The sequence below is a fragment of the Actinoplanes sichuanensis genome, from assembly GCF_033097365.1.
Taxonomy (GTDB): Bacteria; Actinomycetota; Actinomycetes; order Mycobacteriales; family Micromonosporaceae; genus Actinoplanes; species Actinoplanes sichuanensis.
The window spans coordinates 9,613,090-10,074,462 of sequence record NZ_AP028461.1 but is presented as its reverse complement, the minus strand read 5'-3'; the positions used below and the strand labels follow the sequence as shown (position 1 = coordinate 10,074,462).

Here is a 461,373-nt window from a genome sequence, read left to right as displayed (position 1 = left end):
ATGGGCAGCGTGAGCGACCTCCAGTTGGCCCTGATGGGCCGCAAACGAGCCGACCAACTGGCGCTCAGTGGTGACCCTCGTCTCTTCCAGGCGCTGCGCACCGGCTGAAGTTCCTGGGTCTTACCCTTGTTGGAGCGCTCTCAGGCCGTAAGATGAACCGGTTAAGTTCGGCGGATCATCAGGAGCAGATGACATGACGGCAACCGTCACGTCCACGTCGGCGCAGCCGGCCTCGACGGGGATCACCTTCCCCGAAGGCTTCGTCTGGGGGACGGCCACGGCCTCCTACCAGATCGAGGGCGCCGCGAGGGAGGACGGTCGCGGCCCGTCCATCTGGGACACGTTCAGCCGTACGCCGGGGAAGGTCCACGCAGGCCACACCGGCGACGTCGCGTGCGACCACTACCACCGGTACGTCGAGGACGTCGCCCTGATGGCCGACCTCAACCTCGGCGCGTACCGTTTCTCGATCGCCTGGCCGCGGGTCCGCCCGGACGGCACCGGCCCGGTCAACACCCGCGGTCTCGACTTCTACGACCGGCTCACCGACGAGCTGCTCGGCAAGGGCATCGACCCGGTCGTCACCCTCTACCACTGGGACCTTCCGCAGACGCTGGAGGACCGCGGCGGCTGGACCGTGCGGGAGACCGCCGAGGCCTTCGCCGAGTATGCCCAGGTCGTCTACGGTCGGCTCGGCGACCGGGTCGGCACCTGGACCACGCTGAACGAGCCGTGGTGCTCGGCCTACCTCGGTTACGGCAACGGCATCCACGCCCCCGGCCGGCAGGACCCGGCCGGCTCGCTGGCCGCCGTGCACCACCTCAACCTCGCCCACGGCCTCGCCGCCCGGGCACTGCGCTCGGCCGGCGCGCGGAGCATCAGCATCACGCTCAACCCGTGCGAGGTCTCCCCACTCGACCCGGCGAACCCGGCCGACGTCGACGCCGCCCGCATCATCGACGGCGTCGCCAACCGGATCTTCCTCGACCCGCTGCTGCGCGGCCACTACCCGGCTGACGTGCTGGAGCACATCTCCCGGATCACCGATCTGTCCTTCATCAAGGACGGCGACGAGGCGATCATCAACGCGCCGATCGACGTGCTGGGGATCAACTTCTACACCCCGTCGTACGTGTCGGCGAAGCCCGGCCAGCCGGCCGCCCTCGACTACCCGGGCAGTGAGGGCATCGCCTTCCGCAAGCCGGTCGGCCCGGTCACCGACATGGGTTGGCAGATCGAGCCGGCGTCGCTGACCCGTCTGCTCACCCGCATCCACCGGGACTACCCGGGCACCCCGCTGATGATCACCGAGAACGGGGCGGCCTACCCGGAGGGCGTCCACGACCCGCTGCGTATCGAGTACGTCGACGCCCACCTGCGGGCCTGCCACGACGCCCTCGCCGCCGGCGTCGACCTCCGCGGCTACTTCGCGTGGTCATTGATGGACAACTTCGAATGGGCCGAGGGGTACGCGAAGCGCTTCGGTATCGTGCACGTCGACTACACGACGCAACAGCGTGTGCTCAAGGACAGCGCGAAGTGGTACCGCGAGGTGATCCGGCGTAACGGCCTGGAATAGGAGCCCTTTAGTGACGACGCGGGAACGGCCCACCCTGGAAGCGGTTGCCCGTCGAGCCGGGGTGTCCCGGGCGACGGTGTCCCGCGTCGTCAACGGCTCCACCACGGTCGCGGTCGCCATCCGCGAGGCGGTCAACCGGGCCGTCGAAGAGCTCGGCTACGTACCGAACCAGGCCGCCCGCAGCCTTGTGACCAGGCAGACCGACTCGATCGCGCTGATCCTTCCGGAGACCGCGAACCGGGTCTTCTCCGACGACCTGTTCTTCCCGGCCATCATCCGCGGGGTCGGCTCCGAGTTGGAGGCGGCCGACAAGCAGCTGGTGCTGATGATGGCCGGCTCGGCCGCCGGATATCACCGGGTCGAGCGGTACGCCGTGGCCGGTCACGTCGACGGCGTCATGTTCGCCTCGATCCACGGCGCCGACCCGTTGCCCGGCCTGCTGGCCCGCCGCGGGATTCCGGTGATCTGTTCCGGCCGGCCGATGCTCGCCGACCCGCCGGTCCCCTACGTGGACGTCGACCACGCCGGTGGGGTCGCCGCCGCACTTCGGCATCTGATCACCTCCGGGCGCCGACGGATCGCGACGATAGCCGGACCGCAGGACATGGTGGCCGGGCTCGAGCGCCTCACCGGTTACCGCGACACCCTGCAGGCGGCCGGGCTGCCGTCCCTGGTGGCGGCCGGCGACTTCACCCGCGAATCAGGTGTCACCGCCATGCGCGCACTCCTCGATCAGGATTCGGATCTCGACGCGGTCTTCGCCGCCTCCGACCTGATGGCCCATGGCGCCCTGCAGGCCCTGCGCAATGCCGGTCGCCGGGTGCCGGAGGACGTCGCGGTGATCGGCTTCGACGACTTCGAGATCAGCCGCTACAGCGATCCGCCGCTCACCACGGTCCGCCAGCCGATCGCCGAGGCGGGCCGGGTGATGGCCCGCCAGATGCTGCGCCTGATCGCCGGCGACCCCGAGATCGAACCGGCGATCATCCTCCCCACCGAGCTGATCATCCGCACCTCGGCCTGACCACTTCCGGTCACCGAGCTCGTCGTTCAGCATTCCGGCGGCAGCGACCAGACAGGCGGCCGGAACCCGGTGTGGGCTACGAGTCTTCGGCAGCGACCCGGCGGGCGGCCGCGGCCGTGTCGGCGCCGAACAGGACCAGGGTCGCCGTCCGGAGGTGTTCCGGCTCGGCCGCCCGGAGCACCGTCAGCGCCCGACGAACCGCATCGTCGACCGGCCACCGGTAGATCCCGGCCGAGATCAGCGGAAACGCGATCGACTCGGCGCCGAGCTCGTCGGCGACCCGCAGCGAGTTGGCGTAGCAGGCCCGGAGCAGCTCCGACCGATCCTCGTCGGTGCTGAAGACCGGTCCGACCGTGTGCACCACCCATCGGGCCGGCAGTCGTCCGGCGGTGGTCGCGACGGCCTGCCCGGTCGGCAGCCCTCGCCCGTACTTCGAGGCCCGCAGCATCCGGGTCTCGGCGAGGATCTCCGGCCCGCCCTTCCGGTGGATCGCGCCGTCCACCCCACCCCCGCCGAGCAGCGACGAGTTGGCCGCATTGACGATCACATCGACGCGCTGGACCGTGATGTCACCCTCGACCAGTTCGATCTCCACCCGAAAACCGTAGCCCGGCCGGATCTCGGAGCGGGACGGGCGCTACAGGGACGCGGTGGTGGTGATGGTGATCGGCTTGTTCAGGGAGCGACGGGCCAGCAGGGTCGCGCCCGCAATGGCAGCCGGCATCAGGAAGACCGCGCCGAGCGGAATCAGGAACGTGGCGAAGACCGCCGCCCCGAAGCCGAGCGTCAGCGGCTTGTTGGCGGCCAGGGCCACCCGTCGGTGCCGGAGCCGCCGGCCGCGGCGCTGGAACGGGACTCCGGTCAACTCCAGGGCGAGCAGCCAGCCACCGACCGCCCCGGCCAGCACCGGGACCGCCGTCTGGCCGACCACCGGGATCAGCCCGAGCAGGAAGAGCGGGATGGCGACCAGGATCGAGATGCCGACCAGCTTGAGGGAGTCGACGAGACTGCGGCGCAGACTCTGCAGAAGGCCGACCTCGACCGCGTCGGGTACACCACCGAAGCGGTCCTCGACGAGTTCGGAGACCTTCTCGTAGAACGGGTCGCCGATCAGCAGGGTGACCGCGGTGAACGTGAGCACCGAGAGCAGCAGCCCGAACCCGAGCACCGCGATTCCGCCGATCACCCGGAGGGTGCCGCGCAGCCAGGCCGCCCAGTCGTCGGCGAACCAGGTGACCTGGGCCGAGAGGTCGGGCAGGTATCGGACCAGGAAGACCAGCCCGACGATGTAGAGGATGCCGGACAGCAGGGCCGGCACCAGTCCGAGAAGGAGCAGCCGGGGGCTGCGCAGGACCAGGCCGAGCCCGCGCCCGAGCAGTCCCGCGCCGGTGGCGAACTCACGGAAGGCCGTCACCGGCCGGGTCTCACTCAGATCACCGCTCACGTTCCGGGAGCTTAGAGCCCGGGTTCCAGTACGGACAGCGCCAGGCACCCCGGCTGGTTCTCGGTGCTGTCTCACAACCTCCGGGACAGCTCGGGGAACCAGCCGGATCTTCGGTCACTGGCGCCAGTAGCGGAAGCGTTCGAAACCGACGATCTGGTCGGACGGCGGTGCCGGCGGGAACGGGAATTCCGGCGTCGCGCTCGGATCGAGCGGGAACTCGAACGGATCGTCGGGCCCGCCGGAGACCTTCGTCGGCGTCGGCACCGGTGGGTTGGTGAGCAGCGGCGGGTCGGTGGATTCGACCGGGCGGCGGGTCGGGTCGGCGGTACGGACGACCGTGACCGTGGCGGTGACCGTGCTGGGCCCGGTCGCGGGCACCGGGGAGCCGGTCGGGTCGGCGGTGGTCCGCGGTCGGGCCGGGGCGACAGCCGTACCGCCCGGTTGATGCCCGGGGGCCGAACCGAGGGCGCCGTCGCCGCCGAGCGGGCCGCCGGGCCCGGAGGCACCGATGGTCGCCTCCCGCGCGGCCGGAGCGCCCAGCGCCCAGCCGGCCACTACCGCAAACGGCAGTCCGACGACCAGCAAAGCAAGGAAGACGGTCTTAGGGGACAAACGCACGTACGCTTCACCGGTTCGAGAGCCAGAAAAGTTACGGCTTTCGGACATAAGGGAGGGAAGTTACCGGTTCAGAAACTCCGAGATCCGGTCCCGCAGGGCGGCTCGACTGCTCCACAGCACCGCGGGTCTGTCGAACACTTCGAGCTCGGCACCCGGGAGCAGACCGGCGATCCGCTCCGCCCAGGTCACCGGATGCGTCTCGTCTCCGACACAGCCGATCACCAGTGCCCGCCCCCGAAACTCCTTGAGCAGCCACTCCTCGGTGAGCGCCGGCGCGGACCACACCGACTCGATCTCCGGGGCCAGCCCGTCGCGCTGCAACTGGTCCACCCGCTGCCGCAGGAAGCTCCAGCCGGCCGGGGTGTTGCGGACCGACGGCGGGATCTCCCGCTCGACCGCGTCGGCGATCATCGCGGCCTCGCCGGACTCGACCGAGGCCAGCAGACGCTCCAGACGCTGCACGGACACGGCCGCGCGAACCCCGTCGAGCGGAGCCGGCAGGTAGAGGACGACCCGCTCGAACCGGTCGGGATCGGTGGCGAGCAGGCGGCAGAGCGCGGCCGCACCCATGCTCACGCCCAGCGCTCGGGTGGCGCCGGTCGCGTCGGCGACGGCACGCAGGTCGGCGGCCAGATCATCGAAGGACCACGGGCCGGGTGGAACGTCGGACCGGCCGTGCCCACGGAAGTGGAAGAACACCCGGCGACCGAGGACCGCGCTGCCCAGTGGTCGGGTGCCGCCGATGTCACCGGCCAGCCCGTGGGCGAACACCGTGACCGGGTCGCCGGCGCCGGTGACGAGCTGCTCCACCCGTACCCCGGAAGGAAGGGTGATCAACTCGGTGGCCGGACCCGGCAGCGTCGGGCGACCGGTCCGCGGCCCGGTCCGGTCGACGCGCTGAAGGCGCGGCCCACCATCCGGAGGAGGCGGGCCGAACCTCGTCACCAAAAGCCCTTACCGTCCGAGATGTCCTTGAGGCCGGGACGGACGTCGAGCAGGTAGACCATGGCCACAGCGATGGCGATCATGGTGATCAGCAGCGTGTTGTAGAGGAAGCCGCTGAGCACCAGGAGGACCGCCAGGATGCCGGCCCACGCGCCTTTCGGGAGCGTGCCGAGAGCCTGGAACGCTGGGCCGCGCTGGGTCAGGCAGTGGATCAGCGCGACCGCCAGGAGCCCCATCGACAGGAGCATGACGATGACGTTGATCCAGAGGACGACGTATCCGTAGAAGAGCGGCGCAGATGTGCCCATGAGAGAGAGTCTATGCCGCGGGCCCCGGCAAACGCCGGGGCCCGCTGGTCATGACAGATCAGTGTCGAGTCACTCGGCCGACGCGGCCGGCTTGGCGCGCTTGCGCGGCTTCGGCGCGGCCTCGACAGCCTTCGCCTCCTCGACGGCGGCCTCGACGGCCTTCGGCTGCTCGGTCGCCTCGATGTCGGAGTTGACCACGTCGGCGGCCTCGACCACACCGGTGCCGACCACGCGCTCGCCGCGGGCGACCAGCTCGTTGTAGACGGCGATGGCGCGCTCCTGGGCGACCTGGGCGAAGTTGACCGCGGCGGTGGTCGCGCTGTCGCGCAGGGCCACGAAGTCGGTCTCCTGGGCCTTGCCGCGCAGCTCCTGGGCCTTGGTGCCGAACTCGGCGGCCTTGGTGCCGGCCTGCTCGTTGTACGACTTCAGCGAGGCGGCGGCGCGGTCGCTCAGCTCGTTGAGCACGGCCGGCAGCTTGCGGAGCTGCTCGTAGGCGGCGTCACCGGCACCGGCGGCGGCGTACAGCGGGGCGGGGATCTTGGTCTTGGTCTGCTCGGTCATTTCTGCTCCTCAGCGTCTGCGGCGGGCGGCGTTTCTCGCACCGGCTCGGATCGTGCGTTCTCGTTGCGGAACGTCTCGTAGATCTGCGTCAGGGACTGCTTCTGCGCGATCGTGAGCTCCGGGTCGACCGCGATGGCGGCCAGCACGCCCTGCTGGCCCTCCCCATCGAGCAGCCCGGCCCGCAAATACATCGCGGGCGTCGACACTCGCAAGGCGCTGGCAATCTGCTGTAGCACCTCGGCGCTCGGCTTTCGCAGGCCACGCTCGATCTGGCTCAGGTAGGGGTTGCTCACCCCGGCCTTGTCGGCGAGCTGCCGGAGCGAGATCTTCGCGGTCTGCCGCAGGTCTCGGATGAAGGTTCCGATGTCCTCGGGGAGGTCCTTTGGCGTGGCCATGCTTCGACGTTAGCCCCGGGTGCTAGCTCCTGCAAGCAGAATGCTTGCAAAAGCTAGCGTGAACCGAGTCACCCTGAAGTCGCCCCCTAGGGGCTCAGAAGACCGCGCGAACCTCGCCCACCGGGCGGCCCCCACCGAGAACGACCTCCGGCAGGTCCGGAACGTCCAGGCCGAGACGACGTAGGGCGGCGAGCAGCACGGGTACGCGAGCCCGCGCCGACCCGTCCGAGATCTTCAACGCGACCGCCCCGGCTCCGGCCACGGCGGCCGCGTGCACGCCGTCGGCGCCCCGCTTGACGATCAGGCCGGGCACCGCGCCCATCAGCACGGTGTCCTCCGACCCGGTTCCCGCCACCAGCTCCGGGTGCGCCCGCATCGCGTCGGCCACCCGGCGTTCCGGGGTGCCCGGCTCCGCCTCGACCAGGTGCAGGAAGGCACGGGCCAGCCCGTTCGGTGAGATCGCGAAGATCGGCGCACCGCACCCGTCCACCCCGAGCGCGGCGATCGGCTCACCGGACAGCCGGCTCACCGCGTCGGCCAGCGCCTTCTGCAGCGGGTGGTCGACCTCCAGGTACGACTCCAGCGGCCAGCCGTTGACCACACAGGTGGCCAGGAAGCCGGCGTGCTTGCCGGAGCAGTTCATCAGGATGCGCTCGGGCTCGCCGCCACCCCGGAGCCAGTCCCGTTGCGCCGTCTCGCCCAACGGCAGGTCGGCCGGGCAGCGCAGCGCCTCCGGTCCGAGCCCCGCCGCGGCCAGGATGGCGCGCACACGTTCCACGTGGAACGGTTCGCCGTCGTGACTGGCACTGACCAGGGCGAGATCGGCCTCCTCGCGCGGGACCAGCCCGGCGGTCAGCAGACCCACGGTCTGGAGTGGCTTGTTGGACGAACGGGGAAAGAACGGCGTGTCCACGTCACCGAAGCCGGGCTGACCATGGATGGCCACGACCCCGTGGTGGACGCTTTCCACGAAACCCGACCGGACCACCTCGGCGACGATCATCGGGCTGGGACTCCGAGCAGCTCACGGGCCTGGGCCGGGGTCAGCGGCGGGCGCTGGGCGAGCTGGGCGAAACCGACGGCACGGGCCACCAGCTGCATGTTCGACTCGACGGCGCGGCCCTTGGCGTACGTCAGGGTGTCCTCCATGCCGACCCGCAGGTGCCCGCCGGCCGACAGCGACGCCAGCATCACCGGCAGGGTGCTGCGGCCGATGCCGGTCGCCGAGAACGTGGTGCCCGCCGGCAGGTCACGGATCACCCGCTCACAGGCGACCAGGGCGGCGGCCGTCCCGGGCATCCCGCCCGGCACGCCCATCACCAGGTCCACGTGCACGTGCCCGCCGAACGGCAGACCGTATTTCCCGAGCAGGCGCTGCAGGCTGGTGAGCTGGCCCAGGTCGAAGATCTCGTACTCCGGCACGATCCCGCGCTCCTGCATGCGGGTGTGCAGGTCGACGATGAACTCCCAACGGTTCAGGAACACGTCGTCACCGAAGTTGACGGTGCCCATCGTGCAGGACGCCATCTCCGGTTCCGCATTGAGAACGGCCAGCCGGTCCGCCTCCGGATCATGCACCGAGCCGCCCGAGGACAGCTGCACGATCAGGCCGGTCGCCTCCCGCAACCCGGCCACCGTGTCACGCAGCCGGCCCTGATCGAGGGTCGGGCGGGCGTCATCATCCCGGATGTGGACATGAACGATCGAAGCGCCCAGCGCCTCGCACTCCTTGGCGGTGGTGGTCAGCTCGGCCAGGGTCACTGGCAGGGCCGGCGCATCCACCTTCTTGCTCTCCGCGCCGGTCGGGGCGACGGTGATCACAGTCCCGGTCATGCCCGCATCCTGCCATGACTCATTCCGGGTCGATGGCGGCTGCCGACTCCCCCACGGTCAGACGGGCATCATCCGGCACATTGCGCTTCAGCACCGCCAGGGCGACCATGCCCAGTTCGTGATGACGGACCGCGGTGCCGACGAAACCGACCGCGCGGCCGTCCAGCTCGACCGCCGTACCACGGGCCGGTGGATGATCGGTGGCCACCCCGTCCAGGTGCAACAGGACCTGGCGGCGGGGCGGACGGCCCAGGTTGTGCACCCGGGCGACCGTCTCCTGGCCGCGGTAGCAACCCTTGTCCAGGTGCACGCCCGGGGCCATCAGCTCGATCTCGGCCGGGATCGTCCGGTGGTCGGTCTCCCAGCCCAGCCTCGGCACGCGGTGCGCGACCCGGACCGCCTCGTAGGCCCAGAGGCCGGCGCGCTGCACGCCGAGCCGCTCGATCACCGCGTCCTTGGCGGACCTCGGCACCAGCAGGTCGACCCCGAGCGGCACCCGGCGAGCCAGTCCGCCCTCGTATGGCCGTACCGAATAGATGCTCGTCGCCCGAGCCGGAACGGACCCGGCGGCGAATCTCGGACCCGGCACCGCGCCCACCTGAGGGGCCGCGAGGTCCGGGAAGAGCTCCGCCGCGCCCGGGCCGACCAGGGAGAGGACCGCCAGCTCAGCGGTCGCGTCGCGCGGGTCGACGCGGGTGAAGAACCGCATCATCTCCAGGTATTTGAGCAGGCCCGCACCGGCGCCCGGCTCGGTGTCCAGCCAGGCCGTCGTACCGTCCTCGGTGACGTAGGCGTGCTGCTCGACGTGCCCGTTCGGGGAGAGCACCAGCAGCTCACTGCCCTGATCGGCACCGAGCGTCGACAGGTGCTGGGTGGTCAGCGTGTGCAGCCAGCTCGCCCGCTCCTCGCCGGGAACCGCGATCACCTCACGGTTCGACCTGTCGACCAGGCCGACACCGGTCTCCAACAGGCGCTGCTCGCGCATCGGGTCGCCGAAGTGCGCCGGCACCCCGGCATCGGCCGAACCCGGCTCCAGGTCCTCGACCATGACGGTGGTCACTCGGCCTCCTTGCAGCTACCGCAGACTCCGAACAGCGACACGTGCCCCACATCGACCCGGAAGTCGCGCTCGCCCAGCAGGCGATCGGTCACCGGCTCCATCACCACCGGATCGACCTCGGCGATCGAACCGCACGTCCGGCACACCAGATGGACGTGCTGATCCTCGCCGGCCGCGTGATAAGTCGGCGAACCGTGCGACAGGTGGGTGTGGTTGACCAGGCCCAACTCCTCCAACAGCTCCAGGGTCCGGTAGACCGTGGTGATGTTGACCCCGGCGGCCCGCTCACGGACCGCGTTGTGCACCGACTCGGGTGTCGCATGACCGAGCTCGTGCACCGCTTCGAGGATCAGCTGGCGCTGTGGGGTGAGTCGCAGGCCCCGCTCGCGGAGCATGGCGGCTAGCGATGTGGCGGACACCAGACGAGCATAGTTCGGGTGAACGACCGGATCCTTGTCGCGCCCACCGACCTTCTCGGCGACGGCGTCTTTGAGACGATCGACCTGCGGGAGTCCGGGCCGTGGCTGCTCGACCAGCATCTTTCCCGGCTCGCGTCGTCGGCGGAGATCCTCGGGCTACCCGCGCCACCACTGCCCTCGCTCCGCGACCGCATCGCGGCGACGACCGAGGTCGGCGCGCTACGCATCATCTACACCCGGGATGTGTTGCACGTCTCGGTCTCGCCGGTGCCGCCGGGGGTGCTGCGCGAACGCCACGACGGCATCCGGGTGATCAGCGCGGATCAGGGCGTCTCGGTGCGGCGTCCGCCGTGGTCCGTCTCCGCGGCCAAGTCACTGTCCTACGCGGAGAATTTCGCGGCCCGGCGCTGGGCGGCACGGCTCGGCGCCGACGACCTCATCTGGCTTTCCACCGAGGGGTACGTACGGGAAGCGCCCACCGCATCAGTCGTCTGGCTGGCCGGCGGCGAGTTGTGCACGGTCCCACCGGCGGAGGCCGGAATCCTGCCCGGCATCACAGCCGCCCACCTGCTGTCGCTGGCGCCGTCGCTGGGCCTGGCCGCCGCCGAACGGATGGTCACCCGGCCCGAACTGGCCGCCGCCGACGCGATCTGGCTGGCATCGTCGCTGCGTGGCCTGGCCGAGGTGGTCGCACTGGACGGTGAGTCGCGCCCGCGCTCCCGGTGGACGCCCCGCCTCCTGGCCGCTCTCGGTTTCCCGGCCGCTCTCAGTGCGGTCCCGGACGAGCGGGGACAGCACTGAGAGCCGCCTTTGACTTCAGCCGCCGATGCGGAGCAGACGTGCCGACATGTGTGGCTTCAGACCGCTGTTGTCGATGGCGAGCTCGTGCGCGTAGAGCAGCGCGCCCTCGACGATCCCGAACAGCCGCTGACCACCCGTGACGTGCAGGCCGGACGGCGTATACGCCACCGCGTCGGCCACCATCTCCAGCCGGGTCGTGGCCGCTTTGCCCAGGTAGAGCTCGGCCACGCCGTCCGGCCGGATCATCGTGGCCTCCATCTCGTCGCCCGGCCGCCCGTCGACCAGCACCGGACGCCAGAACCCGGACTCGACGAGCGCCTGCCCGATCGGCTTCGACTCGTCGTCGAGCAGCCAGGCCCGCGACTCATAGCGTAGGAACGACCGGCCGTCGTGACTGAGCCGGATCTCCTGAGCGAAGTTGTAGTCGTCCTCGAAGGGGAACCCGCCCTGCCCACGCCCACGCCACAACCCGACGAACGGCAGCAGCCCGAGCAGCGACGGATGCAGATCCGGGCCGGACCGCAGGTCGTGGGTGTCCTCATAGGGGTAGCCCTCGACCGGTGGAGCGTTGAGCCACGGCGGCGGGCCCAGCGGGTTTTCCGTCTCGTTGCTCACCAGCGTCCCCTCGAAATGCGCATTGCCAGATAGCCGAAGCCGCCGGCCAGCCCACCGAGGGCGGCCACCAGCAGACTCACGAACCCGATCTCCGTAACCATGACCGGCCCATCTTATGCTGGCCGGTATGGCACGTTTGCTGGTCGTCAAGGCCACCGCCGGAGCCGACGCGCCGGAGCGCTGCAACCAGGCGTTCAACGTGGCGAGCACCGCCGCGGCCGCCGGAGTCGGCGTGTCGCTGTGGCTGACCGGCGAGTCCACCTGGTTCGCCCTGCCCGGCCGGGCCGCGACCTTCCGGTTGGCCCACGCCGCCCCGCTGCCCGACCTGCTCGAACTCCTCCTGGAAGCCGGCCGGGTCACCGCCTGCACGCAGTGCGCGGCCCGCCGCGAGATCACCCCCGCCGACGTGATCCCGGGCATCCGGATCGCGGGCGCCGCGGTCTTCGTCGAGGAGATCATGTCGGACGGAGCCCAGGCTCTCGTCTATTGACCGGCTTTCAGCCGGCCCGACACCCGGTGGTCACGCTGACCCGATAACGCCCCTGCTCCACCGTCACCACGACCGATTCGGACCCCACGCGGTACGCCCACCCGCCCGCGTCCGCCCAGACCGGCACCGTCCCCTCCGGCACACCACGCGGCCCGTCGTCAGTGCCGGCCGGCCCGGCGTCCCGCACGAAGGTGGAGATCGTCCCCCCGCCCGCACAGACGACCGCCCTGCTCTCCCCCACCGAATTCCCGCCTGTCGCCCCGGGCGGGCTTCCGCTCGGGCCGGACGTAGCGGCCGGGCTTCCACTCGGGGTGCTCGGACCGGGCGGGCTTCCGGGGTCGGCTGCGGTGATCTCGGTGACCACGGCGTCGAGCGTCGACGGCACGGGACCGGTGGCCGGGTCGGCCCGGTCGAGATCGTCCACGCCGGGGCGACAGCCGGTGAAGACGCGCAGTCGGAGCACCTGGTCGGTGGAGTGCGCCTCGGCGTCGACCCCTACGCTCTCCCCGGCGTCGGCGAAGAACGACAGCCGGGTGCCCCCGCGTGTGTCGACCACTCCGGCCCGGTATTCGGCGGGCAACCGGGCGGCGACCGTGTCGAGCGTCGTCCGCGCGTCACCGTCCGGCACGTAGAGGGTCACCTCCCGGCTGACCTCCTGCCCGTCCCACACCGGGGTGATCGAACACTTCTCGACCCGCAACGCACCGAGACCCAGCACCCACCGCTCGTCCTGGGCGGCCGCGACGACCGCCCCCGAGGCGGCCCGGAGCACGGCTGAAGCCTGCCCGACATCCCGCTGCTCGGGCACGGTGGGCGGATCGTTGCGCACCGACCAGAAGACCGCCGCGAGCAGCACCACACCCCAGACCCCGACCACGACCGGAAGCCATCGCCGCCGCGGCCCCGGACCTTGCGGCGGCGGATACCCATACTCCGGCCCCGTCACGGCAGCCATGGTGACACGCAGCGCTCAGAGATCGAGCGCCGCCCGCAACGCGATATCGACACTCTCCTGGCTTGCCTGGTCCAGGGCAGTGAACCGTGTCGTGAGATATGTCTTGCTCACCTGACCGACGCGATGGGTGAGAAACGTCCCCAGTGGCTTGCCCTCGCTGTCGTGCACCGACGGCATGATCAGATCGGGCGCGTGAACGTCGGAGATGGGAACGACGAGCACCCCGTCATTGCGACCATTGAGCACGTCATTTCCGACGATGACGACCTTGCGCTCATGGCCGAGACGAACCACTGTCCAAACCTCTCCTCGCCTCACGCCGCGTCCTGGTCGAGAATGCGATCGAGAGCCGCGTCCTCCCAACCCGGTGGCTCGTCGGGGTGCAGCCTGCACTGCTCGGCGCTGGTCTCGGCCGCCTCCACGACAGCCTGCTCCCAAGCCACTCGAGACAGCCACTCGGACAGCGACACACCTTTGGCCTGGGCCGCGGCTCGGGCGGCGAACAGCGCCTTCCTCGCCAGATCCACGGTCACCGGCTCGGTTTCCCGAGCTCGACGCGATGCCTCACTCTCGACGCCAGCCATGTGCCCACGGTATGCCGCGATGCTGATGGACGCACTGGATGAACTCGAAAAGCCCGACCCTCTTCTCGTCATGGAGCTAGTTTAAGCACGCCTACTAGTCGTGGCGAAATCGGCGAGCCTCATCTTTGCGGATGACCGGCATGAGACCTACCGAGGGCGGCGTATTCGGGGGAGGCTAGGAAGCGTTCGATGATCTCGGCGCTGCCCGGGGTGAAGGGGCGGTCCAGTACCTCGGCGGCCGGGATGAAGAGCATCGCCGCGCCCTCGCCGAGGACCACGTCGTCCTGGACCGCGGAGGTCGTACCGAAGAAGTAGCTCTTGACCCGGCCCTGATGACCGCCCTGGGCGGGTAGCTCCTGCTGCGCGAAGAGCCGCAACGGCCCATCCGGCCGCAACCGGGTCTCCTCCCACAACTCGCGGACGGCAGCCTCCTCAGCGGTCTCCCCCTCCTCGACCGCGCCACCCGGCAACCCCCACACGTTCGGGCAGTAGGCCGCCTTGTCGTCCCGCAGTTGTAGAAGCACCGCCCCGGTCCGGTCGACCAGGAACGTGCACGCGATCAGCAACAAACCCATCACCCATCCAGCCGTAGTCCCGTTGACTGCCGCCCATCCTCGCCGAGCGCCACAAGCTCACACCCGACCGCTCGGCAGACCGCACGCCGATCTGGTGAAGTTCCACGGAGACGGATGCTGAACGTGACCTGCTCACCGGGGCGGGTGGGTCAGGTGTCTGCCAAGCGGCGCAGGGCTCCCTCGGCGACGTCGGGACGAGTGGTGTACCAGAACGGGGGCAGGGACTTCCGGAGGAAGGAGCCGTAGCCTCGGGCCGTCTCCAAGCGGGAGTCCAGCACCGCCACCACCCCCTTGTCGCCGGTGGAGCGGATCAGACGGCCGACGCCCTGGGCCAGCCGGACCGCGGCGATCGGGACGCTGACCGCGGAGAACCCGGAGCCACCGGAAGCGTCGACCGCCGCGGCGCGGGCGGCGGCCAGCGGCTCGTCGGGGCGCGGGAACGGCAGGCGGTCGATGACCACCAGCTGGCAGGAGTCGCCGGGGACGTCGACGCCCTGCCACAGGGACATCACGCCGAACAGGCAGCTGGCCCGGTCCTCCTTGAACTTGCGGACCAGGATCGGCAAGGTCTCCTCGCCCTGCAGCAGGATCGGCAGGTCGGTCTTGGCGCGGAGCAGCTCGGCGGCCTGGGTCGCGGCCTTCCTCGACGAGAAGAGCCCGAGAGTACGCCCCCCGAGTGCCTCCACCAGCCGGAGCAGCTCGGCCCCGGCCGCGTCGGGCAGGCCGGAGGCGGCCGGCCGGGGCAGGTGCGCCGCGACGTACAGAATGCCCTGTTTGGGGTAGTCGAACGGGGAACCCACGTCGAGCGACGTCCAGCCGTCGCCGGAGGAGGGCGCGCCCGAGGCCGGGCCGGGCGCGGAGACCGGCAGGCCGAGTGAACGCGCCACCGTGTCGAACCGGCCGCCCAGGGTCAGCGTCGCCGACGTGACCACCACGGTCCGGTCGGCATACAGGTTTTCCGACAGGGTGCCGGCGACCGAGAGCGGCGCCACCACGAGCGCGCGCCGCCCGGTGCCCATGTCGGATTTCTCCACCCAGGCGACGTCGTAGGAGTTTTCCTCCAGCAACCGCTGCGAGGTCGTGGACAGCTCGTCGAGAACCGCCTTGGCCTGCTGTTTGCCGACCGGGTCGGGATCATCCGACTTGATCTCGCCGATCGCGGTGAGACCGGCCCGGGTGGCCGACTCGACCATCGAGACGGCCAGCCGGAGCCGCTCGGGCAGGCCGTCGGTGAGCCGCCCGGCCGGGATGTCGGCGAGGCTGACGGTGAGCGCGTCGGCCGCCTCGGCCAGGGACTCGGCGGCCGCGGGAGTGATCAGGGTGCGGGAGCGGCGGCCGGCCCGCTCGACCACCTCGGGGGTGATCTCGGCCTGGGCCGCCGAGGAGACCCGGTCGGCCAGCTCGTGTGCCTCGTCGACGATGAGCAGCTTGTGCGGTGGGACGATCTGCCGGCCGGCGATCATGTCGACGGCGAGCAGGCTGTGGTTGGTGACGACGATGTCGGCCTCGCGGGCCCGGGCGCGGGACGCCTCGGCGAAACACTCCGCACCATACGGACAACGGCCGGCGCCCACGCAGTCACGTGCGGGCATGGACACCTGACGCCAGGCGAGGTCCTCGACGCCGGGGTCGAGCTCGTCACGGTCACCGGTCTGGGTCTTCTCCGACCACTTCCGGATCCGCAGGATCTGCTTGCCGAGCCGGGCACCCTCGCCGAGCCACTGGCCGGCCTTGGGAGCGGCGGGCTCGGCGTCGAAGAGGGTGTCGGTGGGGCCCTCCTCGTCGGCGTGCTCCAGCTTGGCCGCGCAGAGGTAGTGGTGCCGGCCCTTGAGCACGGCGAACGTGGGTTTGCGCCCGAGCACCGGCTGCACCGCCTCGGCGAGCCGGGGCAGGTCGTGCTCGACCAGCTGGTTCTGCAGGGCGAGGGTGGCGGTGGAGACGACCACCGGACCGTCGACGAGCAGGGCCGGTGTCAGGTAGCCGAGACTCTTGCCGGTGCCCGTGCCGGCCTGGACGAGCAGATGCTCCTTGTCCTTCACGGCCTTGTCGATCGCCTCGACCATGGCCTGCTGGCCGGGGCGGGCGGATCCGCCGGGGACGGCCCCGACGGCGGCGGCGAGAATCTGCTCGGCGGTTGCCTTCTTCTTACTGGCTGGGGGCACGGAGGAACCGTACCCGCCACCACCGACATATCCGGGTCACCGCTAGGGTGCAACCCATGCCGAGCGAGATGGTCCGGGTCATCTACACGAAGTACGACGGTTCGGCGCATCGTGACTACCCGGCCCGTCGTCTGGCCGAGGACGACCTCGGTGTCTGGGTCGGCGTGACCCGGGGCACCGCGTCGGTCTACCACGGCCGCCCCTCGGTCGAGCAGATCCCGTTCGTCCTGCTCATCCCGCATCACGCCTGGTGGACGGGGATGTTCAACCCACCCCCGCGGACCAGTGAGGTGTATTGCGACATCACCACCCCGGCCCGCTGGGAGGGTGACACGGTTCACATCATCGACCTGGATCTGGACGCGGTCCGGCGCCGCGAGACCGGTCTGGTGGAGCTCCGCGACGAGGACGAGTTCGCCGAGCACCGGGTCGCCTTCGGTTACCCGGACGACCTGGTGGAGCACGCGTTCGCGGCGTCCCGCCATCTGATCACGGCGCTCGGCGACGGCACCGAGCCGTTCGCCTCGCACTACCGCAAGCACCTGCTCGAGGTCACCCCCAGCTGATCTTCTCCGGGTTCTGCTGGTTGAAGATGCCGGTGATCCGGCCGTCGTCGACCGCGACCGCGCTCACCACGACGAGCCGGCTGCCGTCCGGGCGGGTGCCCTGCAGCATCATCGCGGCGGAGCCGTTGACCACGACCGGTTCGGCCTTGAGATCGGTGAGATCGGCCAGCTTGTGCGTGAGCAGCCCGACGAAGAAACGGGCCACCTTGTCGGCGCCGAGTACGGGACGCAGGGCGGTGCGGACCATTCCGCCGCCGTCGCCGATGGCGACGACATCGGGTGCGAGCACGGCGGCGAGGGTACGCATGTCGCCGCTCTGTGCCGCGGCCAGGAACGCGTCGAGTACCCGTCGCTGTTCGGCCAACCCGGCGGTGTGCCTGACGCCCCCTTCGGCGACGGCTTTGCGGGCCCGGGAGGCGTGCTGTCGGGCCGCCGCCGGTGTGCTGTCGAGCACCGCCGCGACCTCGTCGAACGGCACCGCGAACGCGTCGTGCAGGACGAACGCCACCCGCTGCTCGGGGGTGAGCCGCTCCAACACCACCAGCAGGGCGACGCTGACCTGATCGGACAGCTCGGCCCGGTGGGCCGGGTCGGCGTCCGGCTCGATCACGAAGGCGGGCAGCCACTCACCGGGGTACGCGGTACGGCGTACCCGAGCGGAATTGAGCTGGTCCAGGCAGATCCGTGCGGTGACCGTGGTGAGCCACCCCCGCGGATCCCTGATCTCCTCGCTCTGCTGCGCGTAGCGCAGCCAGGCCTCCTGGACCGCGTCCTCAGCCTCGGCGCGGCTGCCGAGCATGCGGTAGGCGACGGCCATGAGGTACGAGCGCTGGTCCTCGAACTCGACCGCGGACGGTGACGGCATGACACGAATTCTGCGCGACATTCCCGGTCTACGGGTATCAGCTGTGCCACAGTATGAATTACCCAAAAAGTACGAATCGGACGGTGCGCGGTGCAGGACATGGCGACAATCGCGGGCGGCCTGGCCGGGCTGGCCGGAGCCGGCGGCGCGGTCTCGGTCGCGTACCTGCGCCGGATCCGCCCGTTCCTCGCCACCGGACATGCCCTGACCGGCCCGGACTCGACCGACCCACTGCCCGCCGTGCTGCGGCTCGGGCTGGCCGGCATGACCGTCCGGGTGGTGCCCGGCCCGCACGGCGAGCTGTACCTCGGGCCGGGTGGGCCGCAACCCGGCCGTACCCTGCGCCGGCTGGTCCTGGCCCCGCTCTTCGCCCGTGCCCGGGCGGCGGGTGGACGGCTGTGGCGGGACCAGCGGGCGCCGTTCCGGCTGGTGATCGAATTCGGCGGGGCGAGTCGCGACCCGGAGACGCTGCTGCGCGCCTACCGGATGCTGGACCGGCAGCTACGCGACCACGCGGGCCTGCTCAGCCGGTGCCGAGACGGTGCGCTCACCCCCGGCGCGGTGACCGTCACGGTGACCGGCGTGATCGACGTCCGCGAGCTGCTCACCGCACAGACCGAGCGGTACGCGTTCGCCGACGGCACCTTCGACGACCTGGGTTCCCGCTCGGCCCCGCCGGAACTCGCCCCGATGGTCAGCGAGTCGTGGTCGCGACGGTTCGGCTGGGACGGTCGTGAGCCGATCACCGCCGAGGAACGGCACCAGCTGCACGCACTGGTCCGGGCGGCGCACTCGGATGGCCGTACCGTCCGCTTCTCGGGCTTGTCGGACGGCTCCCGCCGGGCGCGCGCCGCGGTCTGGACCGAGCTGGGCGCCGCGGGTGTGGACGTGATCGCCGACACCGACCTGACCGGACTGGCCCGGCATCTGCGCCGCACCCCGACCGCCGGCACGCCGCTGCCACACGTTCCGACCAGGGCGGTTCGCCGTTCCGCACCGCGCCCCAACGCGCCACGTTCAGTGAATCGTCACGAGGCGGTTTAAGGGCCGTCGCGAAGGGTGAACCCGCGTGGACCGATAGCATGCGTTCGGAGATCCATTCATAAAGCCCGTCGATCGAGGTCCGCGCCGTGAAGTTCTCATTCCGCCCCGTCGAGGGGGCCTTCTACGAACTGTTCACCAGGGCGGCCTACAACCTGGTCAAAGGCACCGAGCTGCTGAACGAGCTGGCGCTGCCCGGCGTGGACGTCCAATCGGTCGCCGACCGGCTGAGCGATGTGGAGCACGACAGCGACTCGATCACCCACGAGCTCTACAAAAAGATCAACTCCACCTTCATCACCCCGTTCGACCGGGAGGACATCTACTCGCTCGGCTCCCAGCTGGACGATGTGATGGACCACCTGGAGGCGGCCGGCAACCTGCTCTACCTCTACGGCCTGACCGATCTGCCCTCGCTGCCGCGGGAGATGCACGAACTGGTCACCGTGCTGGACCAGCAGGCCAAGGTGACCGCCGAGGCGATGCCGAAACTGCGCTCGCTGAAGGGCATGGAGGAGTACTGGATCGAGATCAACCGGCTGGAGAACGACGGCGACCGGGCGTACCGGATGTTGCTGGTCCGGCTCTTCTCCGGGGAGTACGACGCGCTGACCGTGTTGAAGATGAAGGAGGTCGTCGACGAGCTGGAGGCCGCCTGCGACGCCTTCGAGCACGTGGCGAACACCATCGAGACCATCGCGGTCAAGGAGTCCTAGAGCGTGGATCCCGAACTCATCGCCGTCGTGGCGGTGATCCTCGCGGCGATGGCGTTCGACTACACGAACGGCTTCCATGACGCCGCCAACGCGATCGCCACCAGCGTCAGCACCCGCGCTCTCACCCCACGGGTGGCCCTCGCCATGGCCGCGGTCGGCAACTTCATCGGCGCCCACCTGGGCACCGAGGTGGCCAAGACGGTCGGTGACGGGCTGGTCGACCTGCCGATCGGGATCCCCAGCCTGGGCATCGTCTTCGCCGGGGTGCTCGGCGCCATCACCTGGAACCTGATCACCTGGTATTTCGGGCTGCCGTCCAGCTCGTCGCACGCGCTCTTCGGCGGCCTGGTCGGTGCCACGCTCTTCGCCACCGTGGGCGAGGTCCAGTGGGACAACATCATCAACAAGGTGCTGATCCCGATGGTGGTGTCGCCCGTGGTGGGGCTGCTGCTCGGCTTCATCTTCATGATCGCGATCATGTGGACCTTCCGGCGCGGGCACCCGGGGCGGCTCAACCGCGGATTCCGCTGGGCACAGACCGTCTCGGCGGCAGGCATGTCGATCGGGCACGGCATGCAGGACGCGGCGAAGACCATGGGCATCGTGGTGCTGGCGCTCTACACCGGCGGGTTCCAGTCGGACTCGACGCACATCCCGGAGTGGGTGTATTGGACGTCGGCGGGTGTGCTGGCGGCCGGCACCTACGCGGGCGGCTGGCGGATCATCCGCACCCTCGGCCGCAAGATCATCGACCTGGGGCCGTCCGAGGGGTTCGCGGCCGAGACCGTGGCCAGCTCGGTGCTCTACTTCAACGCCCTGGTCCTGCACGCGCCGATCTCCACGACGCACACCATCACCTCGGCGATCATGGGGGTGGGCGCGACGAAGCGGCTCAGCGCGGTCCGCTGGAACGTGGCGGGCAACATCGTGATCGCCTGGATCACCACGTTCCCGGCGGCCGCGTTCTTCGCGTGCGTCTTCTACTTCGTGGTCCGGCCGCTGTTCACGGGCTGACGCGGTCCGGCCACCGTTCGCAGGCCGACGCGGCCCGGCCGCTGTTCGCCGGCCGACGCGGTCCGACCACCGTTCGCCGGCCGACGCGGTCCGGCCGCTGTTCGCCGGCCGGCCCCGTGCACGGCGAAGCCCCCGGGCCTCGTTTCCCGGGGGCTTAGCGTCACGTCCAAGCAGCATGGTCAGGCGACCAGTGCGAGGTCTCCGGTCGTCGCCTTGATGCCGCGCATGAGGGTCAGCACCGCCTGCGCCGAGGGCAGCATGAGCGCGCCGCTGCGGGTGAGGCTCACACCCGAGGAGGTACGGACGAACAGCTTGGTGCCGAGGGTCATCTCCAGGCACTTGATCTGGTAGCTGACCGCCGGCTGCGAGTAGCCCAGCGCCTTGGCGGCGAGGTCCATCCGGCCATGCTCCGCGACCGCCACGAAGGCTAGGAGTTCACGCTCGTTCATTTCGACCCCCGTACGTTCGATCCCGATCAGTTGACTTCTGTCATCGCTGTGCAGTCATGAGCGTAATATCTCGGGGCCGGATCGTCAATCACTGTCATCACTCGACCGTCTCCACGTTTTCCCAGCTAGGAGCGCTTCTCAGGACTCTCACAGCAAACTTTCCACCAGCTCGACCCGTCATACAACGAGCGAGCCCAGTCATATTTCATGACTGGGCTCGCTCATCGGGGGAGGAATCAGGTATGCGTCACCACAGCGGAACGGCCGTACCACAGGCCGTCGTGCTCGACGCCGAGCACAGGCGCACGGTCGGCGCCTGGCCGATCGTCACCGCTCGGAACGTGGTGAGGAAGGACTGCGCCGTGCCACCCGAGCACGTCGCCGGCGACGTCCAGGACGCGCCCTGAGCGTCGATCACGGCTTGGAGGCAACCGGTCGCCGAGCCCGTTTTGATGACTCCCTTCACGGTCACCGTCCGCTGGACCCCGAACGGGTCCTGCACATAGGTGGTGGTGCCGCCGACCTGGGCACCGGCGTACGACGCGGTCCAGCTCGACGGGATGACGGACGCCGCGAACGCCGGCGCGGCCGTGGTGACCGCCGTCGCAGTCATCACCACCGCGGCGGTCAGAACGCGACGGAAATGGCGGGAAAGGGACATGACCAACCTCCGATACCGATCCGGCAATTTAGGCAGCACGCCCCTGATCGAGGCATTTGGCGTACGACGAACATCGATGCCGTGGTCGCTGCCGGGACAATTGCAACAACGCGGTTACCGGCGCTCAATACCGTATTGAAACCTTCGAAACACTCGCCCGGGTTCCGTGCGGCGGGCGATCTTACGATGCACCCCACCCCGGTCCGCCACCCCGTAGCCGATCATCCGCAAAGATTTCGATACAGGGACCACCCGGCCGAGCCCGGACCGGTAGACATTGAGCCATGACGAAGAACCCGCGCCACCTGGTGATGCCGACCATCCTCGCGGCCGCCGCGATCGCCTTCACCGGCACGCAGCTCACCGCCCCGGAACAGACCACCTCGGCCACCGGCGCCACCCAGCCCGTCGTCGTCCCGAACGATGTCCCGGGCCTTCCGGGCCTCCCGCTCAACCCGAAGCTGCCGATCGTCGAAGACTGGCCCTGGTAATCACCGAAACACCCGTCCCGGAACACATCCGGTCGGCCGCGGCAGCGAGGGAGCCGCGACCTTCCTACCGAAACGGCCTCCGCGCAGCGCGCGGGGGCCGTTTCGCTGTCGGCTGGTTGTCAGGGCTGCCGGCAAAGGCTTCGGACAGCCCCGGCAACCAGCCGGGCCGGGAGTCAGCCGGGCCAGCGGCCAGCCGAACCGGGAGTCAGCCGAACCGGGAGTCAGGCGACCTCGGACGCCTCGCGCCAGATCTGGCTGGCGCGCCGGTACGCGGCCGCACCCTCGGCCAGCTGAGCCGCCCGACGCAGCGACGCCACGGCCTCCTCGGTCCGGCCGCAGCGCCGTTGTGCGCGCCCGATGGCGAGCACGAAACGCACCTGCTCGATGCCGGACAGATCGGTCTCGTCGACGGTGGCCGCGATCTCCAGAGCCCGCTCCGGATCGCCGGTCGCCACCGCATACCGCACCTCCAGGCTCGCGGCGGCCGACGGCGTCGCCGCGGTCTCGGAGGCGGCCATCGCGGCCCGGGCGGCCTCCATCCGCGAGGTGATCTCGCTCAGCTCCGCGTCCGCGTCCATCAGCGCGGACACCGCCGCCACCGAGAACCGGGCCCAGTCCCGCAGCGACGTGGTCGGGTGCGCCAGCATCTCCCGGGCCGACCGCAGATGCTCCAGCGATCGCTCGACCTCGCCGATGCGGGCCATGGCGATGCTCGCCACCCAGTGTGCCCGGCCGGAGATGGTCAGGCTCTTCACCTCGGCCGCCATCGCCACCATCCGGTCGACGATGCGGGTGATCTCGGCTCCGCCTCCGGCGTCGCTGAGGATCGAGATGTGTACGGCGTACAGCCGGACGTGCTCACTGCCGCCGACGAAGGCGGTGTCGGCGATCTCCGTCTGAGCCTGCTCGATGTGGGTGAACGCCTCGGTGAGCCGGCCCACGTCCCGGGCCGCCGCGGCAAGCGCGATCCGGGTCCGCACCAGCGCCTCCGGCACACCGGCCCGCTCGGCCACCGTCACGAGCTCGGTGAGCAACTCGTACCGCCCGGCGCGATCGTTGCGCTGCTCCAGGATCCGTTCCAGGGCCAGCCCGTGACTGAGCATCGCGGCCGGCTGCCCATCGCGCCTGGCCTCCTGGAGGGCACCGGTCAACACCTGCTCGGCCCGGGACAGGTCGCCCTGGTCGACGGCGCTGCTGACGATCAGCTCCCGGGCCAGCTCGGTGCCGGTCACTCCGGGCGCCGCGGCCGGGGGCCCGAAGCCGGTCTCGACACCGGCCAGCTCGTCCACCGGCACGCCGAGCACCTCGGACAAATGGCTGACGACTTCCAGCGTCGGAACGCGGGCACCTTTCTCCAGCAGCGAGATGTAGGACTGATTGACCACACCCACGGCAAGATCGCGCTGCGACATTCCACGCTCGATGCGCAGACGCCGCAAACGGCGCCCGAACTCGGGCTGCACAATCTGCGTGGCCATGTGGACTACCTGCAATTCATGTCGCTGATTCTGCGGATGCGGTCGGCCGATTCTGCACGATACTCCGGGCCGAATCCACCGGGGGACGCCGAGTCCGGGCCGTTATGGGCCACCTGGACGGACAGCCCCGTGGGAAGGCGTCCGTCCAGGTGGCGGTTCAGGGAGTCACCGGCTCGATGACTTGAATGTCATGAAGATGACAGGAGGTCCTCATGCCAGCTGCTTCTCGATGAGGTCGGCCGCAGCAGACGCGCCTCCGGAGAGCAGGATCTCGGCCCGCATCGTGTCCAGGGCGGTACGTGTCGCGGCGTCACCGGTGAGCTCCTCGGCCGCCACACGGACCGCCGCAGCGGAGAACCGCTCCGGCGTGATCATCCGGCCCACGCCGAGGGCCTGGACACGGGCCGCGGTCAGGAACTGCTCGATCCCCTCCGGGACGACCACGAGCGGCACGCCGTACGCCAGCCCGTCCAGAGCGTCGCCGGCCCCGCCCGCGGTGACGATGACCCCGGCATGCTCCAGCACCCGGGCCGGCGGCAGACCATGATGGACCTCCACGCCGGGTGGCAGATGCACACGGCTGAACGCGCCGTCGGGCCCGTTCGCGAGGGCGAGCACGACGTGCCAGCCCGCGGCGGCCAACCCTTCGGCGCAGCGGAGCGGCGCATCGGTGCGGCCGTGATGGCCGCTTCCGAGGGACACCAGTGCCACCCGCCGATCGGTCGGTGCGATCCAGTTCCCGCCGGTACGCCGTGACCACGGCACCGGTCCTACGAAGAGGTGCTCCGGCCCCAATCGGTCCACATCGGCCTGCAGGGATCGGGTGATGGCGACAACCGTGGGCACGATCGGTTCCGCATCGGCCGGCTGGAAGACGTGGGTCGGCGAGAACCGCACCCTGGGCACACCCCAGAAGTCGGCGAGCTGAGGCGCGAACGCGGTGACCGTGTCATGGACGATCAGGTCCGGCCGGTCTGCGCCATAGGCCGAGACGAGCTGCGGGAAGGCGGCATCGCGCTCGCTGCCGAACCGCCGGGCGGTCTGCCGGCCGTCGCCGGTCGCGGCGAGCCAGCCGTCGCCGGGCGCCCCGTCGGCCGGGAAGCCCGACAGGTAGGGCACCGGGGTCGCACCGGTCTCGGCGATCAGCGCGGCGAAGGCCCCGCCGGAGGCGAACGTCACGCGGTGACCGCGGTCGACGAGCTCAGCGGCAACTCCCAGCATCGGATTCACATGGGCGTGCAGCGGAACGGACATGAGCGCGATGTTCGATCGCATCGGTGCGCCTCCTTTCGTGTTTGCTCAGGTCGATGAGAACAGTTCTACCCACCACTGAAGGTGGCAACCAAGCGTGCATAAGAGACTTGAATGCGGCCTGGTAGAAGCGGCCGAGAGCAGGCTCACGGCGACGACTTCCCTGGTCGGGGCGCTGCCGCACATAGATGGCATGGATCTCCGCCACTGAATGAGTGAAATCGAATATGTGGAATCAGGGTCCGAATGGGCGCCCGATAATAGGAACCCGGCGAGATTTGGCAATACCGGAAAGGAGCTGATTCAAAGCTTTGAATAAGAGGTTCCATCGACCGCCGGAGTGCCCGTAGAAAGTTGGACATGACGAAGCGCCGCCGCAACGGCGGGTCGTCGAGGACCACCCGATGAAGCACCCGCGACGTACGGAAGGGGTAACAGTGGGATCGAACACCGCGCTGCTGCCGGAGAAGAAGGCGGAGCGGCCCCGATACACGCCGGTCGATCTCGATCGACACCCGGCCGTCGAGGCTCTGCTCGCACGGCTCGGCCTCGGGGCCTTCGACCGGGACTCCCTGGCGGCGCCGGTCGGCCGCAACGACGCCTGGGCCGGCCGTACCACCGGTGGCCGCTCGGTGTTCGTCAAGCGGCTCGTCGGTTCCGACCCGGCCGAGGTGGAGCGGCGGATGAAGCGCCTGCTCGCCTTCCATCTCTGGGCACCGGACCTGCCGGCCGAGGCGCTGCGCGGCCCGGACTTCCTGGGGTACGACCGGGACGCCGCCCTGGTGGTGTTCGAGCTGGTCGACGGTGCCCGCAACGGCGCCGAGCTGATGGTCGACGAGACCTTCGACGCGGCCCTGGCCACCACGATCGGTGCTGCGGTCGGGCAGCTGCACACGGCGGTCCCGGCGGCCGACGCCGACTGGGATCGGTCGGTGCCGTACCAGCCTCCGCTGGAAGCGCTGCACGGTCTGTCACCGGCCACCTTCGACTCGCTCAGCTTCGGCGAACTGCAGGGCTGGCGCCTGATGCAACAGGACGCCGATCTGCGTGGCGCCGTGACCCGGCTGCGCGAGTGGGAGGCCGAGGCGCCACTGGTGCCCACGCACTGCGACCTACGGGTCGACCAGCTGCTGATCACCGGCGACACGGTCTACCTGACCGACTGGGAGGAGTTCCGGCTCGCCGACGGCGCCCGTGACGTGGGCTCCTTCGCCGGTGAGTGGCTCTACCGCTCGGTACTCGACATCGTGACCACTCGTGGCGACACCGTCTTCGTCGACCTGGAGCTCACCCACGAGATGGTGCTCAGCCGGGGCGTGGCGAAGATGCAGCGCCTGATGCCGCTGGTCCGGGACTTCTGGCGCGGCTACCGGACCGCGCGGCCGGAGGTCGACGACCGGTTCGCGGCACGCGCCGCGGCCTTCGCCGGCTGGCACCTGCTGGACCGGTTGATGGCCGGCGCCTCCCGGGCCTCCCGGCTCTCCGGGATCGAGCGCGCGGCCGCCGGCATCGGCCGGGGAGTGCTGCTCCAGCCGGAGAAGTTCATCGACACCCTCGGACTCGGAGACCTCTGATGACTGTGACCACCTGGCGGATCCCCTCCGCTCTCCACCTGGCCCTGGACTCGGTGACCGTCGCGCCGGACCGCACGTCGGCGACGGTCGGTGACCGCACTGTCGAGTCGGAGAGTCCCCGCGAGCTGCGACGTCTGCTGGCCGAGGCGATCTATGACGTGCTGCACGCCGGTCAGCACGTGGAGAAGAACAAGCTGCCGTTCCGGCTGCGTGACGACGAGCTCGAGAGCCGGTTCGCCGCGGCGATGCCGCATCGCGGCACGACCGTACGGGCCCGGTATCACGGCGCCCGGCGCACCGCGAACAACGGCCGGGAGCTGGTGCTGGTCGAGCGGGACGGGGTACGGGTCTGGGCGCCCGCGACCGCGGTGCCGGACACCGATCCGGGACCGTTCGTCGACCTGACCGTCCCGGCCATGCGCCCCGCGCTCTCACCCGGCTTCTTCCTGGTCGACGGTTCGACGCCGCAGCCCGGCCGGTCCGAGATGCTGCGCGTCTACGTGCACCTCACCGCCTGGGAGCCGGCCGCCGAGGTGTTCGGCCGGGTGCTCGGGGTGCTCGAGGACGACGGTGTCCCGTACCGCGCCAAGATCTTGTCTTCTCGTCTGCTCTATCCGCGCCGTGACGCGCTGGTGGTCTATCTGGACCGGCCCTGGTGGCCGGCCGCCCACCGGGTGGCGGAAGCGGTCCGGGACCAGCCCGGCCTGGGTGAGGCGACGTCGGTCTTCACCGAGCCGCTGGGTCCCGGTGTGGCGGTCGCCTGGGAGCCGGACGACTCGCGCTCCGCCATGAAGGGCCTGAGTTTCGGGCAGCACCGGGCCACCGCCCTGGCCACCGCGCTGCTCGCCGACGGCGACTCCGTCGAGGACGCACTGTCGGAGGCCTTCGCCGAGGCCGGGATCGACCCGGTCCGGCCGGCCCGCAACACGAGCTCCAGTCCATTCCCGGACTGAGCCGAAACCCCGGTTTGAGCAGATCGCAGGGGACGAGTGTACGCATCCCCTGTTTTCCGCTCAAACCACTATGAAAGGAGTCCTCAATGGACAACAACACCGAGATCGTCGACCTCGTCGCGCAGTACGAGACCTACGCCGAGGCGAACGAGCTCAACCTGTCGGCCGCGTCCGACGCGCCCGCCACCTCCCCGGTCTGCGCCGCCTCGGTGGCCAGCTCGACCTGGTGCGCGGCCGGCGCGAGCGCCGTCTCCGGCGCCACCTACGAGTTCGTCTGCTGACGAAACTCCCACCCCTTCCCCATCCCAGTAAACCGACACAAACCCACACACAGAAAGAGGTAATCCCATGGAGCAGATCGACACCGTCATGGAGCTCGTCGCCAACTACGAGGCGTACACCACCGGCGCCGAGGAGCTGGCCGTCTCGGCCGCGGCCGACGCCCCCGCCACCAGCGCCCCCTGCGGCGCGGCCGGCGTGAGCTGGATCGTCAGCCAGTTCTCCGGCAAGACCATCGCGGAGGGTTGCTGAGCCACGGGCCCCGGGTGGGGCGGCGGTTCGCCGCCGCCACCACCCGGCCCGGCCGGTGAGCTGAGTACCGGGGGCGAGTACACGCACCCTCCGTCGTCAGCTCAACGGAGCTGCGATCCATCACCGAAAGGAAGACGCCATGTCGAACAGCATCGAGAACACCGAGATCGTCGACCTCGTCGCGCAGTACGAGACCTACGCCGAGGCGAACGAGCTCAACCTGTCGGCCGCGTCCGACGCGCCCGCCACCTCCCCGGTCTGCGCCGCCTCGGTGGCCAGCTCGACCTGGTGCGCGGCCGGCGCGAGCGCCGTCTCCGGCGCCACCTACGAGTTCGTCTGCTGACGAACCCCCACCGATTCGAGAACGAGAGAAGGAGACCCATGGAGAAGAACGAGAACCTCAGCGAGCTGATCGAGGGCTACCTCGTCTACAGCGAGACCGACGAGCTGAACGTGGCGGCCGCCGCGGAGGCCCCCGCGACGACCGCTCCCTGCGCCGCCGCCGCCACCGCCAGCTGGATGGTCAGCCAGTTCTCCGGCAAGACCATCGCGGAAGGCTGCTGACGCAGCATCAGGCACGGGGTGCGGCCCGCTCGGGCCGCACCCCGCCCGAACCCCAAGGACGGAAGAGATGTCGACCACCACCCTCACCCACCACGAACGCCTCCGATCGCTGACCGACCTGCTGACCCCGTCGATCATCCGGGCCGCCGCCACCCTGCGGCTGGCGGATCACATCGCCGCGGGTGTCGACCGTACGGACGCGCTGGCCGAAGTGACCGGCACGATCCCCGAGCTGCTCGACATGCTGCTGCGCCGGCTCGCCGGACTGGAGTTGCTGAACCGGGCCGAGGACGGCGGCTACTCCCTCGCCCCGCTCGGCGAGCCGCTGCTCGACACCGACCCGTCCGGGATCCGCGGCCTGCTCAGCATGGACGGCCTCTTCGGCCGGCAGGACCTGGCCCTGGTCAACGTCCTGCACACGGTGCGTACCGGCCAGCCCAGCCACGCCGCCGTCTTCGGCGCCGGCTACTGGCAGGACATCAACAACAACCCCGAGTTCATCGAGGCCCTGGAGGCCAACGCCCGCAACCCGATCGGCTGGGACGCGAGCATCATCGTCGAGGGCTACGACTGGTCGTCCGTGCGCAGCGTCACCGACGTCGGCGGCCACGGTGGAGCGCTGCTCATCGAGCTGCTCCGCAGCCACCCGCACCTGACCGGCCGGCTGCTCGACCTGAAGAACGTCGCCGAGGTCGGTGGCCGCGCCATCGCCGACGCCGGGCTGGCCGACCGGGCCGAGGCCGTGGTCGGCAGCTTCTTCGAGCCGCTGCCCACCGGCACCGACGTGTACCTGCTCTCCGCAATCCTGGCCGACTGGGACGACGAGCAGGCGATCACGATCCTCCGGAACTGCGGCCAGGCGGCCGGCCCCGGCGGCAAGGTGCTGCTGGCCGAGGTCAACCTGCCCGTCGGCGTGAGCGGCAGCCTCGAGACCGCCGGTTTCGAGCTCTACCTCCGCGCCACCATGCCCGCCCCGGTCCGCAGCGTCGAACAGCTCGAGCGTCTCGGTGAGGCGGCCGGGCTGCGCGTCAGCTGGCGTGGACCGGTGACCCAGGTGCGCTCGCTGCTCGAGTTCACCCTCGCCTGAGGAGTCACACCATGCTGAACTTCGATCGAGTGGTCAAGAGCTTCGGCCCCAAGCGGGTGCTCAACGAACTCACCCTCGCCGTACGCCCCGGGGAGCTCTACGGATTCTGCGGGGCGAACGGCGCCGGCAAGACGACCGCGATGCGCATCGCCCTGGGGGTGCACCCCGCCGACAGCGGCACGGTCACCATCGACGGGCGGCCGATCGACGCCGGCCTGCGAGCCCAGATCGGCTACATGCCCGAGGAACGTGGGCTGTACGCCAAGATGCGCCCCGTCGACCAGCTCGTCTACCTGGCGAAGCTGAGTGGTGTACGCCCCGCCGAGGCGTCTCGCCGAGCCGCCGAGTGGATCGAACGGCTCGGCGTGGTGATGGCTCCGAAGGACCCGCTGGAGAAACTGTCGCTGGGCAACCAGCAGAAGGTCCAGCTGATCGCCGCGCTGATCGCCGAGCCGCGGGTGCTGGTGCTCGACGAGCCCTTCTCCGGGTTGGACCCGGTGGCCGTCGACGCCATGGCGGACGTGCTCCTGGAGCAGGCCCGCAACGGCATCCCGGTGCTCTTCTCGAGCCACCAACTCGATCTGGTCGATCGACTCTGCGACCGGATCGGCATCATCCGTGGCGGCCGGATCGTGGCCGAGGGCACGGTCGGCGAGCTGCGTGCCAAGGTGTCCGGCCGGCTGCTGCAGATCTCCCTGCAGGGCGCCGAGGCCGGTTGGCCGGAGAGCGTGCCCGGCGTCCGACGCGTCGACGACCACGACGGCCTCGTCTCGTTCGAACTGACCGACGGCACCGACCCGGACGACGTCCTGGACGCGGTCCGCCGCATGGGCCGGATCGAGCACTTCGGCTGGCGAAATCCCTCCCTGTCCGACATCTTCCGCGAGGCGGTGACCGCATGAGCGTCGACGTCCGATCTGAATCGGTCCACGTCACCAGCTCCACCCCGACCACGACCACGCCGCCGCGGGGGCGGGCGATCGCGCTGATCCGCGCGGTGGCCGGCCGGGAGATCTCCCAGCAGCTGCGCAACAAGAACTTCTGGTCCTCGCTGCTGGCGACCGCCCTGCTGGCCGCGCTCAGCCTGGGCCTCAGCACGATGCTCGACCGGGACACCGAGCAGCCGACCGTGGCGGTTCCGGCCGGGCAGGGCGCGCTGACCGAAGCGCTGCGGGCACGACTGCCGGTGACGGAACTGGCCGATGCCGAGGCGGCCCGGACGGCCGTCCGTGAGCAGAAGGCGGACGTGGCGATCATCGGCGACGAGATCGTGGTGCTGCGCAAACTGCCCGACGACCTCGGCCGTACCCTCGCCGACACCTTCCGTACCGTCACCTATCAGGAACGTCTCCGCGCGCTGAACGCCGCACCCGCCGACATCGCCCTGCCGGCGATGCGGGTGACCGCTCTGGATGCCGACGCCGCCCGGGTGCAGCAACGCACCATCACCGCCGGCGTGGCGGTCATCGCCCTGGTCCTGCTCATGTTCATGGCCGGCCTCGGCATCGCCCAAGGCGTCGCCGAGGAGAAGTCGAGCCGCATCGTCGAGCTGCTGCTGGCCAAGGTCACCCCACGTCAGCTGCTGATCGGCAAGATCCTCGGGCTGGGCGTGGCGGCCCTGGTGCAGATCTCGGTGATGCTCGGCCTGGCCCTGGCCGGGGCGACCGTCGCCGGGCTGTTCACCGCGCCCGCCGAGATCCTCGGCACCGCGCTCAACGTGCTTCTCTGGTTCATCCCCGGCTACCTGCTCTTCGTCACCCTGTACGCGGTGGCCGGCTCGCTCGCCTCCCGCCAGGAGGACGTCAACCACGTCACCGGCCCGGTCAGCATGATCCAGATGGCCACGACGATCGGCCCGATCCTCGCCATCACGGCGCCCGCCTCGCCGGCGCTGGCCGTGGTCTCCATGATCCCGGGTCTCTCCTGGGCCGCCATGCCGGTCCGCATGGCCTACAGCTCCGTGCCGTTCTGGCAGGTCGCCGTCGCTCTGGCGCTGACCGTCGCCGCCGTCGGGGCCCTGCTCGCCATCGGCAGCCGGGTCTACACCGGAGGGCTTCTCCAGTACGGCGGCGTCATCAAGGTTCGCCAGGCCCTCCGCGCGGCCCGGCACTGACTCCCCCACACAGGAAGGACCGTCGTCATGCCCGAACGGCTCAAGATTCTCCGGGAACTGACCCGTGGCCACGGGATCCAGGTGGCGCTCATCGCGATCCTGGTCCTCGTCTCCACCAGCTCGTCGCTGGCCGTGCCGATGCTGGTCGGCCGGCTGGTCGCGGCGATTCAGTCGGACGAGGCGCTGCTCGGGCTGACCGGGCTGCTGATCGCCACCGGTCTCGGCACCGCCGCGGCCGGGGCGCTGGCCACCTACCTGCTGGGCCGGATGGGCCAGCAGCTGATCTACCGGTTGCGGGTCCGCACCGTGGACCACTCGCTGCGGCTGCGGATGGCCGACCTCCGCCGCCAGGGCAGCGGTAACCTCGCCGCGCGACTCACCATGGACGCCGCCCGGCTGAAGGCCCTCATCGACATCGGGCCGGTCCAGCTGCCGATGGCCGGGGTCACCCTGCTCGGCACGCTGGTCATCATGGGCCTGCTGGACTGGGTCCTGCTGCTGATCACGCTGGCGGCCTTCGCGGTGGCGGCGGTGATCGTGGTGGTCGTGGTGCGCCGGCTGCGCAGCACCTACCAGAGCGTCCAGATCGAGGTCGGCGGCTTCGTGCAGCGGTTCGTCGGCGTGATCGACGCGATCACCGTGATCAAGGCGAACCGGGCCGAGGCGGTCGTCGGGGAGCAGCTCGCCGAGAGCGCCGCCCGCCTGCGTGACCTGGAGATCAAGGCCGCACGGATGGAGTCGCTGCTGGTCCCGGTGATCAATCTGGGTCAGCAGATCGCGCTCGCCGCGGTGGTGATCGGCGGTGGCGCCCGGCTGCTCAGCGGCCATCTGACCCTGGCCACCTTCGTCTCCTTCCTGCTCTACCTCCTCCAGCTCGCCGCTCCGCTGCTGATGGCGGCGTCCGGGGTGACCGGTCTGCAGATGGGCCTGGCCGCCCGCGAGCGGTTCGACGAGATCTTCGCCCTGCCCCGGGAGGACGGCGACGACCTGGCCGTCGCTGCGGCACAGCCGGTCGCTTCCGCCCCCGCCGTGAAGTTCGACCAGGTCACCGCCGGGTACGACGCACGGCCCGTCCTGCGTGACGTCTCCTTCGACGTGCCGTCTCGTGGCCTCACCGCGGTTGTCGGCCTCTCCGGTTCCGGCAAGTCCACCGCGCTGAACCTGATCCTGCGTTTCCTCTCCGCTGAGCAGGGCCTGATCTCGGTCTTCGGTGAGCCGGTGCAGAACTGGCGGCTCGACCGGCTGCGGTCCGAGATCGCCTACGTGGACCAGGCGGCGACCCTGTTGCCGGACAGCATCCGTACCAACCTGACGCTGGGCTCGGACCGCCCGGCCGGCGAGGCCGAGCTGCGGGCCGCCCTGAACCGGGTGGGACTGCTCGACGAGATCGGTCATCTGCCGGACGGGCTGGACACGGTCCTCGGAGGCGAATTCGACCTCTCCGGTGGCCAGCGTCAGCGGCTCGCCCTGGCCCGGGCGCTGCTCTCCGGCTCCCGGCTGATCCTGCTGGACGAGCCCACCTCCCATCTGGACGGTGTCAACGAACACCGGCTCCGCGAGGTCGTCGACGAGCTGGCCACCGACCACGCGGTCCTGGTGGTCGCACACCGGCTCTCCACCGTGCGGCAGGCCGACCACGTGATCGTGCTGGACGACGGCCGGGTCGCCGACCAGGGCAGCCACCACGACCTGCTGAACCGCTGCGAGCGCTACACCGAGTTGGTCGACGCGCAAGCCCTGGCCCACGTGTGACCCCGGGAGGACTCCGATGAGCACCTATTCCATCCTGCTGCCGTTCGCACCCACCCGTCCCGAGCAGGCGCTGCCGTTCGGCGCCTTCGCCCAGTGGAGCTCCGCCCACCGGTTGTGGCAGGGACAGGCCACCCTGCACGAGCCGCACCACACCTTCACCCACCTGGCCGCCAGCGGGTTCCGGATGCCGGTCGGGCTGGGTGTCACGCTCATGCCGTTCCGTCACCCGTACGACGCCGCGCTGCAGGCTCAGTCCCTGGCCGTCACGATGGGGCACCCGGTGGTCGCCGGGTTCGGGCCGGGCGCCACTGTTCTGCAGGACGGGCTGCTCGGTGCGCCGTACCGCAGCCAGCTCCAGGCCGTCCGGGAGTACGTCACCATCGTCCGGGGTCTGCTCGACGGTGAGCCCGCCCCGCCGCCCGGCGAGTTCTTCACCTGCAAGGCCCGGCTGTCCCGGGTGCCCCGCCCACCGGTCGAGGTCGGCCTGGGCGTGCTCCGGCCGGGCATGGCCCGGGTGGCCGGCGAGACCGCCGACGTGGCGATCACCTGGCTGACGCCGGCGTCGTACCTGACGGACACCGTCATCCCGGCACTGCGGGAGGGCGCCGAAGCGGCCGGGCGGCCCACTCCGCGGGTGGTGGCGATCGTCCCGATCGCCCTGGACCGGCCCGGGTCGGACCCGCGCGACGCGGTACTGACCGCCAACTCCGGGCATCTGTCGCTCCCGCACTACCGGGACATGCTGCGCCGCAGCGGCATCCATGTCGACACCGCGGACAAGCGGGCTGCCGCCGAGCAGGTCCTCAAGGGCGGGGCGTTCCTCGCCGGGACCCCCGGGCAGGTCGCCGATCGGCTGCGCGAGTTCGCCGACGCCGGAGTCGACGAGATCGTCCTGAACACCACCGCGACGTACGCCCGGTTCGGCGTCAAGCCCACGTTGGAAGAGCTGGAGAAGGTCCTGAGGGAGGTGTCGTCATGACCGATCTCGCCGCACCGCAGGCGCCCGTGCTGGACTTCCAGCGGCTGGTGCTGGTGGTCACCGGGTCGGCCGCGGCCGCGGGCATGCCGTTCTGGGTGTCGTGGCTGCGAACCCAATATCCCGAGCTCCAGGTCACCACCGTGGTGACCCGCAGCGCCCAGCGGTTCGTGACCCGGGCCGCTCTGGCCGGGCGCACCCACGGCGAGGTGCTCATCGACGAGTGGCCGCCGGACGAGCACCGGGCCCGCCACGTCGAGCTGGCCGAGTGGGCCGAGGCGTTCGTCGTCTACCCGGCCACGCTGCACTTCATCGCCCGGCTCGCCCTGGGCCTGGCCGACTCGCCGGCGCTGCTGGCCGCCCAGTGCAGCGCGGCGCCGATCGTGATCGCTCCGGCGCTGCCGCCCGGCGGGATGTTCAGCGCCGCCTTCCGGACACATTGGAGCACGCTCTCCACCCGCGAGAACATCGTGCTGGTGGCACCGCAGACCGGCGTCAGTCTGACCACCGGACGACCCGAGGCGTGGGCGCCGCCGCCGCTGCCCGAGGTGCTGGAGCATCTCGCCGAGCACCGGCTGCGGCTGGCCACGCCGGTGATCCGGACGGTGCCGTCATGAGCGTCGACACGTCGCCCAGGCACGCCGCGGAACGGGGCACGGCGCTGCTGCGGACCACCGAGGTACGCGGACCGGGCGGCATCGGCGTACTACGCCGGCTGCCCGGCCCCCGGGCCCCGCGCCCGTTCGTGCCGCCGGAGCCCGGCCTGCACCGCCGGCTGGCCCGGATCCGGGTGCCCGGCGACGCCCGGCTGGCGCTGCCCCGCTCACGCGGCCCGGCTCGCGTCTACTACGTGGACGGTGGCGAGTCGGTCGCCAAGGCTCTGCTCGCCCACGGTCCGGTGGCCGGGCTGGTGGAGCCGGTGCGCAGCCTGGGCCGGCTGCTGCGGGCGGTGCACGCGGTGTCGGCGCCGGCCGCGCTGGCCGGGGAGCGCCCACCCGGACTCGAGCGGCTCGGTGACTGGCTGGCCGGTCGGCACCAGCAGGCCTATCCGGCGTACGCCCAGGCGATGATCCGCCGCCGACTGGGCCCGGCCGGCTGGGCGCTGGTCCGCGAGCACTACGAGCGGCTCGCCGCCGCCCAGACCGGTCTGGTGCACGGGGCCGCCGGGCTGGGCGCGATGATCGTCGGCTCGGCGCAGGGCGACGTCCTGCTCACCGGCGAGGACCTGGCCGTCGGCGACTGGCGGATGGACGTCGGCTGGGTGATCGGCGAGCTGGTCGAGCTGCGGTGGCAGTTGGGCGGTGACGGCCCGTCCTGGCAGCGGCTGATCCAGGCGCTCCTCGACGGGTACGGCCACGACCTGGGCCCCGACTGGCCGATGATCGCCGTCCTACGGATCCTCCTGCACGTGCACGACATCGCCTCGTACGTCGACTGGTTCCAGGCCGGCTTCGACCACTACGCGGGCTTCGTCGCCTTCCTGGTCGGGCTGGCTTCCGCCCCCTCTTGAGAAAGGACGGTTCGATGCGTACTCGTACCCTCGGCAATGGTCTCCGCCTTCAGATCGTGCATGTGCGCGGCGCGTTGCGCACCGGGATCGCCCTGCACTACGGCGTAGGTTTCCGCTCCGAACGCCCGGGGCAGGAGGGTCTCGCCCACCTCTTCGAGCACCTGATGTTCCGGGGCAGCGCGAGCCTCCCGGACGGCCGTTTCTACGACCACATCAAGCGCTGGGGCGGCGCCGCCAACGGCACCACCCATCAGGACTACACCGACTACTACCAGGTCACGCCGCTGGTCGCCCTGGAGGCGGCGCTGTTCGCCGAGGCCGACCGGATGCGGTCGCCCCGGTTCACCGCGGCCGGCCTGGCCGAGCAGATCGAGGGCGTCGGCACCGAGATCGACGAGGCGCTGCGGGGCCGGCCGTACGGCGGTTTCCCCTGGCCGCTGCTGCCGTCGGTGCTGTTCGACGGGCACGCCGACGCCCATGACGGGTACGGCGAACCCAGCCGCCTCGCCGAGGTCACCCTGGACCGGGTCGAGGACTTCTTCGACACCCACTACACACCCGGCAACGCCGTCCTCACGGTGGCCGGCGACGTCGACGCGGACCACGTCGAAGCTCTGGCCGAACGGCACTTCGGCGACATCCCGGGACGGCCGGCCCCGACCGTCCCGGAGCATCCCGCGCCGGTGCTGACCGCGGATCGCCGGCTCACCACGACCCGCCCCGACATCCCACTCACCGCCCTGGCCCTCGGCCACCCGCTGCCCGGCCCCGAGCAGGACCTGGCGGGCTACCTGGCCCACCTGGTGCTGGGCCGGATCACCGCCCGCCACGGCGCCCGGCTCGGCCTGCACAGCCTCTCCGCGAGCTGCGGATTCTTCGGCGGGTTCGACGCCCGTACGCCCGACGTGCTGATCACCGCGGGTCTGCTGGCGCCCGGCCGGGAACCGGACCGGGTGATCGACGACCTGCGGGCGCTCTGGCGCGGCTGGGCCGAGCCGGAGGCGGTGGCCGGAGCGATCCGCCACGTGGTGCCGCTGCTCGTGGCCGAGCACCACCGCAGGCACGCCGACATCGGTGAGCACGCCCGGGCGCTCGGCCGGTTCGCGCTGCTCTTCGACGACCCCGGGATGTTGGAGCGGATCCCCGCCGCGCTCACCGCGCTCACCCCGGAGACGGTCGCCGCCACCGCCCGCCGGCTCGCCGACCGCCCGCACGCCGCCCTGGTCGTCGCCCCCTCGGTCGGGACTCCCCGGCCCCGCCCCGCGGCACGCCCGCTGCCCGCGCCGGGCCCGCAGCTCACCCCCGACCTCGGCCCGGTACGCGACCGGGTGCTACCCCGTGGCCTGCAGGTGGTGGTCGCTCCGGACGGCCGGGCGCCGCTCGTCGAGGCCCGCCTGCGACTGCCGGTCGGCGGCTACGCCCCGGCCACGGTCGGCGCCTGGGTACGCTCCGCCGCCACCCGGGCCCCGTTGGCCGAACGTCTCGGCGGCGCCCTCACCGTCACCGCCGACGCGCACTGGGTCGACCTCAGCGCGTACGCCCCCCGGCATCTCGCCGCCGACCTGCTGGAACTCTTCGGCACCGTGCTCGACACTCCGGCCGGACCGGCGCCCGCATTCACCGCCCCGAACCCGGAACTCGAGATGGACACCGCGCTGCGCCGGCACTGGCTCGGCGGGCCCGACCCCGGCCCGTTCGTCCCGCCGCTCTCCGCCGGTGTACTGACCCTCGTCGGCGCCGACCCGCGGACGGTCCTCGACGCCGCGGCCGTCCTGGACCGGGCGGACGCCGTCCCGGCCCCGCGTCCAGGTGTGCCCCGCCCCGGCACCCTCGCCCTGAACCGGGATCCTGCTCTGAGCCGGGCCGGATCGCCCCGCGTCCACATCACCGTGAGCGTCGCCGAGCCGGTGGACGGCCCGTCCGAGGCGGCCCGTTTCCTCGCCGCGGCGGTGGTCGGCGGTGGGCCGGACGCCCGTGTCCCGGCCCGGGCCATCCGCGGTGACTATCACGCGCGGACCGGCCGTGATCTGGTCGGGGACTTCGCCCGTGCGTACGTCCGGGCCGACTGCACCCCCGATCAGCTGGCCGGTGCGCTCGACGACCTGGCCGCCGAGCGACAGCGGCTGCACGACGAGCCGCTGACCGCCGCCGAGATCGACCCGATCCGGGAATACTGCTCGGCCCAACTACTGGCCGCCTTCGACAGCCCGGCCACCTTCGCCGATCTGCTGTCCACTCTGGTCTCCGGCGGACGCGATGCCCGCTGGCTGCAACAACTGCCGGGCCTGCTCGGCAAGGTGCCCGCCGAGGAGGTCGCGGACGCCGCCCGACTTCTGTACGGCTCGACCGAATCGTGCATTGTGGTCCTGTCCCCGTTCTCAAAGGAGCCGAACGATGAGCACTCTCGCTGAAGACGTCCTGCAGTTGGTCTTCGACGACAAGACCGGCCGCTCGGTGATCAACCAGACCTACCTCGACTCGGTGATCGCCGGCGCGCTCCTGCTCGATCTGATCCGGCTCGGCCGGGTGGCCCCGGGCGAACCGGAGGGCCGCGACGGTAGGAAGCGCGCGGCGATCGTCACCGACCGCACCCCGACCGGCGACCCGCTCCTCGACGCCGCCCTCGCGACCGTCGCGGAGAAGCCGCTGACCCTGAAGAAGGCCGTCGAGGCGCTGGTCAAGGGCAACCGGAAGGCGGTCATCGAGCGGCTGGTGGAGCGCGGGATCCTGCGGCACGACCGGACCCGGGTCCTCGGCATCTTCAAGCTCACCAGTTTCCCGGCCGCCGACACCGAGAACGAGGCCGCGCTGCGCCGGGATCTGGCCGCCACGCTGCACCAGGGCGTCGAGCCGGACTCGCGTACCGCCTCGCTGATCGCCCTGCTGCACTCGGTGAAGTCGCTGCCGAAGGTGGTCGGCGGCGACAAGACCGAGCTGAAGAACCGGGCCGACACGATCGTCGCGGGCCACCCGGCCGACGACGCCGTTCGGGAGGCGGTCAAGCAGGTCTGGACCGACGTCGAGATGAACGCGGCCGCGGTGGCCGCCGCGGCGACCTGATCTCCTCCGGGTGGGAGGGGTGCAAGCCCCTCCCACCCGGACACGTCAGTAGGACACGCCGATCTGCTCGCGCAGGGCGTCCAACAGGGCCATCACCTCGAGCGTGGTGCTGTGCGAGACCACCGGGCTCTCCAACTCGCCGGCCAGCAGGGCGCGCTGCACCTCGGCCGCCTCGAATTGGTAGCCGCTGCCCTCGAACGGGAACTCGAACGTCTCCGGCGCCAGATCCGGCCGGGTGAGCGTGAACTCGCGCGGCACGAAGAACCCGACCGGCAGATCGATCCGCCCGGCGGTGCCGGTGATCGACGCCGCGTTTCGGCTGGCACCGTTGATGCTGCAGGTCAACGCGGCCACCGCCCCCGACTCGTAGCCGAGGAGCACACCCGTGTTCTCGTCGACCCGCTCCGGCGTAAGGTGCGCCCACCCGTGCGCCGAAGCCGGCACGCCGAGCATCGTGTGCACCAGGTGGATCGGGTAGACCCCCAGGTCGAGCAGCGCGCCGCCGCCCAGGGCCGGGTCACGCAGCCGGTGCGACGCCTCGAACGGGCCCTGCAGCCCGAAGTCGGCGTGGATCGCGCTGACGTCCCCGATCGCGCCCTCGGCGACCAGCTGCGCGATCCGGCGGATGGCCGGGTTGCAGCGCATCCACATGGCCTCCATCAGGAACACGCCGCGGGTGCGGGCCGCCTCGATCAGCAGCGCCGCCGACGGCAGGTCCAGGGTGATCGGCTTCTCCACCAGGACGGCCTTGCCGGCTTCGACGCAGAGCATCGCCGCCTCCAGATGGAACGCGTGCGGCGTGGCCACATAGATCACGTCGACGCCGTCGTCGGCGGCCAGCTCCGCGTAGGAGCCGTACGCCCGCGCGAACCCGTGCCGCTCCGCGAACGCCTGCGCGCTCGCCAGGTTCCGTGAGCCGACCGCGGCGAGCTCCGCGCCCGCCACGAGCGGTAGATCTGCGGCGAATGTGCTGGCGATCCCGCCGGGGCCGAGAATCCCCCAGCGCACCTTCTCTCCCGTCATGATCGATACCGTATCGCCCGGACCGCGCCCGGCGGGACGATCGTCCGTGACCTGACCGCTCCGCGGTGCCAGGATCGAACCGTGACCGACTCGATGCAGCTTCCGCCCGCCATGTCACAGCGCGCCCGCGAGTTCACCGGCCCACCGGCCGAGGCCCGCCCGGCCGCCACCGTGGTGCTGCTGCGCCCGCATGACGACAGCTTCCAGGTGTACGTGCTACGCCGGGCCTCCACGATGGTCTTCGGCGGTGTCTACGCCTTCCCCGGTGGTGTCGTCGACCCCTCGGACAGCCCGTCGACGATCCGAACCGACTGGGCCGAGCGTCTCGGCGTCCCCGACGAGCAGGCCCGGGCCGTCGTCGGCGCCGCCGCCCGCGAACTCTTCGAAGAGGCCGGCATCCTGCTGGCCGGCCCGCTCGCCGAACCCGACCGCACCGTGACCTCCACCGGCACCGACGACTGGGAGGCCGACCGGGCCGCCGTCGCCCGCCGCGAACTCACCATGACCGACCTGCTGGCCCACCGCGGCCTGCGCCTCCGCGACGACCTGCTGCTCCCCTGGGCCCGCTGGATCACCCCGGACTTCGAACCCCGCCGCTACGACACGTGGTTCTTCGCCGCGCTGCTCCCGGAGGCACAGACCGCCCGCGACGTCTCCGGCGAGGCCGAGGGCACCGCGTGGATCACCCCCTCGGCCGGTGACCTCCCGATGCTGCCGCCCACCCGCCGGACCCTCGACGAGATCGCCGCCTGCCCGACGATCCCGGACGTCGTGGCCGCTTCCGCACACCGAGACGCGGCGACGCCGCTCAACCCCCGGATTTCGGTCGCCGCAGACGGTCAGGTGACGGTTCACCTCCCTTAGCCGGTACGGCCACCCCGCCCCGCCACGGCACATGGCTCCCGTCGCCACCCCTCCCCGGGCTACGCCGCGACAGGGCGGCCCGCCTCGGCCTCCACCGCGCCGCACGGGCGTGGCCGACCCGTACCGAACGAAGAGCGCCGGCCCCCGGGAAGCAGGGACCGGCGCTCGCGACGCAGGGGCTTGATCAGCCGAAACGACCGGTGATGTAGTCCTCGGTCTTCTTCTGCGTGGGGTTGCTGAAGATCTTCTGGGTGTCGTCGTACTCGATCAGACGGCCCGGGTCACCGGTCTTGTCGATCGAGAAGAAGCCGGTCTTGTCGCTTACTCGCGCGGCCTGCTGCATGTTGTGCGTGACGATGATGATCGTGAAGCGGTCCTTCAGCTTGAACATCAGGTCCTCGATCGCCAGCGTCGAGATCGGGTCGAGCGCGGAACACGGCTCGTCCATCAGCACGACCTGCGGCTCCACCGCGATGGTGCGGGCGATGCACAGACGCTGCTGCTGACCACCGGAGAGACCGGCACCCGGCCGGTCCAGACGGTCCTTGACCTCGTCCCACAGGTTCGCCGAACGCAGCGACTTCTCGGCCGCCTCGTCCAGGACCGACTTCTTCTTGACGCCGTTCAGCTTCAGACCGGCGACCGCGTTCTCGTAGATCGACATCGTCGGGAACGGGTTGGGCCGCTGGAAGACCATGCCGATCATGCGACGGACCGCGGTGACGTCCACGTCCGGGTCGTAGATGTTCTGGTCGTCGATGGTGAGGCTGCCCTCGATGCGGGCGTTCGGCAGAACCTCGTGCATGCGGTTGATGGACCGCAGGAAGGTCGACTTGCCGCAACCGGACGGGCCGATCAGAGCGGTGATCGTCTTCGGCTCGACCGTCATCGAGACGCTGTCGATGGCTTTGAAGGAGCCGTAGTAGGAGGAGACGTTGCTCGCCTCGATGCGCTTGGCCATTGATGACACCTTCTTTACCGGGACAGTTTGTTGCGACGGGCGAGCAGCTTGGCGGCGACGGTCAGGATCAGGACCAGCGCGACCAGGGTCAGCGCGGCGGTCCAGGCCCGGTCCGGGGCGTAGCGGGAGGCGTCTCCGGCCTGCTGGTAGACGAACAGCGAGAGAGACTGCTGGTTGCCGCCGAACGGGTCGAAGTTGATCGCCGCGGCGCCACCGGCGACCAGCAGCACCGGCGCGGTCTCACCGGCCGCACGGGCGACGGCGAGCATGATGCCGGTGACGATGCCGGGCAGGGCGGTCGGCAGGACCACACTGAGGATCGTCTTCCACTGCGGGACACCGAGTGCGTACGAACCCTCGCGCAGCGGGCCCGGCACCAGGCGCAGCATCTCCTCGGTGGATCGGACGATCGTCGGCAACATCAGCACCGCCAGGGCCAGCGCCGCGGCGAAGCCGGAGAAGCGCGGCTGCCCGTTGTTGAACCACGGGCTGACGATCAGCACCCAGAACGAGAGGATGAACAGACCGGCGACGATCGACGGGATACCGGTCATCACGTCGACGAAGAAGCGGACCGTGCCGGCGAACTTGCCGCGGCCGTACTCGACCAGGTAGATCGCACCGAGCACACCCAGCGGGACGGCCATCAGGGTGGCGATGCCGACCTGTTCCAGGGTGCCGATGATGGCGTGGTACGCGCCACCCTCCGGGTCCCGGGCGCCGATGTTGTTCATCGAGGTGTTGAAGAAGTCGGCGTCCAACCGGGCGACGCCCTTGGAGACCAGCGTCCACACCACCGAGGCGAGCGGCAGGATCGCCAGGACGCACGCGGCGTAGATGAGCGACTGCATGGCCCGGTTGCGGGCGGCCCGCTTGCCCTCGATCCGGCCGGCCACCACGTTCAGGCCGACCAGGTAGAAGGCGGCGCCGACCACCACGACCAGCACCCAGTTGCCGATCCCGGCGCCGAGCACGATCGCGGCGGCGACCACGAACGCGACGACGGCGATACCGAGGTTGACGGCGACCGGAAGGGTCTTGCTCCGGATGTTGTCCGGCGTCATGACGACGCCCGGAACCTCACGATCTAGAACGCTCATGCTGCACTGTCCCGGAACTCGCGACGGCGGTAGATGATCGCCCGCGCCGTCATGTTGACCACCAGCGTGATCGCGAACAGGACCAGGCCGGAGGCGATCAGGGCGCCGCGGCCGGTGTCGTTGGCCTCCGCGAAGGAGTTCGCGATGTTGGCGGCGACCGAGTTGCCGCCGTTCTCGATCAGGTTGAACGAGATGTTGAAGGCGACGCTGAGGGTCAGCGCCAGAGCGATCGTCTCACCGAGGGCACGGCCGAGGCCGAGCATCACGGCGGCGATCACACCGGGCTTGCCGTACGGCAGCACCGCGGTCCGGATCATCTCCCAGCGGGTGGCGCCGAGCGCCAGGGCCGCCTCCTCGTTCATCCCCGGCGTCTGCTGGAAGACCTCGCGGGAGAGGGAGGTGACGATCGGCAACACCATGATCGCCAGCACCAGGCCGCCGAGCATCACCGACTGACCGAACGGGCCGTCGCCGCCGAAGAGCGGGATCCAGCTGAAGTATTCGTTGAGCCAGATCGAGAAGTCGCGGACCGGCTCCTGGAAGACGTCCCGGCCCCAGAGACCGAAGACGACACTGGGTACGGCCGCGAGCAGGTCGATCACGAAGCCCAGCGGCGTGGCCAGCCGCTTGGGCGCGTAGTGCGACAGGAACAGCGCGATGCTCAGCGCGATCGGCACCGCGACGATGAGCGCGATGATCGAGCTGAGAACGGTGCCGAAGGCGAGCGCCGCGATACCGAAGGACGGCTGCGGTTCGTTGGGGGCCCACTCGAACTGGGTGAGGAAGTTCCCGGTGTTCGCCTGAAGCGCGGGAATCGCCTCGGAGATCAGGAAGCCGGCGATGGCGACGATGATGACGAGCACCATCGCACCGGAGGCCGTGGACAGGCCGCGGAAGCCTGTCTCGATCGAGAACCTGGTCTTCTTGGGCAGTGAGCCACCGCCACCGAGCGGGGGCTCGTTGAAATTACTCGGGGAAGCACCGTAGCCGGCGCCCCGGGCGTGACGCGGAGTCACACCCAGGTCGCCGGCGGTGGCGTTCACCGAGCGGGAGGGGTTGTCACCCATCTGCGCGCTCGCTGTCGTCTCGGAGGGATTGGCGGGTACGTCAGGCGATGGTGGCGACCGACTCGGCGACCTTGGCCCGGAGGGTCTCCGGCAGCGGGGCGTAGCCCAGCTCCGCGAGCTCCTTCTGGCCCTCGGTGCTCGAGGTGTACTTCAGGAAGGCCTGAACCTCCTTGGCCTTCGGGCTGCCCTTGCTGCAGGCGATCTCGTAGGTCACCAGCACGATCGGGTAGGCGCCCGGGGTGGTGGTGGCGTAGTCGAGGGACAGGGCGAGGTCGCCGTCCTTGCCCTTGATCTCGGCGTTCTCGAAGGTCTTGCCGGCGCTCTCAGCGGACAGCTCGGCGTACTCGCCGGCACCGTTCTTGATCTTCGCCGTCTGGAGGCTCTGGTTCTCCGCGAACGACATCTCGATGTAGGAGATGGTGTTGGCGGTGCTCTTCACCTTGGTGGCGATACCGTCCGACTTGGAGACGGCGGTGCCGCCCGGGGCCTTCCACGCCTTGGCGTTGCCGTAGGTCCAGTCGGCCTCAGCGGTCTTGCTCAGGTACTTGGTGAAGTTGTCGCTGGTGCCCGACTCGTCGGCGCGGTGCACCGTCTCGATGTTGGCGTCCGGCAGCTTCGCACCGGCGTTCTCGGCGGCGATGGCCGCGTCGTTCCACTTGGTGATCTTGCCCGAGAAGATCTTCGCCAGGGTGGACGACGAGAACTGGAGACCGTCCGCGCCCTCGACGTTGTAGACCACGGCGATCGGGCCGATGACCATCGGGAGGTTGAGGGCCTTGCCACCGACGCACTTGGCGTCGGCCTGCGGCTGCTCCTCCTCCTTCAGCGCCGAGTCGGAACCGGCGAAGTCGGCGGTGCCGGCGATGAACGCCTCGATGCCCGCGCCGGAACCGGTGCCCTGGTAGTCGACGGTCGAGCCGCTACCACACTGCTGCTGGTAGGCCTTGATCCACTCGTCCATGGCGTTCTTCTGAGCGGTGGAGCCCTGCGCCGTCAGGCTGCCGCTGACGCAGCTACCCGGAGCGGCAGACGTAGCGCCGGCCGCCGGCTCGTTGTTGTCCGAGCCGCACGCGGTGAGAGCGATGGTCGCAGTCAAAGCAATGCCGGCCACGAAACCGGACCGCTGGAGCTTCACAATTTCCCCTTCGGGTTTGCCGCCGGCCTCTCACCGGCTCACACCCGAAAAACTAGGAAGGCGAAGTGACCGGATCCCCGGTCGCAAATGAACTGGGAGTGAACAGGTCCGCGCCGGAAGGTAGCCATCCCCAGGAATACAGTTGTCCGTTAAGTGAACTGCGCTCCAGCTACCCGATATGTCGGGTATTTACGGGCAGTCGTGACCTGGGCGAGACAATCGCTTGACCGGGCCGTTATCGGCTGTAGTTCACGTCGGTCTTGAAGACCTCGAACCCGAGACCGTGGTACAGCTTCACGGCGGCCGAGTTCGACTCATCGACGTAGAGGCCGGCGACGGTCAACCCGCCCTCGGCGAGATGCCTCAGCCCGGCCACACTCAGCGCGGCGCCCAGGCCACGCCGGTGCCCGGACGGGTCGACGCCCAGCACATAGATCTCACCGACGGCCGGCTCGTCACCCGACGCCGGATGCACCTTGGTCCAGTGGAACCCGAGCAGCGTGTCGGTGATGTCGACGGCCAGCAGGAACCCGGCCGGATCGAACCACGGCTCGGCCTCCCGGCTCAGCAGGTCGTCGAGAGTCCAGCGGCCCTGCTCCGGGTGACTGGCGAAGGCCCGGGCGTTGACCCCGATCCAGGCCTGCTCGTCGGAGCCCGGCCGGAAGCTCCGCACCGTGACCCCGGCCGGCAACGGGATCTCCGGCAACGGCACGAGCAGGGACCGACGCATCTGCCACAGCACCCGGGCGCGCGTGAAACCGGCGCCCGCGGCGAAGGCGGCCGCCCCCGGATCGTCGCCGTGCGCCCAGAACCGCAGCGGGCCCGGGCCGGCGGCGGTCAGCAGATCGGTGCCGACACCGGCCCGCCGGAACTCCGGATGGACGATCAGCTCGCCCGAGCCGGCCTCCACGAACGCGTAGCCGGCCAGCCGGTCACCGAGGTAGGCCAGGAGATGCACACCCTGGTAGGGAACGTCGCCGCGAACCCGCAGCACGACGTCCTCGGAGAGCGGATAGACGCCGTCGAAGTGCTCTGCGGCCGCGGCCAGGGCCAGCACGTCATCGGCCTGAGACGGCGACAGCCGGTCCGCGGCACGGACCGGCTGTCGACTCGTCATGGAAGGAACTCTAGATCAGACCGGAAGGGAGACCGGCTCGTTGTCCGGCAGCTGACGGCCGGACGGCGGGACCACGAACTTGTAGCCCACCTGGCGGACCGTGCCGATCATCGACTCATACTCCGAGCCGAGCTTGGCCCGCAGGCGACGGACGTGCACGTCGACCGTACGAGTACCGCCGAAGTAGTCGTAACCCCAGACCTCACGCAGCAGCTGGTCGCGGGTGAAGACCCGGCCCGGGTGCTGGGCGAGGAACTTGAGCAGCTCGAACTCCTTGTAGGTGAGGTCGAGCGGACGACCCTTGAGCTTCGCGGCGTAGGTGTCCGGGTCGATGTTGAGCTCACCTGCGCGGATCGAACCGCCGGCGCCGGCGGTCGCGTTGTTGAGGCGGCCGACCGCGAGACGCAGCCGCGCCTCCACCTCGGCCGGGCCGGCGCTGGCCAGGATCACGTCGTCGACGCCCCAGTCCGCGTTCAGCGCGATCAGACCGGCCTCGGTGACGACCGCGACCAGCGGGACACCGATGCCGGTGGCGTGCAGCATGCGGCAGGTGGCACGCGCCTCCGAGAGCTCGGAGCGGGCATCGACCAGGACCGCGTCGGGACTGGGCCCGGAGACCAGCGTGCGCACGTCACGCGGAGCAGTACGAACCGAGTGGGGCAGAAGGTCCAGAGCGGGCAATACGGCAGAGGGCTCACCGGCACGTGCCGTGACCAGCAGAAGGATCTCCACACTCACCTCCGTCCTCGCGGCGTGGAGCCGCTCGGGTGACCCGGTCTGCGAAAGCCACGGGGCTTCGCCACCGGAGAATGGGGCCCGGCGTCACCGACGGGTGGGTTGCGCTCACCTTAACCGATGCATCAGGTCTGACACCCTGGTCGCGCCCGCAAGTGATATAGAGAACGCCCGGTAGGTGACCGAACGGTGGATTCGTAACCAGCCTTTTACCTGAGTGGCGATCTCCCCACGGCAGCGATTGGGACGACGGTCACCGGTCTGGCACGATCGCAGTCGTGTTTCCCTCTATGCCGAACGACGACCCCTGGGACGCCGAGGCCTCTCAGCAGGTCGCCCGCATGAACCCGGGCCGGCCCAAGGCCGGGTTCTACGGCGCCGTCCCCGAGGACGACGAGGAGACGTCACCCTCGTCGGAGCCGGAGGACGAGGAGGATTTCGAAGAGATCCAGATCCTCCCGGTCCGGCCGCAACTGTCGGCGGCGATCGGTGGATTCGCGGTGCTTCTCGCCGTGGCACTGATCGTCGGCAGTCACGTCACCGGGCCGGGCGCGCGGGTGTCGTACGCGATCGTGCTCTTCGGGGTGCAGTTGCTCGGTCTTCTCGCGTGGACCATGGCGCTCCAGCCACCGGCGGCGGGCGCGACCGCCGGAGTGGTCGCGGTGGCCGCACTGGGCGCCGACTATCTGGCCGTCACCGGCGAGCCGGGCGCCCTACTGCCGCTGTTCTGGGTGGGTCTGGGCGGTTTCGCGGCGGCCATCGTGGCCCAGGTGATCCGGGCCGAGGACCGGCAGCGGGCCAAGGACTCGTGGCGGACCACACTGCTCATCGTGTGTGGGGCGATCTCCTACGCGGTGCTGATCACGCTGGTCCGGGAGCCGCTCGGCGCACCGGCGATCCTGATCTGCTGCACCGGCGCCGGGGTGGCCCTGCTGGTCGCCCGGGTCACCGACGCGATCTTCCCCAAGCCGCGGATCGCCGCGCAGGTGCCGCGGGGTGCGACCGGCATCGTGCTCGGCGCCATGCTGGGCACCCTCGCGTCGGCGGTGCTCGGCAGTTACATGGTGCTGCCGTTCGACCCGACCAAGGGTGCGGTCCTCGGCCTGGTCGCCGCGGTGGCCGCGCAACTGGTCGACCTGGCGGTGAATTTCGGCGAGGCGGGCCGCCGGCTGGCCGGTGAGGCGCCGACGTTCTGGCTGGCCCGGCACATGCAGGGGCCGCTCGGCGGGTTCGCGCTGACCGCGGTGGCCACCTATCTGTCAGTACACCTGTACCTCTCCTGACCCTTCCGTCTCGGCAGAGCACTCTTCCGTCTCGGCAAAGCCGTTTCGCTGAACCCTGGGCGCGGGCATGTACGTTCCTCAGGACAGAGCGGTGATTCGGGAGGAACAGTGGCCGAGGTGTACGGATCGGATCGTCCCCGCCGTCGCCGGGGGCGCACCCTACGGGTCGTCGTCCTGACCCTGCTCGTCTTCCTGCTCGTCGGGGTCGTGGTGCTGGACCGTTTCAGCAACTCGTACGCCGAGAACGTCCTCGCCGAGAAGGTGGCCACCGAGGTGGCGAACCAGAAGGCGGAGAGCAGCCGCCCGATCGTCACCATCGCCGGCGTCCCGTTCCTCACCCAGGTGCTGGCCGGGAAGTACGAGGAGATCCGGATCGAGCTGCCCGACTTCAAGGCGCAGACCGGCACCGGCGAGACCGTCCGGATGGACCTGCTGGACATCCGGGCCCGGAACGTGACGGCGCCGCTGAGCGCCCTGCGCGGCGGCGGTGACGTGGTGGCCGGCTCGGTCACCGGTACCGGCACCATCAACTACCAGCTGCTCGCCGAGGCCACCGGCCAGAAGGACCTGAAGCTGGCCGAGAAGGACGGCAAGCTGGTCGGCTCCGGAGTGCTGGCGGTCACACAGACCCAGGAGATCCCGCTGACCGCCGCGGCCGAGCTCAAGGTCACTGACGGCAAGGTGCAGGTTCGTTTCTCCGATGTGAACACGCCGGGTCTGACCGTAAATCCGCTGATCCAGGGTCAGGTCGACGCGTTCATCGAGCAGATGGCCTTCGAACTGGACGTGCCGAAGCTGCCGTTGAACCTGGTGATCCAGGAGTTGCAGCCGCTTCCGGAGGGGCTGCGGGTCACCTTCGGGGCGAGCGACGTCAACCTGGCCGCCGCGGGAGTGTGACGACCGTCCGATCCCGGATCGTGGTCGGACCTGTTCCGAGAGTTGGGCCCGCTGGTAGGGTCGTTTCTCATGAGCCTGTTGCTCACGAAAAGGCGCGCGGTCGACCTGTGCCGCGTGGCCGCGTGCCTGTGTCGTCCCGTCAACTGACGGGGCCACCTCGTGCTGAGCACCTTCTGAAGCTCTAGCTAGGCCAAGGGCACTTACTTGCCCGGCAGTGGCGCCGTCGCACAGCAGCCCGTGATCCCACCTACCGATGGGTCCGCGCGGAGTGCGACAACAGCTCTCTCCGTGCGCTGACTCTCCCTCCACCCACCTTCCACAGGGAGTGAACCGATGAGTCGCGACACCGCACTCGTCTCGGCCGAGTGGGCCGAGCAGAACCTGGAGACCCCGGGCCTCGTCTTCGTCGAGGTCGACGAGGACACCACCGCCTACGACGGCGGCCACATCCCCGGCGCCATCAAGCTGGACTGGAAGAAGGACCTGCAGGACCCGATCCGCCGGGACTTCGTCAACCAGGAGCAGTTCGAGGCGCTGCTGTCCGAGCGGGGCATCTCCAACGACGACACCGTGATCCTGTACGGCGGCAACAACAACTGGTTCGCGGCCTACGCGTACTGGTACTTCAAGCTGTACGGCCACGAGCAGGTCCGCCTGATCGACGGCGGCCGCAAGAAGTGGGAGCTGGACGCTCGCGTCTACTCCAAGGACGTGCCGGTGCGGGCGAAGACCTCCTACACCGCCAAGGCTCCGAACCTGGAGATCCGCGCGTTCCGTGACGAGGTCGTCCAGGCCATCGGCGTGAAGAACCTGGTCGACGTCCGCAGCCCCGACGAGTTCGCGGGCCGCCTGCTCGCTCCGGCGCACCTGCCGCAGGAGCAGTCGCAGCGGGCCGGCCACATCCCGACCGCGATCAGCGTGCCGTGGAGCAAGGCCGCCAATGAGGACGGCACCTTCAAGTCCGACGAGGAGCTCGCCAAGATCTACGGCGAGGCCGGCCTCGACGGCAGCAAGGACACCATCGCGTACTGCCGGATCGGCGAGCGTTCCTCGCACACCTGGTTCGTGCTCAAGGAGATCCTCGGCCACGAGAACGTGAAGAACTACGACGGTTCGTGGACCGAGTACGGCTCCCTCATCGGTGTGCCGATCGCCCTCGGCGACGAGCCCGGAAAGGCCTGATCATGACTGTGCCCACTAGCAATGTGACCGCCGACCTGCCGGCCGGCTGCGCCGCCCCAGACCAGTCCGCGCCCCTCCCCAGCAGCGTGGACCTGGCCAAGGAGACGGTCATCACCGGTGTCGTCCGGAACGCGGACGACGAGGTCGTCGGCGGCGCGTACGTGCGTCTGCTGGACGGGGCCGGCGAGTTCACCGCCGAGGTGGTCTCGTCGCCCGAAGGTGTGTTCCGCTTCTTCGCGGCGCCCGGCTCGTGGACCGTGCGGGCGCTCAGCCGGCACGGCAACGGCGAGCTGGCCGTCGACGCCGCCCGCGGCGTCAACGAGATCGCCCTGAACGTGGCGACCGTCTGACCCACGCTCTGTTGAAAAATGGGGGCCCCTCGGGGCCCCCATTTTCATGCGCCGCCGGTGGTCACCACCTCGGCGTGTGGTGGGACCTCCGGGCGCCGGCGGGACAGCCGGCGGACCGCGGTGTTCAGAACCGCTATCAGCGGTACGGCCACCAGCGCGCCGATGATCCCGGCCAGCACCACGCCGCACGCGATCCCGATGATCACCGCGAGCGGGTGCACCGACACCGCCCGACCCATGATCAGCGGCTGGAGCACGTGTCCCTCGATCTGCTGAACCAGGATCACCGCGCCCAGCGTGATCAGCGCGATCACCCAACCCTCGTCGACCAGCGCCACCAGCACGGCCACCGCGCCGGACACACTGGCGCCGACGATCGGCACGAACGCACCCAGGAACACCAGTGCGGCCAGCGGAAACGCGAACTCCACCTCGAGCACCACCAACGCCAGGCCGATGCCGACCGCGTCGATGAACGCGACCAGCACGGTGGCCCGCACATAGGCGCCGAGCGTGCGCCAGCCGGCGTCACCCGCGTCGGCCAGCGACCAGCGGGCGTTCACCGGGAACAGCCGGACGATGAACCGCCAGATCTGCCGCCCGTCACGCAGGAAGAAGAAGGTCGCGAAGATCACCAGGAGCATGCCGGTGACCAGCTCGGCGATGGTCGCGACGGTGGCGATACCGGTCGAGGTCAGCGCGGCCGTATTCGAGTTCACCCACTCCTGGGCCGCCGCGATGCCCTGCGCCACCTGGTCGTTGGAGAGGTGCAGCGGACCGGTCTTGGCCCAGGTCTGGATCTGGTTGACACCGGCCGCCGCGTTCTCGGTCAGTTTCGGCACACCGGCGATGAACTCGTTCACCACCAGGGTCAGCGTGCCCACGAGCAGGCCGATGCCGGTGACCAGGACGAGGAACGTGGCCATCGAGCGGGGCAGGCGCAGGCGCAGCAGCCAGCCCACCGCCGGGCCGAACAGTGCGGACAGCAGCAGCGCGATGGCCAGCGGGACGACCACGATGCTGACCATGCCGATCAGGCGGAGCAGCGCCCAGCCGATCACGCCGACCACGATCATCCGCCAGCTCCAGGCGGCGGCGATCCGCAGCGGCTGCGGCACGTCGGCGTCGTCGCGACTGTTCGTCGAGGCGTGCACGATCTCCGCGTCCTGCGGGGGCGGGAGGAACTCGTCATACCGGTCCGGCTCGGCCGAACGGTCGGCCCGGGCCTGCCGCACCGACTGCCGACCCGCGTCGTAGGCCTTGGCCAGGTTGTCCCGGACCCGCTGGAAGCGGTTCAACCGCATAACCCCCTCGACCTCGAATGCGCAGTAGCCACGCTAGTACGCGGATGCCCGCATCGCCTTACCCGGCGACGGGCCGGACAGGCGGCGGCGTACCGTCTGCAACGTGAGTGCCGACACCCGTACCGAGACCGGACTGCCGATCCGCATGCTGCACGACCGCGTCCTCGTCCGCCAGGACGGCGGCGAGGGTGAGCGCCGATCGACCGCCGGCATCGTGATCCCGGCCACCGCCACGATGGGCCGGCGGCTGTCCTGGGCCACCGCGGTCGGGGTGGGCCCCAACGTCCGGTCGATCGTGGTCGGTGACCGGGTCCTCTTCGATCCGGATGACCGCTCCGAGGTCGAGCTGCACGGCAAGGGATACGTGCTGCTACGCGAGCGGGATGTGCACGCGGTCGCGGCCAACCGGGTCGAGTCGGACGGCACCGGCCTCTACCTCTGACGCCGCCCTACCACCGCTGCTGCGGCGGCGGCGCGAACGGCGGCTGGCCGTAAGAAGGCGGACCAGACTGCGGCTGACCGAAAGTGGGCGGACCGGACGGCGGCGGACCGTAAGCGGGCGGGCCGGACGGCGGCTGAGCGAACGGCGGCGGGCCGCCGTACGGACCGGTCGGCGCCCCGTAGGGACCGCCGTAGACCGGCGCGGGAGGCGGCGGCAGCACGATCGGCACCGGCATCACCGGCTCCGGTGGGGCCGCGACGGTACGCACCACGCCGTCCGGGAAGGTGATCCGGTAATTCCGCCCGTCCCACCAGGCCGGCGGCGTCTGCGGATCACGGCCGGCGAACGCGGACCGGTAGTTGGTGATCGCGCCCAGCAGCTCCCGCTCCTCGTCGACGGCCCGCTGCAGGTCGATCGGGGTCCGGGGTAGACCGCGGTCCAGGCCGTCACGGATCAGGGCGAGCCTGGTCGCGGCGAACTGGAAGGCACGCATCGCCCGGTGCCCGACCGGCCCGGCCACCCGGCGGGCCCACTCCCGGGCGGCGTGCCGACGACCGAGTGTGCCCAGCGCGGCCACCTCGGCCGGGGCGAACCAGCCGGCCTCCGCGTACCGGAACAGCACGCGCTCGGCCAGACGACCCTCCCAGCTGCGCAGGGCGATCGCCAGGCCGACGACCGCGAAGAAGAACGGCACCATGAAGCCCAGGTAGCCGTACAACATGATCATGGTCTCGCCGGTCGCGGCGGACAGCGTCGGCAGCAGGTTGAAGATGCCGTGCAGCATCATCGCCAGCAGCAGACCGGCGACCGGGGCGAGCCACCTGATGGTCCGGTTACCGGACCGCGCCGAGATGCCCAGGCCGATACCGGCCATCGAGGTGAAGAGCGGGTGCGCGAAGCCGGTGAAGAGGATCCGCACGATGAAGATCAGGAAGACGTTCTGCAGGCCGGTGGCCGGGCCATACTCCGCCTCGCCCGCGGCATAACCGTGGCCGCCCAGGTAGAGCACGTTCTCCACCATGGCGAAGCCGAGCGCGGACAGGCCGCAGTAGACGATGCCGTCGGTCATGCCGGACCACTCGGAGCGCCGCCGCCAGAAGATCAGCAGCGGGCCGAGCAGCTTCATCGACTCCTCGATGAACGGCGCCACCAGCACCGCGACCAACGCGTCGGGCAGGCCGACCTTGTCGAACAGCCAGGCCGAACCGGTGTTCACCAACAGGGCCACCGCGGTCGCGATCGCCGCGCCCCAGGCGAAGCAGAAGACCAGGTACTTCGTCGGCTCCGGCTCGTAGCGGTCCAGCCAGACGAAGGTGCTGGCCAGCAGCGGCACCGGGAGGATGGCGGCGGTCAGGCCGATCGCCAGGCCGGTGATCCCGATGTTGTAGCCGAGGTAGGTGAGCATGCCGATGGCGACGATCGCGATCCCGGCGATCGCGATGGTCATCGGCAGCCAGCGCCGCCAGCCGGTGCGGCGGCCCGGGACGGCGGCTTTCGCCGCGTCACTGAGCCCGGGGTACGGCGGAAGCGGCACCGGGCTACCCGGCGGAACGGTCGTCACCGGCAGCGGCGGAGGCGCCGCGAAAACCGGCTGAGCGGGTGGCTGAGCGGGCGTGGCCTGTGGAACCGAGAAGAACGGCGGAGTGCCGGGTGACGACGGCCGGACCGCCGGCTCCCCGAAGACCGGCGGCTCGAAAGCGAGCGGCGCCGGGGCCGCCGGGGCTTCCGTGGCGGCCGACGAGTCGTTGACAGCCGAGGGTTCCGGCGGCGAGACGGCCGGAGGAACGGACTGCGGGCGGTCGGCGGGATCGGGCGTACCGCTCGGCGAGACATCGGCCATGCCCGCCAGCGTAGTCACCGGATCCCCGCGCGACCGGCCCGAGGAGCCGGAAACCGATCACGAAGGCATCGATCCGGACCGGCCCGGCTTACGGCGCGTCCCGTGCGGCCGCCCCCGCCAGCCGATCGCGTCACGTACCCGACGGGTCGCCTCGGCGTATTCGATCCCGGTCGCGCGCAGCAGATCGGCCACCGCGGTCCGGGTCTGTGCCACCACCACGCCTCCGGAGTAGCCGACCCCGGCCTGGTAGGCGCGCCCCGACTCGGCGACCGCGCGCAGCGCCTGCTCCCGGGCGGCGACCGGCTCGTCACCGCGGTCCCACTCCTGGCGGAGCAGCTCGACCGCGTCGCCGAGGTGACGCACCGAGACCGGCAGCACCTCCGGGATCGGCTCCCGGTCCTCGATCGCGGTCTGGGCCCGGCGCAGCAGCACCCGCACGTTGCGCAGCGCGTAGGTGAGCTGGGCGGCACCGTCCACGTACTGGGCGAGGGCGCCTCGGGCCCGCCACCGGGCCGGCGCGAACGCCACGTTCTCCCGGGCCGCGTCGATGGCCGCGCTGAACGCCGCGAAGGTACCCTCGGCCGCCCGCAGCCGCTCGACCGCGACCCGCACCACCTCGGCGTCGGCGTCGGCCAGGCCCGCGGCCGCGTCGTACAACCCGCCGGTGAACGCCCGCAACGCCGGATCGGCCGACCGGCGGACCACGGTGAGCGGGTTGAGCGGCAGGAGCACGGTCATCACGACGAGGGCGATCCCGCCGCCCACCAGAGCGTCCAGGAAGCGCGTCCAGGGCTGGCCGGTGGTCGAGGTCAGGGTGGCGACCAGCACGGCCGAGGAGGCGGACTGCACGATCAGTGGCGCCCCGCCGCCGACCGCGGTGGCCAGCAGCACCGCGAGCAGCACGATCACGCCGATCTGGATCGGGCCGGCACCGATCAGCAGGATGATCCCGTCACCCAGGCCGATCCCGGCGGCGACCCCGATGACCAGCTCGGAGGTACGCCGTAGCCGCTGCCCGACCGAGGAGCCGAGCGCGATCACCGCGGCGATCGGCGCGAAGAACGGCATCGGGCGGCCGAACAGGTCGTGCGCCACGAACCAGGCGAGACCGGCGGCCAGCCCGGCCTGGACGGCGAGCATCAGCCCCGCCCGGCCCCGGGACAGCGCGGCGGCCAACCGACCGATCATGATCTCAACCTACGTGCCAGGATGCCTCTGTGACATCACTGACCGATGCTTTCCGGTCCGCGGCCCGGGGCGCCGGCGCCACCGCGAGCGACACCGACCTGGACGCCGCCGCGTCGTACCTGCTGGGCCGCTGGAGCGAGCCGCAACGCCACTACCACGACGTGACCCACCTCGAGTCGGTGCTCGAGGTGATCGATCGCTTCGCTCACCTCACCCCCCATCCCGATCGGGTACGGCTGGCCGCCTGGCTGCACGACGCGGTCTACGACCCGCGTGCCCTGGGTGACGCGAACGAGCGGGACAGCGCCGAGTTCGCGGCCGGCCTGCTGCAGAGCCTGGGCGCCCCGGACGAGGTGTCGGCTGAGGTGGCCCGCCTGGTGAACCTGACCGCCGGGCACGCCACCGAGGACGACGACCCGGACGGCGAGTTGCTCTGCGACGCGGACCTGTCGATCCTCGCCGCCGACCCGGAGCGTTACATCAGGTACACGAGCGCGATCCGCCGGGAGTACGCGCACGTGCCTGATGACGCGTTCCGGGCCGGCCGTTCCCGGGTGCTCACCGAGCTGCTGAACCTGCCGTCGATCTACCGCCTGGCGCCGATCCACGAGCAGTGCGAGGAACGCGCTCGCGTCAACCTCAAGACCGAACTGGAAGAGCTGGCCTGACCAGGTGTTTCGGGCGGCGCAGGCCGGAGGCGCGAAGCCGGGCGGTGAGGTCGCGGGACGGCAGCAGAGTGGCGCCGAGCCACAGCGCGCTGCGGAACCGGGCCTCCGGGATGTCGTAGTGGTCCCGGTCGAACCCGCGCCGGGGCACGCCCAGCATCTCCGCGAAGGCGTGCAGTTCGGCGTACGAGACGTCGCTGACCAGGTGCGACCACAGGTGGCCACGCCCCGGCCAGCGGGGCTCGTCGACGAGGATCAAAGCTCGATCTCGAGCAGCGGCATCCTCCGGTCGGCGGCCAGGCCGCGCACGTCCGGCACCCCGATCCGGGCGGCGTCGGCGGTCGCGTCGTCGGGCATGGTCTGCGACTGCCGCTCGGCGGTGACCCGAGCCAGGTAGTGCTCGACCTCCTTCTGCCGGACCGTGGCGTCCCACCCGAGGGCGTCGCCCATGATCTGGGCGGCGTGCTCGGCCGACTCGGCGCCCCGGTGGGCGGTCTCGATCGAGATCCGGGTCCGCCTGGTGAGCACGTCGTCGAGATGCAGGGCGCCTTCGGCGAGCGCCGCGTACGCCACCTCGGCCGCCAGATACTCCGGGGCACCGGCGAGCGGGACGGCGAGCTCGGGTTGGGCGGCCATCATCACCAGCAGGTGGACGGTCAGCGTTCCGTACCGCTCCAGGAGATGCTCGACGACGCCCGCGGTGACGCCGTGCCGCCGGGCGATGTCGTGCCTGTCGCGCCAGGCGGCGGCGTAGCCGTCCGCGCCGAGCAGCGGCAACTCGTCGGTACGGGACTCGCCGACCGGGTCGCCGAGGCGGCGGACCGCACGGTCGACGACGTCGGCCGCCATCACCCGGTACGTCGTGTACTTCCCACCGGCGACCAGCATCAGGCCGAGCATCGGCTCGACCACCGCGTGCTCGCGGGACAGCTTGGAGGTGGAGTCGGCCTCGCCGGAGAGCAGCGGCCGCAGACCGGCGTAGACACCCTCGATGTCGTCGGTGGTGAGCGGCCGGTCCAGCACCGCGTTGACCTGATCCAGCAGGTAGCGGATGTCACGTGCGGAGGCCGCCGGGTGGGCCCGGTCGAGCTGCCAGTCGGTGTCGGTGGTGCCGATGATCCAGTGGCCGCCCCACGGGATCACGAAGAGCACACTCGTCGCGGTCCGCAGGATCAGCCCGGCCTCGCCGGTGATCGCCGAGCGGGGCACCACCAGGTGCACGCCCTTGGAGGCCCGCACCCGGAAGCCGGGACGCACCCCGACGTCGGTGAGCATCTGCGACATGTCGTCGCTCCACACCCCGGTCGCGGCGACCACGGTGCGTGCCCGTACCTCGAAGGGCTCCTGATCCGGGGCCTCCAGGTCGCGCACGCGGACGCCGACCACCTGCCGGGCCTCGCGGACGAAGCCGACCACGCGGGCGCTGGTGGCGACGGCCGCCCCCAGGCTGGCCGCGGTCCGGGCCAGGTTGACCACCAGACGGGCGTCGTCGACCTGGCCGTCGAAGTAGCGGATCGCGCCGGCGATCTTGTCGGCGCGCAGGCTCGGGAACAGGTGCCGGGCGCCGTCCCGGGTCAGGTGCCGGTGCAGGGGCATGCCCCGGCCGGAGCCGAAGATCCCGGCGAACGCGTCGTAGGCGGCCACGCCGAGCCCGTAGTAGCCACGCTGCCAGGCCCGTTTCGGCAGGCCCGCGCTGGGCAGCGGAACCAGGATCGGCACCGGGCGCACCAGGTGCGGGGCGAGCCGGGTGGCCAGCAGGCCGCGCTCGGTCAGGGCCTCGTGCACCAGGTGCAGCTCCAACTGCTCCAGGTAGCGCAGGCCGCCGTGGATCAGCTTGCTGGACCGGCTGGAGGTGCCGGCGGCGAAGTCGCGGGCCTCGACCAGGGCCACTTTCAGGCCCCGGGAGGCCGCGTCGACGGCGGCGCCGGCGCCGGTGACCCCGCCACCGATCACCAGGACGTCGAACTGTTCGTCACGCAGCCGCCGCAGGTCGGCCGTGCGACGGATCGGAGAGAGACGGCCGGCCGCGTATCGGGAGACGGAGGGATCACGCACCCGTCCCACGTTAGCGCTTCGGCCGTTCACCCCGGCGAGGGAATTCTCCGGGCCGGCCACGCTCGTGGCGGCTCTGCAACCTGACGGGCAATGTTCTGCCCCCGATTTGCACTCATCCGTTTCTAGCGTTTGCAGTTCGCGGCCCCCCACCGCTTCCCGCCCCCGCGGATCCCCCCACCCAGGATGCGAGAAGACATGCCCCGAGCCGTTCTGCGATCACGCACACGGCAGGTGATCACCGCGATCACCACCATGGCACTCGTGGTCACGTTCGGTCTCGCCGTCTCGTCGAAGGACGCGCAGGCGGCGATCACCAACCCGTTCACCACGCGCTACAGCGTCAACACGAACGGCTCGATCCTGATCACCGGCAACACCAACATGCAGTGCCCGACGTCGGCGGCGACGTGTGCGCACGCCCGGGCCGGGATCAATGACAACAACGGCACCGAGACGTTGAACAACAACGGTTACGTGATGGGCTACACCGACGTCGACGGCAGCACCGACACGTTCAACGACAGCGAGGCGACGGTCAGCATGCCGACCGGCAGCCGGGTGCTCTTCGCCGGGCTCTACTGGAGCGCGGACACCAGCGCCGGCACCGGCGGGGCGGTGGCCCGTAACGCCGCCCGCAAGCGCATCGTGCGGTTCGGGGTCCCCGGCAGCGCCCTCGCGAGCGTCACCGCGACCACCAACTACGAGCCGACCGGGTTGACCACGTATCAGCAGTTCGCGGACGTGACCGCGCTGGTCTCGGGCGCGGGCAACGGCACCTACCGGGTGGCCGACATCGAGGCCGGTACCGGCAACGACAGGTACGCCGGCTGGTCCCTGGTCATCGCGTACTACCACGCCGACGAACCGATGCACAGCCTGCGCGTCTACGACGGCTACGGCGTGGTCAGCAGCAACTCGGCCTCGGTGGACATCACCGTGTCCGGCATCCAGACACCGCAGACCGGGGCGTTCTACACGGCCATCGGCACGGTCGTCTACGAGGGCGACTACGGGAAGGTCGGTGACGCCCTCAAGCTGAACGGTGTCTCGATGACCGACGCCGAGAACCCGGTGACGAACTTCTTCAACAGCAGCGTCAGCTCCGGCGGTGTCCCCAACACCGCCCGCAACCCGAACGCGAAGAACCTGATGGGCATCGACGCCGACCAGTTCGACGCGACCGGGCGGCTGGCCAACAACGACACCTCGGCGGCGCTGCAACTGACCACCGTCGGTGACACGTTCTACCCGGGCGCGATCACCTTCACCACCGCGCTGTTCGCCCCCGACCTGGACACCACCACCACGGTGGCCGATCTGAACAGCGGCGACCTGAACCCCGGCGACACCGTCGAGTACCGGATCGCGATCCGCAACGAGGGCAGCGACGGTGCCAAGAACGCGGTCCTCACCGACGCGGTACCGACCGGCCTGACCTACGTGCCGGGTTCGATGACGGTGGCCGGGAGCCCGGTCGCCGACAGCACCGCCCCGCTCGCCTTCCACCTGCCGAACCTGGCCGCCGGCGGCACCACGCAGGTCACCTTCCGGGCCCGGGTGAACGAGGCCACCGCGCCCGGCACCTCGATCGTCAACGTGCCGACCATGGCCTACGTGGGCGCCAGCACCGGACTGGTGCTGAACGGTATCGGCGACACCTCCACGGTGACCGTGAAGCGGCCCCGGGTCGACCTGGTCGCCCACCTGACCGTCACGCCGTCCGTGGTGAACCGGGCCTCGGCCCCGGCGACCGTCTCCTACACCGCCTCGGCCCGCAACGACGGCGAGAGCCTCGAACCGCTGCCGGTCGCCACCGTCGACCTGCCGGCCGGGGTGACCCCGGGTGCGATGCCGAACGGCTGCTCGGCCGTGAGCCGCCGGGTGACCTGCGCGCTCACCCCGATCGCGCCGACCACCAGCGCCTCGGCGACCTTCCCGGCCATCGTGGACGACAGCGCCGCGAACACGGTCTCGGCCGAGCTCGGCGTGACCGGCGTGGGCGACGACGCCACCCCGGCCGACAACACCGACCGGGTGAGCCTGGCCCTGAACTCGTCGCCCAAGGCGATCGGCGGTTCGACGACCACCGGGAACGGCTCGTCGGTGATCATCCGGGTCGGGGACGACGTCACCGACCCGGACGACAGCCGGACCGACCTCACCATCACGATCAGCACCCCGCCGGCCCACGGCACGGTGGTGGTGAACGCCGACCAGACGATCACCTACACACCGGACCCGGGCTGGCGCGGCGACGACACCTTCGTCTATCGGGTGACCGACGCGAACGGCGCCTCGGACACCGCCACGATCAGCGTCGGAACGGCGAACGCCGACCCGGTCGCGGTGGCCGACGACACCTCGACCGGACCGGCCGCGCCGGTCACGATCGACGTGCTCGCCAACGACACCGACCCCAACGGCGACACTCGTACGATCGAGTCGGTGACTCAGCCGCGAGCCGGCGCCGGAACGACCCGGGTGAGCAACGGCAAGGTGGTCTACACCCCGTCGGCCACCGTCAAGGGCCAGGTGACCTTCACCTACACCATCTCGGACGGCCACGGCGGCACCGCCACCGGCGATGTCACGGTGACCGTCGCCAACGGTCCGCCGGTCGCCGCCGACGACACCGGCAACGTCGCCTACCGCGGCACCACGACCCTCGACGTGCTGGCCAACGACACCGACCCGAACGGGGACCCGCTCACCATCAGCGCGGTGACCACTCCGGACCGGGGGACCGCCCAGATCACCAGTGGAAAGATCGTCTACACCGCGCCGACCGGCTTCTCCGGGACCGCGAAGTTCACCTACACCATCCGGGACGACAGCGGGCACTCCGCGACCGGCACGGTGGAGGTGGCGGTCGGCAACGCCGCGCCACTGGCCGCGGCCGAGTCGGCGAACACCGGACACGCCACCCCCGTGGTGATCGACCCGGCCGGCCACTCCTCCGACCCGAACGGCGACACGCTGACCGTCACCGGTACCACCACCCCGGCGCACGGCAGTGTGGTGCTCAACGGCGACGGCACACTCACGTACACCCCGGACAGTGGGTTCCGTGGCACCGAGACCTTCGACTACACGGTCAGCGACGGCCGGGACAGCGTCACCGGCACCGTGACGATCGCCGTCGCCAACGCGGTGCCGGTCGCCCGGCCGGACTCCTTCACCGTGTCCTCGAACGCGCCGACCTCGCTCGACGTGCTCGCCAACGACGACGACCCGAACGGTGACACGCTGACCGTCGCCATCGACTCGGCACCGGCGAACGGCCGTGCGTCGGTGGTCGGCGGCGAGATCAGCTACCAGGCTCAGAACGGGTTCCACGGTACCGACACGTTCCGCTACTCGATCGACGACGGCCACGGCGGCACCGCCCACGCGACCGTCTCGGTGGTCGCCGTCGACATGCCGCCGCTGGCTCACGCGGACGCGGCGGGCACCGGCACGGACAGCCCGGTGACGCTGAACGTCCTGACCAACGACGTCGACCCGAACGGCGACGCGTTGACCATGACGGCCACCACCGCGCCGGCCCACGGGACGCTCGTCACCACCGCGGACGGCGGAGTCACGTACACCCCGGCCACCGGATACTGCGGGACCGACCTGTTCACGTACACCGTCGCCGACCCGGCCGGGAACACCGCCTCGGCGTCGGTCGTGATCACCGTGGCCAACGTGGCGCCGATCGCGCTCGACGACCGGTTCACGGTGCGCTCCGGGGTGGCCGCCCGGCTGGCCGTGCTCGCCAACGACACCGACGCCAACACCGGCCAGGTGTTGAGCGTGGCACGGGCCGGAGCGGCGTCGCACGGCACGACCACGGTCGTCGACGGTGTCCTCACCTACCTGGCGACCCCCGGTTACGCCGGGATCGACACCTTCGGTTACGAGCTCACCGACGAGCTCGGGGCCACCGACGCGGCAGTGGTCACCGTGACGGTCTCGGCGATCCCGGTGGCGCTCCCGGACACCGTCTCGACGCCGGCCGGCAGCCCGGTCGACATCGACGTCACGGCCAACGACAGTGACCCGGACGGCGATCGGCTGACCGTCTCCCGGGCGACGTCACCGGCGCACGGCCACGTGACGGTCACCGCCGGCCGCATCATCGAGTACCGGCCGCAGCCGGCCTTCCACGGCACCGACACGTTCGACTACACCATCGAGGACACCGCCGGCGACGCCGCGATCGGCAAGGTCACCGTCGTGGTGGGCAACGCCACCCCGATCGCGGTGGCCGACATCGCCGCGGTGGAGAGCGGCAAGTACGTCGACGTGGACGTGCTCGCCAACGACAGCGACCCGAACGTCGACCAGAAACCGACCGTCGCCGAGGTCGGCGAGCCCGGCCACGGCACGGCCGCCGTCTCCGGCGACAAGATCCGGTACACCCCGGCGAAGGGCTTCACCGGCGACGACAGGTTCACCTACGTGGTGAGCGACGGTGCGGGCGCCACGGCGACGGGCACCGTGACGGTGACCGTGACCGACCACCGGCCGGTCGCCGTGCCGGACCAGCGGACCACCCCGTACCAGCGGATCCTCACCATCCCGGTGTTGGACAACGACGTCGACCCGGACGGCACGCTGGCCCTCGTCTCGGTCGGCACCCCCGGCAACGGCACCGCGGCGGTCGACGGCGACCAGGTCGTCTACACGCCGGCCGAGGGCTTCTCCGGAGTCGCCACCTTCGACTACTCGACCAAGGACGCCCTCGGGCAGAGCACCGGCGCCACGGTGACGGTGACCGTCTCCCCCGCGCCGCACGCCCCGAACAAGGAGGCGGAGACCGAACCGGACAAGCCGGTCACCATCCCCCTGCCGACCGTCGACGACAACGGCATCGGCATCACGGTGACCTCGGTCGGGCAGCCGAAACACGGAACCGTCGTGCTGAACCCGGACGGAACGTTCACCTACACCCCGGACAAGGGTTTCGTGGGCACCGACTCGTTCACCTACGAGGCCGTGGACGCCGACGGCAACCGCACCACCGGCACCGTCACGGTGACCGTGGCCGGCGTCGACGCGGCACCGGTCGCGATGAAGGACCGGTACACGGTCGTGGCGGGTGAGGCGCTCACCTTCAACCCGACGTCGAACGACAGCGATCCGAACGGCGGCAACCTCACCATCCTCAAGATCAGCAAGCCGGAGCGCGGCACGGCGACCCTGACCGACCTGACCGTGACCTATGTGGCACCCACCGGCTTCACCGGCACGGAGACGCTGGCCTACACGATTCAGGACGTGAACGGGAGCACCGCACAGGCGACGATCGCCATCCGGATCACCGCCGCCGCCACGGTGGAACTGCCGACGACCGGTTCCGACCTGATCCCGGCCGTCTCCGCGGGTGTCCTCGCGATAGCCGTCGGCGGGGTGCTGATCCTGCTCACCGGCGAACGGCCGGGCCGGCACCGGGCCGGAAAGCGCCGGGCCTGATCACAGCGCACGGGAAGGGGCGGGTCGCACACGCGGCCCGTCCCTTCCGCCGTTCACCCCAGCGGGACAAACCTCGGCGGCTAGCGTGAGGTGGTGCGGGGACGGTCGCTCGGCATCCTGCTCCTGGTCCTGACCGTGCTGGTCACCGCGTCGCCGGGCGGGCCGGTCACGGCGGCGATCACCACGGCCTTCACCGCCCGGTTCGAGGTGAACGCGAACGGCGCGATCATGCTGCGCGGCAACGCCAACATCACCTGCCCGCCGGCCACCACACCCTGCACCAGCGCCCGCAACGGCACCGGCTCGAACGCCACCGAGGAGCTGAACGACAACGGCTACGCGATGGTCTGGACGGACGCCGACGGGAGCGCGACGACGTTCAACGACAGCACGGCGACGATCACCATGCCGGTCGGCAGTAGTGTCCTCTTCGCCGGGCTCTACTGGGGTGCGGACCCCCGCGCGGGCACCGGCGGCGTCGCCGCTCCGACCCCTTCCGACAAGGGCAAGGTCCTTTTTCGTACGCCGTCCGCCGCCACCTGGACCCCGATCACCGCGACCAGCCTGTACATGATCACCGCGACCGGCGCCTACCAGGGCTTCGCCGACGTGACCGCACCCGTGGCGGCCGCCGGGAACGGGGTGTACGCGGTGGCGAACATCCAAGCCGGGCGAGGTGAGGACAGGTACGCCGGCTGGACCCTGGTGATCGTCTACCGGAACGCCGCCGAGGACTACCGCAGCCTGCGCGTCTACGACGGTTTCGGGTCGATCTCCGGCACCGAGACGGTGCAGATCCCGGTGACCGGCTTCGAGACACCACACAGCGGCCCGGTGCACGCCGAGGTCGGCGCCGTCGCCTACGAGGGCGACCTGGGCAAATTCGGCGACGAGCTGCGCCTGAACGGGCAGGTGCTCAGTGACGGGGCGAACCCGGCGAACAACGTCTTCAACAGCACCGTCAGCGAGGGCGGGACACCGATCGGGGGCCGGAATCCGCCGTACTCGAACCTGTTCGGCGTCGACATCGACCAGATCGCCGCGGACGGGGTGCTCGGCAACGCGGTCACCAGCGCCACACTGAGCATGAAGACCAGCGGGGAGACCTACTATCCGGGCGTCCTCACGATCGCCATCGACCTGTACGCCCCGAAGATCGTGACCACCTCGACGGCCACCGACGTGAACGGCAACGCGCTGGTGCCCGGCGACGAGATCCGGTACCGGATCGAGGTCCGCAACGAGGGCAACGACTGGGCCGACGGTGTCGTCATCTCGGACGCGTTCCCGGCGTACACCGACTACGTGCCGGGCTCGTTGACCATCGAGGGGGTGCCCGCCGCCGACCCGGCCGACAGCGACGCCGCCGAGGTGGTGGGTGGGGCGGCGGTGTTCCGGCTGGGCAGCATCCCCTATCTCGGGACGACCTGGGTGACGTTCCGGGTCCGGGTGGCCGTCACCGTGCCACCCGCGCACGCGATCACCAACCAGGTCAACGCGAGCTACACCGGGCGGACCACCAGCGTGAGCGTCACCTCGTCGGGCGGGACGGTGGCCACCGTCGTGCTCCAGCCGGACGCCGACCTGGCCGCCGGGCTCACCGTCAGCCCGGACCGGGTGCAGCGGCCGGCCACGCCACAGCCGGTGGCGTACACCGCGACCGTCACCAACGACGGCCCCGATCTGGAGCCGGCCGCCCGCGCCACGCTCACCCTGCCGGCCGGGATCACCGTGGGGACGCTCCCGGCCGGCTGCACACCGGCCGGCCAGACCGTCACCTGCCTGCTCGGGCCGCTGCTCGCCGGCCATCAGGCGACCGTGACCGTCCCCGCCGAGGTGGCCGCGACCGCCGCCGCGTCCGCGGCCACCGACCTGGACGTGGACGGGGACGGCCGGGACACCGGTTCCGGCAACGACTCCGCCCGGGCGACGCTGCGGGTCAACACTCCGCCGTCCGCCTCCGCCGCCACCGTCTCGACCACGCACAACGCCCCGGTCACCGTCGACGTGCCGGCCCTGGTCAGCGACCCGGACGACACCATCCTGACGATCACACCGGCCGGGCTCTCGACGCACGGCACCGCGGTCGCCCTGGCGGACGGGAAGATCACCTATCTGCCGGCGGTCGGCTGGACCGGCACCGACACCCTCGTCTACCAGGTGGCCGACGGCTCGGGCGGGGTTCGTACCGCCACCATCACGGTGACCACGGCGAACGTGCCACCGGTCGCCGCCGACGACGAGATCAGCACCGGGTCCGGGCATGCCGTGACGGTCGACGTACTGGACAACGACACCGACGTGAACGTTCCGGAATCACTCACCGTCATCGGCTTCACCCTGCCGGCACCGGCCCAGGGCACGGTCGTCCGGTCCGGGAACTCGTTCATCTTCACTCCGGCGGTCGGGTTCGCGAACCGGGCGCACTTCACCTACACGATCGAGGACAGTCACGGGGGTCAGGACATCGCCGACGTCTGGGTGGATGTGGCGAACGCGGCACCCACCGCGGCCGACGACCTGGCCTCCACCGCCCACCAGACGGACGTGCTGGTCGACGTACTCGACAACGACACCGACTCGGACGGTGACGCGATCTCTCTGGTCACGGTCGGGACGCCTGCGGACGGCACCGCGATGATCGACAACGGACAGGTCCGCTATCAGCCGCCGTTCGGGTTCCGGGGCGACGTGACCTTCCCCTACACGATCAGGGACATCAACAACGCTCCCGGAACAGCCACCATCACGGTCACCGTACGCAACGCCCCGCCGCGCGCCGACCCGTGGACCGTCAACACCGGCACCGGCCGGTACGTCGACGTCACGGTGCTCGGCCCCGGCCTGTCCGCTGACGACAATCCGGGCGATGTGCTCCGGGTCGCCGGGACCACCGTCCCGGCGCACGGCACGGCGGTGGTCCAGGCGGCCGGCATCCTCCGCTACACCCCCGATCAAACCTTCTGGGGTACGGACCACTTCGACTACACGATCGACGACGGGCACGGCGGCACCGCGACCCGGCGGATCACCGTGAACGTGGCGAACGGGCTGCCGGTGGCCCGTGCCGACGCGGTCACCGTCCCGGCCGGGGCGGCGAAGGTGATCGACGTGCTCGCCAACGACGACGACGATCCCAACGGTGAGACGGTGACCGTCACGGTGACGTCCGGGCCGGCACACGGGACCGCCGTCCCCGGTCCGGGCCGGACGATCACCTACACCCCCGCGTCCGGACACCTCGGCGCGGACCACTTCGACTACCAGCTCAGCGACGGGACCGGCACCACCACCGCCACCGTCACGATCGGTGTGGTCAACGCCGCACCGCAGGCGCGGGCCGACACCGCCGCCACCGACACGAACACCCCGGTCACCGTGGACGTGCTGGCCAACGACGACGACCCGAACGGCGACCCGATCAGCGTGGTCGCGGTGACCGCGGCCGGTTTCGGCACGATCCAGCGGGCCGGTGGGGTCCTCACCTACCGCCCGGCGACCGGCTTCCAGGGCATCGACACGATCTCGTACACCATCGAGGACCCGGCCCACGCCACCTCGACGGCCGTGCTCACCGTGCTGGTCCGCAACGCTCCACCGATCGCGGTCGACGACGCCTACGCGGTCGCCGAGTCCACCGTCGTGATCTTCGACGTGCTCGCCAACGACCGCGATCCGAACACCGGTCAGACCCTCACCGTGACCGCGGTCCGGGCCGCCGGCAACGGCACGGCCTGGCTCGACACCGACCGGGCGATCACATACGTCTCCCGGTCCGGCGCCACCTCGGACTCCTTCACCTACGAGGTCGGTGACGATCTGGGGCGCGTCGCCACGGCCAGGGTGACCGTCCAGTTGATCAAGCCCGCGTCGTCCCCCTCCGCCTCCGCGTCCCCACCCGTTTCCGCGTCACCACCGGTTTCGGCGTCCCCGGCGGCCCCGGCGAGCCCGCCGGTTTCGGCGTCTCCGTCGCCACCGGTCTCCGCGTCCCCGTCGCCACCCGTTTCCGCGTCCCCGTCGGCCCCGGCGAGCCCGCCGGTGTCACCGTCGCCGTCCGTTCCCTCGGCCAGGCCGCCGACGTCGCCGTCGCCCGGCCGCGGGCCGAACCGGCCGCCGCTGGTGACCGGCGACCTGACCGCCGTCACCTCCGGTGAGCAGGTCACCCTGTGGCCGGCCGGAAACGACTCGGATCCCGACGGGGACCACCTCAGCCTGGTCGCCGTCGGCCGACCCGCACACGGAACGGCTCGGATCGGTGTCTCCGCCGCGTCCACGACCGGGAACACCGGCACGGTCCGCTACATCCCGGACGCCGGATTCACCGGGATCGACCGGTTCACCTACACGATCACCGACTGGCGGGGCGGCACCGCCACCGGCACGATCACCGTGCGGGTCACCGCGGCCACCCCGGAACCGGCGCCGCCCGACGTGCCGGTGACCGGGCCGGACAGTGCCCTCGTGGCCCGGGTGGGTGCTCTGGCCGTACTCTCCGGGGCCCTGCTGCGATGGCTGACGACCCTGGAACCGGGACGTCATCGCCGGCGGTGACGGAAAACCGATGCCCGACGGCCCACGAACCGAGACGGCACCACCGGCGGTGACGGAAAACCGATGCCCGACGGCCCACGAACCGGGACGGCACCACCGGCGGTGCCGGAAAGCAGAACGGGCGGCCCGCCGAAGCGGACCGCCCGTTTTGAGACTGGACTCAGAAGTCCATGTCACCGCCGCCCGGGGCGCCGGCCGGAGCCGGGGTCTTCTCGGGCTTGTCGGCCACGACGGCCTCGGTGGTGAGGAACAGCGCGGCGATCGACGCGGCGTTCTGCAGCGCCGAGCGGGTGACCTTGGCCGGGTCGATGATGCCCGCGGCCAGCAGGTCGACGTAGTCGCCGGTCGCGGCGTTCAGGCCGTGACCCGGCTCGAGGTTGCGCACCTTCTCGACCACGACGCCGCCCTCGAGGCCGGCGTTCACGGCGATCTGACGCAGCGGGGCGTCCAGCGCGACCTTGACGATGTTGGCACCGGTGGCCTCGTCGCCGATCAGGTCGAGCTTCTCGAAGGCGGTCTTGCCGGCCTGGACCAGCGCGACACCACCACCGGGGACGATGCCCTCCTCGACGGCCGCCTTCGCGTTACGAACGGCGTCCTCGATGCGGTGCTTGCGCTCCTTGAGCTCGACCTCGGTGGCCGCGCCGACCTTGATCACCGCAACGCCGCCGGCCAGCTTGGCCAGACGCTCCTGCAGCTTCTCACGGTCGTAGTCGGAGTCCGAGCGCTCGATCTCGGCGCGGATCTGGTTGACCCGGCCCTGGATCTGCTCGGCGTTGCCGGCACCGTCGACGATGGTGGTCTCGTCCTTGGTGATGACGACCTTGCGGGCCTGGCCCAGCAGGGACAGGTCAGCGGCGTCCAGCTTGAGGCCGACCTCTTCGCTGATGACGGCGCCACCGGTGAGGATGGCGATGTCCTCCAGCATGGCCTTGCGGCGGTCACCGAAGCCGGGGGCCTTGACGGCGACCGACTTGAAGGTGCCACGGACCTTGTTGACGACCAGGGTGGCCAGGGCCTCGCCCTCGACGTCCTCGGCGATGATCACGAGGGGCTTGCCGCCCTGCATGACCTTCTCCAGGATCGGGAGCAGGTCCTTGACCGCGGAGATCTTGCTGTTCGCGATCAGGATGTAGGGGTCGTCGAAGACGGCCTCCATGCGCTCGGCGTCGGTCATGAAGTACGCCGAGATGAAGCCCTTGTCGAAGCGCATACCCTCGGTGAGCTCGAGCTCGAGGCCGAAGGTGTTGCTCTCCTCGACGGTGATGACGCCTTCCTTGCCGACCTTGTCCATGGCCTCGGCGACCTTCTCGCCGACCGTGGTGTCAGCGGCCGAGATGGAGGCGGTGGAGGCGATCTGCTCCTTGGTCTCCACGTCCTTCGCGAGCTTGCTCAGCTCCTCGGAGACGCTGGCCACGGCGGCCTCGATGCCCCGCTTGAGGGCCATCGGGTTGGCGCCGGCGGCCACGTTGCGCAGGCCCTCACGGACCAGCGCCTGGGCGAGGACGGTCGCGGTCGTCGTGCCGTCACCGGCGACGTCGTCGGTCTTCTTCGCGACCTCCTTGACCAGCTCAGCGCCGATCTTCTCGAAGGTGTCCTCGAGCTCGATCTCCTTGGCGATGGATACACCATCGTTGGTGATCGTGGGGGCGCCCCACTTCTTCTCGAGAACCACGTTGCGGCCCTTGGGGCCGAGGGTCACCTTGACCGCGTCCGCGAGCTGGTTCATGCCACGCTCGAGGCCCCGACGAGCCTCCTCGTCGAATGCGATGATCTTGGCCATACGGCGTTGTCCTCCCGGACATCCGCGGCGCCGGGCCTCGTCGGCCCCGCTCTCCGCACGTTGAGGAAGTCTGCGGACGCCACCACCTGGCGAAGGTGACGTCCTCAGGCCGAGCCGGATAGCCCGCGACGACCGGCTCCGTGCCCCGATGCCGATGGCAGCATCGCGACCGGAACCCCACCGTCCCGACCTGCTGGCACTCAGCATGCGCGAGTGCCAATCACTTGTTTAGCACTCTCCGATGGCGAGTGCAAGAAACCCCATCTTCCCGCGAAACCCTCGTCGGTGGCCGTGATTCGGCTAAGGATCTTGACGGCCCAGGTCAGCGGGGGTGACGGCCCATGCCGGGGTGGCCGGACGGAACGTGATGAGAACCGCAATCGCCCAGCCGACCCGAAGAACGGCGTCCACCAGCTCCCACCCCAGTGGCACCGGGTCAGTCGTGGGCCCTTGGAGCCACGACTCGGCGACCGTCAGCAACGGCACCGCCAACGAGGCCGCCACCAGACCCCGGAAGTCGTTGCGGCCGGCCACCGGTGGAAACAGGAGGATGCCGAGCAGCCCGTGGGTCAGCAGCGTCAACGCGTGGATCACCGGTGACAGCAACTCCAGGGACAGTCCCGCATTCACGAGGAGAGTGAACGACAGAGCCCGGATCAGGAAGGCCTCGACGAACGACAGTCCGATCGACAGCACCAGCAGACCCAGGGCCCGGCCCACGGTCACCCGGCGGTCCGCCAGCACACCGACGATCGTCAGCGACACCACCGCGGGAAGGGCACCGATGGCCACCATCAGAAGCCAGGAGTCCGGCCCGAAACCGACGTTCGACGGCTCGCTCATCGCGTTCACCGCGAGCGGATAGGAGACCGTGGCCAGGAAGGTGATCAACACGGCCACGGCGACCGCCCAAGGGCGGGTTCGCACGAGCCGGAAACCGGAGACCGGCTCCGCAGCCGGGGGCTCCTCCGCGTAGGGCCGCGGGAACTCATCGCTCATCGTCGAATCATGACGTGTCCGAACCACTCGGCTTAGCGACAACCCGGTTGCCGACCAGGGATTGCGGCGGTAGGGATGGAACCATGGATAACTGGGACGTACGGCGGGTGACCCCGGACGACGCCGGCCGGATGCGGGCGCTGCGCCTGGAGATGCTGGCCGACAGTCCGCTGGCGTTCCTGGAGACCCTGGCCCAGGCCGCGGCCCGGCCGCACGACAACTACCGGCAGCGGATCGTGCAGTCGTCGGAGGGACCGGACACGGCCCAGTTCATCGTCGATCCGGGCGGGCCGCTGATCGGCCACGCGGGCGGGACCACGGTGCCCGGCGAGCCGGGCTGCACGGTCATCTTCGCGGTCTACCTGACCCCTTCCGTCCGGGGCGGCAAGATGCTCGGCCGGCTCGTCGAGGCGGTCGCCGACTGGTCCGCGGCGGCCGGGCGGGACGAGCTGATGCTGGAGGTGGTCTGCGGCAACGAGCGGGCCGTCCGGGCGTACGAGAAGCTCGGTTTCACCGACACCGGGGTCCGCCTGCCGCACCCGACCGTGCGTGTCCTCACCGAGTTGCAGATGCGCCGGCGGGTCTGAGATGGCCGGGCGCGGGTGGCACGTGACGCGGACGACGCTGACCGCGGTGAACGGGACGACCCTGGTCGGGCTGTTGGTGGCTCTCGGCACCGGCACGAAGGTCCGGCGAGGACGGCACGGGGTGCTGATCGCCGAGAACTTCCGGTTCCGGATGCCGGCCGGCTCCTGCTTCACGGTCGGCTCGGTGATCATCACGAACCGCCCCGCCGAGTGGCTGCTCGCCGAAGAGCGGATCCGGCTGTTCACCCACGAGTCCCGGCACGCGAGTCAGTACGCGTTCTTCGGCCCGCTGTTCTGGCCCGCCTACTGGCTCGCGTGTGGCTGGTCGATCGCGCTGACCAAGTCCTACGGGGTGCGCAACTGGTTCGAGAAGAACGCGGGCCTGGCCGACGGGCACTACCCGCTCGAACTGCCGCTTCGCCCGTGGGCGCAGAAGATGTTTGGTCGGGAGGACGGACGCACAGCACCTCCGGGCACGTAGCCGTTTGGGTCAGCGCTGGATCGTTGGGACCCTCTGGAGATTGTCGCCAAGCTCTGGTGAGGGGCCTCGTACGGCGTCGCGTCCTCCCGCAGAGAGCATCCTGCCCATCCGGAGATCGGAGTGCAAGTCCTCGGAGGAGGTAATTCTGACAACCGGCTGATCGTCGGTGACGGTCAGTGAGATTTGGTCACGAATTGGTGACCTTCGCCCGACCGCTCGGACGACCCGTAACGGGGTCAGCCGAGCAGGCCGGCCTCCCGGGCGCCGCGCAACGACGGCTTGATCGTGTGGGTCGGTCCAACCTGGCCGGCCACCGCGTCGAGTGTCTTCAGACCCTCACCGGTGTTGTAAACGACGGTCTCCTTGGTGGGGTCGAGCTTGCCACTGGCCACCAGCTTCTTGAGCACCGCGACGGTGGTGCCGCCGGCGGTCTCGGCGAAGATGCCGGTCGTCTCGGCCAGGAGCCGGATGCCGGCCCGGATCTCCTCGTCGTTCGCGTAGTCCATCCAGCCGCCGGTGCGCTTGACGGCCTCGATCGCGTACGGCCCGGCGGCCGGGTCACCGATGTTCAGCGACTTCGCGATGCCGGTCGGCTTCACCGGGGTGATCACGTCGGTGTCGGCGTGCAGGGCGACGGCGATCGGGTTACAGCCCTCGGACTGGGCGCCGAACACGGTCCAGCCGCCCTCCGGAGCCTCGGCGAGTCCGATCTCGACCAGCTCGGAGAACGCCTTGTCCACCTTGGTGAGCAGCTCACCGGAGGCCATCGGGATGACCACCTGGGCCGGGATGCGCCAGCCGAGCTGCTCGGCCACCTCGTAGCCGAGCGTCTTCGAGCCCTCGGCGTAGAACGGACGGACGTTCACGTTCACGAACGCGGTGTCCTCGAACTCGTCGGTCTCCACGAGCTCGCTGCACAGCCGGTTCACGTCGTCGTAGGAACCCTCGATGGCGACCAGCTCGCCGCCGTACACCGCGGTCGTGATGATCTTGCCCGGCTCCAGATCGGAGGGGATGAAGACGATGCTCGGCACACCGGCCCGGGCGGCGTGGGCGGCGACCGAGTTGGCCAGGTTGCCGGTCGAGGCGCAGGAGAACCGCTTGAAGCCCAGCTCCTTGGCCGCGGTCAGGGCCACCGAGACGACCCGGTCCTTGAACGAGTGGGTCGGGTTCTGCGAGTCGTCCTTGACGTAGAGCGGGGCCTCGATGCCGACCGCCGCGGCCAGCTGCGGGGCGGCCACCAGCGGGGTCAGGCCGGGGTCGAGGGTCACCCGGGTCGCCGGGTCCTGGCCGGCCGGCAGGAGGGCCGCGTAACGCCAGATGTTCTGCGGGCCCGCCTCGATCTGGGCCCGGGTCACCCGCGCGAGGGCCGCCTCGTCGTACGCGACCTCGAGCGGGCCGAAACACTCGTAACAAGCGTGCTGCGCGGCGAGCGGGTACTCGGCGCCGCAGGCGCGACAGATCAGACCGCGAGCGGGCGACGTGGAGGTGGTCGAGGGTGCGTCAACGACAGACGTCATCAGAGTTTCCTCTCATCTTTCCCCGCGGCGACCTGCCGAAACGGGGACGGAATTAGCACCTGCCACACGCGGCTCGTCATCGAGAATCGCTGCGCGGTGGTTGCCGGGGCTTCGTCGGGCCGTATCCCTCTGCCCCTCTGGATGAGGTATTCAGTTGTTTCCCACACCTTACGACGAGATGCCGTGAACACCACACGGTCTTCCCGATGTGTGAGCCACCTCCTTCCCCTGTCCGGCCGGCCCTGGGCCGGCCGGGGGTTGATCTTCAGAGCTCGGCCAGGCAGGAGACCTGACGGGCCACCGGGCGGTAGCCGAGCCGCTCGTTCACCGCGAGCATCGGGGCGTTCTCCTCGTCGTTGCTGGTGTAGGCGGCCCGCACACCGGAGGCCGCGGCCCGGCGCAGCGCCGCCGTCTTCACCAGCCGGGCCAGGCCCCGGCCGCGATACGCCGGGACGGTGGCGGTCATGTCCGACCAGATCCGGTCGCCGTCGCGCAGCACCAGCGAGAACGACACGATCTCCCGGTCCGCGACAGCGGCGATGCTGGCGTCCCGGTCCAGGCCCGGCTCATCCCAGATCTCGTAACGCCACAACGGGTACGGCGTCGGCTGCGGCGCCGTCTCACCGGGCTCATCGGTCGCGGCCGCCACATCCGCCGCGTACAGCGCCTCCTCCGTCACCTCGCGCAGCCGCACCACCTGGATCCCGGGCGGCGCCGGCACGAACGGCCGGTCCCCGAACCCGGTCAGGTCCAGGGCCGAGAAGCGCATCTCCCGGGACGGCGTGAAGCCGTGCGCGCCGGCGAACCCGACCGACTCCGGAGCGGCCCAACTGCTCGCCCGGCGCACCCCGACCGAACGCAGGTGGCCGACCGCCTCGGCGAGCAGGGCCGCGCCGATGCCTCGGCGCCGGTGCTGTGGGTGCACGTGCAGCGCGACCCGCCCGAAACCGGAGTCCGCCGAGCGGGTGTCCCGGAACGCCGAGGTGAGGCCGACGATCCCGGCGTCGCTCTCGGCCACCCGGAAGATCCGGTCCCCGCCGGGTGGTGGCTCGGCGAACATGCGGCGGGTGGCCGCTTCACCACGAACCAGATAGGGGTGGACCGCGGAGCGGAGAGCGACCGCCTCCGCGGCGTCGTCGGGGCGGGCCGGGCGGATCGAGAAGTCAGCCGTCACGGCCGCCATGCCACCCCGCGGCCGCCCCGGCCGTCAACCCGATTTACCCGTCAGGAGGTGACGTCCTTGCGGGTGAAGCGGTAGAACGCGATCCCCCAGAACAGTGTGGCGTAGACGACCGCGGAGATCGCGCCCTTCGCCAGGTCCTCGGTCTGCACCGGGGTGGACAGCAGGCCCATCCAGGCGTCCGTGTAGTGGGTCGGCAGGCCGTTACGGATGCCGCCGAGCGCGTCGATCTGGTCCAGGATGCTGGACAGGATCCAGAGCAGCACCGCGCCGCCGACCGCGCCGAGAGCGGCATCGGTCAGCACTGACAGCAGGAACGCCAGGCCGGCCACCACGAGCAGGGTGGTCGCCAGGTAGGCGCAGATGCCCAGTAGCCGCAGCAGGCCCTCACCGGGTGGGATCTCGGCGGCGATCGTGCTGCCCATCGGGGACCAGCCGTACCGCAGGGTGCCGACCAGCAGACTGGTGCCGACCAGCAGGAACAGGGCGAGCAGCGAATACCCGGCGGCGACGATCAGCTTGACACCGAGCAGCCGGGCCCGCGGGACCGGGATCGCCAGCAGGTAGCGCAGGCTGCCCCAGCTCGCCTCACTGGCCACCGTGTCCCCGAAGAACAGCGCGACCACCACGACCAGCAGGAACCCGGCTGAGACGGCCAGCCCGAAGAGCGCGAAGTTGAGCCCACCGGAGGTGGCCAGGTCGGCCATGCTGCTGAACGCGCCACCGCCGTTGCCGTCGTCGTCGTCCCGGCCGCCGCCACCGAACTCGAACGCGGCCAACACGATCAGCGGCAGCAGCACCATGAAACCGAGCGCCAGCTGGGTACGCCGCCGGGACGCCTGCCGGCGCACCTCGGCCCAGATCGGCATCGTGCGCGACGGCTTGTAGCCGGGCGCCGCTTCCAGCGTGGTCATCGGTCCCCACTTCCTCGCGAGTTGTCGCCGACCAGGGACAGGAACGCGTCCTCCAGACGGCGGCGCGGCACCAGCCGGTCCACCCCGATACCGGCCCCGACCAGGGAGGCGACCACCTCGGACCGGGCCGTGCCGTTCATGTCGACGATCAGGCCGTTCGGACCCTCGGTCTTGACCGAGGCCACGCCCAGGTCCTGCAGGATCCGGGTGGCGGCGGGCACGTCGGAGACGTCGAGCTGCACCGACGGGGAGTCCCCGACGATGTCGCTGACCGGGCCGGACGCGACGATCCGGCCCTTGTTGACGACGACCGCGTGGGTGCAGGTCTGCTCCACCTCGGCGAGCAGGTGGCTGGAGACCAGCACGGCCCGGCCGTCGGTCGCGTACCGCTGGAGGACCCGACGCATCTCGGCGATCTGCGGCGGGTCGAGCCCGTCCGTCGGCTCGTCGAGCACCAGCAGCTCCGGCAGGCCGAGCATGGCCTGTGCGATGGCGAGCCGCTGCCGCATGCCGTGGCTGTACTTACGGGTCTTGCGGTGCACCGAGTCGCCCAGGCCGGCGATCTCCAGCGCCTCGGAGAAGTGGGCGTCCTCCCACGGGCGGCCGGTGGCCTGCCAGTACGCCTTCAGGTTCTCCTCACCGGTCAGGTGCGGCAGGAAACCCGGGCCCTCGACCAGCGCACCGACCCGCGACAGGATCGGGGCGCCGGGGACCAGCCGGTGCCCGAAGACGTAGATCTCACCGGCGGTCGGCTGGGTCAGGCCCATCAGCACCCGCAGTGTGGTGGTCTTGCCGGCGCCGTTCGGGCCGAGCAGGCCGACGACCTGGCCGCGCTGGACGGTGAAGCCGATCTCCTGGACCGCCACGAACCCGTCGCCGTACGCCTTGCGCAGCCCGTTCACCACGAGCGGGGTGTCCGCGTGCTCTTCGACCACGGCGACGTCCCGCCGCCGGTGCCGGATCCGGCTGACCAGCAGGAGCAGCACCAGACCGAGCAGGATCACCCCGATCACGCCGGCCAGCACGTACCACCAGAGGCTGCCCGGGTCGGCGATCGGTGTGCCGGTCAGCGTCGGCAGGGTCAGCACCGGTTCCACCGCGACCGTGTACGTCGCGGGCTGGGCGGGCGTGAGGAATGCCTGATCGGAGGTGGCGACGGTGACCCGTACCAGATGACCTGCCTCGATCTGCCGGACGATCGCCGGAAGCGTCACGCTGACCGGTTGGGCCTGGGCGATATCGGTCGGCAGGCCGGTGAGCCGGATCGGCGCGACCAGGCCCGCGCTGAGCGTCGCCGACCCGTTGGGGTCGACGTCGTAGAGCTTGACGAAGAGAACCGCCTCGCCGGTCGGGGACGCCGCCCGCAACCGCACCGTGGGCGCGCCGGCCACCTCGACCGGAGCGGTCAACGCGGCCGACTCGAAGATCGCGTGCTGGCCCGGGACGTCCATGGCGACGCCGCCGCTGAGCACCGAACTGAGCCGGCTGGTGATGCCCGGCACCGAGGAGATGGCGCCCGGGTTGCCGTTCGGCGGGTTCGCGATCGGCTGCGCCGGACCCTGCACGGTGATCTCGGTGCGGCCGGTGCCGGTGAGCCCGGGGTACGAGTCGGTGGAGTAGCCGTTGGTGACCAGGCCGCGGTCGAGCGCGCTGAACCCGGCGACCCGGGAGAACGTGAAGTCGTCGCCCGGCGCGTCGCCCTCGCCCTTCAGGTAGTGGTCGAGCCACTGGACCGTCAGGTACTTGAGCCGGTCGGAGTCGGAGGTCGGGCCGGTGCCGCCGTCGTGACCGCCGGTGAACCAGGCGACTCGCACCGGTGTGCCGGTCGCGGCGATCCCTTTGGCGTTGGCGTCCGCCTCGGAGAGCGGGAAGAGCGTGTCGACCGCGCCCTGAATCAGCAGGGTCGGCGCCTTGATCTTGTCGAGCACGGTGGCCGGGCTGGACTTGAGCAGCAGTGCCCTGGTGGCCTCGTCGGGGGTGCCGGTGGTGGCCATCTGCAGGTAGGCCTGGCAGACGTCCTCAGCGAACCGGCCGCAGGCGGGGTCTCCCTGCTCCTGACCGCGGCCCTGCATCAGGGACCCGGCTCCGTTGCCGAAGAAATAACCGGCCCACGCCTTCTTGAAGACGCCGCCCGGGACCAGAGCCTGGTTCAGATCGTTCCAGGTGATCTGCGGGACGATCGCGTCGACCCGAGAGTCCTGACCGGCCAGCATGAGGGCCAGCGCGCCGCCGTAGGAGCCGCCGACCGCCGCCACCTTCGGGTCGCCGGCGCCGTCGGTGGCCACCTCGGGACGGGTGGCCAGCCAGTCGAGCAGCTTCTGCGCGTCCTTGACCTCGTGGTCCGGGCTGTCCAGGTGAATCTGTCCGGTGCTGCGGCCGAAACCCCGCGCGGTGTACGCGAGAACGGCGTACCCACGCTCGGCGAGCGACTCGGCGTCGTCCCGGACCGAGTCCTTGGTGCCGCCGAACCCGTGGGCGAGCAGCACCGCGGGCACCTTGCCGTCCCGGTCGGCCGGCAGGTAGAAGCGGGCGTCCAACTCGACGTCGGCACCGGCGAGCCGAAGGTCCTCGGTGGTCCAGGCGTCGGAGGTGGGGCGCAGCGCCCAGACTGCGGCGCCGGCCAGCACCACGAGGGCGGCTGCGGCGGGCAGGACCCGGCGCCGGGGAAGCCGGGAAAGCGTACGTCGCAGTCCGGCGGTCAGGTCAGGCATGGCGCACACGCTAGCTCGATCCGACTGAGCGGTGCCTGTGAAACCTCTCAGCCGACGCGGCTACCCCACTCCGGATAGCGTGGACGCCTCAGACCCACCTTCGGAAAGGCACGCCCGGTGGCCGATGACCTCACGCTGACCGTGACCCTGCGACCGGCCGCCTTGGACGCGCGACGCGGCATCGTGCGGTTGCACCCGGAGGTGATGGCCGCGTTGGCCCTGCGCTCCGGCGACCCGGTGCGGCTGACCGGCACCCGGACCACGGCCGGGATCGTCGCCAAGGCCGAGTCGACGGCCGGGCGCGGGCTGCTCTACGCCGACGATCTGACGCTCGGCAACCTCGGGATGCGCGACGGCGGCCAGGTCACCGTCACCCCGGTCCCGGTGACCCAGGCGACCCGGGTGACCCTGACCGGTCCGGCCGAGGTGGTCGCCGTGGTCTCCCCCGAGATGCTGCGGCTGGCGCTGCTCGGCAAGGTGGTCAGTGCCGGTGACGACGTCTCGCTGCTGCCGCAGGACGTGCTCCCGGAGGCCGGGCACCGGCCCCTGGTCGAGGCGGCCCGGCGCAGTCTCGCCAACCGGGTCGGCTACGCCTGGACCAGCACCCTGCTCAACGTGATCGAGGTGACCGACGGCGACGCCTCGCTGGTCACCATGGACACCGTCGTCGCCTGGCAGGACGGCCCGTCCGCGGCGGCTCCGGCGGCCCGCCCGGTGGTCGCCTCGGACGCGCCGGCCTCGACCGACCCGGATGTGCCGCCGCTCAGCCTCGACGACCTGCCCGGTCTCCGCGCCCAGGCCAAGGAGCTGGAGGAACTGCTCGATCTCGGTTTCCACCACCGGGAGGTGCTGGCCAGGCTGGGCACCCGGGTGACCCTCGGTGTACTGATCTCCGGCCCCTCCGGGTCCGGCAAATCGGCACTGGTCCGGGCGGTCGGCGCGGCGGTGAACGCCGAGGTGCGCACGGTCTGGGCGCCGGAACTGGCCGCCCTGACCAACAACGCGGCGGCGGCCCGGCTGCGAGAGCTCGCCAAGGAGGTACGGGCCGGGCACCCGGCCGTGCTACTGATCTCCGACGTCGAGGCGCTCGCCCCGCGTGAGGAGCCGGGCCCGATCTCCACGGTGTTCCGTCAGGTGCTGGCCGACACGCTCGTCGACGGGACCGCGGTCGTCTGCACCACCAGTAGACCCGAGTCGGTGGACCCGGCACTGCGCGCCCCGGAGCTGTTGTCCGTGCAGCTCACCGTGCCCCTGCCGGACTCCGCGATGCGCCGGGAGCAGCTGGGCGTGCTGACCCGCGGGATGCCACTGGCCGAGGATGTGCGGCTGGACGAGGTCGCCGGGCGTACCCCCGGTTTCGTCGCCGCCGATCTCGGCGCGCTGGCCCGGGAGGCCGGGGTCCGGGCCGCGCTCCGACAAAAGGAGGCGCCGTCACCCACGGTCACCATGGCCGATTTCGAAGCCGCTCTCGACGTGGTCCGGCCGACCTCGATGGCCGAGTCCACGCTGGAGGTCGCCGCGGTGACCCTGGACGACGTCGGCGACATGGCCGAGGTCAAGCAGGTGCTCACCGAGTCGGTGCTGTGGCCGCTCACCTATCCGGACACGTTCGCCCGGCTCGGGGTGTCGCCGCCGCGCGGTGTGCTGCTCTACGGCCCGCCCGGCTGCGGAAAGACCTATCTGGTCAAAGCCATCGCCGGTACGGGTAAGGCGAACGTCCTTTCGGTCAAGGGCGCCGAGCTGCTCAGCAAGTGGGTCGGCGACAGTGAGCGGTCGGTGCGCGAACTGTTCCGCCGGGCCCGGGAGGCGGCACCGACGCTCGTCTTCCTGGACGAGGTGGACGCGTTGGCCCCGGCCCGGGGGCAGGGCACCGACGGCGGCGTCACCGACCGGGTGGTGGCCGCTCTGCTGACCGAACTGGACGGTGTCGAGGACCTGCGCAACGTGGTGGTGATCGGGGCGACCAACCGGCCCGACCTGATCGATCCGGCGTTGCTGCGCCCGGGTCGGCTGGAGCGGCTGGTGTTCGTGCCGCCGCCGGACGCCGACGCCCGGACCGCGATCCTGCGCGCGTCGTCGAAGGCGGTGCCGCTGGACGCGTCGGTCGACCTGGTCGAGTTGGGCGCCGCCCTGGACGGCTTCTCGGCTGCCGACTGCTCCGCGCTGATCCGGGAGTCGGCGCTGGCCGCGATGCGCGAATCGCTGGAGGCGACGACTGTCACCGCGGCGAACGTGGCGACGGCCCGTTCCCGGGTCCGGCCCTCCCTGGACCCCGACCAGGTGGCGTGGCTGGCCTCTTACGCCGAGTCCCACCAGCCCTAACGGCGGCGGGTGCGGGCTCGGGCCGAGCGGAGCCGGCGGAGGCGGCCGACCAGGACCGGGTCCTTCTCCAGAGCGGCCGGGTTGTCGAGCAGACCGTTGAGGAGCTGGTAGTAGCGGGTCGAGGAGAGCCCGAAGGTGTCCCGGATGGCCTGCTCCTTGGAACCGGCGTGTTTCCACCACTTGCTTTCGAACGCGAGGATCTCCAGCTCCCGATCGGTGAGCGCGGCCTCCGCGACGGGAGTCACCGGCTCCGCCACACGTGGGGCGGGGATGTGCTGCTGCTCCTCGACCGGCTGGTCACCGGTCGGTTCGGCGGCGGGCTGCATGGCGCTCCCAGACGGCATCGGTGACCACGGATTTCACGAGGGATCCTCAGCATAGGGCGCACCGAAGATCCCCGCAGACGCTACCCGACGCGACACATCGACTACGGTCCGTCCACATAGCTGCCACCCGATCGGCTGCAACTACGCCGATCTGAGGAAATCAGGCGGTGATGACGTCCACTCCGGCATCTCGGAACGCGGCGATCGTCGAAGTGGGCGCCCCCGAGTCGGTGACCAGCGTCTCGATCTTGCTGATCGGGCAGATCCGGGCGAACGCGTGGCCACCGAGCTTGGACGAGTCGGCGATCACGACGACCCGCTTGGCCCGGGCGACCATCAGGCTGTTCATCGACGCCTCGCCCTCGTGGTGGGAGGCCGCACCCAGCTCCACGTCGAGCGCGTCGACGCCGAGCAGCACGATGTCGAGGGTGACCTCCTTGAGCAGCGCCCCGCCGAGCGGGCCGACCACCTCGAAGGACTGCGGCCGCACCACACCACCGGCCACCACGATCTTCATGCGGGAGCGCAGCAGCAGCTCGTTGGCGATGTTCAGGGCGTTGGTGACCACGGTGAGCTGGGAGCCCTCGCCACCGGCGTTGAGGTCGGGGCGGACCGCCAGCGCCCGGGCCACCTCGGTGATCGTGGTGCCGCCGTTGAGACCGACGACGGTGCCGGGAGTGACCAGGCGGGCGGCGGCCTCACCGATGCGCTGCTTCTCGGCCGAGTGCTTGGCACTCTTGTAGCGCAGCGGCAGGTCGTAAGACACCCCGTTGGCCACCGCACCACCCCGGGTACGGGTGATCATCTGCTGCTGGGCGAGCTGGTCGAAGTCGCGGCGGATGGTCGCCTGGGACACGTCGAGGCGCTCGGAGGCCTCCTCCACGGTCACCCGGCCGCTCTCCGTCAGTAGCTCAAGCAGGGCATTCCACCGCGCGTACCGATCCACCCACCACTCTCCGATGCACGTTCCATGATAAGTGTGTGCACATTAGTGCGCGAAAGGCCCGGAAGCAAAGCCAACTGATGCGCGAAGGTCCTTTGGAACTTGCCCCCGCGGCAGCACTCTGAGCACAATAACGCGCGAAAGACCCGGGAACCGAGCGCGAATGCGCAGCACCTACCGGTGAGGAACCGACATGAGCCATGTCAAAGCGGAAATCGCCACACAAGCCGAGTGCTGGCGGCAGGCGGCGAAACTAGCCGAGTCACCCGGGCTACCGGCCCGCGGAGAGCGCGTCGCCGTCGTCGGATGCGGCACCTCCTGGTTCATGGCCAAGTCCTACGCGGTGCTACGTGAGCAGCTCGAACACGGCGAGACCGACGCCTTCCAGGCCTCCGACTTCCCGTATGCCAGGCGTTACGACCGGCTCGTCGCGATCACCCGGTCCGGCACCACCACCGAGACCCTCGAGGTGATGCGCACGGTCGCTGAGCACACCCCGGTCACCGTCTTCACCGCCGACGCCGCCCAGCCGGCCACCGAGATCGCCGGCCACTCGGTCGTGCTCGACTTCGCCGACGAGAGGTCGGTGGTGCAGACCCGGTTCGCCACCAGCGTGCTGGCCACCCTGCGGGCCCACCTGGGGCACGACATCGAGGCCGCGGCGGCCGACGCCGAGGTGGCCATCCGGCTGCCGCTGCCGGTGCACCCGTCGCTGGTCGACCAGATCACCTTCATCGGCCGGGGCTGGACCGTCGGGCTGGCCGAGGAGGCCGCACTCAAGTGCCGGGAGACCGCCGGGTTCTGGACCGAGTCGTACCCGGCCATGGACTACCGGCACGGCCCGATCGCGATCGCCGGACCGCGCCGCGTGGTGTGGGCCTTCGGTGACGTCCCGGCCGGGCTGGCCGAGGAGGTCGAGGCGACCGGCGCCGCGTTCGTGCACAGCCGGCACCACGGCGGGTACGGCGCGATCGGCCGCTGGGCGGGCAAGCGAGCCCCCCTCGACCCGATGGCCGACCTGATCCTGGCCCAGCGGGTGGCTCTCGCGCTGGCCACCACCCAGGGTCTCGACCCCGACCACCCACGCAACCTCAGCCGTTCCGTAGTCCTGACATGAGCGACCCGGTCGTCGTCGCCCTCGACGTGGGCGGCACCGGGATGAAGTGCGCCCTGGTCCGTCCAGACGGCGTCGTCCACCACGAGGAACGCCACCCGACCCGGGCCGAGCGCGGCCCGGTGGCGGTCACCGAGACGATCCTGGCCGTCGCCGAGAGGCTGGCCGGGCGGGCCCGCGCCGACGGGCTCACACCCGTGGCGACCGGCATCGCGGTGCCGGGTGTCGTCGACGAGCTGAACGGCGTCGCGGTGTGGTCGGCGAATGTGGGCTTCCGTGACGTACCGCTGAAGGAACTTGCCGAGCAGCGCCTGGGCCTGCCCGCCGCGCTCGGCCACGACGTGCGTGTCGGCGCTCTCGCCGAGGCTCGCCTCGGCGCCGGACGCGGACGGCGACATGTTTTGTTCGTCGCGATCGGTACCGGTATCGCCGGAGGTCTCGTCATCGACGGCCGCGGCTATCCGGGAGCGCACGGCGCCGCCGGTGAGCTCGGACACGTCGTGGTCCGGCCGGGCGGCGCGGAGTGCGGCTGCGGACTACGCGGCTGCTTGGAGGCGGAGGCGTCGGCCAAGTCGGTCGGCCGCAAGTACGCCGAACTGTCCGGCGAGGCGGGCGCGACCGCCTTCGACGTGGCCACCCGGGCCGCCCGCGGCGAGGAACTGGCCCGCCGTGTCTGGCTGGACGCGGTGGAGGCGCTGGCCGACGGGCTGCTGACCGCGCAGGCGCTCTACGACGTCGGGGTGGTCGTGCTCGGTGGCGGGCTGGCCGAGGCCGGCGACGACCTGCTGCTGCCCGTGCGGGCCGCGGTCGCCGAGCGGGTCACGTTCCACCGGTCCCCCGAGATCGTCCGGGCCGAGCTGGGCGACACCGCCGGCTGCCTCGGCTCTGCCCTGCTCGCCCTGGACAGCCGGAAAGGCACCCCGTGACCCGAATCTCCGGCCGGATCGTCACCCCCGACGCGATCATTCCCGGTCATCTCGAGCTGGACGGCGAGCTGATCGCGGCGATCGTCCCGGACGACGGCGTCGGCGACGACGTGATCGTGCCCGGCTTCGTCGACCTGCACTGCCACGGCGGCGGCGGGCACACGTTCACCACGGGCTCGTTCCTGGCCGCGAAGGAGGCCGCCGCCTTCCATCTGCGGCACGGCACCACGACGATGCTGGCCAGCCTGGTCAGCTCGCCGTTCGAGCTGATGCGGTCGGCGGTGTCGGCCTTCCAGCCGCTGGTCGACGACGGGACACTGGCCGGGATCCACTTCGAGGGGCCCTACCTCTCCGAGGTGCGCTGCGGGGCGCAGAACCCGGCCCACCTGCGTGATCCGTCGATGTCGGAGATCAAAGACCTGATCAAGATCGGCGAGGGCGCGGTACGGATGATGACCGTCGCCCCGGAACTGCCGGGCGCCCTGGAGGCCATCTCGTACCTGGCCGAGCACGGCGTTCTGGCCGCGGTCGGACACACCGACGCCACGTACGACCAGACCCACGCCGGGGTGGCGGCCGGCGCGACCGTGGCCACGCACCTGTTCAACGGCATGCGCCCGCCGCACCACCGTGAACCTGGCCCGGTCGTCGGCCTGCTCTCCTCGACCATCGTGTGCGAGTTGATCGCCGACAACATCCACCTGCACCCGGGCATGCTGGCGTTCGCCGCCCGCAGCACCGGCCCGGACCGGGCGGTGCTGATCACCGACGCGATGGACGCCACCGGAATGCCCGACGGCCGCTACGAGCTGGGCGGCCAGGAGGTGGTCGTCGCCGACCGGGTGGCCCGGCTCGCGCACAACGGCTCGATCGCCGGCAGCACCCTCACCATGGACGTGGCCCTGCGCAATGCGGTGGCGGCCGGCCTGCCCCTGGTCGACGCCGCCCGCATGGCCTCGACCACCCCGGCCCGCCTGCTCGGCCTGTCCGACCGGCTCGGCGCTCTGCAGCCCGGCCTGCGCGCCGACCTAGTGGTGCTCACCCCCGACCTGACCCGGAGAACGGTCCTCCGAGCCGGCGAAGCGCTCTAACGGTCCCAGCGGGATCCGGTCCCACGGGGTGCGGTCGATCAGGCGGGCGAGGACCAGGCCGAGGAAGAGCGCGGCGATCGAGTCGGTCAGCCAGTGGAAGCCGGTGTAGACCGTGGTGATGAAGACGATCGCCACCGGTAGGACCCGAACAAGGATCGTCTCCCGCCGGGTGAGAGCCCGCTGCAGAACACCGGCCAGCAGGACGGCGATCACCGCGTACCAGACCAGCGCATTCGCCACATGCCCGGACGGATAGCTCACCGACAGCGTGCCCGACGCGTCCGGGTTGAACAGAACTGCCCGGTTGTCCAGCTTAAACTTGGGGGCTGCCCGATCGAAGAAGACCTTCGCCGGACCGATCGTGAAGAAGGTCAGCACGAACGCGGCGACGAACGGCAGCACCGCCCGGATCGACTGGATCCGTCGCCACCACAGAAAGGTCAGGATCACCGCCACCGGCATCAGCACCTGGGCGCCCTGGCCGAGATAGTTGAGGACCCGGGCGGTCCAGTAGGGCACCCACGGCTGGTGGGCGAACGACCAGTCGGCCACCCACTCGTCGAGGGCCAGCAGGTGGCCGCGGGCCAGGGCCAGGGTCAGCGCCACGAAGGCGGCGACGGCCAGCAGGTCGGGCCACCAGCTGCGGGTGATCTTCGAAGACACCCCTCAAACCTAGAGGTACGCGCGCAACCTCCCGGCCAGCAGATCACCCCGGACCCCGGAGTTGGGGCATCCGCCGAAGTGATGCAGGGCCACCACCTTGTTGGTGGCCCGGGAGATCACCGGCGATCCGGAGGAGCCGCCCGCGGTGTCACAGAAGTACGAGACGTCGGAATGCGCCGTGTACCCGGTGTAGTCGGGATTGTCGACGGCACAGTTGCCGGCCGCCTCGCCCTGGCTGCCGGCGATCCGGGCCGGCTCACCGGCCGGGTGCTGCGGCACGTAGAGCTCCTGTCCCCGTTTGGGCCGCGCGGTGTCCAGCACCAGGAAGCCGAACTTCTCGATCGACGCGAAACCGTCCACGCTGAACAGCGTGTAGTCGTAGGTCTTGTCGGTGGCCAGCACCTTGTCGCCCCAGACCTTGGTCGGCTTGAACACGTCGTACCCACCACACTTGGCGCACTGGTAGTTGAACCACACCTCGGTGTCGTACGCCTCGTCGGACGAGGTCAGGCAGTGGTTGTTGGTGATCATGCGGTTCTTGGCGCCGACCCGCCAGGCGGTGCACAGCTCGGTCCCGTTGATCAGCAGTCGGGCGATCGCCTTCGACTTGGTGTAGGCGACCGGGTCGCTCGACTCGTAGCAGACCGCATCGGTCGACGTGTCGGTGCCGCAGACCGACTCCTCCCGGCCCGGACCGGCGGGGCCGGGAACCGCCGCTCCGGCGCCCGAGCCGCCCGACTCACGCTTGTCCCCACGGGCCACCCGGTCGATGTCGACGCCCAGGTCGGCGAGGACCGCACTGCTGAGCGACTCGGTCCGCCGGTGCACCTCGACGACCGCGGTGTCGCCGGTGATCGACATGGCCCACCGGCCGTCGGTGTCGGCCTCGTACCGGTACGACTCGGTGCCGGACGGGTTGGACACGGTCACGTAGTCGCCGACGGGCACGGCGATCTTCTCGAAGTGCACCTTCACGTAGGAGGCACCGGGGTACGACAGCTCCTGCCGGGCCGGGCCGGCCTGATAGCCGAGCAACTCGTCGACGCGATGCAGGGAGCCGATCCGCTCCCGCCCGGAGGTCGGCGCATCGGTCGACTCGAGCCGCCGGTCCTGTACGTGGGTGGGGGTCGGTGCCGCCGGGGACGGCACGGACGACTGCCCGAGGGGAGCCGAGGTGGCCGAAGTGGACGGTGTGGCGACAGTGGTTCGCGGGACTCGTGGGGCGGCGACACCCGGAACGGCACCGCGCTCCGCCACCGGAGTCGGCGCCACGGCCGGCGGTGGCTCGTACCATCCGGCCGGTTCGTCGTCGTCCTGCGCCGAGGCCACCGCGCCGGCCACTCCGGCCAAAGCCAGGGCGGCGCATGTTCCGATGACGATGCCGATGTTGCGGCCTGTCTTGCGTCGCATGCCACTCCCGTTACGTCGTGGGCCGTTTCGCACCTGTGTAACGAGCCACGTGCGGGCACGACGCGCCGCACGAACCGGCACACTTGGTCCGTGCGCATCACCTCAGCCGTCGTCGACCCCGCGCTCCTGGACCTGCCGTGGCACATCCCACTGGAGGAGTGGCCCGCGGATCACCTGGTCGCGCTGCCGCAGGGCATTTCGCGGCACATCGTCCGGTTCGTCAAGCTGAACGGCGTGGTCTACGCCATGAAGGAGACTCGGGAGCGGATCGCCGAGAAGGAGTACGACCTGCTCCGCGCCCTGGAACGGATCGACTTCCCGGCCGTCGAGGCGGTCGCCATCGCCACCGACCGGCAGACGCTCGACGGTGAACCGCTGGAGACCGTCCTGGTCACCAGGCATCTGCAGTTCTCGTTGCCGTACCGTGCGCTGTTCTCCCGCGTGCTCCGCCCGGACACGATGAACCGTCTCCTCGACGCTCTCGCCGCGCTGATCGTGCGAATGCATCTGACCGGTTTCTCGTGGGGTGACTGCTCGCTGTCGAACACGCTGTTCCGGCGGGACGCGGGCGCCTTCGCGGCGTATCTGGTCGACGCCGAGACCGGCAACCTGTACCCGAAACTGTCCGAGGGGCAGCGCAGTGAGGACATCGAGATCCTCCGGCTGAACATCTTCGGCGAGTGCCTGGACCTGCAGGCCGCCGAGCTGTTGCACGAGTCGATCGACCCGGAGACGGTGGTCGACGACATCGTGGCGCGTTACGAGCGGCTGTGGCACGAGGTCACCTACGAGCAGGAGGTGTCCAAGGACGCACGGCATCACATCGAGCGACGGATCCGGCGGCTCAACGAGATGGGCTTCGACATCGCCGAGGTGTCGATGTCCACCGTGGACGGCGGCTACCTGGTCCGGCCCAAGGTGGTCGACGCCGGCTATCACACTCGCCGGCTGATGCGCCTGACCGGCCTGGACGCCGAGGAGAACCAGGCCCGCCAGCTGCTCAACGACCTGGACGCCCACCGCGCGGAGAGTCACCTGAAAGACGAGCAGCAGGCCGCGCACCGCTGGCTGACCGAGGTGTTCGAGCCGGTGGTCCGGGCGGTTCCGGCCCCGCTGCGGCGCAAGCTGGAGCCGCAGGAGGTGTTCTCGCAGATCATCCAGCACAAGTGGCTGCTCTCCGAGAAGGCCGGGCGGGACGTCGGGATGGGCCCGGCGGTGCAGAGCTACCTGTCCGACGTGCTGGTCAACAAGCCTGACGAGCAGGCCGTGCTGGGTGTCGAGGCCGAGGAGCTAAGCGGTTCGCTGTAGTGGCGGGCTGGCCAGCTCGACCAGGGCCCGCAGGCCGCCGCGCCGGGCCACCACCAGGATCCGGTCACCCTCGGCCAGCACCCGCCGGCGGTCGGGCACCCAGTCGACCCACTCCTGGCCGGCCGACGACATGCCGAGCACCCGCGCCTCGCCCGGGTGGTCGGCGTGCTCCAGCGGCGCGCCGTCCAGAGGGGACAGTGCCGCGACGGTGACCGTGGCGACCAGCACCGAGTGCCTGTCGACCGGGATGGTGGCGTGCACGTCGCGCTCCAGGAGGGCGGCCGCGAAGACCGGCGCGCAGATCCGGGAGACGCTGCGTGAGGTGTTGATCTGGAAGGCCGTCTCGACCCGCTGCGCGAAGTCGTCGTCGAAGAGCCGCAGCACCACCCGCAGATCCGGGCGGGCCACCCGGGACTGGAGCGCCGCCTGGAGGTTCACCGTGTCGTCGGTGGAGAGCACGACCAGGGCCCGGCAGGTGTCGATCGAGGCGGCCCGCAGGGTGGCCTCGGCGGCGGCGTCTCCCACGATCACCGGCACGCCACGGCGCTGGGCGCTCTTCACCCCTCGGGCGTCGGCGACACGGTCGATCGCCACCACCCGTACGCCCAGGTCGGTGAGCTGACGCAGCACCTGGGTGCCGACGTTGCCGAGGCCGACGAGCACGATGTGGTCGCTGATCTCGCCGTGCACCCGGCCCTGGCTGAGGGCGAGGCGCGCGTTGACCATGCCGTCCACCACGGCCGCGGTGATCAGCGGGATCAACGCGAGGCCGGCGATCGTCAGCACCAGCTGCGCGGCCTGGGCAACCGGTTCGCGGCCGATCTCCACATCGGACGAGCCGACCGCGGTCAGCAGCGTCATGTAGATCGATTCCCAGAGGCCGTGCGGGGAACCGTCGAACTCGGCCAGCACCAGCCCGGCGACGAGCGTGGTGGCCAGGGTGATCAGCACGGCGATGCCGAGTTTGCGGCTCAGCGCGGCGCGCAGCGCGTTACCGATCGCGCGACCCGGCCGTCGGCGCCGCCCGGCCCGGCTCAGCAGCCGACGGGTCACATCCTCGCCGGCCGGGCGCCCGACCGCTTCGGCCAGCACCAGATCGGCCGGCTTCGCCGCGCCCGGCGCCGGCTCCGCGGGCAGCACGCTCACCTCGCCCTCACCGTCACCGTTGGTCAGGGTCAGGATCACCGATCGATCTGGTACGTCTCCCCGGTGCGCGACGTACAGGGTCCGGCCGGCGCGCCGGAAATGAGTCGGAGCGACCTCGCCGAGCGCCGCCGCCACGAACGCCGGTGCGGCCATCTCGGCGTCGGACAGCACCGCGCAGTCCGGGAACAGCCGGACCACGCTCTGCCCCAGTCCGGTGTTGAACATCCGCACCACCACCCGCAGGTTCTCCTCGACCTCGCGGGCGCAGAGCGCGGCGTGCAGGTTGACCATGTCGTCCGGCATGACCAGGGCGAGCGCCGAGGATCCGGTGAGCCCGGCGTCGCGGAAGGTGCGCTCGTCCAGCCGGTCGGCCTTGAGCCAGACCACGTCGCGGTCGGCGAGCTGTGCCAGGTCGGGAACGTCGGCCCGGATCCGGTGTGGGGTGATCACCGTGATCCGGATCCGGTGGCGGGAGTTGGCCAGTTCCTCGGCCAGGGTGTACACCAGCGCATCGGCGCCGCAGAGCACCAGGTGAGGCCGGGTGTCCTCGTCGGACTCGGTGCGGGTGTGGTTCTTCTCGGATGGCACGGCACTCACGTTCACGAATCGTAGTCAGCCGGAACCCCCTCGTGGGGCCGCTCGTTGCCCCATCCGACAGCTATGTCCGACATGGTGGGTATCGACACGATCCACCGCTGACCGGGAGTAAGTTCAGTGCGTAAGTTGTGGTGCTTCGGAGCGATCGCGAGCGGAATCCTGCTCTTCGGAGGCGCGCCCGCCTTGGCCGGTGACACCTCGGGAGCAGGGCTCGGTGCCGCCCGGATGATGCCGGACGACGGCTCCACACCGACCCCCGTGCCGACCGCGGGGATCGCGTCCGTCTCCGCTCCGCCGCCGGCCGACGACCCGGCCCCGGCCGCACCCACACCGTCGGTGTCCGCTCCGGCGTTCGCCGCCGAACCGAAAGCGGCCCGGCACCGGCCGAAGGCTCCCGCCCTCCCGGCCCTGCACGACCCCCGCCTGCTCGAAGAGCCGGTGGACGGTTTCGTCAACCGGGAGAAGTGGAGGCGCTGAGGGGAGCGCCGGGTCTCAGTCTTTCGCCAGGTCCCAGCTGAGCAGGGTGAACGTCATCTCCTCGTCGGCACCGGCCCGGCGATAGGTGGCCAGAGCCGCCTTGTTGTCCGATTCGGCGGCCACCCACATGCCGTAACAACCGTTCTTGCGGGCGATCGCGGCCAGCGCGTCGACGAGCGCCGTGCCGACACCCTGGAGCCGGGCGACCGGGGCGACGCCGAGCTCGTAGATCAGCATCTCGGTGCCCTTGTCCGGATGGGTGGTCTCCACGCCGGTGATCATGCCGACCGGGCGGTCCGCGTCGTCATAGGCGAGCAGCAGGTGGTGGGTGGGCTCGCTGAGGAAGCGGCGGGTCACCGAATCGATGGGCGGCGCGTCGAAGAGATCGGCCGCTCGATGGACGTCGGCCTCCGCGGTGACTCGTTCGATGCGCATGACGCCACGATAGCCACGGATGAATCACGACTCAGCACTCGTCTTTCCGACGGCGCCACGGATGATCGCCAGGCCTATCGTCGATGCCCAGGTCGGTACCATGACGGGCCGGTACGGCGGAGAAGGGCGGGAACATGGCGGGTCCGGGTCCGGACGACGAGACGCAGCCGGCCGAGGCGGACGCGACGGAGGTGCGCTTCTCCACCGGCGTCTCCGAGGCGGCCACCCCGACACCGACGCCGGTCACCGTTCCGGCGACCGCTCCGGACGGTCAGACCTACGCCGAGCCGGTCGACCCGTGGGCCACCGCCGAGGCCGCCGCCATCGCCGCGGGTGGCCAGCCCGGCGGTTACACCCCGCATCCGCATCCGGAGGGCACCTGGACCGTGCCGGGCGCCGTCGAGCCGACCGTCTCGTCCCGGCGCCGGCTCGGACTGATCATCGGCGGGGCGGCCACCGCGGTGGTCGTCGTCGTGGCCGCCGTCGCGACGGTGCTGCTCTGGCCGAAGTTCCCGGCTCTCGACTACCACTCGCTGCGCGAGGTGGGACGGGTCACGCCGGAGCCGGCGTTCACGTCGACGTTCATCGACAGCGAGGTGTACGGCGATCGGGCGTTCTTCGCCGGCGTCACCGAGGCGGGACCGCTGCACACGGTGGCCGTCGACACCGGGAACGGCAAGACCCTCTGGCAGAACGACAACGCGGGTACGGCGTACACCTGGAAATGGATGTATGCCCGCGAGTCGGTGGTGGTCTTCTTCTCCGGCGTCGATCCCACCACCAGCCGCAGCCGGGTGGTGGCGCTGAGCAGCGACGACGGCCGAGTGGTCTGGGACGAGCAGCTCGGCGCCTCGGACGAGCTGTACCTGGCGTCCGACGTCGTGCTCTGGGTGAACCGGGAGGCCGAGAAGCTGACCGGCCTCGACATGACCGACGGGACGGTGAAGTGGTCGACCGACGACCCGGACGGCACCGCCCTGCTGCTGGTCACCGGCCCGGACGACGTCACCGGGCCGGCCGGCGCCGGTGGGCGGCCGCTCACCCCGGCGTCCGGCGACAAGCAGCGGTTCGTGCAGATCGACTCCGACCGCACGGTCTCGGTCCGTGACGTACACACCGGCGACGTGCTGCAGACACGCGCCGAGGTGGCCTCCACCAGCGACAAGGTCGCGGCCCACGACGGCCGGCTGTACGTTCTGGAGCCCGGCACCACCAAACGCGTCTTCCGGTACGACCTGGCCAAGCTCGCGGACACTCAGCCGGAAGCGGTCTACACGGTCGCGGCCGACGAGAACGTCGACGAGCTGACCCCGTGCGGCAACCTGCTCTGTTTCGTCGCGACGGCCGGCTACGACCACAAATCCGACGTGGTCCGGGCGGTCGGCGGCGAAGGCGCCTGGGAGAAGGCCGTGCCGGGGGTCGAGGACCTGGTGGCGGTCGGCAGCAACGGCCTGCTCGCGATCAGCGACGAGGGCACCACACTGTTCGTCGGCGGGAAGCAGGCGTGGTACCGGCTCGGAGTCACGGTCCGGCTCGACGCCCGTAACGTGCTCAGCTTCTCCGGCGCCCTGACCAGCTCGGTCAGCGACCGCGAGCTGTCCGGGACACACCTCGGCGAGGAATCGGTGAACCTCGGCGTGATGCCGAAGGTCCGCTCCGACAGCTGCGCCTGGAACACCTCGGTGGTGGTGTGCGCCGCCGAGAAGGACTACGTCGTTTACTCGTTCGCCTGATACGACAACGGCCCCCCTCTACCCGAGGGGGGCCGTTGTCGACTGATCAGCTTCAGATGCGGAAGCCGGAGCCCGCGTTGAAGACGTGCAGCGCGTTGGTCTGCGGACGGATGTAGACCGTCTCGCCCATGTGCGGCATGTTGCGGCGCTCGGTACGGACCACGAACCGCTCCGAACCGCCGGGCAGGTCGGCGTGACCGTAGACGTTGGCGTCCGAACCGAGGTCCTCGACCAGGTCGACGACGATCGGCAGGGCCTCGGCGGACTCGCCGACGACCTCGGCCGCCTCCGGGCGGAAGCCGACGGTCACCTTGCCGTCGCCACCCTCGCGGGCCGCGGCCACCTGCTCCCGGGTGAGCGGGATGTTCAGCGCGCCGAAGTGGGCACCGGTCTCGTTCAGCGGAACGGTCTTGATGTTCATGGCCGGGGAGCCCATGAAGCCGGCGACGAAGACGTTGCCGGGGGTGTCGTAGAGCGCCCGCGGGGTGTCCACCTGCTGCAGCACACCGTCCAGCATGACCGCGACCCGGTGACCCATGGTCATGGCCTCGACCTGGTCGTGGGTGACGTAGACGGTGGTGACGCCGAGCTTCGCCTGCAGCGAGGCGATCTGCGAACGGGTCTGCACACGGAGCTTGGCGTCGAGGTTCGACAGCGGCTCGTCCATGAGGAAGACCTGCGGCTGACGCACGATCGCGCGGCCCATGGCGACACGCTGACGCTGACCACCGGAAAGCGCCTTCGGCTTACGCGACAGGTACTCCTCGAGCTGGAGCAGGGCCGCGGCCTCCTTGACGGCGCGGTCGATCTCCGCCTTCGGGGTCTTGCGCAGCTTCAGGGCGAACGCCATGTTCTCGTACACCGTCATGTGCGGGTAGAGAGCGTAGTTCTGGAACACCATCGCGATGTCCCGCGACTTCGGCGGGAGGTGCGTGACGTCCTTGTCGTTGATGAGGATGCGGCCGCGGTCCACGTCCTCCAGGCCCGCGAGCATGCGCAGGCTGGTGGACTTACCACAACCGGAGGGGCCGACCAGGACGAGGAACTCTCCGTCGCCGATCTCGAGGTTCAGCTCGTTGACCGCGGGGCGCTCGGAGCCCGGGTAGATCCGGGAGGCCTTGTCATAGGTAACGGTAGCCATGGTGAAGCGACTTCCTTTCCACCGGCAGGAACGTGCCGGACGATCCGAGTAGAAGGAACAGCCCCGCCACCGTATTTGTTTTCTTCCGACCTGCCAAGATGGCGACCGCATCACAGGACGTTATGATGATGCGCATCGCCCTTGTAGCTCAGTCGGCTAGAGCACGCGTCTTGTAAACGCGAGGTCGTCGGTTCGATTCCGACCGGGGGCTCCACGGCCGGCCGGGTGATGTCGTCACCCGGCCGGCACGCTTCGTTCTCCGGTCCTATCGGCGCTGTACCGCCTCGATGAATCGATGCACGGTGGCCGAATCGCTCGGCACGATCCGAGTCGAGATGTCGCTACCCCGCTCGATGTCCAGGCGCACGCTGCTGTGCTCCCACACGTTGCTGGAGCTGAACGTCTCGGCGTAGGTGCCGCCGCCGCGGGAGGCGTCCCATTCCCGCAGGACACCCACCGGCCGGTCGGTCGGATCGTCGTCCTGCACCAGGATCGAGTAGCGGAAGTCGATCCCCCGCTCCCGGCGGTTCCGAATGCGGGCAGCCGTCTTCGGCGTGATCGACTCGACCCGGTACGGAACCTCGCCGGCACTGATCTGATCGAGCAGTCGTGTCACGACCCAGGCGGCGTCTTCGTTGAGCCGCGTGACTCCGTAGGGTCCGGCACCCGGCACCACCTGAATGACGGTGATCGGATCCTTGACGTCGTGCTGGTCGTCGATGACGGCGAGATACTGGTTCACCCGATCACCTTCCCAGGGGCAGGTTCAGGTCGGCCGCCCCGGGCGGCGGCGTGACGTGCGACCACATCCCCACGGAGATCTCCTCGGCCGCCTTCTGCGTCAACTCCAACTCCCCCACCTTCCCGTCCGTCTTGGGGAGGCGGGTCAACTCGAAGAAGTAGTGCTCGGCCTTGTTGATCCAGAAGCTGTCCGGCGTGTGGAACTGCAATTCGAACAGGTGGCCGGTCTCGCCGTCACGCCAGGTGAGGTTGAGGCCCCGATAGTTGCCCATCCCCCCGGCCCACCCGTTCTTGACCTTGACCAGCTCGTATCCCTGCGCCTTCAGGACGCGGACGCTGTCCTGCACACCGGCGATGTAACGCGTCCCCTCGAAAAGAGCGGTGTACCGGATGTTGTCGCCGATGCCGTCGACCAGTTCGGCCGGAGTCAGGTCAGGCTTGTTTTTGCGATCACCGGCCAGCTTCCGCTTCAGGGAGTCGGCTCCCTTCAAACGGAAAGCGTGGCCCTCCCGAGTCGCACCCGGAACCTTTTGAAGCAGCTCCTGGATCCGGAAAGTCAGGCTCCGGGGTCCGCCCGGGACTCCCGCTTCGACCCTCCTCGCGGCTTCCAGCGCCGCGTCGGCCGCCTCGTTGTCCGCCCGGTTCAGGGTGAGGGGGATGTCGTTCTCGATGTTGTACCAGCTGCCGTCGGGCTGGGTGCCGTTACAGGGTATGGCCGCCATCGCGGCGGCCCGGGCCGCCGCGAGCACCCGGCAGGTGGGCGGCGTCTCGGGCAGGTCGACGTCGTGCCCGGGCTTGAGCACGAGATCCCGGATCTTGACGATCCCGTTCTCGATGGAGATCAGACCGCCGTCGAAGTGGACGACCGAACCCTCGAAGCCACCGGCCGGCCCGTCGAGCCGGGCGGTCGTGGAATCGACCCGGTACACCTTGTCGTCGATGAGGGCGATCGCCTCGTCGAACTTGGCGACACCGTTCTCCAGCCGCAGGCCGGCACCGGTGATCTTGGCGATCCGGCCGGTCGGCGCGCCCGGCACGTCGGCGACCCGTACGGCGAACCGCTCGATCCGGCCGAGACCGCTGGAGATCTTGGTGACGCTCAGGCGCAACAGGTTGCTGAGCGCGCCGACCGTCTTGGTGAGCGCCCCGCTGACCTGGCCCACGCCGGGCAGCGCGAACGAGCCGACGTCGAACAGGGTCAGGCCGAACGCCTTACCCGGGTTCTCCCGCCACTCGGTGATGTGGATCAGCTCGAGCGGATGGTCGCGGAGCATCGCCGGCATCTGCCGGAAGCCCTCGACGGTCTTGCCGCAGTTCTCCTTGAAGTAGTCGCCGCTGAACCCGACGACGATCCAACTGCCACAGTCGGCGAGCGACTTGAGGCCCTTGACGAGGTTCTTCGCGCCCTCGACCAGACCCGCGCCGGTCTGGATGAAGAACTCCTGCACCTTGTCGCCGTTGGCCTGCGCCTCGTCACAGGCGGCTTTGTCACCGGTGTAACAGTCGGCCAGCAGGGCGATGTGGTTCTTGCTGGCGTCCAGCGCCGTCCGCAGGTGCGGCTGAACCAGATTCCACAGCTTCTTGCAGGCGTCCGCCATCGCGACCTGGCACTTGAGGTAGTTGAGGATCCCCTCCTCGACCCGGTCCTCGAACTCCTGCTGCTCGCGGAGGATCGCGTCCTGCCGGGCCTTCTCGTCCTGGATGCCCTTGAGGGCGTCGGCGAGCTTCTTGGCCTGCGTGTGGATGCCCGCGGTGGCGGTCTTGGCCCACGCGTACGCCCGGTCGATGCTCGCCGAAGCCCGGCCCGCGCCGGCCGCCGCGAGACTGGCGGTCTGCGCCGCGTTGTCGGCGACGCCGGCCTCCCGCTGCGCCACCAACTCCCACCGGGTGGCCGACTGGGCAGCCGTCGTGGCGTTGTTCGCGTCGTTGGTGGCGGCGACCGCGGCCTCGTAGGCCTTGTTGGCCGCGCCGATCGCCACCTTCGCCGAGTCGACGGCGCGCGCCACCGACTCGTACGCCGGCTTGATGTCGTCGACCGCGTCCCGGGCCTGCGCGTTGGCGTGTGCCGCCGCCGCCTCGGCCTCGGTGGCCCGTTTCGCGGCCGCCGCGGACTGCTCCTGTGCCAGCACGAGCGCTTCGGACGAGACCGTCAGCGCGGCTCGCGCGTCGGCGTTGACCGCGGCGAACCGTGTGGCGATGTAGGCGGCGGTACCGGCCCGGTCGATGGTGAGCTGGGCCAGCGCGGCGGCGCTGCCGGAGGCGTTGCCGGCGATGTCCGCCTGCACGATGGCCTGCCCGGCCTCCCGGACCGCGGCGATGGCCTCGTCCTGGACCCGCTCCGCGTCGACCCGGGCGAGTTCGGCGGCGTGCACACTGCCCACCGCCGCCTGGCCGGCCTTGTCGGAGGCACGCCGGGCGGTCAGTGCGTTCTGCTGTGCCGCCTTCGCCGCGTTCCGGGCCTGCTTGGCCGCGGCGCCGGCCTTCTCCGCCTCGTCACGGGCCGCGTCCGCCGCCGCTCGTGCCCGGTCCGCCCAGGCCTGCGCCGCGTGGAAGGCGTCGCGGGCCCGGTCGGCCTGGATCTTCAGATCGCGGGTGGCCTCATCGGCGTCCTGCCCGGCCGCCTCAGCCTCGGCCCGCGCTTTCGCCAGCGCCGCGGTGACCGCGTTGTACTCCTCCTCCGCGGCGTAGCACCGGTTGGTGGCGGCGGAGAGTTCCTCCCCGGCCCGGTTGAGCCGGTCGATCGCCCCGGACTCCCGCTGGACTGCGTCGTTCGCCTCGATCTGGGCCGCGGAGGCGATCTGGGCCTGGGCGACCGCGTTGTCGGAGGCCCGCTGCGCCTCGGCCCGCAGCTTCTTCGCGTTGTCCGCGTGTCCGCGGGCGTCGGTGGCGGCGGCCTCGGCGATCCCGCGCTGGTCCTTGGCTCGTTTGGCCGCCGCCTCGGCGATCTTCTGCTGCTGTCTGGCGACGAGGGCCTGGTCGGCGGCCACCTTCTCCTGGTGCCGGGTCTCGGCCAGCCAGCGGGCCGCGTTGTTCGCGCGCAGCGTCGCGTTCTGGTCGGCGTCCAGCGCCAGGCTGTCGGCGAGCGTCGCGGTGACCGCCGCGGAGGCGGTCGCGGCGGCGTGTGCGGCCGCCTGTGCGGAGAACCCGACCGAGACGGTGACCTGCGCCCAGTCCTGTCCGTGCGCCTGCCCCGACTCGGTCAGGTCGTTCGCGGCCACCTGTACCCGGGCCAGGACCGCGTTCATCTGCAAAGCGGTCCGGCTCGCCCGGTCGGCCTGGGCGATCGCGTCGGCCTTGTGCGCCTCCAGCAGGGCGGTGCGGCCCCGGCCACCGCTCGGGCGCAGCACGCGGTCCTGCTCGAAGACCTGCTCCGCGGCGTTGGCCGCGGCCGCCGCCTGCCGCATGGCGAGCAGCGCGTCCTCGAGGTACCGCAGGCCGTCGATGTTGGCGGCGATGATCTCGGCTCGGGCCCGGGCGCCGGCCGCCGCCGCGCTCGCACCGGCGGTGAGGTCGTCCAGCGTCTGGTTGCGCTGCTCGATGGCGATCCGGACGCGCTCGCGGTTGTCCCAGTCGGTCCGGTTGGCGGCGGCGTAGCCGACGGAGTAGAAGTCGGCGATCACCGCCGCGTCGCCGGAGGCCAGGGCCGTGCTGCCCTCGGCGACGACCGTCGGACCGCCGATCGTGATCATCAGCTCGACGCGCTGGTAGATGCGTTCCCGTTCGACGGCGGTGTCACCGACCGGGTGGTCCAGCCGGTCGGCGATCTCGTAGCCGTACGCCACGAACTCGCTGATGGCGTAGTCACCACCGGCGAGAGCCAGGTTGGCGGCCTTCTTGACGTTCGTCCCACCGCTGGTGGCCCACGTCTTGACCTGGTTCTTATCCCGGGTCTTGCGCTGGGTCGCGGCAAGTCGGGCCTTCGCCCAGCCGGTCTCCACGAAGTCCGCGACGGCCTGGTCGGTGCGGGCCGCCAGCGCCGCCTCGGCCGCGGCCCGGACCTCGGGTTCAGCCGCGTAGAGGGCGATGTCGGCGACGCTGTCGCGGTACCAGTCCGCCTCCTCCTCGGTCCAGTCGACGGTGCTCGCCACGACCGCCGCGGGCTTCGGCACGGCATGTGCCGGTACGGTGACGACCGTTCCGGTCAGGGCCAAGCCGAGGACCGCGGTCAGGGCGAGGCGCAGGGCCGACCGCCTCATCGGTCGCCCGCCTCGTCCTCGGCCAGACGGGCCCAGGCCGCGGACTGCTGCTCGGCCCAGCGCACCGCGTCCTGCCAGGCGGCCGCGTTGGTACCGGCCCGGGTGATCACGGCGGCCCAGTCCTGCTCGGTGGTGGCACCGGCGGCGTATTCGGCCACCGCGGCCCACCGTTGCGCCTGCGCGGCGGCACGGTCCCGTTCGGCCGCCCAGTTCACGCTGGTGCCGGTGGCCGAGGCGGCCACCGCACGCCAGGCGGCGACGGTCTCGGCGTGCAGCTTCTCCGCGGCCTCGCCACTCGCCGCGGCCTCGGCCGCCTCCGCGTCGAGGGCCGCCTGCCGCGCCCGGGCCAGCGCCGCGGTGCCCTTCAGGTCCAGGTCGCTGATCGCGAGCCGGTACGCCTCGTCGTCCAGCCGCGCGCCGGCGGCCCAGTAGTACTTGAAGAAGTCGGCGATGTCCGCGTCCTCGCCACCGATGATCGCCGCTTTCGCCGCCTGGCCGACGTGCGACTCCGGATCGGCCGCGGCGATGGCGGCCACGAAATCACGGTCCGCCTGGGCCTGCTGCGCGACCTCCTCGTCGTGCTGGTGCTGACCGGACTCGTCCAGTTCACGCGCGATGGCCAGGCCGGTCCGGACGAACTCGTCCTTCTCGTCGTGCGTCGCCCTCAGGGCACGTTCACACCCCAGGTGTACGGCCGAGTCCGCGGGCGAGATGCGAAGCCAGTAGTTGATCTCCGCGATGTTGGCGCGCTCGAAGGCGGCGGCGCGGTTGATGGCCGCGTTCAGACCGGTACGTAGGAACTTGGTGACGGCGTCGGGGTCGCGCTGATCGTTCAACGCGACGGCTGCGGCGTTGCGGACCTCCCAGCGACCGTCGGACATGGCCCGCCACTGGACCCGGTCCCGGTCGGCCTGGGTGGCGACCGCGAACGCCGGTGTCTGCGCGAGAACAAGGGCGAGAGTGGATGCCAGTACGACCAGCAGTCTCCGGCCCCGGCTGTTGATCTTCAACACGAAGTGCCTCCAAACGGCACGCTGGAATGGCGGCCGGCGTATGCCGAGCCGACGAAGGTTTCGAGGTGGATCGCATGGCCGGTGGTGGGCGGCGCCATCCGGGCCGCCCACCACCGGAGCGGTCAGAAACCGCTGCTGTTGATCTCAGTCGCGGCCGAGGGGGCCGCGCTCATGAATCGGACGGCCTTGGCGTTGGTACCCGTGGCGGTCGTGTCGACCTGCGCGTACTTCTTCGTCGCCTTGGATTGCAGAACCTCGATCACCGAACTGCTCTGGAGGGACGCCCGCTGTTGCAGGATGAACCGTTCCGCGTTCGCCGCCGACGCCTGGTCGGCGATCAACAGGCCACTGGGGGTGACATTCGTCGCCTCCCGCACGTAGGCGTTCTTCGCGACGTTGCGTAGCGTCACTTCCATCTGGGTGTTCGTCGGCATGGCGACCACGCAGTACTGGAAGTTGGCATCGGTGGTCCGGCCCGTCGCGTCTGCCCTGACCAGACCCTTCTTCGTGTTCGCGGCATCGGCCCGCCAGAAGGGCTGGGTCGCCGCCGGGTTCCAGATGTAGAGGGTCCACTTGGTGTTCGTGCACGCCGGCTGGAAGGCCACCGCCGTACCGGAGAAGCTGGTCAGGGGCTTGCCGGACGACGGCCAGATCGGCGCCGGCTGGGTCGCTCCCTCGGATACCGGCTCCAGAATCCACTGCTGCCCGGGCGCTGCGGAGTAGTCCAGGCCCTTGGTCAGCGTGCCGTTGGCAGTTCCACCGTTCTGCACACCCAGATACGCTCCGCTCTGCGTGTGCCGCAGGTAGGAACCGGTGGACTTCTGGAACATGATCTGCCACGAGGTCGTGTTCTTGACACCGCAGCTCACCTGCTCAACGGATCCCTTGTTGACCACCGAGGCCCAGAACGAGAGCTCGCGAACGCAGTACCCGGAGGCCCGGTTGCGCAGTTCGAACTGAGTCTCGGCCCGCTGGATCACGTCCCAGATCTGCTCGGTGCCACTGCCGCAGTCACGCAGCTCCATGTCAGCCCCGCCCGCCAGAGCGCCGGAGCCGGCCGTGCCGAGTGCGCCGACCGGTCGCAGGCAGCGGCCGGACTGCACGCCCTTGATCCGGAACGAGCCGACCGGCGGCTTGCTGGCGGCCGCCTGGTGTGCGGGGTCGATCAACCGCCACTGCTGACTGGCGAGGTGCCCGTTGGGGTTCTGCACCATGTTCAGCGCACCGGGCGTGCTGCCTGCCACGGCGGTGATCACCTTGTTGTTGGTGACGTTTCGGATCTCGACATTGCCCTGACCACTGTCGAGCAACTCCCAGACCGTGGCCGCCGTGAGCGCGGGTGCGTTGCCGCACGGAAAGGCGGTGATCGGAGCGCCGTCCTGGGAGACCTTCGACGTCTGCGGGAAGAGGCACGCCTGCTCGTGTTCGTTGATGAGCTTGTAGCGTCCGGTGGTGGTGTCCGGCGTCAAGGTCCAACGCTGGGACACATTGCCCTCGTTGCACGGCTCCACGCGGGCGTTGACCTCGAGGTCGTTGTGGAAGTAGAGCTCCACCCACGAGACCGGCTCGGCGATGCAGCCGTTGTAGCCGACCGCCTGGATCATGACGACCTTGTCGGGCGACGGCCGCACGTAGTCGGCCTGACGAGCAGTGTCATGGCCGCCCAGCAGGAAGAGGCTGCGGTCCAGGGCCGGCCCCTCCAGCGCCTTCTTGGCCGCCGCCACGGTCACGGGCTTGAAGCCGTCCGCCTCGGCGGCGTACATGATGTCGCGGACCTTGACCTCGTTGGCCCGCGCATCGGCCAGGTCACGCTCGTCGAGGTCGACCCGGTTGGCGAGGTGGACGCCGGTGAAGACGAACGCGCGCCACGCCGATTCCTCGGTGTCGGCGTAGACGACCGTCGCGTCGGACTTGACCTTGCGGCCGGTGCTCTCCGAGGCGAACAGGTAGATGAGTTCGCGCAGTTCGAGGTCATCGAGTTCGTACGGCGTGGCCGACCGCTTGAGCGCGGTGGCGATCGCCTTCTCCTTGGCCGACCGCAGCGCCGCCGCCTCCCGGGCCGCCACCTCTTCGGCGTTGCCGTTGGCGATCTCGTTCTGCCGGTCGGTCTCGGCCTTCTCGAACAGGGCGTTCTGCAGGAAGTCGAGGCGCTGCTCGTCGGTGGCGTCGACGACGGTCAGGGGCTCGGCCGCCGCCTTGACCTCCGGCCAGGTCGCCGCCTTACGCCAGAGCGCCAGCATGAAGTTCTGCAGCGTCTGGTCCAGCATCGTGTTGCGCTCGGTGTTGTTGGCCGGCACCCAGTTGATCTCCTGGGCGGCCCGCAAGCGCATCGTGTCGAGTTCGGCCTTGCGGGCCTTGAGCGCCGCATCCCGATCGTTCGCCGTGAAGATTCCGGTCCGGACGAACTCGGCGGAGGCGGCCTCCGCGTCGGTGGCGTCGCTGAAGGCGGCCAGCGCCGCCGCCTTCACCGAGGGGTTGTGCTTCTCCGAGGCCTTCTCCCACAGCACCGTGACGAAGTCGCGGTCGGAGAGCGTGACCTCTTCGCGGGGCACCCAGCCCAGGACGGCTGCCGCCCGATACTTCTCGTCGATCGAGGTCTCGGCGGCCTGCGCCGGCACGGCCCGCGCCGCGGCCGGCGGGCTCGCCATCGCCCCGACCGGAACAGCCACTCCACTGCTGACGGTCACCGCCACGAAGGCAGCGATCAGCACCCGCAGGCGTACGCGCCTGCGTCCCATTTCCGACATACGTCCCCCGTTGTCGAAGATCCGAATTTTCAGTTGTACGCACTACTCGGACATAGAAGTGCGACTTGTGTCGATCCGACGACGGGCGCCACAGTATCAGCTTCCTTCGATGCGTACCGACCCCCCGCCGCTCGGCCCCCGTCACCCGGCGGGGTTCTTCACTTTTCCGCGCTGAAATCGATGCCGAAAACAACAGATCCGCAAACAATGCGAACGCGCGAATAAGACCTTCGGCCCCGTCCTTTACCGGCAGCTCGTCTCATGTATGTTCGGTAATGCCTGCGGGAAGACACGATCCTTTCCGTACGGCCGTCCATCATGCCGCGGGAGATCCCCGGGCTTTCATGGAAGGGACACCGAACAAAATGCGTTCCATCACACGTGGCGCCGCCCTGCTCGCCGCCGTGGCGACCGTGCTCACTCCGGCCGCCGCGCAGGCCGCGCCGGCGATCGACGACACCGGCCTCATGGGCACCTACGGCTTCGGCCGGGCAGCTGTCATCGGGGCCGCCGGACTGGAGTCCGGAGCCTGGTCGGCATACGCCGTACGCTCGGGATACGCCGGTGACGACCTGATCGTCAGCCACCCGCCGCGCACCTCTCCGCTGGCCTCCGAGACGGTCGTCTACACCGCCGCCTTCAACGAGGTGGCCGACCCGCAGGCCGAGTGCCGAAAGGTCGGCGCGGCCGGCGTCGCACAGCGGGCCTGGGTCTCGTTCCGCTGCCGGACCGGATTCGTGCCGAGCTACACACTGCTCGTGCGCTGATCGTTCGCGCGCCTTCTCCTCATTTCATTCGTTGTTGTCTCGACGTATACCCTCGACACAATTGAGGACCATTCAATGAAATCGTTCGCCAGCCGCACCCTGACCATTCTCGCCGGTGTCGGATCGGTCGTCACTCTGGCCGCCGCGCCCGCTCTCGCCGCGGACGACACCTTCGAGTTGGCCGTCGGAAAGGCCAGCGCCTATGGCACGTACGACCGGATGATGAGCGTTCCGGAACGCCCGGTTCCGCCGGTCGCGGTCAACGGCACCCTGGCCGTCAACGGTCGCAACAGGTGCGCGGTCGTCCAGATCGCCTACAACGGCCCGGCCGACGGCATCGAGTGGCGCACCCTGAACAGCCTCTGCAGGCCCGGGAAGACCAACTTCGCGGCCCGTTCCGAATTCCTGTGGGGTGGCGGCCACCCGGAGGTCCGCCTGTGCACTGGCATCACGGTGGCGCGCGCCGAACAGGGCCGCAACTGCGCCGTGTTCACCCCCGCCGCAAACCTCTGATCAGCGGTTCTTCCGCCGCCCGGACCGTCGACCGGGCGGCGGGGGAACGGCCCATCATCGATCCCGCCCCCGCTCGTTGATCTTGTGTGAACCTCTTCCTGATAGCCGCGTTCACCGCGGCACTCAGTCTGCCCACCCCACCCGCACCGGCTCCGGCAGCCGTCTCGGAGTGGAACCAGACCGGGTACGGCCCGGGCCTGACCTTCTACAACCCGCACGAGACGGCACTGACCCCGGAGTCGGTCGCCGCGATCACCAAGCGCTGGGAGATTCCCACTCACGGCGCCCCGGAGTGCGAGGTCGGGCGGGAGCCGCTGGCCGGCGACGGCAACGTCTACACGAGTGACCCGGGCGGGATCGGCGCGTACGACCCGGCGACCGGTGCCCGCCGCTGGCACATGGCCCTGGAACGCCGCGGCGTCACCCGGATGGCCCTGTCCGGGGGCGTCCTGGCCATGCTCTCCTACGCCTGCGACAACCAGCACAGCTTCCTGGGCGCCTACCAGGCCACGACGGGTGCCCGGATCTGGGAGATCCCGCTGGGCGTGCCCGCCCAGGACATGATCGTGGACCGGGGTGTCGTCGTGGTGGACAGCCGCCCCGATTTCGAGACGTCCACGATCGCGCACCGGCTGACCACCGGCGCCCGCATGTGGAAACTCTTCGGCACCCGAGGCGACGGCCTGTTGTCGGCGCAGGGACGGATCCTGCTGCGCACCGAGGGCGAGGGTTCCCGGGCGGTCGACGTCAAAACCGGATCGACGATCTGGCAGACCCCGGAGGATTGGTACGCCGTAGGCAGCAACCCGACCGGTTCACGGTTCTACGTCGGCGGCCGGAACGGCGGACTCACCGCGATCGACTCGGCCAACGGGAACAAGGCCTGGGAGTCGAACTGGCCGGCCCCGTCGGTGACCGCCGACGACGAGCGGGTCTACTTCCCACGCCACCGCAGTGTCATCTGCCTGGACGCGAAGACCGGTCAGAGATTGTGGTCGGTGCACCTGCCGGACGGTGCGGGACAGCCGGTCCGGGCCGGAGCACTGCTCTACAGCCCGTCCGGCATGGGGTCGCCGCTGTCGATCGCCGACGCGACGACCGGCCGGGTCCTCAAGGGCGGCATGCCGAGCAGTCAGAACTATCCACTGGCGGTGGCAGGCGGCCGCCTCTTCCTCACGGACGGCAACCGCCTGCGCGCCTACTTCTGAGAATCAGCCCTGGTGGCGGCGGCGGCTCACCTCAGCGAGAGTGACCGCTGCCGCCACGCTGGCGTTCAGCGACTCCACGTCGGAGGCCATCGGGATGCTCACCCGCAGGTCACACGTCTCACCGACCAGGCGGGACAGGCCGCGGCCCTCGGAGCCGACGACCACGATCAGCGGACCGACGGCGGCCTCCAGCTCGTACAGCCCGGTCTCGCCGTCGGCGTCCAGGCCGATCGCGGTGAAGCCCGCCTTCTGCGCCGACTTGATCGCCCGGGTCAGGTTGACCACCTGGGAGACCGGGACACGGGCGGCCGCGCCGGCGCTGGTACGCCAGGCGGTCGCGGTGATGCCGGCGGCCCGGCGCTCGGTCATGAAGACACCGTGCCCACCGAACGCGGCCACCGACCGGATCACCGCGCCCACGTTGCGCGGGTCGGTGATGCCGTCCAGCGCGACCAGCAGCGGAGCGGTCTGCTCCAGCGCGGCGGCGACCAGGTCGTCGAAGTTCTCATACGCGAACGGCGGCACCTGCAGGCCGATGCCCTGGTGCAGCACACCACCGGTCATCCGGTCGAGCTCGTTGCGGCTGATCTCCAGGATCGGGATGCCACGGTCGCCGGAGGTACGGACGATCTCGGTCACCCGGTCGTCGATGTCGATGCCCTGCGCCACGTAGAGCGCGGTGGCCGGCACCAGCGCACGCAGCGCCTCGACCACCGGGTTACGGCCGAGCAGCAGCTCGGGGCCCTCTTTGGTGGGGTTGGACCGGCGGCCCGGAGCGATCCGAGGACCACGCGGCCCGCCGCCCCGGACACTGCCGCGGGTCGACTGGGTCCGGGTGATACCGGGAGCCCGGCCACCGCTACGGCCCCAGGTGGTGTCCTTGGTACCCGGCTGGCCGATCTTGGGCGTGCGGCCCTCGGCGGCCGCGGCCCGGCGCTCCTTGTCCTGCTTGCGGGCGGTCTTCTCGGGCAGCTTCTCGGTGCCCGAGTAGCCCTTGTGCCACGGGCGCTCGTCGGCCGGCAGGGTCTTCCCGCGGCCCTTGAGCCCGGCGCGGTTCTTACCGCCCGAGCCCATCGAGGCGCCCTTCTTCGAGGTGGTGCGTTTGCTGGCGTTGAACGAGTTGCCCGCCATCAGTGCTGTTCTCCTACCGTCCATCGCGGCCCGGCCGGAGTGTCCTCCACCTGAATACCCGCGTTCTTGAGCTGGTCGCGCACCGAGTCGGCGGCCGCCCAGTCCTTACGTGCGCGGGCCTGGGCCCGCTGTTCCAATGCCAGCGCGACGAGCGAGTCGACCACCGGTTTCAGGTCGTTGCCGCCCTCGCCGCCGTCCCACTTCTCGTCGAACGGGTCGAGGCCGAGGACACCGAGCATGGCCCGGACCGCGGTGAGCGCGCCCCGGATGGCGGCCTCGTCGGAGGCGGCCAGCGCGGTGTTGCCCTCACGCACGGTGTCGTGCACGATCGCCAGCGCGGCCGAGGTGTTCAGATCGTCATTCATCGCGTCGGCGAAGGCGGGCGGCACCTGCTTGGGCCGGCCCGGCCCGACGATCTCGGCGGCCCGCTGCACGAAGCCCTCGATCCGCCGGTACGCGACAGCGGCCTCACGCAGTGCCTCGTCGGAGTAGTCGATCCGGGAGCGGTAGTGCGGGCTGCCCAGGTAGTAGCGCAGCTCGACCGGACGGATCCCGGACTCGACGAGCGAGGCCAGGTCGATCACGTTGCCCAACGACTTGCTCATCTTGGAGTCACCCAGGTTGAGCAGGGCGTGATGCACCCAGAAGCGGGAGAAACCGAGACCGGCCGCCTTGGACTGGGCCACCTCGTTCTCGTGGTGCGGGAACGTCAGGTCCAGGCCGCCGCCGTGGATGTCGAACTCGTCGCCGAGGTAGCGCCGAGCCATCGCCGAGCACTCGATGTGCCAGCCGGGACGGCCCTTGCCCCAGGGCGACGGCCAGTACGCGTCACGGGGCTCGTCCGCCTTCACACCCTTCCACAGGGCGAAGTCACGGTGGTCACGCTTGTCGCGCACCGGGGCGTCGCCGGCGCCGAGCATGTCCTCCGGCTTCTGCCCGGAGAGAGCGCCGTACTCCCGATACGACAGCACGTCGAAGTAGACGTCGGCGCAGTCACCGGCGGCCGCATAGGCGTGTCCGCGGTCGATCAGCTCCTGGATCAGCTCGTGCATCTCGGTGATGTGCCCGGTGGCCAGCGGCTCGTAGGTGGGCGGCAGCACGTTGAGCGCGGAGTAGTCACGGTCCAGGTGGAGACGGTTCTCGTAGGCGATGGCCCAGAACGGCCGGCCCTGCTCGGTCGCCTTCTGCAGGATCTTGTCGTCCACGTCGGTGACGTTGCGGACGAACGTGACCTCCAGGCCGGTGTGCAGCAGCCATCGGCGCAGCACGTCGTAGTTGACGGCGGAGCGAAGGTGCCCGATGTGTGGTGCGGATTGCACGGTGACGCCACACAGGTAGATCCCCACCTGACCGGGCGTCATCGGGACGAAGTCCCGGACCGATCGGGTCGCGGTGTCATACAAGCGCAGAGTCACCGTACAAGGGTACCGGCCTGTACGACGGAGGAGCGCCCCGCCCGTGCGGCACGGGCGGGGCGCATCCATCGGTCCTCGGTCAGCGGCCGCCGACCGCCGCGTACGCGTCGACGATGCCGTAACCGTAGAAGCCGTTGAAGTTCTCACCGCCCTCGCAGAGCGCGTCGAACTCGGCCGGGCGCCCCTCGTCGGCGTAGGTCTCCAGACGCGGTTCCGGGCAGGCGTGCTCCGCGGCCGAGCGGTACAGGATGTTCTCGACCACGTTCGGCGACAGGGTCTTGCCGCCCCGCCAGAAGTCCCGCGTCCCGTACCGGCTCACGATCAGCGCGCTGACCCCGGACACGTGCGGCGAAGCCATCGAGGTGCCCTGCAGGTAGGTGTAGTAACCACAGGCACCGGCCTTGGTGCAGTCCTTGAGGACCAGGCCCTCGCCGTCCGCGGTGATCTCGCCGGCCGCGTCGACCAGGCCCTCCTCCTGCAGCACCTTGAGCGGGTAGCTGGACAGGATCATGTTGCCGTTGGTGCGGTAGGTGTCGGTGCCGAACCCGTCACGGAACCAGCCGCCCGGCCCGGCCACCGAGATCTGCTCGGTGCCGTAGTTGGAGTAGTCCGCCTTGCGGCCGGTCGGGCCGACCGCGGACACCCCGATCACGTGCGGGCCCTCGACCGGGAGGTCCCAGCAGGTGCGGTTGTCGATCGGGCGGGGGTACGGCGTACCACCGTAGTCCGGGCTGGAGACGTCGGTCCGCGGCTTGCCGAGGTCCTCGTGGTTGTTGCCGAGCGACCCGACGAGGGTGACCCCACGGGCGTGCGCGTAGTTCAGGGCCCGCTTCACCGCGGTGATGATGGCCTGCTGGGCGGCCTGGTCGGCGGGGCTGTCGGCCGGGTTGGCCGTGCAGTTGTAGAGCCACGGGTCGACGTAGAACGACATGTTCACCACGTCGAGCCCGACGTCACCGGCGTAGGTGAGGGCGTTGACCACGGGGTCGAGGAAGAAGTAGCCGGAGTCCTGGCCGCCCTTGAGCTCGACCAGGGTGACGCCGGGCGCGACACCGGACAGGCCGCTGCCGTTGAGCGCGGCACCGATGGTGCCCGCCACATGCGTACCGTGACCGCCGTCGTCGGTGCCGACCGGGTCGAGGCAGCCGGCCACCTCGCAGGCGCCGTCGATGTCCACGATGTCGGGCGCGAAGTTGCGGGACAGCTTGGTGCTGAAGTTCGGCTTCAAGTCGGGGTTGGCGGCGTCCAGCCCGGTGTCCAGCACACCGACGGTGACCTCCCGGTCACCCTTCTCGATCTTGCGGGCCTTGTCGGCCTTGACCATGGTCAGGCCCCACAGTTCGGCGTCGAGCGGGTCGGCCTTGGCCGGGCCGTGCCCCTTGCCGCCGCGCGTCCGCAGACCCTTCTCCGCCCGCTCGACCTTGTTCGGCGCCTGGCCGATGGCCTTGCGCTCGGTCGCCCCGATCAGGGCCGCGGTCGCGGTGGCCCGGCTGCCGAAGGCGGCGTCGGCGGACGAGACGCGGTAGACGCCGACGGCGTCGTTGCGGCTGACGATGGTGCCACCCGCGGCCTGGATGGCGGCTGCCGCGTCGGCGGCGGAGACCCCGTCGGCGGCCACCACCGTGTAGTCACGTGTGACGGTGGGCGCGGCGGTGGCCGAACCGGGGATGGTGGTCAGGAACGCGAGGCCGGTCACGGTGGTGACGGCGCCGGCGACTAGGCGTCTTTTCATGAAAGCACTTCATAGACACCAGTCGCCGCACACAAGATCCCGGCGGCTCGTTCTTACGGTCTGGTCATCCGAAGAACATCGAGCGATTCGTCGAGCTGCGCCTCGGTCAACGTGCCGTTGCCGACGTGTCCGCGCTCGATCACCACCTCGCGGATCGTCCGCCCGGTGGCCAGTGCCTGTTTCGCGATGGCGGCCGCCTCGTCGTAACCCAGGTAGCGGTTGAGCGGGGTGACGATCGACGGTGAGCCCTCCGCGTAGCCCCGGGTGACCTCCTCGTCCGCCTCCAGACCGTCGACGCAGCGGTCGGCGAAGAGGCGGGCCACCGCGGCCAACAGCCGGATCGACTCCAGCACGTTGCGGGCCATCACCGGCAGCATCACGTTGAGCTCGAAGTCGCCCTGGGTCCCGGCGAAGGCGACGGTCGCGTCGTTGCCGATGACCTGGGCGGCGACCTGGCGAACCGCTTCCGGCACCACCGGGTTCACCTTGCCGGGCATGATCGACGAACCGGGCTGGAGATCGGGCAGGCGCAGCTCACGCAGGCCGGCCCGCGGACCCGAGCCCATCCAGCGGATGTCGTTGGCGATCTTGTAGAGGCCGGCGGCGATCACCCGGAGCTGGCCGGACGCCTCGACCAGTGCGTCCCGGGCGCCCTGCGCCTCGAAGTGGTCGCGGGCCTCGGTCAGCGGCAGTCCGGTCTCCTCGGCCAGCAGGCGGATCACCGCCGGGGCGAACCCGGCCGGCGTGTTCACCCCGGTGCCGACCGCGGTGCCGCCGAGCGGCAGCTCACCGAGCCGGGGCAGGGTGTCGCGCAGGCGCTCGACACCGTTGGTGACCTGTCGTGCGTACCCCGAGAACTCTTGGCCCAGAGTGACCGGAGTGGCATCCATGAGGTGCGTGCGGCCGCTCTTGACAACGTTCTTGAAGGTTTCCGCCTTGGCGCTCAGCGCCACCGCCAGGTGGCCGAGCGCCGGGATCAGGTCGGCGCTGACCGCCTCGGTGGCGGCCAGGTGGATCGAGGACGGGAAGACGTCGTTGGACGACTGCGAGGCGTTGACGTGGTCGTTCGGGTGCACCGGCCGACCCAGATCGCGACTGGCCAGGGTGGCGATGACCTCGTTGGCGTTCATGTTCGACGAGGTGCCGGAACCGGTCTGAAAGACGTCGACCGGGAACTGGTCGTCGTAGCCGCCGTCGGCCACGTGCGCGGCGGCCGTCGCGATCGACTCGGCCAGGTCCTTCTCCAGCACGCCGAGGTTCGCGTTGACCCGGGCGGCGGCGCCCTTGATCCGAGCCAGCGCCCGGATGTGGGACGGCTCCAGGCCACGGCCGGAGATCGGGAAGTTCTCCACCGCGCGCTGCGTCTGCGCCCGCCACAGCGCGGCAACCGGCACCCGCACCTCGCCCATCGTGTCGCGTTCGATCCGGAATCCGTTCTCGTCAGTCGTCACCGGACCATCCTCTCTCGACCTCGGACGGATCGCAGTCGATACCGATCTGCCGGAAGAGTGCGATGGCCCTCACCCGCAGCGCCGCCGCCTCCGGATCGCCCGGGTCGAGGCAGGCGGCCAGCCCGGCCTGGGCACGAGCGATGGAGTACGCCATCTGCCCGGCCGTGGCCAGCCGGAGCGACCGCGCGTACATCTCCCGGGCACCGGACACGTCCCCGGCCAGGCGCAGCGTGGTGGCCAGGGCGTGACTGAACTCGGCCTCGTGCCTGGTGTCCCGCATCCGGACCGCGATGTCCAGGGCCCGGCGGTGCTCGGCGCACGCGTCGGCGTACCGGCCGGCGTCCCGGAACAGGCGGGCCCGGTCGTGGTGCAGATCCGCCATGATCGACCGGGAGCCGCTGCGGATCGCGAGCCGCCGGGCCACGTCGACATACCGGTGCGCGGTGTCGACACCGATCCGGCCACGCGCGTACTTCAGACGCTGGAGCAGCAGGACGGCGAGCGCGAGCGGCCCCTCCTCCTCGTGCTCGATCACCGCGATCAGCCGGAGCCGGGCGTAGTGCAGCGCCTCGTCGTAGCGGCCGAGCCGGCCGAGCACCTCGGCCAGGGTGCCCAGCGGACCGGCCGAGGAGGTCTGCATCCGCTGCCGGGCCACGATCCGACGGGACGTGTGGATCGCCTCGATCGCCTCGGCGAACCGGCCCTGTGACTGGTAGAGCGTGCCCAGGTTGCCGTAGCTGGTGGCGAGCGCGCCCGCCTCGCCGAGTTCCTCCCGCAACCGGATGGCCAGCAGTAGGTACTCCTCGGCCGGGCCGTGCTCGCCGCCCCGGGAGTAGGCCGAGGCCAGGTAGTTGGCGATGGTGGCGATGGCGCCCCGGTCACCTGACGACTCGATCCAGTGCATGGCCCGCTGGTGCAGGTCGCGGATGTCGTCCATGTAGCCGCGGAAGAAGAGCGGCTGCCAGGCGGCCCGCGGGATCCGCCAGGCATATCCGCGGCATCCGGCCGCCCCGGCCGCGTCGACCAGGGCGGCCAGGCCCGGTCGTTCCCGTTCCAACCGGGTGTGCGGGTCCTCCAGCGTCGCCACCAGGTCCGGCCGGTCCGGGCGGGGCCAGCCGAGATCCCGGCTCAGCACGTCGTGGTGGCTGGACGCGACCGCCGCGATCAGCGCGTGCAGTTCCAGGTCGAGCACGCCGGTCAGGGCCGCGTGCCGGTCGGGGCCGGGCAGGTCGGCGGCGAGCATCCCGGCGTACTCACGGATCAGGTCGTGCATCCGGTAGACGCCCCGCTCCGGTTCCTCCAGCAGGTGCACGTCGACCAACTCGTCCAGCGCGTCCCGGGCCTCGTCCAGGGTGAGTCCGGCCAGGGCGGCCACCGCGAGGTCGTCGATGGTGCCGACCGGATACACGCCGAGCAGCCGGAACACCCGCTGCAGCGGCGGCGGCAACTGCCGGTAGGTGAGGGTGAAGGCACCGGCCACGGTACGGTCCTCGGCCGCCAGCTCCGGCAACGCCGACTCGCCGAGCCGGCTGAGCAGGTCGGACACCCGCCAGCGGGGCCGATGGGCGAGCCGGGCGCCGGCCAGCCGGACCGCCAGCGGCAGGGCACCGCATCGCCGGACCACCTCGGCCGCCCCGTCCGGATCGCCCCGCACCCGCTCCCCGACGATCCGATCCAGCAGCGCCATCGCCTCGTCGTGGGCCAGGACCGGCAGTGACTCCAGCTGGATGCCGTCCAGCCCGGCCAGCCGCCGACGGCCGGTGACCAGCGCCAGGCTGCCCGGTGTGGTCGGCAGCAGATCGGCGATCTGGGCGCTGGTGGCCGCATTGTCCAGGACGATCAAGAGCCGACGACCGGCCACCTGGGTACGCCAGAACCCGACCCGCTCGACCGGCTCCGGTGGGATCTCCTCGGCGCTGTGCCCGAGCTGACGGAGCAGGGTCAGCAGGGCCGCGGCCGGATCGACCGGATCCTGCTCGCTGTGGCCCTGCAGGTCGACGAAGAGATGCCCGTCCGGGAACCGGTCGCCGATCAGGGTCGCGACGTGCAGCGCCAGGGTGGTCTTGCCGCTGCCGGCCATCCCGTCCAGGACCGCCACCACCGGACCCGACGACTCGGCCGCCTCGATCCCGGCGATCAGGCGATCGACCTGCTCGGTACGACCGGTGAAGTCGCTGACCGTACGGGGAAGGCATCGGATAGCCCCGCCGACCGGCATCGCCGGCGCCGGAACCGGGACCTCGGGCACCGCACCGGCCAGGATGTCGCGGTGCAGATCCTGCAGCTCGCGGCCGGGTTCGATACCCAGCTCGTCGCGCAGCACGTCGCGAGCCCGCCGGAACTCGGCGAGCGCGTCGGCCCGCCGCCCCGATTGGAACAGCGCCATCATCAGCTGGCCGCGCAGCCGCTCCCGCAACGGGAACCGGTCGACCAGGGAGGCCAGCTCGCCGAGCAGCTCCCGGGCCCGGCCGGCGGCCAGCTCCAGATTCATCGCGTCCTCGATGGCGACCGCGCGCCGCTCGTCGAGCATCGCCGCCGCCTGCCGGACCGCCGCCGCGTCGATCTCCGCGCACGCCGGACCGCGCCACAGATCGAGGGCCTCCCGGTACGCCGCCCGGGCGACCGCGGGCCCGGATGCCGATCGGGCGGCGTCGACGAGCATGAGGAACCGTTCCGAGTCCAGCTCGCCCGGTTCGACGCGGATCCCGTACCCCGCCGGGTCGGTCATGATCGCGTCGGCCGGAAGGCCGCGCCGCAGCCGGGACACGCAGGTCTGTACCTGGCCCCGCGCGGTGGCCGGCGGATCGGCGCCCCAGATCGCCTCGGTCAGTTCGCCGAGACTCACAATGCGCCCCGGGTGCAGGAGCATCATCGCGAGTACGACCCGATCACGCCCGGCCGTCACCGCTACCGGACGCTCATCTCTCGTAACAGAGAGTGTTCCTAGAATGTGGTAGCGCAAAGTAGCCATCCCCGTCCTGTGCGCTCGCGACCGAAGCCTACCGAGAGCCTCAAGAGCGGATCGACAGCGAATCGATAGCGGCCTACGGCAACCTTCTCCCCAGCGCCGCTTCGCCGCCGATGCTTCCAAAGAGCGCCCCCAGAGCGTGGCGAGGCGGCCCAGGCATCAACGGGGGAGAGACAGCCCGCTCGTGGTACGCCACGGGCGGGCTGTTCGTATCCCAGCGATCACACAGAGTTGGACGTCACCGGCTTCGTTACGTACCGTCGACTGGGTTTGGATGACCCCGACGAAGAGGAATCCCCGATGCGACGCGCCATCCTGGCCGTGCTCGCGGGCGGTGTGCTGGTCACCAGTGCCGCCTGTGGCGACGATGCGAAGAACGAGGACACCGCCGCGCCGGTTGTCACCACGCCCGCCGTGGCCTCGGCCCCGACCCCCGAGGCGTCGTCCGCGGCGCCCGATTTCACCGCCGACACCGTCCGCGCCTGCGAGCGTCTGGACAAGGTCTTCTCCACCGAGTTCGGTGACTTCGGCGGGGCGTTGGGCAAGATGATCGCCTACAAGGAGGCGAAGGACACCGCCAACGCCACCAAGGCGGAGAAGCAGGCCGCCACCGAGCTGAAGGTGATCGGCACGCAGATCCGCAAGGAGACCGCGAACGCGCCGGATCCCGAGCTCAAGTCGGTGGCCACCACCTCGGCGCAGCGGATCGAGACGAGCGCCAAGGATCTCACCTACATCAAGGGCATCAAGAGCACCAAGGACCTGGACGGCTCACTCCAGCAGCAGATCGCCACCTGGATCAGCCCGCTGGCCGGTTACTGCGGCGTCAAGCGAGCCGTCGAGACCCCGTCCGCCGACGCCTCGCTGTCACCCGCGCCGAGCCCGTCGCAGTAGCGGCCCCGACCGGGCCGTCGGGGCAGCGCGCCCCGGCGGCCGGTCCGATCAGCGACGGCCGATGCTGAAGATCGGGTTCGGCTTCGTCACGTCGGCGAAGAAGTCGTTGCCCTTGTCGTCGACGACGATGAAGGCGGGGAAGTCCTCGACCTCGATCTTCCAGACCGCCTCCATGCCGAGCTCCGGGAACTCCAGGACCTCGACGTGGCGGATGCAGTCCTGGGCCAGCCGCGCGGCCGGGCCGCCGATCGAGCCGAGGTAGAAGCCGCCGTAGGTCTGGCAGGCGTCGGTGACCTGCTTGGACCGGTTGCCCTTGGCCAGCATGACCATCGAGCCGCCGGCCGCCTGGAACTTCTCGACGTAGGAGTCCATCCGGCCGGCCGTGGTCGGGCCGAACGAGCCGGACGCGTACCCCTCGGGGGTCTTGGCCGGACCGGCGTAGTAGACCGCGTGGTCACGCATGTACTGCGGCATCGGCTGGCCCGCGTCGAGCCGCTCGGCGATCTTGGCGTGCGCGATGTCGCGGGCGACCACCAGCGGGCCGGTCAGCGACAGCCGGGTCTTCACCGGGTACTTGCTCAGCTCCGCGCGGATCTCCGCCATCGGCCGGTTCAGATCGATGTTGACGACCGGCGACGACTCCAGGTCGACGTCGGGCAGGTAGCGGGCCGGGTCGGTCTCCAGCCGCTCCAGCCAGACACCGGACGGGGTGATCTTGGCGACCGCCTGCCGGTCGGCCGAGCAGGACACCGCGATCGCAACCGGGCAGGACGCGCCGTGCCGGGGCAGCCGGATCACCCGGACGTCGTGGCAGAAGTACCGCCCGCCGAACTGGGCGCCGATACCGAAGTCACGGGTCAGCTCCAGGACCGCGGCCTCCAGCTCCACGTCACGGAAGCCGTGCGCCAGCATCGTGCCCGAGGTGGGCAGGTTGTCCAGATACTTCGCGGAGGCCAGCTTCGCCGTCTTCAGCGCATGCTCGGCGCTGGTGCCACCGATCACCACGGCGAGGTGGTACGGCGGACACGCCGACGTGCCGATCAGGCGCAGTTTCTCGTCCAGGAACTGCATCATGCGCTGCGGGTTGAGTAGCGCCTTCGTCTCCTGGTACAGGTACGACTTGTTGGCCGAGCCGCCGCCCTTGGCCATGAACAGGAACTTGTACGCGTCGGGGTGGCCGCCCGGATCCTCGGCGTACAGCTCGATCTGGGCCGGCAGGTTGGTCCCGGTGTTCTTCTCGTCCCACATGGTGATCGGGGCGAGCTGCGAATATCGCAGGTTGAGCCGGGTGTAAGCCTGGTAGACGCCGAGCGCGATGGCCGCCTCGTCGGTGCCGTCGGTCAGCACGTGCCGCCCACGCTTGCCCATCACGATCGCGGTGCCGGTGTCCTGGCACATCGGCAGCACGCCGCCGGCCGCGATGTTCGCGTTGCGCAGCAGGTCCAGCGCGACGAACCGGTCGTTCGGCGACGCTTTCGGGTCGTCGATGATGGCGCGCAGCTGGGTCAGGTGGGCAGGCCGCAGATAGTGCGCGATGTCGTGCATCGCCTCCGCGGTGAGCTGGGTGAGCGCGGCCGGCTCGACGGTCAGGAACCGTCGCCCGCCGGGGCCCTCGACGACATCGACACCCTCGTCCGTGACCAAGCGGTACTCGGTCAGGTCGTCGCCGGTCGGGAGGAGCGGCGAATACCTGAAATCGGCGCTGGAGCTCATGAACCGAAAGATTAGGCCAGCGGGGCGGCGCGACGCGAACCCATCCCCGCCGCTCCGCTTTTCAGGCGAACGGCAGATACGCCATGTCGCGGCCGGCGACCAGGATCATGCCGTCCGGACCCACGGTGAAAACCTTCGCATCAGTCTGCACATCGGCACGAACCGCCCCGGTAGTGAGCCCCAGTGCGGTCACCCGACCTTTGGAGGCCACGATCGCGGCGTACGGGGTGAGTGCCGCCCCGGCGTCCGGACGGTCGTCCTGTCGCCACACGTTCCGGTCCTTGGTGAACGAATATCCCCGGATCGACTGACCCTTGCGGATCACCGCATAGGTGTCGTCGACCGCGAGGACCGTCGACTCCTTGTCGCCGTACCAGAGGTTCCGCCCGTCATAACCGTTGATCAGCACCTCGCGACCGTACGGATCCACGCCGAGCACCACGTTGTACCCACCGGCCGGATCCCGGTCCTGCTCGCACGCCGAGCCGTTGTCCGCGGTCCGCAGGTTCAGCCCGTCCCGCTGCCACACCTTCTCACCACTCGGGCTGCCGCCGACCACGCCGTAGTAGCAGGTGCCGTCCCGGGCCGTGCCGGTGACCGTGAGCACCCGCCCGCCGACCACCGCGACCCGTTGGTCCCGCGCCGGACGCAGAGTCTGCACCAGCTTCCCGGTGGCCGTGTCGATCACCCGGACCTCGCCGTCGTGCGGCAGGCCGATCAGCCCGGGTAACACCGGCGGGCCGGCCACGTCGTCGTCCACCGACCCGGAGATCAGTCGCCGGGTGTCCGGCAGGTCCGGGTTGGCGGCGTCCAGGACGAACCCGATGCTGCCGGTGCCGACCGACCACAACTGGGTGCCGGACCGCGGATCCCAGGCGGTGAGCCGGCAGTCGTCGCCCCCGCCACAGCTCAGGTCCACGATCGCGTCCTGGTAGGTCCAGACCGCCGACGCCGCGGTGTCCGAGCGCCGGATCGCGCCCGTCGACGGGTCGAGCACCTGGTAGCCCTTGGTCAGCAGACGTCCGGTCACCACCACCGCGTTGGCGCCCTTGCCGGCGACCGCGGCCCAGTCGGCGTCGGACGACCACAGTTTCACGGCGGCGGTCAGGCCGTACGCCTCGACCGACGTCCGGTACTCGACGATCACCGCGTCACCGGCGATGGACACGCTCTGCGGGGTGCCGCCGAGCGACGCCTGCCAGCGGGTGCCCGGCGCGACCGGTCCGCTCGTGGTGATCCAGGACCAGAGCTGCGGCCACGGGTTCCACACCCGGGTGGTGGCCAGGACGGTGAGGGCCACCGCGGCGACGGTGACCATCCAGAGTCCCTTCCAGGAACCGCCTGCCGAGGCCATGCGGGCAGGGTAATGACCTTCGATCCCGGAAGGGTCGAGCGCGGAAAGTCCGTGTCGTCACACTATGCGTGACTTGCCGACCTCACCAGGGGCACCGTCCGGTACGGGATCAGCTCCGCGAGCGCGATGATCGTATGCGCCCGCACGATGCCCTCGTAGCCGACGATCTGGTCGATCACCCGCTGCAGGTCGGCGTTCGACCGGGCCACGATCCGGCACAGGATGTCCCCGCTGCCGGTGATCGTGTGCGCCTCCAGGACCTCGGGAATCTCCGCCAGATGCTCGGCGACGGCGTCGTGGCCGTACCGCTGACTGATCTCCAGCGTCACGAAACTCATCACGCCGAACCCGATCGCCTCGGGAGCCACCTCCGGTCCGAAGCCCTTGATCGCGCCCCGCGCGATCAGCTTGTCCAGCCTTGCCTGCACCGTCCCGCGCGCCACCGCGAGCCGCCGAGAGAGTTCCAGCACACCGATCCTCGGCTCGGCCGCCAGCATCGCAATCAGGCGTGCGTCGAGCGCATCGAGCTGGACAGTCTGCTCACCCACGACCGGAACCTATCGCACCGATTGCACACGCTGACCATCGATCATCGGAAGGGTTGCTCATGGCCATGGGCTGCGTCACTGTCAGGCCACCTGGGAGACTGTGATCAGGCCCTCGCGGCAGACGACCGCGGCGCAGGGAAGTGTCAGGCTGTCGTGGTAAAGGTTTGCGCATGAGTTCCGTTCCCGCGGGTTGGTACAAGGACCCGGCCGACACCAGTACCCAGCGCTATTGGGACGGTGAGGGCTGGCTGGGCAAGGCCATTCCGGCCGACGCCGTGCCGCCGGACGGCCCGCCCGCGGCCGAGCCGGAACCACCCGCGCCGGACCCGTCTCCGCAGCCCACGCCACCGGCCACCGGGCCGGCCACCCCGCCCGTCGCGCCGACACCGCCACCGGCCTGGGGCCAGCCGCCGCCCGGGTGGGGTCCACCCCCGGCACCGCCCGGCCCGCCTGTGGGGCCGCCGCCCGGCCCGCCTGTGGGGCCGCCTGTGGGGCCGCCTGTGGGGCCGCCGCCCGGCTGGGCTCCGCAGCCTCCGCCTCCGCCCGGCTGGCAGCCGCCGCCCGGGATGCAGCCGCCGCCCGGCTGGCAGCAGTCCCAGGCGCATCCGGCCGCCCCGCCGTATCCGTACCCGTATCCGTTCCCGCTGCCCGAGGTCCGGCCGCACGGGATGGCGCTGGCCGGGCTCGGCAAGCGGCTCACCGCACGACTCATCGACATCGTCGCGGTGCTGCTGCTCAACGTCGTGGTGAACGGCTACTTCGTGTACCTGTACATGCAGGACTTCCTGCCGATCTTCCACAACATCATGGACCGGGCCGCGACCGGCGCCACCGTGCCCGTCACCCCGCAGGGCACCCCGCGGATGGAGGTCCTGACCATTGCGATCATCGTCCTCGCCACCCTGCTCTGGTTGGCCTATGAGGCGCCGGCGATCAGCAACAGCGGGCAGACCATCGGTAAGCGGATCATGGGCATCAAGGTCGTCCCGGTGGAGAATCCAGGGCAGATCGGCTTCGCCCGGGCGTTCACCCGCTGGGCCCGACTCGGCATGTGGACACTGTTCTGGTCGTGCGGCGTCGGACTGGTCATCCAGTTCCTGTACGCGTTGTCGCCAGTCTTCGACCCCCGCCTGCGTCAAGCCTGGCACGACAAAGCGGCGGCCACCGTCGTCGTGGACGTGCCCGTGGGCGGCGTGCCACCGACCATCGATACCGGAGGATCCCGATGACCCGCCTCACCCGCGCCGACCTGGACGCGCTGCCCGCCTACGTACCCGGTCGCAGTGTCGCCGACCTGGCCCGCGAGCTGGGCATCGCCGAGGCGGTCAAGCTGGCCAGCAACGAGGTGCCGTACGGTCCGCTGCCCGGCGTGGTCGAGGCGGTCACCGAGGCGGTCCGGACCGTCCACAGGTACCCGGACATGGGTGTCGTCGAGCTGCGCGACCGCATCGGCGCCTGGCTCGGCGTCGACCCGGCCCGGGTGGTCACCGGCTGCGGCTCGGTGGCGCTGGCCGAGATCCTGGTCAAGGCCACCTGTCTGCCGGGTGACGAGGTCGTCTACTCGTGGCGGTCCTTCGAGGCGTACCCGATCATCGCCGCCGGAGCCGGCGCCACCAGCGTTCGCGTACCGAACACCGCGGAGCACGGGCACGACCTGGCCGCCATCTCCGCCGCGATCACCGATCAGACCCGGCTCGTCTTCGTCTGCAATCCGAACAACCCGACCGGCACGTTCCTGCGCGCGGCCGAGCTCGACCGATTCCTCGCCGACGTGCCGTCCGACGTGCTCGTGGTGCTCGACGAGGCGTACCGGGAGTTCGTCACCGACCCGGAGGTGCCGGACGGCCTCGCCACCTACGGCGACCGGCCGAACGTCGTCGTGCTGCGCACCATGAGCAAGGCGTGGGGCCTGGCCGGTCTGCGGATGGGCTACCTGGTCGCCCAGCCCGAGGTCGCGGCCGCCGTCCGCAAGGTCGTCACCCCCTTCTCCACCAGCCTGGTCGCCCAGGCCGCAGCGCTCGCCGCCCTCGATCAGGAGGAGGAGGTACGCCGCCGCTGCGCCCTGGTCGTGTCGGAGCGGACCCGCGTCACCGAGGCGCTGCGCAAGCTCTCCCTCGACGTGCCGGACAGCCAGGCCAACTTCGTCTGGCTGCCACTCGGTGACCGGACCGCCGGGTTCACCGCCGCCTGCGAGAGCCGCGGCGTGATCGTGCGCGGCTTCCACCCGGAGGGTGTCCGGGTGACCATCGGCACCCCCGAGGAGAACGACCTCTTCCTGGCCACCGCCGAGACCGCCCTCGCCTGACCGTTCGTGCCTCCGGCCCGCCCGCGGCCCGATCCGGGTCGTGGGCGGCGCTTTCAGTGAGCGACGCTCGCTTCGATGCGGTCGTGCTCCTCGTCGCTGATCCGGGCCGGGAACACTCCGCGCCACAGCGCCACCAATACGCACGCCACCAGCACGAACCCGGCTCCGAGCACCGGCAGCACACCCAGCTGCCCGGCGCTGACGAACCGCTCCCCCACGAACGCCCCGCTGCCGATCCCGATCTGGAACGCGACCACATAGACCGCCGAAGCCGCGTCCCGGGCGGTGGGCGCGACCCGCAGCGCCGCCGACCCGAGGAACACCGGGATCGCGTTGAACGCGCCACCCCACACGAGCACCGCGGCCGCCGTCGCGGCCGGCCCCAGCACCGGCGCGAGCAGCACCATCGACCCGGCCGCGGCGGCCGTCAGCCCGATCACGAACGGCCCGGGCCGCCGGTCCACGAACCGCCCGACCACGAAGTTGCCGATCAGCCCGACCGCGCCGTACCCCAGCAGCAACGCACTGAGCGCCGGCCCGTCCAGCCCGGCGTCCCGGCGAACCAGCGGCGCGATGTACGTGTAGGCCGCGAAGTGCCCCACCACCAGCACCACGGTGATCACGCAGAGCCCGGTGACCCGCCCGTTGCGCAGGATCAGCACGGCGTCCCGGAGCTGCCTACCGAGGGCCGCCTCCCGGTCCCGGGGCAGCGGCTGCATCGCCGGCAGCAGCAGAAGCAGCGCGACCAGGCAGATCGCCCCGGCGACGGCCATCAGCCCGATCGACAGCCGCCAGCCCAGCCACTGCCCGAGAGCGGTGCCGAGCGGCACACCGAGCACGATGGCCAGCGAGTTCCCGATGAAGACCAGCGACGTGGCCCGGCCCACCTGCCCCGGTGGTGCGAGCCGGGCGGTGATCGGCCCGATCACCGACCAGAACACACCGTGCGCCAGCGCGCAGATCAACCGGGACAGCACGAGCACCAGGAAGGTCGGCGCGAGTGCCGCGGCCGCCTGGGAGACGACGAAGACCGCTACCGTGGCGGCGAGCAGGCTGTGCCGGGGCAGCCGCATGGTGAGCGCGGTGAGCGGGATCGTGCTGACCGCGGCGATCACGGCATAACTGGTGAGCAGCAGCCCGACCTGCGCCTCGGTGACGTGGAGGCCTTCCGAGATCTGCGGGAGGAGACCGACGGGCAGAGTTTCGGCGGTGACGTAACAGAAGGTGGAGGTGCCGAGGACGACGAGCGCCGGGCGGTTGAGTCTCACCCTTCGCACAATAAACTCCGAGACAGAGCTTAAAAAGGGAGTACGCCTGTGACGACCCGCTCCACCCGTGTTCTCGGTCGGGAACCGAGGTGACGACCCGCTCCACCGCACTGCTCGGCATGGTGCACCGCAACCCGGGCGTGACCCGTGCCGACGCGGCCCGCCTCCTCGGCGTGGGTACCGGCGCGGCCACCGAACTCGTCACCAGGCTCAGCCGTGCCGCCCTGCTCACCCAGGCCCCCGCCGCCCCGAGCGGCACCCGCGGCCGTCCCACCACGATCCTGCTGCCACACCCCGACGGCCCCCTGGTCCTGGCCCTGGCGATCACTCACGAGGCGTGGCGGCTCGACGTCGTCGCCCTCGGCGGCACCGCCCTCGCCTCCCTCTCGGAACGGCACGGCGGCGCTCCCTGGGCCGAGGTCCGCGCGGCGGTCACCGTCGCGATCAAAGACTTCCTCGCACGGTACGGCGACCGCCTCCGCGCCATCGGCATCTCCGTTCCCGGTCCCGTCTCCCGCAGCCTGCGCCTGGACGCGTTCAACTCCGACTGGCACGGCATCGACCTGAACGACCTGTGGCCCGAGGCCGGACTCCTGGTCGCCGGCAACGACGCCACCCTGGCCGCCACCGCCGAACACCGCCGGGGCGCCGCCACGGGCGCCGCCGTGGCCCTGCACCTGCGTATCGAAGCCGGCCTGGGCGGCGCCGTGATCGACGACGGCCACCCGGTGATCGGCGCCCATGGAGCAGCCGGCGAATTCGGCCACATGCCGTTCGGCGACCCGACCGTCCGCTGCGGTTGCGGCGCACACGGCTGCTGGGGAACGGCCGTCGACGGCACCGCACTGGCCCGCCTCCTGGGCGACCCCCACCCCCGCGACCCGGTCACCTATGCCCGTCACGTGATAGCCACCGCGACCCGGGCGCTACGCTCCCAACGCTCCCGCCAGGACCTGGCCGGCCTACCCCCACCGACCGAAGCCTTTCCGTCAGTCACCCCACCGACCGAAGCCCTGCCGTCAGTCACCCCACCCACCACAGCCACACCGGCAGCCACTCCACAACCCGCAGCCACGCCGCTCACCACCACGGCAGCCACCGCCGCCACGCCGCTCACCACCGCGGCCGCGCCGCTCACCACAGCCACCGCGGCCACGCCGGTTTCGCCGTCACCGCCCACCACGGCAACGCCGCTCACCACAGCAACCCCGACCATGCCGGTCATCACGGCCACCGCGCCCACGCCGGTCGCCCTTGGTGCTCTGGCCGCCGGCAGCCCGTACAGCTCGGGTGAAAGTGGCCCCGACATCGACCCGGAAGCCGCCGCCGAAGCGGTGCGCACCGTCGGCGTCGCGCTCGGCCGCGGAATCGCCGGCCTGGTCAACGCTCTGGACCCGGACCTGGTGACACTCGGCGGCCTGGGTGTCGACCTGCTGGCCGCGGTCCCCGAGGTGATCGACGCCGCCTACCGTGACGGCCTCATGCTGATCCATCGGGAGTCACCACCCCCGGTGCTGCCCGCGGCGCTCCCGGACGACGAGGGCCCCATCGCGGGCGCCGCCGAGGAGGCCTGGTCGGCCCTGCTCCCCCGCCTGACCTGACCGTCTCAGTCCGGAAGCGCGACCAGCAGAACCGTGTCCGGCGTGAAGTAGTAGACCGGGGACTCCGGATCATCTGACGCGTCCCGGTTGAGGCGTTCGATGGCCAGGAAACCGTCGGTCAGGTGGTAGAGACCGGGCTTCCAGTCGAGGGTGTCCTCCTTGTCCGGCGCGAAGAGCAGCGGCATCGAATACTTCAGATCCCCGGTCCGGACGTCCACCCCCCTCAACATGTTCTCCGGCGTCAGCAGCAACACCGTCTCCGAGTCTCCCCCAAGCACCCGGGCCGGCCCCGAAGTTGTCCACAGGGCCGCTCCATCCACAGTCCGAGCGGCAACCGCCGGGAAAAAGGAGGAAGGTGTGGTCCCGGGCGGCGTCAACGGCAGCCCGTCGACGGGAGCGGAGGTGGACGGTGACGGCGAGACCAGGCCGGCAGAGACCGAGACCGAGACCGGGCCCGGAGCGGAGGTGGACGGCGACGGCGAAACCGGGCCGGCAGAGACCGGGGCCGAGCCCGGAGCCGAGGTGGACGATGACGGCGAAACCGGGCCGGCAGAGACCGCGGCCGAGCCCGGAGCCGAGGTGGACGGGCCGGGCGTCACCGGCGGCGCCGACGGGGCGGGAGCGTCGGCTTGCGCGGCGGTGATGACGGTGCCCGCCACCAGGACAGCGAGTGGATCATCGAGCGCCGGGACCCGCCGAGGCTCCGCCGCGGTGGCGAGCCACCCCTGGCCCGCGCCGTCGCGGAACGCGTCACAGCCGGAGTTCCCGCAACCGACCGGGCTGAAGGGACCGGTCGGCCATCCGGTGAGCAGCTCACCCGACGTCGCGTCGTAGGCGCCGGTGGCACAGAGGTAGGCGCCAGCGCTGGTGGTGAAGCCCTCCGAGCACCCGGCCGGGACAGTCGTCGTCCAGCTCGACCGGCCGGTGCTCACGGCGTACCCGGAAAGGATCTGCCCCTCGGTGACCAGGACGTTTCCGCCGGCGATCCGCAAACCGGGAGGATTCCAGACGGCCGCGGCACCGGTCCGGTGTCCGGCATAGCCGGGCCCTTCCGGCCCGTCGGCGCGCCAGGTCTCTTTTCCGGTACGAGAATCGATCGCCACCAGTTTCCCGTCGGACCACCTGGTGATCACCGTCGTGCCGCTCGCCACGATCGCGCTGAGCTGTTCCGGCCACCGGCGGAAGGACCACCGCGCGGTGTAGACGGCACGAGCCGTGACCGGTCCGTCCGCCCGCACCTGGTGCTTCGCCGCATAGACGCGCACCGTCCCGTCGACGACGAGCGGCGCCACATTGAGTCGGCTGGTCACGCCGATCTGCCGGGACGAGGGTGTGGGAGGGTTCGGCGTCCTGGCGCTCGCCGACAGCTCAGCGGGAGCCAGCACACGCCAGCCGATCAGGCCGCTCACCACCAGCAGAAGCGCCGCCACCGTGATTCGCAGCAGCACCCGGTTCACGGCCGTGAGTATTCCAGGTCGTATCCAGCCTGCTCATCCGCGGGCGGCCCGCGGCCCGTCGGGGACGTGCTATTCGTAGCCGCCGTTGATCAGGCCGAGCCGGACGAGTTCGGTCAGCGGCTCGACGACGTTGGCGGCGCCGAAGCCGACGAAAAGGGGCCGCGGCCCGTCCCGATGGGTGCGGGCCGGCTCGACGAGCGGGACCGGGTGGGTGGCCGCGAGCGCTTCGGCGACCTCGGCGACCTCGCCCCCGCCCGCGGCGATCAGAGTGGCGACCAGCACGTTGAGGAAGCCGTGGTGGGTGAACCCGGTCTCCGGATCGGTGTGCCGGGTGGCATGCCGCAGACCGGCGGCGAGTTTGAACGGCAACTGCCGGTCGCGGCAGGCGCAGATCACCGCGGCCAGTTCGACGGGTGTCGGGAAGAGTTCCGCGGCCAGGCCGCCGACTCGGAACTTCGGCGCGATCGACAGACCGCCGGCGCGTGCCTCGGCGACCGAGTCGAGGGCGGAGAGCAGCCCCCAGCTGAGCGGGATCTCGGCGTAGAGGGGCAGACCGTTCTGCGCCTCAGCGAACCGGCAGAGGGTGGCGACCCCCGGTTGTGGGTCCTCACCGCGCCTGGCCACCGCTGCTTCGACGTGTTCGACCACCACTCCGGCGGCCTGGAGTTTCTCGACTGTGGCGGGCAGGGCCGCGGCCGGCACGTCGCCGATCAGACCGGCAGTGAGGCGGGGCATCTGTTCGATACCGACCGTCGATGCCGGCACGAGCAGCGATCCGACCAGGCCCCGATACCAGGCGGTGGCGTGCTCGTGGTGCTTGGCGACCGCGTCGGTCAGGCCGATCGGGCTGGGTGGGAGCAGGGAAGCGTCATCGACCAGCCCGGCGTAGAGCGGAGGCACCATCGTTGACACGAATCCGAACCTAATAGACGGCGTGAGATACGGACAACCAAGTCCGTTATGTCACTTCCCAGCCCGATCGGGCAACACGACGCCGGTCACCGCGGCACGACGCCGGACGAGTGTCGCCCGTGCGGGGTGCCGCGCGTCCCGGAATCCGCCGGTCAGGGGCGGCGGTGCAGCAGCACCACGAGCTCGGCCACCGCCGCGGTGACCATCCCGGCGACGAGTGGCACCGGTCCGCCGACCACGGCATAGCCCAGCAGGAACAGCGGCGCGGCGAAGGTCAGATAGACCGCCCCGGCGAGCAGCCGGTCACCGGCCCGCAGCCGGCGCAGGACGACTCCGGCAGGTTCGGGCAGCCGCCCGCGGAACCAGAAGACGACGGCACCGAAGACGAGGACACCGATCAGGCCCGCCCACACGCGGGAGATCCCGGCGCTGATCAGCGTCATCGCGGCGGCCACGACAGCGGCGATGACGACACCACCGGCGCCGTATCCGACTGTCTCCCGGACCGCCTGGGTCGACTCCTCGGAGATGTCGAGGACCGGCCGGGGCAGGCTGACCGAGGGTGGGGCGGGCGGGGCAGGCGGGACCGGCTCGTCCAACGCGGCGGGCGAATCGGGCACCTCGGACGACGCCGGCGGGGGTGGCGGCGCCTGTGGCGAGCTGAGTGACGCCTCCTCGGCGAGGTCCTCGATGGCTCGTGCCCAACGCCGCCGTTCGAATCGCACGATGCCTGTCGCGCGGCCCGCGTCACCTATCGTCGAGTCGAGTTCGAGGGCTTCCCCGTAGGCCCGCTGAGCCAGGTCGAACAGGCGCAGCCGGGCGGCGACCACAGCCAGGACCAGGTGCGCCTCGGCCTCGGTCGGTGCGACGCGAACGCCGTTCCAGGCTGCGTTGAGCGCCTCCTGCCCGTTGCGGGACTCGCTGAGCAGGGCCGCGCCGGTGCGCTGCGCATACGGATCGTCGGGCCAGTCGCGGAGGATCTCGGCGGCGATCCGGGCGGCATCGGCGTAGCGCCGACTGTCGACGAGCGCCATGGCCCGGACCACCAGGGCGGACAGTGCCTGCGGGTCGGCGGTGGCGGCCCGGTCCGCGGCGGCCAGGGCCTCGGCGGGCTGGTCGGCAATGAGATGGATACGGGCGAGAGTGGCGAGGAGGGTGACCTCGTGAGGTTCGGCGGTCAGGCCGGCCGCGATCTCGTCGGCGGCCTCGTCATAGCGGCCGAGGTCGGCGAGAAGGAGGGCACGCTGCCGGTGCTCCTCCGGGGTGGTATCGGGCTCCAAGGGGGCGGGCACGTGCCGACTTTAGGCCGTCTACCTGGAAATCACCCGAGTCGGGGTGACCCGGCACACCACCCGGACGACGCCCGGGGTGTCGGCGGTCCACGGCTCGTTGGCGTACTTGTAGCTGAGCTCCCCGATCAGGTCGTCCTCGTCGTCGGTGAGCCCGACGGTCCCTTCGACGGTGATGTACGCGTACGGCTGGGCCGGATCGAACGCACAGATCGAGACGCGCGGGTCACGTTCCATGTTCCGGGCCTTGATCCGGCCCCGGGTGGTGGAGAAGAGGACGTCGTCCCCGTCGCGCTTGACCCAGATCACGGTCGACTGTGGGCTGCCGTCCTCGTTGATCGTGGTCAGCACCGCATAGGTGGGGTTGTCGATCAGCGTCCGGGCGGGTCCGGGCAGCGCGACGGTCATGGCAGTGATCATGCCCGATTCAGCCGCCGACCCTACCCGTGACGCTCACCACCGACCCGATTCGTGACGCTCGGTCGCGGCGTGGACGATCGCCACGGCAGTCCCGGCGAGACCCTCCCCGCGACCGGTGAGCCCGAGCCCGTCCGTAGTGGTTCCGGCCACCGTCACCGGCGCGCCGACCGCCTCGGAGAGGACCTTCTCGGCCTCGGCGCGGCGCTTGCCGATCTTCGGACGGTTGCCGATGACCTGGATCGACACGTTGCCGATCGCGAAACCAGCGGCCCGGACGCGGCGCGCGGTCTCGGCGAGCAGGGTGACACCTGCCGCACCGGCCCACTCCGGTCGGCTGGTGCCGTAGTTGCTGCCGAGGTCACCGAGCCCGGCCGCGGAGAGCAGGGCGTCGCAGGCGGCGTGTGCGGCCACGTCGGCGTCGGAGTGCCCGGCCAGGCCCGGCTCATCGGGCCAGTGCAGACCGGCCACCCAGCAGGGGCGCTCCGGGTCGAAGGCATGAACGTCGGTGCCGATCCCCACCCGCGGAATGATCACGCCGAAAGCCTAGCCCCGCCCCGACGGGCCGAAACCAGCCGCCACACCCGAAAGCCGAAACCACGCACCGAAGCCGAAAGCCGGGCCGGAGCCAGACGTCGACCCCGGGGCCAGACGTCGACCCCGAGGCCGGAACGGGCCGTCAGGACTCGAGGGTCAGCAGGTGGGTGGCGAGAGCCAGGTCGAGTGGCCGGGTGACCTTCAACGCGAAGTCGGACCCGGGCACGCAGATCACCGGCCGGCCCAGTTTCTCCACCGCGCCGGCGTCGTCGGTGTGGAGATCGGCGGCGGCCGCGTGGGCGGCCCGGAGGACCGGCGCCCGGAAACCCTGCGGTGTCTGCACGGCACGCAGCACCGATCGGTCGACGGTGCCGAGAACGGTGCCGTCGGCCGCGACCTCTTTGATCGTGTCGACCACGGGCAGCGCCGGAATGACCGCGTCGGCCCCGGCACGGACCGCGGCGGCGACCCGCTCGAAGAGCTCCGCGGGCGCCAGGCAGCGGGCCGCGTCGTGCACCAGGACGATGCCGATGTCCTCGGGAACGACGGCGAGGGCGGCGGCGACCGAATCCTGCCGCTCGGCGCCACCGGCCACGACGACCACCGGTGCGACCGGGCTGAGCAGGGCGTGAACGGCCTCGACGTCGGCTGGCGGGGCAGCCACCACGATCATGCGGACCGAGGGGGCGGCAGCCGTCCGGCGGACGGCGTGGACGAGGAGCGGTTCGCCGTCGAGCAGGCGAAGCGCCTTGGGGGCTCCGGGACCGAGGCGCACTCCGGCGCCCGCGGCCGGAACGACGACGGCGACGTCACCGCGAGCATTGAGCTGCGCGGTCACGTCGCCGTCGTTGTCGCCGGACACACCAGGTGAGTCAGACACAGTGAAGAGGGATGGGCGTTTTCGGATCAGGCCTCGGTGAGGACCTTGTCGAGCAGGACCTCGGCCTCATCCTTGGTGCTCTTCTCAGCGAGGGCGACCTCGCCGACCAGAATGTCACGAGCCTTGGCGAGCATCCGCTTCTCACCCGCCGACAGGCCCCGCTCACGCTCACGACGCCAAAGGTCACGAACAACTTCCGCGACCTTGAGCGGGTTACCGGAAGCGAGCTTCTCCAGGTTGGCCTTGTAGCGCCGCGACCAGTTGGTCGGCTCCTCGGTGTGCGGAGCGCGGAGGACGTCGAAGACCTTGCCCAGGCCTTCCTCGCCGACCACTTCGCGCACGCCGACTTCCTCGGCGTTCTCAGCGGGCACCCGAACAGTCAGATCGCCCTGGGCGACACGCAGAACGAGATACTGCCTTTCAACGCCCTTGATGACCCTAGTCTCGATTGCCTCGATGAGTGCGGCCCCGTGGTGGGGGTAAACAACGGTCTCGCCGACACTGAAAACCATAGGTTCGAAACCCCTTTCGCTGTGTCTAGGGTAACACGCTCAAGCGGCCGTGTCTCGCCCTGACGGTCACTGTTAGTGCAGCTCAGAGGCCCTGTGATGGGGCTTTCTCCCGCTTGACAGCGAAGCCGGAAGCTGCCTAAGTAACACAAAGTGACATTCCTGTCACGGCTCCCGCCAACGAGCCCGCACCTACCAAGTCGGGAATTCCGGACCTGATGGCTTTGTCAGATCAAGCTTATCGCTAATGTCCGCATCAGTGCAGCACTGGCGGTGCGGGCCGCCGTGCGAGAGGCTGGACGGAAGTTCCCCGACCGAAGCAAGATCTGGTCGGCCAGGGGGGAGGTGAGTCATGGCTGGCGCAAGCGACAACGGCGGCAGGCCGCCCGGGGGCGGGCCCCCCGACGACCTCCCGGACTTCCCCGAGGAGTGGGGCGTCATCGTCATCCCCGACGACCTCTCCGAGCTCGCCGACGAGGTCGAGGCGGTGCGTGCCGAGCTGCACACCGGCCCACCGCTCACCGGTTGGCAGCGCTTCATCAGGCGGCCCGCGGTCCGGCGTCTACGCAAGGCCGGGGCGCTGCTCGTACGCACTCCGGCACTGATCGTCTCGATGGCGATCCTGGTCACCGTGGCCAGCCTCTTCGCCTCGGCGTGGCCCGGCCCGCCACGGCAGCCGGCCAGCCAGCGGACCTCCGGCACCACCGAGGCACAACTGGACATCCTGCCCGCATGGGAGCTGACCGACGCCGAGGGCGAGGCGGCGCCGCTCGTCGGTCGGCTGCCCGCTGTCCTGCTCCTCACCGACGGGTGCGACTGCGCGAGACTTCTCGCCGAAACGGCCGCCGCCGCGCCCGACGGTGTCTCGGTCCTGGCGATCACGGCGATCCGGCCGTCGATGAGCGCCGCCTCCATGGGCACGCTCCCGGCCGTGCAGACCCCGTCCGCCGACGGCAGGGGAATCAGCTACCTCCTGGACCCGACGGACACGCTGCGTGATGATCTGCATCTGAGTACGCCGGACGGTACGGCCGCTGTGATTCTCGTCGACAAGCAGCAAAAGATCGTCCGGATACATCCGCGGACCGCCTCCATCGAGACGTTCCGTCCCGATCTGCTCCGCCTATAAAGACCAAACCCCCGATTTGGTACGGCGAGCGACAACCCAACCGCAACCACCCCACCCGTGGCCACCCCGCGACGCCCGCGAGGCTCCCGCCCCCGAAGCCGCCTCCGGGCTGTTGCCCGCGACATCGATGAGGCCCGCACGAGACGGTGGCGGGAGTCCCCCGATCCGGGGTGCGGGTTGAGTGGGATCACCCGTTCGAGCGCTGGAGGGCGTAGCGGAAGACGACCGGGCCCGGGGATTCGACGGCCACTCGCATGTGCAGTTCGTCGAACAGGCCCACGGAGATGATCTCCGGAGTCCGGGAGCCGGAGCAGCGGACGCCCCGCCCGGAGTCGCCGATGCCGAGGCTCACCCGGACCCGACTGCCGTCCTCGCCGGCGCAGACCACCGAGATCAGGAAGTCACCCTGCTCCACCTCGACCACCTCGTCGTGGCCGACCCCACCCTCCAGGGCCAGCGTGTTGGCGAGTTCCTGGTCGCCGACGTCGGGCAGCAACTGCTCGGCCTTGTACCGCCAACTGATCAGCCGTTCGTCGCCGGACTGACGGGGTGCGGCACGCCACCACCACCCGACACCGACCATCAAGATCAATGCGGCAAGCGTGTACAGCACGGCGCCGCGTCCCCGTTCACCGCTCACGCTCTGAGAGTAGAGCCCTCCAGAAGAGTGACATAGAGCGTGAGTCCGGGCCCGAACGCGAGCATCACCATCGATCTCGGCGGGACCGGGCGGCGGCGGAGTTCATCGAGGACCAGCAGTACGGTCGGCGACGAGCAGTTGCCGTGGACGGCGAGCACCGAGCGGGACTCGGCGAGCGCCGCCTCGGGTAGGCCGAGCTGTTCCTGGACGACGTCCAGGATCCGGGGACCGCCCGGATGCACCGCCCACCCGTCGACGTCGCCGATGCGCAGGCCGTGCCGGGTGAGGACCTGCTCGACCAGCCCCCGGACGTGGGCGGCGAGCACCGACGGCACCTGCGGGGACAGTCCCATCCGGAAGCCCTGGTCGGTGATCTCCCAGGTCATGTGGTCGGCGGTGGAGGTGTCGGTGATCGCGGCGGTCTCGCGTACGGCGTACCCCGAAGGATCGTCGGTGACCACGACGGCGGCCGCGGCGTCGGAGAACAGCGCGTGGGAGACGATCTGCTGGATGTCCGTCCGGGAACCGGACGGCTGGAGATGCAGGCTGGTGAGCTCGGCACAGAGCAGCAGGCCGGGCCGCCCCCGAGCGGCGACGAAGTCGCTGACCGCACCCAGCCCGGGTAACGCCGCGTAGCAGCCCATGTGGCCGACGAAGAGCCGTTGCACGCTCGGTGACATGCCCATGTCCCGGGCGAGCAGAATGTCCAGTCCGGGTGTGGCGTAACCGGTGCACGAGCAGACCGCGAACAGGCCGAGATCACCCGCCTCGAGGCCCGCGTCGGCGAGCGCCCGGCTGATCGCGGACTTGCCCAGCGGCATGACTTCGGCCTGGTAGCGGCGCATCCGGCGCTCGGTCGACCAGTCGGCGACGTCCTCGATGAGCGGGCTCACCGCGGCGTGCCTGCTGCGTACGCCGGAATTCTCGAAGATCCGCCGGGCCAGACCCTGACGTGCCCCGGCGTAGTGCCGGCCGAAGTAGCCGTCCCAGATCTCGGCCTGACCCGTGGACGGCGGGAAGGCGACGCCCAGGCCGGTGATCGCGGGGGTGGTCACCAGCGCGGGGCGGTGCCGTCGGTGTCCGGGTCGCCGCCGAGCGCGTCCACCCCGAGCCAGTCGGCGCAGACGTCACTGGTGGCCGGTTGCAGTGACCCGGCGCGGGCGTCCCGGTAGAGGCGTTCGAGTGGGTGGCCGCGGCGCATCGCCGAGGTTCCGGCGGCCTCCAACATCGACGCCGCGACCTCGGCGGCGGTCGTCCCGGCGAGCAGTTTCGCCCGCCACACCCAGCGGTTGGTCTCGGCGTCGCCGGGTGACGTGTCGACCCGGCGGGCCGCCTCCCGTACCACCAGTCGCGCGGCGGCCACGGCGGCGTCGGCCCGACCGATCCGGGCCCGCACCGCGGGGAGCCGATCCAGCCCGCGGGCCTGGACGTGCTCCACGGCGGCGTCCACCGCGGCCCGGGCCACACCCACATAGACGGCGGCGTAGCTGGCCACCATCCAGTGCGGCGCCAGCTGAGCCACCACCAGGGCCAGACCCTCGACCCCACCGAGCAGGGCCGCCGCCGGAACGGTGACGTCGACGTGCAGGTCGTGCGAGGCGGTGGCGCGCATGCCGAGCGCGTCCCAGGTCGGCTCGACGGTCAGACCGCCCCCGGCCGGAACCAGGAACTGGGAGACCTGCGACGGATCGTCGGCACTGCGGGCGGCGATCAGGTACGCGTCGGCGTGCCCGGCCCCGGAGCAGAAGGTCTTCGAGCCCCGGATCCGGTACGACTCCCCGTCCCGTCGGTACGTGGTGGTCAGCTGGGACAGCCGGGAACCGGCGCCGTGTTCGCTCATCGCCACCGCGTACCAGCTACCGGCCGCGGCCGCCTTGAGCGCGTCGTCCCGGGCCGTCAGCGCCGCCGGTGGGAGCCCGAGCGCCTCGGCCAGTTCGTCGGTGACGCCACTGAGGGCGCCGGTCACCGAGGCGTGCATGTTGAAGACCAGGGCGGTGGCGCCGTTGCCCCGAGCCAGTTCGTAGGCGACCTCGGCGTACTCACTGAAGCCCGCCCCGGCCCCGCCCAGCCGCGCCGGGACCATCAGGCCGAAGAAGCCGCCGTCGCGGAGATCGGTGAAATCGTCCGCCGGAAAGGCGCCGTCCCGGTCGGCGACCGCCGCCCGGGCCGCGAATCTCGGTGCCAGCCGTCGCGCCTCATCCAGCATGCTCATGCCCCTCGATACCCCGGATTCTGGTGCCGACACCCTGATAGAGGACCGCGGTGGACGGGACCGGCACGATCCGCCGCCCGTACGCCGCCCGCCGCAGCACCAACCAACGGAACAGCCCGGTCAGGGTGGGTCGCACCCCGCGGATCCGCAGTCGCACCCCGTGCCGGGCGAACTCGGCGACCAGCCGTCGCGGCGGCACGAACAGCGCCGGATCGTGCAGGCCGAGCGGGGCGATCCCGAGCCGCTCGCCGAGGGTCACCGTGATCAACCGGCTCAGCGCGGTGTCGTTGATCGTGTCGAGCACCACCAGGCCGCCCGGGCGCAGCACCCGGCACAGCTCGGCGACCGTGCCGGGCAGATCGGTGACGTGCTCCAGGACCTCGCCGGCCACCACCACATCGGCACCGCCGGCCCGCAGCGGCAGCGCCGTCACGTCACCGTTGACCGCGGTCATGCCGTGCGACACCGCCTGCGCGAGCCCGGTGCGGCGCAGGTCGACGCCGATGTGTCGATAGCCCTTGCCCCGCAGGTGCGGTGCGAGCAGGCCACCACCGCAACCGGCGTCGACGAGAACCAGGCCGGGACGTGCGGCGGGTGGGACGAGAGCGGCCCGTGCGGCGGCGAGCCAGTGCAGGAGGGCGAAGGTTCCGGCGGGGCGCCACCACTCGGCGGCGAGGTCGTCGTACTGACGTGGATCGTTGCGCGGCATCGATCGCATGTGATCGAGCCTGGCACGGGTCGGCCGGGGCGGCCACACTTGTCAGGCATGTCCCGAGTGCTCGCGCTGATCAGATCGGCCCATCCGGAACCGGGTGGGGCCGTCACCCTCGCCATCACCCTGCTCGCTCTCGGCGCCGGGCACCGGGGGTGGCGGCTGGCGGCGGTCGCGGCCACCGTGGCGGCCTCCCAACTGGCCGTCGGCTGGGTCAACGACCGGGTCGACGCGGAACGTGACCGAATCGCCGGGCGGCGTGACAAGCCGCTGGTGGTGGGGGCGGTCTCCGGGCGTACCGTGGCGATCGCGGGGTTGCTCTCGGCCCTTGCCGTCCCGTTGCTCGCGCTTCCGCTCGGCGGGCCGGCCACGTCGGCGATCACGGTGGCCACGGTGGTCGCGCTGCTCTACGACCACCCGCTCAAGAGCACGGTGTTCTCGGTCCTGCCGTACCTGATCGCTTTCGGTCTTCTACCGGCTTTCGTGGTCTTCGCCCTTCCCGGCGCCCCGACGCCGCCGGCATGGCTAATCCTGGCGGGTGCGCTGCTCGGCGGCGGCGCGCATTTCGCCAACGTGCTGCCGGACCTGGCCGACGACGCGGCCACCGGGGTGCGCGGCCTGCCGCACCGGATCGGTGCCGCGGGATCGCAACTGGCCGCCGCGGGGCTCCTGCTGGGCGCGACGGTCACCCTGGTCCTCGGACCGCCCGGGCCGCCGTCGTGGTCCGGGCTCGCGGCGGGCGCGGCCGCCGTCGTGATCCTGCCCCTCGGTTGGTACGCCGCCCACCGCGCCGAAGGACGCCCGACCGCCCTCTTCCGTGCGGTGCTCGTGGTGGCCCTGATCGACGTTCTACTGCTGGTTCTGAGTGGCCGGGTGACCTGATGGATGGGTCCCCGCACGCGCGTGATCGCCGCCCACTACGCTGATCTAACACCCTGGTGTCTCTATTTGGAGGATCGTGATGCGCTCCCTGGGAACCCGTCGCGCCGCTCTGGTCGCGGGTGCCGCCACGGTCGCCGCCCTCGCTCTGGGCGCGTGCTCGGCCGGCCAGGTCGCCGAGACCGCCATCCTGGACACGCCGATCGCCGGCGTGAACGCGGCGTCCGAGTCCGAAGCGGGCAAGGTGCTGATCCGCAACCTCCAGGTGGAGTACCCCGGCATCAAGGGTTACGAGGCCAACGGAAACGCGCCGCTCGAGGTCAGTCTCTTCAACGAGACCAACGAGGCGGTCACCGTCACGATCAGCAGCCAGCCGGCCGCCGACCGGCCCGACGTGATCACCGCCAGGCAGGTCGGGTTCGTCAGCACGGCGACCGTGACCACGCCCGGTGAGGTCGCGGGCGCGTCGGCCGACCCGAGCGGCTCGGCTTCGCCGGCGGCGAGCGCCGAGCCCGCCAGCACGGTGCGCCCGGCCCAGATCAAGATCGAGGCGCAGGGATCGGCCGTCTTCAAGCCGACCGACGCCGCCACGCTGCAGGCCGTCGGCCTGAGCGGCGAGCTGAAGCCGGGCATGGTCGTCAACCTGGTCTTCGAGTTCAGCAACAACGCGACGCCGCTGACCCTGCAGGCCCCGGTCGCCTCGCCGCTGACCCCGGCCCCGCGCGGCTCGGCCGAGATCCACGAGGAAGCGGCCGAGGGCGGTCACTGACCGGGTTTGTCGCACCCCCGAGCTAGCGTGTCGGGGTGACGACCTCCCGTTCGGCGGCCAAGGCTCCCAAGGCCGCCTACGTCTGTGACGCGTGCGGCCACCAGCCGCCGAAATGGCTGGGCCGCTGTCCCGAGTGTGGCGAGTGGGGCTCGATCATCGAGTCCACGGTGACCGTTCCGGTCTCCGGGCGGGTGGTCAGCTCCCGCATGCCGGCCGAGCCGGCCCGGCCGATCGCGCAGATCAGCGCGGCCCCGGCCCGGGCGGTCGCCACCGGCGTGAGCGAGCTCGACCGGGTCCTCGGCGGTGGGCTGGTGCCCGGCGCGGTCGTGCTGCTGGCCGGCGAGCCCGGCGTCGGCAAATCCACCCTGCTGCTCGACGTCGCCCAGCAGTGGGCGGTCGGTGCGGGCACCCCGTCCCTGGTGGTCAGCGGCGAGGAGTCGGTCAGCCAGGTTCGGCTGCGGGCCGAGCGGCTCGGTGCCCTCCACGAGAAGCTCTATCTGGCTTCGGAAAACGATCTGGGCACCGTGATCGGTCATCTCGACGCGGTCCGGCCGGGCCTGCTGATCCTCGACTCGGTGCAGACCGTCTCGGCGCCCGGCACGGAGGGTGTGCCCGGCGGTGTCACTCAGGTTCGCGCGGTCACCGCCGCGCTCGTCGCGATCGCCAAGGAGCGGGGCATCGCCACCGTCCTGGTCGGTCACGTGACCAAAGACGGTCAGGTCGCCGGTCCCCGCGTCCTGGAGCACCTGGTCGACGTGGTGCTCCACTTCGAGGGTGACAAACATTCGTCGCTGCGCCTGGTCCGCGGAGTGAAGAACCGGTTCGGCGCCGCCGACGAGGTGGGCTGCTTCGAGATGCACGAGGGCGGCATCACCAGCCTGCCCGACCCGTCCGGGCTGTTCCTCACCCGCTATGTCGAGCCGGTGCCCGGCACGTGTGTCACCGTGGCGATGGAGGGCCGGCGGGCGCTGGTCACCGAGGTGCAGGCGCTGATCGGGGCCGAGGTGCAGGGCTCACCACGGCGTACGGTGTCTGGTCTCGACCATGCTCGGCTGGCCATGGTGCTGGCCGTGCTGGAGCGCCGGACCAAACAGCTGAAGCTCTACAACCGTGAGGTGTTCGCGGCCACTGTGGGCGGTATCCGGCTGATCGAGCCGTCCGCCGACCTGGCCATGGCCCTGGCCGTCGCGTCCGGCGGGCTCGACCTGGCGATGGCACCCACCCTGGTGGCGATCGGCGAGGTCGGTCTGACCGGGGAGATCCGTCGGGTCGGGGCGGTCGGCCGGCGTCTGGCCGAGGCGGCCCGGCTCGGTTTCACGGTCGCGCTGGTGCCTCCCGGCTGCGGGCCCGACGGTTCGTCCGCCGCGCCGAAGGGGATGCAGGTGATCGAGGTGAACAATCTGCAGTCGGCGTTGCAGAGCGCAGCGCGCGCCTCGGCGGAACACGGCAACCGATGACACACGGTCACGTTTCATCACGCTACGGAGCATTCATCAAACCACGGCTCGTTGGCCTGGATGACAGTCCGTAGAATGTCCGGGTGCCGCTCGACCGCGATGGTTCCAAGCCCGCCGCCAGTTCAACGCCGCGCCCCGGCGTCAACGGCGCGGGGCATCGCGCGATGACGCCACCCGCAGGCGCAGGCCTGACCGGGGGCGCCAGCGATCCGCTCCGTGCCAACCTGGCCCTGATGGCCCCCGGCACCGCCCTGCGCGACGGCCTGGAGCGCATCCTGCGCGGCCGCACCGGCGCGCTCATCGTCCTCGGCCACGACGCCGTCGTCGAGACCATCTGCACCGGCGGTTTTCCGCTCGATGTGGAGTTCTCCGCGACCCGGCTGCGTGAGCTGTGCAAGATGGACGGCGCGGTGGTCCTCTCCAGCGACGGCACCCGCATCGTCCGGGCCGCCGTGCACCTGATGCCCGACCCGTCGATCCCGTCGGAGGAGTCCGGCACCCGCCACCGCACCGCCGAGCGGGTCGCCAAACAGTCGGGCTTCCCGGTGATCTCGGTCAGCCAGTCGATGCACATCATCGGCCTCTATGTGAACGGGCAGAGACACGTCCTCGACGACTCGGCCGCCATCCTGTCCCGAGCCAACCAGGCCCTCGCCACACTGGAGCGTTACAAGCTGCGACTCGACGAGGTCTCCGGCACACTGTCCGCCCTGGAGATCGAAGACCTGGTGACGGTCCGCGACGCCGTCGCCGTCGTGCAGCGCCTGGAAATGGTCCGCCGCATCGCCGACGAGATCTCCGGTTATGTCGTCGAGCTCGGCACCGACGGCCGGCTTCTAGCCCTCCAGCTCGACGAGCTGATGGCCGGAGTCGACGCCGACCGCACCCTGGTCATCCGTGACTACCTGCCGACCGGCCGCAAGGCCCGCACCCTCGACGAGGCGCTGGTCGAGCTCGACCTGCTCACCGCCACCGAGATGATCGACCTGGTCGCGGTGGCGAAGGCCATCGGCTACCCGGGCGCATCGGATTCGCTCGACGCGGCCGTGTCACCACGTGGGTTCCGGCTGCTGGCCAAGGTGCCGCGACTCCCGGCCCAGATCGTCGACCGGCTCGTCGATCATTTCGGCAGTCTGCAGCGCCTGCTCGGCGCCACCGTCGAAGATCTTCAGGCGGTCGAGGGCGTCGGTGACGCCCGGGCCCGGGGCGTCCGTGAGGGGTTGTCCCGCCTGGCCGAGGCCTCCATCCTCGAACGTTACGTCTGACCTTCGTTTCCCTTTCAGTCGAGTCTCGACTTCGCTGGGTGAAATCCGCCACTACTAAAACGGTCAGACGGCCGACAATCGGGCAACGCGCGGAAGCTTCAAGGCGCAGATCGACGGCTGGAAACAGCGCCGTATAGGGCGTAGATCAGAAGTCGTGGATGATTTGCGGGCCTGGGCAGAATCAATCCCGGCCGCCGATTTCCGAATCGGGGACCGCTGGAGACGGTGAGGCGGGTTCGCAGCCCGGCGGTCGCCCGGTCGGGCGGGAGCGGGCAGCCACCTCGCGGTGTAGGTACAGGGCCCTACTGGCCGTACCGAATCAGAGGGGTTGATTTATGTCGTTCACGTGGTCGGCGACCGCGGCGCCGACGATCGTGGCGCGCAGCGGAAGGTATTCGAGGCAGCGGCGGATCGCCGGGGCCATCATCGGGTTGGGGACGCGCATCGAGATGGTGCAGTGCGGCACCCAGCGGCCCGGTCGGTAGTGCTCCCAGATGTCGACGCCGCCGGCTGTGAGGCGTTCGTGGACGGCTCGATGGTGGGTGAGCAGGTCTTCGGTGACGGTGACGCCCAGCCAGAGGACCCGGCCGACGAACTGGCCGACGAAGTCGATGCCCACGGTCAGACCCCGGCCGACCGGGAAACCGTCGAGGGCCTCGGCCACCGCCTGCGGGTCGATCCGGTGGGCGGCGGCCAGGGAGATGTGCGGCCGGTGTTTCTGATGCAGCGAGCCGAGCGATGGGATGCCGTCGGCCTCCAGGGCACGCCACAGGGTACGGATCCGGCGTGTCGCGTCGACGTCCAGGTACAGCTCGAGCGCAGCGACCAAGGTCAGTTCACGACGGTCAGGACGACCGGGGTGCTGACGATCGTGTCGAGGCGACCGAGCAACTGGTAGGCGCCGGCGCCCGGGATCGGACCGGAGGCCGAACTGCCGGTGCACTGGTTGGACTGCTTGCCGTTCCAGGTGACCTCGAAGACCTTCTCCGCGCCGGGGGCGAGGGTCTGCACGTCGTTGCCCTTGACCGCGGCACACTGGTCGGAGGACCAGACCCGCTGGGCGCCGAGTGCGATGTAGATCTCCTGGGCACTGGCGCCGAGGTCACGAGTGCAGGTACGGGTGCCGACATTCTTGATCTTCAGCTGGATCTGGGTGGAGGCGCCCCGCTTCGGCGACGTGTCCTCCGGGACCGGCGTCAGCTGCATCTCGGCATCGGCGCACTGGGCGCCGCCCGTTCCCGTCCCCGTCCCCACCGCCGGCGGGAAGCTGACGCCGGGGTCCGCCGGGCCGGGCAGCGCGTCGTCCGGATCTTCTGAGGTGAGAGGCGGATCCGGGTAGGCCTGGCCGACACCGGGATCGGCACTGTCCTCCAGGGACGGCGTCGGTGACGGGCTCTTCGTGGTGGTCGGCTCCGGATACTGCGAGGCCTCCTGCGACGCCTTCTTCGGGTCCGAATCGTCCCCACCGCCGCAGGACACGAACACCACGATGACGCCGAGCAGCAACGCGCCCAGCACGACTACACGCCGCCGCCAGTAGACCGCGGGTGGGAGGGGACCAACCGTCGCACGCATGATGCCGCCCACCGTAAACCCGGACGACCGTCACTATGTGCATGACGCGCCGGACATCCGACACCAACTCGCGGACGGTTCGTTAAAGATGGACCTTGCGGATCTGCCGCCTACAGTTGACGGGCTATGACTCTCGCCGACGACGCCATCGCCTGGTATTCCGTGAACGCCCGTGATCTGCCCTGGCGGCAGCCGGACACCACCCCGTGGGGAGTGCTGGTCAGCGAGGTGATGCTGCAGCAGACCCCGGTCGTGCGGGTCGAGCCCGCCTGGCGCTCCTGGATGACCCGCTGGCCGGTTCCGGCCGCGCTCGCCGACGACCCGCCGTCGGAGGCGATCCGGATGTGGGGTCGTCTGGGGTACCCCAGACGGGCGATGCGCCTGCACGCCTGCGCGGTCGCGATCGTGGAACGCCACGGCGGCCGGGTCCCTTCCGACCTCGACGAGCTGCTCGCGCTGCCTGGCGTCGGGACCTACACCGGGCGGGCGGTGGCGACGTTCGCCTACGGCCAGCGGCACCCGGTCGTCGACACCAACGTGCGGCGGGTCGTCTGCCGTGCGGTGGAGGGCAGGCCCGACGCAGGCCCGGCCACCACGGCCGCCGATCTGGTGGCGATGTCCGAGCTGCTCCCGGCGGACGAGGCGACCGCGGCGAAGGCCAGCATCGCGTTCATGGAGCTCGGCGCGATCGTCTGCACGGCCCGGGCGCCGAAGTGCGTGGACTGCCCGTTCCACGACGTGTGCGCCTGGCGGCTCACCGGGCAGCCGCTGCCCGAGGGGCCGAGCCGCAAACCGCAGCGCTACGCGGGCACCGACCGGCAGGTCCGCGGCCTGCTCCTGGAGGTGCTGCGGCACGCCACCGGACCGGTGCCCCGGCAGCGGCTCGACCTGGTCTGGCAGGACGAGGTGCAGCGGGCCCGTGCCCTGGCCGGGCTGGTCGAGGACGGGCTGGTGGAGAGCCTCGGGGCCAACGACTTCGTACTCGCCGGTGACGCACCCCGCGGCGACATCCAAAGTTTGCTTTAGACGCGGCAACCCCTCCTCGACCGGCGGCGTGTAGAGGGCTGTGAATACCCGAGCACTCCACGCCACGGGGGTCGGCGGTGCGGTGGACTTCAGCGACTTCGTCCGGACCCGGACCCCGTCACTCCTGCGTACGGCATTCCTACTGACCGGCGACCGCCACCTGGCCGAGGACCTCGTGCAGGACGCGCTCGCCCGTACCCACCGGGCGATCCGGCGGCTCTCCGGCGACGGCGGGCACTACGAGGCGTACACCCGGACCGCCATGTACCACCTCCAGGTCAGCCGGTGGCGCCGCCGCCGGGTGGCCGAGTCGCTGCCCGGCGAGTTACAGGAGATCGCCGACCCGTCGAGCGATCACTCCGGGCGGGTCAGCCTCCAGATCGCCCTGCACCGGGCGCTGTCGCGGCTCACCCCACGTCAGCGTGCGGTGCTGGTGCTGCGTTTCTTCGAGGACCGCTCCGAGGGCGAGGCCGCCGACATGCTCGGCTGCTCGGTCGGCACGGTCAAGAGTCAGACGAACAAGGCCCTGGCCCGGCTGCGGCAGATCGCACCGGACCTCATCGAGACGGTGAAGGGAACGGACCGATGAGCGACGACTTCACCCGGCTCCGAGACACCATGGGCGAACTGGCCGAACTCGGCGGCGACACGGACCTGCACGACCGGGTCATGCACACCTCGCGACGGCTCGGGCGGAGGCGACGGCTCGCGGCCACGGCCGCGGTGGCCGCGGTCGCGGTGGTGCTCGCCGCACCGATCGCCTGGGCGAACGGTCGGCAGGCCGCTCCGCCGGCTGTGGCCACCCAGCCCTCACCGTCTCTGGTGTCGACCACCCCACCGGGGCCGGTGCCGTCGCCATCCACGCCGTCCAGCCCGTCCACACCGGCTTCGCCGCGGGTGACGAAGACCGATGGCTGCCCGATCGACGAGGACACCTTCAAGGCGGTCCTGGCCGACGGCCGGCCGATCAAGCCCGGCGACCGGATCGCCGGGATCGAATGCCATCAGGGGTACGCCGCGGGCCGTCTCGTACAGGCGACGCCGGATTCCGATCCCGGAACGGCCATCCTGCGGTACGACGAATCGACCGGCCGCTGGCAGCGGGTCGGAAGTGGCAGCGCCGAGGTCTGCCGGGCCTACCTGCCACGCCGGCTGTGGAACTCGTTCGACGGCTGCGGCAACGAGAATCCGGCCGAGGCGTGCTGGACCGGCGGTTACGAGACGATCGAGGCCATCCGGAACAGCGAGTACGGTGACCGGCTGGTGACCGACGAGATCTACGCCGTCGAGCTGGCCTGCGGCCCGAAGTACGCGGTGGTGCGGCTGCCCGAGGGCGGCCGGGAGACGGTCGTACTGTCCTGGAGCAAGAGCCGCCAGCGCTGGTCGGTCGTCGCCGTCGGTTCCTGTGCCGAGGTGGTGACCAGCCGGTACGCGGATCCCGCGATCTGCCGGGCCGGCTAGTCGGCACCGATTCGGGCGGCGATCGGCTCAGGCAACGGGTACGGGCGCTCGGGCGGCAGCAACTCGGCCGCCCGAGCCTCGTCATCGGCGTCGAGCCGGCCGCGGATCTCCCGGACCAGCGGCGTCACGTCGGTGATCCCGGTGACCCACTCGTCGACGTAGTGCGGAACCGCGGCGCCGCCCAGCCCGAGCTGGAGCGACCGGTACGGCAGCTCCCGCAACCGCAGATCACGCTCCGGATCCCACTGCACCCGGGTCGGTGCCCGCTTGAGTTCCCGCTGCCAGGTGGCCCGATCGGGATGGAAGCCGTGCACATAGTGGCTCAACGACGAGTGCTCCAGCGCCCACTCGAAGCCGGCCCGGGTGATCGTGACGGCCAGGACGTGCTCCTGTCCGGGCTTGGTGGCCCATCCACAGCGGTACATCATCCACTGGAACGACGGCTTGATCCACGTCATCCGTTCCCGGCGGAACGGCGGCACGAACCGTCCGGCAGCCACGGACGGCACCGCGATGGCCGGCGAATAAGCCTGGTAGACGGTGACGGTTTGGTCGTCGTACACGGCCCGGATCTGACGTTTCATGACTCGCATGATCGCGCCCGCCGCGTGCCCGCGTAAAACGAGAAAACCCGGCCGCGTCACCGCGGCCGGGTTTCTCGTCAGAGCTGTTACTCCTCGGTGGTGGTCGCCGTACCGAGGTCGGCCGGCACCGCGTCGGGCACCGTCACGCCCTTCTCGGCACCGCGGAAGACCAGCTTGGACTTCTCCACCTTGGCCGGGTCGCCCTCGCAGTCCACGACGACGATCTGGCCGGGGCGCAGCTCGTTGAAGAGGATCTGCTCGGACAGGGTGTCCTCCAGCTCGCGCTGGATGGTCCGGCGCAGCGGGCGGGCGCCCAGCACCGGGTCGAAGCCCTTGGCCGCCAGGTACTTCTTGGCGTTGTCGGTCAGCTCGAGGCCCATGTCCTTGTTCTTCAGCTGCCCCTCGATGCGGGCGGTGAAGATGTCGACGATCTGCAGGATCTCCTTCTCACGCAGCTGGTGGAAGACGATCGTGTCGTCGATACGGTTCAGGAACTCGGGGCGGAAGTGCTGCTTCAGCTCGTCGTTGACCTTGATCTTCATCCGCTCGTAGCTCGACTCCTCGGCCTCGGAGGCCTGGAAGCCCAGCGACACCGCCTTGGCCACGTCGCGCGTGCCCAGGTTGGTGGTGAGGATGATGACGGTGTTCTTGAAGTCCACGATCCGACCCTGGCCGTCGGTCAGGCGACCGTCCTCCAGGATCTGCAGGAGCGTGTTGAACACGTCCGGGTGGGCCTTCTCGATCTCGTCGAACAGCACCACCGAGAACGGCTTCCGACGCACCTTCTCGGTCAGCTGGCCGCCCTCGTCGTAGCCGACGTAACCGGGAGGGGCACCGACGAGGCGGGACACCGTGTAGCGGTCGTGGAACTCGGACATGTCGAGCTGGATCAGCGCGTCCTCGGAGCCGAACAGGAACTCCGCGAGCGCCTTGGAGAGCTCGGTCTTACCGACACCGGACGGGCCGGCGAAGATGAACGAGCCGCTCGGGCGCTTCGGGTCCTTCAGACCGGCCCGAGTACGCCGGATCGCCTTGGAGACGGCCTGCACCGCATCCTCCTGGCCGATGACGCGCTTGTGCAGCTCGTCCTCCATGCGCAGCAGGCGGGAGGTCTCCTCCTCGGTGAGCTTGTAGACCGGAATACCGGTCCAGTTGCCCAGCACCTCGGCGATCTGCTCGTCGTCGACCTCGGACACCACGTCCAGGTCGCCGGCCTTCCACTCCTTCTCCCGCTGCGCCTTCTGACCGAGGAGGGTCTTCTCCTTGTCACGCAGCTGGGCGGCGCGCTCGAAGTCCTGCGCGTCGATGGCGGACTCCTTGTCGCGACGCACCTGGGCGATGCGCTCGTCGAAGTCACGGAGGTCCGGCGGCGCGGTCATCCGGCGGATGCGCATCCGAGCGCCGGCCTCGTCGATCAGGTCGATCGCCTTGTCCGGCAGGAAGCGGTCCGAGATGTACCGGTCGGCCAGCGTCGCCGCGGCCACCAGGGCGGCGTCGGTGATGCTGATCCGGTGGTGGGCCTCGTAGCGGTCGCGCAGGCCCTTGAGGATCTCGATGGTGTGCGCCAGCGACGGCTCGCCGACCTGGATCGGCTGGAAGCGGCGCTCGAGCGCGGCGTCCTTCTCCAGGTGCTTCCGATACTCGTCGAGGGTGGTGGCACCGATGGTCTGGAGCTCACCGCGGGCGAGCATCGGCTTGAGGATGCTGGCCGCGTCGATCGCACCCTCGGCGGCGCCGGCGCCGACCAGGGTGTGGATCTCGTCGATGAACAGGATGATGTCGCCGCGGGTGCGGATCTCCTTGAGCACCTTCTTCAGGCGCTCCTCGAAGTCACCGCGGTAACGGGAACCGGCGACCAGGGCGCCCAGGTCGAGCGTGTAGAGCTGCTTGTCCTTCAGCGTCTCGGGGACCTCGCCCTTGACGATGGACTGGGACAGGCCCTCGACCACGGCGGTCTTGCCGACGCCGGGCTCGCCGATCAGCACCGGGTTGTTCTTGGTGCGCCGGGAGAGCACCTGCATGACCCGCTCGATTTCCTTCTCCCGGCCGATGACCGGGTCGAGCTTGCCCTCACGGGCGGCCTGCGTCAGGTTGCGGCCGAACTGGTCGAGCACGAGCGAGGTGGACGGTGCGGCCTCGCCGGTGGCGGTGCCCGCGGCGGCCGGCTCCTTGCCCTGGTAGCCGGAGAGCAGCTGGATGACCTGCTGGCGGACCCGGTTGAGGTCGGCGCCGAGCTTGACCAGCACCTGGGCGGCGACGCCCTCGCCCTCACGGATCAGGCCGAGCAGGATGTGCTCGGTGCCGATGTAGTTGTGGCCGAGCTGGAGCGCCTCTCGCAGGGAGAGCTCCAGGACCTTCTTGGCGCGCGGCGTGAACGGGATGTGCCCGCTCGGCGCCTGCTGCCCCTGGCCGATGATCTCCTCGACCTGCTGCCGGACCCCCTCGAGGGAGATGCCGAGGCTCTCCAGAGCCTTGGCGGCGACACCCTCGCCCTCGTGGATCAGGCCCAGCAGGATGTGTTCCGTGCCGATGTAGTTGTGGTTGAGCATCCGGGCCTCTTCTTGGGCCAGGACGACAACCCGTCGCGCTCGGTCGGTGAACCGCTCGAACATGCCCTCGTGCTCCTCACGTGCCGTGCGCCCATGAACTGGCGGGGCCAGCGCACGGGCATCGGTGATGCCCGTGCTGTAACTCTATCGCCGCTGACGGTCTCCGCTGGGCCTCCGCAGCCCCTCGAAGCGATCCGCAACGTTGATTTAGCCAACTTCGCACGCTCAGCGGCTGTTCCCCCACCCGAACGTGTACGCGTACAGCGAAATCCTGCCGATCCACAGCCTGTGGACAACCCGGTCCACCCCTGTGGATAACCGTAGTGACCGGGAAGTGCGTCCGGCGGGTAAACGCGGAGAGGGCGCGCCGACGTCGTCGTCGGGGCGCCCTCTCCGAGGTCGTGCCGTAGATCAGGCCCGGCCCGGGCCCTTCGCGTGGAACTCGTCCACGATCTCCTGCGGGATACGGCCGCGGTCGGAGATCTCCTTACCCGACTTCTTGGCCCACTCCCGGATCGCCTTGTTCTGCTCCCGGTCGGCGGTCGCGCCGCCACGACCACGAGCCGCCCGGCCACCGACCACGACACCGCCGCGGGCGACCTTCGTGCCGTGCTTCAGGTAGGGCTCGAAGACCTCCCGCAATTTAGCGGCGTTCTTCTCCGAGAGGTCGATCTCGTACTGAATGCCGTCGAGCGCAAACTTCACGGTCTCGTCGGCGTCGACACCGTCGATGTCATCGACCAGCTTGTGAATGATCTGCTTGGCCACGCGCCGTTATCCTCCCGAACACAGGTTCTCTCCCCAGCAATGGGAAGACAATAACGCCAGGGGCGCATCACCCGTCAATGGCGGGTGGGTAATTGTTACTCCGGGCGGACCAAGGGGAAGAGGATCGTTTCCCGAATGCCGAGGCCGGTGAGCGCCATCAACAGCCGGTCGATTCCCATTCCCATGCCACCGGACGGCGGCATTCCGTACTCCATGGCACGCAGGAAATCCTCGTCGAGCTGCATCGCCTCGGGGTCGCCACCGGCCGCCAGCAGCGACTGCGCATGGAACCGCTCACGCTGGATCACCGGGTCGACCAACTCGGAATAGGCGGTCGCGAGTTCGAATCCGCTGACGTAGAGGTCCCACTTCTCGGTCAGGCCGGGGGTGGTCCGGTGCGGCGCGGTCAGCGGGGCGGTCTCCTCCGGGAAGTCCCGGACGAACGTCGGCTGGACCAGGCTGTCGGTCACCAGGTGCTCGAAAAGCTCCTCGGCGAGCTTGCCGGCGCTCCACTTGGGGTCGACCGAGAGCTGCACCTTGTCCGCGTAGCGCTGCAGCTGGGCGAGGTCGGTGTCGATGGTGACCTCCTCGCCGAGCGCCTCGGAGATCGCGCCGAACAGGGTGATCTGGGCCCACTCGCCGCCCAGGTCGACCTCGGTGCCGTCCTGGTGGGTGACCACGTGGGAACCGGAGACGGCGAACGCGGCCTCCTGAATCCACTCCCGCACCTGCGCCTGCATGACGTTGTAGTCGGCATAGGCCTGATAGGCCTCGAGCATGGCGAACTCCGGCGAGTGCGTGGAGTCCATGCCCTCATTCCTGAAGTTGCGGTTGATCTCGAAGACCCGATCGATGCCACCGACCACCGCGCGCTTCAAAAACAGTTCCGGAGCGATCCGCAGATAAAGATCGGTGTCGAGTGCGTTGCTGTGCGTCACAAACGGACGCGCCGCGGCGCCGCCGTGCAGCAACTGGAGCATCGGAGTTTCCACCTCGAGGAAATTCCGGCGGAACAGCGACTCACGCAGGCTGCGAACCACTGTCGCCCGGGTCCGGACCACGTCACGGGCCTGCGGACGGACGATGAGATCGACATAGCGCTGCCGGACCCGGGTCTCCTCGGAAAGCGGCTTGTGCGCGACCGGAAGGGGCCGCAGAGCCTTCGCGCTCATCGCCCAGGAATCGGCGAGAACGGAGAGTTCCCCACGCCGACTGGTGATCACCTCGCCGGTCACCGCGACCAGATCGCCGAGGTCGACCACGGCCTTCCAGTCGGCCAGCGCCTTCTCGCCCACCTTGTCCAGCGAGAACATCGCCTGAATCTCGGTGCCGTCACCGGCGCGCAGGGTGGCGAAGCAGAGCTTGCCGCCGTTGCGCACGAAGATCACCCGGCCGGTGATCGACACCTGGTCGCCGGAGGCGGTGTCGGTGGGCAGGTCCGCGTAGCGCTCGCGGATCTCGGCGATCTCGGCGGTCCGCGGGACCTCGACCGGGTAGGGCGGCACGCCCTCGGCGAGCAACCGGTCCCGCTTCGACCGGCGGACCCGCATCTGCTCGGGGAGGTCCTCGGCGGGGTCGATCGCTGGCGTGTTCTGCTCGGTCACGGCAAGACTTCCTTCTCGGTGCTGGGACCTCGAAAGCCTACTCAGGCGGGCTCAGACGTTCCGCTCATATACCATCCGCAGCCCGATCAGCGTGATCATCGGCTCGTGGGCGGTGATCGTGCGGCACTCGTCCTTCACCAGCCAGGCCAGACCACCGGTGGCGATCACCGCCTTGACCGGCCCGATCTCCTCGATCATCCGCTCGACGATCCGGTCGACCTGGCCACCGAACCCGAAGTAGAGCCCGGCCTGGAGGCACTCCACGGTGTTCTTGCCGATCACCGAACGCGGCTTGGTCGGCTCGACCTTGCGCAGCTGGGCGGCGCGGGCGGCGAGCGCGTCGAAGGAGATCTCGATGCCCGGCGCGAACGCACCGCCCAGGAACTCGCCCTTCGCGCTGATCAGGTCGAAGTTGGTGGTGGTGCCGAAGTCGACCACGATCGACGGTCCGCCGTAGAGGGTGTGCGCGGCCAGGGTGTTGACCACCCGGTCGGCCCCGACCTCCTTGGGGTTGTCGATCGCGAGCTGCACGCCGGTCTTCACACCGGGCTCGACGATCACGCTCGGCACGTCGTCGTAGTAGCGCTTCAGCATGGTGCGCAGGTTGCGCAGCGCCGCCGGGACGGTCGAGCAGGCCGCCACCCCGGTGATCTCCACGGCATCGCCGGCGAGCAGGCCACGGAACTTCAGGCCCAGCTCGTCGGCGGTCGAGGCGGCATCGGTCTTGATCCGCCAGTTGTGCACCAGCTTGTCGCCGTCGAAGGTCGCCAGCACGGTGTTGGTGTTACCGATGTCAATACAGAGCAGCACGAAGGCCCCTAAGAATCAAAATCAAGACCCTTATTTTGTACGGCCACAACTCCCCCGAACGCACCGGGACCGTCCCGGTGGCCGACCGGTGCTCAACGGGGCCGGAGATCCAGCGCGATGTCCAGAATCGGCGACGAGTGGGTGAGCCCGCCCACCGACAGGTAATCGGCCCCGGTCGCCGCGTAGGCGGCCGCCGTCTCCAGCGTCAGGTTGCCGGTGGCCTCCAGCTCGACCCGGCCGCCGACCGCGCGCACCACCTCGGCCAGCAGCTCCGGTGTCATGTTGTCGCAGAGCAGGAAGTCCGCCCCGGCCGCGACCGCCTCCTCCGCCTCGGCGAGCGTGGTCACCTCGACCTGCACCGCGACATCCGGGAAGGTGGCGCGGACCAGCTCGTACGCCGCGGAGATGCTGCCCGCCGCCAGCTTGTGGTTGTCCTTGATCATGGCGACGTCGTAGAGGCCCATCCGCTTGTTGGTGCCGCCACCGGCCCGGACCGCGTACTTCTCCAGCACCCGCAGACCCGGGGTGGTCTTGCGCGTGTCCAGCACGGTGGCGCTGGTGCCCTCCAGGATGTCGGCCCACCGGCGGGTGTGGGTGGCCACCCCGGACATCCGGCACAGCAGGTTCAGCGCGGTGCGCTCAGCAGTCAGCAGCGCCCGGGTCGGGCCGCTGATCACGGCGAGGACGTCGCCGCGGCGAACCCGGTCACCGTCGTCCACCCGGGCCTCGAAGGTCGCGGTGCCGGCGCTGGTGGCGGCGAACACCTCGGCCGCCACGAGCAGGCCGGCCACCACGCCGTCGGCGCGGGCCACCAGCTCGGCGGTGTCGGTCTGCGCGGCCGGGATGGTGGACTCGCTGGTCACGTCACGCGGCGGGTCGCCGAGGTCCTCGGCGAGCGCGGTCAACACGATCCGCTGCACCTCGGCCAGGTCGAGACCGAGATCGGCGACCGGGATCTCGTCGTCGGGAAGAGGCTCGTCGGGGGAGAGAGTGCCGCCGTCGGTAATGGTCACGTTGGGCTCCCTTACGTCGCTCACGTCATCTCCTGGAAGTCCTGGGTCAAATACCCATCGGGACCGACCGCGTTGCGTAGGTGGCCGCGCCACTCGTCGGCCGCGTTCGGGTGGTCCTCTCGCCAGTGGCAGCCACGGGTCTCCCGCCGGCTGCGAGCCGCCGCCACCAGGGTCGCCGCCACCGTCAGCAGGTTGGTGACCTCCCACGCCGCGTTGTTCGGCGTGGACCGCTGCTCGGCCAGGCGGGCCAGCTCCTTGGCCGCGGTGTCCAGTGAGTCGGCCGAGCGCAGCACACCGGCCCCGCGGGTCATGGCGCGCTGCAGCTCGGCACGGATCGTCGGGTCGACGACCCAGGCCGGACCGGAAGCCGCGGCACGGGCCGGCTCGGCCTGCTCCGGCAGCTCGCGGGCGATGTCGTCGGCGATCCGGCGGGCGAAGACCAGACCCTCCAGCAGCGAGTTGCTGGCCAGCCGGTTCGCACCGTGCACGCCGGTGCAGGCGACCTCGCCACACGCGTACAGACCGGGGATGCTGGTCCGGCCGTGCAGGTCGGTGCGGACGCCGCCGGACGCGTAGTGGGCGGCCGGGGCGACCGGGATCAGGTCGGTGGCCGGGTCGACGCCGGCGGCCCGGGTGGACGCCATGATGGTCGGGAACCGGCCCTCCAGGAACTCCTTCCCCAGGTGGCGCGCGTCCAGGTAGACGTGGTCGGCGCCGGTGGCCCGCAGCACCCGGTAGATGCCCTTGGCGACCACGTCGCGGGGCGCCAGCTCGGCCAGCTCGTGCTGCCCGACCATGAACCGCACGCCGTTCTCGTCGACCAAGTGCGCACCCTCGCCGCGCAGCGCCTCCGAGATCAGCGGCCGCTGGACCGGGTCGACCTGCGGCGCCGCGGAGGTGTCCCGGGGAGCGCCCGACCCGTTGCTCACGAACGACGTCGGATGGAACTGCACGAACTCGACGTCGGTCACCTCGGCGCCGGCCCGCAGCGCGAGCGCCACCCCGTCGCCGGTGGAGACCGACGGGTTCGTGGTGGACGAGAAGATCTGGCCCATCCCGCCGGTGGCCAGCACCACCGCCCGGGCCAGGATCGCGCCCACGCCGTCCTCCGAGCCCTCACCGAGCACGTGCAGGGTGAGCCCGCACGCCCGGCCGTCGGCGGCCCGCAGCAGGTCCAGCACGAGCGCGTGCTCGACCAGGCGGATCCAGGGATCGCGGCGCACCGCCTCGTGCAGGGCACGCTGCACCTCGGCGCCCGTCGCGTCACCGCCGGCATGCACGATCCGGTCGGCGCGGTGGCCGCCCTCGCGGGTCAGCATCAGCGAACCGTCCGGATTGCGGTCGAACTCGGCGCCCCGGCGGATCAGCTCCCGGATCCGGGCCGGGCCCTCCTCGACGAGCACCCGCACCGCGGCCGGGTCGCAGAGCCCGACTCCGGCGATCTCGGTGTCATACGCGTGAGCCTGCGGGGTGTCCAGCGGGTCGAGCACCGCCGCGATGCCGCCCTGCGCCCACCGGGTCGAGCCGTCATCGATGTTGACCTTGGTGACGACCGTGACGTGCAGACCCTGTTCCCGCAGGTAGAGGGCCGCGGTGAGACCGGCGATGCCGGAGCCGACCACGACGACGTCGGTGGTCTCGGTCCAGCCGGGCTCGGCGGCGGCAAGCCGGCGCGGCAGTGCCGGGAGATCCGCGAGAGGTGACATGGGTTCAGTACACTCCGCTCCCGCGGCTCAGTCGCGCCGGGGGCACGATCAGTGGCCACGATTACTTGTACTGGACCGGAAGGGCCTTCGTCCCCTTGCCTTTGAGCGAGCCGATCAGTTCGGCGCCGTCCAGCCAGAGATAGCAGCGCACGCCGTGGTCACCCTGCGCCCAGACGTCGGCGTTGCCGGGCAGCGACACCACGCCGGTGCGGTACTGGAGGTCGCCGTCGTCGGGCACCCCGACGAACTTCGCCGCGAGGGTACGGCAGCCGCCGTGGAACTCCTCCCAGGCCGCGTCGCCCTTCGGGTAGGCGGCCTTGTCACCGGCCGTCCACACCCCGACGAACTCGGCGTTGTGCTTGTTCGCACAGGCCGTCGGCGGCATCTTGCTGATCGCGCCGGAGTCGTCGAGTTCGATGGCGTAACAGGTCAGGGCCAGCGGTGAAGCCGGATCGGCGAGTGCCCGGCGGAGAGTGCCGACCCGCTGGATCAGAGCGCCGTCGTTCTCGATCGAGTCGAGTTCCACCACCTCGCAGCGGAACCAGCGGCTGCCACCGCTCCACGCGGCGGGCGACGGGTGGGTGACGCCGATCCACAGCCGGGCGTTGCGCCACGGGCCGCCGACGTACTCGGTGGTCTTCTGATCGCAGGTCCGGTACGCGGCACGGGCTCCGGCCGAGGCGCCGGCCGGCGGTTCGGCGGCGTCGGCCGCGGGCGCCGAGTATTCGCCGACGTGGACGGTCTCGGTGCGATGCAGGACGGAGCAGTCCGTCTCCTCGTAGGTGGCGCGCGGGCCGGAGACGGCGAAGTTGGAGAGATGGCATGTCTCGGCGACCGGCACGAAGCCGGTCGCCGGCGACATCGCACCCCAGTCGTTGGTCAGGTCCCCGTCGACATCGCCTCCGCTACCGCAACCGGCGACGGCGAGAAGAGCCGCCACAGCGACCGTCCCCCATCGGAATCGCATGAACCGTGCCTCCCGAGCCTCGGCAGCTGTCCGATTCGCCCACTGTATGGGTATATCGAAGAGTCGGGAGGCGGAATGCCGGAACTGCTGGGCGAAGGAGAGTGTGCGGTCGCCACGCACCGGGTCGGCACTCGGAGCGTCAGACGCCCTTCTGAAGTGTCAGCGGAACATTGTCGATGAGACGGGTGGCGCCCACCCGGGCTGCCACCAACAGGCGCGCCGGGCCCTCGTCCGGGGCCGGGCCGAAGTCCGCCCCGGTCAGGGCGAGATAGTCCGCCCGTACCCCCGGCTCCTCGGAAAGGATCTTGTGGGCGGCCGCCAGGGCCGCCTCGGCGTCACCGTGCGCCGCGCCCTCGCGCAGAGCGCGGGAAAGAGCGAGCGCGGCCCTCCGCTCCTCCGGCGACAGATAGCGGTTGCGGCTGGACAGGGCGAGACCATCTTCTTCCCGTACGGTCGGAACGCCCACGATCTCGGCGGGCAACTCCAGGTCGCGCACCATCCGCCGGATCAGCGCCAGCTGCTGATAGTCCTTCTCGCCGAAATAGGCCACGTCGGCCCGGGTGAGCATGAGCAGTTTCTCGACGACCGTGAGCATCCCGGAGAAGTGCCCGGGCCGGCTGGCACCCTCGAGGATCTCGCCGAGCGGCCCCGGGTGCATCGTGACCGACGGCGCCCCGTCCGGGTAGACGTCCTCGCGACCGGGAGCGAACACCACCGACACGCCCTCGGCCCGGCAGGCCGCCAGGTCGTCGTCGAGGGTCCGCGGATACTTCTCGTAATCCTCGTTCGGCCCGAACTGCAACGGGTTCACGAAGATCGTCACCAACACGAAGGCGGACCGCTCCCGGGCCACCCGCATCAACTGCCGGTGCCCCTCGTGCAGCGCGCCCATCGTCATCACGACGGCGATCTCGCCGGTTGCGGCGTCCAGCGCGGCGGTCAGATCGGCGCGGGTGTGCACCAGGGTGGTCACGCGTGGCTCCTCACGGTGTCGGTCACGGCCCGGGACAGCACGTCCAGCAGCGCGGTGGCGTCCTGCGGCCGGAGACGGCCGGAGGCGATCGCCCGGTCCGCGGTGCGCCGGGCCATCGCCAGGTAGGCCGGCACCGCGTCGGCGGGCATCCGGTCCAGGTGTTTGGCGACCGTGCCGGCGTCACCCCGGGACACCGGGCCGGTCAGGGCGGCGTCGCCCATCCGCAGCGCATTGTCCAGCGCCGCGGTCAGCAGCGGGGCCAGCACCCGGCCGGGCTCGCCGACACCCGCCGCGCGCAGCAGGTCGGCCGCCTCGTTGACCAGGGTGACCAGATGGTTCGCACCGTGCGCGAGAGCCGCGTGGTAGACCGGCCGGGACTCCTCGGCCACCCACTCGGGCACCCCGCCGAGGTCGGCGACGAGCCGGGTGGCGAACGCCCGGTCCGGAGCGGTCACCCCCCAGGCGATGCCGGGCAGCCGGGCCAGGTCGGTGTCCGCACCGGTGAAGGTCATCGCGGGGTGCAGCGCCATGCCGTTCACATCGCCCAGGACGGCCAGTCCGTGAGCCCCCGAGGTGTGGGCCACCACCTGGCCGTGGCGCAGCGCACCGGTCCGGTCGAGGCCGGCGACCACGGCGGCCAGGGTGTCGTCGGGCACCGCGAGCAGCAGCAGATCGGCGGCGGCGCGGGCCACCTCGTCGGCCGGGAGGATGGCCGCGTCCGGCAGGAGGCGGGCGGCCCGCTCACGGGAGGCGGCGGAGACCGCCGCGGCGGCGACCACGTGATGCCCGGCCGTGTTGAGCGCCGCACCGAGCACGGCACCGACCCGTCCGGCGCCCACGACGCCGACAGTCAAAGCGTTCATCAGGATCCAGTCCTCGTTGCAGGGGTACCGGTCGAGCGCCAGTATGCGCCGTTTCAACACGCCCGTGACAAGCACCTGTGAAGTACCGCACCGACATCGATACCGCCCTCCCGTTCGGCCATCCGCCGGCCCGGCTGAGCCCCGGACCGCGAGTCGTCGCCCACCACCGGAATGCCGGGCGTCCAGCGGCGGCCCGCCGTCTCCACCCACCGCATACGCCCGGCGGTCGCGTTGTCGGCCGGGACCGGCCGGCGACGTCGCGTGGATGCCACGGGAGGTGTGGGTGCGGCTGGTGGCGGCGCACGGCGTACCAGAGGCCTAGGGTGACGGAATGGGTGTCGGATGGCGGCTGGCCATGCAGACGGCGCTGTACGGCCGCGATGGGTTCTTCGTGCGGCAGCACGACGGTCCGGCTGATCATTTCCGGACCAGCGTGCACGCGTCGCCGCTGTTCGCCGGGGCGCTCGCTCGGGTGGCCGAGCGGGTCGACGCGGCGCTCGGCCACCCGCGGACCTTCGATCTGGTCGACGTCGGAGCCGGGCGCGGCGAGCTGATCACGGCGCTGCTGGCCTCGCTGCCGGACCGGCTGGCCGGGCGGATCAACCCGGTCGCGGTCGAGGTCGCGCCCCGGCCGCCCGGGCTGGATCCGGCGGTGCGCTGGCGGCCGGACGTGCCCGCGGAGATCACCGGGCTGCTGGTCGCGACCGAGTGGCTGGACAACGTTCCGCTCGACATCGTCGAGACCGACGAGCACGGTCGGCTGCGCAAGGTGCTGGTCGATCGGGCCACCGGGACCGAGACGCTGGGCGCCGACGCCGATCCGGCCGACCGGTTCTGGACCAGCCGCTGGTGGCCGGGGCCGGGGCGGATCGAGGTCGGCTGGCCGCGGGACCGGGCGTGGGCGGATGCGGTCGGTTCGATCCGGCGCGGTGCGGCGCTCTGTGTGGACTACGGGCACGTCAAGGCCGACCGGCCGGTGCTCGGGACGATGACCGGGTTCCGGCAGGGACGCCAGGTCGTGCCGGTGCCGGACGGTGGCTGTGACGTCACGGCGCACGTGGCGATGGACGCGGTGGCGGCCGCGGCCGGGGCTCCCCATCGGATGGTGCGGCAGCGGGCGGCGTTGCGGGCGCTCGGTGTGGACGGTTCGCGGCCCCCGCTGGACCTGGCCCGGACCGATCCGGCCGGTTATCTGCGGGCGCTCAGCGCGGCCGGCGCGGCCGCCGAACTGACCGATCCGAACGGACTCGGCAGCCACTGGTGGCTCTGCCACACCATCGGTCTCGGCGACCGTGGCACGATGCTGTGGTGAGCGACGCGCTGCGGGAGATGACAGTCGGCACCGGGGCCGGGCTGGACACGGCCGACATGGTGCTCAACATCGGTCCACAGCACCCGTCCACCCACGGCGTGCTCCGGCTCAAGCTCACCCTCGACGGCGAGCGGGTGGTCACCTGCGAGCCGATCGTCGGTTATATGCACCGCGGCGCCGAGAAACTGTTCGAGGTGCGCGACTACCGACAGATCATCATGCTGGCCAACCGGCACGACTGGCTGTCCGCGTTCTCCAACGAACTCGGTGTCGTCCTCGCCGTCGAGCGGCTGATGGGCATCGAGGTGCCGGAGCGGGCGACCTGGCTGCGGATGGCCCTGGCCGAGCTGAACCGGGTGCTCAACCACCTGATGTTCCTCGGCTCCTACCCGCTGGAGATCGGCGCGATCACGCCGATGTTCTACGCGTTCCGTGAGCGCGAGACCCTCCAGGCCGTGATGGAGGAGGTGTCCGGCGGCCGGATCCACTACATGTTCAACCGGGTCGGCGGTCTCAAGGAGGAGATCCCGGCCGGCTGGACGAAACGGGCCCGGCAGGCGGTCGCCGCGGTCCGGCGGCGGATGCCGGACATCGACAACGTGATCCGGCGCAACGACATCTTCATGGCCCGCACGGTCGGCGTCGGTGTGCTCAGTGCGGCCGACGCGGCGGCCTACGGCGCCTCCGGTCCGGTGGCCCGGGCGAGCGGTCTGGATTTCGACGTACGCCGGGACGAGCCCTACCTCTTCTACGACCAGATCGACGTGCCGGTGGTGACCCGGACGTCCGGTGACTGTCACGCCCGGTTCGAGGTGCTGCTGGAGCAGGTGCTGGTGTCGCTCGACCTGATCGACGAGTGCCTGGATCGGGTGGACCGTACCGGTGGGCCGGTGAACGTGCGCCTGCCCAAGGTGGTCAAGGCGCCGGAGGGGCACACCTATGCGTGGACCGAGAACCCGCTCGGGGTGAACGGCTACTACCTGGTGTCGCGCGGTGAGAAGACACCGTGGCGGCTCAAGCTGCGGACCGCGTCCTACGCCAACGTGCAGGCGCTGGCCACGCTGATCCCGGGCTGCCTGGTGCCGGATCTGATCGCGATCCTCGGTTCGATGTTCTTCGTCGTCGGCGACATCGATAAATAGCCGGTCACCAGTTGTTCTGGCCGCTGTCGTAGCCGGGGTAGTTCGCGAAGTCGGCGAGTGTGCCCACGTTGGTGTCGTTGGCGGACGGGCGGTGGCGGCGGGCCTTGTACTGGGCGCTCGTCTCCGGGTCGTTCCCGCCGGAGTAGTCGTTGCCGCCCGAGTAGTCGTTGCCGCCCGAGTAGTCGCTGCCGCCCGAGTAGTCGTCGTCACCGGGGTAGTCGTTGCCGGCCGCATAGCCGTTCGTGGCCCCGAAGTCGTCGTCCGGGGCTTCCGGGCGGCCGTACTGGGTGCCGCCGGGGCGGACCGCCGCGCGGGCCTGCGGGGGCGCCATCATGCCGTTCGGTCCGGGTGGCATCGTGCCGGGAACGGATGCGGCTGCGCGGGGGCGCGGTACCGGCTGGCCGATCGGTGGCGGCGGGACCGCGGCGGCAGCGGCCCGGGCCATCGGGGCGGCCGGGACCGAGGCGCTACCCACTGGGGCCGACGCGCTACCGACCGGGACGGCGGCACTGGCCCGGCGCGCGGGCGCACCCTGCGCCGCGAAGCCTTGAGATGTGGTGCCCTGCGCCGCGAAACCCTGCGAGATCGACCCCTGCGCCGCGAATCCTTGCGAGATCGATCCCTGCGCCGCGAATCCTTGTGAGGTCGCCGCGAAATCCTGGGACTGGGCCGGGGATACCGGCTGGACGATGCCGGGTACCGAGGCCCGGCCACCTGTCGCGCGGGCCGCCGCCGGAACCGGTTGCTGGTAACCGTCGTCCTGATACCCGTCCTGGTACCCGTCGTCCGGGTACCCCTCCTGCTGGTACCCCTCTTGCTGGTACCCGTCCTGCTGGTACCCGTCCTGTTGGTAGCTCTCTTGCGGATAGCCGGTGGTCTGGTCGTCGTACCCGTATCCGGTCTCGTCGTACTGGTACTCGGGCTCCGGCTCGTGCTGGACCACGGGCGGCTCCGGCTGGTGCACGAACGTGGGCCGGCCCGCCGGCGGCGCGAACGCGGGCGGCGGCGCGACCTGGGCCCGGCCACCACCGGTGTTGCGGGGCGGCAGCGGCGGCCGAGGATCGGCCTCGAGAGCAGTGGGTGCGACGGAAGCGACGGACGTGACCGGCGCGACGGACGCAGTGGTCGCGGCGGGCGCAGTGGTCGCGAACTCGGCCCGCAACTGCCGGCGCAACCCGTCGACCTCCTCGGCGACCCGGTCCTCGACGTCCATCCGGAGCAGCACCGGGTCGGCCCGGATCAGCACCGACGCGCCGATCAGCACGACACTGACCGCCATCAGCAGGACCGCGAACCGGACCGTGTTGGAGTCACCGCCGATCAGCACGACGGCGGCCGCGATCGGGGCGAGGACTACGCCCGCCCAGACGAGGCCACGGAGCAGTCGCGCGCTGTGTCCCGATTGGGTGTCCCGTTCCGGCATGGCCGCAGATGTTACCGAGAGCACGTCGCTGACAAAACAGCCGAACGTGGTACGGCACATTCGGCCGGTGACGTGGGGACCCCCGGGGGGATCCCCACGGCTCAGCGAGTGCCGCGCCAGCCGCCGAGGGAGGCCAGGCCGACGATCCAGCCGACGAAGAAGCCGTACCCGGCGCCGGAGCCGGCCGCGTTGAACGCGCCCAGCAGCGACGGGTTGGTGAGGAACAGGGTGGCCAGGAGCGCGGCGAACGCGCCCGCGAAGATGAACGCGGCCCAGCCGGCCAGGAACTGGCTGACCGTGCCGCGGGCCCGGGCCAGCTGGGAGCCGGGCAGCAGGTAGAGGAAGACGAACGTCAGGACGACCAGCAGGATCGCCTTGAGGTCGCCGACGATCACGTCACGCAGCGAGTCGTCGGTGTCGAAACTCCAGGCGGGCCAGCCCAGCAGCCGCAGCCACCAGCCGCCCGCCGTGTCCGGGTTCGTGTTGTCCAGCGCCCAGTCTCGGTACCAGGGGCTACCGAAGACGAGGACGAGTATGAGCGCGGCGATGGTGCCCGCACCGGGTGCGGTCTTGTAACGGTTTCCGAGAGCCATTCCCAGCTTTTTCCCAGCCGGGTCGGGCTTTCAAACGACAGCCGTCACTACCTGCTCAGATAGTCGATGAACGCGGCCCGCAGCAGGGGTTCCTGGGCGCCGAGATCGCGGCCCTCGAACTCGCGCCACAGGGCGACGGCCTCGTCGACGGTCGGCCCGATCGAGTTGGGCGCACCGTCCAGGGAGGCGGCGTCACCCGCGTCCGGCAGGTGGCGCAGCACCTGCCAGAAGAACTTGACGTCTTTCTGGGCACGGGCCTTGGCGAAGGCCTGCTCCCGCAGCGTCTCGGTGGACAGGGCGTCCAGTTCGGCGAAGCTGGGCGAGGTCATGTCCGAAAGCATACTTTCAGCGGTTGGCGCCCCACGGGCCGTCGTCCCAACGGTCGCTGCGCGGCGTCGGGGTCGCCGGAGTGTTCCAGGTCTCGGGCAGGGTCGGCGACCAGTTCGTGCCGCCGGACGGGGCCGCGTTCCAGTCCTCGCCGACCCGGGACGCGTAGGGGTTGCCGTACGACTCGACGAAGCGGGTCACCACCAGACCGGCCACGAAGACGCTCCCGGCGATCGCGAACAGCGCGATGTCCAGATCGCGGATCTCCTCGTAGCGCAGGAACAGGGTGAGCGCGGTGACCACGAACAGGGTGCCGAAGATACCGCCGCGACGGCCGTAGGCGCTGGTGCCGGCGAGCAGGGCCAGGCCCATCGCGATGCCGGTCCACTCGAAGCCGGTCTCCGGCGCGATCGGGCCGTCGGCGGTGGCCGCGATCAGCACCCCGGCGCCCGTCGCGAACAGCGACGACACGACCAGGGTGAGGATGGCCGGAACCGCGGCGGCGGCACCGCGGCGCTGGGCCGGGTCGCCGGTCGGCCGCATCCGGCCGAGGAAGCGGCGCACCGGCGCGAGCGCGCCGATCGCCGCGCCCAGGACGGCGAGCGCCGCGAACGCTCCGAACAGCACGAACGCCTGACCTGTCGGGTCCCAGTCGCCCTGCACCTCGACCGGGGCGGGCCGCAACTGGATGTAGACGATGACGCCGAACGAGGCGGCGAGCGTGGCGGCCCAGGCGGGCACGTGCAGGACCGTGACGATCAGTCCGACCGCGAGACCGCCGGCCGCGGCGATGATCAGCGCCGGGACGACGGCCTGGGCCAGGCCCTTGTCGCTGTTCTCGGCGTACTGCATGGCGGCGGCCAGGGCGATCGGGCCCAGCGCGAGGTTGGGCACGCCGGCCCGCAGGGTGAGGCCCGCGCCGAGGGTGAGCAGCCCGATCGCGGCGCCGGTGACGAGCAGCGCGTCCAGGGCCGGGCGCTGGAGGGCGGCCGAGTCCTCGCGCTGGAGCAGGAAACCGAGGACCGCGGCGACGACCAGGAGCATGACCTCCCAGCCGAGATGGATGCCGAGCCGGTCGCGCCCGTCCTCCTCGACCGTGGGGATCGCCCCGGTGGTCGCCGAGTTGCGCTGGGACTGGTCGAGGGTGGTGCCGGCGGTGTCGTCGTACTGCACCCGTCGCCGGTAGGCGGCCGGATCGGTGTCGGTCTTCTCGTCACCCGGCCGGCGGAAGGTGGTGTCGTCGTACGCCATGGTCCGCGCCTCCTTACGCCTCCACGAGCGGTCCGAGGCGCACGCTACTCCAGGCACATACCCGCCCGCCGCAAAGCATACGGAAACGAGACCTGCTCAGTTCAGCGCTGAAAACAGTTCGACGAACGTCAACAGATGACGACGTCAACGCCGGGGTGTCGGCCGGTCCGAGCCGTCGTCCTCACGGTCCGGGCGCTCCGGGACGCGGCAGGCCCGCTCCAGCCAGAGCGCGGCGGCGACCAGGGCGATCGCGGTGACGAGCGTGGTGGCCGCGGTCGGCACGTTGGACCCGGCCTCCTTGGTCGGCTCCAGCAGCAGCCAGATCAGCAACCCGGCGGAGAACCCGGCGGACAGCGCGCCGACCAGCGAGGACGCTTTGGCCAATGCGGCGAACCGGGCGACCGCCAGCGGCTGGACCGGGAGCGCGCCGGGTTTGCGCTGGATCCGGGCCGCGGTGTTCTGCGCCAGGTAGGCCTCGGCGATCGCCAGCACGCCGAGCACCCCGGCACCGGTCCACGGCAGCGGTGTGATCCGGTAGAAGAGGTCGTTGGTGGAGATCAGCAGCCAGGCCACCGCGGCGGCCGCGAGAGCGGCCACCACGAGCGTCGACATGCGCGTCGGCCGCAGCGAGGGATCGGTGTTGCGCGGGGAGCCGTGGTCCGGGTTGACGCTCACTCCATCGACTCTAACGACAGTTCGGGACGGAGCGTGACACCGGCGACGTCGGCCGCCACCTCGGGCGTGGCCAGCAGCGCGGCGATCGGGCCGTGCCCGGGCAGCTCCGCGGCCGGCCGTACGGCATGCCACGGCACCAGCACGAACGCCCGCAGGTGGGCGCGCGGGTGCGGCAGGGTCAGCTCGGGATCGTCGTCGATCACCGGCACGCCGTCGTCCCAGACGGCGATGACGTCCACATCGAGGGTGCGCGGCCCGAATCGCCGGTCCGGGTCGCGGACGCGACCCCGGGCCGTCTCGCACGCCTGGGCGCGGGTCAGCCAATCCCGGGCGGTCGCGGTCCGATCGTCGGTCAACACCACGGCATTGAGGTACGGCGGTTGCGCGCTGTCTCCCCACGGTGGCGTCTGATAGACCCCGGAGACCCGAACGACAGCCGAGCCCAGCCTTTCCACCACGGCCCGCAGGTGAGCGAGGGAGTCGCCGAGGTTGCTCCCGATCGACAGGACAGCCGTCGTCATGACCGGCTGCGGCGCAGCGTGACCGCCACGTCGGCGAACTCGTGCGGGATCGGGGCCTGCGGCTTGTGCACGGTGACCTCGGCCGACTCGACCCGCTCGTCGGCCAGGCAGACGGCCAGGAGGCGGTCGGCCAGGCGCTCCAGCAGGTTGACCGGCTCACCGGTGAGGACGCCGACCAGGGCGGTGGCCAGTTCGCCGTAGTGAACGGTGTCGGTGACGTCGTCGCTGCGGGCGGCCGGGCCCAGGTCCAGGTCCAGCGTGACGTCCACTACGAAGTCCTGGCCCTGCTCGCGTTCGAAGTCGTAGACCCCGTGATTGCCCCGGGCCCGCAGGCCGGTCAGCGTGATCCGTCCGGTCATCTCTTCTCCCCGTGGGCGTGGTTCGTCCGGCCGAGGGTCGTGGTCGCGCGTGGCGGACCCGGTCGGGCGGGAGGGGTGGGTTGCGGTCGGGGGCGGCTCACGGCGTACCCCGGAAATGGGGTGAACCCGTCGCCCGCCAGACGGCGAGGGCGTCGGCTGTCGCACCGACCTCGTGGACGCGGACGCCCCAGGCGCCGGAGGCGACCGCGAGTAGAGAGGTGGCGAGGGTGGCCGCCTCGCGGCCGTCGACCGGACGCGGCGTGCCGTCCGGACCGGCCAGCAGCCGGCCCAGATAGGTCTTGCGGCTGGCCGCGAAGAGGACCGGGAAACCGAGACCGATGATTACGCCGAGGTTCGCGCTGAGCGCCCAGTTGTGCTCGGCCTGTTTGGCGAAGCCGATGCCCGGGTCGAGGACGATCATGCTCGGGTCGACGCCGGCCGCGATCGCCGCGTCGGCGCGGGCCCGCAACTCGTCGCGGACCTCGGCCACCACGTCGTGATAGACGGCGAGACTCTGCATGTCGCGGGAGTGGCCGCGCCAGTGCATGAGGATCCAGGGGCAGCCGGCCGCGGCGGCGACGGACGCCATGCCGGGGTCGGCGAGGCCGCCGGAGACGTCGTTGATCACCGCGGCGCCGGCCGCCAGCGCCGCCTCGGCGACCGCCGCACGAGTGGTGTCGATACTTACCGGTACGCCCTGGGCGAACAACCTCTCGATCACCGGCACCACCCGGGCGATCTCGGTTTCCGCGTCGACCCGCTCGGCGCCCGGCCGGGTGGACTCGCCACCCACGTCGATGACGTGCGCGCCCTCGTGAAAAAGGCTGACGCCGTGCTGAACCGCGGCGTCGACGTCGGTGTATCTACCACCGTCAGAGAAAGAGTCCGGCGTCACGTTGAGGACACCCATCACGACCGGGTGATCCACACGTAGCAGGTCAGCCCCCGTGAGCTGCGCGTCTGTCGGCGAATTGGACACAGGTGAAGGGTACGGGGCAGCGGTGATTCGAACAGGCGTACGATGCCATGTGACTGTGATTCACGCACTCCTTCACCTTGGGTAACGAAACGGGCGCTTGTTGCTCGCAAGTACGGGCCGTACTCTTCGGATCTGGGCATCATGAAGTGACCGAAGAGAGCAGAGACGAGCATGGCAGTGCCCGAAAGGCTCACTCGACGCGGTGAGTCAGAGGTAGCACCATATGGGCGTTGCCGTACGGCTTCACAACTGCAGCGTGTCCGTACCCCCCACGGACACCGGGAGGTTTACCGATGATCGCCACCGAGTTCCTGATCCTGGCGGCCGAGCCGGCAGGCAAAATCAACACCGAAGGCATCGTCACCTTCTTCGCGAGCAACATCGCTCCGATCCTGCTCGCCGTGCTCGGCGTCATCTTCATCGGCCGGGCCAGCAAGGGCGAGATCTCGAAGGTCCTCACCAGCTCGGCGATCGCGATCGTGGGCCTGGCGTTCATCGCCGGCGCCGCGACACTGTTCTTCGTCGGCGAGTCGATCATCGACCTGATCTTCAACTGAGATGCGGCTCCGGACCGACGACGACATCTACCGGGCGCGCCTGGTCTACCTCGGCCCGCCCGGCTACACACTGCCCGTCCATCTGCCCTACGCGCAGTACGGGATGTTCGTGGTCCTGGTGCCGCTCTTCATGGCCATCCACTATGCGCTCACACTCGACTTCGACCCGTTCCCGGCCTGGGAGATAGCCCTGGCCATGGTGTCGACGTCGTATGTGTTCCGGCATGTCGACCCGGACCGGCCGGCCCGTGTCGTCATCCGCACCGCGCTCACCGACTGGCGCCGCACCCGCGAGCCCGCCGTCGAGCAACGCGATCCCAGGCTTGTCGCCACTCGCATCCGGGTCCGGGAGGAGTTGGTATGACCAGTTGCCAGGTCGTCCGCGCACGTGAGGTCCACGCATGACCGAAACGTATCCGCACGGGCATCCCCGGGCGGACGCCTCGTCCCCGGGCAGGCAGAGTAACGGTGTGCGCTCGGACCACTACTCTTCGCCTGATTCGCTCGACGAAGCGGACGAGCTCGTCGCCGCCCCCGGCCACGGTGGAGTGGGCGTCTTCCAGGCCCCGCAACCGGTTCGGCCGCGTGCTTCCGCCGTCGACTCCAGTATGGACATCGACTCGCCGTTCCTGGACCTGTTCGGTGGAGCGGCTGTTCCCCGGACGAGTGATCCGGTGCCTCTTCCGGCTTTGGAACCTCGCCCGACGAACGGTCATGCGGTCGCCCCGGACTCGGTCCGCCCGGATCCGATTCGGCCGGATCCGGTCCGCCCGGATCCAGTTCGGCCGGATCCAGTTCGGCCGGATCCGGTCCGCCGGGATTCAGTTCGCCCGGATTCGGTTGTCCCCGACTCGGTCGTCCCGGATTCCGTCCTCCCGGACGACGACGAGTGGAGCGACTTCGAGGAGTGGCCGCCGCCGCCCGCGGTCCAGGCTACCGCCGCCCAGCCGCCGGCCCTCTGGCAGCAGCCCGCGCCGATCCAGTCGCCGGTGCCGCTCCCGGTGCCGGCCGCCGCCCCACCCCTGCCGGTCGCACCGCCGGAGCGGGCCCCGGCCCGTCGCCCGGAGAAGGCGCCGGCCAAGCGCAAGGAGAAGAAGGAGCCGAAAGCGGCCCCGTTGCGGCCGCAGAAGCTCAAGTTCAACGACCGCGACCCGTCCGTCGAGCTGGCCATCAGTGAGATCGCCGGGCACCTGACCTTCACCCAGAGCACCGTCACCGCCTGGTATTACCTGCCCGAGGTGCGCTGGGCGTTCCGGCCCGACGCCGAGCGGGAGGCGCTGCTCAGCGCCATCTCCGAGCAGTATGCGGGCCTGGCCGGTTTCCGCCTGCACCTGCGGCGCACCACCCGGCCCTTCCCGGCCGACGAGTGGGCCCGCACGGTCGACTCGTTCACCCCCCGGCCGCTGGCCGACGTGCACGGCGCCACCTCCTGGTCCGACCACCTGGTCGCGGCCCAGCGACACCTGCTCTCGGTCAACCACGCCGAGGGGCAGACGTTCCTCGGCGTGACGTTCGCCAGGCGCTCGCTCGGTGACACGTTCACCGAGCGGATCCTGCGCGCCTTCGGCAAGGGCACCTCCGACGGTGAACGCCGCAAGCTCGGCCGCACCGTCGAGCAGTTCGACGAGGTGCTCAACGCGTTCGGCATGCGCGGCCGGCGGGTCACCCCGCAGGAGCTGGAGTGGCTGCTCTACCGGTCGGTGGCCCTCGGCATGGCCCCGCCCGGGCTGCTCTCCCCGGTCACCAACGGGCACTGGGAGACCGGCGACCTGCTGGCGCTCACCGAGGCCGTCGAGCGGTACCGGACGCCGTACGGCTCGACCGTGAAACTCGTCAACCGGATGACCGGCGAGGAACGGCACGTCGCCGTCCTCTCCGTCGGCCGGATGGAGCCGCTGGAGATCCCGGAGAAGCACGAGCCGTGGATGCACTTCCACGAGCGGCTCCCGTGGCCGATGGAACTCTCCTCCCGGATCGACATCCTCGGCGCCACCGGCTCGTTCAAAAACCTCGAACACCGGCTCCGGATGATCCGGTCCCAGCAGCTCGACTACGCCGAGCACGGCATCGACGCACCGCCCGAGCTGGAGCGCCTCGCCAAGCGGGCCCTCGTGATCGGTGACGAGATGACCACCGGCCTGCCCACCGACTCGGCCCGTGCGCACGGCTGGCACCGGATCGCGGTCGGCGGCGCCACCCGGGAGGAGTGCCTGGAACGCGCCCGGCGGCTCATCCAGCTCTACTCCCGGGAACTGCGGATCTCCCTGCAGCACCCGAAGAACCAGGATCAGCTGGCCCGCGAGTTCATCCCGGGTGAGCCGATCGCCAACACCGGTTACGTCCGCCGGATGCCGGTGAAACTGCTGGCCGCGGCTCTGCCCCAGGCGGCGTCCACGGTCGGTGACCGGCGCGGTGACCTGATCGGGCGGACCGCGGGCACCTGCCGGCGGCCGGTCTTCCTCGACCTGCACTTCCCGATGGAGGTGCGCGAGCGCTCCGGGCTGGGCGTGTTCGTGGCCGAGCCCGGTGGTGGCAAGTCGACCCTGATGGGTGCGCTCGGATACCTCAACGCCCGCCGTGGCGTCCAGGTGACCCTGCTCGACCCGTCCGGCCCGCTCGCCCGTCTCTGCCAGATGCCCGAGCTGCGGCCGTACAGCCGGGTGCTCAACCTGACCGGCTCCGAGCAGGGGACGCTCGCGCCGTACTCGCTCATCCCGACGCCGGTCCGGTCCGAGTTCCCGACCGGTCCGGCCGGCGACCGGGAGTACGAGATCGCGGTCTCCAACGCCCGGGCCGAACGCCGGATGCTCGTGCAGGACATCTGCTCGATGCTGGTGCCACCGCAGGTCGCCAAGGAGGCGTCCACCGCCACCCTGCTGCGCCACGCGGTGCGGCAGGTGCCGGCCGAGGAGACGTCCACCCTGGACGACGTGGTGCGTACCCTCCAGGCCCTGGACGACGACGAGGGCAAGGAACTCGCCAACCTGCTCCTCGACACCGCCGAGATGCCACTGGCGCTGCTCTTCTTCGGTCACCCGCCGCAGCACCTGCTCGGCGCCGACGCGGCTCTCACCGTCATCACCATGGCCGGCCTGCGACTGCCCGACCTCAAGATCGAGCGGGAGTACTGGTCGGCCGAGGAATCCCTGGCCCTGCCGATGCTGCACACCGCACACCGGCTCGCGGTCCGACGCTGCTACGGCGGCTCGATGTCGTCCCGCAAGATGGTCGGCCTGGACGAGGCCCACTTCATGGAGGGCTGGCGCTCCGGTCGGTCCTTCCTCGTCCGGCTCGCCCGTGACTCCCGTAAATGGAACCTGGCGGCCCTGGTGGCCTCCCAGAACCCGCGCGACATCCTCGGCCTCGACGTCCAGAACCTGGTCTCCACCGTCTTCGTCGGCCGGATCGCCGAGGACCAGGAGATCGCCTCCGAGGCCCTGCGGCTGCTGCGGGTGCCCGTCCACGACGGGTACGAGGCGACGCTCGCGTCCCTCTCCCAGGTCGACTCCGCCTCCCAGCACCGACTCGGCTTCCGAGAGTTCGTGATGCGGGACGTGGACGGCCGGGTCCAGAAGGTGCGCGTCGACGTGTCGTACGTCGACGGACTGCTCGAACACCTGGACACGACACCGGGCGTGGCGCCGCCGACGGCAGTGCCACTTCCGTCCGACCTGGAGGTTTGAGATGGTGCGGCGGGGGCTGGCGTTTCTCACGGCGTTGCTCGTGCTGGCGGTGGCGTCGATAGCGTGGGCGGTCGCCACTCCGGGGGCGGCGGTGGCCGGGCCGCGGGCTCAGGTGCCCGGCGGCGCCTGCAGCGTCGAGGAGTGGCAGTCCGACTTCAAAGCCTGCGTCGACCGACTCGCCGAGGTGGTCGACACCCGCGTCGACTGTCTCAACCCGCCGACACCGGGCACCCCCGACTCCGGCCTCGCCGGCTGGTTCGCCGAGCGGCCCGCGTCGTCCACTAAGAACAGCTTCCCCGGCCTCTACAGCGACTACGGCTATGCCGGCTACAACTTCGTCACCTATGACCTGGAGGGTGGTTGCGCGTCGACCATCGTCGACGCGGATCAGAAGTTCGAGACCACCATCGCCAACGGTGAATTCATGATCGCCACTGCGGTCATCGGGGCCTCGAACGCGCTCCGGGAACGCGCCTGGAACCCGGAGACCCTCTGGGGCTGGGCCGACCCGCTGGTCGACCAGGCCACCAAGGCCGTCTACCAGAAGGTGTTCACCGTCTTCGGTGTGATCACCCTCGCCGTGGTCGGCCTTTACCTGCTGTGGCGATCCCGGCAGGCGGAGATGGGCGCCGCGACGACCACGGCAGGGTGGGCGATCTTCATCATGGTCGTGGTCACGGCCATCGCGGCGTGGCCGGTGCAGTCCGCCAAGATCGCCGATGAGAGCCTGATCACCTCACTCAGCGTCGTCCACGACGCGGTGGGGCCACAGCCCAAGGAGCAGGTCGGCAAGTGCGCCCTCGGGCCGGAGGCCTGCGAGGACAACCGACCGCCCGCGGTGCGCGCCAGCGACACCGCGACCGAGACCATGCTCTACCGGAACTGGCTGCGTGGAGTCCTCGGCTCCGCCGACAGCGAGACCGCCAAGAAGTACGGTCAGGCTCTCTACGACGCACGGTCCTTCAGCTGGGACGAGGTCCAGCAGATCCGCCAGATCACCGACGCGCGCCAGCCCCTGATCGACCTCAAGCAGACCCAGTGGAAGAAGGTCGCCGAGCAGATCAAGGCCGAGGACCCGGAGGCCTACGAATACCTTCAGGGCTCCAAGGGGATGGAGCGGGTCGGAGCCGGTTTCATCGCGATGCTGGCGGCGTTCATGTACGCGATGTTCGACATCACCGCATCCCTGCTCGTCCTCCTCGGCTTCCTGGTCTTCCGCTGGGCGGTCATCGCGGCGCCGATCCTGGGCACCATCGGCCTACTGCGACCCGCGAGCGGCGGAGTCAGGCGGCTGGGCAACGCGGTGGTCGCGGCGGTCTTCAACATCGCCATCTTCGGCACCGGTGCAGCGATCTACCTGTTCGCGGTCGACCTGATCATGAACACAGCCGGGCTGGCCGGCTGGCTCCAGGTGGTGCTGGTCTGGCTCTGCGGGGTGGTCGGATGGCTGCTGCTCCGGCCGTACCGTCGAATCACCCAGCTCGGCGGCAAGGACGGCGCCGCCACCATCGCCTCCGGCGGGTCCTGGCACCGGCGGTTCTTCCGCGACATGCGTGAGGCCGCGAAGCTGGAGGTCGCCGAAGGCGGTGGCACCCGTGAACCGACCTTCGGCAAGGGCCCTGTCGAACAGCGCAACCTCCGTCCGGAGGCACGCCTCGAGGACTCCTCGACGGCGCCGCGCCGCGAGGCAGAGGTCGTTCCGGTCGCCACGCCGACCCGGCCGGACGGCAACGAGACCGTGCGTGACAACGAGCCTGTCCCGGTGACCTCCGGAAAGGGCCAGGCCAAATCGGCCCGGACGCGTGGTAGCTCCGACTGGACCGAGCCGGATGTGTCCGAGCGGCCGACCTCGTATTCGATCTACCGGCCCGAGACCGGGGCGACAAGCGAAGAACCGGCCAGCCCGCGGGTGCGCTCCGAGGCCCGGTGAATGACATGTCCGGGCTGATCACACGCACCCTCAACGGGATCTTTCGGTCCCGTTGGGGAGTCGCCATCGTGCTCGGCGCGATCGTGCTCGCGGTCGTCGGCATCGGGCGCCTTTTCTCGGACGGGCAGGCCGCCGCACCTCTGGGAAAGAGCAGCCCGGCACCTGCGATCAGTATCGACCCGTCGGACAACGACAGTGTCGCCTCGTCTGATCCGCCGCCCACCCCGAAGACCAAACCGGGCCGGGCACAGCCGGAGGCGGTGGCGTATGCGTTCGCCTCCGCCTGGGTCGACCACAGCGACATCACCGCGAAGAAGTGGCTGAGCCGGCTCCAGCCGAACGCCACGCAGAACCTGACCGAACAATTGCGTGGGGTGGATCCCGCCGCGGTTCCGGCCGATCGGGTCGTCGGCAAGCCCACCCTGGCCGCGGTCAGCGACTCACTGGTCAACGCGACCGTGACCATGGATAACGGGAAGTTGGGACTTCGGCTGGTGGCGCCGGACGGCGCCTGGCTGGTCGACGGTATCGACTGGGAACCGGCATGAGCCTCCGGCGTCCGCGCAAGGTGGTCCTGCTGGTCGCCTCGGTCGTCACACTCGCCCTGCTCTGCTGCGGTGGCAGCATCACCATCCTGGTCTGGAACGGATTGCGCAGCGACAGCGACAACCGCTTCATCAACGCTTCGCTGGCCTGCGGAAAGGGCGGAGCTCTCGACCCGGATTCGCAGTTGCCCGAGATCAGCCCCTATGACGGGGGGCAAATCCGCAACGCGGCGATCATCATCAATGTCGGGGCGGATATGGGCCTGCCGCCACGGGCCTGGGTGATCGCGGTGGCGACCGCGATGCAGGAGTCCGGGCTGAATAACCTCGGCAATCTTGGCGCGAAGAACGACCACGACTCACTCGGTCTCTTCCAACAGCGACCCAGCTCCGGCTGGGGTACACCGAAACAGGTCCGGGACCCGGTCTACGCGAGCACCAAGTTCTACTCGAAGCTCAAGACCATTCAGGGCTGGGAGAAGATGGCCCTGACCAGGGCGGCCCAGTCGGTGCAGATCAGCGCCTACCCCGACGCCTACGCCAAGCATGAGCCCCTGGCGACACAGATCGTCAACCTCCTCGCCAACGGTGCCGCCAACGCCGTGGGCGACTCGGTGACACTTCAGTGCTCGGTATCCGGCGCGGTCGCCGCGTCGGGCTGGACCATTCCGCTGAAGGGACCGGTCGGCTCGGGATTCCGAACCGCCTCGCGGCCCAGCCACCAGGGTGTCGACATCAGCGTGGACAAGTACCGGCCGATCTATGCCGTGGCCAGTGGCACGGTGTCGGTCGTCAAGTGCGACGAAGACTTCCGCGGCCGCAAGAGCTGCAATGTGGACGGCTATCCCGGCAAGGGCGGCTGCGGGTGGATGGTCGAGATCGTCCATGCGGGTAACGTGATGACACGCTACTGTCACATGGTGCAACAGCCCTTCGTGCGAAAGAATCAGCAGGTCGTGGCGGGTGAACAGATCGGACGGGTCGGCAGCAGCGGCAACTCGTCCGGCCCGCACCTGCACTTCGAAGTGCACCTGGGCAATGACAGGTCGAGCTCCGGCGCGGTCGATCCGGTCCGGTTCATGCAGGGGCAGGGCGCCCCGTTGGGGAACGAGGGATGAGCAGCGGATCTATGCCGGACCCTTTCAGCGGCCGGCGTGACGGAGCGCTGGACTCCCCCCGTCCGATAGTGCCCACCCCGGCGACCATGGCTGGTGACCTTCGCGGCCGTCGGGTTCTCGTCGGACTGCCCGGCCACGGCTGGCGCGGTGACCTCCGGGCCGACGAAAAGGTGATACAGGGCAGCCGTACCTACGTTCCCGTGATGCCCGAGGCCGAGTGGTACCGCGCCGAGGCCGAACGCACCGAGGTCTTCGCCGCCCTGGTCCCGGTCGAGCGGGTCTGGGTCGAGGAACTCGGCTTCCCCGGCACCACTACGCCCGGCGCGAAGGTGAATCAGTTGGTCTCGCTCGACGAGCCGCCCCGTCGCCCGCCGGTCTCGGCTATCGACGCCGACACGCTCACCGGTCGCCGTGTGACCCAGATCCTCGACGACGGCAGCGAACGGCGTGATCTTCGAGCGGTGACCGAGTCACACGTGAGCGACGACGGGACCGTCAGCGTCCGGGTGGCGCAGGAACTCGACTGGTACCGGTGGGGCTGGAGCGGAAAGCTACCGCGCACCCTCGAAGTGCCGGCTCACCTGCTCTGGGTCGAATAGTCTCGTCACTCCGTCCGCGTCGCCACGCACACGCGCCATCCGTCCTGGTCTTCCACTGTGAGGTCCCAGGAGCTCCCGTCGCGGCCCGATCCGTCCGAGATCCGGCGGCTCACATCGACCTTCGCGACGCCGCGGCCTCCGTCGGTGGTGACGCTCACAATTCGCCAGGTCATCGTGATGCCGACCGAGAATTCCTTCTCACGGCGGGCCGTGTCGTCGCGATATGCCTGCAAGGCGGACAGATCTCCGCCCGACTTGCACTGGTAGAGCGCGGCATCCTGGTCATTCCGATTGGAGAGATACGCACCCAGGAAGTTGGTGACCACCGCGCCAGGTGTATCCCGTTTGATCTCGGTGGCCTCGTCGTAGAGGACGTAGAAGGCACCCACGCCGCCCACGCACAGCAGGGCGAGCAGACCACCGGTCAGGGCCAGCGCGAGCCGTGCCCGGCGGCTCTGGAAACGGCTTCGGCGCGTGCCCGGAACGCTCCCCATCGGCCGGGGTGCCGGCTTACTCACGGTCTCACCGTCGGCCCGGGGCGCCGGTGACGTCTCAGGCTCTCGCGGTCCCATGTGTACGACATTAGTTCGTCCACACCAACCGGTCGGCGCTGTCTCATGCCGACAGCGTGTAGAACTCGGTGTCCGACCCCCAGTGCCGCAGGATCTCGACCACCCCGTCCTTGATGACGGTTAGGTCCGCAGCGGCGATCAGCTCCCCGTCCTCCCAGGTCGGCACCTTGGGCAGGTAGACGACGTCGGTGCCGACCCCGCGTTCCACACCGAGCAGAATGCGACGGCCCTGATATTCGGCACGCATGTTCTCTCGATCCACGCTGCGAAGGATCACACCGGTGTCGGTACGTGCCGACTGGCTCTGGATCTCATGAACAGCCATCGCGGCCTCCATCCGGCATTCACGCCCCCGGGTCGATGACACTTATCTTCGTCACTGCCGGATTCTGTTCCAAGGCCGGCTTCTCCACCGTGTTCCAGATGCTGTTCGCCCGCGGGTTGTGCGACCAGGCCGTCACCTCGCCCTGCGCGCCCTCGGCGTACCTCTCGGAAAGCCTCTCCCAAACGCCTCCCGCCTGCTCCTTCCGAATCGGCGAGTGCTCCTCGAAGAGGAGCATGTCGTCGAATCTCCGGCCGCCCGGCGTCTGCTCCAGCGTCACCTTGGTGATGCCATCGGTGTACTTCTCGGCAAAGGCCCGCATGCGTGTGCCATCGTCGAGCGCACCGGAGTAGAAGTTGGCGCCGTTGAACGGGCTGCGGACGTCGGCCCGCTCGACCTCGCGCATCAGCCGATGGAATTCCGAGTTCTGGCCGAAGTGTTTGGCGAGCTGCCCGGCGTGCTGGGCGGCGGCCTTGGTCCCGGCGGTCCGCAGCAGCGTCGCCGCCTGCAGGAACACGTCGGCGATCTCACCTTCGACGACCTGTAGCGCCTTGTGGACGAGCTGGCGGCAGGCGATCCGGCTGGCGGCGACGAAGATCGGGATCTCGGCGAGGGTGGCGCCGGCCGACACCGCCGCGGTGGCGACCGCCTGGCCGACCTGGAAGGCGAGCAGTGTCAGCTGGGCGATGTAGGCGGTCTTGAGCGCGACCGTGACGCCGGCCATGGCGATGAGCCCGGCGCCGATGAGCTCGACGGCGGTGGCGGCGTCGTCGAGGTGCCGGCCGGGGCCGTCTTCGCCGTTCCACCACTGTTCGAAGGCGTCGACGGAGGCGCCCTCGTTCTCCAGCCAGACCCGGCGGGCGGCGGTGTCGGCCTCGGCGGCGTGTCGGCGCAGCCGGGTGGCGTGTTCGATCCAGGCGAGGCCGTCGGCGTGTAGGCGGTCCTCGTCGGCCTGCGGCCAGCTGAGCCCGAGCCAGGACAGCGGCTCGGTGAGCTCGGCGGGCAGCTCGATGGTCATGACCGCTCCCCGGAGGCGGAGGTGGTCAGTTCCGCGGCGGCCTCATCGTCGACGGCGGCGATGCTTCGGGCCTGGGTGTGCAGGTCGAGGGCGGCCTCGCCGAGCTGCTGGACGTGACTGCCGAGGGCTTGCAGGGCGTGGCCGAGTACCGACTGATAGGCGAGGGCGAACATGCTGCCGCTCTCGTCGGCGCCCCACGGGCTGTCCGGTCCGGCGACGGTGGTCTCCAGGCCGGCGAGGTCGTCGGCCATCCGCTGGGCGATCCCGGCGAGGGCACTGCCGGCGGCGGCCACCACCTGCGGGTCGAGCTTCACGCGTACGTTCATCGCCGTGCCGCCCGCCGGGAGAGGTCGTGCAGGACTTCGGAGATCTCGGCGAAGCGCCGTTCGGCCGCGATGTTGACGTCCGCGACGGACGCCTCGAAGCCGGGCATCACCGCCTGCGCCCCGGTGATCGCGTCGAAGAGCGCGGTCCGGAGCTCGTCGACGGTCAGTTCGGTGATCTGCGGGTCGAGGACGACGTCCCACAATCGGCCCGCGCCGTCGAGTTCGATCCGGACGAGCCCGTCGGCGCCTTCCCCGAAGGAGGCGATGTAGTCCGTCTCCCGGGTGGATCGGGCGTGCTCGTCGTACTCCTGGGTGACGTTCACCTCGGCCTCCCTCGCACGGTTGCGGTACCTGCGAATACCGCTGTTGCACGCTCCGAGTTCAAACCGGCACGCAACGTTTCTTCGGGAGTCGAGATTGGACGGATGCGACCGGGTCCGGCACGAAAGTCGCACCGGGGACGCAACGCGGTGCCCGGACGGGTCTGGGATAGGTTTTATTCCGCGGACAGGAGGTGACGGCAGTGGCGGATTCGACTCTGCGGGTCCGGCAGGCCGCTGCTTTGCACCGGCAGGCCGTGGCGACAGCGGATGCTGCCGCGGTCGCGCTGGAGGCGTTCGCGCCGGCCGCCGCCGACCCGCGTGAGCAGCATCGTCTCGCCGACCGGTTGCGGGCGGCCGCGGCGCAACTGGCGCCGGGCTGGCTGGGTTCGACGCTCGACGCGCTGTCGGCGGTGGCGCCGCTCGGCGGGACGGCGATTCCGCAGTTCGTGCGGGTGGGCCTGGCGCAGCCGCTGGATGACGTGCGGTTCCCGGCGGTGGTGCCGCTCCTCGGCACGGGCCACCTGACGATCGACGCGACGGCCACCGATCCGCGGGTGTTCGGGCTGCTCCGGTCGCTGCTGCTGCGCCTGTTGGCGACCGCTCCGGCGGGTTCGCTGCTGGTGCGCGCGGTGGACGGGGTCGGTGGCGGCGCGGTGTTCGATCCGTTCGAGGAGTTGGCCGACGCCGGTCTGATGTCGCCGCCGGCCACCGATCGTCAGGGCCTGCGTGATGTGCTGTCCGAGGCGGAGAAATGGCTGCGCCCGGCGCGGGCCGGGGCGGGGCGCCGGGCCCGGCGTGACCGGGTCCTGCTGGTGGTGATCGCAAGCCTGCCGGAGATGACCGAGGGTGAGGAGCTGCGGCGGATCGCGGCGTTGGCCCAGCAGGGTCCCGATTCCGGGCTGCACCTGGTGGTGGCCGGTTGGCCGCCGCCTCCGCTGACTGCCGAGACGACGCAGGCGCCACTGCCGCGGACGACGGCGATCTCGGTGCGTAACCCGTATGCGATCGTCGGCGACCCGCCCGGTGGCTCGTTCGGGTCGGCGCCGGAGACGGCGTGGCTGAACGCACCGGTCTTCCTGGATGAGGATCCGCCCCCGCACCTGATCGACGCGGTCTGCCGGGAGCTGGCCGCCGATTCGGCCGAGGCGTCCCGGGTGACGCTGGCCGACCTGCTCCCGGAGCCGGCTGAGGAGCTGTGGTCGCAGGACGCGGCGGCCGGTGTGGAGACGGTGGTGGGTCATCACGGTGACGTGCCGCTGGTGCTGCGCTTCAACGACCTGACTCCGCACTGGATGCTCGGTGGCCGGTCGGGCGCCGGCAAGACGGCGTTCCTGATCAACGTGCTGTATGGGTTGGGTGCCCGGTACAGCCCCGATGAGCTGGCGCTCTACCTGCTGGATTTCAAGGAGGGCGTGTCGTTCTCCGAGTTCGTGCCGACCCAGCGGGACCGGACGTGGCTGCCGCACGCGCGGGCGGTCGGGGTCGAGTCCGACCGGGAGTATGGTCTGGCCGTTCTGCGCGAGTTGGACGCCGAGATGGGGCGGCGCTCGCTGGCGTACAAGCGGGCCGGGGTGTCGCGTTTCGCCGATCTGCGGGCGATCGCCGCCGAGGAGGGCCGCGGGCGTCCACTGCCGCGTGTCCTCTGTGTGATCGACGAGTTCCAGGTGTTGCTGGCCGGCAACGACCCGATGGCGGCCGAGGCGGTGGCGCTACTGGAGTCGCTGGCCCGCAAGGGCCGGTCCTACGGGATACATCTGATCCTGGCCAGCCAGACGGTGCTCGGTGTCGAGGCGTTGTATGCCAAACGCGACTCGATCTTCGGCCAGTTCCCGGTGCGGATCGCGCTGCCCGGTGGCGGTGACGTGCTGGAGCCGACGAACGATTCGGCGGCGGGTCTGCCGATGGGCAGCGCGGTGGTGAACACGGCGGGTGGCCTGGGTGGTCCCCGGGGCGCGACCCGTGGTCACGAGCGGGTGGTCCGGTTTCCCGACCCGCACGCCGACCAGACGCTGCTCAGCGACCTGCGGCACCGGCTGTGGGGCGGCCGCGACCAGGAGTCGCAGCCGCCGAAGATCTTCGCGGGATATGCACAGCAGCATCTGGCCGACGACCCGACCTATCGGGCGGCGCTGGCGGGGCGGATGCCCCGGCCGGCCGCGATGGTGGGCCGGGTGATCGATGTGGCGTTGTCGACCGCCACCTTCCCGCTGGACTCGTCGCCCGGTCGGCATCTGGCGATCCTGGGTTCGCAGCCGGCCGGTGCGGAGGCTCTGGACGCGGCGGCCCGCAGCGTGGCCGCGTGTCATCCGCCGCGGTCGGCCCGGTTCGTGATCGTGTCGCTGGTGGCCGAGGGTGACGCTCGAGCGGCCGCGCTGGCCGCCGAGGTCGGGCACCGGCAGGACGTCGAGGTCGTGGACGCCGCTGGTTTGGCCGCTGAGCTCACCGCCGACCGTCCCGGGTATCTGGTGGTGTTCGGGATGGACGCGGCGCCTCCGGGGACACTGAGCGGCCTGCGGCAGCTGTTGCGGGAGGGCCCCAGCCGTGGCGCGCATCTGCTGTCGTGGTGGCGTGGGGTGCGCCGGTTCAGTGAGGAGACCGGCGGCAGCATGGGTCGGGAGGACGTGGCCGGCCTGCTCTTCCTGAACGTGCCGCAGTCCGACGTGTCGCTGCAGTTGGGGCGGCCGGTGGACTGGCAGCCCCGGGCGAACCGGGCGCTGCTGCACGACAGGCATGCCGACCGCACGGTGACCGTGGTCCCGTTCGTAGACCCGGAGAGTGACGAGCCGTGACCGAGCAGGCCGAACAGCACGGGGTGATCCCGGTGCAGACGGGGCCGCCCACGTCGGGCCCGTGGGCGGAGTATCTGGCCGCCGCCCAGGAGCTGGACGCGGTGCGGCGCGCGGCGAGTTCGGTGGCCGGCGAGCATGCCGCGACGGTCGCGGCCGCCCGGCAGGAGCTTTCCTCGGTACGGGCCCGGCTGGCCCCGCAACGAGCGAGGCTGGCACGCGATTTCCGCGTACCGGAGAATGATCTGACGCCGCACCCGGCGGATCAGGCCGAGGCGATGGATCGGGTGGCCGGTGGGCCGCCGGCCGTGCTGGCGGCGCTGCGTGCGGCCCGGGCCACCGCGGACGCCGCGGACAATGCCTTCGTCGGGCCGGGCCCGGCCGGGCCGCACCGGCCACGGGCGCGCAACCTGGTGATCTATGGGCCGTTCGCGGCCGCGGTGCTGCTGGTGCAGGTGCTGCTGTTCGTGGTGGCGCCGTCCGGGTCGCCGTCGACGCCGGCGCTGTTGTGCGGGCTGAGCATGCCGCTGCTGGCGTTCGGGTTGGGGTGGGCGACGATCGGTTTCGTCTACGGCGGTGACGGGGTCGAGGTCGACCGGACGCCGGTGCTGGGCCTGATCACGTGTCTGACGCCGGTGCTGCTGACCTGTGCCGGCACCGGTCTCGAAGCACTTTTCTGAGAGGAGCCGCGGTGGCGAACGTCGAAGAGGTCAAGGTCAGCGTGGCGGCGACGGTGGACGGTGCGCAGCGGGCCGTCGCCGGGATCAAGGTCGTGTCCGATCAGCTGGACGAGGCGCTGGCCCGGTTGCGGGTGACGGCTGTGGGCTCGTTCCATCCGGCCGCGGCGGCCGCCATCGCGCAGTTGGAGCAGGCCCGGACCAGGATGGACGAGGCGGTTCAGCTCACGCACGCCGCGATCGACTCGGCAAACCAGTTCCGCAGCACGATCTAGAGAGCTCTCAGCGGGCGTTGATCAGCGCCATCACTTCGGCGCGGACCTTGCCGTCGGTCTGGAAGCCACCGCGGACGGCGCTCGTCACGGTACGGGCGCCGGCCTTACGGATGCCGCGCATCTCCATGCAGAGGTGCTCACACTCCAGGACGACGATCGCGCCCCGGGCGCCGAGCTTCTCCATGAGCAGGTCGGCGATCTGCGAGGTGAGGCGTTCCTGGACCTGCGGGCGGCGGGCGAAGACCTCGACGAGCCGGGCCAGTTTCGACAGGCCGGTGATACGGCCGTCGGTGCCGGGGATGTAGCCGATGTGCGCCACGCCTTTGAACGGCAGCAGGTGGTGCTCGCACATGCTGTGCAGTTCGATGTCGCGGACCAGGACGAGTTCTTCGTGGTCGGCCTCGAACGTGGTGGTGAGGACGCTGGCCGGGTCGACCCGGAGGCCGGCGAAGAGTTCCGCGTAGGCGCGGGCGACCCGGGCCGGAGTGCGCTGGAGACCGTCACGGTCCGGGTCCTCACCGACGGCGATGAGGATCTCCCGGACCGCTTTCTCGATCCGCCCGAGGTCGACGGCGTGCTCGACCGGTGTACCGGAGAGCTTGCCGTCGACCAGACGGGCGGCGAGATAGTCGAGTTCGTCCGACAAGTTGATCAGTTGCTGCTTTCTGACCCGTTCGCATTCGGGTTGTGCCCGACCGCGATCTGACCGTCGGCCTCGGCCTGGGCCTTGAGCTTGTCGCGCTCGGCCGGGGTGAGCACCGGCGGGGCCTCGGACGGCAGACGCTTGCCGAAGCCGTTGAACGGCGACATCGGCGGGCGCTTGGCCACCCGGGCACAGATCCGGTTCATGTCCTCCTGCGTGATGGTCTCCTTCTCCATCAGCTCGAGGACCATGTTGTCGAGCACGTCACGGTACTCGACCAGGATCTCCCAGGCCTCGTCGTGCGCGAGCTCGATCAGGGCCCGGACCTCGCCGTCGATGTCGGCGGCGACCGCGTCCGAGTACGCCTTGTCATGACCCATGCTGCGACCCATGAACGGCTCGTCGCCGGTGGTGCCGTACTTGACGGCGCCCAGCTTGGAGCTCATGCCGTACTGCGTGACCATGGCCTTGGCGAGGTTGGTCGCCTTCTCGATGTCGTTGCCGGCGCCGGTGGTGGGCTCGTGGAAGACGAGCTCCTCGGCGGCCCGGCCACCCAGCGCGTACGCCAGGGTGTCGATCATCTCGGCCCGGGTCTGCGTGTACTTGTCCTCGGTCGGCAGGACCAGCGTGTGACCGAGCGAGCGGCCACGCGGCAGGATCGTCACCTTGTGCACCGGGGCGGAGTGCGGCAGAGCGTAGGCGACCAGCGCGTGTCCACCCTCGTGGTACGCGGTGATCTTCTTTTCCTTGTCGCTCATCGCCCGGGTGCGGCGCTCGGGGCCGGCGATGACCCGGTCGATCGCCTCTTCGAGGTAGTCGTTGGAGATCGCCCGCTTCTCGTGCCGGGCGGTCAGCAGCGCGGCCTCGTTGATCACGTTGGCCAGGTCGGCACCGGAGAAACCGGGAGTGCGGCGGGCCACCGAGTCGAGGTCGACGTCGGGCGTGAACGGCTTGCCCTTGGCGTGCACCCGCAGGATCGCCTTGCGGCCCTCCATGTCCGGGTTGTCGACCGGGATCTGCCTGTCGAAACGGCCCGGGCGCAGCAGTGCCGGGTCGAGGATGTCGGGCCGGTTGGTCGCCGCGATCAGGATCACGCCGCCCTTGGTGTCGAAGCCGTCCATCTCGACCAGCAACTGGTTGAGGGTCTGCTCACGCTCGTCGTGGCCACCGCCCATACCGGCACCACGGTGCCGGCCGACGGCGTCGATCTCGTCGACGAAGACGATCGCCGGAGCGTTCGACTTGGCCTGCTCGAAGAGGTCGCGGACCCGGCTCGCACCGACACCGACGAACATCTCGACGAAGTCGGAGCCGGAGATCGAGTAGAACGGCACTCCGGCCTCGCCGGCGACCGCGCGGGCCAGCAGCGTCTTACCGGTACCGGGAGAGCCGAAGAGCAGCACGCCCTTCGGGATCTTGGCGCCCAGGGCCTGGTACTTCGTCGGGTTCTGCAGGAAGTCCTTGATCTCCTGGAGCTCCTCGACGGCCTCGTCGGCGCCCGCCACGTCGGCGAACGTGGTCTTCGGCGTGTCCTTGGTGATCATCTTCGCCTTGGACTTGCCGAAGTTGAGCACCCGGGAGCCGCCGCCCTGCATCTGCGACATGAACAGCAGCAGGAGGACCACGAGAATCGCGATCGGCAGCAGGTTGATCAGAATGCTGAGCAGAATGTTGTCACCGGAGACCGTGGCGTCGACCGGGCCGGAGACGAACTTGTTGGCCCGCGCCTGCTCGGCTTTCGCGAAGATCTCGTCGGTGAGCTCATACGGATACTGAGCTTCGATTTGTTTGGTGGACTTGCCGTCGAACGTCTCGGCATTGGCGAGATCGATCTGGAGCGTCTGCTCCTTGTCCTTCAGGACGACCTTCTCGATGCCACCACTGTTCAAACGGTCAAGCGCGACCGATGTCTCGACCCTCTGGTAGCTCGGACCACTGGTGAAGAGCATGCTCAGCCCGAGTACGCCGATGATCACCAGAATGATCCAGACCACCGGGCGGCGGAAGAAACGCGTACGTTCCATACTGTTGTCGGGCGCCAAGCGCCCGGACCCTCCTGATCGGCCGTCCTGGTCACCTCAACGTCGCCGCCCACCGGCGGCCGCCGAGGCCGTTTCCGGCCCCAGCCCCCTCCGGCGCTCGTGACACCACGCCATCGGTCACTCGACCGTACACCGTAGGTGCCGTTTACGAACCCGTGAGCCCGCAGGGCGAACTACGCGTACGCCCGGTTAAATCAGGGCGGTTCAGGTGCAAAAACGCCCATAATGAACCATTACTGAGAACACGCTGAGAAAGCGGTTCAGCTACGGGCGTACACCTCGGGCTTGAGAACACCCACATAAGGCAGCTCCCGATACCGCTCGGCGAAGTCCAGGCCGTAGCCGACCACGAACTCGTTCGGGATGTCGAAACCCACGTAGCGAACCGGAACCTGCACCTTGACCGCATCCGGCTTACGGAACAGCGCCACCACCTCGACGCTGGCCGGCTGGCGCGACTCCAGGTACTTCATCAGCCAGGAGAGGGTCAGTCCGGAGTCCACGATGTCCTCGACGACGAGCACGTGCCGGCCGGCGATGTCCCGGTCCAGGTCCTTCAGGATCCGGACCACGCCCGACGAGGTCGTCCCCTGGCCGTACGACGAGACGGCCATGAACTCCATCTCGGTCGAGGGGCCGTGCTTGCCCAGCGCACGGGCGAAGTCGGCCATGAACATGACCGCGCCCTTCAGCACGCAGACGAGCAGGATGCCGCCGTCGGCGTCAGTGTGGTCCACAGACACCTGCTTGGCCAGTTCGTCGATCTTCTCCCGGATCTGTTGCTCCGAGATGATCACGTGGTCGATGTCGGTGTCGTACCAAGAGCCATCAGCCATGGGCCTAAGCCTGCCGTATCGAAGTTACCGTTCGGCGAACGGGGCCACTATCCGAACCGGATGCCTCAACTGATATCGGCCGGAACCACCCGGACGAGGTCCTCCGAGCGGCGTGCCACCCCTATTCCAGCGGGCAGAAACACCGGTCCCTGACCGTGCCAGTCGGTCACCAGCGCGTCCAGCGAGACCACATGACCGTACGCCAGCGCCCCACCGGGCGCCCCCAGCTCCCGCGCCCAGCGGTGCAGCACCCGGCCCCGGATCGCCGGCAGCATCGCGGCCAGCACCGGCACCGACAGGCCCGCCGCCGACCGGGCCGACTCCAGCGCCTGCGCGGACAACTCGTCCAGGGCCGCGTTGTCCGCCGCGACCAGCGCCGCGGTCCGGGCCAGGTTGGGCAGCACGGCCGGGCCGAGCGCGTCGACCAGAGCAGGCAGCGCCGAGGCACGGACACGCGAGCGGGCGTACGCCGGATCGGTGTTGTGCGGGTCCTCCCAGGGCGCCAGGCCCAGGGCGGCACACGCCTTCCGGGTGTCCGCCCGGGCCACCTCGAGCAACGGCCGGCGGAAGACCCCACGCCGGGCCGGCATGCCGGACAGCCCGCGCGGGCCGGCGCCCCGGGCCATCGCCAGCAGGACCGTCTCGGCCTGGTCGTCACGGGTGTGCCCGAGCAGCACCGCGGCCGCGCCCAGCTCGGCGGCGGCCGCACTCAACGCCTCGTACCGGGCGGTGCGGGCGGCCGCCTCCGGACCGCCGGGCAGGCCGGCCACCGAGACGGTGTCGATCCGCACCGGGTCCAGCCCGGCGTCGCGGGCCCACGCGGCCACCGACCGGGCACGCCGGTCCGAACCCTCCTGCAGGCCGTGGTCGACAGTGACCAGGCCGACCCGACGGCCACCGAACCGGGCCGCCGAAGCGAGTGCCAGAGAATCGGCTCCACCCGAGCACGCCACCAGGATCAGGGCATCCCCGGGAAGGTCGGCCAGGCCCCGGCGCACCGCCATGCGCACTGCCGCCACCGGCGGCGGGATCCTGGCCATGGTCAGCTGTGCACCCTCGCCACCCAGGCGTCCGGGTCGCCGAGCTCCTCCAGGCGGGGCAGCGTCAGCGGGGACTCGAAGATCTTGTTGAAGCCGGCCATGCCGACCCGCTCGTGCACACCGTGGACGAACTTGCGGCCCTCCGCGTACTGCCGCATCTTCACCTCGATGCCGAGCACCCGGCGCAGTGCCTTCTCCAAGGGGTTGCCGCTCTCGCGACGCCGGTTGAACTTGGCCCGGATCGACTCGACCGACGGGATCACCTCAGGGCCGACCCCGTCCATGACGAACTCGGCGTGCCCCTCCAGCAGCGTCATCAGAGCAGTCAGCCGGTCCAGTACGGCACGCTGCGCCGGGGTCTGCACGATGTCCAGTACGGACACCCGGCTCTCCTCGTCACGCAGCGCCTCGGAGAGTGTCGCCACGCCGCGGCGCAGTCGCTCCAGCACGTGCTCGCCGCCCTGCGAGGCGTCGACGAACGCCTGCACCTCGCCGAGGAAGTAGCCGCGCATCCACGGGACCGCGGTGAACTGGGTGCGGTGGGTCACCTCGTGCAGGCAGACCCAGAGCCGGAAGTCACGGGGATCGGCGTCGATCTTGCGCTCGACCTCGACGATGTTCGGCGCGTTCAGCAGCAGCTGACCCGGGTCGCCGGAGAACACCTCATATTGCCCGAGGACCCGGCCGGACAGGTACGCCAGCACCGTCCCGGCCTGCACACCGGTCACCCGCGAACCGATCGCGTCGACCAGCGGGCTCGGCTCCTTGTCACCGGACAGCCTGGTCACCAGCGGGCCGATCACCCGCTGGAGGCCGGCGATGTTCACTTTCGCCCAATCCTTGCGGTCCACCACCCGGACCGGCGGGACCTCGGTCTGCGAGGTCAATCCGGTGTACGCCGCAACGTGCACCGCCGCCTCGTCGGTCAGCGCCCGCAGCTCGGACACCACCTGAGTGGCCTCCTCGAAGGAGACCGCGGGCCCGGATTTGGACAGCGCGCCAGCGGTTGCGGCGGCCAGATCCCAGTCAACGAACTGCGCCATGCAGCCCACCGTACCCGCGCGGTTCCAGACCGCACTCAGGTGAAACCCCGGATCAGCGCGGACTCAGCAGCCGCAGTCCACCAATCTGGCCGCCACCCTGTCGATCGCCGCCCGGGCCGCGGTGGCATCCGGGCCGCCCTTGGCCATTATCGCGAAGGCGAGCACCCGCCGATCCCTGGTCACCAGCACTCCGGCCAGCGTGTTCACGCCGCTCAGGGAGCCGGTCTTGGCCCGTACGACACCCTGCGCCGTGGCATTGTCGCTGGGTGTGGCGAACCGCGTCTCCAGGGTTCCGGACCAGCCGGCCACCGGCAGGCCGTTGAAGATGTTGCCGAGCGCCGGCTGCGAACCTTCGGCGGCCAGCTCCAGAGTCTCCACCAGCAGTTCCGGGGTGATGCCGTTGCGGTTGGAGAGGCCGCTCGCGTCGTACAGCTTCGCCTGGTCGGCGGGAAGTCCCAGCTCAGCCAGCTTCTCGGCCATCGCCTCGGCCGCACCAGCGAAACTCGCCTCCTTGCCGGCCGCCAGCGCCACCTGCCGGCCCAGCACCTCGGCCAGCACGTTGTCGCTCTGCTGCAGCATCCAGTCGACCACCTGCACCAGCGGCGGCGACTGCACCCGGCCCAACTCGGCGCCGGGCGTCCAGGTTCCGCCCGCTTCCACCGGCGGCGACGCGTCGGCCGGGGCCGTGCCACGCTTCACCGACCCCTGCGGGGCGGCGATCATCTTGGCGAACAGCTTGCCCGCCGACAGCGCCGGATCGGCGAACCGCGGATCCCCGCCGAACTCGTTGTGCACCGGCTCGATCCGGCCCGCGTTCGTCATCAGCGACTGGATCCGGGCCACCTGGCCACCAGGGGAGACGTCCCAGGTGTCCCAGCCCGGCGCCGTCTCCGGCCCCTCGAACAGGGTGGTGTCCACCAGGACCCGGGTCGGTTTGACGCCGCCGAGCGCCTTCTTCACCTGCGCGGCCAGGTCGTCCAGCCGTGCGGCGCCCGGGAACAGGTCCTTGTCGTCCTCGAAGACGGCCAGCGTCGCGTCACCACCGCCGACGATCACCACCTCACCCGGGGCGCTCCCGGCCACGACCCGGGTCTCCAGCCGATAGGCGGCCCCCCGCGCGGCCAGCACGGACGCCGCGGTCAGCACCTTCGTGGTCGAGGCGGGCGTGGTCGCCTTCGTCGGGTTGCGCTCGTAAAGAATTGTGTCGCTCGCCACATCGAGTACCTGGATATGCACGGTGGGGCCGAGTGCTTTCGCGTTCACCAGCGGGTCTAGGGCCACCTTGACCGCGGCCACGTCCGGCACCGAGCCGTCCGCCTCGGCCGCCACCAGGACCGGTGTCGGCGTCGGTTCGGGCGTGGTCGGGGCCGGTGCGGGTGTCGTCCGGGCGGGCTCTCCGGTCAGTGCGTCGAGCCAGCCGTCGACCGGCCCGGGCCGAACGACGATGCCGACCGCGGCGGCCAAGACCGCCAAGACCAAAACCCCGACGACCAATTTGGTACGGGACCCGCGCCCCGTTTTCACCTCGGCCGGAGCCACCTCGTCACCGGGTGCGGCCGGCGGCGGAGCGAGGGGCACACTCGCCCGGGCGGTACTCGGAGCCACCGACGCCCGCCCATATCGCCCGGCCTCAACCGCCCCCACCGGCCCGACGCCGGGCACAGCCGCCTTCGCCGCCGCCTTCGCCGCCGAACCAGCACCGCCGGCCGCCGCACTGCCCGCCACCGCCGCACGGCCAGGGGCCGCCGCTCTTGCCGTGGTCGGCCCGGTGACCTGCGCGGATCCCTTCGACGGTGGAGCGCTGACCGGCGCCGCACCCTTGGCCACCGGACCACCGGCCGGTGCACTGCCCTTCGCCGGCGACGGCCCGGCGGCATTCGTGCCCGCTGTACCGGTATCCGGCTGTCCGGCACGCTGAGCCGCGGTCCCGGCCGATCCGAGGTTGATGGTGCGGTCCGGGTCGACCGGTCGCTGGAGACTGACGGTGCGATCCATATCGACAGGCTGCGCTGGATTCACCGGACGCTGGAGACTGTGAGTCCGTTCCGGGTCCACAGATTCCTGCGGACCGGCCGGACGCTTCAGATCCGCCGGTTCCTGCGGACTAGCCGGACGCTTCAGACCCGCCGGTTCCTGCAGACTCGCCGGACGCTTCAGACCCGCCGGACGCGGAAGGCTCGCGGTTCGGTCCGGATCCACCGGACGCTGCGGTTCCGGCAGCTGAAGGCTCGCCGTCCGGTCCGGATCCACCGGACGCTGCGGTTCCGGCTGCCGAAGACTCGCCGTCCGGTCCGGATCCGCTGAAGTCGGGCTTGCCGTCCGGCCTTGGGCAGCGGACCGGTCGATGGTCGCGGTCTGATCCGGGTCGATCGCCTTGCCCTGCTCAACGGCAGGTCGCTGGCCGGCAACCGGTTGCTGCCGTTCAGCGGCCTGCCCCCCACCCTGGACCGAAGCACGACCCGAACCAGCACCAGGCACCGCGGCTTGCCCCGCCGGAGCGCCCTTGACGGCCGAGCCCGACGCGCTCCCCTTGGCGGCCGGACCCGACGCGGCCCCCTTGGTCTCCTGTCCCGCCCCACCTATTCGAGTAGCCGGCGCCGCTTCGCCCGGCGCGGCGCCCTTAGCGGCCGGGACCGTCGCCACACCTTCAGCGCCCTTAGCGACCGGGACCGTCGCGACACCTTCGGCGCTCTGCGTCGCCTGACTTGAGGCACCGCCGTCAGCACCACGGCCTGCCACAGCATCCTTGGCTTCCGCAGTCGTCGCGGTGTCCTCAACCGGCTGGCCCGAGACGTCCTTGGGCGTCTGAACTGCCGCAGCGCTCTTGGGGGCCTGGCCCGGTGCGGCACCTTCGACAGGCTGCGTAGCCGTCTGACCTGACGCAACACGCTTGGACGGCCCGCTCGGCGCAGCACTCTCGGCTGTCTCCGCCGTTGCGGCATTCTCAACGGGCTGGCCGGGCACAGCTTCCTTGCGCGACTGAGTTGCCGCAGCGCCCTTGGCCGCCTGGCCCGGCGGCGCACCCGTCGCAGCTTCGCTCGACGCTGCGCCCTTGGCCGCTTCGCTCGGCGCAGCACCCTCGGGCGACTTGGCCGCCGGAACGCCCTCGCCGCTCGGAGGCGCCGATTTGCCCGGATCTGCGGGCTGGGCGCTTTGCTCGGCGATCCGGTTCGGCGTAGCGCTCTGGTCGGTCGGCTGCGTGGTCGGCCGGGAAGCGGGGACCTGGTTGCTCAGGTCTGTCGGACGGCCCGGAACCGCACCCGCGCCGGGTTCAGCGGGCCGACCCGAGTCTGCGCCGGACACGGCGGAACGGTTTGGCGGGGTGCTCTGGCCAAGATTCTCGGGACGGTTCGGAACACTGCTTCCACCCTGCTCACCGGATCCGCTCGAGCCCGGGCTGGAAGCGGCCGCACCGACCGGTCCGGGCAGCCCCGCGGCCCAGGCTCCACCTGCGGTGCCCTGCCCCGGACGCGCGCCGGGCCAGTTCCCGACCGGACCCGGCCCACTCGCCGGATAGTGCCCGGCCCCGGCCACCGGCGGCGCGAAGGATGCGCTGCCGGCCGCGGACGCCGCCGATCCCGTCGACGAACCTGCCGAACCCGGCGAGACTGCCGAGCCCAGCGAACCTGCCGACCCCGGCGAACCCGGCGAACCCGGCGAACCTGCCGGTGTCTGACCAGATGCCGAGACTGGAATCCCGAGGTCTTGGACCGAGGCGCTTCCACGCGCGGGAGACCGCTGCTCGGGAATCACCCTCGGCGCATACCCGGTTGCCTGTAGCGGCCCGACCGCCGATCCCGACACAGGTGCCGTACCAGACACGGGTGCCGATGCCGATGTGGAAGAGGATCCAGAGGCCGCCGGCACCGCCACAACGGCCGGACCGGGCTCCACTTGCGGAGCCTGAGGAGCCGACCGACCCGCCGCCATCATCGATGCGTCGACCATTTGAACCGATATAGGCTTTTGTGCAGGAGAATTCGCGGCCTTGCCAGCGGAAACGGCAGCATCAGCAGACGCGACGGCACCGGCGGGCGCAGACGTGGAAGCGCCAGTGGGTGCGTCGGTGTCGGCAGACACGGCAGCACCGGCAGCACCGGCAGCACCGGCAGCACCGGCAGCACCGGCAGCAACAACGGGCGTGGGTGTGGCGGCGGATGCAGGGGTGGATGGTGGGACCGCCGGGACAGGGTCGTCCTGCTGCCACGGGAAGGGTTGTCGCCCGTCGCCCGTCGACGGAGGGACGGCCACCCCACCGGGCGACAGGGTCACATCCGGGCGCGACTCATCCACGATGCCCGAATTGTCAGGCAATGTCGAGGTTGAGGGTGACGAATCGGTCGTTCGCCTAGCCTCTTCGGGTGCCGGTTGCGAACCCGACACGCCGTGTCCCTCCGGACCGTCATGTGAATCTTGCCTCGTCACACGCCCCTCCTCGCCCGTGGCGTCAGACTTAGGGGAGACTAGCGACATCCGGCACACCGTTGCGCGCGGATCCTGCGGGCCCTGCTTCCATGCCCCGCTTCCCCGCCCGGCGGACCACCGGTCTATTCAAGCGGGCAAGCAAAAGGGGAGCGAATAATGGATTTCGACGTCTTGGTTGAGATCCCCAAGGGGCAGCGCAACAAGTACGAGGTGGACCACAAGACCGGACGTATCCGGCTGGACCGGACCCTCTTCACCGCGACACAGTATCCCGCGGACTACGGCTACATCGAGGGCACCCTCGGGCAGGATGGCGACCCGCTGGACGCTCTGGTGCTGATCCAGGAGCCGACCTTCCCCGGCTGTCTGGTCCGCGCCCGCGCGATCGGGATGTACCGGATGACCGACGAGAAGGGCCGCGACGACAAGGTCATCTGCGTGCCGTTCGAGGACCCGCGCCAGGAGCACCTGCGCGACATCCACCACCTGGGCGAGTTCGACCGCCTGGAGATCCAGCACTTCTTCCAGGTCTACAAGGACCTGGAGCCGGGCAAGTCGGTCGAGGGCGCGACCTGGGTCGGCCGGATCGAGGCCGAGGCCGAGATCCGTGCCTCCTTCAAGCGTGAGGAAGCCGCCCAGGCCGAGGGCGAGCACGGCGAGCACTGACCGCAAGCTCCCGCGAACCGCTGACGACCGCACCTGCGGGGCCCTGGGCCTCGCAGGTGCGGTCGTATTCGACCGGGAATCGGGAAGCAGAAGAGCGGAAGCAGGAAAGCGGAAGCAGGAAAGCGGAAGCAGGAAAGCGGAAGCAGGAAAGCGGGAACGGGCTCAGGTCAGGCCGGAGACGGCGCTGTAGAGACCGGTCACCGCGCACGCGACCGGGATGACCGAGACGACGATCAGGGCATCCACGATGTCGGCGGCCCGGCCCAGGTAGGGCGACGGCGGCCGATCCGCGTACCGCGCTCCGGCCACGACGGTGACCAGCGCGACCAGGACGGCCCCGGCGATCACCACGGGTAGGGCGTCGCCCGCCCCGGTGAGCAGGTCGACGCCGAGGGCGGCGCCTCCGGCGAGGCCCGCGGCGAGCACCGGCACCCGGTGCCGGCGGGTGACGAAAAGGCGCGAACGAAGCAGCAGCGCGAGCGAACTGACCGCGATCAACGCACGGGACGCGAGCGTCCCGGCGGTGGCGAGCACGGCGAAGGCGCCGACGGCCAGCACGGCGTGGCCGAGGAGCATGCCGGCCAGGAGCTCATCGGTACGGGCCACCGAAGCGAAAACCGCCCCGCGCTCAGGCAGCTTACGAACCGTGTCGGCGCCGGCCCGGGGCGTCTCGTCAGTGACCGACTCGGTGCCCGGGGGCAGGGCGATCGGCGGCAGTGGCGTCCGCCCGAACCGCACCGCGAGCAGCGGCAGCATCCCGATCCCGCAGACCAGTGCCGAGATCAGGATCGCGGCCCCACCGGCGGCCGTGGTGAACAGGCCGGTGGCCGCGGTGACCGCCCCGAGCAGCCCGACCGTGACACCGGCGGTGAAGAACCGCGCACCGGCCGCCACTCCGGCCCCGGCGAGTGCGGACACGAGCAGGACCGCGACCGAACCGGCGAGCAGTTCCGGCCCGCCCATCCAGGGCACCGGGGCGAGCACACCACCGGTCCCGTACGAGGTGATCAGGAGTGCCCCACCGGCGAACGCGTAGGGCAGCGCGTATCCGCCGAGTGCGATGCCGGCGCGGGCATCCCCGTACGCCCGGGAGGCAACCGTCCCGACAAGAGTGAGAAGGATCGCAACGCCGAGCCCGACCACCCCCGGCACGCCGCCGGAGCCGGCCGCGAGCAGGGCCGGGATGCCGAGGCCGAGAGGTACCGCGGCCGCCGCCAGGGTGGCCGTACGACTGGCGGCCGGGGTCCACACACCGCCACGCTGCCGGGCGCCCTCGGCGATGGCCTCGACCACGTCGTCGTATTCGAGCTCCGGCCACTCCTCCCCGGCCGGCACCAGGTGGAGCACTTCTCCGTCCCGTACACCCTGAGGGTGTAGACCTTGCGCGGTCGCCAGGGCGACGCCGTCGCCGCGCCGCAGCACCCATCCGCCGTGCCGCTCGCCCTCGTCGGCGAGGCCTTCGCCGGCGTGTCGCAGGACCTCCGGCAGCAACTCGGCCAGGGGCACCTGCTCGGGGAGGGCCACGTCGACCCGCCGTTGCGGCGCGCTGATGGTCACGCGGGCCAGACCGACGCTCACCTGGTAGTCCTTCCGTTCGTCCACAGCCGGGGCCGGAGGTTATGCACATCGCCCGGGACGAGGCTGCGGGATCGACGGAACTTTACCTAGAGTGGGCCGGTCGTGAAGTCCCGAGATCTGGCGGGGCGGCCGGAGCCGGAGTTCAAGGGGGCGGGATGGGCACCGTGATGATCAAGCGGGCGGCCCGTCGACCGGCTCCGGAGATCCCGGAGGGGCAGCTGACCGTCGAGCCGCCGCCGGAGATCCCGGAGGCCGCGGGTTCGCGCTGGCAGCAGTGGCTGATGGCGCTGCCGATGCTGGGCGGCACGATGGCCATGGCGATGATGATGGGCCAGGGGCGCGGGGGCGCGTACTCGTACGTCATCGGTGGTCTTTTCGGGGTTTCCTCGCTGGCCATGATGATGACCTCGTTCGGCGCCTCGGGGGCGCCGCGCAAGGCCGAGATGATGGCCGCCCGCCGGGAATATCTGCGGCATCTCGCCTCGCTGCGCAAACGGGTCCGGGAGACCGCGCGGATGCAGCGACTCGGCCTTCTCTACCGGCATCCGGATCCGGAGCGGCTGTGGTCGACCGCCGACAGCCACCGGGTCTGGGAGCGCCGTCCCGGCGACCCCGATTTCGGAGTGGTACGGGTGGGTCTGGGCCCGCAGACGCTGGCGACGCCATTGGTCCCGCCGGTGACCAGGCCGCTGGACGAGCTGGAGCCGATGACCGCCGGTGCGCTGCGCCGGTTCCTCGACGCGTATTCGGTGGTGCCCGACCTGCCTGTCGCGATGTCCTTGCGCGGTTTCGCCCGGGTGTATGTCCGTGGTGACGCACCGGGCGCTGAGGGGCCGCGGGCACTGGTCCGGGCGGTCCTGACCCAGCTCGCCGTCTTCCACGCCCCGGAGGACCTGGTGATCGCGGTCTGCGCGGGTCGGGACGCCCGGCCGTACTGGGAGTGGGTGAAGTGGCTGCCGCACGCCCAGCATCCGACGCTCACCGACGCGCTGGGCCCGATCCGGTTGGTGGCGGGTGACGAGCCGAGCCTGGCCGGGATTCTGGAGCAGGTGATCGGGTCACGGCCGCGGTTCCACCCCGGTGGCGGCGGCGGGAGCACCCCGCACGTGCTGGTCGTGGTCGACGGCGCGGAGCCGGCCACCACCCGGCTGGACGACGCGCTGGACGGTCTGACCGTGCTCGACCTGGACACCATGCCACCTCGGCTGCTGGACCGGTCGTCGCTGGTGCTCGAAGTCCGTACCGATGGGATCCTCGGCACCTGGACGATGGATCAGGAGAGCGAGGCGGGCCGGGCCGACGGGCTGACCGTCGACGAGGCCGAGGCGGTGGCCCGGCGGCTGGCGCCGCTGCGCCTGGCGACCGCGCCGGATGCCGGTGGCAACACCCCGGCCGCGACCGAGACCGGCCTGCCCGAGCTGCTGGGCATCCCCGACCCGGAGAACTTCTCGGTGAGCCGGGGCTGGCCGGTCCGCCTGCACCGGGACCGACTGCGGGTGCCGATCGGTGTCAGCGACGACGGCATGCCGGTCGAGCTGGACCTGAAGGAGTCGGCGCAGGAGGGCATGGGCCCGCACGGGCTGCTCGTCGGCGCGACCGGTTCCGGTAAGTCGGAGCTGCTGCGCACCCTGGTGCTGGCGCTCGCGGCGACCCATTCGTCGGAGATCCTCAACTTCGTTCTGATCGACTTCAAGGGCGGCGCCGCGTTCGCCGCCTGTGACCGGCTGCCGCACACCGCCGCTCTGGTCACCAACCTGGAAGACGCGCTGCCGCTGGTCGACCGGATGGCCGACGCGCTGGAGGGTGAGCTGAGCCGGCGGCAGGAGCTGCTCCGCAAGGCGGGCAACTACGCGGGACAGTACGACTACGAGAAGGCGCGGGCCGGTGGGGCGCCGCTGGCTCCGCTGCCGACGCTGTTCGTGGTCTGTGACGAGTTCACCGAGATGCTGGAGAAGCGGCCGCACTTCATCGACATCTTCCTGCAGATCGGGCGGCTCGGACGGTCGCTCGGCGTGCACCTGCTGCTGGCGAGCCAGCGACTCGAGGACGGGCGGCTGCGTGGTCTGGACACGCATCTGTCGTACCGGATCGGTCTGCGGACGTTCTCCGCCCTGGAGTCGCGGGCCGTGCTCGGTGTGCCTGATGCGTTCGAGCTGCCCCGCTCCCCCGGTAACGGCTACATGAAGTTCGGCACCGAGCCGCTGATCCGGTTCAAGGCCGCCTACGTGGGTGGTCCGGTGCGGCGGGCCGGCCGGTCCGGTGGCCGTGCCGATTCGGGTGGTGTCCAGGTGCTGCCGTGGACCACGCAGCACGTCGCGGCTCCGACAGCCGCACCGAAACAGGTGCAGACGGTCGACGACGACGGGCCGAAACTGGCCGACGTGATGATCGAGCGGATGATCGGGCAGGGGCCACCGGCGCACCAGGTGTGGCTGCCGCCGTTGGACGAGTCCGCGCTCCTCGACGAGTTGCTCGGGCCGGTCGGTGTCACGCCCGGCCGTGGGCTGACCTTCACCAACCCGGCTCTGCACAACCGGCTCCAGGTGCCGATCGCGGTCATCGACAAACCGCGCGAGCAGGTTCGTGACGTCATGTGGCTCCAGCTGGCCGGTGCGGCCGGGCACGTGGCGGTGGTCGGTGGCACGCAGAGCGGCAAGTCGACGGCGCTGCGCACCCTGGTGTGCGGGCTGGCGCTCACCCACACCCCGGCCGAGGTGCAGATCTACTGCATGGACTTCGGGGGTGGCGGTCTCGGGACGCTCCGTGACCTGCCGCACGTGGGCGGGGTGTTCGCCCGGCTCGAGGCGGAGGGGGTACGCCGTACCGTCGGCGAGATGATGACCCTGCTCGCCGAGCGGGAGGCCCGGTTCGCCGAGCTGGGGGTCGAGTCGATGGCGGCCTACCGCAGCCGGCGTGCGGGCGGCGGCAACGATCCGTTCGGTGACGTGTTCATCGTGGTCGACGGTTGGAGCACCGTCCGCAAGGAGTTCGAGGAGCTGGAGCCGGTCCTCACCGACCTGGCCACGCGCGGTCTGTCCTACGGCATCCACCTGGTGGCCGCGACCTCCCGCTGGATGGACTTCCGGCCGGCCATGCGCGATCTCTTCGGTTCACGGCTCGAACTGCGGCTCGGTGACCCGTCGGACTCGATCATCGGCCGGCGCGCGGCCGAGGCGGTCCCCGACGAGGCGCCCGGCCGCGGCATGATTCCGCACCCGTCCGACCGGGCCAAGGGCCTGCACCTGCTCACGGTCCGGCCCGAGGTCAGCTCGATCGGCGACACCCCGGCGCTGGTCAAGTCGATCGCGGCGGCCTGGGAGGGGCAGCCCGCTCCGCGCGTGCGCCTGTTGCCGGCGGCGGTGCCGTACACGTCTCTGGAAGTGGATCGGGGCAGCGGCCTGCGGATCCCGATCGGCATCGCCGAGGCCGACCTGCGGCCGGTCGAGATCGACTTCGCGTCCGACCCGCACTTCCTGCTGTTCGGTGACGCCGAGTCCGGCAAGACGTCGTTCCTGCGGTCGATCGCGACCACGCTGACCAGCCGGTTCCGGCCGGAGGAGTGCCGGATCATCCTGGTCGACTATCGGCGCAGCCTGATGGACCTGCCGGAATCCGAACACCGCATCGGGTACGGCATGCAGGCCCAGCAGACCCAGGATCTGATCCTGTCCGCCGCCGGCTACATGCAGCGTCGTCTGCCCGGCCCCGATGTCACCGCCCGTGAGCTGCGGGAGCGCTCCTGGTGGACCGGGCCCGAACTGTTCGTCCTGGTCGACGACTACGACCTGGTGGTGTCCGGGCCGACCAACCCGCTGACGCCGCTCGTGGAGTACCTGCCGCAGGCCCGGGACATCGGCCTGCACCTGGTGCTGACCCGGCGGTCCGGCGGGGCTGGGCGGGCGCTCTACGAGCCGGTGATCCAGCGTCTGCGCGAGTTGTCGGCACCGGGCCTGGTGATGTCCGGGTCGCCTGACGAGGGCACGCTCATCGGGAACGTCAAGCCGTACCCTCTGCCACCGGGTCGTGGGCGCCTCATCACGCGACGTGAGGGGACCCGGCTGATCCAGGTCGCGCACGTGCCGCCGTTCCGAGACTGACGGTCACCCTCTCGTGATCGAGGTGAATGAACAGACAGGCGGTGCGATTGAGCGGGACGGACCACAGCGACACGCCGGTACGAGGTAGTAATCTCCCTCCATCGACTGACGACGCGCCCGATCGACCCCCTAGCGATTGACCGAAGCCACGACCGACCGTCTCAGAATGGCGACGCCGACCCGTGACCAGTGAGTATCGAAACCCGGCCGGACCGGCCGCGTGGGGTGGCACCCTCCGCAGGTCCGCGGCACTGACCCGCGGCGGACAGCGACTCGGGGCGGCCGCACTGGCCGGTCTTCTCGTGTTCGGCGTCCCAGCCGGCGCGAGCGCGGCCCCACCGCTGGCCGAGCCGATCCTCAACGGTGACAACGTCCGGGCCGACCAGTGGCAGCTGGACGCGTTGCGCCTCACCGACGCGTGGACCTACTCGGACGGCGTCGGCGTCACGGTCGCGGTCATCGACTCGGGTGTCGACGCCCACCACGTCGACCTGGAGGGTCAGGTGCTGCCCGGCATCGACCTGGTCGACCGCAAGACCGACTCCGGCGAGAGCGATCCGGTCGGTCACGGCACCACAGTCTCGGCGATCATCGCGGGCCGCAACGACGATCAGGCCGGTGTCGTCGGTATCGCCCCCAAAGCCAAGATTCTTCCGGTACGGGTGCTCGACGAGGACAACCGCTACGACGATGCGCTGATCGTGGCCAAAGGTGTGCGCTGGGCGGTCGACAACGGCGCCAAGGTGATCAACATGTCGCTCGGCGGCAGCGGCTCCAGCCCGACCCTCGCGGCGGCCATCGACTACGCGTTCGCCAAGGACGTCGTGGTGGTCGCGTGCACCGGCAACGCGACCGGCACGAGCACGACGAAGACCTCCAACTACGGGGTGTGGTATCCGGCTCGCGAACCCGGTGTGATCGCGGTCGGCGGCACCGAACGTGACGGCGAAGGGCTCTGGACCGGCTCCATCCGAGGTAAGGAGACCGTGGTGACAGCGCCCGCGACCGACCTGGTCGGGGCCCGTCCGGACGGCTACTGGCGGGTGCAGGGCACGAGTTTCGCGGCGCCGATGGTGGCCGCGACGGCGGCGCTGATCAGGTCCCGGTGGCCGGACATGTCAGCACCCGAGGTGGTCAACCGGATCATCCGGACCGCCTCGGACCGGGGCGCACCCGGCCGGGATCCGGAGTTCGGCTTCGGACTCGTCGACCCGGTCCAGGCGTTGACCGCCGACGTGCCGTTCGTGACCGGCAATCCGCTCGACAACACACCGCCACCGGGGGTCGCGCGGTTCGGCAGTGCACCGGCATCCGGGCAGGCTCAGTCGGCGCCGCAGCAGAGCACCGAGCCGTCCGGCGCCGCCCCGGCGGTACCGGGCGGCAACGTCGGCGGGTGGGCCGCCCCGGCCGAACCCGAGCCGGCCGATTCACCTACCGCCCGCTGGATAGCGATCATTCTGTTCCTGCTGTCCGCGGTCGCCGCCGCGATCACGATCCGCCGTTTCGCCGCCACCACCGGCTGACCCCACAACCACGGCCCGACACCGCAACCGGGCGCCACAACCACAGCCCGGCACCGCAAACGCGGGCCGAGCGGTGCGGGCGGTGATCGGCCGACCAGGGCGTTGCCGCGAGCGACACGGCGGGGCGGAACCGGGTCACCCAGGCGCCGCCGCAGCTGGGGGCGGGGACGATTCGGGCGTTACCGCGGTAGGTGTGGGGGCGGTTGTGGAAGGTGTAGCCGTACAATATTGGAGTTTTGTCGGTTATTGCCTCAGGCGCATTCGCCGGTTCGGACCTCGCGCGTGTTGGCCCGGCCGTTCTGGGCTACCGGGGACGCCTCTTCGGCCGTCAGGGCGAAGCCGACGTTCTTGTCGTCGGCCGCCGCCGCGAAGATGACGCCCAGCACGTCGCCGTTCGGGTCGATCAGCGGGCCGCCCGAGTTGCCGCTGCGAACCAGCGACTTGATCGTGTAGATGTCGCGGGTGACATCGCCCGACTCGTAGATGTCCGGGCCGGTGATGTCGCCGACGTCGCGGATCCGGGCGGACTGCGCGTTGTACGGCCCGTCCTGCGGATAGCCCAGCACGATGGCGCTGGCGCCGGTCGCCGCCTCCTTGCGGGTGAAGTTCATCACCGGGGCCTTGAGACCCGGAACGTAGAGGACGGCCAGATCGCGCTTCGGGTCGTAGACGACGACCTTGCCCTCGATCTGGCGGCCGTCGCTCTCCACCACCACCTCGCGGGTGCCGGCGACCACGTGCGCGTTTGTCATCACGCGCTCGGTGGCGTAGACGAAACCGGTGCCCTCGATGCGACGGGAACAGCTCGGTGCCGAGCCGAGGATCTTGAGGACCGAGTTCTTCGAGTCCTTGACCACCTTGGAACCGGCCAGGGCCGGGTCGGGGGCGGCCACCTCGCGGGCCTGGGTCCGGGCGAGGCCGCCGAAGACGTCCGGGAAGCCGTTGGTGTCGAGGGTGTCGCGCAGCCCGGAGGAGAGGGCCCGCACCTCCTCCGGCACGAGCTCGGTGACCCCGCCGAGGATCGCGCTGTCCCGAACCGCCGCATTGATCGCCGGGAACGGCGTCGAGCCGAACGGGACGGCGACCAGCCAGGCCGCGAAGAGGACCGCGACCACTGACACGAGTGCGCCGCCGGCGTCATCGAGGTACTGCACCGGCTTGCTCTGGATCACCTGCCGCAGGTTGGTGCCGAGCCAGCCGGCCAAGGTCTGGCCGAGGACCGCGAGAACGAGGATGACACCGAGTGCGACGACCAGCCGCACCGTGCCGTTCTCGAACTGGCGGGCCAGCAGCGGACCGAGCTGCAGACCGATGAGCACACCGCTGAAGAAGCCACCGAGCGACAGCGCGCCGATGACGAAGCCCTGGCGATATCCGCTGATCGCGAACAGCACCATGACCACGATCAGGAAAATATCGACCACGGGCACTCACTCAGCGTAGAAGTCGGGGGCCATCTCACGGCACCACCTCATCCGGCGCACCGCCACGGGCGGCCGGAACGGGGGCGGTGGCGTCCGGAAGTTCGACTATGCGGCCCGGCTCCCAGGGGAGCGCCCAACCGGCCATGTCCAGCAACGCAGCGATCACCCCAGCCGTGAAACCCCAGACGAGCAGCCCTCGGATCTGGAACGCGGGCCCGATCCAGCCACTCGGATGTCGCACCCGGATACGGTTCGCGGGGTCGGCCAGTTCACTGATCGGCAACCTGTCGACGTGTGCCACCTCGGCCGGCTGCAACGGATGCACCGGATGTGGCTTTCGCCACCAGGCGAGAACCGGGCTGACCACGAACCCGCTGACCGGGATCCACAGGTCCGGCAGCAGCGCCAGCACCTCGGCCGAGGCCGGGTCGAGGCCGACCTCCTCATTGGCCTCGCGCAGGGCGGTGGCCGGGGCGTCGGCATCCTCCGGATCGGTGGCGCCACCCGGGAACGCCGGCTGGCCGGCGTGGTTGCGCATGGTCGCGGCCCGCTGAAGGATCAGCAGGTCAGGTTGGCCGGGCCGGTCCTCGTCCTCGCCGATCAGGACCAGGACAGCGCTGGATCGGCCGCCGGCGCCGACCGGGCGGCGCAGCATGGTGAAGTCTTCGCTGCGGCACTCGGCGACCCTGGTGAGCAGCGGATCGAACCAGTCGGGCAGTCCGTCCGGCCGCCCCAGCACCTCACCCCGGCTCATCGGGCCACCGTAACGCCGAACTGTTTCCGCACCTGTTCGATCAACTGATCGACGTCCATGGCGTTGCGATGCACATACATCTCCCCATCGGCGTTGATGAAGACGGTGGCGGGCAGCATGGTCACACCCAGCCCACCGATGAACCGCTGCTCCGGATCGAAGAGAGTCGGAAAGGTGACACTCCGGTCGGTGGCGAAGTCGGCGGCTCTGGAACGGTCGTCGCGGGTGTCCACGCCGATCACGGTGAAGCGGCCGTCGGCACGGTCGGCGAGGCCCTGCATGACCGGAAGCTCCTCGCGGCACGGGCCGCACCAGGAGCCCCAGATGTTGATCACCGCGGGGCCGCGCAGGTCGCGTAGCCGCACCTCGGCGCCGCCGGTGAAGCACCGAAGCGAGATGTCCGGGATTTCGGGGACCGCCCCGCCGGTGAGGCCGTCGCAGGTCGCGAACGGCGACGGTATCTCCGGCTCCTCGACCGAGGCGGTACACCCGGCCAGACCGAAGGCGGCGACCAGACCGAGAACAGCGGCACCGACCAGCCGAGGAACGCCCGACCGGACACGCGAAGCCCGGCCGAGGCCGGGGACACGCGAAGCCCGGCTGAGGCCGGCCGGGACGGGCCCTCTCACGGCTCCTCCGGGGCCGCGACCGCCGCGGCCGGGACCAGATCGGGATCCACACCGGCGGCCGCCGCCAGATCGCGCGCCCGCGGGCCCTTCAACAGCTTCGCCGCCGGCGCCGCCTCGGTCGGCCCGGTCCCATACGACGGGCACATGGCGGCCAGCGTGCACGCCCCGCAGGCGGGCGTCCGCGAATGGCAGACCCGCCGCCCGTGGAAGATCACCCGGTGCGACAGCATCGTCCAGTCGCGTTTCTCGATCATCCCGGCCACGGCGAACTCGATCTTCACCTCATCCTGCTCGTCGACCCAGCCGAAGCGGTTGGTGAGCCGCCGGAAGTGGGTGTCGACGGTGATGCCGGGGACGCCGAACGCGTTGCCGAGCACCACATTCGCCGTCTTGCGCCCGATCCCGGGTAGCTTGACCAGCTGATCGAGCTTGCGCGGGACCTCGCCACGATGCCGGTCGAGCAGCGCCTGACCGAGCCCGATCAGCGAGTTGGTCTTGGCCCGGAAGAAGCCGGTGGGCCGGAGCAGCGTCTCCATCTCGGCACGGTCGGCGGCGGCGTAGTCGGCCGCCGAGCGGTAGCGCCGGAACAGCTCCGGGGTGACCTGGTTGACCCGCACATCGGTGGTCTGCGCGGACAGGATCGTCGCGACGGCGAGCTCGAGCGGGTTGGTGAAGTCGAGCTCGCAGTGCGCGTCGGGATGGGTCTCGGCGAGCACCCGGGCCATCTTGCGGGCCCGGCGTTTACGGCCCAGCTCCGTCTCGCCCGCGAAGCGCTGGGGCGCGAGTGTCGCGGTGCGGGGTCGGGTCACCGGTAAAGAGTACGTCGGCCGCTCACGCCGACGGCTTGATGCTGCCGTCGGTTCCGATGACCGCCGCGGTGTCGTCGAAGTCGGCCTCGGACAACTCGGCGACCATCTTGCGCCCGCGCTCGTCGGCCTTGTCCCGGGTGGGCACACCGGCGTCGTTGAGGTAGGTGGAGACGAACCTGCCCTCCACGTAGTCGCCCTCGGCGGTCAGCGACACGTGCAGCACGCCGGAGTATTTGAGGACGCCGTTGCGGGACAGGGTGCGGCCGCCGCCGGCGAAGTTGCCGAGGCTGTAGGCGATCAGCTTGCCCTTGTAGAACTCCATGCCCCGGAGCACGTGCGGCCCGTGCCCGACGACCAGGTCGGCCCCGGCGTCGATCACGGTGTGACTGAACTTGATCGGATCGCCCCGGTTCTCGCCGAAGAACAGCTCGTTGCCCGGTTTCACGTGTGTCTTGTCCGAGCCCTCGGCGCCCATGTGCACCTGCACGACTACGAGGTCGGCCTGCTCCGCCGCGGAAGAGACGACGGTCGCGGCGGCGTCCAGGTCGTTCAGGTTGTTGGCGCCCGCGTACGGCGAGAACCCGACCACCGCGACCTTGATCCCCTTGACCTCGACCACGGTGATCTGGTCCTCGGCCCCGGTGTGCTCCAGGCCGGCCGACTCCAGGGCCTCCACGGTGTTCTGGTAGCCCTGCGTCCCGTAGTCCTTGGAGTGGTTGTTGGCCGTGTTGAGCAGCTGGAACCCGGCCTCCTTGAGGTGCTCGGCGTACTTCGGCGGCGAGCGGAAGGCGAAGCAGTTGGGCCGTTTCGGCGAGCCGCACTTGGAGGTGCCGGTGTCGCCGGTGAGCGGCTGCTCCAGGTTGCCCATGACGAAATCGGACTTCAGGGCCTCGGTCACCGAGTCGAAGAAGCCCTCGCCGTCGTTGGCGGGCAGCTTGTCGGGCGCATCGCCCATGATGATGTCGCCGGTGGCCGACAGGCTGATCGACTCGACCGAGGTGGATTCCTCCACCGGTTTCCCGCTGACCCCGGCCGCAGGCTGCGACGAGGCGGGTGGGTTCCAGACCGGATCGGAGTCGCCTCCGACGAGACCACAACCCCCCAAAGCGCCACTGAATAGGACGAAAGTAGCGATACCGGCAGCCAGAAGGGGCCGGTTTTTATGGCGGGTCCGGGGGTGCGAATTCATCGACGCGGACGATACCGTCGTCCCGCAAGCGGTATCGACAGACGAAAGGCCTGTCCTGATATGCCCGGACCGCTGAATTGTCACAAGCGGTCAGGGCATTTCCGGTTACCGTCCAGTATCTGGATCAAGGGGTGGCCGCCCGTTTCCCGCCCGCGTGCGCCTAGACTGATCGAGCGCAGACGTTGCGCGTTTTCGAAAGGTGCGGCGATGGATGAGGTACTGGCCCGGAGCGGAATCTTTCAGGGTGTAGACCCGGAAGCCGCTGAGGCGCTCGCCAAGGAGATGGACACGATCGAAGTCCGCAAGGGCGACGTGGTCTTCAACGAGGGCGAGGCCGGCGACAGCCTGTATATCGTTCTGTCCGGCAAGATCAAGCTCGGTCGCCGAGCCGCTGACGGCCGGCAGAACCTCGTTTCCATCATGGGGCCCTCCGACATGCTCGGCGAGCTTTCCCTTTTCGACCCCGGGCCGCGTACGGCCACCGCCACCGCGGTGACCGACAGCCGCCTGGCCCGGTTGAAGAAGTCGTCGCTGCGTCCGTGGCTGAACAACCGGCCGGAGATCGCCGAGCAGCTGCTCCGCGTCCTGGCCCGCCGGCTGCGCCGCACCAACGACGCGCTCGCCGACCTGATCTTCACCGACGTGCCCGGTCGCGTCGCGAAGAACCTGCTGCAGATGGCGGGCCGCTTCGGCACCCGTGACGGCGGCGTCCTGCGGGTGACCCATGACCTCACCCAGGAGGAGCTGGCCCAGCTGGTCGGTGCCTCGCGGGAGACGGTCAACAAGGCGCTCGCCGACTTCGCCTCGCGGGCGTGGCTGCGCCTCGACGGCAAGAGCGTGATCATCCTCGACCCGGAGCGCCTGGCGCGCCGCGCGCGCGTCTGACCATCGCCTCCCAGGGGCTGTCCTTCACCGGACAGCCCCTTAGTCGTGCTGTCCCACAGGTCCGTGTCGCATCACCTCGGCCACTCGTTACGGAGGTGGCCGAGAGGCATCGGTGCGGACAGGAGAGGGCGCGGCATTGAAGGCAGGCAGGGGTGTGGCGAGATGACCGTGCTCGACACCACGCTGGACCCGCGTGACCCCGCCTATCTGGAGGGGCGCGGGACCACCCTGGAACGCCTCGCCGCGCTGGAGTCCGCCCTCGACGACGCCCGGGCCGGGGGCGGCGAGAAGTACGTGACCCGGCATCACGCACGGGGCAAACTGCTGCCCCGGGAACGCATCGAGATGCTGCTCGACCAGGACAGCCCGTTCCTCGAGTTGTGCCCGGTCGCGGCGTGGGGCTCGGAGTTCCCGGTCGGTGCGAGTGTGGTCACCGGGGTCGGTGTGGTCGAGGGCGTCGAGTGTGTCGTGGTCGCGAACGATCCGACGGTCGACGAGGGGGCGGTCAACCCGTACACCGCCGAGAAGATCCGGCGGGCCACCGCGATCGCCACGATGAACCGGCTACCCCTGATCAACCTGGTCGAGTCGGCCGGTGACAGTGGCTCGGTCGGCGGACTGTTCCCGCCCGACCTGGTCCCGTCGATCTGTGTGGTGTTCGGCGCCACCACGGGTGACGCCGCCTATCTGCCGGCGCTCTCCGACTACACGATCCGGGTACGCGGTCACGCGAAGGTGCTGACGATCCACCCGCAGCCGATAAACGGTCACGCGAGCGTGGACGTGCGCGCCACTCCGGTGGTGCCGGCCGGCCCGACCGGACCGGCCGACCAGCTCGCCGAGGACGAACGGGACGGACTGCGCCTGGCCCGGCAATGTGTCCGGCGGCTCAACTGGCGCAAGCTCGGCCCGCAGCCGCGCACCCGCTGCCCGCTCCCGCCCCGGTACGACTCGGAGGGCCTGCTCACGCTGGCCGCCGCGGAGCCGGCCAGGTTCGAGCCGCGCGAGGTGTTCGCCCGGATCCTGGACGGCAGCGACTTCGACGAGTTCAAACCGGGCCACGGTACGGCGATGGTGGCCGGATGGGGTGAGCTGCACGGATACCCGCTCGGAGTGCTGGCCGGCCCGGTCCGGTCGTGTTCGGCGGCCGAGGCACAGAAGGTCGTCCACTTCCTGCACATGGCGAACACCACGGCCACTCCGGTGCTGTTCCTGCGGCACATCGGCACGCCGGCCGAGGAGGAGCACGACACCAGGCACGACGCCCCGATGGCGCACGCGATAGCCCGCTCGACGGTCCCCCACCTGGTCCTGACCGTGGGCGGCGTCACCGGCGAACGCACCGACGAGCCGCGGTTCCGATTCAGTTGGCCGTCGGCCGACCGGAGTGCCGACACGAGTCGAGCCGATGACGGCGTCATCGACCCACGCGACACCCGTACCGTCCTCGGCCTCTGTCTCTCCGCGGTGCACAGCGCGGCCGTGGTGGGTGCCGGGCACGTCGGCGTGTTCCGATCTTGAAAGGTAGACCAGTGATCCGACGACTTCTGGTGGCCGACCGTGGAGAGGTCGCCCGCCGGGTGTTCGCCACGTGCAGGCTGGTCGGCATCGAGACGGTGGCCGTCTACTCCGACGTCGACACCGACGCGCCGCACGTCATCGAGGCGGACTACGCGGTTCATCTGCCGGGCAACACCCCGTCGGCGACCTACCTGCAGACCGAGGCACTGATCGCGGCCGCTCAGCGGGCCGGCGCCAACGCCGTACATCCGGGGATCGGTCTGCTCGCCGAGGACCCGGACTTCGCCCAGGCCGTGGTCGACGCCGGGATGATCTGGGCCGGACCGCCACCGGCCACGCTGCGCACGCTGGCCGACAAGATCGAGACGAAGAAGCTGGTCGCCGAGGCGCAGGTCCCGGTTCTGCCGACCTTCACCGACCCGGAGCAGGTGCCCGGGTTCCCGGTGCTGATCAAGCCGGCCGCGGGCACCGGCGGGCACGGCATTCGGGTGGTACGGGACGCGAGCACCCTGGCCGAGGCGATCGCCTCGACTCGTCGCGAGGTCGGCGGGGAGGTGTTCTGCGAGCCGTACGTCGGCAACGCCCGCCACATCGAGGTCCCGATCCTGGCCGACGCCCAGGGCGCGGTCGTGCCGTTCGGTGAGCGGGAGTGCTCGGTCCAGCGCCGTTACCAGAAGATCATCGAGGAGAGCCCGTCCCCGGCGGTCGACCCGGGCCTGCGGGAGGACCTGTGCCGGGCGGCGATCATCGCGGTCCGGGCGCTCGGCTACGTCGGGTCGGGTGCGGTCGAGTTCCTGCTCGACGGGCAGGGCGACTTCTGGTTCATCGAGCTCACCCCGACCCTGCAGGCCGATCACGCGGTCACCGAGTGCGTCTCCGGGTACGACATGGTCCGCCTCCAGTTGCTGGTGGCGGAAGGTGGCAGCGTGCCGATGCCGGGTCCGCCGCCGATCCGCGGGCACGCCATCGAGGTGCGGATCTGTGCCGAGGACCCGGCCTACGCGTGGCTGCCGGCGGCCGGCACCCTGCACCGGTTCGCGGTTCCGGACATCGCCGGCTGGTTCCGGCCGCTCCCCCAGCCCGGCCTGCGCCTGGACGCCGGAGTCGCGGACGGGTCGGTGATCGGGATGCACCACGATCCGATGCTGGCCAAGCTGGTGGCGTGGGCGCCGAGCCGTCAGGAGGCCGCCCGGATGCTCGCGTCGGCGCTGGCCCGTACCCATCTGCACGGGGTCGTCTCCAACCGCGACCTGCTGGTCCGGGTGTTGCGGCACCACGCGTTCCGCGCCGGTGATCTGGACACCGGATTCCTGGACCGGCATGCGGAGGTCTTCGCGCCGCTGCTCTCCTCGGTCGACGCCGTGCGTCTCTCCTGCCTGGCGGCCGCCCTCGCCGGCGCCGCGGCGCGGCGGGCGGCGGCGCCGGTCCTCAACTCGCTGCCGTCCGGCTGGCGCAACGTTCCATCGATCTCCCAGACGGCGGTGTACGACGGACCGACCGGCCCGGTCGAAGTCGGCTACCGGATGAACCGCCGGGGCGACCTGGCCGGCTGGTGGGTCCGCGCGGTCGACCCGGAGGAACTGGATCTGGCCGGGCTGGGCCAGGCCCCGGTCGCCGACGAGCACCCGGCGGTGGTCGTGGTGTCGGCCGACGCCGGCCGGGTCGTCCTCAACGTGCAGGGCATTCGGATGGCGGTGCACGTCCACCGGGTCGGCGACGTCTCGTATGTGGACAGTCCAGAGGGGTCGGTCGCGCTGCGGGAGATCTCCCGGTTCCCGCTGCCCGCTCCGGAGGCCGCGGAGAGCTCGCTGATCGCGCCGCTTCCGGGTGCGGTGCGCCGGATCCTGGTCGTTCCCGGTCAACGGGTCCGGGCCGGTGAACTGCTGCTCACGCTGGAGGCGATGAAGCTGGAGCATCCGGTGCACGCGCCGTCGGCCGGGGTGGTCTCGTCACTGCCGGTGCAGCCGGGGGCCGAAGTGGACACCGGCGAGCTGCTGGCCGTTCTCGACCCGGAGTGACGCGCCAGCGCCGATCGCGTCGCTCCGGTATCGTTCCACCGTCTTCGATATCGACGGGGGAACATGAAGATGGCATCGCGGCATCGCCGTGTCCTGATCGCGGCCACCGCCGCACTGGCTCTGGCCGGTGGCGGATGCACGGCCGCCGGGGAGAACAGAGCCGCCGGGGAGAACAGCAAGGCCGGCGAGCCGGCAACGGCGGCACCGGCCCCGGCCTCGACGCCGACCACGACGACGACACCGAAGCCGCGGGTCACCCGCAGCGCGGCCGTGGACGAGGCCCGTTCCGTGGTGAGCCGCAACGCCGCCGCCGTGAAGTCCGGACCGGGCGAAAAGTACCAGGCCGTCGATGCCGTGGTCGGAGCGGACGGTGACCGGCACGTCCGGTTCAACCGTACCCATCGGGGCCTGCCGGTTCTGGGCGGCGACTTCGTGGTCCACACCGACGCGAACGGACGGTTCACCGACGCGACAGTGGCCCAGGACCGCCTGATCGACGTCCCGGAGACCGCGAAGGTGAGCCGGAAGCAGGCGCTCGACGTGGCCGCTCTGACCGGAAAGGTGGAAGCGCGCAAGGTCGTCGACGCCCTCGACGGCGAGCCGGCGCTGGCCTGGGAGGTCACCGGGGCGACGAAGGTGGTGATCGTCGACGCGACGACCGGGCGGATCCGCCTGTCCTACGACACCGTGCACACCGCCGAAACCGGCACCGGGCACGGCCTGCACGTCGGCGATGTGCAGCTGGGTACCACCCGCCGTGACGACGGCACCTACGCCCTGATCGACCCGGACCGCGGCGGCAACACCGTCCACGACGGCCTGAACGGCTGGCACGACTTCTCGATCGGCAAGTTCGCCGAGTTCACCGACGCCGACGACGTCTGGGGTGACGGCACCCGCGCCGACCGGGCCACCGTCGCCGTCGACGTGCTCTACGGCATGGCCGAGACCTGGGACTATCTGAAGGAGACGTTCGGGCGCAGTGGTCTCGCCGACGACGGCAAGGGTGTGACGGCCTACGTCCATCGCGGCGTCGACTACGGCAACGCCTCGTGGCGCAGCGCCTGCGACTGCATGCTCTTCGGTGACGGCGAGCCGGGCGAGGAGCCGTTCACCACGATCGACATCGTGGCCCACGAGTTGGCACACGGCCTCACCGATCAGACCGCCGACTTCGTCTACGCCGGCGAGCCGGGCGGGCTCAACGAGTCGAACAGCGACATCTTCGGCACCCTCGTCGAGTTCTACGCGAACAACCCGGTCGACGCCCCGGACTATCTGATCGGCGAGCGCACCCTCGTCCGTGATCCGGCCCTGCGCCGGATGGACGAGCCGAGCCTGGACGGCAAGTCGGCCTCCTGCTGGACACCTACGGTCAAGAGCCTCGATGTGCACTACTCGTCGGGGGTCGGCAACAAATTCTTCTACAACCTCGCGGTCGGCAGCGGCGCCTCGCAGTGGGGCGAGAGCACCCCGTGCGGTGCGGCCGGTCCGGTCACCGGGATCGGTAACGACAAGGCCGCCCGGATCTGGTTCCACGCGCTCAGCGTCTACATGGTCTCCAACACCGACTACGCGGGCGCCCGGGAGGCGACCCTGCGTGCCGCGGCCGACCTGTACGGCGCGGACAGCACCGAGCGGCGCACGGTCGACGCGGCCTGGCTGGCGACCGGGGTCGACGACTCGCAGACGCCGTACGGCGCCCCGGTACTCGTGCCGTTCGCGGACAGCACCCCGTCCCCGCAGCTCGGCGAGCCGGTACGGATCCAGCTGGCCGCCCGTGACCCGCAGCATCAGCCGATCACGTTCAGCGCCACCAACCTGCCGTCCGGCGTGACGATCAGTGCCGACGGTCTGATCAGCGGCACACCCGACACCAGAGCGCGTTTCGTCAGTTCCATCACCGCGACTGACTCGGACGGGAACCGCTCCGCCGCCGCGATGATGCTCTGGTCGATCAAGGGTCCGCCGCTCGTCGTGGACGTCTCCCCGAAGGTCACCGAGCCGTTCGGCGGCTACTCGTACATGAACTTCGGCGCGACCTTCATCGAGGACCCGGACTACCTGCCGGACATCTACGACCCGCTCAAGGTGACCGCCACCGGTCTGCCCGACGGGCTGACCCTGCGGGTGACCACGCCGAGCGGGCAGTCCGGCCGCTTCGTCGCCTCGGTCGTCGGCAAGCCGACCGGTATGGGTTCCGGAACGGTGGTGCTGACCGCCGTCGACGCCGACCGCAACGTGGCGACGGCCACCATCCCGTGGGAGGTGTACCCGGCCCGACTGCCCGGCTACCCGCCGAACGTGACGGTCACCGGTGGCGACACCGGCACCGCGAAGCTGACCTGGGAACGGCCGGCATACGGCCCGGAGGACGCGTTCCCCAACGGCTACGTGGTCCGGGTCCTGCCGGGCGGCGCCGAGACCAGACTCGACGACTGGCAGGCGCGGTCGCTGACCCTCACCGGGCTGGACATCCGCCGGACGTACACCATCGGGGTCCGCGCGACCAGCACGATCGGCGACGGTCTGGAGCGGACCGTCACCCTGGCCCCGCCCGCCCTGCCGATCAGCGCCACCCCGGCGGCGGTCACCTACGGCCAGACGTCCCTGGTCAGTGGCCGGGTGCTGCGCGGCAGCAGCCCGGTCGCGGGCGTCACCGTCGTGGTCGAGCACCGGCCCGCCGGGAAGAGCACGTGGAGCCGCTTCGCCACGGTCCAGACCGACGGCAAGGGAATCTGGCGGGCCACCGCCCGATCGGCGACCACCAGCGCGATCCGGGTCCGCCACCTGGGTTCGACCGGCCTGTGGCCGGCCACCTCGGCCAACACCTGGCTCTCGGTCCGCTACGCGGTCACCGCTAAGGCGAGCACGACAAAACCCAAGGCCGACAAGAAGATCAAGATTTTTGGTACGGCCAAACCCGCCCGCGCCGGCGTCCAGGTGACCCTGCAGTACCGGAAGGGTTCGCGCTGGATCAACATCACCAGCACGAAGACCACCAAGACCGGTTCCTACGTGTTCAACCGTGCCTTCAAACGCGGCACCTGGAACCTTCGGGTGGTCGTCGCCGGCGGCGGCTACAACGCCACCGGCACCAGCGGCACAGTGAAACTGACAGCCAAGTGAAACCGGTCCGGCCGGGAGGCCCACGGGCGTCAGCGTCCAGTTGAACGCCATGGGGTGCTCACCGTTGCCTCAAGCGCTTTGAGGCAACGGTGAGCGCCCCAGCGCGAAGGACCCCTGATTACGGAAGATCTCTAGCTGCCGAACCATTTCTGGAAGAAACCCTTGCGGCCCGAATCGTGCTGAACCGTCGGGGTCTCGTCGAGAGTCGGCGTGCTCGGTGGGATCGGCCGCGGTCGTGGCGGTGGCACATGGTTTGTCGACGTCGAGCGGTAGACGGTCGGCGGCGGCTGCGGGGTGCTCGGGTCCAAATGCAGGTTGTTGAGCAGGTCGCGGAGCTGCTCGGCGGTCGGCCGGGCGCCGGGATCGTTGTTCATCCCGTAGCGCAGCACGTCGGTCAGGGCCCGTGGCGCGGTCGGCAGGTCGGGGATCGGCTGGTGGAAGAGATCCATCAGGGTGAGCAGGCTGGGGCTGCGGTTGGTCGCCCAGCGCGGTGGTCGGCCGCTCATCACCGCGTAGAGGGTGGCGCAGAGCGCGTAGACGTCGGCGGCGCCGGACGGGGTGTCGTGGCGGAACATCTCCGGCGGCGCGTAGGCCGGGGTGAGCACCTCGAGGGTCACCGACGAGTCACGCATCTCACCGAGGACGGCCAGGCCGAAGTCGGCGAGGACCGCCGCGTTGAACTCCGAATACAGGATGTTGGCCGGTTTCACATCGCGGTGCAGCACCCCGTTGGCGTGTGAGTGCACGAGCGCGTCAGCGATCTTGATGCCGACGTCGCGGGCCTCGACCGGGTTGAGCGGGGCGACGCGCATGCGATCCAGATACGACCCGTCGCACAACTCCATGATCAGGTAGGGGTGTTGGTCGACCGTGACACCGACGTCGAACAGGTCGACCACGTGCGGGTGCGACGACATGCGCCCGGCCGCCCGTGCCTCGCGAAGGAAGCGGGCCTGGTCGCGCGGGTTGTCGAGAGTCCGGTTCTCCATTTTGATGGCGACGTCGCGCCCCACCGAATCCTGGGTGGCGCGATACACGGTGGCATAACCACCACGCGCCATGACCGACAATCCGGACATGCCTGGCACGTACGGTACGGGCAGGGCACCAGGCGGAGTCTCCGTCACGGAATAGAAAATACGCCAGTCCGCCGGAAGATCATCCGGGCACGTCAGACGCGTACGCGACAGTTTCCTCGACAACCGTGACCGCGAGGGTTTTCCGCAGGTCCTCGGCGGCCGCCCGCTCGCTCGACTGTTCGGTCGAGTGCGCCAATCGCACCGCTTCGTCCGCTGAAGCCCTTGCTTCCTCGCAACGATCGGCGGCGGCGAGCACACGGGCCCGGACCATGGCGGAGATCACACTACTGCGCACATCCTCGGCCGGCGCGGCGGCGGCCCGCTCGACCCAGGTGAGCGCGGTGTCCACCCGGCCGTCCGCGAGCAGCGCCGAGGCATAGGACGCCAGCGCGTGCCGCCGAGAGAACAGCAGCGACGGCGTGGAGGTGTCACTGGCTATCGGCGCGAGCAGCCCGACCGCGGTCGACGCGTCCCCGGCCCTGGCCCGTGCCTCGGCCAGCAGCACCCGCGGGCCCACCTGGGCCGGGGCCAGCGGATTGTGCGGCTCGACCGCGGTCATCACCCGGCGCGCGTCGGCCTCGGCGGTCTCCAGGTCACCCCGCTGCAGGGCGACGAACCCGCGCAGTGTCCCGGCCATCCCGAGCAGCAGTGGATGCCCGGTCCGATCGGCGTACCCGAGTGCGTCGGTGAGCAGGTCGGTGGCGTGGTCCAGCTCGTTCAGCCCGCGGGCGATCGCACCCCGCACCACCAGCGCCAACCCGCAGCCCCAGTCGTCGGAGACCTCCAGGAACTCCCGGTACGCCCGGCGCGCCTGACCGTCGGCCGCGCCGAGATCGCCGAGTTCGGCCGCCGCATACGCCTCGACGACCCGCAGTGTGCCGACCGCCCAGCCCTCACCGACCCGGTCCCCGAACGGCAGGAACAGCCGGGCCAGCCGCCGGGCCTCCTGCAACCGGCCGGCCAGCAGCCGGGCGAACGCCGTGGTGCCGCGCAGCCAGGCCCGCCCGACCGGGTCACCGAGCTCGGCGAAGAGCCGCGCGGCCCGGCCCAGCACCGCGTCGGTGCCGGCGAAGTCGCCGCGGGTGGTGGTCACCCAGGCCAGGCTCTGCAGCGCCCAGGCCTGCCCGTGCCGGTCCCCGGCCGCCAGTGTCACCTGGTACGCCGCCGCGAACCGGCTACTGGCCTGGCTGAGCCGCCCGTTCAGGAAGTCGGCCATACCGAGCCGGCGCATCGCGTTGGCCCGCTCCGGCAGCAGCTGGGCCTCGGTCGCCACGTCGAGCGCCTCCTGCCAGGAGGTGACCGCCCGGCCGGTGTCACCGAGCGCCTCATAGGCCCGGCCCACCACGATCATCGCCTCGGCTTTGCAGACCGGCTCCTCGGCCGCGGCCACCGCGATCTTCTCGCCCAGGGCCAGGGCCAGCTCGGCGCGGCCCAGACGCAGCTGCGCGCGGGCCAGCACCAGCTGATCCGACAGTGGCAGGTCACCCTTGGCCAGGACGGTGGCGCGCTCCGCATAATCGATGGCGGCGGCCGGCTCGATGTCGGCAAGGGCCCGCCGGGCCAGCCGACCGAGCGCCGCTACGCCGAGCGGTGCCACGTCACGCGGCGCCGCCTCCGGTCGCAGGCGCACCGCGTCGGCCAACTCGACCGCGTGCTCGGCGTGTGTGGCGATGAACGCGTCCCGCTCGCCGCCGGTCAGGTTGAGCCGGACCGCGCCGTCGTTGCCGGGCTCGGTGACACTCTCCGGCGCCGCCCAGGAGGCCAGGTACGCGTGTCGCTCGGCCAGGTCGCCCTTGCCGATCCCGGCATACGCCGCCTCGCGCATCAGCGGGGTGCTGAACTGGTAGCCGCCGGACCGTGAACGATGCAGCATGCGGCGCTGGAGCAGCTCGTCGACGGCACGCTCCAACTCGACCGCGACGACCACACCGGGTCGGGTGTCGGCGACCGCCCGCCGCTCCTGGAGTGCCTCCAGCACACCGTTGGGCACCGTCGTCCCGGCCACCGACGCGTCTCGCAGCACCGAACGCGGCTCCGGGGAGAGCGCGTCGATCCGGGCGGCGAGGACCGCGGCCAGGTCACGGGAGAGCAGGCGGCTGCCGAGCGAACCGGCGGCCAACTGCCAACGGCCGGCCGCGTTGGCGCCGACCGCCGGGGTGAGCGCTCCCCGCTCCATCAGCAGGGTGACCATCTCGGCCAGGTAGAACGGGTTGCCCTGGGCGTTGGCGAGCAGCCGGTCGCTGTCGGCCGGGGGCAGCTTGCCGCCGTGCAGGTAGGAGGTGAGCAGCCGGGACGCGTCGGCGCCGCGCAGCGGAGGCAGGCTGTGCACCTCGGCGTCGGCGAGCCGGGTCATCGCGCCGGCTGTCCGCACCAGCTCGGGACGGCCGAGCAGCAGCGCCACGACCGGGCCGTCCAGCTGGTTCAGGGTGAGGCCGATCGCCTCCAGGGTGGTGTCGGTGGCGTCGTGCAAGTCGTCCACGATCACCACCAGCGGTTCCTCAGCGGCGAGCGCGTTGAACAGGTCGGCGACGGCGATCGAGATGGCCTCGGCGTCGATCCGGCGGGCGCTGGCCGGACGGTCGGCGGGCGCGGTCGGCCCCACCGTCCGGTCCGGGGCCTCGCCGTACCCGAGCAGCACCAGCAGCCGGTCGTTGTCGAGCGTGACGTTGAGCCGGCCGGCCAGCTTGCGCAGCCGCTCGTCGGCGACCGTGCGGGCGACCGTGGTGGCCACGTCCTTCGGCAGACCGGCGGCCTTGCGGACCAGGTCGGCCAGAGGCGCGTACCGCCGTCGCTCGCCGAAGGCCCGGCAGCGCACCCGCAGCACCCGGGCCGCCTGGCCCTGCCCGGAGTAACCGGTGGCCAGGCGTTTGACCTCACCGGCGAACCGGGACTTGCCGATGCCCGCCTCCGCGGTCATCACCAGGATCTTGGGGATGCCGGTGTCGATCGCCTCGGCCAGCCGGCCGGAGAACCGGCCCAGCTCGGCCTCCCGGCCCACGAACGGTGCCTCGTCACCGAGGCCGGACCGGGTGCCGGGGGCGTCGTGCAGACCGAGTAGCTCGTACGTCGGAACCGGCTCGCGCTTGCCCTTGAGACGCAGTGGCCGCAGCTGCCGCCAGGAGGCGACGTGCCGAGTCCCCGCACTGGTCCGCTCGCCGGCGTAGACCGTGCCGATCGCCGCGGCGTCGGCCAGCCGAGCCGCGGTGTTGACCGTGTCGCCGATCACCGTGTACTCGATACCGGCCTGCACGCCGGCGACCACCTCGCCGGTGTTCAGCCCGATGCGCAGGCCGAGTGGCGCGCCGCCGCCGCGCTCGTCGTCGAGCACCCGGCGGACCGCGCGCTGCATGCTCAGGGCGGCCCGGACGGCGCGCTCGGCGTCGTCCTCATGGGCCACCGGCGCGCCGAAGACCGCCATGATGCCGTCGCCGGTGAGCTTGTCGACGTGCCCACCGAACGTCTTCACCGCCCCGGCCAGCGAGGCCAGCACCCGGTCGGTGACCGCGCCGACCCGTTCCGGATCGAGGTCCTCGGAGAACGAGGTGAAGTCGGAGAGGTCACCGAAGAGCACCGTGACGATGCGCCGCTCGGCGGCCGGGAGCAGTGCGGCGGCCGGCAGCCCGGCGCCACAGTGATGACAGAAGCGTGCGCCGGGAACCGGGACGGTCCCGCAGACCGGGCAGGTCACGGCTGCTCCCGGCGCAGGTATTCGAGCTGCGCCGCCGCGGACCACTCGGCGGCGAACCGCAGGGCCGGGTCGAGATCGGGATAGACCAGGTCGACGACGGCGGCGGGCGTCTCGGCTCCGGCCGCCAGGGCGGCCGTCACCTGCGCCAGGCGCTCCCGGCGATGATCGAGATAAAAGCGGGCACGCTCGGCGGTGTCGCTGCGGGCGGGTCCGTGGCCCGGCAACATCAACGCCCGGGGGTACGCGCTGAGCAGCTCCAGGCTGTCCAGGTAAGCCCCGAGATCGCCGTCGGGCGGGGCGACCACCGTGGTACCGCGGCCGAGCATGGTGTCACCGGTGAACATCACGGACTCGTCCCCGAACTCGACGAAGAAGGACACCGAGTCGCTGGTGTGCCCCGGAGTCTCCAGCACCCGTATTTCCAACCCGTTCCCGTCCAGGGACTCCCGCGGGTCGAACGGCTCACCACCCAGGCAGTGCACGGGTGAACCGGCCCGCACCGGAGCGCCGCCGAGCAGCTCGGAGAGCCGGGCCGCCCCCTCGACGTGATCGTGATGACCGTGTGTGATCAGGATGGTCCCGATCGGGCCGTGCTCGGCGATCCGCCGCAGATGCCCCTCGTCCAGCGGACCGGGGTCCACGACGGTGGCCCGCTCGGCGCCGGGCGCCCGCAGGATCCAGGTGTTGGTGCCGTCCAGCGTCATCGGCCCCGGGTTGGGCGCCGGCAGCAGCGTCACCCAACCCGGTAGCCGGTCGACCTCGGCCGACTCGGGCTCAGCAGCCCCCATGACCCGAATCGTACGTCGGTCCGGCGACCATGACCGAGACACGATGTCCGATCCGGTCACCAACGGTGAGCAAATGCGCCCGAATCATCGCAAGATCACGCCACCTCGGCGATGACCTCGACCTCGACCGGAGCGCCGAGCGGCAGTTCGGCCACACCGACCGCGCTGCGGGCATGCCGGCCCTGCTCGCCGAGGACCGCGCCGAACAGGTCGGACGCGCCGTTGATCACGGCCGGCTGAGCGGTGAACCCGGGCGCCGACGCGACGAACCCGACCACCTTGACGATCTTGACGACCCGTCCGAGGCCGACCAGGGCGTCGATCGCGGCGAGCGCGTTGATGGCGCACAGCCGGGCCAGGCCGGCCGCCTCCTCGACGGTGACCTCGTCGCCGACCTTGCCGGTCTGCGGCAGCTTGCCGTCGACGAACGGGAGCTGGCCCGAGGTGTAGACGTAGTTGCCGGACTGGACGGCCGGCACGTAGGACCCGACCGGCGCCACCACCGTCGGCAGGGTCAGACCCAGCTCGGTGAGCTTGGCGTACGCGTCCACCCCACCCTCACCGGCGATCGGAGCCGGGGTGGTCATGACTTGGGCCGCTTCAGATAGGCGACGAGCTGCTCCGGGTTCGGCCCGGGGACGACCTGGACGAGCTCCCAGCCGTCCTCGCCCCAGTTGTCGAGGATCTGCTTGGTCGCGTGGACCAGCAGGGGCACGGTCACGTACTCCCACTTCTGCATGGCTTGCGCTCTCCTGTTCGTCGGATACCGGCACAGCTTAGGACGCGGGCGACCGGCTGGTTGGTTAGGCTGAGCGGAGTTTGTGCACGTAGAGCGCCCATGCCATCACTGATTGCGATGAGCGGAGGATGACATGACGCAGAACGAACCGGGCGGGCACCCGGAGCCGCCACCGACCCCGGAGCCGGAGCCCCCGTCGCCCCTACCACCCGAGGATCCGATCCCGCCCCAGCCACCGCATCTCCCGGCGATGGAGCACACCGCCGAGATGTCGCCGGTGGTCGACACCGCCGAGCATCCGGTGGTGCCGACCGAGGTGATCGCGCCCGCGGTGTGGCATCAGCCACCGCCGACCGGGCCGTGGCACGCCCGACACGAGAAACCCGGCGAGTGGCGTCATCCGCCTCCGGAGCACCTGGCCTACCAGCACTCGCCACCGGCCGAGATCCAGCCGCAGCCGGAACCGATCTGGGTGGGCCCGGCGATCGGACGGTTGCCCGGGATCGACCCGCGGCGGCGCGCCACGATGTTCCTCTCGATGGCGTTCGTGGCCACCCTGGCGCTCTGCGGCGGCGGCGCGGTCTCCGCCTTCTACCTGCTCCGGGACGCCGACACGCCCGGCTCGCCGGACCCGACCACCGCGGTCAACCGGTTCCTCACCGCGGTCTACACCCAGCAGGACGCGACCGCCGCACGCGATCTGGTCTGCGGCAAGTCCCGGGACGAGGCGAAACTCACCACCCGGGTGGAGCAGATCAGCTCGTACGCCGACGGTTATCAGGGTCCGGTCTTCCGCTGGGACGAGCCGGCCGTGGCCGACCGGGACGACGAGCGGGCCCGGGTCGACGTCCGGGTGATCATGTCGACCGAGGACGAGCGGACCGCCACTCAGGATCTCCGGTTCACCGTCGTACGCAAGACCGGCTGGTTGGTGTGCGAGGTCGCAGGCTGACAGATGCCCGGTCGCCTGACACGTGCCCGTAACGTGGGACGTATGGGCGAACACCGCAACTGGCCGGAGCGGCTGCACGTGGTGACCGGCAAGGGCGGCACCGGCAAGAGCACGGTGGCCGCGGCGCTGGCGCTGGGTCTGGCCGCCGGTGGCCGGCGCACACTGCTGGTCGAGGTGGAGGGCCGGCAGGGCATCGCCCAGTTGTTCGGTCTGGAGCCGCTGCCCTACGCGGAACGGCGGGTCGCGCAGACGTCCGGCGGCGGCGAGGTCCGGGCGCTGGCCGTGGACCCCGAGGAGGCCCTCCTCGAATATCTCGACATGTTCTACAAGCTCGGCGCGGCCGGGCGGGCGCTGCGCAAGGTCGGCGCCATCGACTTCGCCACCACCATCGCCCCGGGCCTGCGTGACGTTCTTCTCACCGGCAAGGTGAAGGAGGCGACCACCCGCTCCCGGGACGGCAGTCGCGTCTACGACGCGGTGGTGCTCGACGCGCCGCCGACCGGCCGGGTGGGCCGCTTCCTGAACGTGACCGAGGAGACCGCCCGCCTGGTCAAGGTCGGCCCGATCAAGACGCAGAGCGAGGGTGTGGCGTCGCTGCTGCGCTCACCGATGACCGCGGTGCACGTGGTCACGCTCCTGGAGGAGATGCCGGTCCAGGAGACCCTGGACGCCATCACCGAGCTGTCCGCGCTGCACATCCCGGTGGGCCGGGTGGTGGTCAACGGTGCCCGGCCGCCACTGCTGGCCGGCGGCAAGGCCACCAAGGCGGAGATCAAGCGGGGCCTGACCGCGGCCGGGCTGACGGCCGCCCCGGCCACGGTGAGCCGGCTGGCCACCGAGGCCCAGGCGCACCTGACCCGGCGGGAGCTGGAGGAGTCGCTGCGGCTGGAGCTGGCCGAGCTCGGCCGACCGATGGTCGAGCTCCCGCTGCTGCCGGGCGGCGTCGACCGTACCGCCCTCGACGAACTGGCCGCGCTCCTGATGCGAGGGTGACCGTGATCCGGCCGGCGTCCGATCAAGACGCACTACGCTGAAATGGTGGCTGAATTGACGGCTCCACGGCTCGACGTCGACGGCCTGCTGGCCGACCCGTCCATCCGCATCGTGGTCTGCTGCGGGGCCGGCGGGGTGGGCAAGACGACCACGGCCGCGGCTCTCGGCCTGCGGGCCGCCGAGGTGCACGGCCGTCGCACGGTGGTGCTCACCATCGACCCGGCCCGGCGGCTCGCCCAGTCGATGGGCCTGACCGAGCTGGACAACACACCCCGGCAGGTCAAGGGCATCGTCGCCGAACGGGCCGGCGGCGAGCTGCACGCCATGATGCTGGACATGAAGCGCACCTTCGACGAGGTGGTCGAGCAGCACACCACGCCGAAACGCGCTCGGGAGATCTTCGCCAACCCGTTCTACCAGGCCATGAGCTCGACCTTCTCGGGCACGCAGGAGTACATGGCGATGGAGAAGCTGGGCCAGCTGCGGGCCGGCGACGAGTGGGACCTGATCGTGGTGGACACTCCGCCGTCCCGGTCGGCGCTGGACTTCCTGGACGCGCCGGCCCGGCTGTCCCGGTTCCTCGACGGCCGGATGCTGCGGATGTTCCTGGCTCCCGCCCGGACCGGTGGGCGCAGCGTGTTCAGCCTGGTCACCGCGTCGTTCGGGCTGTTCTCCAAGACCGTGCAGAAAATCCTCGGCGCGCAGTTGCTGACCGACCTGTCCGGCTTCGTGGCGGCACTCGACTCGATGTTCGGCGGCTTCCGGCAGCGGGCCGACCAGACGTACCGGATCCTGCAGGACCCGCAGACCGCCTTCCTCCTGGTCGCCGCGCCCGAGCGGGACGCCATCCGGGAGGCGGCCTACTTCGCGGAACGGCTGGTGGCCGAGCGGATGCCGCTGGCCGGTCTGGTGCTGAACCGGATGCACCACACCGACCTGGCCGGGCTGAGCGCGACCGACAGCGAGGCCGCCGCCGACCGGCTGGACGAGCTGGGTGATCACCAGACGACCGCCGACGTGCTGCGGATCCACGCCGGGCTGCTGCGCCAGGCCGAGCGGGAGGCGGCTGTCGCGACCGGGTTCACCGGGGCGTTCCCGGCGGTGCCGACCACCTCGGTCACAGCACAGCCCGCCGACGTCCACGACGTCGACGGGCTGCGAACGATCGGAGCGCTGCTCGCCTGACCGGCAGCTTCACCGGCCAGGCGGAACCACGCCTGATCAGCGGGTGGAGACGAGCACCTTGTCGGCGCCCTTCTCACGCAGTGCGGCCTCGAACATCTTCCGCCAGCTCGCCACATGCGGGTGACGGCGGAGAAGGGCCCGCCGTTCCCGTTCCGTCATGCCTCCCCAGACGCCGAACTCGATGCGGTTGTCCAGGGCGTCGGCGAGGCACTCGTAGCGGACCGGGCAGCTGCGGCAGATCCGCTTCGCCACGTTCTGCTCGGCGCCCTGCACGAACAGCGCGTCAGGGTCGCCACTCTGACATGCCGCCATGCTGGGCCAGTCGCTGATCATCCCCACGGTAAACGTCCCCCCTTGTTTCACCCCCTGACGCCGATGCGGCCCCTGTTCCCCCGTGCTGCATCGGCGTCCGTGTCTCGCCGCACCATCATGCTCTGTAGTTGGGTGATTACGCAACGTTGTCCCTCAAATACGTATAGGCCGGTAGTTCCGGGCATACCGGCAAAGTGAGGGTGGCCGAACGGGGGTATCTTTGGTGCAGAAGCGGGAAAACGGTCCGCCGAGAAGGGTGACAGCTCACACTCGTATCGGGCGGAGTGGTGCTTCCGGACAGGCGGTCGCGTGCATGCTTCGCGTACCCTGCTCGGGTGACCTCCTGGTTTCGCAGACGCGATCACAACATCTTCACGAACGCGACCTCATTACTGGTCTGCGGCCTGCTGGCAGGCGTAGTCGTGGCCGCCGCGGCATTCCCCGCCGCGGCGATGACCGGGCTGGCGGCCAAGGCCGGCGGCCAGACGTTCGCGGGTCTGCCCAGTGAGCTCAAGGAATTCAGCTCCCCGCAGATCACTCGGGTCTACGCCTCGGACGGCAAGACCCAGATCGCGGTGTTCTATGACGAGTTCCGCAGCGACGTCCCGCTGAAGGACATCTCGAAGAACATGCAGGCCGCCATCCTGGCCGCCGAGGACCGCAAGTTCTATGAGCACAACGGCGTCGACCTCAAGGGCGTCGCGCGCGCGTTCGTGAGTAACAACCAGGGCGGCGCACAGCAGGGCGCCTCGACCCTCACCATGCAGTACGTGCGGATGTCGCTGGCCTACTCGGCCACCAACCCGCAGGAGGTGATCGACGCGACCGAGGACAGCCCGAAGCGCAAGATCACCGAAATGAAGTACGCGCTGCAGATCTCGAAGCAGCTCTCCAAGGACCAGATCCTGGAGCGCTACCTCAACATCGCGCCGTTCGGTAACCAGACCTACGGTGTCTTCGCCGCGAGCCACGTGTACTTCAACAAGAAGCCGAAGGACCTGACCGTCGCCGAGGCGGCCATGCTCGCCGGCATGGTGAAGGCGCCGAGCAGCTTCAACCCCACCACTCCGAGCGGCCACGAGCTGATCACCGACCGCCGCAACACCTACATCATCCCGGCCATGGTCGAGATGGGCGCGGTCTCCGCCGCGGACGCCGAGAAGGCGAAGAAGGAGGCGGTCCCGACCAAGGTCAAGCAGGTCGGCCGGGGCTGCGCCTGGGTGGCGCGGAACAACTGGGGCTTCTTCTGCGACTTCTTCTACCGCTGGTGGCTGGAGCAGGAGTCGTTCGGCGCGACCACCTACGACCGGGAGCGGCGCCTCAAGAGCGGCGGCTACCGGGTGGTCACCACCCTCGACCTCAAGGGCCAGGCGGGCGCCCGCCGGGAGATCACCGAGCGCCAGTCCGACAGCAGCCAGAACGCGTTGCTGCTGGCCGGCATCGAGCCGGGCAGCGGCAAGGTCCGCCTGCTCGCCACGAACCGTAAGTTCAAGCTCGACGACCCGGATCACCCGCAGAACAAGATCTCGTCCGACCCGGCGAAGGCGAAGCTGAAGATCCGGGGTTCGGCCCCGAACACGACGAACCCGCTGATGAGCGGTGGTGGCGACATCGCCGGTTACCAGGCCGGCTCGGTGTTCAAGATCTTCCCGATCATCGCGGCCCTGGAGAACAACTACCCGCTGAGCTATCCCATCCTGGCCGAGAAACAGTACGTCTCCGGCTATGTCGTGGGTCCCGGCCCGGCGACCTGTAACGGGCACTTCTACTGCCCGAAGAACGCGGGTGGCGGCGGCGGCAAGGTCTACAACATGTGGTCCGCGTTCGCGAACTCGATCAACACGTACTTCATCCCGCTCCAGGAGCGGGTCGGTGCGGCGAAGGTCATCGCCGTCGCGAAGCGGTTCGGCGTGCAGTTCCGCCAGCCGAAGGAGGCCGACATGACCACCGAGAAGGGTGGCGCCAACCAGTTCGGCGCCTTCTCGCTCGGTGTCACCGCCTCCACGCCGCTCGACATGGCGAACGCCTACGCGACCCTGGCCGGCGACGGCATGTACTGCTCGCCCACCCCGATCGAGCAGATCAGCACGCAGGACGGGCAGAAGATCGACGTCGGCAAGCCGTTCTGCAACCAGGCCACCACCAAGGACGTGGCGCGCGCCGCACTGGACGCCGCGCGGTGCCCGGTCGGCGACTCGGCCCAGCTCGGCTCCTGCAACGGTGCCACCGCTCCGGACACCCGGGGCATCGTCGGCCACCCGGTCTTCGGCAAGTCCGGCACCACCGATGCGGAGAAGACCGCCTCGCTGATCGTCGGCACCACGAAGATCGTCGTCGCGGGCTACATGGCCAATCCGGACTGGCCGGACCACCGGGACCAGATGAAGCACGGCGTGATCAACCCGACCGTCCAGTACACCGTCAAGGAGTACATGAAGGACCGGGAGAAGCAGCAGTTCAAGAAGCCGGGCAGCACCAAGATCGTGTTCGGTGAGCAGCGCTCGATCCCGAACGTGGAGTGCGACTCGGTCTCGTCGGCCACCAACCGCCTCGAGGACCTGGGCTTCCACGTCACCCGGGGCGCCGAGGTCGACTCCGACTGTCCGAAGGGCACGGTCGCCGGCACCGACCCCTCCGGCCGGACGATCAAGGGCGGGGCGGTGGTCCTCCAGATCAGTAACGGCAAACCGACCACCCAGACGCCCACTCCGGGCACCAGCGGCGGGCCGGGAACACCGAACGGGCCAGGTCGGCCCAACTAGCCACAGCACCGGAAACGGGCGGGAGATCGAATCTCCCGCCCGTTTCCCGTACCGCTGGAAGGTTTTGTCAGGAAAGCCGGCGCCGCACCTCAGCGGCGACCCGACCGCCCTCCGCACGCCCCGCAACGGCCGCCTGAGCGGCCTTCATGGCCGGACCCATCTGCGCCTTGCCGCTGAAGCCGCCGGCCGCCAGCGCCTGTGCCACGATCTCGGCGATCTCCGCGTCGGTGAGCTGCTTCGGCAGGTAGCGGTCGAGGACCTCACCCTCGGCCGTCTCCTTCGCCGCCTGGTCGGTCCGCCCCGCACCGGCGAACGCGGTCGCCGCCTCCCGGCGCTTCTTCGCCTCCTTGGTCAGAACGGCCAGCACCTCGTCGTCGGAGAGCTCACGGGCCTCGTCACCGGCCACCTCGGCGGTCCGGACGGCGGACAGGGCCATCCGCAGCGTCGACGTGATCAGCTCGTCCCGGGCCTTCATGGCCGTGTGCAGGTCCTCGTTCAGGCGGTCTTTCAGCGTTCCCATGGCGGAGAAACTACCCTTGCGGGCATGCGTAAGCGCTCCCTTATTTCGGCCTTCGCCACTCTGTCCGCCGTCGGCGCCGCGACGCTGGCCTACGCAGCCCTCGTCGAGCGCAACATGTTCACCCTCCGGCGCTTCGACGTCCCGGTGCTCGAACCGGACGCCGAGCCGCTGCGCATCCTGCACATCTCGGACCTGCACATGATGCCCGACCAGCGGCGCAAGCAGGATTGGGTGGCCGGGCTGGGCGGCACCGACCCGGACCTGGTGATCGTTACCGGCGACAACATGTCCGACCCGGAATCGGTCCCCGGTGTGCTGCGCGCCCTGGATCCGCTGCTGTCGGTGCCCGGCGCGTTCGTCTTCGGCTCCAACGACTACCGCGGCCCGGTCTGGAAGAACCCGCTGCAATATCTGATGCCCGACCGGGAGTATGTGCAGGGTGTCGATCTGCCCGCCGACGAGCTGCGCGCCGCCCTGGTCGACGCGGGCTGGGCGGATCTGAACAATGCACGGACCGTCCTGAAGGCCGGTGGCCGCTCGATCGAGCTGGCCGGCGTCGACGATCCACACATCGAGCGCGACGACTACCCGTCGGTGGCCGGCCCGGTCAGCGCCGGTGCCGACCTGCACCTCGGCGTCACGCACACCCCCGCCTCCCGGGTCCTGGACGCGATGGCGGCCGACGGATTCGCCCTGCTGCTGGCCGGCCACACGCACGGCGGCCAGGTGTGCGTGCCGGGTGTCGGCGCCCTCACCACCAACTGCGACCTGCCCACCTCGATGGCGAAGGGCCTGCACCGCTGGCCCGGCTCGGACGCCTGGCTGCACGTTTCGGCCGGCCTGGGCACCCATCCGACCGCGCCGATTCGCTTCGCCTGCCGCCCGGAGGCCTCCTTGCTCACCTTGATCCCTCGCTGACCTGCGGTTTTACTGTTCGGGGATACCGGTTGTGGAGGCCCCCAGGGCCTCCGCTAGTATTTATCTCGCAGCAGCGGGGTGTGGCGCAGCTTGGTAGCGCGCTTCGTTCGGGACGAAGAGGCCGTGGGTTCAAATCCCGCCACCCCGACCACAGTTGCAGCAGGTGAGGGCCGGTCTCCGGAAACGGAGATCCGGCCCTGAACTGTTTCCGGGCCCGGGCTCCGCACAAACGCGGAGACCGAGCCCAGGCTACGAGGCGAACTTCACCTTGATGACAGCGTCCGCAGACAGTTCGTCACCGATCTGCAGATACGCGAGGGTCGTGTCGGCCGGGACGTCGAAGACCAACTGGTGATCGACGGTCTTCCCCGGGTCGATCGGCTCGCTGAGGACGTAACTGGTGTTGGTGAGATAGTTCTCCGCGATGCCGTTCTCCTGGAGAACACGCTCGGTCGGGCTGGTGGCCTCGATGCTGTAGGTCGGATAGCTGTCCGTCTTCTCACCGACGTTCGTCACCGAGAAGGCGACCGCACAGAATTTGCCGGCGGCCTTCTCCGTACTCGAGGACTCGTCGTAGGTGGTGGCCGGGTCGTCGAGTTGGGTGATCGTCTCCCTGGTGCAGTCGATCCCGCGAACCGTGGCCTCGAAGACCCCGACCCGTGCGGTGTCGCCGACCGCTATCTCCTCCACGTCCACGGATGAACCCGACGTGGCGATCGAGAAGATCGGAATCATGACGGCGCACACCGCAACGACCGCGCCCACCCCGAAGATCAGCGCCATCAGCTTCTGGCGGCGGATCATCTCCGGCGCCGGCTGGGTGAACAGCCGATTCGTGGTGATCGTGACCTGCGGCATCCCGAAGACGCCCGGCGGCGCCTGCAGGGGGATCTCGCGTCGGCAGTACGGGCATCGCAGGACACCGGCGTCCGGGTGGATCTCCAGCCCGGCTCCGCAGGACGGGCAACTGGAGGCGACGGCGGTCATCGGGGCAGCGGAGGTGGCGTGTCGGCGAACAGGGGCGCGAGCTCAGGTGTGTCGGCGGCCCGTGCCCACTGGCCCATTCCCGCCCGCCACACCAGTGATTCCCGGGTGATCGCGCCGGAACCGACCTGCACACCGAGGGTGCCGAGGTCGAACGGGCCCCGCCGGCTTCCGTCCAGACCCACATACCACTGCGGGGTCACCGGTAGCGGCGGCGGCTGCACCTGACCGGCGCTCCCGTCGACGGCCCCGCCCAGGCGCTGACCGAAGAGCATCCCGACGCCCAGCCCGGTGCCCAGTCCGGCCGCCCCCGGGTTCCGGGCCGCGTCCTCGATGGCGTTGGCGGTCTGGAACGTGGTGTATCGCTGCAGGTCGCCGATGATGCCCATCTGTGTACGTCGGTCGAGCGCCTGCTCCACCTCCGGCGGCGCCGAGATGTTCCGGATGATGACGGCCGGAATCCCCAGGCCCATCGGGGCGAGTTGCTCGGCGAGGTCCCCGGCGAGTCGGGTACCGATGGCCTCCTGTTGAGCTGCCATGTCGAGCAGAGACACGTTGGCGGTGGCCAACGCGGTGGTCAGCCTGCTGACGATCAACTGCTGGAGATAGTCGGAGACCTCTTCGGTACGGAATTCCGGATCCGTGCCCACCAATTCGGTGAGGAACCGGCGAGGGTCGATGACGCGCAGGGCATATGCCCCGTGGGCGCGCAGCCGGACCATGCCGAATTCCGGATCCCGGACGATGACCGGGTTCTGAGTTCCCCATTTCAGGTCGGTGAACTGCCGAGTGTTGACGAAGTACACCTCGGCCTTGAAGGGCGACTCGAATCCGTACTTCCAGCCTTTGAGGGTGGACAGCACCGGAAGGTTCCGAGTGTGCAGGGTGTGCGTGCCGGGACCGAAGGCGTCCGCGATGGTGCCCTCGTTCACGAAGACGGCCACCTGTGATTCGCGCACCACGAGACGGGCGTTCATCTTGATCTCGTTGTGGTACCGGGGGAAGCGCCACACGACCGTGTCACGGCTGTCGTCCAGCCACTCCACGATATCGATGAATTCGCCGCGTATCTTGTCCGACATCGCCATACCGACCTACCCGACAGTTCCCCGCCGGCCGGTCTCGGCCCGCGTCATCCGGGCCGGATGGTATCAACCGTGATCAACGTTTCAGAGAGCCAGCTGTGGGCCGACCGTACGTGGGGCCATCTGCTGCGGCACCGCATAAGGGCCGATCATCGACTCTACGACGGGTGCGATCGAAGGGCGCTCGTTGAGTTGCATGAGCCGGGTGGCGCGGGCCAGAGAGCCGGTCTCGCCGTCGCGGAAGCCCTCGCGGTAGCCACGTTCGTAGCGTTCACCACGGCCCAGCGCGCGGCCGAGGGCGAAGCAGGACGATCCGGCGAGAGCGAGCAGGAAGAGGATCGCGAAGGGCGTCACAGAACTATCCTTCCGGGACACAAGCCACTTATTAGGCGGAAATTACCCTAAACAGGCATAGTTTGTGCCGACCTGGAGATCAAGTACGCCAATGGGTGACCGTTTCGAGGCCTTTACGAGATCGAATCAAGGGGTGCCGTACGAGTGGCCCAGCCCACCTGACAAGCTGAGAACTTGTGACTGACTCCATCGACCTCGCCCGTCAGGTCCGCAGCGTGAGCCGCCTCACCGGCGAGTTCACGCTCCGCTCCGGCCGCACCGCCACCGAATACTTCGACAAGTACCAGTTCGAGGCCGACCCGGTCCTGCTCGACCAGCTCGCCGAGCGCCTCGCCGTCCTCATCCCGGAGGGCACCGAGGTCCTCGCCGGCCTGGAGATGGGCGGCATCGCCGTGGTCACCGCACTCGCCCGGCACGCGAAACTCCCCACCGCGTTCGTCCGCAAGCAGGCCAAGCAGTACGGCACCGCCCGTCTGGCCGAGGGCGCCGAGGTGGCCGGCCGTCGCGTGCTGATCGTCGAGGACGTCGTCACCTCCGGTGGCCAGGTCGTCATCTCCACCAACGACCTGCGCAAACTGGGCGCCCACGTGGATCACGCCCTCTGCGTCATCGACCGTCAGGAGGGCGGCGCCCAGGCCCTCGCCGCCGAGGGCATCACCCTGCGAGCCCTGCTGACCCGCGCCGAGCTCGACGCCGCCGCCTGACCCTTCACGGCCCAGTCGGCGATCCCTCCCGCATCACCACGCCGATGCGGTACGGGTCGGATCGCCCCACCGAACGTTCCCAGCCCCGGACTCCCGCGCGACGTCGGCGGTGGTCCGGGCCGAACCTCGACCGCCGGGCTGATGCGGTGGTCACCGGCTGGTCCTCAGAGCGGTCTCGGACCCCCGAAACAGCCCTGAGAACCAGCCACCCGAAAGCGACTGGACACCAGAGCGGTCTCGGGCGTCGCGCAACAGCGCTGACGACCAGTTGGAGTATCGGCGACCGGGTGAGGGCCGGACGGTGACCAACGGCCTCAGCCCGGCGGGCGCGCTGCGGTCCGAACCACCGGGAACGTCGCGCGGTAGCTCGGGGACGGCGTGGTTCGACGGGACGGGCCGACCCGTACCAGATGGGCGTGGCAAAGCGGAACGGCCCGCCCACCGGGAGATCGACTGTCGGAGGCGGCGGTCAGGGGTTGCGTTTGGCGATTTCGGCGGCGAGCAGCTCGGCGATCTGGACCGTGTTGAGGGCCGCGCCCTTGCGCATGTTGTCGCCCGTGATGAAGAGCGACAACGCCCGTGGGTCGTCCATGGCTCGGCGGATCCGGCCGACCCAGGACGGGTCGGTGCCGACGGCGTCGATGGGCATCGGGAACTCGCCGGCCTCCGGGTCGTCGACGAGGATCACGCCTGGGGCGTTGCGGAGGACCTGGCGGGCTCCGGCGGCGGTCACCTCGGAGGCGAAGACGGCGTGGACGGCTACCGAGTGGCCGGTGACGACCGGGACGCGGACGCAGGTGGCGGAGACCTTGAGGGCCGCCAGGCCGAGGATCTTGCGGGACTCGTTGCGGAGTTTCAGCTCCTCCGAGGACCAGCCGTTGTCGGCCTGGTCACCGGACCACGGGACCACGTTGAGCGCGAGCGGGGCCGGGAACGGGCCGAGGTCGTCGCCGACGGCCTGGCGCACGTTGCCGGGGCGGGAACCGAGCAGGCGGTCGCCGGCCACCTTGGTCAGCTGGTCGTGCAGGGTGTCGACGCCGATCTGGCCGGCACCCGACGCGGACTGGTAGGAGGCCAGGACGAGTTCGCGCAGGCCGTACTCGTAGTGCAGGGGCGCGACCGCGATGATCATGGCGGCGACCGTGCAGTTGGCGCTCGACACGATGCCGGCCGGGCGGTGTGCGGCGTCCTCACGGTTGACCTCGGGCACCACCAGGGGCACGTCGGGACGCATCCGGAAGGCCGACGAGTTGTCGACGACGACCGCACCGCGGGCGACCGCGGTCGGCGCCCACTGCTCGGAAACCGCGTCGGGGACGTCGAACATCGCCACGTCGACGCCGTCGAAGGACTCGGCGGTCAGCTCGCGGACTTCCAGGCGCTCGCCGCGGCAGGTCAGCGACTTTCCGGCGGACCGGGCCGAGGCGAGCAGCCTGATCTCGCCCCAGACGTTGCGCCGGGACGAGAGCAATTCGAGCATGACGGTACCGACGGAGCCGGTGGCTCCGACGACGGCGAGCGTGGGCTGCGCCATCGCTCGGGTTACCGGCCGGTCCCGCCGTAGACGACGGCTTCCTCGTTACTGCCGAGCTCGAACGCGGCGTGCACGGCACGCACCGCGGTGTCGAGGTCGGTGTCACGGCAGACGACCGAGACCCGGATCTCCGAGGTGGAGATCATCTCGATGTTGACGCCGGCGGCGCCGATGGTGGCGAAGAACTCGGCGGCGACCCCCGGGTGCGAGCGCATGCCCGCGCCGACCAGGGAGACCTTGCCGATGTGGTCGTCGAAGAGCAGGCTCTTGAACTTGACCTGGTCCTTGATCTTGTCGAGCGCGTTCATCGCGGTCTGGCCGTCGGCCTTCGGCAGCGTGAACGAGATGTCGGTGCGGCCGGTGCCCTCGGTCGACACGTTCTGCACGATCATGTCGATGTTGATCTCGGCCTTGGCGACGGTCTCGAAGATGCGGCCGGCCGCGCCGGGCTCGTCGGGCACACCGACGATCGTGATCTTGGCATCGCTGCGCTCGTGCGCGACCCCGGTGATCAGTGCGTTCTCCACGTCAGGGTCCTCCATCGAGCCGGTTACCAGCGTGCCTTCTTTGTTCGAGTACGACGAGCGTACGTGGATCGGCACGTTGAACCGCCGCGCATACTCCACGCATCGCAACATCAGCACCTTCGCCCCGCCGGCGGCGAGGTCGAGCATCTCCTCATACGTGATCTTCTTGATGTGCTTGGCGTCGGGCACGATCCGCGGGTCCGCGGTGAAGACGCCGTCCACATCGGTGTAGATCTCGCAGACGTCCGCGTGCAGCGCGGCGGCCAGGGCGACCGCCGTGGTGTCCGAGCCGCCGCGGCCGAGCGTCGTGATGTCCTTGGTGTCCTGCGACACGCCCTGGAAGCCGGCGACGATGGCGATGGCGCCCTCGTCCAGCGCGGTCCGCAGGCGGCCGGGGGTGACGTCGATGATCCGGGCCTTGCCGTGCACCGACGTGGTGAGCACGCCGGCCTGGGAGCCGGTGTACGACCGCGCCTCATAGCCCAGGTTGTGGATCGCCATGGCGAGCAGCGCCATCGAGATCCGCTCGCCCGCGGTGAGCAGCATGTCGAGCTCACGGCCGGGTGGCAGCGGGCTCACCTGGTTGGCCAGATCGAGCAGCTCATCGGTGGTGTCGCCCATCGCCGAGACGACGACCACGACGTCGTCACCGGCTTTCCGGGCGGCGACGATGCGCTCGGCCACCCGCTTGATGCGCTCAGCGTTCGCTACCGACGAACCACCGTACTTCTGCACCACTAGAGCCACGGCGAAACCATTCCTTCGGCGATACGGAACAACGACGCCGGTCAGGGCAGTCGCCACCACACTAGCCGCGCATCGGCACGGCCTCGACACGCGATCCCAGATTCCGGGTGCCGGCACGCGCGACACGCCGGTGACTCACAGGCTTGCGTGTCGCGGGCGACGCGCCGAGTGGGGCGAGAATGTCGCGATGCGCCTTCCCTCCGCGTTGCCCGTCGCGCTGCTGACGGCCGGCCTGGCCGGTTGCGGTGTCAGCGACGCCACGCCGGAGCCCGCTCCCGCCTCGCCCTCCGCCTCGGCGTCCGCCGCCGAGGCGCCCGAGGCCCGGAGCGCGTTCGCCGGCCTGGCCGCGCTCGCCCTGGACCGCCGGTACGCCGCGCTCTACACCCTGGAGTCGGGTGGATCGAGCCGGGAGATCGTGGCCGCGGTCGCCGACGACGGCACGTGGCGGGTGGATATCCCGGGGGGAGCGCTCGGCGGCACCGCGGGCGTCACCGTCATCAAGGTGCCGGCCGGTCTCTACCAGTGCACGCTGAACACGCCGACCACGCCGGTCAGCCCGACGTGCATCCGGGTGGCCGAGAAGGGCGACAAGGTCCCCCGCCGGTACGACCCGCGTGTCCAGCGCCTGTTCCGGCAGTGGCTGCCGGTCTTCACCGATCGCAAGGCCCCGCTGGCGGTCTCCCCCGTGCAGCGACTGGCCGGCGTGGAGGGTTCCTGCTACGCGGTCGACTCGGTGACCGCGGCGCTGGATCAGCCGGTCGACGTCGGCATCTACTGCTATTCCGCGGACGGCCTGCTGACCGGCGCGCGGGTCGATTTCGGCCTGCTCAAGCTGGTCCGCTCGGCGGCCGGGCCGAAGTCGCTGCAGCTGCCCGGCCCGGAGGTGGCGGGCGAGCCGATGGGGCAGAACGCACCGCCCGCGCAGCCGGAGCCGAGTCTGGTGGCCCCGTCCTGACGCTTCCCACGATCCGGGCGTTCGGTTAGCTGATCCGATTTCGATGACGTAACGTGGCTTGCGACATGTGGCAGGTGACCCTTCTCCTTCGCTGCCGCGACGAGGCCCCATCCCAGGCCGGCACCTCGTCGCGGAGGTGACGCGCGCCGCCTGCTCGTCTTTCTCTTGACTGGAGCAGTCCCACATGTCCGTTTTTGATACTCAGCGTCCCAGCGCCATGCCTTTCCAGCGCTACGAGTCGTACCAGAAGCAATTCGCCGTTGATCTGCCCGACCGGCAGTGGCCCACCCGGGTGACCGAGAAGGCGCCCCGTTGGTGCGCGGTCGACCTGCGCGACGGTAATCAGGCTCTGATCGATCCGATGTCCCCGGAACGCAAGCGGCGGATGTTCATGCTGCTGGTGAAGATGGGTTACAAGGAGATCGAGGTCGGGTTCCCGGCGGCCAGCCAGACCGACTACGACTTCGTACGGCAGCTGATCGAGCAGGACCTGATCCCGGACGACGTCACCATCCAGGTGCTGGTGCAGTGCCGGGAGCACCTGATCGACCGGACCTTCGAGTCGATCCGCGGCGCCAAGCGCGCCATCGTGCACTTCTACAACTCGACCTCGACGCTGCAGCGGCGAGTGGTGTTCGGCCTGGACAAGGACGGCATCACCGACATCGCGACGAGTGGTGCGCGGCTCTGCCAGAAGTATGCGGAGATCCACACCCCGGACACCGAGATCTTCTACGAGTACTCGCCCGAGTCGTACACCGGCACCGAGCTGGAGTACGCGCTGGAGATCTGCTCGGCGGTCATCGACGTGATCGACCCGACCCCGGACCGACCGCTGATCATCAACCTGCCGGCGACGGTCGAGATGGCCACGCCGAACGTGTACGCCGACTCGATCGAGTGGATGCACCGCCACCTGCCGCGGCGGGAGAGCATCGTGCTGAGTCTGCACCCGCACAACGACCGGGGCACCGGCGTGGCGGCCGCCGAGCTGGGCCTGCTGGCCGGTGCCGACCGGATCGAGGGCTGCCTGTTCGGCAACGGCGAGCGGACCGGCAACGTCGACCTGGTGACACTGGGGCTGAACCTGTTCTCCCAGGGCATCGACCCGCAGGTGGACTTCTCGAGCATCGACGAGATCAAGCGGACCGTCGAGTACTGCAACCAGCTGCCGGTGCACGAGCGGCACCCGTACGCGGGTGACCTGGTCTACACCGCCTTCTCCGGCTCCCACCAGGACGCGATCAAGAAGGGCTTCGTGGCGCTGCAGGCCGACGCCGACGCCGCGGGAACCGAGATCGACGAGTTCACCTGGGGTGTGCCGTACCTGCCGATCGACCCGAAGGATGTGGGCCGTACCTACGAGGCGGTCATCCGGGTCAACTCGCAGTCCGGTAAGGGCGGCGTGGCGTACATCATGAAGGAAGAGCACAAGCTGGACCTGCCGCGGCGGCTGCAGATCGAGTTCTCCGGAGTGGTGCAGCAGCACACCGATTCCGACGGCGGCGAGGTCTCCCCGCAGCAGATGTGGGACTACTTCGCCGACGAGTACCTGGTCGAGCGCCAGGTGGCGACCGCGTTCAAGCTGGAGAGCTACAGCACCGCCACGGTCGACGGCAAGGTGGAGATCGACGCGCAGGTGTTCCACCGCGGGGTGCGGCGGCCGCTGGTCGGCGTCGGTAACGGCCCGATCGACGCGTTCGTGCAGGCCATCGCCCCGCTGGGGATCACCGCCCGGGTGCTGGACTACAACGAGCACGCACTGACCTCCGGCGGCGACGCGCAGGCGGCGGCGTATGTCGAGGTCGAGGTCGGCGAGTTCACCGTCTGGGGCGTCGGCATCGACGCGAACATCGTCAGCGCATCCATCAAAGCGGTGACGAGCGCGATCAACCGCGCCCGCTGATTGGCGCACTGCAAGATCCGGTACGAGACTGAGTTACGTGGCCCCACGTAGCTCAGTTCTCGCACTGTTCATGACTCTCGTCGTCGCCTCCGGCTGTGAGGTGACCTCCGCCGGCGACCCCGGTGGTCCGGTCAACCCGCCGAGCGCCGGCGGCGGCTCCTCGACGTCCGCTCTCGACACCCTGACCGTGGCCGTGGCCGGTTCGATGAAGGGCTACAGCCGGGAGAAGTTCCCGCACTGGCGAGACGCCGGGGAGAACTGCGATGTCCGTGACACCGTGCTCAAACGCGACGGCGACAAGGTCAAGTTCTCCGGCTGCAACGTCGTCGCCGGCAGCTGGGACAGCTGGTACGACGGCAAGAAGATCGACACGCCCACCCAGGTCGACATCGACCACATGGTTCCGCTCGCCGCGGCCTGGCGTTCCGGCGCCGACAAGTGGACAAACGACAAGCGCGGTGACTTCGCCAACGACCTGGACCGGCCGCAGCTGTTCGCCGTGTCCGCCTCGTCGAACCGGTCGAAGGGTGACCAGGACCCGTCCACCTGGAAGCCGCCGGCGAAGGACGCCTGGTGCACGTATGCCAAGGACTGGATTGAGGTGAAGAGCTACTGGAAACTGACTGTCACGCAGAAGGAGAAGGAAGCCCTCACCGACATGCTGGGGACCTGCTGATGAGCAAGACCACCGACATCGTGCCGGGACCGGGCGGCGTGATGACCGACGAGGTCGGCGTCGTCACCGGCGACCTCACACTGCGTACCGAGCTCTCCGAGGCGGGCGAGGCGGTGCTGTCCGTGCAGTACAAGGACGCCGAGGAGTGGTATGCGGTGACCGGCGGCCGGGCGAGACTGACCGATCCGGCCGATGTGGACGCCGTCCACGCGATCGCCGTCGGCCTCCTCCACCGCCCGGACGGCTGATTGATCGCCGTCGAGATCCGTCGCAGGATGAGCCGGTGTCACGTCCACACTGGCGGCGCCATGCCGCGCTCACTCTGCTCACCGCAGTCTCGACCACGATGATCGCCTCGCCGGCGGATGCCGCCACGACCCGGGTCGCCTCGGTCGTGGACGGCACGAAGGTGCAGTACAAGGCGGCCGCCGGCAAGCAGAACTCGGTCCTGCTGACCCGCTCCGGCAACACGATCACCATCGACGACCGGGTCGCGATCACCGCGGGTAAGGGCTGCAAAGCGGTCAAGGGCGACAAGACCAAAGTCAGGTGTACGACCGCCAAGCCGCCCACCCGGGTCCGCGTCTACACCTACGACCGCAACGACACCGTCGTCAACCGCACCGGCCTGGGTATGACGGCCAACGGCGGCACCGGCAACGACAAGATCTACGGCGGTCCGGGCGCCGACCTGCTCTACGGCGACACCGGCGCGGACCAGCTGTTCGGCAACGGTGGCCGGGACTACCTCAACGGTGACGAGGGCAACGACCGGCTGTGGGGCGGCGACGGCGACGACAACCTCTCCGGGGACCGCGGCAACGACGCCCTGGCCGGCGGCAACGGCCACGACAGCCTGTTCGGCATGGACGGCAACGACCGTGAGTACGGCGGCGCCGGAGCCGACAAGTTCTGGCAGACGTACGACCCGGACCTGCCCGACGCCGACCTGTTCGTCGGCGGCCCGGACGAGGACGAGGTCGTCTACATCGCCCGTGAACGTGCGGTGGCCGCGGACAACGACGGCGTCAAGGGTGACGACGGCGGCCGCGGCGAAGGCGACACGATCAGTACCGACGTGGAGAACCTTCAGGGCGGTGACGGCAACGACTGGCTGGCCGGCAACAGCGCTCGTAACGTCCTGTACGGGTCGCGGGGCGACGACGTCCTGGTCGGCGGAGGCGGTAACGACGCCCTGATCGGTAATGAGGGCCGGGACCGGCTGTGGGGCGGCGCCGGTGACGACGGTCTCTCCGGTGGGCCGGACGGCACGGCTTCGGACCGCCTGGACGGCGGCGCCAACGGCACCGACGGCGACCTCTGCGAGCGGGCGACGAACGACGTGCTGACCAACTGCGAGCGCTGATCGCTGGACCTCGGTGGCTACGGTCGGGCGGGTGCGTGTTCCCCGTCTGGCCGTGGCCCTGGTCGTAGCCCTGCCGCTGGTCACCGCGACCACCTCGGCCGGGCCAGCCCCGGAACGCATGCCGATCGCTCTGACCAGCGTTCTTCCGGCGGTGGCGGAGGCGGTACCGGCTCCGGGTGACGACTTCCGGATCACCTCGGACACCACGATCGTCGGCGACGACGACATCGCCGATCAGCTCGCCGCGATCCTCCGGCCGGCGACCGGTTTCGCCCTGCCGATCAGCACCCGGCCGACGGAGGACTCGATCCGGCTGCGCCGGGAGCCGGGTCACGGGGCCGAGGGTTACCGCCTGACCGTGCACCGGGACGGCGTCGAGTTGCTGGCCACCGAACGGGCCGGCCTCTTCAACGGGGTGCAGACCCTACGCCAGCTGCTGCCGACGGCGATCGAGGCGGACTCTCCGCGGCGAGCAGAGTGGATCGTTCCGGGCGGGACGATCAACGACCGGCCGCGGTACGCCTACCGAGGCACGATGCTCGACCTGGCCCGCCACTTCCACACGCCGGACGAGATCCGTACCCACATCGACCGGATCGCCCGCTTCAAGATCAATCACCTGCACCTGCATCTGAGCGACGACCAGGGCTGGCGCATCCAGATCGACGCATGGCCGAGGTTGACCGAGGTGGGTGGCGCGCCCGGCACCGGGGTGGGCGGGGCCGGTGGCGGCTTTCTGACCAAGGCCGACTACCGGGAACTGGTCCGCTACGCCGCCGACCGCAACGTCACGATCATCCCGGAGATCGACATGCCGGGTCACGTGAACGCCGCCCAGACCGCCTATCCCGAGCTGACCTGCGACGGGGTGGCGCCGCGACCGCGTACCGACATGCGGGTCGGCTACAGCACCCTCTGCGTGCGCGAGGAGATCACCTACCGGTTCGTCGAAGACGTCATCCGGGAACTGGCCGAGATGACGCCCGGCCCGTACCTGCACATCGGTGGCGACGAGACGTTCGCCACCCCGCACGGCGGCTATCTGGCGTTCCAGCGCCGTGTCCTCCCACTGGTCGAGAAGTACGGCAAGATCCCCTACGGCTGGCACGAGATCGGCCAGTCACCGGCGGCCACCCGATCGGTCCTGCAGTTCTGGGGCCGCGAACGCAACCACCCGTCGGTCGCCACCGCGGTCGCCGCCGGCGCGAGACTGATCATGTCGCCGGCGAACCGCACCTACCTCGACATGGAGTACGACCTCCTCACCCCCGGTGGCCTCGACTGGGCCGGGGCGATCGAGGTGAGCACCGCGTACGGCTGGGATCCGGCGACCCTGCTCCCCGGCATCCCCGCGGCGAGCATCCTCGGCGTCGAGGCACCCCTCTGGTCGGAGACGCTGCGCACCGAGGACGACATCGAGTTCCTGGCCTTCCCCCGGCTGGTCGCCATCGCCGAGATCGGCTGGTCACCGCGCGCCACCCACGACTGGGCCTCGTTCCGATCCCGCTTGGGGGCCTACGGCCCGCGATGGGTCCGCGACGGTCTACGTTTCCACCGATCTCCCGAGATCCCCTGGTCATAACCCCTATGCGGTACGCCGTGGCCCGCACCGGAAACCACTACTTCCGCACCTACGACGCGACGCCGCGACGGCGCACGGCCGAAACGCGACCGCCGGGCTGAATGCGATGGTCACCGCCACTGGACGAGACGCACCCGTAGCGACGATGATCTACTCGATCAGCATCGAAGACGGGGGACTCCACTGTGGCTCGCGCTTTCCGAATAGTCAGTGCCGGCACCGCCGCACTGACCGCCACGTTCGCGTTCGGCGTCCCGGCGCAGGCCGCGTCCGTGGGTGCCGCATCCGTTGTGGACAGCACCCGGATCAGATTCGTGGCCGGCTCGGGCCAGGTCAACCGGGTCGTCGTGACCCGCTCCGGCAACACCGTCACGATCGACGACCGGGTGACGGTCAAAGCCGGCAAGGGCTGCAAGGCGGTCAAGGGCGACAAGACCCGGGTCCGCTGCACCACGGCGAAGACACCGACCCGGGTCCTGTTCTACCTCGGCGCCAAGAACGACTCGGTGACCAACCGCTCCGACCTGGCGATCTCCGCGAACGGCGGCGACGGCAACGACGTCCTGGTCGGCGGCCCCCGGGGCGACCGGCTGATCGGTGAGGCCGGCGCCGACCGGCTCTACGGCCGGGCCGGCGGAGACTCGCTCAGCGGCGGCGACGACGCGGACCGGCTCTGGGGCGAGGCCGGCAACGACAGCCTGAACGGCGACTGGGGCGGCGACGCGCTGGCCGGTGGCGACGGCAACGACCAGCTCGTCGGCAGTGCCGGTAACGACCGCGAGTACGGCGGCGCCGGCGACGACTACTTCTACCAGGAGTGGGACCAGGGGCCGAACGACTACCCGGTGCCGTACTCGGACCGCGACCTGATCTCCGGCGGCGCGGGCAGCGATCTCGCCGACTACTCCAACCGGCGGAAGCCGATCAGCGCGGACTCCGACGGGGTCACCGGTGATGACGGGGCCAAGGGCGAAGGCGACACCCTGACCGGCATCGACCGGATCCAGGGTGGTCTCGGCAACGACCGTCTCGTCGGTACCAACGGCCCTGACGAGTTGCAGGGCGGCCTGGGCAGCGACACCCTCCTGGGACTCGGCGGCAACGACATCCTGCAGGGCGGCTCGGGTGACAACCGGCTGGAGGGCGGGGCCGGCGACGACCGGCTCTACGCCGAGACCGGCGCCGATGTGCTGTTCGGCGGTACCGGCGAGGACTTCGTCGATTACCAGGACCGCACGCGCGCGGTCACCGTGGACCTCGACGGTGTCACCGGGGACGACGGCCAGGCCGGGGAACGCGACACGGTCGGCTGGGACGTCGAGGACGTGCGGGGCGGCAGCGGCAACGACCGGCTCACCGGCAACGGCTCGGCCAACAAGTTCGCCGGAGGCCGAGGCGACGACGTGATCCGTGGCGGTGCCGGTAACGACGCCGTCGAGGGCGACGAGGGTCGGGACCAGCTCTACGGCGAGGCCGGCGACGACTACCTGGACGCCGGTCAGGGCGACGGCATCGACACCGTCGACGGCGGCGCCGACGGGTCCTCGCTCGGCGACAACTGCGTCCTGTTCGCCGAGACGTCCGGTGCCGACACCGGGGTCGGCTGCGAGTACCTCCGGCAGGCGGACCGGCCACTGTTCATGTTCTGAGACCGGAACCGACGAAAGAGGCCGCTCCCGACACGGGAGCGGCCTCTTCTCGTACCACGAAGGTTCTCAGACCACCGGACCGCCGGGAGTCTCCAATGCGGAGTGCAGGGCGCCGTGGGCGTCCTTCGCCCCGGCACCGTCCGCGACGACCTCGGCCTTCACCGCGTGCGGCCGGATCTCCCCGGATTCGATCTGCTCGGCCCAGTGGCAGGCCACCCGGTGCGAACCGGTCCCGATGATCCGCAGCCCGGGCCGCTCGTCGCGGCACTTGGTCGGCTGCGCCCACGGGCACCGGGTGTGGAAGCGGCAACCGGACGGCGGATTCGCCGGTGACGGCAGGTCACCGGCGAGCAGGATGCGCTCGCGCCGATCCTCGACCTCGGGGTCGGGCACCGGAACGGCCGACATCAACGCCCGCGTGTACGGGTGCAGCGGCTGACGGTAGAGGTCGTCGCTGGGTGCCTCCTCGACGAGGGCGCCCAGGTACATCACGCCGACCGTGTCCGAGATGTGCCGGACCACCGCCAGGTCATGGGCGATCACCAGGTAGGTGAGGCCCAGTTCGTCCTGGAGCTCCTCCAGCAGGTTGATCACCTGCGCCTGGATCGACACGTCCAGTGCCGAGACCGGCTCGTCGGCGACGATCAGGTCCGGGTTGAGCACCACGGCCCGGGCGATGCCGATGCGCTGCCGCTGGCCACCGGAGAACTCGTGCGGGTAGCGGGACAGCGCCCACTGCGGCAGGCCGACCGCGTCGAGCGACTTCGCGATGATCTTCCGCCGCTCGGCCCGGTCACCGCCGAGGCCGTGCGCGTGCAGGCCCTCGGTGAGGATCGACTCGACGTTCTGACGCGGGTCCAGACTGGACATCGGGTCCTGGAAGATCATCTGCATGCGCCGGCGCATCGACCGCAGCTGCTTGGCCGGCAGCGTGGTCAGCTCGGTGCCGTCGAAGGTCACCTTCCCTCCGGTCGGCGGAGTGAGCTGCAGCAACGCACGGCCCAGGGTGGACTTGCCGCAGCCGGACTCGCCGACCAGCCCGTACGTCTCGCCCTTCGCGATCCGTAGGTCGACGCCGTCGACCGCCTTGACATGCCCGACCACCCGGTCCAGGAAGACACCGCGCTTGATCGGGAAATGCACTTTGAGGTCGTCGACCTCGACCAGCGCCTCGGTCACGATGACACCTCCACGGTCCGCGACTCGGGATTGACACAGCGGTACGCGTGCCGGTGCATGCCCTCGACCAGCGCCGGAGGCTCGCCGACACAGGCGTCGACGCGCCGATCGCACCGCGGGGCGAACGCACACCCGTCGGGCCACGGCAGGACGTCACGCACCGAACCGCGGATCGCGTGCAGCCGCTCGCCCTTGCCCGAGTCGAGGCGCGGAACCGAACCCAGCAGCCCCGTGGTGTACGGGTGCCGCGGCTCGGCGAACAGCGGTTTCCGGCGGGCCGACTCGACGACCCGGCCGGCGTATAGCACGTTGACCGTGTCGCACATACCGGCCACCACACCGAGGTCGTGCGTGATCATGACGAGCGCGGTCCCGGAGTCCTTGACCAGCCCACGCAGCAGTTCCAGGATCTGTGCCTGGATGGTCACGTCGAGCGCGGTGGTCGGCTCGTCGGCGATCAGCAGTTTCGGCCGGCAGGCGACCGCCATCGCGATCAGCGCCCGCTGCCGCATGCCGCCGGAGAGCTGGTGCGGGTACTCCTTGAGCCGCCGCGTGGGGTCCGGGATACCGACCCGGTTGAGCAGGTCGGTGGCCTCGACGCGAGCCTTCTCGCCGGTCAGGCCGCGGTGCCGGGCCAGCACCTCGGTCACCTGGATACCGATCGGGACCACCGGGTTCAGCGAGGACAGCGGGTCCTGGAAGATCATCGCGACGTCCCGGCCGCGAATGTCCCGCATCGTCCGCTCGTCGGTCTTGAGCAGATCGGTGTCGTTGAACATCGCCGAGCCGCCGATCTTCACACCCTTCTGCTTCGGCAGCAGGCCCATCAGAGCCAGCGAGGTGACGCTCTTGCCGCAGCCGGATTCGCCGACCAGGCCGACGACCTCGCCCGCCTCGACCGAGAACGACACCCCGTCGACCGCCCGGACGGTGCGCTGACCGCGCCGCTCGAACGTGACGGACAGATCCTTGACGTCTAGCAGTGGCATCGCGGCCTCACTTCCGCAGTTTCGGGTCGAGTGCCTCGCGCAACGCCTCACCGAGCAGGGTGAACCCGAGCGCGGTGATGATGATGCCGATCGCCGGATAGATCGCCAGACCGGGCCGGGCATCCAGGTACGGCTGGGCGTCGGCGAGCATCAGGCCCCACTCCGGGGTCGACGAGTCCGGGTTGCCCAGTCCGAGGAAGGACAGCGCGGCCGCCTCGATGATCGCGGTGGCCAGCGTCAGCGTCGCCTGCACGATCACCGGGGCCAGCGAGTTCGGCACGATGTGGGTGAGCGCGATCCGGCGCCGCTTGACCCCGAGCGAGGTCGCGGCCAGCACGTAGTCGCCACCGGACTGGGCGACCATGGCGCCCCGCAGCAGCCGGGCGAAGATCGGCACCGACACCACACCGACCGCGATCATCACGGTGGTCAGGCTGGCACCGAGCAGGGCCGCGATGCTGACCGCCAGCAGCAGGCTGGGCAGGGCCAGCAGCATGTCGACGATACGCATCAGCACCGAGTCGACGGCCTTGCCGACCCGGCCGCCGAGACCCGCGGCGGCACCGGCGACGCCACCGATCAACGCGCCCAGGGTGAGACCGATCAGGGTGGAGATGATGCCGACCAGCAACGTCTGCCGGGCGCCGATGAGCATCCGGCTGAACTCGTCACGGCCCTGGTGGTCGTAGCCGAACCAGTGCTCGGCCGACGGCCCCGGGATGGAGCCCGGCTTGATCACGCCTTCCCGGATGCCCATCGTGTCGGTCGGCGAATACGGGGCCAGCCACGGCCCGACGATCGCGACCACCACGAAGAGCAGCAGGATGCCGATGCCGATGAGGGCGCTCGGGTTCCGGCGCACCCGCCGGATCGCCTCGGTCCACAGGCTGACGCCGTGCTCGTCCTGCTTGACCGCGGACAGTTCGCTCAGCGCGTCGATCTTGTCGGTCTTGGTGCTCATCGAACCCTCACCCTCGGGTCGATCAGGCTGTACGACAGGTCGACCAGCAGATTCACCAGGACGTAGAAGACGGCAATGATCATGATGAAGCCCATCAGAACCGGATAGTCACGGTTACTGATCGCCTCATAGAGGAACGCTCCGATACCGCTGAAGGCGAACACCGTCTCGGTCAGCACCGCCCCGGAGAGCAGACCACCGGTGAGCAGGCCGATCACCGTGACGATCGGCAGCATCGCGTTGCGCAGGATGTGCCGGCCGCGAACCGTACGCTCGGTAAGGCCCTTCGACTGTGCGGTCCGCACGTAGTCCTCGCTCAGCACCTCCAGCACGCTCGCCCGGGTGATCCGGACGATGATCGCGAGCGGGATGCTGGCCAGGGCGATACCCGGCAGGATCAGGTGCCAGAGCGCGTCGAGCGCGGCATCCCATTCCCGGGTCATCAGCCCGTCCAGGACGAAGAAGTTGGTGACCCGCGTGGCGCCGAGGGTCGGATCCTGCCGGCCACTCGACGGGAACAGGTGCAGGTTCTCCGAGAAGATCGCCTTCAGCACGTACGCCAGGAAGAACACCGGGACGCAGATGCCGATCAGGGAGCCACCGACCGAGGCGCTGTCCAGAAAGCTGCCCCGACGGCGGGCGGCGAGATAGCCCAGCGGGATGCCCACACCGATCGCGATGATCATCGCGGTGATGGTGAGCTCCACCGTCCCCGGGAAACGCTCCAGGAACTCGGTCATGACCTCGCGCTTCGTCGAGATCGAGGTGCCCAGGTCGAGCTTGAGCATGCGCTTCATGAACCGGCCGTACTGGATCAGCAGCGGCTCGTCCAAGCCCAGGTTCCGCCGGATCTGCGCACGCAGCTCCGGGGTGCCGCGCTCACCGAGGATCGCGGTCTCGGGGCCGCCGGGCAGGCGGCGCAACCAGATGAACAGAAGGATCGACAGACCGAACAGCGTCGGAATCAGCTGTAGCAGTCGTCGCACGATGAACCGAATCAAGGCCGCCTCGTAAGGTGGGAGGTCGACAGCGGGCGAGCGTCAGGGTATGACGCCCGCCCGCCGGTAGAGCAATAGGGAGATGCCGGATTACGGCTACGACTTAGGAGAAGGTGGCCCCGACGAAACGCTCGTCGGTCAGCGGGCTCGGCGTGATGCCGGTCAGGCCCTTGCCGAACACGATCGCCGGCGGCGAGTGCGAGATCGGCACACCCGGAGCGAACTCCGCGATCGCAGCGTTCAGCGCCTTGTACTTCTCCACCCGCTGCGCGTTGTCAGCGGTGGTGTCGGCGTCCTTGAACTGGGCGAAGAGAGCCGGGTTGTTGAAGCCCCACTCGTCCTTCTGCCGGTCGAACATGGTGCCGATGAAGTTGTAGGCGTCGCCGTAGTCGCCGGTCCAGCCGAGGAAGTGCAGGTCGTGCGCACTACCCGAGGTGGTGGCGTTGAGGTAGTCCGGGCTCCACTTCAGCGGAATCGCCTCGACCTCGATACCGACCGCCTTCAGGTCGGCCGAGACCAGCTCGAACAGGTCCTTCGGGTTCGGCATGTACGGCCGGGTGACCTCGGTCGGGTAGTGGAACTTGAGCTTCAGGTTGCTCGCGCCGGCCGCGGCCAGCAGCTTCTTGGCTTCCTCGACGTTGTAGTCGTACTTCTTGACGTCGGCGTTCCAGCCCTCGACCGTGTCCGGCATGAACTGGCTGGCGGCCTTCGCGCCCGGGGGCAGCTTCGAGTCGACCAGGGCCTGACGGTTGATCGCGTACGAGATCGCCTGGCGCACCTCGGGCTTGGCCAGCGCCGGGTTGCCCTTCTGGTTGATCGCCAGGTAGAGGATGTTGAACGCCGGGCGGGTGAGGACGTTGAAGCCCTCGGTCTTCAGCGGCTCGACGTCGGCCGGGCCCACCAGGTCGTAGCCCTGGATGTCACCGGAACGCAGCGCCTGCTTACGGGCGTTCTCGTCCGAGATGGTCTTGAAGATGACCGTCTTGAGCTTGGCCTTGTCGCCCCAGTAGGCGTCGTTGCGCTCGATGGTCAGCGACTTGTTGGCCTTGTCCCAGGTCTTGAACTTGAACGGGCCGGTGCCGGTGGGGTGCTCCATCGCGTACGACGGGTACTTGATGTCATCCGCGGTGCCGGCGATGTTCGACGCCTCGTACTGCTTGAGGGCGGCCGGGCTGTGGATCGCGAACGACGGCAGCATGAGCGCCGACGGGATCTTGCTGGAGACCCGGGTGAACGCCAGGTCGACCGTGGTGGCGTCCTTCGCCGTGCAGGACTTGAAGAGGCTCGGCGGCAGCTCCGCGTCCTCGTTCTTGGCGAAGCCACCCATCACGTCCTGCCAGTACGGCGTGACGTCCGGGCTCTGCATCAGGCCGGTCGAGTTGTACCAGCGGTTGAAGTTCTCGCAGACCGCCTCGGCGTTGAAGTCCGTGCCGTCGTGGAACTTCACGCCCGACCGGAGCTTGAACGTCCAGGTGGTGCCGGCCGCGTCCGGGGTCCAGCTCTCCGCCAGACCGGGCGAGGCCTTGGTGCCGCCTTCCTCCGGGCGAACCAGCGTCTCGAAGATCTGCCGGGCGACGCGCAGCGACTCACCGTCGCTGGCGAGGCTCGGGTCGAGCACCTTCGGGTCACCGGCGACGCCGAAGACCAGCGTGTCCTTGACGGCAGCGCCGTCCGAACCGTCACGCTCGCTCTCGGCGCAGCCGGAAGCTGCCAGAACAGCGACTGCGGCAACCGCGATCGCGGCCCTCCGCCTCGATGGACGCATCGTGCTTCACCTCTGCCTTGTGGGGGTGGTCAACGCGGTGGAGTGTGCCACCGATGCGACGGACATTAACCGCCCGGTAAGTTTCCGGGGAGCCGTTGGTATCCAATCGTGTTGTTACAGGGCTGCTTCGTAACGCAACCACCCCAACACAGAGCGCTCAGACGGCGCGCCGCCCCTCAAAAGCACGACCCAGCGTGATCTCGTCCGCGTACTCCAGGTCACCGCCGACCGGCAGGCCACTCGCCAGCCGGGTCACCGTGAGGCCCATCGGTTTGATCAGCAACGCCAGGTAGGTCGCCGTGGCCTCGCCCTCGGTGTTCGGGTCGGTGGCCAGAATCAGCTCCTTGACCTCACCCGTCCCGACCCGGAACAGCAGCTCACGGATCTTCAGATTGTCCGGCCCGATGCCTTCGAGCGGATTGATCGCCCCGCCCAGCACGTGATAGCGCCCCCGGAACTCGCCGGTGCGCTCGATGGCCACGACATCCTTCGGCTCCTCCACCACACACAACACCTCGTTGGTACGGCGTGGATCGCGGCAGACCCGACACTGCTCCGACTCGGCCACGTTGAAGCAGGTCGTACAGAAACGCACCAGGTCTTTGACCTTGCGCAGCGCGGTGGCCAGCCGGTTCACATCGGCCGGATCCGCGGAGAGGACGTGAAAGGCGATGCGCTGCGCCGACTTCGGGCCGACGCCCGGCAGTCGACCCAGCTCATCGATCAGGTCCTGGATGGCGCCTTCATACACGGGATCAGAACCCCGGCAGGGAGAAGCCGCCGGTCGCCGGGCCCATCTTCGTCTCGGCCAACTCCCGCTGCGCCTCGGCCGCGCTGTGGATCGCCGCGAGCACCAGGTCCTCCAGCGTCTCCACGTCGTCCGCGTCGACCACCTTCGGGTCGATCTTGACCGACTTGAACTCACCCAGACCGGTGATCACCACGGTCACCAGGCCGTTGCCGGCGCTCGCGGTCAGCTCGGCCTCGGCCAGCTCGGCCTGTGCCTGAGCAACCTGCGCCTGCATCTTCTGCGCCTGCTTCATGAGCTGCTGCATGTTCGGCTGTGCACCGGGCCGCATGGCACCGCTCCTCATCTAATCGGTTCGTTGTCCACCGTCGATACGGCGCGGCGGTCGAAGTTACCGCCGCCAGCGTAGCCGCCGCCCACTCCATGCCCACCCCGACGCCACGACAACCCCACCGCGGCGGCGCACGACCCGCTCCCGACCACATCCGGCCACCAGCATCACGGCGACCTCCGGCACGATCCGCACCACAGACCACCTCCCGCACCCGGCCCTCGGGTCTGCCCCGGGACGATCCGCACCACAGGCCACCTCGCGGACCGCGACCGCCGAGCCAGGCACCGGCCGACTGGTGGGCGACGAGCCGCGGCGGGCCGGGGTCAGAGTTCGGCGATCTTCTCGGCCCCGAACGCCTCTCGGAGCAACTGGATCGCCTGCTCCTCACTGCTCTGGCGGGCGGTCTTCTCGTCGATGACCTCGTCGAGCGGCTCGTCACCCGGATCGAACCCCTCGTAGGCGGACGGGGGACCGTCATATTCCGGGTCGTAGGGCGCTTCCTCCACCGGCGGCGCGTCGGACCAGGAACGTCCGGCGCCACCCGCGGCCGGACGATTCGGTGCCGCACGGCCCGCTGGAGGCGCGGCCCCACCGCTGCGGGCATTGGCCAATGCGGCCCGCGCGGCCGCCGCGCCACTCGCTCCCTCGACTCCGGTACGCGCAGCCGCCCGCGCCGCCTCCATCGCAGCCGACCGGGCCGGCGCCGCCGGTGGGGTGGGCGCAGCCGTGCCAACTGGTGCTGCCGCCGACGCCGCACTCCGAGCAGCCGCAGCAGCGGCCGCTGCGCCTCCGCCCGCAGAGCCGGCGTTCGCAGAGCCGGCCCCCGAAGAACCGGCACCCAGAGAGCCTGCGTTCCGAGGACCGCCGTGCTGCGAACCGGCGCCCATCGCACCGACACCCTGCGGGTTATCACCCTGCGAACCAGCACCCTGGGACGCAGCGCCCGCCGGGCCCACGCCCTGGGGACCCACGCCCGCTGAACCGACCCCCTGCGAACCAACGCCCGCCGGACCCGCACCCTGCGAACCAGCGCCCGCCGGACTCACACCCAGCGGACCAGCGCCCGCCGGACCCGCACCCTGCGGACCAGCCGAAACCGCCGCTCCGCCGAACGCGGAACCGCCACCGAACCCGCCCGCCGAACCGCCGCCGAGCCCTCCCGCCGAGCCGCCGAAACCCCCACCGGAACCCGGCGCTCCGGCTTGCTCACCGCCTCGGGCCGCAGTAGCCGGACCGGCTCCCACGCTCCCGGACGTGGCCATCGGATCACCACCGGGCCGGGCGGGTTCCGGCCAGCCACTCGCCGATTCGTCCTCTTGGCTCACCTTTACGGCATTTGACCCGACGGCCGCCGATGATCCCGGCCGGGCCGGCTCAGGCCACCCGGCATCCGCACCGGCGGATACCGAAGCCGCGCCACCTGGCCGGACGGGCTCAGGCCAAGCCGAGTCGTCGCTGTCGGCAGCCATATCCCTGGAACCGCCTGGCCGAGCCGGCTCGGGCCATTCGGAATTCGCCCCGACAGACGCGGACCCACCTGGCCGGACCGGTTCCGGCCAGCCCGAGTCGTCACCCGCGGAAACGGTCTCTGACCCACCCGGCCGAACGGCCTCCGGCCACCCGGAGTCCCCGCCCCCGGACCCGGCCCGCGCACCACCCGGCCGAACGGCCTCCGGCCACCCGGAGTCCCCGCCCCCGGACCCGGCCCGCGCACCACCCGGCCGAGCAGCCTCCGGCCACCTGGAATCCCCGCCCCCGGACCCGGCCCGCGCACCACCCGGCCGAGCAGCCTCCGGCCAGTCGGCCTCGTTGTCTCCCGGAGCGGCCGGTGAGCCGCCGGGTCGGGCCGGACCAGACCAGCCGGTCTCGCCGGGACCGGACGGCGTCGATGAACCGTTCGGGTCGGCGGAGTCGGACCGGCCACGGTCAGCGGTCGCTGCTGCCGTCCGGGTCTGCGCCGGGCGGCCGGTGTCGGACCGGTTCGGCGAAGCGGGAGGGCGCGCCGCCGGCCAGTCCTCGTCGGCGTCGGCCGCCGGGGGCCGCGGTGACCGCGACGGGCGTGACTCGGTGCGGCCCGTGTTGCGTTCCGGTGCCGAGGCCGTCGCGCCCGCCTGCGGGGCCGGACGCTCGGAACCGCCGGACCCGCGACGACCCGCCGACTGGTCTCGGACGTCGCCGGGACGTGCCTGCCCCCGGGACGGACCGGCCTCGCCGACCTCGCAACGGATCCGCCAATCGCCGCCCGGAGACTTGCGGAACTCGGTGGTGATCGCCTCACGCCAGTTCAGGAATCGGTCCACCAGCGCCTGGGTCGGTGCGGCGAACACGACGGTGTCGCCTTCGACGTCGCGGATGCCGATGCCGTACTCCTGCATGGCTTTGACCTTCGGCTGCTGCCGGCCGAGGGTGTGCCATGCGGCGCGGACCCGCTCGGATCGCTCGTCTCGAGGATCGCCGGAATCACCCCCGGCATCCGGCCGAGCGCCTCCGGCGGGCGTGAGGTTCGCCTCCGCCCGAGCGGTGGGCCGGGCCGGCGCCTCCTCCACCGGTTCGTCATCCCACGGCGGCGGTTCGTCGTAGTCGACGGGGTCCGGGTGGCCGCCGTCGGCGACCTGGTTCCAGTCGGGCTCGGCGGTCCCATCGGATCCGCCGGTCGCCGACCCGGAATCGGGCGACACCTCGGAGTGAGGCGACACCTCAGCGGGAGGCGACACCTCGGAGTGAGGCGACACCTCGGCGGGAGGCGGCACCCCGGGGCTGGACGGCGGCCCCGACTCGGAAACGGGCGGCGCCGCCGAAGCGGGGGCCGGAGTCGGCTGCGCCGGGGCGGGAGCGGCGGGTGACACCGGGCGCGCGGAACCACCGCCCGCCGGACGTGCGGAACCAGCGCGGGCGGCAGCGGCCGCAGCCATCGCCGCGGCCTTTCCACCGCCTCCGGCGCCGCCACCGCTCGCCACCCCACCGTTGGTGCCTCCGCCGGCCGCGACACCGGCTCCGTTGTCGGTCGTCGGCGGGGCCGCGTCGACGACGGCGTAACCCTCGGCGGGGCGCTCACCCCGTACCCCCGAACGCTCCAACCTCTCCAGACGCTGGAGCAGAGCCGACTCGGAAGCGTCGGCACCCGGAAGCAGCATGCGGGCGGTGACCAGCTCGAGCAGCAGGCGGGGCGCGGTCGTGCCGCGCATCTCGACCAGGCCGTTGTGCAGGATGTCCGCGCAGCGGGACAGGGTGGCCGCGCCCAGCCGGGCGGCCTGCCCGGCCATCATCTCCAGCTGGTCGGCCGGACCGTCGATCAGGCCCTTGGCGACCGCGTCCGGCACCTGCTGGAGGATGATCAGGTCACGGAAGCGTTCGAGCAGGTCGGAGGCGAAGCGGCGGGGTTCGTGGCCGGCTTCCGCGACGCGGTCGATGGTGGCGTACGCGGCGGCGCCGTCACCGGTGGCGATGGCGTCGCACATCTCGTCGATCAGGGTGACATCGGTGACGCCGAGCAGACCGACCGCGCCCGCATAGGTGACACCGTCCGCCCCGGAACCGGCGATCAACTGGTCGAGGATCGACAGGCTGTCCCGGGCGCTGCCACCGCCGGCCCGCACCACGAGCGGGAACACCGACGGCTCGACGGTGACGCCCTCGGCGTCGGTGAGCTGCTGAAGATACGGCCGCAGGACAGCCGGCGGGATGAGCCGGAACGGGTAGTGATGTGTCCGGGAGCGGATGGTGCCGAGGACCTTGTCGGGCTCGGTGGTGGCGAAGATGAACTTCACATAGTCCGGCGGCTCCTCGACCAGCTTGAGCAGCGCGTTGAAGCCGGCCGACGAGACCATGTGCGCCTCGTCGATGACGTAGATCTTGTAGCGGCTGTTGGCGGGCGCGAAGAACGCCTTCTCTCGCAGCTCACGGGCATCGTCGACACCACCGTGGCTGGCCGCGTCGATCTCGATGACGTCGATCGAGCCGGCGCCGTCGTTGGCCAGCGATCGACAGGACAGGCAGACGCCACACGGGTCCGGTGTCGGCCCCTGCTCACAGTTGAGCGACCGGGCCAGGATGCGTGCGCTGGACGTCTTGCCGCAGCCACGTGGGCCGGAGAAGAGATAGGCGTGGTTGAGACGCCCGCTGCGCAGCGCCTGCGACAGCGGCTCGGTGACGTGCTCCTGGCCGATGACCTCGGCGAAGGTGCGCGGCCGGTACTTGCGATAGAGGGCGAGTGCCACTCCTGCCACCTCCTGAACGACCGCGTCATTCTCCGTCGAGGGTCTGACAAGAACAAACGCCGTGCCCCGGAAGTGACCCGGAAACTAAAGGACCCCCCGTGCACCCGCCAGAGCCCGCTTATCCTTGCTGCCTTCCGGCCCTGGGGAGGTTCACAGGATGACGCCGCACGAGGGGCTACCCGAGAGCCTACCTGGCCGCGCCCGGCCGCGCGCAGACCCCCTCCCCGCGGGCGAGCCCACCGAAAGAGTCTGTATTCTGGCGCACGGAGGATTCGCCTAGAGGCCTAGGGCGCACGCTTGGAAAGCGTGTTGGGTTAACACCCTCACGAGTTCGAATCTCGTATCCTCCGCCAGCCCGAAGTGGGCAGACGTTGAAGGCCGGACCCGTTGGGTTCGGCCTTCAGTGCGTTCGCCTCGCCTCAGCCGACCGTGTCCACCTGAAGAGTGACCGGGTGGAGGCCGAGCCGCTGGGGCCGGGGCCCGCCGTCGGAGAACTGCACGCCTTAACTCGTTGTGCCCCGCCGATCGACCCTCTGTGGGCCGGGTCTATTGTCGGGAACGAAAACAGTGCGGGCGAGGGCCGGCTCCCGATCGGAGTCGGCCCTCGCCTATTTCACTTCTTGATCTTGATCGCGACGCTCGTCGCACGACCGTCGTAGTGCCCGGTCCGCTTCGCGACCACGGTCAGCGTCAACTTCTTACCGGCCCAGGCCGCCTTCAGCTTCAGCGTGGCCGTCACGGCCACGAGTTTGCCGTTGACGCGCCACTCGTACCGATAAGACGTCGCCTGCGGCGACCACGCGCCCACCGAGACCTTGACGGCCTTGCCGGCCTTGACCGTGCCCTTGATCTTCGGCCGGGCGGTCGCCTTCGGCGCCGCGCCGTATCCCACGGTCACCGCAGCCGACGAAACCGCAGTATTAGACCGATTGGCCCGCTTTGCGATAACGGTCACCGTGAGGCGTTTCCCACGGAGGGAGGCGGGGATCTGGTACGCCGACCCGGTCGCCCCCTTGATCGCGACACCGTTGGCCGCCCACTGGTACGACCACGAGGTAGGCGCCGGACTCCAGCTCCCGGCGGCCGCCCGGACGGTGCCACCGACCCGGACTGTCCCGGTGATCGACGGCGCCCGGGTGGCCTTGAGCGCACCCGCCGTGACGGTCAGACCGCCGTTGAGGGTGGCGCCCGATCCACCGGCCGACCGCGCCACCACGTTCCACGCGCCGGGTGTCGCGTCGGTGAGGTCGGCGGTGACGGTCATGGTGAGGCCGTCCGTCACGCTCTTCACCGTCGCCGGGATCGACGTCGATCCGCTACGGGTGAGTGTCACGGTGTCGGTGGCGGCGAACCCGGAGCCCCGGAGGGTCAGCGTGGCCGGGCCGCTGTTCGGCGCCGATCCCGGGGTCACCGACCCGAGCGAATATCCCGGGGTGCACGGCTCGTAGTCGCACTTGATGTCGGCCCGGAACGGGAGGTTCCCGTCCGTGGTCTCCGGGGCGAGCACGAACAGCGCCATCCCGGACGGGTTGTCGTACGGCAGGCTGACCTGGCATCCACGACCGCCCTCGGCCCACGAGCAGGCGGTGATCCCGTCGTCGGTCCGGGTCTGGAAGTAGTACGGCTCGGGCGTCTCGGTGCCCCCGCCGGTGTTGCTGATCGCCGCCTTGAACGCGGACCGGTAGTTGACCGGCACCGCCACGCAGACCGCGGTCCTCTGATCGCTCAGGGTCCCGCTGATCGGCCCGAAAGCCGGCGCCGCGTTGACCGCGGGGCACTGCGCGACGGGCTGCCCGGCGCTGGTGAGCCGCCAGGTGTCCACCCGGTACGGAACGGTCTGCCCGTCCACGGCCGGCCACACGAAGATCTGGTAGCTGGTGGATCCACTGGCCCGGCACGGCACCACATATCCGGAGCAGCGGTCGGCGCCCGCCGCGTCGGTGATCCAGTAACGGGCCGCGAGTCCGGTGCTGCGTACGCCGAGCCAGTAGCTGTCGGCGGCCGCCGCGGTGACCCGGTAGCAGTGCAGATCCTCATCGGTCCGCAGGTCACCGGCCATGGCCGGCCCGCCGAGCACGGTGTTCGCCGGAGTCTGGCACTTCGCCCCGGCCGCGCTGGTGTCCTTGCGGCTGATCCGGTACTGGAAGTCGGTGGCGGCCGCGGTCAGCAGCACGGTGTACGCCTTACCGCTCTCGAAGTCGCAGCGCACCAGCTGCGCCGACGCCCACCGGCCACTCCCGCAGACCTGCTTGCCGGTCTCGTCCCGGACGCTGATGTTCGCCCAGCCGTCGTGCCCGGTGACCGGCGCGTACCCGATGGTCTCGTCGACGCTGTGCTGATTCGCCGGGATGCTGTAGCAGGTGGTGAACCTGTCTGCGGCGAAGGCGGTGACCGCTCCGACGGTGTTCCCGATCGCGCCCTGCGGCAGGACGGTGCAGCCGCTGACCCGATCGAGTCGCTGCACGACCACACGGTAGTCACCGGCGGCCGAGTCCTCGGGTGCGTTGAGCAGGATCCGGTACGGCGCCGGCCCGGCCAGCTTGCACCCGTTGGAGCAGAGGTCCGTACCGTCCCCGTTGATCAGGGTCCACTCCGGACGGGCCGCTCCGGTGACCCGGGGCGGCAGGGTGACGCCGATGGTGGCGCCGGCCGTGCTGTCCAGTTCGAGGCAGTCGGTCTCGCCGACGACGGTGAACGAACCGAGCACCGCACCGGTGGCGTAGCCCTGGTCGCCGGTACGCACGCAGCCGCTCGCCGTCGGCGCGGTGAACACGACGGCGTGCTCGCTCTCCACCACACCGCCGCCGTCGTACGCCCCACCGACGACCAGCGTGTACCGGCCGGCCTTCGGGAAGTCGCAGAGGTATCCGGCGTCGCAGACCTTGATCCCGTCCACGTCGTGGATCGCCGTGTAGGACTCGTAGTTCTCGTCGTCGACGACCCGCACCAGGTGCCGGCCCGCGGCGGGAACGTCCAGGATGCGGCAGCGGTTGGCGTCGAGCGCTCCGGCCGGCCCGGCACCGTAGGCCCCGGGTGCGAGCACCGGGCAGCCGGCGGGCGAGGAGAGCCGCCGGATCTGCAGCTCGGTCTCCCGGTCACCACTGGACAGGACCACCAGGCGGTACGGCCCGGTGCCCGGCAGCGCGCAACCGCCGAGGTCGTCGTACCGCTGGTCGGCGCAGATGTCTTGGCCGGTGCGGTCGGTGATCCAGCCGAAGCCGCCACCCGACACATAGGTGACGATCCGCTCGCCGGGCGCCGCGGTGAACGGCTGGCAGACGGCCCCGACGCCGTCCGACGCGGGCGCCGTGACGGTCGGCTGGTCCCAGCCGGTACCGACGGGTGCGGCACAACCCGCGTCACCGGCGATGTCGATGATGGACGCCCGGTACTCACGGGGCTGCCAGTCGGTGTTGCGCAGCCAGAGCGTGTAGGTGCCGGCCTCGGGCAGGTCACACGGGTCGCCCCACTCGCTGCAGACGACACCCGCGGCGTTGCTGACCTCCCAGCGGAGCTGGCCGCCGTCGGTGGTCTGGACCCGCTTCACCCCGGCCGTGGCGGTGACGGTCCAGCAGTCGAACCCGCTGGCCGCGACCTCGCCGCTCGCCACCTGGTCGGCGGCCGGGATACCGAATCCGGCCTGGCGCAGGGTGCCGCAGCCGAGCGGTACGTCGGTGCGGACCAGCCGGAACCGGTAGTCGACCGCGCCGCCGTAGTCGTCGGCGAGGAAGATCGTGTGGGTGCCGTCGCCGGTCAGCGAGCACGAGCCGCCGCCCCACTGGATCGGGCAGACACGCTCACCGGCCGGGTCCTCGATCCAGCCTTCGAGCGAGGCCGCCGCGCCCTCGGTGGCCGGGGTGACCTCGGTCTCGACGTTCAGGCGCATGCCGGCCGTACCGGCGAATCGGTAGCAGTGACCGGCCGCTCCGCGGGCCAGCTTCCCGTCGCGCAGCGGGCCGTCGACGGTGAAGGTGGCCGGGTCCAGCGTGGTGCAGCTAGACGGTCGGCTGCGGGATTCGACCCCGATGCCGTACGAGGCGGTGCCCGAGCCCGAGTACAACCGGACGTCGATGGTGTGGACGCCCGGTTCGGCGATCACACATTCGGAGGCGTAGGGGCCGAGGAAGCAGGACTCGCCCTGCACCGACGCCTGGGTGTTGTCGCCGGTGGAGTGGAACTGGGTGAGGATCCGCTCGTCCGCGATCGTGGTGCGGAACGTGTAGGTGTGGTGCGTCTTGCCACTGATCTCGTCACAGGTGACGGGTGTCCCGAGGGCCAGCTCGCCACCGCAGGTCGCCGCGACGGCGTGGGTGGGCTCGGCCGTCGACTCGGTGGTGGAGGTGCCCGGCGTCGGCGCCGTCGGCGTCGGCGTCGGCGTCGGTGAAGGTGTCGGCGACGCCGCCGACGGTGATGGAATCGGTGTCGGTGTGGTCGCGTAGGCGGTCCCGGGCAACCCGGCCGCGATTATCAGGCCGCTCATCAGAGCGGCACTCCAAAGCCTCACGGCTTCCCCCGTCGATGAATGTGACGCGGAGGATATCAACCGTGATCGGTACGATGGAAGGTGGCGACGGTACCGTACCGGTCTAGATGCGAGCGGCCGCTATCGCGTCGTCCACCTCGGGAAAGATCGCGAAGTAGCGGCCCAGGCCGACCGTCTCCAGGAGTTGAGTCAGAAACGGGTTGGCGCCGGCGAAGCTCAGCCAGCCACCACGCGACGCGATCACCTGCTTGCTGACGATGAAGGCGCTGAGTCCGATCGAATCGCAGAACTTGAGGGCGGTCAGATCGACCACGATCCGGGGTACGGGTCTCTCCAGCAGACCGGCCAGAGTGGCATGCAACTGACCCGCGGTGTCGGCGTCGAGTTCGCCGCGGAGTTGTAGTACCGCGACTTCGGCCCGGTGGTCGGTGACTGTTGCGTGCATGATGATCGGCTTCCTACCCGTGCGATGGATATTCAGCCTAGATCCCGACCATCTCCGCACATCGGACAGCGCGTGTGTCAGTCAACGCGAACGGCCCGGACCCACACGGGGTCCGGGCCGTTGAGGCTGGCCGGGATCGGTCAAGCATTTGCGGCGCAGCCGAGGGGGGGCTCCTGGCGCGACCTCAGAGTTCGCGCCACCGCCAGCGTGGACCACGCCACGCGTCGGCCAGGATCATCGCTGATGCCTTGCCGGGGCACTGCTGCACCTTCGACTTGCCCTCGGGGCCGCCCATCTGGGCCTCGACCTCCCAGAGCGCGCCGTCGGTGCGGACGTAGACGTCTCGGCGCGCGAGCCGGACGTCGCCATTCCACCAGTGATGCTCAACTCTCACATGTCAAATCTAGGACAGACATCGACGGATCTGCGTAGGGCGATTCTGCGAAAGTTTCTCGACGCCCGGTCGGAACCACATTGTCTGATCCGGTGTATTTGGCTCGCGTGACTTGCGCAACACCCTACGTATTAGGGCCGTCCGCATTCGGCTACACAGCGTAATTCCTGGCCGTGACCTGGGACGAAACACCACCGTTACATCCGCGGCGCTGATCATGGAGAACACCCGAACGGACGAGGCTCCGCTCCGGCGCTCGGAGGACCCGGCCGACGGGCACGGACAGTAACAGGCCACAGGGCAGAAAACTAGAGAGCCCGATCCGTGTGGATCGGGCTCTCTAATGGCGGTGGCGGCGGGATTTGAACCCGCGGAGGGCGTAAACCCTCACACGCTTTCGAGGCGTGCTCCTTAGGCCACTCGGACACACCACCGGGAAGTACGTTACCGGACGCCTCGACGGCTTTGTCGCGGGGTCACCCATAACCCAGCGCGACCCCGCTGACCTGGCAAGATCGACGCGTCGACGAAGATTTCGGAGGAAAGACATGAGCGTGCACATCGGCGGCAAGCCGGGCGACATCGCCGAGCGGGTGCTGCTGCCCGGCGACCCGATGCGGGCCAAGTGGATCGCCGAGACGTTCCTGGAGGACGCGGTCTGCTACACCCAGGTCCGCGGGATGCTCGGTTTCACCGGCACCTGGCAGGGCGTCCGGGTCTCGGTGCAGGGCTCCGGCATGGGCATGCCGTCGGCCTCCATCTACACCCACGAACTGATCAACGAGTACGGCGTGAAGTCGGTGATCCGGATCGGTTCCTGCGGCGCCCTCGCCATGGACCTGAACCTGGGCGACGTGATCGCCGCGATCGGCTCGGCCACCGACTCCAACATGAACCGGACCCGCTTCGACGGCCTGGTCGACTACGCGCCGGTCGCCGACTTCGGCCTGCTGCGCACCGCCGTCGACGCCGCCGAGGCCCAGGGCACCCCGATCCGGGTCGGCCCGATCCTGGCCGCCGACGCCTTCTACACCGACCGCCCGGACCTCTACGACAGCCTGGCCGACTACGGCGTCCTGGCGGTCGAGATGGAGTCCGCCGCGATCTACACGATCGCCGCGCGGTACAAGGCGAAGGCCCTGACCATCCTCACCGTCAGCGACCACATCAAGCGCGGCGAGGCGATGGACTCGGCACAGCGCGAGCAGGGCTTCAGCAACATGGTCAAAATCGGCCTGAACACCGCGATCGCCGACGCCTGACGGGTTAGCGGAAGAAGTCGCGCATCAGGGTGGCGCACTTGGCTTCCAGAACGCCCGCGTAGACCTCTGGGCGGTGGTTCAGGCGGGTGTCACGGACCACGTCCCAGAGGGAGCCGACCGCGCCCGTCTTGGGTTCCCAGGCTCCGAAGACCAGCGTCGAGATCCGGGCCAGGACCAGTGCGCCGGCGCACATGGTGCACGGCTCCAGGGTGACCACCAGGGTGCAGTTCTCCAGGCGCCACGAACCCAGGCGCGCGGCGGCCCGCCGGATCGCCAGCACCTCGGCGTGTCCGGTCGGGTCACCGGTCAGTTCGCGTTCGTTCCCGGCGGCGGCCAGTTCGGCGCCGTCGGGTCCGAGGATGATCGCCCCGACCGGGACGTCCTCGGGGGAGGTGGACGCGGCGGCGAGCGCCCGCCGCATCCACTCCTCATGCTGCAAGCGGCGGATCACGCCTCGCGCAGCTCCTCCATCTCGTCGCCACAGCCGATCTTCTGGCAGATCTCGGCGGTGACGTCGGACGGCAGCATCCCCTCCATACCGCAGAGGGCGAGCAGCCGCTGGGCATTGAGGCCCAGGTCGCCCAGTAGTTCGGCGTCGCCGATCGGATCGGCGTCCGGGTCGACCGGCTTCTCCTCGTCGTCTCCCTCGTCTTGACCCTCATACTGACCCTCGGCCAGCTCGTCCAGCCCGAGGGCCGGCGCCTCGATCTCGCCGAGCAGCACGGAACCGATCCGCGACTCCTCGGCGAAGCCCGAGTCCGAGCCGAAGACCCGCAGGTCCTCACCCTCGTCCAGGCGCAGGATGGCGAGGTACTCGTCGTCGCTCTCGACGAACAACAGCGCGAGGTCGGCGTCCGGCTCGGTATCCCGCAGCGCGTCCACCACCTCGTCGATGTCGGCCAGGCCCGTAAGGTCCAGCTCCGACGCCGTCCAGCCGTTCTTACTGCGGGCGACGGCGGCAGCGAAAATCGACACGATTTCCCCCAACACGACTTTTGTCTCTCAGCGCCTGACGGTAGCGGGTACGGCGGCGGGCGCATCGCGCCACGCCTTGACGGAACTGAAGTCAGTTCACCGGGCGGCGGCGAGTCGCGATCAACTCGCGGAGCCGGAGACCGCGCAGACGGGGCGACGGAATCGACTCACGTGTCGATTTCGCCTGGGCCAGAGCGGCCAGCAGCTCGAGGCGGCGACGGCTGCGTTCAGGGTCCAGCCGTTGTGGCGAGGGGGCCATGCGACCGAGAGTGCGTCAGCCGCGCGGCGTTAGTCAAGGGTCGATGAGCATGTCGGCAGACCCACTGCTCAGGGCTACCAGAGGGGCACGTCGGGTGGCGGAAATCACCACAACGGCCAGTCGAGGGTGGTGGTCCAGTGCAGGGTGACGAAGACCATCGCGATGGACAGCGCGACCCCGCTCGCCACGGCCACGCCGACCGCCACGCCACGGTCGCCGAGGAGCGCCAGAACCACCGCGACAGCCCAGGCGGCGAGAGCCGCGCCGATGGTCCACCACGCGTAGGACCCGAGACCGCTCCCGAGGCTGCCGAACAGCACGAACCACACGGTCGCCGCAGCCAGACCACTGACCACCGGCCCGGCCGCGATCGGGTGCGGCTCGCGGTAGACCGGCCGTGGCGGCAGGCCGGTGAAGATCGGTGGCGGGGGCAGGTCACGGGGTGGCACGTAACCCGGGGGCGGCGGTGCGGCCGCGGGCCAGGAAACCTGACGGTCTGCCATCTCGCTCCCACCTGTGCGTGCTCGTACGGACTCGCCCTGCCAGCCTAGCCATCGTCAGGTCTGCACGATCTCCGGTCTTCTGCCAGGATGGCGCGGTGCGTTTACTCCGTACCCTCTCCGGTCTGACGATCGCGGCCGTCTGCCTCGCCGGCTGCGGCGGCGCCGGCGGGTCGGCCGAGCCGGCCGCGACCCCGAAGTTCGTGGATCCGGCCGCGCAGTCGTCGTCCGCCGAGTCGGCCGCGACGAGCGCCGCCCCCGCGGCGTCCGCGCCGGCGAGCCCGAGTGCCGCCGCGTCGGCCAAGGCGAAGCCGAAGCCGAGCGCGTCCGAGTCGGCTGTGACGACCTCGGTGAAGTACGTGTTCCCGGTCGACGCGTCGAACGTGGACTGGAGCAACACGCACTCGAAATACCCGGCGACCGACATCTTCGTGAACTGCGGCGAGGACTTCGTGGCCACCACGAGCGGCACGGTCCTGGAGATCAGCCTCACCGACCGGTACGTCGAGGGGAACCCGGACGGGCCGAACAACGGCGGCCTCTCGGTGTCGATCGAGGGTGACGACGGGGTGCGCTACTACGGGTCGCACCTGAGCAAGGTCCAGTCCGGCATCAAGCCCGGGGTCCGGGTCAAGGGCGGGCAGCTGCTCGGCAAGACCGGCAAGACCGGTAACTCGAGCGGGGTCTGCCATCTGCACTACGGCATCTCCCCGCCGTGCGCGAAGACCGGCGACTGGAAGGTACGGCGCGGGGTGGTCTGGCCGTACACCTATCTCGCGTCGTGGCGTAAGGGCGGTCAGAAGAGCCCGGTCGCCACGGTCGCCACCTGGGCGAAGGAGAACGACTGCAAGGCCTAGAGTCGGGGCCGTGCGTATTGCGGTCATCGGGCTGGGGCTGATCGGCGGGTCGTTGCTGCGGGCGCTCGGCGCGGCCGGGCACGACGTGGTGGGTTTCGACGCTGATCCGGTCACCCGTGAGCTGGCCCGGGAGGCCGGGTTCGAGGTCGCCGGGTCGGTTCGGGAGACGGTCACCGACTGTGCTGTGGCAGCTCTGGCCGTACCGCTGCCGATTTTGCCGGAAGTGGTCGCCGACCTGGACGGATATGGCGGCCTGGTGACCGATGTGACGTCGGTGAAGGGTCCCGTCAGGGACCTGGTGGCAGGTCGCCGGTTCGTCGGCGGGCATCCGATGGCCGGTCGGGAGACGTCCGGTTTCGCGGCGTCCGAGGCCGGGTTGTTCGAGGGTTGTGCCTGGGTGTTGTGCCTGGAACCGGGCGAGACGGACCTCGACGACTGGCTGATGCTGGCCGGATTGTTCACCGGGATGGGCGCGCGCGTGGTGCCGGTGACCGCGGCCGAGCACGACACCGCGGTGGCGCGGATCAGTCACGTCCCGCACCTGTTCGCCGCCGTCCTGGCGCAGCAGTTGGGCGGAGATCCGCTGGCCGGGGCCTTGGCCGCGGGTTCGTTCCGGGACGGCACCCGGGTCGCGGCGACCCGTGCCGAGCTCACCGCGGCGATGTGTGGCGGCAATCGCGACGCGGTTCGTGCGGAGCTGCGGCGGTTGATCGACGACCTGACGGCCACGGCGGCGGCGCTCGACGAACCGGATCCGGTGAACGCGCTGGTGCCGATTCTGCGGCCGGCGTCGGAGTTGCGGCGGGCCTGGCCTCCGGTACCCGGCGCCGAGACGACGATTCCGGCCGAAATCGGACCCCTGCTCGCCCTGGGCCGATCAGGCGGATGGGTGACCGAGGTGAAAGGGCGCGAACTTGTCGGGAAGCGGCCAGAAACTGACCGCTTCCTTCCCTAGCGTTAGCGGTGTCCACGACACCAGCCGCAGGGAGTCTCCGATGCCCGGTCAGGTCCGCCCCGTCACCGACGAGCAGGACGGTCTGCTCGCCTACCTCGCCCAGATGCGTTACGTGATCAAACTGACCGCCTACGGGCTCACCCCCGAGCAGCTGCGGGCGACGCCGAGCGCCAGTGCCCTCAGCGTGGCCGGCCTGATCAAGCACGTCGCCACCACTGAGGAGGGTTGGATGGCGACGGTCCGCGGTGAGCAGCAGCCGATCGACTACGGCGCCTACGAGCGCAACTTCGTGCTGGCCGACGACGAGACCGTCGAGGAGCTGTTCGCGATGTACGACCGGGTGGCCGAGGCGACCGAGAAGACCGTCCGGGACATCGCCGACCTCGACCACCGGGTGCCGATCGACCACTCCGTGCCGTGGAACCCCAAGGAGCACGACTTCTGGTCGCTGCGCTGGGTCCTCCTGCACCTGATCCAGGAGACCGCGCGGCACACCGGGCACGCCGACGTCATCCGGGAGACCGTCGACGGCGCCACCGCGTACCCGCTGATGGCCGCCGCCGAAGGCTGGCCGGAGTCGCCCTGGATGAAGCCCTGGAAGAAGGCTTAAGGCTTCTCGCCCCGATCGACCCGGATCACCCGGCGGTCCGTGACGATCGCGGTGACCAGGTCGAACGGGGTGATGTCGAAGGCCGGGTTCACCGCCTCGCTCCAGGCGGTGACCTCGGCCGAGCCGCGGTCCTCGATCTCCACGTGCGCACCCGACGGGGTGGCGTGGTCGACTGTGGACTCCGGTGCGACCACCACGAACGGAAGGCCGGCCCGACGCGCGCCGAGAGCGTGCGAGTACGTCCCGATCTTGTTGATCACATCGCCGTTGGCGCAGATCCGGTCGGCGCCGAGGATCACCGCGTCCACCTCGCCGCGGGCCATCAGGAACGGCCCGGCCGAGTCGACGGCGACCCGGTGCTCGATGCCCCAGCGGGTCAGCTCCCACGAGGTGAGCCGGGCGCCCTGTAGCAATGGCCGCGTCTCGCTGGCGATCACCCCGGCCAGCCGGCCACGCTGGTGCAGCTCACCGACCACACCGAGGGCGGTCCCGACGGTCACCGCGGCCAGCGCCCCGGTGTTGCAATGGGTGAGCAGCCGGGGCCGGGCCCCGCATAGCTCGACGATCAGGTCGGCGCCGAGCCGGGCCATCGCCGCCGACGCGGCGATCTCCTCGTCCCGCACCGCGCACGCCTCGGCCAAGACGGCCTCCGGTCCGTGCGGGATCAGGGCGGCGGCCCGTAACGCGCCGCGGGCCAGGTTGACCGCCGTCGGGCGCGCGGTCTCCACCTTCTGTACGGCCACCGCCAGCGCCACCGGATCGTCGACGTGGATCCGGGCCGCCAGCGCAACTCCGAAGGCTCCGGCCACCCCCAGCGCCGGTGCCCCGCGGACCGCCAGCGACTGGATCGCCGCGATCAGCTCGCCGACGGTGTGCAGCCGCAGCACCCGTTCCTCACCCGGCAGGGCCGTCTGATCGATGATCTCGACGGCCCCGTTGACCCAATCGATGGTCCGCAACAGTTTCCTCCCCCCGCGCGGCCGCCCGATCGAGCGGCCGTCGGAAGGTACCGATCTCGATATCCGCTGGGCAAGACCAATAAGATCAACACATGTGGCCGTTCTCCCGGGTGCCGGACATCGACCCCACGCATGGTGACCCGCGGGCCCGTGCACTGATCACCGCGCTGCACGCCCAGGACCGGGAGACCGTCCGGGGTGTCTTCGCGTCACTGCCCGATCCGGACGGACGCGCGTACCTGATGGAGTTCGCGAGCGACGTGACCGGGGTGCAGGATTGGATCGGCCGATGGGTGGCCGACGAGCCCGGGTCGACGCTGCCGCTGCTGATCCAGGGCTGCCACGCCGTCGCCTGGGCGTGGGAGGCCCGTGGTGGGGCGTATGCGAAGGACACGTCGGCCGAGCAGTTCGCCGGGTTCTTCGAGCGGCTCGCGTTCGCCGAGAAGTGCCTCAAGGAGGTCACCGACCGGGATCCCACCGACACCACGGCCTGGACCTGGCTGACCCTGTCGGCCCGCGGCTCCCAGGTCGGGCGGGACGAGGCGGCCGCCCGGTTCGACGCGGTGCTCGAACACGCGCCGGAGCATTTGATCGCCCACCGGCAGCGGCTTCAGTTCCTCTGCGAGAAGTGGTCCGGCAGCCACGCGGAGATGTTCGCCTTCGCCCACGACGCCCTCGGCCGGTCCACCCCGGGTGGGCTGCTGGCGACCCTGATGGTCGACGCCCACCTGGAGTACTGGCTGCGGCTGCCGTCCGGTGAGGACGAGGCACACATCCGCAGCGCGGCGGCCCGCCGGGACCTGGTCGTCGCGGCCCAGCACTCGGTGCTGAACGCGGCGTTCCGGCCGGCTTTCGGCTGGCCGGGGCGGGCCAACGGTCTCGCGATGCTGCTGTTCATGGCCGGGGAGTACGGCTGGGCGGCGCGGGTCTTCGACCTGATCGGCAACCACGTCACCCGATACCCGTGGCGCTACATCACGGCGGACGGCAACGAGGCGCGGAGATTCGTCGAGGCCCGCAAGGATGCGTACGCCTTCGGCCGCTGACGCCTAGGCTGGCGGTATGGCCTCGCCCCGTGATCCGGTCGCCGACCTACGTCGCATCGCGTTCCTGCTGGAGCGGGCCAACGAGGCCACCTACCGGGTGCGTGCGTTCCGGTCGGCGGCCGCGACGATCGCGAAGACGCCACCCGACGAGCTGCTCGCCCGGGCCGAGGCCGGCACCCTGGCGAAACTGGCCGGCGTCGGCGATGTGACGGCCCGCTGCGTGACCGAGTCGCTGGCCGGTGAGGAGCCGGTCTACCTGCGCCGGATCACCGCGACCGAGGGCGCCGACCTGCCGGCCGAGGCGGCCGCGATCCGAGCCGCGCTGCGCGGCGACTGTCACGTGCACTCCGACTGGTCCGACGGCGGGTCACCGATCGAGGAGATGGCGCTGGCCGCGGCCGACCTCGGGCACGAATATTTCGTGCTGACCGACCATTCGCCGCGGCTGACCGTGGCCCGCGGGCTGACCGCCGACCGGTTGCGGAGGCAGCTCGACCACGTGGACCGGCTGAACGCGGCGCTGCCCGACGGCTTCCGCATCCTGACCGGCATCGAGGTGGACATCCTCGAGGACGGTGGCCTGGATCAGGAGGACGAGCTGCTGGCCCGGCTGGACCTGGTGGTCGGCTCGGTGCACAGCAAGCTGCGCGACGACTCGGCCCGGATGACCAGGCGGATGGTCACCGCGATCGCCAACCCGCACCTGGACGTGCTCGGGCACATGACCGGCCGCAAGGTGTCGGCGGCTGGCGAGGGCGACGCCGCGCACCACAAGGCCCGGACCAGGCCGCCGAGCGACTTCGATCTGGCGAAGGTGATCGCGGCGGTTCTGGCGCACGGCAAGGCCATCGAGATCAACTCACGGCCGGATCGACTGGATCCACCGAAGCGGATGCTCACCGTGGCCCGCGAGGCCGGCTGCCTGTTCACTGTCGACACCGACGCACACGCCCCCGGCCAGCTGGACTGGCTCGATTTCGGCTGTGAGCGGGCCGCGCTGTGCGGTGTCCCGGCCGACCGGATCGTGAACACCTGGACGGCCGAACGTCTCACCCGGTGGACCGCGTCACACGGGTGACGTCCCGTAGGGTCGGCAACCGTGGGACGAATTGACGAACTCGCGAACCGCTACGTCGACGATTGGGCCGCCCTGAATCCGACGGGCGCCACCTCGGCCGGCATAACCGGCTACGAAGACAAGACCGACGACCTCTCCCCGGAGGGCTTCGCGGCACAGGCCGAGCTGATCCGGCGGACCGTCATCGATCTCGACGTGATCGAGCCGGAGCACGAGTCCGAGCAGGTAGCCAAGGACGCCATGATGGAGCGCCTCGGCCTTCAGCTGGCCCAGCACGACGCGGGCTACGTCAGCACCGACGTCAGCGTCATCACCAGCGGACTGCACGAGCTGCGCATGGTGCTCGACGTGATGCCGACCGAGGGTGAGGAGGCGGTCGCCAACGTCACCGCCCGGCTGAAGGCGTTCCCCCGCGCGCTGGAGCAATATCGGCAGACCCTGCTGGAGGGTGCCGCGGATGGCCGGGTCAGCGCACGTCAGCAGCTGGCCGCGGTGGCCGACCAGTGCGACGCGTGGACGGATCCGGCCCGCGACGACTTCTTCAACTCGCTCGCCGGCCGGCTCAAGGCCTCCGGCGCCCTCGCCGCCGAGTTGCGCAGCGGCGCCGCGGCGGCCACCGCCGCGGTCTCCGCGTTCGGCGACTTCCTACGGGACGAGCTCGCTCCGCTCGGGCGCGAGAAGGAGGCCGCCGGTCTGGACCGGTACACCCTGGCCTCGCAGTATTTCCTCGGTGCCAAGGTGGACCTTCAGGAGACGTACCTCTGGGGCTTCGCCGAGCTGGACCGCCTGGAGCGGGAGATGCGGGCGGTGTCGGCGCAGATCGTCGGGCCGGGCGCGTCGGTCGACGAGGCGGTGGCCGCGCTGGATGCCGACCCGGCCCGCTCGATCAGCGGCAAGGAGGCGTTCCGCGACTGGATGCAGCAGCTCTCCGACCGGGCGATCACCGAGCTGAACGGCACGCACTTCGACATCGAGCCGCCGGCCCGGAAACTGGAGTGCTGCCTCACCCCGACCAGCGACGGCAGCATCTACTACACCGGGCCGAGCGAGGATTTCACCCGGCCGGGCCGGATGTGGTGGGCGGTGCCCGAGTCGCAGCAGCTGTTCTCCACGTGGCGCGAGGTCACCACCGTCTACCACGAGGGTGTGCCGGGCCATCACCTCCAGATCAGCCAGACCCTGCTCCGGGCCGACACGCTGAACCGCTGGCAACGACTGCTCTGCTGGTCCTCCGGGCACGGCGAGGGCTGGGCGTTGTACGCCGAGCGCCTGATGGACGAGCTCGGCTACCTGGGTGATCCGGGTGACCGGCTGGGCATGCTCGACGGCCAGTCGCTGCGGGCGGCTCGGGTGATCGTCGACATCGGCATGCACCTGGAGCTGGAGATCCCTCGTGACAATCCGTTCGGTTTCCACCCGGGTGAGCGGTGGACACCGGAGCTGGGCTGGGAGTTCCTCCGGGCACACAGCCGGATGCAGGAGGACGTCCTCCGGTTCGAGTGGAAGCGGTACCTGGGGTGGCCCGGGCAGGCGCCGTCGTACAAGGTGGGTGAGCGCATCTGGTTGCAGGCCCGCGACGAGGCAAAGGCTCGCAAAGGAAGTGATTTCGACCTCAAGACCTTCCACCGCGACGCCTTGAACCTCGGCTCGCTCGGTCTCGACCCGCTTCGTAAGGCACTGGCCAGGATTTGAGTCATACGGGTCTCTCCGTACCGAAACCGGTCGGAGAGGCCCGCCTTTTTGTGTTCACATCGATACTCAACGTATATAAATTCCGCAGAGCAATCGCGCAGGCACGTTCGGTTAATGCAAAGTCGCCGAGACGTAACAAATCCGAAGTAGAACTCATATTCACGTCTCACCGGGGCGACGGATACGATCTCCCGCGGCACCCCCAGCTTTGCCGGAAACCGCGTGGACTTGCAGCGTGGCCGCTCGTACAGCGAAGCCGGGAGTGCCGCGTATCCCCCGATCAGCCGAGCGAACTCTGACCCTTGGAAAGGGGTTTTCTGAGGATTTCTCGGATAGATTGACCCGGATCGGTGCGCCCGCATGGCTACTGTCCGTAGCCCCCCACTGGCCCATCGCGTGTGCATGGCGGAGGACTAAAGCAATGTCAGTCTCGGTGAAGAGCCGGCGATCCCGTTTACGCTCCGCCCTCGCGGTGGTGCTGACGGTCCTCGTCGTGCTGCCGACCGCAGTCCTGTTTCTGCGCGTCCTGAACGAGAACACCACTCAGCGGGACGACACGGCTCTCAAGCTCAAGGGAGTCGAGTACCTCGCCGAACTGGCGCCGCTGATCAGCGCGCTCGCCGAGTCGCAGTCGTCGGCACTGCAGGGTGTCACCCAGGAGCCCGCCTCGCTGACCGCCGCCGTCGCGCGCGTGCAGGGCGTCGACGAGAACCTCGGCGGCGAGCTGGAGACCACAAGCCGCTGGGCCGGCCTCAAGGAGAAGATCGGCCGCCTGCCCGGCGTCGCCGGCACCGCCGAGGACGTCTACGAGGCGCACGTCGAGGTCGGCGACCTCGCCCTGGAGCTCTACAACGAGGTCCGCGAGAACTCGAAGCTCAACCAGGACCAGCAGAGCGACATCTGGTACCTCCAGGAGACCGTCACGGTCGACATGCCGGAGGCGGTCACCCACGTCAGCCGGATGGGCGACCTGGCGAACATGCTCGCCGCCGCCAAGAACAACCAGCGCGCGGCGCTCGCGGTCCAGTTCGGCGCCGAGATCCTGGCCGTCGAGGAGGCCGTCGCCGAGCTGACCGACCACCTCCAGGCCGCCGCCGAGGACACCGACAGCTCGACGCTCGCCAGCAACACGGTCAACAACCTGGACGCGTTCCGTCGCGGTGTCGAGGCCGCCAACCGTGGCGCCAACCTCGGCAACACCCCGGACGTCTCCATCCTGGTGACCGCGCAGAGCACCCTGACCAACGCGCTCAAGGCGCTGGCCACGGTTCTGCTCAAGGAGATGTCGACGATGCTCGACGACCGCACCGACGACCTCGACTACCGCCGCGCCGAGGCCTGGGCCATGCTCGTCACCTCGATCGTCCTGCTCGTGGTCGCCGCCTTCTGGAACCGTGGTCGCGCCGTGCTGGCCGGCCGTGAGGCGGCCCAGAGCGGCCGTGACGTCTCGGTCCAGGGTGACAACCCGCCCGGCTTCGCCGGAGGCGGCTTCGGCGGCACGCCGGCCTGGGAGCGTTAAACGTGCTATTCGGAAAGTTCCGCATCCTGGGCAAGCTCGCCCTGCTGATCCTGGTGCCGCTGCTCGGCGTCGTCGGCCTGGCCATCCCGGTCATCTACGAGCGCATCGACGCGGCCGCCACCGCCCAGGAGACGTCGGACACCGTCGTCCGGGCCACCGCGGTCAGCGCGGCCCTGATCGAGCTGCAGGAGGAGCGGCTGCTCTCGGTCGGCTACCTGCTCGGTCTGGTCCAGCGCCCGGCGCTGGTGGTGCAGAGCGCGGAGGCCGCCGACTCGGTGGCACACCTCGCCGAGGACGAGGACGCTCCACTCGCGCTGCGCCGGGCCATCGCCGGCGCCGCCAAGCTGAACAGCACCCGGCAGAACGTGCTGAACCGGTCGATCAAGCCGCCGACCGTCATCACCGACTTCACCAGCGCGATCAACCCGCTGATCGAGGGCCTGGGCCTGGCCACCAGCGCCGACCTGTCGACGGGTGTCGGCCAGCAGGTCTACGCCCTGGACCGCGCCATGCGCTCCGACGACCTGATCAGCCAGGCGTCGTGCTGGCTGGCCTCGGCGGTGGTCTCCGGCCGTAACCCGCAGGACGCGGCGCTGCTGCTGAGCCAGTTCACCTCGACCTTCGCGCAGATCCAGTCGATCATCACGTCGTCGAAGGTGTACTTCACCGACACCCAGTACAAGCTCTACCTGAGCACCCAGCAGGCGTTCACCGCGCGCGTGGGCCCGAAGTTCACCGAGGCGTTGGAGACCAACCCGACGCTGGCGCTGAAGGATCTGAAGATCCAGCTGCTGTTCCCGTCGCTCCAGTCGGTGACCATCCTCGGTAGCTTCGTCGAGAAGCGCGTGGCGCAGGACGTGGGCCTGACCGTGGCGGAGAACCGAGACAGCGCCATCCAGCAGTCGGCGCTCATCGGTGGCGGCGCGTTCCTCCTGCTCGTTCTGGTGGTCACGCTGTCGATCTTCATGGCCCGCGCGGTCGCCCGACCGCTGCGGCGTCTCACCGTCTCGGCCGACCGCATCGCCCGCGCCGCCGAGTCCGAGCTCGAGCGCGTGGCCGACGACGAGGCCGAGGCCCAGGTACGCCCGATCCGACTGGACCCGGTCGACGTCGAGGCCCAGGACGAGATCGGTGACCTGGCCCGAGCCTTCGACCGTGTGCAGACCACCGCCGCCCGGCTGGTGGAACGTCAGGTCCTCGGCCGTCGTAACGTCGCCCAGATGTTCGGCCACGTCGGCCGTCGTACGCAGAACCTGGTCGGCCGCCAGCTGTCGCTGATCGACACGCTGGAGCGCAAGGAGACCGACAGCGACCGCCTGCGCGAGCTCTACCGTCTGGACCACATGTCCAGCCGTCTGCGCCGGAACGCGTCCGCGCTGGTCGTGCTCTCCGGTGGCGCCGGTGCGAACGAGCACATGGCGCCGCTGGGCCTGACCGACGTCGTCCGCCTCGCCCTCGGTGAGATCGAGGACTACACCCGTGTCGAGGTGGACATTCCGGAGGACATCGTCGTGGTCCCGGCCGTCCTGGCCGACCTGACGCTGCTCCTGGCCGAGCTGCTGGAGAACGCCACCACGTTCTCCCCGCCGCACACCAACGTCACGGTCAGCGCCGACGAGCTGCGTGGCGGCGCCCGCCTCGCGATCATCGACCACGGCCTGGGCCTCGCCCCCGAGCGTCTGGCCGAGGAAAATGCCCGACTGACCCGTCGTGAGCGCCTCGACCTGGCGCCCACCGAGGTTCTGGGGCTCTTCGTGGTCGGCCGGCTCGCCCGCCGGCACGGCATCGAGGTGACCCTCACCGACACCCCGGACGGCGGTCTGACCGCCTGGGTCGACCTGAGCCCGTCACACCTGATCGGCCGGGTGGAGAACCTGTCCCCGATGGCCCCGGCGGCCTACCCGGCGACGACCCCGGTCGCCGCCTTCCCGTCCGCTCCGATGGCGCCGCAGATCCAGGCCGCCGAGTACCCGGCGGCACCGGCCTACTCCGGTGCGCTCCGGGGCAACACCACCGAGGTCGCGATCGCCAGCTCGGCGGTCCGGTCGGTGCCGGGCAGCCAGCAGCCGTTCGACCCGGCGAAGCTCAGTCGGGCCACCCAGGTCGTCGAGGCCGGCACGTCGTGGAACGCGTTCGGCGGGTCCGGCGCACCGGCGCTCGGCAGCACTCCGGCCGACCCGTACGCGGGCCAGCCGGTCTACGACGCCGAGCCGGTGTACTCGCCGGGTCCGGCGTACCAGGAGCCGGCGTACCCGTCGGCCGGCAGCTACCCGGAGCCGGTCCAGTCGTACGACATGGGCACTCCGGTCGCCGGCCGGGTTCCGGCCGCCCTGCCCGAGCTGCCCCCGGCCCAGCCCAGCTGGAGCGCCGAGGTCGCCGTGCAGCCGAGCTGGAACGTTCCGGCTCCGGCCGCCCCGGAGATCCCGGTGGTCCCGCCCGCCCCGGTGGCACCGCCGGCACCGGTCGCGTCGGAGCCCCAGCGCAACGGCACGGGTGCTCCGCTGCGCCGCCGGGTTCCCGGCAGCCAGCTCCCGGAGGAGCACGCACCGCATCAGCTCGCCGCGCCGAAGACGCAGGACGACGCGCTCGCCGCACGGGCCGCGTTCGACGCCTTCGAGGCGGGTGTCAGCCGCGCCCACGACACGAGCGTCTCTCTCCCGATGCCGGACTTCTCAGCTCCCAGCTGGGACTCTCCGGCCCCGGTCTCCCCTCCGCCCGCCCCGCAGCAGTGGGAGACTCCGCAGTGGGCACCTCCGGCACCGCCCGCCCCGCCCGCGCCGCCGTCCTCCAACGGTGGTTCGCCGCTGACCCGTCGCGTGCCGGGAGCAACCCTCCCGCGCGACGAGATGCATCAACCGATCACCCCGCCGGCACCGTCCACGCTGGACCCCGAAGCCGCCCGGGCTCTCATGGATCAGTTCGAGTACGGAGTCGCACTCGCACTGAATGAAAGTCAGCCACAACACGAGGGACAACCGCGATGACTTCCCCTTACTCCCCCGCGCAAAGTCAGCTCAGCGCTGAAGCCAAAACCTTCAACTGGCTGCTTGACTCGTTCACCTCCGGCACCGCGGGTGTGATCGAAGCCATCGCCGTCTCCTCGGACGGTCTGCTGATGGCCATGTCGGCGATCAAGGACCGGCCCAACGCCGAGCGCCTCGCGGCCGTGGTCTCCGGTCTGACCAGCCTCGCCGGTGGTGCCGCCAGCTGGTACCGCCTCGGCGCGCTGAACCGGGTCATCATCGACATGGCGGACGGGTACCTGCTGGTCACCGCGATCAGTGCCGGTTCGGTGCTGGGTGTCATCGCGGACCGTTCGGCGAACCTGGGCACGCTGGCGTACGAGATGACGCTCTTCGCGACCCGCGCCGGTGGCGCTCTGAGCCCGCGCCTGATCGCTGAGCTGAAGAACGCAGTCCAGCAGTGACCTACCCGGACCCCGACGACCCGGTACCTCCGGCGCGGCCCGGAGTCCGGCCCTTCCTGCAATCCGGTCCTCAGCACTCGACCGGTGGTTACACCCCTACCGGGGAGCAGCCGCCGGTCGAGTCTTCGACCAACACGCTGCGCCCGTTCGTCATCACGTCCGGGCGGACCGATGGAGGAGACCCCGACATCGGTATGGAGACTCAGGTGACGCTGGTGCCCGGTGCACCACCGTCCCGGCTCTCTCCGGAAACCAGGGCGATCGTGTCTCTCTGCGAAGAGAGCCCGATCTCGGTAGCCGAGATCTCCGCACGACTTCGCCTGCACCTCGGCGTCACCCGAATCCTGGTCGGCGACCTTCGCGCCACCGGCCAGCTCGACGTCCATGTGCTGGAGAACGACACACCCGACCCCGACACCATCATGCGAGTGATCCGTGGACTTCGATCCATCAGCTAACCGCGTCGTCGGTACCGCGCGCATACCCGGCGCCCCGGCGCCCAAGAAGGCGCCGGTCCCGGTCAAGATCATCGTGGCCGGCGGCTTCGGGGTGGGCAAGACGACCACCGTGGGCGCCATCTCCGAGATCTCGCCTCTCACCACCGAGGCCGAGATGACCTCGGAGTCGGTCGGTATCGACAATCCCGGCCAGGCCACGATGAAGACCGGCACGACGGTCGCGATGGACTTCGGTGTCCTCACCATCGACCAGACGCTGAAGCTCTACATCTTCGGCACGCCCGGCCAGACGCGGTTCGCCTTCATGTGGGACGACCTGGTCAAGGGTGCTCTGGGCGCGTTGGTCGTGGTCGACACCAATCGAATAGACGACTGCTACCCGGCGGTCGACTACTTCGAGCGGGCCGGCCTGCCGTTCGTGGTCGGCATCAACACCTTCAACGGGCAGATGAGCTACAGCGTGGAGGAGGTGCGGTGGGCCCTCGCGGTGCGTGAAGACGTACCGGTCATATCCTTCGATGCGCGCTTCCGTGCTTCCGTGCGGGACGCTCTGCTCGTGGTACTGGACCAGGCTCTCGACAAGGCCATTCGGATGAAGTCGTAGGGTGTGGTCCGGGTCGCCCGGTGACGGTTCCGCATGGAACCCGGAACAGAGCGGTTCCCAAACCGGCCCGCGGAGGGGCACAGTTGGGGTACCGGGCGACCGCGTAGGAAAGAGGACGGTGACGTGCGAGGCGGACTGGACGACGCGCTCGACAAGCTCGCCCGGCGGGACGAGCTGAGGCGCCGGGCCGCCGGAGAGAGCGGTGGCACTCCGCCGGCGGTGACCGAGCTGGTCGAGGCGATAGCGGGCGTGGTGTCCCGTAACCCCCAGATGACGGTCACGGTCGGCGTCGAGGGCGCCGGTGATCCGGTCTTGCTCCATTTCGCGATGGCCGACGGTGTGGTCCAGGTGACCGCCGACAACGCGGTCACGGCACGCGCCACCGAGGCCGGGCCCCGGCATGCCGACTTCGAGATCGACGTCGAGGAGCCGGTCGAGGAGCCACCCTCGGCAGCACCCCCACGGGCGAGTCGCGACGATCAGGATCGGTTCGGGCCGACGACCGATTTCGACTATGCCGAGCCGACGACCGCCGAGCAGCCGTTCGTCACCAACCGGCATGAGCAGGCCTTCGGGTACGAGCAGGCCGGTTACGCCGATCAGGGCAACATCACGCCGCACCCGTTCGCGGCGACTCCGCCACCTCCGGTTCCGCCGCACCCGTATGCGGCCGCACAGCAGCCGGGCTACGCCGACCAGCAGCAGGGTTACACCGAGCCGCATCCGTACGCGCAGGCGTACCCCGCGCAGCATGCCGAACCACAGCAACAGCAGGGGTTCCCGGAGCCGCTTCCGGAGCCGATCCCGCTGCAGGTGGAGCGCCCGGAGGAGACCGAGATGGCGGCTCGCCGCCTGGCGGCGATGCTGCGCAACGACCCGACCCTGCTCGACGGCCCACAGTAACCCGCTACTCACGCAGAGTAGCCATCTGGATACGCCCCGAAATATCACGCTCCGTGCCCACGCGACTCCGGGCCGGAGCTGAACCCATTTGCCGGAAATGGCGCTGAACGCGCCCGGTTTCGCCTGCTGAGCGCAGTCTGAGATGTCTGGGTTCGCCCTTTTAGCCGGTCTCCTCCTCCGTTCCGCTGAACGCCCTTGAGTGACGCTCGGTAGTTCCCTAATGTCCTATTACGTCCAGGGCAAATGCACGGACGGTAACGACTACGGGGGAGGTTCCGATGACCGCGTCGGACAGCTGGCAGTTCGCGGTCGCCGGCTACGCGGTCCTGCTGGCCTGGCCGATCACCACGGTGATCCTGGTCTGGTTCGCACTCCGCTACCACGGCACGCACCGTGCCAAGGTCGTCAATCGCTCGCTGGCCGGCGGCAACGGCCGTCCCGAGCACTTCTGGATCATCGTCCCGGCCCTGAACGAGGAAGCCGTCGTCGCCAACACGGTCGGCGCGGCCCTCAACCTGCGCGGCCCGGCCGGAACCCTGTCCCGGGTCCTGGTCGTCGACGACGGCTCGGACGACCGCACCCCCGAGGTGCTGGCCGGAATCGATCACCCGCGGCTGCACATCATGCGGCGCGACCTGCCGGAGGCCCGGCAGGGCAAGGGAGAGGCGCTGAACGCCGCGTACCGCCACATCTCGATGCTCACCGCCCAGGCCGGCATGGCCCCGGAGAAGGTGGTCGTCGGCATCATCGACGGCGACGGCCAGGGCAGCGAGAACATCCTGGTCGAGGTGTCCCGGCTGATGCGTGACGAGCGGGTCGGCGCGGCGCAGGTGCAGGTTCGCATCCGCAACCGCAACCGCCTCCTCGGTGCCGTGCAGGACCTGGAGTTCGGCGCGATCGTCGACGCCTGCCAGAACATGCGCGACGCTCTGGACACCGTCGGCCTCGGTGGCAACGGTCAGTTCAGCCGGCTCTCCACGCTCCAGACGCTGGGCACCGCCCCCTGGTCCAGCTGCCTCGTCGAGGATCTGGAGCTCGGTCTGCGGATGCATCTGAACGGTGTCGGAATCCGCTACACCTCGCGGGCCTCGGTGACCCAGCAGGCGGTCGTCGACGTGCGCCGGCTGACCCGCCAGCGCACCCGCTGGGCGCAGGGCAACATGCAGTGCGCCCGCTACCTGGGCCGGCTCTTCGAGTCGCCGCGGGTGGCCCGGATCGCTCTGGCCGAGATGCTGCACTACCTGCTCTCGCCGTGGGCCAACGCGATCGTCACGGTACTGCTCATCGGTACCGGGATCGCCGGACTGGGCGGTCTGCTGGTCGGACACCCGATCGTCTTCATCCCGACCTGGGCGGCGTTGGCCGAGAGCCTGGGTGTCTGGCTCGGGGTCACCACCTTCCCGGGCATCCTCTGGGCGCTGGTGCACAAGCGCAAGCACGGCGACGAAGGCATGCCCCGAATGCTGACCGCCGCTCTCGCGTACCCCGCCTTCCTGGTCCTCGGTCTGGCCGCCACGTATCGCGCTCTGGGTCGGCAGGCCAGCGGCCGCCAGGCCTGGGCCAAGACCGAGCGCCTCGTCGAAGAACCCCTGGCTGTCCCGGCCTGATCAACCCCTCCCACCCCCTTCAACAAAACGAGAGAAAAGGCTCCCCCCGTGTCTCGTGAAGTCCACCTCGTCGGCGGCACCCGCCCGGAAGCCGTCAAGCTCGCCCCCGTCGCCCTGGCCATGCGTGAAGCCGGCCTGCTCACCCCGATCCTGCTGGCCAGCGGTCAGCACCCGACGATGGTCACCCAGGCGCTCGCCGCGTTCGACCTGACTCCGGACATCACCCTCCAGGTCGAGCGGGAGACCGGCAGCCAGGCCGAGCTGCTCACCGCGATGATCCGCGAACTGGACGAGCTCTGGTCGGTACGCACCCCGGCCGCCGTGATCGTGCAGGGCGACACCACGACCAGCCTGGCCGGTGCCCTCGCCGCGTTCTGGCGGCGCATCCCGGTCGTCCACCTGGAGGCCGGCCTGCGCTCCGGCGACCTCGAGTCACCGTTCCCGGAGGAGGGCAACCGCCGGCTGGTCGCCCAGGTCGCCGCCCTGCACCTGGCGCCGACTCCGCTGGCCGCGATGAACCTGTTGGACGAGAAGATCCCGGTGACCGACGTGCTGATCACCGGCAACACGGTGGTCGACGCGACCCTGGCGGTGGCCGGCCGCAAGCTGCCGTTCGAGAACGCCGCCGTGGCCGCGGCCCGCGCGAACAGCACGAACCGCCTAGTCCTGGTCACCGCGCACCGCCGCGAGTCGTGGGGCGAGCCGCTCGACCGGATCCTGTCCGCGGTCAAGGAGCTGATCGCCCGCTACGACGACATCGACGTGATCCTGCCGAGCCACCCCAACCCGGCGGTCCGCGAGCAGGTGGACGCCGCCCTGGCCGGGGTGGAGCGGGTGACGGTCACCGACCCGCTGCCCTACCCCGACCTGTCCCGGCTGCTCTCCGAGGCCTACCTGGTGCTCACCGACTCGGGCGGCATCCAGGAGGAGGCCCCGTCGTTCGGAGTGCCGGCACTGGTGCTGCGGGACGTGACCGAGCGGGTCGAGTCGCTGCACGCGGGCTGCGCCAAACTGGTCGGCTCGGACCCCGAACTGATCGTGTCGGAGGCGTCGCTGCTGCTGGACAGCCGGAGCCGCCGCGACTCGATGACGGCCGGCGGTAACCCGTACGGCGACGGGCTCGCCGCGCAGCGCACCGCCCAGGCCACCGCCGCCCTCCTCGGCCTCGCGAGTTTCCCCGACGCCATGCCCGTCGCCCCGTCCGCCCTCACGTCCGGAGCCGTCGCCTGATGCGTAACGCCATCGTTTCCCGTCGCAACGTTCTCGCCGCCGGTGCCGCCGCGGCCGCGGTCGCCGCCGTCGGTTTCAGCACCATGGAGGCGGACGCCGCCACCGCGACCGCGACCACTTCGTCGGTCAAGACCGGCAAGGCGGCTCCCGGTGGGGGCACGGCCAAGACCCTGGTGTTGTACGACAACACGGGCGACTACGGCTGGCTGGGCGAGGTCTACGCCACCCAGGTCGCGAACCTGAGCTCGCACTTCGGCTCCTGGACGGCCGCTCCGGTGACCGGCTACAAGGCCGGCGACCTGGCGAACCACTCGGCGCTGATCTACCTGGGCTCGACCTACGACGAGCCGCTGCCGGCCGCGTTCCTGACCGACGTGGCCGCCACCACCAAGCCGGTGATCTGGGTCCGGGACAACATCTGGCAGCTGACCAAACTGGACGGTTTCGCCGCGAAGTTCGGTTTCACCAGTGGTCTCTACGACTTCGCCGACGTGGCCGAGGTGTCCTACAAGGGCCGCTCGCTGACCCGTGGCGCGGACAACAAGTCGGGCCTGATGAACCTGTCGGTGGCCGACGCCGCGAAGGTCACCACGCTGGCCGCGGCCAAGCGTGCGGACGGCTCCTCGCTGCCGTGGGCGGTGCGGTCGGGCAACCTGACCTACGTCAGTGAGATCCCGTTCTCGTACGTCACCCACGACGACCGGTACCTGATCTTCGCGGACCTGCTGTTCGACGCCCTCGCGCCGAGCACCAAGGAGCGGCACCGGGCCCTGATCCGGATCGAGGACATCGGCCCGGACTCCGACCCGGACGAGCTGAAGGCGATCGCCGACTACCTGTCGTCGCAGAAGGTGCCGTTCAGTGTCGCCGTCTACCCGCGTTACCGGGACCCGAAGGGCGCCCTGAACGGCGGCAAGGCCGAGGACTACACCCTGGCGAAGAAGCCGCTGGTGGTCGCCGCCCTGAAGTACATGCAGGCCAAGGGTGGCACGCTGCTGATGCACGGCTACACCCACCAGTACGGCTCGGTGGCCAACCCGTACGACGGGGTCAGCGCCAACGACTTCGAGTTCTTCATGGCGCACGTCGACGCCAACGACCGGGTGATCTACGACGGCCCGGTCAAGGAGGACTCGGTCGCCTGGGCCACCGCGCGGATGGTCGCGTCCGGTGCGGTCTTCGCGGCCACCGGTCTCGGCACCCCGAAGATCTTCGAGTTCCCGCACTACGCGGCCAGCCCGGCCGACTACCAGGCGGCGAACACCCTGTTCGGCAAGCGGTACGACCGGGGCCTCTACTTCCCGGGTGTGCTGACCGGCGCCAAGTACGACTACCCCCGGCAGTTCGGCCAGTTCTTCCCCTACACGGTCCGCGACGTGTACGGCTCGGTCGTGGTGCCGGAGAACATCGGCAACGTGGAGCCGGACGCCTACAACGGGCACCCGCCGCGGCTGCCGGCCGACCTGGTCGCCAGCGCCGAGCGCAACCTGGTGATCCGGGACGGCGTGGCGAGCCTCTTTTACCACGGGTATCTCGGCACCGACTACCTCAAGCAGCTCGTACCGGGCATCATCAAGGCCGGCTACACCTTCGTGAGCGCCGAAACCATGCTGAACGGCTGAGAAACTTGGACGTGGTGGACTTCTGGGTCAGGTCGTGGACCAGCGACGACCTGACCGGGGCACGCAAACTGCTCGCCCCGGACGTCGAGGCCGAGTGGAACCTCGACGCGCCGGTGGACGAGGAGGAGCTGCTCCAGGTGCTGCACCGGATCGCCGCGTTCGCGGACGGAGTCACCGTGGTGGCCCGGACCGACGCGGTGGACGGTGCGGCACTGATCTACGACCTGGCGGCGCCGTTCGGCACGGCCCGCCTGGTCGAGTTCCTCGGCGTGGCGAACGACAAGATCAATGAGGTCCGGCATGTGTACGACGTGACCGCGATCGACAGGTATTTCCCCGGGCTCTACGCCAATTAGGCCGGATGCTGTCCTGATTCGTCGGTAGCGTGCGGTCCATGGCTTACGACTTCCAGGTCACCGTGGACTGCACCGAACCGCACACCCTCGCCGACTGGTGGGCCGAGACGCTCGGTTGGAACGTGGAGCCCCAGGACGAGGCGTTCATCAAGGACATGGTCGCCAAGGGGTACGCCACCGACGACGAGACCACCCACCACCGGGGGAAGCTGGTCTGGCGTACCGGAGCGGCGATCCTGCACCCGGAGAACGGCCGGCGGCTCCTGTTCCAATTCGACGAAGCCGCCAAGACCGTCAAGAACCGCTGGCACGTCGACGTCCGGGTAGGCGCCGACCACCGGGACGCCGAACGCGACAAGCTGGTCGCGCGCGGCGCCACCTTCCTCTGGGAGGCCAGTCAGGGCCCGCACGCGTGGTTCACGATGGCCGATCCGGAGGGCAACGAGTTCTGCATCAGCTGAGGGTGCGCCCCAGCAGCGGCAGCAGCACCGCCCAGTGCCGCTTCTCGGCCTCCGGGTGGTGACTCGACGTGTCGCTCATCGTGAACCCGTGCGGAGCGCCCTCGTAGAGCTCGGAGGTGTACTCCACTCCGGCCTCGGCGAGGGTGATCTCCAGCGCCTTGATCTGCTCCTGGGTCATCGATCCGTCGTTGTCAGCGTGTCCGAAATAGACCTCCGCGGTCAGGTTCGGCACACCCAGGTGCGGGCTGTCCGGGCCGTCGGTGACCACCCCGCCGGCGTGGAAACTCGCCAACACGGCGAACCGATTCGGGTGCTCCGATGCCGCGACCAGCGCGTTCCGGCCACCCATGCAGTAGCCGACGATCCCCGCCGGCCCGTCCGCCACCTCGTCACGGCCGGCCAGGAAGTTCAAGTAGGCGGCGGTGTCCGCGCTGATCCGCTCGCGCGTGAGGTTTCTGATCATCGGCATCAGCCGGCCGAAGGCGGCTCCGCGCTTCTCCGGGTCGGTCAGCTCCTCCGACGTGACCAGCTGACCACCGGCGTCGCGGTAGAAGAGGTTCGGTACGAGTACGGCGTACCCCTCCCGGGCGATCCGGGTCGCCATCTCCATGAGCCGCGGCCGGAGTCCGAAGGCATCCATGAAGATCAGTACCGCCGGATGTGGCCCGGAGCGCTCCGGCGTGACGAAATACGCCTCGGCCGAACCGTCCGCGGCCGGCACCTCTATCTCGATCTGTGGCATTCCCGCACCTCCTGCACCATTCATGCTGATCATGCGGACGGTAACATCGGATCTCTGCCTTTCCCGCGGAACGTCGTATCCTGTGGCGCATGGCCACCCGGCTGCGCGCGGACGCGCGGCGCAATCGCGCGGCCCTGCTCGCCGCGGCGCGGGAGGTCTTCGCCGAGCAGGGTCTCGATGCCTCGCTGGACGAGATCGCCCGACGCGCCGGGGTCGGCAACGCCACCCTCTACCGGCGTTTTCCCAGCCGGCGGCATCTGATCGCGGAGGTCTTCGCGAGCCACATGACCGCCGCGGTCCAGCTCGCCGAGCAGGCGCTCGACCATCCCGACCCATGGGCCGCCTTCGTCGGCTACCTGACCCGGGTGTGTGAGTTGCAGGCCACCGATCGTGGCCTGGCCGAGCTGCTGGTCACCTCGGCCTTCGACGACGACGAACGGCTGGCCGGCCTGCGCTCCGCCGCCTACCAGCGGGCGGTCGACGTACTGACCCGCGCCCAGCGGGCCGGTCGGTTGCGCGCCGACTTCACCGGCCGCGATTTCGCGCTGCTGATGATGGCCAACGCCGGCGTCGCTCAGCATTCGGCCGACCCCCAGGCCTGGCGCCGCGCCCTCAACCTGGTGATCGGCGGCCTGGGTGCCAAACCGATTTAAAGATCCTTAAGGGTACGACCGGAGCGCTCTTAAGCCATCCGGTCGAAGAATCGACTCCGTCCTCGATCGATCGGAGTCCCCCATGCAACGCAGTCGTCTGCGGTTCGCCATCTACTCGTCGGCCGCGCTGCTGGCCGTCGGCGGCGGCATCGGCGCTGCGCTCGCCGCGACCACGCCCGCCGGCCCGGCCTCACTCACCGCGTCGTTCGCCAAGGACAGCGACTGGGGCACCGGCTACCAGGCCCGATACACGATCCGCAACAGCGGCGGGACCGCCGTCGAGGGCTGGAAGCTGGTCTTCGGCCTGCCGTCGACGGCCAAGGTGACCAGCTACTGGGACACCGTCATCACGAACTCGGGCACCTCGAAGACGGCCGGTAACGCGAACTGGAACGGCACGATCCCGGCCGGGGCGACCGTCTCGTTCGGGTTCATCGTGACCGGCAGCGGCGACCCGACGAGCTGCACGATCAACGGGGCGTCCTGTTCGGGCGGCGTGGTCACGCCGCCCCCGGCCACCGCGACCGCCACCCCGACGAAGACCGCCACCGCCACGCCCACCCCCACGAAGACCGCGACGGCCACCCCCACGAAGACGGCGACCGCCACCGCGACCGCCACGGCCACCACGCCGGCCGGCAGCGACGTGCTGGTCGCGCCCTATGTGGACATGGGTCTGCTCTCCAACGGCGCGACCACCCTGTCGTCGCTGGCCGCCGGCGGTGGCGTGAAGTCGTTCAGCCTCGCCTTCGTCACCGGCGCGGGCTGCAAGGCCAGCTGGTTCGCGGCGTTCGACCCGCGGCAGAAGCAGTTCGCCGACCAGATCGGGGCGATCCGCTCGGCCGGCGGCGACGTGAAGGTGTCCTTCGGCGGCGCCACCGGTGTCGAGCCGGCCCAGGCGTGCACCAGCGTGTCCGCGCTGCAGGCCGAGTACCAGGCGGTCGTCGACGCGTACCGGTTGAAGTACATCGACCTGGACATCGAGGGTGCCGCGGTGGCCGACCCGGCCTCGGTGGCCCGCCGCTCGACCGCCCTGGCCGCGCTGCAGAAGGCGAACCCGGGTCTGAAGATCTCATTGACCCTGCCGGTGCTGCCCGAGGGCCTGACCGCGGACGGCCTGAACGTGGTGAGGTCGGCCAAGAACGCCGGAGTCGACCTCGACCTGGTCAACATCATGGCGATGGACTACGGCCGGGCCGGTCAGGACTACGGCGATCTCGCCATCCAGGCCGTCGACTCGACCCAGGCGCAGATCAAGTCGATCTACGGCAACAGCGACGCGGCCGCGTACCGGATGGTCGGCGTCACCCCGATGATCGGCGTGAACGACGACAACGGCGTCTTCACCCAGGCCGACGCCCGTGACCTGGTCGCCCACGCCAACGCCAAGCACATCGGCTTCGTCTCGCTGTGGGAGGCGCACCGTGACAGGAACGCCTGCTCCGGCGCCCTGTTCCAGTGCACCAACGTGAGCCAGACGTCCTTCGAGTTCACCCGGATCCTGGCCGGCTTCAAGGGCTGATCCACCTCGGCGAGACCAGCGCGGCTCCGGGAAACCCCACCTCGGAGCCGCGCTTTCGTCATGTCTGGGCGGCGAACCCCCGGCCCGCCATCTCCAGTGCCTCGCGGGCCACCTCCCAGAACTTCCGCTCGGCCGGATGCTCCAGCCAGACGTTCAGCGAGACCCGCAGCACGGCCAGGAAGGTCGCGGCGACGAGCTTCGCCCGTACCCCCGATGGGTCTTGATCTTTGAATCGGACCGCGACCTGGTCGCTCAGCTCGCGCTCCAGCGCGGCGAAGGTCTGCACCTGCGCCGCGGCCAGCGACGGATGCCGCCGCACCAGGCGGCTCTGCGCGATCCACTCCGGATCGAGGTCGCCCAGCCCGGCGTAGAACTCGGCGGCGGCCGCGGTCAGCGCGGTCCACGGCGACTCGGCCGCCGGCCGGCCCTGAACCAGGCCGGAGAGCAGCAGCATGCGACGCCGGTCGGCGTGGAAGAGCGCCTCCTCCTTGTTCGCGAAGTAGTTGGAGAAGGTCCGCCGGGAGACACCGGCCCGGTCGGCGATGGCGTCCACCGTGATCCGGTCCGGCCCCAGCTCCAGAGCCAGCCGCAACGCCGCCTCGTAGAGGGCCTGACGGGTGGCCTCCTTCTTGCGCTCGCGAAGGCCCTGCTCGGTCGCCGCACTCATGATCTGAGCGTACCGGCGTGTGATTCAGTTCCCAATGAGCAAACTTGCACACCAGGCAAGTTTAGGAAGATAGTTGTATGCAGCAAGCATCACGAGGAGGCGGTCATGAACGAACAGCGCGGACTGATGGATGCCTTCCATGACCTCCTCAAGGCCGTCCGGCTGCTCAAACAGCAGGAGCCCACGATCGCGCCGCTCGGGATGCTGGCCGCGATCCGCCGCCACGAGCCGGCCGGCAACTGCCATCTGAAAGAGCTGGCGGCCGACCACGCGCTCGACCCGTCGACGGTCAGCCGGGCGGTCGCCGGCCTGGTCCGCGACGGCCTGGTGATCCGCATCGCCGATCCGGCCGACGGGCGAGCCAGCACCCTGCGGCTCACCGACCGGGGCAACACGGTCCTCGACGAGGTCCGCAGCCGCTACGAGAAGCAGATCACCGCGGCACTGCACGACTGGACGCCCGCGGAGATCACCACGCTCACCACGTCACTCAACCGATTCGCCAACGACCTGATCCTGGAGGCCTCACGATGAGCGCAACCAAAGTCGATCGGGTGGAGCAGCAGGGCCCGATGAGCCACCGCGAGATCATGGAGGCACTGTCCGGCCTTCTGCTCGTGCTCTTCGTGGCGATGGCCAGCTCCACCATCGTCTCCACCGCCCTGCCGAAGATCATCGGTGATCTCGAGGGCACCCAGACGCAGTACACCTGGGTGGTCACCGCGACCCTGCTGACCGCCACCGCGTCCACCCCGATCTGGGGCAAACTGGCCGACCTCTACAGCAAGAAGGTCCTGGTCCAGGTCTCGATCGTCATCTTCATCCTGGGTTCGCTGATCGCCGGCTTCACCCAGAACACCGAGCAGCTCATCGCCGCCCGCGCCTTCCAGGGCCTCGGCATGGGTGGTGTGCAGGCGCTGGTGCAGGTCGCCATCGCCGCGATGATCCCGCCCCGCGAGCGCGGCCGCTACAACGGCTACCTCGGTGGCGTGATGGCGCTGGCCACGGTCGGCGGCCCACTGCTCGGCGGCCTGATCGTCGACACCGACGCACTCGGTTGGCGCTGGTGCTTCTTCATCGGCGCGCCGTTCGCCGTGATCGCCCTGATCGTCCTGCAGAAGACGCTGCACCTGCCGGTCATCCGCCGGGAGAACGTGAAGATCGACTACCTGGGCGCCTCCCTGATCGCCGCGGGCGTCAGCGTCATCCTGGTCTGGGTGTCCTTCGTGGACGACTCGTTCGCCTGGCTCTCCTGGCAGACCGCGGCCATGGTCGGTGGTGGCGTGGTGCTGCTCGCACTCGCCGTCTGGGTCGAGTCCCGGGTCGCCGAGCCGGTCGTGCCGCTGCCCATCGTCCGGGAGCGCACCACGACGCTGGCGATCATCGGCAGCCTGGCGGTCGGCATGGCGATGTTCGGCGGCTCGGTCTTCCTCGGGCAGTACTTCCAGATCGGCCGGGGCTACAGCCCGACCGAGGCCGGTCTGCTGATGATCCCGATGATGGGCGGCGTGCTGGTCTCCTCGACCCTCGCCGGGCGGGCGATCACCAAGAGCGGACGGATCAAGCCGTACGTGGTGGCCGGCACGATCACCCTGGTCGCCGGGTTCGCCGCGCTCTCGTTCCTGGACCACGACACCCCGCTCTGGTACATCGGTACCGCGATGGCCGTCGTCGGCGTCGGGGTCGGCATGTCGATGCAGAACCTGGTCCTCGCCGTGCAGAACACCGTCTCCCTCAAGGACATCGGCGCGGCCAGCTCCACGGTCGCCTTCTTCCGGTCGCTCGGCGGCACGATCGGCGTCTCGGTGCTCGGCGCGGTCCTCGCCCGGCACGTCGCCGACTCGATGACCGAGCAGCTGACCGCGATGGGCGTGCCGGCCGGCACGGCGTCGAGCGCGGGTGGCAGCCTCAACCTGAGCAGCCTGCCGGAGACGATCCAGCACGTGGTTCGGGTCGCTTACGGCGACGCGACCGGGCACATCTTCCTGATCTCGGCCGCGGTGGCCGTGGTCGGTGTGATCGCCGCGGTGGCGATGAAGCCGACGAAGCTGCGGTCGACCGTCGACCTGGCGCCCGAACGGCCGCTCGTCTCCTCCGCTTCTGAATAGGTCGCAGATCACTCCGTACTCCCTGGGGTCAGCTCCTCACGCAGAGCTAGCCTCGGGGAGCCCGGCGTTTTCCCTCAACCCCGGCTTTCGTACGCCGATGGCCTCGCTGAGGAAATGCACGCGCCGGAGGAGGGAGGCGGTTGATGGAGTACCCGATCGACGCCGACATGCTCTCGGCTGCCCTTCTCGACATCGAGGACAGACGATCCTGGGATGCCCACGCCGAGCTGGCGCGGGCCATCCGTCTGGAAGAGGCGGCTCACCGGCTCGGCGATCCCCTGCTGATCGCGCGAGCCCGACTCTGCCAGGCCAACATGCGGATGCGCCTCGGCGACATCAGCGCGGCCACCGAGCAGATCTGGCAGGTCCACGAGTGGGCGGTCGCCAACGACGCCCGCGTCCTGATGGCTCGCATGCACATGCTCTGGGCCTACATCCACCAGCACCTCGGTGACGCCGAGCAGGGCCTGGAGCAGGCATTGCTCGCGGTCGAGCTGCTCGACGAAGACTGCACCACGCACATGCACATCTGGCACCGCACCAAGCTCGCCGACGCCTTCTGGGCGGCCGGCTCGATGGACGCGGCTCGCATCCGATATGCGCAGGCCGAGGAGCTGGCCGTGCCGGCCGGCCACCCGGCCCTGCTGTGCCTGCTCAACAACCACGCCTACGCGGAGTACGACTCCGGCGACCAGCAGCGCGCCGAGGAGGTGGCAGACCGCCTGTTGCGGCTCGCCGACGAGTGGGAGATGACACTCGAGCCGGCCTACCTCGACACGATCGGCTCGATCCAGATCGGCAACGGCCGGTATGCCGAGGCCGAGCGCACCCTGGCGCTCTGTCTGGAGCGGCACGCCGAGGGCAAGTGGGACGACGCCAACGACATGGCGCAGTATCTGGTGACCCTGGCCCAGGCGCAGCGCGGTCTCGGCAAGTTCGACCTGGCCCAGGCCAGCCTGGACGAGGCGCACCAGCAGTGCATCGAGCGTGACCTCGGCGAGTCCCTGGTCCGCATGCACCAGGAGCAGGCCGAGCTGTTCGCGGCACGCGGTGACTACCAGGCCGCCTTCGCCGCGCATCAGACGTTCTTCTCGGCGTACCAGGACCAGCATTCGCTCCAGCGTGAGGCGCGGGCCCGGACCAGGCAGGCGATGTTCGAGACGGTCGAGGCCCGACAGGAGGCGGAGCGTTTCCGTGAGCAGGCTCGCCGCGACCCGCTGACCGGCCTGCACAACCGCCGCCACATCGACGAGAAGCTACCGGTCCTGATCGAGTCCGACCCGGCACTCACCATCGCGCTCGTCGACCTCGACCACTTCAAGCAGATCAACGACCGGCTCTCGCACAACGTCGGCGACCAGGTCCTGGTCCGGGTGGCTGGTCTGCTCGCCGACGGGGTGGCCGCCGCCTGCCCGGGTGGATTCGCCGCCCGGATGGGTGGTGAGGAGTTCCTGATCGTGCTGCCCGGCACCACGGCGGGCCGGGCCGTCGCCCTGCTCGACTCGATCCGCCGTACGGTCCGCGACCACGACTGGCACGGGATCACCCGGGGCCTGCCGGTGACCATCAGCATCGGAGTCGCCACCAGCGCCGACGCCACGGTGCCGACCCAGCCCGCCCTACTGTCCACTGCGGACGATCATCTGTACGCTGCCAAGCACGCCGGACGTGACCGCGTCGTCTCGGCCGCCTCTCGGGGCCTCGCCTCCGCCGCCTGAAAACCGGATTCCGGGGGTTAAGTCGGTCGATCGTTGCGGCTAGGCTGGTCGGGTCGTGACGCGGCGTGTCGACGCGAGGTATCGCCGCGTTCTCTTGCAAGGAGGCGGGTCGTGGCAGAGGGCAGTTCCGCACCTATCGAGGTCGCCCCGCCCGGGGTCAACATCAACGCTCCGCACTCGGCCCGCATATATGACTACTGGCTGGGCGGCAAGGACAACTTCGCCGTCGACCGAGCTGTCGGCGAGGCGATGATCCAGGCCATCCCCGGTATGCGATACATGGCCAAGGAGAATCGGAAGTTCGTCCACCGGGTGGCCCGTGACCTGGTCCGCAAAGAGGGCATCCGCCAGTTCCTGGACATCGGCACCGGCATCCCGACCCGGCCCAACCTGCATGAGGTCGCGCAGAGCATCGAGCCGTCGACGCGGGTGGTCTATGTGGACAATGATCCGATCGTGCTGGTGCACGCCCGGGCGCTGATGCTGAGCCACCCGTCGGGCCGCAGTGAGTACATCGCCGCCGACATCCGCAAGCCGGCCTCGATCCTCACCGACCCGGCGCTGCTCGACACCCTCGATCTGAAGCAGCCGGTCGGGTTGACCCTGATCGCGATCCTGATGCTGCTCGCCGACGCCGACGACCCGTGGTCGAAGGTCGCGGAGCTGGCTGACGCCCTACCGTCCGGCAGCTGCCTGGCGATCACCCACCCGACCGCCGATTTCAATCCCGACGAGGTCAATGCGGCGGTCGCCGCGGCCACCGGTGCCGGCATGACCCTGGTCGCCCGCACGCGTGAGGCGGTCGAGCGGTTCTTCGGCGACTGGGAGCTGCTGGACCCGGGTGTCTCCCCGGTGTCGACATGGCGGCCGGACGAGCCGGTGGACAACCCGGAGGCCGCTTACTACTGGGCCGGAGTCGCCCGCAAGCCGTGATGTGGACCGGGTGGGCGGCCCAGCACGGGGAACCGCGCCGCCCACCCGGCGTTCTACACGGGTGTGCTGCTACGCAACACCCTCAGGCGGGGGCGCCGGGGGACGGGCGGGACCGGCACACACGCCGCACGGACGAGCATCTCGCGGACGGCACCATCACGCCCGAAGCGATCGATCACGACACCGCGCACGGCGAGCCAGTAGTCACCCTCGTGGGGAATGGGCTTCGCCCAGTTGACCCACTCGAGGCGCAGCCGGATCGGGCCGATGCCGTAGCAGTAGTCCGTCTCGGCGAACTCATAGACCGGCCAGGACGGCCCACTGGGCCGTAGCCGGTTGCCGCGGACATGTGGACCCCGCGCCTGCGGGGGCCGGGCAGGTCGCTGCCGGCGGTGGCAACGAACGAGCTCAGTCACGCGCGTCGGACTCACCCTCCTCGGCAGGCGGCCTGCGGACGGTCGTCCCGCCGGGCCGGCTCAACGCATACCTGACCCCTCCGAACCGGTGCGTCACCATGGTCGCCCTGGTCGACGCCGCGAACACCTCGTCGGCGAACGGCGCGTCCCGGTGAACCAACGAGTTTCCCCAGCGCGGACCGTCGGCCACGCCGGGGTCGCCCGGTTCGGGGAGTTCTGGGCCGACGTTGGGTATCGACATTGCTTGTCACCTCTCGCTAAGGACGCCCCCGCCAGGGAGCCTCGCGCCGAGGCCGCAGACTGTCGCTCCGCGACCGACCCGTCACCTAAAGATGTCACCCTGAGTGACACCCCTAGGGAGTAGTACGTGCGTTATCATGCTCAGAATCCCGTGACTACGCAAGGCCAGATGCACGTGCATTTGCATCGACGACCTGAATTGGGCACGCGGACACCACCGACTCCGGATCGATGGGCGATCCGGGGGCAAATCTAGGGAGCTTGGAATGACCAACGTGGTCAACGGCATGCCTGCCGGCGAACTCCAGGGAGTCACCTGGCAGAAGAGCCGCCGCAGCAACCCGAGTGGCAACTGCGTTGAGTGCGCCGTCCTGCCCAACGGCGACGTCGCTGTGCGTAACTCCCGGGATCCCGAGGGTGCTGCACTGATCTACAACCGCGCCGAGATCGAGGCCTTCCTCGGCGGCGTCCGCGACGGTGACTTCGACAACCTGATCGCCTGATCTCTGCCAGGCGACACAACGCTCGGCCGCTCGGTCTTCTCTAGACCGGGCGGCCGACCTCGTTCAGCAGCTTGCCGAGGATCTCGGGAGTGTGGTTCGGCGGCTCGGCGTCGATACAGACCCGCTCCATCGCCATCGCGTAGTGGTCCACGTCTTCGCGCTTGTCCAGATAGATGGCACTGGTCAGCTGCTCCACATAGACCACGTCGGGCAGCTCGGGCTCGGGGAACCGCAGGATCGCGAACGGCCCGCCGGCCGCGGCGTGCCCACCGGCCAGGAACGGGATGATCTGGAGCCGGACCCCGGGCAGCTTCGACGCCTCGATCAGCGCCTCGATCTGCGCCCGCATCACGTCGATGCCGCCGATCGGCCGCCGCAGCACCGCCTCGTCGATCACCGCCCACAGCTGGGGGCCACCCGACCGGGTGAGAATCTGCTGCCGCTGCAACCGCACGTCGACCCGGCGGTTGATCTCCTCCGAGCTGGCGCCGGCGTGACCCAGCATGATCACGGCACGCGCGTAGTCGGGCGTCTGGAGCAGACCGGGAACGAACTGGATCTCGTAGGTCCGGATCAGCGAAGCGGCCGCCTCCAGACCCAGATAGGCCTGGAACCAGTTCGGCAGGACGTCACCGAAGTGCTGCCACCAACCCGGATTGTTGGCCTGACGGGCGAGACCGATCAGCGCTTCCCGCTCGGCGGAGTCGGACACGCCATACATGGTCAACAGGTCGGCGACGTCGCGTTCCTTGAAGCTGACGCGGCCGAGCTCCATGCGGCTGATCTTGGAACCGGAGGCGCGGATCTCATAGCCGGCCGCCTCCCGGGTGATCCCTCTCGACTCCCGCAGCTTTCGAAGCTGAGAGCCGAGCAGGATGCGCAGCACGGTGGGGCCGCCACCCGGCGCCTCCTCCTGCGAACCCGCGCTCACCTGACTCCTTGTCGCTGCTCTGTGACTGCCCGGCGCAGTCTTTACGCATCCTAGAGCGGAGATCGTCAACCACGAAACCGGTACGGAGCGTCGTTCCCGAGCCGTTCCGTCGTCTTCTCCACACCGCTCATTCGGCGCCCCCGCGCGGCTCGCCGTTGCGGATGCACGTGCAGACGGCCTTGCGAACGCACTTGATGACGAGCATGATAGCTGACAGACACGATCCGACCGCTGACACAGCGTGCCGAAATCTTCGCCTGCTCAGATGTTGCATCGCGTCCCGGCAAGAGTCCGCCTCAAGCCATTGGAGGCATTTCCATGCCGAACCTGACGGCGTCCACGCCTACCGTGACCCCGGTGCATCGAGATCCGGCCGAGGTCGCTCCAGCCGAGAGCTACCGCCCGGCTGACCCGGTGTGGGTGTATCGGGACGGCTGGCGGGCCGGCATCATCGAGGCGGCGTCTCCGCGGGCGGTCACGGTCACCTATCAGCCGAGCAACCACCACCGCGGCACCGGTGTCGACACCTTCACCGCGCCGTATGTGACGTTTCGCGCCGACAGCGCCCCCGACCTCGATCAGCGGGGCCTGAGGCTGGTCCGCCGGAGCCCGCTGGTATGACCGGCGCGGTCACCGTCTCCGCCGTCGTCGGCCTGCTCAGTCTCTTCGCCGGCGTGGCCCTCGGGTGGTATCTGCGAAGCAGCAACGACTGGTGCGCCGAGTGCGCGCAGCCCGAGCAGTTGCCCAACTCCTTGCAGCGACCCGGCGTGTAGCTTTACGTCCATGACAGCGGTCGACGAGCAGCACACCGCGTGCGTTCGCCGCGATGCCGCATTGTCTCGCGCGTTCGAGTTCCTGGGCCGCCGGTGGAACGCGGCGGTCCTCGGCAAACTCCGCGATGGGCCGGTCGGCTTCCGAGACCTCTCCCGGAGCATCACCGGCATCAGCGACTCGGTTCTCTCCAACCGGCTGTCCAGCCTGGTGACGGCCGACCTGATCGTCCGAGTCGTCGACGAGGGCCCGCCGGTCTCGGTCTCCTACGGCCTCACTCCGGCCGGGCACGCTCTGATGCCGGCCCTCGACCAGATCGCCGACTGGGCCGACGAGCACATCCCCTGAGCCGGCCCCCGGGGCCACCCGGCGTTTGCGTGGTGATCGACTTCACCGAGGCACGGGTGGCTTTCCGTCGGTAAGTCGCTAGCTTTTTAGAAGTGGATACTCTTTCTGAAGCGGATCTGATCCCGGACTCGACCACGCGGGCCGCCCGGCTCGACGAGGACGGCCGGGCGCTGCTGTTCACCGAGGCGCGGACCGCATCGTCGTTCGCGGCCACCCCGGTGTCCGACAGCGAACTCGCCGAGATCTGGGACCTCGCGAAGTGGCCGCCGACCGCTTCGAACACTCAGCCGCTGCGGGTGCTCTACGTCCGTACCGAAGAGGGAAAGAGCCGCCTCATCCCGCACCTGGCCGAAGGCAACCGGGCCAAGTCGCAGAGCGCGCCCGTCGTCGCGGTCCTCGCCCTGGACACGGCGTTTCACGAGTATGTGCCCGAGGTCTTCCCGCACAACCCGGGCCTGCGGGACGTCTACGAGGCGAACGAGCCGCTGCGTCTGACCAACGGCACGTTCAGCGCCGCGCTCCAGGCCGGATACTTCATCCTCGCGGCCCGCTCGATCGGCCTCGTCGCCGGACCGATGACCGGTTTCGACAAGCCCGCCGTCGACGCCGAGTTCTTCCCGGACGGGCGGTTCAAGTCGCTGGTGGTGGTGAACCTGGGTCACCCCGGCGAGACCCCCTGGCGGGATCGTCTGCCGCGGTTGTCGCCGGAGACCACGGTTCAGTGGGTGTGACGACGGCCCGACTGTTTCCAGCCGGGCCGTTGTGGGTACGCGGTCGCCGCCCACCCCTTCGAATCGAGGTGACCACCGTGCTCAAACCCGAGGAACAGCAGGTCTTCGCCGGTCTGGTAGCCCAGATCGAAACCGAGGACCCGACTTTCGTACGCCGTGCCGCCCGCCCGCCACGATGGTGGGCGGGCGTCGCCGTTCTGCTGTGGACGATCGCCCCGATCTGCATCGTGTACGGCGGCTGGACCGGCCTGATCGAGGCGTTCCTGGCCGGTGGCTACGGCGCCCACCTGATGCGCAAGCGGCAGCGGTGGGCCGGTCTGCTCAGCGCCAGCGGTCGCCGGTGAGCCGCTCGTAGACCTCGATGTACCGATTGCGGGTGGCCTCGGCGACCTCGTCCGGGATCTCCGGGCCGGGCTCGGTGCGGTCCCAGTCGGTGTTGTTCGTGGCCCAGTCACGGAGGAACTGCTTGTCCAGGTAGCGGGGCACCCGCCCGGGCTGCCACTCACCGGCCTCCCAGAATCGCGACGAGTCGGGCGTGAGCACCTCGTCGCCCATCTTGAGAACGCCGTTCGCGTACCCCACCTCGATCTTGGTGTCGGCGATGATGATGCCGTTGGCCGCCGCGATCTCCGACCCGCGCCGGTAGACCTCCAGCGTCACGCGACGCAACTCCTCGGCGAGCTCCCGACCGACCCGCTCGACGGTCTCCTCGAACGTCAACGGCGCGTCGTGCCCGCCTCCGACCGGCTCCTTGGTGCTGGGCGTGAAGATCGGCTCCGGCAGCTTCGACGACTCGACCAGCCCGTCCGGAAGTCGGTTGCCGGAGATCATCCGTTCCCGCTCGTAGTCCTTGAGCCCCGACCCGGCCAGGTATCCGCGGGCGATGCACTCGACCATGACCATGTCGAGCCGCTCACACCTGATCGCCCGCCCCGCGAACTCGGCCGGAACGTCGGTGGCCGAGATGACGTGGTTGGGGATGACGTCGCTGAGCTGGTCGAACCACCAGAGCGACAGCTGGGTGAGGATCTTCCCCTTGTCCGGGATCGGAGTAGGCAGGATGACGTCATAGATCGAGATCCGATCCGACGCGACGAGGACGAGGTCCCGCCCGTCGGCATAGACGTCCCGAACCTTGCCGGAGTGCAGGAGCTCCACGTGTTCCCCTCAGTGCTGGCGGAGTGGCATGCCTGCTCACGCTACCGAATCGGCTGGGCGGCACCGGGGTCAGGCGGGCTGTTCGGTGGGGCGGTTCAGCAGGACGGACCAGTTCAGCGAGCGGCCCTTCAAGCGCACCAGTACGACCCCTCCCACCACCGCCGCGACGGTGGTGAGCGCGCCGGCCGTGACCAGTGCCCCGCGCGCGCCGAGGGTGTCGCACAGCCAGCCGATCGCCGGTGCGCCGACGATTCCGGACAGCGACGACACGATGCCGACCGTGGCCAGCACCCGGCCGCGCATCTCCTCCCGGGTGTCCAGCTGGATCCGGGTGGAGACGACCGTGTCGAAGATGACGGCGCCGGCGGCGATCGGCAGGATCAGGGCGGCGAAGCCGAGCACGTTCGGGGCCAGGCCGGAGCAGAACTGCAGGGCGCTGATCAGGAGGCCGGTGCCGACCAGGACCCGCAGCGTCGAGCGTCCGGTTCCGGCCAGCAGCAGGCCACCGGCGACCGCACCGACAGCGAAGGCGGTCGACAACAGACCGTACGAACCGGACGTTCCACCCAGCGGGCCGGACACCATCGCGGCCATCGAGACCTGGTAGTTGCGGCCGAGCGAGCCGAGCACGAACGACAGCGCCAGCACCACCATGATCACCGGTCGGCCCCGGAGGTAGCGGAGACCGGCGATGACGCCGCCCTCGGACGGGGCGGCCACGGCGAGGGGACGCATGTCGCCGAGGCGCATGGCGAGCAGGGCGACGATCACCGCGAGATATGACACCGCGTTGATCACGAACAGCGCCGACGGGCCGGTGACGCCGATCAGCACGCCGCCGAGGGCCATGCCGCCGATCCGGCCGGCGGAGCTGAGGACCGAGCCGAGGGCCAGCGCGGAGGCCAGCGTCTCCCGATTGACGAGGGCGGAGCCGAAACGGCCGAGAACCGGACCTTCGAAGGAGCCGATCACGCCGGAGGCCAGGGCGACCGCGTAGATCGTCCAGTTTCCGCCGGGCAGGAGCAGGGCCAGGGCGAGCAGGGCGCGCACCGCCTGGAAGGCGATCAGCATGGGCCGGGCCGGCAGCCGGTCGGCGAGGGCGCCGCCCCAACTGCCGAGCAGGAGCACCGGCAGCGACTGCAGCATGACGACCGCGCCCATCGCGGTGGCCGAGCCGGTGGCCGACAGGATCAGCCAGTTCAACGCCAGCACCTGCATCCACGTGCCGCTGACCGAAACCAGGTCGGCGGTCGCCCACAGCCGGTAGTTGCGCTCTCGGAGCGGCGCGAACATCGGAGCCAAAACGGCGGCACCTCCACAGGAAAGTGGCGCCGTCCCTCGGCGCCACCTCCCCCTTCGGACCAGCCGAAATGCCGCAAAGTTCGAAGAGTCGAGAACAACCCAACAGCAACCCCCGCGGTGGTACGGCCATCACTCCCCGACCGCACCACGCCCGCCCGCCACATCCGGAGGACCGGCCGCACCGGCACTCAGCCGAGGGTTCGGAGCTGTCCGCTCACCACCTGGTGGATCCGTCCGCCGGCCACGATCAGCCGCCCGGGGAGGTCCGGCCCGGCCACCTTCCCGTCGGCGGCGTTCAGCACGGCCGCCCCGGTATAGATCAGCCCAGCGGCGCCGGCCGGCTGTGTCCCGTCGGCCTTCTGCCGTACCGTCCAGACCCGTTTCCCGTCGGCCGCGTTCAGGGCTTCGACGTCGCGTCCGGACACGCGATAGACCCGGTTCCGGTCGACCATGATCGATTCCGAGGACGGGAAGGACGCCGCGGTCCACTCGAGCCGCCCGTCGGAGACCCGGACCGATCGCAGCGTCCCCGTCTCGTCCGTGACCAGGAACCGTTCCGCCCCCGGCGATGCGGCCTGCGCGGTCCACTTCCCTTTCCGGGTCCACCGCACGCTGCCGGTGGCGATCGCGATCCCGGCACTGGTCCCGGTCTCCACGTCGGATCCGTCGGTGGCCCGGGCCAGGATCGTCCCGTCCGCGGACACCCCGGCCGCCAGATACCGGCTCTTCTGCCAGGCCTGCCGCCCGTCCCGGACGTGGTAGGCGATGACCGCATCCTCATCCGAGGGCGATCCGCCGGAGATGACGACGAGACTCTTGTCGACGACCACCGAGTCGACCGGGACGTCCACCGGTAGCCTCCACCGGGGCAGCCCGGTCCGGGCGTCGAGCGCGATGATCTCCCCGTCCGGGTCGCTCTGCGAGTTGCAGTCTCCGCCGGCGACGATCAGCAGCCCGTCGGCGACGGCGAGCCGGGGCGTCTCACTGTCACCGGGATAGGCCCAGTCGTACCGCCAGCTCACGGCTCCGTCCGCCGCCGCGTAGGCGGAGATCCCGAGCTGGTCACTGACGTAGACCCGCCCACCGGACAGCACCGGCTCACCGAATCCGGAACAGCTCTCCGCACTGGTTCGTAGGCCGGCCTGCCACTTCTTGACCACGTGCCGGATCCGGTCGGCGTTGATCACGGTCTCGGCCGGGTTGTGGTGGCTGTCCTCGGCGTCGTATCCGGGGTGGTCCCAGAGCGGCGGCACAACCAGGACCAGGGACACGACCGCGGCGGAAATACTAGGTAGAACCATCATCAGCCCAGAAAACCGGAAAACGGGGCAGTCCGTGATGGACTGCCCCGTTTTCCGACCATCCGTCAGCCGGCGAGCAACTTGAGCATCTGCTGGACCTGGTCGGTACGAGACTGCTTGACCCGCTCCGCGAAGGACTTGGCCAGCTCGTTGCCACCCTTGTCGAGTTCCATCTGAGCGAACTCGACGGCGTTGTGCTGGTGCGCCAGGAAGAGGTTGAGGAACGCCGTCTCGAACTGCGCCTTCTTCACCGTCGTCAGCGAGGCGATCTCCTTGTCCCCGGTGCTCGGCATGCCACCGTGGTCGGCGTGCAGGCTGACCCGCTCGTCGAGGGTGGCCGGCTTACCCCATTCGGCGAGCCAGCTCTTCATCAGCTTGATCTCGTCGGCCTGGGTGACCTGCACGGCCTTGGCCAGCTCGGCGACCTCGGGGCGGGTGGCCCGCTTGGCCGCGGTCTGCGCCATCTCCTGACCCTGGCCCAGGTTGTCGATCAGCATCTGCAGGAACATCACGTCGGTGTCGTTGAACGTCGAGCCCGCGGTGATCTCGGCGACGTTCTTGACGTCGGCCTTGGCGGTGGTGCCGGCCGGCGTGGCCGGCTTGTCGACATCGGTACCGCAAGCGCCCAGCAGCAGCGGGACGGCCGCGATCACCAGCGCGGCGGCCAACCGGCGCTTCACAGCGGCAGCCAGAGGGCGAGCGTCCAGATGGAGGGCTCCCAGCTGCGGATCGACTGGTGCGACTGGCGGCACTTGTAGGAGACCCCCTCGTACGACACCACGTCGTTGATCTTGTAGGCGACCCCCGGTGCCCAGGCCTTGCCGGTCGCCGAGCCGGACGAGGAGGTGCTGGTGGCGGTCGGGGCCGCGGTGGTCGGCGCGGTCGTCGGCGCGGTGGTGGGCGTGGTGGCCGGCGGGGTCGTCGGCGCCGTGGTCGCCGGCGGCGTGGTCGGGGTCGTCGAACCACCGCCGGTGCCACCGATGTTGACGTCCACACAGTTGTAGAAGGCCATCGGGGTGTCGCCGATGTTCCACACCGCGAGAACCGTCTTACGGCCCGAGAAGCGGCTCAGGTCGACGGTGTGCGAGACGGAGGCCGCCGGGATGGCGTTCTTGTCGTCGAAGGTGGCGACCGGGTTGCCGTCCACGTAGTACACCCAGGTGGCCGTCCGGTGCCGCGCGGTCAGGACCCAGTTGAAGGTCACCGACTTCCCGACGTTGGTGGCCCGCCACGGCAGCGAGTCGTCGTTCAGCTCGGAGAAGGCGGCGACACCGCCGTTGCACTCCTTCGACCCCTTGGGCGCCTCCGCGCTCTGCGGCTCGAACTGGATGGCGCCACAGTTCGCGACCGAGCCGGCGGCGCACTGCGCTTGGCGGCTCGGGGGCGAGGAGACGTAGCCGTGTGCCAGGGCGGGCGACGACGCAACCGCCAACGACGAGGCGACCATCCCGAGGGTGGCCAGCGGGTAGGCGATCTTCCTGCGCATGTCAGCTCTCCAATGATTCGACCTGGCAGTTACCGGGCGAACATTAGGAGCGGCTGCCATAACGGAGCCTTAAAGGAACCGGAAACCGCTTTTAAAGCCGTTATCAGCGACGTTTGCGCTGTTCAGCGGGCTCCAGAACGGGTGCGTGCAGGAGGATCCCGATGCGCGCTCCCCCCAACGGGCTGCGGTCGATGACCATTTGACCGCGCACCGTCTCGGCGGCTCGGCGCACGATGTCCAGGCCCAGTCCGGTCGATCCCGCGCCGCTGAAACCGCGGGTCACGGCCCGTTCCGGATCGGGGATGCCGGGTCCCGCGTCGTCGACGAGCAGGCCACTGGTCGAGACGCTGACCCGGAACGCGGTGCCGTCCGGAGTGTGCGAGAAGACGTTGCCGAGCAGCGCGTCCACCACCAGGATCACCTCGCCGGCCGGCATCGGGAGCAGAACCTGCTCGTTGCCGCCGACCACCTCCCAGGGCCGTTCCTGGTCCTCGGCGAGCACCGACCAGAAGGCCAGCCGGTCGGCCAGCACCTCGACCAGGTCGCACTGCTGAGAGCCGCGCTTCTCGATGCTGCCCAGGCGGGCGCCGGTGATGATCGCTTCGAGTTCCTCGTCGAGCAGGTCACAGGCCTGGCGCATACGTTCGGCGATCGGGCCGGGTGGCATCGCCTCGACATCGAGACGGAGGCCGGTCAACGGCGTACGCAATCGGTGGGAGAGATCGGCGGCGAGCTCACGCTCGCGATCCAGCAACCGTCGCAGGTCGTCGGCCATGGTGTTGAACGCGCTGGCCGCGTCGCGCAGTTCGCGCGGCCCGGTCGGGGTGATGCGTTCGTTGAGTTCGCCGCCGCCGAGGCGGCGACTCGCCGCGGCGAGCTGGCGGGTGGACCGGACCAGCTGGCTGCCGAGCCGGTCGGCGAGCAGCGTCGAGCCGCCGACCAGCACGATCGCGAGGCCGCCGAGGGCGAGCCAGGCGAATCCGACGCCGCGCCGGGTCTCCTCACCCGGCACGAAAACCTCGACCACGACGGTACGACCATCGGTGAGCACGGTCGGCTGGAGGTACGCGACCCCGCCCTCGGCCTCGGCGGTGGCGGCCCGGCGTTCCTCGGCCGCCCGCCGCACGGTCGCGTTGCTGAGGTGCGAGGTCCCGATCGGGGCGATGTCGGGCAGGTGCAGGGCGAGCCGCCCGTCGCTGCCGGCCGCGGTACTGGCCACCGCGTTGGTCAGGGTGACCAGATCACTGTCGACACCGAGCACGGTGACCATCGAGGTGGCCTGCTGGCGGGCGTCGGAGATGGCCCGGTCGTAGGCGATCTGCCGGGTCGCGACGGCGAGCGGCACGAGGAAGGCGAGCGCCACCATCGAGGTGATCGCCAGTGCCAGACGGTTGAGCGCCCACCTCATTGCGGATCGACCATCATGACGCCCACTCCCCGTACGGTGTGCAGGTAACGCGGTTTCGCGGCGGTCTCGCCGAGTTTGCGGCGCAGCCAGGAGATGTGGACGTCGATGGTCTGTTCCTCGCCGATCCGCGCCTGCTGCCACACCTGGTTCATCAGCTCGCGGCGGCTGATCACCTGGCCGACCCGTTCGGCAAGATACGCGAGCACGTCGAACTCACGCCGGGTGAGCTGCAACGGCTCGCCACGGAGTTCGACCCGGCGCTGCCGCGGCTTGATCACCAGCTCACCCACCGTGATCGTGTTGGGCTGCTGCTCGGTGATGGTCCGGGCCCGGCGCAGCACCGCCGAGATGCGGGCGAGGATGTGGCCGCCGGAGAACGGCTTGGTCACGTAGTCGTCGGCGCCGGCACTGAGAAGCGCGATGATGTCCGCCTCGGAGCGGCGTGCGGTGGCCACGATCACCGGCACATCGGAGACGGTGCGCATCATCCGCAGCGCGTCGGTGCCGTCGATATCGGGCAGTCCGAGGTCGAGAATCACCAGGTCGGGCCGCTCCTGGGTGACGATCTTCAACGCCTGGGCAGCCTGACCGACCGGGCGCACCACGTGCCCGGCATCGGTCAGCGCCCTGGTCAGGGCGGCCGTGATGATGCGGTCGTCCTCGACCAACAGGATCATCGCCATGGCGATAACCATAGGACCAGGTGCGAGAATGGCCGCGTGCGATCTTCCAGGTGGGTGCCGATAGCCGGGTGGTGTGTGGCCACAGCGACGAGCATCGTGCTCTCCTCGGTGGCGCTCTCCCCGGTTCTCAACGCGGCTCGCGCCGACTCGGGTGAGCTGCCGGACATCGACCAGCTTCCGGCTCCGGCCGCGGTGTCGGAGACCGGCGCCGCGCCGCCCCCGGAGACCGCCGACCCGACCCGCACGACCCGGCCCACACCGTCGCGCAGCCGGCCGTCGTCGGCCGATCCGAAGCCCACGTCCAAGTCGCCGTCGGCTCCCGGATCGTCCCCGGCGACCACCACGACGGCTCCGGCGACCTCCACGGAGAACGGCTGGACCGTCACTACCAGTGACGGCGTGAAGACCTATGTGAAGTCGTTCACCACCGAGGGCGGCGTCGCGGTGATCCGGATGACGAGTAAGGGCATAGTGTCGCTCGTCACTGCCACGCCCGCCGATGGCTACCGGGTGGAGAAGCAGGGGTCCGACGTCAACCTGGCCGTCTACTTCATCCGGACCGAGAAGGGCTTCATCGTCCACGCTCAATGGTGGAACAACGAGCCCTTCGTCGAGGTCAGTGAAGTCGGATCGTGAGGCCTCGATTCCTGAGTACTTCCTGGGAGTCCTGAACGCTTGCTGTGAAGCGCAAGGGTTTTCCCCGATTCGGTGAAGCCTGTCTATACATAACGTCTCACCTCAAGTCACCCCGGTGTGACCCGCCGTCCTGGAGACGGCTGAGGCCCGCCCGCCAATCCCCCGGGCGGGAGAGGAGAAGGCGTGAAATCCCGTACCCCAGTCGTCATCGCCCTGTCCGCCGCGACCGCGGCGGCGTCGGCGATGGTGGCGGTCGTCGGACCGGCGACCGCCCAGACACCGATCCCCACCGACCCCGCCGCGGTCGCGGCGCTCGCGAAGGACTCGGCGGCGGCCCTCATCGCCGATCGCCCCGCGGTGCTGCTGGCCAGCGCCGACGAGGTGTTCGTGCAGCGCCCGGTGATCTCGACAGACAACCTCCAGTACGTCCCCTACGAGCGCACCTACAAGGGTCTGCAGGTCGTCGGTGGTGACTTCGTCGTCGTCACCGACCGCTCCGGCCAGACCCAGTACACGTCGGTGGCGCAGGACCGGCCGATCGGGCAGCTCTCGGTGACCCCGAAGCTCTCCGCGGCCGATTCGATCCCGGCCGCCAAGGCCGAGCTCAAGACCGTGAAGAACGTCGAGAGCACCAAGCTGATCGTGCTCAACACGACCGGTACCCCGGCCCTCGCCTGGGAGTCCGTCATCAACGGCACCAAGATCGACGAACACGGCAACGAGGGCGCGAGCCGGCTCACCGTCGACGTCGACGCGCTCACCGGCAAGGTGCTGCGGACCCAGGACAAGATCAGCCACGTGAGCGGCACCGGCACCGGCTGGATCACCGGCTCGGTCACCCTGGACACCACGCTCTCGGGTAGCACATACAGCCTGAAGGACCCGTCGATCGCGACCCTGACCTGCCAGGACTCGTCGACCAACACGACCTTCAGCGGCACCGACAACGTGTGGGGCAACGGCACCGGCACCAACAAGGAGACCGGCTGCGTCGACGCGTTCTACGCCGCGCAGAAGCAGAAGGCCATGCTGTCCAGCTGGCTCGGCCGCACCGGCTTCACCAGCAGCGGTGGCGCCTGGCCGATCCGCGTCGGCCTGAACGAGACCAACGCCTACTACGACGGCAGCCAGGTCCAGATCGGCAAGAACAGCGCCGGCCAGTGGATCTCCTCGCTCGACGTCGTCGGCCACGAGATCGGCCACGGCATCGACGACAACACCCCCGGCGGCATCTCCGGCAACGGCACCCAGGAGTTCGTCGGCGACGTGTTCGGCGCGGCCACCGAGGCCTACGCCGCCAACGCCAACGACCCGGCCGACTACCAGGTCGGCGAGGAGGTCAACCTGGTCGGCAGCGGCCCGATCCGGTACATGTACAACCCGTCGCTCGCCGGCGACGACAACTGCTACTCCAGCAGCACCCCGAGCCAGGAGGTGCACGCCGCGGCCGGTCCCGGCAACCACTGGTTCTACCTGCTCGCCGAGGGCACCAACCCGACCAACGGGCAGCCGGCCAGCACCCGGTGCACCGGCACCGGCGCTCTGACCGGCGTCGGCATCCAGACCGCCACCAAGATCATGTACAACGCGATGCTGATGAAGACCAGCAGCTCGTCCTACCTGAAGTACCGCACCTGGACGCTGACCTCGGCCAAGGCCCTGGACAGCACCTGTGGCCTGTTCAACAAGACCAAGGCCGCCTGGGACGCGGTGAGTGTGCCGGCCCAGACCGCCGACCCGACGTGCACCACCAGCACGCCGACCACGTCGCCGACCGCGTCGCCCACCACCTCGCCGACCACCGCCCCGACCGGTTGCACCGGCACCAACGCCACCGACGTGTCGATTCCGGACGCCGGCAGCGCGATCTACAGCGACATCGTGATCAGCGGCTGCGCCCGCAGCGCGTCGTCCACCTCGACGGTCGCGGTGAACGTCGTGCACACCTACCGGGGTGACGTGAAGCTCGACCTGGTGGCACCGGACGGCAGCACCTACGCCCTGAAGGCGACGTCCAGCTCCGACAGCACGGACAACATCGTCACCACCTACACCGTCAACCTCTCCAGCGAGGCGGCGAACGGCACCTGGCGCCTGAAGGCCCAGGACGTCTACTCGTCGGACACCGGCTACATCAACACCTGGACGCTCACCATCTGATCCACCTGATCGTTTTCGGGCCGTCCCACACCGGGACGGCCCGAAAACGATCACTTCCGTATCACAGTTCTTTCTGCACGGCTGACGTCGATACACGGCGGGACCTAAGGTTCCTCCTACATGTACGGACAGGAGGTCCTCCGGTGACTTACAGCGCTTTCGGCGTGCACCCCGGGAGATCGACGGGTGTCCTGGCCGATGTGTGGGGCCGGTCCGCCGTACGCGATGTGCTCCTGACCCTGGGCGCCGCCGGCGCCGTCGGCCTCGCCGCGCAGATCGCCATCCCGGTCCCCGGTTCGCCGGTGCCGATCACCGGGCAGACCTTCGCCGTGCTCCTCGCCGGTGCCACCCTGGGCGCGGCCCGCGGCGCCGCCGGCATGATCGTCTACGTCCTGGCCGGCGTCCTCGGGGTGCCGTGGTTCGCCGCCGGCACGTCCGGTTGGCCTTCGGCGACCGCCGGCTACCTGGTCGGTTTCGTGCTCGCGGCGGCCCTGACCGGCCAGCTCGCGGCGCTCGGTGGGGACCGCCGCCCGTCACACACGATCGGTCTGATGGCCGCCGGCCACGCCCTGATCTACCTGGTCGGCGTGCCGTGGCTGGCGTTCTCGACGGGCATCGACGTGCCCGCCGCGGTCGGTGCGGGCCTGGTGCCGTACCTGATCGGCGATGTCCTGAAGACGCTCTTCGCGGCCGCGCTGCTCCCGGCCACCTGGCTGCTGGTCCACAAGCGCACCGACACCCACGACCGGTACTGAGGAAACCGCGACCGGGGGTCGAGGACGCCCGCCTTCCGGGCTCCCGGTTGAGACCCGCCTCCCGGTTGAGACCCGCCTCCCGGGTCGAGATCCGCGTCTCGGGCCCGAGGACGCACCTCCCGGGCGAGACTCACCTCCCGGGCCGAAAGCCGCCACCCGGGCCGAAAGCCGCCACCCGGGCCGAAGGCCGCCACCCGGCCTCCCGGTTGAGAGCCGCCTCCCGGATCGAAACCCGCGCGCCGGGTCGAGACACCCGCATTCGGCATCGAGACGCGCCCGTCCGATTTCGATCAGTCACCGGCCCACGGGTCGGTGATCTCCCTGAGCCGTTCGAGCGTGTCCCGCAGCTGAGCCATCCGCCGCGCGCCCAGGTGGGCCGCCCACTCCGCCTCCACCTCGGCGACGACCGCGGCCGCGACCTCACCGGCGGCCCGACCGCGCTCCGCGACACACACCAGCCGCGCCCGGGCGTCGGTCGGATCGGGGACCCGCTCCACATGACCGGCCCGCTCCAGCTGGTCCACCAGGAAGCCCGCCGTCTGTTTGGTGACCTGCGCCTGCTCGGCCAGCTCGCCGAGCCGGGTGCCGGACGGTCCGATCCTCTGGAAGATCCGCGCCTGGGCGGCGGTGATCTCGAAGCCGGCCGCGACGACGGCGTCGAGCACGCGTCTCTCCATCGCGCGGTGGGCGACGAACATCAACAGCCCGACATTGAGCGCCATCTGCACACCTTAGCGTGATAGTCAGACACACTGACGAAATAAGTCAGAGAATCTGACTATGAACCGAGACGAATCCTGGGCGGTGATCGCCGATCAGCGTCGGGCGGTGGCCGACCTGCTGGCCGAGTTGACCGATCCGGAATGGGACACCCCGTCGCTCTGCGCGGACTGGCGGGTACGCGACGTGGCCGCACATCTCGCGCTGGCGCCGCAGCCACCGGGTCTGCTCACGATGACCACCGAGGCGATCCGGGCCGGCGGCCGCTTCCACCGGCTCAATCACGACCTCGCCGTCCGGCACGCGAATCGACCGTCCGCCGATCTGGTCGCCGAACTGCGGCGGCATGCCGACTCCCGACGGCTGCCGGCGGTGACGAACTACCGCAACATCCTCTTCGACGTGCTGGTGCACGCCCAGGACATCGCGGTCCCGCTGGAGCGTCCGCTGGTCATGCCGCTCCGCGCCGCGGCGGCCGGCGCGACCCGGGTATGGACGATGGGGTGGCCGTTCTGGGCTCGGCGCCGACTACCGGCGGTACGCCTGGTCGCCACCGACACGGACTGGTCGGTCGGTGACGGCGCCGAGGTGTGCGGGCCGATCTCGGCACTGCTCCTCCTACTGACCGGCCGCCGAGCCCGGTGCCCCGAACTGTCCGGCCCCGGAACCGCGCGACTCTGAACCCACAGGCTGTGCACACAGCCTGTGGATAACTCGAACTGATGTTCGAATCCGGTCAGCGAATGACTCTGGGTAGACCGATGCGGGTGCCGACGCCCGGGGACGAGTGCACCAGTGGACCGCCGTGCGGCTGCGGCAGGCCGGCCGCGGCGGTCAGATCCTGTTCCAGGTCCAGCACCTCGGCCCGGTGCAGTGACCAGGGCGGATGCCAGACGTCGACGCTGATCAGACGGCCGGCCACGACGGTGTAGAGCCGGTATTGAGTGGTCAGGAAGTGGTCGATCTGTCCCAGCTCGTGCTCCGGGAAGGGCTCGCCGGAACGGACTCGCAGTCGGTAACCGGCGCCGCGCGGCTCGGCGAATCGGCTGCCCCGATACTCGGTCAGGTCGCCGTTCATCCGCAGCGACATCCGGGACCAGCGGTACGGCAGGTTGAGCCCGGCCCGGGCCACCGCCACCGCGGGCAGCCGGGCCGCGTCGAGCGAGAAGAAGTAGATCCCGGAGCCACCGTCCGGGCCACGAACGTACGTCCGCAGATTGGTCTCGGGAAATGTGGACAGCCACGGCAGTGACGGGAGCCAGGGTGGGCGCACCTCGTCCATGAGGAACGGGAGCATGCCCACCCAGACTCGATCGTCGTCGGTGTCCGGCGTCAGCCCGGCCGGCAGCAGCGGACGCACCGCCTCGACCGGATAGCGCCAGTGCAGGAACGTCATCCGCCGCCACTGCTGGCTCATCATGGCGGTAGGAACCTCCGCCATCGGGGGCGCGAGCATGCCCCCACTCTAGATGTCCAGGCTGCCCTCGATCCGCTTCAGTTGGTGACGGGCCAGAGCCAGATTCGCCCGGTCCTTGTTGAGTGCCAGGTAGAGGAACAGACCCTGCCCGGACCGCCCGGTCAACGGCCGGATCAGGTGGTACTGCGAATCCAGCGTGATCAGGATGTCCTCGATCTTCTCGTGCAGGCTGAGCATCTCCATCGTGCGCAGCTTCGCCCGGACCACCTCGGTGTTGGCGGCCGACGCCACCTGCAGGTCGAACTCCCGGCCTCCACCGGCGATGCCCAGCGCCATACCGCTGGAGCGGTCGACGAGCGCAACGCCGATGGCGCCGTCGATCTGCATCGCGTCCTTGAGGGCTACGTCCATGTCCGGCATATCGATCCTCCACTCGGTCCAGGTCTGCGCCGAGCGTGTACGACACCGGCCCGAACCGGTCGCACACGATGTCCGCCTGCGCTCCACGGGGACATGGGTTGATGTTCCGGGCAACCGATCAGTTGAAGATTTCTTCAACTACGAAACTGCACATCACTTCATTCAGCGGTACGCCGTAACCGAACCCGAACCTTCGCGGTTGGACGCCGGTAGAGCTGGATTCTCGGCGGAGGGACGGAACGTGTCAGTGCCGCTGTACCAGGCGAAGGCCGAGATGTTCCGGACGCTCGGCCACCCGGTCCGGATCCGGGTGCTGGAGCTGCTCCAGGACGGCCCGAAGCCGGTCCGTGACCTGCTCGCCGAGATCGACGTGGAGGCCTCGAACCTGTCCCAGCAGCTCGCCGTCCTACGCCGAGCCGGAATCGTGACGACGTTCCGGGACGGCGCGTTGGTCATGTACGCGCTCAGCACCACCGACGTCGCCGACCTGCTGGCCGCGGGCCGCCGCATCCTGGGCGCGGTCCTCACCGACCGGGACGGGCTGCTGGTGGAACTCCGTGCCCAGGGAAAGTCCCGGTGAGCACGAATCCACGCTGAGCTACGAGTCAGCGATGCCGGCGCAGCAACGCCATGAAGGACAGCATCGACAGGGGGCGCCTCCCGCCGTACCCCGTGGGCTTGTGGGTCTCCGTCGGCGAAGCCGGTGTGGTCTCGCCCGGTGGCGCGGCCGGGATCGGGACCGCCGCGTCGGCCGCGTGTCGCACCTGCCGCAACCGCGTCGCGAAGATCGCCATCGACTCGATCGCCGGCACCGGCGTCAGCACCTCGTCGAACAACCCGGTCAGACCCGGCCAGGACGCGACGACCAGGTCGTCCGGCTCGCCGCGGCCCGGCCAGGAGTTGCCGGTGAGCGCGCGGAACAGCAACGCGGCCAGCTCGGTCACGTCTCCGCTCGGCGTCGGGGTGGGCGCGCCTGCCGGCCGTGGCGTGGCGAAATCGGTGAGCAGCGGAACGCCGGACGGGTCGACGATGACGTGCTCGGTCCGGATCGGGCCGTGCACCATCGGCGGGCGCAGCGCATGTGCCCAGGCCAGCGCGTCGGCCAGCCGGATCACCAGGTCGACGGCGTCGGCCGGCGACGGCGGATCGTCACGCAGCATCTCGGCCAGCAGTCGACCCTCGACCCGGTCGAGGGCCAGCCAGGGACGGCCGGTCGCGGTGATCCCACCGGAGCGGACCGGCACGATCGACGTGTTGCGGCGCAGCCCGACCCAGGCGGCGACGTGGGTTGCGAAGGCGGCCTCCTCGGCCCGACCGGAGACGAACCGGTGAAACAGCCGGAGCATGGCCCATCGACCGGCCCGCTCGTCCCATGCCTGGTAGACGTCGGCGTCAGTGCCGGTACGCACCCGCTCGAGGCGGGTATAACCGGCCGGGGTGTCGATCCCCGCCACGTATCCCTCCCTCGCGTCGCCCCCCTCGTAGTGTGACCTACGACCCGGCGCCGGCAACGGCCTGCCGGACGGTTTCCGCTCGCCTGGTCGGATCGCCTACTTGGGTGGGAGGGAGCCCGCGAAGTCGACCCCCGCGCGCAACCAGCGGATCAGGCCGTCGTCGTCGAGGCGCTCGCCGTCGACCACGATCCAGTTACGCATGGGCCGGCCGGTGAAATCGAAGACCCGCGTGCCCGGCTCGGCCAGGGCGGCCTCGGCAGCCTCGGCGCCGAGGCGCACGATCAGGTCGTCACCCATCACGCCGACGGCCAGGTTGCCGTGCAAGAGAAACGTGAGGCCACCGAACATCTTCCGGTCGGTGATCCCGTCGACGTCACCGAGCCCGTCCCGAATACGCTCCGCTAGCGCCTGATCGAAGGCCATGCACTCAACCTAGCCGCTCGACGACGCGAAAGGGTGGCCCTGCGACACCGCCAGAGTGGCCCTGCAAACCCGGCAGGATGGCCCTGTGGACCGGCTCGCGGGCGTCGTTGACCGCGAACCGGCAGCCCTCAGATGCTCTGGTATCCGGCCAGGGTGTCGGCCAGGATCTCCGGGCCCGGGCGCTGCCAGAGCTGGTCGTTCATCACCTCGACCTCGATCGGGCCGGTGTAGCCCGCCTTCTCCACCGCGGCGTGGAAGGCCCGCATGTCGACGCAGCCGTCACCGGGCAGGCCGCGGCCGGTGAGCACGCCGGCCGGCAGCGGGGTGATCCAGTCGGCGAGCTGGTAGATCGCGATCCGCTCGCCGGCCGCCTCGATCTTCGGCAGCACGGTGTCGTCCCACCACAGGTGGTAGGTGTCGACGGTGACACCGACCTGGCCGACCGGGTGCTGCTCGGCGATCGCCATGGCCTGGTCCCAAGTGTTGATGACGCAGCGGTCGGCGGCGTACATCGGGTGCAGCGGCTCGATGGCCAGGGTGACCCCGGCGGCCGCGGCGTGCGGGACGAGCTGGGCGATCGCGTCGGCGACGTGGGCGCGGGCGCCGGCGATGTCCTTCGAGCCCTCGGGCAGGCCGCCGGACACCAGTACCAGGACCGGCGCGCCCAATGCGGCCGTCTCGTCGATGGCCCGGCGGTTTTCGTCGAACCAGCCGTCGAGCTGGAAGAACCCGCTGCGGCAGAGCGTCGTGACGGACAGGCCGGCGTCGCGGACCAGGGCGGCCGAGCGCTCCAGGCCGTACTCGGCGACCGGCTCACGCCACAGCGCGACCTTGTCCACACCGGCATCGACCAGGCCCTTGACCATCTCGGTCAGTTCCCAGTGCTTGGCGGTGATCTGGTTGAACGAGAAGCGGCTCATCCCACCATCACCTCGAAGAATCGGTTCGCCCGGTGGGCGGCCAGGTCCGGGTCGGTGAGCAGGCCGGCTGCGGCGGCCAGCTCGATCAGCTCGGCGAAGTGCGGGACGGAGCGACCCGACTGCAGGCCGCCGACCATGGTGAAGTGGTCCTGATGGCCGTTGAGCCAGGCGAGGAAGACGATGCCGGTCTTGTAATAGAACGTCGGCTTCCGGAAGATGTGCCGGGACAGCGGCACCGTGGGAGCGAAGATCCGCTCGTACTCGTCCAGGTCACCGCGGTCCAGGGCGGCGAAGGCGGCCGCGGCGGCCGGAGCGATCGCCGCGAAGATGCCGAGCAGCGCATCCGAGTAGCCCTGCTCGTCGCCCCGGATCAGCTGCGGATAGTTGAAGTCGTCACCGGTGTAGAGGCGGACACCGGCCGGCAGCCGGCGGCGCAGACCGATCTCGTGGTCGGCGTCGAGCAGCGAGATCTTGATGCCGTCCACCTTCGCCGGGTTGCTGTTGATCAGCTCCAGCACGGTCTCGGTGGCCTTGTCCACGTCGGACGAACCCCAGTAGCCCTCCAGCGCCGGGTCGAACGCGGTGCCCAGCCAGTGCAGGACCACCGGCTTGTCCGACTCGTCCAGCAGCTCGCGGTAGATGCCGAGGTAGTCGTCGGCGTCCCGGGCCGTGGCCGCGAGGTGCCGGCTGCACATCAGCACCGGCGCCGCGCCCGCGGTGAGCACGTCGGCGAGCTGCTCGGAGTACGCCCGCCGGACCTGGTCGAGGGTGACCTGACCGGGGGCGAGTTGGTCGGTGGCCACACCGGCGACGATTCGCCCGCCGCCCTCGGCCGCACTCCGGCGGATCAACTCCCGGGTGGCGGCGTAGTCCAGGCCCATGCCGCGCTGTGCGGTGTCCATCGCCTCGGCCACGCCCAGGCCGTGCGACCACAGGTGGTGCCGGAAGGCGAGGGTCCGCTCCCAGTCGAGAGCGGCCGGCGCTCCCGGCGAGTTGTCGGCGCGCGGGTCGGCGACGACGTGCGCGGCGGCGTAGGCGATCCGGCTGGTGGGGGCCTCGGCCGGTTTGGTCCAGTCGGTCGCCGAGAGGGTCAGCCGCCGCCCGTCGGGCAGGTTGACGGTGCTCATAGCTCGATCCGCTTGCCCTCGCGAGCCGACTGCAGGCCGGCCTCGGCCAGTCGGACCCCGCGGGCGCCGGACCGGAAGTCCCAGTGGAACGTCTCGCCCGCTACGACGTGCCGCAGGAACGCCTCCCACTGGACCTTGAAGCCGTTGTCGAACTCCTCGTTGTCCGGCACCTCGGTCCACTCGTCGCGGAACGACTTACCGGTGAGCGGCAGGTCCGGGTTCCAGACCGGCTTCGGGGTGGTGGCCCGGTGCTGGATCTTGCAGCCGCGCAGGCCGGCCACGGCACTGCCCTCGGTGCCGTCGACCTGGAACTCGACCAGCTCGTCCCGGTTGACCCGGACCGTCCAGGAGGAGTTGAGCTGAGCGACGATGCCGCCCTCCAGCTCGAAGATCGCGTACGCGGCGTCGTCGGCGTCGGCGGTGTACTCGTCGCCGCGCTCGTCGACCCGCTTGGTGATGTGCGTGGCGGTGGTCGCCTGGACCGTACGGACGTTGCCGAACAGCTCCTCGAGCACGTAGTTCCAGTGCGGGAACATGTCCATCACGATGCCGCCGCCGTCGGCGAGCCGGTAGTTCCACGACGGACGCTGGGCGACCTGCCAGTCGCCCTCGAACACCCAGTAGCCGAACTCACCGCGGACCGACAGGATCTGCCCGAAGAAGCCGCCGTCGATCAGGCGCTTGAGCTTGCGCAGGCCGGGGAGGAACAGCTTGTCCTGGACGACACCGTTGCGGATGCCCGCGGATTCGGCCAGCTCGGCCAGCTCGATCGACGCCGCCGAGCTCTCGGCCAGCGGCTTCTCGGTGTAGACGTGCTTGCCGGCGGTGATCGCCTGGCGGATCGCCTTCTCCCGCTGCGCGGTCACCTGGGCGTCGAAGTAGATCTCCACATCCGGACGGGCCAGTGCCGCATCGAGATCCGTGGTCCACTCGGTGAGTCCGTGCTGAGCCGCGATGGCGGCCAGTTTGTCGGGGTCGCGGCCGACCAGGATCGGCTCGGGCCAGATGTGGCCGCCTCCGGCGAGCGGCACGCCACCCTGCTCACGGATGGCGAGAAGGGAACGGACCAGGTGCTGGCGGTAGCCCATCCGGCCGGTGACACCATTGACGACGATGCCGATCGATCTACGCGCTGCCATTCGGTATCCCTCCGGAATTTTATAGGAAAGCGCTTTCCTGCTGCTGGCAGCGTAGGCGTCTTCCGGGCTCGGGACAAGGCCCAGTTGATCTCGGGTGGCGGTCAGCCCAGCCAGGCCCGCTTCACCCGTGTCCACCATGTGGACGGTGGCGCCGGCGGCGGGTCGGGAGTCGTGATCGGCTCCGGCATCAGCAACCAGGCCAGCAGGCAGGGACGGCAGATGTCCGGGGCGTCCCACTCGGCGAACAGGTCGGGCGCCGGCGGCGATTCCGGGTACGGGCCGTCGACCTCCTCACTCCAGTGCATGCCCGGGGAGGGGAAGTACAGGCCCAGCCGTTCGCCGGTCGGCTCCGCGCCGCAGATCGCCGGCGGGACGGCCCGCCCGCACAGGTGCCGGACACCGTCGTCGTCGCGGATCAGGTCGTAATCCTCCTGCAGCGCGTGCCGGTAGAAATCCGAGAGCGGGCCGACCAGCACCGCACGGCTCGGGCAGTACAGCGCATGCCATCGGTCGTCGTCGGGCTGCCGCGTGACCGTGACCAGCACCATCGCCTCGGCCGAGGACAACGGCACATTTCGGTCGTACGGCAGCGGCTCGCCCACCGCCTTGTCGCGGTGACATTCGTCGCCGCTCGGTAGGGTCCCGCCGACCCGGCACACCTCCGGGTACAGCGGGTTGTAGGTGGACTCGACCACGGTGCTGTACTCCGCGTACCGCTCCAGGCCGTCGGGAAATCGGACAGTCGCCAGCCAGGTGCCCATGGGCATCACCCTCCAGGCCGGATCATCCCCTGCACCCGCAAGTGATCAGCGTCACATAAGCGGCGGTGCAACCAAGGCACCGCCCCGGACCACAAGGTTGCGCACCTGATGGGCGTCCCCCAACGCCTCTCATCCCCCATGGAAAGGAACACCATGGAAAGCGCACCGAAGAAGAGCAGCCGCAAACGGAAGGTGGTCATCGCGGCCGGCATGGCCGCCGTCGTGGCCGGCATGGGCGGCCTGGCCTCGGTCTCCTTCGCGGACGCCGACACCGCCACCGCGGCCGGATTCACCGACACCTTCGAGGACGGCGACACCGCCGGCTGGAGCAAGTCCGGCGGCACATGGTCGATCGTCAGCGACGGCAGCAAGGTGCTCCAGCAGGGCAAGACCGGTGCGACGCCGGCCCGGCAGTTCGCCGGTTCCACCGACTGGACCGACTACACGGTCACCGCGAAGGTCGCACCGCTCTCGGTCGCCTCCGGTGGATACGCCGCGATCGTGGCCCGGTCGACCAGTTCGACGAGCTTCTACCGGCTGGCGCTGACCGGCGCGAACAAGGTGCGGCTGGAGTCGGTGAAGTCCGGCAACGTGACGGTCCTCAGTGAGGCGGCGCTCACCGTCACCCCCGGAAGCGTTTACACGCTGAGCCTGACCACCAGCGGAAACACGCTGACCGGCGCGGTGAACGGGGCGTCGGTCCTGTCCGGCACCGCGTCGGCGTTCGGTAGCGGCCGGATCGGTCTGCAGACCTACGACGCGACCGCCCGGTTCGACGACGTGACGGTGACGACCGGCGTGACTGCGACCGCGGCCCCGACCGCGACGACCGCGCCCACATCACCCACCGCGACCGCATCACCCACCGCAACCGCCTCCGCGACGGCGACCGCCTCGCCCACCGCGACCAGCGGCGGTTTCGAGTCCAGCCCGATCGGCTTCGGCGCGGGCACCGCCGGTGGCGCCGGTGGCACCACTGTCAAGATCACCTCGCTGGACCAGCTGATCACCGAGGCCGCCTCGGACGGCGCCAAGATCCTCCAGCTGTCCACGATCCTCACCGGCAGTGGCACCGACCAGGTCGTCGTCTCCTCGAACAAGACGATCGTGGGTGTCGGCGCGAACGCCGGCCTGACCGGCGCGGGCATCTACATCAAGAAGGCCACGAACGTCATCGTCCGGAACCTGAAGATCTCGTTCGCACAGGCGCCGGTCGACCTGATCGCCGCGCAGAAGTCGGACCACATCTGGATCGACCACAACGAGCTGTTCAACGACACCAGCCACGACAAGGACTTCTACGACGGCATGGTCGACCTGACCCACGCCACCGACCTGGTCACGGTCTCCTGGAACCACCTGCACGACCACTCGAAGGGCTCACTGCTCGGTCACAGCGACGACAACGCCGCCGAGGACACCGGCAAGCTGCACGTCACGTACGCCCACAACTGGTTCGACAACGTGGCCTCCCGGCTGCCGCGTCTCCGGTTCGGCACCGTGCACCTGTTCAACAACCTGTTCAGCAACGCCAAGACCAGCGGCATCCACTGCCTCATGGAGTCGCAGTGCCTGGTCGAGAACAACGTGTTCGTCAACGTGAAGCTGCCGGTCTGGACCACCGAGGACTCCGACCTCGACGGCTTCGCGAACATCTCCGGCAACGACTTCGGCGGTGAGGAGCCGGTGATCACCCAGACCGGCACGTTCGCCAAGGCGCCGTACGCGGTGACCCTGGACGCCACCGCGGCGGTGTCGGCCAAGGTCAAGGCGGGTGCCGGCACCGGCCGGATCTAAAATTCGGCCAGCAGTCGCGCGCCGATCTCGGCGACGTCGGCGGCGGTCCACTCCAGAGCGTGCCCGGCTATCGTGACCTCGGTCATCGCATGGCCGGGCACGTCCGCGTCCAACCAGCCGCCGGCGAACCAGACCCGATCCCGCTCGGCCATCGCGAGCACTGCGGCGTCCAGCGCGGCCGCCGGAAACGGCAGCCAGAGCCGGAACTGATGGGTGTGCGGCGGCTGCGGGAAGACCTTGGCTCCCGGCAAAACCGACAAAGCCTCAGCGATGGTACGGGCATGGCGCACATATTCCGGAAGCCGAGGCAACTCCCGGTCGAGCCCGGCCAACGCGGTGAGCACGGCCGGCCACTGCTGGAAGATCGTCCCGCCGTACCGGTGCCGCCAAGCCCGGGCGTAGTCGCCGAGGTCGGCTGTCCCGGCCAGCACCGCCCCGCTGATCCCGTCGAGCGACTTGTAGAACGACACGTAGACGCTGTCCGCAAGGGCCGCCACCGCTCGCAGCGAGTGGCCCAGATACGGCGTCGACTCCCAGATCCGGGCGCCGTCGAAATGTACCCGGGCACCGATCGCGCGGGCCGCCTTCGCCACCGCGACCAGCTCGTCCCAGGACGGCAGCACGAAACCGGCGTCGCGCAGCGGCAGCTCGATGACCACGGTGCTGACCGGTTCGCCGAGCCGGGCGATCTCGGCCGCCGTCGGATTGCGGCGCTCGACCGTGGAACGGATCCCGCGCAGGCCGGTGAGCTCGGAATACGCGTGCCGCTCGTGGACCTCCTGATGGCCCAGTGGGTGCAGCGCGGCGGCCGGTACGCCGGTTCGGTCGGCGCCGTACCGCAATGCCACCTGCTGGGCCATCGTGCCGGTCGGGAAGAACACCGCGGCCTGGACGCCGAGTAGGTCGGCGACCCGCTCCTCAAGCGTCTCGACCGGTCCGTTGCCGTAGAAGTCCGGCCATCCGTCCAGGTCACCGCCGGCTTCGAGGTCGGCGATCCGATCCCGCATCGTCTTCGGGCGGACCCCGGACAGGATCCGGTCGCAGTCGCGCATCGCGTTGAGTCGGCGCAGCCTCTCGTCGGACATCTGCGGATGATCGCATGATCTTCGATTCTTGTCGGACCCCGCCGCTACTGTGCGCGCCATGCGGAGTTCCGATCCCGGCCCAGACGCATCGTTCACACCCGTCTCGGAGGACGTCCTCGTCTTCCCACCGGCCTGGCTGCGGCATCGTTCGCCCCGCCGGGGCAGCGACCGGATCAGCGTGTTCGCTCCCGGGCCGAGGGCGCGCGGGGTCGTCGACGCGAAACTGGCCGACGCCCACGAGCATGTGCACGGCGTCCTCGACGCCCCGACGACCGCCGCGGCCACCTGCCACGCGGCGAAAGAGTGGCTGGCCGGCGCGGCGGACGCCACCCCACTGGGCGCGGCCGCCGCGGCCACCTCGGTGTATTCGTTCCGATGGGCCGGCGACGAGTGGGCCAACCCGTTCGCCGACGTGTGGATCGCCGAGCGCGGCCTGCTCTTCGCCGTCGAGGCCGCGGTCACGATGATGGCGCTGACCGTCGTCGACGACGGTTCCCCGCTCTCCTTCGGCGGTCGTGGCGCCGACTTCCCGGGTGTCCGCCACCTGCGTCCCGGCGAGTCCCACCAGGGGTGGCATGCGGATCCGGCCATGCAGGCGGTGCTCCGGGTGCGGCAGGCTCTCGCGGCCGCCCCCGAGGACGACTACTCCCGCGTGGTGACCGTTCTGGAGGGTTACCGCGAGGCGAACCTGTCCGCACGCTCCGCGGCGTCCGTGCTGATGCCGGAGCGGCGCGACTGGTTCGAGGCGGATCTGGCGGACACGCTCCGGGTGGCCGACGACTACCTGGCGGTGCTGCTGCTCACCGCCGCGGCGACCGAGGCGGACGTGCGGCGGCTCTTCCCACTGGCCGACGCCAACCTGGTGGTCAACTCGATCGCCGTGCTCTCGACGATGGTCGACGGGGCCGGCGCGGCCATCGCCCCGGCCCTGTTCCACTGGCTCGACGAGGTCTTTGAGGCCGACACCCGGAAACGTCTGCTGTCGGTGCTGACCGTCCTGCCCGGCGACGAGGTGACGGCCGGCCTGATCGAGCGCGCCGACACCAGATATGTCACACCGGCTCTGGTGACGCACGGCGACCGTTTCCCGGCCCGGACGCTGCGGCTACTCGCCGCGACCACCGGCCGACGCAGTACCGGCGGCCTGCTCCGCGCCCACGTCCTGAAACACCGCGAGATCGCCGAGCGGATCGCCCCGCAACTCGCCCCGGAGGCCGCCCGCCGGGTTCGCGAGATCCTCACCGACGTGGCGGAGGTCGCGCCGGCCGCGATGTCGGCGGTGCCGCCGGTGCTCGCCGACCCACCGTGGAAACGGCGACCCCAACGCGCAAAGCCGATCGTCATCACCGGTCTGACCTGTGACGATCCACCTGCCGCAGTCTGGGCCGCGGGCGAACGGGAGCGATGGGGCACGCTGACCGCCCGCCGCTACTCCTCCGACCGGACCCGAGACTCGGCGATTCCGCACCACGTGGTGATCCCGAACCATCTGTCCCTGCGTGAGGCGACGGCCTTCCTTCTCGATCTGCCGGACGACCTGGCCCGCAAGGCCCTGGTCGAGTGGCGGCCCGACAATGTGTGGGCGGCCGACAGCTACCTGCGTCCGGTGGCCGCCCGCTTCGAGACCGACGCCCTGCCGGTCTTCCTCGCACTCGGCCGGAGTGCGCCGGCCGAGAGCTCTCGACTGTTCCTCCCGTTCACCTCACCGCAGGTGGCCGCCCTGATGGCGGATTGGCTGACCCGGCTGAAGACGGTTCGGGAGGAGGCTCTCGACTGGCTGCGCCGGCATCCCGCGGCAGCCGCCCGAGCCCTGCTCCCGGCGGCGCTCGGCAAGGCCGGGGTGGCCCGGCGCCAGGCCGAGACCGCGCTGCTCGCGCTCCGCGACCACGGTCATGCGGACACGATCCGCGAGGCCGCCCGGGCCTACGGTCCGGACGCTGCGGCCGCCGTCGAGGTCCTGCTCACCACCGACCCGGCGACACTGGTCCCGGTGAAGATCCCGGCGATGCCGGTCTGGGCCACCCCTGAGGCGCTCCGCCCGGTCCTGCTGCGCGACGGCGCCGGGTCACTCCCGGCCGCCCCGACGGCGAACCTGATCACCATGCTGGCGATGTCCCGTCTGGAGACCCCGGCGGCCGGGCTGGCCGAGGTGCGGGCCGTGTGTGAGCCGGGCAGTCTGGCCGCGTTCGCGTGGAGCGTCTTCGAGCAGTGGCAGGCGGCCGGCTCGGCGGCCAAGGACAACTGGGCTCTGGACGCACTGGGCCTGCTGGGCGACGACGACACGGTCCGCCGGTTGGCCCCGCTGATCCTGGCCTGGCCCGGCGAGGGCGGTCATCAGAGGGCGATCACCGGCCTGCACGTGCTGGCCCGGATCGGCACCGACGTGGCCCTGATGCACCTGCACACCATCGCGCAGCGGGCCAGGTTCAGCGCCCTGAAACATGCGGCGCAGCGGATGATGCAGGCGGTGGCGGACGGGCTGGGGCTGACCGCCGATCAGCTGGCCGACCGCCTGGTCCCCGACTTCGGGCTGGACTCGGACGGCAGCCTGCGCCTCGACTACGGTCCCCGGCAGTTCGTGGTCGGTTTCGACGAGCAACTGCGCCCGTTCGTGACCGACGGCACCGGCAAACCGCTGAAGGCGCTGCCCAAACCGGGCACCCGCGACGACGCTCTCCTGGCGCCCGCCGCCCATCGGCGTTTCGCCGGCCTGAAGAAGGACGTCCGGACCATCGCGACCGACCAGGTCCGCCGCCTGGAACGGGCCATGGTCACCAACCGCAGGTGGACCGGAGCCGAGTTCCACAAGCTGTTCGCCGGTCATCCCCTGCTGTGGCACATCGTCCGCCGTCTGGTCTGGGTCACCTTCGGCCCGGACGGTACGACGGTGGGCTCGTTCCGGATCGCCGAGGACCGCACGCTGTCCACGGTGGAGGACGAGACGACCGTGCCGGCCGACGACGCCGCGGTCGGGGTGGCCCACCCACTGCACCTGGGCGACGAGGTGGGCGCGTGGGCCGAGCTTTTCGCCGACTACGAGATCCTGCAGCCGTTCCCGCAATTGGGCCGCCCGGTCTTCGCCCTGACCGAGACGGATCTGAAGGGCAGCCGCCTGGTCCGCTTCCAGGGCGCCAAGGTGCCGACGACGAAGCTGCTGGGCATGGAGCGACGCGGCTGGCGCCGGGAGGCACCGCAGGACGCCGGGATCCAGAGCCGCCTGGAGTTCCCGGTGGAGGACGGCATGCAGATCGTCATCGACTTCGAGCCGGGCATCGCGATCGGTGGCATCGGCTACTCACCCGAACAGGAACTCAGGGACATCTGGCTGTACAACGGCACGACGCACCGCTGGAGCCGAAGCGAGAAGAGCCACGTCGCCCTCAGCCACCTGGACCGGGTGACCGTCTCGGAAGTCCTCCGCGATCTGACCGACCTGACCACCTGAGCGCCGGCGACCCGGGCGTGCGCAATGATCTTCGATTTTTGTCGGTCCCGGTCGTTACTGTGCGCGGCATGCGGGGTTTCGAGTTCGTCGAGGGCACCTCGGCCAAGTTCTGGGAGATCGCCCGGACGGGCAGCCGGGTGACGGTCCGATTCGGCCGGCTCGGCACGCAGGGCCAGACGAGTGTCAAGACGCTGGCCGACGATCCCGCCGCAGCGGCTCACGAGACCAAGCTGATCAGCGAAAAGCTCCGCAAGGGCTACGTCGAGACCGCCGTCCTCTCCACGCCGCCCACCGCTCATGCCGCGGCCGCCCTCACCGCAACCGCCACCCCTACCGCAACCGGCGCCACCCCCAGCGCCGCTGCAACCGGCACCGCGACCGCAACCAGCCCCGCTGCGACAGGTGCCGCCAGCCTTGAGGGCGGGAATGAGCGATTTGCGAAGGATGAGGATGTCTTCGTCCTTCCGGTGGCCTGGGGTCGGTCTCGGACGCCTCGGCGTGGGAGTTCCGGGGTGGGGAAGTTCACGCCCAATGCCAAGGCTCGGGTCGCTGTCGACGGGGAGCTCGGGCGTAAGCCGAAGCGGGCACGGGCTCTGCTCGAGGCGCCCACCACCGAAGAGGTGACTCGGCGAGAAGGTCTGGCCTGGCTGGACGGGGCGTCCGACGCGGCTCCGTTGGGGGCGGCGGCGGTCATGGCCACCGCTGACCACGGGCACTGGGATTCGAGTGCCTGGGCCAACCACTTCGCCGACCTGTGGATTCGGGAGCGTGGGCTGATCTTCGCCGCCGAGGCCGCGGTCACGATGGCCTCGTTGATCGTGACGGATGACGATTCGCTGAGTTCGTCGCGCCAGCGGCCGGGGGTCCGGCACCGCCGGGACGATGAGCGGCGCCCGGCCGTGCACCCCAGCGCGACCGCCCGGGTCCTCCTGCGGGTTCGCCAGGCGCTCGCGAGCGCGCCGGAACAAACGTATGCGCAGGTGGTGGACGCGCTTCGACCGTACCGTGACAAAGGTCTTCATGCCCGGACGGCCGTGGCCGTCCTCGTTCCGGAGGAACGGGCCTGGTTCGAGCAGGACCGCGATGATGCGGTCGCCGCCGGTGACGACAACCTCGGGACTCTGCTGCTCCTGGCGGCGAGCACCGCTGCGGACGTGACGGCCCTGGCCACGGTGGCTGACCGGGACGCGTTCCTCTACTCGATGAACCTGCTCGTCACCATGATCGACGGGGTCGGTGCGGCGGCCGCTGCGGTGCTGTTCGGCTGGTTCGACGACGCGTACAGCACCGATGACCGGAAACGGCTGCTCGCGATCCTCGTCGAACTGCCCGGTGACCACGTGACGCGGGGGCTGATCGAGCGGATCGGCGTCAAATACGTGAAGCCCGCCCTGCTCGAGCACACCGAGCGTTTCCCGGCTCGGGCGCTGCGGCTGCTGGCGGAGGGCGCCGATGCTCCGGCCACGGCCGACCTGTTCCGCGGGCACCTGCTGAAACACCGCGAGCTCGCGGCCCGACTCGGCCCAGAGCTCAGCGCGGCGGCGACCGAGCGGGTCGAGCAGGTCCTCGCCGAGGCCGCGGCGGTGGCGACCGCCCCGCTCTCCGTGGTGCCGCCGGTTCTCGCCGACCCGCCGTGGCGGCACCTTCCGGAACCGGCCGAACCGACCATCATCACCGGCCTGACCTGCGACGATCCGATGACCTTCGAGTGGCTGCCGGGCGAGCGGAAACAGTGGGCGGCACTGCCCTTCCAGCGGTATGAGCACGACGGTAGGTGGGATCCGGAGGTGCGGCGCCAGGCGGTGCTCGCCAATCAGTTGCCGCTGCGGGACGCGTTCCTGTTCTTCATCGACTCGACCACGGAGATCGCCCTTCCGACGCTGTTGGAGTGGCGGCCCCACGACCCGTGGATGGCCGGCACCTACATGCGCCTGATCACCTCCCGGTTCGGAAGTGACACGTTGCCGGCGTTGATGAGTCTGGCGCCGCACTCACCTGTCGACGTCGCCCCGGCTCTGCAGCCGTTCTCGTCACCGGCGATCGCGGTGCTGATGGCCGATTGGATGGCCCGCCTCAAAGGGGTACGCGACGACGCGCTGGCCTGGCTCCTGCGGCATCCGGCCGAGGCGGCCCGTGCTCTGGTGCCACCAGCGGTCGGCAAACCCGGCCCGGCCCGGCGGCAGGCCGAGGCCGCTCTGCTCGCACTTCACACCAACGGCCGTTCCGAGGAGGTCCGGGCCGCCGCCCGTGGTTACGGCGATCCGGTCGCGGCCGCCGTCGAGACGCTGATCAGCGCCGACCCGGACGCCCTGGATCCGTCCAGGATCCCGGCGGTGCCGGTGTGGGCGACACCGGGTGTGCTACAGCCGATCCTGCTGCGGGACGGGTCCGGTTCGCTGCCCGGTGAGGCGGTGGAAAACCTGTTCGTGCTGCTCGCGCTGGGTGCGCCCGAGCCGTATCGGGCGGCCGTCCGGGAGGCGTGCGAGCCGTCGAGTCTCGCGGCGTTCGGCTGGAGTCTCTTCGAGTTGTGGGGGACGTCCGGATCGGTCTGGAAGGAGCGGTGGGCGTTCGAGGCGCTCGGGCATCTGGGCGACGACGACACGGTCCGCCGGTTGGCGCCGCTGATCCTGGCGTGGCCGGGCGAGGGCGGCCACAACAAGTCGGTGATCGGCTTGCAGGTCCTGACCGCGATCGGCACCGATGTGGCCCTGATGCACCTGCACACCATCGCGCAGCGGTCGAAGTTCACCGGGCTCAAGAGTGCCGCCGTGCAGAAGATGGACGAGGTCGGCGCGTCTCTCGGTCTGACCGCCGAGCAACTGGCCGACCGGCTGGTGCCCGACTTCGGGCTGGAGGCGGACGGCGGCCTGCACCTCGACTACGGTCCCCGGCGGTTCGTGGTCGGCTTCGACGAGCAGCTCCAGCCGGTGGTGACCGAGTCCGGGGGCAAGCGGTTGAAGGCGCTGCCGAAACCGGGTGTGCGGGACGACACCGATCTGGCTCAGGCCGCCTACCAGCGGTTCAGCACGCTGAAGAAGGACGTCCGCACGGTGGCCGCCGACCAGGTGCGTCGCCTGGAGCACGCGATGATCACCAATCGTCGCTGGTCGGGCGCCGAGTTCCGGCGGCTGTTCGTCGAGCATCCCCTGCTGTGGCACCTGGTCCGCCGCCTGGTCTGGGCCCGCTTCGACAGCACGTCGGCCGACACGAAGACCGCGCCGCCGGCCGACACGAAGACCGGGCCGGTGGCCGTCCGCTCGTTCCGGATCGCCGAGGATCGGACGCTCTCCACCGTGGACGATGAGGAGACGACGCTCCCGGACGACGCCGTGGTCGGGGTGGCCCATCCGATTCACCTGGGTGACGATCTCGCGGCCTGGGCGGCGGTCTTCGCCGACTACGAGATCCTTCAGCCGTTCGAGCAGTTGGGGCGGCCGGTTCTCACGCTCACCGAGGAGGAGGCCACGATCAGCCGGCTGGTCCGCTTCGAGGGGCGCAAGGTGCCGACCGGCCGTCTGCTCGGGCTGGAGCGACGGGGCTGGCGGCGGGAGACCCCGAAGGACGCCGGCTATCAGGCCAGTATCGGGTTCGCGATCGAGCCCGGTCGTGAACTGGTAGTCGAGTTCGAGCCCGGGTTCTCCATCGGCTACATCGACATGGCGGCCGAGCAGGAGTTGACCGGCGTGTTCCTGCACGACGGCAGCAACGATCACGGGTGGCGGCGGAACGACCGGGGTCACGTTACCCTGGACAACCTCGACCGCGTCACCGTTTCCGAGTTGCTCCGCGAGCTGACCGGCCTGACCGGCCGGTGACGCACGAGCCGGCCGGGGTCAGGCGGCGGAGGCCAGATCTTCGGGGTTCTCCGGGTAGTGGGCGCCCAGCTCGACGAAGACCGCGGCGTTGTAGCGGAAGGCCAGCTGGGCCTCGTCGATCAGGGTGGTGGCCTCGTCGTCGGGCAGGTGCAGGGCGTCGAGACGCTCCCGGTAGGCGATCTTGTACGCGCGGGCGTCGCTGATCTGCTCGAAGCGGTAGAACGACGTGCCGGCGTCGCCCAGGCCGTAGAGGTTGGCGAGGGTTCGCCCGATCATCTGACCCCCGCTGAGGTCGCCCAGATAGCGGACGTAGTGGTGGGCGATGAAGTGGTGGGGCGAGACCGCCGCGAGTTCGCGGAGCCGTGCCGCGTAGGCGACCGTGCTGTCCAGGACGGTGACTGCCGACTCCCAGTCCGGGCCGTAGAGGTGGGCCAGGTCGGCCTCCAGAGACGGGACCCGGGTCAGGGCCGGGTCGGCGAACCCGGCGGCCGGACCGGCCTCGGCGCGCATCCGGTCGGCGGCGGCCTCGAGCTCCCGGTACACGGCCAGGTACTGCGCGGTCAGGGCGGCGAACCCGGCCATCGGGACGGCGCCGGCCATCAGCCGGGAGATGAAGCTGCGGGTCTCGGCTTCGCGGTGCTCGACCATGGTTGCGCGGCGGAGGCGGGTGGAGAAGTCGGTCATGTCGGCTCGTCCTTCCTGATCATCGAGGTGGTGTCGGCGGATCGGCGGGCACTGCTTGTCACCGGGTGGCGACACGACGTCGATGTCGTACTGATCATCCTCATTACGCGGGGACCTGGTCCAGTGTTGCCGAAAGGTTCTTCGACCGGCGGCGGGACGCACTCCGGCGAGCGAATCGGAACCGAGGTACAGAACCGCCAGGGAGAGCAGGATCACCAGGGCCCACGGCCAGGCCCAGACCGTGGTCCCACGGGTCACGGCCGGGAGTTTCCGGTCGAAGTTCGCCGGTTCGACGGTGACCTCGGCGTTGAGACGGACCGTCGGCTGGACTCCGACGATCCTCTCGGTGACGGTCACCGCGCCGCCGGGGAGCAGCTCGGGGATCGCCATGGGTTCGGTGCGGGCCAGTTCCCAGCCGAACGGGCCGGTCACCCGGACGGCACCGGCACCACTGAGACGCAGGTTGCCGGTGTTGCGAACCAGGTAACTGACGGTCATCTCACCACCGTCGGCGGGATTCGGTGACTGCGTGTACTCCAGCCGTACCGTATCGATCTTGAGGGTCGGCGCGACCGCACCGGCGACGGTGAGATAAACGCGAGCCGCGACCCGCCGATCCACCAGGACTTTCTGCCCTTGAGCGTCGATCGTCTCCTCGGCGATCGAGGTGATCACGCCGCCCGCGTGGTCACCGGGAGTGGCGTCGACCGGAACGGTGATCGAGAACGGCACGTCCAGGCGCGTGTTGGCCGGGACCGTGTACTCCTCGGCGCCGAGCCCGATCCACGAGCCGATGTCGGTCGCCTTCTGCGCGGCCGGAAGCAGCGCGAACGAACCGTCGTCGGTGTTGTACGCGTCAGTGCCGTACACGGTGAAGGTCAACGGCCGGGTGGTCAGGTTGGTGATGCCGACGTAGTCGGTGAGCGTCTCGCCCGGAGCCGCACGTCTGATGACGAAGTCTCGACCGTCCGGTCCCTTGGCGCTCGACGGCTGCACTGACCAGCGCACATCCGACGGGCCGGGGGCGGCTCGGGCCGGGGCGGGGACCATGATCAGAAGAAGAACCGCGGCCAGCGCGCCTCGGACGGTCATGTTGCTCCTTACGATGGGGCGGGCCGGCCGGGAATTGTTGCGGAATTCCCGGCCGGTTCCCTCGCCCGGATTCGAGACCCGAGCCGAAGCCTCGGAAACCGGGCCGGGTCAGAGACCAAGCCGACCCGGACCGGTTCCGAGGTCGCCAAGCCGGGCCGGACCAGAGACCAAGCCGGTCCGGACCAGAGACCGAGCCGGTCCGGACCGGGACCCGAGCTCCGAGGGGCCGGAAGCCCGGGTCAGGGCGACGGGCTCAGGCGAGCGTCAGGGTGAGTACGGCGCTGTACTCACCGGCGGCGCTCGATTCCGGGACACCGAGGTTCAGGGCCGCGCCGCAGGTGGCGCTGCCCAGGCTGCTCCCGGTCTCGGCGCTGCACAGGGTGCGGCTGGTGCCGAGGCCGGTGCCGGGGGCGATCGGGCCACCCGCGGCGACCTTGTTGGCCACGCCGTTCGCGGCGACCAGGCTGGTGGCCGCGACCTGGGCGGTCGGGGTCCAGCCGAGGTTGGCGGCCGGGATGACCCCGCCACCCGTCGACTTGAACTCGGTGACCTGACCGACCAGGTCCCAGCCGGCGTTGGTGCCACGCAGGTCGCTGACGGTGACGGCGTTGAGGGCGCCGGCGGCGGTCTGGCCGGGCGACGCCGCCGACAGGGTGACGGCCGAACCGGCCGATGTCAGGGTCAGGGCGCCGCCGCTGACGGCCGCCTTGATCGTCTGTGCCGCCGAGCCGTTGCCGGTGCCCGGGTCGGTGGGCTCGGTCGGGTCAGTGGGCTCGGTGGGCTCGGTCGGACCGCTGGAGGCCGACGCCGTCGCGGTCACCGGATCGAGTGCGGTGCCCGCCTGGTAGAAACCGGCGAACGCGGATGCCCCGGACGCGGTGAGCGTCGCGGCGAGCGCGTTGAACGAGACGTTGCCGTCCGTCACCGAGGGCGCGGTGGTCACCAGGGTGGCGACCTCCGCCTGGTCGAGGTGGCTCTCGGTGGTGCCGTTATCAGCGACCAGGTCCACGTCGGCGAGCAGCGATCCGGTGCCGTCCCCGTCGACGACGACGGTCGGGTTGGAGACGGTGATTTCAAACATGTGCAGGGGGTACGAGAAGACGACCGTCCCGCCGTAGCTGACAGTTGCGGTGCCGGCTGCGGCGTCGTAGGTGCCCCCGGTGGCCGGGAAGTCGAAGGTGCCGTCCGTGTTGCGGCCGGCCCCGTTGCTGACGGCGATCGGCGGGTTGCCGTTGCCGGCCCCGACGTAGGCCCGGAACGAGGCCTTGAAGCCCCAGTCCAGGCTGCCACCGGCCACCTTGACCGGCGCGGCGAACGCCGGGGTGACGCCGGTGAGTGCGGTGGCGGCGCCGAGGGTGATGGCGCTCGCGAACAGGGCGGCCCGATGCGAGCCCTTGAGTGTGCCCACGCTCTTTCCTTCCAGGAGCTTCGAAACGTGACCCGCGATTGCGGCTCGGTTAGGGTAGCCTCACCTAACTTTCAGGATCAATCAAGGTCCTGTGAGATCGAATTCGCTGGAGGAGACCGCGATGTGGATCGGGTCGCAGGTGACGGTCGCTGCCACGGCACTGCTGATCGTCGCCGTCACGGGCACACCGGCCGTCGCCGCCGGGCGTCTCAGCGCCTCCAAGACCAAGGGCATCTCCCGATCCGGGGAGACGATCACCGTGACCGGCCGCGGGTATGACGTGACCAAAGGCATCTACGTCGCGTTCTGCCTGGACAACGGGCCTGGTGTGATGCCGTCGCCATGCGGGGGCGGTGCCGACATGTCGGGCGCCTCCGGAGCGTCCGTGTGGATCTCGTCGAATCCACCGTCCTATGCGGAGGGACTGGCCACGCCGTACGGCAGAGGTGGCGGTTTCCGGGTCTCCATCCGGGTCAGCCAGATGATCGGGGACATCGACTGCGCGGTCCGCGGATGTGCCGTGGTCACCCGCAACGATCACACCCGGACCAGCGACCGGTCCCAGGACGTCCGCATTCCGGTGCGGTTCGCGGCCCCGACCACCGGCGCGACCGAACCCACCCCCACGGCGGCACCGGTGGCCGGTGCGGTGAAACCCACCGGCAGGCAGAGCGCACCGGTCGGGCCGCCCACCGGCAAGCTCGCCACCGCCGGGCCGCCGACCACCGCCGCGGTACTCGCCCTCGAAGCGGCGGAGCCCGCCCTGAGCCGGACCAGCAGCGCGACCCCGCTCGGCCACTGGTGGGCGATCGGCGGCGCGTTCCTGGTCGGTGTCCTGGTGACCGGCCTGACCGGCCGCCTCCGCAACCGCCGCCGTGATACCTCCGCCTGACGGGAGAACGTATGCGTATCGCCAACGCCGTCCTGGTCGCCTGCCTCGCGCTCGCGGGGTGCACGACGGTCAGTGAGGTCGGGCCGGAACGGGCCGCCGCCGACTGCTCGGTCGCCACCGCGAAGTCGGCCGAGGAGGACGTCACACCGCTCGATCCCAAGCCGGCACCGCAACTGCCGGTCACCGTGAGATCGGCGGACGGGCGGGACGTGACGGTGAAGTCGGCGGACCGGATCCTGGCCGTCAACCTGTACGGATCACTGGCCGAGATCGTCTTCAGTCTCGGGCTCGGTGATCGGGTGATCGGGCGGGACACGTCCACCGCGTTCCCGGCAGCGGCCGCGTTGCCACTGGTCACGCCACAGGGCCACGACCTCTCGGCGGAGGCGGTCCTGAAACTGGACCCGACCGTGCTGATCGCGGACGACAGCATCGGCCCGGCCACGGTGCTTCAGCAGATCCGCGATTCCGGGATCCCGGTCGTGGTCGTCGACGACGAGCAGACGCTCGAGGCGATTCCGGCGCACATCCGGGCCGTCGCCGGGGCGCTCGGCGTGGTCGAGGCCGGGGAGCGACTGGTCACCCGGGTGCAGTCGGAGATCGACACGGCCCGTCGGTCGGCGCCCACGGACGGGACGCCACCGCGGATCGCGTTCCTCTACGTGCGGGGTACGGCGGGTGTGTACCTGATCGGCGGGGACGGCGCCGGATCGGACGCGATGATCGAGGCGATCGGGGCGGTCGACGCCGGAACCGCGGCGGGGCTCCAGAAGTTCCGGCCGTTGACCAGTGAAGGGCTGATCAACGCGGCACCCGACGTGATCCTGGTGATGACCGAAGGGCTCAACTCGGTCGGCGGGGTGGACGGGCTACTCAAACTGCCCGGGGTGGCGCAGACACCGGCCGGGATCAATCGGCGGATCGTCGACATGGACGACGGGGTGCTACTCAACTTCGGGGCGCGCACCGGCAAGGCGGTCGAGGCGCTGGCGAAAGCGGTATACGGACCGTGCTGACCGAGAAAGACCAGAGCCGACCGAAGCCCGACCCGGCCGGAGGCGGGCCACGACTGTCCGCGAATGATCGGCGAGGTCGGAGTACGCCGTACCGGAGAACGGGTTTGATCCTGGGTTTGGCGGTGGGGCTCGCGGTCGTGAGCCTGCTTGCCGCCGGACGCGGGCAGGTGCCGATCTCGCCCGCCGAGGTGGCCGGTTCGGTGTTGCACCGGCTCGGGATCGATCTCGGCCCGCTACCGTCCGCGGTGCAGGGCGAGAACGCGTTGTGGCTGGTCAGGTTCCCGCGAGTGGTGCTCGCGATGATCGTCGGCGCAGCACTCGGTAGTGCCGGCGCGCTGATGCAGGGCGTGTTCGGCAACCCGCTCGCCGAGCCGGGCGTGGTCGGCGTCTCGTCCGGCGCGGCGGTCGGCGCGGCCGCGGCGATCGTGAGCGGGATCACCGTGGCCGGAGTCTGGACCACCGCGGCGGCCGCGTTCCTCGGCGGCGTTCTGACCACTCTGGTGGTTTATGCGATGTCCCGCGCGCAGGGCCGGACCGAGGTGGTCACGCTGGTCCTGACCGGCGTCGCGGTGAACGCGACGGCCGGTGCCCTGCTCGGCCTGCTGATGTTCGTGACCGATGATGACGGTGTCCGGGCGATCGCGTTCTGGCAGCTCGGCAGCCTCGCCCAGGCCACCTGGAACGCCGTCGCGGTAGCCGGCCCGTGCGCGGCGGCCGGCCTGACCGTCGCCGTGGTCCTGGCCCGTCGCCTCGACCTGCTGGCCCTCGGCGAACGCCCGGCCCGGCACCTAGGCGTCGACACCGAGCGATTGCGGATCGTCGCGATCCTGACGACCGCGCTGCTCACTGCATCGGCGGTGGCGTTCACCGGGATCATCAGCTTCGTCGGCCTGGTCGTGCCGCACCTGATCCGGATGGTCGCCGGGCCCGGCCATCGGGTGCTGATCCCGGCCGCCGCGCTCGGCGGCGCCCTGGTCGTGGTCACCGGGGATCTGATCGCCCGGACCGCGATCGACTACCAGGAGTTGCCGCTCGGGGTGCTGACCGCGGTGGTCGGCGGACCGGCGTTCTTCTGGCTGCTACGCCGAACCCGGGCGCGAGCCGGAGGTTGGGGATGAGGGCTGTCGCGGTCGCTGTCGATCTCGGTGGTCGCCGGGTCGTCGACGGAGTCGACCTGCACGTGGGCGCCGGGGAGGTCGTCGCACTGGTCGGGCCGAACGGCGCCGGCAAGTCCACGCTGCTCGCCGCCCTCGCCGGCGACACCGCCACGAGCGGAAAGGTGGAGATCGACGGGCGGGAGGTGCGCGACTGGAAACCGGTCGAGCTGGCTCGGCAGCGGGCCGTGCTGCCGCAGAAGGCGACGCTGTCGTTCCCGTTCACGGTCGGTGAGGTGGTCGCGATGGGGCGGGCGCCGTGGACCGGCCGACCGGAGAGCGCCGACGACGAGGAAGCGGTGGCCGAGGCGATGCGGCTGACCGAGACGACCGGGTTCGCCGAACGGCCGTTCCCGGCCCTGTCCGGCGGTGAGCAGGCCCGGGTGGCGCTGGCCCGGGTGCTGGCGCAGCGTACCCCGGTGCTGTTGCTCGACGAGCCGACGGCCGCGCTCGACCTGCGGCATCAGGAGCTGGTGTTGCGGGCCGTGCGGAGGCGGGCCGGCGACAACGCCCGCGTCGTCGTGGTGCTGCACGATCTGGGGCTGGCGGCGGCCTACGCGGATCGCGCATATGTGCTGGCCGACGGCCGGGTCCGTGCTGTCGGAGCGCCGCGCGAGGTGTTCACCGGCGCGTTGCTGAGCGAGGTCTACCAGCACGAGGTCGAGGTGTTCGATCATCCGCGGACCGGGACGCCGCTGGTGGTACCCCGGCGCTGATCAGGGCGGCCTTCTCCCGGTTGATGATCTCCGCCGCGGTTTCGCCGCCGCAGAGGGCGAAGGTGGCCGGGCGGATCGCGGTGAGGATCGCGGCGATCGTCCGCCGGGTGAGCCGGGTGCGCTCAGCGAGGTGCCCGACCGGGTCGAGCACCTTATCCGGATTCATCGAATACCGGAGGGTTCGGTCCGCGGTCTGCACCACGAGTCGCAGTGGTGCGAGCCCGTCATCGAGAGCGGCCACACACCGCGCCACCAGGTCCGCCGAATCGAAGGCGACCCGCTCGACATCCTCGCAGGTGATCATCGCGGCGGGAGCCGGGGAGCGCCGCGCCCGCCGGCCGTCGGTGACCTTCCGGAAATCGCCCTCGGCCTGCAACCCGGCGACGAACGACGCATACGACTCGTCGGCCACCACGGTCAGCTCGTTGATCCCGGCCGTCCGCTCACCGCGCTGGTCGACCGCGAGCCGCAGCCCACGCCCCACCTCCTGCCGCCGCGACACGGTGTTGTCACTGCGCTTGAGCATGCCCATGACGAAGACGTTCGGGTTGTCCCAGCCCTCGCGCAGCGCCGAGTGCGAGAACACGAACCGGACCGGCTCGTCGAGGGAGAGCAGGCGTTCCCGGTCACGCAGGATCAGGTCGTAGGCGTCCACATCGGAGGCGCTCCCGTCGATCATGTGCCCGGTCCGCCGGTCGATCGCGAAATAGCCCTGGTGGGTGCGTTCGACCGGGATGCCGTCGAGATAACGCCGATAGTCACCGTCCGGTTCGCCGGCGGTGAGCGCCCGGTACTCCTCGACGAAGATCCGTGCGTAGTCACCGAGCTGGTCGCACCGCGAATAGTCGCGGTATTTGACCACCTGGTCGATGAAGAGCAGCGAGAGCACCTTGACGCCCCGTGGATGGAGCTGCCGCTCCTTCTCCAGGTGGGCCCGGATCACCTCACGGATCTGGACCCGCCGCTTACCCGCGCCGGGCTCCCCCTCGATCCCCACCACGGTGATTCGCTTGACCAATTTCTGCCGGTACGCCGTAAGCGCGTCCAGTCGATGCACGAGATCGTGACGAACCCGGTGGGTGGCCGAGTACCGCAGGACCATGAGCGGGTCGAACCGGCTCAGCGACTCGAGCGAGCGGGTCGACCCGATCCGCTGGGGCTCGTCGATGACGACGATCGGCCGGGCGGACCGGATCACGTCGATCGGCCGGCGTGACCCGAATCCGTCCTGCTCCTCGTAGATGCGCCGGTTCTCCCGGGAGGCCGAGTTGAACGCCTGCAAGTTGATGATCATGACTTGCACCCCGGCGCCGGAGCGGAACCGTTCCAGCTCGTGCAGGGCGGAGGAGTCGTACGTGAAGGGGCGCGGGCGGGTTCCGTACCACTGCTGGAAATGCTCCGCGGTCATCTCGAATGTTTTGCGCACACCCTCCCGAATCGCCACCCCGGGCACCACGACAATGAACCGTGACCAGCCGTAACGCCGGTTCAGCTCCATGATCGTCTTGATGTAGACGTAGGTCTTACCGGTGCCGGTCTCCATCTCCACGTCGAGGTTCGGCGCGTCCGGCGCCGCCTCGCTGCCCGCGAGCGTGCCGGAGAGCGGCAGCCCGGCCCGCCGCTGCACGGCCCGCACGTTCGACAGCAACCGCCCGGTGACCAGCGGCGCGTTGGCCGGACCGGGCGCGGCATACGGCTGATCGGCGAAACAGTCGACGACCGCGGCCACCGCCTCGGTCTGGAACTGCTGGACCTGAAACTGGAGCCGCACCTGTCACAAGACCTTGACGTCGGTCGACGGCGACAGCACGGCGAAGATCTGCTCGGCGTTGATCCGGGCCGCGTCGTCGGCGAACCCCGAGTCCCGGAAGACCACCCGGCGCGGCCGGCGGGCGGCGATCGCCCGGACCACGTCCTCGGTGATCGCCTCCCGGAAGCAGCCGATCAGCTCGGCGGCCCCGGCCACGAACACCCCGTCCGCGGAGGAGATCGGCAGTCCCGGATCGAGACCGGCGTCCAGCAACACCTGGAACAGCAGATCCTCGCCGGTCCGGTCCGGTTTGACCCGGTCCACCAGGGACGCCAGTTCACTCTGCGGGAGATCGTCGGGCACGTCGGCGAGGTTCGGCGAGTCCAGCCGCAGCACCCGGAAACCCAGATCACCCGCGGCCCCGGCCGCCCGCAGTTCGGCCGCCACGTTCCGCACCCGGGTCAGCCCGATCTCGAAGATCGACCCGAGCCCGTTCTCGGCGACCGGCAGCGGCTCCGGAATCTGCACGCTGATGAAACGGCGGTCGCCACCGTCCGCCCGGTTCTGCGCGAGCACGGCGTGGGCGGTGGTCGCACTGCCGCCGAAGAAGTCCAGCACGATGTCGCCGTCATCGGGCCGGCCGGCCAGCTGCAGGATCCGTTGCAGCAGCTCGACCGGCTTCACCGAGTTCAGCACGTTGGCGGTGTGCTCGAACGGGACGTACCGCAGCAGGCTCCGCTTGGCGTCCTGGGTGTGCCCGACCTCGCCGTAGAACCACAGCGTCTGCGGGGTGCGCCCGGCCGACACCTCGGACAGGAACCGTTTCACCGCCGGAGAGTTGTCGCCACCGCTGCCCCACCAGATCCGGTTGTCCGCGTTCAGCTCGTCGAACCGCTGCCGGGAGATCCGCCAGTAGCTGCCGCGCGGTGGCCCCTCGATGAGCCGGCCGGACGGGGTGGTGATCGGGTAGACACCGGCGTCGTACCGGTTGCGGGCCGACATGTTCTCCGGTTTCCACGGCCCGCGCGGGTCGCTGTCCGGATTGCGGTACCGCGCCTCCATCTCGGCGGTCCGGGCCAGCGGGCGCGGCTGCCAGCGTTCCCGATTCCGGGCGAACACCAGAATGTAGTCGTGGTCCTCGGAGAACCACCGGGCCGAGTTCTTCGGCGCGTACACCTTCTGCCAGACGATCTGGGCGACGAAATTGCGCTCGCCGAAGATCTCGGCACAGATCTTCCGCAGGTTGTCGACCTCGTGGTCGTCGATCGAGATGAAGATGACCCCGTCGTCGGACATCAGGTTCCGGGCCAGCGCCAGCCGCGGATACATCATGCTCAGCCAGTTCGAATGGAACCGGCCGCCCGACTCCGGATTGGCCACCAGCGGTATCCCGGCCGCGTCGACCTGCCCGGACCCGGCCAGATATCCGGCCCTGGTCTGCGAGAAGTCGTCGTCGTAGAGGAAATCGTTTCCGGTGTTGTAGGGCGGATCGATGTAGACCACCTTGATCCGCCCGAGGAACGACTCCTGCAACAGTTTGAGCACATCCAGGTTGTCGCCCTCGATCAGCAGATTGCGGGTGGCGTCGAAGTCCTCGGACTGCTCCCGCCGCGGCCGCAGGGTCCCGGTCGCCGGTTCCCGCGCTGCCCGCTGCGCCCGGCGCTTTCCCGGCCAATCCAGCTGATAACGCTCCGGCGCGCCCTCCGCGACCTGATCCCCGAGATGCCGCCTGAGCAGGTCGAAGTCGATGACCCGGGCCGGTCTGCCGGACGCGTCCGCCACCTCGGTCACCGCGGCCGGGAACAACTCGGCGAGCCGGTCGACGTCAGGCGTCGCCGGATCGGGACTCGTCAGTTTCTCCACGGAGCCGTCCCAGGTGGTCCTACGGGTCCTAGGTGCTGGAAACCAGCACCCTACCGCCCTTCGACGACAAAAACCCATTCCCACCACCAAAACCCTTTTTTCGGTACGACCAGAAGGGCACTGTGGCTACCCCGCGACGTTCCCCCGGCGCCCGACCGAAACGCGACCGCCGGGCTGGATGCGGTGGCCCCTGGCACGGCTGTGTCATGATCAGGCATCGATTCCACTCGACGGGGTTTGGTGGATGTCTCCCTTCCTGAAACGCACCCTTTCCATGGCCGCGCTCATCCCGGCCCTTCTCGTCGGCACGACCGGACCTGCGGTCGCCGCCACCAACTCGCTCACCATCACCGCGATCAGTCGCTCCGGCGCCAAGCTCTCGCTCTGGACCACGGTCATCAACCTGGAGAGCAGCCGGGAGTATTCGATCCGCACCGGCACGAAGCGCACCCTGCCCAAGGGGAACTACTCGGTCCTGGCGGCCATCACCACCGGCAACACCACCACCCTCGGTGGCCGCACGGTGAAGGTGTCCGGGGCGGCGAAGCTGACCCTCGACGCCCGGTACGGCAAGCGGGTCGACATCGCTCTGAGCCCGGCGGTGAACCGGATCGGCCATGACGTCACAGCCGAGATCTGCAGCGACAACGCCGAGGTCGGCATCTCGCTCAGTCCCGGCTCGACGCTCTACGCCATCCCGACCGCGTCCAAGAAGATCTCCTTCGCGGCGATGGCCACCTGGTACGACCCGGACGGTGTCGCCGACGACTTCGCGGTGCTGCACCGGACGACCGGCGTGCCGAGCAACCCGAGTCGTACCTTCTACCAGTCCAAGCTCGGCACCACGACGGTGGAGAGCCGGCGCGGACCGACCGGCACCCCGTACAGCGAGGTCGCCATCCAGCCGACGTCCGACGGCTGCGGCAACCGCATGTACGCCGGACTGTGGAGCCTTGACAGGCCGAACACCGCGAAGATCCACTTCTCACCCGGCAGCTGGGAGATCCGCGGCTTCTTCCCGAGTTACGGGACGAACGGCGACTACCACTCCCTGGGCGAGCAGTCCGCGCACCGTGCCATCGTGGCCGGGCGCTCCTCCTTCGTCCGCTTCGGCGGCGCCTCGTGGGGACCGGGCTACCAGCTGCCGGTGACCTACCAGGGCCGGATCATCTACCCCCTGGACGACATGTTCCAGGACCCGGGGTTCAACGAGCTGTACCGCAACTACAACTACATCGCCGGTGACCGGGCGAAGGCGACCCTCACCTTCGGTGGCAAGGTCGTGAAGACGGCGTACGACACCGGCTTCGGTCAGTACCAGCCGTCGCTGGAGTACCGGGTCAAGAAGGCCGGCTGGTACACGCTGACCAACACCGCGAGCCGGCACTACCCGGGGGCCACCTTCCAGAGCGGGATGCTCTCGACCGGGGCCGCCGTCACCTTCCGGTTCTACGCCAAGCCGAACACCAGCGTGCTCTCCCAGGCCGCCACGATCCAGCACATGCCGACCGGTCTGAACGGCTACAACCGGGCCAAGCCGGGCAGCGTCACGAACGTGGCGCTCAAGCTCAACCGCTACATGCTCGTGGGCGACCTGAAGCGGGGTCCGAACCCGACACTGAAGTCCCTGACCACCAAGGTGTCCTTCGACGGCGGCAAGACCTGGAAGTCCGTCCCGGTCAAGAAGATCAACGGCGTGTGGGCCGCGGTCGTCACCAACCCGGCTTCGGGTGCGGTCTCGATCCGGACCCGGGCCACCTACACCAACGGCGGTTACACCGAGGCCGGCATCCAGCGGGCCTACGCCATCGGCTGATCGTCGAGTGGTGGCCCGGCTCAGGCCGGGCCACCACTTCACGGGTGCGACGCGCGCAGCGTCATGCCGCCGCGGATCAGGGCGCCGATCGCGTAGCCGAGCAGCAGCACGCCGACGCCGGTACCGACCACCTCGCCCGGGGACACCGTCGACACCATCCCGGTGATCAGCCCGGCCAGCGCGGTGACACAGACCAGACCGGCGAGGATTCGCAGGGCCGGGTCACGCAGCACCGGGGCGAGCGGCCAGAAATGGATGCCGACGACCCCGCCGACGAGCACCGGAATGTACTCGGACCGCTCGGTCACCGCGAGCAGCACCGCGCCGAACCCGGCAGCCGCCAACTCCGCCGCGAAGATCACCAGGTACTTCCGGTCGGTGACGGCGTCCCGGGACAGCGGTCCCCACGCCCGGGCCTGAACAGCCAGTGCACCGCCCGCACCGGCTGTGATCAGGGCGGCGACACTGCCGGCCACCAGGAGGGCACCCCATGGTGGCTCGGACTCCGGCACGCTCAGCCAGATGGTCGCGAAGATCCCGAGGTACAGCGCCGTGAGCCCGGCCCGCCGCCGAGCATCCGCCAATGCCGTCACCAGTGGTTCTCCTTCCACAGCCCCCGTCATGACCGCCCCGCGGGCAGTCCAGCGATTATCACGAATGGTTACGCACCGCAGGCCCCCGCGGATGTGCCGACTCGTTCCGGACACTGTCGACCCCAAGAAAATACTGGCGGAGAGTGAGCGGACGGAAAGGGCCCGGGCGATGCCCGGGCCCGATTGTTCCGGCGTCGACGCCGGGACGTCATCGCTCGCAGTCGACCACCGTGTCGAGGGCGTCTCCCTGGCACTCGTCGCCGCGCACCGACTGGTCGCCGCCGTTCACCTGGTCGGCGTACCGGCGACCGTCCTCGTCCGAGAAGATCAGGTCGTCGCCGCCGTCACCGTAGATCTGGTCGGTGCCGCTGCCGCCGTTGAGGAAGTCGTCACCGGCACCGCCGCGCACGATGTCGTTCCCGCCGAGACCGCTGATGTAGTTCTTCGCGCCGTTGCCGGTCAGCCGGTCGCTACCGGCACCGCCGATGATGTTCTCGACGTCGGCGCCGACGGTGTCCCGCTCGCCGTACTGGCCGTCGTCGCCGGTCACCCCGTCGAGGTCGACCGAGACGCCGCGGGTGTGTGACTCGTATCCGACGGTGTCCACCCCGGGGCCGCCGAGCAGCACGTCCGACGCGACGCCGTCACCGGTCCACTCGCCGGAGAGGCCGTCGTCGCCGGAGCCGCCCTCCAGCCGGTCGGTGCCCTTCTCGCCGGAGAGGTCGTCCCGGCCCGGACCGCCGTACAGCCGGTCGGCGCCGTCGAAGCCGAACAGGGTGTCGTCGCCGTTACCGCCGTAGAGCCGGTCGTCGCCCCACATCCCGTACAGCCCGTCGTCGCCGTCGCCGCCGTTCAGCACGTCGTCGCCGGTGTAGCCGTTGATCACGTCATCGCCGCCGAGGCCCCAGATCCAGTCGCCGCCGTCGCCGCCGTCGAGCCGGTCACCGCGGGGGCCGCCGTAGAGCCGGTCCCGGCCCAGGCTGCCGTCGGCGGTCATCGGCAGGTCGCTGCGGTTGACGACCGTGTCGTTGCCGTAGCCGACCAGGACCCGCACCCGGACCGGCGTCTTGCCGGTGGTGCAGCGGACCTTGGTCTTGTCACCCTTGACCGCCTTGCAGCCCTTGCCGACCTTGACCGCGAACCGGTCGTCGATCGTGACCGTGTTGCCCGACCTGGTGACGACCACGCGATTGGCATGACTCGTGGTGTCGCTGTACCGGACCACGTCGGTGCCGACCACCGACGCGACACCGGTGGCGGCGGCCTGAGCGGGCGCGGCGAAGGCGGCGCCGGCCGAGATGACGAGGACGGTGAGGCCGGTACGGGCCAGCGCACGTCGCAAGTGGATCAACCCCGTGTGGATTCGGCGGTGACGACTCACCGCGGACGGCACATGATAGAACGCCGTCGTATCGACGTCACGTGATCATTCCGCCGACGCCTGATGCCTATTCCCGGGGCTGCGGGGTCAACCGGCGCCACAACCAGGACGGGAACACGCTCAGCCCGGAGCCGAAGGCGCTCTGCAGGAACAGATCGGTGCCGATTCCGACGCTGCCGGGGGCGTGCCGGACCACGTGCAGCATGTGCCGGGCACCGCCGCGGCGGCCGGTCAGTTTGAGGGCGACACCGAGGGCCAGTTCGGCGCGGAGTGTGTTGGCGTGGGTGTCGCCGAGGACGGCCCGGAAACCGTGGAACGCCCCGGCGAAGTGCTCGGCCGCGTCGCTGGTGCGGTGCGCGCGGGCGGCGGCGAAACCGAGCACCATCTCGGCCCGGAAACGGGCGGGATGCTCCGGCCCGAACCGGTCGAGCACGTCCTCGCGTACCCGCTGAAGGGTGTTGCCCAGGCGACCGAGCGCGGTGAGCGACTCGCCGTGGGCGACCGTCAGGGCGAGGGTCGTGCTGTGCCGCGGGCCGTGCGTGCCGGTCCAGCGTTCGCGAAGGTCGGCCAGGTCGGCTTCGATCTCGGCCCAGACCGGCCGGTCGTCGCGCGGGTCCGCGAGCGGCGGGGTGAGCCGGGCGTCGATCAGGATCCGGACCGCCTCGGTCACGCTCGCGTGGTCCGGCGATTCGGCGGCGGCGATCACCCGGGCGGCCCGGCGGCGGGCCGCCATCTGGGCGCCGTCCTCGATCTCGGTACGGGCCAACTCCAGCCGGGCGGTCTGTACCCGGTCGAACATCGAGTGCCGGATCTCGTACCGGTCGATGAACTCGGCCAGGCCACGACGGGCCTCGTCGTGCTGCCCGCGCAGCCGCCGCGACCGGAGGAACGGCAACTCGGTGCCGTCTTCGGCCCGCAACAGCGTCCACAGATGCTCGGCCCGGCCGGTGTCACCGAGTTCGTCGAGAAGCTCGGCGAGCAGGAGCCGGGCCCGGTGCCGCAGAGCCGGATCGGTGGCGAGCGGCACGGCCCGGTCGGCGTAGTCGCGGGCCTCGTCCAGCGCCCCCACGACCCGCATCAGCTCGGCCGCCTCGACCAGCACCGCCGGATCGTCGAAGTGCCGTTCGGCCAGTTCACGATGGTGTGGCGCGGTCAGGACCGGCTCACGCAGGGTGATCACCCGGCGATGCAGGCGATCCACAATGGCCAGCGGCAGGTCGGGCCGCCCGGCGAGGCGGTCCGCATGGCGGTTGACCAGGAACGACTCGGCCGGATCGGACCACGGATGGTCGATGACGGCGTCGGCGAGCCGCCGGGCCAGGGCGGTCCAGTCGACAGGCGGCAGGTACTGCCGGGCCGTGTCACGGACCACGGCGTGCACCTGGAGGGCGCTGTCGACCGGGGTGGCCAGCAGTTCCCGCTGTAGTTCGTCGACCGCCTCCTCGGCGCCGGGCCGGCCGAGCAGCAGCCGCAATACCCCGGACGGCAACGCCGCCGGCGAGCTGAGCGAGGAGTACCGCAGCACCCGGGACGCCGCCTCGCCGAGACCGTCGAACCTGTCGCGGAGCAGCACGGTGAGCGGTGCCGGGACGTCGGCGAGCCGGTCGGTGAGGTCGGCCGGGCCGAGTTTGCGCAGCGCCAGGCCGGCCAGCCGGAGGGCCATCGGGTGTCCGCCGAGAACCGCGAGGAGGTCCGGGTCGTCACTGCCGAGCAGTTCGGCGGCGTCGGCGTCGGTCATCGGCCCGAGTTCCAGGACCGGCGCCGGTACGCCCGGCACGCGGCTGGTGATCAGGACGGTACGCAGCCGCCGCCCGGCCGCACGCACGACGAGCCGGTCGACGATCTCCTCGGTGATCGCCGGGATGTCGTCGATGATCAGCAGCGTCGGCTCGGACTCCCGGGCCACCCGCTCGGCGAAGGCCTGCACGACGTCGTCGACAGGTGGGTTCCCCATCCGGGCGCGCAACCCGGCGGCCAGGGTGGCGGCCAGTTCGTCCGGATCGGCGCTGCTCCCGGCCAGGCTGACCGTCCACGTGCCGGGTGGCGCACTGGCGGTCGCGAGCGCGGACTTGCCGATTCCCGGTGGCCCGGTGAGCACGCACACCCCGCTCTCGGCGAGCGCGGTGCGCAGTTCGCGCAGTTCGTCCTGGCGTCCGATGAACACCCGCAGGAAGATACCGAGGTCCGGCCCGGTTCGCTCAGGTGGCTCTCCGGGCCGTTACCAACATGATCCGTAACCGCCCGTCCGCTTCATCGGACGGCCGACACCTGCGGCGACCGTCGCGCTCGAACCGGGTCGCGCTTCCACATAGGTGGGCGATAGGCTGCGGAAACTCCTACGGGGATCTTGGAGTTCGCCATGATTCAGAAGACTGCCAGTCGACTCGCGCTCTCGGCCGCCACCGTGCTGGCCGCAGCGGCCGTCGTCGTCCTCCCGACCACTCCGGCGCTCGCCGCCACCGACACCGTCATCCCGACCGGGACCCTCAGCCCGGCCGGCGGCTCGGCCCTCAGCGGCATCGTGACGCTGCGGATCGACAGTCCCGACACCGACATCGCCGAAGTCACCTTCAAGGACATCCTCGGCCGGGAACTCGCCACGGCACACCAGGCCCCATGGACCACCACCTGGGACACCCGCGGGCTGCCGGAGCGCTCCTGGGTGTCGGTCGGCATCCGGGACCGGGCGGGCAACCACGGGTCGGCGTGGGGCGACTACCTGATCAACCCGGCCGGCCCCGCCGTCTCGTCGTTCACCCCCGCCGCGGGCACTCTGGTCCGCGGCACGGTGCGCACCACGGTGAAGGCCACCGACCCCAGCGGCATCCCCCACGCGTACGTGGAAGGACCCGGGACGAGCGATGGCGGTCTCGTCGGCACCAGGCCGTCGTACACCTTCACGCTCAAGCCGAAGGCGCAGGGCCCGTTCACCTTCCAGTGGACGCTCATCGACGGCGGGGGTACCCGGACGGTCCTCAAGCGCACGGTGATCAACGACACCGTCCGGCCGACGGTCCGGGTCACCAAGGCGCCGAAGAAGGGCGCGAAACTGACGAAGGCCGTCAAGATCACCGCCGCGGCGGCCGACCGATACCGGGTCGCCCGGGTCCAGCTGCTGGTCAACGGCAAGGTGGTGGCCACCGACACGAAGGCCGGGTACACCTTCACGCTCAATCCGAAGCGGTACGGCAAGAAGTTCACGGTGCAGATCCGGGCGTACGACCGGGCCGGAAACGTCACCACGACGAGCCGGGTGACCTACCGCCGCTGACTCCGGGGTTGACCTCAATTCAAGTTGAGGTCCTACCGTCGTCCTCGTTGGCCGCGAGGGCGAGGGAACCAGTGTTGAGCAGCATCGATACCACGGTGGGGGACCGGCTGAAGGATGCCTTCCGCCGGTACCCGACGGGGGTCGCGGTGATCGCCGCGGGCGGGCCACGGGGGCCGGTCGGGCTCACCGCGTCCAGCGTGGCCTCGGTTTCGGTGGATCCGCCGGCACTCTCGTTCTCGGTGATGGGGAGCCGTTCGGCGCGGGCGATCCTGGCCGCGCCGAGCTTCACCGTCAACCTGCTCGGGCCGGAGCATGCCGGTCTGGCCCGCGACTTCGCCCGCCCGGGCGGGCCGCGATTCACCCCGGAACAGGGCTGGGATCTGCTGCCGACCGGCGAACCGTTCCTGCCCGGCGCCCAGGCCGGCCTGCGGGCCACGCCGCTGCGACTGGTGCCGGTCGGCGACTCGACCGTGGTCATCGCCACGGTTCTCGAAGTGCTGCTCGGCCCGGCCCGCGGACGGCTCGTGCACCACGACCGCGAGTTCCACACCCTTCACGGAGACGAGATCTGATGCGACTGCCCCGCCTGCTCACCCCGCGTACCGTCGTGAGCGCCCACTGCGACCTGCCGTGCGGCGTCTACGACCCGGCCCAGGCCCGGATCGAGGCCGAGTCGATCAAGGCGATCGCCGAGAAGTACCGGGCGAACGAGGACCCGGAGTTCCGCACCCGGGCTCTGATCATCAAGGAGCAGCGGGCCGAGCTGGTCAAGCACCACCTGTGGGTGCTGTGGACCGACTACTTCAAGGCGCCGCACTTCGAGAAGTACCCGCAGTTGCACCAGCTCTTCAACGAGGCGACCAAGCTGGCCGGCGCCGGCGGCGCGAAGGGCTCGATCGACCCGGCGGTCGCCGACCGGCTGCTCGGCAAGATCGAGGAGATCACCAAGATCTTCTGGGAGACCAAGCAAAACTGACATGCGTACGGCCGGAAAGTTCCCGCAGCTCTCGGAGCTGCGGGAACGCTGCCCCTTCATGAGCATCAGTTACCGCGTCGTGGCGGCCGCCCAGCGCGGTGACCGGCAGGCTCGGGAGCAACTCGCCCGCGACTACCTGCCGCTGGTCTTCAACGTGGTGGGCGGGCGCGGCAGATCCACGCCCAACCGGGTGGTGCTCGCCCTCTGGTGGCAGGAGGCGGCCAGCCGAGTCCATTGTGGCGCAAGCGGATCGATCGACACCTCAGAGAGTGCCGGCAACGGCGCCTTCCAGACCGGTGAGTTCAACGCCCGGTGCGTACGATCCGCGGGCGGCAGCGGACGGCCCGACTACCGGGTGGCGGCGTGCCAGGTCGCCGACCCGGAGACCGGCCTGACCTGGCAGCGCACCACCTCGAAGGAGATGACCGCGGCGCAGGCCACCGCGTACTGGGCTGGTACTGGACGTCCGACCGGTCGGACCCGGAACCGGACCGGCGGTGGGCGCTCAATTACGACGACGGTTACACGAACTACCGCGAGATCGACACCGGGTACGCCCACTGCGTGCGCTGAATCAGGGCCTGGGCGTTCCCGACCAGGATGCGGTAGTCGGCCTGCTCGGCGATCGTCAGCGCCGCCTCGGCCACCGTCTGCGCCTCGTCGGCCGCCCCGCCCGCCAGCAGTGCCTCGGCCACCCCGATCCCGGCCTGCGCCTCGAAGTACCGATAGCCACTGGCCCGACTGATCTCCAGCGCCGCGCGGAACCGTTCCAGTGCGGCCGTCACCGCCCGTGACCCGAGCAGCGCCGCCCCGAGGGTGTTCAGCACACCGGCCCGCGCCCGCTGGTTGGCCAGTTCCTCGGCGATCCGCATCGCCTCGGTGGCCGCCCCGACCGCGACGTGCCACTCCCCCCGCTGCTGGTAGAGCTGGCTCAACTCGTCCAGCACGGCCATCTGCCCACCCACCTCACCCACCTCCCGGTAGTGAGTGAGCGCCCGGTCGTAACACTCGTAGGCGCCGTCGTAGTCGCCGAGCTGACGCAGCGCCATGCCGAGGTTCGAGCAGTTGGCGATGGCCGACGGCAGCCGGGCCGCGCCCTGATTGGCCTCCATCGCGGCCCGCAGGTGTTGTACCGCCTCACTGAGTCGGCCCTGTTCGGTGCACAGCACACCGAGATCGTTCAGGGTCACCGCCCGGACGTGGGTGAACTCCGGCCCGGACCCGGCGTCGAGGGCCGTCAGGTAGAGCCGCCGCGCCTCGTCGACCAGCCCCAGCTCGGCGTGCACCAGACCGAGGTTGTGCAGCAGGTAGGCGGCGCCGATCGGCCAGCCGCCGTCCCGGGCCGCGTCGACACCCTTGCGATATGCCTCCAGGGCGGCCTGGTGCCGGCCGATCGACCAGTACGCCTGCCCGATGGTCTGGTGCATCGCCGCCTGCGCGTTCCGGTCTCCGGCATCCTCGGCCGCCCGCATGCCGGCGTGCCCCGTGGTGAGCCAGGCCACCGCCTCGCGACGGACGAAGAAGTAGCCGCGCAGCTGGTCGGCGAGCTGCCAGGATCTGGTCCGGTGAGCACCGGCGGACAACTGCTCGACCAGCGCGACCAGCGTGCCGATCTCGTCGTCGAGCCACGACCAGGCGGCGGACAGGTCGTCGAAACACATCGGCGCGGTGTCCAGCTCGGTGGGTAGGCGCACGAACTTCGGATAGACGAGCCGGATCGCCGCCGCGGTGCGGGCGGTGTACCAGTCGGCGAGGCGGCCCAGCGCCACACTCCGGTCGTCGGTGGTGTGGGTGGCCATCCGCTCGCCCGCGTACCGGCGCAGCAGGTCGTGGAACCGGTAGCGGCCCGGCTCGACCGCTTCCAGCATGTTCTCGTCGACGAGCGCGTCGAGGGAACGTTCGGTGGTGCCGGTCTCGTCGGCGAGCAGCGCCGCCACCGCGTCCGCCGAGAAGGTCGGTCCGGGTATCAGCGCCGCCCACCGGAACGCCCAGGCCGGACCGGGTGGTAGCTCCCGGTAGCTCAGGTCGAACGTGGCGGTCACCGCCGCGTCGTCGCCGTCGGCCCCGGCCCGGGTCTCGGCCAGCCGGGACAGCACCTCCTGTGCGCTGCGCCGGGGCCGACCGGCGAGCCGGCTCGCGATCACCCGTAACGCCACCGGCAGACGACCGCAGGCCTCGGCGAGCGCTTCGACGGCGACCGGGTCGTCGTCAGTCGACCGGACGGTCAGCATCGCGACCGCCTCGCCGCTGCTGAGTACCGGCAGGTCGACGAGGGCCGCCCCGGCCAGGTCGGCGCAGTGGTGGCGGCTCGTCACCAGCACCGCGCCGGCGCCCGGCCCGGGCAGCAGCGGTCGTACCTGGGCCGCGTTGCGCGCGTTGTCGAGGATCACCAGGATCCGGCGTTCGGCGAGGAGGCTGCGGTACAGCGCGGACGCCTCACCGGCGTCGGCCGGGATGCCCCGGCCCGGCACACCGAGCCCGCGCAGCAGGCGGGCCAGCGCCTCGGCGTCACCGACCGGCCGCCGGTCGGCGCCCCGCAGATCGATGTAGAGCTGCCCGTCCGGGAAGTCGTCACGGACCGTCTGGGCGGCCCGCAGCGCGAGGCTGGTCTTGCCGACCCCGGGCATTCCGGAGACCACACACGTCACCTGCGGCGCGTCCGTCGGACGGCGGCGCGCCCCGCGCAGCAGACGTTCCAGCCGGGCCAGCTGTTCGGTACGGCCGGTGAAATCCGGCGGCGGCGCCGGCGCCTGCCAGGGCGTCGGGGCGCGGTGCGGCGGCGCCGTCGCGGTTTCCCACTTCCCTTCCAGTACGGCTTGGCGTGCCGCGATCAACTCGGCACCCGGATCGATGCCCAGCTCGTCCGCGAGGCGGCTCTTGACCTGCTCGTAGGCTTCCAGCGCCGCGGCCTGCTGCCCGGCCGCCGCGAGCGCGACCACGAGCCGGGCGTGTAGTGCCTCGTGCCAGTGGTGTCGTGCGGTCAGACGGCGCAGCCGGGGCAGGACCTCCGGCAGGCGGCGCAGCGACTGGCCGAGCCGGGCCAGCTCGATGGTCGCGTCGATCAGCTCGTCGGCGAGCCCGGCCACCAGCGGATGTCCCTGCAACTCGGTCACGTCCTCGGCCGCCTGCGCGCCCCGCCACATGTCGAGTGCCTGGCTGAGCAGGTCGAACGCACGTTGCGGGTCGGTGCCGGAGGCCCGCCGCCAGTCGGCGAGCCGGGCCCGGTACGCCACCAGGTCGAGCTGCTCCTCGGTGGCGTGCAGGCGATATCCACCGGGTGTGCGGCCCAGCATCTCCGGATCGAGGATGCGGCGCAGCCGGCTCACATGGGTCTGCAGCACGTTCGCCGCCGATGCCGGCGCGTCGCCGCCCCACACCGCGTCGATCAGCTCGTCCCGGCTGACCGGGTGATTGGGGGTCAGCGCCAGCCGCGCCAGGACCACCCGGTGTCGGCCGAAGCCGACCGCCGGCCCGTTCTGTTCGGTGCCGGCCGGGCCGGCGCGGAGCACCCCGAGCGGTCCGAGCACCCCGATCCGGACCGGACCGGCCGGCTCGACCTGCTCCTTGACCGGCCGGGCCGCATGTTGTCGTAGTTTCGCCCGATCGGCCGGACCCAGTTGCAGCACCTCGGCGATCGCGTCCAGCGACCGGGCCCGCGGATGACTGCTCCGGCCCTGTTCCAGGTCCCGTACCGCGCCGAGACTCAGCCCGGCGCCCTCGGCTAGTTCCTTCTGACTCAGACCGCTCTCCACCCGCGAGTCGCGGATGAGTCGGCCCAGCTTGACAGCTCCGTCCACAGTGAATCCCCGTCATTCCGGCGGTCGGCGTCGTCGCAGCGTAGTACGGGACCGGTACGGGTTTCAGTCCTACAGTTGACCAAGAGCGCCTCCGCCAAGAATTTCTCTCGATCGATCTCCGCACGGGGCTCGAAAAGAGGGAGAAGCGAGATGAAGCGCAGAAGTGGGCTCGGCTTGGCGGCCGTGCTGTTCACGTTCATGTCGGTGCTGGCGGGCGGCGCGCCGGCGCTGGCCGACGACCCGGTCTACGGCGATCCGGCCCTGTCGACGTACCCGGGGCTGGCCGAGGAGCCGGACCCGTCGTACTCGGCGCTCCGGGTCACCACCACCGCGGTCCCCTGCGCCGGCAACGGCAGCGACAAGTCGCCCACCCGGGCCGAGGTGATCAAGCGGGCCAAGTCGTGGCTCTCGGTGGATGTGCAGTACAGCCAGAACCGCTGCTACGAGAACCAGTACGGCGACTACCGCACCGACTGCTCCGGTTTCGTCTCGATGGCCTGGGGTCTGGGCGGTTCGGGCAGCAGCCACTGGACCGGCAACCTGCTCGACGACTCGTTCGTGATCGCCCGCAGCGCCCTGAAGCCCGGTGACGCCCTGCTGCGCTACACCGGAAACCCCTCGCAGAACCACGTGGCCCTCTTCCTGCGCTGGGCCGACGACGACAAGACCCAGCCGGTCGTGATCGAGCAGACCGGCAGCCGGGACACCATCCAGCGCACGTGGTCGCAGAGCAACGCGGCCAACTACACCCCGGTCCGCTACGACAACATCCAGGAGCCGGCACCCGCGCCCACCACGCCGAAGTCCCGGATCGGGGTGGTCACCACCGGCGGCACCGCCCTGGTCAAGGAGGGTGGTCTGAGCGCCGGCTGGGTCAACGAGTACAGCGGCGTGCAGCAGGTCGAGGTCGAGGGTGACCGGATCGGCGTGCTCACCACCGGCGGCACCGCCCTGGTCAAGGACGGCGGCCTGAGCGCCGGCTGGGTCACCGAATACACCGGCGTCAAGCAGATCGCGCTGGCCGGTAACCGGATCGGCGTGCTGACCACCGACGGCCGGGCCCTGGTCAAGGACGGCGGCCTCAGCGCGGGCTGGGTCACCGAATACACCGGTGTCAAGCAGATCGTCTTGGCCGACGACCGGATCGGCGTGCTCACCAACGCGGGTGTCGCCCTGGTCAAGGAGGGCGGCCTGAGCGCCGGCTGGACCACCCAGTACACCGGCGTCCAGCAGATCGCCCTGGAGTACGACCGGGTGGGTGTCCTCACCACCGGCGGCACCGCGCTGGTCAAGGAGGGCAGCCTGCACGCCGGCTGGGTCAACGAGTACAGCAACGTCAGTGAGCTCGCCCTCTCCGAGAACCGGATCGGCGTGCTCGTCGCCACCGGGACCGCCCTGGTCAAGGACGGCGGCCTGAGCGCCGGCTGGGTCAACGAGTACAGCGGCGTGCAGCAGATCGCGCTGGCCGGCGACCGGATCGGTGTCCTCACCACGGCCGGGGTGGCCCTGGTCAAGGAGGGCGGACTGAGCGCGGGCTGGGTCAACGAGTACAGCGGCGTCAAGCAGCTCGCCCTCAGCTGACCACCTCTCCTGATCCGGCGGCGGCCCGGAGCCTCCCGAGCTCCGGGCCGCCGCCCTCACTCCCGGAAAGGGACCCCTCCATGCATCAGCGCACCCTTCGATGGGCGGCCGGGCTGTGCGCCGCGGCGACCGTCCTACTCGGATCTCCGGCTCAGGCGGACACCTGGGACGAACCGGGCGCGACCGGCGGGCAGGTGTCGGCCGCACAGGTCGAGGCGCTCGCCCTGACCGCCAAGCCCTGCGCCTCCGGTGGGGCGACCGACGCCGACGCGGACGTCGCCTCGGCCGTTCGTCCCGACATGAACGGGCCGCGGATGGGCAGCGCGGTCAACGCGTACCGGATCTCCTGCGCCCGGGCCATCACCAAGGCGGTCTATTCGGCCGGGCTGACCGAGCGGGCCGCCGTGATCGCGGTGACGACGGCCATCACCGAGACCACTTTGAACAACTGGAACGGCGGCGACCGGGACAGCGTCGGCCTCTTCCAGCAGCGGCCGTCGCAGGGCTGGGGCGACGCGGACGACCTGATCAAGCCGGCCTACGCCACCAAGCAGTTCCTGAACGCGATGATCCGCAAGTACCCGAACGACGCGTGGAAGAGCGGTGACATCGGGGCCATCTGCCAGAAGGTGCAGGTGTCGGCGGTTCCGGACGCGTACGCCAGGGAGGTCCACGACGCCCGGCTGATCGTCGACAAGTTGTGGCCGCCGTCGCAGCCGCCGTCGTCGGAGCCGCTGCCGCGGATCGGTGTCCTGATCACCAACGGCACCGCTCTGGTGAAGGAGGGCAGCCTCAGCGCCGGCTGGGTCAACGAGTACAGCGGCGTGCAGCAGGTGGTGGTCGACGGCGACCGGGTCGGCGTACTCACCACCGACGGCCGGGCCCTGGTCAAGGAGGGCGGCCTGAGTGCCGGCTGGACCACCCAGTACACCGGGGTCAAGCAGCTCGCGCTGGCCGGCGACCGGATCGGCGTGCTCACCACGGCCGGGACCGCCCTGGTCAAGCAGGGCGGTCTCAGCGCGGCCTGGGTGAACGAGTACAGCGGCGTGCGGCAGATCGCTCTCGCCGGTAACCGGATCGGCGTGCTCACCACGGCCGGGGTCGCCCTGGTCAAGCAGGGCGGGCTCAGTGCCGGCTGGGTCACCGAGTACAGCAGCGTGCAGGAGTTGGCGCTCAGCGGTGACCGGATCGGTGTCCTCACCACGGCCGGGGTCGCCCTGGTCAAGGACGGCGGCCTGAGCGCCGGCTGGGTCACCGAATACAGCAGCGTGCAGCAGATCGCGCTGGCCGGCGACCGGATCGGCGTGCTCACCACGGCCGGGACCGCCCTGGTCAAGCAGGGTGGACTGAGCGCCGGCTGGGTCACCGAATACGGCAATGTCCGGCAGATCGCACTGGCCGGGGACCGGATCGGCGTGCTGACCGGGACCGGCGTGGCCCTGGTCAAGGACGGCGGGCTGAGCGCCAGCTGGATCAACGAGTACACCGGGGTCCAGCAGCTCGCCCTCAGCTGACCCCCGGAACCGTGCGGCGGCCCGAACCCCCCGGGCCGCCGCACGACCCTATCTCCCCTCGGGGAAGTCCTTGACGTCTTCGTATCCGGCCGGGGCGGGCGGCTCGACGGGCGCGTAGATCACCCGGATCACCCCGGTCGGGAAGGCCTCGGTGGCGAGCACCTTCAGATGCTGGACCGGAGCGCCGTCGACGAACAGTTTGTCGCCCTTACCGGCCGCGACCGGATGGATGAGCAGCCGCAGCTCGTCGATCAGCCCGGCGGCGAGCAGCTGGTGCACGACGTCGAGCGAACCGGGGATCAGGATGCCCTTGATGCCGTCGTCGGCCTTCAACGCCCGGACGGCGTCGGTCAGCTCGCCGTCGATGAGTTCCGAGTTGCGCCAGGTGAACTTCAGGTCCTGCCGGGACGCGACCACCTTGCGGGTGTCGCCGAGCTGCTTGGCGAACGGCGCGTCGTCACCACCGGCGGCCTCCCGCTCCGGCCAGGCGCCGGCGAAGCTGTCGTACGTGTTCCGGCCGATCAGCAGCACGTCGGAGGTCTCGTAGTCCTCGGTGACCGCGCGACCCATGTTCTCGTCGAAGTAAGGGAAGTGCCAGGCCGGGTCGATCTCGGCGACGCCGTCGGCGGAGATGAACAGGGTGGAGATGACCTTTGCCATGGTGGCGGCCCCTTCGTGTCGGTGGTCTCGGTCAAGTAGACCGGGCCACCGACACGAACTCATCGGTCCCGCGAAAAATCAGGGCGGAGCGAATCAGGGCAGGGCGTTGAGGAACGGCTCGTGGCTGCTCTTGAACTCCCAGTTGTAGAACCGGTCCCAGTTGATCGACCAGGTCATCAGGCCACGGAAGTCCGGGTTGAGACCGCTGCGCGGCGTGTAGCCACCACAGGTCTGGCCCTTGACCAGGCAGTTCACCGCCTGCTGGACGGCGGCCGGAGCGACGTAGCCGTTGCCCGCGCTGACCGAGCTGGGCGCACCGAACGCGATCTGGTCCTCACGCAGCCCCGGGAACACGTTGGCGGTGTTGCCCGCGACCGGGAAGCCGGCCAGCAGCATGTCGGTCATCGCGATGTGGAAGTCGGCGCCACCCATCGAGTGGTACTGGTTGTCCAGACCCATGATCGAGCCGGAGTTGTAGTCCTGGACGTGCAGCACGGTGATGTCGTTGCGCAGCGCGTAGATGACCGGCAGGTACGACCCGGCGCGCGGGTCCTGTCCGCCCCACGGGCCGGAACCGTAGTACTGGTAGCCGAGCTGGACGAAGAACGTCTCCGGGGCCATCGTCAGCACGAATCCGGCGCCGTACCGGGTCTTCAGCGACTTCAGCGCGCTGATCAGGTTCACGATGACCGGGGTGGTCGGGTTCTTGAAGTCGGTGTCACCGGTGTTCAGCGACAGCGAGTGGCCCTCGAAGTCGACGTCGACGCCGTCCAGCCCGTACTTGTCGATGATCGCGCTGACCGAGCTGACGAACTTGTCCCGGGCCGCGGTGGTGGTGAGCTGCACCTGGCCGTTCTGGCCGCCGATGGAGAGCAGCACCTTCTTGCCGGCCTGGCGCTTCGCCTTGATCGCGGCGATGAACTGGGCCTCGGTCTCGACGCCGGGGCACTCGGTGGCCGGGCAGAGCGTGAACCGGATGTCACCCGAGGTGACGCTGGTCGGCTCGCCGAAGGAGAGGTTGATGATGTCCCACTCGGCGGGCACGTCGGCCATCTTCAGGTAACCGGCCCCGTTGGCGAAGCTGGCGTGCAGGTAGCCGATGAGCGCGTGCTTCGGCAGGCCACCGACCGGGATCGGGGTGCTGGGCGAGGTCGACGGGCTCGGGCTGGTCGACGGCGAAGTCGACGGCGACGGGCTCGCGGAAGAGGAGGGGGAGGTCGACGGCGACGGGTTGGTGGTACCACCGCAGGCGCCGTTGTTGATCCAGACGTCCCACTGGCCGCTCTTCAGGGCCGGGTCCTCGCCCTGGGTCCACCACTTGGCGGTGTAGTTGTTGCCGCCCTTGGAGGCGACGTTGTCCTTGACGTAGACGGTGGAGGAGCTCCAGGCCGGGGCGCAGGCCACGGCGGCGTTGGCGGTGGAGGCGACATGAACGAGAGAGCATGCGGCGGCCAGGGACGCCGCCGTCGCGAGAAGCACTGATCGACGCATGGCTAATTATTAGGACTGTTAACTGTATAAGTAAATAGCGTCGATCGAACCCGGTGGGGCTTCGAGCCGTACTGCAACTAAGGTGGCACCGGTCACGTCGGCCCCAGAGACGGTTGCCTCGGTGTTGCCTGACCGTGGGATCATGCGTGTTCGATGTCGGAGTGGGGCTAGGAGACCGGTTGCGCAAGTCGACGAAACGCCGCCGCACACCGCTGTGGGCCCGGCTCTGTGCCGCCTTCGGCGCCGTGCTCCTCATCGTCAGCGGCGGGACCCTGGTCACCGGCCAGACCCTGATCGCCAAGTACACCAGCGGCATCACCGACGAGAGTCTGCTCGATGACGGCGCCGCCCAGGCCGCGGAGAAGAAGACCGAGATCAAGGGGCCGCTGACGCTCCTGCTCGTCGGCATCGACCCGCGCAAGCCGGAGACGCCGCCGCTGTCCGACTCGATCCTCATCGCCCATATCCCGGCCGACATGAGCACGGCGTACCTCTTCTCGATGCCCCGTGACCTTTATGTGGACATTCCGGCCGACTCGAAGTCGGGCGTCCGGGCACACAGCGGGAAGATCAACTCGGCCATGGCGCTGGGCAGCCAGGTGAACGGCAAGATCGACGTCACGAACGGCTTCAAGCTGCTCTCCAAGACGGTCCGCAACTACACCGGGATCGAGCAGTTCGACGCCGCGGCGATCATCAACTTCGGCGGCTTCAAGGACATGGTCGAGGCGCTCGGCGGCGTGTCGATGGTCATCGACATGGACGTGAAGTCGGAGCACCTGACGCCGGAGGGCAAGCAGCGGCCGCGTAAGGCGAGCTGCCCGGTCACCTCCAGCTGCGACCACCCGTACACCGGGCCGCAGGCGTACTACAAGAAGAGCACCAAGCCGGTCCGGCTCCAGCCGTGGCAGGCGCTCGACTACGTCCGCCAGCGGTACCCGAACGCCGGCGTCCCGATGAGCGACTACGACCGCCAGCGGCACCAGCAGCAGTTCATCAAGGCGATGGCCAAGGAGGCGATGAGCAGCGGCGTCGTCACCGACGTCGGCAAGATGACGAAGATCCTGGACGCGGCCGGCAAGTCGCTGACCTTCGCCGGCGGCGGCAACAGCCCGATCGAGTGGGCGCTGGCGCTCAAGGACGTCAACGTCGACGACATGGTCACGATCAAGCTGCCCGGTGGCGGCAAGTTCCAGAACCCGTCGAACAACACGGGCTACCTGGGCGAGGAGTTCCGTCCGGCGTCCACCGCCGACGACTTCTTCAAGGCGGTCAAGGAGGACCGGGTCGCCCAGTTCCTCATCGACAACCCGGGCATCGTGAACATGGACAGCTAGACCTGATCGAACAGATCTGGGACACAGCGATGGGGCGCCGCGATTGCCGCGGCGCCCCATCGTCGTTCCATACCGAGGGTCAGGCGCGGGCCCACTTCTGGTTGGCGCCGCCGGTGCAGTCCCAGAGCACGAGCTGGGCGCCGTTGCCGGCGTTCCAGCCGGAGATGTCGACGCACTTGTTGGCGGAGATGTTCACCAGGTCGCCGGCGCCGGAGAGGGTGAACCGCTGGACCGGGTTGCCATTGCAGGTGACCAGCTGGATCGGGGTGCCGTTGGACAGCGCACCACCGGCCGGGTCCATGCACTTGCCGAGCGCGCGCAGCGTGCCGTCACCGTTGAACGTCCACTGCTGCGCACCGGTGCCGTTGCAGTCGTACATCTGCAGGCGGGCGCCGTCGTTGGGCGTACCACCGGGGATGTCGATGCATTTGCCGTTGAAGTTGCTCTTCAGGGCGTTGCCGCCGGCCGGGGGCGGTGTGGTCGAGTCGTTCCAGGCCGAGACGCGGACCCAGTCGACCAGCATGGTCTGCGGGAACGAGGTGGAGGCGTCCGGGCTGCCCGGCCAGTTGCCGCCGACGGCGACGTTCAGGATCAGGAAGAACGGGTGGTCGAAGACCCACTGACGGCCGCCGAGCGAGGCCGGGGTGACCCGGAAGTACTCACTGCCGTCGAGGTACCAGACGATCAGATTCGGAGACCATTCGACGGCGTACGAGTGGAAGGCGTCCCCGAGCGGCGCGGAGAGGGTCCGGCTGCCACCGATCGAGCTGCCGCCCGAGTAGCCGGGGCCGTGGACCGTGCCGTACAGCTTGTTCGGCTCCTTGCCGACGTTCTCCATGATGTCGATCTCGCCGGACTGCGGCCAGCCGACGCTGCCCAGGTTGTCGCCGAGCATCCAGAACGCCGGCCAGATGCCCTGGCCCTTCGGCACCTTGATGCTGGCCTCGAACCGACCGTAGCGCTGGGTGAACTTGCCCGAGGTGAGCAGCCGGCCCGAGGTGTACTGGCACGTGCCGTACCAGCACTGGTAGTTGGCCGGGTTCTCCTTGCGGGCGGTGATCGCGAGGTGGCCCTGGCCGTCCTGGCGGACGTTGTTCGTGGAGTTGGTGTAGTACTGCAGCTCGCTGTTGCCGAAGCCGCCACCGCCGACGTCGAAGTTCCACTTCGAACCGTCGACCGCCGCGCCGGCCGCGCCGTTGAACTCGTCGGACCAGGTCACCGGGCCGACCGCGGCGTCCGCCGTGTCGCCCTGGGAGGCGAGGGTCAGGCTGCCGGCCAGCGTTATCGCGACGACGGCGGCGCCCAGCAGAGTGCGTATCCCGCGCATGGGGATCCTCCTGGGGGAGAGGTGCCGATATTGAAAACATTGTTAAGAGTTCGACACTCTTCGGTCAATGGGGACGGGTTCCGGAACCGCCGATAACACCTTCTTCCTGCGCGATCCCGGCACCCGCCGTGCTCACTCTCCGGATTCGCACCATTTCAGCGCCGAAATATGCCGCCGATTAAACAATCGTTAAGGCATTAAGAACGCCAATATGTGGGCTGCGCCACCATTCCTCTTCAGGTTGCGGCGCTCATGTATGTTCGGTGGCGCCGGAGCGGCGGGGGACCCGCTCCGAGCTGCCCAAAAGGCGTTCAGAAACAATTCTTCGGGGAGTCACACAATGACGCCATCAATGTCCGTCAATAGACGTGACATGCTTCGTTATGGCGCCGCCACCGCGGCTGTCGTCAGTGGAGTCGCGGGCGCACAAATGCTCGCGACCCCGGCGGCCGGCAAGGATCCGCGCGACTTCGAACTCGAGTACCGCGGCAAGCGGATCCGGGGCGTGCACGTCGGGGCCGGAGAGGTCCGGTCGCTCGCCCGGGGCCGGTCCCGGTCCCACGAGGTGTGGATCGACGACCGGCGGCTGGCCGTCATGGAGATCGATCTACCGGGCGCGCAGGTCGGGTTCATCAGCGCGATCAACCACTACCAGCCGGTCCTGATCGACACCGGCCGCAACCGGGGTGGGCTGCTCGAACTCACCAAACGCGCGGTCGACGTGCTCGGCGACACCGAACTGACCGCCCTGGCCGGCGTCGGCCATGAGCACGGGAGCTGACCATGGGTGTACGCAAGAACGCGCGTGACCTGACCACCGCCGAGAGAGCCGCGTTCGTCGCCGCCGTGAAGCGGCTGAAGGCGCAGACCACCGGCCGCAACTACGACTGGTTCGTCACCACGCACATCAACTACTTCGCCACGGTCGGCGGGATCCGGTACGCCCACCAGTCCCCGTCGTTCCTGCCCTGGCACCGGCAGTACCTGATCGAGTTCGAGCGGGCGCTGCAGGCGATCGACCCGGCGGTGAACGTGCCGTACTGGGACTGGACCACCGACCGGACCACCAGCGGTGCCCCGTTCACCGCGGACTTCATGGGTGGCAACGGCTCCGGCGGCAACGGCCCGGTCACCACCGGCCCGTTCGCCGGCGCCGCCAACTGGCGCATCACGGTCAGCCCGTCGTCGTCGACATCGCTGCGCCGGGCCATGGGCAACACCACCCTGCCCACGTCGGCCCAGGTCGACTCGGTGCTCAACGTCGCGGCCTACGACGCCGCACCGTGGAACAGCTCGGCCACCGGCGGCATGCGCAACCGGATGGAGGGCTGGCAGACGCCCAATCTGCACAACACGGTCCACGTCTGGGTCGGCGGGCACATGGGTCAGCAGGACTCCCCCAACGATCCGGTGTTCTGGCTGCACCACTGCAACATCGACAGGCTGTGGTCGCGCTGGCAGAACCGGTGGGGTTTCGACAACGGGCACTACGTACCGGCGGCGAACACGTCGGGCGTCATCGACCTGAACGAGACCATGCAGCCGTGGGCGGGCGTCACCCCGGCGACGGTGCTCGATCATCGGGGCACCTACACCTACGCCTGACAGGCCCAGTATTCAGCTAATAGTCCACTGGGGGCGGGTCGTGCCGCTTTACTTACGTTCGTGCACGCTTTGGCCCGTACCCCTGCTGTGGTGGTGGCTGTCGTCCTCGCAGCCGGCGCGGCAGCCACACCGACCGCCGCCGCGCCGGCGCCGCCCCTCTGGGACCACGTCGGTTACGACGCCGAGGACAGTTGGTTCAACCCACGGGAAAACTTGATCACCGCGGCCACGGCGGGCCGGCTCACCGGTAAGTGGTCGGTCCCGCTGCGGTCGGCGGACACGTGCTCGTCGTTCAGCGGCCCGGTCGTGGCCGGCGGTCGGGTCTTCGTCGGGGACCTGGCCGGGATCAGCGCGTACAACGCGACGAACGGTGCGAAACAGTGGAGCTACGACTGGGTCCACTCGAACGACGGCGGCCTCCCGCGGATGGCGGTCGCCGACGGGCTGCTCGTCGTCGGCTACAACGACTGCATGTCGGTCAGCGACCCGAACCCGGCACTGATCGCGCTGGACGTGCGCGACGGCCGGAAACGCTGGTCCAGCGCGAACCCGCCGCCGGTCGGAAGCATGGTCGTGGACAAGGGCGCGGTGTTGGTCTCCGGCACCGACGTCAACGGCGACTCGGACACCGTCGCCTACCGGGTACGCGACGGCCGGCAACTGTGGAAGGCGCCGGGACGACGGGTCGGCGGGTCGTCCGCGAACGGTGTCGTGGCGGGGTACGCGGCGGACGGCACGAAGGCGTTCGACATCGTCACCGGGGCGGTGCGATGGAGCGTGAAACGGCGTCTCGCCACCGAGGCGGCTACCCCGGTCAGTGACGTCTTCTACGCCGCCGACGACAAGGAACACCTGGTCGCGGTCAACGTCAAGGACGGCTCGGCACGGTGGACGGCGCCCGGCCCGACCTCGTTGATCGCCGCCGACGGGACCCGGGTCTACCGGTCCGACGGTGAGGCGGTCGCGGCTCTGGACGCCCGCACCGGCAAGCAGGTGTGGCGGCGGGCCCTGTCCCGGTACGCCGGGCAACCCGTGGTGGCCGGAGGTGTCGTGTACGCCGGGGGGATCGCGCTGGACGCCGCCCGCGGCACGGTGCTGCCCGGAGTGCCGCCGCTGGGTGGTGATCTCGTGGTGACCGGTGGGGTGCTCTACCAGTCGAACGAGGGATCGCTGAGCGCGTACACGATCAGCGGCTCCGGAAGATCCGCAGGAAGAACAGGAACACGTTGAGGATGTCGAGGAAGATCGAGGCGGCCAGCAGCGGCGCCGAGTCGATGTCCCGGGAGCGGCGCAACCGCTGGAAGTCGAACATGATGAAGCCCGCGAAGATCACCAGGCCGAGCACGGAGTAGATCAGCGCGCCGTTCGGGATGTTCACGAAGATCAACACGATGCCGAAGAGCAGCAGCGCCACCAGTGCCCAGAAGCAGATCCGGGCCAACGCCGACAGGTCCCGGCGGGTGGCGTATCCGGCGGCGCCGAAACCGGCCACGAACAGTGCCGTCGCCGCGCCCGCCTGCCACAGCGCCTGCGGGTCGGTGCTCGCGTAATAGACCAGCGTCGGGGCCAGCGCCACCCCGGTGAGCAGCCCGAACAGGCCGAGCAGCAGGACCGTCGTGGACTGCGACCTGCGAACCGTGAAGTACATCGCGATCAGGGCGGCGAACGAGGCGAGGTACGCGAGGAACGCGAAACCGGCCGGCAGGTTCCGGCCGAGGTAGGCGCCGAGGGCGAACATGCCCGTGGTGCCGGCGACGTAGCCCATGGTCCGGGCGAACAGGATGTGGCCGTGGTCGCGGGCGGCGACCGCGGCCGGGCGGTACGCATAGGTTTCGTCCATGCCCTCACGATGACCTGCTGCGATCGAGACGGAACCCTCCGCCAGGGATGATCCGCGACGACACGACGATTCGGTACCGACTCGTCCGTTCAGCTGATCAACTTTGCTGATCAAGCGCATAGGCTGCCCGGGCGCGTAGCCCGCCCGGATCGATGTGAGGTATCCATGCGTGTGTCCCGAGCCGTCCTTGCGGCGACCGTCCTCGCCGGTTCGTCGGCGGTGGCCTTCGCCGTCTCGACGGGTTCGGCGTCCGCCGCCGAGATCGAGAAGCTGCCCGCCGGCGCGGCCCGACTCCTGCCGGTCGAGACGATCGACGACGTCCTCGTCGACCCGGCGCACCGGCACATCCTGATCAGCGATCACGAGTCCGGCCGCCTGGTGGTCACCAACTACGGCGGCACGGTCCTCGCACGCCGCGAAGGCCTGTCCGGCATCCGCGGGCTCGCCCTGTCCGCCGACTCGTCGACGATCTACGCGGCCCGGACCGACACGCGCACGATCGTCGCCTTCGACGCCGCGACCGTCACGCAGAAGGCGAGCTACCCGCTCGGCGACGCGGTGTACCCGTACGACGTGGCGGAGGCCGGCGGCCGGGTGTGGTTCGGCTACATGGGCGCGTGGGCCCCGGGCGGGTTCGACGGCAACCTCGGCGCGCTCGATCTCTCCGGCGCCGAACCGGCGGTGCGCCTGCACGACCCGGCCACCGACGGCAGCGCCTTCTACATGGCCCCCATCCTCATCACCTCGCCGACCGCCCCGAACACGCTGGTCGCGGCCGACATCTCGCACAACGGCGACACCTCCGGCAAGGCCGTGGCCTACGACATCTCCGGCGCCGTCGAGTCGAAGATCAGCAGTGGGGCGATCGTGGGCAACTACGACTACACCAACGCGGCGGTCCTGAGCACCGACGGAAAGTCCCTGATCAGCGGCGGCTTCGGGGTCTGGCAGAGCGCTCTGGACAAGTTCGGCACCCGTGATCTGGTGAGCCAGGACACTTCGCCCGCGACCACTGTCGACGTCGCCGCCGACGGCCGCCTCGCCGTCGGCCTCCCGAACAGCACCGCGACCGAGCCGAACGTCGCCGTCTACCAGGCCGGCTCGAAGACTCCGGTGGCGGCCTACCAGGTGTCCAAGGTGGAGCAGTACGCGATGCCGCTGCCGTCGCGGGTCCTCTGGGACCCCGAGGGCCGGCTCCTCTACATCACGCGCGGCGACGACTACCACTTCTGGCAGCTCAGCGGGCCCGAGTTCCCGGCGCCGACGATCACCGTCGACGCCCCGGCCACCGGCGTCCGCGCTCAGGCCCTCACCGTGACCGGCACGGTCGGCGGCGCGATCGGCCTGCCGGACGGCACCGAACTGAACGTCACCCGCACGGACGTGGAGTCACCCAACGGCAAGACCCTCGCCAAGGCGAAGGTGGAGAGCGGAACGTTCCGGTTCACTGACACCCCGCCGGCCGGCGGTTCGGTCAGATACACGGTGTCGTACGCCGGAGGCGAGCTGGCCGACGCGGCGAGCAGCAACGACACCGTTCAGATTCCGCGGGCCACGCCCACGCTGGCGCTTGCCACCGACAAGACCGGCTACACCGAGGGCGACACGGCGACCGTCACCGCGACGCTGGGCAGCACGTACAGCAACCGGAACGTCGAGTTCTGGATCCAGCGGGCCGGTGAGGGGCCGTACGACCACCCGATCTCGACGGTCAAGGTGAACAGCGCGGGCAAGGCGACGTTCAAGGTGGCGCTGAAGCGCAACACCACGGTGACGATCAAGTTCGCCGGTGACGGACGGTATGCGCCGCGCTCGGTGGCTTCGGTGCTCTACACCAAGCTCAAGCTCGGCACCGGCGTCTACAACGACTACAAGACCGGGAAGATCGGCTCCCAGACGTACGAGTACCTGCGTACCAGCAAGGACCCGAAGTTCGTCCACACCGCGTCGCCGTACCCGAACCGCACGGTCCGAACCGTCGTCCAGTACTACTCCGGCGGCGCGTGGAAGACCTGGCGCACGGTGACCACCAAGCTCACCTCGACCGGCCGGGCCACCCTCACCGTCGACGGCACCTACAAGGCGGGCGTGAAGTGGCGGGCCCGCGCCGAGTACCTCTACGGCACCTCGGGCGACAAGATCAACGCGACCTCGGCCGGCGCGTGGAGGTACTACACCTTCACCAAGTGACCTTCTGATCACGATGGGGCCGGTCGCCGACCGGCCCCATCGTCGATTTTAGGAAGTTTAAGGTTCGGCCTCTTTACATTCACTGTTAACAGTCCTAAACATTGATGCATCCCCAGGTCATCCATGGAAGGACTCCGATGAGGCGTTCCAGATCGGTAATACTCGCCACGGTCACGGCGCTGGCCGCGGGCGGCGGAGCGACCTACTTCGCGGGCAACGCCTCGGCCGCGGCGGCCTGCGCACCCGCCTGGAGCGCGTCCGCGGTCTACGTCGGTGGCAACACGGCCTCGCAGAACGGCCACAACTACACCGCCAAGTGGTGGACACAGAACGAGTCACCGGCCGTCCGCAGTGGTCAGTGGGACGTGTGGGCCGACAACGGCGTCTGCGGCGGCGGCACCACGCCCCCGACCACGACTCCCCCGACGACCACCCCGCCCACGACGACACCCCCGACCACCACCCCGCCCACGACGACACCCCCGACCACCACCCCGCCCACGACGACACCGCCGACCACGACACCACCGTCGGACGGGTCGCTGCCGAAGCACTTCCTCACCGGTTACTGGCAGAACTTCGACAACGGCGCCGCCGCCCTCAAGCTGGCCGCCGTCCCGGCCACCTACGACCTGATCGCGGTCGCCTTCGCCGACGCCACCGGCACCGCCGGCGCGGTCACCTTCAACCTCGACCCGGGCCTGGCCACCGCGGTCGGCGGCTACACCGACGCCCAGTTCAAGGCCGACATCGCCACGCTGCACCAGCGCGGCAAGAAGGTCGTCATCTCGGTCGGCGGCGAGAAGGGCACGGTCGCGGTCAACAGCACGGCCGCCGCCACCGCCTTCGCCGACTCGGTACACCGGCTGATCCAGACGTACGGCTTCGACGGCGTCGACATCGACCTGGAGAACGGACTCAACCCGACCTACATGGCGAGCGCGCTGCGCAGCCTGCGGGCCAAGGTGGGCAGCAGCCTGATCATCACGATGGCCCCGCAGACCATCGACATGCAGAACCCGCAGTCCTCGTACTTCAAGCTCGCGCTCGACATCAAGGACATCCTCACCGTCGTCTTCACCCAGTACTACAACTCCGGTGCGATGCTGGGCTGCGACAACAACGCGGCGTACGGCCAGGGCAGCATCAACTTCCTGACAGCGCTCTCCTGCATCCCGCTGCAGAACGGGCTTCGCCCCGACCAGATCGCCCTCGGCCTGCCGGCCAGCACCCGCGCCGCCGGTGGCGGTTACGTCGCCCCGTCCGTGGTCAACGCCGCCCTCGACTGCCTGGCCAAGGGCACCAACTGCGGCACGTTCAAGCCGCCGGCCACCTATCCCGGCATTCGGGGCGCGATGACCTGGTCCATCAACTGGGATGTGACGAACGGCAACGCCTGGGCCAACACCATCGACCCGCACCTCGCGACTCTTCCCTGACTGGAATCCTCATGAAGCTGAGCAGAAAAATCGCCCTCGTGGCGTCGGTCGGCGCGGTCGCCACGGCCGCCGCGGTCCTGCCGATGGCCACCTCGAACGCCGCGGTCGCGTGCGCCCCGGCCTGGAGCTCCTCCGCCGTCTACGTCAAGGACAACGTCGCCTCCAAGGGCGGCAACAACTACACCGCCAAGTGGTGGACCCAAGGCGAGGACCCGGCCCTGAAGAGCGGCCAGTGGGACGTCTGGATCAACAACGGCGCCTGCGGCGGCACCACGCCGACGACCCCGCCGACCACCCCGCCGACCGGGCCGACCGGGCCGCCGCCGGCCACCGGCACCAAGATGGCGGCCGCACCGTACCTCTACCCGGGCTGGGGCAACCCGCCCGCCCCGGCGACGGTCGTGCAGGCCACCGGCATCAAGGCCTTCACCATCGCGTTCGTGCTGGCCAGCAACGGCTGCAACCCGGCCTGGGACGGTTCGTCCGGGCTGACCGGCGGCGCGCACGCCGGCACCATCGCGGCGATCCGAGCGGCCGGGGCCGACGTGGTCCCGTCGATCGGCGGCTGGAGCGGCAACAAGCTCGGCCCGAACTGCTCGACCGCTGAGGCGCTGGCCGGTGCGTACCAGAAGGTGATCGACACCTTCCAGCTCAAGGCGATCGACATCGACATCGAGAACACCGACGAGTTCGAGAACTACGTCGTCGCCGACCGGATCGTCGACGCGCTGAAGATCATCAAGCAGCGCAACCCGAACGTGAAGACCATCCTCACCTTCGGCACCACCACGACCGGCCCGAACGCGCACGGTGTCCGGCTGATCCAGCAGGCCAAGGCCAAGGGCGCGAACATCGACATCTTCACCCAGATGCCGTTCGACTTCAGCGGTGGCGCCGACATGTACGCCTCCACCGTAGGCGCCACCGAGGGCCTGAAGAACGTGCTCAAGTCGACGTTCGGGTACACCGACGCGCAGGCGTACTCCCGGATCGGCATCTCCGGCATGAACGGTCTCTCCGACCAGCAGGAGGTCACCTCGGTCGACACCTGGACCCGGATCCGTGACTACGCCAAGAGCAAGAACCTGGCCCGCTTCGCCTTCTGGGCGGTCAACCGCGACCGTGGCTGCGCCGGCGGCGGCGTGGTCAGCGACTGCTCCGGCATCGCCCAGGCCGACTGGGCGTTCACCCGGGTGAGCGCCGGTTTCTGAGCACCACACCGACGCGCGGTCGCCCGTGGGGGGCGGCCGCGCGTCCGCGTGTGCATGGGGTCAGGTCAGGGCAGGTTGATCGGGCGCAGCACCCGGTCGACGCCGTGGGCGATCTGCCGGCTGGCCTTGTTGATGTCGGTCCGGACCACGCGCGCGTTACGGTCGCTGAAGTCGAGGTCGATGATCGAGATCTTCTTGCCGTGGCCGTAGACGTTCACCTTGATCGGCGAGCCGGCGGCCGTCTTCAGCTTGACGTTGTCGGACTTGAGCGCCGTCTTGGCGTTGATCCGGGCGCCCGGCACGACGTGGTAGAGCAGCACCGACTCGACGGTGTCGATGCCGAGGCCGGCCACCGCGGTGAACGCCTTCTTCTCACCGGGCAGCTTCTTCGACTTGGTGATGTCCTGGACCAGCAGCTGGAACGCGCGGTCGTTGGGCAGGAACGCGGTGAGCCGGGTCTTCCCGTCGGTGAGGACCTTGACCGGGCTGGACGGCTTGGCCTTGAGCACCGCCGTCACCGCGGCGGCCAGGATGTCGTAGTCGTGGCCGTTGTGGTCGAACCCGCTCTTGTCGGCGGTCAGCACGGCGGCGAGCGACTTGGTGCCGAGCGGCTTCTTACTGTGCGCGGCGGCCGGAGCGGCGGACAGGGCGGTGGCGACGACGGCGGCGGTCGCGACGGCGATGGCCCGGGCGCCCACTCGGGTGATCCTCATCTTCAGACGTCCTTCCGGTACGGGATGGCGGCTTTGTTGCCGCCACCCCGTACTTCGCTCCGCCCGAATCCGTTGGATGCAGTCGATCCGGATTCTTTTCCGGAAGGATCTCCGCTGGGCCTAACCGGTCATCGTGTCACCTTGACCGTGATCGTCGAGCCGGTCGACTTCGTGGCCGTGGTCGAGCCGCTGTAGGCAGCAGTGACCCGGTAGGTGCCCTTCGGCAGGCGACCGAGGTCGAGGACCGCGACACCCCTGCTGTTCAGGCGGACGGTACGAACCACCTTGGTGCCGCCGCGAACCGCGACGATCCGGACCGTGCCCGATGCGGTGACGCCGGTCGCGGTGGTGACCTTGACCGTGAGCTGCGCCTTCTTTGCGGTCAGCGTCGTCTTGGACGCCGCCGCGACGACCTTGAGCGTCACGTCGGTGGCGGAACCGGCGTACCGGCTGTCACCCAGGTAGACCACTCGCAGCTTCCGGGTGCCGACGCCGATGTTGCGGGCCAGTCTGATCGTGGCCGTGCCGGCGGACAGTGTGCCGGTGCCGACCGCGGTGGAGCCGAGCAGCACCCGTACCGTGCCCGAGGGTTTGGCCGGCAGCCCGCCGCTGACTGTCACCTTGACCACCGGAGCCGTGCCGTAGGCGACCTTCGCCGAGGTCGGCGCCGCCTTCGTGGTGCTCGGGGCGAGGACCACACCGGCCGGCGGGAGGATCGCCTGGTTGGTCGTCTCGACGTTGCCGGCCACGTCGACGGCCCGGTAGAGGACCGTCGAGGTCAGCGGCACGGTGTACGGCTGCCACGTCCCGCCGCCGTTCGTCGAGTACTCCACCCGGGCGACACCCGAGGTGTCGTCGGCGGCCCGCAGGGTCACGGTCCGGCCCTTGACGTCGACCGTCGCCTGCGAGACCGGGGCGGTCCGGTCGATCCGCACGGTGACCGAGCCGATTCCGGAGCTGTTGCCGGCGGCGTCGACCGCCACGTATTCGACCAGGTGGATGCCGTCCCGATCGATGGTGAGCGGCCCGTTCTGATCGGTCCAGGCACCGGCCGGCTCACCCGAGCGCGTGACCCGGACCTTCGGCACGAGCGGACCGTCCACCTCGTCGGCCGCGGTCACCGTGACCGTGGCCGGGCCGGTGAACCAGCCGGGCGCGACGGTGGCGGTCACCGTGGGCGCGCCCTCGTCGGGCACGGTCACCGCCGCGGTGGCCTTGACGTTCTGGCTCTCGGTGATGGTGCCGGAGACCGAGAACCGGCCCGGCTTGGCATACGCGGACGACGGGACCGAGTCCCAGGTGACCGCGACACTCGACGACGAACCGTCCGCGTACCGGGCGGTGACCTGTGTGGGCAGGGCCGGCGCGACACCGGCCCGGGTCGTCAGCGGGATCTCGTCGACGCCCTTGACCAGCAGGTTCGGCTGGTAGGTGGTGAGCAGCCGGTCGTACTCCTCCTGCGTCACCGGCAGGACGGTGCCGTGCCGGGGGCGCTTGGGCAGCGAGTACGAGATGGCCTTGGTCCACACGCCGGAGTCGAGGTCGGTCGAGGTGAACGGCACGTAGCCCTGACCGCCGTACTCGTCGACGAACAGGTACCAACGATCCTCGGTGTTGGATTTGAACACCAGCGGACCCTCGCCGGCGCTGACCCCGCCGGAGCCGATGCAGTCCTTGACGAACCGGTAGTCGGTGCTGCGCAGCTCGGTCGACTTCTCCTCGATGATGAACTTGCTGCACGGCGAGGTGGACGAGTTGTTCCGCTCGTCCTTGGTGAACCGGTAGTAGGTCCCGTTGTGGTCGATCATCGTGGAGTCGATCACCGAGTACCCCGGGTCGACCCACACCTTCGCCGCACTGAACGTGTGGAAGTCGCGGGTCGTCGCGTACATCATCTTGTTGTAGGTGCCGCCGGTGTGGTTCGGGTCGTTCTCGGCGTACAGCTTCGACGCCCAGAAGACCACGTAGGCACCGAGGCCGGCGTCGTAGTAGGCCTCCGGCGCCCAGGTGTTGCCGGCGGTGTCCGGGGAGACCTTGACCAGGCGCTGGTCGGTCCAGTTGACCAGGTCGGTGGACTCCCAGACCATGATCGACTTACTGCCGGTGCGCTGCGAGGCGTCCCAGTCGCCGTTGCCGTAGATCTTCAGGTCGGTGGCGATCTGGTAGAACTTGTCACCCTCCGGCGAGCGGATGATGAACGGGTCCCGCAGGCCCTTCGTGCCGAGTGACGACGTCAGCACCGGCTTGGCGTTGTTGACCTCGCGGTAGGAGAGCGGGTCGTTCGCCTTGCTGACGGCGAGGTAGATCTGCTCGCCGTCAGCGGTGCCCTCACCGGTGAAGTAACTGAACAGGTAGCCCGCCTTGGCCCGGACCGGGGGCAGCTCCGGCACGGTGGCGGTGATCGTCCGGGTGGCCGAGGCCGCGCCGACCCGCACGGTCGCGGTCAGGGCGACCGCGGCGGCGCCCTGACCGACCGCGGGCCGGTGCACGACACCGGTGCCGTCGATGATCTCCGGGCGGTCGGAGGACCAGGTCACCGTCGCACCCTGGGCGCCCGTCGCGGGCAGCGTCAGGTTGCCGCGGACGTCGTCGACGTCGTGCACGACCAGTCCGGCGGCCGCCTCCCGAGCCTCCTCCTGGGCGGTGGGCCGGGGGCGCACCGTGATCGCGAAGGTCCTGGTCGCGGTCAGGGCGCCGCGGGTCAGGGTGGCGGTCAGCGTCGCGGTCGCGGCCGGCTGACCGGACTCCGGCCTGGTCACCACACCGGTCGAGGTGATCACGGCAGGGTCGCCGGTGGTCCAGGTGATCTTCGAGCCGTACGGGGCGGCGGCCGGCAAGGCGAGGTCGGAGGTGACGGCCGAGGTGTCACCGAGGTCGAGCGCGGCCCGGTCGGCGGCGAGTTCGCCGGCCACCACCGGCTCGGCCAGAGTCGTCAGCTCGGATCCGCCGAGCGCCCGGTCGTACAACCGGAAGTCTTTGATCTTGCCTTTGAAGAGCCGGTCGCCGTTGTAGTTGGACTTGCCGATGTAGTTGGCGGTCGTCTTCCCGGCACCGATCGCGCTCGGTTTGATGGTGATCGCGGTGTTCGTGGCGATCGGCGTCCCGTCCTCGTAGAGAGTCCCGGTGCTGCCGGTCTGCGTGTACGCGATGTGTTTCCAGGTGCCGCGGTCCAGCGCCTTCGCCGGCGACGGCGCGGTGCTCTGCTCGGTCGACCAGTTGCCGGTGGCGATCGCGGTCCGGAGGTTGTTGCCGGTGGTGAAGAGGTAGCCGTCGCCGTAGCCGGTGGAGCTGCTGGTGTTGCCGAATCCATAGAGGAAGTACGGCGTGACCTGCTGCGGGTCCATCAGCACGTCGAACGAGATCGAGATCGAGTCGAGACCGGCCAGGACGTTGTCCGGCGCCTTCACGTAGGTGCTGGACCCGTCGAAGGTCAGGCCGTCGCCACCGGTCCAGGACGCCGTGCCGGCGACCGTGCCGTTGCGGCCGTGGCCGGACGAGTCGACTGCCGAAGCGCCCGACTTCTCGTCCAGTTTGTACCAGAGCACCAGGCCGTCGGTGCTCGCCGCGGCCTCTTCGGCCCGGGCCGGCGAGGGTGCGACCAAGGGGAACAACAGGAGAGTCACGGCGGCGGACGCCAGACCCCCGAGAGATATGCGCATCTGGGGAGTTCCTTCGAGCGGGCAGAAGGGAAGGGCACGTCAGCCGGGGAGGACGACCCCGGACGCCGACGTGGATGGCAGCAGTGTGAGCGTTCACACACTGTTGGTCAACTTAACTGTTAAGTCCATCTATCCGCCCGGTTACCAGCCCAGATGGCTCCTGGTCGTCGCGGCGATCCGCTCGACCGACGCGATGCCCTCCTCGCGGGTGCGGTGCCCGTGCGACAGCACCGACAGCGCGACGTCGGTCTTCTCCCCGTGGAGCCGGCCGGTGCTGTTGACGATCCATCGGCCGTCCTCGGTGGACCGGGACATCCAGCCGTTCTTCTGGGCCGTCGACTCGCCCTCGAACGACGCGGCGCTGACCCCCCACGTCTGGTCGGCATTGACCGAGCCCATCAGCTGCAGGATCAACTCCTTGGAGGCATCGGTCAGCGGACCAGCGGCACCGGTCAGCGCGGCCACCATCCGGGTCTGATCCTTCGCCGTGGTGGTGGTCAGGCCGAACTTCGAATCCGGGTCGGTGTCGTCCAGGCCGAGTCGCTCCAGCGCCGTCCGCAGGCCGCTCGCGCCACCGATCGCGGAGTAGATCCGGACGGCCGCGTCGTTGTCGCTGGCCACGATCATCTTGCGGGCCCGGCGCTGCTCGGCGGCCGTCAGGTCCCGGTTCGCATCCTGGGCCCGCAGCAGCAGGGCGGCCAGCAACGGCACCTTCACCACGCTGGCCGTCTCGAACGCACGGTTGCCGCGGTAGTCGTACCGCTGCCCGGTCCGGTGGTCGACCAGGGAGACCGAGAAGTCCAGGCCGGCCGCCGCGTGCCTGTCCAGGGCCTCGTCGAGCCGAGCCGTCCGCTCCCGCCAGGTGCCGACGGCCAGCGACAGATCGACCTGGTCACCCTTGCGCGGGCCCTGGTAGATCAGGCCGGGCACCATCTTGACGTCGCCCTCGATCGTCTCCAGATCGCCGGCCTCCTCCCGGCCCACGTGCGCGGCCCGAGGCAGATCGGCCACCCGACGGCCGGCGAAGGACCCGGACAGGAAATCCCGGAAGATCTGGTACGGCATCCCGTCGCCGTTGATGGCCGCACCACCGCTGGTACGGATCGGGCCCGGCTTGTCCCGGCCCACCCAGACCGCCGCGGCCAGGCCGGAGGCCCACCCGGCCGTCCAGGCGTCGGACGAATCGGCCGTGTCGCCGTACTGCTGGGAGCCGGTCTTGGCGGCCGCGTCGACCCCCGGCACCCGGCCGTCCTCCTCGACCACCTGCGACAACACGGCACCGATGTCCGCCGCCACACTCTCGTCGAGCACCCGCTCCAGCTTCGTCTCGTGCTCGTGCAGGACCGCACCACCGGCCACGGTGACCGACTCGACGAAGTGCCGGTCCGCGCGGGCGCCGCCACCGGCCAGCGTGGCGTAGACGCTCGCCATGTCGGCCGGGGCGACCGGGTACCGGCCGATGGCGATGTCGGCCCGGGTCTTTCCGGGCGCCGGTTCGCCCTTGAGGTCGACCATGGTGACCTGGTCGCCGTACTTCTCCGGCACACCGAGCCGACGGGCCAGGTCCCGGATCCGGTTCGGGCCGACCTGCTCGGCCAGGGCGTAGAACGGCGTGTTCAGCGAGTGCACCATCGCCAGATCGAGCGGGCAGACCGGGCACTGCAGGTTGTCCTGGTTGTAGAGCGGCGCGCCCCCACGGTCGGCGAAGATCCGCGGCGAGGTGCCGTTGTAGTACGACCGGAAGCCGATGCCACGCTCCTCGGCCACCGCCAGGACCAGCGGCTTGAAGGTCGAGGCGGGCGGCCGGGCGGCGAGCGCGTCGTCGTAGAAGCCACGGCCCCGGTCACCGCCGTAGTAGGCGCGCACCCCGCCGTCCCGCGGATCGATCGCCACCAGGGCGGTCCGCAGCACCTCCGGCTGGCCGTCGAGCGCCCTGGTGATGCTCGCGGTGGCGGCCCGCTGCGCGGTGGCGTCCAACGTGGTGACGATGCTCAGGCCACCGGTCCGGATCTGCTGACGGGTGATGCCGGCGGCGACCAGCTCGTCCTCGACCCGGTCGGTGATCAGCCCGATCGGCCCGCCGATGGCGGCGGCGGTGACCGATTCCTCGGCGACCTCCGGATACGGCGTCCGGCCGGCCGCGCCCTCGGGCAGCCACCCGGCGTCACTCATCGCCTGGAGGATCCACTTCCAGCGGTCCAGGGTCCACTCCGGGTCGCGCACCGGATCGCCGCGGGTCGGGTCCTTGACCATCGCGGCCAGCACCGCGCCCTGTGCCGTGCTCAATCTGTCGACGGACACCCCGAAGAAGGCGTGTGCCGCCGCCTCGATGCCGTACGCACCGCGCCCGAAGTAGATCGTGTTGAGGTAGCGCTGGAGGATCTCGTCCTTGCCGTACCGGTCCTCGACCTTCAGCGCCAGTGCCGCCTCCCGGGCCTTGCGGCCGACCGTCCGCTCCTGGGTCAGGTACGCGTTGCGGACGTACTGCTGGGTGATCGTCGAAGCGCCCTCGCCGCTGTCGTCCACCACGTTCGACCAGAGCGCCCGGGCCAGGCCCCGCACCGAGACGCCGTAGTGGTCGTAGAACCCGCGGTCCTCGGCGGCCAGGAACGCCTGCCGGACGCCGAGCGGCACCCGGTCCAGGGTGACGTCGGTGCGATCGGTCAGCCCGATCCGGGCCAGCACCGTCCGGCCGTCGCGGTAGTAGAGCACCGAGGCCTGCGGCGGCACCGCGTCCGGTGGTAGGTCGACGCTCAGCACATAGCCGGTGGCCGCCAGCACCAGCACGGTCTGCACCGCGAGGATCGCCGCCAGCGTCCGGCGCAACCAGCGGGGCAGAGCCTTCACCCGCTGCCACACCTGTCGCAGTGCCGCCCCGATCCGCGCCATGCGTTTCTCCCTTCCATGACCTGACAAGGCATCGACACACGTCCGGTAGCGAGACGTCTGAGTGGCCGGATCGGTGCATGCAAGTGGGAAAATTCATGAATGTCGCAATCATGCAGAGGACCGGTATCCGAAAGGGATGCATGTCTTCTGTCCTGGTTTACGCCCTGACGTCGATCTTCCCCGCCGACGTGACTGGACCGTAACGACGAATCGGCACCGGCCTGCCGTAGGATCGGCGCTCGCCGATGCTGTGGGGGATGGGAGCAGGAATGGGTCGAATGTCGCGTGTCGGGCGCCGACTGATGGCGGGAGCCACGGTCACGGCCGCCGTCGCGGGCGGAATGGCGATGTCCTCGGGCACCGCCCAGTCCGCGGAACAGGATCACGCGGCACACCAGGCACTCGCGGCCGCTGCCGCCGGCGCCACCCAGGTGACCGTCGGCAGCAGCCGGGTCGCCCTCAACCAGCCCGCCGATCCGTTCCTCGGCAAGGTCGTCCCGGCGTCGAACGCGCACCTCACCGGCATGTATTCGGCACAGGTCGCCTGGCCGCTGGTCGGCATCCACATGGCGCTGCTGCCCAACGGGCACGTGGTCAGCTACGGCACCCCGCCCGGCGAGGCGAAACAGGGCGGCTTCTCCTACGACGACTGGGACCCGGCCGCCGGCGTCGGCACCGGTGCGCACCGGCAGACCGCGTCGATGCACTCGTACGACGCGTTCTGCAACACGCTCGAACGGCTGCCCGACGGCCGGCTGCTGATGGTCGGCGGCAACTCCACCACGGCCACCATGATCTACGACCCGGCCACCGGGCAGCAGACGATGGGCGCACAGCTCAACCGCCAGCGCTGGTACGCCTCCGTGCTCCGCCTCCCCGACGACCGGATGCTGGCCCTCGGCGGCGGCAACTCGTACAACGTCGACGCGTGGCAGAAGCCGAACGACAACACGACGGTCGCCACCACACCGGAGATCAGCACCGGCACCGGCGCGTGGACCAGGCTGACCGGCGCGGACAGCACGGTGGCGTTCGGGGCGAAGGACAACCGCTGGTGGTACCCGCGGGCGTACGTCGCACCCGACGGCAAGGTCTTCGGTGTCTCGTACGACCAGATGTGGCGACTCGACCCGACCGGCACCGGCAAGGTCACCTCGCTGGGTACGCTGCCCGTACCGATCGGGGTCTCCGGCTCGTCGGTGATGTACGCACCGGGCAAGCTGCTGTTCGCCGGCGGCGGCCAGTACAACAACGGCAGCAGCCAGGTGGCCACCAACCGGGCCACCGCCGTCGACATCAACGGCACCACCCCGAAGACCGCCGAGACCAGCGCGATGCGGCTGGCCCGGAACTGGCTCAACCTGACCGTCCTGCCCAACGGCGAGGTGCTGGCCAACGGCGGCACCCGGGTCGGCACCCAGGCGGGCGCGGCCAACTCGGCGTACGACTCGGAGATCTGGAACCCGACCACCGGTAAGTGGCGGGACGCCGCCAAGGCGCAGCGGATCCGCAGTTACCACTCCACCGCGGTGCTGATGCCGAGCGGCTCGGTGCTGACCGCGGCCGGCGGGGTGCCCGGTCCGGAGGACAACTTCAACGCCGAGATGTACTACCCGCCGTACCTCTTCACCAAGGGCTCGGACGGCCGGGTGCGCTGGGCGAACCGGCCGCAGATCACCGGCATCAGCGGCTCGCTGACCTACGGCGGCTCGGTGTCGCTCGGGCTCTCCGACACCCGCACGCTGGCGTCGCTGTCGCTGACCCGGGCCACCAGCGTCACCCACTCCTACAACACCGACCAGCGCCGGGTGCCCCTGGCGTTCCGGCAGAGCGGCGCGACCGTGACCGCCACCATGCCGGCCAACGCGAATCTGCTGCCGCCCGGCTCGTACCTGCTGTCCGGCGTGGACACCAACGGCGTGCCGACCCCGGCGCAGATGATCACGATCAAGCGCTCCGGTGCGGGCACCGTGACCGTCTACGAGAAGGACCGCACCGCGGCCGACTTCTCCGGCCCGGCCGCCAAGGTGCGGTTCCCGGTCACCGACGGCTACATCCGGGCCGGCGCGAGCCTGCGTGTAGACGCCACCGACCCCAACCGGGTCACCGGCACCGAACTGTGGATCAACGGTAGGCGTCAGTCCTCGCTGCGCTGGGACCTGGCCGCCAAGGACGGCACGGCCACGATGACCGTCCGGGTCTACGACTCGCTGAACAACCTCACCCAGATCTCCCGCAAGGTGATCGTCGACAACCGCAAACCGACGCTACGGATCACCAGCGCACCGGCGAACAACAGCAGGCTGCGCAAGAAGACCACCATCGCGGTGACCGCCACCGACAAGAACGTCATCACCAGGGTCGAACTGCTGGTCAACGGCAAGATCGTGGCCACCGACAAGAAGGCCGCCTACCGGCTCACACTCGACCCGGCGAAATACGGCAAGAAATTCACCATGCAGGTACGGGCATACGACCGCGCCGGCAACGCCGTGTACAGCACGAAGCGCACCTACCGGCGCTGAAGTTCATGGGGGACGTCGTGAAGAACACCGGAATCGTGATGGTGACCGCCATGGCCGCCGCACTGATCGCCACACCCGCCCACGCCGCCGTGTCGGCACCGAAGGTCTACGCACGCACCGCCGATCACTGGGTCGGCGGCGTCGTGCCGGTGACCTTCTTCACCCAGCCGACCGAGGACCTGTCCGCCGTCACCGGTCTCACCGTCTTCGCCGACGGTAAGGAGGTCGGCACCGACACGGCCGCGCCCTGGAACGTCGACTGGGACACCACCGGCTTCGACGGGCTGGTGCAGTTGAGCACCCGCGCCACCACCACGAACGGCTCGCTGACGACCCGCGGCTACCAGGTCGTGGTCGACAACAGGGCACCGACCGGGCTGGCCGTCCGCTTCCCGCGGCGCGACGGCTACATCGGCCAGGGCGGCACGCTCTCGGTGGACGCCGACGACAACGTCTACGTCATCGGCTCCGAGCTGATCGTCGACGGCCAGGTGGTCTCGTCGAAGGACCTCCACCAGGGCGGCAACCTCGACCTGGGCTGGACCGTCAAGGTCCCCAACGGCAAGAAGGACATGACGGTCCGGGTACGCGACCAGGCCGGCAACGTGACCGCGGTGACCAGGACGGTGACCGTCGACAACGACCGTCCGGTGATCACCGGCAGCACCAGCGCGGGCCGTGCGGTCCGGGGCACCTTCACCGTCTCGCTCGGCGGCTACCGGGACGCCAGCCCGTTCGCCTACTTCGAGGCCTCCCTGGACACACCGAGGCATCTGCGCTCGTACGCCCAGGAGAACTCCCGCACGGTCACCATCGACAGCCGTGAGGTGCCGGACGGCTGGTACACGCTGGGCTGGCACGCCGTCGACGCGGCAGGCAACGAGACGACCCTGAAGCGTTCCCTTCTCGTGGACAACCGAGCGCCGTCGGTGTGGATCGCCAAGGCGCCCCGGAACCAGGCGAAGGTCAAGAAGCCGTTCTCGGTCACCGCCACCGCCAGTGACACGTACGGCATCACCAAGGTGGAGCTGCTGATCAACGGCAAGGTGGTGAAGGCCGACACCACGGCCGGCTACACCTTCTCGATCAACCCGAAGAAGTACGGCAAGAAGTTCACGATGCGGTTCCGCGCGTACGACCGGGCCGGGAACGTCAGGTACACCACCGTCCGGACCTACAAGCGTTAGAAGACAGCAGAACGGCCGGGTACCCGAGGGTGCCCGGCCGTTCTGCTGTCCGGTGTTACTTGCTGAACGTGAAGTACTGGTACGACGTCCAGGTCGTCGCGTTCAGGATGTCGCCGGAGGTCGAGTAGACGTAGGCGGAGCGGATCCGGAACTTGGCGCCGTTCAGGCCCGACCCGGACATCAGGAGCAGATCGGTGGCGTCGAAGTAGCGCTGGTCGTAGTTCTTCCACTTGCCACCGGAGTAGCGCTGGAGTTGAACGAGGACCTGCCGGTTGGCGGCGTTCGACACCGAGTGGGTGAAGTAGGCGTACTTGGAGACCCGGAAGACGCGATAGGTCGTACCGCTGATCCTCTTGGTCTTGAAGTTGTTGGCCAGCCGCAGCGAGAGGTTGGCCTTGGTGCCGACGGTCGCGGTGACGGTCCGCGACGCGTATCGGGCGTCACCGGTGAAGACCGCGGAGAACGTGGTGTTGCGGGTCAGCTTGAAACTGGCCGTGACCTTGCCGGCGCTGTTCACCGTGGCCCGCTTGACCAGGCGCCGAGCCTGGTCGCTGCCGTACGGGTCGGCCCAGATCTCCACGGTGCGGTTCTTGTACGTGGTGCCGAGGTACGCGGTGAAGGTGACCGTCTGGTTGTAGGCGTACTGCTTGCCGTGGTTGTTGATCGCCATCGACGGCGTGACCCGGGAGACCGCGACCGTCGTGATCGCCGCGGCCGGACCGCGCGTGGCGTCACCGGCGTACGAGGCCCGATAGGTCACCGTGCCGCCGGCCGACGGGGTGTCGATGTAGCTGAACGCGCCGTTCGCGTCGACGGTGGTCGTGCCCAGGGCCTTGCCGGTCGGGCTGTCCAGGTCGGTGCGGCTGATCGACACCGTCGCTCCGGCCGGCAGTCCGAGCGGCGAGGCCAGCGTGCCGGTGAGGGTGAGCGCCTTGGCCCGGGTCGCCGACGACGGCCCGGCGAGCGTCACGGTGGAGGCGCTCCGGGACACCTGAACCGACGTCGTGGCGGTGGCCGGCCGGTGGGTGGCGTCCCCGGCGTACGAGAACGCGTAGGTGACCGTGCCCTCGACCGCGGGCGGGGTGTCGGCGAACCGGAACTCGCCGTTCGTGTCGACGGTGACGGAGCCCAGTGACGTGCCGTTGCGGGAGACCGCGACCGTGACACCGGTGGGCAGCGGTGACCAGGAGGTCAGCCATCCACCGAACGAGGCCTCGCCGCCCGGCAGCACCGTGGGTGTGGTGAACGGCAGCGTCAGATCCGTGACGGCCTTGGCGACGTAGACCGAGTGGGCCTGCACCGACGGCAGGTGGAAGTCGTCACCGGCGTACGCGGCCCGGTAGATCGCGGTGCCCTCGGTCGACGGGGTGTCGGTGATCGAGAACGACCTGTCCGCGCGGACCTCGGCGGCGCCCAGTGACGTGCCGTCCCGGGTGATCGTGACCGTGCTGCCGGTGGGCAACGGCAGCAGCGAGTTCACATGACCGGTGAGGGTGATCGATGCGCCCGGCACCACGGTCGTCGCGCCGCCGAGGCCGGTCATCGTGATCGACCGCTTCGCGTCCGTGTAGACGGTGAACGTCAGAGCGCCGTTGCTCGCGGACACGGCGAACAGCCGGTCGCCGTCCGGCTCCCAGGCCGCGGCACGCTGCTGCCCGTCCCCCACGTCCGGAGCGCTGATCACCTTGATCTTCTGGCCGGACGGGGCGAAGGTGAACAGGTTCGACGAGTAGCCCCCGTCGCCGCCGACGAGGCTGCCGTCACTTGCGAAGTCCACCGAGTTCGGGGTGGTCTGGTACTCCCACAACGTCGAGGTCGCGAGATCGCTGACGTCCCGCACCCGGATGCCGCGGTCGGAGCGGTCGGCCACACCCACTTTCCGGCCGTCCGGCGAGAGCGCCACGTCGGCGATCTCACCCGCCCCGTTCGTGGCCGCCACCTCGGTGAACGTGTCCCCGGAGGCGTCCAGGACGGCGATCCGGCCCTTGGCCGCGACAGCGATCCGGTCCGGCTTGGCGGCGGTGGTGGCCAGCTCCGCCGCGCCGCTGCCGGTGTCGTACCGGTCCAGCAGCACCGTCTCGGTGGACGGGTCGATGGTGCCGAGCTTGCTCACGCCGGTGTCGGCGTAGGAGAACCAGATCCGGCCGCCGGCCACCACCACGTCATACGGCTTGGCGTCACCGGTGGCGAACGTCGCGTTCGTGGCCAGCGTCGTGGTGTCCAGGGCGAGGACGGCCGAACCGTTCCGCGTGGACACGTAGAGCCGGGATGCGTCCGGCGCCAGGGCCAGGCTGGTCGCGCCGGTCACCGACGCGACGCCCAACTGATTGCCGCTGTAGTCGGTCGCGATGACCTTGCCGCCGGCCGGGTCGCTGATGAAGACCCGGTCGTGCACGCCGTCGACGACCAGGTCGCCGGCCGATGAGATGGAGAGGCGCTGCCGCAGTTCGTCGGCCGATGCCGGGGCGGCGATGCCGACCGTCAGCAGGGCGAGAGCCGCCGCGCCGATCCTCTTGTTGCCCATGTTTCCCCCGAGGGTGGTGACGCCGATATGCGTCGAAGTGCCGACGAGACGCTATATCGAAGATCACCGCCACCGGGATCGTGCGAAAGGACGAGTCGATCCCGGCCCGTCGCAACGTCAATCGGGGTCGGGGTTCACCCAGAAGCCCATGTCGTAGACCACGTCGCAGTAATCGTCCACAGTGTCGATACGCTGCTGGTGACCCATCTCACCATCACGAACCAGGGCCGGGAGCTCCACCGGAAACGACCCGCCCTGTCCGGGCCGGACGGTCCCGTCGGTCTGGGTCAACGGAAGGTCCAGGCCGAGGACGGGCACCGGTCCCGCCGTCGGTGATGTAGAGCCGGTGCCGGCCGGGCCCGGTGAGCAGGAAGCCGGTGAGGGTGTAGATGTCCTCGAACCACAGCGCGCCACCGCCGTACAGCATCTGCCGAAGCATGGCGAAGTAGTTGACGTCGAAACCGGTGGCCCGGCGGTCAGCCCGGTACCCGAGCGGCCCGGCCCCGACGATCACGTCGCCGTGGCTGTCCCGCCCACCGGACGACGCCACAGGTCGGCCCGGGTCAGAGTGCGCAGCCAGTCGACCGCGGCGTGCACGTCGATCTCGGCGCCGTCCGCGCCGACCAGCCCGAACTCGACGGCGACCGCATCCAGCACGACCCGGGTCCGATCGGCACCGGCCCGAACGACACCGCCGAGGCGCACCACATCAGCGGGTTGCGGCCCGACCGGCGCCATCACCAGAGGTGCCAGAATCCGCAGAAACTGGTCATGAAGGTGATTCTCACGATCCATGGCGGGCACGTCCTCGGCGTCATGTCGTACGGTCACTTGCGGAGTTTATTAACCCATTCCGGGCACTTCGTCTTGCCCTTGCAGTACGCCGTGATCACGCCGATGAGGCACGGCCGGCCCATTCCGAATGTTTCGGATGACGATTTGCCATCGACGATTACGCTCCTGAATCCGTGCGGCATTTCGCCGCCGGATCCACTGGAGGATCCACATTGGCTGGTTTGATCTGGCTACCTCGTGTCGCAGTACCTCTTCTCACCGTCGTCGCCGCTGGGACGCTCGCCGCGCCCGCGCAGGCCGCCACCACCGGGGTGGCATCGGTCGTGAGCTCGACGAAGGTGCGTTTCAAGGCGGCGGCAGGCAAACAGAACCGGGTCGTCGTGACCCGGACGGGGAACACTTTCACCATCGACGACCGAGTCGCAATCAAGGCGGGCAAGGGCTGCAAACCCGTCAAAAACGATAAGACCCGAGTTAGATGTACGACCACAAAAGCGCCCACCCAGGTGCAGATCTACACGTACGACGGCGCCGATTCGATCCGTAACGACACGAACGTCCCGACCTATGCCGACGGCGGCACCGGCAACGATGTGGTGGCCGGCGGTTCCGCCAACGACACGCTGCACGGCTGGACCGGCGCCGACCGGATCTACGGCCGCGGTGGCGAGGACCACATCTGGGGCTGGACCGGCGCCAACACGATCTACGGCGGTGCCGCGAAGGACACCATCTGGGGCGGCCCGTCGGTGGACCACATCTGGGGTGAAGGCGGCAAGGACGAGATCTTCGGCGACGCTGGCGACGACCGCATCCACGGCGGCGCCGAGCGGGACTGGCTCCTCGGCGAGGACGGCAACGACTACATCTGGGGTGACGACGGCGACGACTACGTCGACGGTCGGGCCGGCAACGACGTGATCTCCGGCGGCAACGGCCAGGACGAGATGCACGGCGACGACGGAAACGACCGGGTGTACGGCGGACCGGGCGGCGACTTCATCTACACCCACGCGACGAACGGCGAGGGTGTCGGCGCCGACTACTACTCCGGCGGCAGTGGCTACGACTGGGTCACCTACGGTTCGTACTTCACGAAGGCGGTCACCGTGGACGCGGACGGCGTCACCGGCGACGACGGCGCCCGGGGCGAACGGGACACCCTGGCCACCGACATCGAGTCGATCACCGGCAGCAACGGCGACGACGTGATCGGCGGCCGGCCCGGCGACGACCACCTGAGCGGCGGCCCGGGCAACGACCGCCTGTACGGGCGCGGCGGGGCGGACCACCTCGACGGCGACGCCGGAAACGACCACTTGAACGCGACCGACGACGACGGGGCGTACGACAGCCTCAACGGCGGAGACGACGACGACGAATGTCTCGTGGGCGACCTGGACCACGCCTACAACTGCGAGAACATCCCCAGCTGACACTCGGTGGCATCGGCGGCCCGGCGGCCGCCGATGCCACCGGCTTCTTCGCGATTCCGGCCGTCTCTCAGCGTTCGCAGCCGACCGCGGTGTCGCGTTTGAAGAGCAGGCACTCGTCGCCGAGGGGACCATTGGTGCCACCGTCGAGACGATCCGCGTCAGCGTTCGGCCGATCATCGCCGCTCAACCAGTCATCACCGGCGCCACCGTAGACACGGTCGCTGCCGTCGAGACCGTCGAGCCAGTCGTTGCCGCCGCCACCGTGGATGACGTCATCGCCGGTGTAACCCATGATCCCGTTGTCGGCGGCGTTTCCGACGAGCCGGTCCCCGGCCCACCCGCCGTAGATGCCCTCCACATCGGATCCGACGGTGTCGTGTTCGCCGGGCCGGCCGTCATCACGACGTGCACCGTCCAGATCCACGCTGATGGCCTTCTGATAGTCGCCGTAGTCGACCTGGTCGAATCCGGCTCCACCGAGCATCACATCGGCGGCGATCCCATCGGTATAGACGTCACCGGCCAGCGAGTCGTCGCCGTCGCCGCCGTGGAGGTAGTCGGATCCCTGGTATCCGGCCAGATCATCCTGACCGGCCTCGCCATGGATCCGGTCGTCGCCTTCTTCACCCCAGACGTGGTCGTCACCGTTGCCGCCGTGCAGCGTGTCGTTGCCGAGCCAACCATGGATCATGTCCGCGCCGTCGCCGCCGAAGATCAGGTCGTTGCCGTGTCGGCCATCCAGATAGTCCTGCCCGGCGCCCCCGTAGAGGCGGTCGGCGCCGGCGCCACCCAGCAGCCGGTCGCCCCGCCGGCCCCCGACCAGGATGTCGTTGCCGGTGCCACCGTCGGCGCTCATCGGCAGGTCGGTCCGGTTGGTCACCGCGTCATAGCGGTCATAGGTATAGACCTGCACCCGGGTGGGCGCCTTCGACAAGGCGCAGGACACCTTCGTCCGGTCGCCTTCGACCTGCTTGCAGCCGACGCCGGCCCGGATGGCGACCTGGTCGTCGACGACGATCGTCCGGCCGGACCGGGTGACGACCACCCGGTTCTGCTTCCCGGCGGCCGCCTTGTATCGAACCTTGGTCTTCTCCACCACCGAGACGACACCGGTGGCGGCCGCCGACGCCGGCGTGGAGACGAGACCCCCTGAGACAGTGACGAGCAGGACGAGGCCGGCCCGAGGCAACCATGCGGAACGTGTCATGCGGATCCTCCCCCAGGATTCCGGCGGCCACATCGCCGCACGGCGATGCGATGATAGAACGTCACCGTTACGACGTCACCCACCGCCGTCGTCTCAGCAGAGGCAGATGCCCAGGCCGAAGCTGTCGCCCGCGAAGAGGTTGGTCGCGTTCGATTCGTGATCTGGTCGGGCCATATCGGACAGCGGGCACCTCTGTCGATCTCTAGGATGCGGGTGACACGGGAGGAAAACCGAATGCGGAACACCACGGCCCGGCGTGTGCTCACCGCCCTGGCCGCTCTCACCATGCCCCTCGCTCTGGCCGCCCCCGCGCGGGCCGATGACTCGCTGCCCCTCGGCGCGGGCGCGGCGGTATCGGTCTCGGCCACGCCGGGCGGCATCTTCACGGCGCCGCTGTCGGTCACCTACACCGGCACGAAGCCGATCGACGGCGTCGCCGTCTCGTTCTTCGGTATCGACGGCTTCGAAACCGAGAGCCGGTACAGCAACTGCACCTACGACATCCTCGGTGACCTGGAGGCCTGCGTCTTCGACCGGGCCCTGGAGCCGGGCCGGTCGTACCGGGTGGATCTGCCGCTGCGCGCACCGGCCGACGCCTACGCGCCGAGCGCCGTGCGGACCCAGTTCGTCTGGGAGAAGAAGACGGTTCACCGCGCGTACGGCACACCCGGTGACGCGGCGCCCGTCGCGCTCGTCGACGACGTGACACCGGCGAAGGTCGGCGTCTACCCCTGGCAGTATGTGGATCTGGCGATCACCGGTCACCAGAGCGCGGATCTGGTGGCCATCGGCACCAAGGTGTACGGCGCGACCGGCAACGTCGTCCAGGTCAAGGCGACGGTACGCAACGACGGTCCGGCCGCGCTCAAGTGGATCGGCACCGGCGTGCCGTACGGCCTGGTGGTCGTCACGATCCCGCCCGGCACCACCGTGCAGAGCGCACCGTCGAAGTGTGCGCCCGCCACCGACGCGCAGCGGACCCGCACCGATGCGGTGCAGTACGCGTGCGTCCTCGACGGGTTCCTGAAAATCGGCAAGGACCACGCCCTGAGCCTGCCGTTCAGCCTGCGTGTCGACCGGGTGATCCCGGACGCGGCCGGTCTGGTCGAGGTCAACCCGGCGTGCACGTGCGAGCGCTTCGCCGACGACCTGGACCGCTTGAACGACACCGCTCCGCTGATCCTCAACCCGGCGCCGACCGCTCCGGGCGGCACGGACACGAACCCGCCGGTCGTCTCCGACACCGGCCTCACCGAGGGCCAGCTGCTCGGCTGGTACCGCGACGTCACCCCGGTCTGGTCCGACGACGTCGCGGTGACCAAGGTCCAGGTCCTGGTGAACGGTGTGGTCACCGAGACCTACGAGAGCCCGCTGCCCCGCCAGGTCCTCGTCGAGCTGCCGACCTCGGTCGACCGCACGCAGCCGCGGATCACCATCCGCGCCTTCGACGCGGCCGGAAACATCGGAGAGAAGACGACGACGGTACGGGCGGACGTGGTCCATCCGGAGGCGACGCTCACTCCGGCGTTCGGATCACGCGTCCACGGCGTGGTCACGTTCCAGCCGACCGGCGTCTCCAGCGACACCGCCCGCATCGAGCTGCTCGACGCACGCGGAACGATCGTCGCCCAGAGCACCGCGGCGCCGTGGACGATGACCTGGGACACCCAGGGTCTCAACGGCGCGCAGTCGCTCGCGTTCCGCATCTTCGACCATGCCGAGAACGGCGACATCGACATGGGCACCTTCGAGGTCGACAACGCCGGTCCGGCGGTCGGCTCCATCACTCCGGGTGACCGGGCGCTGGTACGTGGCAGTGTGCGCACCACCGCGAAGGCCTCCGACCCGAGCGGCATCAGCTCGGTCCGGGTCACCGGCGGCCGGGCGACGAGCTCGCCGTGGGCATGGACGGTGACCCCGAAGGCACAGGGCAACCACACCATCGAGTGGGTGGTGACCGACAAGCTGGGCAACACCACGGTCGTCCGTCGTGTCGTCGTCAACGACACGGTCGCGCCCACGCTGAAGCTGACCAGGGCTCCGAAGAACAACACGAAGCTGACGAGGAACACGACGCTGGCGGCATCCGCCGGCGACCGGAACGGCATCGCGAAGGTGCAGCTGCTGGTCAACGGCAAGGTGGTGGCCACCGACACGAGGGCCGGTTACACCTTCACCCTGAACCCGAAGAAGTACGGCAAGAAGTTCACGGTCCAGCTCCGCGCATACGACAAGGCGGGCAACGTGACCACCCTCGGCAAGCGCACCTACCGCCGCTGACCGCAGGCTACCCACAACACCGAATACGCCGGGATCGTCCACGCGATCCCGGCGTATCCACTTCAGCTGGCTTCGGCTTCAGGTGAGCGGGTTCTCCTCCGACTTGTCACGGCAGCACTGAGGACGTCCCCGGTGCCGATGGTTCGGCCGGAGTGCCGCGCCGGAATCGGGGCAGCGCCAAATCGGTAGCGGTGTTAAAAGAAGTTCATGATTTCGTCCATCGCCCGCGGAGTGGTCCGCGGCGCTCTCGCGCTGGCCGTCGCGGCCACTGTCACCGCGGCCGGCGCTACGGCGGCTCAGGCCGCCACCCCACGCCTCTCCCTCACCGCCCTGGCCTTCGAGAATTCCACTGTGGATGCCACTTCCGGCTCAGTGGTCGACGACCTGACCTGGACCATCAAGAACACCGACCCGGACGCGGACGGACTGTCCGGGTCGGTCACGTTGCGCATGCGCAGTTCGATCACCGGCGCGTACGTCGGTCACGAAACGACAGTCAAGTTCGAGTACGACCGCACCTGCTGCAACGGCGCCGAGTACGTCTCCGGCACCCCACAGGAGTCGACGTACCGCTACTCCTTCGTCGTCCCGCGCTGGGCCGACGCGACCTCCGCCACCTGGGAGGTGACAAACGTCTCCGCCGTCTCGGAGGGCGTGACCCTCTCGGCCGGCGCCGGCAAGCTGGCCGGCTTCGCGTCGAAGGTGACCGCGGCGACCAGCATCGACGCCAGCGGCCCGAGCCTCGACCAGCTGGAGCTCGAGCAGGGCGGATACCCCGGGCGGCCGTACCTCTACGTCGCCGACGGCGCCAAGTACGCGCGCTACAGCTTCTGGGCGCAGGACCAGCAGTCCGGCTTCTGGAAGGGCACCATCAAGCTGGCCGGCCCCGGCGGACAGAGCATCACCACCCCGTTCACCTGGGACTATTCGCCATACAGCACCGGCACGAACTGCGGTTCGGTCTCCGGCGGTGACCTGTACCAGATGGCCTGCAACGTCGACGTGACGTTGCCGGTCGGTGCAGCGGCGGGCAGTTGGCGGGTCGCGCAGATGGTCCTGTTCAACAACGCGGGTGCGCGGTCGACGTACAAGAATCCGCAGTCGACAGCGGTCACCGTGACCTCGAACGCCGTGATGACCGCGTCCGGCTTCGCCATCGACCCGGTCGAGGCGGACAACTGGCGCAAGTCGGTCGACGGGACGGTCAGTTTCCAGGTGGCCGGCGCCCGCAAGGGCATTTCGTCGGTCTTGCTCGACTTCGACACCTTCAGCTGCGGCCAGCGTGGCAACCTGGCGGTGTCCGGGGACACCGTGTCGATCCCGTTCGTCATGTACGACCGGACCGAGAAGTGCACCGTGACCGGCATCGCGGTGATCGACGGCGCGGGTGACGTCTCCCTCTACGGCAGCCGGTACGGCGCTCCGGAGCCCGGCCTGACCGTGCGACGCAAGGCGAGCACCACGCCGCCGGTCGTCACCGGGGCGGCTCTGGACGTCACGTCTGTACCGGCCAGCGAGGCCGCGTGGACGTCGATCGGCCTGACCATCCAGGCCCAGGTGCTCACCGCGCCGATCGACGAGATCACCCTGTACATGTACGACAGCGCGGGCACCGAGACGCAGCTGTCATTCGGCGGCACCAGCCAGGCTGCCGACGGGAGCCTCCAGCAGTGGGTGAGCCTGCCGTACTGGCAGGAGATCCTGCCGGGCACCTACACGATCGGGTTCAAGCTGGCCGACGAGGGCGGCCTGAGCAGTAAGTGGGGCATGGTCGGCGACGCCGAGTCGCACGACATCCCGGGCGGCCCGCTGAGCCTGACCGTCACCGAGGGCTGATCCACCTCGCCGGAAAGGGCCGTGACCACGGGTTCGCGGTTCTTTCCGGTGGGTCGGCCCCGACCGCGGCGTCAGTGCCGGCCTCGGCCCGGCACACCCGCAAACGCATCAAGGAAAGGGCCGCGAAGAACCGGTCTGTAGGGCGCGCCGAGAAAGAAGCACCTTCGGAGAACGGCCCATCAACAAGAAGCAAAGCCGTAGGCCAGGAAGCCGCCGCAATCCAATCCGTCACGGAAAGTGACGACACCCACGCGCCACCCAGCCCTTTAAGGCCGGACAACGAGAAAGGCCTGAACTGCGTCTCCGCAGCTCAGGCCTTAAACGAAGAAGTGCGCCCGAAGGGACTCGAACCCCTAACCTTCTGATCCGTAGTCAGATGACTAGTGGTCACGGGAACACTCGGTAACCTCCGGACACAAAGCCGTTTCCGAAGACATATTAGCAGCTCAGGGCAGCTCCACGTTTCCGCAGGTCTGGGCAGAGTGCACGAGCTAGGCGCCCCGCTGATCGATAGCGGCCACTCGAACGTGCTGAAACGGTCGCGCCCATGCTGAAACGGTCGCCGACATCCGATCACCACCGGATCACCACGCGACGCCATCACACAGCGTAGAACCCGCTTCAATCAGTGCTGCTCAGGGCAAAGTGCAAGGCTCCTGCCGCCGAGGTAATCGCGGTGCGGCAACCGCCGTGGCGACGTGCGATCACCTGTGGATCACCACAGCCTCGACTTTGGCACCTGTAGGCACCAGTCATTCTACTGCGGCCCTTCGCGAGGGAACCATCAAAACCGACCTGCCGACCTAGCCATCGGCGCCACGAAACTGCATCTTCATGCACAACTGGTGGCCGACGAAACTACACGAGGAGTGCTAGGCAGTGCCGTCAGTTAGCGGCGCAGATACGGCGGACCGAAGTCATCGTCACTGATTCGGACGGGCCTCGTTGCCGTGGGTAGCAAACGGGCATGTGGCGACGACTGATCTTGGTTGCACACCCCGTGGTGAGTTCCGTCGCTGCCGGTAGTTGGGTAGGGTGGCCAACATCAGCCTGGCTGAAACTGCGGACACGCCTCTAAGTGTGTTGGTGTAGTTTCTGGCCACTAGTGGAGGAAAGCGGGGGCCGGTATGTCCACGGCGAAGAGCAAGGCAGTTGTGCTGCTCAGTGGGGGCCTCGACTCCGCCACGGTGCTCGCGATGGCGGTGCACGAGGGCCACGAAGCTCATGCGCTCAGCTTCCGCTACGGCCAGCGCCACACGGTCGAGCTCGATGCCGCCGCCCGCGTGGCGGCGGAACTCGGAGCAGCTAAGCATATAGTTGCCGACATCGATCTACGCGTGTTCGGTGGGTCGGCGCTGACTGACAGCGCTATCGCGGTGCCGCACCACGGCAGCGCGGACGATCTCGGTGAAGACATCCCGATCACGTACGTGCCCGCCCGGAACGCGATCTTCCTGTCCTTCGCACTTGCATGGGCGGAGACCCTGGGCGCCTCCGATGTGTTCATCGGGGTCAATGCGCTTGACTACAGTGGCTACCCGGACTGCCGCCCAGAGTTCATCGCCGCCTTCGAGCAGATGGCCAACCTCGCCACGAAGGCGGGCGTCGAGGGCCGTCAACGGTTGCGGATCCACACCCCGCTGATCGAGTTGACCAAGGCCGAGACCATCCGTCGCGGGATCGAGTTGGGCGTGGACTACGCCTGGACCCACAGTTGCTACGACCCGGTCGACGGCCGCGCGTGCGGAACCTGCGACTCCTGCCTGCTGCGTGGGCGAGGCTTCGCCGAACTCGGCCTGACCGACCCGGCGTTGACGCCGGCCGCAGGATGAGTTCCGGTGTATCGCGTTAAGGAGATCTTCTACACGCTTCAGGGCGAAGGCACTCATGTTGGCCGCCCGGCTGTGTTCTGCCGGTTCACGAGTTGCAACTTGTGGACCGGGCGAGAGCCGGACCGGCATCGTGCCATCTGCCAGTTCTGCGACACCGATTTCGTCGGCACGGACGGCCCCGGTGGGGGCCGTTTCCGTTCTGCGGCCGATCTAGCCGCTGCCGTGGCCAAAACCTGGCAGGGGCAGCCTCATCCGCGCAGCCGGCCCTACGTCGTCTGTACCGGCGGCGAGCCGCTGCTGCAGTTGGACGAGCCCGCTATACAGGCACTGCACGCCGAGGGCTTCGAGGTCGCCGTCGAGACGAACGGTACTCGGCCAGCACCAGCAGGCCTCGACTGGATCTGTGTCAGCCCGAAGGCGGGCGCCGATCTGGTGCTCACTCGCGGCCATGACCTGAAGTTGGTTTACCCACAGGTCGGCGCAGAGCCGGGACTGTTCGAGGACCTCGAATTCGACCACTTTCTGTTGCAGCCTATGGACGGCCCAGACCGGGCCGCCAGCACAGAGGCCGCCGTGCGGTACTGCCTTGAACACCCGCAGTGGCGACTGAGCCTGCAGACCCACAAATACATAGGAATCGCCTGATGGAAGTCTTCCGGGAGTTCACCTTCGAAGCCGCGCACCGGCTGCCGAACGTGCCGGACGGGCACAAATGCGCCCGCCTACACGGTCACTCCTACCGTGTGCAGGTCCACGTCCAGGGTGAAGTCGATCCGGCGGCGGGCTGGGTGATGGACTTCAGCGAGATCAAGAAGGCGTTCCAGCCGCTTCGCGATCAGCTCGACCACTACTACCTCAACGAGGTGCCTGGCCTGGAGAACCCCACCAGCGAAGTGCTGGCCCGCTGGATCTGGGACCGGCTGATCGGTCAGTTGCCGTTGTCGGCGGTGATGGTGCGGGAGACGTGCACCTCCGGCTGCGTCTACCGGGGAGAGCAGTGATGCTTCCTGACGTGCAGGGAATGCCCGACCAGCGCGGAGTCGCTCTCGACGATGTCGGCATCGAAGGGCTGCGCTATCCGCTGCTTGTAGCTGACGCTCAGGGCGCCAAACGCGAGACGGTCGCCACCGTCGACATGGCGGTCAGCCTCGACGCCAACGTCAAAGGCGCGCACCTGAGCCGTTTCGTGGAAGTGCTGCACGCATGGCGCGACCAACTCGCGCCCGACAGCGCACTGCGCCTGGTGGAAGATCTTCGTACGCGCATGGGCAGCGGCAGCGCCCGAGTTCACCTCGCCTTCGCCTACTTCCTGGAGCGCCAAGCCCCCGTCACCGGCGCCCGGTCGTTCAGCGAGTACCAATGCGCGTTGACCGCCAGCGTGAGCACCGGCGACCCCGTCCTGACGCTAGGGGTACGGGTGCCCGTGACCAGCGTGTGTCCCTGCAGCAAAGCCATCAGTGACCGGGGCGCGCACAACCAACGCGGCTACGTCACCATCGAAGCCCACCCGGCGGCCATCGGCGAGATCTGGTTCGACGACCTCATCGCCATCGCCGAGGCATCGGCATCCTCACCGGTCTACGCATTACTCAAACGACCGGACGAGCGTCACGTCACGATGGCCGGCTACGATAACCCCGTCTTCGTCGAAGACATGACCCGCCAGGTCGCCCTCGCGCTGCGCGACGACCCCCGCGTGGCGCAGTTCCGGGTGCGGGTGGTCAACGACGAAAGCATCCACAACCACGCAGCGTACGCGCAGCTCGGCTGGAACGACGGTGCTATCGGCGGCGCCCCGTGAAAGCGGAACCCGGCGCGGCCGACTGGCCGGTGCATCTCGTGGTGACCTGCACCAACCGCAAGACCCGGGTAGTGCCCGACCGCCTGCGCCTCGGCGAACTGCGGGAACAACGGCCTGGGCAACGCTTCGCCGCCTGGACCCACCGGCTGTCCACCTCTGTCGTCGACCGGATCGCCGCCGTCGACCTGTACGCCGGCGAACACTGGCAGATCGCCCGCAACCTTCCGGTCAGCCTGCAGCAACCGACGAACTTGTGGGTGTGCTCCGCCGGGTACGGGCTGATCGCGGCGGACACCCCGATCTCCCCCTATGCGGCGACGTTCACGACCGGGGAGGCCGACGCGGCCGGCTCCACACCGGCTGCCATGCGCGACTGGTGGAGCCGGCTGGGCGGCTGGACCGATGCTGGCCGCCGCACTCCCCGCTCCTTCACAGCGCTGGCTCGCCAGAATCCCCAGGCCACCATCGTCGCCGTGCTGTCCGAGGCCTACCTACGCGCGTGCGCCGACGACCTGCGTCACGCCGCGGCCTGCCTGGCCGACCGTCAACAGTTGGCCGTCATCGGCCCGTCCGGACGGTGTCCCGAAATCGACGACCTTCTCGTGCCGGTCACCGCCGCGTTGCGCCCGGTAGTCGGCGGCAGCCTACAGGCACTCAACGTCCGCGCCGCCGCCCACCTGTTCGCCGCTTCAGCCGACGACCTGTCCTCCGCCACCCTGCGCAAACTCGCCGAGCAGGCCACCGCTGCGGCGCCACCAGATCTCAGCCGGCGGTCGGGCGGACAGAGACTCACCGACAACGCCGTCCGTGACTACATCACCGGTCATCTCGCTAATGGGCCCGCCACCGCGACCAGGCTACTGCGCCAACTGCGTCAAGCCGGCCAGTCCTGCGAACAGTCCCGCTTCCGCGCCCTGTTCACCGAGGTTGCCGCCCAGGTGAGGCCCTGATGCCCGCCGTGCCGTCCTCTGCCAAGAACCTCACCCGCCGGGCCCTACGCATCGACCAGAGCAGGACCTACCCACTGTATGTGTTCGCGCTACGGGCTAACGAAGTCCTGGACATCGCGGATATCTCCCGGCTGAGCCGCGACGACGGCGGCAATCTCATCGGTTACCAGCGTCCCGAGGTACGCCGGCACGTCGAGGAGATCATCGACTACCTCAACACCGACGGCGCGCTGTTCCCGAACCCGATCATCCTCGCGCTGTCATCACGTGCAAAATTCGAGTCCAGCCGCGGACCCGGGGCCAGCGACGGCTTGGCAACTGCCGGCAAACTGACCATCCCGCTACCGGCAAAGGGCAAGCCCAAGCCCGCCTGGATCGTCGACGGACAGCAACGCGCGCTCGCCCTGGCACGCACACGGCGCAGCGACTTCCCCGTACCCGTTACCGCCTTCGTCGCCGACAGCGTCACCCAGCAACGCGACCAGTTCCTGCGAGTCAACAACACCCGCCCCCTGCCACGCGGACTCGTCACCGAACTGCTACCCGAGGTCGACAGCCCTCTTCCCCCGCGGCTCGCGATGCACAAGGCACCTTCCGCGCTGTGCGACATCCTCAATACCGACCCGAATTCGCCGCTGTATGGGCTGATCAAACGCACCTCCACCACCCGGGAGCAGACACCCCACGCGGTGATCACCGACACCATCCTGGTGCGCATGCTCCACGAGAGCCTGAATTCCCCGGCGGGATCCCTGTTCCCGTACCGCGACGTCAGCCGCAATGAGACCGACTTCGACGCCATCCTGCAGGCCCTGTACGTCTACTGGGCCGCTGTCCGCGACACCTTTCCCGACGCCTGGGGGCTACCGCCTGCCAAGAGCCGCCTCATGCACGGAGCCGGTATTCGCGCGATGGGCCGGCTAATGGACCGGATCCTGGGCGCCGTCGATCCTCGCGGCGCCAACGCGCCGCAGATCATCCGCCAGCACCTCGGCCTCATCGCGCCGTACTGCCACTGGACCGCCGGCATCTGGGACGACCTGGGCCTGCGGTGGAACGAGATCCAGAACCTGACCAAGCACACCCAAGAGCTGTCCAACTACATCATCCGCGTTTACCACAACACCCGGTCGGAGCTGTCGTGAAGTTCTTCTTTCCCGACAGCCAGGACCAGGTCGACCCCGGCTTCCATTTCGTCACCGAGGAACGCGACCCGTTCCGCGTCCGGCAACGAGACGACCAGTACGCCCACGAGGTCCTCACCCAAGCTCCCTTCGACGGGCTGCTGGTCTCTAAGGCCATCGTGGACGGCACGGCGGCTGGCACTGGAAAGTACACCGTCGCGCAACGCCACCGCCTCTACCGGGAAGGCGCACGACGCTTCTTCCGTCTCGACCACGGCCACACCCCGCTGGAGATCATGGGTGACTGCGGCGCGTTCTCCTACGTAACCGAGGAGTATCCGCCGTACAGCGTCGATGAGGTCATCGACTTCTATGACGGCTGCGGATTTCACTACGGGATCGCCGTCGATCACGTGATCTTTCAGTACGAGCCCAAGACAACTCGCGATGACAAGCGGGCTGAGGAGTGGGTACGTCGCCAGGACATCACCCTGGATCTGGCTGAGAAGTTCTGGCAGCGCTGCAAAGCCCGCCGCGTCAGCTTCGCCCCCCTCGGTGTAGCTCAGGGCTGGAGCCCGCAGTCGTACGCCGACGCCGTCAAGACCCTGCAAGACATCGGCTACCAACGCATCGCGCTGGGCGGCATGGTGCCTCTCAAGACCCCCGAAATCCTGGCCTGCCTCGCCGCGATCGACCAGGTCCGCGACCATGACACCACGCGGTTTCACCTGCTCGGCGTCAGCCGTTGCGACGAGGTGCGCACGTTCGCCGACTACGGCGTCACCAGCTTCGACAGCACCTCGCCGTTTCGCCAGGCGTTCAAGGACGACCGCGACAACTACTACACACCGACCGGCACCTATGTGGCGCTGCGCGTGCCGCAGGTAGACGGTAACGCCAAGCTCAAGGCCCGCATCCGCTCCGGCGAGATCAGCCAGAACCGAGCGCTGGAACTGGAACGCACCGCGCTGACCCGGCTGCGGCAGTACGACGCTGATGAGATCGACATTGATCCGGTCGTCCACGCGCTCGACGAGTACAGCGCCGTGTGGGACGGCAAGTCCGACCGCAGCAGCCAGTATCGTGCGACCCTGGCGGATCGGCCCTGGCGGGCTTGTGCCTGCGACCTATGCAAGACCATCGGGATCGAAATAGTGATCTTCCGAGGTTCCGAACGCAACAAACGGCGCGGCTTTCACAACCTGTACGTGTTCGAACAGCGGCTGCGCGCACAACAAGGAAGGACTCCGTGTGACCAAGACCCGACGTGACAACGCCGCCGGCACCGCCCCTGAGCTCCGGCTCCCCGCGCTGAAGATCCAGCAGGGTCGTGGACGCAGCCTCTATACATTCGCGATGGACGGCAAACTCGTGCCGCAGATCGCCACCGTCTCGCGGATCCGTCGTGACGACAACACCGAGTTGCACGGCTACCAGCGACCGGAAGTCCTCGCCCATGTCGCGGCAATCCGCCGCTACATCGAAACCGACGACAGCCCGCTACTGCCCAACGCCGTCGTGATCGCCTTCGACAAGCGGGTACGGTTCGAGCCGGCCCCGGCCGCCGTCGACAGCCCTGGCTACGTCGAAACCGGCACCCTGGTGATCCCGCTGATCGACGGACCGGACCACCGCCGGCCCGGATTCATTGTCGACGGTCAACAGCGCTGCGCCGCCATCCGCGACGCCAACATCGACGCGTTCCCGATCAGCATCAGCGCCTTTATCGCCAACGACACCGCAGACCAACGCTCCCAGTTCATCCTGGTCAACAACACCAAGGCGCTGCCCAAGGGGCTCATCCACGAACTGCTACCCGGTGCCTCCGGTGCCCTGCCCGCCCCGCTTCGGGTACGCCAACTGCCAGCCACCCTCCTCGAGATGCTCAACTTCGACGAGACGCGGTCGCCGCTGCACCGGATGATCCAGACGCCCACGAACCCGGGCGGCTACATCAAGGACAACTCCGTCCTGCGGATGCTGGAGAACAGCCTGTCCGATGGCGCCTTGTATCGGTTCCGCAACGATGCGGCACTGCCGTACACCGGCGAGATGTTCACCCTGCTGGCCAATTTCTGGGCGGCTGTGAAGCAGGTGTTCCCTGACGCCTGGAACAAGCCCCCCCGCAGATCACGGCTCATGCACGGCGCGGGGATCATCAGCATGGGCTACCTCATGGACGCGATCAGCCACACCCGCGGCGACGGCGACGGGGTCATCGAACCGGACGAGTTCGCGGCCGACCTGAAGGTGATTGCCGACGACTGCCGGTGGACCGAAGGCGAGTGGACCTTCAGCGACGGCGCCGTGCGCAAGTGGAACGAGATCCAGAACACCCCGCGCGACATCCAACGGGTCGCAGACTTCCTACAGAACCGCTACCGCTACAGCCAGGCGAGGAGAGGGCGATGACTCCGTAGCTTCGCCACCGAGCCCGCGCGGGATCCGGCCGGCACCGGATCGGACCAAGTCCTGGGCCGGAATCCCCAGGGTGACTGAATGATCTGAATTGAAATCTCAGTTCGCCATTGAACTGTATGTACCATATGCGTGTCTTGGCCTGTCTGGTCTGCTAGGTTCGGCCATAAAGCTCACCCCGATCGAGCCACCCGTGGGCCGAAAATGTCGGTGGGTACAGATACTCTGCGTGCGTGCCGTCAACGGTGACCCCAAACGCACTGACCATCGGGCAGTTCATCGAGCATCCGCGCGTGCCAGGTATCGCCCGTATTGCGGCATTCGAAGACGCCGCCGTACGCGTCGACGCGTTCGAGTCAGTGGCCGTACCCGTGGCGCGCACCTGGCGGGTACCGGCCGACGAATGCCGCCCGGTACGGCTCATGCAGCAGACACGCGTCTATTGGGAAGACCCCGACACCGGACGCTGGCAGGCCGGGCGGATCATCGGCGGCGGACCCGAAACCTACTTCGTGCGCATCCCCAACCGGGACCAGGACTTCGAGGTGCCGCAAGCCGAACTCCGCGTCCGCTGGGATCGCCCGATCAACTCCCCAGCAGAGGTCCTCGCCGCCGGAGCGCACGAATCGCCGTTCTTCCGCGACGCCCGGCTACCGATGCTGCGAAGCCTGGTGGCGCAGCGCGCCGCGTGCGCGAGCCTGCCCGCCCTACTGTCGGCGGGCATCGAGATCTATCCCCACCAGGTCCAGACCGCCATGACTGTGCTCGGCGACCCGGTGCAGCGATACCTGCTCGCCGATGAGGTCGGCCTCGGCAAGACCATCGAGGCCGGCCTCGTGATTCGACAACTACTCCTCGACCGCCCGCGGTCGCGCATCCTGGTGGTCGCTCCCGCCGTCCTGCGTAGACAGTGGCAAACCGAACTGCGGACAAAGTTCTTCGTCGATGACTTCCCGGATGCCATCCTGCGGATTACCAGCCACGAGACGCCCCAGCGGTGGCACGAATACCACGGTGTCGACTTGGTCATTGTCGACGAGGCCCACCGCCTGTGCCGCGCGCAGGCTCCCGGCCAGACTCCCTACCGGGAACTCGTGGCCCTCGCGCATTCCACACGACGATTGCTGCTGCTATCGGCAACGCCGGCCACGGCGCGGGCCGAGACCCATCTAGCATTGCTGCACCTGCTCGACCCGAACCTGTACCGCTGGGATGACGCCGCTCAATTCGCCGAGAGGTTCGAAAGCCGCCGAGAATTGGCGAGGGCGGTCTACGGTCTGGACGCGGAATTCGCGCCCATGCTGCCCATCGCGATCGACGAGATCACGGCACTCGTGCCCCACGACACCGCATTCCAAGAGCTGGCCGATGCCGTCACTAGCCTTCTGACCGCCGACGGCGACCTCCGGGAGGAAACCGCGCAACCCATCCTGCACGCGCGGGTCGACGCCCTGCGCGCCCACATCAGCGAGACGTACCGGCTACACCGGCGGGTCATCCGGCATCGCCGGCACAACGTGCTCGCCGACAGCGGTGAGACGGAAGCGCTGCCGTTTGAGGTCACCGGACGCCAACGGCCAGCCTCGGTGACCCTGCAGATTTCCCGAGCCGCTCGCGCCTGCGACATCCTGCTGAACTGGCAGCAACAGACCAGCCACTGGCTGCTCGATCATGAGACCGAACACCAGACCGGCGCCTACGGCCAGGTCCTCGCCGTGCTCTCGTCCCGCGTTGATGAACTGTCGCGAGACCTGGAAGACGCGCTGCGCTGGCGGGTCCACCGCGACGAGCACGCCGCGGCGCGCGCCGGACTCAGCGTCGAAGAGCGACAGATGCTGACGGCGGCCGCTGTCCTGCCCGCCGACCAATTCGCACTGGACGACCTCGCCGCCGAACCCGCCGAGTCCCAGAGCGACCTTAGGCCGATGGCACGGATATCCACTGAGTACCGCCGAACGGTCGTCTTCTGCGGCGCCGGCAGCCTCACGGCTCACGTCACTGACCGCCTGGTCGTACCGCCAGGACTCACCGTGGTCGAGCACTCACGCCGGCATAGCGAGGTCGAGAACGCCGCAGCGGTCGAACGGTGGCGCGAGCACGGCGGAACCCTCGTCGTCGACGACACCGCTGAAGACGGGGTCAACCTGCAGGAGGCGGACGCGGTAGTCCACATGCGGCTGCCCTGGTCGCCGAATCGGTGTGAACAACGGCTCGGACGTGTGGATCGTTTCGCCGGAGCGGATGGAAGAACACGCCAGCCCGCGCAACAGTTCATCGTCAGCATCGGCGTCACGGAGGAAGACTTCACCGCCGCGTGGCTCGCGCTGCTGACCGACAGCATCAGAATCTTCGATGACTCGGTCTCCGCCCTGCAGGATGCGCTGGACGGGGTGAGCAACTCCGCGTGGGAGACGGGCCTGCGTGACGGGCCAGTCGCGATGCTTCGGAGCAGCGATAGCATCACCGGCATCTTGGCCAATGAGCGCCGCGAGATCGACGGCATGGACATGCTCGAGGCCGTGCACGAAGGTGGCGTCGGTCAAACCCTGGCCGAGGTGGCGATCGCCACCGAAACCCGTTGGTTAGCGCACGAGCAGGCGACGCGCGGCTACGCCGCATCCGGCCCCGGCGGTCTCCGCTTCGCCTATCACGCGCTGACGAAGCCGAAACACGCTGTGCGATTCGAACGGGGCGCCCTTCTGGTCTCACCGCGCCTGCTCGCGCTAGCCGGCCGCTCCGTTCCCCCTGAAGCGATGGAAGGAACATTCAACCGTAACACTGCATTACGCAATCCCGGACTGCGAATGCTCCGCCTGGGAAGTCCTTTCGTGGATGTCCTTGCCCGTGTGGTCACGATCGACGACAGAGGACAGGCGAGTGCATTCTGGCGACGCGGTCTTCAGAGCATCGAGCCGCGGATATACTTCGGTCTGGACTTTCTGGTGGAGGCCGCGATCGATCACGCGCTCGATTTGGTGCCCTCATCGCCAGACGCGCAGAACGCGCTACGGCGGCAGGCAGACATGATCTTTCCGCCATTCATGCAACGCATCTGGTTGTCCGCTGGTAGTGATGCGCCCGTCGATGATGCGGCTCTGCAGGCGTGGCTGGAGCAACGCTACGACCCGGAACGTGGTGATCTCAACCTGAGTGAGACCCGCATCGGTGCGCTGTGGGACGTGCTCGGCGGACCGGACGGCCTTGCCGCCGCCGCGCGGCAGGCGGAACGAGACGGTCGAATCGAGTTGGCCCGTTCGGCTGATCTCGTCGAGCGGGGACGGCGAGCCGAGCAGGAGGCGGCACGTGCCCTGGCGGTACGCCAGACACAGGCTCTCGCCCGTCGGCGCGCTGGGCGGCTGCTGTCGGATACGGAAAGCTATCTGGAGGACGTTCGAGTGTCCGCGGCCCTGATCGGTGGGCTGGGCCAGCCGGGGCTGCGCCTCATGGCGATCAGTTGCGTTGTCGGCGGCGATCTGCGCGTGGGGGCGCGGGGTGTCTGATGCGTGGGCCGACGCACAAGCGCTGTGGTCGGCATGGCCTCACCTTGAGGTCACCCGTCCAGCAGACAGCACCGTCGGGCGGCTGCTCGACGCTCTGCGAGGAGTAGCCGAAGACCGAGCCGGCTGGCACGACGTCGCCGCGTTGACCCTGCAGGTCCTCCTGGAACAGAGTGCGCGGCGACAAGGGATCTGGCCGTTACAGGTGCCGGTCGGCCCCCGCCTGCCGAGCCGGGAACAGTGGCACGATATCGGCTGCGATGTTCTCAGCACCCCCGATGGGCTGTCTCTCACACCGCGCCCCTGGCATCCGCCCACGGGCACCGCCCACGCGGACCGCGCCGTAGAGATCGAGATGGCGGAGGTCTTCGCCGGAAGGGCCGCCGCGACGCCGGCACACACGGCCGACCCGTTCTGGACCATGGCCCTCGGCTCGGACTACCGGTCGTACACCTCACTGGGGCAGCGGGAAGCCGCGCGGACAATCGTCACCGCCCCGCCCGGCAGCACCGTGATCGCGTGCCTACCCACCGGCCAGGGCAAGACCGAATTGGCGTGGGCGGCGGCGATCCCCGCCACGCGGCGCCGCGGAGTCGCCGTTGTGGTGGTGCCGACTGTCGTGCTGGCCATGGACTTGGAACGTCGGATCCACCGACTGCTGGCCACCCTGGGTGAACCGCCCAGTCCCAGCGGGCACTACGCCTACACCGGGGGTCTTGCCGACGACATCAAACAAGCGATCCGTCGCGATATCCGCGACGGACGCCAGCGCATCGTGATCGCCGCACCCGAAGCCCTAGTGAGCGGCCTGCGCCTAAGCCTGGAGTCGGCCGTCCGCCAGGGACTTCTCACTCACCTGATCATTGACGAAGCACATCTCGTCGAGCAGTGGGGTACCGAGTTCCGACCCGAGTTCCAGGCGATGAGCGGATTGCGCCGATCGTGGCTCGCGATGGCCCCACCAGAACGCCGACCGGTCACCCTGGCGATGAGCGCCACCTTGACCCGCCAACAGATCCGCACCATCGAGGACTTGTTCGGCAGCCCCGGGGCCACCGAACTCATCTGGGCATCGCAGACCCGCCGAGAACCCTCCTACTTCATCGAACGATGCGACACCGACAGCGCCCGCACCTCCGCGATCCTGCAGGCCGTCAGCGCACTACCCAAGCCGATGATCATCTACACCACCCGCAGGCGCGATGCCGTTGAATGGGCACAACGCCTACGTGGGGCCGGGTTCTACCGCCTCGCCGTTGTGACCGGAGACATCGGCGACACCGGCCGGCGCGAGGCCGTCATGGGCTGGCGGGGTGAAGACCATGACGGGAAACCTTCGCCGACCCGCTTCGACATCGTCGTCGGCACCTCCGCGTTCGGGCTGGGACTGGACATGGCCGACGTCCGCAGCGTAGTGCACGCCTGCGTGCCCGAGACTCTCGACCGCTATTACCAAGAGGTGGGACGCGCCGGTCGCGATCGCCGCCCCGCGCTGGCATATCTTGCCAGCGCGCCGTCCGACTACGGCGTCGCCGCCCTGATTAACCGTGAGATCGTCATCAGCAGCGACAAAGGCTGGGATCGGTGGGGCAGCATGGCTCGCTCAGCGGCTGACCTCGGCCACGGCCGCCTTGACATCGACTTGGACACGCTGCCGACCTACATCCCCGAGGAGTCGGGCCACAACCGCCAATGGAACGTGCGCACCCTGAACCTCATGGCTCAAGCCGGACTGATCGATCTCCACTCCCCGCAACCACCCAGCCGGAACGCCGATGAGCCCGAGGACCAATGGCAGCGCCGACTGGCGGACTACTCCGCCCATGCTGACGCCCGCATCGTCGCCCACATCGGCAACGGCCGGACCAACGACCACACGTTCTGGGAACGCCGTTTCGAAGGGCAGCGGGCGAGCGTGGCAACCGAACAGACCAAGTCACTGGACCGACTTCGCCAGTTGATCAAAGGCGACCGCTGCACCGGCGTGACCATCGCCGACTACTACCGATCTCCGTGGCGGGGCGGCATTCTTCGCACCGCCGTCAACTGTCGGGGCTGTCCACATTGCCGGAGCACGGAACCGGAACGGCCCCGGGGCACGCTGTACCGCGATGGCGGCGAGCCCTTCCCGGGCGTGGCCCACTGGTCTGGTCGCCCGGATCCGTTGGGAGCGCTGCGTGGCGATGCGGCATGGATAAGCCTCTGGTGGCGTGACCGCGTGATCCGCGACGACCTCCTGCCTCAACTGCTTGTCCAACTCGCCAGGCGAGGATTATCAATTCTCGCCGGCCCCGGAGTGACCACAGTTCTCGCCGCGAGAGTCCAACGACAAGCCTGGCCGAAGCCGGTCATCGTGGACAGCGACGGCAGTCTGACCGACAGCTTCCCAGGGCCGATCATCTGGGTTGCGGACGAGACTAATTCCCTGACTGGTGCAGTACGGGCACGTCTTGCGGCCGACGCACCGACCTACCTCATTCACGCCCGTGATCTTCCCGATCCAGAGCGGCGCCACCTGCGATTGCACCAAACTTGCGACGTGTCCCTGCCGCTTTCGACTGTACTGGGAGCCCTGTAGATGGCGCTGCTGAACGATCCGGCTTCTCTTCCCACCCCGATGTGGATCGTCGCTCGCTACCTGGCGTCAAACCCCCGTCAGCATCACCTGCGAGACGCCCTGCGGGCGCTGCTGAGCCCCGGCAGCCTGTTACCGCTAGACAAGCGGGAAAACGACACTACCTTCGACTGGGCCGTGCGCACTCTGGACGACCTTGGCATAGTCCGAATCGACAGCGACAAAATCTCATTGTCGGACGTCGGGCCCGATCTTCGCCCGGACGATGTCGCCGCTTTCAACGACCTGTTACGCCATCAGGTGCTTGACCCCAGCCGCAACGCGACCATCGCCGACGGCGACCAGACCGGCCCCAAGGATCTCGTTCGTGCGCTGTCCTGGTTCCTTACTCTCGATCCGTTCGTGGCCATGAGCCACACTGACGTCGTGCAGCGGCAGCGCGGAGCCCTCGCCGAGCACGTCGGCAACCCCCTCGTCAACGACTTTCGATGGAACCGCTTTACCTATTGGGCTCCCGCGCTGGGCTTTGCCGCACCACCTCTAATCCCACCGTCCGGCAGCAGAACGCAGACCCTCGCCCCTGACTGCGTGACCGCGGTGCTTCGGACAGTGCGCGCGAAATGGGAGCCGGGTACCCGGCTCCCCGCCCGCGACATGGTCACAGCGATCACCGACGAACTGCCTGTCCTGCCCGGTGGCCGATACAGCGTCGCCCTCGGCCTGCCCAACGAGGCGCCGGACGTCTCAGCAGTGTTGTCCTTCGCCCTGCTGTGCGGCGACGAATATGGCTGGCTCAAACTCGACCGGCGTTCCGACGCCGACGACGAGGTCCTCCTCGTGGACCCAGATCGATCCAGCCAGGTGCTGCGCATTACCCACGTCGAGATCCAGGAGTCGGTCAATGGCTGAGTTCCGGCAGTTCCTGTGCTGGTCACCCACGACCGCGGCAACGACGATCACCACCGAGGCAGTCTCACCCTCTCCGTCGGTGTTCTTCGCGACCCACGCTCCTCTGCGGATTCGACGGCGACACCCGGAAGGACGAGCGGACACCCACAGCGCCGAGGTCACCGAGGAACAGGTGCGGCGTGACTTCCTGCAGCGGTCCACGCCAACCGGTGTCCTCCTGATGCCCGTCATCGGTGAATCCGGCGCCGGCAAGTCACACCTCGTACGGTGGATCTACGAGAAGACCCCGCCCACCGCGTCGCGGGCGATCATCTATCTGCCCAAGACCAGCACGAGCCTGCGTGCGGTCGTCCGAGCCCTTCTCGATCAGCCTGACGTCGACAGTCCCGAACTCGCCCAGCTGCGCGCCGACGTTGACCGAATGAGCTCGGAACTCGACCAGCGCAGCCTCGAACGACGACTGATCAACGAACTGTCAGAGGCCGTGGCCGTCGCCGATTCGAAGCCAGGCGCGGCGCGGATCCTTGCTGGGCCTGACCGTCTAGCGTCGCTCCTGCTCGACCCTCATATCCGCGACCACCTGCTACAAGAAGGCAAGCTGATCCCGCGTCTGGCCGCGAGCCTGCTGTCGGACGGCCACGAGCGAGACAACGAGCGACCCACCAGCTTCACCGTCGACGACCTCCCGCTCGACGTGGCCGACGTGAAGAAAGCATCCGACAAGGCATACCGGCTGCTGATGCAGATCACCACCAAGCCCGATTTGCAGACCGCCGCCGTCGACATCCTCACCGACCAGTTGCCGACCGCGGTAACCGCCGCGTGGAACATCGGTGGGGGACGCCTACAGGACGCGATGCTGGAAGTCCGGCGCCAGTACGCCCGCCAGGGCAAGGAAATCCTCCTGCTCATCGAGGATTTCGTTGTTTTGCAAGGCGTCCAGCGCGACTTGCTCGACGCGCTCATCGAGGCGGGCGAGCGAGAGGGGCGCACCGTGCTGGCTCCTGTACGCACCTTGATGGCGGTGACCAGCGGATACTTCGAGCGGCTGACCGAAACGGTGCTGACCCGGGCCAAGGCAGCGACACCATACGTCTACGACCTTGACGTCGCATTCGACACCTCGGAGCGAGGGCGCGCCGAAGTCGGCGCCTTTGTTGGCCGATACCTCAACGCCGCCCGGCTCGGGCACAACGTGCTTGAAGAGGCGGGAGTGGCCGCCGGTGCCGCAATTCCCAACAAGTGCGAGGACTGCCCCTTCAAAGACACCTGTCACGCCGCCTTCGGCGTATCCACCGATGGGCACGGGCTGTACCCGTTCAACTGGCCGGCGCTACGGCGCGCCATTCGCGCCCGACCAGCACGCAACAAGCCGGACTCATTCAACCCGCGAGCCGTCATCGGTGAAGTTGTCCGACCGGTCCTCGTCGAACACGCTGAGGCACTGCGTGAGGGAACCTTCCCAGACGAACGATTCCGCGAAGATTTCCCCACACCCAGCGAAGAGACGTTTCTGCTCGGCGTGGTGAAGCAGGAAATTGAAGAGCGGGATCCGAACGGCGCGCAGCGGCGAGAGACCTTCCTCGAGTTTTGGGGGGATGCGCCTGACCAGGTGAAGAATCTCGAGCCGGAACTTCACGCCGCGTTCGGTATCAAACCGCTGCGCATCGACGATGCATCGTCACTGCGGACCAGGTTCACCCCAACCGCTCCAACTGTAGCCGGCCCACGCCCGAACACCCCAGCGACCGCTGCACCGGCGCCGGCCAACGGGATACCTCCGCGCATCCGGAAAATGATCGACGACATCGAAAACTGGCAGGGCCGCGATGCCCAGCTTCCGCAACCCACAGCCTTCGCCATCCGCAGCATCATCCGGCAAGCGGTGACCAGCCGCAGCCTCTGGAATGACCCGATCATGGCCGAGCCGCTAACGGGTGATCTTGACAAGGCGTGGCCCGTCCGACCCACCGTGGTCTCCATCGAGGGCGCGGAGGGCGAGGGCGGCCGCACGGCAAGCGGCGGAGCCCCGATCTACTTCAAGCGCCTTCCCGCCAACGCGGCCTTCTTCCAGCAACTCCTGCTGGCCGGTGCCGGCATCATGGCCGGCAACTCGATCGCGCTGCGGCGCCTGCACCGCATCGCCGAGCAGCACCAGACGACCATGCAGCAGGCCGTCCTGCGCACGCGGGCCTTCTCCGACAAAGAACTGATTACGAGCATGCGGGCGTCCCTGCTGGGCGCCGTCCTCGCCGGCCACGCCCGGCCGGACATGGCAGACCAGGCATTGCTAGACGCAGCCCTTGACGACGGGCAATCATGGCATCGCCCCGATGCCGACAGCCGAACCGCCGCCTGGCTGGCGCTGTGGGATACGCACCGCGCGGCCCGCCCAGAACTTGTCGCGAAACTACGTGAGAGCATCGGTTACCGACGAGGCACCACGGGCGCCATCCGGCTCGTTGACGCGACGCGCGCGGTACCTTTGCTGAAGCAAGCGGCTCGAGAATGGACCTGGCAGCGACCGGAGACGCTGCCCGAGTGGGCCAGCCGAGCGGTGAACGGATTCGCCAAGTTCGCCGACACGATGGAGTCGCAGGTCACCCGTCTCCAGGGGGATCTCGCGCAGACCCGTATCCACCTCCCCGCCGGGGTCAGTGGCGCAGAAACTGTCGCCGCTGTGGAACAAGCGCTCAACGCCGCGCTCGGGGTTGGCCTCGCGCCCGACGACTTGACCGGCTTCCGGACTAATCTCGCCGAGGTGAAGGAATGCGACTGGCGCTGTCTCGATCGGCTCGAACGTGACCTGGCTAAGATCGAAGCCGCCGCTGCCGCCGACGAGCGTAGTCGTGCGATTGTTACTGCCGCAGCCCGCAACGAGGGCAAGGACCTCATGATCATCCGTCGATTTCTTATGGACAGTGATGCCTGGCTCAGCGACCAACTCGTGGCGGCGCAACGAAGGGTTGGTGGCGCGGGCGCCGCTGCCGCGGTCCGTGTTCAAGATCTGCTGAACCGCTGGAGCGCGCTGGACGGAGGCCCGCAGTGACAAGCGAGTCGGTCCTGGTCAAGGCCAGAGCCCTCAATGCCGAAGCAAACAAACTCCGCGAAGGCGCCGAGGCAGAGGACAACGCCAAACGGGTTCTCACCCGTGTCGACGAGCTCAACACGGCCCTCGACGGCTTGCAGAGGGCTCTCGACGCCGTCCAAAAACTTCGCGAGCGGGGCGCCGAGGTGGCCCTTCCGCCGCTCGACGGGGGCCGAGAAGCCTTCGGGCAACTCGTCGGGACCGGCCTGCCCCCGCAACGGGCCTTCGCGACGGCCAAGACCAAGATCGAGGGCACCTGGCAACAGATCGAGTCCAACCTGAAACAGGCCTGGGCGGCGTGGACCGCGCGGCTGGCGGCCGACCTGCAGGTGCAGCGGCTGGTCATGCTTCCGCCTAGCGATCGACGAAGCAACCAAAGCTCGCTGAATACACTGTCCAAACTGGGCAAGGTCGATATCCCCTCGGCGGGTAACGTCCTGGAATTCGCGGTCGTATACGCCAGCCTGAAGGAGACACTCGATGCTCTGCCTGAGCCGCTACCTGAGTTGCAGGCGTTGCTGAAGCGGCTCGCGGAGCGCACCACGCTGGACCGGTTGTCCGACGCTGACGTCGCGCTCCTTCGGCAGCACGACGTGGCAGACCAAATCGAGGTACAGAGGAGGGCCGTGTGACTCAGCGGCTTGGTGGTCGCTTCCTGTCCGAGATCCTCGACGACCTAGAAGGCCTCGAACTACCGCTCCTGGCCTGGGGCGTGACCACCGGCAGCCTTTCGGTCGACGAGGTCATGTCCACGATCAGAGACCACCTCGCCACCGCCACGGCGCCCGCCGACACGACGGCCGACGAGGTCCACGACGCCTTGCTCGACGCCGCCCTACTCTTCCAAGTTCCTAATACGACGCCAGTGCGCTATCGCACCCGCATGGGCGAGACCGTCCGGCTCACCGCCCGCCTACGCCAACTGTTTGCACTGCGCCAGCCCGCATCGCCGCCATCGCGTTGGTGGGAACGCGGCCGCACCTTGGTCGCGGACTACCGGCTCCACACCGCCCGGCGGCGATACCCCAAGCGCGACGTCACCATCGACGCCGCGCTGGCCGCGCTGGCCCAGGAGCCGCTGTGGACCTCGCATGACAGCGTCGTCGCTCGTGCGCAACTGAGCCACCCGACGCTCGCGCAGTTCCAGGTCGATGCCACCAGGACGATCCTGAATGCGACACGAACCGGCCGTAGCGCCGGCGTGATCATCGGAGCCGGGACCGGCAGCGGCAAGACCCTCGGCTTCTATCTGCCGGCTTTGTGCGCGATGGCCACCCGTGCCCGGCAGGGAGGCGGTGGCGTTCACAGCGTCGCGCTCTACCCACGCATCGAACTGCTCCGCGACCAACTGCGCGGGGCGATCAGTACCACCATGCGTGTCAACACCGCACAGGAGCAAGCCCAGGCCCGCCGACTGCGCCTCGGCGTTCTCTACGGTGACACGCCCCAGAGCGTCGATCAGCTGAACTCCGGCAAAGCGCCGCACCTCGTCCGTGCCTGGCCGGAGCGAGACGAAGGGCTGGTCTGCCCATACCTTACCTGTCCTGCCTGCGGAGCAGAGTTGGTATGGCCGGCGCAAGATCGCAGCGGAGAATCACGGGAGCGGCTTCGGTGTGTCCAGCGATCATGCGACATGGTGATCACAGACCTGGCGCTCACCCGTGAATCGCTCCACGCCTCACCGCCCGACCTGCTGTTCACCACCACGGAGATGCTCAACCGCAACTCCACCCACGCAACACTCGGCCCGCTGCTGGGCTGGCTCGGCACCAACCGGCCCAGCCTTGTGCTGCTCGATGAAGCCCACACCTACAGCGGAATGCACGGCGCTCAAGTCGCCCTGCTCCTGCGTCGATGGCGCAACGCCCTTCGCCGACCGGTAACCTTCGTCGGCCTCAGCGCGACCCTGCGCGACGCGGCCGCGTTCTTCGGTCAACTGACCGGTTTGCCGGACGCCGCGGTGGACTACGTCACACCGCGCGACGAAGAACTGGAGGAGGAAGGCCGCGAGTACGCCATCGCGCTGCGATCCGACCCCGTCTCCGGCGTTAGCCAACTGTCGACCTCCATTCAGGCGGCGATGCTCTTCGGCCGGGTGCTGGACCCGCTCAACCGGGAGTTTCTATACGGCTCCCGCGGCTTCTTGTTCACCGATGACCTCGATGTCACCAACCGGTTCTACGACGATCTGCGCGATGCCGAAGGGAGCCAAGACCGGCGAGGTAACCGGATGCCCGGCCGGGTGCTGGCCGGCCTGCGGTCACCCGACGGGCCCTTCCGAAGCGAGCGATATATCGACGGGCAGTCCTGGGACCTCGTGCAACAGATCGGCCATGACCTCGACCCCATGGCCAACGTCGGCGAGCTACGCATCGGCCGGACCTCGTCCCAGGACGTCGGCGTGGACAAGGACGCGGACCTCGTCGTCGCCACCGCGTCCCTTGAGGTCGGCTACGACGACGAACGCGTTGGCCTCGTGCTGCAGCACAAAGCGCCACACGACGCGGCCGCTTTCCTCCAACGCCGCGGACGCGCCGGCCGTCGCCGCGGCACCCGACCGTGGACCGTCGTCACCCTGTCGGACTACGGCCGCGATCGACTCGCCTACCAGGCCTACGACTCCCTCTTCTCCCCGGAGCTGGCCGCCACCCGGCTGCCCATCGGCAACCGCTTCGTCCTGAAGATCCACGGTACGCAAGCGATGCTCGATTGGCTCGCCGGCATGCTGCGCGCCATGCGCATCGACCCACGGCGCCTGCTCACCGCCCCGACCCCAGCGGCGCAGCCGATTCCGGCGCAATACGTCGATGCCCTCACCGAACTGCTTGAGAAGGTCATCGTCGATGCAGCGCTGCAGGATGACCTCATCAACCACCTCCGTCGGGCACTGGACATCACCACCGACGAAGCACAGGCACTGCTCTGGGAACAACCGCGTTCCTTGCTGCTCAGCGTCGCGCCAACAGCACTGCGCCGGCTGAGATGCTCCTGGCAACCAGTCGACACCGATCCCGGCGCCCACCCGAGAAGCATGCTGCCCGACTTCCTCACCCGAACGCTGTACGAACCCCTCAACGTTCCTGAGGTCACCTTCGAGTTGCCGTTCGCGAGCGACCCCGAATCCCTGCCAATCGAACGAGCGCTACGTGAAGCTGTCCCAGGACGAGTCAGCCGCAGATACGGACATCGCCGCAGCGATGACCGCACCTGGATAGATCTGCCCCAAGCCAACGCGCAGGGGATGCTCGACATCACCACCTTCGTCGAGACCCACACCCCGCAAGGAATCTGGACTCCGCCGGGTCAGCAGCCCATCCAGGTATTGCGGCCCCACGTCATCAAACTCCAAAGGCCTGACGCCACTGTTGATGATCGGTCCCAGGGAATCCCGCTCTGGGCATCTCAAGTCGTCGCGCCTGCGAGCGGGCTTTACGAGGCTAACGTGCCGAAACCCTCCACCTGGGGTGACCGAGTCACTGCAGTCGGGTTCGCCACCAGCGCCGCCGGCAATCCCGCCGAGATCCGGCGAATGACGCTCGGCGCCGACTGCGAAACGGTGTACACCCGCCCGACGCGAACCATCGCCAGCACCGTGCGCTACACCTTTGACGGGCAACCCGCAGCGTTGGGATTCCGCCTGACCGCCGACGCGGCCCGCTTCCGCATCCTGCCCCTGGACCTGACCCGCGAAGCCGTGACTACCTACCTGCGGTCACCTCAATGGCGGCTCCTCGCGTTCACGGCCGCCGTCGCCCAGGACCCAGCGCTCGACGGCGTGGCCAACACTTTCCAGCGCGGGTGGCTCACGTTGGTCTACACCGCCGCACATGCTCTGGCCGCCACGGAGCCAGGCAACTCGGCTTCGAACAGCGAGACCTTGTACTCCGCTCTCCGCGGTGGTGCCTGGCGGGACGACATCGAGGAAGTCCTGCGCATCCTCTATCGAGATGCAACGCCGGCGGGAGCGCCCGCACCGGAACGCCTCGTCACCACCCTCACGGGGCTGAGTAACGACGCCAGCGTCATCGCCTGCCTCGACCGGCATGGCCGACTGCTGTGGTCCGAGGACGTAGTCACCAACACAGGCCAACTGGCGCAGAAGGTCTACCGGGAAACCGTGGCGGCGGCCATTCTCGCCGCCGCCCAACGTGCGTGTCCAGACGCGCAAGACCGTGACCTCATCGTCGACGCGCAAGAACCAAGCGACGCCAACGGGCCGGCAGACATCTGGCTCAGCGAAACCGCACTGGGCGGGCTCGGCATCATTGAACAACTCGTGAGCTACTACGCTCGCGATCCTCGCCGATTCTGGGGACTCGTTGACAGCGCACTCGGGCCGAGCGACCACGAATACGTCCACGACTCGCTCGTGCGGCTACTCGACCACGTCGTCTCGGATCCCGCCGCCGCGGCGGGCGTAGCAATACAAGCCCTCCGGCAAGCCCGTTCCGCACATGACGCCGACCAGGCCCTGCAACAGTTGCGGTCGGCATGGACGACGCTCGACGGATACCCGCGGCACCCAGCCATAGCAGCCCTGTCTGTTCGCCTCCTGCGCCCCGGGAGCACGAGCAATACCGACGCCACCGCACTAGGACTGGTCAGAGTCTGGGATGACCTACAGCAGCGGCTCGGAATCGAAGTCGACGCGACGACGCTGGCATATCTCGTCGGAATCGGTCGGCTTGCCGTACCAGGGACCGATGGAACACCCCTGAGCGCCGACCAGGTATTTAGCCTGTTGTGGCCGCGCGGAAGTCGAGCCAGAGTGCAACACCTACAGCACTATCAGCCCTACGCGGGACCTCCGCTGCTTGATCGACTGCTGGTCCAGGCAGCGCATGACGAGCGCCTACTCGCCATCGACGTCACCGACCCGACCTGGCTCGACCGATACACCGCCGAGATGCGCATGCGCGGCACGGTCGTTCTTGTCGCGCCAGTGGCTTCCGCCCGAGAATTCGGCAGGGCACTGCAAATGATCCCAGCCGTTGCGATAGACCGCGACGTCCTACGCGTCTACGGCGAGGTGGCCACGGTGGTGCGACAGGACGGTTCCCTGCGGGCGATGATTGAGATTCGTGAGGCGGCCCAATGATCCTCGAACGAGTCGTGCGCACCGGCCGCACGACCGGACTCCGCATCGACACGGTACTTGCGGCAGCCCTCCTCGGTGAACTCATAACACCGAGTCGGGAACTGTGGCTCGTTTCGCCATGGATCAGCGATGTCAATGTCATCGACAATACGAGTGGCAGCTATGACAGCGTCTTCGCCGAGCCTGCCAACAAGATGTACCCCCTTTCGGAGGTACTGGCAATGCTCACATACAGTGAAGCTAGGCTAACTGTCGTTACTCGACCCGATCCGCACAATAGGAGCTTCCTGGATCGGCTAAACCGCCAAGTTCAGAGTGGACAGCTTCTCACCGTTCAAGACGAGGACGTGCACGAGAAGACATTCTGCGGTGAACTCTGGCTCCTCACCGGTTCGATGAACTTGACCGTGCGTGGCATGCAAGTCAACGACGAAGCCGTGACCTATAAGAACAGTGCCCAAGCCGCCGCGCAGGCGCGACTTGATTTGCGCCGCCGTTTCGGAGGTCACGCGTGAACGCGGGTCCCACCACTGACGACTACAGGTCCAAAGTTGAGCTGCTCATTGATGAGTTCTTCGGAGCCGGGAATCCGGTATGGCGGGATCGCGACCCGAATTCAGAGAGAGGGCGACGGCTCACGCCATATCTACAGGTATTGCGCGAAGGCAACGAGGTGCCGATCGTTCTGCCACGGCAGAACCCGCAGACTCGGCAGTGGGTGGCGTACGTTGTCCCTCGGGACCAACGGCATGCCGCCGCCGTCTCAGATCTAATTCAAGCGTTCGTAGGGCCAAGCCACGCGCGGTTCAACGGCTTGCCAGCGGCACTGTCCGCCGATGATCCAATCGAGAAAGCCGTCCTCGATTTCGCCGGCCACTCGCTCATCTTCGTCGTGGCGAGTCCGCGGGTGACAGAGCGACGAATGTGGGACGCACTGCGTCTCATGCAGCAGGCTGTCACAGCTCGGCCGCGCAGGTCCTGGCACGCGCCCGTCCCCATCGGGCGCCTGTTGGCCCAGTTTGACGTGGCTCTCGCCGCAGGCGCCAACGCCACCTCTGCGGCCATCCTTGAGCAATTAGCGGCCAGCGGCGGAATCAACGCTTCCAATCTATGCCACCTGCGCATTAAAAGACTTGCCCGCCTCGGCCGCACCGGTGAACTGCTGCGGTTGCCTGACCTTGCCGACGTCGCCCTCACTCATCCGCCGACGCCCGTCCGCGACGCCATCCTTTCTGCCGTTTTTACGATGGCGTTGGCAGATCCGCTCGCCGCAGGAGACCTCCAGTTGGCCCGCGCCCGCCTCATTGAGGTCGGCGCCTTGGTCCCCGCGCTGATCGACGGACCACTGGCTGACCTCAGCCCGCAGGCTCTCACGGCACTCGCCCTGGCGGCGTGGGTCGCCGACACCGCCCCGCTCACCGAACTTCTGCGCCGAGATCCACGGTTCCTGGCAGCGGTCGAAGACCTGGCCCCCGACCTGGCCGCCGAATATCGCACCTCGCCCCGAGCGGGCCTGGTCGCAGATCCGTCACCCGCCACCGACCTGCCGCCATCCCCACCAATCCCAGGCTCGTGGTTACAGTTGATCGCGGCAATAGCCGCCGAGCAGGACGTACGAACCGTGCTCGAAGAGGAAGCATGGCGTGCCTGGGCCCCTGCCGCCGAGGCCGACGGAGAGATCGCGGCAGCCCTTGCACACCTCGACGACGACATGGTCAACCGTGCGTGGGCCTTCCTCGGAGCGTTCGTGGAGTCCGACCGATATCTGCATCCTGCAGCGCGCACCGCTCGCGAGTTCCTCACCAACGCGTTGACACACGACCACTTCAGTCCAGGTGACCTCGCCGGCATCGTCGCCCTGACCGAAATAATCCTGCGCGCAAGCCCCGATGCGTCCACCTATAGACAACTTCTTGATGATCTTGGGTCCGAAGTCAGCCGGTGGGCAGGTCCAGACCGTGCCACCACCGTGCTCGACCTAGCGGACCTCATCGCCAGGACTCCATGCCCTGATGGCGAAGCCCGGCTGCGTCTCGCTTTCCTTCTCCTTCGACCCCTCGCGGACCACCCCACCCGACTCGACACCGACCAGCTAGCCTTCGCCGCCCGGCTCGGCGCCGAACTCGAAGTGACGCTGCCCTGGCCGCCGGATACTCACGAGACTGCAGCAGGCCTCGGACCACTCGATGTCCCGGCGCAGGAGTTGCTGCTGTACTCCCTGGACGAAAGGGTGCTCGATAGGGTCGTTGCCGAACTCGCAATACAAGCTCCACAGGTCACGGTCACTATGAGTCACGACCATGTCGGCAGCCGCCAGCTTAAACAGTGGGCCCGGCGCGCCGACGTCGTGGTCATGGCCACCCGGTGTGCCACCCACGCGGCAACCGGTTTCATACGGGCCAACTGCCGACCGGAGACAATCGTCCGAGAGGCCGACGGCAGTGGCTCGGCGTCGTTGCTCCGAGCCGCAACCGTCGCGATAACCCGTCGACGAACCGAGTAGCCGAGTCGTGTCCCAGGGGCTCCGAAGCTCTCTGAGCAGTACTAGGGCAGTCTCCCAATACGACCAATTAAGCCTTATAACAACATAAGCGTCATTCCGGGCAGCCGTCGAACCACGGCGATTGGGATGACGATCGGCGAAGCCGAGCCGGAGGGGCCAGCCGCCGACTTCGTCATACGAATCCTCAAGCATCTTCAGCACGTTCGGCCAGGGTGGTGTGCTGTACCCCAGGCTCGCCACCCCGCCGCGTTCCCGGGACCTCCGACCATCGCGGCTCATTGCGCGACCTTGGCCTCACCCACTAGAAACGCGGGGCCGCTGCCGGCCAGTGATCCGCCGCCACCAGCGGACTTCAGGTTGCCTCGGTAGCTGATCCATCCCCTCGAATGCCACGTTTTGACCGGCGAACTAAGTTGGACTCGTGGCCTATCGTGTGGGATTCGTCTACATCCTGTCGAACCCAGTAATGCCCGGGTTGGTGAAGGTCGGTTACACCGATCTGTTGCCCGAGGATCGCGCCCGCAAGCTGCGCTCCACCGGTGTACCTGTGCACTTCGTCGTTGAACATCGGATGCTGACATCGCATCCCCAAGCGGTGGAGCGCGCTGCTCACCGGATCTTGAAGGGCGTCCGGGTCAGCGAACAGCGAGAATTTTTCGCCACCGAGGTGTCGGTTGCGGTGGATGCCGTTCGGCAGGCTGCCGCCGAGCAGGATGGTATCGAAAGTTGGCAGACTAGCGAGCCGGTACGACTCAGCCACGGCGATCGGATCGCACTCAGCCTGCGCAAAGGTCAGATGTTCGCTGTGCTGCCCTACCGCGCGACCAGCGAGATACAACCACCGCTGGACCTGTGGCAAGCGCACCATGACGGGGATGTACTGGAGTTGATGGCTGAGGACGATCCACGCTCGGTATCAGGCTTCTCTGTCATGGACCACTACGGCGACGAAGACCCAGTGCCCTATCTGAACCGTGAGGAGGACGCGGTCAATGGGTGGCTCATCGGTAAAGAACGGCTGAGCCCTGGACAACGCCTCCTCTGGCTGGACGGCGAATGCAACAAGCCGGCAACGCTGATCGGATGGTTCGAGTTCCACGCCTTCGGCCAAGTCGTGTGCCGAACTTGGAATCCTCAGGTGACCGACGAAGGCTGGCCCGTCTCGCTCAACCATTTCGACATCGAACCGACCCCAACCATGACAGCCGTGCTGCACAAAAGTTGTCGGCTTCCCCGTCCCGAGCTATCCGACTCTGCGCGGGCTCAGGCGTTACGTTCAGCTGACTACGGCACCCGACCGCAGCCCGCTGATCACTGGCTGACCCAGTTGCAGGCACGCGGCCGGCGCGCGTCCTCCTCTGACTGAGACCTCTACGATTTGTCCGACGGGGGTGCACGACCTAACGGCGTGTTGCCCTCGCGTATATGCACCTACTCGCATATGGAGTCGGCTGCTGCAATCCAACGCGCCAGAGCTCTGACCCGGCGAGCGTTCCTGATCAGAGACCTGAAAGTCGGCAGCGCTCGCTCGATCCAACGGTGGTCCAGATCTGGCAGGCGGGACAGGCCGAGCCTTCGCGAGTACCAGTGGCGACGCGCAACAGGTCGGGTAGGTCAGTGAAGCGCTGCCGGAGGTTACGTTCCCTGGCGGCGGAGTGCAGCCAGAACAGGACCGGCCAGGACCGGCCGAGAGTTGCGAAGAGCCTCGCGTAGCCGACGACCTTGGCCGTCAGGACGCCCAGTGGTTCGGTGCCGGTGTCGTACTCGAGGAAGAACGGAACCTCGCGGCCGTCCTCGGCCCAGAGCCCGTACCCGTCCGGGCGTACCGATGGCTCGTACGCGCGAAGCAGCGCCGGGTCGTCGTCGGTGACGAAGGTGCCGGCTCGTTGGCAGACGACTTCGGGCAGCCACTGCTGGAGTTCAGCGCCAGGGTGGGTGCGCGCGTGGCCGGCAAGGTCGGTGAAGAACTGGTTGACGCCGAGCCGGTGGTCGAGAGTGCGGGTGGAGGTCCAGCGTCGGCGCTCGAGGCGGGCATGGTCGCGGCGCGGCGGCCGTTCGTCGCGGGCCGCGGCGACGACCTCAGCGCCGAGCTGGTCGATAAGCCAGTGGTACGGATACGAGCCGCCGTCAGCACGCTGCGGCCGGAAGCGGGCGATCAGACGCAGTTGGTAGAGGGTGCGCAACCGGCGCTGGCAGAAGTCCAGCGACGGGAACAGGGCCCCGGCCAACTGCGGTGTAGTGAATACGCCGTGGTCGTAGAGCCAGCCCAGCAGGATCCGGTCGCGGGCGGTGAGCTGGGACTGCACCCGCAGGACAGGATCATCCATGCCGTACCCCCGGGGAGACCCGGACGATTGCAGGGTCTGTCGGTGCACAAACCCTCGGCGGTGACAGGCTGCCTGACCTGGGCTGTGGGGCGGAGACGGGGGTCGGTTTCGGGGTCCGGTTGAAGACTGACGTCAACACTGACGTCAAGGCTGACAGCCGTTCTGACGGTCGAACCGTCTTCGGTGACGAGTACGAGAACTGCAACAGAGATCTCCTCGATCTTCGAGAGGTACGGGAAGTGGTGGCAGCCGTCTGGCCCTGCCTTCCGCGCCCCGTCAGGCCGGGCCTGGTGCCGACGAGAGCTGGCGGGCACAGGGCGCGCAGGGGTAAAGCCGCGCGCCGTTGTCTCCGCTGATGGCCCGCTGGGCAGGGTGACTTCGACCGGTGTCACCCAGCCCGCAGCAGGGTGGTCTTGCTGGCGCCGTTGGGGCCGACCACCCCGATCCGGTCGCCGGGCCGCGGCGCAGGCGACCGTATGACCGTCGGATACCGGCGTGTCCACGTCCCGGCCGGGTTCCCTCGGCGCGGCACATACCGGCGACGCCAACCCTCAAAACGGGGTTTGTCAGCTCAGACGAACACTCATCGATCTGACAGGTTTCTGACGCGCCGCCGAGGATCTCTGACAGTGCAGGTCAGCAGGCATCCCGGCCAGATTCGGCACGACGCCCCCAGCAAGGTCGACCGGACTGTCAGTCGGTTGCACACAACCGCCTGACAGCACGTCTCGCAAGTCAATGAGCCTGCGCCGTCAGCCGCGAACTCTCGGGCCGATCAAGGCGCTGACCTGCACTGTCAGACTTTCGTCAGGCGCTGTCAGAACCTTGTTAGATCGATGAGTGTTCGCCGGGGCTGACAAGAGCCGGTTTGAGAGTGCCGGCGCATTCCTTCCGCGCCCGCGGGCGTCAAGAGAATGCGCCCGGTGTCGGCCCGTCTCTTGCGACAGGAGCACTCTCACCATGAACGCCACCCCGAACACCGCCCCCGGCCACCGTGACGATGTGTGGACCGAGAACCGCATCCGCGCCCTGGGCGCCGTCACCGACCTGCCCACCGCCGCCCGGATCTTCGGGCTCGGCCGGTCCCTGGCCTACGACCTCGCCCGCACCGACCGGTTCCCGGCGCCGGTCATCCGCGCCGGCACCCGCTACCGCGTCCCGATCGCCGGCATCCTCGCCGCCCTCGGCCTCCCCGCCACCGGCGACTTGACCTTCTCGGCGCAGTCGAGCGTGGATCACCACGGCGCAATCAGAACGACCGCCGTCCACGACCACGCGACACAGGGAGAACCGTGATCAGCGAAGGATCCATCACCAAACGATGCGGCTGCAAAGACCCGGTCACCGGGAAACGACTCAACAGCGGCTGCCCGAAACTCCGTCGCTCCGGCGGCTCGTGGAGCACCACCCACGGCACCTGGGGCTACCAACTCGAACTCCCGACCGCACCACGGCAGACACGCCGGGTGCTACGCCGCAGCGGCTTCGACGACCGCGACACCACCCGCACCGAACTCGACCACGCCCGCTCGCTGCTCGCCCTGGCCGGCGACGACACCGGCCTCGCCGTCCAGATCGGCGACATGCTCCAAGCCTGCAAGAACGGCAACCCCCTACCCAGCCTCGACACCGTCGCCGCCCGCGTCCACGCCGGAGTCCCCGCCAACGTGCCGACCACCACCGGCCAGTACCTCACCGAATGGCTCGCCGGACGACGCGGCCTGGCCCCCAACACCCTCCTGTCCTACGGCGACCACATCCGCCGCCGGCTCATCCCGCACCTCGGGGACATCCCGCTGCAGAACTTGCGGACCAGCCACATCCAGGCCATGTTCACCGCCCTCGACCAGCGCAACGCCCAGATCCGCACCGCGCGGGCCAGCGACGACCCCGTCATACGCGCCTCGGTTCGAGGGGTCCGACCGATGGGCCCCACCAGCATGATGCGGCTCTACGCCACGCTGCGGGCGGCCCTCAACGACGCCGTCCGCCGCTCCCGGCTCATCCCCCACAACCCGGCCCTGGGTATCGAACTCGAACCCGTTGCACGCCCGAAGGCACGCGTCTGGACGCCCAAGGCGGTCGAGCAGTGGAAGGCCACCGGACAGCGGCCCAGCCCGGTGATGGTGTGGCGACCCGAGCAGGCCGGACAGTTCCTCGACTACGCCCAGAAACACGACGCCGTGCTCTACCCACTGTTCGAGCTGATCCTGCACCGCGGCCTACGCCGCGGCGAAGCCATCGGCCTCCGCGACTTCGACGTCGACCTGGACGAGGCCTACCTCAGCGTCGTCCAGCAGATCACCGCCGTCGGCTACACACCCGTCACCCGCAAAGTGAAAAGCGACGCCGGAGACCGCATCATCCCCCTCGGCCCGACCACCGTCGCCGGGCTCACCGCCTACCTCGACATGCGCAACCGCTGGCAACAGGTCAGCGGCGACACCTGGCCGAACACCGGGCTGTTCTTCGTACGTCCCAACGGCCAGCCCTGGCACCCCCAAGCCATCAGCGGACGCTTCGACTACCTCGTCAATGCCAGCGGCCTACCACCGGTACGCCTACACGATCTGCGGCACTGCGCCGCCACCTACCTGCGCCACGGCGGCGCCGACATGAAAGAGATCCAGGAAGTCCTCGGCCACTCCACCATCGGACTCACCTCCGACACCTACACCTCCGTAATCCTCGACCTCCGACGCCCCAACGCCGACGCCGCCGCCAACCTGATCCCCCGCGAAGCCGCATAGGGAAGATTCGAGGGCCACGGCCGACCCAACCCTCTGGATCGGCCGTGGCCGTTCGGGTGCGAATTTCCCAAAAGAGAGCCAGGCGGCCGCCGTGTCCAGGTTGTTCGTGATCCGCTGTGTCACGTAGCGCAATTCACTGGTGCTCCCGCGTAACCTTGACCGCCTCAGACCTGACGCTGATGGATACGCTCGGCCGTCGCTTTCGGGATTCGCACGGTCAGCGGGACAGACGAAAGGGCCAACGATGCCCGAAAGTCACCGGCGGTGCCGACGGTGCCACATGCCGTTGGCCCGTGACCATCAAGAGCGCTACTGCCAGATTTGCGCACGCCGGCTCGTGACGCTCCGCGAGCGGCCTCCGTCCGTACCTGCCGAGTTCTGGGATCATCCGCCGATCAGGGCCGCGGCTGCGGATCATCACATGGGCAGACTGATTGCGGCCTACCGGACTCATCCGGCGCATGGAATACCCATCTCGCAGGAAATCGTCGGGTCGTGGGCACTGAAGTCGCAGAGCCAGATCTGCAGAATCGAGACGGGCCCTGCGGAGCTGAATCTCGGTCTGCTGCGGTTCTGGGCGCGGCTGCTTGGCGTCCCGGCGCACCTCCTGTGGTTCGTCGACCCTGATTCGCATGGGCGGTCCAACGGCGACCGGCATGATTCCGCAGCGAGGGCCGTCATGGCAGTTGCAGTACCGGCAGGTCTTGAACGTAACGCGACGTCAGCACCGCCCGGCACATCAGCAGAGGAAGAGCTGGCACTACGGCAGGAACATGTGGCCACCGCCGAGACGGAGGTGGTGGAGCTTCTTGCCGGAGCATGGCTCACCCAGCTCAACAACCTCACCGGCATGGCCGATGTGATCAGCTGGCCGGTGCTCAACCAGCTCGCCGCCCAACAGATCCGCAGCCTGGAAGAACTCTGGCGGCGCCGCCCGGAGCTGGAGGCAGGGGTGGCCGTGGCGGATGCCCGCTGGTCGGAGTTCATGAGTTGGATCTGCGCCAACGGCGGATTTCCCGGATCGGAGGGGTGGCTGGAACGGGCGCACCGACGAGCCGAGCAAGCCCGCGACCCGGTCCTCGAGGCGTACGTTGTCATGCGCCGTAGCCAGCACGCCGTCGACAGCGGCGATGCCATGACCGCGGTATCGCTGTCACGGCGGGCGCTGAAGAACCACGATCTCATTCCGCCGAAAACCAAGTCGCTGTGCCTGACCCGGCTGTCAGAAGGGCTGGCGCTGGCCGGCAGTGACGAAAGCTTGACCATCCTCGCAACAGCTCAAAGCCTGGCGGACGAGCCGTTGCGGGCTCCCGATGATGAAATGGCGCGCCACTGCGACGCTCGCTACATCGACGCGGCTCGCGCACGGTGCCTTTATCTGCTCGGCGAACACCGTGAAGCTCGTGCTCGATTCGAGGAGCTCCTGAGCGTGGGCCAGCCGTCAGAAGTCATCGACGTCGGCATGTGGACCGCCTACCTCGCCGAATGCCGGATGGTCGACCACCCGGAGCAGAGCGCCGCTGACGGACTTCGAGCGCTCGATATCGCCCACCGCACAGGATCGACACGCATTGTGAAGGCCCTGGCGCCGGTGGCGGTCGTGCTACGGCCGAGCCGCGGTAGTGCTGTTGTGGATACCTTCCTGACCCGCTACCGGGCGAGCGTCATGGGCGCAATGCCAGTATCGACGCCATGGACTTGATCCCATTGACCACCACGGCGGACGTTCGTGAGCGGCGTCCGGCCATCGCGGTACTGCCTATCGGTAGTTTCGAGCAGCACGGCCCGTACCTGCCGCTCGCGACGGACACCATCGTGCCCGTGGCGATCGCGAACCGTCTCGCGGCGGTGTACAACGTCCTGGTCCTGCCGCCGATAACGATGTCCTGCTCTCAGGAACATGCTGCGTGGCCCGGGACCGTGAGCCTGACCCACACGACGGTAACGGCGATCATCGAGGATGTCGTGGAATCGCTGTCCAGGCAGGGCATCCGGAAGCTGGCCATCGTCAACGGGCACGGCGGCAACTACTTCCTCAGCAACGTCGTCCAGACGGCGAACACGGCTCACGCTAAGTCAATGACGCTGTTTCCGTCGCACGGCGAGTGGAGGACAGCGCGCAAGGCAGCCGGCCTGGTCACCGATGACCATGAGGACATGCACGCTGGCGAGCTCGAGTTGTCGATACTGTCCGCGGTCCTTCCCGCAGCCGTGCGCAACGGTGCGTCATCACTGGATCATGCCGCTGACGACCGGCCGTTCCTCCTGGTCGACGGCATGGCCGCGTACACCGAGCACGGTGTGATCGGTCGCCCTTCGGAGGGCACAGCGGCCAAGGGTGAGGCTGTCCTGGACAGCCTGGTCAAGTCATTCGCCGATCATCTTCAGGCACTTGGCGTGTAGCGCATCCTCTGGTTACGGCCCCGCCAGCCAGAGCTTCTGCCGGGGCTTTCATCGCAGGCGAGCATGTTTTTAGAGGTTGCCGGTCGCTCTCAGCAAGAGCACTGACAGTAGGCCGGATATGGAGCCAGCGCCGACGATCATGCCGTCGTTGATGTACTGCTGGACTTCGTCGAGGTGGATCCAGCCGATGCTCTCGGCCTCGTTGATGTCGGGGGCTGCGCCGGTGAAGTCCGCGCCTCGAGCAAGGTAGATAGCGCTCCTGGTCGATGTTGCCGACCATGGGCTGGAAGCTGATCAGCTTCTCCATACTGCGGGGACGCCAGCCGGTCTCCTCCTCGACCTCCCGGGCAGCGCAGGTCACCGGCTCCTCAGCCGGGTCGAGGTAACCGCCGGGCAGTTCCCAGACCCAGCGGTTCAGGATGAAGCGATGGCGCCACAGCATCAGAACACGCTGCTCGCCGTCGAGGACTACGACCATGGCGGCGCTCGGCACGCGCAGAACGTACTGCTCGAACCGCACACCATCAGGTAGCTCCACCTCGGCGATGCTCAGCACCGCACGACGGGTGTCGTCGACGACCTGTTCTCCGTGAACCGTCCACTCGCTCGCTCGTTTCGGCTCCACCACCATGCCCGCACGGTAGCCAAAGACCTCCCCTCGCCGCTGGGTACGGCAGGCATCGCCAGGCACTCGTGATATCGGCTATCCCGGCGACGCATAGCGCTATGCACAGTGCGGCATAGCACGGTTCGGCCGTGGGCGGCGAAGCTTCAAGGGCTCACGGGGTTCCGGTCTGGCGCAGCAACGCCGGCCTGCACCGCACCCGAAGGACCCCTGATGTTCTCCGGCGACCAGTGGATCAGGAGGCACTATGCATACGCGACGAACGCGGCCGTGGTGGCGGATCCTGGGTCGGTCGCGCTGCGTTTGCGGCCTGCCGTGGCCTTGCTTGGAGGTACGGATCGAAGCCAACCGACAGCGGCAGGAGTGTCGGGTTCTGCCCGTTACCGGTGATCGCGCCCCGCGTGTGCCGCGATGGGCGGATCCAACTATGCCGCTGCTCCAGGTCGGTCGCGCCGGTGCGCTCACCCCGGCGCAGGAGTACCGGGCGGGGCGATCTCGATCATGCTGATTCCTCGTACGGCGCATCAGGGTGAACGACCTGCGTGGGATTGCACGGTGTGTGGCGAGCCGTGGCCGTGTGCCCTCGCCAAGGTCGAACTCGCCGACCAGTACCGGAGTTTCCCGCACGGCTTGTCGGTCCTTCTCGCCTCGTACTTGATCGAGGCGATCGATGACTGGGCAGCCGCGGCGAGCGGGCCACCACCGGACCTGTACGAGCGTTTCATCAGCTGGACCAACGCGCCGGGATTAGCCGCATGGCCGGCAGGCCGCGAACGGCCTTCGTACATCGCTCCACAACAGGAATGGGAGTTACTCATGACGGTTACCCACGAGAACGATCCCGCTGCGCTACGCACCGCCATGGTCGACTCGCTGCGGGAGCAGGGCCTCCTGAGTTCCGCACCGGTGGTGGCCGCTTTGTCAACGGTGCCTCGGCACGTGTTCGCGCCGCACGAGAAGGACCTGACGCGGGTGTACGACACCGACGCGACCCTTGAGGCGGTGCTGTTTGCCGACGGCACCGAGTCCAGCGTCGTGTCGGCACCGCACATCCAGGCGATCATGCTGGAGATGGCCGGCATCGAGCCGGGCATGAGCGTTCTGGAGATCGGCTCCGGGGGTTACAACGCGGCGTTGATCGCGGAGATCGTCGGACCGGGCGGGCACGTGACGACCGTCGACATCGACCCAGGCGTGGTGCAGCGGGCGAAGCAATGCCTCGCGCGGGCCGGCTACGAGCGGGTCAGCGTCGTGCAAGCCGACGCCGAGCATGGCGTCGACGAGCATGCCCCGTACGACCGGATCATGGTGACGGTAGGCGCCTGGGACATCCCCGAGTCGTGGCTGGAGCAACTCACCGACAGCGGCCGGATCGTCGTTCCGCTCAGGTTCGCGGGCATCACCCGGCTGATCGCGTTCGACCGCACCGGCCAGAACCTGACCGCCGGCAGCTACCGTCTCGGCGCTTTCGTGCCGATGCAGGGTGACGGAGCGGTCAGCGAGGACCTGGTACGCGTCACCGAAGACATCGGCCTGCGCCTCGAATCTGGGCAGAAGCACGACTTCGACGTGGCGATGTTGCGCGAGGCGTTGCACACCCCGGCCGTTGAACTCTGGGCCGGTACTGCTTTCGACATGCCCGACGAGCTCGCCCTGTTCCAGCTGACCACCGGCGGGTCCGGAATGGTGATGATGCACGCCGCGCAGAAGGCCGTCGACGACGGTGTGGTCGACCCCGCGGTGCGGCACGGCATTCCCGCTCTCGTGCGGGGCGGCAGCTTCGCGTACCGGATCAAACGCGCCAACGACACGTTCACCAGCGGATACGAAGCCGGCGTACGCGCCCACGGATCCGACGCCGAGACGGTCGGCCGGCAGCTGCTCACCCTGATCCAGGACTGGGGCACCGATCACTTCCGCCGCGGCGCCGCCAACATCGTCTACTACCCGACCAGCAGCGACATCAGCGACCTGACCGGCTGGCGGTCCACGAAACGTCACGGAATGCTCGCGATCAGCTGGCCCTAGAAGAGAAGCTTCCGGCCAGCCGGCCGGGAGAACCACCCCCTGACTCAAGGAGGTTGTCATGACGGCACCCACCGTGGAGCGCAGCACCGTTGCCCCGGCGGCCGAGACCCCGCTGGCAGACACCGGCATCGAGGACCTGGACATCACGTTCATCGAGGCCGGCGACACCGTCGACCACATCATCAAGATGACCAACGACGGCTGCGGCAGTACCTGTCAGTCCGCCTGCACCAGCTGCTGACCCAACTCACCGCTTCACCCCACTCAGGGGTGCCCGGCCAGCTGACAGGCCCCCACCGGGCACCCCTGCCCCGCTCCATCCGACCACCGGGCTGGGAGACGCCGTGTATCGAAGTCTGAACGACGCGCTGCTGCTCCGTGCGGCCGTCTGCACGCCGGAGCAGGCCGATACGTGGCCTGACCTGACCAGCCCGGACGCGGCCGATTCGTGGCCGCAGTGGCTGAGCCACACTCGGCAGATCCCCGGATTCGCAGCAGCCTTGCAACACGCAAGCCCGGACCTGGCCCGGCGGGTCACTGCCGTACTGGCTGGGCAGGCGACGGCCCGTGATACCCGCCGCGTGGTCCTTGCGGTGATGCGCTACCTGCTACGGGCGACGACCCGCGCCACCCCGTACGGATTGTTCGCCGGCATCGCCGCGGCCCGTGTCGGCGCTTCCGGGGACGTTCGGGTCGGCACCGCCCATCGGCCGGTGGCCCGGATCCGGATGCCCTGGCTCGCCGGTGTGCTGACACGGCTGGAGACCGACCCGACGATCCGGCCACACCTGTGGCTGCGGGTCAACGATCTGCTCGTCGAACGCGGCGGTGAACTGTGGCTGGAGCACCGTGCCAGCACGTCCGTGACCGGAGCACCGCAACATGTTCGGGTTCGCGCCACCGGCGCCGTCCGTGCTGCGGTTACCGCCGCGGCCCGGCCGATCCGGTGGACGGATCTGTGCGCCGCTGTCGTCACCGGGTGCGCCGCCGAACCGGCAGCCGCCGACCGATTGATCACCCAACTGGTGCAACAGCACCTGCTGGTGACCAGCCTCCGGCCGTCGATGGCAACCACCGACCCCCTCGCCGTCCTGGTCACCGCCCTGCAACAGCTTCCTGCCGCCACGCCCAACCCCGGACAGCACACGGACTCAGACGGTCTCCGGGAGACGCTGGGTCGGCTCGCCGAACAGAAGCACCGGCACGATACCGCCGCCAACGAGGTCGAGGCCGGAGCCCACCGACGCGAGATCATCGCGACGGCCGCGACGGTCGACGCCGAACCGGCGGTCGGCGTCGACCTGCGCCTGAACGCCGACGTCACCGTGCCACCGGAGGTGCCTGCCGAAGCGTGCCGGGCTGCGGCCGCGCTGACCCGGCTGGCTGTCCCGGCTCTGACGGGTTGGGCAGGCTGGCACCGCCGGTTCCTCGAACGCTTCGGCCCGTACGCGCTCGTTCCGGTGCTCGACGCCGTCGAGCCGGTTCTCGGACTCGGCTACCCGGCCGGCTTCGAGGGCGCCGACCCGGCACCTGCACCGGTAGTCACCGACCGGGACCGTGCGTTGATCGCACTGGCGCAGCGCGCCGCCCTGACCCGGCAGCACGAGATCGTCCTGGACGACCGGCAGTTGGACGCCTTGGCTCCCGAGCGGCCGGAGACGGTGCAGAACACCACCGAACTGACGGTGCGTGTCCACGCGCACGATCTACCCGATATCCGGGAAGGCCGGTTCACGCTGTCGGTGGTACGGGTATCCCGCAACGCGGGCACCAGCACCGGACGCGTCATGGACCTGCTGGATCCCGCCGATCAGGGCCGGATGGCAGCCGCGTACACCGCTGGCACGCCGCCGATCGTCGACAGGGCACTGATCGCGCAACTCGCGGCGCCGACCCGCTACGCGATCAGCATGGATGTGGCCCGCGCACCGCTGGTCCTGCCGTTCCTGATTCCCGTGGCCGAGTGCCACACCGGCGACGATCCGCGGCGGATTCCGCTGGACGACATCGCCGTCACCGCCGATCCGGCCCGGCTCTACCTGATCAGCCTGTCGCAGCGGCGGCCGGTGCAGCCTGTGCCGATGACAGCGGCCGCTCCGGACCGGCAGATGCTGCCCGTCGTGCGGTTCCTGGCGGAGGCATCGACCGCCCTGGCCACCCCGTGCCATCCGTTCGAGTGGGGCCCTGCAGCCCACGACCTGCCGTTCCTGCCTGCGGTGCGCTACGGCCGTACGGTGCTCAGCGCTGCCCGCTGGCGGCTGACCGAGGACGACCTGCCCACCGCCACTGCCAGCTACGACACATGGGACCACGAACTCTCACAATGGTGTGAGACCACCGGCTGCCCAACGGCAGTGTCGATCGGCAGCGGCGACCAGTGCCTGGTCATCGACCTGCAACTGCCCGCTCACCGGGTGCTGCTGCGCGACTACCTCACCCGCCACCACGTCGCCGTGCTACGCCAAGCACCCGACGGTGCCGCCTGGATCGGTGACCGGGCCCACGAGATCGTCATCCCACTGGTCACGACGACACCGCCCGTACCGACGCCACGCCTCGGAGCGGTCGTCGACGTTCGCCGCCACGGCGTGCTGCCCGGCGGCCCCCACACCTACCTGAAGGTGTACGCCAGCCTCGATCAGCAGGACCGGATCCTCACCGAGCATCTGCCCGGTCTCGTCGACCATGTCCCAGGGCCGTGGTGGTTCCAGCGGTACCATGATCCCGATCCTCACCTGCGGTTACGTCTCACCGACGTCGACCCGGCGCGTGTGCACCAGTGGGTGCGGCGGCTACGCGAGCAGCGGCTGAGCGGCCGAGCGCAGGTCGACACCGACTTCCACGAGGTGAGCCGCTTCGGCGGCCTCGACGCCTACCCAGCGGCGGAGCAGGTCTTCGCCGCAGACTCCGCCGCAGTGCAGGCACAACTGACCGCCACCGCCCGGCGGGACGGGCCGGCACGGCAGGCGATGACCGCGGCCAGCATGCTCGACCTCGCCACCGTGCTGCTCGACGGCCCAGACAACGCCCGGCACTGGCTGACCGAGCATGTCCGTACCCAGCGACCGGCGCCAGCCCGCGCCGTCTACGACCAGGCCATGCAGCTCGCCGGCCCGGTACGAGCCACGCTGGCCGCGGCCCCGTCCGGCGCGGCGGTTCTGAAGTGCTGGCAGTCGCGGGCAGCCGCACTGGCCGAGTACCGCAAGGCCCTGCACGGTGCCGGCATCGAAGCGGCCACTCTGCTTCCCGACCTGCTGCACCTGCATCACACCCGCGTCGCCGGCCCCGACCGGGCCGCGGAAGCCGTCTGTCTGCACCTGGCTCGCGCCGCCGCGCTGAGTTGGGCCGCCCGCGCCGGGAGTCGGTCATGACCACCACTGTTACCGCCGGGAAAAACGTCGGTGCCACCGTCGCCGCCATCGCCGACCAGCTGCGTGATCCCGCCGTCATCGGCACCTCCGAGGACGGCCGGACCCATCCGCAGTCGCTGGCCGGCGGTGCGGCCGGCATCGCCCTGCTGCACCTGGAACGGGCCGTGACCGGGCACGGCGACGAAGCTCTCGCCCACCGCTGGATCCGCACAGCAGCGGCAGGACCGGTCAGCACCGGCGCCGCCGCCAACCTGTTCGCCGGCGCGCCCGCCCTGGCCATGCTGCTGCACAACGCCGCCACCAACCTCGGCGGCTACCCACGGGCGGTAGCGGCTCTCGACGAGCAGACCACCATCCTGACCCGCCAACGGCTTGCCGCCGCTCACGCCCGCATCGCCGCCGGCACGCCGCTGACCATGCGCGAGTTCGACCTCATCCACGGACTGACAGGGCTCGGCGTCTACCACCTGCGCCACCATCCCGATCAGCCGATCACCCTCGAAGTCCTCAGCTACCTGATCCGGCTCACCGCAGGCTGGAGCCACAAGGCCGGGCGGCCGCCGTGGTGGCTCAACGCGGGCCTCGGCGGCACCCCAGACGATCGCTTCCCGCGCGGGCACGGCAACCTCGGCATCGCCCACGGCATGAGCGCCGTCACCGCGCTGCTCGCCTTGGCCGTACTCGCCGGGCAGCGGCCACCCGGCATCCTCGACGCGCTCGCCCGGCTCTGCGCCTGGTTCGACCAGCACCGCCAGGCTGATGACGTCACCGGCACCTCGTGGTGGCCCGCCTACATCACCGACACCCCGGCGGCGCCCGCACCGCACCGCCCGTCCTGGTGCTACGGCACGGCGGGTACCGCCCGCGCCCAGCAACTAGCCGGCCTCGCCCTCCAGGATGCCGTCCGATCCCGCCGCGCCGAGGCCGCGATGGTGACCGCCCTAACCGATCCACATCAACAGGCCCAGCTGCTCGAACCGGGCCTGTGCCACGGTAAGGCCGGTCTGCTGCAAGCCGCCTGGCGCACCGCCGCCTCCAGCACCAACCCGCACCTGGCCACCCAACTGATCACCGCCATCCGCGGGCTCGCGGACGACCTGGCCCGACAGCTGGCCGTCGCACCGCCGGACGCACCGGAACTGATGGACGGCACCGCCGGAGCAGCACTCGCCCTGCACACGGCCCACACCGGTAGCTGCCTCACCAACTGGGACGCGTACCTCCTGCTCGCCTAACCCACTCCCATGCCGGAGGTCACCCGTGCACACTTCCCCGTGGCAGCAAGCCAACCTGCAATTCAGCGACCCGGCCCTCGCCGAGCGGATCGCAGTCACCCACCTGTGCCCCATCCTCACCACCGCGGAAGCCGACCAGCTGATCAGCGCTTGGTTCATCATCCGCAAAGGCCATCAATGGCGGCTGCGTTACCTGCCCACCCGGCCCCGAGACATCCACACCAACCGGGTCCGCGACCTCCTCGACGACCTGTGCCTTCAGGGTCATCTCAGCAACGTGACCGCGGTGATCTATGAACCGGAGACCACCGCCTTCGGCGGGCAACGCGCCATGCGCCTGGCGCACCGGCTCTGGCACCTTGACAGCCGCCATCTACTGACTCGAACGGCCACTCATCCGCGATGCATCCGCGAGCTGTCGATCCTGCTCTGCACCGCGATAATGCGTGCCGCCAGCCTCGACTGGTACGAACAAGGCGACGTCTGGGCCCGCGTCGCCGACCATCGGAACCTCGCCAACCCCTCCCACATCGACGCCCTCCGCGACGCCGTCCAACAGTTGCTCACCGTCGATCCGGCCAGCCTCACCCACACTGACGAAGCCCCGCTCGCCGAGCAAAGAACCTGGCTCGACGCCTTCACCACCACCGGCGCCGCGCTGCGGCGCATCCACGACAGCGGACAGCTGCGCCGCGGGCTCCGAGAAGTCCTCAGCCACCACGTGATCTTCATGTGGAACCGGCGCGGCATACCCGAACACGAACAAGCCGCCCTCGCCGCCACCGCCCGCGACATCACTTTCGGCTCCCACACCGCGCTCACCGCAACGGCGGCCGGCTGATGGACGCCACCACCGCGCAGCGGTTCCCTCTGATCGCGCGCCCCCGACCTGCCTGCATCCCGCTAGCCGACCGTATGACCAGCTTGCACGCCCTTGCTGCGTCCTCCATCGCCACGGGCAACCTCGCCGACGCCACCTACGTCTTCAACCAGGCCGCCCTACTCGCCTCAGACTGCGGTGACCACGACCTCGCCCGACGCTGGTGCCATCGACTCGCCCGACTCGCCCTGACCGGCCGCCACCCCGGCCGCTTCGCCCTCGAACCGGTAGTGAACCTGGCACGCCTGCGCATCCGCGTCGGCGACGGAACCACCGCATGGGAGATGCTGGAAGCCCTCTACCAAGCGATCACAAACCGCGCGACCATCACGATCGACGGCCTCATCATCGCCACCGCCGACCTCACCCACACCGGGGAAAGCCACCGCGAGCTCCGGCAATGGGCCTGGAAAGTCCTGCTCGGCACCGGCGCCCACGCCCTCGCCTCCGCCCACCGATGGGACGAGGCCGGCGAACGCCTGACTCACCACCGCGGCATCGGTCAACGGATGCTCGACGGCCGGCAGATCGCCGTCATCGCCCACACCCTCGCCGGCCGTACCACCGAAGCCACGACCCTGCTGCACGACACCACTCCCGGCCAGCCGTGGGAGAACGCCGTCACCGACTGCCTATACCTGCTCTGCACCGCCATCGACCACAATGCGGCCTACACCACCTACTACCAACAGCCACCAGGAGAAGGTCTCGCCGTCTTCTGGACCCGGCTGGGACTCAGCCTGATCGACGCGCTCGGCCACCACGAACCCCAAGCAAAAGCTCTCGTCACCCGTGTACTGCACCACGCCACCGACGACGGGTATGCAGCACGCGATGCCCTGGCCCACCAGGCATGCCGAGAAGCCGCGACCGACAACCAGGTTCACCAGCTCCGCCGAGTCGTTCGCGCGTGCGGCCTAGATCAAGGCTTCCTCAATCCCGACTACACGGATCAACTGACAACCCTCTTCAGCCAGGTGGAACCCCTGATCCGCTGGAGTACACCCGCCGCACGCTGAAAGCGACCAGTTACTACATCGACCCCGAGTTCGGGGACGGCGAGGCGAACTCCTGCTGCCCGCCCAACCCGGGAATCTGAAGGACCATCTGACCGATGCGCAGTGACTGGACCGCGTTACCCGAAGCCGTCACCGACGAGATAGCCGGCCGCGTCGGCGAATCTGATGTCATCCCCGCTGCGACCGGCGACCATGCGGAGATAGCCGCAACCGTCGCCGGGGCACGGGGGACGGTATTCGTCAAGGCGGCCCACAGTGATTTCGGGGTTCGGTCTCTGCGCTACGAGCTGCGGGTGAGTGAGGCCGTCAGCAGGTCTCTCTCACCCGCAGTCGAATGGCACTTCGAAGCAGCCGGCTGGCTGGTGGTTGGCTTCGAACACTGCGCAGGCCCACATGCCGACCTATCACCCGGCAGCCCGGACCTGGATCTCCTCGAGGAAACACTGACGACGCTCAGCCGAACGCCGGTACCCGACATGCCGTTGTTCAGCCCGAAAGCGAGACTGGGGTTCGAGCAACAGGCGATGGCCGGCGACACACTCGTACACACCGACCTCGGCCCGGCCAACCTCATCGTTACCTCACACGGCCTGCGGATCGTCGACTGGGCGATGGCGACCAAGGCCGCATCATGGGTCGAGCTGGCCATGCTCATGCAGTGGCTGATCAGTGCCGGGCACACCGCGGAACAGGCCGAACGGTGGCTGACCCGGTTTCCCGCATGGCGGCTGACCAACCCCAAGATCCTGAACCAATTCGCGACAAGCAACGCGGAGAAGTGGGCCGCCAAGTCGACCGGAGCAACCGCGGACTGGATCCACAACCTCGCGGCGTGGACGTCTCAGTGGTCGACGTACCGACGACAGAACCACGAGCTACGTGATGCCCGACCAGGTGACACCTGAACGACGGTCATACCTTCAGGCGGCTGTTGCTCTACTCACGGGCGGCTAGCTTGCCCCAGTGACACTCGTGAATCTTACTCCCGCTCACCTGCACCTGATCAAAGTCAGCATCACCCTCGCCAGGCGTGCCCACGGTTTCACGGACGAGCAACGACGCCACCTCCGAGGCGCCCACAAAGTGTTATGCAACGCGCTGCGAGGCGAACATGAACACTTCGAGCACTTACGAGCCGCACCCCGTGACGTCAGCAGCGATGTCACTCCGAACTCGACCGTCGAGCAACTCGCCGACGCCTGGATCGACGAGATCCTCATCGAGAACCGGATCAAACGACAGACCGTCAACCACTACGCCGACAACCTGCACTACTCGATCCTGCCCGCCATCGGAGACATGCCCATCCGCGAAGCCACCGTCGGCGCGATCGACCGCTACCTCAAAACCCTTGCCAGAACCCAACCCTCTGCGGCCCAGCGCTGCAAGGGCACCCTATTGCAGATGTTCAGCATGGCCGTCCGCCACGGCGCACTCCCCGCCAACCCGGTCCGCGACGTCGGCCGCCTGCCGAAACCACACAAGATCGTCCAGGCCATGACCTTCGACGAGATCGAACGGGTACGCCATGCCCTGCACCTATGGCGCACCACCAAGGCCGTCGGGCCCAAGAAGAGCCGCGCCTGCACCGACCTGTTCGACCTGCTCCTGGCCACCGGCTGCCGAATCGGCGAAGCATGCGCCCTACGCTGGCGCGACATCGACCTACATGCCGGCACCCTCACCGTCGCTGGCACCATGGTCTTCCTCAGAGGCACCGGCTGGGAACGCTAGGAATTCGCCAAGACCCTCGCCGGGCAACGCACCATCCACCTGCCCCCGTTCGCCCGGGCCATGCTCAGTCGCCGAAAGACCGAAGAACCCCACGGCCGCGACGACCCCCTCTTCGCCAGCCGCAAAGGCACGTTCGTGCAGCCCGACAACATGCGCCGGTCGCTGCGCAGCGCCCTGCAACGGCAGGCCGACCTGAAATGGGTTAGCCCCCACGTCTTCCGCAAGACCGTCGCCACCGTACTCAGCGGACAGGGCCTGGTCACCGAAGCCGCCGCCCAGCTCGGACATGCCGACGAGAGCATCACCAAGAAGTTCTACATCCAGAAACCCTCGACCGCCCCCGACGTCAGCCACGCCTTGGAACTCCTGGTCGGCGGAAGCGAGCGTCAACGAGACGGCCACCGGGCGGACAGCTAACCACGAACCAGGCGAGAGCCAGCGGCACTGGCCTGCGCGGCGAGCGCAAATTCCGCCGGTAAGACCAGCCACAGGACGCTGCGACGCGCGTTATCTGCGGCATGAGAGCATGTACGTCCGGTAAGCGCCTGTCTACGAGACCACGGTCAGGTCAGCCGACCACCAATGAGGCTGGTTCTGTTTCCACGCGGCGACGTATCGCTGCTCGGTGATCTCCTCAACATTGGCCAGCAGCCATGCCTGAGCCTCATCTGGAGGGATTTTCGCTGAGGCGTCAGGGATCCCGCCGTCGATGATCCCCGCGTCGTTGTAAATGGCGAAGCGCCACTGCCCCTCTGGGTTGTAGAGCACCAGCGTGCGAGCGGTTGCCTTCCAGGCAGGCTTTTTAGGCTTCGGCACGTGTTCATGATGTCAGAGGTATCCGTACGGCCCGTCTATGTCGTGAGGGTGCGGTCGGCTACGAGCACGACGCGCCGAGCGTTCCGACTGTCCTGCGAGCTGCGCTCGATCGGCGGCGTGACAGTGTGTCGCCGGCAAGGCTGAATTGGGCGACGGAAGGACGTTGTAGTGATCGACATGCAGGTGCGTAGTGAGAGCGGTGAGGTAGTCACTCATGGCTCCCATGGCATCCGATGGTCCGACGCACTAGCGCGGCTGGATCCGGAGATCTTCCCGTGCCTCAGTAGCCTGCTGCCATATGCGGACGCCATCTTCAACTCACGGCAGACTGAGAGGCTGCGGCGGGAACTCTCCGATCAAAATGTTCGAACCGTCATCGGAGAAGACGCCGCGGTAGAAGCCGAAAGGCTGAGTAGGGAAGTCGAGAGCGGCTCCCATCTTTACCTGTGGTTCGTGGGGGACTGACCCGAGAGACGCACGCCTCTGGTCACCGCAAGCCGCCCGCCAGTAACGGCCGACCACCGGTCGTGATGGCGGCGGCCAACGTGAGCGCGGACAGCGGTTAGAAGAGTATGTCCTCCTGATGATTGGCAGAGCCGTTGATCAGCGTCATCACGGCGTGCTGGGCTGGGGCAGTGCAAACCTGGCGCGAAATGCGGCGATCACCGCAGCCTTCTCCTCCGGGATGACCTCTGCTGCTGTCTTTACCGTGTCGACAGCTGCTTCCAGGGGATTGTCCTCCCTCGCGAAGACGACAGCGTGCATCGCCGACACCTCGGGCGCAATCCTCGGCCGTTCACTGCGGGCACCTACGCTCACAGTGGCGTGGTGGGTGATCTCCTCCGGCGAGACCCCGTGCCACCGGGCGAACGCGTCGTCGAAAGTGGCGAACGATGCCGGTGGAGGCTCGCCGCGGTCCAGCGCGTCGAGTGCCTCAGAAACCCAGGCCAGTTCGGCCATGCCGGCTCGGCGGCAGGTTTCCCGGGCCGCCCAGGCCGCCATGGCGCGCTGCGAGACGGGGCCGGCCGCGGCGATCTCGTCGACCAGATCCCGGTCGATGCGGGCCAGTCCCACGGCGCGGGGCGCAATGTCTCGCAAGCTGTCACTGTCGGGAGCCCGGCCGCCCCAATAACGCGCCTCGTCCGCACGGCGGAACCGCTCATGTTCCTCGCGACGCTGACGTTCCTGCTCGGCGCGTTTCTGTTGCCGGGCAGCAGCTCGTTCCTCGGCGGATGGCGGTGCCGGCGTCTGCTGCGCAACCCGATGCCAGTACGCGGCCACACTACTGGTCTGCCGCACAATCACGTCGGGCGCCGGGAGCGCCGGCCAGAACTGGAGCAGATAGCGCTCCGGAGGATCGGTGATCCCGTCGTCGTCGTTATCGAAGCCGACTCCGCAGAAACGCGTCCGGTAGTCGCGAACCTCCAGGTCCGGCAGCGGTATCGGCGCGTCCGCCCAGATGCCGATGCACACGCCGGGAACCCGTGGCCTGAACGAGACCTCGACAACCTCCTGCCAGACCGGATCGGCCTCCGGTTCGCTGTCGTGCACCTCGATTCGCACCGGTACATCGCCGGTGTGCAGACCAGTGGTGAATTCGAGAACACCGGGGATCGCCGCACCGCAGATCCCGTTCACCTGACCCCCGCGGCTGTCCAGCTCCTCACGTTCGCCGTCATCGTCATCGCCGGCATCACTCTCGAACGAGAAGGAGCGAAACGCCACGGCAACCTCGTCATCGAACAGGACCCGCACCACGTCATCCTCCTCCCTAGGAACGGGTATGCCATGGTGAACCCACTTTTCCCGCGCTGGGCACGCGAAGTGCGAGCCCTCCGCAAGGCCGAGTACCCGACTCCCTCGCACGACCGGGCGTCATCCCACTTGTCCTGAGCCCCGGACCGAGTCGAAGGACTGTCGGCGGCAGAAGAGGGCGATTCGTAGCCTGATCCAAGAAGCTCAACCGGAAGATCCTCACCCTCGCGCGACTGGAGAGGCGGCTGACCGATTGTTACGAGGTCAACCGATACCTACAGGCAACTCCAGCAATAGAGGGACTCGCCGTGCTCACGTGCATGCACGGCCAAGGTCGTGAAATCAGCCATCAACTCTCGCAACAACACGACATCACCCCGCCCGCTGAACTCCTCGATGGCGGCCCATCGCTCGGCCAGCGCTGACACGCGATCGGCCGGGATGTCAGCAAGGACGTCTCGGACCCGATCATTGAGAACACTCGCCCATGGCCCGCCGTACTCCGTGTCTTGATCGCGACCTTCCGGCCAAATCACACGCTCGTTAACCAGGCCCACGCTCCACTCCTGGTCCGCCGAGAATGCGATCAGCATGCCTAATGTCACCGACGGATCGATGCCCTTAAGTTCGAATCCATCGAAGACTTCTGGTACGGGCGAGGATGCATCTCTCTCACTCATGTGCCGACACACGTCGGCCACACTGGGAGCCCTGAAGTAGTCGTACAGCACGCCCATGGTGTTCCCTCGGAAATCGATTTCGCCAACATTCGCCAACATTCGCCAACATTCGCCAACGGCAGCCTAGTTAAAACCGCAGAGATGTGGAACGACCTAGTCGGGTCCGCCGGGCGCGGTCTACTGGATATCCTCGAGGCTTCGAGTTCGTTCTTCGCCGCAGATGAGTGCGCCGACGTCGCGAGCTCGTTAGGAGCGCCAGAGCGGTCGTCGAGGTAAGCGGCCGGCACTGGACCAAGTCGCTAATCCATCAGCCAAACTAGGCGATCATCGTCTACGCCAGCATGCCACCAGTCGATTTCGGTGTTCTCGGTGAGAGCATCGGCGACGTCCGCCAGCATCTCCGCGACGCTGGACCAAACTGGCTCCTCATATCGCCACTCGTCCTTCCGGTGCCGGCCGACGCACCCGAAGAGCGGGCCTCGGCGCAGGTCAAGGAATAGGAAGCCACCCCCGATATCGCGGGCGATAGGCAGCCATTGCGGTAGCCACACTCCTTCGCTGGGTGATCCGGCTGGTGCCGCTGCATGCAGGGACGATTCCGGCTCCTCTGGCGCGAAGCTGACCATGCTCCGATGGAACAGCACGGCGTCCCGCGCGGACAGCGGTCGATACGCCAGTGGAATCAGACGGACGAACCGGGCCTCGTCGGTTCCGTCCGTCAGCTGCCACCACTCCACCTGATCGGCCGGCAAGGGCATGCCCATGGTCTCCTCAACAGCACGAAGGTCTTGCTGAGCAGACGGGGAACGAAAACCAGTGAGCTCGTTCGGCGCGTGCTGCGTGAACCACGCCAGTATCATCGCCCAGGAGGCGCCGACGCTCCGCAAACGCTTCACGTAGCCAGCATCCGGCATCCACTCGGCGACTGGCGCAAGAACTCTCGATCAGATGTTGATCAGCACGCAACGGCCGGGTAGCGACGGCGCATTGCTGCGCCGCCGCCCCCTCAGAACCGGACGTGCACGATTTCCATGCATCCGGCTCAAGCAAGCCCGCGAAGATCGATTGAGCCGACGCCATACGGTGCCAGCTCGGTGAGCGGCATCGTCCTCAGGTCCGTTCACCGTCCCGAGGGACGGTGTCTAACTTGTCCATCGGTACTGGCTTCATCGTCAACGTTTCCGCGCAGGCTCACCTGACCCGCGTCAGCCCGCTTTCGCGGCCGGGCACCCAGGCCCGGTATCCGGCCAGTTATCCGAGAACCCCTGATAGAAGGGACCAGCGATGCGGCTCTCGGTTTCCTGTCGCCTTTCGGCCACCGGCGTTCGCTTCTCGGGTCATCCTGTTCCCGCCGAGGAGTTGGGCCTTCCTCACGGTCGGCTTACCACCCACCAACAGGCGGGTGGACCCCGTCGGGGTTTCCACGTTCCACACTCACGAGTTACGACCGGGGTGGGTGCCCTCTCTACTCCGGGGACCAGCGGTGCTCTCCTGACCGAATGCCGTGCCCGGCCAGCGCCTGCCACCACGAGGGCGGCCTGTCCCAACACCCCGCCTCAACATCCCATCGCGCGGAGCCACTATTCACGGAGCATCAACGAAGGTTCACGCAATTCACCCGTCCGGTCTGCCCCTCACCCGTGACCTCCACGATGGGACAGAGATCCTTCGGCTTTCCCCCGGGCTTCGCACCCCGCCGTTACCAGCGACGCACGCCAGGGAAGGGGCCAGGCAACGAGCACGCGCCCGGGACTACACCCAGGGCGATTGCGTAGTCTGATGGTAAGGCATTGAGCTGCGGATTCGCGGTGTGAGTGGCCTCTGTAGAGGCATAAGAAGCGGGTGAGGCCGCATCGGTGATCATGGAGTTGCGACGCTTCACGACTCCGAGGAAGACCCCACCCGCCGATGGCATCATCTCTCATCACGGCACTGACCGTCACGACACCCCACACCACCGCCGCACCGGTCCCGGTCACCGCCGGTGAACGCAACGGCCTGCTGGAAGCGTTGGCGAAGATTCCGGACCCGCGTGACCCGCGCGGAATCCGTTACCCGCTGTCCGCAGTCCTGGCTGTCGCGGTCTGCGCGGTCATGGCCGGTGCGTCCTCGTTCGCGGCGATCACCGACTGGCTCCATGACCTCGAAGGACATGCCCGGACCAGTCTCGGTTTCGGTGACGCCGTGCCGGTCGGCACGACGATGTGGCGATTGTTGATCCGTCTCGATCCGACCCTGCTGGCCACCGTTCTCGCCGGCTGGCTGCATACCCGCGCCCAGCGGCCGGGATCGCCGTCGCGCAGGTATCGCCGGGTGATCGCCCTGGACGGCAAGACGCTGCGCGGCGCCCGTCTGGGCGACGGCCGCCAGGTGCATCTGTTATCTGCTCTGGATACCTCCACCGGGCTGGTGATTGCCCAGGTCACGGTGGACACGAAGTCGAACGAGATCACGTCTTTCGTGCCGCTGCTCGACGCCGTCGAGACCGTGCTCGGCACCCTGGCCGGGGTGCTGTTCATCGCCGATGCCCTGCACACCCAGACCGGACACGCTGACGAGGTCACCGCCCGCAACGCACACCTGCTCGTCCAGGTGAAGGGCAACCAGCCGACCCTGTTCAAACAGCTCAAACGGCTTCCCTGGGCGCAGATACCGGTCGGTGACCGAACCCGCGACCGTGGTCACGGCCGCCGTGAGACCCGCACCGTCAAAGCCGTCACCGTCGCCACACCCGGCGGCATCGCCTTTCCACACGCGCAGCAGGCCGTCCGGATCACCCGAACCCGCATCATCGCAGGCCGGACCAGCCGCGAGACCGCCTACCTGACGGTATCGCTGCCCGCCGGCCACGCCACGGCCCGCGATCTGCAGACCTGGATCCGCCGGCACTGGCACATCGAAAACAAGATCCATCATGTCCGCGACGTCACGTTCCGTGAAGATCTGCACCAGGCCCGGACCGGCACCGGACCGGCTGTCATCGCGACCCTGCGTAACACCGCGATCGGCTGGCACCGGATCACCGGCGCCACCAACATCGCCCGCGCCACCCGCCAAGCAAACCGCCGATCACACGACCTAATTATCGCTGTGACCAGCAGCTACCCGAGAACGCAATGACCCTGGGACTACACCACCGACATCACGCCGGTCCTCCTAACTGCGAGTCCACTCGCAAAAGTGCGACCTCGTGTCGCAACGGCATGTGAGTAATCCCGGGCCGTATCGCCATTCGGCTGCCACCTTCAGCTGGCACGCACTATGCAAGGCCTATGGACGGTAAGCGAGTCGATCAGGCAGTCCGGGAGCACATCCGGCCGCTGCTTCGCGTTGCGGGCTTTCACAGCTTTACTGGGCGTCGGGCGTGGCGAATTCACGACGACACGATTGATCATCTTGTGGTGGGATCGTTCAGCAGATACATCGCGGATGGCGTCGGCTGTACGACGTTCTCCTTTGGTGTCGAAGCCGCCGTCTTCTACGCCTGCGCGGAGGAGATCGTAACCACGAGACCGAAGGAGTACCACTGCACCTTCCGCTTCATCCTGGGTAAGTCTGTGCGGCAGACTTTCTTCCATCCCTACGGCAAAGCCGGCCCGACCGCCCGGATGTGTGGTACGTGCTACCGGACGGATCGAACTTGGACGACTGCATAGCCGATGCTGCCAAAGCAGTCCAAAACCAAGGGCTCCTGCTCATGGCCAGATTCACGGAGCCGCACCAGGCATACCGTGCCCTACTTACGCAGCGATCGTCGGCGGCGACTTACGACAGCCCGGGAGTCTGGATGCCCGGAAATCCCGGGTCGCCACACTGGCGCAAGACGACTGAAGCGATCGGCACCCTAATTGGTGCCGACGTTGAGAACGACCTGATAAATGCACCCGTGCTGTCCTCGAGTTGATGCCTCCCCAGCACCAAATTGCCCACGCGGAAACGCGCTCTCATCGGCATGAGTGTTCGTCTTCCAGTCGTCAGCTAAGGGGAGCGCTAACGGCTTGTTTCGCGGCCCTGCTCTATCTCGTGGCCAATCCACATGTTGATTCCCATGAAGCTGCATCCGCAGATCACTATAATCGCTGCGATGATTCCGGCGAGCCAAGCAAGGATTTTGCGGTTGCTGACGTCCGAGGGCTCCCAGGGTGGCACAAGTGGATCGTCTTCGGGCAAAGGCATACTTCAACAGTATCGGCACCGAGGTGGGTCGTACGCTCTTTACGAACGCACTCAATTCGGCATGAGTGTTCGTCTTCCAGTCGTCAGCTAAGGGGAGCGCTAACGGCTTGTTTCGCGGCCCTGCTCTATCTCGTGGCCAATCCACATGTTGATTCCCATGAAGCTGCATCCGCAGATCACTATAATCGCTGCGATGATTCCGGCGAGCCAAGCAAGGATTTTGCGGTTGCTGACGTCCGAGGGCTCCCAGGGTGGCACAAGTGGATCGTCTTCGGGCAAAGGCATACTTCAACAGTATCGGCACCGAGGTGGGTCGTACGCTCTTTACGAACGCACTCAATTCGGCAGATGATCGAGTCGGGACGCGATTGCTTCCAGTGGTGCTCTTTCAGCCCCTGTCCGATCACCGTTTTGATGTCGCCGCCCATGTGATGGCCAGCGGCGCCTGACAGCAAGCGCATAGATTGCACAGCCACAGGGCAAGCCGTCTGGTCATGGCCGCCGCCAGCGGAACAACTCGGCCACCGCTTTGAGGATTGCGGCCCTCTCCTTCGGGTCCGCATCTTTCGTTATCCAGATTGCTAGAACAGTCTTCGCCACCACCGGGATGCCTACGACCACCGCAGCGGTCGCGGTTCCCTGCGTAACAATCGGCTCAAGGTAGGCGGTCAGCACGGCATACTTCTCCTCACTGTGGGTCGAGTGAGGTGCGTATGCACGGCTCAGCTCGACCAGTCCGATTACTGACTGGTGTTCGCTGAGTCCGCGCCACCGGCAAGCGGGAGAACTCATCGTCGGCGACTGCCTCTGATCGAGGCTGGTCCCGGTCTTCTCAGTACTCTTAGTTGCTGTAATCAATCCGTGCCGGCTAGAACCTTGGCCTCGCTTGGCCTACGTGGTTCATAGTTCGCGCTGCAATGAATGCAGCGTACCGGACGGATACAGCGGTGCGTCTCCCTCGTTGGAGGGACCTCGGCCGACCACAGCCGTCGCGGCAAGGTACACGAGCTCCGTGGCTTGGACGCTTGGGCACCTACCAGCTGGTCGAATGCACTCTGTTCGGCAGAACAGTGCGCTCTCGGATAGCTGATGCCAGGCGTGCTCTCAGATTCGAGTACCGTGTGGCGACCGGACGGCAGGGGCGGTACCGCTGATGTCCACCAGTCCGATGTCTGCTGGTATTGCCACCTGTGTGCGTCCTCGCCATCGCACCCACAGGGCGACTGCCCCGGCATCAACCTCGGCGAGGAGTTTGCGGAGCGACCACACCTTCCCCGACCGGTCAATCTCGATGACGACAGGCGGGAGAGGACCGAGCCGCTGACACACCACATCCAGGCGCCCTTGCCGCACCCCACTGCGGTTATGTCTCGAGAGTCGTCCTCGCACCTCTCGTTCTGGCTGCCAGCCGAGCTCGCTGGCCCAGTCGACGACGTGCTGGGTGAGCAGCGCGGTGATCTCCGGGACCACGAGACCAGCCCGAGGAACCGCAGTAAGGCGAGCAAACAACGCCGCCGCCAGCTCCTCGGATTCGGTGTCCTGTCCCATACCTGCATTCAGCCCGGACGCCGGCCGATGTGACAAGAGCAGCAGGAGGTCTCAATCGGCACATGGAGCCTGACCACTCGGTCATCCGACCACATCGGATCCTTGGCGGGACTTCCTTGTCATCGCCAGCCCCACGACCGGCCACTTTGTCCCTCCAAACGACTACGCAGGGCTAGGCATAGCGCTTGTCAGTGCAGCACGTGGCTCCGGTTTGGTCGACGCCGTCCTGTGGGCCAGAGCGTCGACGAGCTGTAGGTTCGGCGGGTGACCACGCCTGTCTTCTACGCGCCGGTGCAGGCGGCGGGTGAGAGGCTCGGCGTCGAGCCGGCACTCGCCAGCTGGGACAAGGCCGGCTCACCCGGCCAGGTTCGTTCAGCCGATTTCATCACCGGGGTACACACCATCATCAGCGAGCAGGTGAGCACGACGCCCGATCCGCTAGCGCTGCGACTCGACGTCGGCCTGCCAGACGGTCTGTCCCTGCTCACCTACCACGACCTGGACAACTACCTGTTCCCGCTGGTCCCGAAGCTCACCGTGAGCACCGGGCGGCAGTTCGCGTCGGTATGGGCGACGAAGCGGCACGCATCCACATCCTCGGTCTCCGTATGCCAGGCCCAAGTGACCACCGACCCGGGCGGAACGTACTCGTTCGAGGTGACCACGACAGCCGCGGCTGACAGCACCACCTTCAAGGAACAGATCCGCGACCAGATCACCGCCGCCCACCCACTGCCGGACGGCGGGATCGCCCTCCAGCTCGCCTTCGTCGTCGGACCCCGCCGCACGTGGCCGAACCTCTGGAAGGCCACGATCGACTCCCTCGGCTCCCTCCTCGGCCGCGACGCTGGAGCCGGACAGTGGAATGCCCGCGACGGTCGGATCACCACCCTCGGGCTGCATCGCACCGTCGACCCGAATGCCGGCCACCGCGTCGTCGTCGCCATCCGCGCCGACACGGCCAGCACGCCGACCCTGCCAGAGGCAACGGCATAGGCCACGACTTGCGGCCGCGAATGGCTCGACGCTAACGAGTGCGATCACCCGCAGGATCAGCAGCCGCGGACGGAACAGCACTGGTCAGCACGGGTAGAGACGAGCCATTCCGAAACAACCGATCACCACCGGATCACCACGTCCCACATGCCGGGAAGATCGGGCCCAAAGGTGGGAAACAAAAATGGCCGCGACCCACGTTTTCGCAGGTCACGGCCATTTCCAAGAAGTGCGCCCGAAGGGACTCGAACCCCTAACCTTCTGATCCGTAGTCAGATGCTCTATCCATTGAGCTACGGGCGCTTGCCTTGTTGCTCAGTCAGCCTACAACACCGACTTTCGCGCGGAGACTCCGGGATTCGAACCCGGGAGGGGCTTTAAAACCCCAACCGCATTAGCAGTGCGGCGCCATAGACCAGACTAGGCGAAGTCTCCCTGGTAGCCCGAGGGCCACCGAGGCTTGACAATACCGGACCCGGTGACGGCCGCACAAAGAGGTAGGCATCCGGCGCACCGGAGATCTTCGCGACCGGGCGCGAACAGGCGAAACGTCGCGGATGCGGCTAGGCTGCCAGCGATGGAGGACAACACGCGCCGGGAGGCTCCGCGGGCTCGGGATCCGCGAAGCCCGTTCAGCACGCCCGAGCAGCCGCCCTCCGCCGAGCGGCCGGCCGCGAGTTCTGGGCGCCGTGGTGCGCCTCCGGCGGTTACCTTCCAGCCCCCGGCCCCCGATTCAGGTGCCGAAGGTCACTCCCCTTCGGGTCCGGATAGAGCGCGACCACGCAAGGCAGCCCGCCCCGCCGAGACGCCGACCGTGCCGTCCCAGCCGGTCCGCGGCCCGGAGCAGGCGCCACCAACCGAGAGCGCCACACCGTCAGCCGGCGCCGACGCCACTACCGAACCGGCTCCGCCAAAGCCCGCCGCTACCGAACCGGCTCCGGCAAAGCGCGCTGCGACAAAAAGGGTGTCGCCCACCAAGAAACCCACTCCCGCGAAGCAGGCCACCCCCGCGAAGCAGCCCGCCCCTACAAAACAGGCCGCCCCTGTGGAACAGGCCGCTCCTTCGAAGCAGGCCACCCCTGTGGAACAGGCCACCCCTAAAAAGCTGCCCGCCACCGTAAAAAAGGCCGCCCCCGCGAAGCAGGCGGCTCCCGTGAAGCAGGCCGCCCCCGCCAAGAAGGCCCCGACCAAACGCTCCCCGGCGAAGAAAGCCGACTCGACGTCGACGGCACCGATCGAGCCGACGGCAGAGCCACCGGCCACCCCCGAGGCCCCGCCCCTGCACCTGGCGAAGCCGCCCACCACAGACGCCGAAAAGACGCCGCCCACCGCAGACGTACCAGAGACGCCGGTTGCCGCGACCGTGAAAGAGACTCCGGCCGCCATGGATGCGACTCCGGCCACCACGGATGCGATGGAGGTCCGCCCCCGGCTGCGAGTGGTCGCCACGGAATCGGATCGACGCGGGTTCGACTCGATTGCCGAGCAGGTTCTGGCGGAACCGGCCCGTACCCCCGAGATCCTCGCCCATGCCCTGGTCCAGGCCCTAGGCCCGCGCGCTCGAGGCTGGACCGCCCACATCCGCGCCACCTACCCCACCGCCTCGCGGGAGGCGCTGGCCAGGCTGGCCGTCCATCGGTTCACCCGGACCGCGGGGCTGCGTGGCGGCGTCGGTGCGCTGGCCGGCCCGTACGCCCCCGTCGCCATCGGCACCGCAACCGTGATCACGCACGCCGAGCTGGTGTTGCACCTCGCCGCGGTCTACGGCCTCGATCCCACCGACCCGCAGCGTGCCGGGGACCTGTTGCGGCTGGTCAGCCCGGGCGCCGGAACGGTGGCCGGTTGGGCCGCCCTGGCCCTGACCGGCCCGGTCGTGCGGCTGCCGACCGCGGTCCTGAGCGCCCGCACCACGACCGAGGCGATCGCGGTCCGGGCGCGGCGCTACTACACCGAGAGCCAGCTCAGCCAGGAGTCGGGCAGCAGCTGATAGCCGACGAAGGCGACGATGTCGAGCAGGCTATGGGCGACGATCAACGGCATGAGGCGCTTGGTCCGCAGGAAGAACAGCGCGAAGACCACGCCCATGATCGCGTTGCCGATGAAGCCGCCGAAGCCCTGGTAGAGGTGGTAAGAGCCGCGCAGGACGGCGGACGCCGCGATGATCCAGGCGACCGGCAGCTCGAGTGACCGGAGCCGGGTGATCAGGTATCCGACGACGATCACTTCTTCGAGGACGGAGTTCTGGATCGCGGAGAGGACCAGCACCGGCACCGACCACCAGTACGGTTCGAGCCCGGACGGCCTGATCTGCGCGTTGATGCCGAGCTGGAGCGCCGCGTAGACGAGCAGCAGCCCGGGTAGCCCGATCCCGGCGGCCAGCGCGGACCCCCAGCCGATGTCATATCCGGGCCGCCGGTAGTCGATGCCGAGTTCGCGGGGTCCGATGCGGTCCTTGGCGAGGAGGAAGAAGACCAGGGCCACCGGGATCAATGCGAAGAAGATCCCGAGCATCTGGTACGTCAGGTCGAGGTAGATCCGCGGTGAGACGGTCGGGTTGAGCGTGGTGGTCTGCTGCGCGAGGGGCTTCTCGGCGGTGAGTTTCGCGGTCAGCGACACCACGGAATAGACGGCCGACTGTCCGAGCGACAGCAACAGCACGATGGCGATCTCGGCCCGGTAACGCGGGCGGGTGGTCTGCTGCTGTTCTTCCACGGTCACCCCGCCACTTTAGGCGAGGCACAAATACACCTATTTCGCCGTCCGACACACCGCAGTCGCACTTCAGGTGCGTCGTGTTCCCGACTGTGCTGACCACCCTGAATGGCATGGGAGACCTCGCACGCTTGCTCAAGGAGAGCTGGAGCCTCGTCGAGGAACATCAGGACAAGGTTGCCGGCTATTTCTACGCGCGGATCTTCCTGTCGTACCCGGATCTGCGCGATCTCTTCCCCGTCCAGATGGACGTGCAGCGGGCCCGTCTGCTGACCGCGATCGTGACCGCCGTCCAGACGTTGGAGGATCCGGAGCGGTTCGACGAGTACCTGCGGGCGCTCGGCCGCGACCACCGCAAGTTCCACGTGGAACCGGAGCACTACGAGGTGGTGGGTGGCGCGCTGATCGAGTCGATGCGCGCCTTCGCGGGCGAGGAGTGGGGTGTCGAGTACGACCAGGCGTGGGCTGACGCGTACGCGGTGATCGCCTCGAAGATGCTGGCCGGGGCCGAGGCCGATCCGAATCCGCCGTACTGGTACGGCGAGGTGGTCGCGCACGAGCGCCGGTCCCGGGACATCGCGGTGTTCACCGTGCTGCCGTTGCAGCCGCTGGACTACCGGGCCGGGCAGTATCTGAGCATCGAGTGCCCCCGCTACCAGCCCCGGCTGTGGCGTACCTACTCCCCGGCGAACGCGCCCCGGCGGGACAACACGCTGGAGTTCCATGTCCGGGCGGTGGGTGCCGGCTGGGTGTCGAGTGCGCTGGTCCGCCGGCTGCAGGTCGGCGACATGATCAAGCTGGCCGCGCCGATGGGGACGATGACCCTGGATCGAAGATCGACCCGGGACGCCGTTTTCGTGGCCGGTGGCACCGGGCTGGCCCCGATCAAGTCGCTGCTCGAGGAACTGACCCGGTACAACCGGACCCGCTGGGTGCACGTCTTCTTCGGCGCGCGCAATCGTGAGGACCTGTACGACCTGGCCGACCTGAACCGGCTGGCCGCCCGCTACCCGTGGCTGTCGGTGGTGACCGCGTGCAGCGACGATCCGACCTTCCCCGGCGAGCAGGGTGACATCTCGGACGTGGTGGCGAAGTACGGCCCGTGGAAGGAGCACGACTTCTTCGTCTCCGGTTCGGGCCGGATGGTGCGCTCCACCCTGAAGAAGCTGTCCGAGCTGCAGATCCCCTCTGTCCGGATAAAGTACGACAGTTTCAGCGACTAGGAAGATCTAGTAATCCCACGGCCGTCCGGTCTGCTGGTACTGGGCGACCGGGATCAGCTTGGCGTCGGCCTCCATCCGGTCCACGTAGAGCCGGCCCTCCAGGTGGTCGATCTCGTGGCTGATCAGCCGGGCCAGCGCCCGTTCGAAGCTGGTCACCACCCGGGTCCCGTCGAACCGCGCGTGTTCCACATCGATCCGCAGCGGCCGTGGCACGAGTCCGCGGTAGTCGAAGAACGACAGACAGCCCTCGTACTGTTCGTCGCTCTCCGGGGACTCGCCGACGACCCGCGGGTTGAGCAGGACGACGGGTTCCACATCGCGGTCCGGCGGCCGGACCACGGCGGCCGCCACCGGCACTCCGATCTGTGGCGCGGCGAGACCCACACCTTTGCTGAACTCGTGCAGGTCCTCCAGGCGGCCGAGTGAGGTGAGCAGCCGGGTGACCGCGTTCCGGGCGGCCGTGCCCTCGCGGGGCAGCTGGAAGTGGCGGGCCCGCTGCCGGAGCAGGTCGGACCCCCGTTGGATGATGCCGATGCCACGCATCCGGTGCGAGGCCCTGGGCAGGGCCGGCTCCGGCGGCCCGGTCTCCTCGTAGACCGGGGCATCGGCGCCGCGGTACCGCCATTCCAGCCGGTACCGCGCGTTGAGCAGGGGCGCGTCGGTTGACCACTCGAAAATGGCGCGACCTCCCTCGGTGCGGCGTTCCAACGGGGTGCGGACGGGCACCTCAGCGGCGAGGGACGCCTCCACACCCCAGACCTGGGGTTCGAAGCTCTCCGGGAAGTTCAGCCGCACGGTCAGCGACCGGGTCGGCAGGCGGACGGCGCGCTGGAACCACTGGCCCCACTTCTCCTCACCGACCGTGTACGCGTACTCGATGGTGGTTCGCTCGCCGGGATAGAGCGGGAACTGGCCGCGCCCGTTGGCGAACATCAGCCAGATCTCCTTGGACGCGTCCCGATCGAGCTTGACCCGCCAGATCATGGGTTCGGCCGCGTCGCTCTCCCCGGCGAACGCCTGCACGTCCATCTCTTCGAAGGTGAGCGGGTTCTCCCGGTGGTGGCGGTTGGAGCCGGCCGGGTCGTGTGGATAGCGGTCCACCGAGATCTTGGCAAGGTACCTGGTGACCGGCTCGACGCCGGCGTTGTAGAGCCAACGCTGGACGCGGCAGCGGTAGGCGCCGTCGGTGTAGGCGAGTTCGGCGACCTCACGCTCGACGATCAGTCCGGTGCCCGGTGGCAGCCACTGAACCGGCACCGGAGGGTCCCGGTGCAGGCCTGTGGTGCGGGCGTGACGCAGCTCGTCGTACTCCTGAAATCTCTGCCAGATGGCCCCGCCTGCGCCGAGGACCGCTTCGGCCCGGCGGGCGAAGTCCTCGGTGGGTTTGTGCCGGCGTCCCTCGACGTGACTGACGTAGGAGGGATCGAACCCCATACGCGCGGCGAGTTGCTTCTTGGTCATCCCGCGCTCGACCCGCCATTGCGCAAGCGCCGTGACGAACTGATCTGCGGCCCTTTCAATGGGCGAGGTGGTCATCACGGATGTCCCCTTCGCGACGGCAAGTTCAGTGTCGCTGGGATCTTGTGTCACCAAGGAGCTAGTAGCGCGTTGCCGACAGATACCTTGACGAATCCGGCAGCGCGGCAACGCTACGTAAAGTAATCATTACCTTGGGCATTCGCCCGAAAGATCCCCTTGGGTCAGTGTGGTTAGGCTACCCTTAAACGGGTACCGTGGGTCGTCGCGAGCCCCCACCGCTCCACAAGAGCCGGCTCGCCCCCATCTGCTTCAGCAAGTTCATCCGCGAGGAGTTGTGCGGTGACTCAGCGACGAGTGCCGCGAGCAGGCGAGCGCCCATGACGAGCATCACCATGGAGCTCACGCAGATCCGCCCCCGGCCCCTGGCCCCGGTGACCGCGACTCTGCGCGCCATGTTCGGCACCAGCACCGAGGTTCCCGGGCTCGCCCCCGACCTGGTCGTCCGTGACCTGGCCGGCTGGACGCCGACGGCCCGTCTCGCCGACGTGCACCTGGACACCCTCCTCGACGCCGCACGCCGCCGCTGGAGCGCTCAGCCGCACGCCGCCGCCGCGCTCGCCTGGAAGTCGTACACCTACTGGCTCGCTCTGCCCGCCGTCCTCGGCTGGGCGTCCGCCAGGCGCGTGCCGCTGCTCACCGCGACCGACACCCTGATGCGCTTCGACGACCCGCGCGCGCTGATCACTCTCGGCCTGCGACCCGATATCCCGGTCGCCGTCCTGCCGCATGATCCGCTCGCGATCTCCGGCCTTTCGCAGGTCAAGGTCGTCGCCGACGAGGACGCCCTGCTGACCGAATTCCGCCGCAGCCTCCTCGACCAACACCTCATACCGCTGCTCGACGCCCTCCACGGCCGGGTCCGCCTCGGCAAGCGCACCCTGCTCGGCTCGCTCGCCTCCGGCGTCGCCTACGGCGTCCTGCGCTCCGCCGACGCCGTCCCCGGCTCCTCCGCCGAGACGATCGACCGCCTGCTGGGCACGCTCGGCGTCCGCGACCTGATCGACCTCAACCCCGGCCGACAGGGCAAACTCGAAGTGCAACGCAAGACCTGCTGCCTGGCCTTCACCCTGCCGCGCCCCAAGGTCTGCCCGGGCTGCTGCATCAAAACCGCTTAGTCGTACGCCCTACGCAAGGCCCCGTGGCGGCCACGCGACGCGAGCGTCACCTCACGATCGGCCCGGCACCGCCGGGCCGAATGCGACCCTCACCCGCAGACCCGCGTGCCGACCTGCGATTCGATGTACGCCACAGGCCGGCGGGTCGGGTCAGTAGGGCTCGCCGCCGGCGAGGACCGCCTCCGGGTCGTCGACCAGGTGGCGGACGTCCCAGACCCAGGCGCCGCCGGTCCACGTGGGGCGGAAGCCGAGCAGCTCGGACATCGTGCGGAGCATCTCGATGTCGCGGGGCTGCGGGGTCAGCACCACCACCGCCGCCTTCCAGAAGCGGAGGTCGGCCAGGGCCATCTCGCGGCGGGTGTCGTTGATCTCCGGGATCGGGTTGCCCTGCTTGATCGAGGCGATCAGACCGCTCGTGGGCCGCCACGGCGGCGCGAACATCGCGGTCCGGTCCTGGGGGTCCTGCGGGTTCTGCGCGGGCAGCAACGCGTACGCCCCGGCGATCCGCAGGTCCTGGCCGGTCTCGGCGGCCCAGCGCAGTGGATCGGGGTACGCGCTGTCCGGCAGCGGCAGAGCGACCAGGGTGTGCCGGTCGTCGACATACGCCCGCCAGGCGCCCGAGCTGACGAACGTGGGCACCGGGTCCATCGGGACGGTGGCCAGCGGCTTCGGGATCAGCGGAACCAGCGCCATGGCGACCGCGGTGATCATCGCGACCCGGACCGGGCCACGCGAGGCGGGCTGACTGCGGATCATGTCGGCGGCGCGCTGGCAGCCGAGGGCGAGCACGATGCCGACGATCGGAGCGATGGCCATGGCCCAGCGGGTCGGGACCGCCGAGTCGAGCACCGGGATGCTGTGCAGCACGGCCCAGATGCCGGGGAAGCCGGTGTCGACGCCGTTGAGCACCACGTTGGGGCCGAGCGACATGGCCGCGAACAGCAGCGCGATGCCGCCGAGGGTCAGCACCGCGACCGAGCGGCGCAACCAGATCAGCAGGCCCGCGAAGAGAACGATCAGGCCCCAGCCGAAGAAGGCGTTCTCCTCGGCCGGGTTCTGGGTGAGGCGGCCGGCGATCGAGGCGTCACCGGCGACCGAGTGCCTGGAGTAGGCGGCGAACGACGCGAGGTCGGCACCGAAGGCCCGCACGTACTCGGAGAGGCCCTGGTAGCTCTGCGGTCCGAAGAACTGGACGCTGAGCGGGTAGGCGAGCGCGGCCAGGGTGGCGGCCGCGGTCACGCCGAGCGCGCGCAGGAACTGGAAAAGCTCGCCGGGGTGGCGCCGGTGCCGCGCGACCGCCATGACGGCACAGAAGAAGCCGAGGCCGACGGCGGTCATGAAGAGGATCTCGAGATTGATGAACGCCTGCCAGACCAGCAGGCCGGCGAGGATCAGCCCGTTGCGCAGTGCCCGGCCGCGGGCCCGGAGCTCCAGGGTGCGCCAGATGATCAGCGGCACGAGGAACTGGGAGACGATGTTCGGGTGCCCGCCGGCGTGCGAGACCATGCTCGGCGCGAAGGTGCAGAAGAGGGCGCCGACCCAGGCAGCCGCCCGAGATGGGACGAACCTGCGCGAGAGCACCAAATACCACGCCGCGCCGGTAAATGCCAATGCGCCGGTGAGAAATACGTTGAACGCCACATGCGGACCGAACAGAAGAGTGACGGGCGTCAGTGGCAAGGAAACGGCCAACACTGACGTGTTGGCCATCATGTTCACCCCGTCGGGGTAATTCATCCGGTCCGAGAAGAACGGATAGACGCCATCAGTGAGCACGCGTGCACCGTGCGCCAGCATCCACTCGAAGAAAGCCTGATCCTGCGGATCATCGCGCAGTTCATGATCAAGATTGAGCCACATAGGTGCGGTCAGGTAGAGCGCCACGGCGAGGAGACTCAGCAGCGCGGCGACATCCGGCCACGTGAGCCAGCGACGCCATGAAGGGCTCCCGACCTGCTCTTCGACGGGGTCGACGGTGGGCGCGGCAATAGCCGGCGCGGCCACCGAGACACTCGACCCGAGTGCTATCAGCTCCGCATCCAGGTCATCGTCGGCGGTCACCCGGCTCGACGGCAGAACGTTCTCGCCGGTCGACTGGCCTGTCGAGTCATAACCCGTAATCGTCATAGCATCGGCCACCCTAACCGAGGTTTACGAGAAGCCAGCGGTGTGCGACCCAGGCGTGATAGAGCCGATATGTACGCGTGTTTTCCGCGTGTCCAAGCAGGTGTCGAACCTGTGAACTCCCTGCGGGGTAACCCGTCCGAGTACTTGCCCTACCCATGTCTCAATCAGGCCAAAAAATCGGTGGTGACCAGCGGTCAACTTTCGGTTAGGCGCTCTAGATGGTTAACTTCATCGGTCCCGCTGTCACTCGGAACGGCAAGACGAGGGAACCTCACCTATGGCAGACATCACTGGAGACCAGCGGATCCAGTCCGAAGTGCTCGAAGGCCTCGCCACCGCGGTCAACCACCGCAGGTGGTTCGTCGAGCTCGCTCTCCCGCACCTGGGGGACAACCCCATCGAGATCGGTAGCGGTCTCGGCGACTACGCGATCGAGTGGGCCGAGCATCTGCCGAAGTTCACCGCGACCGAGGCCGACCCGGACCGTCTCGTCCTGCTCAAGGAGCGGATGGCGGAGTATTCGAACATCGACGTGAAGCAGATGCTGCTTCCGGTCGAGAACCCCGCGGGGGAGTACAGCGCCGCCGTCTCCTACAACGTGCTCGAGCACATCGAGGACCATGTCGGCGCGCTGCGCAGCATGAAGGAGCTGGTCCGCCCGGGCGGCAAGGTGATCATCATCGTCCCGGCGTTCATGTTCGCGATGAGCCAGGTGGACATCGCCACCGGGCACATCCGCCGCTACACGAAGAAGACGCTGAGCGCCGCCTTCGTCGAGGCCGGCCTGGAGATCGAGAAGGTCCACTACGCGAACGCGTTGGGTCTGCTCGGCTACTACACCGCGACCAGCATCTTCAAGCTCGCCCCGAAGGAGGGGCCGATGGTGAAGGTGTACGACTCGCTGGTGCTGCCGGTGACCAAGGCCGCCGAGCGTATCGTCCGGCCGCCGTTCGGCCAGTCGGTCTTCTGTGTGGCGCGCTCGCCTCAGTGATCCACGGTCATCAAGGCCGCCGGCTCGGTGCCGGCGGCCTTTTTGTCTGCCTCAGAGCCCCACACCTGGAGGGTCGGGTCGTCTGACTCAGCCCCGCACCTGGAAGGTCGGCCGGATCGTGGCCCGGGCGAGGGTGTGGAACGCGAGGTTGAAACCGACGTAGGCGGGTGACGCGTCGGGTGTCACCTCGAGACGGTCGACGTCGATCGCGTGCACCGCGAACACATACCGATGCGGGCGGTCGCCGGGCGGCGGCGCCGAGCCACCATAAGCACGGTCGCCGTAGTCGCTGCGCACGCAGAACGCGCCCTCCGGCAGCGGGTCCACCCCGCGCTCCAGCGACGTCACCGAGACCGGCAGGTTCACCAGCACCCAGTGCCAGAAGCCACTGCCCGTCGGTGCGTCGGGGTCGAAGCAGGTGACCACGAAGCCGCGGGTCTCGGGCGGGAAGCCGGACCAGGAGAGCTGCGGCGACAGGTTCTTCCCGCCGACACTGGTGTGCACGTAGAGCTCGTCGAGGGGCTGCCCGTCCGTCATGTCCGTGCTGGTCACCGTGAAAGACGGGACCGGTGGCAGAACATCGTAGGGATCGGGCGCCGTGGCGCGGTCAAGACTCATGATGGGCCTCCGGCGGCGTGGTCACTGAAACTGATCCGGTTTTCCCACGATGGGCAGAGACTAACCGTTCGACGTGTCGAGCGCCTTTCGTCCCCATCACCAAGCGTGGTCACTCGTACGGGTAAACGCACAGGTGGTGCGCATGGGTCGACCCGCCCTCGGGAATGCTTCTGTCAGACATCCGACCGGGTGTGTGCGGCCGAGATCCCCGCGCCTGGTTGCGATCGGTCGTCGCGCAGAAGCCGCGGCGATCAGCGAGTCGGCACCCGTCAGGTCTTGGCGGGTGCTGACTGCTGTTCCGGCCGTGTGTGTACCGGCCCGGATCAGTTCAGCCGGGAGACCGACAGCCCTCGGTACACCTTGCGGTAGACCACCCCGGTACGGCTGTTCCCCGCGTCGATCATCATCCCGTTGCCCATGTAGATGCCCACATGCCCGCGGCCGACCACGAGATCACCCGGACGGGCCTGTGACCGCGAGACCGACCTGGCCCTCCGGGCCTGTCCGCCGGACGAGTGCGGCAGGCTCAGACCGGCTTTCGCGTACGCCCGTTTGGTGAGCCCGGAGCAGTCGAAGCCGCTCGCGCCCTCGCCGCCACGCACGTAGCGCTTGCCGACCTGGGACTTGGCGTACGCGATGACCGCACGCATGTCCCGTGAGGCGGTGGACGACCCGAGACTCCGCACCGTGGTGCTGCGGGCGCTCCGTCGTACGGCGCCACGATCCACGGTCACCCGCCTCTGCTGGACGGTTACCCGCTTCCGCACCGGACGCGCCGTCTGGGCCCGTGTGGGGCGTGCCACGCGTGTCGTACGGATCTCCCGGGCGGCCGGGCGCTCAGCGACCCGGACGGCCTGACGGGCGAGGACGGCGGGACGGCGGGAGACCGGCGACGGCCGGACCCGGACCGAGGGCCTGCTCACCGTGACGGCCCGCCGCGGCAGGGCGCGTGACACGCGTTCGGCGGCCGCCGCGCGGGCCTCCAGCCCGTCACGTACCGGTGCCGCCTCGAACCCGGCGTCGAACCGGAGTTCGCGGAGCCGGGTCCACGGCGCCTGCGCCGCATCCGGCGCCGACTTGCCGAGCTGTCGCTTCTGGATCTCCGCGCCCAGTGGGTGGTCCGCGAGTTCTGGTGTGGCCGGCAGGGCCTGAAGCGGTGTGCTCACCGCGTCCGTGCCGTGCTCGGCCTGTTCTGGGGCCGGTGCGATGACAGCCAGCGCTAGCGCGCCGGCGGTGAGCACCCGCCGGGTGGACGAACCGTGCAGTGTTGCCTCCGAAATAGGCCCGGGGCACTCACGCGAATCCCATCCGAACGTGGCCGATGCCGCCGCCACGTTTAAGCCGCCGTCGAAGGTGGGCAATGGGAACCCGGACAACCGTGCGTATTCCGTGGACCATGCCAACACAACATCGAATCCGTCGGGGTGTGATTCACATAATTGATCCCCGATCACGAACCGATAAACGCCGCTTTCAGCGGGGATCGGGCAACATCACGCGTACGCCCGGAGTGGACATCGCCCCGGTCAGCGTGGCCTCACGTAGGCGCACGTCAGAGGGCACATCGAAGGGCAGCACACCGGTCACCGTCTCGCCCGGCTCGACCTCGGCGAGCAGCGACGGACTGCCTTCGTTGAGAAACACCGCGGCCTGATCGGCGACGGCGTAGGCTACTCCGTTGGTGTCCTGGACGCGCTGCGCGCCACTGTCGAACAGTTTCGGCTCGCCGCCGTTGTTCGTCACCTCGAGGTCGACCAGACAGAATTGTCCGGCGGCCTTCTCGGCCATCCCTTCCGGGCCGATCGACTCGACGCCGCAGCGCAGCCCGGTCACTTCGAAACCGAAATCGGCGGCCGGGATGTCGCCCGGGTCGGCGACCGTCACGACGACGGTGGCCGGGGTGGTCACCACCGCCCACACTCCGAAGGCGATCAGGGCGGCCGAGACGGCGACTCCGCCGGCGATCCAGAGCCTCGTGCGCAACGGGTGCACGTCGACCCCGTCCTCGCGGGGCGATGCCCGGCGGGCGGGCGCCCGGTGAGCGGCGGGCGCGGAACGATGCGGCGCGTACGTCACGGTGTCCCCTCCGGTCGGAGCGCGCCCGGATGTCGGACGCGCTGTCCGTCCATGCTGGGGATGGTGCGGCCGGATGCGGCTGCGACTCGCCGCATATACGACCTTATCGGTCATATGACCCCGTTGTGGACCCCCGAAAGAGTCGAGATCCCCCGGGAAGAGTGAAGTCCGGTCAGCGCTGCAGCAGGATCTTGCCGAAGTGGTCGTTCGACTCCAGCAACTCGTGCGCCGCGGCCGCCTCCGCCAGCGGGAACGTGCTGTGCACGATCGGCTTGATCAGTCCTGCGGCCACCAGCGGCCACACCTGATCCCGGACGCCCGTCACGATCCGTGCCTTGTCCGCGGCCGACCGGGCCCGCAACGACGTCGACGACACCCGGCCCCGTTTCGCCATCAGCGCACCCAGGTCCAGCTCGGCGGTCCGGCCACCCTGCATGCCGATCACCGTGATCCGGCCGTCCGGCGCGAGCGCCTCGATGTTACGGGCCAGGTACTTCGCTCCCATGATGTCCAGGACGACGTCAGCGCCTCTTCCGTCGGTGTGGTGCAGGGTCGACCGTACAAAATCGTCTTTTTGATAGTCGATCGCCAGATCGGCGCCGAGCGTGCGCAGCCTCTCGTGTTTGCTCTCTCGTGCGGTGACCAGGACTTTCGCGCCCAGCGCGGCCCCCAGTTGCACGGCGAACGTGCCGATCCCGCTGCCACCGCCGTGCACCAGCAACGTCTCGCCCGGACGCAGCCGGTCCCGATCCACCACGTTGGACCAGACCGTGCACGCGACCTCAGGCAGTGACGCCGCCTCGACCAGCGACAACCCGGCCGGAACCGGCAGCAGTTGCCCGGCCGGAACCACCACCCGCTCCGCATAGCCGCCCCCGGCGAGCAACGCGCACACCCGCTCACCCACGTGGTGCCCGGCGACGCCCGGCCCGACCGCGCTGATCACCCCGGAGCACTCCAGCCCCGGATAGGCGGGCGCACCGGGCGGCGGCGGATAGAAGCCCTGCCGCTGCAGAACGTCCGCCCGGTTGACCGCCGACGCGGTGACGTCGACGACGACCTCGCCTTCGGCCGCCTCCGGATCCGGAACCTCGGCCCAGACCAACTGCTTGTCCTCGATCACGATCGCGCGCATACGGCCGACTCTGCCCCACCGGTACGACACGATCCAAGCGCGGGTGGCAGACTGGAGCCGCACTACGGGAGGGCTCGCCTAGTGGCCGATGGCGCCGGTCTTGAAAACCGGTATGGGGAAACTCATCGTGGGTTCGAATCCCACGCCCTCCGCTTGATCACGAAGGACTGGCACGCGTGGCATCGGCCCTACGCCGAGCCCGGGTCGCCGCTGGCCCGGCGGCTGCGGGTGGTTCAGGGCCACCTCGCCCGGTGGCTGGACGAGCGGCCCGAGCCCGCGTTGTCCGTGGTGAGCATGTGTGCCGGGCAGGGCCATGATCTGCTCGGAGTGCTGGCCGAGCGGGCCGATGCCGCGCGGGTGCGGGCGACCCTGATCGAGTTCGACGAGCGCAACGTGGCCGCGGCCCGGGAGCACGCCGCGGGCCTGCCGGGGGTGACCGTGGTCCGGGGCGACGCCGGCGACCCGGCCGTCTATCGAGGCGCGGTTCCGGCCGATCTGGTGCTGATGGCCGGGGTGCTCGGCAACATCAGCGACACCGACGTACGCGCCACCGTCGCGATGCTGCCCCAGTTGTGCGCCGCCGGCGCGACGGTGATCTGGACCCGGACCCGTCGCGTCCCGGATCTGACGCCGTCGATCCGGGATTGGCTGGCCGACGAGGGTTTCCGGGAGCAGGCGTTCACCGCACCCGACGACGTGCTCTTCGCCGTCGGGGTGCACCGGTTCACCGGCCGCCCGCGAGAGCTGACCGCGACCGACCGGTTCTTCCGCTTCGCGGCGTGAAGGTCCGCGAAGCAGGGTGAAGATCCGCGAAGCAGGGTGAAGGCCCGCAAAGCGGCAACGGTCCGCGAAGAGCGAAGGCCTCCCGCAAAGCGGCGACAGTCCGGGAAGCGCGAAGGGCTCCGCGAAGCGAAAGTCAGGACGCGGCCGAGTTGAGGATTCGCTGCGGGCCGGTACCGCGGGCGGCGAGCCGGTCGCCGGGGTTGGCCAGTTTGCACCTCTGCAACGACAGGCAACCGCAGCCGATGCAGCCGCTGAGCTCGTCCCGGAGCCGCTCGAGCACGGTGATCCGCTCCTGCAGCCGGTAGCGCCAGCGGGCCGACAGCCGTGACCAGTCGGCCTTGGTCGGGGTCCGGTTCTCCGGGAGTGAGTCCAGGGCCTCACGGACCTCGTCGAGGGACACTCCGACCTGCTGGGCGATTTTGATGAACGACACCCGCCGCAGCTCGGCCCGGTCGTATCGTCGCTGGTTACCGCTGGTGCGTGAGGCGTGGATGAGCCCCTCCCGCTCGTAGAAGCGCAGGGCCGACGGCGCGACTCCGCTACGGGCGGACAGTTCGCCGATGGTCAGCGTCTCCATGCGACTCCCTTGAGTTGAAGTGAACTTCAAGTTGCAGCCTAGACACATGAAGCTGCTGAGCCGAGTCACCGCGGACGTCAAACACTCCCCCAGCGCCCATTCCACCCTGGATGTGCTGTGGGTTCTCTACGACCGAGTGTTGAGAATCACTCCGGAGACCGTCGATGATCCGGGTCGCGACCGATTCTTCCTGTCGAAGGGTCACGGCCCGGCCGCGTACTACGCGGTGCTCGCCGCGAAGGGCTTCTTCCCCGAGGAGTGGCTCGACGACATGGGCGGATGGGACAGCCCGCTCGGCCACCACCCGGATCGGGTGCTGGTCCCCGGTGTCGAGGTCGGCACCGGATCACTGGGCCACGGACTGGGCATCGCCGTCGGGGCCGCGCTCGGCCTACGCGCCCAGGGCTACCTCGACACCCGGACGTTCGTGCTGCTCGGCGACGCGGAACTGGACGAGGGCTCCAACCACGAGGCGATCGCGTACGCCGCCGCGATCCGGCTGCCGATCACCGCGATCGTCATCGACAACCAGAGTTCGACACACGGCTGGCCCGGCGGCATCCCGGCGCGATTCCCGAACTGGGGTGTCTCGGTGGTGAACGGGCGCGACCGCGACGAGATCGAGCGGTCCCTGCGCGTCGTCGAGAACCGGCCGCGTCTGGTGGTGGCGGCGCTGTGAGGGAGACGTTCATCGCCACCACCACCGCCATCCTCGAGGAGGATCCGCGGACCGCCCTGGTGCTCGCCGACATCTCGGCCGACTCGTTCGCGGCGGCGCAACGACGCCATCCGGACCGGGTGCTCAACGTCGGTATCCGGGAGCAGCTGATGGCCGGGGTGGGTGGCGGGCTTGCGCTCACCGGGATGCGGCCGTTCCTGCACTCGTACGCCCCGTTCCTGATCGACCGGACCTACGAGCAGATCAAGCTCGACTTCGCGCATCAGGACGTGGGCGCGGTGCTGGTCAGCATCGGTGCCTCGTACGACGCGGCCGCGGAAGGCTACACACACCAGTCCCCGGGCGACGTGGCCCTGCTGGACACCCTCGACGGCTGGACCGTGCATGTGCCGGGCCACCGCGACGAGGTGGCGCCGATCCTGCGCGCGGCTGCCCGGCACGACGACCGGGTCTACGTGCGCCTCTCCACCCAGGAGAACAGCCACGCCCACCTCGACGGCGGCACTCTGCGCGTGCTGCGGCACGGTGGCCCGCTGGTGGTGGCGGTCGGGCCGATGCTCGATCCGGTCCTGGAGGCGACCCGCGACCTGGACGTGACGGTGGCCTACACCCACACGCCTCGGCCGCTGGACACCGCCGGTCTGCGCGCCGCCCTGAACGGCGACGAGATCGTGGTGGTCGAGCCCTACGCCGAGGGCACCTCGGCCCACCTGGTCAGCGCGGCGCTGAGCGGGCTGCCGCACCGGTCGCTGCATCTGGGCGTCGGGCGCGCCGAGGTGCGACGGTACGGCAGCAGGCATGACCACGCCCGCGCTCACGGCCTGGACCCGGCCGGGCTGCACCGCTCGATCGAGGCATTCCTGAACTAGACGAGGACCGGCTTCGCGACGAAGCTCTCGCGCAGGAGCGACTCGGCCCGCCACACGGTGTCCGAGTCGCCCAGCCGCATCCGGAACCGCTCACGCACCCCGTCGATCGCGGTGACGGCCAGCTCGATGCCCGGCTTGGACAGGTCGAGACGCCAGGTCACGTTCCTGAGGTGGCGCAGGTTGGCGTTCAGGTGCAGGCGAAGCCGGTGCAGCGGCCGGGTGTCCTGGGTGACGACCAGCCGGCGGCCGGTCAGCAGCAGGAGCCATTCGCCGGAGAGCGGGGCGCCGGGGCGGACACAGCGGGTCACCAGGACGGCCGGATCGTCGGAGTCGACGCATCTGCGGAAGATCGGCAGGTGCCGGTTCGCCGCCGGCATGGCCGCGGCTGCCTCGGCCGCGGGGTGGAACGTACTCAAGAACACGTCCATGCAGTGTTAACGGAGTATGAATCGCCGAAGAGTCGGGCGAATCCGCTGAATATCGAATTACAGCGGCGCTCGAAAAGTGGTCGGCGCCATTCTGCGATAGTGATGGGATGCAGTGGCGAGTGAAACCGGCGCTTCCGGTCGCGAAGCTGATCGCGGCGTCCGCGCTGCCGCTCCTGGTCGCCGTCTTCGGCCCCGAGGACCTCACCCGCTGGCTGGTCGCAGCGGTCGTGGCGGCGACCATCGTGGTCTGGGCGGCCCGCGACGTATTCCATCCGGTCCGCCTCGCGGCGGACGACGCCGGCATCACCGTGCTCACCGGGTTCGCGCGGCAACGGCATGTCCCATGGGAGCAAATCGAGGCGGTACGGGTGGAACGCGCCCGCCGCAGCGACGTTTTGGAGATCGACACCGGCGAAGCCGTATATGTCCTGAGCGAGCCCCAATTGAGCGCCGACCCGCACGAGGTCGCGGTGACGCTGGCCGATCTGCGGCCGGTCAGTTGAGCAGCGTCGACGTCCGCATCCAGGCCGCCGCCAGGATCAGCACGAGGAGCACCGCACAGCCGATGAGTTGCTTGACCGACCGGTGCGGCAGTTTCGGGTAGACGAGGGCCACGGTCGCCAGACCACCGGTGACGAGACCACCGAGGTGACCGGCGATCGAGATGCCCGGCACGGTGAAGGTGAAGATCACATTCATGATCAGGGTCGACATCATCGGCCCGGAGTCGCGCACCAGTCGCCGGTTCACCACGATGACGGCGATGATCAGGCCGAACGTGGCCGTCGAGGCACCGGCGGACATCCGGTTGCCGGGCTGGAAGACGTAGGCCGCCACGTTGCCGCCGAGACCGGCGAGCAGGTAGAGCGCGGCGAAACGGAGCGGGCCCAACTGGACCTCGAGATAACGGCCGACCTGCGCGACGAGCATCATGTTGAGCAGCAGGTGCACCACGCCGTAGTGCACGAACATCGCGGTGAACAACCGATACCACTCGCCGGCCGCGACGCCGTGGATCGCCTCGTCATACCAGGCGTAACCGAGGACGGCGCCCCACTCGGTCACCGGGGTGCTGCTGCCGAACAGGTTCCAGGTGCCGCCGCCGACGATGGCGCGCGGACCGCCCATGATCGCCGACGCGACCATCACCAACGAGTTGATCACGATGATCGAGGTGGTGACGTAGCCGAGCTGACCGGCGCGGCTGCCGCCGAAGGCGGTGCGCGCCGGTCGCTGGCTGCGACGGCCCTCCTTGACGCACTCGGGACAGTGATGACCCACGACCGCGTCATTCATGCAGCTGGTGCAGATCGGACGATCACACCGGCTGCACCGGAGCAGAGTCTCGCGTGACGGATGCCGATAGCACGCCGGAACCGTCGACGGAGCCTCACTCATGGCACCAAAGGTACCTTGAGGCTCAGGAGCGCTCGATCACCACTCGCTCGATGACGACGTCCTCGCGCGGGCGGTCGCCCGGGCCGGTCGCCGTATTCGCGATCGAGTCGACGACCTTGGCCGACTGCTCGTCCGCGACCTGGCCGAAGATGGTGTGCCGACGGTTCAGGTGCGGGGTCGGCGCGACCGTGATGAAGAACTGCGAGCCGTTGGTGCCCGGCCCGGCGTTCGCCATCGCCAGCAGGTACGGCCGGTCGAAGGCGAGCTCCGGGTGGAATTCGTCGCCGAACTGGTAGCCGGGGCCGCCGCGGCCGGTGCCGGTCGGGTCACCGAGCTGGATCATGAAGCCGGCGATGACCCGGTGGGAGATGGTGCCGTCGTAGTACGGCCCGCTGCCCGGCTGGTTGGTCCGGGGGTCCTTGTACTCCTTGGTGCCCTCGGCCAGCTCCACGAAGTTCCGGACGGTCGCCGGGGCGTGATCCGGGAAGAGCTGGAGGCGGATGACGCCGTGATTGGTGTGCAGGGTGGCGTAAAGGGTCTCGGCCACGGGTACTCCCGTCATCGTGATGGGCTGTTCTCGTGCAATTCGGATCCTCCCCCATGTCGGAGATCCGGCCGCGCGGGGGTACCCGAGAGGGCAACATGGCTGGAAGAAACCACAGGAGGTGGGCACTGGTGTTCGCAACGATTCGCCGTCGGAGCCGGAAAGCGCGGATGCGCAATGAGCTCGGGCAGAGCGTCGACCACTTCAAGCGCGCGGCTTCGATCGCGGCAACCGAGACCAGCGCGACCGTCGCACCCAAGATCAACGCCGCCAGGGAGCGGGTCCAGCCGGCCGCCAGCGCCGCCCGGGACGCCGCTTCACAGAGCTGGGACAGCGCGCTGGCCGCGCTGAACGCCGCGTCGGAGAACGTCCGGCAGGCCGGGAAGACCACCCGCAAGGCGACCCGCAAGGAGCTCAAGGCCGACCGCAAGCAGGCCCGCAAGCTGCAGAAGAAGGCGGAGAAGGCGATCGGCCGCAAGAAGAGCCGCACCGGCCGGCTGTTCGGGTGGGCCCTCGTCGGCACCGCTGTCGGGGTGGGCGCCGCGTATGTCGCCCGTCGCCGCCGTGAGGCGCAGTGGGACGAGTATGAGCCCGCGACGTCCCGTTCCGGCGCCGACGACGCCGCGTTCGAGCCGATCGAGCCGACCGCCTACACCACCGCGAACGGCGCCGTCACCGAGCAGAACAAGAGCAAGCAGGAACCCCGGTAGAACCCGCTACTGCCGGCCGGCCCGGATCGGATCCAGGGCCGGACCGGCGGGCAGGTAGGCGACCAGCTGAGCCGGAATCCGGGTGGGACGCACACTCCCGTACCCGAATCGGCCCAGCAGGTCTCGGCTCGCCAGCGGGTAGTACCGGCCGGAGTCGGTGATCAGGCTCACCGTACCGCTGCCCTCCGGGGCGTCGGGCGAGGCGATCGCCTCCACCAGCGCGCCCTTTCCACGGGCCACGTGCACCAGATCGACCCGCGCCTTGGCGGCCGGAGCCGTACCGGCGGGGATCGTGGGATTCACCTTCACGGCGGCGCCGGGCATCGTCACGCAGGCGCTCGCCGGCGTCTCGGCCAGGGCCGGCACCGTGGTGGGCAGTCCTTCGGCGCCGACCAGTTGGGTGTCCGACGGGGGCAGCTTGAGGAATACCTCGGGGTCCACCGTGATCGGTGTGGTGGCCATCAGTTTCGCCTGCATCTCGGTGAGCGCGGCGATTCCGTCGGCGAGCACCACGGCATACGTCTTCCCATCGCCGGTCAGCACCTGACCGACCCGGCGGCCGGGGATCACCGAGTTCTTCCGCCCGGCCGGGAGGATCGGCGCGGCCAGATCGGGACCGGCCGGGACGGCGTCGACCCAGGCGGTCGAGACCAGCCAGGGGCGGGAGCCGTACCAGCCGAGGGCGCGCTCGATGGCGTCCACCCGGGCCGCCGGCAGCAGATGCCGTTTCCCGTCGTTGATCAGATGGGTACGCCCACTCGCGTCCCGGACCAGCAGGCCACCGGTCGGCGCGCTGCCACCGGTGGGCGCGGTCCCGACCACGAGCGTGCTGCGGGCCCGACCCGAGGCGGTGTCGGTGCACACCGACCAGGCGCCACTGAGCAGGTTTCCGGAGGCGGGCAGGGCGTCCGGCGCGTCCGGGATGCCGAGCGGGGCGCCGAGCGGGATCTTCGCGAGTTTCTCGGCCGGCACCGTCTTCAGTGCCGGCGTGTCCCCCTCGGTCAGCAGCAGCCCGGACGTGTAGTTCAGCACCGGGTGCAGCTTGCCGTCGGACTTCAGATAGACGTACCGGGCGCCACTGTTCTTCTCGACCAGCACCGCGCTCGTGTCGTTCGCCTCGGCCATGCTGTGCCCGGTGAAGAGGCCGTAGACGGCGAACCCGCCGACGGTCAGGGCGGCGACCAGGAGGCCGACGAGTGCCGTGACGCCGGCCCGGCGCAGCGGCGACCGGTGTGGATCCGGGTCGTGCGAGACCAGCGCCGCGACCACACGCTGCACCGAGTACTGATACGAGTGCAGCTCATCCTGACGCGACGGCACCCCGGCACTCTAGCGGCCACGTCCCCTTCCGTGGGGGGTCACAACCAGCCGTTTCGGCGCAACGCGCGATAGAGCACGACTGTGACCAGGGACAACAGGGCGATCAGCGCCGGGTATCCGTACCGCCAATTGGTCTCCGGCATGTAGTCGAAGTTCATGCCGTAGACGCCGGCGAACGCGGTCCAGACCGTCGCGATGGCGGCCCAGGAAGCGATCTTGCGCATGTCGTTGTTCTGGTCGACCGTCACCTGTGCCAGTCGGGCCTGCAGGATCGAGTTGAGCAGGTCGTCGTAGGAGGAGACCTGCTCGACCGTACGGGTCAGGTGGTCCTGCACGTCCCGGAAGTAACGCCTGATCTCCTTGGGCACCACGCCCTGGCTGGAGGTGATCGACGCGAGCGGCCGCTGCAGCGGGACGACCGCCCGGCGGAACTCCACGAGCTCCCGCTTGAGCTGGTAGACCTGCTGTATCGGGGCGATGCGATCCCGCGAGAACACGCCCTCCTCGATGATGTCGAGGTCGGCCTCGAAGTCGTCGGCCACCTCCAGGTAGTGGTCGACCACCCGGTCGGTCACCGCGTAGGCGACCGCCCACGGGCCCTGCTGCAGCAGCGCCACCCGCTGTTTCTCCAGGTCGGCCCGGACCGGAGCCATCTCGGAGGCGTCACCGTGCCGGACGGTGATGACGAACCGCTCCCCGACGAAGATCATCATCTGACCCGTCTCGACCACCTGGGAGCTCTCGGTCAACTCCTGGTGCGGCACGTACCGGGCGGTCCGCAGTACCAGGAAGTGCACGTCGTTGAACTGCTCCAGCTTCGGCCGCTGCTCGGCCTTGACGGCGTCCTCCACGGCCAGCTCGTGCAGGCCGTACACCTGGGCGATGGCCGCCATCTCCGGTTCCTCCGGCTGGTGCAGGCCCAGCCAGACGAACGCGCCGTCTCGACCGCACGCCTCGGCGAGGGCCTGATCCGGGCTGAAGTCCCCCGGCAGGCGCTTACCGTCGACGTAGACGCCGCAGTCCACCACCGAGGACGGGCTCTGCCCGTCGAAGCTCACCTGACTCGCACTGTCACCGTTGTTGAGCAGGCCGCGCATCCGATCGGCCCACATCTTTCCGAGGGGCCGACCGCGAGTCCAAGAACGCTCCGTCATGTCCAACCTCCCCCGGGGACGACAAACCAGCCGAGGGTACCCGCGCCGGGCGAACGGCAGTCCACCCGGCGCGGAACACGTCAGCCCCGTACCTCTTCGATCGCCTCGGCGAGACGACGCACGCCCTCGTCGATCTGGTCGACGGTGACCGCCGAGTAGGCGAGGCGAAGCGAGCTGTGGCCGCCCTCCAGCAGGAAGTCGCTGCCCTTGACGACCGCGACCCCCTTCTTCATCGCGGCCGGGAACAGCTTGTCCACGTCGACGTCCGACGGCAGGTCGACCCAGAGGAAGTAACCACCGTCCGGCTCGGTGAAGGTGGCCCCGGGGATGTGCTTACGGATCGACTCGGCCAGCACCCGGGCCCGCTCGCCCAGGGCGGCACTGACCGTCTGCACCGACTTCTCGATGTCACCCGAGACACAGAACTGGTGCACGATCGCCTCGGAGACCATGCCCGGGGAGATGTAGAGGTTGGTGGCCTTCTTCGCGATCGCGTCGATCAGCGCGGCCGGACCGACCAGGTAACCGACGCGGACGCCGGGGCACACCGTCTTGGTGAAGCTGGAGGCGTGCACGACCAGGCTGTTGGTGTCCAGCGACAGCATCGAGGGCAGGGCGTCGCCGCGGAACCGGATGTCCACATACGGGTCGTCCTCGAAGATGATGAACTCGTACTGCTCGGCTAGGGCCAGCAGCGCGCGCCGCTTCTCGTCGGAGAGCGTCACACCGGCCGGGTTCTGGTAGTTCGGGATGATGTGCGCCAGCTTCGGCCGCACCCCCGACTCGAGCAGCGCACGCAGCTCGTCGGTGTCGATCCCGTCCGGCTGCACGGTGACCTGGTGCACCTTGGCGCCCAGGTTCTGCAGGTTGAGCAGGGTCCGGTCGTAGGTCGGCTTCTCCACGACCACGTCGTCACCGGGCTTGACCAGGTGCCCGAAGAGGAACGCGTCCGCCTGGAGCGAGCCGTTCGTCACGATGACCTGGTCGGGGGAGACGTTGTGCTTGTCGGCGATCCACTTCCGCAGCGGGAGGTATCCGACGGAGGTGCCGTACGCGGTGACTCCGGCCGGGTCGGCGTCGAAGGCACGGGCGGCGGCGGCCTTGAGGCCCTCCACGTCGACGATGTCCAGCGACGGGGCGCCACGGGCGAAGGAGATCAGCTGCTCAGCGGTCATACCCGACAGCTTAGAAGCCGGGTCTATACCATTTTCCGTGTGCCCCTCGCGAGTCCTACGGATGGGACACATGCCGTTATCCTCGCTGGGCACCCCTCATCGCATTGGAAGGAACCACCCCCATGATCGGTTTGGTCCTCGCCGCCGGCGCCGGCCGCAGGCTGCGCCCGTACACGGACACGCTCCCGAAGGCGCTGGTCCCCGTGGACGGGGAAACCACGATCATGGACATCTCGCTCCGTAACCTCGCGGCCGCCGGCCTGACCGAGGTCACCATCGTCGTCGGCTACTGCGCCGGCGCGGTGGAGGAACGCGTCGAGGGTTTCGAGCAGAAGTACGGCGTGAAGATCTCCCTGGTTCACAACGACAAGGCCGAGGAGTGGAACAACGCCTACAGCCTGTGGCTCGCCCGGGACCATTTCGCCCAGGGCGCACTCATGGTGAACGGCGACACCGTGCACCCGGTCAGCGTGGAGCACACCCTGCTCGCGCAGCGCGGGCCGAGCATCCTCCTCGCTGTCGACACTGTGAAGAAGCTTGCTGACGAGGAGATGAAGACCGTCTTCAATGAAGATGGCCAGCTCACCAAAATCACGAAGTTGATGGACCCGGCGGCGGCCTACGGCGAGTACATCGGCGCCAACATCATCGAGGCGTCCGCGGCCGGCAAGCTGGCCGACGCACTCAAGGCGACCTTCGAGAAGGACCCGAACCAGTTCTACGAGGACGGCTTCCAGCTCTACGCCGACCGGGGCAACGAGGTGCGCGCCGCGGAGATCGGTGAGGTCTCCTGGGTCGAGGTCGACAACCACGAGGACCTGGCGAAGGCTCGGGACATCGCATGCCGCTACTAGCCCGTAGCGTCCAGACCCCGCTGCACATCGAGGTGCGGCGGGGCGCGGTCGCCGACCTCGGCAAGATCCTCGCCGACGGCCGGATCTCCTCCGGTGGCGACGTGGCGGTGGTGGTCGGTCCCGGGCTCGGTGAGCAGATCGTCGACCTGCTCCGACCCTCACTGAACTCGGCTGAGGTCTACGTCACCACCGGCGGCACCCTGGACGCCGCCCTCGATCTGTCGGCCAAGCTGCGCAGCGGTCACTACGACGCGGTCGTCGGCATCGGCGGCGGCAAGACCGTCGACACCGCGAAATACGCGGCGAGCCGATGGGGCCTGCCGATGGTCTCGGTCGCGACGAGCCTCGCCAACGACGGCATCGCCTCCCCGGTGGCCAGCCTGATCAACGACGGGATCAAGGGGTCGTACGGGGTGCACATCCCGTTCGGTGTCGTCGTCGACCTGGACTTCGTGGAGAGCGGCCCGGACCGGGTCAACCGGGCCGGCATCGGTGACGTGGTCAGCAACATCAGCGCCCTCGCCGACTGGGATCTGGCCCGGGAGATGCGCGGCGAGACGGTCGACGGGCTGGCCGCGTCGCTGTCCCGGATGGGCGCCGAGGCGGTCCTCTCGATGCCCGGCGACATGTCCGACGACGCGTTCGTGACCACGCTGGCCGAGGCGCTGATCTCCAGCGGCCTCGCGATGGCGGTGGCCGGCACCAGCATCCCGTGCAGCGGTGGCTGCCATGAGATCATGCACGCCACCGACTCGCTCTTCCCGAACACCGCCTCACACGGCGAACTCGCCGGGCTCGGTGCGCTGTTCTGCACGTTCCTGCGTGGCGACGAGCGCCGGCTCAAACAGATGTCGGACTGCCTGGCCCGCCACCAGCTCCCCCGGACACCCTCCGACGTCGGGCTCGACGCCGACCAGTTCGCGCAGGTCATCGAGTTCGCACCGCGGACTCGTCCGGATCGTTACACCATCCTGGAACACCTCGCCATGACGCCGGAGCAGACCCGGCAGAAGCTGGCCGAATACAACGATGTCATCGCGACCCTCTGACCACGGCACGGGCCGCCCTCACACCGGGGGCGGTGCGCCCACAGCTGCCGACTACTACGCGGTCAACCGCGGTGGCGGCCTGTTCAGCGAAGGGATCAGCCAGCGGATCGGGGCCCGGATCGCGGTCTTCGCACACAAGAACCGCCTGACCCCGACCGTCCTGACGATCCTCAACCTGGGCCTGGGCTGCCTGGTCTCGTTCATCGTGATCGCCACCGCCGGCCCGGTCGCCGAGGGTTCGCTGTGGGCCGCCCCGATCGGCCTGCTCGCCCTGGTCGGCTGGCAGCTCGCCTACGCCTTCGACTGTTCGGACGGTCAGCTGGCCCGGGTGACCGGCCAGTCCAGCCCGGCCGGCGGTCGGCTCGACGTGCTCTGTGACGTGGCGGTCCAGTCTTCCCTGGTGGCCGCCCTGTCCGCAGTGGCGAAAGCCCAGGAACCGGACACTCCCGCCTGGTTGTTGGCCGCCTTCGCCGCCACCTGGATGGTCAACCTGGTCACCTCGGTGATGCAGGGCGGCACGCAGGCGGCCAGCATGGTGACCAGCACGTCGTTCCCGGTCCGCGCGGCGAAGCTGGTCCGCGACTACGGCGCCGTGATCACCCTGGCGGGTGTGGTTCTGACCGTCGCCCCGCAGTGGGCGGTCTGGTTCGTGGCCCTGTTCACCCTGATCAACGGCGGTTTCCTGGCCGCGTCGATCGCCTTCGCCGGCCGAGCCTCCCTGAAAGGCTCCTGACCCGGCAGGCTCCCAGAGCTGCCCGGACAGCCCTGGGAGCCGGGCGGGGTCACCGCTGGGAAAGGCTGCTGGACATCTCCGTGTAGATGGAGATCAGGCGGGGCGTCAGCACGTCGGGGTGGAAGTGCTCCTGATAGCGGATGCGGGCGGCGACAGCCGCCGCAGCCGCGCCGGAACGGGCCGGCGGGAGCGCCGCCGCGAGCGAGACCGGATCGGGCGACGCGAGCCAACCGGCGGCGCCCGCCCCGGAGCCGACCAGGTAGGGGATGCCGCCGACCGCGGTACCGAGGACGGCCCGGCCACTGGACATCGCCTCCAGGATCACCGTCGGCAGCACGTCCTCCCAGGTGGGAACGGCGATGACGACGGCTGAGGCCTGCCGGGCGGCGGTCATGCCGGCCCGGTCGAGCGGTCCGAGATAGGTGACGTCCGAACGTTCGGCCGCGGCCGCCTCGGCGAGCGGACGCAACTCTCCGTCACCGGCGATGCGCAGCGGCCCGAGACTGCCGTCGGGGTGCCGACGCCAGGCGTCGAGCAGCAGGCCGAGCCCCTTCTCCGGGGAGAGGCGGGCGCCGTACAGGAATCCCTCGCCGAGCGGAGCGGGCGCACCGGGGTCGGGCAGCCCGTTCGGCTTGATCACGATCCGGTCGGTCGGGATGCCGTAGTCGGTGAGATGCGCCGCGATCTTGTCGGTGAGCGCGATGTACCTGTCCACCGACCGCCAGGTGGGCCGATGCACGGCCAGCGTGGTCGCCATGATCGCGCTCTGTGCGGCCGACCCGCGGTAGCACCGGTTCTTGATCGCCGGCAGCCCGATCAGCTTGCCGCGGCAGTCGTGACAGTTGTGACCGTCCCGGAAGTACAGCCCGGACGAGCAGACCTGCCGGTAGTTGTGCACGGTCTGGACGACCGGGACGCCGTGGGCGTGCGCGGTGCGGATCACCCAGGGCGAGAGCAGCGGGTACGGGTTGTGCAGGTGCAGCACATCGGGGCGTTCGGTCCGGAGCACCGCGGCGAGTTCCCGTTGAGCATCCGCCCCGTAGACCGGGGAGATCGGCAGCAACGCCTTGCGGGCCGCCGACATCGAGTCGATCGAGTCGGAACTGCGCTGGAACGGGACCACTTCGACGCCGGCCTCCCGCAACTGGCCGATCTCCGTGTCGACGATCACGTTCTCGCCGGAGGGGATCGCCTCGCGGTACCGGTTGTGCGCCACCACCACCTTCATGGGGCGGAGCCTAGATGGGGCCGAGACGCTACCGTGAGGAGGTGCCCGAACTCCCCGAGGTCGAGGCGCTCGCCGCCTATCTGCGTGAGCGTGCGGTCGGCCGCGCCGTGGAACGCTTCGAAGTCGCCTCCTTCAGCGCCCTGAAGACCTATGACCCGCAGCCGTCGACGCTGGCCGGGCTGCCGGTGACGAGCGCCGGGCGGCACGGCAAGTTCCTGGACGTCGGCATCGGCGACGACCTGCACCTGATCGTGCACCTGGCCCGGGCGGGCTGGTTGCACTACCGGGATTCGTTCAAGTCACCGGCTCCGCTGAAACCGGGTTCCGGTCCGATCGCGGTGCGGGTGCGGCTCGACGACGGTTCCGGGTTCGATCTGACCGAGGCCGGTACGCAGAAGTCGCTGGCCGCCTATGTGGTCCGCGACCCGTCGGAGGTTCCCGGGGTGGCCCGGCTCGGCCCGGACGCGCTGGCCGTGTCGCCGGCGGAGTTCGCCACCCGCATCCGGGGGCGAAAAGGACAGATCAAAGGGGTGCTGGTCGACCAGGAGGTGCTCGCCGGGATCGGTAACGCCTATTCCGACGAGATCCTGCACGCGGCGAAACTGTCCCCTTTCGCGCTGACCGGAAAACTGACCGACGAGCAGATGACCACGCTGTACGAGGCGATGCGCGCGATCGAGACGGACGCGGTGGAGCGGTCGGTGGGGCAGAAGGCGGCCGAGCTCAAAGGCGAGAAACGCGCGGGTATGCGGGTGCACGCCCGGACCGGCCTGCCCTGCCCGGTCTGTGGCGACACGGTCCGTGAGGTGTCGTTCGCGGATAAGAGCCTGCAATACTGCGCGACCTGCCAAACCGGAGGGAAACCGCTGGCCGACCGCCGGCTGTCCAAGCTGGTCCGGTGAGCCGCTACCGGATGATGACAGCGCGTATACATCACGATTGCCGCCGTCACGTCACCTTTCTTCCGGCCGATCCATCGGTATAGTGGCCCGGTCCCTGGCAACCGTCTTGACGCGAACGGGTATCGGCGGACCCGCCGATGATCCCGAGGTCGTGGCGGTGCGTAATCTTTTTCCGGATGCGGGAGGACGTAGGCGGAGTGACTACTAGCCTGCATCGCCCAACTACCGACAGCAGCCGGAGCAGACCCGTGCGGTACGACAGCTTCGAGTGGCAGGAAGAGCAGCCGCCGAGCAACGGGGTGCCGCGGAACGCGTGGGGCCGGCAGAGCCGCAGACGTTCGCGCTGGCACCGGCCGTACACCTTTGTTCTGGTCTTGCTCGATCTGCTCTCTACTCTCGGCGCCAGCTGGATCGCCAGCACCTTCCTGGAGAAGTCGCGCGCCGGCCTGAACCAGTCCTGGCTCTTCCTCGAGGGCACGGAGCTCTTCAACTTCTTCGCCTACATCGTGCTGCCGCTCGGCTGGCTGATCATCCTCTGGACCAACGGCTCCTATGACCGGCGTTATCTCGGTCTGGGCAGCGAGGAGTTCAAGCGGGTCGTGCGGGCCTCGGTGACCGTGGTCGCGGCGGTGTCGCTGCTCGCGTTCGCCACCAAGGCCGACCTGTCCCGTGGCACCGTCGCGACGGTGTCGGTGAGCGCGCTGCTCCTGATCCTGCTGTGCCGCGCTCTGGCCCGGCAGGTTCTGCACGTAGCGCGTCGGCAGACGGGTCACGGCGCTCACCGGATGGTGCTGGTCGGCACTCTGCCGGAGGCGCTCGAGGTCTACACCGCGGTCACCCGGAGTCCGGCTGCCGGCCTGATCCCGGTCGCCATCCACCTGACCGACGGTTTCGCGGCCGCCCGCGGCATCGAGACGCCGGTTCCGGTCTACGCCGGTCGCGACGTGTTGTCGCTGGTCCGCGAGGTCGGTGCGGACACGATCGCGGTCTGCGGTTCGGCCAGCTCGGAGCCGGGTGAGCTGCGTCGTCTGGCCTGGCAGTTGGAGGGCACCGGCGTCGACCTGGTGGTCGCGCCGCAGCTGACCGACATCGCCGGTCCCCGGGTGCACATCCGCCCGATCGAGGGCCTGCCGCTGCTGCACGTCGAGGAGCCGACCCTGTCGGGTCCCGGCTGGCTGGTGAAGAACCTGATGGACCGGGTCGCGGCGGGCCTCGGCCTGCTGGTGATCAGCCCGATCTTGGCGTTCATCGCGCTCGGCATCCGGCTCTCCGACCCGGGTCCGGTGTTCTTCCGGCAGACCCGGGTCGGCCACGACGGCCGTACCTTCCGGGTGTGGAAGTTCCGGACCATGTATGTGGACGCCGAGGAGCGCAAGGCCACGCTGGACGAGCTCAACGAGACCGACGGCATGCTCTTCAAGATGAAGCAGGACCCGCGGATCTTCTCGTTCGGTGCGAAGCTGCGGGCCACCTCGATGGACGAGCTGCCGCAGCTGATCAACGTGCTGAAGGGCGAGATGTCGCTGGTCGGCCCGCGCCCGCTGCCCGCGGATGACGGCGACTACCTGGGCGACGTCCGGCGGCGGCTGCTAGTGCGCCCCGGCATGACCGGGTTGTGGCAGGTCAGCGGCCGTTCCGACCTGTCCTGGGACGAGGCGGTCCGGCTGGACCTCTACTACGTGGACAACTGGTCGCTGACGTACGACCTGAGCATCCTCTGGCGCACGATCGGCGTGGTTCTCAAACGCAAGGGCGCCTACTAGGGTCGCAGCATGAATGGCCAGGTCGGGAGCGTTTTGGCGGTGGTCGCCGTGCTCGCCGCCCTGGCCGCGGCCGTGGTGGCGGTGCTGCGGTTGCGGGCTCGGCGCGGGATCGCCACGGCGATGCAGCGGGCCACCTACGACGTTCTGCACACGGCGGTGCTCGCGGCCGAGCCGCTGCGCGCCGGCCTGACGCCGGCGACGGCCGGAAAAGCGGTCCGGCATCTGCGCGTGCTGGTCGGTGCGGTGGGTCTGGCGATCGTCGATGGAGACAGATGCCTGGCGTACGACGGCCGGGGCGCCCATCACGAGCAGGAACTGATCGCGGCAGCGCGCAAGTCGGTCAAAGCGCAGCGTTCGGTCGTACTCAATGGGTCTGATCTGCTCTGTGATCGCGTCGACTGCGTGGCGCGAGGTGCGGTGATCGCGCCGTTGGGTGGTCCGGGTGGCGCGGCGAAGGCCGCACTGATCGCGGTGGCCGACGGACAGCCCGCGCCGGGTCTGGTGCAGGCGACGCTGGAGGCGGCGCGCTGGGCCGGATCGCAGCTGGCGGTGGCCGAGTTGGAGTCGTCGCGGGAGCGGCTGGCCCGGGCCGAGGTCCGGGCGCTGCGGGCGCAGATCAGCCCCCATTTCATCTACAACGCGCTGACCGCGATCGCGTCGTTCGTGCGCACCGATCCGGAGCGGGCCCGGGAGCTGATTCTGGAGTTCGCCGAGTTCACCCGCTATTCGTTCCGGGCGCATGGTGAATTCACGACGCTGGCCGAGGAGTTGCGGTCGATCGACCGTTATCTGACCATCGAGCGGGCCCGGTTCGGTGACCGGCTGCAGGTGCGGCTGCAGATCGCACCCGAGGTGCTGCCGGTCGGCCTGCCTTTTCTGTGTCTTCAGCCGCTCGTGGAGAACGCGGTCCGGCACGGACTGTCGCGTAAGCCGGGCGTCGGTATGGTGAGCATCGAAGCACGGGACGCGGGGGCCGAATGCCACATCACGGTCGAGGATGACGGGGTCGGCATGGATCCGGCGGTGTTCACGCTGGACGGGTCGGACTCCGAGGACGGCCAGCACGTCGGTCTGGTGAACGTGGACGAACGTCTGCGCTCGGTTTTCGGCGATCACAACGGCCTGGTGGTGGAGACCGCACCCGGCT

General features: G+C 69.5%; 394 protein-coding genes, 8 tRNA genes, 1 other RNA gene, 5 pseudogenes and 1 riboswitch (2 of these 409 cut by a window edge). Of the genes and pseudogenes, 202 read left to right on the top strand and 206 right to left on the bottom strand.

Annotated features, from left to right (window positions below):
* From Q0Z83_RS46260 to Q0Z83_RS46250, 3 genes are all read left to right on the top strand, one after another.
* Window positions 1-108, top strand: partial view of a maleylpyruvate isomerase family mycothiol-dependent enzyme gene (locus Q0Z83_RS46260; protein ID WP_317789910.1) — the 3' end only. Its footprint begins 651 nt before the window's first position; the window shows 108 of its 759 coding nt (coding positions 652-759); its start codon lies off the left edge, out of view; its stop codon occupies window positions 106-108.
* Window positions 109-193: 85 nt separating this feature from the next.
* The gene (locus Q0Z83_RS46255) at window positions 194-1,579 is read left to right on the top strand and encodes a GH1 family beta-glucosidase (RefSeq protein ID WP_317789909.1); all 1,386 of its coding nucleotides are present in this window, start codon (window positions 194-196) and stop codon (window positions 1,577-1,579) included.
* Between the two features lie 10 nt (window positions 1,580-1,589).
* Entirely contained in the window at window positions 1,590-2,603 is a 1,014-nt protein-coding gene (locus tag Q0Z83_RS46250; RefSeq protein ID WP_317789908.1) for a LacI family DNA-binding transcriptional regulator, read from the top strand.
* 76 nt (window positions 2,604-2,679) lie between these two features.
* Here Q0Z83_RS46250 and Q0Z83_RS46245 read toward each other — a convergent pair whose 3' ends face one another.
* The 11 genes and pseudogenes from Q0Z83_RS46245 to Q0Z83_RS46195 all read right to left on the bottom strand — a co-directional run bounded on the left by Q0Z83_RS46245 (window position 2,680) and on the right by Q0Z83_RS46195 (window position 10,162).
* Complete coding sequence (locus Q0Z83_RS46245; RefSeq protein ID WP_317789906.1) at window positions 2,680-3,198, bottom strand: O-acetyl-ADP-ribose deacetylase; 519 nt, start codon at window positions 3,196-3,198, stop codon at window positions 2,680-2,682.
* 42 nt (window positions 3,199-3,240) lie between these two features.
* A complete protein-coding gene (locus Q0Z83_RS46240; RefSeq protein ID WP_317789905.1) occupies window positions 3,241-4,047 on the bottom strand; it encodes an EI24 domain-containing protein in 807 nt (268 codons plus the stop codon).
* 114 nt (window positions 4,048-4,161) lie between these two features.
* The gene (locus Q0Z83_RS46235) at window positions 4,162-4,665 is read right to left on the bottom strand and encodes a hypothetical protein (RefSeq protein WP_317789904.1); all 504 of its coding nucleotides are present in this window, start codon (window positions 4,663-4,665) and stop codon (window positions 4,162-4,164) included.
* Window positions 4,666-4,725: 60 nt separating this feature from the next.
* Complete coding sequence (locus tag Q0Z83_RS46230; protein ID WP_378079104.1) at window positions 4,726-5,610, bottom strand: alpha/beta fold hydrolase; 885 nt, start codon at window positions 5,608-5,610, stop codon at window positions 4,726-4,728.
* Entirely contained in the window at window positions 5,607-5,918 is a 312-nt protein-coding gene (locus Q0Z83_RS46225) for a DUF2516 family protein (protein WP_317789902.1), read from the bottom strand. The genes Q0Z83_RS46230 and Q0Z83_RS46225 overlap by 4 nt, the downstream gene beginning before the upstream one ends.
* A gap of 69 nt (window positions 5,919-5,987) precedes the next feature.
* Entirely contained in the window at window positions 5,988-6,479 is a 492-nt protein-coding gene (locus Q0Z83_RS46220; protein ID WP_317789901.1) for a hypothetical protein, read from the bottom strand.
* Between the two features lie 8 nt (window positions 6,480-6,487).
* Window positions 6,488-6,874, bottom strand: a pseudogene (locus tag Q0Z83_RS46215) (helix-turn-helix domain-containing protein); the annotation flags it as partial.
* Window positions 6,875-6,968: 94 nt separating this feature from the next.
* Window positions 6,969-7,877 (bottom strand): asparaginase, encoded by a 909-nt coding sequence (locus Q0Z83_RS46210; RefSeq protein ID WP_317789900.1) that lies wholly within the window; start codon window positions 7,875-7,877, stop codon window positions 6,969-6,971.
* The gene (locus Q0Z83_RS46205; protein WP_317789899.1) at window positions 7,874-8,707 is read right to left on the bottom strand and encodes a BKACE family enzyme; all 834 of its coding nucleotides are present in this window, start codon (window positions 8,705-8,707) and stop codon (window positions 7,874-7,876) included. The genes Q0Z83_RS46210 and Q0Z83_RS46205 overlap by 4 nt, the downstream gene beginning before the upstream one ends.
* A gap of 19 nt (window positions 8,708-8,726) precedes the next feature.
* Entirely contained in the window at window positions 8,727-9,755 is a 1,029-nt protein-coding gene (ygfZ, locus tag Q0Z83_RS46200) for a CAF17-like 4Fe-4S cluster assembly/insertion protein YgfZ (protein WP_317797313.1), read from the bottom strand.
* A gap of 8 nt (window positions 9,756-9,763) precedes the next feature.
* Complete coding sequence (locus tag Q0Z83_RS46195; protein WP_317797312.1) at window positions 9,764-10,162, bottom strand: Fur family transcriptional regulator; 399 nt, start codon at window positions 10,160-10,162, stop codon at window positions 9,764-9,766.
* A gap of 42 nt (window positions 10,163-10,204) precedes the next feature.
* On the opposite strand from Q0Z83_RS46195, the gene Q0Z83_RS46190 reads away from it, so the two are divergent.
* A complete protein-coding gene (locus Q0Z83_RS46190; protein WP_317789898.1) occupies window positions 10,205-10,987 on the top strand; it encodes an aminotransferase class IV in 783 nt (260 codons plus the stop codon).
* Between the two features lie 15 nt (window positions 10,988-11,002).
* Here Q0Z83_RS46190 and Q0Z83_RS46185 read toward each other — a convergent pair whose 3' ends face one another.
* Together Q0Z83_RS46185 and mtfM are read right to left on the bottom strand one after the other, a co-directional pair.
* Complete coding sequence (locus Q0Z83_RS46185) at window positions 11,003-11,602, bottom strand: FABP family protein (RefSeq protein WP_317789897.1); 600 nt, start codon at window positions 11,600-11,602, stop codon at window positions 11,003-11,005.
* The gene (gene mtfM / locus Q0Z83_RS46180; protein ID WP_043533180.1) at window positions 11,599-11,703 is read right to left on the bottom strand and encodes a small membrane protein MtfM; all 105 of its coding nucleotides are present in this window, start codon (window positions 11,701-11,703) and stop codon (window positions 11,599-11,601) included. Before mtfM ends, Q0Z83_RS46185 begins: the two co-directional genes overlap by 4 nt.
* 14 nt (window positions 11,704-11,717) lie before the next feature.
* Between mtfM and Q0Z83_RS46175 the strand changes: the two genes are divergently transcribed.
* On the top strand, window positions 11,718-12,092 hold the full coding sequence (locus Q0Z83_RS46175) for a DsrE family protein (protein WP_317789896.1): 375 nt from the start codon (window positions 11,718-11,720) through the stop codon (window positions 12,090-12,092).
* 7 nt (window positions 12,093-12,099) lie between these two features.
* Here the strand turns inward: Q0Z83_RS46175 and Q0Z83_RS46170 are convergent, their stop codons facing one another.
* From Q0Z83_RS46170 to Q0Z83_RS46150, 5 genes are all read right to left on the bottom strand, one after another.
* The gene (locus Q0Z83_RS46170; protein WP_317789895.1) at window positions 12,100-13,038 is read right to left on the bottom strand and encodes a hypothetical protein; all 939 of its coding nucleotides are present in this window, start codon (window positions 13,036-13,038) and stop codon (window positions 12,100-12,102) included.
* A gap of 24 nt (window positions 13,039-13,062) precedes the next feature.
* Window positions 13,063-13,365, bottom strand: coding sequence for a type II toxin-antitoxin system PemK/MazF family toxin (locus Q0Z83_RS46165; protein WP_317789894.1), 303 nt, complete (start codon window positions 13,363-13,365; stop codon window positions 13,063-13,065).
* Entirely contained in the window at window positions 13,362-13,631 is a 270-nt protein-coding gene (locus tag Q0Z83_RS46160; protein ID WP_317789893.1) for a hypothetical protein, read from the bottom strand. The genes Q0Z83_RS46165 and Q0Z83_RS46160 overlap by 4 nt, the downstream gene beginning before the upstream one ends.
* Window positions 13,632-13,750: 119 nt before the next feature.
* Window positions 13,751-14,206: an NUDIX domain-containing protein gene (locus Q0Z83_RS46155; protein ID WP_317789892.1), complete on the bottom strand. Its 456-nt coding sequence runs from the start codon at window positions 14,204-14,206 to the stop codon at window positions 13,751-13,753.
* A gap of 149 nt (window positions 14,207-14,355) precedes the next feature.
* On the bottom strand, window positions 14,356-16,269 hold the full coding sequence (locus Q0Z83_RS46150) for an ATP-dependent DNA helicase (protein WP_317797311.1): 1,914 nt from the start codon (window positions 16,267-16,269) through the stop codon (window positions 14,356-14,358).
* Window positions 16,270-16,424: 155 nt separating this feature from the next.
* Here Q0Z83_RS46150 and Q0Z83_RS46145 point away from each other — a divergent pair, with 155 nt between their 5' ends.
* Window positions 16,425-16,934, top strand: coding sequence for a DUF402 domain-containing protein (locus Q0Z83_RS46145; RefSeq protein ID WP_317789891.1), 510 nt, complete (start codon window positions 16,425-16,427; stop codon window positions 16,932-16,934).
* Here Q0Z83_RS46145 and sigJ read toward each other — a convergent pair.
* Window positions 16,921-17,799 carry an RNA polymerase sigma factor SigJ gene (gene sigJ / locus Q0Z83_RS46140; protein WP_317789889.1) on the bottom strand — a complete coding sequence of 293 codons (879 nt, stop codon included), beginning with the start codon at window positions 17,797-17,799 and terminating at the stop codon, window positions 16,921-16,923. The two genes, Q0Z83_RS46145 and sigJ, sit on opposite strands and share 14 nt — an antisense overlap.
* A gap of 99 nt (window positions 17,800-17,898) precedes the next feature.
* On the opposite strand from sigJ, the gene Q0Z83_RS46135 reads away from it, so the two are divergent.
* The 3 genes from Q0Z83_RS46135 to Q0Z83_RS46125 all read left to right on the top strand — a co-directional run bounded on the left by Q0Z83_RS46135 (window position 17,899) and on the right by Q0Z83_RS46125 (window position 20,570).
* Window positions 17,899-18,843 (top strand): PI-PLC domain-containing protein, encoded by a 945-nt coding sequence (locus Q0Z83_RS46135; protein WP_317789888.1) that lies wholly within the window; start codon window positions 17,899-17,901, stop codon window positions 18,841-18,843.
* 86 nt (window positions 18,844-18,929) lie between these two features.
* On the top strand, window positions 18,930-19,556 hold the full coding sequence (locus Q0Z83_RS46130) for a DUF47 domain-containing protein (RefSeq protein WP_093619689.1): 627 nt from the start codon (window positions 18,930-18,932) through the stop codon (window positions 19,554-19,556).
* A gap of 3 nt (window positions 19,557-19,559) precedes the next feature.
* A complete protein-coding gene (locus Q0Z83_RS46125) occupies window positions 19,560-20,570 on the top strand; it encodes an inorganic phosphate transporter (protein ID WP_317789887.1) in 1,011 nt (336 codons plus the stop codon).
* Window positions 20,571-20,749: 179 nt separating this feature from the next.
* On the opposite strand, the gene Q0Z83_RS46120 is transcribed toward Q0Z83_RS46125, so the two are convergent.
* Window positions 20,750-21,019, bottom strand: a complete 270-nt coding sequence (locus Q0Z83_RS46120; protein WP_317789886.1) for a LysR family transcriptional regulator — start codon at window positions 21,017-21,019, stop codon at window positions 20,750-20,752.
* 247 nt (window positions 21,020-21,266) lie between these two features.
* Window positions 21,267-21,680 (bottom strand): hypothetical protein, encoded by a 414-nt coding sequence (locus Q0Z83_RS46115; protein ID WP_317789885.1) that lies wholly within the window; start codon window positions 21,678-21,680, stop codon window positions 21,267-21,269.
* Between the two features lie 284 nt (window positions 21,681-21,964).
* Here Q0Z83_RS46115 and Q0Z83_RS46110 point away from each other — a divergent pair, with 284 nt between their 5' ends.
* Window positions 21,965-22,171: a hypothetical protein gene (locus tag Q0Z83_RS46110; protein WP_317789884.1), complete on the top strand. Its 207-nt coding sequence runs from the start codon at window positions 21,965-21,967 to the stop codon at window positions 22,169-22,171.
* A gap of 221 nt (window positions 22,172-22,392) precedes the next feature.
* On the opposite strand, the gene Q0Z83_RS46105 is transcribed toward Q0Z83_RS46110, so the two are convergent.
* Both Q0Z83_RS46105 and Q0Z83_RS46100 read right to left on the bottom strand, forming a co-directional pair.
* Window positions 22,393-23,649 carry a helix-turn-helix domain-containing protein gene (locus tag Q0Z83_RS46105; protein WP_317789883.1) on the bottom strand — a complete coding sequence of 419 codons (1,257 nt, stop codon included), beginning with the start codon at window positions 23,647-23,649 and terminating at the stop codon, window positions 22,393-22,395.
* Between the two features lie 210 nt (window positions 23,650-23,859).
* Complete coding sequence (locus Q0Z83_RS46100) at window positions 23,860-24,924, bottom strand: nucleotide disphospho-sugar-binding domain-containing protein (RefSeq protein ID WP_317789882.1); 1,065 nt, start codon at window positions 24,922-24,924, stop codon at window positions 23,860-23,862.
* Between the two features lie 413 nt (window positions 24,925-25,337).
* Between Q0Z83_RS46100 and lxmK the strand changes: the two genes are divergently transcribed.
* From lxmK to Q0Z83_RS46025, 15 genes are all read left to right on the top strand, one after another.
* A complete protein-coding gene (gene lxmK, locus Q0Z83_RS46095; protein WP_317789881.1) occupies window positions 25,338-26,474 on the top strand; it encodes a class V lanthionine synthetase subunit LxmK in 1,137 nt (378 codons plus the stop codon).
* Window positions 26,474-27,427 (top strand): T3SS effector HopA1 family protein, encoded by a 954-nt coding sequence (locus Q0Z83_RS46090; protein ID WP_317789880.1) that lies wholly within the window; start codon window positions 26,474-26,476, stop codon window positions 27,425-27,427. Before lxmK ends, Q0Z83_RS46090 begins: the two co-directional genes overlap by 1 nt.
* Window positions 27,428-27,513: 86 nt before the next feature.
* The gene (locus tag Q0Z83_RS46085; RefSeq protein WP_317789879.1) at window positions 27,514-27,708 is read left to right on the top strand and encodes an LxmA leader domain family RiPP; all 195 of its coding nucleotides are present in this window, start codon (window positions 27,514-27,516) and stop codon (window positions 27,706-27,708) included.
* A gap of 67 nt (window positions 27,709-27,775) precedes the next feature.
* Window positions 27,776-27,958, top strand: coding sequence for an LxmA leader domain family RiPP (locus Q0Z83_RS46080; RefSeq protein ID WP_317789878.1), 183 nt, complete (start codon window positions 27,776-27,778; stop codon window positions 27,956-27,958).
* Between the two features lie 139 nt (window positions 27,959-28,097).
* Window positions 28,098-28,301 carry an LxmA leader domain family RiPP gene (locus tag Q0Z83_RS46075; protein WP_317789877.1) on the top strand — a complete coding sequence of 68 codons (204 nt, stop codon included), beginning with the start codon at window positions 28,098-28,100 and terminating at the stop codon, window positions 28,299-28,301.
* Between the two features lie 38 nt (window positions 28,302-28,339).
* The gene (locus Q0Z83_RS46070; protein ID WP_317789876.1) at window positions 28,340-28,522 is read left to right on the top strand and encodes an LxmA leader domain family RiPP; all 183 of its coding nucleotides are present in this window, start codon (window positions 28,340-28,342) and stop codon (window positions 28,520-28,522) included.
* A gap of 67 nt (window positions 28,523-28,589) precedes the next feature.
* A complete protein-coding gene (locus Q0Z83_RS46065) occupies window positions 28,590-29,609 on the top strand; it encodes a methyltransferase (RefSeq protein WP_317789875.1) in 1,020 nt (339 codons plus the stop codon).
* A gap of 11 nt (window positions 29,610-29,620) precedes the next feature.
* Window positions 29,621-30,511 (top strand): ABC transporter ATP-binding protein, encoded by an 891-nt coding sequence (locus Q0Z83_RS46060; protein WP_317789874.1) that lies wholly within the window; start codon window positions 29,621-29,623, stop codon window positions 30,509-30,511.
* Window positions 30,508-31,722: an ABC transporter permease gene (locus Q0Z83_RS46055; RefSeq protein ID WP_317789873.1), complete on the top strand. Its 1,215-nt coding sequence runs from the start codon at window positions 30,508-30,510 to the stop codon at window positions 31,720-31,722. The genes Q0Z83_RS46060 and Q0Z83_RS46055 overlap by 4 nt, the downstream gene beginning before the upstream one ends.
* Window positions 31,723-31,749: 27 nt before the next feature.
* Complete coding sequence (locus Q0Z83_RS46050) at window positions 31,750-33,474, top strand: ABC transporter ATP-binding protein (RefSeq protein WP_317789872.1); 1,725 nt, start codon at window positions 31,750-31,752, stop codon at window positions 33,472-33,474.
* 16 nt (window positions 33,475-33,490) lie between these two features.
* Window positions 33,491-34,453 (top strand): LLM class flavin-dependent oxidoreductase, encoded by a 963-nt coding sequence (locus tag Q0Z83_RS46045; RefSeq protein ID WP_317789871.1) that lies wholly within the window; start codon window positions 33,491-33,493, stop codon window positions 34,451-34,453.
* Entirely contained in the window at window positions 34,450-35,067 is a 618-nt protein-coding gene (locus Q0Z83_RS46040; RefSeq protein ID WP_317789870.1) for a flavoprotein, read from the top strand. The genes Q0Z83_RS46045 and Q0Z83_RS46040 overlap by 4 nt, the downstream gene beginning before the upstream one ends.
* Window positions 35,064-35,960, top strand: a complete 897-nt coding sequence (locus Q0Z83_RS46035) for a phosphotransferase family protein (protein ID WP_317789869.1) — start codon at window positions 35,064-35,066, stop codon at window positions 35,958-35,960. Before Q0Z83_RS46040 ends, Q0Z83_RS46035 begins: the two co-directional genes overlap by 4 nt.
* Before the next feature lie 14 nt (window positions 35,961-35,974).
* Window positions 35,975-38,371, top strand: coding sequence for a M16 family metallopeptidase (locus tag Q0Z83_RS46030; protein ID WP_317789868.1), 2,397 nt, complete (start codon window positions 35,975-35,977; stop codon window positions 38,369-38,371).
* A complete protein-coding gene (locus tag Q0Z83_RS46025; RefSeq protein WP_317789867.1) occupies window positions 38,355-39,020 on the top strand; it encodes a GOLPH3/VPS74 family protein in 666 nt (221 codons plus the stop codon). The genes Q0Z83_RS46030 and Q0Z83_RS46025 overlap by 17 nt, the downstream gene beginning before the upstream one ends.
* A 45-nt stretch (window positions 39,021-39,065) precedes the next feature.
* Here Q0Z83_RS46025 and Q0Z83_RS46020 read toward each other — a convergent pair whose 3' ends face one another.
* On the bottom strand, window positions 39,066-40,043 hold the full coding sequence (locus Q0Z83_RS46020; protein WP_317789866.1) for a Gfo/Idh/MocA family protein: 978 nt from the start codon (window positions 40,041-40,043) through the stop codon (window positions 39,066-39,068).
* Window positions 40,044-40,136: 93 nt separating this feature from the next.
* Here Q0Z83_RS46020 and Q0Z83_RS46015 point away from each other — a divergent pair, with 93 nt between their 5' ends.
* The gene (locus Q0Z83_RS46015; protein WP_317797310.1) at window positions 40,137-40,907 is read left to right on the top strand and encodes an NUDIX hydrolase; all 771 of its coding nucleotides are present in this window, start codon (window positions 40,137-40,139) and stop codon (window positions 40,905-40,907) included.
* A gap of 184 nt (window positions 40,908-41,091) precedes the next feature.
* Here the strand turns inward: Q0Z83_RS46015 and pstB are convergent, their stop codons facing one another.
* From pstB to Q0Z83_RS45985, 6 genes are all read right to left on the bottom strand, one after another.
* Window positions 41,092-41,868 carry a phosphate ABC transporter ATP-binding protein PstB gene (gene pstB / locus Q0Z83_RS46010; protein ID WP_317789865.1) on the bottom strand — a complete coding sequence of 259 codons (777 nt, stop codon included), beginning with the start codon at window positions 41,866-41,868 and terminating at the stop codon, window positions 41,092-41,094.
* A gap of 14 nt (window positions 41,869-41,882) precedes the next feature.
* Window positions 41,883-42,932 carry a phosphate ABC transporter permease PstA gene (gene pstA, locus Q0Z83_RS46005; protein WP_378079113.1) on the bottom strand — a complete coding sequence of 350 codons (1,050 nt, stop codon included), beginning with the start codon at window positions 42,930-42,932 and terminating at the stop codon, window positions 41,883-41,885.
* A 32-nt stretch (window positions 42,933-42,964) separates the two neighbouring features.
* Window positions 42,965-44,035, bottom strand: coding sequence for a phosphate ABC transporter permease subunit PstC (gene pstC / locus Q0Z83_RS46000; RefSeq protein ID WP_317789863.1), 1,071 nt, complete (start codon window positions 44,033-44,035; stop codon window positions 42,965-42,967).
* A gap of 40 nt (window positions 44,036-44,075) precedes the next feature.
* Window positions 44,076-45,170 carry a phosphate ABC transporter substrate-binding protein PstS gene (gene pstS / locus Q0Z83_RS45995; RefSeq protein WP_317789862.1) on the bottom strand — a complete coding sequence of 365 codons (1,095 nt, stop codon included), beginning with the start codon at window positions 45,168-45,170 and terminating at the stop codon, window positions 44,076-44,078.
* A 235-nt stretch (window positions 45,171-45,405) separates the two neighbouring features.
* Window positions 45,406-46,287, bottom strand: a complete 882-nt coding sequence (gene mshD / locus Q0Z83_RS45990) for a mycothiol synthase (RefSeq protein ID WP_317789861.1) — start codon at window positions 46,285-46,287, stop codon at window positions 45,406-45,408.
* A gap of 15 nt (window positions 46,288-46,302) precedes the next feature.
* Window positions 46,303-47,019, bottom strand: a complete 717-nt coding sequence (locus tag Q0Z83_RS45985; protein ID WP_109595296.1) for a winged helix-turn-helix transcriptional regulator — start codon at window positions 47,017-47,019, stop codon at window positions 46,303-46,305.
* Between the two features lie 293 nt (window positions 47,020-47,312).
* On the opposite strand from Q0Z83_RS45985, the gene Q0Z83_RS45980 reads away from it, so the two are divergent.
* From Q0Z83_RS45980 to Q0Z83_RS45965, 5 genes are all read left to right on the top strand, one after another.
* Entirely contained in the window at window positions 47,313-48,305 is a 993-nt protein-coding gene (locus Q0Z83_RS45980) for a hypothetical protein (RefSeq protein ID WP_449701870.1), read from the top strand.
* A 108-nt stretch (window positions 48,306-48,413) separates the two neighbouring features.
* Window positions 48,414-49,202, top strand: a complete 789-nt coding sequence (locus Q0Z83_RS45975) for an LmeA family phospholipid-binding protein (protein WP_317789859.1) — start codon at window positions 48,414-48,416, stop codon at window positions 49,200-49,202.
* A 69-nt stretch (window positions 49,203-49,271) separates the two neighbouring features.
* Entirely contained in the window at window positions 49,272-49,349 is a 78-nt protein-coding gene (locus Q0Z83_RS55995) for an Ms5788A family Cys-rich leader peptide (protein ID WP_316248150.1), read from the top strand.
* Window positions 49,350-49,535: 186 nt separating this feature from the next.
* Window positions 49,536-50,384, top strand: a complete 849-nt coding sequence (locus tag Q0Z83_RS45970; RefSeq protein WP_317789858.1) for a sulfurtransferase — start codon at window positions 49,536-49,538, stop codon at window positions 50,382-50,384.
* A gap of 2 nt (window positions 50,385-50,386) precedes the next feature.
* Window positions 50,387-50,734 (top strand): DUF1416 domain-containing protein, encoded by a 348-nt coding sequence (locus Q0Z83_RS45965; RefSeq protein ID WP_317789857.1) that lies wholly within the window; start codon window positions 50,387-50,389, stop codon window positions 50,732-50,734.
* Between the two features lie 44 nt (window positions 50,735-50,778).
* Here the strand turns inward: Q0Z83_RS45965 and Q0Z83_RS45960 are convergent, their stop codons facing one another.
* Window positions 50,779-52,038 carry an AI-2E family transporter gene (locus tag Q0Z83_RS45960; RefSeq protein ID WP_317789856.1) on the bottom strand — a complete coding sequence of 420 codons (1,260 nt, stop codon included), beginning with the start codon at window positions 52,036-52,038 and terminating at the stop codon, window positions 50,779-50,781.
* A 145-nt stretch (window positions 52,039-52,183) separates the two neighbouring features.
* Here Q0Z83_RS45960 and Q0Z83_RS45955 point away from each other — a divergent pair, with 145 nt between their 5' ends.
* Complete coding sequence (locus Q0Z83_RS45955) at window positions 52,184-52,480, top strand: GroES family chaperonin (RefSeq protein WP_317797309.1); 297 nt, start codon at window positions 52,184-52,186, stop codon at window positions 52,478-52,480.
* 7 nt (window positions 52,481-52,487) lie between these two features.
* On the opposite strand, the gene Q0Z83_RS45950 is transcribed toward Q0Z83_RS45955, so the two are convergent.
* Together Q0Z83_RS45950 and Q0Z83_RS45945 are read right to left on the bottom strand one after the other, a co-directional pair.
* Window positions 52,488-54,320 (bottom strand): PrsW family intramembrane metalloprotease, encoded by a 1,833-nt coding sequence (locus tag Q0Z83_RS45950; protein WP_317789855.1) that lies wholly within the window; start codon window positions 54,318-54,320, stop codon window positions 52,488-52,490.
* Between the two features lie 57 nt (window positions 54,321-54,377).
* Window positions 54,378-55,508 (bottom strand): FUSC family protein, encoded by a 1,131-nt coding sequence (locus Q0Z83_RS45945; RefSeq protein WP_317789854.1) that lies wholly within the window; start codon window positions 55,506-55,508, stop codon window positions 54,378-54,380.
* A 29-nt stretch (window positions 55,509-55,537) separates the two neighbouring features.
* On the opposite strand from Q0Z83_RS45945, the gene Q0Z83_RS45940 reads away from it, so the two are divergent.
* Entirely contained in the window at window positions 55,538-56,176 is a 639-nt protein-coding gene (locus tag Q0Z83_RS45940) for an HD domain-containing protein (RefSeq protein ID WP_317789852.1), read from the top strand.
* On the opposite strand, the gene Q0Z83_RS45935 is transcribed toward Q0Z83_RS45940, so the two are convergent.
* Window positions 56,148-56,432, bottom strand: coding sequence for a DUF4031 domain-containing protein (locus tag Q0Z83_RS45935; protein ID WP_317789851.1), 285 nt, complete (start codon window positions 56,430-56,432; stop codon window positions 56,148-56,150). The two genes, Q0Z83_RS45940 and Q0Z83_RS45935, sit on opposite strands and share 29 nt — an antisense overlap.
* A complete protein-coding gene (locus tag Q0Z83_RS45930) occupies window positions 56,429-58,228 on the bottom strand; it encodes a glycerol-3-phosphate dehydrogenase/oxidase (RefSeq protein ID WP_317789850.1) in 1,800 nt (599 codons plus the stop codon). Before Q0Z83_RS45930 ends, Q0Z83_RS45935 begins: the two co-directional genes overlap by 4 nt.
* A 195-nt stretch (window positions 58,229-58,423) precedes the next feature.
* Here Q0Z83_RS45930 and Q0Z83_RS45925 point away from each other — a divergent pair, with 195 nt between their 5' ends.
* On the top strand, window positions 58,424-63,688 hold the full coding sequence (locus Q0Z83_RS45925; protein WP_317789849.1) for an Ig-like domain-containing protein: 5,265 nt from the start codon (window positions 58,424-58,426) through the stop codon (window positions 63,686-63,688).
* 93 nt (window positions 63,689-63,781) lie between these two features.
* Window positions 63,782-68,239 carry an Ig-like domain-containing protein gene (locus tag Q0Z83_RS45920; protein ID WP_317789848.1) on the top strand — a complete coding sequence of 1,486 codons (4,458 nt, stop codon included), beginning with the start codon at window positions 63,782-63,784 and terminating at the stop codon, window positions 68,237-68,239.
* A 160-nt stretch (window positions 68,240-68,399) separates the two neighbouring features.
* Here Q0Z83_RS45920 and groL read toward each other — a convergent pair whose 3' ends face one another.
* Window positions 68,400-70,022 (bottom strand): chaperonin GroEL, encoded by a 1,623-nt coding sequence (gene groL / locus Q0Z83_RS45915; protein WP_317789847.1) that lies wholly within the window; start codon window positions 70,020-70,022, stop codon window positions 68,400-68,402.
* 300 nt (window positions 70,023-70,322) lie between these two features.
* Window positions 70,323-71,021, bottom strand: coding sequence for an MFS transporter (locus Q0Z83_RS45910; protein WP_317789845.1), 699 nt, complete (start codon window positions 71,019-71,021; stop codon window positions 70,323-70,325).
* An 83-nt stretch (window positions 71,022-71,104) separates the two neighbouring features.
* Here Q0Z83_RS45910 and Q0Z83_RS45905 point away from each other — a divergent pair, with 83 nt between their 5' ends.
* On the top strand, window positions 71,105-71,608 hold the full coding sequence (locus Q0Z83_RS45905) for a GNAT family N-acetyltransferase (RefSeq protein ID WP_317789844.1): 504 nt from the start codon (window positions 71,105-71,107) through the stop codon (window positions 71,606-71,608).
* A gap of 22 nt (window positions 71,609-71,630) precedes the next feature.
* Window positions 71,631-72,089, top strand: coding sequence for a hypothetical protein (locus Q0Z83_RS45900; protein ID WP_317789843.1), 459 nt, complete (start codon window positions 71,631-71,633; stop codon window positions 72,087-72,089).
* A 236-nt stretch (window positions 72,090-72,325) separates the two neighbouring features.
* On the opposite strand, the gene thrC is transcribed toward Q0Z83_RS45900, so the two are convergent.
* From thrC to Q0Z83_RS45880, 4 genes are all read right to left on the bottom strand, one after another.
* Window positions 72,326-73,609 (bottom strand): threonine synthase, encoded by a 1,284-nt coding sequence (gene thrC / locus Q0Z83_RS45895; RefSeq protein ID WP_317789842.1) that lies wholly within the window; start codon window positions 73,607-73,609, stop codon window positions 72,326-72,328.
* Between the two features lie 9 nt (window positions 73,610-73,618).
* A riboswitch (SAM riboswitch) is annotated at window positions 73,619-73,757 on the bottom strand.
* 117 nt (window positions 73,758-73,874) lie between these two features.
* The gene (locus tag Q0Z83_RS45890; protein ID WP_317789841.1) at window positions 73,875-74,783 is read right to left on the bottom strand and encodes a GNAT family N-acetyltransferase; all 909 of its coding nucleotides are present in this window, start codon (window positions 74,781-74,783) and stop codon (window positions 73,875-73,877) included.
* Between the two features lie 50 nt (window positions 74,784-74,833).
* Complete coding sequence (locus tag Q0Z83_RS45885) at window positions 74,834-75,703, bottom strand: ABC transporter permease (RefSeq protein ID WP_317789840.1); 870 nt, start codon at window positions 75,701-75,703, stop codon at window positions 74,834-74,836.
* Window positions 75,700-78,414 (bottom strand): alpha/beta fold hydrolase, encoded by a 2,715-nt coding sequence (locus Q0Z83_RS45880; protein ID WP_317789838.1) that lies wholly within the window; start codon window positions 78,412-78,414, stop codon window positions 75,700-75,702. The genes Q0Z83_RS45885 and Q0Z83_RS45880 overlap by 4 nt, the downstream gene beginning before the upstream one ends.
* A gap of 117 nt (window positions 78,415-78,531) precedes the next feature.
* On the opposite strand from Q0Z83_RS45880, the gene Q0Z83_RS45875 reads away from it, so the two are divergent.
* The gene (locus tag Q0Z83_RS45875; protein ID WP_317789837.1) at window positions 78,532-80,736 is read left to right on the top strand and encodes an AAA family ATPase; all 2,205 of its coding nucleotides are present in this window, start codon (window positions 78,532-78,534) and stop codon (window positions 80,734-80,736) included.
* Here Q0Z83_RS45875 and Q0Z83_RS45870 read toward each other — a convergent pair.
* Complete coding sequence (locus tag Q0Z83_RS45870; RefSeq protein WP_378079102.1) at window positions 80,733-81,080, bottom strand: DUF3263 domain-containing protein; 348 nt, start codon at window positions 81,078-81,080, stop codon at window positions 80,733-80,735. The genes Q0Z83_RS45875 and Q0Z83_RS45870 overlap by 4 nt on opposite strands.
* 142 nt (window positions 81,081-81,222) lie before the next feature.
* Entirely contained in the window at window positions 81,223-82,008 is a 786-nt protein-coding gene (locus Q0Z83_RS45865) for a DeoR/GlpR family DNA-binding transcription regulator (RefSeq protein ID WP_317789835.1), read from the bottom strand.
* A 190-nt stretch (window positions 82,009-82,198) separates the two neighbouring features.
* On the opposite strand from Q0Z83_RS45865, the gene Q0Z83_RS45860 reads away from it, so the two are divergent.
* The 3 genes from Q0Z83_RS45860 to nagA are packed head-to-tail and all read left to right on the top strand — an operon-like array spanning window position 82,199 to window position 85,136.
* Complete coding sequence (locus Q0Z83_RS45860) at window positions 82,199-83,122, top strand: SIS domain-containing protein (protein WP_317789834.1); 924 nt, start codon at window positions 82,199-82,201, stop codon at window positions 83,120-83,122.
* The gene (locus Q0Z83_RS45855; protein WP_317789833.1) at window positions 83,119-84,045 is read left to right on the top strand and encodes an ROK family protein; all 927 of its coding nucleotides are present in this window, start codon (window positions 83,119-83,121) and stop codon (window positions 84,043-84,045) included. The genes Q0Z83_RS45860 and Q0Z83_RS45855 overlap by 4 nt, the downstream gene beginning before the upstream one ends.
* The gene (gene nagA / locus Q0Z83_RS45850; RefSeq protein ID WP_317789831.1) at window positions 84,042-85,136 is read left to right on the top strand and encodes an N-acetylglucosamine-6-phosphate deacetylase; all 1,095 of its coding nucleotides are present in this window, start codon (window positions 84,042-84,044) and stop codon (window positions 85,134-85,136) included. Before Q0Z83_RS45855 ends, nagA begins: the two co-directional genes overlap by 4 nt.
* On the opposite strand, the gene Q0Z83_RS45845 is transcribed toward nagA, so the two are convergent.
* Both Q0Z83_RS45845 and Q0Z83_RS45840 read right to left on the bottom strand, forming a co-directional pair.
* Window positions 85,074-85,799 (bottom strand): phosphatase PAP2 family protein, encoded by a 726-nt coding sequence (locus Q0Z83_RS45845; protein WP_317789830.1) that lies wholly within the window; start codon window positions 85,797-85,799, stop codon window positions 85,074-85,076. The two genes, nagA and Q0Z83_RS45845, sit on opposite strands and share 63 nt — an antisense overlap.
* Window positions 85,800-85,808: 9 nt before the next feature.
* The gene (locus tag Q0Z83_RS45840) at window positions 85,809-87,209 is read right to left on the bottom strand and encodes a trypsin-like serine peptidase (protein ID WP_317789829.1); all 1,401 of its coding nucleotides are present in this window, start codon (window positions 87,207-87,209) and stop codon (window positions 85,809-85,811) included.
* Window positions 87,210-87,299: 90 nt separating this feature from the next.
* Here Q0Z83_RS45840 and Q0Z83_RS45835 point away from each other — a divergent pair, with 90 nt between their 5' ends.
* Window positions 87,300-88,517 (top strand): DUF4032 domain-containing protein, encoded by a 1,218-nt coding sequence (locus tag Q0Z83_RS45835; RefSeq protein ID WP_317789828.1) that lies wholly within the window; start codon window positions 87,300-87,302, stop codon window positions 88,515-88,517.
* Here the strand turns inward: Q0Z83_RS45835 and Q0Z83_RS45830 are convergent.
* Entirely contained in the window at window positions 88,500-90,260 is a 1,761-nt protein-coding gene (locus Q0Z83_RS45830; protein ID WP_317789827.1) for an NAD-binding protein, read from the bottom strand. The genes Q0Z83_RS45835 and Q0Z83_RS45830 overlap by 18 nt on opposite strands.
* 117 nt (window positions 90,261-90,377) lie before the next feature.
* On the opposite strand from Q0Z83_RS45830, the gene Q0Z83_RS45825 reads away from it, so the two are divergent.
* Window positions 90,378-90,737: a hypothetical protein gene (locus Q0Z83_RS45825; RefSeq protein WP_317789826.1), complete on the top strand. Its 360-nt coding sequence runs from the start codon at window positions 90,378-90,380 to the stop codon at window positions 90,735-90,737.
* Window positions 90,738-90,752: 15 nt separating this feature from the next.
* On the opposite strand, the gene Q0Z83_RS45820 is transcribed toward Q0Z83_RS45825, so the two are convergent.
* A complete protein-coding gene (locus Q0Z83_RS45820) occupies window positions 90,753-91,172 on the bottom strand; it encodes a GNAT family N-acetyltransferase (protein ID WP_317789824.1) in 420 nt (139 codons plus the stop codon).
* Window positions 91,173-91,306: 134 nt separating this feature from the next.
* On the opposite strand from Q0Z83_RS45820, the gene Q0Z83_RS45815 reads away from it, so the two are divergent.
* Complete coding sequence (locus Q0Z83_RS45815; RefSeq protein ID WP_317789823.1) at window positions 91,307-92,905, top strand: outer membrane protein assembly factor BamB family protein; 1,599 nt, start codon at window positions 91,307-91,309, stop codon at window positions 92,903-92,905.
* Window positions 92,906-92,957: 52 nt separating this feature from the next.
* On the opposite strand, the gene Q0Z83_RS45810 is transcribed toward Q0Z83_RS45815, so the two are convergent.
* A complete protein-coding gene (locus Q0Z83_RS45810) occupies window positions 92,958-94,046 on the bottom strand; it encodes an ABC transporter ATP-binding protein (RefSeq protein WP_317789822.1) in 1,089 nt (362 codons plus the stop codon).
* Between the two features lie 137 nt (window positions 94,047-94,183).
* Between Q0Z83_RS45810 and Q0Z83_RS45805 the strand changes: the two genes are divergently transcribed.
* Window positions 94,184-94,260, top strand: a tRNA-Thr gene (locus Q0Z83_RS45805).
* 51 nt (window positions 94,261-94,311) lie between these two features.
* Here Q0Z83_RS45805 and Q0Z83_RS45800 read toward each other — a convergent pair.
* The 4 genes from Q0Z83_RS45800 to Q0Z83_RS45785 form a co-directional block, all read right to left on the bottom strand.
* Window positions 94,312-94,788, bottom strand: a complete 477-nt coding sequence (locus Q0Z83_RS45800; RefSeq protein ID WP_317789821.1) for a hypothetical protein — start codon at window positions 94,786-94,788, stop codon at window positions 94,312-94,314.
* Between the two features lie 4 nt (window positions 94,789-94,792).
* The gene (locus tag Q0Z83_RS45795; protein WP_317789820.1) at window positions 94,793-98,983 is read right to left on the bottom strand and encodes an ALF repeat-containing protein; all 4,191 of its coding nucleotides are present in this window, start codon (window positions 98,981-98,983) and stop codon (window positions 94,793-94,795) included.
* Complete coding sequence (locus tag Q0Z83_RS45790) at window positions 98,980-99,996, bottom strand: hypothetical protein (protein WP_317789819.1); 1,017 nt, start codon at window positions 99,994-99,996, stop codon at window positions 98,980-98,982. The genes Q0Z83_RS45795 and Q0Z83_RS45790 overlap by 4 nt, the downstream gene beginning before the upstream one ends.
* 122 nt (window positions 99,997-100,118) lie before the next feature.
* Window positions 100,119-102,734: an RICIN domain-containing protein gene (locus tag Q0Z83_RS45785; protein WP_317789818.1), complete on the bottom strand. Its 2,616-nt coding sequence runs from the start codon at window positions 102,732-102,734 to the stop codon at window positions 100,119-100,121.
* A gap of 374 nt (window positions 102,735-103,108) precedes the next feature.
* Here Q0Z83_RS45785 and Q0Z83_RS45780 point away from each other — a divergent pair, with 374 nt between their 5' ends.
* The 3 genes from Q0Z83_RS45780 to Q0Z83_RS45770 all read left to right on the top strand — a co-directional run bounded on the left by Q0Z83_RS45780 (window position 103,109) and on the right by Q0Z83_RS45770 (window position 105,231).
* On the top strand, window positions 103,109-103,510 hold the full coding sequence (locus Q0Z83_RS45780) for a hypothetical protein (protein ID WP_317789816.1): 402 nt from the start codon (window positions 103,109-103,111) through the stop codon (window positions 103,508-103,510).
* 75 nt (window positions 103,511-103,585) lie between these two features.
* The gene (locus Q0Z83_RS45775) at window positions 103,586-104,023 is read left to right on the top strand and encodes a hypothetical protein (RefSeq protein ID WP_317789815.1); all 438 of its coding nucleotides are present in this window, start codon (window positions 103,586-103,588) and stop codon (window positions 104,021-104,023) included.
* A gap of 86 nt (window positions 104,024-104,109) precedes the next feature.
* Entirely contained in the window at window positions 104,110-105,231 is a 1,122-nt protein-coding gene (locus Q0Z83_RS45770) for a PQQ-binding-like beta-propeller repeat protein (protein ID WP_317789814.1), read from the top strand.
* Window positions 105,232-105,234: 3 nt separating this feature from the next.
* Here the strand turns inward: Q0Z83_RS45770 and rlmB are convergent, their stop codons facing one another.
* From rlmB to Q0Z83_RS45745, 5 genes are all read right to left on the bottom strand, one after another.
* Window positions 105,235-106,362: a 23S rRNA (guanosine(2251)-2'-O)-methyltransferase RlmB gene (gene rlmB / locus Q0Z83_RS45765; protein WP_317789813.1), complete on the bottom strand. Its 1,128-nt coding sequence runs from the start codon at window positions 106,360-106,362 to the stop codon at window positions 105,235-105,237.
* Window positions 106,362-107,777, bottom strand: a complete 1,416-nt coding sequence (gene cysS, locus Q0Z83_RS45760) for a cysteine--tRNA ligase (RefSeq protein WP_317789812.1) — start codon at window positions 107,775-107,777, stop codon at window positions 106,362-106,364. The genes rlmB and cysS overlap by 1 nt, the downstream gene beginning before the upstream one ends.
* 79 nt (window positions 107,778-107,856) lie before the next feature.
* Window positions 107,857-109,509, bottom strand: coding sequence for a S8 family serine peptidase (locus tag Q0Z83_RS45755; protein ID WP_317789811.1), 1,653 nt, complete (start codon window positions 109,507-109,509; stop codon window positions 107,857-107,859).
* 53 nt (window positions 109,510-109,562) lie between these two features.
* Window positions 109,563-110,960: a class II fumarate hydratase gene (locus Q0Z83_RS45750; protein WP_317789810.1), complete on the bottom strand. Its 1,398-nt coding sequence runs from the start codon at window positions 110,958-110,960 to the stop codon at window positions 109,563-109,565.
* Window positions 110,950-113,931 carry an AfsR/SARP family transcriptional regulator gene (locus Q0Z83_RS45745; protein ID WP_317789809.1) on the bottom strand — a complete coding sequence of 994 codons (2,982 nt, stop codon included), beginning with the start codon at window positions 113,929-113,931 and terminating at the stop codon, window positions 110,950-110,952. Before Q0Z83_RS45745 ends, Q0Z83_RS45750 begins: the two co-directional genes overlap by 11 nt.
* Before the next feature lie 297 nt (window positions 113,932-114,228).
* Here Q0Z83_RS45745 and Q0Z83_RS45740 point away from each other — a divergent pair, with 297 nt between their 5' ends.
* Window positions 114,229-114,822: a hypothetical protein gene (locus tag Q0Z83_RS45740; protein ID WP_317789807.1), complete on the top strand. Its 594-nt coding sequence runs from the start codon at window positions 114,229-114,231 to the stop codon at window positions 114,820-114,822.
* 48 nt (window positions 114,823-114,870) lie between these two features.
* On the opposite strand, the gene Q0Z83_RS45735 is transcribed toward Q0Z83_RS45740, so the two are convergent.
* From Q0Z83_RS45735 to Q0Z83_RS45725, 3 genes are all read right to left on the bottom strand, one after another.
* The gene (locus Q0Z83_RS45735) at window positions 114,871-116,535 is read right to left on the bottom strand and encodes a fumarate hydratase (protein WP_317789806.1); all 1,665 of its coding nucleotides are present in this window, start codon (window positions 116,533-116,535) and stop codon (window positions 114,871-114,873) included.
* Window positions 116,536-116,596: 61 nt separating this feature from the next.
* On the bottom strand, window positions 116,597-117,889 hold the full coding sequence (locus Q0Z83_RS45730; protein WP_317789805.1) for a PQQ-binding-like beta-propeller repeat protein: 1,293 nt from the start codon (window positions 117,887-117,889) through the stop codon (window positions 116,597-116,599).
* Between the two features lie 62 nt (window positions 117,890-117,951).
* Complete coding sequence (locus Q0Z83_RS45725) at window positions 117,952-118,437, bottom strand: Lrp/AsnC family transcriptional regulator (RefSeq protein WP_317789804.1); 486 nt, start codon at window positions 118,435-118,437, stop codon at window positions 117,952-117,954.
* 170 nt (window positions 118,438-118,607) lie between these two features.
* On the opposite strand from Q0Z83_RS45725, the gene Q0Z83_RS45720 reads away from it, so the two are divergent.
* Both Q0Z83_RS45720 and hisC read left to right on the top strand, forming a co-directional pair.
* On the top strand, window positions 118,608-119,666 hold the full coding sequence (locus Q0Z83_RS45720) for an RDD family protein (RefSeq protein WP_317789803.1): 1,059 nt from the start codon (window positions 118,608-118,610) through the stop codon (window positions 119,664-119,666).
* Entirely contained in the window at window positions 119,663-120,742 is a 1,080-nt protein-coding gene (gene hisC / locus Q0Z83_RS45715; RefSeq protein WP_317789802.1) for a histidinol-phosphate transaminase, read from the top strand. The genes Q0Z83_RS45720 and hisC overlap by 4 nt, the downstream gene beginning before the upstream one ends.
* Before the next feature lie 53 nt (window positions 120,743-120,795).
* Here hisC and Q0Z83_RS45710 read toward each other — a convergent pair whose 3' ends face one another.
* Complete coding sequence (locus tag Q0Z83_RS45710) at window positions 120,796-122,010, bottom strand: MFS transporter (RefSeq protein WP_317789801.1); 1,215 nt, start codon at window positions 122,008-122,010, stop codon at window positions 120,796-120,798.
* Between the two features lie 89 nt (window positions 122,011-122,099).
* Here Q0Z83_RS45710 and Q0Z83_RS45705 point away from each other — a divergent pair, with 89 nt between their 5' ends.
* Window positions 122,100-123,611 carry an ROK family transcriptional regulator gene (locus Q0Z83_RS45705; protein ID WP_317789800.1) on the top strand — a complete coding sequence of 504 codons (1,512 nt, stop codon included), beginning with the start codon at window positions 122,100-122,102 and terminating at the stop codon, window positions 123,609-123,611.
* Between the two features lie 5 nt (window positions 123,612-123,616).
* Here the strand turns inward: Q0Z83_RS45705 and Q0Z83_RS45700 are convergent, their stop codons facing one another.
* The 7 genes from Q0Z83_RS45700 to Q0Z83_RS45670 all read right to left on the bottom strand — a co-directional run bounded on the left by Q0Z83_RS45700 (window position 123,617) and on the right by Q0Z83_RS45670 (window position 129,615).
* Window positions 123,617-125,068: an outer membrane protein assembly factor BamB family protein gene (locus Q0Z83_RS45700; RefSeq protein WP_317789799.1), complete on the bottom strand. Its 1,452-nt coding sequence runs from the start codon at window positions 125,066-125,068 to the stop codon at window positions 123,617-123,619.
* Between the two features lie 69 nt (window positions 125,069-125,137).
* Window positions 125,138-125,980, bottom strand: coding sequence for a hypothetical protein (locus Q0Z83_RS45695; protein WP_317789798.1), 843 nt, complete (start codon window positions 125,978-125,980; stop codon window positions 125,138-125,140).
* 152 nt (window positions 125,981-126,132) lie between these two features.
* Window positions 126,133-127,272 (bottom strand): tetratricopeptide repeat protein, encoded by a 1,140-nt coding sequence (locus Q0Z83_RS45690; RefSeq protein ID WP_317789797.1) that lies wholly within the window; start codon window positions 127,270-127,272, stop codon window positions 126,133-126,135.
* Window positions 127,273-127,290: 18 nt separating this feature from the next.
* Window positions 127,291-127,677, bottom strand: a complete 387-nt coding sequence (locus Q0Z83_RS45685; RefSeq protein WP_317789796.1) for a PPOX class F420-dependent oxidoreductase — start codon at window positions 127,675-127,677, stop codon at window positions 127,291-127,293.
* Window positions 127,678-127,722: 45 nt separating this feature from the next.
* Window positions 127,723-128,223 carry a 2-C-methyl-D-erythritol 2,4-cyclodiphosphate synthase gene (gene ispF / locus Q0Z83_RS45680; protein WP_317789795.1) on the bottom strand — a complete coding sequence of 167 codons (501 nt, stop codon included), beginning with the start codon at window positions 128,221-128,223 and terminating at the stop codon, window positions 127,723-127,725.
* Window positions 128,224-128,365: 142 nt separating this feature from the next.
* Window positions 128,366-129,061 carry a 2-C-methyl-D-erythritol 4-phosphate cytidylyltransferase gene (gene ispD, locus Q0Z83_RS45675; protein ID WP_317797308.1) on the bottom strand — a complete coding sequence of 232 codons (696 nt, stop codon included), beginning with the start codon at window positions 129,059-129,061 and terminating at the stop codon, window positions 128,366-128,368.
* 68 nt (window positions 129,062-129,129) lie between these two features.
* The gene (locus Q0Z83_RS45670) at window positions 129,130-129,615 is read right to left on the bottom strand and encodes a CarD family transcriptional regulator (RefSeq protein ID WP_014447856.1); all 486 of its coding nucleotides are present in this window, start codon (window positions 129,613-129,615) and stop codon (window positions 129,130-129,132) included.
* A gap of 349 nt (window positions 129,616-129,964) precedes the next feature.
* Between Q0Z83_RS45670 and Q0Z83_RS45665 the strand changes: the two genes are divergently transcribed.
* The gene (locus Q0Z83_RS45665; protein ID WP_317789793.1) at window positions 129,965-130,741 is read left to right on the top strand and encodes a hypothetical protein; all 777 of its coding nucleotides are present in this window, start codon (window positions 129,965-129,967) and stop codon (window positions 130,739-130,741) included.
* Window positions 130,742-130,928: 187 nt separating this feature from the next.
* On the opposite strand, the gene Q0Z83_RS45660 is transcribed toward Q0Z83_RS45665, so the two are convergent.
* From Q0Z83_RS45660 to Q0Z83_RS45645, 4 genes are read right to left on the bottom strand one after another with little or no spacing between them, the layout of a single operon-like run.
* Entirely contained in the window at window positions 130,929-131,381 is a 453-nt protein-coding gene (locus tag Q0Z83_RS45660; protein WP_317789792.1) for a DUF6023 family protein, read from the bottom strand.
* Window positions 131,378-132,436, bottom strand: coding sequence for a type III polyketide synthase (locus tag Q0Z83_RS45655; RefSeq protein ID WP_317789791.1), 1,059 nt, complete (start codon window positions 132,434-132,436; stop codon window positions 131,378-131,380). The genes Q0Z83_RS45660 and Q0Z83_RS45655 overlap by 4 nt, the downstream gene beginning before the upstream one ends.
* Complete coding sequence (locus Q0Z83_RS45650; RefSeq protein WP_317797307.1) at window positions 132,433-133,587, bottom strand: acyl-CoA dehydrogenase family protein; 1,155 nt, start codon at window positions 133,585-133,587, stop codon at window positions 132,433-132,435. The genes Q0Z83_RS45655 and Q0Z83_RS45650 overlap by 4 nt, the downstream gene beginning before the upstream one ends.
* The gene (locus Q0Z83_RS45645) at window positions 133,577-134,311 is read right to left on the bottom strand and encodes a methyltransferase domain-containing protein (RefSeq protein ID WP_317789790.1); all 735 of its coding nucleotides are present in this window, start codon (window positions 134,309-134,311) and stop codon (window positions 133,577-133,579) included. The genes Q0Z83_RS45650 and Q0Z83_RS45645 overlap by 11 nt, the downstream gene beginning before the upstream one ends.
* A 48-nt stretch (window positions 134,312-134,359) precedes the next feature.
* Between Q0Z83_RS45645 and Q0Z83_RS45640 the strand changes: the two genes are divergently transcribed.
* The 4 genes from Q0Z83_RS45640 (at window position 134,360) to disA (ending at window position 138,675) form a co-directional block, all read left to right on the top strand.
* On the top strand, window positions 134,360-135,187 hold the full coding sequence (locus Q0Z83_RS45640) for a UbiA family prenyltransferase (RefSeq protein WP_317789789.1): 828 nt from the start codon (window positions 134,360-134,362) through the stop codon (window positions 135,185-135,187).
* Between the two features lie 79 nt (window positions 135,188-135,266).
* Entirely contained in the window at window positions 135,267-135,953 is a 687-nt protein-coding gene (locus tag Q0Z83_RS45635; protein ID WP_317789788.1) for a hypothetical protein, read from the top strand.
* Between the two features lie 35 nt (window positions 135,954-135,988).
* Window positions 135,989-137,410, top strand: coding sequence for a DNA repair protein RadA (gene radA, locus Q0Z83_RS45630; RefSeq protein ID WP_317789787.1), 1,422 nt, complete (start codon window positions 135,989-135,991; stop codon window positions 137,408-137,410).
* A gap of 83 nt (window positions 137,411-137,493) precedes the next feature.
* Entirely contained in the window at window positions 137,494-138,675 is a 1,182-nt protein-coding gene (disA, locus tag Q0Z83_RS45625) for a DNA integrity scanning diadenylate cyclase DisA (RefSeq protein ID WP_317789786.1), read from the top strand.
* Window positions 138,676-138,994: 319 nt separating this feature from the next.
* On the opposite strand, the gene Q0Z83_RS45620 is transcribed toward disA, so the two are convergent.
* The gene (locus Q0Z83_RS45620) at window positions 138,995-139,504 is read right to left on the bottom strand and encodes a 2'-5' RNA ligase family protein (protein ID WP_317789785.1); all 510 of its coding nucleotides are present in this window, start codon (window positions 139,502-139,504) and stop codon (window positions 138,995-138,997) included.
* Between the two features lie 2 nt (window positions 139,505-139,506).
* Window positions 139,507-140,250, bottom strand: coding sequence for an adhesin (locus tag Q0Z83_RS45615; RefSeq protein WP_317789784.1), 744 nt, complete (start codon window positions 140,248-140,250; stop codon window positions 139,507-139,509).
* Window positions 140,251-140,376: 126 nt separating this feature from the next.
* Between Q0Z83_RS45615 and Q0Z83_RS45610 the strand changes: the two genes are divergently transcribed.
* The 3 genes from Q0Z83_RS45610 (at window position 140,377) to Q0Z83_RS45600 (ending at window position 142,737) form a co-directional block, all read left to right on the top strand.
* The gene (locus Q0Z83_RS45610; RefSeq protein ID WP_317789783.1) at window positions 140,377-141,276 is read left to right on the top strand and encodes an HhH-GPD family protein; all 900 of its coding nucleotides are present in this window, start codon (window positions 140,377-140,379) and stop codon (window positions 141,274-141,276) included.
* Between the two features lie 82 nt (window positions 141,277-141,358).
* Complete coding sequence (locus Q0Z83_RS45605) at window positions 141,359-141,865, top strand: SigE family RNA polymerase sigma factor (protein ID WP_317789782.1); 507 nt, start codon at window positions 141,359-141,361, stop codon at window positions 141,863-141,865.
* Window positions 141,862-142,737, top strand: coding sequence for a hypothetical protein (locus tag Q0Z83_RS45600; RefSeq protein WP_317789781.1), 876 nt, complete (start codon window positions 141,862-141,864; stop codon window positions 142,735-142,737). The genes Q0Z83_RS45605 and Q0Z83_RS45600 overlap by 4 nt, the downstream gene beginning before the upstream one ends.
* Here Q0Z83_RS45600 and Q0Z83_RS45595 read toward each other — a convergent pair.
* The 10 genes from Q0Z83_RS45595 to Q0Z83_RS45550 all read right to left on the bottom strand — a co-directional run bounded on the left by Q0Z83_RS45595 (window position 142,734) and on the right by Q0Z83_RS45550 (window position 154,574).
* Window positions 142,734-143,330 carry a DUF4291 domain-containing protein gene (locus Q0Z83_RS45595; RefSeq protein ID WP_317789780.1) on the bottom strand — a complete coding sequence of 199 codons (597 nt, stop codon included), beginning with the start codon at window positions 143,328-143,330 and terminating at the stop codon, window positions 142,734-142,736. The two genes, Q0Z83_RS45600 and Q0Z83_RS45595, sit on opposite strands and share 4 nt — an antisense overlap.
* A gap of 77 nt (window positions 143,331-143,407) precedes the next feature.
* Window positions 143,408-145,933, bottom strand: a complete 2,526-nt coding sequence (locus Q0Z83_RS45590) for an ATP-dependent Clp protease ATP-binding subunit (RefSeq protein ID WP_317789779.1) — start codon at window positions 145,931-145,933, stop codon at window positions 143,408-143,410.
* Between the two features lie 348 nt (window positions 145,934-146,281).
* Window positions 146,282-146,638 (bottom strand): histone-like nucleoid-structuring protein Lsr2, encoded by a 357-nt coding sequence (locus tag Q0Z83_RS45585; protein ID WP_093619447.1) that lies wholly within the window; start codon window positions 146,636-146,638, stop codon window positions 146,282-146,284.
* Between the two features lie 95 nt (window positions 146,639-146,733).
* Window positions 146,734-148,242, bottom strand: a complete 1,509-nt coding sequence (gene lysS / locus Q0Z83_RS45580; RefSeq protein WP_317789778.1) for a lysine--tRNA ligase — start codon at window positions 148,240-148,242, stop codon at window positions 146,734-146,736.
* Window positions 148,243-148,293: 51 nt separating this feature from the next.
* Entirely contained in the window at window positions 148,294-149,052 is a 759-nt protein-coding gene (locus Q0Z83_RS45575) for a type III pantothenate kinase (RefSeq protein WP_093619445.1), read from the bottom strand.
* 92 nt (window positions 149,053-149,144) lie between these two features.
* On the bottom strand, window positions 149,145-150,008 hold the full coding sequence (nadC, locus tag Q0Z83_RS45570) for a carboxylating nicotinate-nucleotide diphosphorylase (RefSeq protein WP_317797306.1): 864 nt from the start codon (window positions 150,006-150,008) through the stop codon (window positions 149,145-149,147).
* A gap of 77 nt (window positions 150,009-150,085) precedes the next feature.
* Window positions 150,086-151,771 (bottom strand): L-aspartate oxidase, encoded by a 1,686-nt coding sequence (locus Q0Z83_RS45565; protein WP_317789776.1) that lies wholly within the window; start codon window positions 151,769-151,771, stop codon window positions 150,086-150,088.
* 61 nt (window positions 151,772-151,832) lie between these two features.
* The gene (locus Q0Z83_RS45560) at window positions 151,833-152,738 is read right to left on the bottom strand and encodes a septum formation family protein (protein WP_317789775.1); all 906 of its coding nucleotides are present in this window, start codon (window positions 152,736-152,738) and stop codon (window positions 151,833-151,835) included.
* 139 nt (window positions 152,739-152,877) lie between these two features.
* Entirely contained in the window at window positions 152,878-153,711 is an 834-nt protein-coding gene (gene panC / locus Q0Z83_RS45555; protein ID WP_317789774.1) for a pantoate--beta-alanine ligase, read from the bottom strand.
* The gene (locus Q0Z83_RS45550; protein WP_317797305.1) at window positions 153,708-154,574 is read right to left on the bottom strand and encodes a Rossmann-like and DUF2520 domain-containing protein; all 867 of its coding nucleotides are present in this window, start codon (window positions 154,572-154,574) and stop codon (window positions 153,708-153,710) included. Before Q0Z83_RS45550 ends, panC begins: the two co-directional genes overlap by 4 nt.
* Before the next feature lie 331 nt (window positions 154,575-154,905).
* Between Q0Z83_RS45550 and Q0Z83_RS45545 the strand changes: the two genes are divergently transcribed.
* Both Q0Z83_RS45545 and Q0Z83_RS45540 read left to right on the top strand, forming a co-directional pair.
* A complete protein-coding gene (locus tag Q0Z83_RS45545; protein ID WP_317789773.1) occupies window positions 154,906-155,886 on the top strand; it encodes an SAM-dependent methyltransferase in 981 nt (326 codons plus the stop codon).
* A 17-nt stretch (window positions 155,887-155,903) separates the two neighbouring features.
* Window positions 155,904-157,028, top strand: a complete 1,125-nt coding sequence (locus tag Q0Z83_RS45540; protein WP_317797304.1) for an NADH-quinone oxidoreductase subunit D — start codon at window positions 155,904-155,906, stop codon at window positions 157,026-157,028.
* 4 nt (window positions 157,029-157,032) lie between these two features.
* On the opposite strand, the gene Q0Z83_RS45535 is transcribed toward Q0Z83_RS45540, so the two are convergent.
* The 8 genes from Q0Z83_RS45535 to folP form a co-directional block, all read right to left on the bottom strand.
* Window positions 157,033-158,451, bottom strand: coding sequence for a hypothetical protein (locus Q0Z83_RS45535; protein WP_317789772.1), 1,419 nt, complete (start codon window positions 158,449-158,451; stop codon window positions 157,033-157,035).
* Window positions 158,452-158,552: 101 nt separating this feature from the next.
* Window positions 158,553-159,044: a hypothetical protein gene (locus Q0Z83_RS45530; RefSeq protein WP_317789771.1), complete on the bottom strand. Its 492-nt coding sequence runs from the start codon at window positions 159,042-159,044 to the stop codon at window positions 158,553-158,555.
* A gap of 47 nt (window positions 159,045-159,091) precedes the next feature.
* On the bottom strand, window positions 159,092-159,385 hold the full coding sequence (locus Q0Z83_RS45525) for a hypothetical protein (protein ID WP_317789770.1): 294 nt from the start codon (window positions 159,383-159,385) through the stop codon (window positions 159,092-159,094).
* 4 nt (window positions 159,386-159,389) lie between these two features.
* Window positions 159,390-160,622, bottom strand: coding sequence for an ABC transporter permease (locus Q0Z83_RS45520; RefSeq protein ID WP_317789769.1), 1,233 nt, complete (start codon window positions 160,620-160,622; stop codon window positions 159,390-159,392).
* 144 nt (window positions 160,623-160,766) lie between these two features.
* Window positions 160,767-161,297, bottom strand: coding sequence for a DUF3180 domain-containing protein (locus Q0Z83_RS45515; protein ID WP_378079098.1), 531 nt, complete (start codon window positions 161,295-161,297; stop codon window positions 160,767-160,769).
* Window positions 161,294-161,818, bottom strand: coding sequence for a 2-amino-4-hydroxy-6-hydroxymethyldihydropteridine diphosphokinase (folK, locus tag Q0Z83_RS45510; RefSeq protein ID WP_317789768.1), 525 nt, complete (start codon window positions 161,816-161,818; stop codon window positions 161,294-161,296). The genes Q0Z83_RS45515 and folK overlap by 4 nt, the downstream gene beginning before the upstream one ends.
* On the bottom strand, window positions 161,815-162,177 hold the full coding sequence (gene folB / locus Q0Z83_RS45505; protein WP_317789767.1) for a dihydroneopterin aldolase: 363 nt from the start codon (window positions 162,175-162,177) through the stop codon (window positions 161,815-161,817). The genes folK and folB overlap by 4 nt, the downstream gene beginning before the upstream one ends.
* Before the next feature lie 97 nt (window positions 162,178-162,274).
* Window positions 162,275-163,087 carry a dihydropteroate synthase gene (gene folP / locus Q0Z83_RS45500; protein ID WP_317797302.1) on the bottom strand — a complete coding sequence of 271 codons (813 nt, stop codon included), beginning with the start codon at window positions 163,085-163,087 and terminating at the stop codon, window positions 162,275-162,277.
* Between the two features lie 362 nt (window positions 163,088-163,449).
* On the opposite strand from folP, the gene Q0Z83_RS45495 reads away from it, so the two are divergent.
* Genes Q0Z83_RS45495 through Q0Z83_RS45465 form a run of 7 tightly spaced genes read left to right on the top strand, consistent with a single transcriptional unit; the run spans window position 163,450 to window position 171,588 of the window.
* A complete protein-coding gene (locus Q0Z83_RS45495) occupies window positions 163,450-163,713 on the top strand; it encodes a hypothetical protein (protein ID WP_317789766.1) in 264 nt (87 codons plus the stop codon).
* Window position 163,714: 1 nt separating this feature from the next.
* Complete coding sequence (locus tag Q0Z83_RS45490; protein WP_317789765.1) at window positions 163,715-164,077, top strand: hypothetical protein; 363 nt, start codon at window positions 163,715-163,717, stop codon at window positions 164,075-164,077.
* A 37-nt stretch (window positions 164,078-164,114) separates the two neighbouring features.
* Entirely contained in the window at window positions 164,115-167,396 is a 3,282-nt protein-coding gene (locus Q0Z83_RS45485; RefSeq protein WP_317789764.1) for an ATP-binding protein, read from the top strand.
* Between the two features lies 1 nt (window position 167,397).
* The gene (locus tag Q0Z83_RS45480; RefSeq protein ID WP_317789763.1) at window positions 167,398-169,326 is read left to right on the top strand and encodes an MFS transporter; all 1,929 of its coding nucleotides are present in this window, start codon (window positions 167,398-167,400) and stop codon (window positions 169,324-169,326) included.
* Window positions 169,327-169,331: 5 nt separating this feature from the next.
* A complete protein-coding gene (locus Q0Z83_RS45475; RefSeq protein ID WP_317789761.1) occupies window positions 169,332-169,874 on the top strand; it encodes a hypothetical protein in 543 nt (180 codons plus the stop codon).
* A complete protein-coding gene (locus tag Q0Z83_RS45470; RefSeq protein WP_317789760.1) occupies window positions 169,871-170,989 on the top strand; it encodes a M23 family metallopeptidase in 1,119 nt (372 codons plus the stop codon). Before Q0Z83_RS45475 ends, Q0Z83_RS45470 begins: the two co-directional genes overlap by 4 nt.
* Window positions 170,986-171,588, top strand: coding sequence for a hypothetical protein (locus Q0Z83_RS45465; RefSeq protein WP_317789759.1), 603 nt, complete (start codon window positions 170,986-170,988; stop codon window positions 171,586-171,588). Before Q0Z83_RS45470 ends, Q0Z83_RS45465 begins: the two co-directional genes overlap by 4 nt.
* A gap of 5 nt (window positions 171,589-171,593) precedes the next feature.
* On the opposite strand, the gene Q0Z83_RS45460 is transcribed toward Q0Z83_RS45465, so the two are convergent.
* From Q0Z83_RS45460 to Q0Z83_RS45440, 5 genes are all read right to left on the bottom strand, one after another.
* On the bottom strand, window positions 171,594-172,106 hold the full coding sequence (locus tag Q0Z83_RS45460) for a hypothetical protein (RefSeq protein WP_317789758.1): 513 nt from the start codon (window positions 172,104-172,106) through the stop codon (window positions 171,594-171,596).
* A gap of 97 nt (window positions 172,107-172,203) precedes the next feature.
* Window positions 172,204-172,485, bottom strand: a complete 282-nt coding sequence (locus tag Q0Z83_RS45455; RefSeq protein WP_317789757.1) for a hypothetical protein — start codon at window positions 172,483-172,485, stop codon at window positions 172,204-172,206.
* Between the two features lie 19 nt (window positions 172,486-172,504).
* Complete coding sequence (locus Q0Z83_RS45450) at window positions 172,505-173,500, bottom strand: WXG100-like domain-containing protein (RefSeq protein ID WP_317789756.1); 996 nt, start codon at window positions 173,498-173,500, stop codon at window positions 172,505-172,507.
* Complete coding sequence (locus Q0Z83_RS45445; RefSeq protein ID WP_317789755.1) at window positions 173,497-173,826, bottom strand: hypothetical protein; 330 nt, start codon at window positions 173,824-173,826, stop codon at window positions 173,497-173,499. Before Q0Z83_RS45445 ends, Q0Z83_RS45450 begins: the two co-directional genes overlap by 4 nt.
* Window positions 173,823-174,149 (bottom strand): hypothetical protein, encoded by a 327-nt coding sequence (locus Q0Z83_RS45440; RefSeq protein WP_317789754.1) that lies wholly within the window; start codon window positions 174,147-174,149, stop codon window positions 173,823-173,825. The genes Q0Z83_RS45445 and Q0Z83_RS45440 overlap by 4 nt, the downstream gene beginning before the upstream one ends.
* Before the next feature lie 191 nt (window positions 174,150-174,340).
* Between Q0Z83_RS45440 and Q0Z83_RS45435 the strand changes: the two genes are divergently transcribed.
* Genes Q0Z83_RS45435 through Q0Z83_RS45425 form a run of 3 tightly spaced genes read left to right on the top strand, consistent with a single transcriptional unit; the run spans window position 174,341 to window position 177,887 of the window.
* On the top strand, window positions 174,341-176,938 hold the full coding sequence (locus Q0Z83_RS45435; RefSeq protein WP_317789752.1) for an FtsK/SpoIIIE domain-containing protein: 2,598 nt from the start codon (window positions 174,341-174,343) through the stop codon (window positions 176,936-176,938).
* Complete coding sequence (locus Q0Z83_RS45430) at window positions 176,935-177,615, top strand: hypothetical protein (protein WP_317789750.1); 681 nt, start codon at window positions 176,935-176,937, stop codon at window positions 177,613-177,615. Before Q0Z83_RS45435 ends, Q0Z83_RS45430 begins: the two co-directional genes overlap by 4 nt.
* Before the next feature lie 11 nt (window positions 177,616-177,626).
* Window positions 177,627-177,887 (top strand): hypothetical protein, encoded by a 261-nt coding sequence (locus Q0Z83_RS45425; protein WP_317789748.1) that lies wholly within the window; start codon window positions 177,627-177,629, stop codon window positions 177,885-177,887.
* A 7-nt stretch (window positions 177,888-177,894) separates the two neighbouring features.
* Here the strand turns inward: Q0Z83_RS45425 and folE are convergent, their stop codons facing one another.
* The 7 genes from folE to Q0Z83_RS45390 all read right to left on the bottom strand — a co-directional run bounded on the left by folE (window position 177,895) and on the right by Q0Z83_RS45390 (window position 187,627).
* A complete protein-coding gene (gene folE, locus Q0Z83_RS45420) occupies window positions 177,895-178,533 on the bottom strand; it encodes a GTP cyclohydrolase I FolE (RefSeq protein WP_317789747.1) in 639 nt (212 codons plus the stop codon).
* A 5-nt stretch (window positions 178,534-178,538) separates the two neighbouring features.
* Complete coding sequence (gene ftsH / locus Q0Z83_RS45415) at window positions 178,539-180,554, bottom strand: ATP-dependent zinc metalloprotease FtsH (RefSeq protein WP_317789746.1); 2,016 nt, start codon at window positions 180,552-180,554, stop codon at window positions 178,539-178,541.
* Window positions 180,555-180,832: 278 nt separating this feature from the next.
* Window positions 180,833-181,408 carry a hypoxanthine phosphoribosyltransferase gene (hpt, locus tag Q0Z83_RS45410; RefSeq protein ID WP_317789745.1) on the bottom strand — a complete coding sequence of 192 codons (576 nt, stop codon included), beginning with the start codon at window positions 181,406-181,408 and terminating at the stop codon, window positions 180,833-180,835.
* A gap of 65 nt (window positions 181,409-181,473) precedes the next feature.
* Entirely contained in the window at window positions 181,474-182,448 is a 975-nt protein-coding gene (tilS, locus tag Q0Z83_RS45405; RefSeq protein ID WP_317789744.1) for a tRNA lysidine(34) synthetase TilS, read from the bottom strand.
* 2 nt (window positions 182,449-182,450) lie between these two features.
* Window positions 182,451-183,491, bottom strand: a complete 1,041-nt coding sequence (locus tag Q0Z83_RS45400; protein WP_317789743.1) for a zinc-dependent metalloprotease — start codon at window positions 183,489-183,491, stop codon at window positions 182,451-182,453.
* A 63-nt stretch (window positions 183,492-183,554) separates the two neighbouring features.
* Window positions 183,555-185,486, bottom strand: coding sequence for a D-alanyl-D-alanine carboxypeptidase/D-alanyl-D-alanine endopeptidase (dacB, locus tag Q0Z83_RS45395; protein WP_317789741.1), 1,932 nt, complete (start codon window positions 185,484-185,486; stop codon window positions 183,555-183,557).
* Window positions 185,487-187,420: 1,934 nt separating this feature from the next.
* Window positions 187,421-187,627: a hypothetical protein gene (locus tag Q0Z83_RS45390; RefSeq protein ID WP_317789740.1), complete on the bottom strand. Its 207-nt coding sequence runs from the start codon at window positions 187,625-187,627 to the stop codon at window positions 187,421-187,423.
* 445 nt (window positions 187,628-188,072) lie between these two features.
* Here Q0Z83_RS45390 and Q0Z83_RS45385 point away from each other — a divergent pair, with 445 nt between their 5' ends.
* Window positions 188,073-188,582 (top strand): inorganic diphosphatase, encoded by a 510-nt coding sequence (locus Q0Z83_RS45385; protein ID WP_317789739.1) that lies wholly within the window; start codon window positions 188,073-188,075, stop codon window positions 188,580-188,582.
* Window positions 188,583-188,744: 162 nt separating this feature from the next.
* Here Q0Z83_RS45385 and eccD read toward each other — a convergent pair whose 3' ends face one another.
* The gene (eccD, locus tag Q0Z83_RS45380) at window positions 188,745-190,160 is read right to left on the bottom strand and encodes a type VII secretion integral membrane protein EccD (protein ID WP_317797301.1); all 1,416 of its coding nucleotides are present in this window, start codon (window positions 190,158-190,160) and stop codon (window positions 188,745-188,747) included.
* A gap of 155 nt (window positions 190,161-190,315) precedes the next feature.
* Here eccD and eccCa point away from each other — a divergent pair, with 155 nt between their 5' ends.
* Both eccCa and mycP read left to right on the top strand, forming a co-directional pair.
* A complete protein-coding gene (eccCa, locus tag Q0Z83_RS45375) occupies window positions 190,316-194,257 on the top strand; it encodes a type VII secretion protein EccCa (protein WP_317789738.1) in 3,942 nt (1,313 codons plus the stop codon).
* Between the two features lie 251 nt (window positions 194,258-194,508).
* Window positions 194,509-195,780: a type VII secretion-associated serine protease mycosin gene (gene mycP, locus Q0Z83_RS45370; RefSeq protein ID WP_378079112.1), complete on the top strand. Its 1,272-nt coding sequence runs from the start codon at window positions 194,509-194,511 to the stop codon at window positions 195,778-195,780.
* 251 nt (window positions 195,781-196,031) lie between these two features.
* On the opposite strand, the gene Q0Z83_RS45365 is transcribed toward mycP, so the two are convergent.
* The 5 genes from Q0Z83_RS45365 to Q0Z83_RS45345 are packed head-to-tail and all read right to left on the bottom strand — an operon-like array spanning window position 196,032 to window position 200,585.
* Window positions 196,032-197,210: a MarP family serine protease gene (locus tag Q0Z83_RS45365; RefSeq protein ID WP_317789737.1), complete on the bottom strand. Its 1,179-nt coding sequence runs from the start codon at window positions 197,208-197,210 to the stop codon at window positions 196,032-196,034.
* Between the two features lie 28 nt (window positions 197,211-197,238).
* Window positions 197,239-197,958 carry an NUDIX hydrolase gene (locus Q0Z83_RS45360; protein ID WP_317789736.1) on the bottom strand — a complete coding sequence of 240 codons (720 nt, stop codon included), beginning with the start codon at window positions 197,956-197,958 and terminating at the stop codon, window positions 197,239-197,241.
* Window positions 197,955-198,587 carry a TlpA family protein disulfide reductase gene (locus Q0Z83_RS45355; RefSeq protein ID WP_317789735.1) on the bottom strand — a complete coding sequence of 211 codons (633 nt, stop codon included), beginning with the start codon at window positions 198,585-198,587 and terminating at the stop codon, window positions 197,955-197,957. Before Q0Z83_RS45355 ends, Q0Z83_RS45360 begins: the two co-directional genes overlap by 4 nt.
* Window positions 198,584-199,396: an endonuclease III gene (gene nth / locus Q0Z83_RS45350; RefSeq protein WP_317789734.1), complete on the bottom strand. Its 813-nt coding sequence runs from the start codon at window positions 199,394-199,396 to the stop codon at window positions 198,584-198,586. The genes Q0Z83_RS45355 and nth overlap by 4 nt, the downstream gene beginning before the upstream one ends.
* Window positions 199,397-199,418: 22 nt before the next feature.
* Window positions 199,419-200,585, bottom strand: a complete 1,167-nt coding sequence (locus Q0Z83_RS45345; RefSeq protein WP_317789733.1) for a CapA family protein — start codon at window positions 200,583-200,585, stop codon at window positions 199,419-199,421.
* A gap of 207 nt (window positions 200,586-200,792) precedes the next feature.
* Between Q0Z83_RS45345 and Q0Z83_RS45340 the strand changes: the two genes are divergently transcribed.
* The 4 genes from Q0Z83_RS45340 (at window position 200,793) to Q0Z83_RS45325 (ending at window position 208,138) form a co-directional block, all read left to right on the top strand.
* Entirely contained in the window at window positions 200,793-201,470 is a 678-nt protein-coding gene (locus Q0Z83_RS45340) for a Crp/Fnr family transcriptional regulator (RefSeq protein WP_014447921.1), read from the top strand.
* Between the two features lie 162 nt (window positions 201,471-201,632).
* Complete coding sequence (locus Q0Z83_RS45335) at window positions 201,633-202,991, top strand: carboxyl transferase domain-containing protein (protein ID WP_317789728.1); 1,359 nt, start codon at window positions 201,633-201,635, stop codon at window positions 202,989-202,991.
* Between the two features lie 11 nt (window positions 202,992-203,002).
* Window positions 203,003-205,009, top strand: a complete 2,007-nt coding sequence (locus Q0Z83_RS45330; RefSeq protein WP_317789727.1) for an ATP-binding protein — start codon at window positions 203,003-203,005, stop codon at window positions 205,007-205,009.
* Between the two features lie 69 nt (window positions 205,010-205,078).
* A complete protein-coding gene (locus Q0Z83_RS45325; RefSeq protein ID WP_317789725.1) occupies window positions 205,079-208,138 on the top strand; it encodes a M4 family metallopeptidase in 3,060 nt (1,019 codons plus the stop codon).
* Window positions 208,139-208,269: 131 nt separating this feature from the next.
* Here Q0Z83_RS45325 and Q0Z83_RS45320 read toward each other — a convergent pair whose 3' ends face one another.
* From Q0Z83_RS45320 to Q0Z83_RS45300, 5 genes are all read right to left on the bottom strand, one after another.
* Complete coding sequence (locus Q0Z83_RS45320) at window positions 208,270-209,265, bottom strand: serine/threonine-protein kinase (RefSeq protein ID WP_317789724.1); 996 nt, start codon at window positions 209,263-209,265, stop codon at window positions 208,270-208,272.
* Between the two features lie 31 nt (window positions 209,266-209,296).
* The gene (locus tag Q0Z83_RS45315) at window positions 209,297-212,905 is read right to left on the bottom strand and encodes an adenylate/guanylate cyclase domain-containing protein (RefSeq protein WP_317789723.1); all 3,609 of its coding nucleotides are present in this window, start codon (window positions 212,903-212,905) and stop codon (window positions 209,297-209,299) included.
* Complete coding sequence (locus Q0Z83_RS45310) at window positions 212,902-213,693, bottom strand: MBL fold metallo-hydrolase (RefSeq protein ID WP_317789722.1); 792 nt, start codon at window positions 213,691-213,693, stop codon at window positions 212,902-212,904. Before Q0Z83_RS45310 ends, Q0Z83_RS45315 begins: the two co-directional genes overlap by 4 nt.
* A 95-nt stretch (window positions 213,694-213,788) precedes the next feature.
* Complete coding sequence (locus Q0Z83_RS45305; RefSeq protein WP_317789720.1) at window positions 213,789-214,280, bottom strand: RidA family protein; 492 nt, start codon at window positions 214,278-214,280, stop codon at window positions 213,789-213,791.
* Complete coding sequence (locus Q0Z83_RS45300; RefSeq protein WP_093619400.1) at window positions 214,277-214,432, bottom strand: DUF4177 domain-containing protein; 156 nt, start codon at window positions 214,430-214,432, stop codon at window positions 214,277-214,279. Before Q0Z83_RS45300 ends, Q0Z83_RS45305 begins: the two co-directional genes overlap by 4 nt.
* A gap of 133 nt (window positions 214,433-214,565) precedes the next feature.
* Between Q0Z83_RS45300 and Q0Z83_RS45295 the strand changes: the two genes are divergently transcribed.
* From Q0Z83_RS45295 to Q0Z83_RS45285, 3 genes are read left to right on the top strand one after another with little or no spacing between them, the layout of a single operon-like run.
* Window positions 214,566-215,384: an Rv0361 family membrane protein gene (locus tag Q0Z83_RS45295; protein ID WP_317789718.1), complete on the top strand. Its 819-nt coding sequence runs from the start codon at window positions 214,566-214,568 to the stop codon at window positions 215,382-215,384.
* A gap of 42 nt (window positions 215,385-215,426) precedes the next feature.
* Window positions 215,427-216,377 (top strand): ArsA-related P-loop ATPase, encoded by a 951-nt coding sequence (locus tag Q0Z83_RS45290; protein ID WP_317789717.1) that lies wholly within the window; start codon window positions 215,427-215,429, stop codon window positions 216,375-216,377.
* Window positions 216,378-216,419: 42 nt separating this feature from the next.
* Entirely contained in the window at window positions 216,420-217,562 is a 1,143-nt protein-coding gene (locus Q0Z83_RS45285) for an ArsA family ATPase (RefSeq protein WP_317789715.1), read from the top strand.
* A 36-nt stretch (window positions 217,563-217,598) separates the two neighbouring features.
* Here the strand turns inward: Q0Z83_RS45285 and Q0Z83_RS45280 are convergent, their stop codons facing one another.
* Window positions 217,599-217,901 (bottom strand): WhiB family transcriptional regulator, encoded by a 303-nt coding sequence (locus tag Q0Z83_RS45280; RefSeq protein ID WP_041832981.1) that lies wholly within the window; start codon window positions 217,899-217,901, stop codon window positions 217,599-217,601.
* Between the two features lie 308 nt (window positions 217,902-218,209).
* Here Q0Z83_RS45280 and Q0Z83_RS45275 point away from each other — a divergent pair, with 308 nt between their 5' ends.
* Complete coding sequence (locus tag Q0Z83_RS45275) at window positions 218,210-220,636, top strand: transglycosylase domain-containing protein (RefSeq protein ID WP_317789713.1); 2,427 nt, start codon at window positions 218,210-218,212, stop codon at window positions 220,634-220,636.
* Between the two features lie 67 nt (window positions 220,637-220,703).
* Here Q0Z83_RS45275 and Q0Z83_RS45270 read toward each other — a convergent pair whose 3' ends face one another.
* Complete coding sequence (locus tag Q0Z83_RS45270; RefSeq protein ID WP_317789711.1) at window positions 220,704-221,156, bottom strand: GatB/YqeY domain-containing protein; 453 nt, start codon at window positions 221,154-221,156, stop codon at window positions 220,704-220,706.
* Window positions 221,157-221,180: 24 nt separating this feature from the next.
* Here Q0Z83_RS45270 and Q0Z83_RS45265 point away from each other — a divergent pair, with 24 nt between their 5' ends.
* Window positions 221,181-222,074: a metallophosphoesterase gene (locus tag Q0Z83_RS45265; RefSeq protein WP_317789710.1), complete on the top strand. Its 894-nt coding sequence runs from the start codon at window positions 221,181-221,183 to the stop codon at window positions 222,072-222,074.
* Between the two features lie 74 nt (window positions 222,075-222,148).
* A tRNA-Pro gene (locus tag Q0Z83_RS45260) sits at window positions 222,149-222,225 on the top strand.
* 98 nt (window positions 222,226-222,323) lie between these two features.
* Here Q0Z83_RS45260 and Q0Z83_RS45255 read toward each other — a convergent pair.
* The 3 genes from Q0Z83_RS45255 to Q0Z83_RS45245 form a co-directional block, all read right to left on the bottom strand.
* Window positions 222,324-223,061 (bottom strand): DUF4352 domain-containing protein, encoded by a 738-nt coding sequence (locus Q0Z83_RS45255; protein ID WP_317789709.1) that lies wholly within the window; start codon window positions 223,059-223,061, stop codon window positions 222,324-222,326.
* On the bottom strand, window positions 223,058-224,140 hold the full coding sequence (locus tag Q0Z83_RS45250; RefSeq protein WP_317789708.1) for an SPFH domain-containing protein: 1,083 nt from the start codon (window positions 224,138-224,140) through the stop codon (window positions 223,058-223,060). Before Q0Z83_RS45250 ends, Q0Z83_RS45255 begins: the two co-directional genes overlap by 4 nt.
* An 87-nt stretch (window positions 224,141-224,227) precedes the next feature.
* A complete protein-coding gene (locus Q0Z83_RS45245; RefSeq protein WP_317789707.1) occupies window positions 224,228-224,497 on the bottom strand; it encodes a hypothetical protein in 270 nt (89 codons plus the stop codon).
* A 176-nt stretch (window positions 224,498-224,673) separates the two neighbouring features.
* On the opposite strand from Q0Z83_RS45245, the gene pyrE reads away from it, so the two are divergent.
* Complete coding sequence (gene pyrE / locus Q0Z83_RS45240; protein WP_317789706.1) at window positions 224,674-225,201, top strand: orotate phosphoribosyltransferase; 528 nt, start codon at window positions 224,674-224,676, stop codon at window positions 225,199-225,201.
* A 469-nt stretch (window positions 225,202-225,670) separates the two neighbouring features.
* Here pyrE and Q0Z83_RS45235 read toward each other — a convergent pair whose 3' ends face one another.
* Window positions 225,671-226,735 carry an aspartate-semialdehyde dehydrogenase gene (locus tag Q0Z83_RS45235; protein WP_317789704.1) on the bottom strand — a complete coding sequence of 355 codons (1,065 nt, stop codon included), beginning with the start codon at window positions 226,733-226,735 and terminating at the stop codon, window positions 225,671-225,673.
* 8 nt (window positions 226,736-226,743) lie between these two features.
* Window positions 226,744-228,009 (bottom strand): aspartate kinase, encoded by a 1,266-nt coding sequence (locus Q0Z83_RS45230; protein WP_317789703.1) that lies wholly within the window; start codon window positions 228,007-228,009, stop codon window positions 226,744-226,746.
* Window positions 228,010-228,196: 187 nt separating this feature from the next.
* Here Q0Z83_RS45230 and Q0Z83_RS45225 point away from each other — a divergent pair, with 187 nt between their 5' ends.
* The 7 genes and pseudogenes from Q0Z83_RS45225 (at window position 228,197) to Q0Z83_RS45195 (ending at window position 236,143) form a co-directional block, all read left to right on the top strand.
* On the top strand, window positions 228,197-228,964 hold the full coding sequence (locus Q0Z83_RS45225; RefSeq protein ID WP_317789702.1) for a hypothetical protein: 768 nt from the start codon (window positions 228,197-228,199) through the stop codon (window positions 228,962-228,964).
* Window positions 228,965-229,181: 217 nt separating this feature from the next.
* Entirely contained in the window at window positions 229,182-230,870 is a 1,689-nt protein-coding gene (leuA, locus tag Q0Z83_RS45220) for a 2-isopropylmalate synthase (RefSeq protein WP_378079096.1), read from the top strand.
* 70 nt (window positions 230,871-230,940) lie between these two features.
* On the top strand, window positions 230,941-231,546 hold the full coding sequence (locus Q0Z83_RS45215; RefSeq protein ID WP_317789699.1) for an HNH endonuclease family protein: 606 nt from the start codon (window positions 230,941-230,943) through the stop codon (window positions 231,544-231,546).
* Window positions 231,547-231,554: 8 nt separating this feature from the next.
* Window positions 231,555-231,794 (top strand): annotated as a pseudogene (locus Q0Z83_RS45210) (hypothetical protein); the annotation flags it as partial.
* A 35-nt stretch (window positions 231,795-231,829) separates the two neighbouring features.
* Window positions 231,830-232,912: a calcium-binding protein gene (locus tag Q0Z83_RS45205; protein WP_317789697.1), complete on the top strand. Its 1,083-nt coding sequence runs from the start codon at window positions 231,830-231,832 to the stop codon at window positions 232,910-232,912.
* Between the two features lie 31 nt (window positions 232,913-232,943).
* Window positions 232,944-234,494 carry a beta-N-acetylhexosaminidase gene (locus Q0Z83_RS45200; protein ID WP_317789696.1) on the top strand — a complete coding sequence of 517 codons (1,551 nt, stop codon included), beginning with the start codon at window positions 232,944-232,946 and terminating at the stop codon, window positions 234,492-234,494.
* 185 nt (window positions 234,495-234,679) lie between these two features.
* Window positions 234,680-236,143: a calcium-binding protein gene (locus Q0Z83_RS45195; protein WP_317789695.1), complete on the top strand. Its 1,464-nt coding sequence runs from the start codon at window positions 234,680-234,682 to the stop codon at window positions 236,141-236,143.
* 66 nt (window positions 236,144-236,209) lie between these two features.
* Here the strand turns inward: Q0Z83_RS45195 and Q0Z83_RS45190 are convergent, their stop codons facing one another.
* The 9 genes and pseudogenes from Q0Z83_RS45190 to ffs form a co-directional block, all read right to left on the bottom strand.
* Window positions 236,210-237,322 carry an ABC transporter ATP-binding protein gene (locus tag Q0Z83_RS45190; protein WP_378079095.1) on the bottom strand — a complete coding sequence of 371 codons (1,113 nt, stop codon included), beginning with the start codon at window positions 237,320-237,322 and terminating at the stop codon, window positions 236,210-236,212.
* On the bottom strand, window positions 237,319-238,311 hold the full coding sequence (locus Q0Z83_RS45185) for an ABC transporter ATP-binding protein (RefSeq protein WP_317789694.1): 993 nt from the start codon (window positions 238,309-238,311) through the stop codon (window positions 237,319-237,321). Before Q0Z83_RS45185 ends, Q0Z83_RS45190 begins: the two co-directional genes overlap by 4 nt.
* Before the next feature lie 7 nt (window positions 238,312-238,318).
* A complete protein-coding gene (locus Q0Z83_RS45180; RefSeq protein WP_317789693.1) occupies window positions 238,319-239,272 on the bottom strand; it encodes an ABC transporter permease in 954 nt (317 codons plus the stop codon).
* Window positions 239,269-240,273: an ABC transporter permease gene (locus Q0Z83_RS45175; RefSeq protein ID WP_317789692.1), complete on the bottom strand. Its 1,005-nt coding sequence runs from the start codon at window positions 240,271-240,273 to the stop codon at window positions 239,269-239,271. Before Q0Z83_RS45175 ends, Q0Z83_RS45180 begins: the two co-directional genes overlap by 4 nt.
* 100 nt (window positions 240,274-240,373) lie before the next feature.
* Window positions 240,374-242,035: an ABC transporter substrate-binding protein gene (locus Q0Z83_RS45170; protein WP_317789691.1), complete on the bottom strand. Its 1,662-nt coding sequence runs from the start codon at window positions 242,033-242,035 to the stop codon at window positions 240,374-240,376.
* A 157-nt stretch (window positions 242,036-242,192) separates the two neighbouring features.
* Entirely contained in the window at window positions 242,193-242,786 is a 594-nt protein-coding gene (gene recR / locus Q0Z83_RS45165; protein WP_093619379.1) for a recombination mediator RecR, read from the bottom strand.
* Between the two features lie 4 nt (window positions 242,787-242,790).
* Window positions 242,791-243,090, bottom strand: a complete 300-nt coding sequence (locus Q0Z83_RS45160; RefSeq protein WP_378079111.1) for a YbaB/EbfC family nucleoid-associated protein — start codon at window positions 243,088-243,090, stop codon at window positions 242,791-242,793.
* Window positions 243,091-245,072: 1,982 nt separating this feature from the next.
* Window positions 245,073-247,334: pseudogene (locus Q0Z83_RS45155) on the bottom strand (DNA polymerase III subunit gamma and tau); the annotation flags it as partial.
* 84 nt (window positions 247,335-247,418) lie between these two features.
* An RNA gene (gene ffs, locus Q0Z83_RS45150) (signal recognition particle sRNA small type) lies at window positions 247,419-247,514 on the bottom strand.
* An 85-nt stretch (window positions 247,515-247,599) separates the two neighbouring features.
* On the opposite strand from ffs, the gene Q0Z83_RS45145 reads away from it, so the two are divergent.
* Window positions 247,600-247,687: transfer RNA gene (locus Q0Z83_RS45145), tRNA-Ser, on the top strand.
* 260 nt (window positions 247,688-247,947) lie between these two features.
* Here Q0Z83_RS45145 and Q0Z83_RS45140 read toward each other — a convergent pair.
* The 4 genes from Q0Z83_RS45140 to Q0Z83_RS45125 form a co-directional block, all read right to left on the bottom strand.
* Window positions 247,948-251,814, bottom strand: coding sequence for a hypothetical protein (locus Q0Z83_RS45140; RefSeq protein WP_317789683.1), 3,867 nt, complete (start codon window positions 251,812-251,814; stop codon window positions 247,948-247,950).
* Window positions 251,815-251,920: 106 nt separating this feature from the next.
* Window positions 251,921-252,262 (bottom strand): STAS domain-containing protein, encoded by a 342-nt coding sequence (locus Q0Z83_RS45135; RefSeq protein WP_317789682.1) that lies wholly within the window; start codon window positions 252,260-252,262, stop codon window positions 251,921-251,923.
* Window positions 252,263-252,446: 184 nt separating this feature from the next.
* On the bottom strand, window positions 252,447-252,656 hold the full coding sequence (locus Q0Z83_RS45130) for a hypothetical protein (protein ID WP_183224254.1): 210 nt from the start codon (window positions 252,654-252,656) through the stop codon (window positions 252,447-252,449).
* Between the two features lie 344 nt (window positions 252,657-253,000).
* Window positions 253,001-253,090 (bottom strand) — tRNA-Ser (locus Q0Z83_RS45125).
* A 114-nt stretch (window positions 253,091-253,204) separates the two neighbouring features.
* On the opposite strand from Q0Z83_RS45125, the gene deoD reads away from it, so the two are divergent.
* A complete protein-coding gene (gene deoD, locus Q0Z83_RS45120) occupies window positions 253,205-253,918 on the top strand; it encodes a purine-nucleoside phosphorylase (RefSeq protein WP_317789681.1) in 714 nt (237 codons plus the stop codon).
* A gap of 4 nt (window positions 253,919-253,922) precedes the next feature.
* Here deoD and Q0Z83_RS45115 read toward each other — a convergent pair whose 3' ends face one another.
* The 4 genes from Q0Z83_RS45115 to Q0Z83_RS45100 form a co-directional block, all read right to left on the bottom strand.
* Complete coding sequence (locus Q0Z83_RS45115) at window positions 253,923-254,369, bottom strand: nucleoside deaminase (protein WP_378079094.1); 447 nt, start codon at window positions 254,367-254,369, stop codon at window positions 253,923-253,925.
* Complete coding sequence (locus Q0Z83_RS45110; RefSeq protein ID WP_317789680.1) at window positions 254,366-254,893, bottom strand: tRNA adenosine deaminase-associated protein; 528 nt, start codon at window positions 254,891-254,893, stop codon at window positions 254,366-254,368. The genes Q0Z83_RS45115 and Q0Z83_RS45110 overlap by 4 nt, the downstream gene beginning before the upstream one ends.
* 91 nt (window positions 254,894-254,984) lie before the next feature.
* Entirely contained in the window at window positions 254,985-255,152 is a 168-nt protein-coding gene (locus Q0Z83_RS45105) for a hypothetical protein (protein ID WP_317789679.1), read from the bottom strand.
* Window positions 255,153-255,256: 104 nt separating this feature from the next.
* Window positions 255,257-255,655, bottom strand: a complete 399-nt coding sequence (locus Q0Z83_RS45100; RefSeq protein ID WP_317789678.1) for a hypothetical protein — start codon at window positions 255,653-255,655, stop codon at window positions 255,257-255,259.
* Between the two features lie 95 nt (window positions 255,656-255,750).
* Here Q0Z83_RS45100 and Q0Z83_RS45095 point away from each other — a divergent pair, with 95 nt between their 5' ends.
* The 3 genes from Q0Z83_RS45095 to Q0Z83_RS45085 are packed head-to-tail and all read left to right on the top strand — an operon-like array spanning window position 255,751 to window position 258,074.
* Window positions 255,751-256,509: a M23 family metallopeptidase gene (locus Q0Z83_RS45095; RefSeq protein WP_317789677.1), complete on the top strand. Its 759-nt coding sequence runs from the start codon at window positions 255,751-255,753 to the stop codon at window positions 256,507-256,509.
* A gap of 10 nt (window positions 256,510-256,519) precedes the next feature.
* On the top strand, window positions 256,520-257,464 hold the full coding sequence (locus Q0Z83_RS45090) for a prephenate dehydrogenase (RefSeq protein ID WP_317789675.1): 945 nt from the start codon (window positions 256,520-256,522) through the stop codon (window positions 257,462-257,464).
* A 40-nt stretch (window positions 257,465-257,504) separates the two neighbouring features.
* Window positions 257,505-258,074, top strand: a complete 570-nt coding sequence (locus Q0Z83_RS45085) for a DinB family protein (protein WP_317789673.1) — start codon at window positions 257,505-257,507, stop codon at window positions 258,072-258,074.
* On the opposite strand, the gene mtnA is transcribed toward Q0Z83_RS45085, so the two are convergent.
* Window positions 258,071-259,033, bottom strand: coding sequence for an S-methyl-5-thioribose-1-phosphate isomerase (gene mtnA / locus Q0Z83_RS45080; protein WP_317789672.1), 963 nt, complete (start codon window positions 259,031-259,033; stop codon window positions 258,071-258,073). The genes Q0Z83_RS45085 and mtnA overlap by 4 nt on opposite strands.
* A 92-nt stretch (window positions 259,034-259,125) precedes the next feature.
* On the opposite strand from mtnA, the gene Q0Z83_RS45075 reads away from it, so the two are divergent.
* From Q0Z83_RS45075 to Q0Z83_RS45010, 14 genes are all read left to right on the top strand, one after another.
* Complete coding sequence (locus Q0Z83_RS45075; protein ID WP_317789671.1) at window positions 259,126-260,079, top strand: DUF4034 domain-containing protein; 954 nt, start codon at window positions 259,126-259,128, stop codon at window positions 260,077-260,079.
* 16 nt (window positions 260,080-260,095) lie between these two features.
* Window positions 260,096-261,157 (top strand): PHP domain-containing protein, encoded by a 1,062-nt coding sequence (locus Q0Z83_RS45070; RefSeq protein WP_317789670.1) that lies wholly within the window; start codon window positions 260,096-260,098, stop codon window positions 261,155-261,157.
* Between the two features lie 21 nt (window positions 261,158-261,178).
* On the top strand, window positions 261,179-262,849 hold the full coding sequence (locus tag Q0Z83_RS45065) for a DUF885 domain-containing protein (protein ID WP_317789669.1): 1,671 nt from the start codon (window positions 261,179-261,181) through the stop codon (window positions 262,847-262,849).
* 421 nt (window positions 262,850-263,270) lie between these two features.
* Window positions 263,271-264,368 (top strand): hypothetical protein, encoded by a 1,098-nt coding sequence (locus tag Q0Z83_RS45060; protein ID WP_317789667.1) that lies wholly within the window; start codon window positions 263,271-263,273, stop codon window positions 264,366-264,368.
* A 2-nt stretch (window positions 264,369-264,370) separates the two neighbouring features.
* A complete protein-coding gene (locus Q0Z83_RS45055) occupies window positions 264,371-267,352 on the top strand; it encodes a sensor histidine kinase (RefSeq protein ID WP_317789665.1) in 2,982 nt (993 codons plus the stop codon).
* The gene (locus Q0Z83_RS45050; protein WP_093622396.1) at window positions 267,349-267,795 is read left to right on the top strand and encodes a roadblock/LC7 domain-containing protein; all 447 of its coding nucleotides are present in this window, start codon (window positions 267,349-267,351) and stop codon (window positions 267,793-267,795) included. The genes Q0Z83_RS45055 and Q0Z83_RS45050 overlap by 4 nt, the downstream gene beginning before the upstream one ends.
* Entirely contained in the window at window positions 267,792-268,253 is a 462-nt protein-coding gene (locus Q0Z83_RS45045) for a DUF742 domain-containing protein (RefSeq protein ID WP_317789664.1), read from the top strand. Before Q0Z83_RS45050 ends, Q0Z83_RS45045 begins: the two co-directional genes overlap by 4 nt.
* Window positions 268,231-268,857: a GTP-binding protein gene (locus Q0Z83_RS45040; protein WP_093622394.1), complete on the top strand. Its 627-nt coding sequence runs from the start codon at window positions 268,231-268,233 to the stop codon at window positions 268,855-268,857. The genes Q0Z83_RS45045 and Q0Z83_RS45040 overlap by 23 nt, the downstream gene beginning before the upstream one ends.
* A gap of 123 nt (window positions 268,858-268,980) precedes the next feature.
* Entirely contained in the window at window positions 268,981-269,760 is a 780-nt protein-coding gene (locus Q0Z83_RS45035; protein WP_317789663.1) for a hypothetical protein, read from the top strand.
* Window positions 269,761-270,038: 278 nt separating this feature from the next.
* Window positions 270,039-271,367, top strand: a complete 1,329-nt coding sequence (locus Q0Z83_RS45030) for a glycosyltransferase family 2 protein (protein ID WP_317789662.1) — start codon at window positions 270,039-270,041, stop codon at window positions 271,365-271,367.
* Window positions 271,368-271,415: 48 nt separating this feature from the next.
* The gene (wecB, locus tag Q0Z83_RS45025; protein ID WP_317789660.1) at window positions 271,416-272,597 is read left to right on the top strand and encodes a non-hydrolyzing UDP-N-acetylglucosamine 2-epimerase; all 1,182 of its coding nucleotides are present in this window, start codon (window positions 271,416-271,418) and stop codon (window positions 272,595-272,597) included.
* A complete protein-coding gene (locus Q0Z83_RS45020; RefSeq protein WP_317789659.1) occupies window positions 272,597-274,219 on the top strand; it encodes a polysaccharide deacetylase family protein in 1,623 nt (540 codons plus the stop codon). Before wecB ends, Q0Z83_RS45020 begins: the two co-directional genes overlap by 1 nt.
* A 14-nt stretch (window positions 274,220-274,233) precedes the next feature.
* Window positions 274,234-274,575, top strand: a complete 342-nt coding sequence (locus Q0Z83_RS45015) for a hypothetical protein (RefSeq protein ID WP_317789658.1) — start codon at window positions 274,234-274,236, stop codon at window positions 274,573-274,575.
* Between the two features lie 38 nt (window positions 274,576-274,613).
* Window positions 274,614-275,036, top strand: coding sequence for a VOC family protein (locus Q0Z83_RS45010; protein WP_317789657.1), 423 nt, complete (start codon window positions 274,614-274,616; stop codon window positions 275,034-275,036).
* On the opposite strand, the gene Q0Z83_RS45005 is transcribed toward Q0Z83_RS45010, so the two are convergent.
* A complete protein-coding gene (locus tag Q0Z83_RS45005) occupies window positions 275,029-275,778 on the bottom strand; it encodes a dienelactone hydrolase family protein (protein WP_317789656.1) in 750 nt (249 codons plus the stop codon). The genes Q0Z83_RS45010 and Q0Z83_RS45005 overlap by 8 nt on opposite strands.
* A gap of 89 nt (window positions 275,779-275,867) precedes the next feature.
* Here Q0Z83_RS45005 and Q0Z83_RS45000 point away from each other — a divergent pair, with 89 nt between their 5' ends.
* Entirely contained in the window at window positions 275,868-276,431 is a 564-nt protein-coding gene (locus Q0Z83_RS45000; protein WP_317789654.1) for a TetR/AcrR family transcriptional regulator, read from the top strand.
* Window positions 276,432-276,513: 82 nt separating this feature from the next.
* Window positions 276,514-277,953: a cellulose binding domain-containing protein gene (locus Q0Z83_RS44995; protein WP_317789653.1), complete on the top strand. Its 1,440-nt coding sequence runs from the start codon at window positions 276,514-276,516 to the stop codon at window positions 277,951-277,953.
* A 58-nt stretch (window positions 277,954-278,011) separates the two neighbouring features.
* Here Q0Z83_RS44995 and Q0Z83_RS44990 read toward each other — a convergent pair whose 3' ends face one another.
* Window positions 278,012-278,620 (bottom strand): TetR/AcrR family transcriptional regulator, encoded by a 609-nt coding sequence (locus Q0Z83_RS44990; protein WP_317789652.1) that lies wholly within the window; start codon window positions 278,618-278,620, stop codon window positions 278,012-278,014.
* A gap of 105 nt (window positions 278,621-278,725) precedes the next feature.
* Between Q0Z83_RS44990 and Q0Z83_RS44985 the strand changes: the two genes are divergently transcribed.
* The 4 genes from Q0Z83_RS44985 to Q0Z83_RS44970 all read left to right on the top strand — a co-directional run bounded on the left by Q0Z83_RS44985 (window position 278,726) and on the right by Q0Z83_RS44970 (window position 283,379).
* The gene (locus Q0Z83_RS44985) at window positions 278,726-279,154 is read left to right on the top strand and encodes a MarR family winged helix-turn-helix transcriptional regulator (protein ID WP_317789650.1); all 429 of its coding nucleotides are present in this window, start codon (window positions 278,726-278,728) and stop codon (window positions 279,152-279,154) included.
* Window positions 279,151-280,728, top strand: a complete 1,578-nt coding sequence (locus tag Q0Z83_RS44980; protein WP_317789649.1) for an MDR family MFS transporter — start codon at window positions 279,151-279,153, stop codon at window positions 280,726-280,728. Before Q0Z83_RS44985 ends, Q0Z83_RS44980 begins: the two co-directional genes overlap by 4 nt.
* Window positions 280,729-280,871: 143 nt before the next feature.
* Window positions 280,872-282,446: a GGDEF domain-containing protein gene (locus tag Q0Z83_RS44975; protein ID WP_317789648.1), complete on the top strand. Its 1,575-nt coding sequence runs from the start codon at window positions 280,872-280,874 to the stop codon at window positions 282,444-282,446.
* 111 nt (window positions 282,447-282,557) lie between these two features.
* Window positions 282,558-283,379, top strand: coding sequence for an SAM-dependent methyltransferase (locus Q0Z83_RS44970; RefSeq protein ID WP_317789646.1), 822 nt, complete (start codon window positions 282,558-282,560; stop codon window positions 283,377-283,379).
* A gap of 53 nt (window positions 283,380-283,432) precedes the next feature.
* Here the strand turns inward: Q0Z83_RS44970 and Q0Z83_RS44965 are convergent, their stop codons facing one another.
* Window positions 283,433-283,795, bottom strand: coding sequence for a hypothetical protein (locus tag Q0Z83_RS44965; RefSeq protein WP_317789645.1), 363 nt, complete (start codon window positions 283,793-283,795; stop codon window positions 283,433-283,435).
* Window positions 283,788-284,036, bottom strand: a complete 249-nt coding sequence (locus Q0Z83_RS44960) for a hypothetical protein (protein ID WP_317789643.1) — start codon at window positions 284,034-284,036, stop codon at window positions 283,788-283,790. The genes Q0Z83_RS44965 and Q0Z83_RS44960 overlap by 8 nt, the downstream gene beginning before the upstream one ends.
* A 265-nt stretch (window positions 284,037-284,301) precedes the next feature.
* Between Q0Z83_RS44960 and Q0Z83_RS44955 the strand changes: the two genes are divergently transcribed.
* Window positions 284,302-284,538 carry a DUF397 domain-containing protein gene (locus tag Q0Z83_RS44955; RefSeq protein WP_317789642.1) on the top strand — a complete coding sequence of 79 codons (237 nt, stop codon included), beginning with the start codon at window positions 284,302-284,304 and terminating at the stop codon, window positions 284,536-284,538.
* 40 nt (window positions 284,539-284,578) lie between these two features.
* On the opposite strand, the gene Q0Z83_RS44950 is transcribed toward Q0Z83_RS44955, so the two are convergent.
* Window positions 284,579-285,469 (bottom strand): helix-turn-helix domain-containing protein, encoded by an 891-nt coding sequence (locus Q0Z83_RS44950; protein WP_317789641.1) that lies wholly within the window; start codon window positions 285,467-285,469, stop codon window positions 284,579-284,581.
* Window positions 285,470-285,826: 357 nt separating this feature from the next.
* Here Q0Z83_RS44950 and Q0Z83_RS44945 point away from each other — a divergent pair, with 357 nt between their 5' ends.
* From Q0Z83_RS44945 to Q0Z83_RS44925, 5 genes are all read left to right on the top strand, one after another.
* The gene (locus tag Q0Z83_RS44945) at window positions 285,827-286,090 is read left to right on the top strand and encodes a hypothetical protein (protein WP_317789640.1); all 264 of its coding nucleotides are present in this window, start codon (window positions 285,827-285,829) and stop codon (window positions 286,088-286,090) included.
* Complete coding sequence (locus Q0Z83_RS44940) at window positions 286,087-286,242, top strand: hypothetical protein (protein ID WP_317789639.1); 156 nt, start codon at window positions 286,087-286,089, stop codon at window positions 286,240-286,242. Before Q0Z83_RS44945 ends, Q0Z83_RS44940 begins: the two co-directional genes overlap by 4 nt.
* Window positions 286,243-286,252: 10 nt before the next feature.
* Window positions 286,253-286,588 (top strand): winged helix-turn-helix transcriptional regulator, encoded by a 336-nt coding sequence (locus Q0Z83_RS44935; protein WP_317789638.1) that lies wholly within the window; start codon window positions 286,253-286,255, stop codon window positions 286,586-286,588.
* A gap of 92 nt (window positions 286,589-286,680) precedes the next feature.
* A complete protein-coding gene (locus tag Q0Z83_RS44930) occupies window positions 286,681-287,319 on the top strand; it encodes a malonic semialdehyde reductase (RefSeq protein ID WP_317789637.1) in 639 nt (212 codons plus the stop codon).
* A gap of 77 nt (window positions 287,320-287,396) precedes the next feature.
* Entirely contained in the window at window positions 287,397-287,663 is a 267-nt protein-coding gene (locus Q0Z83_RS44925; RefSeq protein WP_317789636.1) for a DUF3040 domain-containing protein, read from the top strand.
* On the opposite strand, the gene Q0Z83_RS44920 is transcribed toward Q0Z83_RS44925, so the two are convergent.
* From Q0Z83_RS44920 to Q0Z83_RS44890, 7 genes are all read right to left on the bottom strand, one after another.
* Window positions 287,641-288,477 carry a phosphoribosylaminoimidazolesuccinocarboxamide synthase gene (locus Q0Z83_RS44920; RefSeq protein WP_317789634.1) on the bottom strand — a complete coding sequence of 279 codons (837 nt, stop codon included), beginning with the start codon at window positions 288,475-288,477 and terminating at the stop codon, window positions 287,641-287,643. The genes Q0Z83_RS44925 and Q0Z83_RS44920 overlap by 23 nt on opposite strands.
* A gap of 69 nt (window positions 288,478-288,546) precedes the next feature.
* A complete protein-coding gene (locus Q0Z83_RS44915; protein ID WP_317789633.1) occupies window positions 288,547-289,770 on the bottom strand; it encodes an MFS transporter in 1,224 nt (407 codons plus the stop codon).
* 197 nt (window positions 289,771-289,967) lie between these two features.
* Complete coding sequence (locus Q0Z83_RS44910; protein ID WP_317789632.1) at window positions 289,968-291,050, bottom strand: outer membrane protein assembly factor BamB family protein; 1,083 nt, start codon at window positions 291,048-291,050, stop codon at window positions 289,968-289,970.
* 95 nt (window positions 291,051-291,145) lie between these two features.
* Window positions 291,146-291,760 (bottom strand): DUF305 domain-containing protein, encoded by a 615-nt coding sequence (locus Q0Z83_RS44905; protein ID WP_317789630.1) that lies wholly within the window; start codon window positions 291,758-291,760, stop codon window positions 291,146-291,148.
* Entirely contained in the window at window positions 291,757-292,566 is an 810-nt protein-coding gene (locus tag Q0Z83_RS44900) for a lytic polysaccharide monooxygenase (protein WP_317789629.1), read from the bottom strand. Before Q0Z83_RS44900 ends, Q0Z83_RS44905 begins: the two co-directional genes overlap by 4 nt.
* A gap of 103 nt (window positions 292,567-292,669) precedes the next feature.
* A complete protein-coding gene (locus Q0Z83_RS44895) occupies window positions 292,670-293,974 on the bottom strand; it encodes a sensor histidine kinase (RefSeq protein WP_317789628.1) in 1,305 nt (434 codons plus the stop codon).
* On the bottom strand, window positions 293,971-294,657 hold the full coding sequence (locus Q0Z83_RS44890; RefSeq protein WP_317789627.1) for a response regulator transcription factor: 687 nt from the start codon (window positions 294,655-294,657) through the stop codon (window positions 293,971-293,973). Before Q0Z83_RS44890 ends, Q0Z83_RS44895 begins: the two co-directional genes overlap by 4 nt.
* A 36-nt stretch (window positions 294,658-294,693) precedes the next feature.
* Between Q0Z83_RS44890 and Q0Z83_RS44885 the strand changes: the two genes are divergently transcribed.
* From Q0Z83_RS44885 to Q0Z83_RS44875, 3 genes are all read left to right on the top strand, one after another.
* Window positions 294,694-295,293 (top strand): DNA mismatch repair protein MutL, encoded by a 600-nt coding sequence (locus tag Q0Z83_RS44885; RefSeq protein WP_317789626.1) that lies wholly within the window; start codon window positions 294,694-294,696, stop codon window positions 295,291-295,293.
* Window positions 295,294-295,476: 183 nt separating this feature from the next.
* Window positions 295,477-297,453, top strand: a complete 1,977-nt coding sequence (locus Q0Z83_RS44880) for a M4 family metallopeptidase (protein ID WP_317789625.1) — start codon at window positions 295,477-295,479, stop codon at window positions 297,451-297,453.
* Between the two features lie 143 nt (window positions 297,454-297,596).
* Entirely contained in the window at window positions 297,597-298,208 is a 612-nt protein-coding gene (locus Q0Z83_RS44875; RefSeq protein WP_317789624.1) for a biotin transporter BioY, read from the top strand.
* Between the two features lie 290 nt (window positions 298,209-298,498).
* Here the strand turns inward: Q0Z83_RS44875 and Q0Z83_RS44870 are convergent, their stop codons facing one another.
* Complete coding sequence (locus Q0Z83_RS44870) at window positions 298,499-298,930, bottom strand: MarR family winged helix-turn-helix transcriptional regulator (protein WP_317789622.1); 432 nt, start codon at window positions 298,928-298,930, stop codon at window positions 298,499-298,501.
* Between the two features lie 58 nt (window positions 298,931-298,988).
* Between Q0Z83_RS44870 and Q0Z83_RS44865 the strand changes: the two genes are divergently transcribed.
* Window positions 298,989-299,609 carry a maleylpyruvate isomerase family mycothiol-dependent enzyme gene (locus Q0Z83_RS44865; protein WP_317789620.1) on the top strand — a complete coding sequence of 207 codons (621 nt, stop codon included), beginning with the start codon at window positions 298,989-298,991 and terminating at the stop codon, window positions 299,607-299,609.
* A gap of 55 nt (window positions 299,610-299,664) precedes the next feature.
* On the opposite strand, the gene Q0Z83_RS44860 is transcribed toward Q0Z83_RS44865, so the two are convergent.
* Window positions 299,665-300,384: a YqjF family protein gene (locus Q0Z83_RS44860; protein ID WP_317789619.1), complete on the bottom strand. Its 720-nt coding sequence runs from the start codon at window positions 300,382-300,384 to the stop codon at window positions 299,665-299,667.
* A gap of 9 nt (window positions 300,385-300,393) precedes the next feature.
* Window positions 300,394-300,765, bottom strand: coding sequence for a hypothetical protein (locus Q0Z83_RS44855; protein WP_317789618.1), 372 nt, complete (start codon window positions 300,763-300,765; stop codon window positions 300,394-300,396).
* A 241-nt stretch (window positions 300,766-301,006) separates the two neighbouring features.
* Here Q0Z83_RS44855 and Q0Z83_RS44850 point away from each other — a divergent pair, with 241 nt between their 5' ends.
* On the top strand, window positions 301,007-301,345 hold the full coding sequence (locus Q0Z83_RS44850; protein WP_317789617.1) for an ArsR/SmtB family transcription factor: 339 nt from the start codon (window positions 301,007-301,009) through the stop codon (window positions 301,343-301,345).
* A 25-nt stretch (window positions 301,346-301,370) separates the two neighbouring features.
* Here Q0Z83_RS44850 and Q0Z83_RS44845 read toward each other — a convergent pair whose 3' ends face one another.
* The 6 genes from Q0Z83_RS44845 to Q0Z83_RS44820 form a co-directional block, all read right to left on the bottom strand.
* Complete coding sequence (locus Q0Z83_RS44845) at window positions 301,371-302,219, bottom strand: phosphotransferase (protein WP_317789616.1); 849 nt, start codon at window positions 302,217-302,219, stop codon at window positions 301,371-301,373.
* A gap of 96 nt (window positions 302,220-302,315) precedes the next feature.
* Window positions 302,316-302,642, bottom strand: coding sequence for a TfoX/Sxy family protein (locus Q0Z83_RS44840; protein ID WP_317789615.1), 327 nt, complete (start codon window positions 302,640-302,642; stop codon window positions 302,316-302,318).
* Between the two features lie 128 nt (window positions 302,643-302,770).
* Complete coding sequence (locus Q0Z83_RS44835; protein ID WP_317789614.1) at window positions 302,771-303,562, bottom strand: sugar phosphate isomerase/epimerase family protein; 792 nt, start codon at window positions 303,560-303,562, stop codon at window positions 302,771-302,773.
* Window positions 303,559-304,689 carry a dihydrodipicolinate synthase family protein gene (locus Q0Z83_RS44830; protein ID WP_317789613.1) on the bottom strand — a complete coding sequence of 377 codons (1,131 nt, stop codon included), beginning with the start codon at window positions 304,687-304,689 and terminating at the stop codon, window positions 303,559-303,561. The genes Q0Z83_RS44835 and Q0Z83_RS44830 overlap by 4 nt, the downstream gene beginning before the upstream one ends.
* A complete protein-coding gene (locus tag Q0Z83_RS44825; protein ID WP_317789612.1) occupies window positions 304,686-305,828 on the bottom strand; it encodes a Gfo/Idh/MocA family protein in 1,143 nt (380 codons plus the stop codon). The genes Q0Z83_RS44830 and Q0Z83_RS44825 overlap by 4 nt, the downstream gene beginning before the upstream one ends.
* A 101-nt stretch (window positions 305,829-305,929) precedes the next feature.
* Window positions 305,930-306,589 (bottom strand): hypothetical protein, encoded by a 660-nt coding sequence (locus tag Q0Z83_RS44820; RefSeq protein WP_317789611.1) that lies wholly within the window; start codon window positions 306,587-306,589, stop codon window positions 305,930-305,932.
* Between the two features lie 153 nt (window positions 306,590-306,742).
* Between Q0Z83_RS44820 and Q0Z83_RS44815 the strand changes: the two genes are divergently transcribed.
* Window positions 306,743-308,386, top strand: coding sequence for a pectate lyase family protein (locus Q0Z83_RS44815; protein ID WP_317789610.1), 1,644 nt, complete (start codon window positions 306,743-306,745; stop codon window positions 308,384-308,386).
* Here Q0Z83_RS44815 and Q0Z83_RS44810 read toward each other — a convergent pair.
* A complete protein-coding gene (locus tag Q0Z83_RS44810; protein ID WP_317789609.1) occupies window positions 308,383-309,471 on the bottom strand; it encodes a threonine aldolase family protein in 1,089 nt (362 codons plus the stop codon). The two genes, Q0Z83_RS44815 and Q0Z83_RS44810, sit on opposite strands and share 4 nt — an antisense overlap.
* A 58-nt stretch (window positions 309,472-309,529) precedes the next feature.
* Here Q0Z83_RS44810 and Q0Z83_RS44805 point away from each other — a divergent pair, with 58 nt between their 5' ends.
* Complete coding sequence (locus Q0Z83_RS44805; protein ID WP_317789608.1) at window positions 309,530-312,916, top strand: DUF4132 domain-containing protein; 3,387 nt, start codon at window positions 309,530-309,532, stop codon at window positions 312,914-312,916.
* Window positions 312,917-312,984: 68 nt separating this feature from the next.
* A complete protein-coding gene (locus Q0Z83_RS44800) occupies window positions 312,985-316,731 on the top strand; it encodes a DUF4132 domain-containing protein (RefSeq protein ID WP_317789607.1) in 3,747 nt (1,248 codons plus the stop codon).
* A gap of 18 nt (window positions 316,732-316,749) precedes the next feature.
* On the opposite strand, the gene Q0Z83_RS44795 is transcribed toward Q0Z83_RS44800, so the two are convergent.
* Both Q0Z83_RS44795 and Q0Z83_RS44790 read right to left on the bottom strand, forming a co-directional pair.
* On the bottom strand, window positions 316,750-318,507 hold the full coding sequence (locus Q0Z83_RS44795) for a biliverdin-producing heme oxygenase (protein ID WP_317789606.1): 1,758 nt from the start codon (window positions 318,505-318,507) through the stop codon (window positions 316,750-316,752).
* A gap of 253 nt (window positions 318,508-318,760) precedes the next feature.
* The gene (locus Q0Z83_RS44790) at window positions 318,761-319,915 is read right to left on the bottom strand and encodes an HtaA domain-containing protein (protein ID WP_317789604.1); all 1,155 of its coding nucleotides are present in this window, start codon (window positions 319,913-319,915) and stop codon (window positions 318,761-318,763) included.
* 91 nt (window positions 319,916-320,006) lie between these two features.
* Here Q0Z83_RS44790 and Q0Z83_RS44785 point away from each other — a divergent pair, with 91 nt between their 5' ends.
* From Q0Z83_RS44785 to Q0Z83_RS44770, 4 genes are all read left to right on the top strand, one after another.
* Entirely contained in the window at window positions 320,007-320,807 is an 801-nt protein-coding gene (locus Q0Z83_RS44785) for a hypothetical protein (RefSeq protein ID WP_317789603.1), read from the top strand.
* An 11-nt stretch (window positions 320,808-320,818) separates the two neighbouring features.
* On the top strand, window positions 320,819-321,823 hold the full coding sequence (locus Q0Z83_RS44780) for a heme/hemin ABC transporter substrate-binding protein (RefSeq protein WP_317789602.1): 1,005 nt from the start codon (window positions 320,819-320,821) through the stop codon (window positions 321,821-321,823).
* A 122-nt stretch (window positions 321,824-321,945) separates the two neighbouring features.
* Complete coding sequence (locus Q0Z83_RS44775) at window positions 321,946-322,941, top strand: FecCD family ABC transporter permease (protein ID WP_317789601.1); 996 nt, start codon at window positions 321,946-321,948, stop codon at window positions 322,939-322,941.
* Window positions 322,938-323,693, top strand: coding sequence for a heme ABC transporter ATP-binding protein (locus tag Q0Z83_RS44770; RefSeq protein ID WP_317789600.1), 756 nt, complete (start codon window positions 322,938-322,940; stop codon window positions 323,691-323,693). The genes Q0Z83_RS44775 and Q0Z83_RS44770 overlap by 4 nt, the downstream gene beginning before the upstream one ends.
* Here the strand turns inward: Q0Z83_RS44770 and Q0Z83_RS44765 are convergent.
* Together Q0Z83_RS44765 and Q0Z83_RS44760 are read right to left on the bottom strand one after the other, a co-directional pair.
* Window positions 323,599-325,464, bottom strand: coding sequence for a DEAD/DEAH box helicase family protein (locus Q0Z83_RS44765; RefSeq protein WP_317789598.1), 1,866 nt, complete (start codon window positions 325,462-325,464; stop codon window positions 323,599-323,601). The two genes, Q0Z83_RS44770 and Q0Z83_RS44765, sit on opposite strands and share 95 nt — an antisense overlap.
* Window positions 325,465-325,467: 3 nt before the next feature.
* Window positions 325,468-327,306 (bottom strand): site-specific DNA-methyltransferase, encoded by a 1,839-nt coding sequence (locus tag Q0Z83_RS44760; protein ID WP_317789596.1) that lies wholly within the window; start codon window positions 327,304-327,306, stop codon window positions 325,468-325,470.
* Window positions 327,307-327,550: 244 nt separating this feature from the next.
* On the opposite strand from Q0Z83_RS44760, the gene Q0Z83_RS44755 reads away from it, so the two are divergent.
* Window positions 327,551-329,122 (top strand): hypothetical protein, encoded by a 1,572-nt coding sequence (locus Q0Z83_RS44755; protein WP_317789595.1) that lies wholly within the window; start codon window positions 327,551-327,553, stop codon window positions 329,120-329,122.
* 38 nt (window positions 329,123-329,160) lie between these two features.
* Here Q0Z83_RS44755 and Q0Z83_RS44750 read toward each other — a convergent pair whose 3' ends face one another.
* The 3 genes from Q0Z83_RS44750 to Q0Z83_RS44740 all read right to left on the bottom strand — a co-directional run bounded on the left by Q0Z83_RS44750 (window position 329,161) and on the right by Q0Z83_RS44740 (window position 333,260).
* Complete coding sequence (locus tag Q0Z83_RS44750; RefSeq protein ID WP_317789594.1) at window positions 329,161-329,715, bottom strand: hypothetical protein; 555 nt, start codon at window positions 329,713-329,715, stop codon at window positions 329,161-329,163.
* Window positions 329,716-329,923: 208 nt separating this feature from the next.
* On the bottom strand, window positions 329,924-331,057 hold the full coding sequence (locus Q0Z83_RS44745) for a calcium-binding protein (RefSeq protein WP_317789592.1): 1,134 nt from the start codon (window positions 331,055-331,057) through the stop codon (window positions 329,924-329,926).
* Window positions 331,058-331,163: 106 nt separating this feature from the next.
* Window positions 331,164-333,260 (bottom strand): AAA family ATPase, encoded by a 2,097-nt coding sequence (locus tag Q0Z83_RS44740; RefSeq protein ID WP_317789591.1) that lies wholly within the window; start codon window positions 333,258-333,260, stop codon window positions 331,164-331,166.
* Between the two features lie 195 nt (window positions 333,261-333,455).
* Between Q0Z83_RS44740 and Q0Z83_RS44735 the strand changes: the two genes are divergently transcribed.
* The 3 genes from Q0Z83_RS44735 to sodN all read left to right on the top strand — a co-directional run bounded on the left by Q0Z83_RS44735 (window position 333,456) and on the right by sodN (window position 335,343).
* Window positions 333,456-334,367 (top strand): Ig-like domain-containing protein, encoded by a 912-nt coding sequence (locus Q0Z83_RS44735; RefSeq protein WP_317789589.1) that lies wholly within the window; start codon window positions 333,456-333,458, stop codon window positions 334,365-334,367.
* Window positions 334,368-334,441: 74 nt separating this feature from the next.
* Entirely contained in the window at window positions 334,442-334,939 is a 498-nt protein-coding gene (locus Q0Z83_RS44730; protein WP_317789587.1) for a flavin reductase family protein, read from the top strand.
* Window positions 334,939-335,343 (top strand): superoxide dismutase, Ni, encoded by a 405-nt coding sequence (gene sodN / locus Q0Z83_RS44725; RefSeq protein ID WP_317789586.1) that lies wholly within the window; start codon window positions 334,939-334,941, stop codon window positions 335,341-335,343. Before Q0Z83_RS44730 ends, sodN begins: the two co-directional genes overlap by 1 nt.
* Window positions 335,344-335,873: 530 nt before the next feature.
* Here sodN and Q0Z83_RS44720 read toward each other — a convergent pair.
* Window positions 335,874-339,140 carry a tetratricopeptide repeat protein gene (locus Q0Z83_RS44720; protein ID WP_317789585.1) on the bottom strand — a complete coding sequence of 1,089 codons (3,267 nt, stop codon included), beginning with the start codon at window positions 339,138-339,140 and terminating at the stop codon, window positions 335,874-335,876.
* A 150-nt stretch (window positions 339,141-339,290) separates the two neighbouring features.
* Between Q0Z83_RS44720 and Q0Z83_RS44715 the strand changes: the two genes are divergently transcribed.
* Both Q0Z83_RS44715 and Q0Z83_RS44710 read left to right on the top strand, forming a co-directional pair.
* A complete protein-coding gene (locus Q0Z83_RS44715; protein WP_317789583.1) occupies window positions 339,291-340,721 on the top strand; it encodes an NlpC/P60 family protein in 1,431 nt (476 codons plus the stop codon).
* Window positions 340,722-340,801: 80 nt separating this feature from the next.
* Window positions 340,802-342,235, top strand: coding sequence for a hypothetical protein (locus Q0Z83_RS44710; protein ID WP_317789582.1), 1,434 nt, complete (start codon window positions 340,802-340,804; stop codon window positions 342,233-342,235).
* A 48-nt stretch (window positions 342,236-342,283) separates the two neighbouring features.
* On the opposite strand, the gene Q0Z83_RS44705 is transcribed toward Q0Z83_RS44710, so the two are convergent.
* Together Q0Z83_RS44705 and Q0Z83_RS44700 are read right to left on the bottom strand one after the other, a co-directional pair.
* Window positions 342,284-342,895, bottom strand: coding sequence for a dihydrofolate reductase family protein (locus Q0Z83_RS44705; RefSeq protein WP_317789581.1), 612 nt, complete (start codon window positions 342,893-342,895; stop codon window positions 342,284-342,286).
* 93 nt (window positions 342,896-342,988) lie between these two features.
* Window positions 342,989-344,386 carry a chitinase gene (locus tag Q0Z83_RS44700; RefSeq protein ID WP_317789580.1) on the bottom strand — a complete coding sequence of 466 codons (1,398 nt, stop codon included), beginning with the start codon at window positions 344,384-344,386 and terminating at the stop codon, window positions 342,989-342,991.
* A 179-nt stretch (window positions 344,387-344,565) separates the two neighbouring features.
* Here Q0Z83_RS44700 and Q0Z83_RS44695 point away from each other — a divergent pair, with 179 nt between their 5' ends.
* Window positions 344,566-345,723 carry an LCP family protein gene (locus Q0Z83_RS44695; RefSeq protein ID WP_317789579.1) on the top strand — a complete coding sequence of 386 codons (1,158 nt, stop codon included), beginning with the start codon at window positions 344,566-344,568 and terminating at the stop codon, window positions 345,721-345,723.
* A 79-nt stretch (window positions 345,724-345,802) separates the two neighbouring features.
* Here Q0Z83_RS44695 and Q0Z83_RS44690 read toward each other — a convergent pair whose 3' ends face one another.
* The gene (locus Q0Z83_RS44690) at window positions 345,803-347,050 is read right to left on the bottom strand and encodes a family 16 glycosylhydrolase (RefSeq protein WP_317789578.1); all 1,248 of its coding nucleotides are present in this window, start codon (window positions 347,048-347,050) and stop codon (window positions 345,803-345,805) included.
* A 373-nt stretch (window positions 347,051-347,423) separates the two neighbouring features.
* Here Q0Z83_RS44690 and Q0Z83_RS44685 point away from each other — a divergent pair, with 373 nt between their 5' ends.
* The 3 genes from Q0Z83_RS44685 to Q0Z83_RS44675 are packed head-to-tail and all read left to right on the top strand — an operon-like array spanning window position 347,424 to window position 349,885.
* Window positions 347,424-347,831, top strand: a complete 408-nt coding sequence (locus Q0Z83_RS44685; RefSeq protein ID WP_317789577.1) for a tyrosinase family oxidase copper chaperone — start codon at window positions 347,424-347,426, stop codon at window positions 347,829-347,831.
* A 2-nt stretch (window positions 347,832-347,833) separates the two neighbouring features.
* Window positions 347,834-348,655: a tyrosinase family protein gene (locus Q0Z83_RS44680; protein WP_317789576.1), complete on the top strand. Its 822-nt coding sequence runs from the start codon at window positions 347,834-347,836 to the stop codon at window positions 348,653-348,655.
* Between the two features lie 60 nt (window positions 348,656-348,715).
* Entirely contained in the window at window positions 348,716-349,885 is a 1,170-nt protein-coding gene (locus Q0Z83_RS44675; protein ID WP_317789575.1) for an outer membrane protein assembly factor BamB family protein, read from the top strand.
* Here the strand turns inward: Q0Z83_RS44675 and Q0Z83_RS44670 are convergent.
* Window positions 349,842-350,495 carry a Bax inhibitor-1/YccA family protein gene (locus Q0Z83_RS44670; RefSeq protein ID WP_317789574.1) on the bottom strand — a complete coding sequence of 218 codons (654 nt, stop codon included), beginning with the start codon at window positions 350,493-350,495 and terminating at the stop codon, window positions 349,842-349,844. The two genes, Q0Z83_RS44675 and Q0Z83_RS44670, sit on opposite strands and share 44 nt — an antisense overlap.
* 165 nt (window positions 350,496-350,660) lie before the next feature.
* Between Q0Z83_RS44670 and Q0Z83_RS44665 the strand changes: the two genes are divergently transcribed.
* The 3 genes from Q0Z83_RS44665 (at window position 350,661) to Q0Z83_RS44655 (ending at window position 355,335) form a co-directional block, all read left to right on the top strand.
* Window positions 350,661-352,685 (top strand): YncE family protein, encoded by a 2,025-nt coding sequence (locus tag Q0Z83_RS44665; RefSeq protein WP_317789573.1) that lies wholly within the window; start codon window positions 350,661-350,663, stop codon window positions 352,683-352,685.
* 137 nt (window positions 352,686-352,822) lie between these two features.
* Entirely contained in the window at window positions 352,823-354,124 is a 1,302-nt protein-coding gene (locus tag Q0Z83_RS44660; protein WP_317789572.1) for a chitinase, read from the top strand.
* An 11-nt stretch (window positions 354,125-354,135) separates the two neighbouring features.
* Complete coding sequence (locus Q0Z83_RS44655; protein WP_317789571.1) at window positions 354,136-355,335, top strand: glycosyl hydrolase family 18 protein; 1,200 nt, start codon at window positions 354,136-354,138, stop codon at window positions 355,333-355,335.
* Between the two features lie 65 nt (window positions 355,336-355,400).
* Here the strand turns inward: Q0Z83_RS44655 and Q0Z83_RS44650 are convergent, their stop codons facing one another.
* The 3 genes from Q0Z83_RS44650 to Q0Z83_RS44640 all read right to left on the bottom strand — a co-directional run bounded on the left by Q0Z83_RS44650 (window position 355,401) and on the right by Q0Z83_RS44640 (window position 362,596).
* Entirely contained in the window at window positions 355,401-356,048 is a 648-nt protein-coding gene (locus Q0Z83_RS44650; protein WP_317789570.1) for a fasciclin domain-containing protein, read from the bottom strand.
* 128 nt (window positions 356,049-356,176) lie between these two features.
* A complete protein-coding gene (locus Q0Z83_RS44645; RefSeq protein ID WP_317789569.1) occupies window positions 356,177-359,707 on the bottom strand; it encodes an immunoglobulin-like domain-containing protein in 3,531 nt (1,176 codons plus the stop codon).
* A 141-nt stretch (window positions 359,708-359,848) separates the two neighbouring features.
* A complete protein-coding gene (locus Q0Z83_RS44640; protein ID WP_317789568.1) occupies window positions 359,849-362,596 on the bottom strand; it encodes a transglycosylase domain-containing protein in 2,748 nt (915 codons plus the stop codon).
* A 278-nt stretch (window positions 362,597-362,874) separates the two neighbouring features.
* On the opposite strand from Q0Z83_RS44640, the gene Q0Z83_RS44635 reads away from it, so the two are divergent.
* A complete protein-coding gene (locus Q0Z83_RS44635; protein ID WP_317789567.1) occupies window positions 362,875-365,121 on the top strand; it encodes a galactose oxidase-like domain-containing protein in 2,247 nt (748 codons plus the stop codon).
* 5 nt (window positions 365,122-365,126) lie between these two features.
* Window positions 365,127-366,308, top strand: a complete 1,182-nt coding sequence (locus tag Q0Z83_RS44630) for an Ig-like domain-containing protein (RefSeq protein WP_317789566.1) — start codon at window positions 365,127-365,129, stop codon at window positions 366,306-366,308.
* Window positions 366,309-366,363: 55 nt separating this feature from the next.
* Here Q0Z83_RS44630 and Q0Z83_RS44625 read toward each other — a convergent pair whose 3' ends face one another.
* The 3 genes from Q0Z83_RS44625 to Q0Z83_RS44615 form a co-directional block, all read right to left on the bottom strand.
* Window positions 366,364-368,832 (bottom strand): hypothetical protein, encoded by a 2,469-nt coding sequence (locus Q0Z83_RS44625; RefSeq protein WP_317789565.1) that lies wholly within the window; start codon window positions 368,830-368,832, stop codon window positions 366,364-366,366.
* Between the two features lie 117 nt (window positions 368,833-368,949).
* On the bottom strand, window positions 368,950-369,123 hold the full coding sequence (locus tag Q0Z83_RS44620; RefSeq protein WP_317789564.1) for a hypothetical protein: 174 nt from the start codon (window positions 369,121-369,123) through the stop codon (window positions 368,950-368,952).
* Window positions 369,124-369,342: 219 nt separating this feature from the next.
* The gene (locus Q0Z83_RS44615) at window positions 369,343-369,663 is read right to left on the bottom strand and encodes a hypothetical protein (RefSeq protein WP_317789563.1); all 321 of its coding nucleotides are present in this window, start codon (window positions 369,661-369,663) and stop codon (window positions 369,343-369,345) included.
* A 470-nt stretch (window positions 369,664-370,133) separates the two neighbouring features.
* On the opposite strand from Q0Z83_RS44615, the gene Q0Z83_RS44610 reads away from it, so the two are divergent.
* Complete coding sequence (locus Q0Z83_RS44610; RefSeq protein ID WP_317789561.1) at window positions 370,134-371,063, top strand: calcium-binding protein; 930 nt, start codon at window positions 370,134-370,136, stop codon at window positions 371,061-371,063.
* 67 nt (window positions 371,064-371,130) lie between these two features.
* Here Q0Z83_RS44610 and Q0Z83_RS44605 read toward each other — a convergent pair whose 3' ends face one another.
* On the bottom strand, window positions 371,131-372,270 hold the full coding sequence (locus tag Q0Z83_RS44605; RefSeq protein WP_317789560.1) for a calcium-binding protein: 1,140 nt from the start codon (window positions 372,268-372,270) through the stop codon (window positions 371,131-371,133).
* 234 nt (window positions 372,271-372,504) lie between these two features.
* Between Q0Z83_RS44605 and Q0Z83_RS44600 the strand changes: the two genes are divergently transcribed.
* Window positions 372,505-374,550: an Ig-like domain-containing protein gene (locus tag Q0Z83_RS44600; protein ID WP_317789559.1), complete on the top strand. Its 2,046-nt coding sequence runs from the start codon at window positions 372,505-372,507 to the stop codon at window positions 374,548-374,550.
* A 207-nt stretch (window positions 374,551-374,757) separates the two neighbouring features.
* Complete coding sequence (locus Q0Z83_RS44595) at window positions 374,758-376,386, top strand: hypothetical protein (protein WP_317789558.1); 1,629 nt, start codon at window positions 374,758-374,760, stop codon at window positions 376,384-376,386.
* Between the two features lie 330 nt (window positions 376,387-376,716).
* Here Q0Z83_RS44595 and Q0Z83_RS44590 read toward each other — a convergent pair.
* A tRNA-Arg gene (locus tag Q0Z83_RS44590) sits at window positions 376,717-376,803 on the bottom strand.
* Window positions 376,804-377,513: 710 nt separating this feature from the next.
* On the opposite strand from Q0Z83_RS44590, the gene queC reads away from it, so the two are divergent.
* From queC to Q0Z83_RS44505, 17 genes are all read left to right on the top strand, one after another.
* Window positions 377,514-378,218: a 7-cyano-7-deazaguanine synthase QueC gene (gene queC, locus Q0Z83_RS44585; protein WP_317789557.1), complete on the top strand. Its 705-nt coding sequence runs from the start codon at window positions 377,514-377,516 to the stop codon at window positions 378,216-378,218.
* 6 nt (window positions 378,219-378,224) lie between these two features.
* Complete coding sequence (gene queE / locus Q0Z83_RS44580) at window positions 378,225-378,863, top strand: 7-carboxy-7-deazaguanine synthase (RefSeq protein WP_317789556.1); 639 nt, start codon at window positions 378,225-378,227, stop codon at window positions 378,861-378,863.
* Window positions 378,863-379,219, top strand: a complete 357-nt coding sequence (gene queD / locus Q0Z83_RS44575; protein WP_317789555.1) for a 6-carboxytetrahydropterin synthase QueD — start codon at window positions 378,863-378,865, stop codon at window positions 379,217-379,219. Before queE ends, queD begins: the two co-directional genes overlap by 1 nt.
* Complete coding sequence (gene folE2, locus Q0Z83_RS44570; RefSeq protein ID WP_317789554.1) at window positions 379,219-380,019, top strand: GTP cyclohydrolase FolE2; 801 nt, start codon at window positions 379,219-379,221, stop codon at window positions 380,017-380,019. The genes queD and folE2 overlap by 1 nt, the downstream gene beginning before the upstream one ends.
* Entirely contained in the window at window positions 380,016-380,969 is a 954-nt protein-coding gene (locus tag Q0Z83_RS44565; RefSeq protein WP_317789553.1) for a hypothetical protein, read from the top strand. Before folE2 ends, Q0Z83_RS44565 begins: the two co-directional genes overlap by 4 nt.
* Entirely contained in the window at window positions 380,969-382,114 is a 1,146-nt protein-coding gene (gene dbpB, locus Q0Z83_RS44560) for a DGQHR domain-containing protein DpdB (RefSeq protein ID WP_317789552.1), read from the top strand. The genes Q0Z83_RS44565 and dbpB (Q0Z83_RS44560) overlap by 1 nt, the downstream gene beginning before the upstream one ends.
* On the top strand, window positions 382,111-383,364 hold the full coding sequence (gene dpdA / locus Q0Z83_RS44555) for a tRNA-guanine transglycosylase DpdA (RefSeq protein WP_317789551.1): 1,254 nt from the start codon (window positions 382,111-382,113) through the stop codon (window positions 383,362-383,364). The genes dbpB (Q0Z83_RS44560) and dpdA overlap by 4 nt, the downstream gene beginning before the upstream one ends.
* Entirely contained in the window at window positions 383,345-384,505 is a 1,161-nt protein-coding gene (gene dbpB, locus Q0Z83_RS44550) for a DGQHR domain-containing protein DpdB (protein WP_317789550.1), read from the top strand. Before dpdA ends, dbpB (Q0Z83_RS44550) begins: the two co-directional genes overlap by 20 nt.
* Window positions 384,506-384,744: 239 nt before the next feature.
* Window positions 384,745-388,011, top strand: coding sequence for a protein DpdE (gene dpdE, locus Q0Z83_RS44545; protein ID WP_317789548.1), 3,267 nt, complete (start codon window positions 384,745-384,747; stop codon window positions 388,009-388,011).
* Window positions 388,004-390,586: a protein DpdF gene (gene dpdF / locus Q0Z83_RS44540; RefSeq protein WP_317789547.1), complete on the top strand. Its 2,583-nt coding sequence runs from the start codon at window positions 388,004-388,006 to the stop codon at window positions 390,584-390,586. The genes dpdE and dpdF overlap by 8 nt, the downstream gene beginning before the upstream one ends.
* A complete protein-coding gene (dpdG, locus tag Q0Z83_RS44535) occupies window positions 390,587-391,492 on the top strand; it encodes a protein DpdG (RefSeq protein ID WP_317789545.1) in 906 nt (301 codons plus the stop codon).
* Entirely contained in the window at window positions 391,485-394,541 is a 3,057-nt protein-coding gene (gene dpdH, locus Q0Z83_RS44530; protein ID WP_317789544.1) for a protein DpdH, read from the top strand. Before dpdG ends, dpdH begins: the two co-directional genes overlap by 8 nt.
* Window positions 394,538-395,212, top strand: a complete 675-nt coding sequence (locus Q0Z83_RS44525; protein WP_317789543.1) for a hypothetical protein — start codon at window positions 394,538-394,540, stop codon at window positions 395,210-395,212. Before dpdH ends, Q0Z83_RS44525 begins: the two co-directional genes overlap by 4 nt.
* On the top strand, window positions 395,209-399,678 hold the full coding sequence (gene dpdJ / locus Q0Z83_RS44520; protein WP_317789542.1) for a protein DpdJ: 4,470 nt from the start codon (window positions 395,209-395,211) through the stop codon (window positions 399,676-399,678). The genes Q0Z83_RS44525 and dpdJ overlap by 4 nt, the downstream gene beginning before the upstream one ends.
* Window positions 399,675-400,193: a phospholipase D-like domain-containing protein DpdK gene (gene dpdK / locus Q0Z83_RS44515; RefSeq protein WP_317789541.1), complete on the top strand. Its 519-nt coding sequence runs from the start codon at window positions 399,675-399,677 to the stop codon at window positions 400,191-400,193. Before dpdJ ends, dpdK begins: the two co-directional genes overlap by 4 nt.
* Entirely contained in the window at window positions 400,190-402,181 is a 1,992-nt protein-coding gene (dpdD, locus tag Q0Z83_RS44510; RefSeq protein WP_317789539.1) for a protein DpdD, read from the top strand. The genes dpdK and dpdD overlap by 4 nt, the downstream gene beginning before the upstream one ends.
* Window positions 402,182-402,602: 421 nt before the next feature.
* Window positions 402,603-403,547, top strand: a complete 945-nt coding sequence (locus Q0Z83_RS44505; protein ID WP_317789538.1) for a GIY-YIG nuclease family protein — start codon at window positions 402,603-402,605, stop codon at window positions 403,545-403,547.
* 133 nt (window positions 403,548-403,680) lie between these two features.
* On the opposite strand, the gene Q0Z83_RS44500 is transcribed toward Q0Z83_RS44505, so the two are convergent.
* On the bottom strand, window positions 403,681-404,508 hold the full coding sequence (locus tag Q0Z83_RS44500; protein WP_317789537.1) for a replication-relaxation family protein: 828 nt from the start codon (window positions 404,506-404,508) through the stop codon (window positions 403,681-403,683).
* Between the two features lie 960 nt (window positions 404,509-405,468).
* Between Q0Z83_RS44500 and Q0Z83_RS44495 the strand changes: the two genes are divergently transcribed.
* The 4 genes from Q0Z83_RS44495 (at window position 405,469) to Q0Z83_RS44480 (ending at window position 409,661) form a co-directional block, all read left to right on the top strand.
* On the top strand, window positions 405,469-405,804 hold the full coding sequence (locus Q0Z83_RS44495; RefSeq protein WP_317789536.1) for a DNA-binding protein: 336 nt from the start codon (window positions 405,469-405,471) through the stop codon (window positions 405,802-405,804).
* The gene (locus Q0Z83_RS44490; RefSeq protein ID WP_449701869.1) at window positions 405,804-407,258 is read left to right on the top strand and encodes a tyrosine-type recombinase/integrase; all 1,455 of its coding nucleotides are present in this window, start codon (window positions 405,804-405,806) and stop codon (window positions 407,256-407,258) included. The genes Q0Z83_RS44495 and Q0Z83_RS44490 overlap by 1 nt, the downstream gene beginning before the upstream one ends.
* Window positions 407,259-407,679: 421 nt before the next feature.
* Window positions 407,680-408,960 (top strand): hypothetical protein, encoded by a 1,281-nt coding sequence (locus Q0Z83_RS44485; RefSeq protein WP_317789533.1) that lies wholly within the window; start codon window positions 407,680-407,682, stop codon window positions 408,958-408,960.
* Entirely contained in the window at window positions 408,951-409,661 is a 711-nt protein-coding gene (locus tag Q0Z83_RS44480) for a creatininase family protein (protein WP_317789532.1), read from the top strand. Before Q0Z83_RS44485 ends, Q0Z83_RS44480 begins: the two co-directional genes overlap by 10 nt.
* Window positions 409,662-409,730: 69 nt before the next feature.
* On the opposite strand, the pseudogene Q0Z83_RS44475 reads toward Q0Z83_RS44480, so the two are convergent.
* Window positions 409,731-410,292: pseudogene (locus tag Q0Z83_RS44475) on the bottom strand (NUDIX hydrolase).
* An 810-nt stretch (window positions 410,293-411,102) separates the two neighbouring features.
* Here Q0Z83_RS44475 and fxlM point away from each other — a divergent pair.
* The 8 genes and pseudogenes from fxlM to Q0Z83_RS44435 all read left to right on the top strand — a co-directional run bounded on the left by fxlM (window position 411,103) and on the right by Q0Z83_RS44435 (window position 420,970).
* Complete coding sequence (gene fxlM / locus Q0Z83_RS44470) at window positions 411,103-412,314, top strand: methyltransferase, FxLD system (RefSeq protein ID WP_317789531.1); 1,212 nt, start codon at window positions 411,103-411,105, stop codon at window positions 412,312-412,314.
* A gap of 58 nt (window positions 412,315-412,372) precedes the next feature.
* Window positions 412,373-412,555, top strand: a complete 183-nt coding sequence (locus Q0Z83_RS44465) for an FxLD family lanthipeptide (RefSeq protein ID WP_317789530.1) — start codon at window positions 412,373-412,375, stop codon at window positions 412,553-412,555.
* 103 nt (window positions 412,556-412,658) lie between these two features.
* Complete coding sequence (locus tag Q0Z83_RS44460; RefSeq protein WP_317789528.1) at window positions 412,659-415,685, top strand: lantibiotic dehydratase; 3,027 nt, start codon at window positions 412,659-412,661, stop codon at window positions 415,683-415,685.
* Complete coding sequence (locus Q0Z83_RS44455) at window positions 415,682-416,920, top strand: lanthionine synthetase C family protein (RefSeq protein WP_317789527.1); 1,239 nt, start codon at window positions 415,682-415,684, stop codon at window positions 416,918-416,920. The genes Q0Z83_RS44460 and Q0Z83_RS44455 overlap by 4 nt, the downstream gene beginning before the upstream one ends.
* A gap of 25 nt (window positions 416,921-416,945) precedes the next feature.
* Complete coding sequence (locus Q0Z83_RS44450) at window positions 416,946-417,761, top strand: thiopeptide-type bacteriocin biosynthesis protein (protein ID WP_317789525.1); 816 nt, start codon at window positions 416,946-416,948, stop codon at window positions 417,759-417,761.
* Window positions 417,761-418,819, top strand: a complete 1,059-nt coding sequence (locus tag Q0Z83_RS44445) for a hypothetical protein (RefSeq protein WP_317789523.1) — start codon at window positions 417,761-417,763, stop codon at window positions 418,817-418,819. Before Q0Z83_RS44450 ends, Q0Z83_RS44445 begins: the two co-directional genes overlap by 1 nt.
* A gap of 95 nt (window positions 418,820-418,914) precedes the next feature.
* Window positions 418,915-419,724, top strand: a complete 810-nt coding sequence (locus Q0Z83_RS44440; protein ID WP_317789522.1) for a phosphotransferase — start codon at window positions 418,915-418,917, stop codon at window positions 419,722-419,724.
* Between the two features lie 58 nt (window positions 419,725-419,782).
* A pseudogene (locus tag Q0Z83_RS44435) lies at window positions 419,783-420,970 on the top strand (tyrosine-type recombinase/integrase).
* A 132-nt stretch (window positions 420,971-421,102) separates the two neighbouring features.
* Here Q0Z83_RS44435 and Q0Z83_RS44430 read toward each other — a convergent pair.
* The 4 genes from Q0Z83_RS44430 to Q0Z83_RS44415 all read right to left on the bottom strand — a co-directional run bounded on the left by Q0Z83_RS44430 (window position 421,103) and on the right by Q0Z83_RS44415 (window position 424,700).
* Complete coding sequence (locus tag Q0Z83_RS44430) at window positions 421,103-421,369, bottom strand: hypothetical protein (protein WP_317789521.1); 267 nt, start codon at window positions 421,367-421,369, stop codon at window positions 421,103-421,105.
* 612 nt (window positions 421,370-421,981) lie between these two features.
* Window positions 421,982-423,127: a hypothetical protein gene (locus Q0Z83_RS44425; protein WP_317789520.1), complete on the bottom strand. Its 1,146-nt coding sequence runs from the start codon at window positions 423,125-423,127 to the stop codon at window positions 421,982-421,984.
* Between the two features lie 272 nt (window positions 423,128-423,399).
* Complete coding sequence (locus Q0Z83_RS44420; protein ID WP_317789519.1) at window positions 423,400-423,861, bottom strand: hypothetical protein; 462 nt, start codon at window positions 423,859-423,861, stop codon at window positions 423,400-423,402.
* 242 nt (window positions 423,862-424,103) lie between these two features.
* On the bottom strand, window positions 424,104-424,700 hold the full coding sequence (locus Q0Z83_RS44415) for an SMI1/KNR4 family protein (protein WP_317789518.1): 597 nt from the start codon (window positions 424,698-424,700) through the stop codon (window positions 424,104-424,106).
* A 1,012-nt stretch (window positions 424,701-425,712) separates the two neighbouring features.
* On the opposite strand from Q0Z83_RS44415, the gene Q0Z83_RS44410 reads away from it, so the two are divergent.
* Both Q0Z83_RS44410 and Q0Z83_RS44405 read left to right on the top strand, forming a co-directional pair.
* Window positions 425,713-426,924 carry an ISAs1 family transposase gene (locus Q0Z83_RS44410; protein ID WP_317789516.1) on the top strand — a complete coding sequence of 404 codons (1,212 nt, stop codon included), beginning with the start codon at window positions 425,713-425,715 and terminating at the stop codon, window positions 426,922-426,924.
* A gap of 1,316 nt (window positions 426,925-428,240) precedes the next feature.
* The gene (locus tag Q0Z83_RS44405) at window positions 428,241-428,429 is read left to right on the top strand and encodes a hypothetical protein (RefSeq protein WP_317789514.1); all 189 of its coding nucleotides are present in this window, start codon (window positions 428,241-428,243) and stop codon (window positions 428,427-428,429) included.
* A gap of 43 nt (window positions 428,430-428,472) precedes the next feature.
* On the opposite strand, the gene Q0Z83_RS44400 is transcribed toward Q0Z83_RS44405, so the two are convergent.
* Window positions 428,473-428,655: a hypothetical protein gene (locus Q0Z83_RS44400; protein ID WP_317789513.1), complete on the bottom strand. Its 183-nt coding sequence runs from the start codon at window positions 428,653-428,655 to the stop codon at window positions 428,473-428,475.
* A 1,137-nt stretch (window positions 428,656-429,792) separates the two neighbouring features.
* Here Q0Z83_RS44400 and Q0Z83_RS44395 point away from each other — a divergent pair.
* On the top strand, window positions 429,793-430,524 hold the full coding sequence (locus tag Q0Z83_RS44395; RefSeq protein WP_317789511.1) for a hypothetical protein: 732 nt from the start codon (window positions 429,793-429,795) through the stop codon (window positions 430,522-430,524).
* 230 nt (window positions 430,525-430,754) lie between these two features.
* Here Q0Z83_RS44395 and Q0Z83_RS44390 read toward each other — a convergent pair.
* Together Q0Z83_RS44390 and Q0Z83_RS44385 are read right to left on the bottom strand one after the other, a co-directional pair.
* A tRNA-Arg gene (locus Q0Z83_RS44390) sits at window positions 430,755-430,827 on the bottom strand.
* A gap of 41 nt (window positions 430,828-430,868) precedes the next feature.
* Window positions 430,869-430,959: transfer RNA gene (locus Q0Z83_RS44385), tRNA-Ser, on the bottom strand.
* Window positions 430,960-431,677: 718 nt separating this feature from the next.
* Here Q0Z83_RS44385 and Q0Z83_RS44380 point away from each other — a divergent pair.
* Entirely contained in the window at window positions 431,678-432,511 is an 834-nt protein-coding gene (locus Q0Z83_RS44380; protein WP_317789510.1) for a hypothetical protein, read from the top strand.
* Here Q0Z83_RS44380 and Q0Z83_RS44375 read toward each other — a convergent pair.
* On the bottom strand, window positions 432,469-433,242 hold the full coding sequence (locus tag Q0Z83_RS44375) for a CPBP family intramembrane glutamic endopeptidase (protein WP_317789509.1): 774 nt from the start codon (window positions 433,240-433,242) through the stop codon (window positions 432,469-432,471). The two genes, Q0Z83_RS44380 and Q0Z83_RS44375, sit on opposite strands and share 43 nt — an antisense overlap.
* A 107-nt stretch (window positions 433,243-433,349) precedes the next feature.
* Between Q0Z83_RS44375 and Q0Z83_RS44370 the strand changes: the two genes are divergently transcribed.
* Window positions 433,350-434,459, top strand: coding sequence for a globin domain-containing protein (locus Q0Z83_RS44370; protein ID WP_317789508.1), 1,110 nt, complete (start codon window positions 433,350-433,352; stop codon window positions 434,457-434,459).
* 6 nt (window positions 434,460-434,465) lie between these two features.
* Here Q0Z83_RS44370 and Q0Z83_RS44365 read toward each other — a convergent pair whose 3' ends face one another.
* Window positions 434,466-435,995, bottom strand: coding sequence for a peptide deformylase (locus Q0Z83_RS44365; protein WP_317789506.1), 1,530 nt, complete (start codon window positions 435,993-435,995; stop codon window positions 434,466-434,468).
* Between the two features lie 320 nt (window positions 435,996-436,315).
* Between Q0Z83_RS44365 and Q0Z83_RS44360 the strand changes: the two genes are divergently transcribed.
* Complete coding sequence (locus Q0Z83_RS44360) at window positions 436,316-437,113, top strand: hypothetical protein (RefSeq protein WP_317789505.1); 798 nt, start codon at window positions 436,316-436,318, stop codon at window positions 437,111-437,113.
* Window positions 437,114-437,263: 150 nt separating this feature from the next.
* Here the strand turns inward: Q0Z83_RS44360 and Q0Z83_RS44355 are convergent, their stop codons facing one another.
* Entirely contained in the window at window positions 437,264-439,144 is a 1,881-nt protein-coding gene (locus Q0Z83_RS44355) for a glycosyltransferase family protein (RefSeq protein ID WP_378078388.1), read from the bottom strand.
* A gap of 373 nt (window positions 439,145-439,517) precedes the next feature.
* Here Q0Z83_RS44355 and Q0Z83_RS44350 point away from each other — a divergent pair, with 373 nt between their 5' ends.
* Complete coding sequence (locus tag Q0Z83_RS44350; protein ID WP_317789503.1) at window positions 439,518-440,231, top strand: class I SAM-dependent methyltransferase; 714 nt, start codon at window positions 439,518-439,520, stop codon at window positions 440,229-440,231.
* A gap of 87 nt (window positions 440,232-440,318) precedes the next feature.
* Here the strand turns inward: Q0Z83_RS44350 and Q0Z83_RS44345 are convergent, their stop codons facing one another.
* The 4 genes from Q0Z83_RS44345 to Q0Z83_RS44330 all read right to left on the bottom strand — a co-directional run bounded on the left by Q0Z83_RS44345 (window position 440,319) and on the right by Q0Z83_RS44330 (window position 444,060).
* On the bottom strand, window positions 440,319-440,849 hold the full coding sequence (locus tag Q0Z83_RS44345; protein WP_317789502.1) for a YbhB/YbcL family Raf kinase inhibitor-like protein: 531 nt from the start codon (window positions 440,847-440,849) through the stop codon (window positions 440,319-440,321).
* A 323-nt stretch (window positions 440,850-441,172) separates the two neighbouring features.
* Window positions 441,173-442,015, bottom strand: coding sequence for a C40 family peptidase (locus tag Q0Z83_RS44340; RefSeq protein ID WP_317789501.1), 843 nt, complete (start codon window positions 442,013-442,015; stop codon window positions 441,173-441,175).
* 307 nt (window positions 442,016-442,322) lie between these two features.
* On the bottom strand, window positions 442,323-442,925 hold the full coding sequence (locus Q0Z83_RS44335; RefSeq protein WP_317789499.1) for a DUF4352 domain-containing protein: 603 nt from the start codon (window positions 442,923-442,925) through the stop codon (window positions 442,323-442,325).
* Between the two features lie 172 nt (window positions 442,926-443,097).
* On the bottom strand, window positions 443,098-444,060 hold the full coding sequence (locus tag Q0Z83_RS44330) for an NAD(P)H-quinone oxidoreductase (RefSeq protein ID WP_317789498.1): 963 nt from the start codon (window positions 444,058-444,060) through the stop codon (window positions 443,098-443,100).
* Window positions 444,061-444,127: 67 nt separating this feature from the next.
* On the opposite strand from Q0Z83_RS44330, the gene Q0Z83_RS44325 reads away from it, so the two are divergent.
* Together Q0Z83_RS44325 and Q0Z83_RS44320 are read left to right on the top strand one after the other, a co-directional pair.
* Window positions 444,128-444,212, top strand: a tRNA-Ser gene (locus tag Q0Z83_RS44325).
* Between the two features lies 1 nt (window position 444,213).
* A complete protein-coding gene (locus Q0Z83_RS44320) occupies window positions 444,214-444,843 on the top strand; it encodes a class I SAM-dependent methyltransferase (protein ID WP_317789497.1) in 630 nt (209 codons plus the stop codon).
* 133 nt (window positions 444,844-444,976) lie between these two features.
* On the opposite strand, the gene soxR is transcribed toward Q0Z83_RS44320, so the two are convergent.
* Entirely contained in the window at window positions 444,977-445,420 is a 444-nt protein-coding gene (gene soxR / locus Q0Z83_RS44315) for a redox-sensitive transcriptional activator SoxR (RefSeq protein ID WP_317789496.1), read from the bottom strand.
* Between the two features lie 46 nt (window positions 445,421-445,466).
* Between soxR and Q0Z83_RS44310 the strand changes: the two genes are divergently transcribed.
* Both Q0Z83_RS44310 and Q0Z83_RS44305 read left to right on the top strand, forming a co-directional pair.
* The gene (locus Q0Z83_RS44310; protein ID WP_317789495.1) at window positions 445,467-446,099 is read left to right on the top strand and encodes a thiamine pyrophosphate-dependent enzyme; all 633 of its coding nucleotides are present in this window, start codon (window positions 445,467-445,469) and stop codon (window positions 446,097-446,099) included.
* A complete protein-coding gene (locus Q0Z83_RS44305; RefSeq protein WP_317789494.1) occupies window positions 446,096-446,968 on the top strand; it encodes a transketolase family protein in 873 nt (290 codons plus the stop codon). Before Q0Z83_RS44310 ends, Q0Z83_RS44305 begins: the two co-directional genes overlap by 4 nt.
* Here the strand turns inward: Q0Z83_RS44305 and Q0Z83_RS44300 are convergent.
* Entirely contained in the window at window positions 446,965-447,390 is a 426-nt protein-coding gene (locus Q0Z83_RS44300; protein ID WP_317797297.1) for a hypothetical protein, read from the bottom strand. The genes Q0Z83_RS44305 and Q0Z83_RS44300 overlap by 4 nt on opposite strands.
* Before the next feature lie 113 nt (window positions 447,391-447,503).
* On the opposite strand from Q0Z83_RS44300, the gene Q0Z83_RS44295 reads away from it, so the two are divergent.
* The gene (locus Q0Z83_RS44295) at window positions 447,504-447,899 is read left to right on the top strand and encodes a PH domain-containing protein (RefSeq protein ID WP_317789493.1); all 396 of its coding nucleotides are present in this window, start codon (window positions 447,504-447,506) and stop codon (window positions 447,897-447,899) included.
* Here the strand turns inward: Q0Z83_RS44295 and Q0Z83_RS44290 are convergent.
* Together Q0Z83_RS44290 and Q0Z83_RS44285 are read right to left on the bottom strand one after the other, a co-directional pair.
* Complete coding sequence (locus tag Q0Z83_RS44290) at window positions 447,892-448,794, bottom strand: rhomboid family intramembrane serine protease (RefSeq protein ID WP_317789492.1); 903 nt, start codon at window positions 448,792-448,794, stop codon at window positions 447,892-447,894. The genes Q0Z83_RS44295 and Q0Z83_RS44290 overlap by 8 nt on opposite strands.
* A 22-nt stretch (window positions 448,795-448,816) precedes the next feature.
* Window positions 448,817-449,341, bottom strand: a complete 525-nt coding sequence (locus Q0Z83_RS44285; protein ID WP_317789491.1) for a peptidylprolyl isomerase — start codon at window positions 449,339-449,341, stop codon at window positions 448,817-448,819.
* A 167-nt stretch (window positions 449,342-449,508) separates the two neighbouring features.
* Here Q0Z83_RS44285 and Q0Z83_RS44280 point away from each other — a divergent pair, with 167 nt between their 5' ends.
* On the top strand, window positions 449,509-450,048 hold the full coding sequence (locus tag Q0Z83_RS44280; RefSeq protein WP_317789490.1) for a hypothetical protein: 540 nt from the start codon (window positions 449,509-449,511) through the stop codon (window positions 450,046-450,048).
* A 6-nt stretch (window positions 450,049-450,054) separates the two neighbouring features.
* Here the strand turns inward: Q0Z83_RS44280 and eccB are convergent, their stop codons facing one another.
* The 3 genes from eccB to Q0Z83_RS44265 form a co-directional block, all read right to left on the bottom strand.
* The gene (eccB, locus tag Q0Z83_RS44275; RefSeq protein ID WP_317789489.1) at window positions 450,055-451,368 is read right to left on the bottom strand and encodes a type VII secretion protein EccB; all 1,314 of its coding nucleotides are present in this window, start codon (window positions 451,366-451,368) and stop codon (window positions 450,055-450,057) included.
* A 38-nt stretch (window positions 451,369-451,406) separates the two neighbouring features.
* Entirely contained in the window at window positions 451,407-452,522 is a 1,116-nt protein-coding gene (locus tag Q0Z83_RS44270) for a magnesium and cobalt transport protein CorA (RefSeq protein WP_317789488.1), read from the bottom strand.
* 80 nt (window positions 452,523-452,602) lie between these two features.
* Window positions 452,603-453,697: an aminotransferase-like domain-containing protein gene (locus Q0Z83_RS44265; RefSeq protein ID WP_317789487.1), complete on the bottom strand. Its 1,095-nt coding sequence runs from the start codon at window positions 453,695-453,697 to the stop codon at window positions 452,603-452,605.
* A gap of 122 nt (window positions 453,698-453,819) precedes the next feature.
* Here Q0Z83_RS44265 and Q0Z83_RS44260 point away from each other — a divergent pair, with 122 nt between their 5' ends.
* From Q0Z83_RS44260 to Q0Z83_RS44250, 3 genes are read left to right on the top strand one after another with little or no spacing between them, the layout of a single operon-like run.
* Entirely contained in the window at window positions 453,820-454,551 is a 732-nt protein-coding gene (locus Q0Z83_RS44260; RefSeq protein ID WP_317789486.1) for a phosphocholine cytidylyltransferase family protein, read from the top strand.
* Complete coding sequence (locus Q0Z83_RS44255; RefSeq protein ID WP_317789485.1) at window positions 454,539-455,600, top strand: iron-containing alcohol dehydrogenase family protein; 1,062 nt, start codon at window positions 454,539-454,541, stop codon at window positions 455,598-455,600. The genes Q0Z83_RS44260 and Q0Z83_RS44255 overlap by 13 nt, the downstream gene beginning before the upstream one ends.
* Window positions 455,581-456,333: a CDP-alcohol phosphatidyltransferase family protein gene (locus Q0Z83_RS44250; protein WP_317789484.1), complete on the top strand. Its 753-nt coding sequence runs from the start codon at window positions 455,581-455,583 to the stop codon at window positions 456,331-456,333. Before Q0Z83_RS44255 ends, Q0Z83_RS44250 begins: the two co-directional genes overlap by 20 nt.
* A 49-nt stretch (window positions 456,334-456,382) precedes the next feature.
* Here the strand turns inward: Q0Z83_RS44250 and Q0Z83_RS44245 are convergent, their stop codons facing one another.
* Window positions 456,383-457,561 (bottom strand): glycosyltransferase family 4 protein, encoded by a 1,179-nt coding sequence (locus tag Q0Z83_RS44245; RefSeq protein WP_317789483.1) that lies wholly within the window; start codon window positions 457,559-457,561, stop codon window positions 456,383-456,385.
* Between the two features lie 41 nt (window positions 457,562-457,602).
* Between Q0Z83_RS44245 and Q0Z83_RS44240 the strand changes: the two genes are divergently transcribed.
* The 3 genes from Q0Z83_RS44240 to Q0Z83_RS44230 form a co-directional block, all read left to right on the top strand.
* Window positions 457,603-458,463, top strand: a complete 861-nt coding sequence (locus Q0Z83_RS44240; RefSeq protein ID WP_317789482.1) for an Fpg/Nei family DNA glycosylase — start codon at window positions 457,603-457,605, stop codon at window positions 458,461-458,463.
* A 176-nt stretch (window positions 458,464-458,639) separates the two neighbouring features.
* Entirely contained in the window at window positions 458,640-460,226 is a 1,587-nt protein-coding gene (locus Q0Z83_RS44235) for a sugar transferase (RefSeq protein WP_317789481.1), read from the top strand.
* 9 nt (window positions 460,227-460,235) lie between these two features.
* Window positions 460,236-461,373, top strand: partial view of a sensor histidine kinase gene (locus tag Q0Z83_RS44230; RefSeq protein WP_317789480.1) — the 5' portion only. The gene runs 56 nt beyond the window's last position; only the first 1,138 of its 1,194 coding nucleotides appear in the window; it begins with the start codon at window positions 460,236-460,238; its stop codon lies off the right edge, out of view.

Excerpts from the sequence above, each read along its gene's own strand:
- Q0Z83_RS46090 (WP_317789880.1), top strand. The coding sequence starts at position 26,474 with ATGACTGTGACCACCTGGCGGATCCCCTCCGCTCTCCACCTGGCCCTG.
- Q0Z83_RS44645 (WP_317789569.1), bottom strand. The coding sequence starts at position 359,707 with ATGCGCATATCTCTCGGGGGTCTGGCGTCCGCCGCCGTGACTCTCCTG.
- Q0Z83_RS44690 (WP_317789578.1), bottom strand. The coding sequence starts at position 347,050 with ATGCGCGGGATACGCACTCTGCTGGGCGCCGCCGTCGTCGCGATAACG.
- Q0Z83_RS44595 (WP_317789558.1), top strand. The coding sequence starts at position 374,758 with ATGATTTCGTCCATCGCCCGCGGAGTGGTCCGCGGCGCTCTCGCGCTG.
- Q0Z83_RS46055 (WP_317789873.1), top strand. The coding sequence starts at position 30,508 with ATGAGCGTCGACGTCCGATCTGAATCGGTCCACGTCACCAGCTCCACC.
- Q0Z83_RS46150 (WP_317797311.1), bottom strand. The coding sequence starts at position 16,269 with ATGGTCGAGGCGATCGACAAGGCCGTGAAGGACAAGGAGCATCTGCTC.
- dpdH (WP_317789544.1), top strand. The coding sequence starts at position 391,485 with ATGGCTGAGTTCCGGCAGTTCCTGTGCTGGTCACCCACGACCGCGGCA.
- Q0Z83_RS45005 (WP_317789656.1), bottom strand. The coding sequence starts at position 275,778 with ATGCCACAGATCGAGATAGAGGTGCCGGCCGCGGACGGTTCGGCCGAG.
- Q0Z83_RS46110 (WP_317789884.1), top strand. The coding sequence starts at position 21,965 with ATGACGAAGAACCCGCGCCACCTGGTGATGCCGACCATCCTCGCGGCC.
- Q0Z83_RS44360 (WP_317789505.1), top strand. The coding sequence starts at position 436,316 with ATGACGAGCATCACCATGGAGCTCACGCAGATCCGCCCCCGGCCCCTG.
- Q0Z83_RS44700 (WP_317789580.1), bottom strand. The coding sequence starts at position 344,386 with ATGCGTCGATCAGTGCTTCTCGCGACGGCGGCGTCCCTGGCCGCCGCA.
- Q0Z83_RS44650 (WP_317789570.1), bottom strand. The coding sequence starts at position 356,048 with ATGAGGATCACCCGAGTGGGCGCCCGGGCCATCGCCGTCGCGACCGCC.
- Q0Z83_RS44345 (WP_317789502.1), bottom strand. The coding sequence starts at position 440,849 with ATGAGTCTTGACCGCGCCACGGCGCCCGATCCCTACGATGTTCTGCCA.
- Q0Z83_RS44980 (WP_317789649.1), top strand. The coding sequence starts at position 279,151 with ATGAGCGCAACCAAAGTCGATCGGGTGGAGCAGCAGGGCCCGATGAGC.
- tilS (WP_317789744.1), bottom strand. The coding sequence starts at position 182,448 with ATGGCCAGGATCCCGCCGCCGGTGGCGGCAGTGCGCATGGCGGTGCGC.
- Q0Z83_RS44235 (WP_317789481.1), top strand. The coding sequence starts at position 458,640 with ATGCGGGAGGACGTAGGCGGAGTGACTACTAGCCTGCATCGCCCAACT.
- Q0Z83_RS44770 (WP_317789600.1), top strand. The coding sequence starts at position 322,938 with ATGAGGGCTGTCGCGGTCGCTGTCGATCTCGGTGGTCGCCGGGTCGTC.
- Q0Z83_RS45785 (WP_317789818.1), bottom strand. The coding sequence starts at position 102,734 with ATGGGACGCAGGCGCGTACGCCTGCGGGTGCTGATCGCTGCCTTCGTG.
- Q0Z83_RS44445 (WP_317789523.1), top strand. The coding sequence starts at position 417,761 with ATGGACGCCACCACCGCGCAGCGGTTCCCTCTGATCGCGCGCCCCCGA.
- Q0Z83_RS44250 (WP_317789484.1), top strand. The coding sequence starts at position 455,581 with ATGTCATCGCGACCCTCTGACCACGGCACGGGCCGCCCTCACACCGGG.
- Q0Z83_RS45545 (WP_317789773.1), top strand. The coding sequence starts at position 154,906 with ATGGGTGTCGGATGGCGGCTGGCCATGCAGACGGCGCTGTACGGCCGC.
- Q0Z83_RS46225 (WP_317789902.1), bottom strand. The coding sequence starts at position 5,918 with ATGGGCACATCTGCGCCGCTCTTCTACGGATACGTCGTCCTCTGGATC.
- Q0Z83_RS45600 (WP_317789781.1), top strand. The coding sequence starts at position 141,862 with ATGAGCGACGACTTCACCCGGCTCCGAGACACCATGGGCGAACTGGCC.
- Q0Z83_RS44260 (WP_317789486.1), top strand. The coding sequence starts at position 453,820 with ATGATCGGTTTGGTCCTCGCCGCCGGCGCCGGCCGCAGGCTGCGCCCG.
- Q0Z83_RS45550 (WP_317797305.1), bottom strand. The coding sequence starts at position 154,574 with ATGAACGCTTTGACTGTCGGCGTCGTGGGCGCCGGACGGGTCGGTGCC.
- Q0Z83_RS44985 (WP_317789650.1), top strand. The coding sequence starts at position 278,726 with ATGAACGAACAGCGCGGACTGATGGATGCCTTCCATGACCTCCTCAAG.
- Q0Z83_RS45020 (WP_317789659.1), top strand. The coding sequence starts at position 272,597 with ATGCGTAACGCCATCGTTTCCCGTCGCAACGTTCTCGCCGCCGGTGCC.
- Q0Z83_RS45300 (WP_093619400.1), bottom strand. The coding sequence starts at position 214,432 with ATGCAGAAGTGGGAGTACGTGACCGTGCCCCTGCTGGTCCACGCGACC.
- hpt (WP_317789745.1), bottom strand. The coding sequence starts at position 181,408 with ATGGCTGATGGCTCTTGGTACGACACCGACATCGACCACGTGATCATC.
- Q0Z83_RS45950 (WP_317789855.1), bottom strand. The coding sequence starts at position 54,320 with ATGGCCGATGTCTCGCCGAGCGGTACGCCCGATCCCGCCGACCGCCCG.
- Q0Z83_RS45520 (WP_317789769.1), bottom strand. The coding sequence starts at position 160,622 with ATGGCGTACGACGACACCACCTTCCGCCGGCCGGGTGACGAGAAGACC.
- Q0Z83_RS44480 (WP_317789532.1), top strand. The coding sequence starts at position 408,951 with ATGGACTTGATCCCATTGACCACCACGGCGGACGTTCGTGAGCGGCGT.
- Q0Z83_RS45880 (WP_317789838.1), bottom strand. The coding sequence starts at position 78,414 with ATGCCTGACCTGACCGCCGGACTGCGACGTACGCTTTCCCGGCTTCCC.
- Q0Z83_RS45615 (WP_317789784.1), bottom strand. The coding sequence starts at position 140,250 with ATGCGTGCGACGGTTGGTCCCCTCCCACCCGCGGTCTACTGGCGGCGG.
- Q0Z83_RS45170 (WP_317789691.1), bottom strand. The coding sequence starts at position 242,035 with ATGCGTCCATCGAGGCGGAGGGCCGCGATCGCGGTTGCCGCAGTCGCT.
- Q0Z83_RS45535 (WP_317789772.1), bottom strand. The coding sequence starts at position 158,451 with ATGCCGGAACGGGACACCCAATCGGGACACAGCGCGCGACTGCTCCGT.
- Q0Z83_RS45140 (WP_317789683.1), bottom strand. The coding sequence starts at position 251,814 with ATGAGCGGCCTGATAATCGCGGCCGGGTTGCCCGGGACCGCCTACGCG.
- Q0Z83_RS46070 (WP_317789876.1), top strand. The coding sequence starts at position 28,340 with ATGGAGAAGAACGAGAACCTCAGCGAGCTGATCGAGGGCTACCTCGTC.
- Q0Z83_RS46160 (WP_317789893.1), bottom strand. The coding sequence starts at position 13,631 with ATGGCTGGCGTCGAGAGTGAGGCATCGCGTCGAGCTCGGGAAACCGAG.
- Q0Z83_RS45185 (WP_317789694.1), bottom strand. The coding sequence starts at position 238,311 with ATGCCACTGCTAGACGTCAAGGATCTGTCCGTCACGTTCGAGCGGCGC.
- Q0Z83_RS44855 (WP_317789618.1), bottom strand. The coding sequence starts at position 300,765 with ATGCCGGACATGGACGTAGCCCTCAAGGACGCGATGCAGATCGACGGC.
- Q0Z83_RS45640 (WP_317789789.1), top strand. The coding sequence starts at position 134,360 with ATGTCCCGAGTGCTCGCGCTGATCAGATCGGCCCATCCGGAACCGGGT.
- Q0Z83_RS45645 (WP_317789790.1), bottom strand. The coding sequence starts at position 134,311 with ATGCGATCGATGCCGCGCAACGATCCACGTCAGTACGACGACCTCGCC.
- folE2 (WP_317789554.1), top strand. The coding sequence starts at position 379,219 with ATGCTTCCTGACGTGCAGGGAATGCCCGACCAGCGCGGAGTCGCTCTC.
- Q0Z83_RS45100 (WP_317789678.1), bottom strand. The coding sequence starts at position 255,655 with ATGGCAGACCGTCAGGTTTCCTGGCCCGCGGCCGCACCGCCGCCCCCG.
- Q0Z83_RS45000 (WP_317789654.1), top strand. The coding sequence starts at position 275,868 with ATGGCCACCCGGCTGCGCGCGGACGCGCGGCGCAATCGCGCGGCCCTG.
- Q0Z83_RS45635 (WP_317789788.1), top strand. The coding sequence starts at position 135,267 with ATGCGCTCCCTGGGAACCCGTCGCGCCGCTCTGGTCGCGGGTGCCGCC.
- Q0Z83_RS44640 (WP_317789568.1), bottom strand. The coding sequence starts at position 362,596 with ATGGCGCGGATCGGGGCGGCACTGCGACAGGTGTGGCAGCGGGTGAAG.
- Q0Z83_RS45010 (WP_317789657.1), top strand. The coding sequence starts at position 274,614 with ATGGCTTACGACTTCCAGGTCACCGTGGACTGCACCGAACCGCACACC.
- Q0Z83_RS44440 (WP_317789522.1), top strand. The coding sequence starts at position 418,915 with ATGCGCAGTGACTGGACCGCGTTACCCGAAGCCGTCACCGACGAGATA.
- Q0Z83_RS44710 (WP_317789582.1), top strand. The coding sequence starts at position 340,802 with ATGCATCAGCGCACCCTTCGATGGGCGGCCGGGCTGTGCGCCGCGGCG.
- Q0Z83_RS46155 (WP_317789892.1), bottom strand. The coding sequence starts at position 14,206 with ATGGGTTTGTTGCTGATCGCGTGCACGTTCCTGGTCGACCGGACCGGG.
- deoD (WP_317789681.1), top strand. The coding sequence starts at position 253,205 with ATGAGCGTGCACATCGGCGGCAAGCCGGGCGACATCGCCGAGCGGGTG.
- Q0Z83_RS46100 (WP_317789882.1), bottom strand. The coding sequence starts at position 24,924 with ATGCGATCGAACATCGCGCTCATGTCCGTTCCGCTGCACGCCCATGTG.
- Q0Z83_RS44865 (WP_317789620.1), top strand. The coding sequence starts at position 298,989 with ATGAACCGAGACGAATCCTGGGCGGTGATCGCCGATCAGCGTCGGGCG.
- Q0Z83_RS44685 (WP_317789577.1), top strand. The coding sequence starts at position 347,424 with ATGCTTCGTTATGGCGCCGCCACCGCGGCTGTCGTCAGTGGAGTCGCG.
- Q0Z83_RS44955 (WP_317789642.1), top strand. The coding sequence starts at position 284,302 with ATGACCAACGTGGTCAACGGCATGCCTGCCGGCGAACTCCAGGGAGTC.
- Q0Z83_RS45445 (WP_317789755.1), bottom strand. The coding sequence starts at position 173,826 with ATGAACGTACGCGTGAAGCTCGACCCGCAGGTGGTGGCCGCCGCCGGC.
- Q0Z83_RS45105 (WP_317789679.1), bottom strand. The coding sequence starts at position 255,152 with ATGGCCCCCTCGCCACAACGGCTGGACCCTGAACGCAGCCGTCGCCGC.
- hisC (WP_317789802.1), top strand. The coding sequence starts at position 119,663 with ATGACCCGCCTCACCCGCGCCGACCTGGACGCGCTGCCCGCCTACGTA.
- Q0Z83_RS44660 (WP_317789572.1), top strand. The coding sequence starts at position 352,823 with ATGAGGCGTTCCAGATCGGTAATACTCGCCACGGTCACGGCGCTGGCC.
- Q0Z83_RS45250 (WP_317789708.1), bottom strand. The coding sequence starts at position 224,140 with ATGTCGGACAAGATACGCGGCGAATTCATCGATATCGTGGAGTGGCTG.
- Q0Z83_RS46085 (WP_317789879.1), top strand. The coding sequence starts at position 27,514 with ATGGACAACAACACCGAGATCGTCGACCTCGTCGCGCAGTACGAGACC.
- thrC (WP_317789842.1), bottom strand. The coding sequence starts at position 73,609 with ATGACGTCTGTCGTTGACGCACCCTCGACCACCTCCACGTCGCCCGCT.
- Q0Z83_RS44280 (WP_317789490.1), top strand. The coding sequence starts at position 449,509 with ATGCGCAATGAGCTCGGGCAGAGCGTCGACCACTTCAAGCGCGCGGCT.
- Q0Z83_RS44815 (WP_317789610.1), top strand. The coding sequence starts at position 306,743 with ATGGAAAGCGCACCGAAGAAGAGCAGCCGCAAACGGAAGGTGGTCATC.
- Q0Z83_RS46115 (WP_317789885.1), bottom strand. The coding sequence starts at position 21,680 with ATGTCCCTTTCCCGCCATTTCCGTCGCGTTCTGACCGCCGCGGTGGTG.
- Q0Z83_RS45925 (WP_317789849.1), top strand. The coding sequence starts at position 58,424 with ATGCCCCGAGCCGTTCTGCGATCACGCACACGGCAGGTGATCACCGCG.
- Q0Z83_RS44810 (WP_317789609.1), bottom strand. The coding sequence starts at position 309,471 with ATGTCCGACGAGAGGCTGCGCCGACTCAACGCGATGCGCGACTGCGAC.
- Q0Z83_RS45955 (WP_317797309.1), top strand. The coding sequence starts at position 52,184 with ATGCTGCACGACCGCGTCCTCGTCCGCCAGGACGGCGGCGAGGGTGAG.
- Q0Z83_RS45860 (WP_317789834.1), top strand. The coding sequence starts at position 82,199 with ATGAGCCATGTCAAAGCGGAAATCGCCACACAAGCCGAGTGCTGGCGG.
- Q0Z83_RS45885 (WP_317789840.1), bottom strand. The coding sequence starts at position 75,703 with ATGACCACGCTGGAAGCGGCGCCCGGCTACAAGCCGTCGCGCACGATG.
- Q0Z83_RS45215 (WP_317789699.1), top strand. The coding sequence starts at position 230,941 with ATGACTCTCGTCGTCGCCTCCGGCTGTGAGGTGACCTCCGCCGGCGAC.
- Q0Z83_RS45595 (WP_317789780.1), bottom strand. The coding sequence starts at position 143,330 with ATGCGAGTCATGAAACGTCAGATCCGGGCCGTGTACGACGACCAAACC.
- Q0Z83_RS46035 (WP_317789869.1), top strand. The coding sequence starts at position 35,064 with ATGAGCGTCGACACGTCGCCCAGGCACGCCGCGGAACGGGGCACGGCG.
- Q0Z83_RS46175 (WP_317789896.1), top strand. The coding sequence starts at position 11,718 with ATGCTGGCCGGTATGGCACGTTTGCTGGTCGTCAAGGCCACCGCCGGA.
- Q0Z83_RS45270 (WP_317789711.1), bottom strand. The coding sequence starts at position 221,156 with ATGGGAACGCTGAAAGACCGCCTGAACGAGGACCTGCACACGGCCATG.
- folB (WP_317789767.1), bottom strand. The coding sequence starts at position 162,177 with ATGACCGGACGGATCACGCTGACCGGCCTGCGGGCCCGGGGCAATCAC.
- Q0Z83_RS44805 (WP_317789608.1), top strand. The coding sequence starts at position 309,530 with ATGCGGAGTTCCGATCCCGGCCCAGACGCATCGTTCACACCCGTCTCG.
- Q0Z83_RS44975 (WP_317789648.1), top strand. The coding sequence starts at position 280,872 with ATGGAGTACCCGATCGACGCCGACATGCTCTCGGCTGCCCTTCTCGAC.
- Q0Z83_RS45060 (WP_317789667.1), top strand. The coding sequence starts at position 263,271 with ATGTCAGTCTCGGTGAAGAGCCGGCGATCCCGTTTACGCTCCGCCCTC.
- Q0Z83_RS45265 (WP_317789710.1), top strand. The coding sequence starts at position 221,181 with ATGCGTAAGCGCTCCCTTATTTCGGCCTTCGCCACTCTGTCCGCCGTC.
- Q0Z83_RS45450 (WP_317789756.1), bottom strand. The coding sequence starts at position 173,500 with ATGACCATCGAGCTGCCCGCCGAGCTCACCGAGCCGCTGTCCTGGCTC.
- Q0Z83_RS45815 (WP_317789823.1), top strand. The coding sequence starts at position 91,307 with ATGGCGGGTCCGGGTCCGGACGACGAGACGCAGCCGGCCGAGGCGGAC.
- Q0Z83_RS45470 (WP_317789760.1), top strand. The coding sequence starts at position 169,871 with ATGAGCCTCCGGCGTCCGCGCAAGGTGGTCCTGCTGGTCGCCTCGGTC.
- Q0Z83_RS45180 (WP_317789693.1), bottom strand. The coding sequence starts at position 239,272 with ATGAGCACCAAGACCGACAAGATCGACGCGCTGAGCGAACTGTCCGCG.
- Q0Z83_RS44795 (WP_317789606.1), bottom strand. The coding sequence starts at position 318,507 with ATGACCGTCCGAGGCGCGCTGGCCGCGGTTCTTCTTCTGATCATGGTC.
- Q0Z83_RS45590 (WP_317789779.1), bottom strand. The coding sequence starts at position 145,933 with ATGTTCGAGCGGTTCACCGACCGAGCGCGACGGGTTGTCGTCCTGGCC.
- soxR (WP_317789496.1), bottom strand. The coding sequence starts at position 445,420 with ATGGAGACGCTGACCATCGGCGAACTGTCCGCCCGTAGCGGAGTCGCG.
- Q0Z83_RS44935 (WP_317789638.1), top strand. The coding sequence starts at position 286,253 with ATGACAGCGGTCGACGAGCAGCACACCGCGTGCGTTCGCCGCGATGCC.
- ftsH (WP_317789746.1), bottom strand. The coding sequence starts at position 180,554 with ATGGAACGTACGCGTTTCTTCCGCCGCCCGGTGGTCTGGATCATTCTG.
- dacB (WP_317789741.1), bottom strand. The coding sequence starts at position 185,486 with ATGGATCGCACCGTCAGTCTCCAGCGACCGGTCGACCCGGACCGCACC.
- sodN (WP_317789586.1), top strand. The coding sequence starts at position 334,939 with ATGCGACTGCCCCGCCTGCTCACCCCGCGTACCGTCGTGAGCGCCCAC.
- Q0Z83_RS44735 (WP_317789589.1), top strand. The coding sequence starts at position 333,456 with ATGATTCAGAAGACTGCCAGTCGACTCGCGCTCTCGGCCGCCACCGTG.
- Q0Z83_RS46120 (WP_317789886.1), bottom strand. The coding sequence starts at position 21,019 with ATGAACGAGCGTGAACTCCTAGCCTTCGTGGCGGTCGCGGAGCATGGC.
- Q0Z83_RS44715 (WP_317789583.1), top strand. The coding sequence starts at position 339,291 with ATGAAGCGCAGAAGTGGGCTCGGCTTGGCGGCCGTGCTGTTCACGTTC.
- Q0Z83_RS44705 (WP_317789581.1), bottom strand. The coding sequence starts at position 342,895 with ATGGCAAAGGTCATCTCCACCCTGTTCATCTCCGCCGACGGCGTCGCC.
- Q0Z83_RS55995 (WP_316248150.1), top strand. The coding sequence starts at position 49,272 with ATGAGCCTGTTGCTCACGAAAAGGCGCGCGGTCGACCTGTGCCGCGTG.
- Q0Z83_RS45345 (WP_317789733.1), bottom strand. The coding sequence starts at position 200,585 with ATGAATTCGCACCCCCGGACCCGCCATAAAAACCGGCCCCTTCTGGCT.
- Q0Z83_RS44635 (WP_317789567.1), top strand. The coding sequence starts at position 362,875 with ATGTCGCGTGTCGGGCGCCGACTGATGGCGGGAGCCACGGTCACGGCC.
- Q0Z83_RS45650 (WP_317797307.1), bottom strand. The coding sequence starts at position 133,587 with ATGCTGGATGAGGCGCGACGGCTGGCACCGAGATTCGCGGCCCGGGCG.
- Q0Z83_RS45465 (WP_317789759.1), top strand. The coding sequence starts at position 170,986 with ATGAGCAGCGGATCTATGCCGGACCCTTTCAGCGGCCGGCGTGACGGA.
- Q0Z83_RS44870 (WP_317789622.1), bottom strand. The coding sequence starts at position 298,930 with ATGGCGCTCAATGTCGGGCTGTTGATGTTCGTCGCCCACCGCGCGATG.
- Q0Z83_RS45610 (WP_317789783.1), top strand. The coding sequence starts at position 140,377 with ATGACTCTCGCCGACGACGCCATCGCCTGGTATTCCGTGAACGCCCGT.
- Q0Z83_RS45070 (WP_317789670.1), top strand. The coding sequence starts at position 260,096 with ATGGCCTCGCCCCGTGATCCGGTCGCCGACCTACGTCGCATCGCGTTC.
- Q0Z83_RS45870 (WP_378079102.1), bottom strand. The coding sequence starts at position 81,080 with ATGCCGTCTGGGAGCGCCATGCAGCCCGCCGCCGAACCGACCGGTGAC.
- Q0Z83_RS44245 (WP_317789483.1), bottom strand. The coding sequence starts at position 457,561 with ATGAAGGTGGTGGTGGCGCACAACCGGTACCGCGAGGCGATCCCCTCC.
- Q0Z83_RS46030 (WP_317789868.1), top strand. The coding sequence starts at position 35,975 with ATGCGTACTCGTACCCTCGGCAATGGTCTCCGCCTTCAGATCGTGCAT.
- Q0Z83_RS45665 (WP_317789793.1), top strand. The coding sequence starts at position 129,965 with ATGGCTGGCGCAAGCGACAACGGCGGCAGGCCGCCCGGGGGCGGGCCC.
- Q0Z83_RS44465 (WP_317789530.1), top strand. The coding sequence starts at position 412,373 with ATGACGGCACCCACCGTGGAGCGCAGCACCGTTGCCCCGGCGGCCGAG.
- Q0Z83_RS44255 (WP_317789485.1), top strand. The coding sequence starts at position 454,539 with ATGCCGCTACTAGCCCGTAGCGTCCAGACCCCGCTGCACATCGAGGTG.
- Q0Z83_RS45455 (WP_317789757.1), bottom strand. The coding sequence starts at position 172,485 with ATGGCTGTTCATGAGATCCAGAGCCAGTCGGCACGTACCGACACCGGT.
- Q0Z83_RS44995 (WP_317789653.1), top strand. The coding sequence starts at position 276,514 with ATGCAACGCAGTCGTCTGCGGTTCGCCATCTACTCGTCGGCCGCGCTG.
- Q0Z83_RS45160 (WP_378079111.1), bottom strand. The coding sequence starts at position 243,090 with ATGCAGCAGCTCATGAAGCAGGCGCAGAAGATGCAGGCGCAGGTTGCT.
- Q0Z83_RS44755 (WP_317789595.1), top strand. The coding sequence starts at position 327,551 with ATGTCTCCCTTCCTGAAACGCACCCTTTCCATGGCCGCGCTCATCCCG.
- queD (WP_317789555.1), top strand. The coding sequence starts at position 378,863 with ATGGAAGTCTTCCGGGAGTTCACCTTCGAAGCCGCGCACCGGCTGCCG.
- Q0Z83_RS45290 (WP_317789717.1), top strand. The coding sequence starts at position 215,427 with ATGGGCGAACACCGCAACTGGCCGGAGCGGCTGCACGTGGTGACCGGC.
- Q0Z83_RS45360 (WP_317789736.1), bottom strand. The coding sequence starts at position 197,958 with ATGAGCCGGGGTGAGGTGCTGGGGCGGCCGGACGGACTGCCCGACTGG.
- pstB (WP_317789865.1), bottom strand. The coding sequence starts at position 41,868 with ATGGCCAAGCGCATCGAGGCGAGCAACGTCTCCTCCTACTACGGCTCC.
- Q0Z83_RS45560 (WP_317789775.1), bottom strand. The coding sequence starts at position 152,738 with ATGCGATTCCGATGGGGGACGGTCGCTGTGGCGGCTCTTCTCGCCGTC.
- Q0Z83_RS46045 (WP_317789871.1), top strand. The coding sequence starts at position 33,491 with ATGAGCACCTATTCCATCCTGCTGCCGTTCGCACCCACCCGTCCCGAG.
- folK (WP_317789768.1), bottom strand. The coding sequence starts at position 161,818 with ATGACGACGGCTGTCCTGTCGATCGGGAGCAACCTCGGCGACTCCCTC.
- Q0Z83_RS45980 (WP_449701870.1), top strand. The coding sequence starts at position 47,313 with ATGCCGAACGACGACCCCTGGGACGCCGAGGCCTCTCAGCAGGTCGCC.
- Q0Z83_RS45855 (WP_317789833.1), top strand. The coding sequence starts at position 83,119 with ATGAGCGACCCGGTCGTCGTCGCCCTCGACGTGGGCGGCACCGGGATG.
- Q0Z83_RS46220 (WP_317789901.1), bottom strand. The coding sequence starts at position 6,479 with ATGACCGAGCAGACCAAGACCAAGATCCCCGCCCCGCTGTACGCCGCC.
- Q0Z83_RS45740 (WP_317789807.1), top strand. The coding sequence starts at position 114,229 with ATGCGACGCGCCATCCTGGCCGTGCTCGCGGGCGGTGTGCTGGTCACC.
- Q0Z83_RS45795 (WP_317789820.1), bottom strand. The coding sequence starts at position 98,983 with ATGAGGCGGTCGGCCCTGCGCCTCGCCCTGACCGCGGTCCTCGGCTTG.
- groL (WP_317789847.1), bottom strand. The coding sequence starts at position 70,022 with ATGGCCAAGATCATCGCATTCGACGAGGAGGCTCGTCGGGGCCTCGAG.
- Q0Z83_RS44680 (WP_317789576.1), top strand. The coding sequence starts at position 347,834 with ATGGGTGTACGCAAGAACGCGCGTGACCTGACCACCGCCGAGAGAGCC.
- Q0Z83_RS46020 (WP_317789866.1), bottom strand. The coding sequence starts at position 40,043 with ATGACGGGAGAGAAGGTGCGCTGGGGGATTCTCGGCCCCGGCGGGATC.
- Q0Z83_RS45075 (WP_317789671.1), top strand. The coding sequence starts at position 259,126 with ATGTGGCCGTTCTCCCGGGTGCCGGACATCGACCCCACGCATGGTGAC.
- ygfZ (WP_317797313.1), bottom strand. The coding sequence starts at position 9,755 with ATGGTCGAGGACCTGGAGCCGGGTTCGGCCGATGCCGGGGTGCCGGCG.
- leuA (WP_378079096.1), top strand. The coding sequence starts at position 229,182 with ATGCCTTTCCAGCGCTACGAGTCGTACCAGAAGCAATTCGCCGTTGAT.
- Q0Z83_RS46195 (WP_317797312.1), bottom strand. The coding sequence starts at position 10,162 with ATGCTCCGCGAGCGGGGCCTGCGACTCACCCCACAGCGCCAGCTGATC.
- Q0Z83_RS44625 (WP_317789565.1), bottom strand. The coding sequence starts at position 368,832 with ATGGGCAACAAGAGGATCGGCGCGGCGGCTCTCGCCCTGCTGACGGTC.
- Q0Z83_RS44455 (WP_317789527.1), top strand. The coding sequence starts at position 415,682 with ATGACCACCACTGTTACCGCCGGGAAAAACGTCGGTGCCACCGTCGCC.
- sigJ (WP_317789889.1), bottom strand. The coding sequence starts at position 17,799 with ATGCCGTCACCGTCCGCGGTCGAGTTCGAGGACCAGCGCTCGTACCTC.
- Q0Z83_RS45685 (WP_317789796.1), bottom strand. The coding sequence starts at position 127,677 with ATGACCGTCGCGCTGCCCGGACCCGCCCGGACGCTGATCGACAACCCC.
- Q0Z83_RS46065 (WP_317789875.1), top strand. The coding sequence starts at position 28,590 with ATGTCGACCACCACCCTCACCCACCACGAACGCCTCCGATCGCTGACC.
- Q0Z83_RS45525 (WP_317789770.1), bottom strand. The coding sequence starts at position 159,385 with ATGCTTTCGGACATGACCTCGCCCAGCTTCGCCGAACTGGACGCCCTG.
- dbpB (WP_317789552.1), top strand. The coding sequence starts at position 380,969 with ATGCCCGCCGTGCCGTCCTCTGCCAAGAACCTCACCCGCCGGGCCCTA.
- Q0Z83_RS45385 (WP_317789739.1), top strand. The coding sequence starts at position 188,073 with ATGGATTTCGACGTCTTGGTTGAGATCCCCAAGGGGCAGCGCAACAAG.
- Q0Z83_RS46105 (WP_317789883.1), bottom strand. The coding sequence starts at position 23,649 with ATGGCCACGCAGATTGTGCAGCCCGAGTTCGGGCGCCGTTTGCGGCGT.
- Q0Z83_RS44915 (WP_317789633.1), bottom strand. The coding sequence starts at position 289,770 with ATGTTCGCGCCGCTCCGAGAGCGCAACTACCGGCTGTGGGCGACCGCC.
- Q0Z83_RS45255 (WP_317789709.1), bottom strand. The coding sequence starts at position 223,061 with ATGACCGCCGTCGCCTCCAGTTGCCCGTCCTGCGGAGCCGGGCTGGAG.
- Q0Z83_RS45135 (WP_317789682.1), bottom strand. The coding sequence starts at position 252,262 with ATGCACGCAACAGTCACCGACCACCGGGCCGAAGTCGCGGTACTACAA.
- Q0Z83_RS45775 (WP_317789815.1), top strand. The coding sequence starts at position 103,586 with ATGAAATCGTTCGCCAGCCGCACCCTGACCATTCTCGCCGGTGTCGGA.
- Q0Z83_RS44495 (WP_317789536.1), top strand. The coding sequence starts at position 405,469 with ATGAACGCCACCCCGAACACCGCCCCCGGCCACCGTGACGATGTGTGG.
- Q0Z83_RS45565 (WP_317789776.1), bottom strand. The coding sequence starts at position 151,771 with ATGTCACCTCTCGCGGATCTCCCGGCACTGCCGCGCCGGCTTGCCGCC.
- Q0Z83_RS45305 (WP_317789720.1), bottom strand. The coding sequence starts at position 214,280 with ATGACCACCCCGGCTCCGATCGCCGGTGAGGGTGGGGTGGACGCGTAC.
- Q0Z83_RS44820 (WP_317789611.1), bottom strand. The coding sequence starts at position 306,589 with ATGGGCACCTGGCTGGCGACTGTCCGATTTCCCGACGGCCTGGAGCGG.
- Q0Z83_RS45530 (WP_317789771.1), bottom strand. The coding sequence starts at position 159,044 with ATGGCTCTCGGAAACCGTTACAAGACCGCACCCGGTGCGGGCACCATC.
- queC (WP_317789557.1), top strand. The coding sequence starts at position 377,514 with ATGTCCACGGCGAAGAGCAAGGCAGTTGTGCTGCTCAGTGGGGGCCTC.
- Q0Z83_RS44890 (WP_317789627.1), bottom strand. The coding sequence starts at position 294,657 with ATGGCGATGATCCTGTTGGTCGAGGACGACCGCATCATCACGGCCGCC.
- Q0Z83_RS44825 (WP_317789612.1), bottom strand. The coding sequence starts at position 305,828 with ATGGCAGCGCGTAGATCGATCGGCATCGTCGTCAATGGTGTCACCGGC.
- Q0Z83_RS44940 (WP_317789639.1), top strand. The coding sequence starts at position 286,087 with ATGACCGGCGCGGTCACCGTCTCCGCCGTCGTCGGCCTGCTCAGTCTC.
- Q0Z83_RS46205 (WP_317789899.1), bottom strand. The coding sequence starts at position 8,707 with ATGACCGGGACTGTGATCACCGTCGCCCCGACCGGCGCGGAGAGCAAG.
- Q0Z83_RS44370 (WP_317789508.1), top strand. The coding sequence starts at position 433,350 with ATGGGAGACCTCGCACGCTTGCTCAAGGAGAGCTGGAGCCTCGTCGAG.
- Q0Z83_RS44310 (WP_317789495.1), top strand. The coding sequence starts at position 445,467 with ATGAAGCTGCTGAGCCGAGTCACCGCGGACGTCAAACACTCCCCCAGC.
- Q0Z83_RS45400 (WP_317789743.1), bottom strand. The coding sequence starts at position 183,491 with ATGGCGCAGTTCGTTGACTGGGATCTGGCCGCCGCAACCGCTGGCGCG.
- Q0Z83_RS45960 (WP_317789856.1), bottom strand. The coding sequence starts at position 52,038 with ATGCGGTTGAACCGCTTCCAGCGGGTCCGGGACAACCTGGCCAAGGCC.
- Q0Z83_RS44265 (WP_317789487.1), bottom strand. The coding sequence starts at position 453,697 with ATGACCGCTGAGCAGCTGATCTCCTTCGCCCGTGGCGCCCCGTCGCTG.
- Q0Z83_RS45030 (WP_317789662.1), top strand. The coding sequence starts at position 270,039 with ATGACCGCGTCGGACAGCTGGCAGTTCGCGGTCGCCGGCTACGCGGTC.
- Q0Z83_RS45840 (WP_317789829.1), bottom strand. The coding sequence starts at position 87,209 with ATGCGACGCAAGACAGGCCGCAACATCGGCATCGTCATCGGAACATGC.
- Q0Z83_RS45945 (WP_317789854.1), bottom strand. The coding sequence starts at position 55,508 with ATGATCGGTCGGTTGGCCGCCGCGCTGTCCCGGGGCCGGGCGGGGCTG.
- pstA (WP_378079113.1), bottom strand. The coding sequence starts at position 42,932 with ATGACGCCGGACAACATCCGGAGCAAGACCCTTCCGGTCGCCGTCAAC.
- mshD (WP_317789861.1), bottom strand. The coding sequence starts at position 46,287 with ATGACGAGTCGACAGCCGGTCCGTGCCGCGGACCGGCTGTCGCCGTCT.
- Q0Z83_RS45325 (WP_317789725.1), top strand. The coding sequence starts at position 205,079 with ATGGCATCGCGGCATCGCCGTGTCCTGATCGCGGCCACCGCCGCACTG.
- Q0Z83_RS45970 (WP_317789858.1), top strand. The coding sequence starts at position 49,536 with ATGAGTCGCGACACCGCACTCGTCTCGGCCGAGTGGGCCGAGCAGAAC.
- Q0Z83_RS45310 (WP_317789722.1), bottom strand. The coding sequence starts at position 213,693 with ATGGGGGCTGCTGAGCCCGAGTCGGCCGAGGTCGACCGGCTACCGGGT.
- Q0Z83_RS45490 (WP_317789765.1), top strand. The coding sequence starts at position 163,715 with ATGCGGCTCCGGACCGACGACGACATCTACCGGGCGCGCCTGGTCTAC.
- Q0Z83_RS44830 (WP_317789613.1), bottom strand. The coding sequence starts at position 304,689 with ATGAGCACCGTCAACCTGCCCGACGGGCGGCGGCTGACCCTCTCGGCG.
- Q0Z83_RS44860 (WP_317789619.1), bottom strand. The coding sequence starts at position 300,384 with ATGCTCGCGCCCCCGATGGCGGAGGTTCCTACCGCCATGATGAGCCAG.
- Q0Z83_RS46145 (WP_317789891.1), top strand. The coding sequence starts at position 16,425 with ATGCCGAGCGAGATGGTCCGGGTCATCTACACGAAGTACGACGGTTCG.
- mtfM (WP_043533180.1), bottom strand. The coding sequence starts at position 11,703 with ATGGTTACGGAGATCGGGTTCGTGAGTCTGCTGGTGGCCGCCCTCGGT.
- Q0Z83_RS44295 (WP_317789493.1), top strand. The coding sequence starts at position 447,504 with ATGCAGTGGCGAGTGAAACCGGCGCTTCCGGTCGCGAAGCTGATCGCG.
- Q0Z83_RS46075 (WP_317789877.1), top strand. The coding sequence starts at position 28,098 with ATGTCGAACAGCATCGAGAACACCGAGATCGTCGACCTCGTCGCGCAG.
- Q0Z83_RS45730 (WP_317789805.1), bottom strand. The coding sequence starts at position 117,889 with ATGGCCTCGGCAGGCGGTTCCTGGAAGGGACTCTGGATGGTCACCGTC.
- Q0Z83_RS45050 (WP_093622396.1), top strand. The coding sequence starts at position 267,349 with ATGACTTCCCCTTACTCCCCCGCGCAAAGTCAGCTCAGCGCTGAAGCC.
- Q0Z83_RS44290 (WP_317789492.1), bottom strand. The coding sequence starts at position 448,794 with ATGAGTGAGGCTCCGTCGACGGTTCCGGCGTGCTATCGGCATCCGTCA.
- Q0Z83_RS46015 (WP_317797310.1), top strand. The coding sequence starts at position 40,137 with ATGCAGCTTCCGCCCGCCATGTCACAGCGCGCCCGCGAGTTCACCGGC.
- Q0Z83_RS44960 (WP_317789643.1), bottom strand. The coding sequence starts at position 284,036 with ATGTCGATACCCAACGTCGGCCCAGAACTCCCCGAACCGGGCGACCCC.
- dpdG (WP_317789545.1), top strand. The coding sequence starts at position 390,587 with ATGGCGCTGCTGAACGATCCGGCTTCTCTTCCCACCCCGATGTGGATC.
- Q0Z83_RS45295 (WP_317789718.1), top strand. The coding sequence starts at position 214,566 with ATGACGCAGAACGAACCGGGCGGGCACCCGGAGCCGCCACCGACCCCG.
- Q0Z83_RS45340 (WP_014447921.1), top strand. The coding sequence starts at position 200,793 with ATGGATGAGGTACTGGCCCGGAGCGGAATCTTTCAGGGTGTAGACCCG.
- Q0Z83_RS44330 (WP_317789498.1), bottom strand. The coding sequence starts at position 444,060 with ATGCGCGCGATCGTGATCGAGGACAAGCAGTTGGTCTGGGCCGAGGTT.
- Q0Z83_RS44840 (WP_317789615.1), bottom strand. The coding sequence starts at position 302,642 with ATGGCCTTCGATCAGGCGCTAGCGGAGCGTATTCGGGACGGGCTCGGT.
- Q0Z83_RS46040 (WP_317789870.1), top strand. The coding sequence starts at position 34,450 with ATGACCGATCTCGCCGCACCGCAGGCGCCCGTGCTGGACTTCCAGCGG.
- Q0Z83_RS45905 (WP_317789844.1), top strand. The coding sequence starts at position 71,105 with ATGGATAACTGGGACGTACGGCGGGTGACCCCGGACGACGCCGGCCGG.
- folP (WP_317797302.1), bottom strand. The coding sequence starts at position 163,087 with ATGGGTGTCCTCAACGTGACGCCGGACTCTTTCTCTGACGGTGGTAGA.
- Q0Z83_RS45085 (WP_317789673.1), top strand. The coding sequence starts at position 257,505 with ATGCCCGGTCAGGTCCGCCCCGTCACCGACGAGCAGGACGGTCTGCTC.
- pstC (WP_317789863.1), bottom strand. The coding sequence starts at position 44,035 with ATGGGTGACAACCCCTCCCGCTCGGTGAACGCCACCGCCGGCGACCTG.
- Q0Z83_RS44655 (WP_317789571.1), top strand. The coding sequence starts at position 354,136 with ATGAAGCTGAGCAGAAAAATCGCCCTCGTGGCGTCGGTCGGCGCGGTC.
- Q0Z83_RS45335 (WP_317789728.1), top strand. The coding sequence starts at position 201,633 with ATGACCGTGCTCGACACCACGCTGGACCCGCGTGACCCCGCCTATCTG.
- Q0Z83_RS45910 (WP_317789845.1), bottom strand. The coding sequence starts at position 71,021 with ATGAGCGATGAGTTCCCGCGGCCCTACGCGGAGGAGCCCCCGGCTGCG.
- Q0Z83_RS45745 (WP_317789809.1), bottom strand. The coding sequence starts at position 113,931 with ATGGCTACTTTGCGCTACCACATTCTAGGAACACTCTCTGTTACGAGA.
- Q0Z83_RS44835 (WP_317789614.1), bottom strand. The coding sequence starts at position 303,562 with ATGAGCCGCTTCTCGTTCAACCAGATCACCGCCAAGCACTGGGAACTG.
- Q0Z83_RS45235 (WP_317789704.1), bottom strand. The coding sequence starts at position 226,735 with ATGGCGCAGCCCACGCTCGCCGTCGTCGGAGCCACCGGCTCCGTCGGT.
- Q0Z83_RS45225 (WP_317789702.1), top strand. The coding sequence starts at position 228,197 with ATGCGCCTTCCCTCCGCGTTGCCCGTCGCGCTGCTGACGGCCGGCCTG.
- Q0Z83_RS44500 (WP_317789537.1), bottom strand. The coding sequence starts at position 404,508 with ATGGATGATCCTGTCCTGCGGGTGCAGTCCCAGCTCACCGCCCGCGAC.
- Q0Z83_RS45735 (WP_317789806.1), bottom strand. The coding sequence starts at position 116,535 with ATGAGCTCCAGCGCCGATTTCAGGTATTCGCCGCTCCTCCCGACCGGC.
- Q0Z83_RS45475 (WP_317789761.1), top strand. The coding sequence starts at position 169,332 with ATGTCCGGGCTGATCACACGCACCCTCAACGGGATCTTTCGGTCCCGT.
- Q0Z83_RS44990 (WP_317789652.1), bottom strand. The coding sequence starts at position 278,620 with ATGAGTGCGGCGACCGAGCAGGGCCTTCGCGAGCGCAAGAAGGAGGCC.
- Q0Z83_RS44670 (WP_317789574.1), bottom strand. The coding sequence starts at position 350,495 with ATGGACGAAACCTATGCGTACCGCCCGGCCGCGGTCGCCGCCCGCGAC.
- Q0Z83_RS44900 (WP_317789629.1), bottom strand. The coding sequence starts at position 292,566 with ATGCGCAGGAAGATCGCCTACCCGCTGGCCACCCTCGGGATGGTCGCC.
- Q0Z83_RS44780 (WP_317789602.1), top strand. The coding sequence starts at position 320,819 with ATGCGTATCGCCAACGCCGTCCTGGTCGCCTGCCTCGCGCTCGCGGGG.
- Q0Z83_RS44800 (WP_317789607.1), top strand. The coding sequence starts at position 312,985 with ATGCGGGGTTTCGAGTTCGTCGAGGGCACCTCGGCCAAGTTCTGGGAG.
- dpdK (WP_317789541.1), top strand. The coding sequence starts at position 399,675 with ATGATCCTCGAACGAGTCGTGCGCACCGGCCGCACGACCGGACTCCGC.
- eccCa (WP_317789738.1), top strand. The coding sequence starts at position 190,316 with ATGGGCACCGTGATGATCAAGCGGGCGGCCCGTCGACCGGCTCCGGAG.
- Q0Z83_RS46050 (WP_317789872.1), top strand. The coding sequence starts at position 31,750 with ATGCCCGAACGGCTCAAGATTCTCCGGGAACTGACCCGTGGCCACGGG.
- Q0Z83_RS44665 (WP_317789573.1), top strand. The coding sequence starts at position 350,661 with ATGCGTGTGTCCCGAGCCGTCCTTGCGGCGACCGTCCTCGCCGGTTCG.
- Q0Z83_RS44630 (WP_317789566.1), top strand. The coding sequence starts at position 365,127 with ATGGGGGACGTCGTGAAGAACACCGGAATCGTGATGGTGACCGCCATG.
- Q0Z83_RS46210 (WP_317789900.1), bottom strand. The coding sequence starts at position 7,877 with ATGATCGTCGCCGAGGTGGTCCGGTCGGGTTTCGTGGAAAGCGTCCAC.
- Q0Z83_RS45480 (WP_317789763.1), top strand. The coding sequence starts at position 167,398 with ATGGTGCGGCGGGGGCTGGCGTTTCTCACGGCGTTGCTCGTGCTGGCG.
- Q0Z83_RS45720 (WP_317789803.1), top strand. The coding sequence starts at position 118,608 with ATGAGTTCCGTTCCCGCGGGTTGGTACAAGGACCCGGCCGACACCAGT.
- Q0Z83_RS45285 (WP_317789715.1), top strand. The coding sequence starts at position 216,420 with ATGGTGGCTGAATTGACGGCTCCACGGCTCGACGTCGACGGCCTGCTG.
- Q0Z83_RS44270 (WP_317789488.1), bottom strand. The coding sequence starts at position 452,522 with ATGACGGAGCGTTCTTGGACTCGCGGTCGGCCCCTCGGAAAGATGTGG.
- Q0Z83_RS46060 (WP_317789874.1), top strand. The coding sequence starts at position 29,621 with ATGCTGAACTTCGATCGAGTGGTCAAGAGCTTCGGCCCCAAGCGGGTG.
- Q0Z83_RS46025 (WP_317789867.1), top strand. The coding sequence starts at position 38,355 with ATGAGCACTCTCGCTGAAGACGTCCTGCAGTTGGTCTTCGACGACAAG.
- Q0Z83_RS46135 (WP_317789888.1), top strand. The coding sequence starts at position 17,899 with ATGGCGACAATCGCGGGCGGCCTGGCCGGGCTGGCCGGAGCCGGCGGC.
- Q0Z83_RS44365 (WP_317789506.1), bottom strand. The coding sequence starts at position 435,995 with ATGACCACCTCGCCCATTGAAAGGGCCGCAGATCAGTTCGTCACGGCG.
- Q0Z83_RS46255 (WP_317789909.1), top strand. The coding sequence starts at position 194 with ATGACGGCAACCGTCACGTCCACGTCGGCGCAGCCGGCCTCGACGGGG.
- Q0Z83_RS45755 (WP_317789811.1), bottom strand. The coding sequence starts at position 109,509 with ATGAAAAGACGCCTAGTCGCCGGCGCCGTCACCACCGTGACCGGCCTC.
- Q0Z83_RS44350 (WP_317789503.1), top strand. The coding sequence starts at position 439,518 with ATGGCAGACATCACTGGAGACCAGCGGATCCAGTCCGAAGTGCTCGAA.
- Q0Z83_RS45670 (WP_014447856.1), bottom strand. The coding sequence starts at position 129,615 with ATGGTTTTCAGTGTCGGCGAGACCGTTGTTTACCCCCACCACGGGGCC.
- Q0Z83_RS44605 (WP_317789560.1), bottom strand. The coding sequence starts at position 372,270 with ATGACACGTTCCGCATGGTTGCCTCGGGCCGGCCTCGTCCTGCTCGTC.
- fxlM (WP_317789531.1), top strand. The coding sequence starts at position 411,103 with ATGACGGTTACCCACGAGAACGATCCCGCTGCGCTACGCACCGCCATG.
- Q0Z83_RS44895 (WP_317789628.1), bottom strand. The coding sequence starts at position 293,974 with ATGAGGTGGGCGCTCAACCGTCTGGCACTGGCGATCACCTCGATGGTG.
- Q0Z83_RS44485 (WP_317789533.1), top strand. The coding sequence starts at position 407,680 with ATGGGCAGACTGATTGCGGCCTACCGGACTCATCCGGCGCATGGAATA.
- Q0Z83_RS45965 (WP_317789857.1), top strand. The coding sequence starts at position 50,387 with ATGACTGTGCCCACTAGCAATGTGACCGCCGACCTGCCGGCCGGCTGC.
- Q0Z83_RS45780 (WP_317789816.1), top strand. The coding sequence starts at position 103,109 with ATGCGTTCCATCACACGTGGCGCCGCCCTGCTCGCCGCCGTGGCGACC.
- Q0Z83_RS44600 (WP_317789559.1), top strand. The coding sequence starts at position 372,505 with ATGCGGAACACCACGGCCCGGCGTGTGCTCACCGCCCTGGCCGCTCTC.
- Q0Z83_RS45810 (WP_317789822.1), bottom strand. The coding sequence starts at position 94,046 with ATGGCTACCGTTACCTATGACAAGGCCTCCCGGATCTACCCGGGCTCC.
- Q0Z83_RS44420 (WP_317789519.1), bottom strand. The coding sequence starts at position 423,861 with ATGGGCGTGCTGTACGACTACTTCAGGGCTCCCAGTGTGGCCGACGTG.
- Q0Z83_RS45820 (WP_317789824.1), bottom strand. The coding sequence starts at position 91,172 with ATGCGCATCGAACGAGTCACCGCGGAGGCCGACGTCCATCGAGCGGCC.
- Q0Z83_RS45540 (WP_317797304.1), top strand. The coding sequence starts at position 155,904 with ATGACAGTCGGCACCGGGGCCGGGCTGGACACGGCCGACATGGTGCTC.
- Q0Z83_RS45485 (WP_317789764.1), top strand. The coding sequence starts at position 164,115 with ATGACCGAAACGTATCCGCACGGGCATCCCCGGGCGGACGCCTCGTCC.
- Q0Z83_RS46080 (WP_317789878.1), top strand. The coding sequence starts at position 27,776 with ATGGAGCAGATCGACACCGTCATGGAGCTCGTCGCCAACTACGAGGCG.
- Q0Z83_RS44410 (WP_317789516.1), top strand. The coding sequence starts at position 425,713 with ATGGCATCATCTCTCATCACGGCACTGACCGTCACGACACCCCACACC.
- rlmB (WP_317789813.1), bottom strand. The coding sequence starts at position 106,362 with ATGGCGGGCAACTCGTTCAACGCCAGCAAACGCACCACCTCGAAGAAG.
- Q0Z83_RS45495 (WP_317789766.1), top strand. The coding sequence starts at position 163,450 with ATGATCGCCACCGAGTTCCTGATCCTGGCGGCCGAGCCGGCAGGCAAA.